At 33.7% G+C, this 461373-nt stretch carries 483 protein-coding genes, 6 tRNA genes, 3 rRNA genes, 2 other RNA genes, 2 pseudogenes, 1 riboswitch and 3 other annotated features (2 of these 500 cut by a window edge); of the genes and pseudogenes, 334 read left to right on the top strand and 162 right to left on the bottom strand.

Annotated elements, in window-relative coordinates; translation table 11 throughout:
• A protein-coding gene (locus tag THEXY_RS08210; protein WP_013788374.1) for an S-layer homology domain-containing protein crosses the window boundary here: on the bottom strand, nt 1-165 show its 5' end (the start). 1986 nt of this gene lie to the left of the window's left edge; the window shows 165 of its 2151 coding nt (coding positions 1-165); the start codon lies at nt 163-165; its stop codon lies off the left edge, out of view.
• 80 nt (nt 166-245) lie between these two features.
• Nucleotides 246-1169, bottom strand: coding sequence for a glycosyl hydrolase family 18 protein (locus THEXY_RS08205; protein WP_013788373.1), 924 nt, complete (start codon nt 1167-1169; stop codon nt 246-248).
• Between the two features lie 241 nt (nt 1170-1410).
• Here THEXY_RS08205 and THEXY_RS08200 point away from each other — a divergent pair, with 241 nt between their 5' ends.
• Complete coding sequence (locus THEXY_RS08200) at nt 1411-1821, top strand: PspC domain-containing protein (RefSeq protein WP_013788372.1); 411 nt, start codon at nt 1411-1413, stop codon at nt 1819-1821.
• A gap of 29 nt (nt 1822-1850) precedes the next feature.
• Here THEXY_RS08200 and THEXY_RS08195 read toward each other — a convergent pair whose 3' ends face one another.
• Nucleotides 1851-3200 (bottom strand): amino acid permease, encoded by a 1350-nt coding sequence (locus THEXY_RS08195; protein WP_013788371.1) that lies wholly within the window; start codon nt 3198-3200, stop codon nt 1851-1853.
• Between the two features lie 136 nt (nt 3201-3336).
• On the opposite strand from THEXY_RS08195, the gene THEXY_RS08190 reads away from it, so the two are divergent.
• From THEXY_RS08190 to THEXY_RS08145, 10 genes are all read left to right on the top strand, one after another.
• Nucleotides 3337-3849, top strand: coding sequence for a hypothetical protein (locus THEXY_RS08190; protein ID WP_013788370.1), 513 nt, complete (start codon nt 3337-3339; stop codon nt 3847-3849).
• A gap of 98 nt (nt 3850-3947) precedes the next feature.
• Entirely contained in the window at nt 3948-5111 is a 1164-nt protein-coding gene (locus THEXY_RS08185; protein ID WP_013788369.1) for a L,D-transpeptidase family protein, read from the top strand.
• Nucleotides 5112-5219: 108 nt separating this feature from the next.
• On the top strand, nt 5220-5777 hold the full coding sequence (locus THEXY_RS08180) for an RNA polymerase sigma factor (protein ID WP_013788368.1): 558 nt from the start codon (nt 5220-5222) through the stop codon (nt 5775-5777).
• Nucleotides 5777-6919 carry a DUF4349 domain-containing protein gene (locus THEXY_RS08175; protein WP_013788367.1) on the top strand — a complete coding sequence of 381 codons (1143 nt, stop codon included), beginning with the start codon at nt 5777-5779 and terminating at the stop codon, nt 6917-6919. The genes THEXY_RS08180 and THEXY_RS08175 overlap by 1 nt, the downstream gene beginning before the upstream one ends.
• Before the next feature lie 70 nt (nt 6920-6989).
• On the top strand, nt 6990-9593 hold the full coding sequence (polA, locus tag THEXY_RS08170; RefSeq protein ID WP_013788366.1) for a DNA polymerase I: 2604 nt from the start codon (nt 6990-6992) through the stop codon (nt 9591-9593).
• Nucleotides 9594-9640: 47 nt separating this feature from the next.
• Nucleotides 9641-10237: a dephospho-CoA kinase gene (gene coaE, locus THEXY_RS08165; RefSeq protein WP_041592098.1), complete on the top strand. Its 597-nt coding sequence runs from the start codon at nt 9641-9643 to the stop codon at nt 10235-10237.
• 19 nt (nt 10238-10256) lie between these two features.
• Nucleotides 10257-10811, top strand: a complete 555-nt coding sequence (locus THEXY_RS08160) for a lytic transglycosylase domain-containing protein (RefSeq protein WP_013788364.1) — start codon at nt 10257-10259, stop codon at nt 10809-10811.
• 40 nt (nt 10812-10851) lie between these two features.
• The gene (locus THEXY_RS08155; RefSeq protein WP_013788363.1) at nt 10852-11301 is read left to right on the top strand and encodes a DUF441 domain-containing protein; all 450 of its coding nucleotides are present in this window, start codon (nt 10852-10854) and stop codon (nt 11299-11301) included.
• Nucleotides 11302-11319: 18 nt separating this feature from the next.
• On the top strand, nt 11320-12354 hold the full coding sequence (locus tag THEXY_RS08150) for a nicotinate phosphoribosyltransferase (RefSeq protein ID WP_013788362.1): 1035 nt from the start codon (nt 11320-11322) through the stop codon (nt 12352-12354).
• 240 nt (nt 12355-12594) lie between these two features.
• Nucleotides 12595-12681: transfer RNA gene (locus THEXY_RS08145), tRNA-Leu, on the top strand.
• 49 nt (nt 12682-12730) lie between these two features.
• Here the strand turns inward: THEXY_RS08145 and THEXY_RS08140 are convergent.
• Entirely contained in the window at nt 12731-13651 is a 921-nt protein-coding gene (locus tag THEXY_RS08140; RefSeq protein WP_013788361.1) for an AEC family transporter, read from the bottom strand.
• A 188-nt stretch (nt 13652-13839) separates the two neighbouring features.
• Nucleotides 13840-13970, top strand: a riboswitch (cyclic di-AMP (ydaO/yuaA leader).
• Nucleotides 13971-13973: 3 nt separating this feature from the next.
• Here THEXY_RS08140 and THEXY_RS08135 point away from each other — a divergent pair.
• Nucleotides 13974-14669: a C40 family peptidase gene (locus THEXY_RS08135; protein ID WP_013788360.1), complete on the top strand. Its 696-nt coding sequence runs from the start codon at nt 13974-13976 to the stop codon at nt 14667-14669.
• A gap of 150 nt (nt 14670-14819) precedes the next feature.
• Nucleotides 14820-16643 (top strand): translational GTPase TypA, encoded by a 1824-nt coding sequence (typA, locus tag THEXY_RS08130; RefSeq protein ID WP_013788359.1) that lies wholly within the window; start codon nt 14820-14822, stop codon nt 16641-16643.
• A gap of 20 nt (nt 16644-16663) precedes the next feature.
• On the opposite strand, the gene THEXY_RS08125 is transcribed toward typA, so the two are convergent.
• Nucleotides 16664-17251 (bottom strand): lytic transglycosylase domain-containing protein, encoded by a 588-nt coding sequence (locus tag THEXY_RS08125; protein WP_013788358.1) that lies wholly within the window; start codon nt 17249-17251, stop codon nt 16664-16666.
• A gap of 140 nt (nt 17252-17391) precedes the next feature.
• Here THEXY_RS08125 and THEXY_RS08120 point away from each other — a divergent pair, with 140 nt between their 5' ends.
• The 38 genes and pseudogenes from THEXY_RS08120 to THEXY_RS12765 all read left to right on the top strand — a co-directional run.
• Nucleotides 17392-18192 (top strand): SPOR domain-containing protein, encoded by an 801-nt coding sequence (locus THEXY_RS08120; protein WP_230197571.1) that lies wholly within the window; start codon nt 17392-17394, stop codon nt 18190-18192.
• An 11-nt stretch (nt 18193-18203) separates the two neighbouring features.
• Nucleotides 18204-18557, top strand: a complete 354-nt coding sequence (locus THEXY_RS08115) for a DRTGG domain-containing protein (protein ID WP_013788356.1) — start codon at nt 18204-18206, stop codon at nt 18555-18557.
• Between the two features lie 2 nt (nt 18558-18559).
• Complete coding sequence (locus tag THEXY_RS08110) at nt 18560-18979, top strand: ATP-binding protein (protein ID WP_013788355.1); 420 nt, start codon at nt 18560-18562, stop codon at nt 18977-18979.
• A gap of 21 nt (nt 18980-19000) precedes the next feature.
• Nucleotides 19001-20311 (top strand): [Fe-Fe] hydrogenase large subunit C-terminal domain-containing protein, encoded by a 1311-nt coding sequence (locus THEXY_RS08105; RefSeq protein ID WP_013788354.1) that lies wholly within the window; start codon nt 19001-19003, stop codon nt 20309-20311.
• Nucleotides 20308-20637, top strand: a complete 330-nt coding sequence (locus THEXY_RS08100; RefSeq protein WP_013788353.1) for a DRTGG domain-containing protein — start codon at nt 20308-20310, stop codon at nt 20635-20637. The genes THEXY_RS08105 and THEXY_RS08100 overlap by 4 nt, the downstream gene beginning before the upstream one ends.
• Entirely contained in the window at nt 20634-21329 is a 696-nt protein-coding gene (locus THEXY_RS08095) for a PHP domain-containing protein (RefSeq protein ID WP_013788352.1), read from the top strand. Before THEXY_RS08100 ends, THEXY_RS08095 begins: the two co-directional genes overlap by 4 nt.
• Nucleotides 21330-21471: 142 nt before the next feature.
• Nucleotides 21472-21954: an NADH-quinone oxidoreductase subunit NuoE family protein gene (locus THEXY_RS08090; RefSeq protein WP_013788351.1), complete on the top strand. Its 483-nt coding sequence runs from the start codon at nt 21472-21474 to the stop codon at nt 21952-21954.
• Nucleotides 21955-21956: 2 nt separating this feature from the next.
• Nucleotides 21957-22502 carry an ATP-binding protein gene (locus THEXY_RS08085; RefSeq protein WP_013788350.1) on the top strand — a complete coding sequence of 182 codons (546 nt, stop codon included), beginning with the start codon at nt 21957-21959 and terminating at the stop codon, nt 22500-22502.
• A 2-nt stretch (nt 22503-22504) separates the two neighbouring features.
• Complete coding sequence (locus THEXY_RS08080) at nt 22505-22870, top strand: (2Fe-2S) ferredoxin domain-containing protein (RefSeq protein ID WP_013788349.1); 366 nt, start codon at nt 22505-22507, stop codon at nt 22868-22870.
• Between the two features lie 13 nt (nt 22871-22883).
• Nucleotides 22884-24674, top strand: a complete 1791-nt coding sequence (gene nuoF / locus THEXY_RS08075) for an NADH-quinone oxidoreductase subunit NuoF (RefSeq protein WP_013788348.1) — start codon at nt 22884-22886, stop codon at nt 24672-24674.
• Nucleotides 24675-24694: 20 nt separating this feature from the next.
• Complete coding sequence (locus THEXY_RS08070) at nt 24695-26440, top strand: NADH-dependent [FeFe] hydrogenase, group A6 (RefSeq protein ID WP_013788347.1); 1746 nt, start codon at nt 24695-24697, stop codon at nt 26438-26440.
• Between the two features lie 151 nt (nt 26441-26591).
• On the top strand, nt 26592-26843 hold the full coding sequence (locus THEXY_RS08065) for a DUF4321 domain-containing protein (protein WP_013788346.1): 252 nt from the start codon (nt 26592-26594) through the stop codon (nt 26841-26843).
• A gap of 31 nt (nt 26844-26874) precedes the next feature.
• Nucleotides 26875-27450, top strand: coding sequence for a Maf family protein (locus tag THEXY_RS08060; protein ID WP_013788345.1), 576 nt, complete (start codon nt 26875-26877; stop codon nt 27448-27450).
• An 11-nt stretch (nt 27451-27461) separates the two neighbouring features.
• Nucleotides 27462-28166, top strand: a complete 705-nt coding sequence (radC, locus tag THEXY_RS08055) for a RadC family protein (RefSeq protein ID WP_013788344.1) — start codon at nt 27462-27464, stop codon at nt 28164-28166.
• 19 nt (nt 28167-28185) lie between these two features.
• Entirely contained in the window at nt 28186-29208 is a 1023-nt protein-coding gene (locus THEXY_RS08050; protein ID WP_038069099.1) for a rod shape-determining protein, read from the top strand.
• 13 nt (nt 29209-29221) lie between these two features.
• Nucleotides 29222-30052: a rod shape-determining protein MreC gene (gene mreC, locus THEXY_RS08045; protein ID WP_013788342.1), complete on the top strand. Its 831-nt coding sequence runs from the start codon at nt 29222-29224 to the stop codon at nt 30050-30052.
• A gap of 32 nt (nt 30053-30084) precedes the next feature.
• Nucleotides 30085-30588: a rod shape-determining protein MreD gene (mreD, locus tag THEXY_RS08040; protein WP_013788341.1), complete on the top strand. Its 504-nt coding sequence runs from the start codon at nt 30085-30087 to the stop codon at nt 30586-30588.
• A 9-nt stretch (nt 30589-30597) separates the two neighbouring features.
• On the top strand, nt 30598-32910 hold the full coding sequence (locus tag THEXY_RS08035) for a penicillin-binding protein 2 (protein ID WP_013788340.1): 2313 nt from the start codon (nt 30598-30600) through the stop codon (nt 32908-32910).
• A 92-nt stretch (nt 32911-33002) separates the two neighbouring features.
• Nucleotides 33003-33647, top strand: a complete 645-nt coding sequence (gene minC / locus THEXY_RS08030; RefSeq protein ID WP_013788339.1) for a septum site-determining protein MinC — start codon at nt 33003-33005, stop codon at nt 33645-33647.
• 43 nt (nt 33648-33690) lie between these two features.
• Entirely contained in the window at nt 33691-34494 is an 804-nt protein-coding gene (gene minD / locus THEXY_RS08025; RefSeq protein ID WP_013788338.1) for a septum site-determining protein MinD, read from the top strand.
• Nucleotides 34495-34512: 18 nt separating this feature from the next.
• Nucleotides 34513-34788 carry a cell division topological specificity factor MinE gene (gene minE / locus THEXY_RS08020; RefSeq protein ID WP_013788337.1) on the top strand — a complete coding sequence of 92 codons (276 nt, stop codon included), beginning with the start codon at nt 34513-34515 and terminating at the stop codon, nt 34786-34788.
• A 131-nt stretch (nt 34789-34919) separates the two neighbouring features.
• Entirely contained in the window at nt 34920-36017 is a 1098-nt protein-coding gene (gene rodA / locus THEXY_RS08015) for a rod shape-determining protein RodA (protein WP_013788336.1), read from the top strand.
• Between the two features lie 17 nt (nt 36018-36034).
• Nucleotides 36035-36430: a methylglyoxal synthase gene (mgsA, locus tag THEXY_RS08010; protein WP_013788335.1), complete on the top strand. Its 396-nt coding sequence runs from the start codon at nt 36035-36037 to the stop codon at nt 36428-36430.
• Between the two features lie 56 nt (nt 36431-36486).
• Nucleotides 36487-37233, top strand: a complete 747-nt coding sequence (locus THEXY_RS08005; RefSeq protein WP_013788334.1) for a M23 family metallopeptidase — start codon at nt 36487-36489, stop codon at nt 37231-37233.
• Nucleotides 37223-38086 carry a M50 family metallopeptidase gene (locus tag THEXY_RS08000; RefSeq protein WP_041592097.1) on the top strand — a complete coding sequence of 288 codons (864 nt, stop codon included), beginning with the start codon at nt 37223-37225 and terminating at the stop codon, nt 38084-38086. The genes THEXY_RS08005 and THEXY_RS08000 overlap by 11 nt, the downstream gene beginning before the upstream one ends.
• 9 nt (nt 38087-38095) lie before the next feature.
• Nucleotides 38096-39940 carry a TIGR03960 family B12-binding radical SAM protein gene (locus THEXY_RS07995; protein ID WP_013788332.1) on the top strand — a complete coding sequence of 615 codons (1845 nt, stop codon included), beginning with the start codon at nt 38096-38098 and terminating at the stop codon, nt 39938-39940.
• Nucleotides 39930-40580 (top strand): TIGR03936 family radical SAM-associated protein, encoded by a 651-nt coding sequence (locus THEXY_RS07990; RefSeq protein WP_013788331.1) that lies wholly within the window; start codon nt 39930-39932, stop codon nt 40578-40580. The genes THEXY_RS07995 and THEXY_RS07990 overlap by 11 nt, the downstream gene beginning before the upstream one ends.
• A 10-nt stretch (nt 40581-40590) precedes the next feature.
• On the top strand, nt 40591-42012 hold the full coding sequence (locus THEXY_RS07985; RefSeq protein ID WP_013788330.1) for an Rne/Rng family ribonuclease: 1422 nt from the start codon (nt 40591-40593) through the stop codon (nt 42010-42012).
• A gap of 115 nt (nt 42013-42127) precedes the next feature.
• Nucleotides 42128-42439, top strand: a complete 312-nt coding sequence (gene rplU / locus THEXY_RS07980) for a 50S ribosomal protein L21 (protein WP_013788329.1) — start codon at nt 42128-42130, stop codon at nt 42437-42439.
• 2 nt (nt 42440-42441) lie between these two features.
• Entirely contained in the window at nt 42442-42777 is a 336-nt protein-coding gene (locus tag THEXY_RS07975) for a ribosomal-processing cysteine protease Prp (RefSeq protein WP_013788328.1), read from the top strand.
• Nucleotides 42774-43061, top strand: a complete 288-nt coding sequence (rpmA, locus tag THEXY_RS07970) for a 50S ribosomal protein L27 (RefSeq protein ID WP_013788327.1) — start codon at nt 42774-42776, stop codon at nt 43059-43061. The genes THEXY_RS07975 and rpmA overlap by 4 nt, the downstream gene beginning before the upstream one ends.
• 79 nt (nt 43062-43140) lie before the next feature.
• Nucleotides 43141-43368, top strand: a complete 228-nt coding sequence (locus THEXY_RS07965) for a Spo0B domain-containing protein (protein ID WP_013788326.1) — start codon at nt 43141-43143, stop codon at nt 43366-43368.
• A gap of 19 nt (nt 43369-43387) precedes the next feature.
• Nucleotides 43388-44659, top strand: coding sequence for a GTPase ObgE (obgE, locus tag THEXY_RS07960; RefSeq protein ID WP_041592233.1), 1272 nt, complete (start codon nt 43388-43390; stop codon nt 44657-44659).
• 96 nt (nt 44660-44755) lie between these two features.
• On the top strand, nt 44756-45379 hold the full coding sequence (nadD, locus tag THEXY_RS07955; RefSeq protein ID WP_013788324.1) for a nicotinate-nucleotide adenylyltransferase: 624 nt from the start codon (nt 44756-44758) through the stop codon (nt 45377-45379).
• A 4-nt stretch (nt 45380-45383) separates the two neighbouring features.
• On the top strand, nt 45384-45956 hold the full coding sequence (gene yqeK, locus THEXY_RS07950; protein WP_013788323.1) for a bis(5'-nucleosyl)-tetraphosphatase (symmetrical) YqeK: 573 nt from the start codon (nt 45384-45386) through the stop codon (nt 45954-45956).
• A gap of 27 nt (nt 45957-45983) precedes the next feature.
• The gene (gene rsfS, locus THEXY_RS07945) at nt 45984-46346 is read left to right on the top strand and encodes a ribosome silencing factor (RefSeq protein WP_013788322.1); all 363 of its coding nucleotides are present in this window, start codon (nt 45984-45986) and stop codon (nt 46344-46346) included.
• A gap of 132 nt (nt 46347-46478) precedes the next feature.
• Nucleotides 46479-47135, top strand: coding sequence for a helix-turn-helix transcriptional regulator (locus THEXY_RS07940; protein ID WP_013788321.1), 657 nt, complete (start codon nt 46479-46481; stop codon nt 47133-47135).
• A gap of 67 nt (nt 47136-47202) precedes the next feature.
• Nucleotides 47203-48237: pseudogene (locus THEXY_RS12765) on the top strand (DUF362 domain-containing protein); the annotation flags it as partial.
• On the opposite strand, the gene THEXY_RS12400 reads toward THEXY_RS12765, so the two are convergent.
• Nucleotides 48220-49593 (bottom strand): D-alanyl-D-alanine carboxypeptidase family protein, encoded by a 1374-nt coding sequence (locus THEXY_RS12400; protein ID WP_013788319.1) that lies wholly within the window; start codon nt 49591-49593, stop codon nt 48220-48222. The pseudogene THEXY_RS12765 and the gene THEXY_RS12400 sit on opposite strands and share 18 nt — an antisense overlap.
• A gap of 116 nt (nt 49594-49709) precedes the next feature.
• On the opposite strand from THEXY_RS12400, the gene THEXY_RS07930 reads away from it, so the two are divergent.
• The 3 genes from THEXY_RS07930 to msrA all read left to right on the top strand — a co-directional run bounded on the left by THEXY_RS07930 (nt 49710) and on the right by msrA (nt 51987).
• Nucleotides 49710-50327, top strand: a complete 618-nt coding sequence (locus THEXY_RS07930) for a helix-hairpin-helix domain-containing protein (RefSeq protein ID WP_013788318.1) — start codon at nt 49710-49712, stop codon at nt 50325-50327.
• 41 nt (nt 50328-50368) lie between these two features.
• Nucleotides 50369-51430, top strand: a complete 1062-nt coding sequence (locus tag THEXY_RS07925) for a coiled-coil domain-containing protein (RefSeq protein WP_013788317.1) — start codon at nt 50369-50371, stop codon at nt 51428-51430.
• Nucleotides 51431-51495: 65 nt separating this feature from the next.
• Nucleotides 51496-51987, top strand: coding sequence for a peptide-methionine (S)-S-oxide reductase MsrA (gene msrA, locus THEXY_RS07920; RefSeq protein WP_013788316.1), 492 nt, complete (start codon nt 51496-51498; stop codon nt 51985-51987).
• Nucleotides 51988-52017: 30 nt separating this feature from the next.
• Here msrA and THEXY_RS07915 read toward each other — a convergent pair whose 3' ends face one another.
• Nucleotides 52018-52488, bottom strand: a complete 471-nt coding sequence (locus THEXY_RS07915; RefSeq protein WP_013788315.1) for a phosphatidylglycerophosphatase A family protein — start codon at nt 52486-52488, stop codon at nt 52018-52020.
• A 128-nt stretch (nt 52489-52616) separates the two neighbouring features.
• Between THEXY_RS07915 and gltX the strand changes: the two genes are divergently transcribed.
• From gltX to gltA, 5 genes are all read left to right on the top strand, one after another.
• On the top strand, nt 52617-54059 hold the full coding sequence (gltX, locus tag THEXY_RS07910) for a glutamate--tRNA ligase (protein WP_013788314.1): 1443 nt from the start codon (nt 52617-52619) through the stop codon (nt 54057-54059).
• 70 nt (nt 54060-54129) lie between these two features.
• The gene (locus THEXY_RS07905) at nt 54130-54555 is read left to right on the top strand and encodes a gamma-glutamylcyclotransferase family protein (protein WP_013788313.1); all 426 of its coding nucleotides are present in this window, start codon (nt 54130-54132) and stop codon (nt 54553-54555) included.
• A gap of 295 nt (nt 54556-54850) precedes the next feature.
• Nucleotides 54851-56050, top strand: a complete 1200-nt coding sequence (locus THEXY_RS07900) for an iron-containing alcohol dehydrogenase (protein WP_013788312.1) — start codon at nt 54851-54853, stop codon at nt 56048-56050.
• 190 nt (nt 56051-56240) lie between these two features.
• A complete protein-coding gene (locus THEXY_RS07895; protein ID WP_013788311.1) occupies nt 56241-57095 on the top strand; it encodes a sulfide/dihydroorotate dehydrogenase-like FAD/NAD-binding protein in 855 nt (284 codons plus the stop codon).
• 1 nt (nt 57096) lies between these two features.
• Nucleotides 57097-58479, top strand: a complete 1383-nt coding sequence (gltA, locus tag THEXY_RS07890; protein WP_268257784.1) for an NADPH-dependent glutamate synthase — start codon at nt 57097-57099, stop codon at nt 58477-58479.
• A 126-nt stretch (nt 58480-58605) separates the two neighbouring features.
• On the opposite strand, the gene THEXY_RS07885 is transcribed toward gltA, so the two are convergent.
• The 4 genes from THEXY_RS07885 to THEXY_RS07870 all read right to left on the bottom strand — a co-directional run bounded on the left by THEXY_RS07885 (nt 58606) and on the right by THEXY_RS07870 (nt 60543).
• Nucleotides 58606-58678 (bottom strand) — tRNA-Glu (locus tag THEXY_RS07885).
• A gap of 6 nt (nt 58679-58684) precedes the next feature.
• Nucleotides 58685-58758: transfer RNA gene (locus tag THEXY_RS07880), tRNA-Gln, on the bottom strand.
• Between the two features lie 107 nt (nt 58759-58865).
• Nucleotides 58866-59954 carry a glycosyltransferase family 4 protein gene (locus THEXY_RS07875; protein WP_013788309.1) on the bottom strand — a complete coding sequence of 363 codons (1089 nt, stop codon included), beginning with the start codon at nt 59952-59954 and terminating at the stop codon, nt 58866-58868.
• Nucleotides 59947-60543, bottom strand: coding sequence for a glycosyltransferase family protein (locus tag THEXY_RS07870; protein WP_041592093.1), 597 nt, complete (start codon nt 60541-60543; stop codon nt 59947-59949). Before THEXY_RS07870 ends, THEXY_RS07875 begins: the two co-directional genes overlap by 8 nt.
• A 35-nt stretch (nt 60544-60578) precedes the next feature.
• Here THEXY_RS07870 and THEXY_RS07865 point away from each other — a divergent pair, with 35 nt between their 5' ends.
• From THEXY_RS07865 to THEXY_RS07830, 8 genes are all read left to right on the top strand, one after another.
• The gene (locus THEXY_RS07865) at nt 60579-61934 is read left to right on the top strand and encodes an IS1380-like element ISTps2 family transposase (protein WP_013788308.1); all 1356 of its coding nucleotides are present in this window, start codon (nt 60579-60581) and stop codon (nt 61932-61934) included.
• A gap of 309 nt (nt 61935-62243) precedes the next feature.
• Nucleotides 62244-63158, top strand: coding sequence for an NAD-dependent epimerase/dehydratase family protein (locus THEXY_RS07860; protein WP_013788307.1), 915 nt, complete (start codon nt 62244-62246; stop codon nt 63156-63158).
• Between the two features lie 396 nt (nt 63159-63554).
• A complete protein-coding gene (gene fdxA / locus THEXY_RS07855; protein WP_013788306.1) occupies nt 63555-63725 on the top strand; it encodes a 4Fe-4S ferredoxin in 171 nt (56 codons plus the stop codon).
• A gap of 105 nt (nt 63726-63830) precedes the next feature.
• Nucleotides 63831-64703: a branched-chain-amino-acid transaminase gene (gene ilvE, locus THEXY_RS07850; protein WP_013788305.1), complete on the top strand. Its 873-nt coding sequence runs from the start codon at nt 63831-63833 to the stop codon at nt 64701-64703.
• Between the two features lie 46 nt (nt 64704-64749).
• Nucleotides 64750-65937, top strand: coding sequence for an alanyl-tRNA editing protein (locus tag THEXY_RS07845; RefSeq protein WP_013788304.1), 1188 nt, complete (start codon nt 64750-64752; stop codon nt 65935-65937).
• An 86-nt stretch (nt 65938-66023) separates the two neighbouring features.
• On the top strand, nt 66024-66227 hold the full coding sequence (locus THEXY_RS07840) for a hypothetical protein (RefSeq protein WP_013788303.1): 204 nt from the start codon (nt 66024-66026) through the stop codon (nt 66225-66227).
• 81 nt (nt 66228-66308) lie between these two features.
• A complete protein-coding gene (locus THEXY_RS07835) occupies nt 66309-66500 on the top strand; it encodes an aspartyl-phosphate phosphatase Spo0E family protein (protein ID WP_230197568.1) in 192 nt (63 codons plus the stop codon).
• Nucleotides 66501-66669: 169 nt separating this feature from the next.
• The gene (locus tag THEXY_RS07830) at nt 66670-69279 is read left to right on the top strand and encodes a calcium-translocating P-type ATPase, SERCA-type (RefSeq protein WP_013788301.1); all 2610 of its coding nucleotides are present in this window, start codon (nt 66670-66672) and stop codon (nt 69277-69279) included.
• A gap of 81 nt (nt 69280-69360) precedes the next feature.
• Here the strand turns inward: THEXY_RS07830 and THEXY_RS07825 are convergent, their stop codons facing one another.
• The 3 genes from THEXY_RS07825 to THEXY_RS07815 are packed head-to-tail and all read right to left on the bottom strand — an operon-like array spanning nt 69361 to nt 71411.
• Nucleotides 69361-70191 carry an ABC transporter permease gene (locus tag THEXY_RS07825; protein WP_013788300.1) on the bottom strand — a complete coding sequence of 277 codons (831 nt, stop codon included), beginning with the start codon at nt 70189-70191 and terminating at the stop codon, nt 69361-69363.
• Nucleotides 70148-70948 carry an ABC transporter ATP-binding protein gene (locus THEXY_RS07820; protein WP_013788299.1) on the bottom strand — a complete coding sequence of 267 codons (801 nt, stop codon included), beginning with the start codon at nt 70946-70948 and terminating at the stop codon, nt 70148-70150. Before THEXY_RS07820 ends, THEXY_RS07825 begins: the two co-directional genes overlap by 44 nt.
• Nucleotides 70949-70970: 22 nt before the next feature.
• Nucleotides 70971-71411, bottom strand: coding sequence for a MarR family winged helix-turn-helix transcriptional regulator (locus THEXY_RS07815; RefSeq protein WP_013788298.1), 441 nt, complete (start codon nt 71409-71411; stop codon nt 70971-70973).
• Between the two features lie 170 nt (nt 71412-71581).
• On the opposite strand from THEXY_RS07815, the gene THEXY_RS07810 reads away from it, so the two are divergent.
• The 5 genes from THEXY_RS07810 to holA all read left to right on the top strand — a co-directional run bounded on the left by THEXY_RS07810 (nt 71582) and on the right by holA (nt 76886).
• Nucleotides 71582-72094 (top strand): ECF transporter S component, encoded by a 513-nt coding sequence (locus THEXY_RS07810; RefSeq protein WP_013788297.1) that lies wholly within the window; start codon nt 71582-71584, stop codon nt 72092-72094.
• A gap of 68 nt (nt 72095-72162) precedes the next feature.
• Entirely contained in the window at nt 72163-72876 is a 714-nt protein-coding gene (locus THEXY_RS07805; RefSeq protein WP_013788296.1) for an HAD family hydrolase, read from the top strand.
• A 16-nt stretch (nt 72877-72892) separates the two neighbouring features.
• Nucleotides 72893-73615: an MBL fold metallo-hydrolase gene (locus tag THEXY_RS07800; protein WP_013788295.1), complete on the top strand. Its 723-nt coding sequence runs from the start codon at nt 72893-72895 to the stop codon at nt 73613-73615.
• A 20-nt stretch (nt 73616-73635) separates the two neighbouring features.
• Nucleotides 73636-75894: a DNA internalization-related competence protein ComEC/Rec2 gene (locus tag THEXY_RS07795; protein ID WP_013788294.1), complete on the top strand. Its 2259-nt coding sequence runs from the start codon at nt 73636-73638 to the stop codon at nt 75892-75894.
• Nucleotides 75894-76886: a DNA polymerase III subunit delta gene (gene holA, locus THEXY_RS07790; protein ID WP_013788293.1), complete on the top strand. Its 993-nt coding sequence runs from the start codon at nt 75894-75896 to the stop codon at nt 76884-76886. The genes THEXY_RS07795 and holA overlap by 1 nt, the downstream gene beginning before the upstream one ends.
• 22 nt (nt 76887-76908) lie before the next feature.
• On the opposite strand, the gene rpsT is transcribed toward holA, so the two are convergent.
• On the bottom strand, nt 76909-77175 hold the full coding sequence (gene rpsT, locus THEXY_RS07785) for a 30S ribosomal protein S20 (protein WP_013788292.1): 267 nt from the start codon (nt 77173-77175) through the stop codon (nt 76909-76911).
• A gap of 143 nt (nt 77176-77318) precedes the next feature.
• Here rpsT and THEXY_RS07780 point away from each other — a divergent pair, with 143 nt between their 5' ends.
• The 3 genes from THEXY_RS07780 (at nt 77319) to spoIIP (ending at nt 79867) form a co-directional block, all read left to right on the top strand.
• Nucleotides 77319-77645, top strand: a complete 327-nt coding sequence (locus THEXY_RS07780; RefSeq protein WP_013788291.1) for a phage holin family protein — start codon at nt 77319-77321, stop codon at nt 77643-77645.
• Between the two features lie 4 nt (nt 77646-77649).
• Nucleotides 77650-78621: a GPR endopeptidase gene (gene gpr, locus THEXY_RS07775; protein WP_013788290.1), complete on the top strand. Its 972-nt coding sequence runs from the start codon at nt 77650-77652 to the stop codon at nt 78619-78621.
• Nucleotides 78622-78685: 64 nt separating this feature from the next.
• The gene (gene spoIIP, locus THEXY_RS07770) at nt 78686-79867 is read left to right on the top strand and encodes a stage II sporulation protein P (protein WP_013788289.1); all 1182 of its coding nucleotides are present in this window, start codon (nt 78686-78688) and stop codon (nt 79865-79867) included.
• 15 nt (nt 79868-79882) lie between these two features.
• On the opposite strand, the gene THEXY_RS07765 is transcribed toward spoIIP, so the two are convergent.
• The gene (locus THEXY_RS07765; protein WP_013788288.1) at nt 79883-80581 is read right to left on the bottom strand and encodes an N-acetylmuramoyl-L-alanine amidase family protein; all 699 of its coding nucleotides are present in this window, start codon (nt 80579-80581) and stop codon (nt 79883-79885) included.
• A gap of 101 nt (nt 80582-80682) precedes the next feature.
• Here THEXY_RS07765 and THEXY_RS07760 point away from each other — a divergent pair, with 101 nt between their 5' ends.
• From THEXY_RS07760 to ppdK, 28 genes are all read left to right on the top strand, one after another.
• Nucleotides 80683-82875 carry an LTA synthase family protein gene (locus THEXY_RS07760; protein WP_013788287.1) on the top strand — a complete coding sequence of 731 codons (2193 nt, stop codon included), beginning with the start codon at nt 80683-80685 and terminating at the stop codon, nt 82873-82875.
• A gap of 6 nt (nt 82876-82881) precedes the next feature.
• A complete protein-coding gene (locus THEXY_RS07755) occupies nt 82882-84003 on the top strand; it encodes a glycosyltransferase family 4 protein (protein ID WP_013788286.1) in 1122 nt (373 codons plus the stop codon).
• Between the two features lie 4 nt (nt 84004-84007).
• Nucleotides 84008-84268: a hypothetical protein gene (locus tag THEXY_RS07750; protein ID WP_041592090.1), complete on the top strand. Its 261-nt coding sequence runs from the start codon at nt 84008-84010 to the stop codon at nt 84266-84268.
• A gap of 42 nt (nt 84269-84310) precedes the next feature.
• Nucleotides 84311-86128 (top strand): translation elongation factor 4, encoded by a 1818-nt coding sequence (lepA, locus tag THEXY_RS07745; RefSeq protein WP_013788284.1) that lies wholly within the window; start codon nt 84311-84313, stop codon nt 86126-86128.
• Nucleotides 86115-87251, top strand: coding sequence for a radical SAM family heme chaperone HemW (gene hemW, locus THEXY_RS07740; protein WP_013788283.1), 1137 nt, complete (start codon nt 86115-86117; stop codon nt 87249-87251). Before lepA ends, hemW begins: the two co-directional genes overlap by 14 nt.
• Nucleotides 87252-87344: 93 nt before the next feature.
• Complete coding sequence (gene hrcA, locus THEXY_RS07735; protein WP_013788282.1) at nt 87345-88379, top strand: heat-inducible transcriptional repressor HrcA; 1035 nt, start codon at nt 87345-87347, stop codon at nt 88377-88379.
• A 4-nt stretch (nt 88380-88383) separates the two neighbouring features.
• Nucleotides 88384-89004, top strand: coding sequence for a nucleotide exchange factor GrpE (grpE, locus tag THEXY_RS07730; protein WP_013788281.1), 621 nt, complete (start codon nt 88384-88386; stop codon nt 89002-89004).
• 30 nt (nt 89005-89034) lie between these two features.
• Nucleotides 89035-90876 (top strand): molecular chaperone DnaK, encoded by a 1842-nt coding sequence (dnaK, locus tag THEXY_RS07725; protein WP_013788280.1) that lies wholly within the window; start codon nt 89035-89037, stop codon nt 90874-90876.
• Nucleotides 90877-90928: 52 nt separating this feature from the next.
• On the top strand, nt 90929-92071 hold the full coding sequence (gene dnaJ, locus THEXY_RS07720) for a molecular chaperone DnaJ (RefSeq protein WP_013788279.1): 1143 nt from the start codon (nt 90929-90931) through the stop codon (nt 92069-92071).
• 15 nt (nt 92072-92086) lie between these two features.
• Nucleotides 92087-93013: a 50S ribosomal protein L11 methyltransferase gene (prmA, locus tag THEXY_RS07715; protein ID WP_013788278.1), complete on the top strand. Its 927-nt coding sequence runs from the start codon at nt 92087-92089 to the stop codon at nt 93011-93013.
• Entirely contained in the window at nt 92983-93756 is a 774-nt protein-coding gene (locus tag THEXY_RS07710; RefSeq protein WP_230197566.1) for an RsmE family RNA methyltransferase, read from the top strand. Before prmA ends, THEXY_RS07710 begins: the two co-directional genes overlap by 31 nt.
• A 114-nt stretch (nt 93757-93870) precedes the next feature.
• Nucleotides 93871-95274 carry a tRNA (N(6)-L-threonylcarbamoyladenosine(37)-C(2))-methylthiotransferase MtaB gene (gene mtaB, locus THEXY_RS07705; protein ID WP_013788276.1) on the top strand — a complete coding sequence of 468 codons (1404 nt, stop codon included), beginning with the start codon at nt 93871-93873 and terminating at the stop codon, nt 95272-95274.
• Nucleotides 95240-95584 carry a histidine triad nucleotide-binding protein gene (locus THEXY_RS07700; protein ID WP_013788275.1) on the top strand — a complete coding sequence of 115 codons (345 nt, stop codon included), beginning with the start codon at nt 95240-95242 and terminating at the stop codon, nt 95582-95584. Before mtaB ends, THEXY_RS07700 begins: the two co-directional genes overlap by 35 nt.
• Before the next feature lie 112 nt (nt 95585-95696).
• Complete coding sequence (gene rpsU / locus THEXY_RS07695) at nt 95697-95882, top strand: 30S ribosomal protein S21 (RefSeq protein WP_013297679.1); 186 nt, start codon at nt 95697-95699, stop codon at nt 95880-95882.
• 12 nt (nt 95883-95894) lie between these two features.
• Complete coding sequence (locus tag THEXY_RS07690) at nt 95895-96338, top strand: GatB/YqeY domain-containing protein (RefSeq protein WP_013788274.1); 444 nt, start codon at nt 95895-95897, stop codon at nt 96336-96338.
• Between the two features lie 147 nt (nt 96339-96485).
• Entirely contained in the window at nt 96486-96758 is a 273-nt protein-coding gene (gene yqfC / locus THEXY_RS07685) for a sporulation protein YqfC (protein ID WP_013788273.1), read from the top strand.
• 51 nt (nt 96759-96809) lie between these two features.
• Nucleotides 96810-98015, top strand: a complete 1206-nt coding sequence (yqfD, locus tag THEXY_RS07680) for a sporulation protein YqfD (RefSeq protein WP_013788272.1) — start codon at nt 96810-96812, stop codon at nt 98013-98015.
• A complete protein-coding gene (locus THEXY_RS07675) occupies nt 97996-98994 on the top strand; it encodes a PhoH family protein (RefSeq protein ID WP_013788271.1) in 999 nt (332 codons plus the stop codon). The genes yqfD and THEXY_RS07675 overlap by 20 nt, the downstream gene beginning before the upstream one ends.
• 5 nt (nt 98995-98999) lie before the next feature.
• A complete protein-coding gene (locus tag THEXY_RS07670; protein WP_013788270.1) occupies nt 99000-101060 on the top strand; it encodes an HD family phosphohydrolase in 2061 nt (686 codons plus the stop codon).
• On the top strand, nt 101057-101536 hold the full coding sequence (gene ybeY, locus THEXY_RS07665; RefSeq protein ID WP_013788269.1) for an rRNA maturation RNase YbeY: 480 nt from the start codon (nt 101057-101059) through the stop codon (nt 101534-101536). Before THEXY_RS07670 ends, ybeY begins: the two co-directional genes overlap by 4 nt.
• 7 nt (nt 101537-101543) lie before the next feature.
• Nucleotides 101544-102242 carry a diacylglycerol kinase gene (locus tag THEXY_RS07660; protein ID WP_013788268.1) on the top strand — a complete coding sequence of 233 codons (699 nt, stop codon included), beginning with the start codon at nt 101544-101546 and terminating at the stop codon, nt 102240-102242.
• A gap of 17 nt (nt 102243-102259) precedes the next feature.
• The gene (era, locus tag THEXY_RS07655) at nt 102260-103159 is read left to right on the top strand and encodes a GTPase Era (protein ID WP_013788267.1); all 900 of its coding nucleotides are present in this window, start codon (nt 102260-102262) and stop codon (nt 103157-103159) included.
• Between the two features lie 40 nt (nt 103160-103199).
• Nucleotides 103200-103853: a deoxyribose-phosphate aldolase gene (deoC, locus tag THEXY_RS07650; RefSeq protein ID WP_013788266.1), complete on the top strand. Its 654-nt coding sequence runs from the start codon at nt 103200-103202 to the stop codon at nt 103851-103853.
• Nucleotides 103854-103875: 22 nt separating this feature from the next.
• A complete protein-coding gene (gene recO, locus THEXY_RS07645) occupies nt 103876-104622 on the top strand; it encodes a DNA repair protein RecO (RefSeq protein ID WP_013788265.1) in 747 nt (248 codons plus the stop codon).
• A 12-nt stretch (nt 104623-104634) separates the two neighbouring features.
• Nucleotides 104635-105036, top strand: coding sequence for a DUF4342 domain-containing protein (locus THEXY_RS07640; protein WP_013788264.1), 402 nt, complete (start codon nt 104635-104637; stop codon nt 105034-105036).
• Nucleotides 105037-105166: 130 nt separating this feature from the next.
• On the top strand, nt 105167-106555 hold the full coding sequence (locus THEXY_RS07635) for a glycine--tRNA ligase (protein ID WP_013788263.1): 1389 nt from the start codon (nt 105167-105169) through the stop codon (nt 106553-106555).
• A gap of 200 nt (nt 106556-106755) precedes the next feature.
• Entirely contained in the window at nt 106756-107571 is an 816-nt protein-coding gene (locus THEXY_RS07630; RefSeq protein ID WP_013788262.1) for a pyruvate, water dikinase regulatory protein, read from the top strand.
• Entirely contained in the window at nt 107572-110202 is a 2631-nt protein-coding gene (gene ppdK, locus THEXY_RS07625; protein WP_013788261.1) for a pyruvate, phosphate dikinase, read from the top strand.
• A 51-nt stretch (nt 110203-110253) separates the two neighbouring features.
• Here the strand turns inward: ppdK and THEXY_RS07620 are convergent, their stop codons facing one another.
• Nucleotides 110254-110727 (bottom strand): hypothetical protein, encoded by a 474-nt coding sequence (locus tag THEXY_RS07620; protein WP_230197565.1) that lies wholly within the window; start codon nt 110725-110727, stop codon nt 110254-110256.
• Between the two features lie 396 nt (nt 110728-111123).
• Nucleotides 111124-112167, bottom strand: a complete 1044-nt coding sequence (locus THEXY_RS07615; protein ID WP_013788259.1) for a C39 family peptidase — start codon at nt 112165-112167, stop codon at nt 111124-111126.
• A gap of 422 nt (nt 112168-112589) precedes the next feature.
• Between THEXY_RS07615 and THEXY_RS07610 the strand changes: the two genes are divergently transcribed.
• From THEXY_RS07610 to THEXY_RS07595, 5 genes are all read left to right on the top strand, one after another.
• Entirely contained in the window at nt 112590-112778 is a 189-nt protein-coding gene (locus THEXY_RS07610; RefSeq protein ID WP_013788258.1) for a hypothetical protein, read from the top strand.
• Nucleotides 112779-113019: 241 nt separating this feature from the next.
• Nucleotides 113020-115167 carry a ribonuclease R gene (gene rnr, locus THEXY_RS07605; RefSeq protein WP_013788257.1) on the top strand — a complete coding sequence of 716 codons (2148 nt, stop codon included), beginning with the start codon at nt 113020-113022 and terminating at the stop codon, nt 115165-115167.
• Between the two features lie 87 nt (nt 115168-115254).
• Nucleotides 115255-115722, top strand: coding sequence for an SsrA-binding protein SmpB (gene smpB, locus THEXY_RS07600; protein WP_013788256.1), 468 nt, complete (start codon nt 115255-115257; stop codon nt 115720-115722).
• A gap of 5 nt (nt 115723-115727) precedes the next feature.
• Nucleotides 115728-116077, top strand: a transfer-messenger RNA (tmRNA) gene (ssrA, locus tag THEXY_RS12395).
• A 9-nt stretch (nt 116078-116086) separates the two neighbouring features.
• Nucleotides 116087-116159, top strand: a tRNA-Ala gene (locus THEXY_RS07595).
• Nucleotides 116160-116259: 100 nt separating this feature from the next.
• Here THEXY_RS07595 and THEXY_RS07590 read toward each other — a convergent pair.
• Nucleotides 116260-118362: a glutamine synthetase III family protein gene (locus THEXY_RS07590; protein WP_013788255.1), complete on the bottom strand. Its 2103-nt coding sequence runs from the start codon at nt 118360-118362 to the stop codon at nt 116260-116262.
• 297 nt (nt 118363-118659) lie between these two features.
• Between THEXY_RS07590 and THEXY_RS07585 the strand changes: the two genes are divergently transcribed.
• The 20 genes from THEXY_RS07585 to bcp all read left to right on the top strand — a co-directional run bounded on the left by THEXY_RS07585 (nt 118660) and on the right by bcp (nt 137226).
• Complete coding sequence (locus tag THEXY_RS07585; RefSeq protein ID WP_013788254.1) at nt 118660-119586, top strand: Gfo/Idh/MocA family protein; 927 nt, start codon at nt 118660-118662, stop codon at nt 119584-119586.
• A gap of 93 nt (nt 119587-119679) precedes the next feature.
• On the top strand, nt 119680-120864 hold the full coding sequence (locus tag THEXY_RS07580; protein ID WP_013788253.1) for a biotin/lipoyl attachment domain-containing protein: 1185 nt from the start codon (nt 119680-119682) through the stop codon (nt 120862-120864).
• 11 nt (nt 120865-120875) lie between these two features.
• Nucleotides 120876-121577, top strand: a complete 702-nt coding sequence (locus THEXY_RS07575; protein WP_013788252.1) for a YggS family pyridoxal phosphate-dependent enzyme — start codon at nt 120876-120878, stop codon at nt 121575-121577.
• Nucleotides 121578-121988, top strand: a complete 411-nt coding sequence (locus THEXY_RS07570) for a cell division protein SepF (protein ID WP_013788251.1) — start codon at nt 121578-121580, stop codon at nt 121986-121988.
• Between the two features lie 15 nt (nt 121989-122003).
• A complete protein-coding gene (locus THEXY_RS07565) occupies nt 122004-122294 on the top strand; it encodes a YggT family protein (protein ID WP_013788250.1) in 291 nt (96 codons plus the stop codon).
• 26 nt (nt 122295-122320) lie between these two features.
• Nucleotides 122321-123064 (top strand): YlmH family RNA-binding protein, encoded by a 744-nt coding sequence (locus THEXY_RS07560; protein WP_013788249.1) that lies wholly within the window; start codon nt 122321-122323, stop codon nt 123062-123064.
• Nucleotides 123065-123091: 27 nt separating this feature from the next.
• A complete protein-coding gene (locus THEXY_RS07555; protein ID WP_013788248.1) occupies nt 123092-123580 on the top strand; it encodes a DivIVA domain-containing protein in 489 nt (162 codons plus the stop codon).
• Complete coding sequence (locus THEXY_RS07550) at nt 123570-123815, top strand: TM1266 family iron-only hydrogenase system putative regulator (RefSeq protein ID WP_013788247.1); 246 nt, start codon at nt 123570-123572, stop codon at nt 123813-123815. The genes THEXY_RS07555 and THEXY_RS07550 overlap by 11 nt, the downstream gene beginning before the upstream one ends.
• A gap of 46 nt (nt 123816-123861) precedes the next feature.
• Nucleotides 123862-124071, top strand: a binding site (T-box leader).
• A 56-nt stretch (nt 124072-124127) separates the two neighbouring features.
• Nucleotides 124128-126911: an isoleucine--tRNA ligase gene (gene ileS / locus THEXY_RS07545; protein WP_013788246.1), complete on the top strand. Its 2784-nt coding sequence runs from the start codon at nt 124128-124130 to the stop codon at nt 126909-126911.
• A gap of 48 nt (nt 126912-126959) precedes the next feature.
• Nucleotides 126960-127664 (top strand): 5'-methylthioadenosine/adenosylhomocysteine nucleosidase, encoded by a 705-nt coding sequence (locus THEXY_RS07540; protein ID WP_013788245.1) that lies wholly within the window; start codon nt 126960-126962, stop codon nt 127662-127664.
• A 2-nt stretch (nt 127665-127666) separates the two neighbouring features.
• The gene (locus tag THEXY_RS07535) at nt 127667-127963 is read left to right on the top strand and encodes a thiamine-binding protein (RefSeq protein ID WP_013788244.1); all 297 of its coding nucleotides are present in this window, start codon (nt 127667-127669) and stop codon (nt 127961-127963) included.
• Nucleotides 127964-128109: 146 nt separating this feature from the next.
• Entirely contained in the window at nt 128110-129519 is a 1410-nt protein-coding gene (locus tag THEXY_RS07530) for an ISLre2-like element ISTxy1 family transposase (RefSeq protein WP_013787232.1), read from the top strand.
• A 381-nt stretch (nt 129520-129900) separates the two neighbouring features.
• Nucleotides 129901-130208, top strand: a binding site (T-box leader).
• A gap of 39 nt (nt 130209-130247) precedes the next feature.
• Nucleotides 130248-131672: an anthranilate synthase component I gene (trpE, locus tag THEXY_RS07525; protein WP_013788243.1), complete on the top strand. Its 1425-nt coding sequence runs from the start codon at nt 130248-130250 to the stop codon at nt 131670-131672.
• Entirely contained in the window at nt 131672-132259 is a 588-nt protein-coding gene (locus THEXY_RS07520) for an anthranilate synthase component II (RefSeq protein ID WP_013788242.1), read from the top strand. The genes trpE and THEXY_RS07520 overlap by 1 nt, the downstream gene beginning before the upstream one ends.
• Nucleotides 132240-133259, top strand: coding sequence for an anthranilate phosphoribosyltransferase (gene trpD, locus THEXY_RS07515; protein WP_013788241.1), 1020 nt, complete (start codon nt 132240-132242; stop codon nt 133257-133259). The genes THEXY_RS07520 and trpD overlap by 20 nt, the downstream gene beginning before the upstream one ends.
• Complete coding sequence (trpC, locus tag THEXY_RS07510; RefSeq protein WP_013788240.1) at nt 133256-134038, top strand: indole-3-glycerol phosphate synthase TrpC; 783 nt, start codon at nt 133256-133258, stop codon at nt 134036-134038. The genes trpD and trpC overlap by 4 nt, the downstream gene beginning before the upstream one ends.
• A gap of 1 nt (nt 134039) precedes the next feature.
• Nucleotides 134040-134660 carry a phosphoribosylanthranilate isomerase gene (locus THEXY_RS07505; RefSeq protein WP_013788239.1) on the top strand — a complete coding sequence of 207 codons (621 nt, stop codon included), beginning with the start codon at nt 134040-134042 and terminating at the stop codon, nt 134658-134660.
• Nucleotides 134654-135829 carry a tryptophan synthase subunit beta gene (gene trpB / locus THEXY_RS07500; RefSeq protein ID WP_013788238.1) on the top strand — a complete coding sequence of 392 codons (1176 nt, stop codon included), beginning with the start codon at nt 134654-134656 and terminating at the stop codon, nt 135827-135829. The genes THEXY_RS07505 and trpB overlap by 7 nt, the downstream gene beginning before the upstream one ends.
• Nucleotides 135829-136650, top strand: coding sequence for a tryptophan synthase subunit alpha (gene trpA, locus THEXY_RS07495; protein ID WP_013788237.1), 822 nt, complete (start codon nt 135829-135831; stop codon nt 136648-136650). Before trpB ends, trpA begins: the two co-directional genes overlap by 1 nt.
• 111 nt (nt 136651-136761) lie before the next feature.
• Nucleotides 136762-137226, top strand: coding sequence for a thioredoxin-dependent thiol peroxidase (bcp, locus tag THEXY_RS07490; protein WP_013788236.1), 465 nt, complete (start codon nt 136762-136764; stop codon nt 137224-137226).
• A 26-nt stretch (nt 137227-137252) separates the two neighbouring features.
• Here the strand turns inward: bcp and THEXY_RS12640 are convergent, their stop codons facing one another.
• Nucleotides 137253-137390, bottom strand: a complete 138-nt coding sequence (locus tag THEXY_RS12640; RefSeq protein ID WP_013788235.1) for a hypothetical protein — start codon at nt 137388-137390, stop codon at nt 137253-137255.
• A 193-nt stretch (nt 137391-137583) separates the two neighbouring features.
• Between THEXY_RS12640 and THEXY_RS07485 the strand changes: the two genes are divergently transcribed.
• Both THEXY_RS07485 and THEXY_RS07480 read left to right on the top strand, forming a co-directional pair.
• Nucleotides 137584-137823, top strand: coding sequence for a DUF5665 domain-containing protein (locus THEXY_RS07485; protein ID WP_349265819.1), 240 nt, complete (start codon nt 137584-137586; stop codon nt 137821-137823).
• Nucleotides 137824-137843: 20 nt separating this feature from the next.
• Nucleotides 137844-138467, top strand: coding sequence for a TraR/DksA C4-type zinc finger protein (locus tag THEXY_RS07480; RefSeq protein WP_041592088.1), 624 nt, complete (start codon nt 137844-137846; stop codon nt 138465-138467).
• A gap of 40 nt (nt 138468-138507) precedes the next feature.
• Here THEXY_RS07480 and THEXY_RS07475 read toward each other — a convergent pair.
• A tRNA-Trp gene (locus tag THEXY_RS07475) sits at nt 138508-138583 on the bottom strand.
• Nucleotides 138584-138795: 212 nt separating this feature from the next.
• Here THEXY_RS07475 and tkt point away from each other — a divergent pair.
• From tkt to THEXY_RS07405, 15 genes are all read left to right on the top strand, one after another.
• The gene (gene tkt / locus THEXY_RS07470; RefSeq protein WP_013788232.1) at nt 138796-140781 is read left to right on the top strand and encodes a transketolase; all 1986 of its coding nucleotides are present in this window, start codon (nt 138796-138798) and stop codon (nt 140779-140781) included.
• An 84-nt stretch (nt 140782-140865) separates the two neighbouring features.
• Nucleotides 140866-141768, top strand: a complete 903-nt coding sequence (locus tag THEXY_RS07465; RefSeq protein ID WP_013788231.1) for a TTE1925 family mutarotase — start codon at nt 140866-140868, stop codon at nt 141766-141768.
• 77 nt (nt 141769-141845) lie between these two features.
• Complete coding sequence (lspA, locus tag THEXY_RS07460; protein WP_013788230.1) at nt 141846-142283, top strand: signal peptidase II; 438 nt, start codon at nt 141846-141848, stop codon at nt 142281-142283.
• 33 nt (nt 142284-142316) lie between these two features.
• Nucleotides 142317-143237 (top strand): RluA family pseudouridine synthase, encoded by a 921-nt coding sequence (locus tag THEXY_RS07455; RefSeq protein WP_013788229.1) that lies wholly within the window; start codon nt 142317-142319, stop codon nt 143235-143237.
• A gap of 64 nt (nt 143238-143301) precedes the next feature.
• Nucleotides 143302-143501 (top strand) — a binding site (T-box leader).
• A gap of 66 nt (nt 143502-143567) precedes the next feature.
• A complete protein-coding gene (gene hisS, locus THEXY_RS07450; protein ID WP_013788228.1) occupies nt 143568-144821 on the top strand; it encodes a histidine--tRNA ligase in 1254 nt (417 codons plus the stop codon).
• Nucleotides 144822-144835: 14 nt separating this feature from the next.
• Nucleotides 144836-146617: an aspartate--tRNA ligase gene (aspS, locus tag THEXY_RS07445; protein WP_013788227.1), complete on the top strand. Its 1782-nt coding sequence runs from the start codon at nt 144836-144838 to the stop codon at nt 146615-146617.
• Nucleotides 146618-146663: 46 nt separating this feature from the next.
• Nucleotides 146664-146843, top strand: a non-coding RNA gene (gene ssrS, locus THEXY_RS12390) — 6S RNA.
• 18 nt (nt 146844-146861) lie between these two features.
• Nucleotides 146862-147614 (top strand): tRNA threonylcarbamoyladenosine dehydratase, encoded by a 753-nt coding sequence (locus THEXY_RS07440; protein ID WP_013788226.1) that lies wholly within the window; start codon nt 146862-146864, stop codon nt 147612-147614.
• 71 nt (nt 147615-147685) lie between these two features.
• Nucleotides 147686-147958 carry a metal-sensitive transcriptional regulator gene (locus THEXY_RS07435; protein ID WP_013788225.1) on the top strand — a complete coding sequence of 91 codons (273 nt, stop codon included), beginning with the start codon at nt 147686-147688 and terminating at the stop codon, nt 147956-147958.
• A gap of 96 nt (nt 147959-148054) precedes the next feature.
• Nucleotides 148055-148375: a thioredoxin gene (trxA, locus tag THEXY_RS07430; protein WP_013788224.1), complete on the top strand. Its 321-nt coding sequence runs from the start codon at nt 148055-148057 to the stop codon at nt 148373-148375.
• A gap of 127 nt (nt 148376-148502) precedes the next feature.
• Nucleotides 148503-149153 (top strand): polyprenyl diphosphate synthase, encoded by a 651-nt coding sequence (gene uppS / locus THEXY_RS07425; protein ID WP_013788223.1) that lies wholly within the window; start codon nt 148503-148505, stop codon nt 149151-149153.
• Between the two features lie 109 nt (nt 149154-149262).
• Entirely contained in the window at nt 149263-150591 is a 1329-nt protein-coding gene (locus tag THEXY_RS07420) for a replication-associated recombination protein A (protein ID WP_013788222.1), read from the top strand.
• A gap of 133 nt (nt 150592-150724) precedes the next feature.
• Nucleotides 150725-151174, top strand: coding sequence for an RrF2 family transcriptional regulator (locus THEXY_RS07415; protein ID WP_013788221.1), 450 nt, complete (start codon nt 150725-150727; stop codon nt 151172-151174).
• 9 nt (nt 151175-151183) lie between these two features.
• Entirely contained in the window at nt 151184-152365 is a 1182-nt protein-coding gene (gene nifS / locus THEXY_RS07410) for a cysteine desulfurase NifS (protein WP_013788220.1), read from the top strand.
• A gap of 547 nt (nt 152366-152912) precedes the next feature.
• Entirely contained in the window at nt 152913-154109 is a 1197-nt protein-coding gene (locus THEXY_RS07405; protein WP_013788219.1) for an IS701 family transposase, read from the top strand.
• A 176-nt stretch (nt 154110-154285) separates the two neighbouring features.
• On the opposite strand, the gene THEXY_RS07400 is transcribed toward THEXY_RS07405, so the two are convergent.
• Nucleotides 154286-154372, bottom strand: a tRNA-Leu gene (locus tag THEXY_RS07400).
• Nucleotides 154373-154494: 122 nt separating this feature from the next.
• On the opposite strand from THEXY_RS07400, the gene hflX reads away from it, so the two are divergent.
• A complete protein-coding gene (gene hflX / locus THEXY_RS07395) occupies nt 154495-155733 on the top strand; it encodes a GTPase HflX (protein ID WP_013788218.1) in 1239 nt (412 codons plus the stop codon).
• Here the strand turns inward: hflX and THEXY_RS07390 are convergent.
• The gene (locus THEXY_RS07390) at nt 155720-156205 is read right to left on the bottom strand and encodes a DUF3189 family protein (protein WP_013788217.1); all 486 of its coding nucleotides are present in this window, start codon (nt 156203-156205) and stop codon (nt 155720-155722) included. The genes hflX and THEXY_RS07390 overlap by 14 nt on opposite strands.
• A 238-nt stretch (nt 156206-156443) precedes the next feature.
• On the opposite strand from THEXY_RS07390, the gene THEXY_RS07385 reads away from it, so the two are divergent.
• From THEXY_RS07385 to THEXY_RS07370, 4 genes are all read left to right on the top strand, one after another.
• Nucleotides 156444-156872, top strand: a complete 429-nt coding sequence (locus THEXY_RS07385) for an NUDIX hydrolase (RefSeq protein WP_013788216.1) — start codon at nt 156444-156446, stop codon at nt 156870-156872.
• Between the two features lie 66 nt (nt 156873-156938).
• On the top strand, nt 156939-157586 hold the full coding sequence (locus THEXY_RS07380) for a YigZ family protein (RefSeq protein ID WP_013788215.1): 648 nt from the start codon (nt 156939-156941) through the stop codon (nt 157584-157586).
• 69 nt (nt 157587-157655) lie between these two features.
• Nucleotides 157656-157895: a hypothetical protein gene (locus tag THEXY_RS07375; protein ID WP_013788214.1), complete on the top strand. Its 240-nt coding sequence runs from the start codon at nt 157656-157658 to the stop codon at nt 157893-157895.
• An 18-nt stretch (nt 157896-157913) separates the two neighbouring features.
• Nucleotides 157914-158303 (top strand): CoA-binding protein, encoded by a 390-nt coding sequence (locus THEXY_RS07370; RefSeq protein WP_013788213.1) that lies wholly within the window; start codon nt 157914-157916, stop codon nt 158301-158303.
• On the opposite strand, the gene THEXY_RS12900 is transcribed toward THEXY_RS07370, so the two are convergent.
• The 4 genes and pseudogenes from THEXY_RS12900 to THEXY_RS07355 form a co-directional block, all read right to left on the bottom strand.
• Nucleotides 158304-158426 (bottom strand): hypothetical protein, encoded by a 123-nt coding sequence (locus tag THEXY_RS12900; protein WP_268257771.1) that lies wholly within the window; start codon nt 158424-158426, stop codon nt 158304-158306.
• A gap of 215 nt (nt 158427-158641) precedes the next feature.
• On the bottom strand, nt 158642-159838 hold the full coding sequence (locus tag THEXY_RS07365; RefSeq protein ID WP_013786955.1) for an IS701 family transposase: 1197 nt from the start codon (nt 159836-159838) through the stop codon (nt 158642-158644).
• Between the two features lie 145 nt (nt 159839-159983).
• A pseudogene (locus THEXY_RS07360) lies at nt 159984-160193 on the bottom strand (TSUP family transporter); the annotation flags it as partial.
• A 21-nt stretch (nt 160194-160214) separates the two neighbouring features.
• Nucleotides 160215-160574: a sulfite exporter TauE/SafE family protein gene (locus tag THEXY_RS07355; protein WP_013788211.1), complete on the bottom strand. Its 360-nt coding sequence runs from the start codon at nt 160572-160574 to the stop codon at nt 160215-160217.
• A 188-nt stretch (nt 160575-160762) separates the two neighbouring features.
• Between THEXY_RS07355 and THEXY_RS07350 the strand changes: the two genes are divergently transcribed.
• Nucleotides 160763-161497, top strand: coding sequence for a YebC/PmpR family DNA-binding transcriptional regulator (locus THEXY_RS07350; protein ID WP_013788210.1), 735 nt, complete (start codon nt 160763-160765; stop codon nt 161495-161497).
• Nucleotides 161498-161506: 9 nt separating this feature from the next.
• On the opposite strand, the gene THEXY_RS07345 is transcribed toward THEXY_RS07350, so the two are convergent.
• Nucleotides 161507-161953, bottom strand: a complete 447-nt coding sequence (locus THEXY_RS07345; RefSeq protein ID WP_013788209.1) for a chemotaxis protein CheW — start codon at nt 161951-161953, stop codon at nt 161507-161509.
• Nucleotides 161954-162095: 142 nt separating this feature from the next.
• On the opposite strand from THEXY_RS07345, the gene THEXY_RS07340 reads away from it, so the two are divergent.
• The 8 genes from THEXY_RS07340 to tgt all read left to right on the top strand — a co-directional run bounded on the left by THEXY_RS07340 (nt 162096) and on the right by tgt (nt 168822).
• On the top strand, nt 162096-162647 hold the full coding sequence (locus THEXY_RS07340; RefSeq protein WP_013788208.1) for a hypothetical protein: 552 nt from the start codon (nt 162096-162098) through the stop codon (nt 162645-162647).
• Between the two features lie 76 nt (nt 162648-162723).
• Nucleotides 162724-163221 (top strand): crossover junction endodeoxyribonuclease RuvC, encoded by a 498-nt coding sequence (ruvC, locus tag THEXY_RS07335; RefSeq protein WP_013788207.1) that lies wholly within the window; start codon nt 162724-162726, stop codon nt 163219-163221.
• Nucleotides 163218-163778 carry a Holliday junction branch migration protein RuvA gene (gene ruvA, locus THEXY_RS07330; RefSeq protein ID WP_013788206.1) on the top strand — a complete coding sequence of 187 codons (561 nt, stop codon included), beginning with the start codon at nt 163218-163220 and terminating at the stop codon, nt 163776-163778. Before ruvC ends, ruvA begins: the two co-directional genes overlap by 4 nt.
• A 9-nt stretch (nt 163779-163787) precedes the next feature.
• Nucleotides 163788-164783, top strand: a complete 996-nt coding sequence (gene ruvB, locus THEXY_RS07325) for a Holliday junction branch migration DNA helicase RuvB (protein WP_013788205.1) — start codon at nt 163788-163790, stop codon at nt 164781-164783.
• Between the two features lie 9 nt (nt 164784-164792).
• Nucleotides 164793-165005, top strand: coding sequence for a DUF2905 domain-containing protein (locus THEXY_RS07320; RefSeq protein WP_013788204.1), 213 nt, complete (start codon nt 164793-164795; stop codon nt 165003-165005).
• A 19-nt stretch (nt 165006-165024) separates the two neighbouring features.
• Nucleotides 165025-166608, top strand: a complete 1584-nt coding sequence (locus THEXY_RS07315) for a SpoIID/LytB domain-containing protein (protein WP_013788203.1) — start codon at nt 165025-165027, stop codon at nt 166606-166608.
• 29 nt (nt 166609-166637) lie between these two features.
• Entirely contained in the window at nt 166638-167663 is a 1026-nt protein-coding gene (queA, locus tag THEXY_RS07310) for a tRNA preQ1(34) S-adenosylmethionine ribosyltransferase-isomerase QueA (protein WP_013788202.1), read from the top strand.
• A gap of 13 nt (nt 167664-167676) precedes the next feature.
• A complete protein-coding gene (gene tgt / locus THEXY_RS07305; protein WP_013788201.1) occupies nt 167677-168822 on the top strand; it encodes a tRNA guanosine(34) transglycosylase Tgt in 1146 nt (381 codons plus the stop codon).
• A gap of 112 nt (nt 168823-168934) precedes the next feature.
• Here tgt and THEXY_RS07300 read toward each other — a convergent pair whose 3' ends face one another.
• Nucleotides 168935-170173, bottom strand: a complete 1239-nt coding sequence (locus THEXY_RS07300; RefSeq protein WP_195890957.1) for an IS110 family RNA-guided transposase — start codon at nt 170171-170173, stop codon at nt 168935-168937.
• A gap of 690 nt (nt 170174-170863) precedes the next feature.
• Entirely contained in the window at nt 170864-172375 is a 1512-nt protein-coding gene (locus THEXY_RS07295; protein WP_013788199.1) for a hypothetical protein, read from the bottom strand.
• A gap of 282 nt (nt 172376-172657) precedes the next feature.
• Between THEXY_RS07295 and yajC the strand changes: the two genes are divergently transcribed.
• The 13 genes from yajC to THEXY_RS07235 all read left to right on the top strand — a co-directional run bounded on the left by yajC (nt 172658) and on the right by THEXY_RS07235 (nt 185730).
• Nucleotides 172658-172942, top strand: a complete 285-nt coding sequence (gene yajC / locus THEXY_RS07290; protein WP_013788198.1) for a preprotein translocase subunit YajC — start codon at nt 172658-172660, stop codon at nt 172940-172942.
• Between the two features lie 97 nt (nt 172943-173039).
• Nucleotides 173040-173432 carry a TIGR04086 family membrane protein gene (locus tag THEXY_RS07285; protein ID WP_013788197.1) on the top strand — a complete coding sequence of 131 codons (393 nt, stop codon included), beginning with the start codon at nt 173040-173042 and terminating at the stop codon, nt 173430-173432.
• 53 nt (nt 173433-173485) lie between these two features.
• Nucleotides 173486-173623: a six-cysteine ranthipeptide SCIFF gene (scfA, locus tag THEXY_RS12380; RefSeq protein ID WP_013298036.1), complete on the top strand. Its 138-nt coding sequence runs from the start codon at nt 173486-173488 to the stop codon at nt 173621-173623.
• Between the two features lie 62 nt (nt 173624-173685).
• On the top strand, nt 173686-175065 hold the full coding sequence (gene scfB, locus THEXY_RS07280) for a thioether cross-link-forming SCIFF peptide maturase (protein ID WP_013788196.1): 1380 nt from the start codon (nt 173686-173688) through the stop codon (nt 175063-175065).
• A gap of 82 nt (nt 175066-175147) precedes the next feature.
• Nucleotides 175148-176383, top strand: coding sequence for a protein translocase subunit SecD (gene secD / locus THEXY_RS07275; RefSeq protein ID WP_013788195.1), 1236 nt, complete (start codon nt 175148-175150; stop codon nt 176381-176383).
• Between the two features lie 13 nt (nt 176384-176396).
• Entirely contained in the window at nt 176397-177335 is a 939-nt protein-coding gene (gene secF, locus THEXY_RS07270) for a protein translocase subunit SecF (RefSeq protein ID WP_013788194.1), read from the top strand.
• Nucleotides 177336-177349: 14 nt separating this feature from the next.
• The gene (locus tag THEXY_RS07265; RefSeq protein ID WP_013788193.1) at nt 177350-177661 is read left to right on the top strand and encodes a phasin family protein; all 312 of its coding nucleotides are present in this window, start codon (nt 177350-177352) and stop codon (nt 177659-177661) included.
• A gap of 65 nt (nt 177662-177726) precedes the next feature.
• Nucleotides 177727-179397: a 2-polyprenylphenol 6-hydroxylase gene (gene ubiB, locus THEXY_RS07260; protein ID WP_013788192.1), complete on the top strand. Its 1671-nt coding sequence runs from the start codon at nt 177727-177729 to the stop codon at nt 179395-179397.
• Between the two features lie 26 nt (nt 179398-179423).
• Entirely contained in the window at nt 179424-181877 is a 2454-nt protein-coding gene (gene recJ, locus THEXY_RS07255; RefSeq protein WP_013788191.1) for a single-stranded-DNA-specific exonuclease RecJ, read from the top strand.
• The gene (locus THEXY_RS07250) at nt 181874-182395 is read left to right on the top strand and encodes an adenine phosphoribosyltransferase (protein WP_013788190.1); all 522 of its coding nucleotides are present in this window, start codon (nt 181874-181876) and stop codon (nt 182393-182395) included. The genes recJ and THEXY_RS07250 overlap by 4 nt, the downstream gene beginning before the upstream one ends.
• Before the next feature lie 31 nt (nt 182396-182426).
• A complete protein-coding gene (locus tag THEXY_RS07245; protein ID WP_013788189.1) occupies nt 182427-184583 on the top strand; it encodes a RelA/SpoT family protein in 2157 nt (718 codons plus the stop codon).
• Nucleotides 184584-184626: 43 nt separating this feature from the next.
• On the top strand, nt 184627-185076 hold the full coding sequence (gene dtd / locus THEXY_RS07240; protein WP_013788188.1) for a D-aminoacyl-tRNA deacylase: 450 nt from the start codon (nt 184627-184629) through the stop codon (nt 185074-185076).
• A 12-nt stretch (nt 185077-185088) separates the two neighbouring features.
• Nucleotides 185089-185730, top strand: coding sequence for an MBL fold metallo-hydrolase (locus THEXY_RS07235; RefSeq protein WP_013788187.1), 642 nt, complete (start codon nt 185089-185091; stop codon nt 185728-185730).
• Here THEXY_RS07235 and THEXY_RS07230 read toward each other — a convergent pair.
• The gene (locus THEXY_RS07230) at nt 185725-186702 is read right to left on the bottom strand and encodes an AIR synthase family protein (RefSeq protein WP_013788186.1); all 978 of its coding nucleotides are present in this window, start codon (nt 186700-186702) and stop codon (nt 185725-185727) included. The two genes, THEXY_RS07235 and THEXY_RS07230, sit on opposite strands and share 6 nt — an antisense overlap.
• 242 nt (nt 186703-186944) lie before the next feature.
• Between THEXY_RS07230 and pyrR the strand changes: the two genes are divergently transcribed.
• The 7 genes from pyrR (at nt 186945) to pyrE (ending at nt 193122) form a co-directional block, all read left to right on the top strand.
• The gene (gene pyrR, locus THEXY_RS07225) at nt 186945-187478 is read left to right on the top strand and encodes a bifunctional pyr operon transcriptional regulator/uracil phosphoribosyltransferase PyrR (RefSeq protein ID WP_013788185.1); all 534 of its coding nucleotides are present in this window, start codon (nt 186945-186947) and stop codon (nt 187476-187478) included.
• A gap of 203 nt (nt 187479-187681) precedes the next feature.
• A complete protein-coding gene (locus THEXY_RS07220; RefSeq protein WP_013788184.1) occupies nt 187682-188614 on the top strand; it encodes an aspartate carbamoyltransferase catalytic subunit in 933 nt (310 codons plus the stop codon).
• Nucleotides 188598-189893 carry a dihydroorotase gene (locus THEXY_RS07215; RefSeq protein WP_013788183.1) on the top strand — a complete coding sequence of 432 codons (1296 nt, stop codon included), beginning with the start codon at nt 188598-188600 and terminating at the stop codon, nt 189891-189893. The genes THEXY_RS07220 and THEXY_RS07215 overlap by 17 nt, the downstream gene beginning before the upstream one ends.
• A 55-nt stretch (nt 189894-189948) precedes the next feature.
• A complete protein-coding gene (gene pyrF, locus THEXY_RS07210) occupies nt 189949-190869 on the top strand; it encodes an orotidine-5'-phosphate decarboxylase (RefSeq protein ID WP_013788182.1) in 921 nt (306 codons plus the stop codon).
• A gap of 8 nt (nt 190870-190877) precedes the next feature.
• A complete protein-coding gene (locus THEXY_RS07205) occupies nt 190878-191609 on the top strand; it encodes a dihydroorotate dehydrogenase electron transfer subunit (protein ID WP_013788181.1) in 732 nt (243 codons plus the stop codon).
• A complete protein-coding gene (locus tag THEXY_RS07200) occupies nt 191606-192511 on the top strand; it encodes a dihydroorotate dehydrogenase (RefSeq protein ID WP_013788180.1) in 906 nt (301 codons plus the stop codon). Before THEXY_RS07205 ends, THEXY_RS07200 begins: the two co-directional genes overlap by 4 nt.
• Nucleotides 192512-192546: 35 nt before the next feature.
• Nucleotides 192547-193122, top strand: a complete 576-nt coding sequence (gene pyrE / locus THEXY_RS07195; protein WP_013788179.1) for an orotate phosphoribosyltransferase — start codon at nt 192547-192549, stop codon at nt 193120-193122.
• Between the two features lie 24 nt (nt 193123-193146).
• Here the strand turns inward: pyrE and THEXY_RS07190 are convergent, their stop codons facing one another.
• Nucleotides 193147-194322: a class I SAM-dependent rRNA methyltransferase gene (locus THEXY_RS07190; RefSeq protein WP_013788178.1), complete on the bottom strand. Its 1176-nt coding sequence runs from the start codon at nt 194320-194322 to the stop codon at nt 193147-193149.
• A gap of 172 nt (nt 194323-194494) precedes the next feature.
• Here THEXY_RS07190 and THEXY_RS07185 point away from each other — a divergent pair, with 172 nt between their 5' ends.
• The 6 genes from THEXY_RS07185 to thpR all read left to right on the top strand — a co-directional run bounded on the left by THEXY_RS07185 (nt 194495) and on the right by thpR (nt 202673).
• Entirely contained in the window at nt 194495-195868 is a 1374-nt protein-coding gene (locus THEXY_RS07185; RefSeq protein ID WP_013788177.1) for an IS4 family transposase, read from the top strand.
• A gap of 425 nt (nt 195869-196293) precedes the next feature.
• Nucleotides 196294-197881: ribosomal RNA gene (locus tag THEXY_RS07180) — 16S ribosomal RNA — on the top strand.
• A 334-nt stretch (nt 197882-198215) separates the two neighbouring features.
• Nucleotides 198216-201287, top strand: a 23S ribosomal RNA gene (locus THEXY_RS07175).
• 50 nt (nt 201288-201337) lie between these two features.
• Nucleotides 201338-201446: ribosomal RNA gene (gene rrf, locus THEXY_RS07170) — 5S ribosomal RNA — on the top strand.
• Together the 16S, 23S and 5S rRNA genes form the textbook arrangement of a ribosomal RNA operon.
• A gap of 98 nt (nt 201447-201544) precedes the next feature.
• Nucleotides 201545-202108, top strand: a complete 564-nt coding sequence (locus tag THEXY_RS07165) for a GNAT family N-acetyltransferase (protein WP_013788176.1) — start codon at nt 201545-201547, stop codon at nt 202106-202108.
• A 10-nt stretch (nt 202109-202118) separates the two neighbouring features.
• Nucleotides 202119-202673 carry an RNA 2',3'-cyclic phosphodiesterase gene (thpR, locus tag THEXY_RS07160; RefSeq protein WP_013788175.1) on the top strand — a complete coding sequence of 185 codons (555 nt, stop codon included), beginning with the start codon at nt 202119-202121 and terminating at the stop codon, nt 202671-202673.
• Between the two features lie 8 nt (nt 202674-202681).
• Here the strand turns inward: thpR and THEXY_RS07155 are convergent, their stop codons facing one another.
• Nucleotides 202682-204400, bottom strand: coding sequence for an Rqc2 family fibronectin-binding protein (locus THEXY_RS07155; protein ID WP_013788174.1), 1719 nt, complete (start codon nt 204398-204400; stop codon nt 202682-202684).
• A gap of 165 nt (nt 204401-204565) precedes the next feature.
• On the opposite strand from THEXY_RS07155, the gene dapF reads away from it, so the two are divergent.
• The 19 genes from dapF (at nt 204566) to THEXY_RS07060 (ending at nt 221272) form a co-directional block, all read left to right on the top strand.
• Nucleotides 204566-205399 carry a diaminopimelate epimerase gene (gene dapF / locus THEXY_RS07150; RefSeq protein WP_013788173.1) on the top strand — a complete coding sequence of 278 codons (834 nt, stop codon included), beginning with the start codon at nt 204566-204568 and terminating at the stop codon, nt 205397-205399.
• Nucleotides 205400-205408: 9 nt separating this feature from the next.
• Nucleotides 205409-206314, top strand: a complete 906-nt coding sequence (locus tag THEXY_RS07145) for a YicC/YloC family endoribonuclease (protein WP_013788172.1) — start codon at nt 205409-205411, stop codon at nt 206312-206314.
• A 13-nt stretch (nt 206315-206327) separates the two neighbouring features.
• Complete coding sequence (gene remA / locus THEXY_RS07140) at nt 206328-206612, top strand: extracellular matrix/biofilm regulator RemA (protein ID WP_013788171.1); 285 nt, start codon at nt 206328-206330, stop codon at nt 206610-206612.
• Nucleotides 206613-206620: 8 nt separating this feature from the next.
• The gene (gene gmk, locus THEXY_RS07135) at nt 206621-207238 is read left to right on the top strand and encodes a guanylate kinase (RefSeq protein ID WP_013788170.1); all 618 of its coding nucleotides are present in this window, start codon (nt 206621-206623) and stop codon (nt 207236-207238) included.
• A complete protein-coding gene (gene rpoZ, locus THEXY_RS07130; RefSeq protein ID WP_013788169.1) occupies nt 207239-207448 on the top strand; it encodes a DNA-directed RNA polymerase subunit omega in 210 nt (69 codons plus the stop codon).
• Nucleotides 207449-207459: 11 nt separating this feature from the next.
• Nucleotides 207460-208659: a bifunctional phosphopantothenoylcysteine decarboxylase/phosphopantothenate--cysteine ligase CoaBC gene (gene coaBC / locus THEXY_RS07125; protein WP_013788168.1), complete on the top strand. Its 1200-nt coding sequence runs from the start codon at nt 207460-207462 to the stop codon at nt 208657-208659.
• 32 nt (nt 208660-208691) lie between these two features.
• Entirely contained in the window at nt 208692-210887 is a 2196-nt protein-coding gene (gene priA, locus THEXY_RS07120; RefSeq protein ID WP_013788167.1) for a primosomal protein N', read from the top strand.
• Nucleotides 210888-210903: 16 nt separating this feature from the next.
• Nucleotides 210904-211380, top strand: coding sequence for a peptide deformylase (gene def / locus THEXY_RS07115; RefSeq protein WP_013788166.1), 477 nt, complete (start codon nt 210904-210906; stop codon nt 211378-211380).
• 1 nt (nt 211381) lies between these two features.
• Nucleotides 211382-212323, top strand: coding sequence for a methionyl-tRNA formyltransferase (gene fmt, locus THEXY_RS07110; protein ID WP_013788165.1), 942 nt, complete (start codon nt 211382-211384; stop codon nt 212321-212323).
• Nucleotides 212324-212427: 104 nt separating this feature from the next.
• Nucleotides 212428-213072 (top strand): DUF116 domain-containing protein, encoded by a 645-nt coding sequence (locus THEXY_RS07105; RefSeq protein ID WP_230197563.1) that lies wholly within the window; start codon nt 212428-212430, stop codon nt 213070-213072.
• 5 nt (nt 213073-213077) lie between these two features.
• Nucleotides 213078-213761 (top strand): zinc metallopeptidase, encoded by a 684-nt coding sequence (locus THEXY_RS07100; RefSeq protein WP_013788163.1) that lies wholly within the window; start codon nt 213078-213080, stop codon nt 213759-213761.
• A 39-nt stretch (nt 213762-213800) separates the two neighbouring features.
• Nucleotides 213801-215144, top strand: a complete 1344-nt coding sequence (gene rsmB, locus THEXY_RS07095; RefSeq protein WP_013788162.1) for a 16S rRNA (cytosine(967)-C(5))-methyltransferase RsmB — start codon at nt 213801-213803, stop codon at nt 215142-215144.
• Nucleotides 215145-215187: 43 nt separating this feature from the next.
• Nucleotides 215188-216219 (top strand): dual-specificity RNA methyltransferase RlmN, encoded by a 1032-nt coding sequence (gene rlmN, locus THEXY_RS07090; protein WP_013788161.1) that lies wholly within the window; start codon nt 215188-215190, stop codon nt 216217-216219.
• A gap of 5 nt (nt 216220-216224) precedes the next feature.
• Complete coding sequence (locus tag THEXY_RS07085) at nt 216225-216959, top strand: Stp1/IreP family PP2C-type Ser/Thr phosphatase (RefSeq protein ID WP_013788160.1); 735 nt, start codon at nt 216225-216227, stop codon at nt 216957-216959.
• Nucleotides 216960-216963: 4 nt separating this feature from the next.
• A complete protein-coding gene (gene pknB / locus THEXY_RS07080) occupies nt 216964-218871 on the top strand; it encodes a Stk1 family PASTA domain-containing Ser/Thr kinase (protein ID WP_013788159.1) in 1908 nt (635 codons plus the stop codon).
• On the top strand, nt 218871-219746 hold the full coding sequence (gene rsgA, locus THEXY_RS07075) for a ribosome small subunit-dependent GTPase A (RefSeq protein ID WP_013788158.1): 876 nt from the start codon (nt 218871-218873) through the stop codon (nt 219744-219746). Before pknB ends, rsgA begins: the two co-directional genes overlap by 1 nt.
• A gap of 2 nt (nt 219747-219748) precedes the next feature.
• The gene (rpe, locus tag THEXY_RS07070; RefSeq protein WP_013788157.1) at nt 219749-220402 is read left to right on the top strand and encodes a ribulose-phosphate 3-epimerase; all 654 of its coding nucleotides are present in this window, start codon (nt 219749-219751) and stop codon (nt 220400-220402) included.
• Nucleotides 220399-221034, top strand: coding sequence for a thiamine diphosphokinase (locus THEXY_RS07065; RefSeq protein WP_013788156.1), 636 nt, complete (start codon nt 220399-220401; stop codon nt 221032-221034). Before rpe ends, THEXY_RS07065 begins: the two co-directional genes overlap by 4 nt.
• Before the next feature lie 52 nt (nt 221035-221086).
• On the top strand, nt 221087-221272 hold the full coding sequence (locus tag THEXY_RS07060; RefSeq protein WP_013788155.1) for a hypothetical protein: 186 nt from the start codon (nt 221087-221089) through the stop codon (nt 221270-221272).
• Nucleotides 221273-221434: 162 nt separating this feature from the next.
• On the opposite strand, the gene rpmB is transcribed toward THEXY_RS07060, so the two are convergent.
• Nucleotides 221435-221623: a 50S ribosomal protein L28 gene (rpmB, locus tag THEXY_RS07055; protein ID WP_083815331.1), complete on the bottom strand. Its 189-nt coding sequence runs from the start codon at nt 221621-221623 to the stop codon at nt 221435-221437.
• Between the two features lie 241 nt (nt 221624-221864).
• Between rpmB and THEXY_RS07050 the strand changes: the two genes are divergently transcribed.
• The 8 genes from THEXY_RS07050 (at nt 221865) to THEXY_RS07015 (ending at nt 228811) form a co-directional block, all read left to right on the top strand.
• Nucleotides 221865-222215 carry an Asp23/Gls24 family envelope stress response protein gene (locus tag THEXY_RS07050; RefSeq protein ID WP_013788152.1) on the top strand — a complete coding sequence of 117 codons (351 nt, stop codon included), beginning with the start codon at nt 221865-221867 and terminating at the stop codon, nt 222213-222215.
• A gap of 46 nt (nt 222216-222261) precedes the next feature.
• Nucleotides 222262-223812, top strand: a complete 1551-nt coding sequence (locus THEXY_RS07045; protein ID WP_049781483.1) for a DAK2 domain-containing protein — start codon at nt 222262-222264, stop codon at nt 223810-223812.
• Between the two features lie 8 nt (nt 223813-223820).
• On the top strand, nt 223821-225869 hold the full coding sequence (recG, locus tag THEXY_RS07040; protein ID WP_013788150.1) for an ATP-dependent DNA helicase RecG: 2049 nt from the start codon (nt 223821-223823) through the stop codon (nt 225867-225869).
• A gap of 19 nt (nt 225870-225888) precedes the next feature.
• A complete protein-coding gene (locus tag THEXY_RS07035; protein WP_013788149.1) occupies nt 225889-226731 on the top strand; it encodes a DegV family protein in 843 nt (280 codons plus the stop codon).
• Between the two features lie 127 nt (nt 226732-226858).
• Nucleotides 226859-227086 carry an alpha/beta-type small acid-soluble spore protein gene (locus THEXY_RS07030; RefSeq protein WP_013788148.1) on the top strand — a complete coding sequence of 76 codons (228 nt, stop codon included), beginning with the start codon at nt 226859-226861 and terminating at the stop codon, nt 227084-227086.
• A gap of 209 nt (nt 227087-227295) precedes the next feature.
• A complete protein-coding gene (gene rsmD, locus THEXY_RS07025) occupies nt 227296-227880 on the top strand; it encodes a 16S rRNA (guanine(966)-N(2))-methyltransferase RsmD (protein ID WP_230197562.1) in 585 nt (194 codons plus the stop codon).
• Complete coding sequence (gene coaD, locus THEXY_RS07020; protein WP_013788146.1) at nt 227855-228334, top strand: pantetheine-phosphate adenylyltransferase; 480 nt, start codon at nt 227855-227857, stop codon at nt 228332-228334. The genes rsmD and coaD overlap by 26 nt, the downstream gene beginning before the upstream one ends.
• Before the next feature lie 12 nt (nt 228335-228346).
• Nucleotides 228347-228811, top strand: coding sequence for a hypothetical protein (locus THEXY_RS07015; protein ID WP_013788145.1), 465 nt, complete (start codon nt 228347-228349; stop codon nt 228809-228811).
• Here the strand turns inward: THEXY_RS07015 and ylbJ are convergent, their stop codons facing one another.
• Complete coding sequence (gene ylbJ, locus THEXY_RS07010) at nt 228812-230002, bottom strand: sporulation integral membrane protein YlbJ (RefSeq protein ID WP_049781453.1); 1191 nt, start codon at nt 230000-230002, stop codon at nt 228812-228814. It lies immediately after the preceding gene.
• A 35-nt stretch (nt 230003-230037) separates the two neighbouring features.
• Nucleotides 230038-231240, bottom strand: coding sequence for a nucleotidyltransferase (locus THEXY_RS07005; protein ID WP_013788143.1), 1203 nt, complete (start codon nt 231238-231240; stop codon nt 230038-230040).
• A gap of 144 nt (nt 231241-231384) precedes the next feature.
• On the opposite strand from THEXY_RS07005, the gene pta reads away from it, so the two are divergent.
• The 27 genes from pta to trpS all read left to right on the top strand — a co-directional run bounded on the left by pta (nt 231385) and on the right by trpS (nt 255297).
• Nucleotides 231385-232371: a phosphate acetyltransferase gene (gene pta / locus THEXY_RS07000; protein WP_013788142.1), complete on the top strand. Its 987-nt coding sequence runs from the start codon at nt 231385-231387 to the stop codon at nt 232369-232371.
• Nucleotides 232372-232397: 26 nt separating this feature from the next.
• Nucleotides 232398-233600 carry an acetate/propionate family kinase gene (locus tag THEXY_RS06995; RefSeq protein ID WP_013788141.1) on the top strand — a complete coding sequence of 401 codons (1203 nt, stop codon included), beginning with the start codon at nt 232398-232400 and terminating at the stop codon, nt 233598-233600.
• Nucleotides 233601-233664: 64 nt separating this feature from the next.
• Nucleotides 233665-234156: a YceD family protein gene (locus THEXY_RS06990; protein WP_013788140.1), complete on the top strand. Its 492-nt coding sequence runs from the start codon at nt 233665-233667 to the stop codon at nt 234154-234156.
• Nucleotides 234157-234168: 12 nt separating this feature from the next.
• Nucleotides 234169-234351, top strand: coding sequence for a 50S ribosomal protein L32 (gene rpmF, locus THEXY_RS06985; RefSeq protein ID WP_013788139.1), 183 nt, complete (start codon nt 234169-234171; stop codon nt 234349-234351).
• A gap of 109 nt (nt 234352-234460) precedes the next feature.
• On the top strand, nt 234461-235051 hold the full coding sequence (gene fapR, locus THEXY_RS06980; RefSeq protein WP_013788138.1) for a transcription factor FapR: 591 nt from the start codon (nt 234461-234463) through the stop codon (nt 235049-235051).
• Nucleotides 235048-236049, top strand: coding sequence for a phosphate acyltransferase PlsX (plsX, locus tag THEXY_RS06975; protein ID WP_013788137.1), 1002 nt, complete (start codon nt 235048-235050; stop codon nt 236047-236049). The genes fapR and plsX overlap by 4 nt, the downstream gene beginning before the upstream one ends.
• Nucleotides 236036-237037 carry a beta-ketoacyl-ACP synthase III gene (locus THEXY_RS06970; protein ID WP_013788136.1) on the top strand — a complete coding sequence of 334 codons (1002 nt, stop codon included), beginning with the start codon at nt 236036-236038 and terminating at the stop codon, nt 237035-237037. The genes plsX and THEXY_RS06970 overlap by 14 nt, the downstream gene beginning before the upstream one ends.
• A 10-nt stretch (nt 237038-237047) precedes the next feature.
• Nucleotides 237048-237995 (top strand): enoyl-[acyl-carrier-protein] reductase FabK, encoded by a 948-nt coding sequence (gene fabK / locus THEXY_RS06965; protein WP_013788135.1) that lies wholly within the window; start codon nt 237048-237050, stop codon nt 237993-237995.
• Complete coding sequence (gene fabD / locus THEXY_RS06960; RefSeq protein ID WP_013788134.1) at nt 237992-238924, top strand: ACP S-malonyltransferase; 933 nt, start codon at nt 237992-237994, stop codon at nt 238922-238924. The genes fabK and fabD overlap by 4 nt, the downstream gene beginning before the upstream one ends.
• On the top strand, nt 238925-239668 hold the full coding sequence (gene fabG, locus THEXY_RS06955) for a 3-oxoacyl-[acyl-carrier-protein] reductase (protein ID WP_013788133.1): 744 nt from the start codon (nt 238925-238927) through the stop codon (nt 239666-239668).
• A gap of 40 nt (nt 239669-239708) precedes the next feature.
• Nucleotides 239709-239939, top strand: coding sequence for an acyl carrier protein (gene acpP, locus THEXY_RS06950; protein ID WP_013297969.1), 231 nt, complete (start codon nt 239709-239711; stop codon nt 239937-239939).
• Between the two features lie 57 nt (nt 239940-239996).
• Nucleotides 239997-241226: a beta-ketoacyl-ACP synthase II gene (gene fabF, locus THEXY_RS06945; RefSeq protein WP_013788132.1), complete on the top strand. Its 1230-nt coding sequence runs from the start codon at nt 239997-239999 to the stop codon at nt 241224-241226.
• Between the two features lie 13 nt (nt 241227-241239).
• Nucleotides 241240-241938 carry a ribonuclease III gene (gene rnc, locus THEXY_RS06940; RefSeq protein ID WP_013788131.1) on the top strand — a complete coding sequence of 233 codons (699 nt, stop codon included), beginning with the start codon at nt 241240-241242 and terminating at the stop codon, nt 241936-241938.
• Nucleotides 241935-242999 carry an elongator complex protein 3 gene (locus THEXY_RS06935; RefSeq protein ID WP_013788130.1) on the top strand — a complete coding sequence of 355 codons (1065 nt, stop codon included), beginning with the start codon at nt 241935-241937 and terminating at the stop codon, nt 242997-242999. The genes rnc and THEXY_RS06935 overlap by 4 nt, the downstream gene beginning before the upstream one ends.
• 95 nt (nt 243000-243094) lie before the next feature.
• Nucleotides 243095-243355, top strand: coding sequence for a stage V sporulation protein S (locus THEXY_RS06930; RefSeq protein WP_013788129.1), 261 nt, complete (start codon nt 243095-243097; stop codon nt 243353-243355).
• A gap of 70 nt (nt 243356-243425) precedes the next feature.
• Nucleotides 243426-246974, top strand: a complete 3549-nt coding sequence (gene smc / locus THEXY_RS06925; RefSeq protein ID WP_013788128.1) for a chromosome segregation protein SMC — start codon at nt 243426-243428, stop codon at nt 246972-246974.
• Nucleotides 246975-246989: 15 nt separating this feature from the next.
• Nucleotides 246990-247955 (top strand): signal recognition particle-docking protein FtsY, encoded by a 966-nt coding sequence (gene ftsY, locus THEXY_RS06920; RefSeq protein ID WP_013788127.1) that lies wholly within the window; start codon nt 246990-246992, stop codon nt 247953-247955.
• 72 nt (nt 247956-248027) lie between these two features.
• A complete protein-coding gene (gene ylxM / locus THEXY_RS06915) occupies nt 248028-248381 on the top strand; it encodes a YlxM family DNA-binding protein (protein WP_013788126.1) in 354 nt (117 codons plus the stop codon).
• A 25-nt stretch (nt 248382-248406) separates the two neighbouring features.
• Complete coding sequence (ffh, locus tag THEXY_RS06910) at nt 248407-249747, top strand: signal recognition particle protein (RefSeq protein WP_013788125.1); 1341 nt, start codon at nt 248407-248409, stop codon at nt 249745-249747.
• 28 nt (nt 249748-249775) lie between these two features.
• Nucleotides 249776-250033 carry a 30S ribosomal protein S16 gene (rpsP, locus tag THEXY_RS06905; RefSeq protein WP_013788124.1) on the top strand — a complete coding sequence of 86 codons (258 nt, stop codon included), beginning with the start codon at nt 249776-249778 and terminating at the stop codon, nt 250031-250033.
• A gap of 25 nt (nt 250034-250058) precedes the next feature.
• Entirely contained in the window at nt 250059-250286 is a 228-nt protein-coding gene (locus THEXY_RS06900) for a KH domain-containing protein (protein ID WP_013788123.1), read from the top strand.
• A gap of 8 nt (nt 250287-250294) precedes the next feature.
• The gene (rimM, locus tag THEXY_RS06895; RefSeq protein ID WP_013788122.1) at nt 250295-250795 is read left to right on the top strand and encodes a ribosome maturation factor RimM; all 501 of its coding nucleotides are present in this window, start codon (nt 250295-250297) and stop codon (nt 250793-250795) included.
• Nucleotides 250795-251523: a tRNA (guanosine(37)-N1)-methyltransferase TrmD gene (trmD, locus tag THEXY_RS06890; protein ID WP_013788121.1), complete on the top strand. Its 729-nt coding sequence runs from the start codon at nt 250795-250797 to the stop codon at nt 251521-251523. The genes rimM and trmD overlap by 1 nt, the downstream gene beginning before the upstream one ends.
• A gap of 14 nt (nt 251524-251537) precedes the next feature.
• Entirely contained in the window at nt 251538-251876 is a 339-nt protein-coding gene (rplS, locus tag THEXY_RS06885; RefSeq protein ID WP_013788120.1) for a 50S ribosomal protein L19, read from the top strand.
• 42 nt (nt 251877-251918) lie between these two features.
• Complete coding sequence (gene ylqF / locus THEXY_RS06880; RefSeq protein WP_013788119.1) at nt 251919-252755, top strand: ribosome biogenesis GTPase YlqF; 837 nt, start codon at nt 251919-251921, stop codon at nt 252753-252755.
• A gap of 11 nt (nt 252756-252766) precedes the next feature.
• Nucleotides 252767-254299, top strand: coding sequence for a YifB family Mg chelatase-like AAA ATPase (locus THEXY_RS06875; RefSeq protein ID WP_013788118.1), 1533 nt, complete (start codon nt 252767-252769; stop codon nt 254297-254299).
• Nucleotides 254300-254313: 14 nt separating this feature from the next.
• Nucleotides 254314-255297: a tryptophan--tRNA ligase gene (gene trpS / locus THEXY_RS06870; RefSeq protein ID WP_013788117.1), complete on the top strand. Its 984-nt coding sequence runs from the start codon at nt 254314-254316 to the stop codon at nt 255295-255297.
• On the opposite strand, the gene THEXY_RS06865 is transcribed toward trpS, so the two are convergent.
• The gene (locus THEXY_RS06865; RefSeq protein ID WP_013788116.1) at nt 255287-255655 is read right to left on the bottom strand and encodes a YraN family protein; all 369 of its coding nucleotides are present in this window, start codon (nt 255653-255655) and stop codon (nt 255287-255289) included. The genes trpS and THEXY_RS06865 overlap by 11 nt on opposite strands.
• A 4-nt stretch (nt 255656-255659) precedes the next feature.
• On the bottom strand, nt 255660-256388 hold the full coding sequence (gene rnhB / locus THEXY_RS06860; protein WP_041592086.1) for a ribonuclease HII: 729 nt from the start codon (nt 256386-256388) through the stop codon (nt 255660-255662).
• 111 nt (nt 256389-256499) lie between these two features.
• On the opposite strand from rnhB, the gene dprA reads away from it, so the two are divergent.
• The 64 genes from dprA (at nt 256500) to dut (ending at nt 314803) form a co-directional block, all read left to right on the top strand.
• Nucleotides 256500-257588, top strand: coding sequence for a DNA-processing protein DprA (gene dprA, locus THEXY_RS06855; RefSeq protein ID WP_013788114.1), 1089 nt, complete (start codon nt 256500-256502; stop codon nt 257586-257588).
• A 44-nt stretch (nt 257589-257632) separates the two neighbouring features.
• Complete coding sequence (gene topA / locus THEXY_RS06850; protein ID WP_013788113.1) at nt 257633-259690, top strand: type I DNA topoisomerase; 2058 nt, start codon at nt 257633-257635, stop codon at nt 259688-259690.
• Between the two features lie 85 nt (nt 259691-259775).
• Nucleotides 259776-260306 carry an ATP-dependent protease subunit HslV gene (gene hslV, locus THEXY_RS06845; protein WP_013788112.1) on the top strand — a complete coding sequence of 177 codons (531 nt, stop codon included), beginning with the start codon at nt 259776-259778 and terminating at the stop codon, nt 260304-260306.
• A 13-nt stretch (nt 260307-260319) separates the two neighbouring features.
• Nucleotides 260320-261702, top strand: a complete 1383-nt coding sequence (hslU, locus tag THEXY_RS06840; RefSeq protein WP_013788111.1) for an ATP-dependent protease ATPase subunit HslU — start codon at nt 260320-260322, stop codon at nt 261700-261702.
• 13 nt (nt 261703-261715) lie between these two features.
• The gene (gene codY, locus THEXY_RS06835; protein WP_013788110.1) at nt 261716-262474 is read left to right on the top strand and encodes a GTP-sensing pleiotropic transcriptional regulator CodY; all 759 of its coding nucleotides are present in this window, start codon (nt 261716-261718) and stop codon (nt 262472-262474) included.
• Nucleotides 262475-262695: 221 nt separating this feature from the next.
• Nucleotides 262696-263106: a flagellar basal body rod protein FlgB gene (gene flgB, locus THEXY_RS06830; protein WP_013788109.1), complete on the top strand. Its 411-nt coding sequence runs from the start codon at nt 262696-262698 to the stop codon at nt 263104-263106.
• A 2-nt stretch (nt 263107-263108) separates the two neighbouring features.
• The gene (flgC, locus tag THEXY_RS06825; protein ID WP_013788108.1) at nt 263109-263558 is read left to right on the top strand and encodes a flagellar basal body rod protein FlgC; all 450 of its coding nucleotides are present in this window, start codon (nt 263109-263111) and stop codon (nt 263556-263558) included.
• A gap of 10 nt (nt 263559-263568) precedes the next feature.
• Entirely contained in the window at nt 263569-263856 is a 288-nt protein-coding gene (gene fliE, locus THEXY_RS06820; RefSeq protein ID WP_013788107.1) for a flagellar hook-basal body complex protein FliE, read from the top strand.
• 24 nt (nt 263857-263880) lie between these two features.
• Complete coding sequence (gene fliF, locus THEXY_RS06815) at nt 263881-265389, top strand: flagellar basal-body MS-ring/collar protein FliF (protein WP_013788106.1); 1509 nt, start codon at nt 263881-263883, stop codon at nt 265387-265389.
• Nucleotides 265390-265400: 11 nt separating this feature from the next.
• A complete protein-coding gene (gene fliG / locus THEXY_RS06810; RefSeq protein ID WP_013788105.1) occupies nt 265401-266417 on the top strand; it encodes a flagellar motor switch protein FliG in 1017 nt (338 codons plus the stop codon).
• On the top strand, nt 266410-267177 hold the full coding sequence (locus THEXY_RS06805) for a FliH/SctL family protein (protein ID WP_013788104.1): 768 nt from the start codon (nt 266410-266412) through the stop codon (nt 267175-267177). The genes fliG and THEXY_RS06805 overlap by 8 nt, the downstream gene beginning before the upstream one ends.
• A complete protein-coding gene (gene fliI / locus THEXY_RS06800) occupies nt 267167-268483 on the top strand; it encodes a flagellar protein export ATPase FliI (protein WP_013788103.1) in 1317 nt (438 codons plus the stop codon). Before THEXY_RS06805 ends, fliI begins: the two co-directional genes overlap by 11 nt.
• A gap of 4 nt (nt 268484-268487) precedes the next feature.
• Entirely contained in the window at nt 268488-268940 is a 453-nt protein-coding gene (gene fliJ, locus THEXY_RS06795) for a flagellar export protein FliJ (RefSeq protein WP_013788102.1), read from the top strand.
• Between the two features lie 3 nt (nt 268941-268943).
• Nucleotides 268944-269525 (top strand): MotE family protein, encoded by a 582-nt coding sequence (locus THEXY_RS06790; RefSeq protein ID WP_013788101.1) that lies wholly within the window; start codon nt 268944-268946, stop codon nt 269523-269525.
• Nucleotides 269526-269540: 15 nt separating this feature from the next.
• Nucleotides 269541-270848 carry a flagellar hook-length control protein FliK gene (locus THEXY_RS06785; RefSeq protein WP_013788100.1) on the top strand — a complete coding sequence of 436 codons (1308 nt, stop codon included), beginning with the start codon at nt 269541-269543 and terminating at the stop codon, nt 270846-270848.
• A 13-nt stretch (nt 270849-270861) separates the two neighbouring features.
• Nucleotides 270862-271266: a flagellar hook assembly protein FlgD gene (gene flgD / locus THEXY_RS06780; protein WP_013788099.1), complete on the top strand. Its 405-nt coding sequence runs from the start codon at nt 270862-270864 to the stop codon at nt 271264-271266.
• Nucleotides 271267-271293: 27 nt separating this feature from the next.
• Complete coding sequence (locus THEXY_RS06775) at nt 271294-272568, top strand: flagellar hook protein FlgE (protein WP_013788098.1); 1275 nt, start codon at nt 271294-271296, stop codon at nt 272566-272568.
• Between the two features lie 37 nt (nt 272569-272605).
• Nucleotides 272606-272791: a flagellar FlbD family protein gene (locus tag THEXY_RS06770; protein WP_013788097.1), complete on the top strand. Its 186-nt coding sequence runs from the start codon at nt 272606-272608 to the stop codon at nt 272789-272791.
• 58 nt (nt 272792-272849) lie between these two features.
• The gene (locus THEXY_RS06765; RefSeq protein WP_013788096.1) at nt 272850-273248 is read left to right on the top strand and encodes a flagellar basal body-associated FliL family protein; all 399 of its coding nucleotides are present in this window, start codon (nt 272850-272852) and stop codon (nt 273246-273248) included.
• A gap of 14 nt (nt 273249-273262) precedes the next feature.
• Nucleotides 273263-274252: a flagellar motor switch protein FliM gene (gene fliM, locus THEXY_RS06760; protein ID WP_013788095.1), complete on the top strand. Its 990-nt coding sequence runs from the start codon at nt 273263-273265 to the stop codon at nt 274250-274252.
• Nucleotides 274245-275363: a flagellar motor switch phosphatase FliY gene (fliY, locus tag THEXY_RS06755; RefSeq protein WP_013788094.1), complete on the top strand. Its 1119-nt coding sequence runs from the start codon at nt 274245-274247 to the stop codon at nt 275361-275363. Before fliM ends, fliY begins: the two co-directional genes overlap by 8 nt.
• An 18-nt stretch (nt 275364-275381) precedes the next feature.
• Nucleotides 275382-275741, top strand: coding sequence for a response regulator (locus tag THEXY_RS06750; RefSeq protein ID WP_013788093.1), 360 nt, complete (start codon nt 275382-275384; stop codon nt 275739-275741).
• Nucleotides 275742-275750: 9 nt separating this feature from the next.
• Nucleotides 275751-276134 (top strand): flagellar biosynthetic protein FliO, encoded by a 384-nt coding sequence (locus THEXY_RS06745; RefSeq protein WP_013788092.1) that lies wholly within the window; start codon nt 275751-275753, stop codon nt 276132-276134.
• Nucleotides 276112-276861: a flagellar type III secretion system pore protein FliP gene (fliP, locus tag THEXY_RS06740; RefSeq protein WP_013788091.1), complete on the top strand. Its 750-nt coding sequence runs from the start codon at nt 276112-276114 to the stop codon at nt 276859-276861. The genes THEXY_RS06745 and fliP overlap by 23 nt, the downstream gene beginning before the upstream one ends.
• A gap of 15 nt (nt 276862-276876) precedes the next feature.
• A complete protein-coding gene (gene fliQ / locus THEXY_RS06735) occupies nt 276877-277146 on the top strand; it encodes a flagellar biosynthesis protein FliQ (protein WP_013788090.1) in 270 nt (89 codons plus the stop codon).
• A gap of 5 nt (nt 277147-277151) precedes the next feature.
• Entirely contained in the window at nt 277152-277934 is a 783-nt protein-coding gene (fliR, locus tag THEXY_RS12550) for a flagellar biosynthetic protein FliR (protein ID WP_013788089.1), read from the top strand.
• 6 nt (nt 277935-277940) lie between these two features.
• Entirely contained in the window at nt 277941-279014 is a 1074-nt protein-coding gene (gene flhB, locus THEXY_RS12545) for a flagellar biosynthesis protein FlhB (protein ID WP_013788088.1), read from the top strand.
• A 10-nt stretch (nt 279015-279024) separates the two neighbouring features.
• Nucleotides 279025-281046: a flagellar biosynthesis protein FlhA gene (flhA, locus tag THEXY_RS06720; protein ID WP_013788087.1), complete on the top strand. Its 2022-nt coding sequence runs from the start codon at nt 279025-279027 to the stop codon at nt 281044-281046.
• Nucleotides 281036-282049: a flagellar biosynthesis protein FlhF gene (locus THEXY_RS06715; RefSeq protein ID WP_013788086.1), complete on the top strand. Its 1014-nt coding sequence runs from the start codon at nt 281036-281038 to the stop codon at nt 282047-282049. The genes flhA and THEXY_RS06715 overlap by 11 nt, the downstream gene beginning before the upstream one ends.
• 1 nt (nt 282050) lies before the next feature.
• The gene (locus tag THEXY_RS06710; protein WP_013788085.1) at nt 282051-282908 is read left to right on the top strand and encodes a MinD/ParA family ATP-binding protein; all 858 of its coding nucleotides are present in this window, start codon (nt 282051-282053) and stop codon (nt 282906-282908) included.
• Nucleotides 282901-283530 carry a flagellar brake protein gene (locus THEXY_RS06705; RefSeq protein WP_013788084.1) on the top strand — a complete coding sequence of 210 codons (630 nt, stop codon included), beginning with the start codon at nt 282901-282903 and terminating at the stop codon, nt 283528-283530. Before THEXY_RS06710 ends, THEXY_RS06705 begins: the two co-directional genes overlap by 8 nt.
• A 22-nt stretch (nt 283531-283552) precedes the next feature.
• Complete coding sequence (locus THEXY_RS06700) at nt 283553-285514, top strand: chemotaxis protein CheA (RefSeq protein ID WP_013788083.1); 1962 nt, start codon at nt 283553-283555, stop codon at nt 285512-285514.
• 21 nt (nt 285515-285535) lie between these two features.
• Nucleotides 285536-285970, top strand: coding sequence for a chemotaxis protein CheW (locus THEXY_RS06695; protein WP_013788082.1), 435 nt, complete (start codon nt 285536-285538; stop codon nt 285968-285970).
• On the top strand, nt 285967-286581 hold the full coding sequence (locus tag THEXY_RS06690) for a chemotaxis protein CheC (RefSeq protein WP_013788081.1): 615 nt from the start codon (nt 285967-285969) through the stop codon (nt 286579-286581). Before THEXY_RS06695 ends, THEXY_RS06690 begins: the two co-directional genes overlap by 4 nt.
• A complete protein-coding gene (locus tag THEXY_RS06685; RefSeq protein WP_013788080.1) occupies nt 286574-287062 on the top strand; it encodes a chemotaxis protein CheD in 489 nt (162 codons plus the stop codon). The genes THEXY_RS06690 and THEXY_RS06685 overlap by 8 nt, the downstream gene beginning before the upstream one ends.
• A 22-nt stretch (nt 287063-287084) precedes the next feature.
• Nucleotides 287085-287825 (top strand): sigma-70 family RNA polymerase sigma factor, encoded by a 741-nt coding sequence (locus THEXY_RS06680; RefSeq protein WP_013788079.1) that lies wholly within the window; start codon nt 287085-287087, stop codon nt 287823-287825.
• 25 nt (nt 287826-287850) lie between these two features.
• A complete protein-coding gene (locus THEXY_RS06675) occupies nt 287851-289212 on the top strand; it encodes a flagellar assembly protein A (protein ID WP_013788078.1) in 1362 nt (453 codons plus the stop codon).
• Between the two features lie 12 nt (nt 289213-289224).
• On the top strand, nt 289225-289497 hold the full coding sequence (locus tag THEXY_RS06670; RefSeq protein WP_013788077.1) for a hypothetical protein: 273 nt from the start codon (nt 289225-289227) through the stop codon (nt 289495-289497).
• A gap of 134 nt (nt 289498-289631) precedes the next feature.
• Nucleotides 289632-290339 (top strand): 30S ribosomal protein S2, encoded by a 708-nt coding sequence (gene rpsB, locus THEXY_RS06665; RefSeq protein ID WP_013788076.1) that lies wholly within the window; start codon nt 289632-289634, stop codon nt 290337-290339.
• 62 nt (nt 290340-290401) lie between these two features.
• Nucleotides 290402-291019, top strand: a complete 618-nt coding sequence (tsf, locus tag THEXY_RS06660; protein ID WP_013788075.1) for a translation elongation factor Ts — start codon at nt 290402-290404, stop codon at nt 291017-291019.
• Between the two features lie 103 nt (nt 291020-291122).
• Nucleotides 291123-291833: a UMP kinase gene (pyrH, locus tag THEXY_RS06655; protein WP_013788074.1), complete on the top strand. Its 711-nt coding sequence runs from the start codon at nt 291123-291125 to the stop codon at nt 291831-291833.
• 2 nt (nt 291834-291835) lie between these two features.
• The gene (frr, locus tag THEXY_RS06650) at nt 291836-292390 is read left to right on the top strand and encodes a ribosome recycling factor (RefSeq protein ID WP_013788073.1); all 555 of its coding nucleotides are present in this window, start codon (nt 291836-291838) and stop codon (nt 292388-292390) included.
• The gene (locus THEXY_RS12635; RefSeq protein WP_013788072.1) at nt 292387-292563 is read left to right on the top strand and encodes a hypothetical protein; all 177 of its coding nucleotides are present in this window, start codon (nt 292387-292389) and stop codon (nt 292561-292563) included. The genes frr and THEXY_RS12635 overlap by 4 nt, the downstream gene beginning before the upstream one ends.
• A gap of 47 nt (nt 292564-292610) precedes the next feature.
• Nucleotides 292611-293372, top strand: coding sequence for an undecaprenyl pyrophosphate synthase (uppS, locus tag THEXY_RS06645; protein ID WP_013788071.1), 762 nt, complete (start codon nt 292611-292613; stop codon nt 293370-293372).
• 17 nt (nt 293373-293389) lie between these two features.
• Nucleotides 293390-294172 carry a phosphatidate cytidylyltransferase gene (locus THEXY_RS06640; protein ID WP_013788070.1) on the top strand — a complete coding sequence of 261 codons (783 nt, stop codon included), beginning with the start codon at nt 293390-293392 and terminating at the stop codon, nt 294170-294172.
• 12 nt (nt 294173-294184) lie between these two features.
• Nucleotides 294185-295333 (top strand): 1-deoxy-D-xylulose-5-phosphate reductoisomerase, encoded by a 1149-nt coding sequence (dxr, locus tag THEXY_RS06635; protein WP_013788069.1) that lies wholly within the window; start codon nt 294185-294187, stop codon nt 295331-295333.
• Between the two features lie 7 nt (nt 295334-295340).
• Nucleotides 295341-296357: an RIP metalloprotease RseP gene (gene rseP / locus THEXY_RS06630; protein WP_013788068.1), complete on the top strand. Its 1017-nt coding sequence runs from the start codon at nt 295341-295343 to the stop codon at nt 296355-296357.
• A gap of 15 nt (nt 296358-296372) precedes the next feature.
• Complete coding sequence (gene ispG / locus THEXY_RS06625; RefSeq protein WP_013788067.1) at nt 296373-297437, top strand: flavodoxin-dependent (E)-4-hydroxy-3-methylbut-2-enyl-diphosphate synthase; 1065 nt, start codon at nt 296373-296375, stop codon at nt 297435-297437.
• Nucleotides 297434-298063 carry a glycosyltransferase family 2 protein gene (locus tag THEXY_RS06620; RefSeq protein ID WP_013788066.1) on the top strand — a complete coding sequence of 210 codons (630 nt, stop codon included), beginning with the start codon at nt 297434-297436 and terminating at the stop codon, nt 298061-298063. Before ispG ends, THEXY_RS06620 begins: the two co-directional genes overlap by 4 nt.
• A 13-nt stretch (nt 298064-298076) precedes the next feature.
• On the top strand, nt 298077-302309 hold the full coding sequence (locus THEXY_RS06615) for a PolC-type DNA polymerase III (protein ID WP_013788065.1): 4233 nt from the start codon (nt 298077-298079) through the stop codon (nt 302307-302309).
• Nucleotides 302310-302434: 125 nt separating this feature from the next.
• A complete protein-coding gene (gene rimP, locus THEXY_RS06610) occupies nt 302435-302890 on the top strand; it encodes a ribosome maturation factor RimP (RefSeq protein WP_013788064.1) in 456 nt (151 codons plus the stop codon).
• A gap of 19 nt (nt 302891-302909) precedes the next feature.
• Nucleotides 302910-303947, top strand: a complete 1038-nt coding sequence (gene nusA, locus THEXY_RS06605; protein ID WP_013788063.1) for a transcription termination factor NusA — start codon at nt 302910-302912, stop codon at nt 303945-303947.
• A 17-nt stretch (nt 303948-303964) separates the two neighbouring features.
• Nucleotides 303965-304234, top strand: a complete 270-nt coding sequence (gene rnpM / locus THEXY_RS06600) for an RNase P modulator RnpM (RefSeq protein ID WP_013788062.1) — start codon at nt 303965-303967, stop codon at nt 304232-304234.
• Complete coding sequence (locus THEXY_RS06595; protein WP_013788061.1) at nt 304227-304547, top strand: L7Ae/L30e/S12e/Gadd45 family ribosomal protein; 321 nt, start codon at nt 304227-304229, stop codon at nt 304545-304547. Before rnpM ends, THEXY_RS06595 begins: the two co-directional genes overlap by 8 nt.
• On the top strand, nt 304534-306588 hold the full coding sequence (gene infB / locus THEXY_RS06590; protein WP_013788060.1) for a translation initiation factor IF-2: 2055 nt from the start codon (nt 304534-304536) through the stop codon (nt 306586-306588). Before THEXY_RS06595 ends, infB begins: the two co-directional genes overlap by 14 nt.
• Nucleotides 306589-306602: 14 nt before the next feature.
• Nucleotides 306603-306962, top strand: a complete 360-nt coding sequence (gene rbfA / locus THEXY_RS06585) for a 30S ribosome-binding factor RbfA (protein ID WP_013788059.1) — start codon at nt 306603-306605, stop codon at nt 306960-306962.
• The gene (locus THEXY_RS06580; RefSeq protein WP_013788058.1) at nt 306959-307912 is read left to right on the top strand and encodes a DHH family phosphoesterase; all 954 of its coding nucleotides are present in this window, start codon (nt 306959-306961) and stop codon (nt 307910-307912) included. Before rbfA ends, THEXY_RS06580 begins: the two co-directional genes overlap by 4 nt.
• Nucleotides 307913-307918: 6 nt before the next feature.
• Entirely contained in the window at nt 307919-308788 is an 870-nt protein-coding gene (gene truB, locus THEXY_RS06575) for a tRNA pseudouridine(55) synthase TruB (protein WP_013788057.1), read from the top strand.
• Nucleotides 308789-309721, top strand: coding sequence for a bifunctional riboflavin kinase/FAD synthetase (locus THEXY_RS06570; RefSeq protein ID WP_013788056.1), 933 nt, complete (start codon nt 308789-308791; stop codon nt 309719-309721). It abuts the gene before it with no gap.
• Between the two features lie 100 nt (nt 309722-309821).
• Nucleotides 309822-310088: a 30S ribosomal protein S15 gene (gene rpsO / locus THEXY_RS06565; RefSeq protein WP_013788055.1), complete on the top strand. Its 267-nt coding sequence runs from the start codon at nt 309822-309824 to the stop codon at nt 310086-310088.
• A gap of 80 nt (nt 310089-310168) precedes the next feature.
• Nucleotides 310169-312271: a polyribonucleotide nucleotidyltransferase gene (locus THEXY_RS06560; protein WP_013788054.1), complete on the top strand. Its 2103-nt coding sequence runs from the start codon at nt 310169-310171 to the stop codon at nt 312269-312271.
• Between the two features lie 116 nt (nt 312272-312387).
• The gene (locus THEXY_RS06555; protein ID WP_013788053.1) at nt 312388-313095 is read left to right on the top strand and encodes a polysaccharide deacetylase family protein; all 708 of its coding nucleotides are present in this window, start codon (nt 312388-312390) and stop codon (nt 313093-313095) included.
• A gap of 15 nt (nt 313096-313110) precedes the next feature.
• On the top strand, nt 313111-314358 hold the full coding sequence (locus THEXY_RS06550; RefSeq protein ID WP_013788052.1) for a M16 family metallopeptidase: 1248 nt from the start codon (nt 313111-313113) through the stop codon (nt 314356-314358).
• A complete protein-coding gene (gene dut, locus THEXY_RS06545) occupies nt 314351-314803 on the top strand; it encodes a dUTP diphosphatase (protein WP_013788051.1) in 453 nt (150 codons plus the stop codon). Before THEXY_RS06550 ends, dut begins: the two co-directional genes overlap by 8 nt.
• Before the next feature lie 205 nt (nt 314804-315008).
• Here dut and THEXY_RS06540 read toward each other — a convergent pair whose 3' ends face one another.
• On the bottom strand, nt 315009-316520 hold the full coding sequence (locus THEXY_RS06540; RefSeq protein ID WP_013788050.1) for a hypothetical protein: 1512 nt from the start codon (nt 316518-316520) through the stop codon (nt 315009-315011).
• 280 nt (nt 316521-316800) lie between these two features.
• On the opposite strand from THEXY_RS06540, the gene THEXY_RS06535 reads away from it, so the two are divergent.
• The 24 genes from THEXY_RS06535 (at nt 316801) to THEXY_RS06420 (ending at nt 343667) form a co-directional block, all read left to right on the top strand.
• On the top strand, nt 316801-317058 hold the full coding sequence (locus tag THEXY_RS06535) for a YlmC/YmxH family sporulation protein (RefSeq protein ID WP_013788049.1): 258 nt from the start codon (nt 316801-316803) through the stop codon (nt 317056-317058).
• A gap of 97 nt (nt 317059-317155) precedes the next feature.
• Nucleotides 317156-318373 carry an aspartate kinase gene (gene dapG, locus THEXY_RS06530; protein ID WP_268257770.1) on the top strand — a complete coding sequence of 406 codons (1218 nt, stop codon included), beginning with the start codon at nt 317156-317158 and terminating at the stop codon, nt 318371-318373.
• Nucleotides 318374-318424: 51 nt separating this feature from the next.
• A complete protein-coding gene (locus THEXY_RS06525) occupies nt 318425-319123 on the top strand; it encodes a ClpP family protease (protein WP_013788047.1) in 699 nt (232 codons plus the stop codon).
• Nucleotides 319124-319127: 4 nt separating this feature from the next.
• The gene (locus THEXY_RS06520; protein ID WP_013788046.1) at nt 319128-319352 is read left to right on the top strand and encodes a YlzJ-like family protein; all 225 of its coding nucleotides are present in this window, start codon (nt 319128-319130) and stop codon (nt 319350-319352) included.
• Nucleotides 319353-319431: 79 nt separating this feature from the next.
• Nucleotides 319432-321606, top strand: a complete 2175-nt coding sequence (locus THEXY_RS06515) for an FtsK/SpoIIIE family DNA translocase (protein ID WP_013788045.1) — start codon at nt 319432-319434, stop codon at nt 321604-321606.
• A 75-nt stretch (nt 321607-321681) separates the two neighbouring features.
• Nucleotides 321682-322995 carry a 30S ribosomal protein S12 methylthiotransferase RimO gene (gene rimO / locus THEXY_RS06510; RefSeq protein WP_013788044.1) on the top strand — a complete coding sequence of 438 codons (1314 nt, stop codon included), beginning with the start codon at nt 321682-321684 and terminating at the stop codon, nt 322993-322995.
• A complete protein-coding gene (gene pgsA / locus THEXY_RS06505; protein WP_013788043.1) occupies nt 322992-323528 on the top strand; it encodes a CDP-diacylglycerol--glycerol-3-phosphate 3-phosphatidyltransferase in 537 nt (178 codons plus the stop codon). Before rimO ends, pgsA begins: the two co-directional genes overlap by 4 nt.
• A 13-nt stretch (nt 323529-323541) precedes the next feature.
• Nucleotides 323542-324786, top strand: a complete 1245-nt coding sequence (locus THEXY_RS06500) for a competence/damage-inducible protein A (RefSeq protein WP_013788042.1) — start codon at nt 323542-323544, stop codon at nt 324784-324786.
• Nucleotides 324787-324845: 59 nt separating this feature from the next.
• A complete protein-coding gene (gene recA / locus THEXY_RS06495) occupies nt 324846-325877 on the top strand; it encodes a recombinase RecA (protein WP_013788041.1) in 1032 nt (343 codons plus the stop codon).
• A 40-nt stretch (nt 325878-325917) separates the two neighbouring features.
• Entirely contained in the window at nt 325918-326517 is a 600-nt protein-coding gene (locus THEXY_RS06490; protein ID WP_013788040.1) for a RecX family transcriptional regulator, read from the top strand.
• Nucleotide 326518: 1 nt separating this feature from the next.
• Complete coding sequence (locus THEXY_RS06485) at nt 326519-327685, top strand: DNA double-strand break repair nuclease NurA (RefSeq protein WP_013788039.1); 1167 nt, start codon at nt 326519-326521, stop codon at nt 327683-327685.
• A complete protein-coding gene (locus THEXY_RS06480) occupies nt 327682-328257 on the top strand; it encodes an HAS-barrel domain-containing protein (RefSeq protein ID WP_013788038.1) in 576 nt (191 codons plus the stop codon). Before THEXY_RS06485 ends, THEXY_RS06480 begins: the two co-directional genes overlap by 4 nt.
• Nucleotides 328254-329852, top strand: a complete 1599-nt coding sequence (locus THEXY_RS06475) for an ATP-binding protein (protein WP_013788037.1) — start codon at nt 328254-328256, stop codon at nt 329850-329852. Before THEXY_RS06480 ends, THEXY_RS06475 begins: the two co-directional genes overlap by 4 nt.
• A 19-nt stretch (nt 329853-329871) precedes the next feature.
• A complete protein-coding gene (locus THEXY_RS06470; RefSeq protein WP_013788036.1) occupies nt 329872-331092 on the top strand; it encodes a metallophosphoesterase family protein in 1221 nt (406 codons plus the stop codon).
• A complete protein-coding gene (locus THEXY_RS06465) occupies nt 331093-333654 on the top strand; it encodes an AAA family ATPase (RefSeq protein WP_013788035.1) in 2562 nt (853 codons plus the stop codon).
• 125 nt (nt 333655-333779) lie between these two features.
• Entirely contained in the window at nt 333780-335306 is a 1527-nt protein-coding gene (gene rny / locus THEXY_RS06460) for a ribonuclease Y (RefSeq protein WP_041592083.1), read from the top strand.
• A 101-nt stretch (nt 335307-335407) separates the two neighbouring features.
• On the top strand, nt 335408-336187 hold the full coding sequence (locus THEXY_RS06455; RefSeq protein WP_013788033.1) for a TIGR00282 family metallophosphoesterase: 780 nt from the start codon (nt 335408-335410) through the stop codon (nt 336185-336187).
• Between the two features lie 77 nt (nt 336188-336264).
• Nucleotides 336265-336525, top strand: coding sequence for a stage V sporulation protein S (locus tag THEXY_RS06450; protein ID WP_013297863.1), 261 nt, complete (start codon nt 336265-336267; stop codon nt 336523-336525).
• A 50-nt stretch (nt 336526-336575) separates the two neighbouring features.
• A complete protein-coding gene (locus tag THEXY_RS06445; RefSeq protein ID WP_013788032.1) occupies nt 336576-337391 on the top strand; it encodes a PHP domain-containing protein in 816 nt (271 codons plus the stop codon).
• Nucleotides 337392-337447: 56 nt separating this feature from the next.
• Nucleotides 337448-338635 (top strand): pyridoxal phosphate-dependent aminotransferase, encoded by a 1188-nt coding sequence (locus tag THEXY_RS06440; RefSeq protein ID WP_013788031.1) that lies wholly within the window; start codon nt 337448-337450, stop codon nt 338633-338635.
• A gap of 15 nt (nt 338636-338650) precedes the next feature.
• Entirely contained in the window at nt 338651-340075 is a 1425-nt protein-coding gene (purB, locus tag THEXY_RS06435) for an adenylosuccinate lyase (protein ID WP_013788030.1), read from the top strand.
• A 40-nt stretch (nt 340076-340115) separates the two neighbouring features.
• Nucleotides 340116-341411 (top strand): asparagine--tRNA ligase, encoded by a 1296-nt coding sequence (asnS, locus tag THEXY_RS06430; protein ID WP_013788029.1) that lies wholly within the window; start codon nt 340116-340118, stop codon nt 341409-341411.
• Between the two features lie 74 nt (nt 341412-341485).
• Nucleotides 341486-342376 carry a stage V sporulation protein K gene (spoVK, locus tag THEXY_RS06425; RefSeq protein ID WP_013788028.1) on the top strand — a complete coding sequence of 297 codons (891 nt, stop codon included), beginning with the start codon at nt 341486-341488 and terminating at the stop codon, nt 342374-342376.
• A 4-nt stretch (nt 342377-342380) separates the two neighbouring features.
• Nucleotides 342381-343667, top strand: a complete 1287-nt coding sequence (locus THEXY_RS06420; RefSeq protein WP_013788027.1) for a methionine gamma-lyase family protein — start codon at nt 342381-342383, stop codon at nt 343665-343667.
• 24 nt (nt 343668-343691) lie between these two features.
• Here THEXY_RS06420 and lexA read toward each other — a convergent pair whose 3' ends face one another.
• The 21 genes from lexA to surE all read right to left on the bottom strand — a co-directional run bounded on the left by lexA (nt 343692) and on the right by surE (nt 363547).
• The gene (lexA, locus tag THEXY_RS06415) at nt 343692-344315 is read right to left on the bottom strand and encodes a transcriptional repressor LexA (RefSeq protein WP_013788026.1); all 624 of its coding nucleotides are present in this window, start codon (nt 344313-344315) and stop codon (nt 343692-343694) included.
• Nucleotides 344316-344373: 58 nt separating this feature from the next.
• Complete coding sequence (locus tag THEXY_RS06410; RefSeq protein WP_013788025.1) at nt 344374-345357, bottom strand: tyrosine recombinase XerC; 984 nt, start codon at nt 345355-345357, stop codon at nt 344374-344376.
• A gap of 85 nt (nt 345358-345442) precedes the next feature.
• On the bottom strand, nt 345443-345907 hold the full coding sequence (gene rnhA, locus THEXY_RS06405) for a ribonuclease HI (RefSeq protein WP_013788024.1): 465 nt from the start codon (nt 345905-345907) through the stop codon (nt 345443-345445).
• A complete protein-coding gene (proC, locus tag THEXY_RS06400) occupies nt 345904-346701 on the bottom strand; it encodes a pyrroline-5-carboxylate reductase (RefSeq protein ID WP_013788023.1) in 798 nt (265 codons plus the stop codon). Before proC ends, rnhA begins: the two co-directional genes overlap by 4 nt.
• Nucleotides 346702-346768: 67 nt before the next feature.
• Entirely contained in the window at nt 346769-347023 is a 255-nt protein-coding gene (hfq, locus tag THEXY_RS06395; RefSeq protein WP_013788022.1) for an RNA chaperone Hfq, read from the bottom strand.
• A 42-nt stretch (nt 347024-347065) separates the two neighbouring features.
• Complete coding sequence (gene miaA / locus THEXY_RS06390) at nt 347066-348016, bottom strand: tRNA (adenosine(37)-N6)-dimethylallyltransferase MiaA (protein WP_013788021.1); 951 nt, start codon at nt 348014-348016, stop codon at nt 347066-347068.
• A gap of 11 nt (nt 348017-348027) precedes the next feature.
• Nucleotides 348028-349857 carry a DNA mismatch repair endonuclease MutL gene (gene mutL / locus THEXY_RS06385; protein WP_013788020.1) on the bottom strand — a complete coding sequence of 610 codons (1830 nt, stop codon included), beginning with the start codon at nt 349855-349857 and terminating at the stop codon, nt 348028-348030.
• Nucleotides 349858-349861: 4 nt separating this feature from the next.
• Nucleotides 349862-352435 carry a DNA mismatch repair protein MutS gene (gene mutS / locus THEXY_RS06380; RefSeq protein ID WP_013788019.1) on the bottom strand — a complete coding sequence of 858 codons (2574 nt, stop codon included), beginning with the start codon at nt 352433-352435 and terminating at the stop codon, nt 349862-349864.
• Between the two features lie 35 nt (nt 352436-352470).
• Nucleotides 352471-352797 (bottom strand): YlbF/YmcA family competence regulator, encoded by a 327-nt coding sequence (locus THEXY_RS06375; protein ID WP_268257782.1) that lies wholly within the window; start codon nt 352795-352797, stop codon nt 352471-352473.
• A gap of 26 nt (nt 352798-352823) precedes the next feature.
• Nucleotides 352824-354245: a tRNA (N6-isopentenyl adenosine(37)-C2)-methylthiotransferase MiaB gene (gene miaB / locus THEXY_RS06370; protein WP_013788017.1), complete on the bottom strand. Its 1422-nt coding sequence runs from the start codon at nt 354243-354245 to the stop codon at nt 352824-352826.
• Nucleotides 354246-354366: 121 nt separating this feature from the next.
• Complete coding sequence (locus THEXY_RS06365) at nt 354367-355134, bottom strand: CheR family methyltransferase (protein WP_013788016.1); 768 nt, start codon at nt 355132-355134, stop codon at nt 354367-354369.
• A gap of 155 nt (nt 355135-355289) precedes the next feature.
• Nucleotides 355290-355664 (bottom strand): adenosylmethionine decarboxylase, encoded by a 375-nt coding sequence (gene speD, locus THEXY_RS06360; RefSeq protein ID WP_013788015.1) that lies wholly within the window; start codon nt 355662-355664, stop codon nt 355290-355292.
• A gap of 96 nt (nt 355665-355760) precedes the next feature.
• Complete coding sequence (locus tag THEXY_RS06355; RefSeq protein WP_013788014.1) at nt 355761-356858, bottom strand: 30S ribosomal protein S1; 1098 nt, start codon at nt 356856-356858, stop codon at nt 355761-355763.
• Nucleotides 356859-356860: 2 nt separating this feature from the next.
• Entirely contained in the window at nt 356861-357712 is an 852-nt protein-coding gene (locus THEXY_RS06350) for a 4-hydroxy-3-methylbut-2-enyl diphosphate reductase (RefSeq protein ID WP_013788013.1), read from the bottom strand.
• A gap of 9 nt (nt 357713-357721) precedes the next feature.
• The gene (locus THEXY_RS06345) at nt 357722-358300 is read right to left on the bottom strand and encodes a lysophospholipid acyltransferase family protein (protein ID WP_013788012.1); all 579 of its coding nucleotides are present in this window, start codon (nt 358298-358300) and stop codon (nt 357722-357724) included.
• Nucleotides 358301-358312: 12 nt separating this feature from the next.
• Nucleotides 358313-359296, bottom strand: coding sequence for a (d)CMP kinase (gene cmk / locus THEXY_RS06340; protein ID WP_268257781.1), 984 nt, complete (start codon nt 359294-359296; stop codon nt 358313-358315).
• 78 nt (nt 359297-359374) lie between these two features.
• Nucleotides 359375-359839: a hypothetical protein gene (locus tag THEXY_RS06335; protein ID WP_013788010.1), complete on the bottom strand. Its 465-nt coding sequence runs from the start codon at nt 359837-359839 to the stop codon at nt 359375-359377.
• Between the two features lie 70 nt (nt 359840-359909).
• The gene (locus THEXY_RS06330) at nt 359910-361127 is read right to left on the bottom strand and encodes a BaiN/RdsA family NAD(P)/FAD-dependent oxidoreductase (RefSeq protein WP_013788009.1); all 1218 of its coding nucleotides are present in this window, start codon (nt 361125-361127) and stop codon (nt 359910-359912) included.
• Nucleotides 361128-361130: 3 nt separating this feature from the next.
• Entirely contained in the window at nt 361131-361748 is a 618-nt protein-coding gene (locus THEXY_RS06325) for a histidine phosphatase family protein (protein ID WP_013788008.1), read from the bottom strand.
• 49 nt (nt 361749-361797) lie between these two features.
• On the bottom strand, nt 361798-362661 hold the full coding sequence (locus THEXY_RS06320) for a MurR/RpiR family transcriptional regulator (protein WP_013788007.1): 864 nt from the start codon (nt 362659-362661) through the stop codon (nt 361798-361800).
• Between the two features lie 133 nt (nt 362662-362794).
• Entirely contained in the window at nt 362795-363547 is a 753-nt protein-coding gene (gene surE, locus THEXY_RS06315; RefSeq protein WP_013788006.1) for a 5'/3'-nucleotidase SurE, read from the bottom strand.
• Between the two features lie 90 nt (nt 363548-363637).
• On the opposite strand from surE, the gene THEXY_RS06310 reads away from it, so the two are divergent.
• Nucleotides 363638-364276, top strand: coding sequence for a hypothetical protein (locus THEXY_RS06310; protein WP_013788005.1), 639 nt, complete (start codon nt 363638-363640; stop codon nt 364274-364276).
• Nucleotides 364277-364311: 35 nt separating this feature from the next.
• Here THEXY_RS06310 and safA read toward each other — a convergent pair whose 3' ends face one another.
• The 90 genes from safA to THEXY_RS12630 all read right to left on the bottom strand — a co-directional run bounded on the left by safA (nt 364312) and on the right by THEXY_RS12630 (nt 439771).
• The gene (gene safA / locus THEXY_RS06305) at nt 364312-364674 is read right to left on the bottom strand and encodes a SafA/ExsA family spore coat assembly protein (protein ID WP_013788004.1); all 363 of its coding nucleotides are present in this window, start codon (nt 364672-364674) and stop codon (nt 364312-364314) included.
• A 114-nt stretch (nt 364675-364788) separates the two neighbouring features.
• Nucleotides 364789-366183 carry an oxaloacetate decarboxylase subunit alpha gene (locus THEXY_RS06300; RefSeq protein WP_013788003.1) on the bottom strand — a complete coding sequence of 465 codons (1395 nt, stop codon included), beginning with the start codon at nt 366181-366183 and terminating at the stop codon, nt 364789-364791.
• 103 nt (nt 366184-366286) lie between these two features.
• Entirely contained in the window at nt 366287-367153 is an 867-nt protein-coding gene (gene speB, locus THEXY_RS06295) for an agmatinase (protein ID WP_013788002.1), read from the bottom strand.
• 3 nt (nt 367154-367156) lie between these two features.
• Nucleotides 367157-367990, bottom strand: coding sequence for a polyamine aminopropyltransferase (speE, locus tag THEXY_RS06290; RefSeq protein WP_013788001.1), 834 nt, complete (start codon nt 367988-367990; stop codon nt 367157-367159).
• 17 nt (nt 367991-368007) lie between these two features.
• A complete protein-coding gene (locus THEXY_RS06285) occupies nt 368008-368385 on the bottom strand; it encodes a GNAT family N-acetyltransferase (RefSeq protein ID WP_013788000.1) in 378 nt (125 codons plus the stop codon).
• A gap of 13 nt (nt 368386-368398) precedes the next feature.
• Complete coding sequence (locus THEXY_RS06280) at nt 368399-369106, bottom strand: pseudouridine synthase (RefSeq protein ID WP_013787999.1); 708 nt, start codon at nt 369104-369106, stop codon at nt 368399-368401.
• 99 nt (nt 369107-369205) lie between these two features.
• Nucleotides 369206-370489, bottom strand: a complete 1284-nt coding sequence (locus tag THEXY_RS06275; protein ID WP_013787998.1) for an FAD-dependent oxidoreductase — start codon at nt 370487-370489, stop codon at nt 369206-369208.
• Complete coding sequence (locus tag THEXY_RS06270; protein WP_195890952.1) at nt 370482-371447, bottom strand: sulfide/dihydroorotate dehydrogenase-like FAD/NAD-binding protein; 966 nt, start codon at nt 371445-371447, stop codon at nt 370482-370484. Before THEXY_RS06270 ends, THEXY_RS06275 begins: the two co-directional genes overlap by 8 nt.
• 91 nt (nt 371448-371538) lie before the next feature.
• Entirely contained in the window at nt 371539-372684 is a 1146-nt protein-coding gene (locus THEXY_RS06265; protein ID WP_013787996.1) for a D-alanyl-D-alanine carboxypeptidase family protein, read from the bottom strand.
• A 57-nt stretch (nt 372685-372741) separates the two neighbouring features.
• Nucleotides 372742-373188 (bottom strand): GerW family sporulation protein, encoded by a 447-nt coding sequence (ytfJ, locus tag THEXY_RS06260; protein WP_013787995.1) that lies wholly within the window; start codon nt 373186-373188, stop codon nt 372742-372744.
• Nucleotides 373189-373194: 6 nt separating this feature from the next.
• On the bottom strand, nt 373195-373902 hold the full coding sequence (locus tag THEXY_RS06255) for a DUF2953 domain-containing protein (protein WP_013787994.1): 708 nt from the start codon (nt 373900-373902) through the stop codon (nt 373195-373197).
• Between the two features lie 47 nt (nt 373903-373949).
• Complete coding sequence (scpB, locus tag THEXY_RS06250; RefSeq protein ID WP_013787993.1) at nt 373950-374456, bottom strand: SMC-Scp complex subunit ScpB; 507 nt, start codon at nt 374454-374456, stop codon at nt 373950-373952.
• Between the two features lie 4 nt (nt 374457-374460).
• Entirely contained in the window at nt 374461-375171 is a 711-nt protein-coding gene (locus THEXY_RS06245) for a segregation and condensation protein A (protein ID WP_013787992.1), read from the bottom strand.
• Complete coding sequence (locus THEXY_RS06240) at nt 375171-375734, bottom strand: site-2 protease family protein (protein WP_049781481.1); 564 nt, start codon at nt 375732-375734, stop codon at nt 375171-375173. Before THEXY_RS06240 ends, THEXY_RS06245 begins: the two co-directional genes overlap by 1 nt.
• Before the next feature lie 47 nt (nt 375735-375781).
• Entirely contained in the window at nt 375782-376933 is a 1152-nt protein-coding gene (locus THEXY_RS06235) for a CCA tRNA nucleotidyltransferase (RefSeq protein WP_230197561.1), read from the bottom strand.
• A gap of 130 nt (nt 376934-377063) precedes the next feature.
• Nucleotides 377064-377420, bottom strand: a complete 357-nt coding sequence (gene spoVAE / locus THEXY_RS06230) for a stage V sporulation protein AE (protein WP_013787989.1) — start codon at nt 377418-377420, stop codon at nt 377064-377066.
• 15 nt (nt 377421-377435) lie between these two features.
• Nucleotides 377436-378449 (bottom strand): stage V sporulation protein AD, encoded by a 1014-nt coding sequence (gene spoVAD / locus THEXY_RS06225; protein WP_013787988.1) that lies wholly within the window; start codon nt 378447-378449, stop codon nt 377436-377438.
• Nucleotides 378450-378454: 5 nt separating this feature from the next.
• A complete protein-coding gene (gene spoVAC, locus THEXY_RS06220) occupies nt 378455-378904 on the bottom strand; it encodes a stage V sporulation protein AC (RefSeq protein WP_013787987.1) in 450 nt (149 codons plus the stop codon).
• 56 nt (nt 378905-378960) lie between these two features.
• Nucleotides 378961-379164 carry a dodecin family protein gene (locus THEXY_RS06215; protein ID WP_013787986.1) on the bottom strand — a complete coding sequence of 68 codons (204 nt, stop codon included), beginning with the start codon at nt 379162-379164 and terminating at the stop codon, nt 378961-378963.
• Nucleotides 379165-379360: 196 nt separating this feature from the next.
• Nucleotides 379361-380104 (bottom strand): RNA polymerase sporulation sigma factor SigF, encoded by a 744-nt coding sequence (sigF, locus tag THEXY_RS06210; RefSeq protein WP_013787984.1) that lies wholly within the window; start codon nt 380102-380104, stop codon nt 379361-379363.
• A gap of 9 nt (nt 380105-380113) precedes the next feature.
• Nucleotides 380114-380545 carry an anti-sigma F factor gene (gene spoIIAB / locus THEXY_RS06205; RefSeq protein ID WP_013787983.1) on the bottom strand — a complete coding sequence of 144 codons (432 nt, stop codon included), beginning with the start codon at nt 380543-380545 and terminating at the stop codon, nt 380114-380116.
• Nucleotides 380546-380890 carry an anti-sigma F factor antagonist gene (spoIIAA, locus tag THEXY_RS06200; RefSeq protein ID WP_013787982.1) on the bottom strand — a complete coding sequence of 115 codons (345 nt, stop codon included), beginning with the start codon at nt 380888-380890 and terminating at the stop codon, nt 380546-380548.
• Between the two features lie 97 nt (nt 380891-380987).
• Nucleotides 380988-382142, bottom strand: coding sequence for a D-alanyl-D-alanine carboxypeptidase family protein (locus tag THEXY_RS06195; RefSeq protein ID WP_013787981.1), 1155 nt, complete (start codon nt 382140-382142; stop codon nt 380988-380990).
• Between the two features lie 57 nt (nt 382143-382199).
• A complete protein-coding gene (locus tag THEXY_RS06190; RefSeq protein WP_013787980.1) occupies nt 382200-383066 on the bottom strand; it encodes a site-specific tyrosine recombinase in 867 nt (288 codons plus the stop codon).
• Nucleotides 383067-383132: 66 nt separating this feature from the next.
• A complete protein-coding gene (gene spoIIM, locus THEXY_RS06185; RefSeq protein WP_013787979.1) occupies nt 383133-383759 on the bottom strand; it encodes a stage II sporulation protein M in 627 nt (208 codons plus the stop codon).
• A gap of 70 nt (nt 383760-383829) precedes the next feature.
• Nucleotides 383830-384996, bottom strand: coding sequence for an endonuclease Q family protein (locus THEXY_RS06180; protein ID WP_013787978.1), 1167 nt, complete (start codon nt 384994-384996; stop codon nt 383830-383832).
• Between the two features lie 13 nt (nt 384997-385009).
• Nucleotides 385010-385534, bottom strand: a complete 525-nt coding sequence (locus tag THEXY_RS06175) for an NUDIX hydrolase (protein ID WP_013787977.1) — start codon at nt 385532-385534, stop codon at nt 385010-385012.
• 172 nt (nt 385535-385706) lie between these two features.
• A complete protein-coding gene (locus THEXY_RS06170) occupies nt 385707-386783 on the bottom strand; it encodes a DUF3866 family protein (RefSeq protein WP_013787976.1) in 1077 nt (358 codons plus the stop codon).
• Between the two features lie 2 nt (nt 386784-386785).
• Nucleotides 386786-387583 (bottom strand): MraY family glycosyltransferase, encoded by a 798-nt coding sequence (locus tag THEXY_RS06165; RefSeq protein WP_041592080.1) that lies wholly within the window; start codon nt 387581-387583, stop codon nt 386786-386788.
• 16 nt (nt 387584-387599) lie between these two features.
• Nucleotides 387600-388274, bottom strand: coding sequence for a glycosyltransferase family 2 protein (locus tag THEXY_RS06160; RefSeq protein ID WP_013787974.1), 675 nt, complete (start codon nt 388272-388274; stop codon nt 387600-387602).
• On the bottom strand, nt 388274-389200 hold the full coding sequence (locus THEXY_RS06155; RefSeq protein WP_013787973.1) for a copper transporter: 927 nt from the start codon (nt 389198-389200) through the stop codon (nt 388274-388276). Before THEXY_RS06155 ends, THEXY_RS06160 begins: the two co-directional genes overlap by 1 nt.
• A 10-nt stretch (nt 389201-389210) precedes the next feature.
• Nucleotides 389211-390332, bottom strand: coding sequence for a putative cytokinetic ring protein SteA (steA, locus tag THEXY_RS06150; protein ID WP_013787972.1), 1122 nt, complete (start codon nt 390330-390332; stop codon nt 389211-389213).
• Nucleotides 390333-390424: 92 nt separating this feature from the next.
• Nucleotides 390425-391207 carry a sporulation transcription factor Spo0A gene (gene spo0A / locus THEXY_RS06145; protein ID WP_013787971.1) on the bottom strand — a complete coding sequence of 261 codons (783 nt, stop codon included), beginning with the start codon at nt 391205-391207 and terminating at the stop codon, nt 390425-390427.
• Nucleotides 391208-391319: 112 nt separating this feature from the next.
• Nucleotides 391320-392630 carry a SpoIVB peptidase gene (gene spoIVB / locus THEXY_RS06140; RefSeq protein ID WP_013787970.1) on the bottom strand — a complete coding sequence of 437 codons (1311 nt, stop codon included), beginning with the start codon at nt 392628-392630 and terminating at the stop codon, nt 391320-391322.
• A gap of 149 nt (nt 392631-392779) precedes the next feature.
• Nucleotides 392780-394486 (bottom strand): DNA repair protein RecN, encoded by a 1707-nt coding sequence (gene recN, locus THEXY_RS06135; protein WP_013787969.1) that lies wholly within the window; start codon nt 394484-394486, stop codon nt 392780-392782.
• 22 nt (nt 394487-394508) lie between these two features.
• Nucleotides 394509-394961 (bottom strand): arginine repressor, encoded by a 453-nt coding sequence (locus THEXY_RS06130; RefSeq protein WP_083815355.1) that lies wholly within the window; start codon nt 394959-394961, stop codon nt 394509-394511.
• Nucleotides 394962-394976: 15 nt separating this feature from the next.
• A complete protein-coding gene (locus tag THEXY_RS06125) occupies nt 394977-395840 on the bottom strand; it encodes an NAD(+)/NADH kinase (RefSeq protein WP_013787967.1) in 864 nt (287 codons plus the stop codon).
• 48 nt (nt 395841-395888) lie between these two features.
• The gene (locus THEXY_RS06120) at nt 395889-396713 is read right to left on the bottom strand and encodes a TlyA family RNA methyltransferase (RefSeq protein ID WP_013787966.1); all 825 of its coding nucleotides are present in this window, start codon (nt 396711-396713) and stop codon (nt 395889-395891) included.
• A complete protein-coding gene (gene dxs / locus THEXY_RS06115; RefSeq protein WP_013787965.1) occupies nt 396710-398563 on the bottom strand; it encodes a 1-deoxy-D-xylulose-5-phosphate synthase in 1854 nt (617 codons plus the stop codon). The genes THEXY_RS06120 and dxs overlap by 4 nt, the downstream gene beginning before the upstream one ends.
• Before the next feature lie 16 nt (nt 398564-398579).
• A complete protein-coding gene (locus THEXY_RS06110; protein ID WP_013787964.1) occupies nt 398580-399158 on the bottom strand; it encodes a hypothetical protein in 579 nt (192 codons plus the stop codon).
• A 727-nt stretch (nt 399159-399885) separates the two neighbouring features.
• A complete protein-coding gene (locus THEXY_RS06105; protein ID WP_013787963.1) occupies nt 399886-400767 on the bottom strand; it encodes a polyprenyl synthetase family protein in 882 nt (293 codons plus the stop codon).
• Nucleotides 400760-400990, bottom strand: coding sequence for an exodeoxyribonuclease VII small subunit (gene xseB / locus THEXY_RS06100; RefSeq protein ID WP_013787962.1), 231 nt, complete (start codon nt 400988-400990; stop codon nt 400760-400762). The genes THEXY_RS06105 and xseB overlap by 8 nt, the downstream gene beginning before the upstream one ends.
• Nucleotides 400968-402191 carry an exodeoxyribonuclease VII large subunit gene (gene xseA, locus THEXY_RS06095; protein WP_013787961.1) on the bottom strand — a complete coding sequence of 408 codons (1224 nt, stop codon included), beginning with the start codon at nt 402189-402191 and terminating at the stop codon, nt 400968-400970. Before xseA ends, xseB begins: the two co-directional genes overlap by 23 nt.
• Complete coding sequence (locus THEXY_RS06090) at nt 402157-403005, bottom strand: bifunctional 5,10-methylenetetrahydrofolate dehydrogenase/5,10-methenyltetrahydrofolate cyclohydrolase (RefSeq protein ID WP_013787960.1); 849 nt, start codon at nt 403003-403005, stop codon at nt 402157-402159. The genes xseA and THEXY_RS06090 overlap by 35 nt, the downstream gene beginning before the upstream one ends.
• A complete protein-coding gene (nusB, locus tag THEXY_RS06085) occupies nt 402995-403414 on the bottom strand; it encodes a transcription antitermination factor NusB (protein WP_013787959.1) in 420 nt (139 codons plus the stop codon). The genes THEXY_RS06090 and nusB overlap by 11 nt, the downstream gene beginning before the upstream one ends.
• 69 nt (nt 403415-403483) lie before the next feature.
• Nucleotides 403484-403879: an Asp23/Gls24 family envelope stress response protein gene (locus THEXY_RS06080; RefSeq protein ID WP_013787958.1), complete on the bottom strand. Its 396-nt coding sequence runs from the start codon at nt 403877-403879 to the stop codon at nt 403484-403486.
• Between the two features lie 58 nt (nt 403880-403937).
• Entirely contained in the window at nt 403938-404495 is a 558-nt protein-coding gene (locus THEXY_RS06075; protein WP_013787957.1) for a SpoIIIAH-like family protein, read from the bottom strand.
• A gap of 18 nt (nt 404496-404513) precedes the next feature.
• Nucleotides 404514-405089: a stage III sporulation protein AG gene (gene spoIIIAG, locus THEXY_RS06070; protein WP_013787956.1), complete on the bottom strand. Its 576-nt coding sequence runs from the start codon at nt 405087-405089 to the stop codon at nt 404514-404516.
• A gap of 20 nt (nt 405090-405109) precedes the next feature.
• Nucleotides 405110-405694: a stage III sporulation protein AF gene (spoIIIAF, locus tag THEXY_RS06065; protein WP_013787955.1), complete on the bottom strand. Its 585-nt coding sequence runs from the start codon at nt 405692-405694 to the stop codon at nt 405110-405112.
• 12 nt (nt 405695-405706) lie between these two features.
• Nucleotides 405707-406870: a stage III sporulation protein AE gene (gene spoIIIAE / locus THEXY_RS06060; RefSeq protein ID WP_013787954.1), complete on the bottom strand. Its 1164-nt coding sequence runs from the start codon at nt 406868-406870 to the stop codon at nt 405707-405709.
• Nucleotides 406871-406880: 10 nt separating this feature from the next.
• The gene (spoIIIAD, locus tag THEXY_RS06055; protein ID WP_013787953.1) at nt 406881-407267 is read right to left on the bottom strand and encodes a stage III sporulation protein AD; all 387 of its coding nucleotides are present in this window, start codon (nt 407265-407267) and stop codon (nt 406881-406883) included.
• Between the two features lie 29 nt (nt 407268-407296).
• Entirely contained in the window at nt 407297-407494 is a 198-nt protein-coding gene (spoIIIAC, locus tag THEXY_RS06050) for a stage III sporulation protein AC (protein ID WP_013787952.1), read from the bottom strand.
• Nucleotides 407495-407509: 15 nt separating this feature from the next.
• A complete protein-coding gene (spoIIIAB, locus tag THEXY_RS06045; protein WP_013787951.1) occupies nt 407510-408025 on the bottom strand; it encodes a stage III sporulation protein SpoIIIAB in 516 nt (171 codons plus the stop codon).
• The gene (gene spoIIIAA, locus THEXY_RS06040) at nt 408019-409023 is read right to left on the bottom strand and encodes a stage III sporulation protein AA (RefSeq protein ID WP_013787950.1); all 1005 of its coding nucleotides are present in this window, start codon (nt 409021-409023) and stop codon (nt 408019-408021) included. Before spoIIIAA ends, spoIIIAB begins: the two co-directional genes overlap by 7 nt.
• A 110-nt stretch (nt 409024-409133) precedes the next feature.
• Complete coding sequence (locus tag THEXY_RS06035) at nt 409134-409532, bottom strand: CD1247 N-terminal domain-containing protein (protein WP_013787949.1); 399 nt, start codon at nt 409530-409532, stop codon at nt 409134-409136.
• Between the two features lie 45 nt (nt 409533-409577).
• Nucleotides 409578-410135 (bottom strand): elongation factor P, encoded by a 558-nt coding sequence (gene efp, locus THEXY_RS06030; protein ID WP_013787948.1) that lies wholly within the window; start codon nt 410133-410135, stop codon nt 409578-409580.
• Nucleotides 410136-410156: 21 nt separating this feature from the next.
• A complete protein-coding gene (locus tag THEXY_RS06025) occupies nt 410157-411221 on the bottom strand; it encodes a M24 family metallopeptidase (RefSeq protein WP_013787947.1) in 1065 nt (354 codons plus the stop codon).
• Nucleotides 411222-411225: 4 nt separating this feature from the next.
• Nucleotides 411226-411672 carry a type II 3-dehydroquinate dehydratase gene (gene aroQ, locus THEXY_RS06020; protein WP_013787946.1) on the bottom strand — a complete coding sequence of 149 codons (447 nt, stop codon included), beginning with the start codon at nt 411670-411672 and terminating at the stop codon, nt 411226-411228.
• Between the two features lie 22 nt (nt 411673-411694).
• Nucleotides 411695-412948, bottom strand: coding sequence for a glutamate-5-semialdehyde dehydrogenase (locus THEXY_RS06015; protein ID WP_268257780.1), 1254 nt, complete (start codon nt 412946-412948; stop codon nt 411695-411697).
• A gap of 35 nt (nt 412949-412983) precedes the next feature.
• The gene (gene proB, locus THEXY_RS06010; protein WP_013787944.1) at nt 412984-414078 is read right to left on the bottom strand and encodes a glutamate 5-kinase; all 1095 of its coding nucleotides are present in this window, start codon (nt 414076-414078) and stop codon (nt 412984-412986) included.
• Nucleotides 414079-414098: 20 nt separating this feature from the next.
• Complete coding sequence (locus tag THEXY_RS06005) at nt 414099-414614, bottom strand: shikimate kinase (RefSeq protein WP_013787943.1); 516 nt, start codon at nt 414612-414614, stop codon at nt 414099-414101.
• Nucleotides 414615-414646: 32 nt separating this feature from the next.
• Nucleotides 414647-415438 (bottom strand): type IV pilus inner membrane component PilO, encoded by a 792-nt coding sequence (locus THEXY_RS06000; RefSeq protein ID WP_013787942.1) that lies wholly within the window; start codon nt 415436-415438, stop codon nt 414647-414649.
• 4 nt (nt 415439-415442) lie between these two features.
• Nucleotides 415443-415973 (bottom strand): PilN domain-containing protein, encoded by a 531-nt coding sequence (locus THEXY_RS05995; RefSeq protein ID WP_013787941.1) that lies wholly within the window; start codon nt 415971-415973, stop codon nt 415443-415445.
• Between the two features lies 1 nt (nt 415974).
• A complete protein-coding gene (gene pilM / locus THEXY_RS05990) occupies nt 415975-416934 on the bottom strand; it encodes a pilus assembly protein PilM (protein ID WP_013787940.1) in 960 nt (319 codons plus the stop codon).
• Entirely contained in the window at nt 416931-417206 is a 276-nt protein-coding gene (locus tag THEXY_RS05985) for a late competence development ComFB family protein (RefSeq protein ID WP_013787939.1), read from the bottom strand. The genes pilM and THEXY_RS05985 overlap by 4 nt, the downstream gene beginning before the upstream one ends.
• A gap of 14 nt (nt 417207-417220) precedes the next feature.
• Complete coding sequence (locus THEXY_RS05980; protein WP_013787938.1) at nt 417221-417823, bottom strand: hypothetical protein; 603 nt, start codon at nt 417821-417823, stop codon at nt 417221-417223.
• Nucleotides 417824-417833: 10 nt separating this feature from the next.
• Entirely contained in the window at nt 417834-418298 is a 465-nt protein-coding gene (locus tag THEXY_RS05975; protein WP_013787937.1) for a prepilin-type N-terminal cleavage/methylation domain-containing protein, read from the bottom strand.
• A complete protein-coding gene (locus THEXY_RS12370; protein ID WP_013787936.1) occupies nt 418276-419013 on the bottom strand; it encodes a prepilin-type N-terminal cleavage/methylation domain-containing protein in 738 nt (245 codons plus the stop codon). The genes THEXY_RS05975 and THEXY_RS12370 overlap by 23 nt, the downstream gene beginning before the upstream one ends.
• An 11-nt stretch (nt 419014-419024) precedes the next feature.
• On the bottom strand, nt 419025-419489 hold the full coding sequence (locus THEXY_RS05965; protein ID WP_013787935.1) for a pilus assembly FimT family protein: 465 nt from the start codon (nt 419487-419489) through the stop codon (nt 419025-419027).
• A 4-nt stretch (nt 419490-419493) separates the two neighbouring features.
• A complete protein-coding gene (locus tag THEXY_RS05960) occupies nt 419494-420249 on the bottom strand; it encodes a prepilin peptidase (protein WP_013787934.1) in 756 nt (251 codons plus the stop codon).
• A gap of 54 nt (nt 420250-420303) precedes the next feature.
• Nucleotides 420304-420666, bottom strand: a complete 363-nt coding sequence (locus THEXY_RS05955) for a type II secretion system protein (RefSeq protein WP_013787933.1) — start codon at nt 420664-420666, stop codon at nt 420304-420306.
• Nucleotides 420667-420693: 27 nt separating this feature from the next.
• The gene (locus THEXY_RS05950) at nt 420694-421908 is read right to left on the bottom strand and encodes a type II secretion system F family protein (RefSeq protein WP_013787932.1); all 1215 of its coding nucleotides are present in this window, start codon (nt 421906-421908) and stop codon (nt 420694-420696) included.
• Between the two features lie 25 nt (nt 421909-421933).
• On the bottom strand, nt 421934-422986 hold the full coding sequence (locus THEXY_RS05945; protein WP_013787931.1) for a type IV pilus twitching motility protein PilT: 1053 nt from the start codon (nt 422984-422986) through the stop codon (nt 421934-421936).
• Nucleotides 422987-423013: 27 nt separating this feature from the next.
• Nucleotides 423014-424708 (bottom strand): GspE/PulE family protein, encoded by a 1695-nt coding sequence (locus THEXY_RS05940; protein ID WP_013787930.1) that lies wholly within the window; start codon nt 424706-424708, stop codon nt 423014-423016.
• A 148-nt stretch (nt 424709-424856) separates the two neighbouring features.
• Nucleotides 424857-425708 carry a shikimate dehydrogenase gene (aroE, locus tag THEXY_RS05935; protein ID WP_013787929.1) on the bottom strand — a complete coding sequence of 284 codons (852 nt, stop codon included), beginning with the start codon at nt 425706-425708 and terminating at the stop codon, nt 424857-424859.
• 4 nt (nt 425709-425712) lie between these two features.
• On the bottom strand, nt 425713-426207 hold the full coding sequence (locus THEXY_RS05930) for a YqeG family HAD IIIA-type phosphatase (protein ID WP_013787928.1): 495 nt from the start codon (nt 426205-426207) through the stop codon (nt 425713-425715).
• Between the two features lie 83 nt (nt 426208-426290).
• Complete coding sequence (gene sigK, locus THEXY_RS05925; protein WP_013787927.1) at nt 426291-426986, bottom strand: RNA polymerase sporulation sigma factor SigK; 696 nt, start codon at nt 426984-426986, stop codon at nt 426291-426293.
• 66 nt (nt 426987-427052) lie between these two features.
• The gene (locus tag THEXY_RS05920) at nt 427053-428657 is read right to left on the bottom strand and encodes a peptidoglycan D,D-transpeptidase FtsI family protein (protein ID WP_013787926.1); all 1605 of its coding nucleotides are present in this window, start codon (nt 428655-428657) and stop codon (nt 427053-427055) included.
• A gap of 57 nt (nt 428658-428714) precedes the next feature.
• Nucleotides 428715-429926, bottom strand: coding sequence for a peptidase U32 family protein (locus THEXY_RS05915; protein WP_013787925.1), 1212 nt, complete (start codon nt 429924-429926; stop codon nt 428715-428717).
• Nucleotides 429927-429930: 4 nt separating this feature from the next.
• On the bottom strand, nt 429931-430560 hold the full coding sequence (locus tag THEXY_RS05910; RefSeq protein WP_013787924.1) for an O-methyltransferase: 630 nt from the start codon (nt 430558-430560) through the stop codon (nt 429931-429933).
• Between the two features lie 16 nt (nt 430561-430576).
• Nucleotides 430577-431602 (bottom strand): endolytic transglycosylase MltG, encoded by a 1026-nt coding sequence (mltG, locus tag THEXY_RS05905; protein ID WP_041592079.1) that lies wholly within the window; start codon nt 431600-431602, stop codon nt 430577-430579.
• 102 nt (nt 431603-431704) lie between these two features.
• Nucleotides 431705-432034 carry a YlbF family regulator gene (locus THEXY_RS05900; protein WP_013787922.1) on the bottom strand — a complete coding sequence of 110 codons (330 nt, stop codon included), beginning with the start codon at nt 432032-432034 and terminating at the stop codon, nt 431705-431707.
• A gap of 12 nt (nt 432035-432046) precedes the next feature.
• The gene (locus THEXY_RS05895; RefSeq protein ID WP_013787921.1) at nt 432047-433717 is read right to left on the bottom strand and encodes a ribonuclease J; all 1671 of its coding nucleotides are present in this window, start codon (nt 433715-433717) and stop codon (nt 432047-432049) included.
• 148 nt (nt 433718-433865) lie between these two features.
• Nucleotides 433866-434306: a Fur family transcriptional regulator gene (locus THEXY_RS05890; RefSeq protein WP_013787920.1), complete on the bottom strand. Its 441-nt coding sequence runs from the start codon at nt 434304-434306 to the stop codon at nt 433866-433868.
• A gap of 319 nt (nt 434307-434625) precedes the next feature.
• The gene (locus THEXY_RS05885; protein ID WP_013787919.1) at nt 434626-434931 is read right to left on the bottom strand and encodes a DUF1292 domain-containing protein; all 306 of its coding nucleotides are present in this window, start codon (nt 434929-434931) and stop codon (nt 434626-434628) included.
• 63 nt (nt 434932-434994) lie between these two features.
• The gene (ruvX, locus tag THEXY_RS05880; protein ID WP_013787918.1) at nt 434995-435417 is read right to left on the bottom strand and encodes a Holliday junction resolvase RuvX; all 423 of its coding nucleotides are present in this window, start codon (nt 435415-435417) and stop codon (nt 434995-434997) included.
• Nucleotides 435418-435480: 63 nt separating this feature from the next.
• The gene (locus tag THEXY_RS05875; protein ID WP_013787917.1) at nt 435481-435732 is read right to left on the bottom strand and encodes an IreB family regulatory phosphoprotein; all 252 of its coding nucleotides are present in this window, start codon (nt 435730-435732) and stop codon (nt 435481-435483) included.
• An 83-nt stretch (nt 435733-435815) separates the two neighbouring features.
• The gene (alaS, locus tag THEXY_RS05870; RefSeq protein WP_013787916.1) at nt 435816-438449 is read right to left on the bottom strand and encodes an alanine--tRNA ligase; all 2634 of its coding nucleotides are present in this window, start codon (nt 438447-438449) and stop codon (nt 435816-435818) included.
• Between the two features lie 107 nt (nt 438450-438556).
• Nucleotides 438557-439588 (bottom strand): AI-2E family transporter, encoded by a 1032-nt coding sequence (locus tag THEXY_RS05865; RefSeq protein ID WP_013787915.1) that lies wholly within the window; start codon nt 439586-439588, stop codon nt 438557-438559.
• Nucleotides 439589-439624: 36 nt separating this feature from the next.
• Complete coding sequence (locus tag THEXY_RS12630; RefSeq protein WP_013787914.1) at nt 439625-439771, bottom strand: hypothetical protein; 147 nt, start codon at nt 439769-439771, stop codon at nt 439625-439627.
• Nucleotides 439772-440150: 379 nt separating this feature from the next.
• Between THEXY_RS12630 and THEXY_RS05860 the strand changes: the two genes are divergently transcribed.
• Nucleotides 440151-441806 (top strand): transposase, encoded by a 1656-nt coding sequence (locus THEXY_RS05860; protein ID WP_013787913.1) that lies wholly within the window; start codon nt 440151-440153, stop codon nt 441804-441806.
• 143 nt (nt 441807-441949) lie between these two features.
• Here the strand turns inward: THEXY_RS05860 and amrS are convergent, their stop codons facing one another.
• The 3 genes from amrS to THEXY_RS05845 all read right to left on the bottom strand — a co-directional run bounded on the left by amrS (nt 441950) and on the right by THEXY_RS05845 (nt 446204).
• Complete coding sequence (amrS, locus tag THEXY_RS05855; RefSeq protein WP_013787912.1) at nt 441950-442930, bottom strand: AmmeMemoRadiSam system radical SAM enzyme; 981 nt, start codon at nt 442928-442930, stop codon at nt 441950-441952.
• Nucleotides 442927-444333 carry an AmmeMemoRadiSam system protein A gene (gene amrA, locus THEXY_RS05850; protein WP_013787911.1) on the bottom strand — a complete coding sequence of 469 codons (1407 nt, stop codon included), beginning with the start codon at nt 444331-444333 and terminating at the stop codon, nt 442927-442929. Before amrA ends, amrS begins: the two co-directional genes overlap by 4 nt.
• Nucleotides 444334-444920: 587 nt before the next feature.
• Entirely contained in the window at nt 444921-446204 is a 1284-nt protein-coding gene (locus THEXY_RS05845) for an IS110 family RNA-guided transposase (RefSeq protein WP_013787910.1), read from the bottom strand.
• Between the two features lie 263 nt (nt 446205-446467).
• Here THEXY_RS05845 and THEXY_RS05840 point away from each other — a divergent pair, with 263 nt between their 5' ends.
• Both THEXY_RS05840 and THEXY_RS05835 read left to right on the top strand, forming a co-directional pair.
• Nucleotides 446468-446890, top strand: a complete 423-nt coding sequence (locus tag THEXY_RS05840; protein ID WP_013787909.1) for a MerR family transcriptional regulator — start codon at nt 446468-446470, stop codon at nt 446888-446890.
• Nucleotides 446887-448341 carry an MFS transporter gene (locus tag THEXY_RS05835; protein WP_013787908.1) on the top strand — a complete coding sequence of 485 codons (1455 nt, stop codon included), beginning with the start codon at nt 446887-446889 and terminating at the stop codon, nt 448339-448341. Before THEXY_RS05840 ends, THEXY_RS05835 begins: the two co-directional genes overlap by 4 nt.
• Nucleotides 448342-448372: 31 nt before the next feature.
• Here the strand turns inward: THEXY_RS05835 and THEXY_RS05830 are convergent, their stop codons facing one another.
• Nucleotides 448373-452140: a phosphoribosylformylglycinamidine synthase gene (locus tag THEXY_RS05830; protein WP_013787907.1), complete on the bottom strand. Its 3768-nt coding sequence runs from the start codon at nt 452138-452140 to the stop codon at nt 448373-448375.
• A gap of 347 nt (nt 452141-452487) precedes the next feature.
• On the opposite strand from THEXY_RS05830, the gene THEXY_RS05825 reads away from it, so the two are divergent.
• Nucleotides 452488-453975 carry an aminotransferase class I/II-fold pyridoxal phosphate-dependent enzyme gene (locus THEXY_RS05825; protein ID WP_013787906.1) on the top strand — a complete coding sequence of 496 codons (1488 nt, stop codon included), beginning with the start codon at nt 452488-452490 and terminating at the stop codon, nt 453973-453975.
• Nucleotides 453976-454010: 35 nt separating this feature from the next.
• Here THEXY_RS05825 and THEXY_RS05820 read toward each other — a convergent pair whose 3' ends face one another.
• The 8 genes from THEXY_RS05820 to THEXY_RS05785 all read right to left on the bottom strand — a co-directional run bounded on the left by THEXY_RS05820 (nt 454011) and on the right by THEXY_RS05785 (nt 460149).
• Nucleotides 454011-454253, bottom strand: a complete 243-nt coding sequence (locus tag THEXY_RS05820; protein WP_013787905.1) for an SHOCT domain-containing protein — start codon at nt 454251-454253, stop codon at nt 454011-454013.
• Between the two features lie 56 nt (nt 454254-454309).
• The gene (locus tag THEXY_RS05815; protein ID WP_230197666.1) at nt 454310-455659 is read right to left on the bottom strand and encodes a sensor histidine kinase; all 1350 of its coding nucleotides are present in this window, start codon (nt 455657-455659) and stop codon (nt 454310-454312) included.
• Entirely contained in the window at nt 455652-456341 is a 690-nt protein-coding gene (locus THEXY_RS05810; RefSeq protein ID WP_013787903.1) for a response regulator transcription factor, read from the bottom strand. Before THEXY_RS05810 ends, THEXY_RS05815 begins: the two co-directional genes overlap by 8 nt.
• A 104-nt stretch (nt 456342-456445) precedes the next feature.
• Nucleotides 456446-456778: a thioredoxin gene (gene trxA / locus THEXY_RS05805; RefSeq protein ID WP_013787902.1), complete on the bottom strand. Its 333-nt coding sequence runs from the start codon at nt 456776-456778 to the stop codon at nt 456446-456448.
• Nucleotides 456779-456862: 84 nt separating this feature from the next.
• Complete coding sequence (locus THEXY_RS05800) at nt 456863-457453, bottom strand: TlpA family protein disulfide reductase (protein WP_013787901.1); 591 nt, start codon at nt 457451-457453, stop codon at nt 456863-456865.
• Between the two features lie 5 nt (nt 457454-457458).
• The gene (locus THEXY_RS05795; protein WP_013787900.1) at nt 457459-458121 is read right to left on the bottom strand and encodes a cytochrome c biogenesis CcdA family protein; all 663 of its coding nucleotides are present in this window, start codon (nt 458119-458121) and stop codon (nt 457459-457461) included.
• A 90-nt stretch (nt 458122-458211) separates the two neighbouring features.
• Nucleotides 458212-458982 carry a glucosamine-6-phosphate deaminase gene (gene nagB, locus THEXY_RS05790; RefSeq protein ID WP_013787899.1) on the bottom strand — a complete coding sequence of 257 codons (771 nt, stop codon included), beginning with the start codon at nt 458980-458982 and terminating at the stop codon, nt 458212-458214.
• An 18-nt stretch (nt 458983-459000) separates the two neighbouring features.
• Nucleotides 459001-460149: an ROK family transcriptional regulator gene (locus THEXY_RS05785; protein ID WP_013787898.1), complete on the bottom strand. Its 1149-nt coding sequence runs from the start codon at nt 460147-460149 to the stop codon at nt 459001-459003.
• A gap of 283 nt (nt 460150-460432) precedes the next feature.
• Between THEXY_RS05785 and THEXY_RS05780 the strand changes: the two genes are divergently transcribed.
• The gene (locus tag THEXY_RS05780; RefSeq protein WP_013787897.1) at nt 460433-460771 is read left to right on the top strand and encodes a hypothetical protein; all 339 of its coding nucleotides are present in this window, start codon (nt 460433-460435) and stop codon (nt 460769-460771) included.
• A 169-nt stretch (nt 460772-460940) separates the two neighbouring features.
• Nucleotides 460941-461373, top strand: partial view of a DDE transposase family protein gene (locus THEXY_RS05775; RefSeq protein WP_013787896.1) — the 5' portion only. The gene runs 398 nt beyond the window's last position; only the first 433 of its 831 coding nucleotides appear in the window; it begins with the start codon at nt 460941-460943; the stop codon falls past the right edge of the window.

Raw genomic sequence — 461373 nt, 5'->3', positions numbered from 1 at the left:
GGAACTAAAGCTGTATCCATCTGTCGGAAGATTTAACTTTTCTTTCGCAATCTCAATAGCTTGCTTAAGCTCAATTTTGCTGTTTGTCTGGGCAAGCACGTCAGAAGGAATAGCTGCTGCTAAGATAAACATGGCAGTTATTAAAATAGCCAAGAGCCTTTTCATCTGAAAACCTCCTCTTTATTTTAGTATTCTACATCAATTCATTAGACGAATGATGTGTGAAAAAAGTTCCATAAAATGCATCAAATTCTATTTAAAATGTTCCAAATGTCAGGATCTTCTTGACCCAGCCTCCAAACAGCTATGCCTGATATACCGTATTGAGATACTAATGGCAGTTTTGCTTGAAAACTTCTGGCATCTTCAAACCATACGGTGTGTTTTACGGAGTCCACTGTATAAGTGTACGTGGATTCTTGCGCGGTCTCGTCGTATTCGATTTTGACGCCGAGATTTTTGGCTGTCTCTATGGCTTGAAAGTAAGATAATGTCCTTGGGTAGTTTGAGCCTTCTGCCCAGTCATAGCCGTAAACTGCCATGCCAAGCCAAATTTTTTTCGGCTCAATGGACTTTGTGGCGTAATCTAATACACTGCGAACAAATCCAATTGATGCAATGGGACCGGGCTTCGAGAAGTGTTCGTCGTATGCTAATACGTATGCTTGATCTGTAAATTGACTTAAGACAGTGTATTGAAATGCGCCTGAGAAAGGATGTCTTGGGTTGTCTTCTGTTTCTGCCGGCAATGAAATCGTGACAATCTTATTGGCGTTTTTTAGCGAATAATAAAGTTCTTCCATAAATGCGTTAAGATTGCTTCTGTCTTCTGGTGGCACAAACTCAAAATCGATATTTATTCCTGGATAGTTATTTGATAATGCCATGTTTACTATGCTGTTTACTAATATGCTTCTTAAAGATGTATTGGATATTAAATCATGTATAAGCTGTGATTTTTTCGGATCAGAATAATTGTGTACAATAGGAAAGATAGGTAAATTATTCTGAGATGCTATGCTTTTGACGTCTTGCGACGACATATCCGCCAGCGTGCCGTCTGGCTTAACGCCGTACCAGAAAGGTATAAGCGTCGTTATTTGAGAAGTGTGTTCTCTTAGATCATCTATAGCACCTGGTGCTATATCAAAATACCATTTGTTATCCATAACGATACCTCCTAAAATATTATATTTTATAATACGCCATTATATATCCTTTGTGATTTACGACGCTCCGCAAAATTTTGCTTCCAAAAATACCTTGTATTGAGTATAATTTATAGTAAGTGTTTATATCTAATTAAGCAATGATTGATAAATCGCTAAATGCAGCAAAGAGGGGGTGCGATGTTTTTAGTTATATTGGAAATAAAGTAAATTGATTTAAGATATTGAAGGAGGTCTCAATATGGATAAGAGATTGTACCGCTCAAGAAATCAGGTCATTTTAGGAGGCGTATGTGGAGGCATAGCAGAGTATTTCGATATAGATGTGACGATAGTGAGGCTTATTTGGGCTTTGATTGCATTAGTGGGAGGTTCTGGCGTTTTACTTTATATAATTGCTTGGATCGTTGTTCCAGAAAATCCATATCAGCCAAAAGACGATGATTATCATGTTGGAAATGTCAATGTCGACAAAGAACCTGAAAGGCCAAAAGTTTCTTCAGGAAGGAAAAGCAGTGAAATATTTGGATGGATTTTAATTGCTTTAGGTCTATTTCTTCTCATTAGGATATTCATACCATGGTTTGATTTAAAGATTTTTTGGCCGGTTATCCTAATAGCGTTTGGACTTTTATTCATATTTAAAAAGTAATGGTAAAAGTATCGGGTTTTCCGATATTTTTACCATTTATCAAATAAATTCAGCTTTTTTGCTATTAAGTAAAAGGTAAATATGGCAATAAGCAGTATGAGTCCGCCGAAAAAACCTATTGCTTGTTTCGGGACGATTAGTGTCGATAGGAGGACGGCTGTTAGCAAAATTATCGTAAACCATGGCCTTAAAGGAAACCCGTGCTTTTGACATTCGAAGTAATCCGGGTTCTTTTTTTTAAGCATCGGCCTATATCTGATGAAAGTGTACAAGATGATGATCCAGTTGAAAAATTGGATGAAACCTGTAGCACTTGTTATATATTCGTAAACATCTTTAGGAAGAATGTATGAAAGCACTACAGCAACAAGAAGTCCGAAGCTGCTTATTAAGAGGGCGTATATAGGCACATCTCTTTTGCTTAGCTTGCTTAAAAAAGTTGGCGCAAATCTTCCCTTTCCTAAAGAATACATGACTTGCGTTACTCCGTACATAGCGCCATTCATGGTGGTCAGCGCTGCTGTAAGTATGATGAAATTCATTATTGAATCAATATATGGTATCTTTGTAAATGAAAGTAGCTTGATAAAAGGACTTTCCTTTGTTGATACTTCATACCATGGAATTACCCCTAAAAGTACGGCGATAGATGATAAATACAATATTGATAGAAACAGTACAATATACCTTCTCGCTATAGGTACATATTTTTTCGGTTTTTTTGTCTTTGATGCTGTCATAGCGGTGACCTCTATGCCACCAAACGGTATTAAAGACATAAGCATCGCACCTAAAAAACCTTTAATGCCATTTGGAGAAAAGCCTCCATGAATGTAGTAATTTTTAAAACCAATCTCGCCTTTATTGCCAAATGTTCCAAAAAGTGCAAATATACCGATGACAGTTATTATAAATAAAGCAGATACTTTGATGGTTGAAAACCAAGATTCTACAGTACCAAAGTTTTTTGTGCCTAATGCGTTTACACAGATTACCATAATAGAATAAATTAGTGCGAATATCCACAGTGGAACTTTGGGGAACCAAAACTTAGTAAAGATTGCTGATGCCGTAACTTCGCTGGACATGATGAATACACCTGCTGTCCAGTAGACCCATCCACTTAAAAATCCGCCTATGTCGCCTAAGGCTTCTTCAGCATATACCCTGAAAGAGCCGTCAACAGGGTTTGCGACGATCATTTCTGAAAGGGCGCAAAAGACTTCAGACATTATAAATGCTGAAATGACGTAATCCAAAAGGACTATTGGCCCCGCCGTATGTATTGCTATACCGCTTGCCAAAAAGAATCCCGCTCCCAGTATTCCACCTACTCCTACTAATACAAGTTCGTTAACAGATAGATTTCCTTTTTCCAAAGCAATACCTCCATTATACAATTCATTCTATGACTTACTTTTTATTATTTGTAATTATCATGTGTTTTATTAACTTGAATTTTGGTTATACATGATGTAAAATTTCATTTATCAAAAATTATAGCGGAGGGAAACCATGAAATATTACATGTTAGATAAATTAAAGAGATTATTGCTGTATTTTATGACATTGATTATTCTATTAAGTGTAGCTTTGCTATTTATCTTCGTTTTTGTAGATGTCAATATGAAAGGTATCAATGTGGAGTTGTCTGTATTGTGGTGGATATTTTACATAATCTTATCTATGTCATTATCAGTTGCACTATTTTCTATTGGGATTTCTCAAGTCATTTTACTTGAAGATTATTTTGTAATATCATTGGGCATCATGGGGTTTGTCAGAATAAGATACGACAACATTGCTGAAATAAATGAAATAGAGAAAAAAATTAATTATAAAAGAGGTATTAACTTAAAAAACGATGTTTGCAGTTTGATCATTTCGAAAAAAAGTTTATTAGAAGTACAATTAAAATCACCAATTAAAATCTATTACTTTTTGCTATTTGACAGATATGCAAATGATATTGTCTTTTCAGCACCAAATTTGAAAGTATTAAAAGAAGAAATAAACAAAAAAATGTGATTCATATTTTCACAAATTTTATCATAGATAAAGTATTAAGCGCGTCTTTAAAGGCCTGCGCTTTAGATCGATAAAATTTGTGAAAAGAGGTGCAAGCGTTGCAAGCAAAAAACAGATTTATCGTGGTATTTGCGATTTTTATTATTTTAGCGTTTAATGCGACACCATCTTACGGTTTTACAAATACCATGACAGTCAATATACCGTCAAGGACAATATATTTTGTCTCGCAAAATATGTCAAAACTTTATCCGATAGCAGTTGGCAAGATCATTTCTACATCCCCATTGGGAACATACAGGATCATAAATAAGCAAGTAAATCCTAAATGGGTATCGCCGTGGAATGGCGAAGTTGTACCATCAGGACCTGATAATCCTTTGGGATATAGATGGATGGGGTTTTACAGCGATTATGGAATACATGGGAATAACATGCCATCATCCATAGGCACTTTGGCGTCGTCGGGATGCATAAGGATGTACGAAGCGGATGTCGAAGAACTTTTTGATATGGTAAGTTACGGCGACATTGTGAATGTGGTATACCAAACGATTTTTCCAAAGACTTCTCCGACTGGCGGCATGGCATTATTCGTGTATCCGGATTTCTACAAAAAAGGCTTGAATACAAGGCAGCACATTGAAAGTGAGCTGCAAAATTACGGCATAAAAGTAAGCGATGATACATTTAGAAAATTGTACAAATACGTAAATGTGAAAGATCCGTTGGTATTTTCGGAAGGATATAAGGTTATCAGAAACAATGAACTTGTCAGCAGCAATGTGTACAGATCTCAGGATGGCCAATTTTATATGTGGGTTGGTGATCTAAAAGGTTATTTAAACATTGATGACGAGAAAATTAAGGATTTAAAATCAGTTTCAGTAGACAATGCAAACTACGTAAACATTGATGATATAGCAAATTTGACAGGTTTAAAGTTTATTGTAGACGATGATACAAATACGATTAAAATGATTGGAAATATAATTTACTATGATGGCAAGTTTTTGTCTACCACTAATTACGCAGATTATCAAAATAGAGATATTTACATTCCAATCAAAGAATTTTTTATTGCGGCAGGACATACGGTGGAATGGGATCCGCAAAAGGGAGTTATTGTAGATGGCAAAAGTATTAAATACAAAATATACGAAAGCAAATCGTACATAAATCAAAAAGATTTGAGAAGTTTATATGGGTTAAATATCACTGTAGATTCATCATCAAATAAAATATACATTAAGCGCGATTAGCGCCTTTTTTTGTGCTTTTTTTCTCAATCTGCTAAAATAGAAATGACAGATCGTTTGGAACTTATCACTTCTTTTTTCGTCAAATCACAGTGAGGGGAGGTTTTATTGTTGGATGAAAGACAGCTCCTTTTTAAAGCACAGGAAGGAGACATTGAATCGTTTGAAAATGTTATAGTATCTTATCAGAATTACATTTACAATGTCATATACAGGATAGTTGGAAACAAAGAAGATGCGTTGGATTTGACGCAAGAGACGTTTATCAAAGTATTTGTGAATATAAAAAAGTTTAAAGGCAAAAGTGAGTTTAAGACGTGGCTATACAGGATCGCTGTAAATACTTCTCTTGATTTTATGAGAAAGAGAAAAGGTGTTGAAGAACAATTGCACAATATAAGTGATTTCAAAACGCCTGAAGATATTTTCGACGATAAGATGACGAGAGATATAATCATGAGTGAATTGAACAAGCTTAAGAATGATTACAAAATCGCAATAATACTTAGAGATATAGAAGGGCTTACATACAGTGAAATAGCAGAAATAACAAATTCAAATATCGGGACAGTAAAGTCCAGGATATCCAGAGCCAGAAGTGCGCTTAAAGAAAATCTCAAAAAAATACCGGGCTTTATAAATATTTTTGATGAAAGGAGGCAATTGTGATGGAGTGCTATGCAGTCAGAAGGCTATTAAATCTCTATATAGACGAAGAACTGGATAGAAAATCAATGGACGATGTACGGACACATTTAGATTCATGTGAAGAATGCAAATTGGAATACAATGAGCTTCTATATACAAAAAGGCTTTTAGAAAATATGCCTCCTTTAGAGTTGCCAGATAATTTTGGCGAGATGCTTCACATCAAATTGATTGAAGAAAAGAAAAATAATCGTCGGAAGCTGATAAAAAGGATGTTTGCAATTGCTGCTGCCGTTATCGCTTCAATATTTGTATTGTCATTCGGATTTGATTTTTTGATGAATAATATTAAATTGTCTTCTCAGCCGCCTTTAAGCGTCAAAAGTGCTGCAAATTATTCATCGGAGGCTTCTACAGGAGGGAAAGAAGCTGCACCGAATCTGAAAAATAGCGTTTATAGCAGTTCGAATCAGACAAATAGAGGTTTAGATTCAGGATACGAGAGGAAAATAACAAAAGACGCTGCAATATCCATTGAGATGAATTCTGTAGATGAAGGCTATAACAAGATTTTAAACATAAGCAAACAGTACAATGGGTATATTGAAAGCACAAGTGAAAATACTTCAGAAAGTGGTCAAAAGACAGTCAACATCGTGCTAAAGATTCCTGCTGATGATTTTGAGTATGCCATATCAAACATTAAGTCTTTAGGCCATGTCAAGATGATTAGGATAAACAGCAGCGATATTACAGAGCAGTATTACGATGTTCAAGCACGAATAAAAAATTTAGAGATACAAGAGGAAAGCCTCCAAAACTTGATGAAAAAAGCTTCAAACATTTCAGACATATTGCAGATTGAAGACAAATTAAATGATGTGCAGACCCAGATTGATTCGTACAAAAGTCAGATAAAGCTGTGGGATAGCATGACAAACATGAGCACCATTAATTTAACTTTCCTGTCAGTTGTCCCTCAATCTGCGATAGGTAAAATCTTTGATGGAAGTTTTTTTAAAGATGTTTTAAATGCAGGGGCAAAAAGCTTCAATGTATTTTTCGAATTTATAAAGTATGTAATTGTGATGATAATATACCTGTTGCCATTTGCAATACTCATATATCTTGCATATAAAGGATATAGATTGTTCAAAAAATAATCATGGACAATTTACATCCTCTTTTTTTTGCGGTATATTAGATTACAAGAAGTTAAATAGGAGTGAGTGTATGTCGAAATTTTTGATCATAGATGGTAATAGCTTGATGTACAGGGCGTATTTTGCCCTGCCTGATTTGATGAACAGCGAAGGAATGCATACAAATGCCATATACGGTTTTTCAATGATGCTTCTTAAATTGCTGGAGGAGGAGAAACCAGACTACATAGCAATAGCTTTCGATAAAAAGGCTTCTACATTTAGGCACAAGGAGTACAGTGCTTATAAAGGAACCCGCCAGTCGATGCCAGAAGAGCTGATAGAACAGGTGGATATTTTAAAAGATGTGATAAATGCATTTAACATAAAGACCATCGAGATAGAGGGATTTGAAGCAGATGATATCATTGGTACAGTATCAAAAATTGCTTCCGAAAGTGGGATGGATGTGCTTATCGTCACAGGCGACAGAGATGCGCTTCAGCTTGTGTCGGCAAATGTAAAAGTAAAAATATGTAAAAAAGGCATAACGCAGATGGATGAGTACGATGAAAAGGCGGTCTTTGAAAAGTATGAAGTGACGCCGCTTCAATTCATAGACTTGAAAGGGCTTATGGGAGACAAATCAGACAACATTCCAGGAGTGCCCAATATAGGGGAGAAGACGGCCATAAAGCTTGTTAAAGAATTTGGATCAATTGAAAATTTACTGATGAATACAGATAAGTTAAAAGGGAAAATAAAAGAAAATGTAGAAAACAATGCAGAATTAGCTGTTTTAAGCAAACGGCTTGCTACGATTGAGAGAAATGTTCCTATTGATATTGATTTGAATGAATACGCGGTTAAAAATTACGATGTCAATAAGCTTACAGAGCTATTTGAAAAATTGGAATTTTCAAGCCTCATCTCAGATTTAAAAGATGATAGTCGTGATACAAAGGATATTAAAGAATGGCCTGTAAGAGATTTTACATACGTTAAAAATGTTTTAGGAAAGTTTGATGTTTTGTCATTGTATCCATTCATATATGATGGAAAGATAAAAGCAGTATCATTTGCTTGCGGTGACGGATCGTTTTTTGTAGAGATTGATGATTATGACAATTTTAAATTGCTTAATAATGATAAGCTTACGTTGATAGGACACGATCTGAAAGATTTTTTAGTAAACATTTCATACTGCGGTATTGAACTTAATTGTAAGATTTTAGATACGGCCATAATGACTTATCTTTTAAATCCGTCTGAGTCGAATTACGACATAAGTCGCGTATTGAAAAAATACTTGAAAGAGGATTTGCAAAACATAGATGATATAGTAGGCAAGGGCAGGAATAAAAAGAGCTACGATGACATTGACAAAAAGCTTTTAGTCGATTATATGTGTTCAGCCGCATCAAACTTATCTAAGTTAAAAGATAAGCTCATGTCATTTATAAAAGAGATGGAGATGGAAGATCTTTTAAAAAATGTGGAAATTCCGCTTATTGAAGTGCTAAAATCTATGGAGGTGTACGGCTTTACATTAGATAAAGATGTACTTAGAAGTATTTCTAAAGAAATAGATGAAAAGACAGATAAGATTGTAAAAGATATTTACGATGCTGCTGGATACGAATTTAATATTAACTCTACAAAGCAGTTATCAGAATTTTTGTTTGATAAACTGAATTTGCCAGCAATAAAAAAGACTAAAACAGGGTATTCGACTGACATGGAAGTCCTTGCAGAACTTATACCGTACAATGACATAGTAGGAGAAATAATAGAATATAGACAGCTTATGAAGCTTAAATCTACGTACATAGATGGCTTCATTCCCATCATGGATGAAAATAATAGGGTCCACTCTACGTTTAAACAAACAGTTGCTGCTACAGGGAGAATTAGCTCAACAGAGCCTAATCTGCAGAACATACCTGTAAGAGAAGAATTTGGCAGGAGGATAAGAAAGGCATTTGTATCAAGTTATGAAGATGGGCTTATAATATCTGCTGATTATTCTCAGATTGAGCTTAGGGTTCTTGCACATCTTTCAGAGGATGAAAAACTTATTGAGTCATTTTTGAACAACGAAGATATACATTTAAGGACGGCATCGGAGGTTTTTAAGGTTTCGAAAGAAGAAGTGACAAGTGAAATGAGAAGGCGGGCGAAAGCTGTCAACTTTGGTATTGTATATGGTATAAGCGATTACGGCTTATCTAAAGACTTAAAGATTTCGCGAAAAGAAGCGAAAGAATACATAGACAATTATTTTGACAGGTACAAGGGCGTCAAAAATTACATCGACTCAATTGTCAAATTTGCAAAGGAAAATGGGTATGTTACGACTATCTTAAATAGGAGAAGATACATACCGGAAATCAATTCAAAAAATTTTAACCAAAGATCTTTTGGCGAGAGAATGGCAATGAATACACCTATTCAAGGTAGCGCTGCGGATATAATAAAGATGTCGATGGTTAAAGTATACAATGAATTAAAGGAAAGAGGATTGAAATCAAGACTTATTCTTCAGGTGCACGATGAGCTTATAATTGACACACATCCTGATGAAGTTGAAATAGTCAAGGAGCTTCTAAAATCAATAATGGAAAATATCATAAAGTTGAAAGTTCCTTTAGTTGTAGATATAGGGCAAGGGAAAAACTGGTATGATGCAAAATAAAAGTGTCTTATGGACACTTTTAAATTATATAGATTGGAGGTGCGATGGTGAAAGTTATCGGATTGACAGGGGGAATAGCGTCAGGAAAAAGCACCGTTTCATCCATATTAAAAAGTCTTGGAGCAGTAATAATTGACGCTGATGTCGTTTCAAGAGAGATTATGATAAAGGGGACTGAGACATATAATATATTAATAAGCGTATTTGGAAGAGAGATTTTGCGAAAAGATGGCGAGATAGACCGGAGAAAACTGGGTAACCTTGTTTTTGCTGATAAAGAAAAATTGAATAAATTAAATGAAATTACGCATCCGGAAATAATAAAAAGGATAAAAGATATAATAGAGGAAGAGAGAAAAAAAGGCAAAGAGAAAGCCATCGTGCTTGATGCAGCATTGCTAATTGAGATGAAGCTTTTTAATATGGTAGATGAAGTATGGCTTGTGGTTGTTGATAAAAAGACACAGATTAGAAGGCTTATGAAAAGAGACAATTTAAGCTATAAAGACGCATTAAACCGTATTAAGAGCCAGATGTCTATAGAGGACAAAATGAAGTACGCAGATTTTATAATTAATAACTGCAAGGATTTTAATGCTATAAAAAGACAAGTTGAGCTATTGTGGGGGCGTTTTTCAAAATAGAACATCTGGAGGTATTATATTGAAGTTAAAAAAAGTCATATTGGTGATAGTAGTAGCAGTTACTGTTTTGACGGTATATGGAGTCAAGACAAATTGGTTTTTAAAGCAATTGTATCCTAAAAAATACAGTCAACAGGTATACTTCTATTCAAATCAGTATGGAGTAGATCCTAATTTGGTCTTTGCTATGATAAAGGCAGAAAGCAATTTTAATCCTGACAGCGTTTCAAATAAAGGTGCTATAGGCCTTATGCAGGTGATACCTGAGACAGGAACTTGGGTTGCTAATTACATAGGCATCAAAAATTTTAGCGTTAATATGCTTTTTAATCCAGATTACAATATAAATATAGGAACATGGTATCTAAAATACCTTTTAAAACAATTTAATAATGATGTCACTTTGGCAGTAGCCGCATATAATGGAGGAAGTGGCAATGTTTCAAATTGGTTAAAAGACAAGAGGTATTCAGAAAATGGCAGCAATCTCAAAAAAGTGCCTTTTTTAGAGACGGATAAGTACATTAAAAAGGTGCTTAAGTATTATAAGATTTACACAAATTTATATAAATGACTTGAAACATTGCACAACATTATGCTGCGAGGGATTTTAAATGGATTTTGGGGTCTTAATTCTATCCATCATGTTGTTTTTCAGCATTATAGGGGAAAACAACAACGCTGCGGCTGCTATTATAATGCTTCTTTTGATTAAGCTTATGAACTTGGAAATAATTAATCAATTTGTATCGAAAAATGGCATGAATCTTGGTATAATAGTATTGACTATGGGAGCCTTATCACCTCTTGCAATGAGCAAAGTGTCAATTGATGATTTTTTAAATGCTGCAAAAAGCGTGGAGGGGGTTATTACAGTTATTGCCGGGATAATTGTAGCTATATTGGCATCTATAGGCCTTAACGCCATGAAAGTAGATACAAATGGTGTTGTAGGTGTTTTGCTGGGTACTGTGATTGGTGTAAGCTTCTTTAAGGGAGCACCGGTTGGTCCAATGATAGCCCTTGGCATTACGACAATCTTACTTAGGATATTTAGATTATAGAGAGGGAGAAGAATACATATGAAAATTATCAAACATCTTGAAGACTTAAGGGAAGTTAAGGTAAGCAATGATAGAGAGTTTTTTTCCGCTACACATGATGAGATAAAAAATGGCGCGACTACAGACGTTTATTTTTTAAGGACGCAAGATATTTTAAAGCATTTAGGGATTGACGGGAAAGTTGTAACGGCAGAGATATTTGCAAGAAGAAGTGGTGTTTTTGCAGGGCTGCCTGAAGTAAAAAATGTCTTAAAAGATAAAAACATTGAAGTGTGGTCTATAGATGAAGGAGAGACTTTTGAAGCAAAAGAGACTGTTATGAGAATCATTGGACCGTACAACGAGTTTGGCACGTATGAAACTGTGATATTGGGTATGTTGGCAAGTTCATGCGGATGGGCTACTGCAGCAAGAGAGCTTAAAGAAGTTATTCCAGACAAGCCTTTACTTTGTTTTGGCGCAAGACATGTGCATCCTGCAGTGGCGCCTGTCATGGAAAGGGCCGCCCTTATAGGTGGTGCTGATGATGCTAGCTGTATATTGGGAGCAAAGCTTTTAGGCCGTGAACCAAAGGGCACAGTGCCACATGCGGCTTTTCTGATAGCTGGCGACACTCTTACTGTAGCAAAGGCTTACAGTGAGATAACGCCTAAAGATGAGAAAATAACTATTTTAGTAGATACATTTAAAGATGAAATTGAAGAATCATTGAGAGTGGCTGAATTTTTAGGAGATAGGTTGTATGGCATAAGATTGGATACGCCATCGGAAAGAGGGGGTGTGACAGCAAGCCTTGTGTATGAGCTTAGGCAGAGGCTTAACCAAAAAGGGTTTGACAATGTCAAGATCATTGTGTCTGGTGGGCTTACACCAGAAAGGATAAAAGAGCTTGCATTAAGCGGTGCAGATGCATTTGGCGTTGGCAGTTATATATCAGATGCATCTCCTATAGATATGACGATGGATATTAAAGAAGTAGAAGGAGAACCTATTGCAAAAAGAGGTAGAATTCCCGGAAGGATAGAGAATGCAAAATTAAAAAGAATAATATAGACAGACATGAATCTATGCTTGTCTGTATAATACTAAATGAATCGCAATTTATACAAAAAGGTATTGACACAAACAAAAAAACATTATATAATGACTAATGTGCTAACGATGTTGTGACGCGGGGGTGGCGGAATAGGCAGACGCGTACGTTTGTGTGGATGTCGATTCTGTGATAGATTTAATTAACACCTTTGCGAATATTGACAAGTTAGCATCTTGATGATACAATACTCAATGTAAGCGGGAGTGCTGGAATAGGCAGACAGGCATGTTTGAGGGGCATGTGAGAGCTATCTCGTATGGGTTCAAGTCCCATCTCCCGCACCAAAATGAAAATAAATATTTTACATAAAAAAGCCTTTCAAAAGGCTTTTTTTTAATGCCACTTTACCATTATAATTGACATGAATACAATCGCAACAATCGTCGTTGTCGTTATAAAGATCGATGCAAGTTTGGTGTTTAGATTTCTCTCATCAGAATATATGACTGCTACAAGCGCTGTTGGCATGATAGTTCCTAACATTATGGTTTTAATTGTCATTGATGCGGTATTGAAAAACAGAGGCAAGACAAAAAACAATGCTATGCCTGGTGCATATTTAATGGCAAGTCCTTTAAGTAGCGATAAAATTTCATCCTTTTCTAAATTAAAATCAAGAAAGTATCCTATTACAAACAAAGCCAATGTTGTATTAGGCATTGAAATTTGTTCTGCCAGGTTAACGATTAAACTTGGAAATTTAATACCTATGACATTTAATATGAAGGCGATTATATACGTGTCAAAAGGTACAAAGTACAAGATTTTTTTAAATACTTTCTTTAGATCTACTTTATCACTCTGAGAAAATGCGTACGCAGCAATATATGCAACTCCAAAGACATTAAATGAATTTCCCATGTCAAACATGGCAATGTGCAAAAGTCCATTGTTGCCGTAAATTTGTTGTATAAAAGGAAAAGCGAAAAGACCTATGTTGTAGCCACAAAGAGAGATAATTAAAGTGCCTTTTGTTTCTCTTTTTAAATTTGCGTTTCTAAAGGCTAAAAAGCCTACAAGAAAAGTGATGAAGCCAAAAGCAAAGCCTGATAATGTTAAAACGAACAAGTTTGTATTTACTTTTGTAGTCAAGAAAACTTTTGCGATGCTGGCAGGTAATGTTATGTATATGATAAAACTATTTATTACCTTTCCCGTTTCTGCAGGTAGAAATTTCATTTTCTTTACTGCGTAACCGAAAAATATTATGATGATGCTTATTGCGATTTTTTGAAGTATGACTATTTGACTCATTCATATCCTCCTTTTCGTATATCAAATAAAATTATACTACAACAAGCTTCTTATTTATAGAGATTGTAACAAATTTATAAATTTTTTATAAAATATATTAAGAGTTTATTAAAAAAATCTTAAAAAATTATTATGAAAACATTGACTTTATTAATCGTTTTTGATAAAATAAAAGAAACTTGTACATATTAGCAATCTTGCCGAATCCTATTTAGGTACGGAGGATTTTTCATGTTTGGGGTTAATCTGCCATATGCAGTAGGGGTACCTTCTATCCCGCACCCGTCAACTAACTCCGGAGGCAAAAGGAAGGAGATTAGCTATGAATAGCAAATTAGGTAAATTTATTTTTGGTGTATCCGTTTTCGGCATGACTATGGTAGGTTCTTCGATGCTTACACATATTTATGCAGCAGATCTTGGAAGTGGCGTCGTCATTGGAAACGGTGTAAATGTCAGAAATGGCGGAAACTTGTCGTCAATGGTTATCACACAGTTAAATTATAGCGATGTGGTTACAGTGATTGGACAGGATAATGGCTGGTACAACATAAAGCTTTCAGATGGGACTGTAGGCTGGATATATGGAAAGTACCTTTCATTAAGGTCTTCAAGTACGGTGTCAAGGGGTGATGTTGATAGAAGCATTGCCTCAAGGCTGATCGATTTTGGTAAAGAGTTTTTAGGAACAAGGTATGTTTACGGTGGTGAATCTCCATCGGGTTTTGATTGTTCTGGTTTTACTCAATACGTCTTTAAAAGCGTCGGTATTAGTTTGCCAAGGACTGCTGATGTTCAAGCTACAGTAGGAACTTACGTTGATAGAGCAGATTTGCAGCCTGGTGATTTGGTGTTTTTTAAGACATTAGGGAGCAGCATAATAAACCATGCTGGGATATACATAGGAAATGGGCAGTTTATGCACGCTTCATCTGGTGCTGGAAAAGTCATGATAAGCTCTTTATATGAAGATTACTACAGCACTCACTATGCTGCAGCCAGAAGGGTTATACAGTAAACTAAATATAACGACAAAAAGGCACTTTCATGTGTCTTTTTTTGATGCATTTTTTAGGCGATATTTTATAGTTTGTTGACTATTTAGGCATATTAATATATCATTATATATTGTATAAAATTTGCATTTGTGTGGAAGGAGTTAACCTAAATGGGGTTTGTAAGGGACGATATAAGGAATGTAGCTATAATAGCGCATGTTGATCACGGGAAAACAACTTTAGTAGACGGTATGCTTAAGCAAAGCGGCATTTTTAGGCAGAACGAAAAAGTCGAAGAGAGAGTAATGGATTCAAATGAGTTAGAAAGAGAAAGAGGAATAACTATTCTTTCAAAGAATACAGCTATTAGGTATAATGGTGTAAAGATAAACATAGTTGATACACCAGGGCATGCTGATTTTGGTGGTGAGGTAGAACGGGTATTAAAAATGGTTGATGGTGTATTGTTGCTTGTAGATGCTTTTGAAGGACCAATGCCTCAAACCAGATTTGTATTAAGCAAGGCTTTAGAGCTTAATTTAAAACCTATAGTAGTTGTTAACAAAATCGATAGACCTGATGCAAGGCCAGAGGAAGTCATTGATGAAGTCCTCGATCTTTTTATTGAGCTTGGTGCTGATGATGATCAGATTGATTTTCCTGTAGTATATGCTTCTGCCAGAGAAGGCATTGCTAAGTTAAGCTTAAAGGATGAATCAGTAGATTTGCGTCCTCTTTTTGATACTATCTTAAAAGAGATTCCGGCGCCAGAAGGTAATATAGATGATCCGCTGCAGCTTATTGTTACCACACTTGACTATGATGATTACATTGGGAGAATCGCTATTGGAAAAGTGGTTAGAGGTAAAATTGTATCAGGTGAAAATGTGGCAATATGCAAGAGAGATGGGTCTGTGCAAAATGTTAAATTAAGCAATCTGTATCAATATGAAGGTTTGAAAAGAGTACAGGTTGATGATGCTAAGTTGGGTGATATAGTAGCTGTATCAGGTATAAGCGACATTGAGATTGGAGAGACGATAGCCGATCCAGAAAAGCCAGAGGCTGTAGATTTTGTTGAAATAGAAGATCCAACCATTTCGATGACATTTGGCGTAAATACGAGTCCGTTTGCAGGTAGGGAAGGCAAATACGTGACATCAAGGCATTTAAGAGAAAGGCTTTTTAAAGAGCTTGAAACGAATGTAGCATTAAGGGTTGAGGAGACGGAGACGACAGAAGCATTTAAAGTATCTGGACGTGGCGAGTTGCATTTATCCATTTTGATAGAGACTATGAGGCGTGAAGGATATGAGCTTCAGGTATCTAAGCCATCTGTGATTATAAAGGAGATAAATGGTGTCAAGCACGAGCCTATTGAGCTTGTTACTATTGACATACCAGAAGATTACATGGGTGTAGTCATGGAAAAGATGGGCTCAAGAAAAGGAGAGCTTATGGATATGCATACTTTAAAACCTGGTACATTAAGGCTGAAATTTAAGATACCGACAAGAGGCCTCATAGGATATCGCTCTGAATTTCTTACTGATACCAAGGGAAATGGGATAATGACATCTATAATCTATGACTATGAACCGTACAAAGGGGATATACCTACAAGATCGAGAGGGTCTTTAGTGGCTTTTGAAGCTGGCACTACAACGACTTATGGACTTTACAATGCACAAGATAGAGGAACTCTTTTTGTAGGTCCAGGCGTCGAAGTGTACGAAGGTATGATAGTTGGTGAAAACTCCAGAAGTGATGATATAGATGTCAATGTTTGTAAGAAAAAGCATGTTACTAATTTGCGTTCTGCCACTGCAGATGAAGCATTAAGGCTTTCACCAGTTAGAGAAATGTCGCTTGAAGAAGCTTTGGAGTTTATCGCCAACGATGAACTTGTGGAAGTTACGCCTAAAAGCATAAGGCTTAGAAAAAAGATATTGAGTGCGCAACAAAGGTATAAAAATGCTAAATATAAACAATAAAAGGGGGTATGACCCCTTTTTTATTTTGAACCATCGGATGTATCATTTAGTATTTTGCTTATGTAGTTTATGGTTTCTTCATATGGTGGTATGCCATTGTATTTATTTATAGATTCTTCTCCTGCATTGTATGCTGCTAAAGCTAATGCGGTATTGTTGTACTTATTAAGCAATTGGCTTAGCAATTTTGTTCCACCATCGATATTTTCTTCTGGGTCAAAAGGATTTGTTATACCTAAATACTGTGCTGTTGACGGCATTAACTGCATTAGGCCCATTGCGCCTGCACTTGATACAGCATAAGGATTGTAGTCTGATTCGGCTTTTATGACAGCATCTATCAAATCTTTGCTGACGCCGTATTTTTTTGAAGCCTCATTTATATAGCTTTCTATTTTGTCTTTTGATACGCCAGTCATATCTGGCGTTTTATTACTAAAATCAATTGTTTCTGATTTTATATCTTCAGTTGAAGTGGTGCCTTCGCTTATCAATTCATTTAAGATGTCCTGAAATGAATTGCTTTTATCCACCAGGTTTATTTTTACAGGCAATCGCGATTGTATATCGCTAAATCTGCTTTCGATGATTGAATCTACATAGTCCATTTTCAAAAACCTCCTATATTTTTTATAATTCGACATAAAATTTAAAAATCCTTTTTTGTTTTAAAAAATGAGAATATAGTCTCAAATAATGAATGATTTGCAAAAAGGATTTTAGTGATCAGTGTAGAATATATAATTAGGTGATTGATGTGTATACAGACGAAGAAAGTAAGAAAAATACAAAATTAGGTTTTAAAAGGATTATATTGTTATTGCTTTTATCAATAGTTGCATCTATAGGGATAGGATTTATAATTTCTCAGTATGCTATAAAACCTTATATAGCTAAACTATCTGAAAAAAGCATGAATGCTTATTCTGTGAAGATACCCCAGCTTAATTATTACATCATAAAAATAGGCCAGTACAGCGATGAAAAAGATGCTTCATATAATTTGAATTTGCTTACCATGAAAGGAATCTACGGAGAAATCCTTAAAGATGGTGAAAGTTATATTTTGTGTTTGGGACAATTTATGGACAAAAAAGATGCCGATGATTTCAGTTTAAAGCTTAGTAAAAGTGGCATTAATTCATCTGTGGCTTTGTACTATGGACCTGTTTATCAGGTATATTATGAAAAAAATTCAGAAAAAGATGTGAAGGAAGTAATTGATAGGTTAAATGTTTTTTTAAGCAGTTTGTCACATTTATCACAGCTTTCTTATAAAATAGCTTTTGGAACTATCAGCGAAAAAGATATCGATGATACAGAAAAGTACTTTAAAAAGTATAGCAATATGACTTATAATAGAAATATAGATGAAAATTTAAAAAAAATTTTAGATGATACGGAGGCAATTAATAGTCAAATTTTAAACAATTTTGGTGATATAAAGACATCGTTTGAATTAAATGATGGAAATGCTTACAGGCTAACTCAGAAGCTTCTTATGGATTCCATAGAGCAGTATTATGACAGCGTGAGTTCTTTAAAATAGGGGAGTGTAGCATGAAACTTGAGAAAGTGAAAGAAATATTAAACGCGGAAGTGCTTTGCGGCTATGATAGATTATCTGAAGAAGTAAATACGGCATGTGGTGCAGACTTGATGAGCGATGTTTTGGCTTCAAAAGATGAAAAGTCTCTGCTTTTAACAGGACTTACAAATGTTCAAGTTGTTAGGACAGCGGAGGTCTTAGGCGATATAGTGTGCATCGTCTTTGTGAGAGGTAAAAAGCCTGGACCTGAGATCTTAAAAATGGCAGATTCCGCATCGATAGTAATTATGAAGACAGATTATCCGCTTTTTATCGCTTGTGGTCTTTTATATAAAAATGGACTTAATTGTGGGAGTGAATTTTAATCGTGAAGCCGTATACAATGGATTTTGATGTCAAAGCAAGAGATTTTTCATCCGCAGGAGAATCGTCAAGCAAGTTCCGGAAGACGCTGCTTATGCTTTCAATACCTTCTGACATAGTCAGAAGGGCGTCTATTGCAGCTTATGAAGCCGAGATGAATATAGTCATTCATTCTTATGGAGGCAAGATGCATTTTGAAATATATTCTGACAAAATTTTGATAATTGCTGAGGATACAGGTCCTGGCATAAAAGATTTAGAGCTGGCTATGAAAGAAGGATATTCCACAGCGCCAAAAGAAGTGATTGAAATGGGGTTTGGTGCAGGAATGGGTTTACCTAACATGAAGCGAAACGCCGATACTATGGAAATAGTAAGTCACGATGAAAGAGGAACGAAGATCGTCATGACGATTAATTTTTAAATTTTAAGGTGGTTGTTTTCAATGTACTTTCATTCTGTAACTCTTGATAGAGATAGATGCAAAGGTTGTACCAATTGTATAAAAAGGTGCCCTACTGAGGCAATACGTGTAAGAGATGGGAAAGCAAAGATAATAAAAGAGAAATGTATTGACTGTGGAGAGTGCGTAAGGGTGTGTCCTTATCATGCTAAAGTCGTGGTGACAGATGATATAGGAATGATGGAAAATTACAAGTATAAAATTGCTCTTCCTGCGCCTTCTCTTTACGGTCAATTTAAAGACATGACAATAGGCGACATACTGGCATCTTTGCAGTCATGCGGGTTTGACGAAGTTTTTGAGGTTGCTTATGCTGCTGACATCGTATCGTATATAACGAGGAATATAGTAAAGACGAAAGATTACAAAAAGCCTATTATATCTTCTGCGTGTCCTGCTATTGTCCGGCTTATACAGCAGAGATTTCCTTCATTGATGGATAATATTTTGGACATAATGCCACCTGTTGAAGTGGCTGGAAAAATTGCCAGAGATGAGGCCAAGAAGAAGACAGGGCTTAGTGATGAAGAAATAGGGGTGTTTTTTATATCTCCATGTGCTGCAAAAGTCACCAGCATAAAGAACCCCATAGGTATTGAAAAATCGTTTATAAATGGTGCTTTCTCTATGAGGGATGTCTACAGCATGATATTAGACAAAAGAAAATTTGTGGAGAAGAAAATCGAGCATACTTCATCAATGATCGGCGTTGGATGGGCAAATGCAGGGGGTGAATCGTACGGTACATCATTGGAAAATTGCCTTTTTGTAGATGGGATTCAAAATGTCATAGGTGTGCTGGAAGAGATTGAGTTAGGTAAATTAGACGATATTGATTTTTTTGAGGGTCTTGCGTGTGTTGGAGGGTGTGTCGGAGGACCTTTGACTGTCGCAAATAATTTTGTTGCGAGAAACAGAATAATGAAACTAAAAGAAAAATTAAATAAAGATGTGGTAGTAAAAAAATATATAGAGGTTGATTTTAATGAGTTTATGCTAAATGTCAAACTTAAAAAAAGTGATGTCTTAAATTTAGATGAGGATATAGACAAAGCTATTGACATGATGAACTCAATTGATGAAATCTACAAAAGTTTGCCAGGGCTTGATTGCGGTTCTTGTGGTTCTCCTGGATGCAGAGCCCTTGCAGAGGATATAGTAAAAGGATTTGCCAGCGAATATGACTGCATCTTTAAATTAAAAGATAGGATTAAAATATTGGCAGAAGAAATAAACAAACTTTCAATTAAAATTCCGCCTGTAATAGGCAGTGATAAGGAGGAAAAACCTTGAAAGTAAAGGATATATTAAGTCAGGAGTTTACTTTGGTAGCAGGAGAAGGAGGCATAGAAAAGGAAGTAAGCAATGTCTATGTGTGTGATTTGTTAAGCTTTGTAATGTCTCACGTGAAAAGTGGAAGTGCATGGGTGACGATTCAGACGCATGTAAATGTAATTGCGGTTGCTGTTATGACAGAGATAAGCTGCATCATCATCTGTGAAGGAGAAAAACTTGATGAAAATGCTAAAGAAAAGGCTGATGAGGAAAACATACCTGTCATAGCGTTTAATGGCAGTTCATTTGAAGCAGCAGTTAAATTAAGCGAGATGATTAAATGAAGTTTTACTATGATTTGCACATTCATTCATCATTATCTCCATGTGCTGACGATGATATGACGCCTAATAATATCGTCAATATGGCTTTAATAAAAGGGCTTGATGTAATATCTTTGACAGATCACAATTCAACTAAAAATGTAGAAGCCGTCCATGAATTATGCCAGCATAAAGGAATAAAGTTTATACCAGGCATAGAAGTTCAGACAAAGGAAGAAGTTCATGTATTATGTTATTTTTTTGATATTCTTGACTGTTTGAAATTTGGTGAAATGATTTATAATAGCTTAGACTGCGTAAAAAATAACAAATACATTTTCGGAAATCAATTAATTATGGATAAAGACGACAATATTGTGGATGAAGCAGAAAAGCTGCTTCTATCTTCCAGCAGCTTTTCTGTTGATGAAATCTTTAGAATGATGGATGGCATTGGTGCTGCTGTGCCTGCTCACATAGATCGCACTTCTTACAGCATCATTTCAAATCTCGGTTTTATACCAAATATATCAAATCTTAAAACTGTGGAAGTGTCTTCAACATTTATTCACAATAGCTTTGTGGACGAATGTATAAAGAAGTATAAAGTAATTACTTCTTCTGATGCTCATCATTTAGGGCACATAAACGAAAGGATAAATTGCCTTGATTTAGATGACTTGGACATGATAGTTGATTGGATGTGCAAGTAAAGAAAACATATCAAATTAGTCGGGATTATCAGAAAATAAAAAAATTTTTATTTTTAACTGTTAAAAAAATAATTAACATATGGTATAATAATTATGTCCTATTTTGCAATTTTAAAGATTTTTTTAAAAGGAGGGTAATTAGATGCAGGCAATCTACGAAAAATTCAGCCAAGAAAATATAAACAAGTTAAAAAAAGTGATAGACCAGTTGAAAGATACAGACGGTTCTCTGATTGCCGTCATGAACGAGGCTCAAGAAATATTTGGCTATTTGCCTATAGAAGTCCAGCAATTTATTTCAGAAGAAATGAATGTACCATTGACAGAGATATTTGGCATTGCGACGTTTTATTCCCGCTTTACATTAAAGCCATCCGGAAAGTACAAAATCGGCGTTTGTCTTGGTACCGCTTGTTACGTAAAAGGTTCTGCGATGGTTCTTGACAAATTGAAAGAGAAGCTTGGCATAAGCGTAGGTGATGTCACAGGTGATGGCAAGTTTTCCCTTGAAGCAACTCGTTGCTTAGGTGCTTGCGGTCTTGCGCCTGTAATGATGATAAACGGAGAAGTTTTTGGCAGATTGACACCTGATGATGTTGAAGATATATTGAAGAAATTTGATTAGATATGAAGGAGTTATCGCTTTACATCTTAGATATTGCTCAAAATAGCATAAAAGCTGGTGCAAAAAATATATCAATTAAATTAGAAATTGATCATAAAAAAGACTTTATGCGTTTAAGCATTGAAGACGACGGTTGTGGAATGGACGAAGAACTTTTAAAAAAAGCGTTTGATCCTTTTACGACAACAAGAAAAGAGCGGAAAGTTGGATTGGGTCTGCCTTTTTTTAAAGAATTAGCCCTTCAATGCGGAGGAGATGCAAAAATAAGGTCTCAAAAAGGTGTTGGCACTTATGTAGAAGGAACTTTTAATCTTTCAAGTGTTGATTTGATTCCAATTGGCGATATACCTTCTACTATAGTTTCGCTTATAGTCTCTGATAGCGATGTTGACGTGTTGTTTGAAATTATATCAGATGGTAAAAAATTTTCGTTTAATACTTTGGATGTTAAAAAACTGCTAAATGGCGTAAAGATTACAGAGCCTTCTGTATTGCGGTGGCTAATTGAGTACCTTGAAGAAAACATAAATTGTGTCATGGAGGTGTAAATATGAAATCTATAGAGGAATTAGAAAAAATAAGAAAAGAGACATTGGAAAAGGTAAATCTTCGTAAAGATAGAAACGGCATAAGAATAACGGTCGGCATGGCTACGTGCGGTATAGCTGCTGGTGCAAGGCCTGTTATGATGGCTATATTGGATGAGCTTGGCAAAAGAAATATTACGGATGTGGTTGTTGCTGAGACTGGCTGTATTGGCATGTGCAAATATGAACCTATGGTGGATGTTTATGTTCCAGGACAAGAAAAAGTTACGTATATAAAAGTTGATGAAAACAAGGCAAGACAGATAGTTGCTGAACACGTCGTTAATGGACATCCAATTAAAGAATGGACTATTAGTAGTATTGAATAAAGGAGGGCTGTAGATGTTATATAGATCACATGTTATGGTTTGTGGTGGTACTGGTTGTACATCGTCAAATTCAGATAGAGTAGCAAAATGCTTTGAAGAAGAGATTGCAAATAAAGGTTTAGATAAAGAGGTTCAGGTTGTAAGAACTGGATGTTTTGGACTGTGCGAGTTGGGCCCAGTTGTTGTAGTGTATCCTGAAGGCGTATTTTACAGCCGTGTCAAAGAAGAATATGTTCCAGAAATTGTGGAAGAACACCTTTTAAAAGGAAGAGTTGTTAAAAAGTATCTTTACGGAGAAAGCGTCACAGAGGAAGGAATCAAACCTTTAGAGGAAACAACATTTTTCAAGAAACAGCAGAGAGTTGCTTTAAGAAACTGTGGTCTTATAAACCCAGAGGATATAAAAGAAGCAATTGCATTTGATGGCTATAAAGCATTGGCAAAAGTGTTGACTGAGATGACTCCAGAGCAAGTTATAGCGGAAATTAAAAAATCAGGCTTAAGAGGTAGAGGTGGTGGTGGCTTCCCTACAGGTATAAAGTGGGAATTTGCTTACAACCAAAAAGAGACGCCTAAGTACGTCGTTTGTAATGCTGATGAAGGTGATCCTGGTGCCTTCATGGACAGAAGCGTATTAGAGGGAGATCCTCACAGCGTTTTGGAAGCTATGGCTATAGCAGGATATGCAATTGGTGCTAACCATGGTTATATTTATGTAAGGGCTGAATATCCTCTTGCGGTAAAAAGGCTTCAAATTGCTATAGATCAAGCAAGAGAGTACGGACTTTTAGGTAAAAATATTTTCAATACTGGGTTTGACTTTGATATAGAGATAAGGCTTGGAGCAGGTGCTTTTGTCTGCGGTGAAGAGACTGCACTTTTAAATTCTGTCATGGGAAAACGCGGTGAGCCAAGGCCAAGACCTCCATTCCCTGCTGTAAAAGGAGTATGGGAAAAGCCAACTATCATAAATAACGTTGAAACTTATGCAAATATTCCTGCAATCATATTAAACGGGGCAGAATGGTTTGCAAGTATAGGTACTGAAAAGTCTAAAGGTACAAAGGTATTTGCTCTTGGTGGAAAGATCAACAATACTGGTCTTGTAGAAGTGCCTATGGGTACAACGCTAAGAGAGATCATATTTGAAATAGGTGGAGGAATACCGAATGGCAAGAAATTTAAAGCAGCTCAGACAGGTGGGCCATCTGGTGGATGTATTCCTGCAGAACATTTAGATACACCTATTGACTATGATTCGCTTCTTAATATTGGTTCTATGATGGGTTCGGGTGGACTTATCGTAATGGACGAAGACAACTGTATGGTTGATATTGCAAAATTCTTCTTGGAATTTACTGTCGATGAGTCATGTGGCAAATGTTCACCATGCCGCATAGGTACAAAAAGAATGTTGGAATTGCTTAATAAGATAACATCAGGGAAAGGCGAAGAAGGAGATATCGAGAAACTGGAAGCCCTTGCTAATTCCATAAAGGCATCTGCTTTGTGCGGATTAGGTCAAACAGCTCCTAACCCTGTTCTTTCTACCATAAAGTATTTTAGAGATGAATATGAGGCACACATAAAGGAGAAGAGATGCCCTGCAGGTGTTTGCCAAGCGCTTTTGAAATTTAGAATCGATCCAGATAAATGTAAAGGGTGCGGTATATGCGCTAAGAATTGTCCTACAAACGCTATATCTGGAAAAGTTAAGCAGCCTCATGTAATAGATCAAGATAAATGCATAAAATGTGGAACATGTATGGATAAATGTCCGTTTGACGCTATATACAAGAAATAGTAATGAAAGGAGTGCAAAACATGGATAAAGTTCGAATAACTATTGATGGAATTCCTGTAGAAGTACCTGCTAACTATACAGTATTGCAAGCTGCAAAATATGCGAACATTGATATTCCAACACTATGCTATCTTAAGGAAATAAATGAAATAGGTGCTTGCAGGCTATGTGTTGTTGAGATAAAAGGTGTTAGGAATCTCCAAACATCTTGTGTTTATCCTGTAAGCGACGGAATGGAAATATACACAAACACGCCTCGTGTAAGAGAAGCAAGAAAATCTAATTTAGAGCTTATACTATCTGCACACGACAGAAGCTGCCTTACATGCGTAAGAAGCGGAAACTGCGAATTGCAAGATTTAAGCAGAAAGTTTGGCATAGACGAAATAAGGTTTATGGGCGAAAATATAAAATATCAAAAAGATGAATCGTCACCTTCTATCGTAAGAGATCCAAATAAATGCGTATTGTGCAGAAGGTGTGTTGCTACATGCAACAATGTGCAGAATGTTTTCGCCATAGGCATGGTCAACAGAGGATTTAAGACTATCGTTGCACCGTCATTTGGCAGAGGTCTGAATGAATCACCATGTATTAGTTGTGGACAGTGTATAGAGGCATGCCCTGTCGGAGCAATATACGAAAAAGACCATACGAAGATGGTTTACGATGCGCTTTTGGATGAGAAGAAGTATGTTGTCGCTCAGACAGCTCCTGCTGTTAGAGTTGCACTTGGTGAAGAATTTGGAATGCCTTACGGTTCAATAGTGACAGGCAAAATGGTATCAGCTTTAAAAAGGCTTGGGTTTGATAAAGTATTTGACACCGACTTTGCTGCAGATTTAACTATAATAGAAGAAGGCAACGAACTTTTAAAGAGGCTTAACGAAGGCGGTAAGCTTCCTATGATAACATCTTGCAGTCCTGGATGGATAAACTATTGTGAGAGGTATTATCCTGAATTTATAGACAATCTTTCCACTTGCAAATCGCCTCACATGATGATGGGCGCAATAATAAAGAGCTATTTTGCAGAAAAAGAAGGTATAGATCCAAAGGATATTTTCGTCGTATCAATTATGCCGTGTACTGCTAAAAAGGGTGAAATAGACAGACCACAAATGATAGTAGATGGCATGAAAGATGTTGATGCTGTTTTGACGACGAGAGAGCTTGCTCGCATGATAAAACAGTCGGGTATAGATTTTGTAAGCTTGCCTGATAGTGAGTATGACAATCCACTTGGCGAATCGTCTGGTGCTGCTGTTATATTTGGTGCTACAGGCGGTGTTATGGAAGCTGCTTTAAGAACTGTTGCAGATATAGTTGAAGGCAGAGATATTGAGAATTTTGAGTACGAAGAAGTAAGAGGATTGGAAGGAATAAAAGAAGCAAAGATTGATATAGGCGGAAAAGAAATAAAAATAGCTGTAGCGAATGGCACAGGAAATGCTAAGAAGTTATTAGATAAGATAAAAAATGGCGAAGCAGAGTACCACTTCATAGAGGTTATGGGATGTCCTGGCGGTTGCATAATGGGTGGTGGACAGCCTATACACAATCCAAATGAAAAAGATTTGGTAAGGGAAAGCAGGTTAAAAGCTATATATGAAGCAGATAAAGACTTGCCGATTAGAAAATCCCACAAAAATCCAATGATAACAAAGTTGTACGAAGAATTCTTAACAAGTCCATTGGGGGAAAAATCTCATCATTTGCTTCATACAACCTATAGCAAGAAGGATCTTTATCCCATGAATGATTAAAAAATCTCCTGAAAGGGAGATTTTTTTTGCCATAAATAACATATTAAAAAAAGATTAGATTATGTCGAAATACAAAATATTTATGTTATAATTAAAAGGAAAAGTTTTAAAACAAGTGATTTGGGAGAAAATAAACAGAAGGAGTGGGAAGATGAAGAGAAGCAAGGGGATTGGTACGTTGTGCTTTTTGCTTTTAGTAGGTCTTCTTTTTGGCGGGTTTGTTGGAGACTTCCTTGCTAAGTACGTTCATGCTTTTTCGTACCAACAGATGATAGGAATGAACAGCCCAATAAGTATCGATCTAAATTTTATAAAAGTATCGTTCCTACTGGCTTTTAGGTTCAACTTGGGAACTGTAATAGGACTTATAATTGCTATATTTTCGTATTATAAGGTAAAATAATCTATAAAGATGAAAAGTGGAGTATATGTATATGGAAATTGTACTTGCATCTGGATCACCCAGGAGAAGCGAAATACTATCAAGTATTGGTGTGAATTTTTCTATAATACCAAGTGACGTAGAAGAAGTGACGGATGAAAAAGAGCCAGAGAAGATTGTCATGGATTTATCATGGAAAAAAGCATCATTTGTCGCAGAAAAATTAAGTGGTGATTTTTTAATTATAGGAGCTGATACAGTAGTTTTTGTTGATGGAGTCGTCCTTGGCAAACCTAAAAACAAGAGTGATGCATTTAATATGTTAAAGGCGCTGTCAGGGCGATGGCACCAAGTCTATACTGGTGTTACAGTCATATCATTAGAACAAAATAAAATAGTTAAAGAATATGAAAAAACAGATGTGTACATTAAAAGTTTAAGCGATGAAATGATATTTAATTATATAGAAAAAGGCGAGTACATTGATAAAGCAGGTTCATATGCCATACAAGGATATGGTTCACTTATTGTTGATAAGATAAATGGCGACTACTACAATGTAGTAGGACTTCCTATATCGAAGTTGCATGATATCTTATCGAGAGAATTTGATGTGCATTTGCTTTAGGGGGGTAATGTATGGGAGAGGAATCTCGCGTAACGATTAAAGATTTGCCAGAAGATGACAGACCAAGAGAAAGACTTATAAAATACGGGCCATCTGTATTGTCAAACGCCGAACTAATGGCTATAATTATAGGGACAGGAAATAAAGATGAAAGTGCTATAATGCTGTCACAAAGGCTTTTAAGCGAAGGCCATGGGCTTAAATACCTATTAGACACAGGTGTTGAAAGGCTTTCGGAAATCAAAGGCATAGGGTTGGCAAAAGCAGCAAAAATTAAGGCTGCGATTGAGCTGGGTCGTAGAATAGCTCTTACAGGCTACAGTGATGGCTATATCATAAAAAAACCTGATGATGTGATAAGCTTGCTTATGGATGAAATGAGATACTTAAATAAAGAGCACTTTAAAGTGGTTTTGCTTAATGTAAAAAATAAGGTAATTGCTGTTGACACTGTTTCAATAGGGAGTTTAAATACTTCTATAGTTCATCCACGAGAGGTATTTAAAGCTGCTATCGAAAGGTCAGCGTCTTCCATAATAATGGTTCACAACCATCCCAGCGGTGATCCTACTCCCAGCAGAGAAGATGTAGAAGTATCAGATAGGATTTATAAAGGTGGCAATTTAATAGGAATAAAGGTATTAGATCATATTATCATTGGTGATGGAATAGGTATAAGTTTAAAAGAAAAAGGCTATTATGATTTTGATAAATAAGGAAGGAGTTATAAAAAGGATGAAAGGATTTTCTAGGGATATAGGTATTGATCTTGGAACTGCAACAACACTTGTTTATGTTCAAGGTAAGGGGATTGTGTTAAGAGAGCCTTCTGTGGTGGCTATAAAAAATGACACACATACGGTTTTAGCCGTGGGTGAAGAAGCTAAAAAAATGGTTGGAAGAACACCTGGAAATATTGTCGCCATAAGGCCTATGAGAGATGGTGTAATCGCTGATTTTGACATAACAAAGATGATGTTGGATCATTTTATTGGCAAAGTAAATCCGAGAAAGGGATTATTTAGGCCGAGAGTGATAGTTGGAATTCCATCCGGCGTTACAGAAGTTGAAAAGAGGGCCGTAATAGAAGCATCACTGCAGGCAGGTGCAAAAGAAGCTCATACAGTGGAAGAACCGATGGCAGCAGCTATTGGTGCTGGTTTGCCTGTGGAAGAACCCACAGGAAGCATGGTTGTAGATATAGGTGGTGGCACTACTGATGTGGCTATAATATCTTTAGGTGGAATTGTCACAAGCAAGTCACTACGGGTTGGCGGAGATGAGATGGATGAGGCAATAATAAATTACATCAAAAGAGAATACAACTTGATGATAGGTGAGAGAACTGCAGAAGAAGTAAAAATTCAAATAGGATCAGCTTTTCCAAAGGCGAAGGAAGAATCGATGGACATAAGAGGAAGAGATTTGGTATCGGGGCTTCCAAAGACATTAAAAATTACATCGACAGAAATCTTAGAAGCATTAAAAGATCCAGTTTCCAGCATATTAGATGCTATCAAATTGACGCTTGAAAAGACTCCACCAGAGTTGGCAGCAGATATTATGGATAGAGGTATAATGCTTACAGGCGGTGGCGCTCTATTAAGCGGCATAGACAGGCTTATAAGGCAAGAGACAGGTATGCCGATTCAAATTGCCGATCAGCCATTGGATTGTGTAGCATTAGGAACAGGAAAGATCTTAGAAGAAAGTTCTCTGTTTAAAAGGGTCTTGACGCCTACCAGCAAGTTAAACTGAGAGGAGTGGTAAAGTGCCACGATTTCTCAAAAATAAACAATTTATATTTGTTATAGTTATAGCCGTGGCACTTATATCCGCCATGGCATATACTTATGGCGGTGGACGCAATGTAACGCCTATTGAATCAGCTATAGGCGGCATTTTATCACCTGTAGAAAAAGTGTTTTACTCAGTAGGTAACAGTATTTCCAACTTTTTTACTTCAATAAAAGAGATTGGAACACTTAGAGCAAAAAATGCTGAATTAGAAAAAGAAGTAATTAAATTAAGCAAAAATGACATCATGCTTCAGGAGTATATAAACGAAAATGACAGATTGAGGGACATGCTTAATTTCAAAGACAGCAATGCCAACATAACGACAAAACCTGCCAACATAATAAGCAAAAATCCGGGAAACTGGTTTAATACATTCAATATTGATGTTGGTTCAGACAATGGAATAAAGCCTAAAATGGCTGTTTTGGACGAGAAAGGCAACTTGGTTGGTATAATCACAGATGTTGGCAATAATTGGGCAAAAGTTCTATCTATAATTGATGTGGATAGTTCGGTGAGCGCTTTAGATGTAAGGACAAGAGACAATGGCATCGTCAGAGGAGATTCCAATGGAAATCTCAACATGATATATATACCAATTGACTCTAAAATAGAAAAAGGCGATGTTATAACCACATCTGATATGAGTATGTTTCCGAGAGGACTTATAATAGGCAGAGTAGAAAAAGTAGAAAAGGATGAGGGTTCACTTTTAAAGCAGGCTGTTATAAAGCCAGAGGCTGATTTCGAGAGATTGGAATTTGTACAAGTAGTGACAAACATGAAAACAACCGGGAATTGATTAAGACATTTGGCAGATTTACGGAGGGTAAAATGAGGAGCATTTATAAGTACCTTTTGATTGTATTTGCAATAGTTCTTCAAGCTACGTTGATGAAGTACATTGCTATATTAGGCGTTAAACCTGACGCCTTATTAATTTTAGTTATTGCTTTTTCTCTTTTAAATGGTTCTGGTGAAAGCATTACTTTAAGCCTTTTTGGTGGAATTTTAGTAGATGTGCTTTTTAATAACGCTATCGGCTTTGTGACAATTTCGCTTCTTATTGTGGCGTATTTGACAGGTATACTTAGCAAAAATGTCTTTAGAGAAAGTACATTTGTAGCCTTTGTGTTTGTGTTTTTAGGAACGATCCTTTACAACCTTATCATGATTTTTTCCATGCTCCTCATGAAATATGATTTAAATCCATCGTATTTGTTAAATGTAGTAATAGTTCAATCAATTTACAATTCCATAATAACTATTTTTGTGTACAAGTATATAATACGATTTAATAGTTTTGTTAAATCGAAAAAATTTTTTTTTAAAGTTTAGGTGGTCCAATTGAATGAAGGTTTGAAAAAACGGTTCAATGTATTGGGATGGGTAATAGCTTTGATGCTCATTACTCTTATAGGAAGATTGGTTTATCTGCAGCTTATAAAAGGTGACTACTATAAAGAGCAGTCATTAGGTAATGCGATAAGGTCCATAATCATTACCGCACCTCGAGGAGATATAGTAGATAGAAATGGAGTAAAGCTTGCTACAAATAGGCCCAGCTATTCTGTAGAGCTTCTAAGAAGCGATGCTAAAGGCGTCAATCTAAATGATGTCATTTTAAAATTGCTTAACATTCTCAATAAAAACGGTGTAAAGTATAAAGATGATTTACCTATATTTTTAGATAACAACAACAATCCTTATTTCAATTTTCAAAATCCCGATGAAAGCAATGTGTCGCAATCGGTCTTGAAACAGAGGGAATTGCAGTGGAAGAAAAATAACAATATTCCTTCAAATGCTACAGCCAGTGAAGCATGGCAGATATTGACAAATAAATTCAAAATATCAAAATCGCTGTCTCCACAGGATATTCGTGGAATAATGGCTGTTCAAGAGTTGATGTTAGAACAAGGATATACACAGTACAAACCTGTAGAGATAGCCACCGATGCTAATCAGCAGACAGTTGCAGAGATTGAGGAAAATCATTTAGATTTGCCTGGAGTCATAATAGAAGTCAAGCCAATAAGGCTATATCCATTTAAGACACTGTTGTCACAGACATTAGGATACATCGGCCGCATGACTGCTGAAGAATGGAAAAAGTACAGCCAAAAAGGTTATCAGATAACAGATCTTGTTGGGCATTATGGACTTGAAAGCTATTTGGAGAAGTATTTAAGGGGAACTGACGGTAAACAGCAAGTAGAGGTAGACAATTACGGCAGATTGATAAAAAAATTGGATGAGGTAAGTCCTAAACCCGGAGACACTGTGTACCTTACGATAGATGAAAAGTTGCAGCAGGTTGCTGAAGAATCATTGCAAAGGACCATGGAAAACATAAGGCAAACAAAAAGAGGTCCACATGGTGAATACTTGCCGGCAAATATCGGTGCAGTAGTCGTTACAGACATAAACACCGGTGAGATTTTAGCTCTTGCCAGTGTACCTGGTTACGATCCAAATATCTTTGCTTCAGGTAATCCGCCCAGCAGCATTGTAAATGAACTATTCAAGCCGAGGAATGCCACTATTGACCCAAGCCCTATATTTAATTATGCCACACAAGGTGCAGCACCTCCTGGTTCAACATTCAAAATGGTAACAGCGTTGGCAGCATTGGAATCTGGTGTAACGACTGTAAATGAAAAGTACGTTGATACGGGTATATATGCTCCTACCGGTCAAGAGAACTGGCTGTACGGCGAATACGGAAGGACGCAGGGTGCAGTAAATGTGTCAGAAGCAATAAAGTATTCCACAGATACGTATTTTTATGAGATGGGCCGCAGGATGGGAATAGATAAAATTGATGAGTATGCTCACATGTTGGGTTTAGACCAAAAGACAGGCATAGAGCTTTATGAGACGACTGGAATAATCTCCAGCAAGAAATTTAAAAGAGATTACAATTTATCAATTTTAAAGTCAATGGTTAGATCCGACGCAAATCCAAATGGCAAGATAACACAGGAACAGTATGATAAGATAGTAAGCTTAATTGACAAAGGCAATTTTAGCGATTACTCCACATTTTTGCAGCTTAAGAAGATGGGAATAACAGATCCTAAATTGCAGATGACCATATGGCAGTTGATGGATGCGACTAAGTGGACTTTGGTAGATACCACCAACGCATCCATAGGTCAAGGCAGCAATCAATTTACGCCTATAGAGATTGCAAGTTATTTGTCAACATTGTTAAACGGAGGAACAAGATACAGATTGCATTTGGTCGACAAAATAGTCTCTCCTGGTGGGAAGGTAATCGAAAAGGAAAAGCCAGAAGTATTAGACAAGATAAATATACCTCAACAATATTTAGATGCTATAAAGTTGGGAATGAAAGGTGCCACAGAAGAAGGCGGTACTGCCAGTGCAGCATTTGCTAATTTTCCAATACCTGTTGGTGGTAAGACTGGTACTGCTGAAGTAGGTTCCCATGGTACGAAAGTCATGCAGAACTACGCATGGTTTGTTGGCTTTGCACCATACGATAAGCCGCAGATTTTGGTAACAGCACTTATATATCAAGGGGGATCTGGCGCATATACAGCTCAGGTAGGTAGAGATATAATGGATGCTTATTTTGGCTTTACAAATTCAAATAATAATACAGCGTCAAATACAAATGTTAGTAATCATTAAAGAGGATTTTTTGTCCTCTTTTGTTTTTTTAAGAAGGAAAAACTTAAGTTGTGGAGAATATTATAATTAAGACTGTATTGGGAGGGCAAACAATGTTAAATGATTATGTAAAGATCCATGGTTCAAAAGATGGACTAGTGATAATAGCAACCGATGTTTCTGATATAGATGCCTTAAAAGAAAAGATAATAAATCGCATAGAGCGATCACTGACCTTTTTTAAAGGTGCACAGCTTACAGTAAAATTTCGAAATTTGAGCGTAGATGAAAAAAGCTTAGATGAATTAAAAGATTTTGTCTTAGAAAATTACGGTGTAAATGTAAAGTTTAAAAAGATTCAGGAAAGGCATCTAAAAAATGTTACAGGTGAAAATGACATATTTGATGGTTTGGAAGAAGGTATGACGAAATTTTACAATGGCACTGTAAGATCAGGTCAAGTTGTTAAGTATTACGGAAATTTAGTCGTATTAGGTGATGTGAACCCTGGTGGAATTGTACAAGCGTCAGGTAACATAATAATTATGGGGACTTTGAGAGGAATCGCACATGCAGGTATGTCTGGAAATCTTGATTCAATAATCGCAGCGTCTAAGATAAACGCGATGCAGCTTCGAATATCTAACATTATTTCACGTTCACCCGATAATGATATTGAGGCGTTATATCCAGAAATTGCTTTGGTTAAAAAAAATAAGATAATAGTCAAACCACTTTACTTGTATGGAAAAATATAGTAAAATAAACAATTAGAAGAAACAGAGGAATGGAGTGAAGGAAATGAGCGAAGTCATAGTAATAACATCTGGGAAAGGCGGAGTTGGAAAAACTACAACAACAGCTAATATTGGCACATATCTATCAATGAAAGGATTTAAAACAGCATTAGTAGATACAGATATAGGTCTTAGAAACCTTGATGTAGTTATGGGATTGGAAAACAGGATTGTGTACGACTTGGTTGACGTAGTAGAAGGCCAATGCCGCTTAAAACAAGCGCTTATAAAAGATAAAAGATTTGATGGGCTTTACTTATTGCCTGCGGCGCAGACAAGAGATAAGACAGCCGTAAATCCAGAGCAGATGCGCGCAATTACGGATGAGCTAAGACAAGATTTCGACTATATTTTAATTGATTGTCCTGCAGGTATTGAGCAAGGCTTTAAAAATGCAATAGCTGGTGCTGATAGAGCATTAGTGGTCACAACGCCAGAAGTATCAGCAGTAAGAGATGCTGACAGAATCATAGGCCTTTTAGAGGCCTCTGATGTAAGAGATCACATGCTTATCATAAACAGGATAAAGATGGACATGGTGAAAAGAGGCGACATGATGAACATTGATGACATCATGGATATATTGGCAATAGATTTATTAGGTGTTATTCCTGATGATGAAAATATAGTCATATCTACAAACAAGGGTGAACCTATAGTTGTAGATGAAAAATCGTTGGCTGGACAGGCTTACAGAAATCTGACGCAAAGGCTGATTGGAGAAGATGTTCCGATAATTAACTTAGACACAAATTATGGTTTAATCGACAGATTGAAGAGTTTATTTAAAATTTCATCCAGTAGGTAGTTTCAGGAGGTGTAATGGATGGACTTATTCAAATCGTTTGGAGGAAAAAGTAACAGTAAAAACGTAGCAAAGGAAAGATTGCAGTTATTGCTTGTTCATGACAGAGCCGATGTTTCCCCAAAATTTTTAGAGATGGTAAAAGGCGAGATAATGAATGTAATATCAAATTATGTTGAGATAGATGAAGATGGCTTAAATGTTGAAATAACAAAAGAGAGAAAGACAGATGATACGTTTGTTCCAGCATTGCATGCAAATATTCCCATAAAAAAGATGAAAAAAAATTTAAGATAACCGGTGGAAAGCCGGTTATTTTAAATTTGGTGAAATTATATCCATAATCAAATGTATAGTTAAATGGTGTGTTGTATGATATAATACTATTGTAATCATGAATACTTTCTATAGAGGGGAAATAGAAGTTAATGTTTAACAAGAAGTTGTGGAAAAATTTTGATTTTGCTTTGTTGATTACTGTTTTATTGATATGTGCGTTTAGCGCTGTAGTCATTTCCAGTGCGTCACATGCAGTTGAGACTGGTTCATACAAAAATGTGATTGTTCAGATTGTAGCTGTTTTATTTGGATTGGTATTTTTATTTGCCATAACGCTTTTTGATTACAATCAGATTGCCAGACTCTCAAAGGTAATCTATGTATTAAATATCTTAGTCCTCATTTCCGTTCTTTTTATCGGTAAAGTAAGTAACGGTGCTCAAAGCTGGATTCACGTAGGGCCCATTGATATTCAACCGTCAGAGTTTTCGAAAATAGCCCTTGTGTTGACATTAGCAAACTTATTTAATGAGATGGGTGAAATCAAGACTTTCAAAGATCTGGTAAATCCACTTATTCACGTTCTAATTCCCTTTGTGATTGTGATGTTGCAGCCGGATCTTGGTACTGCATTGGTTTTTTTAGCTATTTTTGTGGGTATGCTTTTTATTTCTGGTGTAAAACCAAAGGTATTTGCTGGGCTTATTGCGATGGGTATAGCTATGATGCCTGTAGCATACAAGATTTTAAAGCCTTACCAGAGAAACAGACTTCTATCGTTTATAAATCCAAATCTTGATCCGATGGGGTCAGGATACCATGTAATACAATCTAAGATAGCCATAGGCTCCGGTATGTTTTGGGGGAAAGGCCTTTACAACGGTAGTCAGACGCAGCTTTACTATCTACCAGAAGCTTGGACTGATTTCATTTTTTCGGTTGTAGGAGAAGAATTAGGCTTCATTGGTGCTACAGCTTTGATACTGTTGTACGCTTATATGCTTTATAGATGCTTTAGAATTGCGGTTATGGCAAAGGACAAGTACGGCTACTTGATAGCTGTAGGCATAATTTCTATGTTTACATTTCACATATTTGAAAACATCGGTATGACTGTAGGAATTATGCCAATTACAGGAATTCCCCTTCCTTTTATGAGCTATGGTGGCAGTTCACTGGTTGCTAATATGATTGCCATCGGACTATTGCTAAATATTGGAATGCGAAGGCGAAAGATCAATTTTTAAATGAGAGGATGATTTGATTGAATATAGCTCTTATTGCGCATGATATGAAAAAATCTATAATGGTGGATTTTGCTATTGCCTACAAAGAAATATTAAAAAAATGCAACATATATGCTACAGGTGCCACAGGTCAACTGGTAGAGGAAGCTACTGGCATCAAAGTCAATAAGTTTTTGCCGGGGCCTATGGGTGGTGATCAACAGATTGGTGCAATGATTGCAGAAAACAACATGGACTTAGTCATATTTTTGAGAGATCCATTAACGGCACAGCCACATGAGCCTGACATATTGGCACTTTTAAGGGTTTGCGATGTTCATTCAATACCACTTGCGACAAATTTGGCTACCGCGGAAGTGCTGATAAAAGGATTAGATGCAGGATTTTTGGAATGGAGAGATGCGGTTAAATAAAAAAATCATAAACCTCCTTTCTATGTAATATAAATATAGTAAAGGAGGTTTATCTTATGAAACCTAACAAATGGCAATATGTTAGCTATTCAAAAAATCGCATCAGTAATTTTAAAAAGTATTTTGGTCTTTTGGAAAACCAATTGATAGTTTGTCTTTTGATTTTAGGCGTAGTCATGCTTTTTAAAGCCATAAATGTTCCAGCTACAAATAAAACTGTAGACGAAGTAAAAACAGTCCTTAATTATAATTCTAACTATGAAAATACTAAAAAAGGGCTTAAACTTGTCATGAGCAGGATACCTTCGTTAAAAGACGACGTTGTAAAAGTGTTTTCAAATAAAGCAGATGATTCAAAAAGTACTACAACTCAAGTTGTAAGTAGTGGGATGATAAGACCTGTTGATGGAGTTGTAGTGTCTACATTTGGTACAAAAGTAGATTCTTCTACTTCGAAAGAAGTGAAAAACGACGGAATTGACATAAGCGTATCCAGCGATAGGCCAGTAGTTGCTGTATTGGATGGAGAAGTCATGATAGCGGATAATGCTAATCCTGACTGGGGAAAAGTGGTTGTAATAAAACATGATGGTGACATACGCTCTGTCTATGCATACCTCTCTGAAGTAGATGTAAAAGTCGGAGATAAAGTGCTTAAAGGTCAGACGATTGGAAAAGTTAGCGCTGGCATCAACAATAGTGCTATGATGCATTTTGAAATATGGGAAAACGGAAAACCAGTCGATCCTGAATCAAAGATAGACTTTAATCCAGCAATAAGTGATGTCAAAAATGAAAATTGACGATGTGAAAATAAAGGTAAACCCATTTACGTGGGTTTTTATATTGTTTCTTGTATTAGCTGGTCTTTATATTGAACTTATTGATATAATCTTAACTGTAGCAATACATGAAGCAAGCCACTATTTCGTGGCAAAAAAATTAAATATAAATATGATTCAGATAGAAGTATTCCCTTTTGGCGGAGCGGCTGTTTTCGACAGTGAGATTTTTATAAGGCCTGATTTAGAAATCATCATCGCATTAGCGGGGCCTTTGTCAAATGCTGTTTTTATTATGGTGCTTATTATAGTAAGCCAAATTATTGGAACTCAATTAGATTACCTTATAAAAATTAATGTTCTGATGTGTATATTTAACCTTTTGCCTGGTGTACCTTTAGATGGAGGAAGAGCTTTGAAGTCTGTTTTGTCCAATTTCATAGGTTTAACCAGAGCTAATAACGTAGCAGTCAAGATTTCATATGTGTTATCTTTATTGCTCATATACGGCAGTATACTTATGATTGTAAATGGGAATAAAAATTATGTATTGATTGCTATGGCTGTATTTCTCATAATATCTGCCAGAAATGAGCGGAAACTATCTGAGTATTTTAACTTGAGAGATTTAATATATAAAAAAGAAGAGTTATTTAGGCGTGGAGTTATGAATGTCAGGACAATAGCAGTGTTGGAAAATCAAAAATTAATCAAAATAATCAATTGTTTTTTGCCATTAAAATATCATATAATAGTTGTGTTGGATAAAAATTTGAAAGAGAAAAAAAGACTTACGGAGACAGAGCTTTTTGATTTTGCCATAGAAAATGGACTTTACTTACCTATTGGCGAAATCTTAAGCAAGGTAAAATAGGAGGTAACAATGTCAGATTTAAAAAATAAAATAGATGATTTGTTGATGAAAGTGAACAAACCTGCCAGATATACTGGCGGTGAAATAAATTCTGTGATTAAGGATGTAAATAAAGTTGAAATAAGGTTTGCATTTGCCTTTCCTGATGTGTACGAAGTTGGCATGTCTCATCTTGGGCTTAAAATACTTTATAGTTTGATGAATGAACGAGATGACACATATTGTGAAAGGGTATTTGCTCCATGGATCGACATGGAAAGCCTTATGAGAGAAAAGGACATACCTCTTTTTTCACTTGAGACAAAAACACCTCTTAATATGTTTGATGTAATAGGGTTTACTCTGCAGTATGAATTAAGCTACACAAACATATTGAACATGCTGGATTTATCTAAAATTCCAGTAAGAAGCAAGGACAGGAAAGGATATCCTCTGATTATAGCAGGTGGACCTTGTGCAGTTAATCCTGCACCATTGTCTGATGTTGTGGATTTGTTTGTTATAGGTGACGGTGAAGAAATTATAAATGAAATCTTGGATTTAGTAATATCTTGTAAAAAAGAGAATGTACCGAAGGAAGAACTTTTAAGACGCGCATCTAAAATTCAAGGTGTTTACGTCCCATTATTATATGTAGAAACGTACAATGATGATAATACTATTAAAAGCATAAAGCCTATTGAAGAAGGTGTGCCTGCAATAATAAAAAGGAGAATTGTGAAAGACTTAGATAAGACATACCATCCAGACAAACAGATTGTACCGTTTATAAATATCGTCCATGATAGAATCGTGTTGGAGGTTTTTAGAGGCTGTACAAGAGGCTGCAGGTTCTGCCAAGCAGGTATGATTTACAGGCCTGTAAGGGAAAGGTCAAAAGAAACCCTTCTGCAATTAGCTGATAAATTGATAAAATCAACTGGATATGAAGAAATTTCATTGACTTCTTTGAGTACATGCGATTATTCACAGATAGAAAGTTTAGTATATGATCTTATAGAGAAGTACAAAGATATGGGGACTGGTGTAGCGTTGCCATCTACCAGAATAGATGCTTTTTCTGTCAATCTCTTAAATGAGATTCAAAAAGTCAGAAAGACTGGCCTTACACTTGCACCTGAAGCTGGAACACAAAGACTTAGAGATGTCATTAATAAGGGTGTGGCTGAAGAAGATTTAGTAAATTCTACTAAAGAAGCATTTAAGGCAGGGTGGAAAAGCTTAAAGTTGTACTTTATGTTAGGTCTTCCAACGGAGACGATGGAAGATGTAAAAGGCATATCTGATCTTGCTCATTTAGTAGCTGATGTATACAAAGATGTGAATGGCAGCACAAAGGGTCTTAAGATAACTGTAAGCACTTCAACTTTCGTGCCAAAGCCATTTACACCATTTCAATGGTATCCTCAAGACGATATGGACTCCATAATAAATAAACAAAATTATTTAAAAGAGCTTCTTAGAGGAAAGATATTCAGCTACAACTGGCATGAACCAAATATGAGCTTTTTAGAAGCTGTAATCTCTAAAGGAGATAGAAAAGTAGGACAAGCAATTATTAAAGCATGGGAAAGTGGATGTAAGTTTGATGGTTGGGATGAGCAGTTTAAATTTGATAAATGGCTGGAAGCATTTGAGAGCGTCGGGGTGGATCCTAAATTTTACGCTTATAAAAAAAGGGATTTTGATGAAGTTTTTCCTTGGGATATTGTGGATGTAGGCGTAAAAAAGGAGTACCTTAAAAGGGAATGTAAAAAAGCCATTGAAGGAAAATTAACAGGCGATTGCAGGTTGCATTGTACAGGATGTGGTATAAAAGATCTTGATGAAGGAGTTGTATGCTTTGAAGCTTAGAGCTAAATTTAAAAAAGATGGGGATTTAAAGTACATTTCTCATTTAGACCTTATGAGAACTATAGAAAGAGGTATGAGAAGGGCACAAGTAAAATTTTCACTGTCAAAAGGGTTCAATCCACATCCATTGATATCTTTTGGGCCGGCACTTAGCATGGGTGCGACAACTCACGGGGACTATTTCGATGTAGTGGTAGAAGGCGAAATTGACCCTAAAAAATTTAAAGATGATTTAAATAGAACATTGCCTGATGGCTTAGAGATCATCGATTGCTATATTGTCGATGATAAGGATTTGTTGTCAAACAGAGTGAAAGAAGCTGAATATACTGTAGATGTTTATTTGATGAGTCATGTGATAAATTTTCCTGATGAAATTAAAAGATTTTTGAGTAGAAGTGAGATATTTATAGAAAAGGAGTCAAAAAGTGGCAGCAAAGTCATCGACTTAAAAAATTATATTTTGGATCTAAAAATGCTTGATGCAAAAGGCAGCAAAATCACTCTGTACGTGAAGCTAAAAATTTATGAAGGTTCTCCAGGACCTATATATGTTGTAAAAGCTCTTGATGATTTTTTAGGACATGTTTTTAATATGGAGAAAGTCGTTGTAGACAGAAGAAACCTTATTTTAAATTGAGGTGTTTTGCTTGAAGAGAATTTTATTTGATATAAGTGATAAATTTTATCAAGTAGCATATTTGGAAGATGGCTTGTTAATTGAATATCATGTTGAGCATTCTGATAAAAGAAGCATAGTTGGGAATATTTACAAAGGAAAAGTAAAAAATACTATAAAGGGTATGCAAAGTGCCTTTATTGACATAGGAATAGATAAAAATGCGTATTTATTTGTAAATGATGTTAAATGGATTTCGGAATCAAATCCCTCAATAACTAAATATGTGAAACCTGGGCAAGATATAATTGTTCAAGTCTTAAAAGATTCTATAGGGCTTAAAAATCCGAGAGTTACGACGAATATATCGCTGCCTGGAAAATATGTGGTGCTTATGCCTGATGCTGATCATGTTGGAATTTCCCACAGGATAGAAGATGAAAAAAAGCGAATGGAGCTAATAAATATCGCTAAAAGAGTAAAACCGGATAATGTAGGCATAATAATCAGAACGGCGGCACAATATGTCGGAGAAGAAGAATTTGAAAAAGATATAGTTGATTTGTGTAAATTGTATGAAGATATATTAAATAAATGTAAATTTGCTGATTCACCTGAGTTAATTTACGAGGAAGAAAATTTTATCGTTAAGTACATAAGGGATTTGTCGTCATTGATAGTGGATGAAATAGTGGTAAATGATATAACAGAATACAAAAAGATTTTTGATTATATAAAAAAGGAAGGCCTAAATATTTCAGTAAAATATGAGGATGGAGACTTAGTAGGTCTATATGGGATTGAAAAACAAGTGGAAAGACTGTTAAGCAAAAAAGTTTGGCTTAAAAGCGGTGGCTTCATAATTATCGATGAGACAGAGGCTTTGACTGTTATAGATGTGAATACTGGTAAATACACAGGTAAGTCTTCACTTCATGAAACAATTTTAAAAACGAACATAGAGGCTGCGAAGGAAATTGCATTGCAATTGAGACTAAGGGATATTGGTGGCATCATTGTTGTAGATTTTATCGATATGGATAGTGATAATGACCGCCAGAAGCTTCTAAGAGTTTTTGAAGAATCTTTAAAAAGCGATAGATCAAAGTGCAGCGTACTTGGCTTTACACATTTAGGATTAGTAGAGATGACGAGAAAGAGAGTCAGGTCAAACGTAAGCGAATATTTGCAAGAGAAGTGTGATTGCTGTAAAGGCACAGGGTGTATCGTGTCAAGCGATATGATGCAACTTAGAATAAATCGCTCTATAGAGAGAATCTTAAGAAATACAAATGCTAAAAAAATAACTATAACTTCAAATCGCAGAGTACAAAGCATAATCGAGAAAAGCAATATAATAGAAAAGTACATGGAAAAATACGGTGTAGATATAAGCACCATCTGCAATAACAAACTTGATACTGATGAATTTTACGTAGATTATCAGTTGTAATTGACATTTTCATATTGTTATGTTAGAATACACTTTGTAGCCGCTCGGAACGGGTTTAAATACTTCATTGAAGTACCTTGGTTTCCGGCGAGACTGGTAAAGAGGAGGTGCCCTAATGTACGCAATTATAGAGACTGGTGGCAAACAGTACAGGGTTCAAGAAGGCGATATACTCAATATTGAGAAGCTTGATTGTGAAGCTGGCAGCGTATATTCCTTTGATAAGGTATTGGCTGTAGCAAAAGATGATGGAACTGTTGATTTTGGGAAGCCATACGTTAAAGATGTTAAAGTAGAAGCGAAAGTTCTTGAACATGGTAAAGGTAAGAAGATTATCGTCTTTAAGTACAAGCCGAAGAAGAATGAAAGAAAGAAACATGGTCATCGTCAACCATATACAAAAGTTCAGATTGAGAAGATCATGTAAAAATGATTAAAGTCAGCATATATAGAAATGATGATAAAGTAAAAAAATTTGAAATTAAAGGACATGCTGGTTATGATGTCTATGATAGGGATATAGTATGTGCCGGTGTTACGGCAGTGGCACAGACGGCTGTCCTTGGATTGGAATCAATTGACACAACTTCTTTAAAGAAGAAAGTAAGAGATGGCTATATGTATGTTGAAATAGAAAATTACGGTGTTGGTGAAGATGCCATAAAGTCTTGTGCTATTGTAGATACGATGGTGCTGGGGCTTAAAGACATTGAAAAGGACTATCCAGCGTATGTAAAGGTCTTTGATAGGAGGTGTGATGGATGAAACTGCAATTATTTGCTCATAAAAAAGGTATGGGAAGTACCCGTAATGGACGTGATAGCGAGGCAAAAAGGCTTGGCGTAAAAAGAGCTGATGGACAGTTTGTCTTAGCAGGAAACATTCTTGTAAGGCAAAGAGGTACAAAGATTCATCCAGGTGCTAATGTGGGCAGAGGAAAAGATGACACTCTGTTTGCATTAATTGACGGATATGTAACATTTGAGAGAAAAGGCAAAGACAAAAAACAGGTAAGCGTATATGAGAAAAGGAAAGAAGTCCTGGCATAAGCCGGGATTTTCTTTTTTATAATGGAATGTATGGTATAATATAGGTAAATCGAATATTTAGCTTAAGGAGCTGATATTGGTGTCTAAATGTGAAGATGAATTGTTGATAAAATACATAAATTTAAAAAGGCATGAGTACATAAATGACCTGCAAGTTTTGCTAGGATATGCACAGCTTGGTAAGTCTGATAAGATTTATGACTACATTCAAAAAATCATTGATGAGTGCAACAATGAGCGCAATGTATTTAATAGCGATATGGATAGTATCATGAATTTTATTAAAAATAAGATAGAAGAGAAATAAATTTAAAGTGGGTGATGATGTGTTTATAGACAGTGCGAAAATTTATATAAAGTCGGGAAATGGTGGAAATGGTGTTATATCATTTAGGAGAGAAAAATACGTAGCGTATGGTGGTCCTGACGGTGGTGATGGAGGAAAAGGCGGTGATGTGATATTTATTACCGATCCTAATATTTCTACTTTGATGGACTTTAAATACAAAAGAAAGTACGTTGCAGAAAGTGGTGAAAATGGCAGCGGAAATAACAAATACGGCAAAGATGGTGATGATCTTATTATTAAAGTTCCTGCTGGAACTCAAATAATAAGGGATGACACCAATGAGTTGATAGCAGATCTTGCAAAACCTGGGCAAAAAGCTATAGTTTTGAGGGGTGGCAGAGGCGGAAGAGGAAATGCAAAATTTGCTTCAGCTACTTTAAAAACTCCAAGATTTGCAGAAAGCGGCGAGGAAGGCAAAGAGCTTTATGTGAGATTAGAGCTAAAGTTATTAGCAGATGTAGGTCTTGTTGGATTTCCTAATGCTGGTAAGTCAACATTGCTTGCGTCATGTACAAATGCAAGGCCTAAAATAGCAAATTACCCATTTACAACCTTATATCCCAATTTAGGTGTCGTATACCATAAAGGAAAGTCTTTTGTCATGGCTGATATACCAGGACTTATTGAAGGCGCCCATAAAGGTGAAGGTCTTGGATATGACTTTTTAAAGCATATTGAGAGGACAAAGTTGATATTGCACATTGTGGATGTATCAGATCCGATGTCGGATCCTATAGACGATTTTAAGAAAATAAATGATGAAATGTATTTGTACAGTGACAGATTAAAAGAAATTCCGCAAATTGCTGTTTTAAATAAAATAGATGCAGTTGATCCGTCATCGATTAATTTAGATGATCTCATTGCAAAGATGAAAAATCTTGGATATGATGTCTTTAAAATATCTGCTATGACAGGTGATGGTATTGACGGACTTCTTGATAAGACGATAGAGATGCTTGACAAGTTTAAGGTAGATGTTGAGGAAAATACAGAAGACGTCATTATCTACAATATGCCAAAGGAAGATGAAACTGTTGAAATTGAAATAAAAGATGGCGTTTACTATTTAAGTGGAACGAAAATAGATAGATTGTTGAAAAGAGTAAATCTTCAAGATGAAAATTCACTTAGATATTTTGAAATGATATTAAAAAAGTCAGGTGTGATAGATATGCTTAAAGAAAAAGGATTTAAAGATGGAGATGCGATAAATGTTAGGGATTTTGAATTCGAGTATTATGAATAAAAGATATGCTGTTTATCCAATATTGTCTCTAAAAGTTTATTATTGTATAATTTACGTATGAAAATTGTTTTTGAATTTCAAGTGGAGGATATTTAGATGACTAATAAATTACAAAGGATTGGCATTATGGGTGGTACTTTTGATCCAATACATTTCGGCCACCTTGTTACAGCGGAGGCTGTCAGAGATCAATTTAATTTGGACAAAGTTATATTTGTCCCGTCAGGCAATCCGCCACATAAAGTCAAGAGAAACATTACTGATAAAAAAATAAGGTATTTGATGACGATTCTTGCTACCGTTACAAATCCATATTTTGAAGTATCTGCTATTGAGATAGATAGGGAAGGATACACATATACTATTGATACGCTAAAAGAATTTAAAAATATATACGGAGAAGAAACACAGATATTTTTCATAACAGGTGCTGATGCTATACTAGAGATTTTAACATGGAAAAACGCCGAAGAGCTTTTAAAGATGTGCAATTTTGTTGCTGCCACAAGGCCAGGTTATGCAGGTGATAGCATAAGCGAAAAGATCGAATATATCAGGAGAATATACGATAAAGAAATATTTCAGGTAACTGTGCCGTCATTAGCCATATCATCCACAGACATACGCAATAGGGTATTTGAAGGCAGACCAATCAAGTATTTGTTGCCAGAGTCTGTAGAAAGATACATTGAAAAAGCTGGACTTTATAAGAGAGGTTGATATTGTGGACTTTGAATTTTTTGCTGATAAATTGAAAAAATTATTAAGTGGTGAGAGATTTAATCATTCATTAGGTGTTATGGAGACGTCTGAAAAATTGGCTGTAAGATACGGTGCAGATGTTGAAAAGGCAAAAATTGCCGGATTACTTCATGACTGCGCAAAAAACCTTAGAGAAGACGAGCTTGTTGCCTTAGCAAATAAGTACGGAATTCAAATAGATGATATCTTAGAAAAATCGCCATATTTGCTTCACGGACCTGTTGGAGGATATATGATAGAAGACTACTTTGGCATACATGACGATGAAATAAAACGTGCCATAATGCTTCATACTACCGGAGATAGAGATATGACGCTTTTGGATAAGATAATATTTTTAGCTGATTATATAGAGCCAAACAGAAATTTTGATGGAGTAGAAGACTTGAGAGAGGCGGCATATAAAAACCTTGATGAAGCAGTGATCATGGCATTAGACGAAACAATAAAATATGTGATCGATAAAGGACAGCTTTTATATCAGAAAACAGTAATTGCTCGCAACGATATGATAATAAAGACAAAATATATTTGATAAAATTTTATGTTTGGAGGTACAACATTGGATAAGAAGAGCACTGATATAACATTAAAAATTTTAAAGATACTTGATGATAAAAAAGCACTTGATATTAAAGGACTATATGTAGGAGAGCTTACTACGGTTGCCGATTATTTTGTGATTGCCAGTGGCACGTCTACAACTCATGTAAAATCTCTATGTGATGAAATTTCAGAAAAGCTTGCTGAAGATGGCGTATATGTAAATCACATAGAAGGTTACAATTCGGCTACGTGGATATTGATGGATTACGGCAGTATTGTAGTTCATATTTTTACTAAAGATGAAAGAAGCTTTTACTCGTTGGAAAGGCTTTGGGGTGATGCCAAAGAAATAGCTCTTGACAATGCTTTATCAGATTAGTATAATGAATTTAATATAAACCTCCGTGGCCTGCAGAGAAGGCAGGGAGGTTTTTTTGTAATCTTGTATTCAATAAATTATTTAATCTTTAAATTAGTTTAATTTATATTTGAAGTTTTAGGGGGGATATAAGTGCCTACAAAAGTACATCCACTATTAAAAAATTTTATACCAGTTGTAGATAGCATCGCCAAAACGTTTGGCAAGAATTGTGAAGTCGTTCTTTATGATTTTTCAAATTTGCAAAGTTCTGCAATTGCTGTTGGAAATGGACATATTACAGGCAGAGAGATTGGAAACCCTATACCAGAAGCTATTCTAAAATCGCTTAAGGCAAATAAAACTGACAACGAAGTCAATTTCAAAACTAAAGGAAGAGATGGAAAGATTCTAAAATCTACCATTGTATACATTAAAGATGATGCTGGAAGACCGATAGGATGTTTGTGCATAAATATTGACATTTCAGAATATATAATGGTTAAGAACACGTTAGAAGATCTCTGTGAGATAAGCGATGGGGAAGAAGCTCCTGCTGAGCCTTATGGAGGAAGCGTAAACGAAGTTTTAGAGAACATTGTAAACACTACAATAGAGAATTACGGGAAACCTGTCAACTTTATGTCTAAAGAGGAAAAAGTCAATATGGTGAAAATGTTAGATGCTAAAGGCACTTTCTTAATAAGAGGTGCGATAGACTATGTTGCAAAAATACTGTGCGTATCCAGATATACCATATACAATTACCTTGATGAAATAAGAGTAGGGGATGACCTTGGCAAATATTAAAATTGATTATAGGAATGTGCATAAGCTGCATTCCTTTAATATTTTGGTCTAAAATATATTTTTAAAGGTGGCGTATATCTTGTATACCGTATCTATTGAAAATTGTTCTTCTTATTCCCAAAATGATGTAAAGGTTGCATTGGAAAATTCTTTTAAAAATCTTGGTGGACTTGAGAAATACATAAAAAAAGGACAGAGAGTCTTTCTTAAGGCAAATCTTTTAAAGAAAAATAGACCTGATGATGCTGTAACGACACATCCTTCAATAGTTGAAGCAGTTGCAAATGCTATTAAAGCAATTGGAGCTATACCTATCATAGGTGATAGTCCAGCAGGGCCTTTTTCTTATAGAGCTTTAAAGTCGATTTATGAATCGACAGGCATGGCAGATGTTGCAGCAAGAACTGGTGCTGAATTAAATTATGACACAGAAGAAGTAGAAGTAAAAATACCGGATGGAAAGATTATCAAACAAGCTACATTCATGAAAGCACTTATGGAATGTGATGCTATTGTGTCAATGCCAAAATTGAAGACACATGGTTTGACAGTTTATACGGGAGCTGTAAAGAATCAGTTTGGTGCTATACCAGGGCTTGTAAAAGCTGGTTATCACCTTTCAATGCCGGATGTGAAAGACTTTGCAGATATGTTGATCGACATAAATACAATTTTAAAGCCAGTATTGACGATAATGGATGCTGTAGTTGCAATGGAAGGAAATGGTCCGTCTGCTGGACGTCCAAAAAAAGTTGGATTAATTATTTCATCGGATGATGTTTTTGCCCTTGATACAGTAGCTACGTCAATTATCGGTTTGAAGCATCAAGATGTGCCAACAGTTTTTATGGCTCAAAGACGTGGTTTGGGTCATATGGAAGATATAAAAATCGCAGGTATGAATATAGAAGATATAAAAATAGATGATTTTGATATACCTACATTAAGAGGTTTTAGCGTGACTGAAAAGATTCCAAAATTTTTGGTTAGATATTTAGATAGACATGTTAAACCATATCCAGTCTTTGATCATGATGCATGTAAAAGCTGTGGAATATGTGTAACCAATTGCCCTCCTAAAGCGTTAAAAATGGTTGAAAGCAAGCCAATTGTCGACCTTAAAGCGTGTATTAGGTGTTTTTGCTGTCAAGAGCTGTGTCCTCATAAAGCAGTAAGCATAAAAAAGCCATCGATTGCAAAGTTGTTTTATAGATAAAAAAGGGTTGTTCACCCTTTTTCTTAGCCACAGCAGAATTGATATCATCACTATGAATAACCCCAGAAAAAGTTCAACGTAGGATCTGATTGTGCTATAATCTTTCATTACAGTGGTTTTAGTTCCATTGTAGTATGTTCCTAAGTAATTTTTATAAACCGACTCATCCGCTATAAGCGGTACACTTCCAATGTATTTACCATTGAAAGTGAAATTGATCGAGCCTAACGTAGTGCCTTTCTTTACAGGTGCATTTATATTTTTATCGACCGAAATAGATGACTTAATACTGTTTTCTTGTCCTTTTGGCACTACATAGTAGAATGAGTCTTTTGCAATAAGGGGTAACTTAAACTTTACCTTTCCAATATCTACGTATGTTACGATTGAATTCTGCTCTAAAGGATTTACAAGATCAAAATTATTAAAACCATAGTTTAACAATTTTATCGTATCTGTCCATATGTTTGTACCTTCATCACCCATGATTACAGATATCAATCTGTGGCCATTTCTTGTAGCAGATCCTACAAAAACTTGATTAGCGGCAATAGTGTAACCCGTTTTTACCCCATCTGCCCCGTCGTAATGAAAGCTTGTGGGTTTTATTAATCTATTGCTAATCCAGAGATCTCTTGGCTTATCAAATTTGTTAGTAGGTGGTATCTGATAATGTATAGTGCTTACGATTTTTCTAAATGTAGCATTTCTCATTGCATACCTTGCTATCAAAGCCATATCATATGGTGTCGAGTAGTGCTCAGTATTTGGCAATCCATTTGGATTGACAAAATGGCTGTCTTTAGCACCAATTTCTTTTGCCTTCTCATTCATCAAATTTGCAAATCCTTGTATGCTGCCACCAATATGGTCAGCTACTGCAATTGCAGCATCATTAGCAGACTCTAAAAGCATAGCATAAAGCAATTGCTCTAATGTAAGTTTTTCTCCCGGTACAAGGTAGATAGAATTTCCATCAATATTTTTGACATCATCATTTACAGTTACTACATCATTTAATTTCCCTTTTTCAATGGCGATAATCGCTGTTAAAATTTTTGTCGTGCTGGCAGGATACATTCTTTGATTCATATTTTTGTCGTAAAGGACTTGACCAGTAGTGAAATCCATCAGTACCGCTGTAGGCCCTACAATTTGCGGTGGATTTTCCATTCCATATACTTTTGGTATAAAATTAATCAAAAATATAATAACCGTAATAATAGAAACTATTTTTTTCATGCTTTTGCCTCCATATACGCTTATAATTTTAGTATATCAAAAAAATATGAAATTTAAAAAGGAATTTATATAAAAATGTAGAAATATTTATATAGCAAAATCGAAAGAGGTGGAGTATGTTTAAATTAACCAAAAGTCAACAATATGGAATTATTGTTTTATTGATAATAGCTTCATTATTAACGGGGTATTTTGTCTTTGAAAGAAGCAAAACTCAAAAGAATGATGATATTGTCAACATTAAAAGCGATAAGAATTTAATAAACAATTCCAATACAGGTGAACCAATAGAAAATGAAAAGTCCAAAGAAATAAAAGTGTATGTAACTGGTCTTGTTAAATCGCCTGGGGTATATACTATGAAAGAAGGTGACAGAATCGATGATGCTATAAAACTGGCAGGAGGGCCGTTGGATGATGCAGATCTTTCAGATATAAATTTAGCCGAAAAGTTAAAAGATGAGCAGATGATAAAAGTGCCGAAAATAGGAGAAAATGATGTTTCCAATGATAAATTCAGCAGTTCTAATGCACCAAATGGCAAGATAAATATCAATACGGCTACAAAAGAAGAGCTTGATACACTGCCGGGAATTGGCGAAGTCACTGCACAGCGCATAATAGATTTTAGAGAGCAACATGGCAATTTTCAAAGAATAGAGGACATCATGAATGTTTCAAGGATTGGGCCAAAGCTTTTTGAACAAATAAAAGATAAGATAACAGTTAATTGAAATGTAAATTTGTTCCATATAGAACATGATGGGGAGAAATTATGAAGAAATACGTGTCAATACTTTTGATATTTCTATTGCTGTTTTCAAATATTAAGACGACTTATTCTGACCCTGCATCAGATTTAAAAAATGCACAGATTGAGGAACAAAAAATCATAATTGAGCTATTTAATTTAGATATGGAAAAAGTAAGAGCATCAAATTTATTGGAAAAACTCAATTCTGAAATCACAGATACAACAAAACATATCGATTCAATGGAAAAAGAGATATCAAGCATAAGCAGAGAAATCGTGAACGAGAGAAATAATATAAAAAGTTGGTTTAGGTTTTTGTACATGAATGGTACAAACACCATATTATCCCTTTTACTGATGTCAAACAACGCATCAGAGCTTTTGCACAGATTGATATACATTGATATAATTACTAATTACTTTTACAGCAAATTAGATCACATAAATTACCTCTTAAAAAATAAAAAAACTGAAGAAGAGGTATTAAGCCATCAGAGAGATGAATTGAGGAAAAAAATAGAAGAACAAAAAAATGCGATTTTGACTTTAAATAAATTAGAAAGCGAAAAAAGTGCAATGCTTGACAATATTAAAAAGCAAATTAGCGATTACCAAAGAATATTAGACATAAGTGCATCGGTGGAAAGTGGCATACCATCTCTTGATTTTTTGCTAAATAATATTTCAAAACTGCCTTGGAACAGCCTTCAGCCTGATAACTTCGATATTCAAATTGATTCGGTATCAGCATCATTTAGCGATGAATCAATAAGCAATATGATTGACAATTATAATGATGTATTGAAAAATGTAAAGATCATATTCGATGATAGCGGATTTACTTTATCTGATGGGGATAATTATACTTTATATGGAAATTTTAAGGTGAATGATGGAAAAATTGATTTCAACGTTACGTCAATTAATGTAAAAGGTGTGGAGATAACGGGAGAAGACTTAAACAATATTATAAAAAACTACAATACTGTTTTGGATTTTGAAAGTCCATTAAAACAATATAAATTAGTGAGTGTTGAGACAAATGCGGGTGAAGTGAAGTTTACATTGTCAAGAATAAAATAAAAATATTTTTCTTTGGCTATTTAGTGTGTTAGACTTATATTAGATTCTTATGAGGAGGAGTAGCTATGAAAGAAATAGTTTTAGCAGGTGGATGTTTTTGGGGTGTCCAAGCCTACTTTGACACCATAGACGGGGTAATTGAGACGAAAGTTGGATATGCAAATGGAAACAAGGAAAACCCAACATACGAAGAAGTGTGCACAAATACGACAGGTTTTGCTGAGGCCTGTTATATAAAATACGATGAGAGTATTATATCGTTAGAAGATTTGCTGAGAAGCTATTGGAAGATCGTAGATCCTACACTTAAAAATAGGCAAGGCAATGACATAGGTACGCAGTATCGTACGGGGATTTACTACATAGATGATGGCGATCTTAATGTGATATTAAGATCTAAGGAGGAAGAGCAGAAAAAGTATGAAAAGCCGATCGTGACTGAAATTGAACCGCTTAAAAATTTTTACGACGCTGAGGAATATCACCAGAAGTACCTTAAGAAAAATCCAAATGGTTATTGCCATATACCAAGAGAACTTTTTGAAAAAGTAAAATGAAGGGGCATTTTTAGTAAGCCCCTTTTTAATCTATTTTCCGCTTTTGATGGAGTGAGCTATTCTAGAACATGCCGCAGCAACTATTGCGGCGACCAAATCATCTATAAATGTATTGCACCTTTCGTCTTTATGTTCATTTAATGTTCCTATTATGCCGAGTTTTACTTTATCTAAGTAACCATAGTTAGTAAGCCCAATTGATCCGTAGATGTTTGTAATGCTTAAGGCTAAGATTTCGTCAATCCCATATAGTGGTTCATCTCTTTTAAGAATTGATAGAAGTGGTTCTTCTAACATGTTTTTCTCTGCAAGTTTGTCAAGGGTTATGCCTGTCAATACGGCATTTTGAACTTCTCTTTTGTCTAAAACTGCATTTAAGCTTTCTATTGCCTCATCCATAGTTAGATCGTAATACTTTTTTTGAAGCTCTAATACAAGTTTAGCCATGTCTTCAATATCTACTCCACGTTCTTTTAACAAATTTACGATTATATCCTTCATTTTGAGCCTCCTTAAAATATTAATGTCGTGTAACCATATATTATGTGCAATTGTTGAAAAATATTATATATTAAAGTATAATCTAAATTAGTTTTAAATCCAATAGACAGCTGGAAAGGGATGTTTATATGAAAGATGTTAGAGTTAGGTTTGCACCAAGCCCAACAGGCAATTTACATATTGGCGGTGCCAGAACAGCGTTATTTAATTGGCTTTTTGCAAGGCACAACAATGGAAAGTTAATTTTAAGAGTTGATGATACAGATTTAGAGCGTTCAACTGGTGACTCGATGAAGGCCATATTAGACGGACTTAAGTGGCTTGGCATCGATTGGGATGAAGGGCCTTTATACCAGTCAAAAAGACTTGAGATGTATAAAAAGTATGCTGATGAACTGGTAATACAAGGCAAAGCTTATTATTGTTTTTGTACAAAAGAAGAGCTTGATATAATGAGAAGCGAAGCGCAAAAGGCTGGAAAACCATCTATGTATACAGGCAAATGTAGGAATTTATCGCCTGACGAAGTAAAAAAGTACATGGATGAAGGCAAAAAATACGTCGTACGTCTGAAAGTGCCAAAGGAAGGAAAAACGGTAGTGCACGATATAATCAGAGGAGATGTTGAGTTTGACAATTCAACGTTTGATGATTTTATCATAATGAAGTCGGATAATATGCCTACATACAATTTTGCAACGGTAATAGATGATTATGATATGGAGATAAGCCATATAATAAGAGGAGAGGAGCACTTATCAAATACTCCTAAGCAAATTCTTATATACGAAGCATTAGGATTTGAAAAACCAGAATTTGCACACGTTTCGATGATATTGGCGCCTGACAGAAGTAAACTCAGCAAAAGGCATGGGGCTACGTCTGTGCAGGAGTTTAGAGATTTAGGATACTTGCCTGAGGCAATCATAAACTATATCACACTTTTAGGATGGGTTCCGTCAGATGGTGAAGAAGTGTTTACAACAGAAAAAAGTGTAAGAGAATTTACTTTAGATAGGGTATCTAAAAATCCAGCTATATATGATACAAAAAAGCTTACTTGGCTAAATGGCATTTACATAAGAGATTGTGATATAGATAGGTTGACAAAAGAAGTCATACCGTTTTTGATTAGCAAGGGATTAATAGGTGATGAATACGATTATGATTATATAAGAAAGATTGTAAGTGCTGTAAGAGAAAGGGAAAAGACTTTAAGCGAAATAGCTGATGCCATGTCATACTACTTCAAAGATGACTTTTTATACGATGAAAAAGGCGTTAAAAAGTATTTTGAAAAAGATGGAGTCGAAAACATACTTAGAGAAGCCATCAAAGCACTCAAGGCAGTAGATGATTTTAATTTGATTGAAACTGAAAATGCCTACCGGGATTTGATAGAAAGGCTGAACATAAAAAGTGGTGATTTGTTTCACCCGACAAGACTTGCTATATCTGGCAGAACGTTTGGACCAGGTTTATTTGATATAATGGAACTATTGGGCAAAGAAAAGACTGTTGAAAGGATAGAAAAAGCCATAAAGTATATTGAAAGCATTAAACAAAAGTAAGAGGATATTCTGTTCTCTTACTTTTGTTTAAATATAATTTTTATGGTAAATTTAATTAGGAGATGAACCTATGGGAAAGCTTTATTTGGCATATGGCAGCAATATGAATTTTACAGAAATGATGAAAAGATGCCCAAATGCACAATTAATTGGCCCTGCCATAATCGAAAATTGGAAACTGGTATTCAAAGGTAAAGACGGTTTTGCTTATGCCACAATTGAACAGTCAAATGGCAGTTTTGTTCCGTCTCTTTTGTGGGAAATAGGAAAGAAAGATGAAGATGCTTTGGATAAATATGAAGATTATCCGGATCTTTATAGAAAAGAATTTGTAGAAGCAATTTGCGAAGGCAAATCAATAAAAGCGATGACATATATAATGAATTCGGGGTATGATATAGGAAAACCAAGCAAAAGGTATTATAATATCATAAAGCAAGGTTACATAGACGCAGGTTTTGACGTTGAACTTGTAGAAGATATTTTAAGAAATTAACATAAACGTAACGTGTACTTAATATGGACATAACAATTTTCTTGTAATATAGATGTTGATAAGTAAATATAAATTTTTAGGTTGGAGATGAAGAGAAACCGTTAATGTGATTAACAATTTCATAGATAAATTGTTAATCTGTAGTGGTTTCTCTTTTTAATGTAATATGCGTCTTTTTATATTAATTTTTGTTAGAGAAAATTTTATTGCAGGACTGAATTTGACTATTCGATGGAAAGGAACTATAATATAATATGAAATTTGTTATAAATTTAACTAATAGGAGGTTATAAAAATGTGGGAAACAAAGATTAATCCTAACAAGATTTTTGAACTTCGCTGCAAAAATACGATTTATTTTGGTGCTGGCAGTATACATAAGATAAAGGATATATTAGAAAATCTAAAAATTAATGGCATTAATAATGTTATTTTTATAACAGGCAAAGGATCGTATAAGACTAGCGGTGCTTGGGATGTTGTAAAACCTGTATTGGAGGAGCTTGATTTAAAATATTCGCTTTACGACAAAGTTGGTCCAAATCCTACAGTTGATATGATTGATGAAGCAGCAAAAATCGGACGTGAATCTGGAGCAAAAGCTGTAATTGGAATTGGTGGTGGTAGTCCGATAGATACTGCCAAAAGCGTAGCTGTACTTTTAAAGTATACTGATAAAAATGCAAGAGAACTTTACGAGCAGAAATTTATACCTGATAAGGCTGTCCCTATAATAGCTATAAATCTTACACATGGTACAGGAACGGAAGTAGATAGATTTGCAGTAGCTACTATACTAGAGAAAAATTATAAGCCAGCTATAGCTTATGATTGCTTATACCCTATGTATGCTATAGACGATCCTTCGCTTATGACAAAGCTTGACAAAAAGCAGACGATAGCAGTTACCGTTGATGCTTTAAATCATATTACTGAAGCAGCTACAACGCTTGTTGCATCTCCATATAGCATTCTTACGGCTAAGGAAACAGTAAGATTGATTGTTCGTTACCTTCCTGCTGCTGTAAATGATCCATTAAATCTTGTAGCAAGATATTATCTTCTGTATGCTTCTGCATTAGCTGGTATATCTTTTGACAATGGCCTTTTACATCTTACTCACGCTTTAGAACATCCTTTAAGTGCTGTAAAACCTGAAATAGCTCACGGGTTAGGACTTGGAGCAATATTGCCAGCAGTTATAAAAGCTATTTATCCAGCTACAGCAGAAGTATTGGCTGATGTATATAGTCCTATAGTTCCTGGTTTAAAAGGACTGCCTGCTGAGGCGGAGTATGTTGCAGAAAAAGTTCAGGAATGGCTTTTTAATGTAGGGTGCACTCAAAAGTTATCTGATTTTGGGTTTACGAAAGATGATATTCCTAATCTTGTGAAACTTGCTAAAACAACTCCTTCCCTGGATGGATTGTTATCTATTGCACCTGTTGAGGCTACTGAATCTGTCATTGAAAAGATTTATTTAGAATCTCTTTAACTTTGATAAAAAATTGTCTTGTTTTGTTAAATTTATTACGATTTTGTTAAATGATTAGACAATTTGTTGTTTTTAATGTAAAAATATTTGACATTAGTTATATAAATATATAATATATCATTAAGTGAAAAATTATGTCTGGTATAAAGCCAGACATAATTTATTACTAAACTTTGGAGGTGTGAAAAAAATGAACGAGATTTTGGAGAAGAAGCAATTGAATCCTACTGTCAAAATGATGGTCATAAATGCTCCACTAATGGCGAAAAAGGCAAAACCTGGACAGTTTGTCATAGTGAGAGTAGATGAAAAGGGTGAACGCATCCCTTTGACTATAGCAGATTACGATGGCGAGAAAGGAACTATCACTATAATATTTCAAGAAGTCGGAATGAGCACTAAGAAATTAGGTACGTTAAACGTTGGAGATAGATTACATGACTTTGTAGGACCTTTGGGAAAACCGGTTGAATTTTCAAAAGATACTAAAAGAGTATTGGCAATCGGCGGTGGTGTTGGAGTTGCACCATTGTATCCAAAAGTAAAAATGCTAAATGAGATGAAAGTATCAGTAGATAGCATAATAGGTGGTAGAAGTGCAGAATACGTGATATTAGAAGACGAAATGAAAAAAGTCAGTGAAAACCTTTATATAACGACAGACGACGGTACGAAAGGCCGCAAAGGCTTTGTGACAGATGTATTAAAAGAATTAATAGAGAAAGGCAACAAATACGACGAAGTAATTGCGATAGGACCACTGATAATGATGAAGATGGTATGCAATATAACTAAAGAATACAACATACCTACTATGGTCAGCATGAACCCAATAATGGTAGACGGAACTGGAATGTGTGGTGGTTGTAGAGTTACAGTTGGAGGAGAGACAAAATTTGCCTGTGTCGATGGTCCGGCATTTGACGGTCTTAAAGTAGACTTCGATGAGGCGATGAGAAGACAGAATATGTATAAAGATATGGAGAAAAAAGTATTAGAAAAATATGAACATGAATGCAAGTTAGGAGGCATCTTAAATGGCTAATATGTCGCTAAAAAAAGTACAAATGCCTGAACAGGAACCAAATGTACGAAACAAAAATTTCAAAGAAGTTGCATTAGGGTATGAAGAAAACATGGCTGTAGAAGAAGCCGAAAGATGTATTCAATGCAAGAACCAACCATGTGTAGAAGGTTGCCCTGTTCACGTAAAAATACCTGAGTTTATCAAACTGATAGCAAATAGGGACTTTGAAGGAGCATATCAAAAGATAAAAGAGACAAATAATTTACCTGCAATATGTGGAAGAGTATGTCCACAGGAAAGCCAGTGTGAATCAGTATGTACAAGAGGCAAAAAAGGAGAGCCTGTAGCCATAGGCAGACTGGAGAGATTTGCTGCTGATTGGCACATGAAAAATAAAGAAGATAAAATAGAAATAACTGCGACAAATGGCAAAAAAGTTGCTGTTATAGGATCTGGGCCTGCAGGATTATCATGTGCAGGTGATCTTGCAAAAATGGGATATGACACAACCATCTTTGAAGCATTTCATACACCAGGTGGTGTTTTAATGTACGGCATCCCGGAGTTTAGGCTTCCAAAAGAAATAGTGCAAAAGGAAATTGATTTGTTGAAAAAATTAGGAGTAAAAATAGAGACCAACATGGTCATAGGCAAGATACTTACAATTGATGATTTATTCGACATGGGGTATGAAGCAGTGTTTATAGGGACAGGCGCAGGATTGCCTAAATTCATGAATATACCTGGAGAGAACTTAAATGGAGTTTACTCGGCAAATGAATTTTTGACGAGGATTAATTTGATGAAAGCTTATGACTTCCCTAATAGCCCAACACCAGTAAAAGTAGGTAAAAAAGTTGCCGTTGTTGGCGGTGGGAATGTGGCGATGGATGCAGCAAGATCCGCAAAGCGCATGGGAGCAGAAGAAGTGTACATCGTATATAGAAGATCTGAAGAAGAAATGCCTGCAAGGCTTGAGGAAATACACCATGCAAAAGAAGAAGGAATCATATTTAAGTTATTGACAAACCCTGTAAGAATCATTGGTGATGAAAGTGGCAATGTAAAAGGAATCGAATGCGTTAACATGGTTTTAGGCGAAGTAGACGAGTCAGGAAGGAGAAGACCTGTAGAAGAAAAAGGTTCTGAACACATAATAGATGTAGATACGGTTATTGTAGCAATAGGACAAAGTCCAAATCCGCTTATAACATCCACAACAGAAGGGCTTGACAAGCAAAGATGGGGCGGAATAATAGTCAACGAAGAAACATTGGAGACAAGTCGTAAAGGAGTTTTTGCAGGTGGCGATGCTGTCACAGGTGCAGCAACGGTTATACTTGCGATGGGGGCCGGCAAAAAAGCCGCAGCATCTATAAACAAATTTTTGAGTGAAAAGTAATTTTTAACTGTAAAACACCATTTATTGCGTTGTATATAGTTAAATGCAATAAATGGTGTTTTTTATCTAAAATTATAACTTTAAACATAAAAAAAGCACCGCTTTTTAAAGCGATGCTTTTAGAAGTAGCCTTAAGGGGAGTCGAACCCCTGTCTTCGCCGTGAGAGGGCGATGTCCTAGGCCACTAGACGATAAGGCCAAATATTGGCTGCCGAACTAGGATTCGAACCTAGACTAGATGATCCAGAGTCACCGGTGCTACCGTTACACCATTCGGCATCAACTGACAGAACCTATTATAGCATGGGTTTTTATTTTTGACAAGGGGTTTTTTTTAAATTTTTTGTCTTGTTGATGAAATTTTGTTAGATAAAATAATTTTAGTATTATAATTTAACATTCATATTTAGCAGTATTTCAATGAAATCTTTTGTGCATTTTTCAATGTTGTTTTTTATATTAATGGATTCTAGCGCATTATTTATAATTTTAGTGCGTAGGTTATTATCATTTAATATTTTTTCTATTGCTGTTGTTGCACCAAAAATGTCACCGACATTATACATTATTCCTGTAACATTATTTTTTATTATTTCTGAATTTCCACCTACATTTGTGCATATAACTGGACATTTGCAACTCATTGCTTCTAAGAAAATCATTGGGTAACATTCTCTGAGTGAAGTGGATACTAAACAGCCGCTAGAGTATGAAATAGCGGAATAAACATAAGGCATATAAGAATAAGGCAAGCTTGGAAACCACTTTACAATGTTTATGAGGTCATATTCATAAATTTGTCTTATTACTTCATTAACCATATGACTATATTTGTTTCCACCTATAATCCATGCTTTTATTTTATGTTTTTTCTTTAAAAGATTTACAATTTTCAAAAACTCGATAGGATTTTTGGCTTCTTCTAATCTTCCAATCCAACACAGTATTGGTATATTATTTACAGTATTCTCAATAAAATATTCATTAAAATCGTCTCTGAAATAAAAAGCATGTTCACGGTCAATACAATTATTTATTACATATACTGGCATTTTTATTTTAAAAACTTCTTTTAGTAATTTTTTACTAAAATAACTGGGAACAACGAATGCATCAATTGAATCTTTATTATCGATGTCAGTTACATATTTTAAATATTCTATATTTGAGGTATGGCATTCATTAATAATCTTAAAATTATTTTTTCTTTGTTTTATATATGAATAGACTTCTGGTGTATCAATTATGCTTATAACACTGTAATCATTTTTTAATATATTATCTATATTGCTTATATTGTTCGAATCTAAAAAATATATATTGGTGTCATTTTCAAAAATGCCATCAGATTTCTTAGTCAAAAATAAACAGTCCGAATATATACCTTTTTGTATTAATCCATAAATTCTGTTTTTTATGGCAGATTCAGTTCCACCATAGGAATAATATTTATAAATAAACAAAATTCTATTCAATGGCATCACCTTGTTCAATATTGCTTAATATTGTATGAAAATGGTGATTCCAAGTATAGTTTTGTAAAAAATTATCTACCAAATGCCTATTAAATTTTTGTCTTTTGGCTAAAACTATATTTTTTTCAAAATCATTTATATTATTGCATGTATATACGTATGGGTAATTTCTTAAATATGGTATATCAATAGATACAACAGGCAAACCTAACCATAAATATTCATATACTTTTATAGGACATGAACATTTTACTAGATAAGTGTTTTTAAAATTTAACAGTCCAATATCCCAATTTGCTGAATAATGTGGTAAATCTTCATGTGGTATTGGCCCCAAAGAAATAATATTATTTGGTATCCCTTTAGGCCAATCTTCTCCCCACCAGATTATATGAAATATCCACTCTTTATGCTTTCTTGCCAATTCCAATAATACATCCCAATCAAACCAAGCATTTGTGATATAACCGAAAAATCCGATGGTTATTTCTTTAGATCGTGGTAAATCAAATGGTTTTAAATCACGGTTTAATTTGGACGGATTCACACCATTTGGAACTAATAAATATTTTTTTACTCCAAACCTCATACAAAAACATTAACAGAAAGGAGAATCTCCATAGTATGAGTTTAACACTTAATCTTACAAAAGAAAAGGGGTTTTCAAAATATATTTTGCCAGCAACTTTTGACAATTTTACAGTATCAAACAATGTAACTTTTACCTATATCCAAGCATTTAAAGAAAAAATCGGTTTTAATAAAATTCTTTCAAGCATATTATCCTTTAAAAAAGCACCAAATGCTGTCTTCCAACCAGCCGAGATTATTGACTTTATGATTGATTCTGTAATTCAAGGGAATACTCGCTTTCTTCACATGGACCAACTAAGATATGATAATGCATACACAGAAATTAAAGGACATAAAGTTCCCAGCGAAAAAGTATGCAGAGACTTAATTAAAGCCATGCCTGAAAGTTCTCTTGAAGAATTAAGACTTATTAACAAGACTTTGCTTTCCTTGCAATCTAAAGGAACAAAACGTGAAGTCATTATGAATTTTGATGATACAGTTTGTACTATATTTGGAGAGCAGGAAGGTGCTTCAGTAGGTTATAATCCAAGGTACCATGGTCGACCATCTTTCAAAGAGAAAATCGGCATTATTGCTAATACTGATGAACTTGTTAATGTTACTCTTGAAGAAGGTAAACATCACACAAATCATGGTTTCTTAGATTTTGTAAAATCTTGCGAAGAACAGCTTCCTGAAAATTGGATAATTAAGCGAGTACGCGTTGACCGTGGAGCATTTGATTACGATAATATACTGTATTTTGAATCTAAAGGTTATGAATATGTAATGAAAGCTAAAAATCAGGCATGGATCAGATGCTTTATAGACTACGTCAATCAAAGAGAACACCTTTATCCTTGGACTGAAATAGATAAGACCTTTAGTGTAAATGAAATATATGCAAAAATGCCTAAATGGGATAAAGCACGCAGAATTGTGATTATACGCAAAAAACTGCCACAGCCCAAAACAGGGCAGATTTGTATGGATATAGACGAATTCAAATATGAATATCAAGCTATAGTAACAAATATTGAGTACATGACACCTGAAGAGATATTTCATGAATACAACCAACGCTGCGACATTGAAAACAAAATAGATGAACTAAAAGAAGGATTTGCTTTTGATCAAAACAGTCAAAGAAACAAATTTTGCAACGAAATATTTTTGCTTATCAAAATGATTGCTTACAATCTCCACAATTGGTTCAAGAGGACTATCTTGCCAGAGTTTATGAAGCATCATGAGATAACCACAATAAGGCGGATATTATATAGTGTACCTGGTAATCTTGTTGGGAAAGGGCGTTATAGGCATATACGTTACCCTAATAATCCGTTTCTTAAAACTGTGATAACGTATATACGAAAAGCGCTAATGGTACTTTGCTTAACATAGTAAACACATAGGATATACCAAAAAATATACCAAATGATAGAAACCGCCATATCAAGTAGACGGTTAGCTTTGCTATACCTTAAAAGAGTAAATTAACTGTAAAAAACGATATAGCTTTTATTCTTTCAATGTAAATATGCAGTTATCAAAGTGCAAAACTTATAATAAAACACCGTTTTTTTACATTTATGGAAATTGAATTTTTAATTTGCTTGCTACTTGCCGAATTCAAGTTAAAATAAGAATAAATAATCTTCTTTTTGGAAATTAGCGTCAATTAAAAATATCGTGAAATGAGGGATGCCTTATATGAAAATTTTAATTACTGGCGGCGCTGGTTTTATTGGTTCAAATATAGTAGATTTTATGATAGAGAAAGGATATGATGTTGTAGTAGTAGATAATTTATCAAGCGGAAAGCTTGAATATGTAAATAAAAAAGCTAAATTTTATAAAATTGACTTAACTGATGAATATCTTTGGCAAGTTTTTGATAATGAAAGATTAGACTTAGTAATTCATGAGGCCGCACAAGTTGATATACAAAAATCAATAAAAGATCCTGTAGTTGATGCAAAAGTAAATATCCTTGGCACAATTAATTTATTAGAGTGTTGCAGAAAATATAATTTGAAAAAGATTATATATGCTTCGTCAGCAGCTGTATATGGGGATCCATTATATCTAGGATTAGATGAAAGACATAGATTAGAACCTGTTTCATTTTATGGAATATCAAAGTACACTGGAGAATCTTATCTTAGAATTTATAGTAAATTATATGGTTTAAAATACACAATATTGCGATATTCAAATGTTTATGGCATTAGACAAGATATAAACGGGAATACTGGTGTTATATCAAGTTTTATAGGGAAAATGCTTAATGGTGATAGACCTATTATATTTGGAGATGGTAATCAAACTAGAGATTTTGTTTATGTAAAAGATGTTGTATATGCTAATTATTTGGCACTTTATAAAGGTGAAAATCAAATAATAAACATAAGTACAAATAATAGTACAACTATAAATAAACTTGTTGAAATAATAAATGGCATCATGGATACGAATTTAAAACCAATTTATTTACCTGCCCGGACAAGCGAAATAGAACAAAGTTATTTAAATAATATAAAAGCTTTTGAAGTTTTAGGATGGGTACCTCAGTATAGTCTTGAACAGGGACTGCGAGAAATGATTGACTTTTATATGTTGAAATAATATAAATAGTAAATTTCTCAAACTAAAATATATGATTCTACTAATATTTATTGATTATTATTAAAAATAGCTATAAACTATTATGAAAGGTTAATAACAAAAACCTCAAACGCTAATTGTTTTATGTGGCATAAGAGTGGAAATTGTAAATTTCCGTCCAAAAAATCTTAGATTTTATGAAGAATTGCTATTCTGCCTTTTTGATTGTCAGAGTAGCATTCTTCATATAATCCGTATGCTTAACGTTAAACAGCTTTATAGGCATTTTTCTAATAATTAACATTAATATGGATAAAAATTAAATTATATTTTTATGTAGTGTTTACATATTAATATAAATGCTATATAATATCCTTTGAAGTTATATACTGTATACATAAAAGGGGGGATATGACAATGGCACATATTATTACAGATGAATGCATAAGCTGTGGTGCTTGCGCTGCAGAATGCCCTGTAGATGCTATTCACGAAGGCACAGGAAAATACGAAGTGGATGCTGATACATGTATAGATTGTGGTGCATGTGAACCAGTATGCCCGACAGGAGCTATTAAGGCTGAATAAGATTAACGAAAAGTCCCTCTCGGGGCTTTTTGTTTAATTGACTTAAAAATTTCAAAGTGGTATAATCTACAATAATATATTTTAGATAGATTAGGAGGAGTCATAATGCCTGTAGTTTTTCTTAATGGTGAGTTTGTAGACAGTGAAAAAGCGGCCGTTTCGGTTTTTGACCATGGATTTCTTTATGGAGATGGTGTTTTTGAAGGGATAAGGGCGTATGATGGTGTTGTTTTCAAATTGGATGATCATTTAAAGAGACTTTACAACATGGCTAAGGCACTTCTTTTAGATGTACCATATTCTAAAGAAGAAATGGCCGATAAAGTCTTAGAAACTGTAAGGAGAAACAACTTAAAAGACGCATACATAAGATTAGTTGTTTCAAGAGGGAAAGGCGATTTAGGGCTTGATCCTTATAAATGTTCAAAGCCTACAGTAGTTATCATTGCAGATAAGATTACATTGTATCCTGATGAGATGTACCAAAATGGGCTAAAAATTATCACATCTACGTTTAGGCGCAACTCCATTCAAACATTAGACCCACAGATTAAATCTCTAAATTATCTTAACAATATATTGGCAAAGATTGAAGCCGTGAAAGCGGGATATCCAGAGGCTCTTTTATTAAACTTAGAAGGTTATGTTGCGGAATGTACAGGTGACAATGTTTTTATTGTATCTGACGGTATTTTATACACACCACCATCTGCGGCTGGAGCCTTAGGGGGCATTACAAGAGCTACTGTCATTGATATAGCAAATAAACTTGGAATACCAGTTGTAGAAAAGTATTTTTCACTTTTCAATGTGTATACTGCAGATGAATGTTTCTTGACTGGCACTGCCGCAGAAGCAATTCCTGTAACTGAAGTTGACAAAAGAGTCATCGGTAACGGCAAACCTGGTGAGATTACGAAAAAGATTATTGAGGAATTTAAAAATGTGAGAACTTTGTACGGAACAAAGGTATATTAAAAAGGCGCATGGCTAGTCCATGCGTCTTAAACTTTAAGGAGGTTATATGGTGGAGAAGTTGTATTATCATGACAGTTATAAAAACTCCTTTACTGCAAAAGTCATCGATATTAATGTTACTAATGAATATTGTGAAGTTATACTTGATAAGACGTATTTTTATCCTGAAAGCGGTGGACAACCAGCAGATAGTGGATTTATTGACGGCATAAAAGTTGAAAATGTCTTTTTAAGAGATGATAAGGTCATCCATGTTTTGAAGACACCTCCTAAAAATGATTTGGTAATTTGTGAGATAGATTGGGAAAAGAGATTTGACAATATGCAACAGCATAGCGGTCAGCATCTTCTGTCAGCAGTATTTTATAAGTTATTTAATGCAGAAACAGATAGCTTTAGCATTGGAGATGATAGCTCACATATTACATTGACCAATAGCAACTTAAGCGAAGATAACCTTAAAGAAGTTGAGATTGAAACAAATAGGCTTATATATTTAAATTTACCTGTTACTTCGTACTTTGTAAAAGACGATGATTTGAAAAAATTACCCTTAAGAAAAAAGCCTAAAGTTGACGAAAATATAAGAATAGTGGAAATTAAAGACTTTGACTATTCACCGTGTGGTGGTACCCATGTAAAAAGCTTAGGTGAAATAGGAATTGTAAAGATAAAAAAATTTGAAAGAACGAAAAAGGGTTTAAGGATCGAATTTGTTTGTGGCTTTAGGGCGTTTAATGATTATCTTAAGAAGAATAATTACATAAACAGTTTAATAACATCGCTATCTGCAAAAGAAGAGGAGATATTAGAAAAAGTCAATAAAATATTAGATGAAAATAAAGAGCTAAAAAAGGAATTAATTAAACTAAAAGATAATATACTTCAATATGAAGCTGAAAAATTAGTCGCAGAATCAGTAAATTTAAAAAACTTTAAGTTGGTGACAAAAATTTTTAATGATAGAGATATGAAAGAACTGCGAGTTTTGTCTCAAATAATCACCAAAGGAAAAGGGTTTGTTTGTATTTTAGGTGGGATTACAGACTGTGGTAATATTGTCATATCAAGATCAGATGATGTCGATATAGATATTAATTCATTTTTCAAAGAGATATTGGATGTCATAGAAGGAAACGGTGGAGGTAATCAAAAAATATGCCAAGGAAGTGGTAAAGTTGAGAAAGTGGGATTAGCGTTAGACAAAGCAGTTAACTTGATATCAAAATATTAAAAAAAATTTAAGAAGCATGCAGGAAAATAATAACATTTATAGAATATATAACTATAGTTAGAATATTCTATAGGAGTTGAGCTAAAATGGAAAACATTGAAACGTCATCGTTAAAAGACTTGTTGGAAAAAATTAGGCAAAAAATTTCAAATGATGACATATTAAGATGTATTAGTAATGGCGAAATTTTGACAGTTAGCGAGGGATGTGAAGATTGGGAGATAGAATATGGACGAGATATAGTAGATATATTCGAGAAGTTGTCAAAATTAGTGGAAAAAATTAGATGAAATTTCTACATTATCCTATTGAATTTTTTGGTTCCTAATGATAAAATTGTATATGCGATTTTTAGAAAAGGGGAACTAATGATGTACAATAAGATATCTACATTGGAAGAACAGATTAGCAATTTACGAGATGAACTTGATGATTTGATAAAGCAAGAAGAAGTAAAATACGAGATGATTCTTGACCTAAGCCGTAAACTCGACGATCTAATCGTGCTATATTGTACGACGAAATCGAAAAAATATCGCACAAATGGTGATATTGTCCAATAAATATGCTATAATAATCTAAAGGGGAGTAACTCTTCGTTAATCAGTCGTCAGTACGGTGAGAAACACCCGGCTGGTTAAGCAAATTTGCGAGTGAGACCTTTATTTTGTGGAATAATACAAAATAAAGGTCTTTATTTATACCATAAATTAAAAAACAAGGAGGAATAAGATGAAGGAAAGCTGGATTTATGACGTAGAAGAAGTTTTAAACGAGTTAGATACAGATGCTGAGGAGGGGCTTTCATCAAAAGATGCTAAAGAGAGGTTAGAAAAGTATGGTGCCAACATTTTAAGTGAAAAGAAAAAACGAACCATTTTGTCTATGTTTTTGGACCAATTTAAAGATTTCATGGTGATTATTTTGATAATTGCATCTATTGTTTCATTTTTTTTGGGTGAAATTACAGATGCAGTAATAATTTTATTCATAATCTTGTTGAATGCTTTTTTAGGGATGATACAAGAAAATAATGCTGAGAAGTCTCTCGAAACACTTAAAAAATTATCTGCACCAGTGTCCCGCGTATTAAGGGATGGAAAAGTTGTAGAGATAGAGTCACAGTATATTGTTCCAGGTGATATAGTGTTTTTAGAAGCAGGAAATTTTGTGCCTGCTGATGGAAGGATAATAGAGTCTGCAAATTTGAAGATAGATGAGTCAGCTCTTACAGGTGAATCTGTTCCGTCAGAAAAGACTTCTGGCAAGTTAAAAGACAAAAATCTCAATATTGGCGATAGGCACAACATGGTGTACACAGGTACAGTTGTAACTTATGGAAGAGGATCATTTGTGGTTACTGAGACAGGTATGAGCACAGAGATGGGAAAAATAGCGAAGATGTTAGACGATGATGAGACGACGATGACGCCTCTCCAGATAAAGTTAGAGCAACTGGGGAAATATCTGGGTATAGGAGCACTTATCATTTGTGGCATAATATTTGGGATAGGTGTTATGGAAAAAAGGCCGGTATTTGACATGTTTATGACATCTGTAAGCCTTGCTGTTGCTGCAATTCCTGAAGGACTGCCAGCAATAGTAACTATTACTTTAGCATTAGGCGTACAGAAGATGATAAAGAGAAATGCTATATTAAGAAGACTTCCTGCAGTGGAGACATTAGGCAGTGCAAACGTGATATGTTCTGATAAGACAGGTACTTTGACTCAGAATAAGATGACAATAGTGAAAGTTTTTGTTAATTTTAAAGAGATAGACTTAACTAAAGGATATGACAGCAAGGCAGGATTTATTTTGGAGCAGGGGGTACTTTGCACAGATGCATTTATTGATGAATCGGGTAAAAGCTTTGGAGATCCAACTGAAGTCGCTATAGTATCAGCATATGAAAAATATGTATCCAAAAAATCGGAATTAGAAAGAGAATTTCCGCGAGTTGCCGAAATCCCATTTGATTCTGATCGAAAAATGATGACTACCATCCACAAATCAAATGATAAAAATTATAAAGTCATAACAAAAGGAGCATTTGACAGTGTCATCGAAAGGTGTAGATACATATTAAAAGATGGCAAAATATTAGAATTGAGCGATGACGATAAAGCAAAGATTAAAATTGAAAATGAGAATATGGGGAAAGATGCTTTAAGAGTTTTGGCTATATCTTTTAAAGATATTGATAGTGTGCCAGATAGGTTAGAAAGCCTTGATGTGGAGAAAGATCTTGTATTTGTTGGACTTTTAGGAATGATAGATCCGCCGAGAGATGAAGTGAGAGATTCTGTTAGAATATGCAAAAATGCTGGCATAAAACCTGTTATGATAACAGGTGATCATAAGATTACTGCTGTAGCTATTGCAAGAGATTTAGGCATTTTAGATAAAGATGATATGTCTGTAGATGGCAGAGAGTTAGAAGCCATGACAGACGATGAGCTTTACGAAAAGGTAAAAAGCATATCAGTGTATGCAAGAGTTTCTCCGGAGCATAAGATGAGGATAGTAAAAGCTTGGCAGAAAAACAATGCGGTGGTAGCTATGACTGGCGACGGTGTAAATGATGCACCTGCGTTAAAGCAGGCTGATATAGGTGCTGCAATGGGTATTACAGGTACAGACGTAGCAAAAGATTCTGCTGATATGGTGCTTACAGATGATAATTTTGCAACTATTGTGGCTGCTGTAGAAGAAGGAAGGACCATTTACGAGAATATAAAAAAATCTATACATTACCTTTTATCATGCAATATTGGCGAAATACTCGTTCTCTTGGTTGCTACATTAGCTGGTATGCCAATGCCTCTCAAACCTATCCATATATTGTGGGTGAATTTAGTAACAGATAGCCTACCTGCTCTTGCTTTAGGCGTGGAACCTGCTGAAAAAGATATAATGTCCAAAAAACCAAGGCCAAAAGATGAAAACATCTTTTCAGATGGACTTATGTACAGAATACCAATCGAAGGCATCATGATAGGTTTGGTATCTTTTATAGCATTCTTGATGGGACTTAGAGAAAACCTCACTAATGCAAGAACTATGGCATTTGCTGTTTTGACTTTTTCACAGCTTTCACAAGCGATGAATGCAAGATCAATTAAATCAGTTTTTAAGGTGGGCTTATTTAAAAATAAATACATGGTGCTTGCACTATTGGTTTCCATATTCCTTCAACTTGTAGTCATATTAACTCCTTTAAATACAGTATTTGACATAAAAAATATAAACATATACGATTGGGATGTAGTAATTATGCTGTCATTATTGCCTTTAGTAATTATGGAAATAGTAAAAGCTACATTTTTCAAAAATAGGTAAATTTAAACCGCTTTGCACGACATACTGCATGATGGAGTAGCATTTGCTACTCTACCATGGTATATCAAATGTAAAGCGGTTTTATGTTACTATGTGGGGATATAAAATTGCTGATATTATCTGAATTATGACAGTAGCAGCTATAAGTATCATCCATGAAAAGCCTGCTTGTGATACACTGCCATTTATTAGATATCCTCGCAAAAGTTCAACAACATAACTTAAAGGATTGATTCTTGCTACTATTTGAAGCCAATGTGGCATTATTTGTATTGGATAGATTGCATTGCTGGCAAAAAACAATGGCATCGTTATAACCTGTCCTATACCCATAAATCTTTCCCTGCTTTTTACTATGGCTGCTAAAGCCATTGACAAAGAAGAAAAAAATGCAGCGCCTAAAACAATTGTCAATATGCTCATTATTACATTTAAAATGCTCCACTTTATGTCGAGTCTTAGCAAAAACGCTAAAAATAATATTATTATTACTTGGCTTATTGCTCTGACTCCTGCTCCAAAGGCTTTTCCTGTGACAAAAGCTGCTCGAGGAACAGGCATTGCTATAAGCTTTTGAAGTATTCCTTGATCTTTATCCCAAATTATGCTTAAACCATAAAATATAGATATGAACATCATTGATTGGGCTAAAATGCCTGGAGCCATAAATGTCTGATAGTTGACATTTCCTGTAGGTATAGCTCGTATCCTGGAAAATGCCTGACCAAAGATAAGAAGCCATAAAACTGGTTGGACTGCTCTTGTAAGTAATTCAGTTGGATCATGTTTCAGCTTTCGTATCTCTATTTCTGCGATTGTAAAAGAATTCAAAATATAGTCTAAAACTATTTTTATAGGAGAATTCATCTTAACTGAACCTTTGGATTCTTTTGCGTAATTGACTTGTTTCACGATAATTCCCTCCAGACTCTAATTGATTTCCTGTGAAAAATGTAAATACATCATCCAATGTAGCATTTGGATTTCCGGTTTTTGATTTTAATTCACCAGGAGTTCCTAAGGCAGCAATTTTGCCGCTGTTCATTATTGCTATTCTTCCACATATAGCTTCTGCTTCTTCCATGTAATGGGTAGTAATTAAAATTGTAAGACCTGTTTCTTTTCGTAAAGTATCTATTACGTTCCAAACGTTTTGCCTTGCTACAGGATCAAGTCCCACTGTCGGTTCATCAAGTATTAAGACTTCAGGTCTGTGTATTATGGCTTGGCCTATTTCCAATCTTCTTATCATTCCACCTGAATACTGCTTGACTAAGCGGTTTCTTGCATCATTCAAATTCAAAATGTCAAGAATGTAATCAATTCTTTCTTCCCTTTCTTTTTTGTTAAGCCTTAAAAGCTTAGCTACAAATAGCATATTTTCATATCCAGTTAAGGTGGAGTCTGCAGAAAGAGCTTGTGGTACATATCCAATGTATCTTCTTATTGTTGCACTGTATTTTTTTGCATCAAAACCGGCAACAAGTATTTTGCCAGAAGTAGGTGGCATCAATGTCGTTATCATTCTTATGGTAGTAGTTTTTCCTGCACCGTTGGGACCTAATAAGCCAAATATTTCTCCTTTTCTGACGTCAAACGTGATTCCACCTACTGCTTCAAAATCTTTAAATCTTTTCTTTAAATTTTTTATTTCGATTGCGAAGTCCATATAATCACCTTCTTGAAATTTTTTAAAATATTACAGCATCATCTGATGCGTTTAATAGTGTTTTGAGATTTTTGTTCAATGTACCAATGTCTATGCTGTCACCACACATATCGACTATTTTTTTTAGCATCTTTGTGCGGTATTCTAAAATTTCGTTTAGAAGCACAGCACCTTTTTCTGTAAGCTTTAAAAACACAAGGCGTCTGTCCTTATCGTCTCTCCACCTATATACCAAATCATCAGCAACGAGATTGTCGATTAGCCCTGTCAGTGTGCTGGAAGACAGTAAAAGTTGCGACTGTAGTTGTTTCATAGTTATTGCTTCATCTTGGCTTAATTTGTTTAAGACCCAAAACCGAGACATGGTAATTTCTTTATTGCTTAAGTAATTTCTGGTCACAAGATTCATTCTATGGTTTATTTCCCGCAGTAAATATTCTAATAAATTTATTTCGGCATCCATTATATCAGCCTCCCTAATATTTCGTAAACCGTAATATTATTATATTACACATTGTTCCTAATGTCAAAAGTTTCATGTTATAAAAATTATAAATTGTTTGTATATTGTATTTATTGAATTATAACAATTGTATGTTATAATAATTTTAAAAAATATGGGAGGTATAGAGTGTGAAAGAAAATAGCTTAAAAAAACTTGTTTACATCGCACTTATGACGGCTCTTATTGCTGTTGGTACTATGGTAATACAAATCCCTACGCCATACACGAAAGGATATATAAATATAGGCGATTCTTTCATCTTTCTTTCGGCTACTATTTTAGGACCTTTTGCAGGCTTTGTGTCTGGAGGCATTGGTTCAGCATTATCTGATCTTCTTTCAGGATATGCTTTATGGGCCCCATGGACATTAGTCATAAAAGGATTGGAAGGACTCATTGTGGCTGTTTTATTGAAAAAGGAAGATAAAAGTTTTATTGTGCAAATGGCTGTTTTTGTATTAGCTGCATCATGGATGGTGCTTGGATATTATATTGGTGGTGCTTTTATGTACGGTTCAAAAGCTGCTCTTGCTGATGTGCCAGGAAATATACTTCAAGGAATAGGAAGTGTAATCATTGGTTCTGTGCTTGTAGCTTCGTTGTCAAGAGTTAAATACTTTAAAGATATAAAGCGAGGTTAGATATCCTTGCTTTTTTCTTTTTAAAAATGTATTATTTTATATGAGAATTGCATTGAGGTGAAAGAAATATGATTGATACAGTGATGTTTGACCTTGATGGCACTTTGCTCCCTGTTGACACGGACAAGATGATTATGGAATATTTTGAAGCTATTTCAAATAAGATCTCAGATTATTTCGACAAGTATTATTTCCAAAAGGCTCTTTATTCAGCTAGTATGGACATGATAAACAATTTAGATCCCAGTAAGACAAATGAAGAAGCCTTTTTTGATTCGTTTTTAAAGTTAGTGGAATACCCAAAAGATAAAATCATGAGGATTTTTACTGATTTCTATGAAAATGACTATAAGAACCTTGGAGCAAATGTATGTAAAAACGAGTATGCTAAGGCCTGTGTAGAATTGCTGGTTGATAAAGGATATGACGTTGTACTTGCTACAAATCCGATCTTTCCAGATATAGCCATAAAAGAGAGATTGAGATGGGCCGGAATTGACTGTAATTATTTTAGCTTTATCACATCTTATGAGCATATGCATTTTTGCAAGCCATACATACAATATTATAAAGAAATCGTAGAAAAGCTTCAAAAAGTGCCTGAAAATTGCATCATGATTGGCAATGATGTTGATGAAGATGTAATAGCTGGAACTATTGGCTTTAAGACATATCTACTGGATGAGTTTTTGATCAACAGAACATCAAAAGACATTTCAACATTTGAACATGGAAATTATAAAGACCTCTATGAATATATTAAAAGATTACCTGCTATTTAGATAGGAGATGATTAAAGTGAAATTGACAATTCTTGGTTCACATGGACCTTATCCAGGTCCAGATGGAGCTTGTTCAGGTTATTTGGTGGAAGATAATGGTGTAAATGTACTTGTAGATTGTGGCAACGGTGTCATCAGCAGATACCAAAAGTATCATGATTTAAAAGACCTAAAATACATAATATTAACCCATTTGCATTCAGACCACATGGCAGATATGCTGGTCTTAAGATATGCGTTGGATATAATGATGAAAAAAGGTTATATAAATGAACCTGTAAACGTCTATTGCCCAGATGAACCTTCAAAAGTTATTGAAGAATTAGGGTTTAATGATGTGTTTAAAATCAAACACATAGATGAGGAATTGAAACTTGATATTGAAAATTTTACGATAACATTTAAAGAAATGGTCCATCCTGTTAAAACATTTGCTGTAAAATTCAATAATGGAGATAAAACCTTTGTCTTTAGCAGTGATACAATCTACAATGATCAACTTGTTTTTTTTGCAAGTAATTCTGACTTATTCTTATGTGATGGCAATTTGTTAAACGGCGAAAAGGGGCCACACCTTACTGCAAAACAGGCAGCAAAAATTTCAAAATCTGCTCATTGCAAAAAGCTTGTCGTTACACACCTTTGGCCACAAAACTCTATAGAAGAATATGAAAAAGAAGTGTCAGAAGTGGTAAATGATGCAAGTATAGCCAAGCCTTTTGAAGTATATTACGTATAATTGATATGGATAAGCCATTTTTGTACATAGCAGTATTATTATCTGTAGGCATCATAATAAGCAGGTTCCTTGAGATAAATGTTGTGTTTTTGTTATTAGCATTTTTAGTTGTCCTGTCTTCCGGCATTTACATATATCTGTCCAAAAAAAATGCCATTTACTTATTGCTTCTGGCAGTATTTGTTTTGGGATTGACGGTGGGAGAAAATGCTTTGTACTCAAAAGGTGTGTACGATAATTTAAGCAACAGACTGGTTTCATTTAATGGGGTTGTTTCAAATATCATTTTAAAAGATGGATTTGCAAAATACGTGTTAAGCCCTAAAAACAAAGATAAGATTTTGATAACGCAGTACGGTGGTATTTATCCCAAAGAAGGTGATTTAATCGAGGTAAGAGGAATAGTAGAGCTGCCTCAAGGCAAGAGAAATCCTGGTGGATTTGATTATAGGCTTTATCTTAAAAAAAGCGGCATTACAGCTTTGATAAATGTAAATGGTTATTCTGTACGAATTATAAAAAGCAATGCAGACAACTATGCGGATAAAGTCGTTAGAAGGACAAGGGAGAGAATAACGCAGATTTTTTTTAATTCGATGCCAAAAAACGATGCTGATTTTATCTCCTCTGTCATACTGGGTCAATACAATATTGAAGAAGATGTACTTAATTCTTTTAGAGTTACAGGACTTACACATATAATTGCAGTATCAGGATTTAACTTTGGAATATTGACTTTATTTATGATGTTCGTCTTGAATATTTTACACATTAGGAGATATTCTCCATTTATCATAGTTCCACTGCTTTTAATATACACTGTTATGACAGGTGCGCCATCATCAGCCGTAAGAGCCGTCATAATGGCTTGTATGGCTTTAATTGCTATGTTCATCGGAAGAGAGAATAATCCAATTAATGCCATGTCTTTTGCAGCAACTATGATACTCTTTTTCAATCCTTTGATGTTATTTGACATTGGGTTTCAGCTATCATTTATAGCGACATTGTCTATTTTGCTTTTGTATAAGCCAATAAAAGGTATAATAAAGTTAAAAAGTGAAAAAATCAAAGAAGTGCTTTCTGTCACTTTAGCTGCACAAATTGGCACGATTCCTATTATTATATACTTTTTTCACAGTTTTTCGATTATTTCACTATTGCCAAATATATTGATTGTACCGATTGTAAGCGTTGCTGTAGTGTTGGGATTTTTGTCTGCAATTTTAGGTCTTATATATATGCCTCTTTCTATCCCTTTAAATCTTATAAATATACCGGTAGTAGAGATCGCCTTGTATCTTACAAGGATTTTCTCACAGATACCGCATGCATCTATAAGCGTATCCCAACCGCCAGTTTACATGATGTTATGTTATTATGCTGTACTGATTTTATTGACAAGCAATCTCAGCAAAAAAATTAAAATTAGTGTTGTTTCAACAATGCTGTTTCTTTTGATGGCAGTGTTTGCTGTAAATTCATTGACACCTAAAAACCTCGAAATAACTTTTCTCGATGTAGGACAAGGTGATAGTACCTTTTTAATGACCCCAGACGGCAAAAGCATACTGATAGATGGTGGAGGAAGACCTGAATACGGCAATTCTTCCTTTGATGTTGGACAAGATATATTGATGCCATTTTTGCTTTATAAGAATGCTACATCGTTGGATGCGGTGTTTATATCTCATACAGATTATGATCATGTAGGCGGCATATTGTCGATTTTAAACGATGTAGATGTGAAAAGAATATTTATTGGCAGACAAGTGGCGGATAGTGAAAATTTCAAAAAATTAATGGCTATCGCCAGCAAAAAGCAAATACCAGTTTTTCAATTGTCGAAAGGTGATTGGGTCGAGATATCTGGAATAAAATATGATGTTTTAAGCCCTGATTCTTACGTGATTTCTGAGAATCCCATAAATAATAATGCGCTGGTTTTTAAAATGATATATAAAAATGTAAGCATCTTATTCACTGGAGATATAGAGAAAGAAGCGGAAAATGCGCTATTAGATGATAATATATCTTCAGATATATTGAAAGTTCCACATCATGGATCTAATACGTCGTCGCAAAAAAAATTTGTGGACGAGGTAAATCCTAAAATCAGCGTGATAATGGTAGGTGAAAATAATTATGGACAGCCAGATGGAGAAGTAGTAAAATATTTAAAAAGCAAATCACAACTTTTCAGGACAGACAAAGATGGTGCTATTATCATTGAAACCAATGGTACATTTATACATGTCAAAAAAATGATCGGGGACTGATGGCAGTGAATTACAAAGAATTTTTGGAGATTATAAATAAAGGTTTTTTGCCTGCTTATGTTTTTTACGGTGAGGAAAGATTTTTGATCGATGAAGCTATTAAAAAATTAAAAAGTAAGTTAATAGCTGAAGGCACAGAAATAATGAATTATTCCATGATTGAAGATGCTAATGATAAAAATATAATAGACAGTTTAGAAACTCTTCCATTTATGTCTGAACATAGGTTTGTTTTAATAAAAGATGATGATGTTCTAAAAAAGATAAATGACGATACTGTCGATGCTATAATCAAGCGGATTGAAGGTGGAAACACAGACAGTTGTATTGCGTTTGTGTTTAAGGATAAAATCGACACGAGAAAAAGAATATTCAAAGCAATAAGTAAACATGGTGCTATCGTAAATTTCGAACATTTAAAATTTGATGAAGCAGTCAATTATGTGGGGTTTTTTGTTAGAATCTATGGAAAGGTCATAAAAAAACCTGTCGCAGAATATATTGTTAAAAGCGTAGGTGTGGACTTATATACCCTCTTAAATGAAATCAAAAAAATTGTGTCTTACAGTGATGGCCAAGAAGTGCTTATAGATGACGTGAAAGACGTTATATCAGCATCAACTGCTGAGAGTGTATTTAAATTGGTAAACGCAATAGGTTTAAGACAGGAAAAAGTAGCTATATACATATTGAACAAAATGATTTTGAATGAAGAAAATCCAATTGGTATATTAGCTATGATTGCACGACAGTTTCGAATTCTCATAAAAGCTAAATATCTGTTGTTGAAAAAAATTGATAAAAAGGAACTGCAGCAAAGCCTAGGAATACCTTATTTTTCAATTAACGATATTATACAGCAATCAAAGTGTTTTAAAGAAAAAGAGCTTTTAAATGCATATAAATTGTGCGTAAAATGTGACAGGGAATTAAAGTCAAGTTATGATGGTAATTTAGCTTTGGAATCATTGATAAGAAAGCTTTGCAATTAAAAAAGCGTACGACGTACGCTTTTTAAGCATTTAATGCATTAAATTTTGCATATAATCTTGATTTCTTTCTTGCAACTGTATTCTTGTGCAATGTGCCTTTTGAATATGCTTTATCAAGTTCTCTTATAGCATTAATTAAAGCTGCTTTTGTATTATCTATGTTACCTTCTGCTAAACTCTTTTCGAATTTAGAAATAGCTGTTCTAACTTTTGATTTTACTATTTTATTCTCCAATGTCCTTCTTTTTGTTACAAGTATTCTTTTCTTAGCTGATTTTATGTTTGCCAAACCATTCACCTCCTCAAATCAATCAAAAGTAATTTTACCACGAAAAAGCATTTTTTGCAATACAATTCAGGAAAGCAGTTTAGTACAACCTTATGCGAATAATATTTTTTAAAATGTCAATTATATTTTTAGGAGGTGATTTTATGTTAAAAGCTATAATTAGATTTGTAGTTTCAGCGATTGTTTTAATGATCGTAGGTTATCTTGTCCCAGGATTTAGTGTGGCTGGATTTTGGGGTGCTTTGATATCAGCAATTGTGATTGCATTGCTGGGATATATAGTTGAGGCAATGCTTGGTCAAAATGTTTCTCCGAGAAGTAGAGGTGTTGTTGGTTTCATAGTTGCAGCAATAGTAATATACGTATCTCAATTTATAGTTCCAACAATACATGCTACTATATTGGGTTCAATAATAGCTGCTTTTGTAATTGGGCTTGTTGATGCTTTTATACCTACAGAATTGAGGTGAGATTATGTTCAATATAAGGACAGATCTTGCTGTTGAAGCCCGTGAAATGTATAAAGGTGGACATGCGGGAGAGATCCCAGGCGTTTTAGTAGATGAAAGCCAAGATGACAACATAAAAATAGTTAAAGTAACCATTGTGGACGATGACGGTGCTAAAGCGATGGGAAAAGCTATAGGAGATTATATAACTATAGAGGTTCCTGACTTAAAGTACAGGGATATTGAACTTGAAGACAAAGTAGCACAAAAACTTGCCGATGTAATAAAGAAAATCTCTAATGTTAATGTCAATATGAAAGTCCTTGTAATAGGTTTAGGCAATTGGAATGTGACGCCAGATGCACTTGGGCCAAAAGCAATTGAAAATATTGTTGTGACTCGCCATTTGAAAGAATTAGCACCTCTGCAGTTTGGCGAAAATATATGTGCTGTAAGTGCCATGGCTCCCGGTGTATTAGGTATAACAGGTATTGAGACGGCAGAAATTGTTAAAAGCGTTGTTGATAAGATAAAACCTGATCTAGTCATCACAATAGATGCTCTTGCATCGAGGCGAGTTGAAAGGCTTGCGACAACAATACAGATTTCAAATACAGGCATTAGTCCTGGATCTGGAATAGGGAATAAAAGATCTGCTATCAACATGGAAAGCTTAGGTGTTCCTGTAATTGCGATAGGTGTTCCAACCGTAGTAGATGCAGCTACAATTGCCAATGATGCTATAGAACATCTTGAAAGTGCATTAAAAAACAATGTAGAAAGCGATAGTCCTCTATACAATGTATTGAAAAATATGAATGATGAAGATAAATACGCTTTAATAAAAGAGGTATTAAGTCCTGAAGAAAATCTCATAGTCACGCCAAAGGAGATAGATCTTCTTATTAAAAATATTTCATCTATTTTGTCAAGAGGAATTAATTTAGCTTTACAACCAAATTTGACAGTAGATGAGATGAACCAACTTGTACATTAAATTAGTAATAAAGCACTTCTCTTGTGAATAATTTATAGTATAAAACCAAAGAGAGGTGCTTTCATTGTACAGAAGTTCGCTAAGGTATTATCGCCTTAAAAAGGTGTCTTTTGTGATTTTATTGCTTTTTAATATTTTATTTTATAGATGGCTTATGACAAATGACATAGAAGCTGCCAATATAAATTTTGAAACAGAGACTTTTGCCGAAGAGTACAATAGCATTAATGGCATGTTTATAACTGCTTTAAATTATACGATGCCAACTGTTGATGTTGGCTATAAAGCTGAAGGATTTTACGATAGAGATTTGACTATGGCTTCAATGTTTAATCTAAATCAAAGAGATCCTCTTAAAATATTAAAGTATCAAATTCCCATTATTGCTCAAATAGACAAAGGAGAAAAAGATAATACATCTAATACGCAAGTTGCAGAGAATCTCAATGCTAATCAAAATAAAAATAACGAAGTGGCAAATGAAGCATCAAAAAAAAGTGAGATGAATACAAGTGTGACAAATGTCAGTAACGTTGATACTGGCAAGCCACTTATATTGCTTTACCATACACATACGATGGAATCGTACGTTGCGACTTTAAAAAATAAATATGTAGCTGCATATGGATATGATAGAACAAATGATCTCAATTACAACATGGTAAGAGTAGGAGACAGTTTGACAGAATATTTGACTAAAGATTATGGTATTAGCGTTTTGCATGATCGCACAATACACGATTACAATTACGATCAGTCATACTACAATTCTTCTTTATCAGTAAAAAAATATTTGGAGGAATACCCCTCCATCAAGGTAACTATTGATTTGCACCGTGATGGATATGGAAGTGTAATGCAGCCAGGGGTTGATACAATACCTGTTTTAAGTAGCCTACCAAATCAAGATTACAGAAAAAAATATACAATGGAAATAAATGGACAGACAGTTGCGAAAATAATGTTCATAATTGGTTCTCGAAGGACTGCAGATATGAATGAAGACTGGAAAAAGAATTACGAGTTTGCGAAACAGATTAGCGATAAACTGAATGAATTATATCCAGATATATCATTAGGGATAGAGATTCATCAGTACGCTGAATACAACCAACACTTTTCAGAAAAAGGAATTTTGATTGAACTAGGCAGTAATTACAATACTTTGGAGGAGGCCTTAAATTCCACGCCATACTTAGCCAAAGCAATTTATTTAGTATTGAAAGATGATGGACTTGCCAAATAATGCGGTTTTGCCTCTTTATTTGTTTTCAAAGTATTTTTCTAAGCCAATTACAATGCCAGTAGATAGTTTCTTTAAATAGTCTTTTTTGATGAGTAGGTTTTTGTCTTCATTGTTTGTGATAAAGCCAAGTTCTACTAAGATTCCTGTCTTTCTTACATTTGTCAGCAAAAAGTAGTCTGCAACATTTGGATTTCTATTTGTTCCAGCAATGGTATTTAAAGAATCTTGCACATATGATGCCAATGTTTTACTGTTTATATTAGTATTTGAGTAAAAGACCATTGGACCTTTTACATACGGAGCATTGTTGACAGCATTGACGTGTATGCTGATATATGCATCTATATCGTTGGTGTTTATCATATTTACTCTCGCTTTTAAATCGCGTCTATGTCTGTAGTCATTGTCTTTACATAGATTTTCTAAAGAAACATCTTTATCTCTTGTCATCATTACTTTTGCTCCGCGATTTATCAACTCTGTTTTTAAGATTATTGATGCTTCTAAATTGATGTTTTTTTCAAGTATATTTCCAGAGTTTGTGCCACCATCTATTCCTCCATGCCCAGGATCGATTAGTATGATTTTGCCTTTTAATGGATTGTCTGGTGTTGAAAATGCTGTATTATTGCTTAATATCAACGGTAAAATTGTGGATAATAGTACCAAAGATATGGTACAATATATACAAATGAATTTAAATGATTTTTTCAATTTTGATGCCCCCAATCTAGTTTTATGTTTAGATAAAAAGAGGCTTATTATACTGTATATAATTATGATTTATGTATAAAACTGTTATTCAGGAGGCAACGATGAAAAACAAGTTTGTTTTATTTTTTTTAGTTTTGCTTTTCTTCTTGGGTGTATTTTCTTTTTCTTATGCACAAACTGGACAGGACGGGAAAAAGGCCGTAGTATTTATATTAAATAGGGTTGCTATCGATGATTTTTTAAATGTTGATTTAAAAAATATTAATAAGATGATAGAGAATGGTACTTATGGCCTTATGACTGTCAATGCTGATGGTGGTAGATCTTTGGAAAGTGTTTTTATGACACTTGGTACAGGCACTCGTGCTGTTGGCTCTAATGGTGCTTCTTTGAATTTCAACACATGGGAAACATACAACGATGAATTGGCGTCCACAATTTATGAGAGGAATACAGGGAAGATTCCTTCAGAAGGACAAATTTTAAATCTGGATATAGCCCAGATAATCAGAAACAACTCTAAAAGAAACCATATTATAAGGCCTGGCTTATTAGGGGATAAATTTAAGGATAGTGGGCTTAGTGTGGCTGTTTTTGGCAATGAAGATACAGATGTTGATTACAAAAGATATGCTCCTTTAATAGGCATGAATTACAGCGGTATCGTGCCTTATGGAGATGTTAGTTATATGACGAATAAAAAGGATTCGTTGATGCCTTATGGCATATCGACAGATTATGATACCATGTACAAGGAGTATCTAAATATTAAAGATAATGTGGCTCTAACCATATTTGATTTAGGCGATACTGCAAGAGCAAATGATTACCAAAACATCGGATTAGATAAGATAAATAGAGAGAATAAAGAAAAAGCGCTAAAAAATGCTGATGAATTCATCGGGAAAATTTTACGTTCTGATAGTGGAAATACTCTTTTTATGATTGTCACTCCTTTGCCGCCTTCTCAAAAAATGGGTCAAAGTGATTTTTTGGCGCCTATTGTAATGTATGGAAATGGTATTGCAAAAGGTAAGCTTATAACATCTGATACGACGAAAAGGATGGGTGTTGTTACAAATACAGATTTGCTTCCAACTATATTGACGTATTTTGGCTTAGATGTGCCTGCGTTTGTAACTGGACATAATTTATATTCATCAGATGTCAATGGAGATTTAATGAAGCTTGAAAATTTAGAAAAGCAGCTTACATTTAACTATACGTATAGACCGTACTTTTTAAAAACTTATGTGATGTTGCAGATATTTATACTGATTTTGTCTTTGGTTATACTGCTGTTCTTCAAAGAATATTCTACTTTAGTAAAACCTTTTTTGCTTTTAATACCGATTATGCCTATAAGTTTCTTGCTTTTGCCTCTATTTGACTATAAAAACATCGTAAATAGCGTTTTAGGAATTGTTGTTGTTTCGGCGGTCTTTACATTAACAACATATAAATTGGTCAAAAAAAGCAGTTTTAGATACTTTTTTATTGCGGCCTTCACTGCTGCTATATTGATGCTGGACATGCTTACAGGATATAATCTTTTGAAAAATTCATTTTTAAGTTACGATGTAATTGCAGGTGCCAGATTCTACGGTATCGGAAATGAGTACATGGGGATTTTCATAGGAGCTACATTGTGCTTCGCACTTTTGTCATTTGAGACATTTAGGAATATTGACAAAAGATATCTAATATTTGCAAATATATTGATTTACATTATCGCCCTCTACTTTATAGCGTCGCCGTCTTTAGGGACGAATGTAGGCGGCGGTATAGCCGCATTTGCAGCATTTTCAGTTGCGTCTATGTACTTATTTGGCAAAAGACTTAACATTAAAAATATTTTGTTTGTAGGTGGAAGTATCGTTGTATTATTATTTTTGCTGTTTTATCTTGACTCTTTAAGACCTGTATCAGAGCAAACGCACATAGGGCAGACATTCAATTTAGTGAAAAACAATGGGATTTACCCTCTTATTCAGATATTTGCAAGAAAGATTAGCATGAATTTAAAACTTTTTAAGTATTCTGTATGGAGCAGGGTTTTAGTTACGCTGGTGTTTGTACTCTTTGTACTTTTTTATAAACCAGTTGGCGCTTTAAAGAAGATTCTTAACGAGCAAAAATATGTATACATAAGCTTTTTATCCACCGTAGTAGGAAGTATTTTTGCTTTAGTTTTTAACGATTCAGGTGTTGTTGCGGCGGCTACAACGATGGTCTATACTGTGCCAATGCTTATTGATATTATCATTGATGAAAGTAAAATTATAAAGGAGTGAAATAGATTGGAAAAAACAAGAGTTTTACATGTTGTAAGGGAAGCAGAAGGCGGCATGAAGAAGCATCTGCTGTCGATTCTTAATGGACTTAATAAAGACAAGTATCAATTAGCTGTTGGCTGCTCTTTTGATAAAAAAACAACGGATGACTTGAGAGAAGATGGTGTATCTGTTTATTGTGTTGATATTTGCGATGGAATAAATTTTAAAAAAGATTTTGTTGCGATAAAGAAGCTTAGAGCTATTATAGATGATTTCAGACCACATATTATTCATTTTCATGGAGCAAAAGCATCCTCAGTTGGAAGACTGGCTTCACTGGGATACAATTTAAAGATCGTTGTGACAGTACACAATTTTCCTAACTACAAAAATATGAATAAGATAAAAAAGTATTTTTATCTGACAATCAATAAGTATTTAAATAAAAAGACAGATGCAGTAGTTGCAGTGTCTTACGCTCTTAAAAATGCCGTTGTAGATGAAGAAAGCATACCGTCTGATAAAGTACGTGTAGTATATAACTGCATTGATATGCCGCAATTCATTAGTACGCCATTGAATCTGAGAGAAAAATACGACATAGCTTCAGATACTTTTATAATTGGTTGTGTTGCAAGGCTTATACCGTCAAAAGGTGTTCAAGATCTCATTGAAGCGTTGAATATACTTAGGGGAAAAATTAAAGCATTTGTCTTTATAGCAGGTGATGGGCCTTATATGGAATATCTTAAAGAAATGGTTGGGGAATTAAAGCTTGATAATGTAGAATTTTTGGGATTTATAGAAGATATATTCAAATTTTTAAGCAGTATAGATATTTTTGTATTGCCGTCTCGCAGTGAAGGTTTTGGCATATCGGTTGCTGAGGCTATGGCGTTAGGTGTACCTGTCATTGCTACAGATGTTGGAGGAATACCTGAAATAGTTAAAAATGATGAAAATGGAATCATCGTAAAATCTGAGGCTCCTAAAGATTTGGCTAATGCTATTGAAGTTCTTGCATTAAATGAAGATTTGAGAAATAAATTTTCAAAAAAAGGCAAAGAATATATTTTAAGCAATTTTTCGAAAGAAAAGATGATAAAAGAATTGGATCTTTTGTACGATGAACTTAGGAGGAAATGAAAGTTTGAGCAGGGTAAAAGAGAAAAAAGAAAGGCTTAGAAAGCTGAGAATGCTATATTTATTCATATCCATCTACATAATTTTTATCACGTTATGCATATTTCAAGTGGATTACACGTTTAATGCTTTGACAACAGGTATTGCAAGTCAAAGCATATTTAAGGTTGCTATAAGCAAAGATTTTCTCAACATAACTTTTTTGGGACAACATAGTCATGTGCCATTAAAAGGTGTTGATGGTCTTTTCAAATCTCTGTACAAGTGATTTTTTATGCTATAATATTAATATATGTGAAGGAGGTTTGAAATGTCTAAAGTTAGAAAGGAAAATAAGAGGAATTTTTGCATTATAGCCCATATAGACCATGGTAAATCTACTCTGGCGGATAGATTGATTGAGAAGACTGGTGTATTGACAGAAAGGGAAATGGAAGAGCAGGTTTTAGACAGCATGGACTTGGAGAGGGAAAGAGGTATAACCATAAAGCTTCAGCCAGTCCGCCTCATATACAAAGCAAATGATGGAGAGGAGTATGAATTGAATCTTATAGATACTCCTGGACATGTTGACTTTACGTATGAAGTCTCAAGGAGTATTGCAGCATGCGAAGGTGCTTTGCTGGTTGTTGATGCAACGCAAGGGATAGAAGCCCAAACGCTGGCAAATTTGTATCTGGCATTAGAGCACGATCTTGAAATCGTGCCTGTTATAAACAAGATAGATCTTCCATCTGCAGATCCTGATTTTGTAAAAAAAGAGATCGAAGATGTTATTGGCATCGATGCCGAAGATTCTTTGCTTATATCTGCGAAAGAAGGCATAGGAATTGAAGATGTTTTGGAAGCAATAGTAAAGAGGATACCGCCACCATCAGGAGACCAAGAAAAACCGCTTAAAGCATTGATATTTGATTCGTTTTACGACAATTATAAGGGTGCTATAAGTTTTATAAGGGTCTTTGACGGCACATTAAAGCAAGGTGATAAGATAAGAATGATGTCGACTGGAAAAGAATTTGAAGTGACAGAAGTCGGCATATTTAGACCTAATCTAAGTCCAGTAGATTTTCTTACAGCTGGTGATGTTGGATATGTCGCTGCCAGCATAAAAAATGTCAGTGATACCCGTGTAGGAGATACTATAACAAATGCAGAATTTCCGGCATCTGAACCTTTGCCTGGATACAAAAAAGTCACACCAATGGTTTTCTGTGGAATATATCCAGCAGAAGGTGAGGACTATGAAAATCTAAAAGATGCACTTATGAAACTGCAATTAAACGATGCGTCATTGACATTTGAGCCAGATACATCTGCAGCTCTTGGGTTTGGTTTTAGATGTGGTTTTTTAGGGCTTTTGCACATGGACATAATACAAGAGAGGTTGGAGAGGGAATATAACCTGAATCTCGTGACTACGGCACCGGGCGTTATCTATAAGGTCTACAAGACAAACGGAGAAGTAATTGAACTGGATAATCCGGCAAATTTACCGGAGCCGACGTTGATTGATCATATAGAAGAACCTATAATTACTGCTACAATAATGTCTCCTACAGAGTACGTAGGACCCATAATGGAGCTCTGTCAAGATAGAAGGGGCGTTTATCAAGGAATGGATTACCTTGAGCCTACCAGAGTGCTTATTAAATACGATATTCCGTTAAACGAAATAATATATGATTTTTTTGATGCTTTAAAATCGAGGACAAAAGGTTATGCCTCGTTAGATTATGAGCTAAAAGGCTATAAGACATCAGATCTTGTGAAATTGGACATACTTATAAATGGTGAGATAGTGGATGCTTTGTCTATGATAGTCCATAAGGATAAGGCTTATGAAAGAGCCAGAAAGATGACAGAAAGGTTAAAAGAGAATATACCACGCCATCTTTTTGAGATTCCTATACAAGCTGCTATAGGTTCAAAGATAATAGCAAGGGAAACTGTCAAAGCATTGAGGAAGAACGTTTTGGCAAAGTGCTATGGCGGAGATGTTACGCGAAAGAAAAAATTATTAGAAAAGCAAAAAGAGGGCAAAAAGAGGATGAGACAAATAGGGAAGGTTGAAATTCCGCAAGAGGCCTTTATGTCAATCTTAAAGCTTGATGATGACAATGATTAGATCTGGTATATACGTTCATATTCCGTTTTGCAAGAGAAAATGCTATTATTGTGATTTTAATTCTTATGCAAACATGGAAGATAGTTTTTTTTCGTTTAAAGAAGCAATAATAAAGGAGATTAAGACGAGAAAAGAGGAGCTTAAAGATATATACACTTCTGTGTATATAGGAGGCGGTACGCCAAATGTCTTACCTCCTATATACATTGAAGAAATACTGAGTGAAATCTACGAAAACTACAGCTTAAGCAATGATGCAGAGATCACGATCGAATTAAATCCTGGCTTAATAGATGAAGAAAAACTTAAGTCATATAAAAAAGCGGGTGTAAATAGAATAAGCATAGGCCTGCAGTCTTGGCAAAACAATTTATTAAAAGCTATCGGTAGGATACATACAGTAAGTGATTTTATTGAAAATTATGGTTTAGCATCCAAATATTTTGACAACATAAACATAGATATAATGTATGCATTGCCAAATCAGACTTTTGAGAATTTTAAAGAAACATTGACAAATGTAATTGCATTAAAGCCATCACATATTTCTTGTTATGGACTTATATTAGAAAAAGGAACACCACTTTACGACATGTATGAAAGAAATGAGATTAAGCTTGCTGATGATGAATTCGAATTGATGATGTTTCACTATGGTGCAGAGCTTTTAGAGGCTAATGGATACAGACATTATGAAATATCAAATTACGCATTACCTGGGTTTGAATGCCGACACAACAAGCTGTATTGGATGGATTTACATTATTTAGGCTTTGGACCAGGTGCATATTCATTTGTAGGAAATAAGCGATTTGGCAATATAAAAAATGTTAAAAAGTATATAGACATGATTTATAATGATGGACATGCAGTTGATGATGTTGATGAGCTGTCTTTAGAAGATCGAATGTCTGAATTTATGTTTTTAGGTCTTAGAATGATGGATGGAGTGAATGATAAGGACTTTAAAGAGAGATTTGGCGAAAGCATGTTTTATGTATTTAAAGACGCCATTTATAAAAATATGGAGTTGGGCCTTTTAATTAAAGAAGAAGATGCCCTTAAATTAACTCAAAATGGAGTAGATGTATCCAATAATGTGTTTGAGGATTTTTTGTTTTAAAGTATTGACAAATATCCACAATAGTGGTATTTTTAAATCGTAATTAGCACTCTCAAGCTAAGAGTGCTAACAATAGAACTTGGGGTGGTGAATATGCCGTTAGATGATAGGAAGAAAAAGATTTTAGAAGCTGTTATTAATGACTATATTTTGACGGCAGAACCAATTGGATCTCGGACAATCGCAAAGCGATATAACCTTGGTGTAAGTTCAGCAACGATCAGAAATGAGATGGCTGACCTTGAAGAGATGGGGTACCTTGAACAACCTCATACATCTGCAGGTAGAATACCATCTGACAAAGGATATAGATTTTACGTTAATAATATATTAGAACACTATTTGAATGAGAGCCGTGACGATGAAGTAGAGACAATTGATGAGGTGTTTGCTGAGATAGATGATATAGTGAAGAAGTATGCCAGGCTATTGTCTACCGTTACTAACCATACTATAGTGGTTAAAATGCCTCGAATTGATGAAAACACGATTAAGCGAATACAGATATTGCCTGTTGATGCAAACAAATTGATACTTCTTGTTATGACAGAATCAGGTATTATGAAAAACTATTTGATAAGTTTAAAGGATAATATTGATAATAATTTGTTTGAGTTTTTAAACAACCTGATCAACAATAAAATGATGGGAAAAAGAAAAAGAGAAATGGATCAGACATTGAGAGATGAGATAAAAAAAGAGTCTGGCAGTGCTATCGGAATCATAGATAAGATTACAGATACGATCATAAATGGTTTAAAGCAAATGGATGAAACAGACTTGTATTCTGAAGGTATTTCAAATATTCTCAACTTTCCTGAGTACAAGGATCTGTTAAAAGCCAAGATGTTTTTCGATCTGATTGACAATAAAGACATTATGAATTCAGTGTTGGAGCCTTTAGATGATTCCATCGATGTTACTATTGGAAGTGAAAGCAAGTTTGAAGAGATGTGGGATTTAAGCATAATCAAATCTACTTATAAGATAAATGGTGAGGTTGTAGGAACTTTTGGCATTATTGGACCTACAAGGATGAATTACAAAAGGCTTATAAATGAAATAAATACGATGTCAAATGAATTGTCAAAAGTTCTATCATATATATATCAAGAAAATAAGAGGTGAAACAATGGACAGAGATAAAGATACGATAGAAAATAAAAGCAATTTAGAAGAAGACTTAAAAGACAATACATCCGATGCTAACCGACCTCAAGATGACATTGAAGGTAGCATTGGTGTAGAAAATGTCGATCAGAATGAACAAAAAAATTATGAAGGAGAAATTGAAGAATTGAAAAATAAGCTTAAGCAGAAAGAAGACGAAGCAAATGAATACTTAGAGATGGCTCAAAGACTTAAAGCGGAGTTTGAAAATTACAGAAAAAGGACAGAAAAAGAAAAAGCCGATCTTATTGAATATGGCAAAGAACAAGTAATCTTAGATATATTGCCTGTTGTAGATAATTTTGAGAGAGCTCTTGAAGCTACTCACAGTGATAATGAGGAAATAGCTTCATTTAAAGAAGGTGTCAATTTAATATACAGGCAGTTTAAAGGTGTTTTGGAAAAACTGGGTGTTAAAGAGATAGAGTCTTTAGGTCAAATATTTGATCCATACAAGCATCATGCTGTTATGCAGGAAGAAGCAGAGGATAAGAAGGAAAATGAAATAATTGAAGTTTTTCAAAAGGGATATATGTTTAATAATAAAGTAATAAGACCGAGCATGGTCAAAGTAGCAAAATAAAATAAAGTATATGAATAGGAGGAATAGATTATGGGAAAAATTATAGGAATTGATCTTGGTACAACTTTTTCATGCGTAGCTGTTATGGAAGGAGGACAGCCGGTAGTAATACCAAACTCCGAGGGAGCCAGGACGACGCCATCTGTTGTGGCATTTACAAAAGAAGGTGAAAGATTAGTAGGCCAAGTTGCAAAAAGGCAGGCTATTACAAACCCTGAAAGGACAGTTATGTCTATAAAAAGACATATGGGTTCTGACTACAAAGTAACTATTGATGGAAAGAGTTATACACCGCAAGAGATTTCAGCAATGATACTGCAGAAGCTAAAAGCTGATGCTGAAGCGTACTTAGGAGAGAAGGTTACAGAGGCTGTAATAACGGTTCCTGCGTATTTCAATGACAGCCAAAGGCAGGCAACTAAAGATGCAGGTAGGATAGCTGGACTTGACGTAAAGAGAATTATAAACGAGCCTACTGCGGCTTCATTGGCCTATGGGCTTGATAAGCAAGGTAATCAGAAGATAATGGTGTACGATTTAGGCGGTGGTACATTTGATGTTTCCATACTTGAGATAGGCGATGGGGTATTCGAAGTATTGGCTACAAGTGGTAACAACCACTTAGGCGGTGATGATTTTGACCAGAGGATTATGGATTGGCTGGCAGATAACTTCAAAAGAGAGTACGGGATCGACCTGAGAAACGACAAGATGGCAATGCAGAGGCTTAAAGATGCGGCGGAAAAGGCAAAAATAGAACTTTCTTCTGCTATGACAGCTAACATAAACTTGCCTTTTATAACTGCTGATGCTACAGGCCCTAAGCACATAGATGTAAATCTTACAAGAGCAAAATTTGAGGAGCTTATTAATGATTTGGTGCAATCTACTGTTGAACCAGTAAATCGTGCATTAAGCGATGCGAAGCTTAGTCCTTCAGACATTGATAAAGTGATATTAGTCGGTGGTTCGACAAGAATACCATTCGTTCAAGAGACGGTAAAAAGGATAATGGGCAAAGAACCACACAAAGGTATAAACCCAGATGAATGTGTTGCAATAGGAGCTGCAATTCAAGGTGGTGTATTAGGAGGCGAAGTTAAAGACGTATTGTTGTTGGATGTTACGCCGCTTTCTCTTGGCATTGAAACACTTGGCGGAGTATTCACAAAATTAATTGAGAGGAATACTACGATTCCTACAAAGAAGAGCCAAATCTTCTCCACTGCGGCGGATGGGCAGACATCTGTTGAGATACACGTTCTGCAAGGCGAAAGACCGATGGCTCGGGACAATAAGACTCTTGGAAGATTTACGTTGACTGGAATTCCACCTGCTCCAAGAGGAGTGCCTCAGATAGAAGTTACATTTGATATTGATGCTAATGGCATTGTCCATGTTTCTGCAAAAGATTTAGGTACAGGAAAATCTCAGAACATAACGATCACTTCTTCTTCTAATTTAAGTGAAGAAGAGATAAACAGGATGATGAATGAGGCAAAACAGCACGAAGAAGAAGACAGAAGGAGAAAAGAAGAGATAGAAGTAAGAAATAATGCAGATTCATTAATATACCAAGCCGAAAAGACCATGAAAGATTTGGCGGACAAGATGACACAGCAAGAAAAAGATGATATAAATAAAGAGATAGAAAACGTAAGAAAAGCTCTTGAAGGTAGCGATATTAACGCTATAAAAAGTGCTTCAGAAAAATTGTCACAAGCATTTTACAATGTATCTTCCCGCATATATCAGCAAGCAGGCGGCACAGGTCAGACAAATAGCTATAGTGGCAGTGATGAAACATCTAATAAAGAGAATGTATATGAAGCAGACTATAAGATGGAAGATGACAACAAAGATAATAAATAAGAACCAGGTGAATCCTGGTTCTCATTCATGTTGAGAAAGGCAGGTGATGTGTATGGCAAAAGATTATTATGCGATATTAGGCCTTGATAAAAATGCCAGTGATGAAGATATAAAGAAGGCTTATAGAACTCTTGCAAAGAAGTATCATCCTGACTTAAATCCTGGCAATAAAGAAGCAGAACAAAAGTTTAAAGAGATAAATGAAGCATATCAGATTTTGTCTGACCCTCAGAAAAAAGCTCAGTATGATCAATTTGGCGATGCAGCATTTAATCAAGGCGGTTTTAACCAAGGAGATTTTGGTGGCTTTGGCGGTTTTGGTCAAGGTGGATTTGATTTTGGCGGCTTTGGCGACATTTTTGGTGATATATTTGGTGATATGTTTGGAGGCAGTACCAGAAGAAAAACTGGGCCTCAAAAGGGAAATGACATAAGGGTTAATTTGACTTTGGCCTTTGAAGAAGCTGCATTTGGCGTCGAGAAAGAGATTGAAGTTGAAAGGTATGAAAAATGCGATAGATGTAATGGTACAGGTGCAAATCCAGGAACGAAAGTAGAGGTATGCCCCGAATGTCATGGTACGGGTGAGGTCAGAATAACGCAAAATACGCCGTTTGGCAGGATAGTCAATGTAAGAACGTGTCCTAGGTGTCATGGAGAAGGCAAGATAGTCAAAGATCCATGTTCAAAGTGTCATGGAACTGGAAGGATAAGAAAACTAAGGAAACTTAAAGTTAATATACCTGCTGGAATTGATGAAGGACAAATGGTATCATTAAGAGGTGAAGGTGAACCAGGAGAAAGAGGAGGAGCTAATGGAGATCTTTTTATTGTAATAAGCATAAAACCTCATAAGATATTCAAGCGGGATGGATTTAATGTCTTGCTTAAAATGCCTATAAGTTTTGTAGATGCTGCACTTGGTGCAGAGATAGAAGTTCCTACTCTTGATGGCAAAGCTATATACAATATTCCGCCTGGAACTCAAACTGGAACAGTGTTTAGGCTTAGAAACAAAGGAATACCTCATATCAATGGAAGAGGACGTGGTGACGAATTTGTAGAAGTATATATCGATGTTCCTAAGAAATTGACAGAAAGGCAAAAAGAGCTATTGAGGGAGTTTGACAAGCTTAGCAATGATAGCGGCGGTAAATCATTTTTTCAAAAAGTAAAAGATGCTTTTGGAGCATAAAAAAGGGTGATATGATTGAAATGGCTTGAAGTTAAAATTACGACTTCAGTGGAAGCTGAGGAAGCTATAACAAATATAATGCATGAAGTTGGTGCTGGTGGTGTTGTCATAGAAGATCCCAATGATTTGAAGATATTAAATGATAGCAATGAATGGGATTATGTAGATCCTGATATGATTGTAGATAGTGATAAGGTTGTAATATCAGCTTATTTCCCTCTTACCCCAAGTACAATTGACAAATTAAGCATAATCAAGGATAGAATAACAGGACTTAAAGAATATAATTTGGACATTGGAGATTTTACGTTCGAGACGGCTGAAGTCGATGATGAAGATTGGGCAAACAGTTGGAAAAAATATTATAAGACTTTTAAGATTGGCAAGCGTGTTGTCATAAAACCATCATGGGAAGATTATAACCCAGAAGAAAATGAGATAGTAGTTGAGATAGATCCAGGCATGGCTTTTGGCACAGGCAGTCATGAGACTACAAAAATGTGCATAGAATTTTTAGAAGACAATGTTAAAAGTGGAGATACCGTGTTTGATGTTGGATGCGGTACAGGTATATTGTCAATTGTCAGCTCTAAGTTAGGTGCAAAAAAAGTTTTTGCAGTTGATGTTGACGAAGTTGCATTAAAAGTGGCTTCTCTAAATGTAAAATTAAACAAACTGGATAATATCGAGGTTTTGAAAAGCGATCTTTTAAAAGAGCTAAATGGTGAGGCGGATTTAATAGTCGCAAATATTATAGCTGATATAATAATAAAAGCTACTTTTGACATACATGAAAAACTTAAAGAAAATGGCTTGTTCATATCAAGTGGAATAATTAAAGATCGTAAAGATGATGTTTTAAATGCCATTTCCGAATATTTTGACGTTATTGAGGTCAAAGAAGATGGGGAATGGGTTGCAATATTATCAAGGAAAAAGTGAGTGCTGTGAGAAGGCTTTTTATAAAAGATGAGGATATAAAAGATGGCATAGTCAGAATATATGGTGATGACGCGCATCACATAAAGGATGTATTAAGGCTAAGGATTGGAACTGATTTGGTGGTTTCTAATGGAGTAAAACAGTATAATGCTTCTATTCTTTCTATCGAAAGCACATCTGTTTTATTAAAGATAGTCGATGAGTTGCATCAAGTTGTAGAGAGTTCTATAAATGTGACTTTATTTCAGGGACTGCCGAAGTCTGACAAAATGGATTTGATTGTTCAGAAATGCACAGAAATTGGAATAAAAAAAATTGTGCCTGTTGAAACCGAATTTTCTATTATAAAGGTTAAAGAAAAAAGCATAGGAAACAAAATAAACAGGTGGAATAAAATTTCTCAAGAAGCATCAAAGCAATCTGGAAGATTGATAGTGCCAGAAGTTTTGGAGCCGATAAGTTTTACTATTGCTGTAAATTACATCAATGAGTTTGATTTATGCGTAATGCCGTATGAAAGAGAGACCAATGTTAGGTTAAAAGACGTTTTAAAAGAGAATAATGGTGCAAAAAATATTTGCATTTTTATCGGGCCTGAAGGTGGCTTCTCGCATAGTGAAGTAGACACGGCGACTAAAAATGGTGCTGTAATTGTTACATTGGGTCCAAGGATTTTAAGAACAGAAACGGCTGGTATTGTGGCTGGTTCTATAATTTTGTACGAATTAGGAGATCTAGGATAGATGATTTTTACTTTGCCTCTTAAATAATTTTCGAGGCTTATTTTTTTATATTTAGTTAAATGTTATAATAAATCTTGAGCTTTATAACAAACAATATGGGAGGAATATTACGAAGTGGCAAAGGCAAACATAGCTTTAGACGCTGACGAATTTTATGATATATATGGCCGCAAAAAAACCGTGTCATTTTTCTCATTAGGTTGTAAAGTAAATCAATATGAAACGGAAGCTATGGCTGAGATTTTCAAGAGTTTAGGATATGATGTTGTAGGGTTTGATGAATATGCTGATGTATATGTCATAAATACATGCACTGTGACTGGTCGAGGTGATATGAAATCAAGACAGGAAATAAGAAAGGCTAAAAAAATAAATCCAGATTCTGTAGTAGCTGTGGTTGGCTGTTATTCGCAAGTGGCTTCAAATGAAGTCTTAAATATACCTGAAGTCAATGTTGTTTTAGGAACTAAAAACAAAGGAGAAATAGTTAAATTAGTAGAGAAAGCAGCAAATGCTAATAAGGTGAATGCTGTTGAAGATATATTTAAAGATAGAAAATTCGAAGAACTTAAAATATCGGCTCAAGAAGGTCATACGCGGGCGTATTTAAAGATACAGGATGGATGTAATCAATACTGCACTTATTGTATTATACCGTATGCCAGAGGGCCTATAAGAAGCAGAAAGCCCAATGACATATTTGATGAAGTTAAAAGGCTGAGGGATAATGGCTATAAAGAAGTGGTGTTGACAGGCATACACGTTGCATCATATGGCAAAGACTTGGAAAATGTGGATTTGCTTGATATAATAAAGATGATACACGAAATCGAAGGCATCGAAAGAATACGCTTAAGTTCAATTGAGCCTACATTTTTAACCGAAGATTTTGTAAGAGAAGTTTCTCTTTTGCCGAAATTTTGCAGACACTACCATATATCATTGCAAAGCGGTTCGGACAGTGTCCTTAAAAGAATGGGCAGAAAGTACACAACAAGCGAATACAAAAGAATTGTTGAGAGAGTTAGAAAGTACATCGAAGATGTGGCAATAACCACTGATGTAATGGTAGGGTTTCCAGGAGAAACGGAGAGAGAGTTTAATGAAACCTATGAATTTGCTAAGGATATAGAATTCAGCAAGATGCATGTATTTAAGTATTCAAGGCGAGCCGGTACAAAAGCGGCAGACTACCCTGATCAAATTAAAAACTCTGTCAAAGAAGAAAGAAGTAAAATATTAATTAAGCTTTCAGAAGAATGCGAATTGAAATTTTACAGAAAGTTTTTAGGTAGCACTTTAAATGTGCTATTTGAACAGAGGACTAAAGAGTTAAATGATTATGTGGAAGGACTTACTGACAATTATATAAGAGTAGCAGTAAAGTCAGATTTAAACATTAAGAATAAAATACTACCTGTAAAATTGATAGACTTAAAAAAAGATTTTGCCATAGGAAATATAGTTGAAGGAGGTGAGATGGTTGAGCGATTGCATTTTTTGCAAGATCATAAATAGGGAGATTGAATCAAAAATAATTTATGAAGATGATTATGTGGTTGCCTTTCCCGATATTAATCCACAAGCGCCAGTTCACTTGCTTATAGTCCCAAAAGCTCATATTGATTCTCCATTGGACATTGATGAAAGGAATAAAGAGCTTGTAGGCCATGTCTATGTAATTGCAAAAAAGCTGGCTAAGCAGTATGAGATTGATAGCAAAGGATACAGGATAGTGTCTAATTGTGGTGACGACGGCGGACAAACTGTTCACCATATACATTTTCATCTTTTAGGCGGAAGATTTATGACATGGCCTCCAGGGTAAACATTGACACAAATTGGTTTTTAGATTATAATATATTAAGATATCCCAATAATATTTGCAGCAATAAATGCAGCTTACATTTGGCAGTTTATCCGGAGGGAGGGAGATTACAGTGTCAGAAGTTCGAGTTGGAGAAAATGAGTCCCTTGATAATGCATTGAGAAGATTTAAGCGCCAATGCTCAAGAAGTGGCGTTCTTTCTGAATTAAGAAAAAGGGAACATTATGAAAGCCCAAGCGTAAAACGCAAAAAGAAATCAGAAGCAGCAAGAAAAAGAAAGTACAAATTTGGGAAATAAGGAAGTGTGATTATGGCCCTTAAGGATCGATTGTACAAAGATATGGTTGATGCTATGAAATCAAAAGATGTATTCAGAAAAAATATTCTAAGTATGGTTAGATCTTCGATATTGCAAGTAGAAAAGGATACAGGAAAAGTCCTTGATGATGAAGGGGTCATTAATGTAATTTCAAGAGAAATAAAACAAAGAAAAGAGGTTTTGCCTGAATACGAAAAAGGTGGCAGGCAAGATTTGGTAGATAAAGCGAATCGTGAAATAGAAATTATGCTGGAATATATGCCACAGCAGTTGACTGATGATGAAATAGATGAAATCGTAAGAGGCGTTATTGATGAGACTGGTGCTACAAACAAAAATGATATAGGAATGGTTATGAGTAAAGTGATGCCTCTTGTAAAAGGTAAAGCTGATGGCAATAAAGTTAAAATGATAGTTTCGCAGCACTTACAATGATAAAAAAACTTGGTACTTAGATGTATCAAGTTTTTTACTTTTATTGCATGGAAAGTAGATCCATGCTTTTTTTATTTTATTTTAAAATTCCTTAAAAGAATGTTTTTACTTGAAGATTCATAAGATTTAACGGGAGGAGGCTTTATCATGAAGTCAAATACCATAAAAGAAGGAATTCTAAATTTAGTGGATTTCCCTAAAGATGTTTTATTAAACCTTCCTAAGATAACAGTAATAGGCAACACGCAAATTACTGTAGAAAATCATAGAGGCATAATAGAATATATTCCTGAAAGGATAAGAATCAATTCTACGATAGGCATGATTAGAATAACAGGTAAAAATATGATTATAAATTCAGTTATGACAGAGATACTGGTTATTACTGGTAAAATATTAAACATAGAGATAATTGTATAAGGTAATTTATTTGCTTTGTTCACAATCTAAAAGGCAAAAGGAGGTATTTGCTTGCTGGCCATAAAATTGTGGAATTTTTTATACGGGTATGCTATTATAAAAATAGAAGGCTTGTCGATAGAGAGATTTTTAAATATTGTTATATCTAAAAATATATATGTATGGGATGTAGAAAGGATGAACCATACCACAATAGTAGCAAAGATCAGTTTAAAAGGGTTCAAGCTTCTACTGCCGTATACGAAAATGACAAATTGCAGAGTTTACATCGTCGAAAAAAGAGGGTTGCCATTTATTGTCTTTTATCTAAAGAGAAGAAGAATGTTGGTTTTAGGTGCAATAGCGTGTGTGATACTAGCATATATTTTTTCGATGTTTATATGGTCTATTGAGATAGATGGTGGACAAAATATAAGTGAAGCTTCTATAATTTCAGAACTTGATAAATTGGGGCTTAAGGCTGGTGTTTTAAAGTCGTCAGTAAATATTCATAAGATTCAACAAGAATTTTTGGTGGATGAAAAAGATGTGGCATGGATTGGTATTGACATAAAAGGTACAAAAGCAATAGTTAAGGTTGTAAAGAAAACTGCACCACCTGCTGTATTAGATGAAAATGTGCCATGTAATATAATAGCTAAAAAAGATGGTATAATATATAAAATGACAGTATTAGAAGGTGATGCTTTAAAAAAAGTTGGAGATACAGTAAAGATGGGAGACGTCTTAGTATCTGGGATAATAGAAAGACCCAATACAAACACGCGATTTGTACATTCAATGGGTACAATATTGGCAAGAGTCTGGTATGAAGGCTACGCAGATGTTAATTTAGTGCAGCAAAAGTACAAGAGGACTGGTAGAAAAGTCACTATGACAAAAATTTCAATGGGAAGCAGCACATTGACTCTTTTGTCGCGAAAAATCGATTTTAAAAATTATGATAGAGAAGTGAGAAATTTGACTTCATCCGCTTCTCCAATAAAAATCATAAATGAGACATATTACGAGACGGTGCCGATTGAAGTAAAGTTGACAAAAGATGAAGCAGAAAAATTAGCTGTGGAAAGTGCTCTTAAAAACATTTCATCTGCTTTTGGAAAAGATGCTAAAATAGTCAATAGACAAGAAAAGATGACAATGATAAATGCAAACGTCCTACGGGCTGATGTTATAGTGGAAGTGATAGAGGATATTGGAACGCAAGAAAACATCAATTATAATGCGGAGGTAAAAATTGAAAGAAGTAACAATTGATATCAATAATATTGAACAAGCTGCAAATTTATTTGGCAAGTTTGATGAAAATATAAAATTGATTGAAGAAGGAATGGATGTAAAAATTGTCGTCAGAGATGATATGATTAAAATCAGCGGTGAAGAAGCCAATGTGGATGGTGCAGAAAAGGTGTTTAGTGAGCTTATAGATATAATCAATAGTGGTGAGATTATAACAGCTCAAAACGTTTTATACGCCATGAGATTAGTCAATATGGGAGAGGAAGAGAAGCTAAAATCTATCTTATCTGACATTGTATGCATTACATCAAGAGGAAAGCAGATAAGATGTAAAACTTATGGTCAGAAACGCTACGTAAACGCCATAAGAAGTAATGAGATTGTCTTTGGAATTGGACCTGCAGGAACAGGAAAAACGTATCTTGCTATGGCAATGGCTGTAACATCTTTGAAAAATAAAGAAGTCGGGCGAATTATTTTGACAAGGCCGGCAGTTGAAGCAGGAGAGCGACTGGGCTTTTTGCCAGGCGATTTGCAAGAGAAGGTTGATCCATATTTAAGACCGTTGTATGATGCATTATATGATATTCTTGGAGCTGAAACATTTCAAAAATACATGGAAAAGGGGCTTATTGAAGTTGCCCCATTAGCGTATATGAGAGGCAGAACTTTGGACGATTCATTTATAATACTTGATGAAGCTCAAAATACTACTCCAGAGCAAATGAAGATGTTTTTAACAAGGATTGGATTTGGTTCTAAAGCGGTTATAACAGGCGACGTTACACAGGTGGATTTGCCTAAAGGAAAAAGATCTGGACTTAAAGATGTCATTGAGATTTTAAACGGTATTGAGGGTATAGAATTTGTTTTACTAAAAGAGCAGGATGTTATAAGACATCCCCTTGTTGCTAAGATAGTAAAAGCTTATGAAGTATTTGAAAAGTCTAAAAAAACTGATGATGCGGAAGAAGAAAATTCTTCTTGGGAGGATTAATTTAGATGCATATAAAGGACATGCCGATTAGAAAAATATTTTTAAGTCAAAAGGCATATTTGATATATATTACAATTATATACATCATTGTATCGATATTTCTGTTTTACACAGCAATAACGCCGCCTAAAATCGATATAAAAGCTGGAGATGTTGCTCAGATAGATATTAAAGCACCTAAGGACATTGTTGACAATTTAGCAACACAAAAAAAGATTCAAGAAGCCATGAACAGTGTAAATCCTAAATACGATTACGATGAAAATGTTGCACAAGAATCTTACATTAAGCTTACTGATTTTTTTAATAAACTTAGGAGTGTTAGAAAGTCAAGTGGACAGATTGACGAAAAGCTCAATACACTAAAAGAAACACTACCAATTAAACTTGATGACCAATCTCTTAAAGTTTTGCTTTCTGCTGAAGACAATACAATAATTGCGGTGGAATCTTTGGCTATTTCAACTGAAAAAGCCACGATGTCACGTCAGATTACAGATGATGCTTTATCTGGCGCGTTAAGCAGTGTAAAAAGTATTGTAGATAGCTCAGATCTAAATCAAGATCTAAAGCCGATAGTGTATAAAATACTATCTTCTGTCATATCTCCTAATATGATATACAATGCAACTGAGACTGAGATGGCAAGAAAAGAAGCTGCCTCAAAGGTAGAGCCTGTCGTCTATAAGAAGGGGCAAAATATCATTGTAAGCGGTGAAGTAGTTACAGACGATCAAATCCAGGTATTACAAGCATTGGGACTTCTTAAAAATAATAGCAGAGTAGATTTTGCGATGCTATCTGGCATCATCGTCTTATTGGGCGTGTCTTTATTTATTGCTGGCTATTATATAATTAAGCTTAATAAAAAAGTGAGGGAGAAGTATGCGTATATCCAAATACTTTATCTTTTGGGGGTAATATATTATTTCATAGTTATAGCATTAAAAAACATAAATCCGTTGCTTATTCCATCAGAGCTTATTGCCTTATCTGTTTCGGTCATATTAGATCCTTTTATTGCCATAACGCTTAATACATTCTTTTCTATTATAAGTGGCATGATGCTAAATTTTAATCAGGCTTTCTTTGTAATGTCCATATTTGGAGGGACAATTGGAGCCATAAAGATGGCTAATTCAAAGCAGAGAATCGATTTTGTCAAAGCTGGCATATATGTAAGTGCTGCTAATACATTGTCTATATTAGGAGTAGGGCTTATTAATAGTAATAATATTTTATCTGTTTTAGAAAACAGCCTTTGGGGAATAATTAGCGGTGCTTTTAGTGTCATATTAGCCATAGGGTTACTTCCATTTTGGGAATCTGGTTTTGACATTATAACACCTTTGAAATTGCTGGAGCTTTCAAACCCAAATAATCCTTTGTTGAAGAAGCTGATGATGGATGCTCCTGGTACATATCATCATAGCATAATAGTCGCTAATTTGGCTGAAGCAGGATCTGATGCAATTGGTGCAAACAGCCTATTGACACGAGTTGGGGCATATTACCATGATATAGGTAAAGTAAAAAGACCGTATTTTTTCAAAGAAAATCAATTTACGGATGAAAATTTGCATGACAAAATATCGCCGGATCTAAGCTCACTGGTGATTACATCTCACGTTAAAGACGGTGTTGAGCTTGCTAAAAAGTATAAGTTACCTGAAGATATAATAAATTTAATACGAGAACACCATGGTACATCTCTCGTAAAATATTTTTACAGTAAAGCGTTAAAGACAGATGATTTATGTGAGGAAGACTCGTTTAGGTATCCGGGTCCAAAACCTCAGACTAAAGAATCTGCAATTTTAATGTTGGCAGATTCTATTGAAGCTGCTGTAAGGTCCCTTCGCGATCCTACAGATGATGAAATTGAAGCTATGGTCAACAAAATAATTGATGACAGATTAAAAGATGGTCAGCTTAATGAAAGCAATTTAACTTTAAAGGACATAAAGGATTTGTCAAAGTCATTTTTGACATCTTTAAACGGAATATTTCATCGCAGGATAGAGTATCCTGAAATAGAAAATAATAAGGCAGAGGTGTTACAATGAATATTTTAATTGATAATAGACAGGATAAAGTTGATGCACAGGGATTGGATAGGATAGTAGAAGATGTGGTGCGAACAGCGTTGGAAGTGGAAGGCGTTGTCGATGATGTGGAGGTAAGTGTATCTTTTGTCGACAATGAGGAAATTCATAAGTTAAATAAGTATTACAGAAATGTCGATAAAGAAACTGATGTATTATCTTTTCCACTGGTGGAGTTTGAAGAAATATATACAGATATAGACGAAGAAGATGATGATTTAGATGAAGTACAACCTATAGGTGATATAGTAATTTCTTTGGAGAAGGCAAAGCAACAAGCTGAAGAATATGGTCATTCCTTTATAAGGGAAGTTGCGTATCTTACAGCACACAGCATGTTTCATTTGATGGGATACGATCATGAGACAGAAGACGAAAAAAAGGTAATGAGGGCAAAAGAAGAAGAAGTTATGCGACGTCTAAAAATAGAAAGGTGATACATTTTTGAAGATAAAAAAATTGATAGATAGTTTTAACTATGCTATAGAAGGAATCATATATGCATTTAAAACAGAAAAAAACATGAAAATACACTTTGTGGCGGCCCTTTTTGTGTTAGTCTTAAGTTTGTTTTACAATTTTAGCAAACTTGAGATGATAGCCATAATAGTTACAATATCTCTTGTCTTAATTGCTGAAATGATAAACACAGCTATAGAGACTATAGTCGATTTAATAACTGATGAATATCATGCTTTAGCTAAAATAGCCAAAGATGTGGCTGCTGGTGCTGTGTTGATATCTGCTTTAAACGCTGTATTTGTCGCATACTTGCTATTTTTCCATAGGCTTAATCCGTGGGTTAATATTTTGCTTACAAGGATAAGAAACTCTCCTACCCATATTACATTCATTACACTTATAGTTGTGATGATATTGACCATAATTTTAAAAGCCTATTTCGGAAAAGGGACGCCACTGAGAGGTGGTTTGCCAAGCGGGCACAGTGCAATAGCATTTTGCCTTGCAACAGCATCAACTTTTATATCTAAAAACATGCTGATATCAACCATAAGCTTTATTATGGCTTTTTTAGTGGCACAAAGCAGAGTTGAAGGTAAAATACATTCTGCTTTTCAGGTAATAGTAGGTGCTATTATTGGGATACTTATAACGATATTGTTTTTTCAGATTTTTAAATAAAATTTTGAGGTGATGATATGGCATTTAAGTCAGGATTTGCTGCATTGATTGGAAGAACTAATGTTGGTAAATCTACTCTTTTAAACGCATTGTTAAATGAAAAGGTGGCTATAACTTCAGACAAGCCGCAAACCACCAGAAACACCATCCAAGGTATTTTGACAGGTGAGGACTATCAAGTGATTTTTATTGACACACCTGGTATACATAAACCAAAACACAAATTAAGCGAATTCATGATTGAATCCGTAAAAAAAACTTTGGCAGAAGTAGATTTAATAATCTACATGGTAGAACCAGATGTTGAAGTAGGACCAGGTGATAAATATATCATCGATCACCTTATAAACATTGAAACACCAGTAATTTTGGTCATAAATAAAATAGACACTGTTTCCCATGAAACTGTAGATATGTCAATACAGATATTTAAGCAACTTTATAATTTTAAAGATATACTGCCAATATCTGCTTTAAAAAATATGAATATAGATCTTTTAAAACACACAATAGTATCGTATATACCAGAAGGGCCGCAATACTTTCCAAGCGATTATATAACAGATAGGCCTGAGAAGTTTCTCGTATCAGAAATAATAAGAGAAAAAATATTAAATTACCTTGAAGATGAGGTACCACACGGTGTATACGTAGAAGTTGACTCGATGAAAGCAAGAGAAGATAAAGACATATTGGACATAGAAGCGTTTATATACTGTGAAAAAGAGTCTCACAAGGCTATTATCATAGGGAAAAACGGACAGATGTTAAGAAGGATAGGAAGTAGTGCCAGAATAGAGTTGGAAAGTTTATTTGGCCAAAAGATATATTTGGATCTGTGGGTAAAGGTGAGAAAAGGTTGGAGAGATAATGTCAGCATTTTAAGGAATTTTGGCTATGTAATTGACAAAAATTAATTGGTAGTGTTAAAGTATACTTAAGAAAGGTGGAGATATTGTGGAAATTGCAAAGATGATAGATCATACTTTATTAAAACCGGATGCAACTGATTCTGATATTAAAAAATTGGCTGATGAAGCTAAGGAATACGGTTTTGCGTCTGTGTGCGTAAATCCATGCCATGTAAAACTTGTAGCTGATGTTTTAAAAGACAGTGATGTAAAGGTATGTACAGTTATCGGTTTTCCTCTTGGCGCTAATACGACTGAAACCAAGGTGTTTGAAGCAAAAGAAGCCATATCAAATGGGGCAAATGAAATAGACATGGTTTTAAACATAGGCAAACTGAAATCTGGCGACTACAATTATGTGAAAAAGGACATAGAAGCTGTGACAAAGGCAGCTAAATCTTTTGGAGAAATCATAGTTAAAGTTATCTTAGAGACATGTTATCTTACTGATGAAGAAAAAGTAAAAGCCTGTGAAATTACAGTTGATGCAGGGGCAGATTTTGTTAAAACATCAACTGGATTTGGCAGTGGTGGCGCAACTGTACACGATGTTGAATTGATGAGAAAAACTGTTGGCGAAAATTTTGGTGTTAAAGCATCAGGTGGCATAAGAACTGCAGATTTTGCTAAAGAAATTGTAAAAGCAGGTGCTAACAGGATTGGTACAAGCTCTGGAATTCAAATCGTAAAAGGATGGTAAAATCAACAAAGGTCAAATTATCATGAAATTTATAAAAACAGAGTCCATTGTCTTAAAAAGCAGGTTAATAGGTGAATCAGACAAAGTCGTTACACTTTTTACGAAATCAAATGGTAAGATAGATGCAATAGCAAAAGGTGCAAGGAACTCGAAAAGTAGATATTTGGGTTCATCCCATCCTTTTTCAATAGGATATTATGTTTTGTTTGAAGGGCAAAATTACTATTATATTGACCAATGGGAGTTGATCCATTCATTTTTAAAGATAGACGATGATATTTTGAAGCTTTCTTATGCATCGTATTTTGCAGATATTGTTTATAAGCTGCTTGAAGAAAACGAAAAAAACACAAATATATATAATCTATTAAAGTATTCTATGTTTCTTTTGGAAAAAGATCTTTTCGATTGCGATTTGCTTTCAATCACTTTTTGTCTGAAGTTTGTCACATTTATGGGATATATGCCTGAAGTGCACCACTGTTTATCCTGTGGCAGAGATGATAACATTATGTATTTTTCGCCATTGAAAGGTGGTGTATTGTGCAGAGATTGTAAAAGCAGTGCTGATGACATATTCTACATAAAAAGAGAAACACTAAATATGTTAAGGTATTTGCTTAGCAATGGTTTTGGCAATATTGCAAAACTTAGAATACAAAAAGATATATTAGTAGAACTAGATAAAATAGTTACTGATTATATGAGTGTTCATTTTGACAAAAATTTTGAGTCAAAATATTTTTTAGACAAGTTAAAAAATATGTAGGAGGTGATTTAAATGGATAATGAGCTTGAAAAGATCGATCAGATTGTGGCTAGAACAGGTGTAAGCTACAAGGAAGCGAAGGAAGCCTTAGAAAAGTGCAATGGTGATGTGGTAGATGCCCTTATATACATTGAAGAAAATAAAAAGAATTGGACAGAGAGCATATCGGTTGCAGGTTCTGAAGTAATCGACAAGATAAAAGAAATTGTCAAAAAAGGCAATGTCACAAAAATAAGAATAAAAAAAGACGACAATGTGATACTTGAGGTTCCTGTCACCGCTGGAGCCATATCAGCCATCATAGTTCCTCAGCTTACTGTCATAGGTGCTGCATTGGCTTTTTTCACAAACTGTACTGTTGAAATAGAAAGACCAAATAAAGAAATAACTGTATTAAAAGAAGAAAAACAATAAAATCCAATGCTTTCATTAAGCGATATTGACATATTTAAAACTATTTGATATTCTAAAATAAATTGAGTTTAGCCCTTTTTGCCGAGGAGGAAAAAGGGTTTTGTTTATACATAAAAAGGAGTGTTTGTTGATGGCTTTTGATGTAACCATGGATAAAATAGTGTCTCTTGCAAAAAATCGTGGCTTTATATTTCCTGGGTCTGAGATCTATGGAGGTTTGGCAAACACATGGGACTACGGTCCGCTTGGTGTTGAATTTAAAAACAATGTAAAAAGAGCTTGGTGGAGGAAATTTATACAGGAAAGTCAGTACAATGTGGGTATAGACTCTGCAATTCTGATGAATCCTGAAACATGGGTGGCATCTGGACATGTTGGCGGATTTAGCGATCCATTGATGGACTGTAAAGAGTGCAAATCTAGATTTCGTGCTGATAAGCTTGTAGAAGATTATTTAAAAGAACATGGAGAAGAAACAAATGTAGATGGTTGGACAAATGAAAGATTAAAGCAGTTTATAGATGACAACAACGTGCCGTGTCCAGTTTGTGGTGCTCATAATTTTACAGATATTAGAAAATTTAATTTGATGTTTAAGACGTTTCAAGGCGTTACTGAAGATTCGAAGTCAGAAATATACTTAAGACCTGAAACTGCACAGGGCATATTTGTCAACTTTAAAAATGTGCTAAGAACATCAAGGAAGAAGATACCATTTGGGATAGGGCAAATTGGCAAATCATTTAGAAATGAGATTACACCTGGAAATTTTACTTTTAGGACGAGAGAATTTGAACAGATGGAATTAGAATTTTTCTGTAAACCTGGTGAAGATTTAGAATGGTTTAATTACTGGAAAGAATTCTGTATGAATTGGCTTTTAAATTTAGGCTTGAGAAAAGAAAACCTGAGATTTAGGGATCACAGTAAGGAAGAGCTTTCGCATTACAGCAATGCTACTACAGATATAGAATACAGATTTCCATTTGGATGGGGAGAGTTATGGGGAATAGCTGACAGGACTGATTTCGATCTTAGACGTCATATGGAACATTCAGGAGCAGATTTAACATATTTTGACCCTGTTACAAATGAAAAGTACACACCATACTGCATTGAACCATCTGTAGGGGCTGATAGAGTAGCTTTGGCTTTTTTGATAGATGCTTACAATGAAGAAGTGGTAGAAGAAAATGACACAAGAGTCGTTTTAAAATTGCATCCTGCATTGTCACCGATAAAGGCAGCAGTTCTTCCTTTGTCTAAAAAGCTGGGTGAAAATGCTTATAAATTGTACGATGAACTAAGAAAAGATTTTGTGGTTGATTACGATGAGACAGGAAGCATTGGAAAAAGGTACAGAAGACAGGATGAAATAGGGACACCATACTGCATAACGTACGACTTTGATTCATTGAATGATGAATCGGTGACAATAAGGGATAGAGATACGATGCAGCAAATAAGGATTAAGATAAACGAAGTAAAGTCGTATTTGGAAGCTAAATTAAAAATATAAAAAAAATCAGGCGAGTGCCTGGTTTTTTTTATATTTTATGCTATAATATTAATTGGACATTATTGTAATTGACTTAAATGATAGAATGTTGTTGTATATAGTTAGAAAACGTTAATCTAAAAGGTATTGTCATAACGGGAGTAAAACTGTCCCACATGACTGTTTTAGTATCAGCTATTATTTAGGAGGCTAAAATTATTGTGGATGAGAATGTAGCCATTTACCTTGTGTCTGATTCAAGCATTGATACGGCGGAGCATGTAGCAGCCATAGCCGCATCCAGATTTGGCACCAATATAAGTCAAATCAAAAAGTTTCCTTATGTTGGTGATAAAAATCAGATAGATGAAATAATAATAGATGCTTCTAATAATAAGAACAGCCTTATAATACATACGATGGTAGTCGATGAATTAAAACGATACCTTCTAAATAAGGCGAGACAGTATGATTTGCGCATCGTTGATGTGATGGGGCCTATTATGGATGCTATAGAAGGTACTACTGGCATTGCACCTACAGAATTATTTTTTCATAAGCGTAAGCTTGATGAAGACTACTTCAGAAAGATGGATGCAATTGAGTTTGCAGTAAAACATGATGATGGAAAAGATGTGAATGGTCTTTTGTTGGCTGATGTTGTAATACTTGGTGTTTCAAGGACATCAAAGACACCACTATGTATGTATCTTGCACATAAGTATATTAAAGCTGCAAATTTTCCACTGGTGCCTGAGGTGGATCCGCCAAAAGAATTGTTTGAAATAGATCACAACAAAATATTTGGTCTTATGATAAATATTGATAACTTGGTAGAAATACGAAAAGAAAGGCTTAAGTCATTGGGTTTGGATTCTAAGGCAGTTTATGCTGCTAAAGATAGAATCATAAAAGAGCTTAACTACGCTAAGGAGGTGATGGAGCGGTTAGATTGTACAGTGATTGATGTAACGAATAAAGCTGTCGAGGAAACAGCAAGCATAATATTAAATAAAATCAATAAAGGAGGACTATAAATGGCTAAGAAATATGTATATTTGTTTAGCGAAGGAAATGCGTCCATGAGAAATTTACTGGGCGGAAAAGGGGCAAACCTTGCTGAAATGACAAATCTGGGCTTACCTGTTCCGCAAGGCTTCACTGTTACAACAGAAGCTTGCACAAAATATTATGAAGATGGTAAAAAAATATCTGATGAAATAGTAGAAGAAATCTACAAGAATATGGCTATTTTAGAGGAAATAAATAACAAAAAGTTTGGAGATAAGAAAAATCCGTTATTGGTTTCAGTGCGTTCAGGTGCAAGAGTTTCTATGCCTGGAATGATGGATACAATTTTAAATCTTGGGTTAAACGATGATACTGTTGTAGGACTTGCTGAAGCTACTAACAACGAGAGATTTGCATACGACAGCTACAGAAGATTCATTCAGATGTTTTCAGATGTCGTTATGGGAATTGAAAAGAATAAATTCGAAGCAATATTGGACGCTGTCAAAGAAGAAAACGGTGCAAAATACGATACAGATTTGACTGCAGAAAACTTAAAAGAAGTTGTAAAGAGATACAAAGAACTGTACAAGAAAGAGATGGGCGTTGATTTCCCACAAGATCCAAAGATTCAGCTCTTAGAAGCTGTCAAAGCCGTATTTAGATCATGGGATAATCCGAGAGCTATTGTTTACAGAAGGTTAAATGATATACCAAGTGATTGGGGTACTGCTGTAAATGTTCAGACAATGGTATTTGGCAATATGGGTAATGATTCTGGTACAGGTGTGGCATTTACGAGAAATCCTGCAACAGGTGAAAAAGCATTGTTTGGCGAATTCTTGATGAATGCTCAGGGTGAAGATGTCGTTGCAGGTATAAGAACGCCACAGCCAATATCAACATTAAAAGACATAATGCCTGAAGTGTACAATCAATTTACAGAAATTGCAAATAAATTGGAAAATCACTACAGGGATATGCAAGATATCGAGTTTACTATAGAAAGATCAAAGCTTTACATGCTTCAGACGAGAAATGGTAAGAGAACTGCTCAAGCAGCATTAAAAGTTGCAATAGACTTAGTAAATGAAGGCTTAATAGATGAAAAAGAGGCAGTGCTAAGGGTTGATCCAAAACAGCTTGACCAATTATTGCACCCAATGTTTGATGCAGATGCATTAAAAGCAGCAAAGCCTATTGCAAAAGGTTTACCGGCATCACCAGGTGCAGCAGCAGGAAAAGTGTATTTTACAGCAGATGATGCTGTTGAAGCTGTAAAAGGTAGAGGCGAAAAAGTGGTACTTGTAAGGATGGAAACATCTCCTGAAGACATAGAGGGTATGGTTGTTGCACAAGGTATTTTAACAGGCCGTGGTGGTATGACATCACATGCTGCTGTTGTTGCCAGAGGAATGGGTACATGTTGTGTTGCTGGATGCAGTGCTGCATTGATTGATGAGAATCAAAAGATAATGAAGATCGGTGACATTGTAGTTAAAGAGGGGGATTACATATCAATTGATGGAAGCACTGGCAATGTATATTTGGGAGAAATAAAGACTGTTCCACCTTCTCTTACAGGTAATTTTGCTACATTGATGAGCTGGGCAGACAAATACAGGAAGTTAAAAGTAAAAGCAAATGCTGATATACCGAGGGATGCTAAAGTTGCTGTAGAGTTTGGTGCTGAAGGAATAGGTCTTTGCAGAACAGAGCATATGTTCTTTGCTGAAGATAGAATACCTGCCATGAGAGAAATGATAGTATCAAAGACAGAAGAACAAAGAAGGAATGCACTAAATAAACTTCTGCCTATGCAAAGGTCAGACTTTGAAGGATTGTTTGAGACAATGGGCGAACATCCTGTTACAATACGTCTTCTCGATCCACCATTGCATGAATTCTTACCACATGAAGATGATGATATAAAAGCATTGGCTGATGAAATGGGAATGACATTTGAGGATCTTAAAGCAACTGTAGAAAGCCTCAAAGAGTTTAACCCAATGCTTGGTTTTAGAGGTTGTAGACTTGCTGTCAAGTATCCTGAAATAGCTGAAATGCAGACAAGAGCTATAATTGAAGCAGCTATAAATGTATCAAATAAACTTGGCATTAGTATTGAACCACAGATAATGATACCTCTTATTGGCGATGTAAAAGAAATGAAGTATGTAAAAGACATAATCGTAAAAACAGCTGAAGAGGTATTAAAAGAAAAGAATTCCAACATTAAGTATTTAGTTGGAACAATGATTGAAGTTCCAAGGGCTGCTCTTACAGCAGATGAGATTGCGAAAGAAGCAGAATTCTTCTCGTTTGGTACAAATGACTTGACACAGCTTACATTTGCATTCTCAAGAGATGATGCTGGTAAGTTCTTAGAATCATACTATGATAAGAAGATTTACGACTTTGACCCATTTGCAAAACTCGATCAGACTGGCGTAGGCAAACTTGTTGAAATGGGTACAAAACTTGGCAGACAGACAAGACCTGAATTAAATGTAGGAATCTGTGGCGAGCATGGTGGAGATCCGTCATCAATTGAGTTCTGCCATAAAGTAGGACTTGATTATGTATCATGTTCACCATTCAGGGTTCCAATCGCAAGACTTGCTGCTGCACAAGCCGCAATAAAGGATGAAAAATAAAGAATAATATATAATATTTTAGGCTGCTGGCATATTTTGTCCAGCAGCCTTTTACATATTGCTTTTAATTACCTTACCATTTTTATCTATAACTTTATACTTCCCTGTATAAAAATCAATAAAAATCATTGGATATGAGCTGTATTTATTTGTTAATATCTCCCAATAAACTAATTCTTTTCTGGGATTTTCTGTTGTCTCGTGTTTCAACTCTATTTTCCAAATCTCATCGCATAACTTATTATTATTTACAATTGATATTGCATCTTCGCTTGAAATACCATCTTTTGAGTTAACAACATATTCCAAATGTGGATTAAAAAAATGAATTTGATTTATAAAATAAATATTTTTATTGCCTTTACTGTCAATAGCATTTACTACAGTTAATGGTCTACCAATATTATTAAAATGTAAAGAAGTAATTTTAACCGTATGTCCTTCATAAATAACTATAGAAATTGCTTGTATTTGCCTTAAAAAAAGCAATATAAAAAAACAGATTATTAGAATAAATAATAACAATATTTTGTATTTCTTTTTTATAATAATACCATCCTTAGAATTTTAATAGGCTTGATAATAATTTTACTGTAAAAAGTCATTTTCCGGAACATATTTTTAATCGGTAATGCTTTGACTTGCAATTTATTACACGGTGCCTTAGCTCTAATGCCTCAAACAACATATTAGGCTTTAAAATTGATTCATATTCAGTTATTATTTTGCAGCTTGAATTTGCTATAAAAAATTACTTTTTGCAGTAATATATAAACAATAATCTTTACTTAGATTCAGCAAGTAAAAAATCTAAATCAAATATTATTTTATAAATTAATTTTATATATCAAATTTTACTAAATAGTTCAATCTTTCTGCTGAATCTAAGTTTATAATATCAATTTTATTTAGTGATTACATTTACATACCCCATATTGTATATGCAAGATTACTAATATAGGATTTATCATAATTAAAATCTCTATATACATCATTGGTATTCCAACCATCATGAACAACATACCAATAATTTGTTGTATAACCCATAAATACTACATAATGACTGCCGTAATATGGGTGTAATAAATAAAGTACAGTACCTGGTCTGTTATTATTTATCTCATTTTTAATTGAGTCATAACTTGTTACAAGATCCCCAGTATAGAACTGACCATAGTAAACTCTATTTGTATATTGATTTAATCCATTTTTATACCATAAAAAAGGTGTTGCGCCGACTGTTGTTCCTATATCTTTTGCAAGTTGTGCTATATCATTATCTGCATTACCTGTTATTAATTTAGGATAACCATTATGCGCCCAGAAGTACAATAAATTATAAGCTGCTACTGGTCCACAAGATCTATTACCAACAACTTGTTCTGTTCCAACATTATAAAGTATTTTACCAGATGATAATGCGGTTACATTAGTTGTAATGTTTTTTGTTTTTAATAAATTTTTTGCATCCTTACTTGTATCTACACTTAATTTTACACTACTATCATATGTGAAATCAAATATTTCTTTGGATTTTGATTTTTCATTTCCTGCGGCTACACCATAGTTTGATGGTCCATCATACAATAATGTTATTTTCTTATTATTAAATTTGTCTGATTTGGCTTTTATATATTCAGAAAGATAGTCTGAATATGGTGATTGGCCAAGAGCATATTCAACAACTTTATCAGTTTTAGGGTCTACAATGACATATCCAATTATTTTGTTACCATGCAATATATTATAAAGGTAAGCTGATAATTGATCGTCCGAATTATATAAATTTATTCTTTCACTTATTTTTTCTCCATTCCAAATCATAAATTCACCGTAATTTGAAATGTTCTTTATTTGTACTTCAACATCTTTATCTACAGTGTTATCCATAGCAAAAACAAAACTAAAGGTAGAAACTGTAAGAAGAGTAACAACCAGAAGCAATAAAACTAATTTCTTTAACACAGAAAACATCTCCTCATTTGAAAATTATTTTTCTTTTAAAATATATTAAAAATCATATATGAGGTAATTTTATCATATCATATCCTTTCATGTTTTTAAATTTTTATCTATTTAGTGTAATTATATCATAATTGGTTTTGCTAAAAATTACAAAAAATAAATTTTTCATTAAATTTTTCTTGAGAAAAGCAAGTAATTATTTATAAACACTCTAATTTTACCTAAAATGCTTTGCAAGGCGAAGACAGACCGAAAGGTAAAAAGCAAAGGGAAGAAAGAAATAAAATTAGCAGTGTATATTAGCAAACGGAATGAATGCAGGGAAAATGAGTTAGACAGAAAAAGGAGCAAACAATTTAGCAAAGATATTAGCCTTAAAGATAAGCGGAAAACTTAATAGTGTTGTAGAAGCATATTTTAATGTGATAATATCAGAAGAAAAATTAGCAGAGATAAAAGAAGAAATAAAACTATCAGCAGCGGATGTAAACAAAAAGCAGAAAAAAGTAAAGACATATCACATACAAAAAGGTGGTATGCCGTTTGAAGGTTGTGCAATGACAAACAGTCGAAAAGCAATAGGGGAAATACACTCAGATACAAATGCCTAAGCGAACTAAAAGTCATATAAAAGGCGCAATATGAAGACAGAAATGGAGCAAAAACAATTGCAAGAGAATTCACAATACATTAAACATTATGTGGATAAAATTTGAAGAAAAAATTTGCTAACGACTACTTGACACAAACAGTTTTTCTTTAATATTTCTCATAGTAGATGTTATAATTATAATAGATAAATGGAAAATTAATTATGTAAATTTTTATTTTAATGGATTGAGAGGAATCGGTATGAATTTTAAAGATAAATTATTAGAGCTTTTTAGCGACGAAAATTACAAACCTTCAAAGATTGAGAATATTTTAAAAATGCTTGATGTGGATTATAGTCAAAAGGGCATTGTTGAGGAGCTATTAAAGGATTTAGAAAAAGATGGAACAATATATAAGACAAAAAATGAAAAGTACGCTTTGTCAGAAAGATTGGATATAATAAAAGGCAAAATAGATGCCACATCAAGAGGATTTGCTTTTTTGATACCTGAAAATGAAAGCATTAAGGATATATTTATTTCTAAAGATAATTTAAACAGTGCAATGCAGAATGATACAGTTCTTGTTCGGGTTACAAAGAAAGTTGAAGGGAAGAAGTGGGAAGGAGAAGTTGTAAAAATACTCAAGAGGGCTAATTCTACCATTGTAGGTACTTTTGAGAAAAGCCGCAATTTTGGTTTCGTAGTTCCTGATGATAGAAGCATTACGCAAGATGTATTTATTTCAAAAGCTGATACCATGAATGCCGAAGATGGTATGAAGGTGGTAGTTAAAATAACTAAGTGGCCTGAAAAGCGGAGAAGTCCTGAAGGAAAAATAATTGAAATTTTAGGCAGGAAAAATGATCCTGGAGTAGATGTATTGTCAGTGATTCGCTCGTACAATATACCTGAAGAATTTCCAAAGAAAGTCATAAAAGAAGCAGAAAATATACAAGAGAAAATATCAAGTGAAGAAATAACAGGAAGGATAGATTTGCGTCACTTAAATATTGTAACGATAGATGGTGAAGATGCAAAAGACCTTGATGATGCTGTGGCAGTAGAAAAACTTGAGAGCGGCGATTATGTACTTTATGTCAGCATTGCAGACGTCAGTCATTACGTCAAAGAAGGTTCTGAGCTTGATAAGGAAGCTTTAAATAGAGGTTGCAGTGTGTACTTTATAGATAGAGTCATACCAATGTTGCCACACAGATTGTCAAATGGAATTTGCAGCCTCAATCCATCTGAGGACAGATTGACACTTACGGTAAAGATGAAGATAGACAAAAATGGTAATGTTATAGATCACGATATATTTGAAAGTATAATACGAAGCAAAGAAAGAATGACTTATACTAATGTGTACAAAATCTTAGAAGAAAATGATGAAAAATTAAAAGAGCGATATAAAGATTTAATAGAAGATTTTAATAATATGAGAGATTTGGCAAAGATTTTGTTAGAAAGAAGGAAAAGGCGCGGTAGTGTAGACTTTGATTTTGAAGAAGCAAAAATAATTGTAGATGAAAAGGGAAAACCAATTGATATTGTAAAGATCGAAAGGAATGTAGCCCATAGGATTATTGAGGAATTTATGCTTGTTGCAAATGAGACAGTTGCTGAGCACATGCATTGGATCAATGTGCCTTTTGTATACAGGGTTCATGAGCATCCGGACATGGAGAAACTGATGGCATTTAATAAATTTATACATAATTTAGGTTATCACATAAAGGGCATTGGAGGAGATGAAATACATCCAAAAGCATTGCAAGAGCTTATAAAGCAAGTGAGGGGCAAAAATGAACAAAGAGTTGTTGAGACGCTTCTACTAAGGTCTTTAAAGAGGGCCAGATATAGCCCAGAGGATTTAGGACATTATGCTTTGGCGACGCAGTATTATACACACTTTACATCGCCTATAAGGAGATATCCCGATCTGATAATCCATAGGATTATCAAAGAGAATATTCATGGTAAATTGAATGAGAAGCGGCAGGAACATTATAACAAAATATTAAATGACATTTCATTAAAAGCTTCAGAGAGGGAAAGAGCGGCTGATTCGGCGGAAAAAGAGATTGAAGATTTGAAGAAAGTAGAATACATGAAAGAAAGAATTGGGAATATCTACAAAGCTATAATCGCCAACGTGACAAATTATGGCTTCTTTGTAGAGTTAGATAACACAGTAGAAGGATTAGTCGATATTGACACACTTGATGATGACTATTACCATTATGATGATGAAACATATACGTTAATAGGCGAAAGAACGAATAGAAAGTTTTCTATAGGTGATATTGTGTACGTAAAGGTAGTAGGTGCTAACGTGGACAGGAGAGAAATAGATTTTGTCTTGGCTACACCAGATGAAATCCGCAATGTTGAAGGTGCTTGACATGTGAATTTAATGTGCTATAATAATTAAGCGCAGACCCATGTACTGTGAGGGAACAATGTATTTTACAGAAAAGGTGTTATTCTTATGAGTAGTGAAAATATAAAGGTGCTTGCACAAAACAAAAAAGCCAGTCACGACTATTTTATAGATGAAGTTTATGAAGCAGGCATTGTGCTTTTTGGTACAGAAGTCAAATCTGTACGCATGGGCAAAGTGAATTTGAAGGACAGCTTTGCACTTATAGAAAACAATGAGGTTTTCTTATACAATATGCATATAAGCCCATATGAAAAAGGCAATATTTTTAACAAAGATCCACTTAGAACGAGGAAATTGCTTCTTAATAGAAGAGAGATTAATAAATTGACTGGCTATGTCACTCAAAAAGGCTATACATTGGTTCCTTTAAGGGTTTATCTTAAACATGGGCTTGTAAAGGTGGAATTAGCAGTTGCCAGAGGTAAAAAATTGTACGATAAAAGAGAAGATATGGCAAGAAGAGATGCTAAGAGGGAGATAGAAAGGCACTTTAAAGAAAGTCAGCATATATGATATACGGGGGTGTACTGGTTTCGACGGGGGTAGTTGAGGTAAAAGTAGCGAGCCGAGGTTCCATCTGCTCGTAAAACGGTGGACTTAAATATAAACGCAAACGATAATTTAGCTTACGCTGCTTAATTACAAGCAGCCGTTCAACCTTTGATTCCCACATCAAAGGATTGGGCGTCGATTTAGTGGGGAACTGATTTATCAAAGCTTTGAGATAAATCGGATTTTATGAAGCTACCGAAGCAGTTATCCTGTCACTGGGAGAGCTGCAGAGGGAATGTTAAAACAGTGACTGCGCTCGGAGAAGCTTTTACTGTGACACCTTCGGACCGGGGTTCGACTCCCCGCACCTCCACCATACATATTCGGGGATATAGCTCAGTTGGGAGAGCGCTACAATGGCATTGTAGAGGCCAGGGGTTCGAATCCCCTTATCTCCATTAAAAAAAGCCTTGAGAACCGATTGATTTGTAATTTAAATATGAATTATCATATAAAAAAACTATTGAGGTTAAATACCCCAATAGTTTTTTATTATATCTACACGTAGAAAAGCATGTCTGCATATGTTGGAAGTGGCCAAATATCAGCGTCTACCAAAGTTTCTAATTTGTCACCTATTTCTCTAAGCTCTCCCATTTTTGCAAATACTTCATCTCTGTAATATTTAGCTACGGCAAAAGAATCTCCTTCAATATTTGATGCATTATTTACAGCGCTTTCAAGATTGTCGATTCTTCTCTTAAATTCGGCTGTCAATGAAGAAACTTCCTTCAATAAATCGGCTTGTGCGTCAACTGAAGCGTCTAATCCAGTTTCTTTTACTGCGTTTATAGAGTCTGCAACATTTTTAATGAATTTTAAAACTGCCGGAAGAATTTGCTTTTTAGCCATATCAATCATTGTCAACGCTTCTATGTTTATAGTCTTTGAGTAATTTTCCAACATTATTTCATAGCGAGCTTCTAATTCTACCTTGCTTAATACGCCGTGTTTTTCCATGACTTTTACATTTTTGTCTTTCAAAAGGGCAGGAATAGCATCAACTGTTGAAGCTATATTTGGAAGTCCTCTCTTTTCAGCTTCTTTTACCCATTCTTCTGAATACCCGTTTCCGTTGAAGATAACTCTTTTATGATTTACTACGATCTCCTTTAATATTTTTTGAACTTCTTCATCAAAATTATCGGCTTTTTCAAGTCTATCTGCAATTTCAGATAAAACATCTGCTACAATCGTGTTTAAAATATAGTTTGCAGTTGCTACTGATGATGAAGAACCTACCATTCTAAACTCAAATTTGTTTCCAGTAAATGCGAATGGAGATGTTCTGTTTCTGTCGGTGGAATCTTTGTGAAGCGTAGGAAGCGTTGTTACGCCAATTTTCAATTCTCCACCTTGCTTTGAGTTTGTGGCACCGCCAGTTTCGCCTATTTGTTCTAAAATATCAGTTAATTGATCGCCTAAGAAAATCGAGATTATTGCCGGTGGAGCTTCATTTGCACCAAGCCTGTGGTCATTTCCAGGTGTTGCAGCAGATACTCTTAGTAAATCAGCGTATTCATCGATTGCTTTGATAACTGCACACAGGAAAACTAAAAATTGTGCATTTTCGTGTGGAGTCTTTCCGGGATCTAATAAATTTAAACCGTCATCTGTACTCATAGACCAGTTGTTGTGTTTTCCAGATCCGTTGACACCGGCAAATGGTTTTTCGTGCAATAGACATACTAGATCATTTCTTAAAGCAACTTTTTTCATTATATCCATTGTCAATTGATTGTGATCCGTTGCTATGTTTGTCGTATTGAAGATTGGCGCTAATTCATGTTGAGCAGGTGCGACTTCGTTGTGCTCGGTCTTAGCTGATATTCCTAATTTCCAAAGCTCCTCATCAAGCTCTTTCATGAATTCGAAAACTCTTTCCCTAATAGTGCCGAAATAATGATCTTCCATTTCTTGACCTTTTGGTGGTTTTGCGCCAAATAATGTTCTGCCTGTCAATATTAAGTCTTTGCGTTTTTCATACAATTTTTTATCTATCAAAAAATACTCTTGCTCTGGACCAACAGTTGTTATGACTCTTTTTGAAGTGTTATTTCCAAATAACTTAAGAACTCTTAATGCTTCCTTTGATAATGCTTCCATAGAGCGCAATAAAGGTGTCTTTAAGTCTAATGCTTCGCCAGTGTATGAGCAAAATGCGGTTGGGATGTATAGGACATTATCTTTGACAAATGCAGGAGATGTACAATCCCATGCAGTATAGCCTCTTGCTTCGAATGTAGCCCTTAATCCGCCTGAAGGGAATGACGATGCATCAGGCTCGCCTTTTATAAGTTCTTTGCCTGAAAATTCTGTGATGACTTTACCGTCTGGTGTAGGAGAGATAAAAGATTCGTGTTTTTCTGCAGTAATACCTGTCAATGGTTGAAACCAATGTGTAAAATGCGTCGCTCCTTTTTCGATAGCCCAGTCTTTCATAGCGTTTGCTACTACGTCGGCAACTTTTGGGTCAAGTGGTAGTCCCTCATCGATTGTCTTTCTTAAAGCATTGTATGTTTGCTTTGGTAGATGCTCTCTCATCACTGCGTCATTAAATACATTGGCGCCAAAAATATTTTTCAAAGAATTTTCTGACATAAAAATCCCCTTTCATTTATTTTTTTGGTATTAATGGAAAATATAAACAAAACAAGGACGCCATTAATACACGCAAAATATATTAATGAAACGCCCTTGTCTCATTTTTAACTATTAAATTTTCTCACAAATAATTAATTAAATATTATCACAAATTTCATGCAAATGCAAGTACTTCATTTTTAAAAAGTCATGTACTTTTCTTGGTTATATTCCTGATTTGTTATATAATATGCATAAAAGAAATAGAGGTTTACAAATTTTCTAAGACAGCAAATGAATTATAGAGGTGAGGTTATGAATAAGTTGAAAGCTATAATCGTAGGACCGGGTAATATATTCAAAAGGGCATATTTGCCATTTATATTTAATGTAGATATGCTTGAAGTAGTTGGCATTGTAGGCAGAGATGAAAAAAAGCTTTTAAAGTATAAGGAGAATTATAAAGTTAGCACATATACTTCTATAGATGAAGCAATTGCTTTAAAACCTGATTGTGCTTTTGTGCACACTTCTACTGATAGCCATTATGAGATTGTGAAAAAACTTCTTACAAATAATATTCATGTTTATGTGGACAAACCTTTGACAGATGACTTAAAAAAAACTGAAGAACTTTATAATATTGCACTTAACAATTCACTTATTTTGACTGTTGGGTTTAATAGAAGATATGCACCATTGTATGTTAAAGCATCAGAGAATTTCGGAGAGCAAAAACCTGAATTGTACATGATGGAGAAAAATAGAAGTGGCGGTGTTGGGGGTGATATCAAATTCACCCTTTATGATGACTTTATACATGTGGTTGATACACTGTGTCATCAACTTGGCAATGTTGCAAGTATAAATATTTCACATGTGAGAATGATAGAAGAAAATAATAGCATGAAATATATAAATGTTGAAATTACTTCGGATAATGGAATCGCAATTGGGGTGATGCATAGAAATAGTGGTGCAGACAGAGAAGTGCTTGAGGTGCATGGGTATGGGAAAAGTGTCATAGTTGAAAATTTTGAAAAATTGATAGTATCTGACAAAAACAATGTATCTATTTATAGTCATAATTCTTGGGATAGTGTATCATATGTGAGAGGTTTTGAGAGTGCAGTAAATAATTTCTTATATTCTATAAATTCTAAAGAAATAAATGATGATGAAATAAAACTTTCTTTAAAAACACACCAATTAATCGATGAAATTCTGAAAAAGATAATTTGAACTACAGATAAAAAGTTTATAAAATAAGTGCTAAAGAGTAAATTTTAAGAAGGAAAAATTGATTTTTTATAGAATATAATCATAGGTGGTTTTATGAAAAGAATTTTGAATATTATCATAGCAATTGTTGTCATACTTTACATAGGAAAAGTTGCAGTAAATACTATAAGTGGAAAAGATAAGACAATACCACTTAAGCCCGGTAACTTATCGGAGTCAATAGACGCTTATGGTTACATAGTGGTTGATGCAATGGTCATAAATTCTCCTATTGATGGGAAAATAAATATGTTAGTAAAAGATGGGACAAGAGTGCCAAAAGGCAAAGAAATAGCAGAAGTCATATCGCCAAACTTTGATAAGTCGAAATTGGATGAGCTAAATTCTATAAATGAAAAGATTCAGAGCATTAAGGATGATAAAGACGCAAATCCCTATGCAAAAGATATAGAAAGTATAAATGCTCAGATAGATGAATTAAACAAGGAATATCAGCAGACAAAAGACAAGAGCGTTTTAAACAGTTTAAGCAAAAAAATAGATGATTTAATAAGCAAAAAAGAGCAGATAATCAAAAATGGTCCTTCGTCGATTAGAAATTTAGATGATCTTTATAGTCAAAAAAAACAATTAGAAAGCATTATTTCTAATGGTTTGTACAAGGTATATTCGCCTGAAGCTGGAGTCGTAAGCGATTATTTTGATGGATATGAAGATATTTTTAGTGTAAACAAATTGTTTAACATCACATTAAATGATATAAATGCAGTACAAAAAGAGCCAGCAGAAATAAAAGGTGAAGTAAAGCAAGGTGAACCGATATTAAAATTAATAGACAATTATGACTGGTATGTATTGTCTGTATTGGACAAAAGTAAGAGCCAAAAATTAAAAGAAGGGAACAATGTAAAAGTAGAAATAGATGATAAATATAGTCAATTGTTAGATGGAAACATAATGAAAATATATTCGATATCCGACAATTTATTTGGTGTAGTGATAAAGATGGATGATGCTTATGACGATTTTTATAAAAAAAGGAAGGTTAAAGTCGACATAACAGTAAATAACTATGAAGGCTTTATTGTGCCAAATACGGCTATCGTAAAAGTTGATGGAAAATATGGCGTGTATAAATTAAATAATGGCATTCCTCTCTTTGAAGAAGTCGACGTAAAAGCGCAAAATTCAGAAAATGCCGTTGTAGAAAGTTCAGATGGAAATTTAAAAATGTATGACGAAATATTAGTATATGGTAAAGACTATTTAAAGAAGTAAGAGGGATTATTATGGATATACGTTATAATATTGATAAAGTAAAAGAAAATGTCAAGAAGCATGCATTAAAAGTTAATAGAAATCCTGACGATATATTAATTGTGGCAGTGACTAAAACCGTCGATGTCTCAAGAATAGAAGAAGCTATAAAATACGGTATTACGGATATTGGAGAAAATAAAGTACAAGAGTTAGTAGACAAATATCCAACATTAATGGATAAGGTGCAGTTCCATTTTATAGGTCATCTTCAAACAAATAAGGTGAAGTACGTAATAGATAAAGTGAAGATGATTCATTCACTTGACAGTGTGCGCCTTGCAGAAGAAATAGATAAAAGAGCCAAAAAATGCAATAGGATTATGGACTGCTTGATCGAGGTAAATGTAGGTTCAGAAGAATCAAAGTATGGAATTGAACCGTCAAGCTTGTTGGAATTCATAAAGGAGCTTGAAAGCTTTGACAACTTGAAAATAAAAGGTCTGATGACTGTGGCGCCGTATGTAGATGCTGAAGATGTAAGGCCTTATTTTAGAAAAATGAAGGAGTTATTTGATAACACTAAATCTTTAAATCAAAAAAATTTAGATTTTAAATATTTGTCTATGGGTATGACGAATGATTACACTGTTGCCGTTGAAGAAGGCGCCAACATCATACGTATAGGTACAGGAATTTTTGGGAAAAGATTATATGATATGGAGGTAAAATAAATGGCTGTAAAAGTGATTGAAAAGCTTATGAATTTTTTTGGATTTGATGAGCAGGAAGACGAAGGGGATGCTGAAAAAGTTGAAAACGAATTACCCTTTAGCCAAAAGCCAAAAATAGTTAATATACATACACAATCGCAGATAAAAGTAATTATTTTGAAGCCAGATAGTTTTGAACAGGCGCAGACAATACTTGAAAACATAAAAAATAAAAAGCCTATAATTATTGATCTTCAAAATATGGAGAGAAATGATGCTCAGAGACTCATAGACTTTTTAAGCGGTGCTGTTTTTGCGTTAAATGGAGAAATTAAGAAAATTGCTAATAGCATATTTTTAATTGTGCCGGATAATTTTGATATTGCTGGCGATATACAAGATGAAGTCGATTCAATGTTCAACTTAAAGTAATGAGGAGGGTATGATTTGACGACAAACTATGCTTTGATCTTAACATTAAACTACTTTTTTGAGATTGTAAATTGGCTTATTGTAATAAGGGTGGTATTATCTCTTTTGAGAATGGAGAATATGGGAAATCCTATATCGCGATTTGTCATCATCGTGACAGAACCTATTTTAGATCCTTTTAGAAGGTTGCAATTTAAGTCATCGATTGGAAGGAATATGATGATAGATTTTTCACCTATCCTTGCTATGTTGGCTATCCAATATGTGATAAGACCAATATTAGTAAGCTTGATTTCGTTAATATGATTTATTTACTTTAAAAGGGTGAAGGAATGGAATACAGCATTGCAAGACTTAATGATATGATAAATTGGGTACAGAAAAATAGGCGTGATAGATTTACAGATTTTCTAAGTATGAAAGATCAGAAGATACTGCTAAAGTTGATTGATAAACATGACGATATAGATTGTAGATTTGATGGTGGATTTAAAGAGGCTGAGAGAAAAATAGCCTGTATATATCCATCGTTTCTTGCGATTTCCGATGGTGAACATTTTGATGCAATAAAGGGGATAAGGATAAATGGCGACTTAATAAGGTTGTCACATAGAGATGTGTTAGGTTCACTGCTAGGTCTAGGTATAAAAAGAGAGAAAATTGGTGATATAATTAAAAGACAAGAAATCTGCGATGTAATAGTGCATAGGGATATAGCTGATTTTGTTTTGATGAATTTGAAAAAGATAGGTCGAGAGAAGGTTATTGTTAGTTCAATTGACTTAGATGAGGTTATAGAGCCTGTAATAGAATATGAGGACATTAAAACAACAGTTGCATCTGTAAGGCTTGATAGCATAATCGCGGCGGGGTTTAAAATATCCAGAACAAAGGCTTCGGATTTGATAAAAGCTGGACTTACTGAAGTGAATTGGGAGACAAATATATCGCCTTCATTTGAAGTAAAAGAAGGTGACATCATATCTTTAAGAGGTTATGGAAGGATCAAATTCCAAGAAATTTTGGGTACATCGAGAAAAGGCAGGGTATATGTTCATATTTTAAAATACAAATAACAATAAAATGACAAGGAGTGGATTGGCATGTTAACACCTATGGACATACACAATAAGGAGTTTAAGCGTTCATTTAGAGGTTATAATGAAAATGAAGTTGATGAGTTTTTAGACAAAGTTATGGAAGACTATGAACTATTGTATAAAGAAAATTCTGATCTAAAGGACAGAGTAAATATATTAAATGATAAGTTGCAGAACTACACAGATATAGAAAAAACGCTAAATAATACGCTGGTCGTTGCCCAAAAGTCGGCTGAAGATTTAAAGTTAAATGCTAAGAAAGAAGCTGATTTAATAATACAGCAAGCACAACAAGAAGCAGAAAAAATAATGCAGAAAGCCAATCAAGAAGTAGTAAGGATTAGAGCAGAGCTTGAAAGTCAAAGGAAAAAATTGAATGTATTTAAGGCTAAATTCAAAACACTCCTTGAAGGAGAACTTGAGGCGATATTATCTATAGACGACAGAGAATTTTTTGATGATGAGAATGATGTGAGAAATGATGAGGAATAGACTTGCTGTAATCGGGATCTTAGTCCAAAATAGAGAGTTGGCGTCTGAAAAAGTTAATCATATTTTAAGCGAGTATGCCGATATCATAGTGGGCAGAATGGGTATTCCATATAAGGAAAGAAATGTGTCAATCATATCGCTGATTGTCGACGGTACGACGGATGACATCGGTGCTTTAACTGGCAAGCTTGGTAGCATTGAAGGTGTAAAAGTAAGGTCTGCCATTACGACTTAAGATGTTGACGTCTTTTTTTACATATTGTATAATTATTTAAAATGCGAAAAAAGCGATGAAGAGGACAATTTATGCAAACAAAACTTTTAAGAGAGTTGGCGGTCGGTGGAAGCCAATAAGTTAGTTTGTCATATATCACCTCGAAGCTGCTGGCTGAAATTTAGTAAGCTAAGCCGGGAAAACCCCGTTATCTCATGAGTGATTAAGGCATTTAGCCTTAATAATTAGGGTGGTACCGCGACTTCTCGTCCCTTTGGATGAGAGGTTTTTATTTTTTCTGCATTTATGCAATTTGAAATAGGAGGTATGTTTATGGATTACAACAAAACATTAAATCTGCCAAAGACTGATTTTCCAATGAAGGCGAATTTGCCGATGAGAGAGCCAGAAATATTAAAGAAATGGGAGAACATGGACATATACCACAAATCATTAGATAAAAACAAGGGCAAAGAAAAGTTCATTCTTCATGATGGTCCTCCATACGCAAATGGCAATATACACCTTGGCACTGCCATGAACAAAGTTTTGAAGGACATGGTGGTTAAATATAAGACGATGAGGGGATATGAATCACCATATGTGCCAGGTTGGGATACTCATGGCTTGCCAATAGAGCAACAGGCAATCAAGACATTAGGGATAAAGAGAAATGATGTAGGTCCAGTAGAATTTAGAAGGGTGTGTCGTGATTTTGCTTTTTCGCAAATTGAAAAGCAAAAAGAACAATTTATTAGATTAGGTGTAAGAGGAGATTGGCAAAATCCATATTTGACGCTGAAACCGGAATATGAGGCAAAGCAGATAGAAGTATTTGGGGAGATGGCAAAGAAAGGATATATATATAAAGGACTTAAGCCTGTATACTGGTGTACAGATTGTGAAACTGCATTGGCAGAAGCAGAGATAGAGTATTCTGATGAAAAATCTGATTCGATCTACGTTAAATTCAGAATTGTAGATGACTTGGGCAAATTTAAAGGCATTGTTGATGATTTAAGTAATTTGTACTTTGTAATATGGACTACAACGACTTGGACAATTCCTGCTAATCTTGCAATTTGCTTGAACCCAGATTTTGACTATGCTTTGGCGAAATACGGAAATGAAATTTACATAATGGCAAAAGATATGCTTGACAGCATTGAAAAAGAGACAGGACTTTCAAACCATGAAATAATTGCTACTTTTAAAGGTTCAGAACTGGAAGGAATGAAGGCTAAGCATCCTCTTTTTGACAGGACATCGCTTATAATATTAGGCGAACATGTAACACAAGAGGCAGGTACAGGATGTGTACACACAGCACCTGGCCACGGTGAAGAGGACTTTGTAGTTGGTCAAAAATATGGACTTGATGTTTTGAATCCTGTTGATGATAAAGGGCGATTTACTGAAAAAGCAGGAAAATACAATGGACTATTTTACTCTGATGCAAATAAGGTCATAAAAGAGGATCTTGAAAAAGCCAATGCTTTATTGGCTTCAAAGACTTTCACACACTCGTATCCTCATTGCTGGAGATGCAAAAATCCTGTTATATTCCGCGCTACAGAGCAGTGGTTTGCATCTGTAGATGGCTTTAGAGATGAAGCGCTGAAAGCGATAAAAGAAGTAAATTGGATTCCTGAATGGGGCGAAGATAGGATTACAAACATGGTTAGAGATAGGCACGACTGGTGTATATCCAGGCAAAGGATATGGGGTGTTCCAATTCCTATTTTTTACTGCAAACACTGTGGGAAAGAATTGATAAACGATGATACGATAAATGCGGTAAAGAAGTTGTTTGCAGAAAAGGGTTCTGACGCTTGGTATGAACTATCGGCCGAAGAAATACTGCCACAAGGTACAAGGTGTGAATGTGGTTCTACAGAGTTTAGAAAAGAAACGGATATTATGGATGTATGGTTTGACTCTGGTTCCAGCCATGTAGCGGTTTTAGAGACAACTGAGGGACTTAGATGGCCAGCAGACTTGTACTTGGAAGGTTCTGACCAACACAGGGGATGGTTCCAGTCATCGCTTCTTACATCTGTCGCTACAAAAGGTATCGCTCCGTATAAAAATGTATTGACACACGGTTTTGTTGTAGATGGTGAAGGGCGAAAAATGTCTAAATCCCTTGGAAATGGAATCGATCCAGCCGATGTTGTAAAAGAGTATGGTGCTGATATATTGAGGTTGTGGGCTGTTTCTGCAGATTTCACTTCAGACATGAGGATATCAAAAGAAATTTTAAAGCAGATGACTGAGTCATACAGGAAAATCAGAAACACAGCAAAATTTTTATTAAGCAACCTTTACGATTTTGATGCTGATAAAGATTTGTTGCCATATGATGAATTGTTAGATATAGATAAATGGGCTTTGTACAAATACAATGAGCTTGTGAAGGATGTAACTGAGGCTTTTGACAAATATAAATTTTATGAGTTCTTGCATCTTGTTCATACCTTCTGCATTGTAGATATGAGCAATCTGTACCTTGACATATTGAAAGACAGGCTATATACTTTCCCAGCCACATCAAAGGAAAGGAAAGCAGCTCAAACTACTTTATATATTATATTAAATGGTTTTGTAAGAATCATAGCACCAGTGCTGACATTTACGGCAGATGAAATATGGAGTTACATGCAACACGATGCAAAAAATAGTTTTGAGAGCGTTCAGCTTGCTGATTGGCCAGAACCTAATGATATCTACGATAATAAACAGTTAATCGACAATTGGAACAAGCTTTTTGATATAAGAAAAGATGTATCTAAGGCATTGGAGATATCCCGGGCAAACAAGGAAATAGGTCATTCTTTGGAAGCTCAAGTCGATATTTATGCGTCGAAAGAGCTGTACGAATTTTTGAAGCAGTTTGAAGAAGATTTTAATACAGTCTTTATAGTATCAAAAACTGTTCTTCACGAAAATGATGGGGTTATACCTGATGATGCGTACAGAAGTGAAGATTACGATATTGCCATAAAGGTAAGTCATGCACCTGGTGAAAAATGCGAAAGATGTTGGATGTACAGTGAAACTGTAGGTGAAGATAAAGAGCACCCAACAATTTGCAGTAGGTGTGCCGCACATATCTAAAGGGAGATTTCTCCCTTTTTTAATTAAAGACGAAAGGAGAGTATAAGTGTGAAAAAGATAGGCTTTATCGGCGCTATGGAGGAAGAAGTGGAGCTACTCAAGGAAGCTATTGTTAATGAACTTACGATAAATAGGGCAGATATGGATTTTTTTAGCGGTATAATAAATGGGGTAGATGCAGTTGTTGTAAAATCAGGAATAGGAAAGGTAAATGCAGCGATTGCAACACAGATATTGATATCTGAATTTAAAGTTGATTGCATAATAAACACAGGTGTTGCTGGAGGATTAAAAAAAGGCATAAATGTTGGAGATATAGTCATTTCTTCTGATGCGATAGAACATGATTTTGACACAACAGCATTTGGAGACGAATTAGGAGTAATACCTCGCATGAAGACAAGCGTATTTAAAGCTGACGAATATCTTATAGATGTGGCTTATAAGGCTGCTAATGATAATATTGATGGGAAAGCGTATATTGGCAGGATTGTTTCAGGTGATAAATTTATTTCATCAAAAGATGAGGCTTTAAAATTGGGGAGGCTTTTTAATGCATTAGCAGTTGAGATGGAAGGCGCAGCAATTGCACATACTTCATACCTTAACAATATACCATTTGTTATAATAAGAAGCATTTCAGATAATGCCGATGGAAATGCGACAAAAGATTTTAGCCAATTTGTCAAGGAAGCAGCAATAGTATCCAGTAACATAGTTAAAGAGATGATAAATCTAATCAAGGAGAATTAAACATGAGTGCTGTAAATGTAAGCCTACAAGTATTACCTATAGTTGAAGAAGAAAGAATCTATCCAGTCGTAGATAAAGTTATTGATTACATAAAATCAACAGGTGTTAAGTATTTTGTAAGCCCTATGGAAACGACTATGGAAGGAGATATCGATGTTCTCTTGGATATTGTGAAAAGGGTTCAAAATATATGCGCAGATGAAGGTGCCAAGAGAGTAATTTCGATCGTAAAGATAGACTTTAAACCTGATGGTGTGACAATTGAGGAGAAAATAGGCAAATATAGAGATGATTGTTGATGTGAGATAATTTATATTTTAGACAAGATCTTAGTGTAAAATTTTTTTAGGTGAAAAAGCAGGAAAATAGCGATGAAATGTAGAAATAAGACCTCACCATCCTCCCAAAAGGATGAGTTAGAAAATAAATAGGAAGGTGAGGTCTTATGAAAATAATTCAACATACACTTCAAAAATTCCTGCTTGTTGTAGAAAAAATTATTGGATTACTTGATGGAAAATATACCTATTTGGAATTTGAAGAAGAACTTAAAAAAATTCTAAATGAATTAGGAAAAGAGATTTGTGCAGATGTACTTCATGAACTTGATCAAAGCATATATAAAGATAAATACAAAAGGAAAAACTGGGTGGTAGTCCAAAAAGATTGTGAAAGGACAATAACAACTGCATTTGGAGATATCACATACAAAAGACGATACTATAAAAACAAAGAAACAGGAGAGAAGGCATATCTCGTAGATAAAGCTGCTGGCATCCAAAAATATGAAAGAATAGATGCTGAGCTTAAAGCTGATATAACGGATCTTTCTACAATACTCTCATATCAAAAAACCACTCAGGAACTTAAAAGAAATGGAGCTAACTGCAATGTAAGCCGGCAAACAGTAATGAACACATTAAGAAAAATAGACAACCTTCAAACATATGAAAAGCCAAAGACTAAAAAAGAAATAGAAACTTTATACATAGAAGCTGATGAAGACCATATACATCTTCAAAACGGCAAACCAGACATTGTAAAATTAATATACGTACACGAAGGAAAACAAACAATAACAAAAGGCAGAAATGAACTAAAAAATGCCGTATACTTTTCAGGTGTATACGAAGGAGAAAAAGTAGAAGAGTTATGGAAAGAAGTATGGGAGTACATTGTAAACACATATAACGAAGACAAAATAAAACGCATATACGTATCTGGAGATGGAGCAGAATGGATAAAATTCGGAGTAAAATATCTGCCTAATGCCGTATACGTATTAGACCTATTTCATCTACAAAAATACATAACAGCTGCAATAAAAGAAGATAAAAAAACAAAGAGAGAATTATGGAAAGCCATATTTAAAGCAGACAAACAAAAAGTCAATGAGCTTTTAACACAAAAATACAAAGAACTAGAATTAAACGGAACAGAAAATCCCGTAATGAAGTGCCAAACCTATATAAATAACAATTGGGATGGAATAAATTCATACAGCCTTTACAAAAAAGAAATAACAGGATGCAGTGCAGAAAGTCATGTAAGTCATGTACTTTCAGAGAGGCTATCAAGCAGACCAATTTCATGGAGCAAGGTTGGGGCTCACAAAATGGCAAAATTAAGAGCAATAAAAGCAAGCGGTATATCACTGAAAGATGTCGTATTAAAACAGCAATATGAAAGCTTAAAGCCAATAGAAATACCAAAGCAAACAGTGTATAAAGCGAAACAACAACTAAAGAAAATAAGATCAACTTATGAAAACATAATAAGCTTGCCAATATTGCAAAATAAAAAAACATTAACAAGTCAGGCTATAAAATCATTACTATTGAGAAATGCCATTTAAAAGTATGCATATATATTGAAGATTGTAGTTTTAGTTATTATTATGGGGAGCTTATTTGGGTTACCTATCACATGTAAAATTCATGAATAAATAGCATTGATATACATGATGGCTTCTTTGAAGAGCGTGAGAATCTGAGAATGAGTGAGATATTAAAAGAAAATCAAAGATTATAGAGTGAGTGGCGATTTTATGCTATCAAGAAGTTAAGAGACTTCAACACTAAAAAACTTTTCTTAAAATCCAGCTATCAATACTCATCCTTAGAGTGATAGTGAGGTCTTTTTTTCAAAAAAACCTAAAAATACTTGACACGATCGACAAGATTAAAACTATTGACATATATTTTAATACGTTATATAATTAAATCAATCGAAATGAAAAAAATCGATGAGCAGGAATAGTAAATATCGCATTAGGTTAAAGCGAGCCTGGGATGGTGGAAGCCAGGTACTGACGGCGTTATTGAATGGGCCTGCGAGATGGCGTGTGAAATGAAAGTAGCATTGCCCGGTAGTCTACCGTTAAAATGACAGGGTATCGAGAAATCTGTACCTGAATGAGATGTTTTGTACTTAGGTGGCAAAGCGAAATGAAAGCATTTCGTCCTTAGTGGATGAGATGCTTTTTTTAAACCACATAAGTATAAAACAATTTGGGTGGCACCGCGAAGTCACTTCGTCCCATTGGATGGAGTGACTTTTTTGCATATTAAGGAGGTGTATTGGTTGAATATTACTGAAAAAGAATATGAAAGGCTTGTAAAAAAGAAAATCGTCTTTCCTGTTTACGAGGAGATAAACGGTGATGAATTAACGCCAATCAATATTTTTTACAATCTAGATGGTGAAAATAAATTCCTTTTGGAAAGTGCTGAAAGCAGTAAAATGTGGGGTAGATATTCGTTTATAGGTTCAAATCCGTATTTGAAGATCAAAAGTAATGATGATTTAATCCAGATTGATGGTGATGAGAAGAAAATAAAATACGGCAGGATTCTTGACTCTATAAGAGAAAATATGATGTACGAGTATGATAATTGCGGTCTTGAATTTCCATTTACAGGTGGAGCAATAGGCTATGCTGGATATGATGTCATAAGGCAATATGAATATCTTCCATCGAAAAATGTAGATGAAATAGGAATACCTGATGCGTATTTTATGTTTTATAAGACCATAATTTGCTATGATCACTATAAACATAATGTATCTGTTATTTACAATGTATTTCCCGATGAGAATGAAGAGTATGACGCTATAAAAGGAAAATTGAGGAAAGTGATCTTAGACATAAAGAGTAATGTAAAAATTCACGATATAAAGCCAAAAAAACTCATTTCTGATATTGATTATAATCTTACTAAAGAAGAATTTTGCAATATTGTAATTAAAGCAAAAGAATATATAAAAAACGGCGACATATTTCAGGTAGTTCCGTCTCAGAGACTTAAAGTTAAAACAGATTCTGTACCTTTTGATGTATACAGGAGACTGAGGAATGCAAATCCATCACCATACATGTTTTACATCGACTTTGACGATTTCCAACTGATAGGTTCGTCGCCAGAAAGCCTTGTATCCGTATTTGGCAATAAAGTTACTACAAATCCCATTGCAGGAACCAGAAAAAGAGGAAAAAGCACTGAAGAAGATTTAATATTGAAAGATGAGCTTTTAAATGATGAGAAGGAAAAGGCGGAACACGTCATGTTAGTTGACCTTGGAAGAAATGATATAGGTAAAGTAAGTGAATTTGGTACTGTCAGATTGGATAGATTCATGGAAGTCGATTTTTATTCACATGTAATGCACATTGTATCGAAAGTTTCAGGCATCTTGAGAAAAGGTCTTACAGCGTTTGATGCACTAATTGCATGTCTTCCTGCTGGAACAGTTTCGGGTGCACCGAAAATAAGAGCGATGGAGATAATTGATGAGCTGGAGAATGTAAAGAGGTCATTTTATGCTGGGGCAGTCGGCTATTTTTCCTACAATGGGGATATGGATATGTGCATAGCAATAAGAACGTTGTTATTAAAAAGTGGTACTGCATTTATTCAAGCTGGATGTGGAATTGTATATGATTCTCAGCCAGAAGCTGAATACTATGAAACTTTAAATAAGGCAATGGTCTTAAAGGAGGTGCTTTGATGCTTCTTCTCGTGGATAATTATGATTCATTTACCTATAACTTATATCAATTCATAGGCGAAATTTACAGCGATATATTAGTTGTCCGCAACGATAAAATAGGATTAAATGACATAGCTTTAATGAATCCAAAGGGAATAATTATATCACCTGGGCCGGGAAGACCAGAAAATGCTGGAATTTCAGTAGACATAGTCGATGAGTTTGAAGGCAAAATACCTATATTAGGGATTTGCCTTGGACATCAAGCTATTGGATATGCTTATGGCGCAAAAATAATCAAAGCAACCACTATAATGCATGGTAAGACTTCATCTGTCAATCATGTTGGCAAAGGAATATTTGAAGGTATAAAAAGTCCAATAAAAGCCATGAGATATCATTCGCTTGTAATTGACAAAAGCTCATTGCCAAAATCATTAGAAATAACTGCAGAAACAGATGATGGAACTATTATGGCAGTTAAGCATAAGTTCTATCATGTGTACGGACTTCAATTTCATCCAGAGTCTATTTTAACAGATGATGGTAAAAATATATTAAAAAATTTTGTGGAGGGGATCTGCAATGTTAAAGGAAGCCATTGAAAAGATCATTAAAGGGGAGAATTTAACCGAGACAGAGGCAAAAAGCGCCATGGATGTAATAATGAAAGGGGAATCAAGCCCGCCATTGATTGGTGGTTATCTTATAGGCCTTAGGATGAAAGGCGAATCAATCGATGAGATAACCGGTTCTGCAAAGTCAATGATAGAAAATGCAAAAAAATTGAAGCTTGATTCTCAATATGTCATAGATACCTGTGGAACGGGAGGTGACGGCGGAAAAACATTTAATATTTCTACTGCAGTTGCAATAATTTCTTCGTCTGCTGGAATCAAAATAGCCAAACATGGCAACAAAGCTGTTTCCAGTAAAAGCGGCAGTGCCGATGTATTAAATGAATTAGGTGTAAAAATCGATGCAGAACCGGAGATGACCAAGAAATTCATCGATGAGGTAGGATTTGGATTCCTTTTCGCACCTTTGTATCATTCAGCCATGAAAAACGTAGCCCCCATAAGAAAAGAACTTGGTTTAAGAACAGTTTTTAATATATTAGGACCATTGACAAATCCGGCTTCTGTTAAAGGCCAAGTTTTAGGCGTTTATGATAAAAACCTGACGCATATATTAGCAGAAGTTTTGCTAAAATTGGGGTGTGAAAGAGCTTTAGTTGTTCACGGAAATGATGGACTTGACGAAATAACCACTACCACTACTACAACTGTTTCAGAAGTGAGAGATGGTAAGGTTACTGATTACACAATTGACCCTAATGATTACGGTATTAGACTGTCGAAAGATTCGGATATTGGTGGCGGTGATTCAAAGGAAAATGCAAAAATCATTTTAGACATATTAAATGGTGAAAAAGGCCCTAAAAGAGACATTGTAGTTTTAAATAGCGCTGCAGCTTTGTATGTTGGTAAAGCGGTTGATAGCATTAAGGAAGGTGTTAAGCTTGCAGAATATCTCATTGATTCAGGCAAGGCATTAGGCAAGCTGAATGACATATTAAGTTTTCAGAAGGTGTATTTGCAATGATACTTGATGATATTATCTTTAAGAAAAAAAAACAGGTGGAAATGAAAAAAATTAAAAAAACGCTGGATGATATATTAAAAGAAATTAAAAACGACAAAGATGTGAGGAATTTTAAAGAAGCGTTGAAAGCTGAGGATATATCAATAATAGCTGAAATAAAAAAAGCTTCTCCGTCGAGAGGAACAATTTTAGATGACTTTGATCATATAAAAATTGCTAAATTGTATGAAGATGCCAATATCGAAGCCATATCTGTTCTTACAGAAAAAAATTATTTTAAAGGAGATGATTCATATATAAACGATGTGAAAGAAGTAACATCAAAGCCAATTCTTAGAAAAGACTTCATATTTGACGAATACCAAATATACGAAAGCAAATTAATTGGTGCAGATGCTGTCTTGCTAATAGTGGCTGTACTTGGAGATGATTTAAAGAAGTTTTACGATATTGCAAAAAAAATTGGATTAGATGCCATTGTTGAGGTTCATGACGAACGAGAACTTGAAATAGCATTAAATGCGAATGTAGATATTTTGGGTATAAATAACAGGGACTTAAAGGATTTTCGCGTTGATTTAAAGACGACAGAAAGGCTTATTAGATACGTGCCAAGTGGTGTTCTGTTGGTATCTGAAAGTGGCATAAAGACCCCTGATGACGTAAAATTTTTAAAATCATTAGGTGTAAATGCTGTCCTAATTGGTGAAACATTTATGAATATAATCAAAAATGGTGGGAAAATTGATGATTTCGTAATTCAATCAAAGGGTGTTTAAAATGACATTGGTGAAAATATGTGGAATAAGGCGGGCAGAAGATATAGAATACCTTAATAATTTAAAGCCTGATTATGCTGGTTTTGTCTTTGCTGAAAGCAAGCGGAAAGTGGATGTAAATACGGCATATAGCCTTATTAAAAATCTCGACAGACAAATAAAAAAAGTCGGTGTTTTTGTAAATGAAAAAGTTTCAGTAGTAAAGGATGTAGCTGTTTATCTGAATTTAGATGTTTTGCAATTCCATGGCGATGAGCAACAAGATTATATAGACAATTTTGATGATTATACTGTATGGAAGGCAATTCGGATTAGTGAAAAAAGCGATGTTTTTAGATTGCGAGATTATAATGTTGATGGTATTCTCCTTGACAGCAAGATAAATGGCTTTTACGGTGGTTCAGGTATGAAATTTGATTGGAATTTAGTTAATGATGTAAAGGACAACTTAAAGTGCAAGTTTATTTTAGCAGGAGGCATTAATCCTGACAATGTTTTAAAAGCTGTAGAAACAGCTAGACCGGATGTAATAGATGTATCCAGTGGTGTTGAAGTCGGTGGCTTTAAAAATTATCAATTGATGAAAGATTTAATATGTAAAGTGAGGAGTGTAAAATGGTAGGAAGATTTGGTAAATTTGGTGGCCAATATGTGCCGGAAACGATTATGAATGCATTGATAGAACTTGAAGACGAATTTTACAAGGCGATAAACGATGAAAATTTTATTGATGAATACAAATATTATTTAAGAGAATATTCTGGAAGGCCTACACCGTTGTATTTTGCAAGAAATTTAACCGAGAGATTAGGTGGCGCAAAAATATATTTGAAGAGAGAAGATTTAAACCATACTGGTGCCCATAAAATAAACAACGTAATAGGACAAATATTGTTGGCTAAAAGAATGGGCAAAAGGAAAGTCATCGCTGAAACAGGTGCAGGGCAACACGGTGTAGCGACTGCAACAGGTGCTGCGATGTTTGACATGGAATGTGAGGTATTTATGGGAGAAGAAGACATAACAAGGCAATCATTGAACGTATTTAGAATGAAGTTGTTGGGTGCAAAAGTTACTCCTGTTAGGACGGGAACTGGCACATTGAAAGATGCTGTTAACGAAGCGATACGCCATTGGGTCACAAATATCGATGATACATTTTACGTGATGGGTTCTGTTGTAGGACCGCATCCATATCCGATAATGGTTAGAGATTTTCAGAGAGTGATCGGTGACGAGACGAGAGAACAAATTTTAAGCAAAGAAAAGAGATTGCCAGATTATATTGTTGCATGTGTAGGCGGTGGTAGCAATTCTATGGGGATATTTTACCCTTTTATAAACGATTTATCAGTTAAACTTATAGGTGTAGAAGCTGCAGGTCTTGGAATAGATACAGATAAACATGCTTCTACAATGGCAAAAGGAAGTATCGGCATTCTCCATGGCATGATGACTTATCTTCTTCAAGACGATGAAGGACAGATAATGCCTGTGTACTCAATATCAGCAGGACTCGATTATCCTGGGGTTGGGCCTGAACATGCTTATTTGAGGGATATCGGCAGAGCGCAATATGTATATGCAACTGATGAAGAAGCTTTGTCAGCTTTTATGGATTTATCTCAAATTGAAGGAATCATTCCGGCGTTGGAAAGTGCCCATGCTGTTGCGTATGCAATGAAACTTGCTCCAAATCTTAGCAAAAATGATATTATAGTTGTAAATTTGTCAGGTAGAGGAGATAAAGACGTCAATACAGTAGCAAATGTTTTGGAGGTTGAGCTATGATGTTGTCAAGTGTGGAAGTTAACAACTTAAGAGAAAACAGGATTGATAAAAAATTCAATGAATTAAAGAAAAAAGGACGAAAAGCACTAATTACATTTATAACTGCTGGAGATCCCGATATAGATGTAACCATCAATTTAGTGTATAAAATGGTCGAAAGTGGAGCTGACATTATAGAGATCGGAATTCCATATTCGGACCCGCTGGCAGATGGACCTATAATACAAGCTTCATCTGCCAGAGCGCTGAAAAAAGGTACTAAAATAGATAATATAATGAATGCTGTTAAAATAATAAGACAAAATACAGATGTACCGCTTGTGTACCTTGTTTATTACAATTCCATCTATAAATATGGAATTGAAAAATTTTTAAAGAATGCAAAAGAATCAGGTGTAGATGGACTAATTATACCCGATTTGCCACTGGAGGAAAGAAAAGACATAAAAGAATTATCTGAAAAACACCATGTTTATTTGATACCGTTAGTTGCACCTACTTCAAATGACAGGATAAAAAAGATTTGTGAAAACGGAAAAGGCTTTGTGTATTGTGTTTCCACAAAAGGCGTTACAGGTGTGAGGAATTCTATTGAAACTGATATTGAAAAGTACATGCATTTGGTGTCAAAGTACACTAATTTGCCAAAAGCAATTGGATTTGGCATATCTGGACCTGAGATGGCGAAAAAATTTGCTCCGTACTGTGATGGAATAATAATTGGCAGTGCAATAGTTAAAATGATAAATGATTCAAGAAATAATGATGAAATATTTAACAGTGTGATAAATTTTATATCATCAGTCAAAGATGTAATTTAAAAGGAGGCTATTTGCCTCTTTTTAAATTTAATCATTGATTATTATTGTAAAACTGATATAATTAAGATAAGAAATATTAAAAGAAAATAATTATCAAAGGAGGAAAAGTTGATGGTTGAAGTAGAAAAAGAAGCCCCTGATTTCATTCTTATGTCAAGTGATGGAAAGAATGTCTCTTTAAAAGATTATAGGGGTAAAAAAGTTGTTCTTTACTTTTATCCCAAGGACAATACGCCTGGATGCACAAAGGAAGCTTGCCAGTTTAGAGACAACATAAATTCTATTGAAGATAATGACGCAGTTGTAATAGGGGTAAGCTTAGATGATTTAGAGTCTCATAAAAAATTTATTGAAAAATTTGATTTGCCATTTATACTCTTAAGCGATGATGATGCTAAAGTTTCAACAGAGTACGGTGTCTATAAAGAAAAAAATATGTATGGAAAGAAAAAAATGGGCATAGAAAGATCAACTTTTGTAATAGATAGGAAAGGCATAGTAAAGAAAATTTTTAGGAAAGTGAAAGTTGATGGACACGTAGATGAGATATTGAAAGTGCTAGAAGAAATTGATTAAAGATTTAGTGCGCTTTATGCGCACTTTTAATAATTTAGAATAGGCAGACTGAAAGCAGCTATTAATGCAACTATCATTACAATGACAATAGTCAAAGCTACATATTTATGCCATTTTCTGTTGTAAAAAGGGTTTAAAAAATCTTTATTTTTCTTTTTTTTCATTTTATTCCCCTCATCAATTTTACTAAGATAATTTTATTAAAATATACATCTTCTTATTACTAATTTAAGCATATTTAAGTTTAAAAAACAATAAATTATTAATAAACTTTGCCCAAAAAGACAAAATAGTTTATAGGAGGAATGGGGCTTGGATAATAAATTATTAAATGAAATAAAAAAGCAAATTGAAAAAATGTCTGAGATGATGGAAAAAATGAAAATAGCTGACTATGTAGAATTGATGCAAAGCCCTTATAGACTCCTATGGCTTAACTTTGTCGGTGGGCTTGCACGTGGTTTTGGCATGGCTATAGGATTTACATTGCTTGGAGCAATTGTAATATACATATTGCAAAGAGCGGTTTTATTGAATTTGCCTATTATAGGCAATATTATTGCTCATATAATTAAAATTGTTCAACAAAATTTATGATAGAAAGGCATGTGGTTATTATGGATGACAAAAAATTAGAGTACTTTAGAAAAAGACTTATTGATGAAAGAAATAAAATTTTGCATACTTTAAACGAGATGGATGATAATAATGGAACTGGAAAAATTGGTGAGAGAGAATATTATCAGGAACTATCATTAGCGGACAATCATCCAGCAGACATAGCTTCGGAAGTATATGAATTAGAGAAAAATTACGCATTAAAAGATAACGAACAACACGTTTTGAGGCAAATCGATGATGCTCTTTCACGGATGGTTAGCGGTAAGTATGGTATATGCAATCATTGTCATAAAGAAATTGAAATAGAAAGGTTAGAAGCATTGCCATATACACCTTTGTGCGCAAAATGTGCGAAAAATAATGATTTAAAATTAAGCGATCTTAGATTTTCACGCCCCAACGAAGAAAGAACTATTAAATATCTTTTTGGATGGGGATACATGGATTCTAAAGACGAAAATCAATTTGACGCTGAGGATTCGTATCAAGCGGTAGCAAGGTATAATAAAACTAAGGCAGGGCTTGATAATTATGATGACGATTACGATGATTATAATTCAGGATATGTGGAAGAGGTAGACAAAATAAGCAATGAAGATTACAAAAAAACATTAAAATAAAAGCGAATCTTGTGTTTAAAAAGCATTTTAGGCATAAAAATGGCAGGGGAGACAAGAATCGAACTCGCAACCTACGGTTTTGGAGACCGCCGCTCTACCAATTGAGCTACTCCCCTGCGACGAAATTTATTATATCATAGTATATTTATCTAGTCAATAACTAAGTGCATTTTATTTCGTTGTTATTCTGTCATAAAACTCAACAAAAAAAGTGTGCAAAATATAAAAATAATTCGTAACTTGCTCGAATTTTAAGTTAAATTCTTTTATTACGATTTATCCAATGTTATAATATTAATGGTAATTAAAAAGCAAAGGAGAGTTAAGTATGAACAGGATTGATGAATTAGCAATTAATACTATACGTATACTTTCAATCGAACAGGTGCAAAAGGCTAACTCTGGACATCCAGGTATGCCAATGGGTTCTGCTCCAATGGCATATACATTGTGGGCCAAATATTTAAAGCACAGTCCCCAAAATCCTAAATGGGCTGGGCGAGATAGATTTATATTATCTGCTGGACATGGTTCTGCACTTTTATATTCATTGTTGCATCTTTTTGGCTATGGACTTACAATAGAAGATCTTAAGAATTTTAGACAATGGCAAAGTTTAACTCCGGGACATCCAGAATATGGGCATACACCAGGTGTTGAAATTACTACAGGTCCATTGGGACAAGGTATTTCAAACGCTGTTGGCATGGCAATCGCCGAGACTTATATGGCAAGCAAATTTAACCGTCCAGGGTATGACATAGTAGATAATTATACATACGCTATCGTTGGCGATGGATGCCTCATGGAGGGCATTTCGTCTGAAGCGTGTTCTTTAGCTGGAACGCTAAAGCTTGGTAAATTGATAGCATTGTACGATTCCAATAACATTTCTATCGAAGGTGGTACAGATATTGCTTTTACAGAAGATGTTGGTAAAAGATTTGAGGCTTATGGTTGGCAAGTTATAAAAGTAGATGATGGTAATGACGTAGAAAAGATAGGAAAAGCTATTGAAGAAGCAAAGGCAGACAAAGAAAGGCCGTCACTTATCATAGTAAAGACAGTGATTGGATACGGCTGCCCAGAGAAACAAGGAAAAGCTTCAGCACATGGAGAGCCACTGGGAGATAAAAATGTAGAGGCAACTAAAAAGTTTTTGGGATGGGATTATGATGAGGAATTTTATGTTCCAGATGAAGTGCGTAAGCATTTTGAAAATATCATAGAAGAATTAAATAAAGAAGAAGAAAAATGGAATAGAATGTTTGAAAATTATAGAAAAGACTATCCAGAATTAGCAGAAGAATGGGATAAATGGCACAGTGAGAAATTGCCGGTTGATTTAGTCGCTGACGAAGGCCTTTGGAATTTTAAAGTAAAGACGGCTACAAGGTCTTCATCTGGAGACGTTTTGAATTATTTGGTTAAGCTTGTCCCAAATCTGATAGGTGGTTCTGCAGATCTTGCGCCATCTACAAAGACTTACACAAAAGATAGAGGCGACTATAGCAGCGAAAACAGAGGTGGCTCTAATTTTCACTTTGGCGTTAGAGAACATGCAATGGCAGCGATTGCGAATGGAATGGCTGCTTATGGCGGTATTATACCTTATGTATCTACATTCCTCGTATTCAGTGATTATATGAAGGGTGCTGTAAGGTTATCTGCATTGATGAAGCTTCCTGTAATTTACGTATTTACTCATGACAGCATTGGCGTTGGCGAGGATGGTCCAACACACGAACCGATAGAACATTTGCCAATGTTAAGAAGCATTCCAAACTTGACGGTTATAAGGCCTGCAGACTCAAAAGAAGTTTCTGCTGCATGGTGCTACGCTCTTAACAAAAAAGACGGTCCAACAGCATTGATATTGACAAGGCAAAATCTTCCTGTTTATGATGAGACATCAAAAGATGCTTTAAAAGGCGGATATGTGTTGTGTGATGCTGAAAATGGAAATCCAGATGTGATTTTATTGGCCAGTGGTTCAGAGGTTAGTTTGATTTATGAGGCATACAAAGTGCTTAAAGAGAAGGGGATTAAGGCGAGGGTAGTAAGCATGCCTTCAATGGAGATATTTGATATGCAACCAAATGAATACAAAAAAACAGTGCTTCCTGATAATGTGAGAGCCAGAATTGCAGTAGAGGCTGCAAGTACTATGAGCTGGTATAAATACGTTGGCCTTGATGGCTGTGTAATTGGTCTTGATCATTTTGGAGCATCTGCGCCTGGTGAAATACTCTTTAGAGAATTTGGATTCACTGTTGAAAATGTCGTCAACAAGGTATTAGAGCTATTAAAGTGATGAATAAGAGTGCTTTATCGCACTCTTATTCAAAAATTTTTAGGAATCATACAAGTATGCTTTATTTAAGAAAGGAATGGTATCATGAGTGTTACGATTAAAAAGGTTTCATTTTCGGGTTGGAATAATTGCATTGAAGTTTCTAATGGGGTGGTTGATTTTATAGCTACAACGGAAATAGGTCCAAGGATAATGAGATTTGGGTTTGTAGGACAAGAAAATGAATTCAGCATTAATGAAGAAGATGCAGGTAAAAAAGGTGAGGACATTTGGAGAAATTATGGTGGGCATAGATTGTGGCACAGCCCTGAAGCCATGCCAAGAACATATACACTTGATAATTTTCCAATAAAGTACGAAGAAATAGAAAATGGCATTAAGCTTATTCAAGAGCCTAAAGATTATGCATATATACAAAAGGAAATTGAAATAACTTTAGAACCAGATAAACCTATTGTAAATGTTAAGCATACGCTTACAAATAAAGGTGCTTGGGCGGTAGAGCTTTCACCATGGGCTATATCTATCATGGCAACAGGAGGTCTTCAAGTCGTTGAGCAACCTATGAAAGACACTGGACTTTTGCCAAATAGAGCTTTAGTATTGTGGCCTTACTCTCATATGAAAGATCACAGAATACACTTTGGAGACAAATACATAATTTTTGAGCAAGACCCTAATAAAAAAGAACCATTTAAATTTGGAATTCAAAATGAAAAAGGATGGGCAGCGTACTTTAATCATGGACATCTTTTTATAAAGAAATTTAAACATGATGAAAATGCAGTTTATCCGGATTACAATGCTTCTTACGAAACATATACGACAGATTGGATGATGGAAATGGAGTCATTAGGTCCTATGGTAAAATTAGAACCTGGTGCATCAACTGTGCATTTAGAAGATTGGATTTTATACGATAATGTTAAAAGACCATCTATAGATGAAAAAGAGATAGAAGAATTGTTATCCAAGTACGTAAAATAATTTTTGAAAGATTGAAATCTAAATTAGGGCTCGATTTTCAAGCCCTAATTTTAAGCTTTTACTTAGGAGGATAAATTTTGGAAATTATCATTGTTTTTATTTCTATTTTAATTGACCAAATTTCAAAATACTTTGTAGTGAGGTATTTAAAACCCATTGGGACTTTTCCTATAATAGACAATGTATTTAACTTTACGTACGTTGAAAATAAAGGTGCTGCTTTTGGAATATTGCAAAATAAGACAGTATTTTTTATAATAATAACGGTTATTGTTGGGACAATATTGGTGTATTCAATTATAAATATACCCAGCAGTACATTTTATAAGTTTACTTTATCCATGATTCTCGGTGGAGCCATCGGAAATTTGATCGATAGAGTCAGATTAGGGTATGTTGTAGATTTCATTGACTTCAGGTTTTTTCCAGCAGTCTTTAATTTAGCTGATTCCATGATAGTAGTAGGCGCTATATTGTTGTGCTATACTTTGATATTTAAAAAAGAAAGTCAATAATAGTAGGTTATATGCTTGGAAGGGTTGTAATTCATGAACATAGTTAATATTGTGAATATAATTGCAGAAAAAGATGATGTAGATAAAAGAATAGACTCTTTTTTAGCTTCGGAAGTAGATTATACAAGATCATATTTAAAGAAATTGATATTAGATGAACTTGTTAAAGTTAACGGCAAATCGGTAAAGCCTAATTATAAGGTAAGGGAAGGTGATGTGATAAACTTAAATATACCTGAAGCGGAAGAAATAGACTTAAAACCAGAAAATATTCCTCTTGATATTATTTACGAAGATGATGATATAATTGTTGTAAATAAGCCTCAAGGCATGGTGGTTCACCCTGCTCCTGGTAATTTAAGTGGTACACTTGTCAATGCGCTTTTATACCATTGCACAAATTTGTCGGGCATAAATGGAGAATTAAGGCCGGGAATTGTCCATAGGCTTGATAAAGATACTTCTGGCGTAATGGTTGTTGCTAAAAATGACAAAGCTCATCTTGAGCTTTCAAATCAAATAAAAAACAGGACTATTTTAAAGAAATATTTAGCGATCGTTGAGGGAGTAATTAAAAACGATGAAGGAGCTGTAGAGGCTCCAATAGGAAGAGATCATATTGAGAGAAAAAAGATGGCTGTTGTAAAAGATGGACGCTATGCTTTAACATTGTATAGAGTTCTCGAAAGGTATAAAAACAATTCTCTTGTAGAAGCGATAATAAAAACTGGTCGCACTCATCAGATTAGAGTTCATATGGCATATATTGGGCATCCAATTGTAGGTGACGAAGTTTACGGATATAAAAAACAGAGATTTAATCTTTCAGGTCAGGTGTTACATTCAAAGCTTTTAGGCTTAGTGCATCCATCTAAGAAAGTTTATATGGAATTTGAGGCACCAACTCCTGAATATTTTGAAAAGTTAATGAAAGTATTAAAAGAAAAGCAGTAGTTCTTTTCTGGCTTGACACGTCAATATATTAAAGTTATAATATCAAATAAATAGCTTGATATAGTATACTGCGATGAGTAGGAGAGTAGCAAAAGCACATATAAAAGGGAGAAGATACCGTGACTGAGAGTATCTTTATATCACTGCCTTTGCGAAAGACGCCTATTAGCATATTGGTCGATATGTAGGCCAAATACGTAAACCTGCGTTAAAGGAAAGAGTTGTAATCAGGGTGGCACCACGGGAAATTCTCTCGTCCCTGCAATTTATTTGCGGGATTGAGAGAATTTTATATTATATAATACTTAAGTATAAAGAGGAGTTGATTTTATGCTTACAAAAGCGCCTAGAGGGACAAAAGATGTACTTCCATCAGAAGCTTACAAATGGCAATATTTAGAAAATATGATAAGAGAAATATGTGCAGATTTTGGATTTAAAGAAATTAGAACACCTGGGTTTGAGCACACTGAACTATTTTTAAGAGGTGTTGGCGAATCAACTGATATTGTCAGAAAGGAAATGTACACTTTTAATGACAAGAGCGGTAGAAGTATTACTTTAAAGCCTGAGGGAACTTCGCCTGCTGTAAGAGCGTTTGTTGAACACAACTTATACGCAGAAACGATGCCAGTTAAGATTTACTACATAACACCAGTATATAGATATGAAAGACCTCAGTCAGGAAGGCTTAGGGAACACCATCAATTTGGAATAGAAATGTTTGGGTCAAATGACGCCTTGGCTGATGCTGAAGTAATCAGTGTTGCTATGACTCTATTCAATAAATTGGGACTTAAAAATTTGGAGCTAAATATCAACAGCATTGGATGTCCTAACTGCAGAAGGGAATATAACAAAGCGTTGAAAGAATTTTTAGGAGAAAATATTGAAAATTTATGTGATGATTGCAAAGAAAGATATAAGATAAATCCCATGAGAGTCCTTGATTGCAAGGTTGAAAGTTGTAAAAGAATATTGAAGGACGCACCGTTAATGCTTAATTATCTTTGTGATGATTGCAAAAATCACTTTGAAAGTCTTCAATCTTATTTAAAAGAAGCGGGATTTAACTTTATCATTAATCCTAAGATAGTTAGAGGTCTTGACTATTATACTAAAACAGCTTTTGAAATAATATCAAACGACATAGGTGCACAAGGTACTGTTTGTGGTGGAGGAAGATACGATGGTTTAGTAGAAGAATGTGGAGGTCCTTCTGTACCTGGTGTAGGGTTTGGATTGGGACTTGAACGTTTGTTGCTGACGCTTGAAAACAGCGGCATTGAAATACCCGCTCCAAAGCGTCCAGATCTTTTCATATGCACAATCGGAAATGAAGCAAAGAAATATGCGTTTTCTATGGCTACAAAACTTAGGAGTTTGGGAATTTCAGTTGAGATTGACAATATGGGAAGAAGTCTTAAAGCACAGATGAAATACGCTAATAAACTAAATGTAAGGTATACGATAATTTTAGGTGAAGACGAACTTAAAAATGGCAAGGTAAAAATGAAAAACATGGACACTGGAGAAGAAAGTGCAATTGAGCTTGATAAAATTTATGATAAAATATCAGAATAGATGGAGGTATATTGATGGGAGAGCAATTGGCAGGCATGAAAAGAACACATATGTGCGGAGAACTTACAATTAACGATGTTGGGAAAAATGTCGTTGTGATGGGATGGGTTCAAAGAAGGAGAGATCTTGGAGGACTCATATTTTTAGAATTGCGGGATAGGACCGGGCTTATACAGATTGTTTTTAGTGAGCAGCTTTCAAAGGAAGCATTTGATAAAGCTCAGCATGTGAGAAATGAGTATGTTTTGGCTGCATCAGGTAAAGTTGTAAAGAGATCGGAAGAAAATGTGAATCCAAATCTTGAGACAGGAAACATAGAGATTTACGTAAGCGAATTTAAAATTTTAAGCAAAGCTGAGACACCACCATTCATGGTGGAGGATAGAAATAATGTGTCTGAGGCGATTAGATTAAAGTACAGGTATTTGGATTTAAGAAGACCATCGATGCAGAAGATTTTGATTACAAGATACAAGATAACGAGAATTGTGAGAGACTTTTTGGATAAAAACGGCTTTATAGACATAGAAACGCCGCTTCTCATAAAAAGCACTCCAGAAGGAGCTAGAGATTATCTTGTTCCAAGTAGGGTACAACCTGGCAAATTTTTTGCGTTGCCACAATCACCGCAGATATTTAAGCAGCTTTTAATGATATCAGGTTTTGATAGGTACTATCAGATTGCAAAATGCTTAAGAGATGAGGATTTAAGAGCAGATAGGCAGCCTGAGTTTACGCAGATCGATATAGAGATGTCGTTTGTCGATGAAGATGATGTCATATCCATAAATGAGCGTATGATAGCTAAAATATTTAAGGAAATTTTGAATATCGACTTGGAAGTTCCTTTTAGGAGAATTTCTTGGCAGGAAGCAATGGACAGGTTTGGCTCTGACAAGCCTGATTTAAGATTTGGAATGGAGTTGAAAAATCTTTCATCAATATTTGCAGACTCTGAATTTAAAGTTTTTAGAGATGCAATAGAAAATGGTGGTTCTGTAAGGGCAATAAATGTGAAAGGTGCAGCATCTATTCCTAGAAGACAATTAGATGAGCTTGTAGAATACGTAAAAACATATAAAGCTAAAGGACTTGTATGGATACAGATGTCAGATGATGGTCCAAAATCCCAAATCTCAAAATTTTTGAAAGAGGATGAGTTGGCACAGGTTTTAAATGCCATGGAAGCAGAAAAAGGCGATTTGATATTAATAGTAGCTGACAGAAACAATATGATAGTTTATGATGCTTTAGGTCATTTGAGATTGGAAATGGGGAGAAGATACAATCTTATTGACGAGAACAAGTACGAATTTTTGTGGGTTGTCGATTTTCCATTGTTGGAATACAGCGAAGAAGAAAAAAGGTATGTTGCGATGCACCATCCGTTTACTGCTCCAAAAGACGAGGATATAGAAATGCTTGACAAGAATCCGGGCCAGGTAAGAGCAAAAGCGTATGACATAGTTCTAAATGGTATGGAAATAGGTGGTGGCAGTATCAGGATACATGATACAGAATTGCAGAAGAAGATGTTTAAAGTGCTTGGTTTTAACGATGAAGATGCTGAGGCACGATTTGGATTTTTATTAAATGCTTTTAAATATGGAGCACCGCCACATGGTGGCATTGCATATGGGCTTGACAGATTGACAATGATACTTACGGGTACAGATAATATAAGGGATGTTATCGCATTTCCAAAAACCCAGAATGCATGCGATCTTATGTCGGATGCGCCATCTGAAGTTTCGAAAGAACAGTTGGATGAATTACACATAAAGGTTGACCTATAAACGTTTAACCTTGAAAAATGCTTAAAAATGTGATAATATATTTTTAGAAACCCTATGGTGTGCGTGAAATGCGGTAATGTTTTGAGCCAACACCTATTAAAAGGGAGCCTGGGCTCTGGTAATGGAATATAAGCCATCTTTGAATGGACATATGAAGTTATCAGGAGGGCACCCACCTGCGAGAGCAGGTTCAAAACCACCGACTTAACGGCACTATGGGGATTTTTTATTGGAGGAATCAGCATTGTTACACGCTTTTTCGAGAACGGAACTATTAATAGGGAAAGATAATTTAGATAAATTAAAAAGATCTACTGTCGCTGTTTTTGGGATGGGCGGTGTAGGATCGTACACAGCAGAAGCTTTAGCACGAAGTGGCATTGGAAAATTGGTAATAGTAGACGATGACACAGTCTGCTTAACTAACATAAATAGACAAATACATGCTACAAGAAAGACAGTTGGTAAACCAAAAGTTGAAGTTATGAAAGAGAGGCTTTTAGAGATAAATCCTAATCTTAAAGTTATATCACATCAAACTTTCTATAGTAGCGAGAATAGCAATATTTTGTTGTCCTGCGATTATGATTATGTAGTAGATGCTATTGACACAGTATCGTCGAAAATAGATCTTGTCGTTAAATGCAATGAGATGGGCATACCTATTATAAGCTGCATGGGCGCAGCAAATAAACTGGATCCTACAAAGTTTGAGGTGGCTGATATATACGATACGAGTATATGTCCTCTTGCAAAAGTTATGAGATATGAGCTTAGAAAACGTGGTATAAAATCGCTAAAAGTTGTTTATTCTAAAGAAAAGCCCATAAAACCTCTTTTGGATGTGGAAACTTGTAAAAAACAGTGTATATGCACAAATAAAGAAAGAACTTGTGTCAAAAGAAGGCAGATACCAGGTAGTGTATCTTTTGTACCACCTGTAGCAGGATTTATATTGGCTGGTGAAGTCATAAAGGATATACTTGGGTACAAGTGAAAAATATGTTGACAAATTTTCGCGGAAAGATTATACTAAATTTGTACCTAATAGGGGTATGGGAGGTAATTATGAATTCATATCAAGATGAAAAAGACGATTTGCTAAGAAGGCTAAAAAAAATCGAAGGACAAATAAAGGGAATACAAAAAATGATAGAAAAAGACATATACTGTGTAGATGTCCTTATACAGGTTGCTGCCGTTAGATCTGCAATAAATAGCGTAGGTAAAATATTGCTTAAAAGTCATACTCTTGGGTGCGTGAAAGATGCTATAAATACTGAAAAGCAAGATGACATGATTGACGAGCTTGTTGAGACATTTATGAAATTTATGAAATGACTTAAAGATTTTTAGGTTTATTTATTGGATAAAATAAATCTAAAAGAAAAAGCTAATAGTTAAAGAATTTTTAAAATATAATTAGGAGGTAGAAAAATGGCTGAAGTTAAAATAACAAAGGACAATTTTCAGGAGGAGGTAGTTAATTCAAATATACCTGTTTTGGTAGATTTTTGGGCAGAGTGGTGTGGACCTTGCAGAATGGTTTCGCCTATAATAGAAGAGTTAGCTGAAGATTATGAAGGAAAAGTGAAAGTTGGCAAAATCAATGTGGATGAAGAAAACGAGCTTGCTATGCAATTTAGGATCATGAGCATCCCTACCATAGGACTTTTCAAAGGTGGCAAAATGGTAGATAAAATCATAGGAGCAAGGCCAAAATCTGATTTTGAAGATTTTATAAATAGAAATTTATAACAAAGGAAAAACTGTTATCGCTTTTATAGCATAACAGTTTTTTTTAATTAAAATATTTATACATTAGAGTATAATAGATATTAAATTGGAAAAACTGTATATATCAAATCAAAGAAAGGAGGACAAAATGTATAGAATTCCCAATCACATTGGCGTTATTCCTGATGGAAATAGACGTTGGGCACAAAATAGAAATATGCCTAAAGAAGCTGGATATTCATACGGTTTAGAACCAGGAATTACATTGTATAAGATGTGCAGAGAGATTGGCATTAAAGAATTAACTTTCTATGGATTTACGCAGGATAACACAAAGCGACCATCTGTTCAAACAGAAGCATTTAAAAAAGCGTGTATTGATGCTGTTAAAATGCTTGAAAAGGAAGATGCAAATCTTTTAGTCATAGGAAATTATAATTCTCCCATGTTTCCGCAAGAATTGTTGCCATATTGTAAACGAAAAAGAATTGGCAGTGGAAAGATGAAAGTTAATTTTCTTGTCAATTATGGATGGCAGTGGGATTTGAATAATGCATTAAAGGCTTTAAGCAGTGGAGAAAAAAGGGATATATTAGATCTAATTTCATCAAAAGAAATATCGCGAATAGATTTAATCATAAGGTGGGGTGGCAGAAGGAGGTTAAGCGGATTTTTGCCTGTCCAGTCGATATATTCTGATTTTTATGTAATTGATGATTATTGGCCGGATTTTAAGCCTCAACATTTTTACGATGCCCTTGAATGGTATTCAAAACAAGATATTACACTTGGTGGATAAATGTCATCATTAAAGGTGGCATTTTTTATTTGCAATTACTTTTATATATATACATATGTATAGTATAATAATGCTGATGTATGAATAAAGTTTGTAAAAGGTGAAAATCATGGATATGTTTCAATTTGCACAAGACAATTTTAGAAAAAGCAATGCACCGTTGGCAGATCGCATGAGGCCTACTACTCTTGATGAGTTTGTTGGTCAAAAGCATATATTAGGGCATGATAAGCTTCTATATAGAGCCATAAAAGCTGACAAAGTCAGATCGCTTATATTTTATGGGCCACCTGGTACAGGTAAGACAACGCTTGCAAATATAATAGCTAATACGACGAAATCTAGTTTTGAAAAATTAAATGCTGTAACATCAGGAGTTACAGATATAAAGAAAATAGTAAATGAGTCAAAAGATAGATTGTCGATGTATGGAAAAAGAACCATATTATTTGTTGATGAGATACATAGATTTAATAAATCGCAGCAGGATGCACTGCTTCCGTATGTTGAAGATGGGACGATAATTTTGATTGGTGCTACAACTGAAAATCCTTATTTTGAGGTTATCCGTCCTTTAGTATCAAGGTCTATGATATTTGAACTATACCCTCTTAGTGATGATGATATAAGAGAAATAGTTTTACGAGCTTTAAACGATGAAAAGCGTGGACTTGGAAATGAAAAGATTAAGGTTACAGATGATGCGTTAAATCATATAATTGCGTATTCTGATGGTGATGCAAGGACGGCACTTAACGCGATAGAATTAGCATTTTTAACTACAGAGAGAGATGAAAATGGAGTAATTAACATAGACATTGAAGTAGCTCAAGAGTGTATCCAAAGAAAAGTGCTAAAGTATGACAAAAATGGTGACAATCATTATGACACTATTTCTGCTTTTATCAAAAGCATGAGGGGGTCTGATCCTGATGCTGCTTTATATTGGCTTGCAAAGATGATATACGCTGGAGAAGACCCCATGTTTATCGCAAGGAGAATAGTTATTTGTGCAGCAGAGGATGTTGGAAATGCAGATCCTAATGCGCTTAATATAGCCGTATCTGCTATGCAAGCAGTAAATCAGATCGGTATGCCTGAAGGAAGAATAATACTTGCACAGGCTGCAATTTATGTTGCCTGTGCGCCTAAAAGCAATTCAGCTATAATGGGCATAGATAGTGCCCTTGATGACATCAAACATCTAAAAACTGGTGCTGTTCCAATGCACCTTCAAGATGCCCATTATAAAGATGCAAAAAATTTAAATCGAGGTGTTGGGTATAAGTATGCACATGATTTTAAAAATCACTATGTAAAACAACAATACCTTCCAGACGAATTAATAGGAAAAAGATATTACAATCCATCTTCAATGGGGTTTGAAAAGAAAATATCTGAGTGGCTTAAGTTTATAAAAGATAGCGGTGATAGTTAAGGATAATTATTTGCCATAAGGATACAATAACATTTAGTTTTACATTCGAATAAATTATTGACAAAACAAATTTATAATGTTATTTTATTTAGTAGAAATCCGAGCAGAATAGTCGGTATTAAGGAGGGTCTATATGAGATTATCGACAAAGGGAAGATATGGAGTTCAAGCCATGTTTGAGCTTGCATTGTATTATGGTGAGGGACCGATATCCTTAAAGGTTATAGCTGAAAATGAGGGTTTATCCGAACATTATTTAGAACAGCTTATTGCTGTTTTGAGAAAAGCTGATTTGGTTAAAAGTATACGTGGAGCGCAAGGCGGGTATATGTTATCAGCTCCACCTGATAAGATTACAGTAGGCGATGTCATTAGAACTTTGGAAGGGTCACTTGCTCCTTCAGATTGTGTTGTAGAGGATATACCGTTTGAATGCAGCAGATCAGGTGGATGTCCGACAAAAGTTGTATTAGAAAAAATCAGAGATGCTATAAATAAAGTGATTGATTCTATTACGCTCCAGGATATGGTTGATGATTACAAAAAGATGATACAGAAAAATTCTTACATGTATTATATATAGGAGGCTTTTATGAATAGGATTTATCTCGATAATGCAGCGACTACTCCATTAAGAAAAGAAGTTTTAGATGTAATGATGCCGTATTTAAACAGTCGCTTTGGCAATCCGTCTTCACTTTATTCTTATGGACAAGAAGCTAAAAAGGCAATTGAAGAAGCCAGAGATAAAGTAGCTGCTGCAATTTGCGCTAATGCAGATGAGATTTTTTTTACAAGCGGAGGTACAGAATCAGATAATTGGGCTTTAAAAGGTGCTGCATATGCCTTAAAAGAGAAAGGCAATCACATAATAACATCCAGCGTAGAACACCATGCAATACTGCATACCTGTCAATATCTTGAGAGTCAAGGATTTGAAATAACTTATTTACCTGTAGATGAGTATGGATTAGTAGATCCAAATGAATTGAAAAAAGCTATAAAAGGCAGTACGATAATTGTATCGATAATGTACGCAAACAATGAAATAGGCACTATAGAGCCAATCCAAGAGCTTGCAAGTGTGTCTCATGAGAAAGGCGTATTGTTTCACACAGATGCAGTACAAGCAGTTGGGAATGTGCCTATCGATGTAAAAAAATTGGATGTGGATATGTTGTCAATGTCAGCCCATAAAATATACGGGCCTAAAGGAGTTGGAGCACTTTACATTAGAAAGGGCCTAAGAATTGATACACTTTTACAAGGTGGTGCACAGGAGAGAAATAGGAGAGCAGGGACAGAAAATGTGGCTGGAATTGTAGGATTTGGTACGGCGATAGAACTTATCACTCAAAATATCGATGAGCACATAAAGAAACTGACAATGTTTAGAGACAAGCTTATTGATGGGATACTAAAAATTCCATATACCCGATTAAATGGACATCCAACAAAAAGACTTCCTGGGAATGTCAATGTTTCTTTCGAATTTGTTGATGGTGAATCGCTTATACTAAGCCTTGACATGGAAGGAATCTGCGTATCCAGCGGTTCTGCATGTACAGCAGGAAGCATTGATCCGTCTCATGTGCTATTGGCAATCGGCCTGCCAGAAGAAATAGCACGTGGTTCATTGAGAATTACCATAGGAGAAGAAAATACGGAAGAAGAAATTGATACGGTAATAAACAAGCTGCCTAAGATAGTAGATAGATTGAGGCAGATGTCGCCACTTTTTGAAAGGATTAAAGAGGAGAAAAAACTTGTATAGCTATGTGTGATGGTTCAGCAATGAATCCATCACTATATTTTTTCTCCCATTCATATTCATAATCTCATTTTGCTTTGCTTTAATAAGAAATGTCTTTTGTCATATTGTATAAATCATCATAAAGCAGCAATAAATCGAGATAATAGTATCGTGCTAAAAAATACTTCTCACATTTTTTAAGTAAATTATAGGCACCATTAAAGTCATTATGCAAATATTTTATATGGCCCAGATCGTGTCAAGTATTTTTAGGTTTTTTTGAAAAAAAGACCTCACTATCACTCTAAGGATGAGCATTGATAGCTGGATTTTAAGAAAAGTTTTTTAGTGTTGAAGTCTCTTAACTTCTCGATAGCATAAAATCGCCACTCCCCATAATAATAACTAAAACTACAATCTTCAATCTATAGATGAGAAAATTCACTAACATAAATTACCATAATAAACTTACATGAAAAATTTAATAAAAAATAGAGACAAATGCTCGCTTTTATGGTATTTAATATGTTGTTACACTATAACAATATTAACCATAGGAGTGGAGCAAATGTCTCATAATAATAGAATAACAGAAAATTCATCAATAATCCAGTACTTAATGAAATTAAATTTTGCATTATATTTTACTAAACCTGTTATTCGTCATATTTTAGAATTTATAATTGCTGCCACTCAAAAAGGTTATAGTGGTACTGTTACAGATATAGTTAATTTAAGCCTTGCTAATTGCCATAGAACCACGTTTGGCAAATTCTTAAGCCAAGGTGTTTGGAATATAGAGTATGCATGGAGAGCTATAAGGCGAGAAGTTATTCGCATTATATTTGAATTATCCCAAACTAGCAACAAGCCGATATTTGTGATTTTTGATGATACTATTGCTGAGAAGACAAAGCCTTCGTTACAGGCTAAACATACTATCCAGGCAACAGGATTCCATCAATCACATTTAAAAGGGAAGCAAGTTTGGGGACATCAACTTCTTACCATGATGCTATCTTGCGGCAATGTGGTATTACCTTACTGCATTGAGCGCTATGAAAAAGGTGGCAAAAGCAAAATCGAAAGAATATGCGAAATGGTATCTATGCTTCCAATACCTAGAGGACCAGCATATGGACTATGCGATTCATGGTACATAAACAAAAAAGTAATAGAAGCACATTTCGAAAGAGGATACCATCTCATAGGAGCACTAAAAACTAACAGGATTATCTATCCACAAGGCATTAGAATTCAGATAAAAGATTTTGCCCAATATATCGAAAAGAACGAAGTTTGCCTCGTTACAGTAAACGGTTCTAATTACTGGGTATATCGCTATGAAGGAGCCTTAAATGGAATAGATAATGCTGTAGTAGTATTGTGTTGTCCTGAGAAAGCTTTTAAAAATCAGAATGCTCTACATGCATTTATCTGTACTGATACTGAATTAGATACCGAGACTATTCTAAATTACTACAGTCAAAGATGGCCTATAGAAATATTCTTTAGGCAGACAAAGAATAATCTTGGACTAAATACATATCAAGTACGCTCAACAAAATCAATAGATAGATTATTATGGCTTATATCATTGACATACCTGTATTGTACGACTTCAGGTGACGAATATTGCAAATTTGGGCAAGGAATAAAAATAGTACGCAAAGAAGTACAAAAGCAGCGTGTTCAATGGCTGTATGAGCGAGCTAATAATAAAGTACCTATTGATGAAATTTTAGAAAAACTACAGTTAGCATAGGCGTAGTGTATCTATTTTATGGTAATATTTGTTATCAATTTTTCTCATCTATAGCTCCAAAATAAAAAATTGACTACTTTTTGTAGTCAACACACTCATTTTCTATATTCATATATTTTGTGTAGTCAAAATGTAGTCAAACTTCACCTATAAAAACAAAATTATTAGATTAACTTTGGTGCCGAAGGTGGGACTCGAACCCACACGGTATTGCTACCACTGGATTTTGAGTCCAGCGCGTCTGCCAGTTTCACCACTTCGGCACGTCACATTAGATATATTATCATATAAAAGCTAAAATTTCAATACCTAATTTAAAAATGTTGATTATTTTGTTAAGACAGGATAATATATATGTATCGAATACATGTGTGGAGTGAGTTTTATGGGCAATGAAATGAATGATAGCAAGGAAAAGGCAGTATTAGTGGGAGTAATTATAAATGATGAAGATAATGAAAGCATGGACGAATTAAAAGAGCTGGCAGAGACAGCCGGTGCAGAAGTTGTAGGTGTAGTGACACAATCAAGAACGAACATAGATAGGACAAGTTATATAGGTAAAGGCAAGCTTATGGAATTAAAAGAATTCATTGGAAATAATGATGTTAGTATGATAATTGTTAATGATGAGCTTACGGGTATCCAGATTAAAAATATCGAAGATGTTGTGAATAAAAAAGTAATCGATAGGACAGGTCTTATTCTAGACATTTTTGCGAAAAGAGCGAAGTCGGCAGAGGGTATGCTTCAAGTTGAACTTGCTCAGTTGAAGTACAGATTGCCGAGACTTCAAGGAATCGGAAATGATTTATCGAGGTTAGGTGGTGGTATAGGGACAAGAGGTCCAGGTGAGACAAAACTTGAGACAGATAGGCGACATATTAAGGAGCGAATAAGAGCGATCGAAGCAAAAATAGATGATTTAAGAAGACACAGAGAGCTCTTAAGAGGGAGAAGGAAAAAAAATGAAGTTCCTGTCGTAGCCATAATAGGATACACAAATGCTGGCAAATCTACATTGATGAATGTACTTACAAATGCTTCTGTCTATGCTGAAGATAAGCTTTTTGCTACACTTGATCCAACAGCAAGGAAACTTATTTTGCCATCTGGGAGAGAAATTGTTTTAATTGATACGGTGGGATTTATAAGAAAGTTGCCACATGATTTGGTGGAAGCTTTTAAGTCTACATTGGAGGAGCTAAAATATGCAGATGTCTTACTTCATGTTATAGATATATCTGCGAAAGATGTAATGCATAAAATCAATGTGGTTGAGGGTGTTCTTAAAGATCTTGATGTGATTAATAAGCCTAAGATAAATGTGTACAACAAATCCGATCTTTTGGACAAGGTGCCTGAAAACAAAGGTGATAGTGTATATATTTCTGCTAAAGAAAGAATTGGCATTGACAAATTGTTAGAAATGATTGATAGATTTGCATACAGTGATTTATCTATTTTGGATTTCTATTTCTCTTATGCAAACAATAATGAATACTTGTTTTTGAAGAAAAACTCTAAAATTTTAAAAGAGGAGTATGATGAAAAAGGAATCAAGATAAAAGCACAAGTAAGTGCGATGGAGAGAAATGTGTTGAAAGATTTTATTGTCTCTTGATAGCGTTATATCCAGCACTTTCTTGTGCTTTTACATTTTTTACAATCTGAACTATGTTTTTGTATGCTTTTGTCACTCCATATGATACAAGAGGTCTTCCTATTACAGGCATTTTCAAAGCTATGGACGTGAAACCACCTATTTTCATTATCCAGTTTGTAGCAGATGATGTATCAATAATAAGCAAACCATCATTTGTATTGAATAAATGATAATATAGATCTTTTAAAGCTGGCTCCACGAGTTTTTTTCCATTTTTTACGCCTAAAGAATATACGTTGTTTCCATATTCATCTGTACCTATTAATACTATATGACCTGTATCATTTTGACCATTTAATCTGTCAAACATAGGAATTCCTTCAATTTCTGATTTTGAAGGAATTTTATCTGTTGGCAACATCCCAATATGGATATAAGAAGCTATAACCGATGTATGAGTTCCTCCGTAACAATGGTAAATAATATGCATTCAAATCGCTCCTTTCAAATATATTTTTGATAGAATCTATATTAATTATTCTAAGATTTTTAACCATTTTTAGAAACGAAGATAAATTTATACATAATTTTCTTTTGTTGTGGAAATAATAAAATAAAATTAAAAATAAAATTTTAGAAGGAATTTAAGAGTTTATAAAGAATATTATATAATAAGCAAATATTGTGATTAAATCACAATAAATATAAAAAGCTTAGGGGGCTTATATATGTTAATAAGAGAATGTTCTGGTGGAGTTGTATTTAGGGGAGATGAGGTATTTCTCCTAAAGAATGAAAAAAATGAGTGGGTATTGCCTAAAGGCGCAATAAGAAACAATGAACTGTCTGTTGATGCAGCGTTAAGGAGAGTACGGGCTGAAACCGGCTTAAAATCTTTGAATGTCCTGTCTACTGCTGGTGAAACTAGCTATGAATTCTATTCTGTTACACGTCAACGTCCTGTCTACAATAAAATCACATGGTATTTAATGTCTACAGATGATGGAGAATTCAATATTAGCAGTGAAGATGGCTTTTCAGACGGCGGCTTTTACCCAATTGAGAAGGCTTTGGAACTTATAACTTATAGTCAGGACAGGGCTTTAGTAAACGTTTCTTATTACAAGTACAAATCTTTAAACAAGGTTATTGCATAAAAATAAAAGCCTTATGGCTTTTATTTTTATGCAAAAGTTTGGTATAATTTATTACGAGGTGGTAGTTTGCTCTATACTTATAAAACGATATATAAATATGGATGTAAAGAAGTAGAAATAAAGCGATCGCGGTTTATAGGACATGCAAAACCTGTACAAAACGAAGATGAAGCAATCGAGTTTGTAAATAGTATAAAAAGTGCTCATAGGGATGCTACACACAATGTGTATGCTTATATTTTAGGAGAAAGGGATGAGGTACAGAGGTATAGCGATGATGGGGAGCCTTCTGGCACAGCCGGCGTACCTGTTTTAAATGTTATAAAGAATGAAGGATTAAAAAATGTAGCTGTTGTTGTGACAAGGTATTTTGGAGGTATACTGCTTGGTGCTGGTGGCTTAATAAGGGCTTATGTCAAGAGCGCAAAGCTAGGGCTTGAGGCTGCAACTATCGTTGAAAAGATCCTGTTTAAAAGTTTGTACATAACTGTAGATTACACTATATTTGGCACAGTACAAAACGAGTTGTTGAAAAATAATTATATAATTAAAAATATCGAATACACTGACAAGGTTATATTGACTGTGTACGTTAAATATGACGAAAGAGATGATTTTATAAAGCATATTATAAATTTGACAAACGCAAAATCTATCATTAAAGAAGGAAATGATTTATATCTCTATAAAACGGGTGATAAATATTTAGAATAATCATTTTGTACCTTGTATAGAATTTAATAAAATCAATTTGAATTGCCACATATTCTGGGGGTGCATTAAATGAATTATTACAAAGTCTTGATTTCATGTGGTCATTTAGGCAATTCAAAAGAAATAACTGTTACAAGGTACTTTAAAGCTAAAAATATAATAGACGCTTTTGAAAGCGGCAATAGAATGCCGAGAGCCAAAAGAAAACATTCCCATACATCTGTTTTACTTGTTAAACCTATTGATGAAATGTCATATATAAACGGAAAATGCCAAGAGAGGACAAATAAGTATCTAATGATAAGATAATTTGAAAGGTGTGATAAAATGGATTATGTTGAAGAAGCTCTAAAGAGAAAGGTATGGGCTGTTGTAGGTGCTACAGATAGAAAAAATAAGTTTGGCTACAAGATATACAAAAATTTAAAGTTGGAAGGTTATACTGTTTATCCTGTTAACCCTAATTATGAAATTGTTGATGGTGATAAGTGCTACGAATCATTATCAAAGCTGCCAGTTGTTCCTGAGGTTGTTGATATGGTTGTATCCCCTAAAATAGGTGATGCTTTTGTTGAAGAAGCGGCAAAACTCGGTGTGGATATTATTTGGTTTCAGCCAGGAGCTGAAAGCGATGAACTGATTGAAAAAGCTAATAATTTAGGACTTAATGTTGTTTACAATACGTGTGTAATGATGGAGACAGATAGGCGAAAGTAATCAAGTTTCGCCTCTGCCATCCCAATTAATGTCATTTGTAACATAATAGTTTTCGCATACTTCCAGTTTAGATTTATTTATTTTAAATTTTTTACTTGATTTTTTTATTTTGCGCTTTTTCATTTTGTTTTTCACCTATCTTTTGCTTTGATATTATTTCGTAAATTCCCATGATAAATAGGAATACTGCAAATAGCCTTTTTAACATGTATGAATTGATGTAAATTGATATATATGAGCCGATAAGACTTCCCACTAAACCGCTTAATATTATATTTAAAATCTATAGATGAGAAAAATTGATAACAAAATATTACCATCAAATAGATGCACTACACCTATGCTAACTGTAGTTCTGCTAAAATTTTATCAATAGATACATTATTATTAGCTCGCTCATACAGCCATTGAACACGCTGCTTTTGTACTTCTTTGCGTACTATTTTTATTCCTTGCCCAAATTTGCAATATTCGTCACCTGAAGTCGTACAATACAGGTATGTCAATGATATAAGCCATAATAATCTATCTATTGATTTTGTTGAGCGTACTTGATATGTATTTAGTCCAAGATTATTCTTTGTCTGCCTAAAGAATATTTCTATAGGCCATCTTTGACTGTAGTAATTTAGAATAGTCTCGGTATCTAATTCAGTATCAGTACAGATAAATGCATGTAGAGCATTCTGATTTTTAAAAGCTTTCTCAGGCCAACACAATACTACTACAGCATTATCTATTCCATTTAAGGCTCCTTCATAGCGATATACCCAGTAATTAGAACCGTTTACTGTAACGAGGCAAACTTCGTTCTTTTCGATATATTGGGCAAAATCTTTTATCTGAATTCTGATACCTTGTGGATAGATAATTCTGTTAGTTTTTAGTGCTCCTATGAGATGGTATCCTCTTTCGAAATGTGCTTCTATTACTTTTTTGTTTATGTACCATGAATCACATAGTCCATATGCTGGTCCTTTAGGTATTGGAAGCATAGATACCATTTCGCATATTCTTTCGATTTTGCTTTTGCCACCTTTTTCATAGCGCTCAATACAGTAAGGTAATACCACATTGCCGCAAGATAGCATCATGGTAAGAAGTTGATGTCCCCAAACTTGCTTCCCTTTTAAATGTGATTGATGGAATCCTGTTGCCTGGATAGTATGTTTAGCCTGTGACGAAGGCTTTGTCTTTTCAGCAATAGTATCATCAAAAATCACAAATATCGGCTTGTTGCTAGTTTGGGATAATTCAAATATAATGCGAATAACTTCTCGCCTTATTGCTCTCCATGCATACTCTATATTCCAAACACCTTGGCTTAAGAATTTGCCAAATGTAGTTCTATGGCAATTAGCAAGGCTTAAATTAACTATATCTGTAACAGTACCACTATAACCTTTTTGAGTGGCAGCAATTATAAATTCTACAATATGACGAATAACAGGTTTAGTAAAATATAATGCAAAATTTAATTTCATTAAGTACTGGATTATTGATGAATTTTCTGTTATTCTTTTATTATGAGACATTTGCTCCACTCCTATGATTAATATTGTTATAGGGTAACAACATATTAATACCATAGAAGCGAGCATTTGTCTCTATTTTTTATTAAATTTTTTCATGTAAGTTTATTATGGTAATTTATGTTAGTGAATTTTCTCATCTATAGTTTAAAATAATATTTAAAACTACATTTTTTTGCTTTAAATGATATAGGAGTGCGATGGTGGCTGTCGGAATGAATGATAATAAATTTACACTTTGAGCCATGTGTTGCTCAATATTTGCAAAAATAGTCAAACTTGGGATTAAAATTGTTCCACCGCCAATACCCATGCCCCCAATGATGCCAGATAAAAAACCTATTATAAATAATTTCATTTCATTGTATCCCTTTCGAAATTATTTAGTCAATAAAATCCTTATAGACGCAGCAATCATTATCATTCCAAATATTTTTCGCAAATACTTTATAGGAACTTTATTTAAGATAGATGCACCTAAAAGACCGCCTACTACACTGCCCAGTGTAACATTTAAAGTTATCGGCAAATTAAATATGCCGCTTTTAATGTATATGATAGAGCTAAAAATTGTCAGTGGAAGAATTATTGATATCGCTGTCGCATGTGCTTTATGGTCTTCGATTCCAAGCAAAAAAACCATAAAAGGTACGATGATAGTTCCACCGCCAGCTCCAAATAGTCCATTTAAAACTCCAGTCATAAAGCCAATGAGTATTAATTTTACATATCTTTTCATTTCATCAATATCACCTTAAACTTTTTATTATATTATTCTTGCATAATTGACATAAGATATGTATAGGTTTAAAATTTTTATGTATTAGTCTTAATGATATGACTGATTTTTTGAAGCGATTTTAAATTTACTTATGAGGCTTTTTTTGATAAAATAATTTTGGCACAAAGTAAAGGAGGTTTATTTTTATGTCTGGACATTCAAAATGGGCTAATATAAAGCACAAAAAAGAAAAGATGGATGCGCAGAAAGGGAAAATATTTACAAAACTTACAAAAGACATAATAATGGCGGCGAAAGAAGGCGGTGATCCTGAGACTAACAGCAAATTAAGGGATGCTATAGAAAAAGCCAAAGCTAATAACCTTCCAAACGAGAACATACAGAGGGCTATAAAGAAAGGCACTGGAGAGTTAAGCGGTGGTAATTTGGAGGAAGTCGTTTATGAAGGATATGGACCTGCAGGTTCTGCAATAATAGTAGAGGCTTTGACAGATAACAAGAATAGGACTGCTGGAGATATAAGGCATATATTTGATAGAAGCGGTGGAAGCTTAGGTTCAACTGGATGCGTCGCTTGGATGTTTGACAAAAAAGGCATTATAACGGTGGAAAAGAGTGATAATATCGATGAAGATGAATTGGCTATGGTTGCAATAGATGCAGGAGCTGACGATTTTTCATCTGATGGCGATGAATATGAGATTTTGACGGATCCTTCTAACTTTCAAGCTGTTAAAGATGCAATAAATAAGGCGGGATATGTCATGTCTTCCGCTGAAATAACGATGATTCCGCAAAACAGGGTAAAACTTTCTGATAGCGATTATGAAAAATTTGAAAAATTCATAGAAAAGTTGGAAGAAAATGATGATGTGCAAGAAGTATATCATAACGTCGATATGCCAGATGATGAGGAGTAGAAGAAATGATTACATTTCTTCTATCTCCTTTTTTTCTTTTTCTGTCAGTATTTTTTCTAAATTTAAGTTTATAATCAGGCGTTCGTCATAGCTTACTACTGATTCTATGTATTCTTTTCCTATTCCTGCTATGATATCTGGTGCTTCTTTTATAGATTCAGGCTCTACATGTAATACTTCTGTTACAGAATCAACGATAAATCCAACGGATTTTTCATTGATTTTGATGATTATTATTCTTGTGTCATCGTCGTATTCTGTAAGTTTCATGTTTAGTCTTTTTTTAAGATCTATGATTGGTATTACTGTGCCCCTCAGATTGATAATGCCTTCTACAAAGCTTGGCACATCAGGTACTTTTGTTATTGACTGCATACGGATTATCTCTAATACATCCATTATATCTACGCAAAATTCCTCGTCGTTTAATTTGAATATAACAATTTGATTTAGCATATTATATTAATCAACTCCTTTCAAATGATAATATTCGATATAATTTTACAAAATCCTTCAAAAAATTTTAGTATAAAAAATTTTTTATTGGGTATAATTACAAAAAAGTTAAATTGTAATGGTGAAGGTAGGTAATTATCACATGAAATATTTTATAAGGAAAATCATACCTATTGTATTGATTTTTGTTGCGATTTTTTTAGCAGGATACTTGTATTATATAAGATATTACAATCATTCTTCAAAAATGCCGCAATATACCAATACAAAAGTCAATAGCATTCTTACCAGTAGCAGTGTCAGTCCAAATGGAAAATTGATTTTCGAGACGTTATATAAAGGAACTGGAGATATAATAAAGGAAGAACAAACAATAGGTGCTTCGATTGCTGGTAAAAGCGAAGACGAGATTTCAAAGATTTATCGTGGATGGAGTATTAAAAAATTTGACAGTGAAGAAGTGATATTTTACAAAGAAGAAGATGGTTTTCCACCAGGTTATTACATAATTTCCAGCTTGAATGGGTATGTGTCATTATATAAATCAGATGGAAATGGTGGGAAAACCCTTGTGGAAAAGACGGACATTTTGGTAAATAATTTAAATCCAAACGATAAAGAGAGGATTTTAAACAATATTGTTGTGAAAGATGCGGATGAAGCATACTCAATACTTGCAAATTTAAGCAGCTAAACTCCCGATATTTTAGGGAGTTTTTTCTTGTCTATGTACGATGTAGATGTTAAAATAGTATACGAGGAGGAATTTGATGAGAATTATTGGTATTGATCCTGGAATTGCAATTGTAGGCTATGGAATAATTGATGACAATGGTGGAAAATTTAAGGTTTTGGATTATGGGGCTATTACAACGCCAGTTGGAGCCGAAAAAAGTTTGAGACTTAAAGACGTGTACGATGGTATAAATTCTCTGATTGAAAAGTATAGGCCTGATGTGATGGCCATTGAAGAGCTTTTTTTTAACAAGAATGCTAAAACTGTCATAACTATAGGTGAAGCAAGAGGCGTGGCTATTTTAGCTGCAGTAAATTGTGGAATACAAGTGTTTGAATATACTCCATTGCAAGTAAAACAATCTGTAGTAGGTTACGGGAGAGCTGAAAAAAAGCAAGTTCAGAATATGGTAAAGGCAATCTTAAGGTTAGATGAGATACCAAAACCAGATGATGTTGCCGACGCGCTGGCAGTTGCACTTTGCCACAGCAACAGCAATATTTTGAATGCGAAATTGGGGTCATTAAAATGATAGATTACATAAAGGGTCATATTGTTGAAAAAGGCATTGACTACGTTGTTATTGAAACGCTTGGCATAGGTTTTAAAATAATAGTGCCAAGGAGCACTTTAAGTCACTTGACAAATACAAGTGAGATAATTAAGCTTTATACATATATGCATGTTAAAGAGGATGGATTTCAACTTTATGGATTTTTGACGACAAATGAAGTGGAGATTTTTAAAAAATTGATAGCTGTAAATGGCGTTGGACCTAAAGCAGCAGTTTCAATATTGTCGACAATTTCCATTGAAGGTTTTTATGATGCCATAAGAAACAGCGATTCAAAGGCTATAGAAAAGTCACCAGGCATTGGCAAAAAAACTGCACAGCGGATTATATTGGAGCTTAAAGACAAGTTAACATTTGCTCATGATGTAAAACTTGATGATTTGTCAAATGATGTGGTTGATGCGCTGTTATCACTTGGATATACAAAACAAGAGTCTATAAAAGCATTAGAGGGAGTGGACTGTTCAAATTTAGAGTCTGCTTTAAAAGAGGCATTGAAAAAGCTTATGAAATAAGGTGATAAAATGGAGGAGAGGATTTTAACGCAGAATTTTACGCCGGAAGACGCCTCCGAGTATTCTTTACGGCCAAAAAGATTGTCTGAATACATAGGACAGATGAAGATTAAAGAGGAACTAAAAATTTACATAGAGGCAGCTAAGATGAGAAGTGAACCATTAGACCATGTACTGCTTTTTGGACCACCTGGTCTTGGCAAAACTACACTTGCCAACATTATATCAAATGAGATGGGTGTTGGCATTAGAATAACTTCGGGACCAGCCATAGAAAGAGCAGGAGATTTAGCAGCGATACTTACTAACCTACAAGAAAATGATATTCTTTTTATTGATGAAATACACAGGCTTAATAGAAGTGTGGAAGAAATTTTATATCCAGCTATGGAAGACTTTGAATTAGATATAATAATTGGAAAAGGACCAAGTGCAAGATCACTGCGGCTCGATTTGCCACATTTTACTCTTATAGGAGCGACGACAAGGGCTGGACTGATGACTTCTCCATTAAGGGACAGATTTGGTGTAATCATGAGGTTGGAGTTTTATTCTGTTGAAGAATTAAGCGAGATCATAAAAAGGTCATCAGCTATATTGAATATAGGTATCAATGATGAGGCTGCTTATGAGCTGGGTCGCCGTTCCAGGGGAACGCCAAGGATAGCAAATAGGCTTTTAAAGAGAGTTAGAGATTTTGCTCAAGTGAAGGGCAATGGCTTTATTGATTTTCATATAGCAAAAGATGCCCTTGATATGTTGGGCGTAGATGATATGGGACTTGAGCATATAGATAGAAAAATGTTAAAATCTATCATCGAGAAATTTTCTGGAGGGCCTGTCGGCATTGACACTATTGCGGCTTCAATTGGTGAAGAAAGCGATACGATTGAAGATGTTTATGAACCATATTTGATGCAGATTGGATTTTTAAACAGGACTCCAAGGGGTAGGATAGCGACAAAATTGGCTTATGAGTATCTCAATTACAGCTTACCTGAGTGAGGGATCCATATGTTTCAGGAATTTGGGAAAATGTTGATTGGCATAGGCATAGTGCTTACAATAGTTGGTTTAATATTATTTTTTGGCGGAAAGTTTGGAATTGGACATTTGCCTGGTGATATTGTATTTAAAAAAGGCAATTTTACTTTTTACTTTCCATTGATGTCGTCAATAATTTTAAGCGTTGTTTTGACTTTAATATTATGGCTTTTTAGAAAATAAACGTAAAGGGGTCATGATTGTGAGGTTTAAAAAGTTTGTTTCGTTTTTCTTACTTTTTACACTTGTTTTGATGAGTACTGTAAGCTATGTAAACGCCAGTGTAAATATGCCGTCTTTGATAAAAATAGGGCTTTTTTATGCTTCTAATTCGTTGCCGTCTTATTCAATAGTTTCTTCAAGCGGATTCAAAGTAGGCGTAGACGATGGTGCTGGCAATGTAAAAACAATATACAATATTTCATATAACAATGTTCAGGTAATAAAAGATGACAACTTTTACTTGCAAGAAGGCAATTTTTCCGATCAAGCGATGGCTGACAGCCAACAAACAAAGCTAAGCTCTGATGTTTCAAATTCAGTTGTAGGATATGATGGCAATTATCATATTTACATTGGTCCGTATTTAAGTCAATCTGATGCAACTGCAGCAATGAATAGCCTTAAATCTAAATTTTCGGATGTTAAGTTGGTATCTCCAAACAATCATATAGTAATAGTTCAAAATGGGAAATCTGTATTTTTAGATGCAGCAAGTAATCAGATTTATCTTATGGACACGTCTGGTGATGGACCAATATCTATTAATGGGAAAAGATACAGAGGGTACTTTGAATTCATAAGGCAACAGAATAGCGACATGACTGCGATAAACGTTTTGCCGCTGGAGGAGTATTTATATGGTGTTGTTCCTGCAGAAATGCCTGCCTCGTGGAACATAGAAGCTTTAAAAGCACAGGCTGTAGCGGCAAGAACTTATGCAGTGTACAATATTGGGGAATACAGCAAATATGGATTTGATTTGACAGATGATGTAAATTGCCAAGTATACAATGGATACGATGGAGAAAATCCAAATACAAATAAGGCTGTTGATGATACAAAAGGAGTAATAGCAATATACAATGGTCAGCCTATAGAAGCTATATTCCATTCACATAGTGGCGGTTATACAGAAGATAGTGAAAATGTCTATACAAATAGCGTTCCCTATCTAAGAGGTGTTGAAGATAAGTATGTTTTCGGGTATAATGAAGCCATTGACAATTGGACTGTAAGTGTTACCGCTGATTCTGTTGCTCAAAAGTTAAAAAGTAGTGGCATTGATATAGGTAATATTACAAATATTCAAGTGACCAGCAAGAGTTGGACTGGCAGGGCTATACAGGTAACGATTTATGGAGATAAAGGTAATTATGTTTTAAGTAAAAATGATATAAGAAATTTTTTTGGACTTAAAAGCAATATGATAACAATAAGTGGAAATGGTAGTGCTTCAAATAGCAATACTACTTATATTCAGTCACAACAGGGCATTGTCAGTAAATCATTGTCTGGTTTAGCAGTCATGTCTGCGAGTGGGCAAAAGATTGTTGAGAACAACGATTTGTACATTTTAGGACAAAGCAAAACGATTAAAATTACCAGCCAAAATGGATCGTCTACTATATTTACTATAAATGGCAGTGGATACGGACATGGCGTTGGGCTGAGCCAATATGGAGCTCGTGGAATGGCAGATCATGGGTATAATTATATAGACATATTAAAATACTACTATAAAGGAATCTATGTTTATGATACAATAAACAATAAGGCTTTATAAAATTTACGCAGAAATTTGGAGGCATTATTATGAATTTGCACGAATTTTACTACGATTTACCTGAAGAGCTTATCGCACAAGAACCTCTTCAAAATCGCGATGAATCAAGATTGATGGTTTTAAATAAAGATACAGGTGAAATAAAGCATGATATTTTTAAAAATATATTAACCTATTTGAAACCAAATGATGTTCTTGTGCTAAATGATACAAAGGTAATACCAGCAAGATTATACGGCGTTAGAGAGGACACTGGGGGAAAAATAGAATTTGTTCTTTTAAAAAGACTTGGAATTGATGAATGGGAAATATTAGTAAAACCAGGACGAAGAGCCAAAATAGGTTCTAAGTTTATTTTTGGCAATGGAGAACTGAAAGCTTTAATATTATCAGATACAGATGCTGGCGGGAGAATTGTGAGATTTAGCTATGAAGGTGTTTTTGAGGAAGTGCTTGATAAACTGGGTGAGATGCCTATACCGCCATACATAAAGAAAAAATTGAAAGATAAAAACATGTATCAGACAGTGTACGCAAAACATGAAGGTTCTGCTGCAGCTCCTACTGCTGGACTTCACTTTACAAATGAGCTTTTAGATAAGATAAGAGAATTTGGAGTTAAGACGGTTTTTATAACGCTTCATGTAGGGCTGGGTACATTTAGACCTGTCAAAGAGGAAGTAATTGAGAACCATAAGATGCACTCTGAATTTTATATAGTGAATGAAGATGCAGCGGATGCGATTAATGCTGCCAGAAAGGCAGGTGGCAGGATAATATCAGTCGGTACTACATCTACTCGAACTTTAGAGACTGTTGCCGATGATGATGGAATTATTCACGCTGGCAGCGGGTGGACTGACATTTTTATTTATCCTGGATATAAGTATAAAGCAATAGATGGCATAATAACAAATTTTCATTTGCCTGAATCAACGCTTATCATGATGATCTCTGCATTTGCTGGAAAGGAGAATGTCATGAATGCCTACAAGACTGCCATAGAAAATAAATATAGATTTTATAGTTTTGGCGATGCTATGCTAATTATTTGATTAGGAGGAAACGATGACGGCTATAAAATACGACTTATTAAAAAGAGAAAAAAATACAAAAGCAAGACTGGGAGTACTTCACACTCCACATGGGGATATTGAGACACCGGTTTTTATGCCAGTTGGCACTCAAGCAACTGTGAAGGCCATGACTCCTGAGGAACTTAAAGAAATTGGGGCTAATATAATATTGAGCAATACATATCATTTATATTTAAGGCCGGGACATGAGCTTATAAAAAAAGCTGGCGGATTGCATAAATTTATGAATTGGGATAGAGCTATACTGACTGACAGCGGTGGATTTCAAGTGTTTAGCTTAGGACCACTTAGGAAAATCACGGAAGAAGGAGTCGAATTTCGTTCACATATAGACGGTTCAAGGCATTTTTTGACGCCAGAAAAAGTGATAGAAATAGAAAATGCATTAGGTGCAGACATTATAATGTCTTTTGACGAGTGTGCGCCATATCCCGCTGATTATGGTTATGTAAAAAATTCTATGGAATTGACATTAAGATGGGCTAAAAGAGGGAAAGAAGCACATAAAAATACGGACAAACAAGCGCTTTTTGGTATTGTGCAAGGTGGTACTTACGATGACTTGAGAAAAGAATGTGCAAATAGATTAGTTGATATGGATTTTCCGGGATATTCTATAGGTGGATTAAGCGTTGGCGAAGAAAAACAATTGATGTATCATGTGGTAGATCTAACTACAGATTATCTTCCTCAAGATAAACCTCGATATCTGATGGGTGTTGGAAGTCCAGATGATTTGATAGAAGGTGTAATAAGAGGAGTCGATATGTTTGATTGTGTTTTGCCTACACGTATAGCGAGAAATGGAACAGTTCTAACCAGCACAGGTAGGCTTATAGTAAGAGATGCTCCACATGCTGAAGAGTTTATTCCATTAGATGCCGAATGTGATTGCTATACATGTAAAAACTTTTCAAGGGCATACATAAGGCATCTTTTTAAAGCTAATGAAATTTTAGCAGCAAGGCTTGCAACAATTCACAATTTGAGGTTTTTAACGAGACTTATGGAGGACATTAGAAATGCTATAAAGCAAGACAAGCTGCTTGAATTTAAATCACAATTTTATAAAAAATACGGGTACAAGTATTTCGGTAATATGTCAAGGGGTGATTAAAAAAATCAAAAAAATTTTTTAAAAAAAATAGCTAAAAAAGAGTATAGCAAAGCTAACCATTACCAAAAACAGCAATGGAAATATATGTTAATTATGGGAATAGAATAATATGTTATTCTTTACAATCATCTCCTTTCATTGCTGGTGGTTTATAAAGTTTTTCTTCGCGCAGCAGAGCAAAGACTAACCTTACAGCTTTGCGTGCCGTTAAAACTAAAGCACGTTTGTGTTTATGAGTTTTACTTTCATTAAATTTGCGAGCATAGTATTGTGAAAACTCAGGACAATATTTCCTAAGTTGGTCGGCTGCTTGAATAAAGTAATATCTGAGATACTCATTACCAGTGCGTTTTAAATAAGTGTCCTCCGCTTTAAAATCCGCAGACTGGTATTCTGACCAATATATGCCGGAAAACTTTGCAAGAGCATTATCATTATCAAACCTTGATATTCCGCCTATCTCAGATATTAGGCCAGCTGCTATAGTTGGACCAATGCCATTTACTGAAGTAAGACAAAGAAATTGATTCTTAAATCCTTTGACTTCATTGGCAATGGTCTTTTCAGAAGCTTTCTTCTGCTTTTCAAGATACTGTATATTATCAAGACAAGACTTGATAACAAAATTCAAAGAATCATTTACATTAGCGTTAATTCTATAAGATTTGCGTACAGCCTCTTGGAGTAATTTAGCTGTAGCATTAGGGTCATTAAAGTGGTCTCTACCTTTATCAACTAAAAAGGCAACAAGATCTTCAAGCGGTCGAGCCGCAATATCATCAAGAGTTAAAAACTCATTAAATATTTCAGTAGCAGTCGTACCAAAATTATTGCTAAAAACTTTAGTTTGACATAAGCCACTAAATTTAAGAAACAGATTGCTTAGGAAATAATTTTTCTCTCTGACAATACTATCAACAATGTGAAAGCGATGGCGGGTAAGCCTTTGGAGAGCAAGGTATCTAAAATCTACAGGACAAGATTTAGGAAGCCTTCCAAACCTTAATTTTTCAGCAATGACAAAAGCATCAACCCAGTCATTCTTAGGCAAATTGCCAAGAGACTTTTTAAAAGCCTTGACAGTATTAGCATTAAAAGTAGTTACAGAAGGATTAAAAGGCTTCAAAGAAGCATGGTCAGCTAAATAATACTGAATATGCCAACCATAGACTGAAGTAGATTCTAGGCCAATAAAAACCTTCTGAATGTTGTATTTATTACAACAATCCAATATATGAGACACTAAAATATTGCAACCAGAAGGATTATTATCTATAGAAAAACGAGAGCAAGCATCAATGCCGTCTTGGTCGAGAATATGAACCTTGACATCATCCAAGCTTATATCCATGCCTACAAAAAGTTTATTCAAAGTTATAGCACCTCCTTTCAAAGGGTAATGGTGTAGATAAAAGTTAATTTGAGATAACCTAGCGACCAGATTATGTAGCAACCTCGCAATTAGCTATTAATATATAAACCTTAATCCTCTGCTGCCAGGGGTTTATATACGACAAAGCAGATTTCGCGTTAGAAAAGGCAAATCTGGTGTAGGGACCATACTTAAAAGAGCGGAAAAACCGCAAGGAGGACAAAAGCCTGTCCCATATTAACTTTACAGTATAATAATGCTACAAGTTATCTCAAAAGTAAACATAAAGGCCGTAAAATAAAAGATGTGACGGCCTGTGCCATGTACTTAATCATTTGATATTTTAGATACATGGCAATAGATGTAATTTCTAAATAAGGTTTTAAAGAAGAGGTAATTTCCAATTATCAATGTGTTTTATTAAGTTTTAAGATGTGAGACAAATTTATTGTCTTTAATAATAATTGAGTGATTTCGGAAACTAATTTCCAACGTCATACTATGGCATAAATTAGAAATTAGATACAGAAAATAACAAAGCCTTTGCGATAAAATACTGAAAAGAGGAAAGAAAATGTAAAATAATGAAAATCAATTTAAAAAAAGAGTATAAGAAATAAAGCCTAATAAAATAGGTTTAAAAATTAACAGTATATGGAATCTCAATATTTATGCTGCTCTACCTAATAATCCATCAAGCATAGAAATAAAATCAAACTTAGATTTTTTCAATCTAGCATCAAGATGGATATTAATAGAGTGTATCATAATCCAGAAAGACCAACGCTTTTTGCCTCTGGTTTTAGATAGCTCCAACTCATAGTCATTAAGAAGCCTTTTGTTAACACGCTCAGAAGAAGTTCGCTTTTTCATCTCGCCTTTCCATTCATCAGAACCACGTGGAATGACGGTAAACAAGCGAGGATCAGATGAAGGCTTCGTATAAACGGTTCTACCATAATCAGAAGAGGAGCACTTATCTTTACAATTACATGAATCAACTTTACCAGTCGCAAAAGGACAGCGCCATTTAATTCTGTTACGGTCTTTCATAAAACCATTGTAAACCATAGATAATCCTGCCATACAGACAGGAATACCATTTTCATTGATTTTAATAGTACCTTGGTACTTGCTGTTGTTTTTATTCTTCTTATTAAGCGGAATTACAGGTTTAATATTCCACTTATTAAGAAGATGATAAGTAGGGTAATTATCATGAGCACAATCACCAATAAATTTATCAAAAACGAAATCAGGATACAAAGCCCTTGCTTCAGACAAAGCAATAATAGCAGTAACACCATCATAACGAGGAGCCTCAACCAAGCGAAGATAAATCGGAATATCAGATTTAAGCTCTTCGTTGTATGTCACTAAAAAATAACCAGAATAACCATAAAACCATGTCTCATGATAACTATCCCAACCATAGCGAGCATCGGGGTCAGAGAACTTGCGATGGCAGTCACAATTAAATATACCCTTATTAGCACAATCACAAGTTCTAATACCGAAAGGACTTCCGCCGGTTTTAATACAAGTACCGTCACCGGAAATAGTAAGTTTTTCAATATCACCGAGGATGCCATCATTGGCGGAAGGCCTAACAGCAACATCGGCAAAAATTTGTTGAAGAAGCTTCTCAGGTCTTGACTCAAAAATTTTACCCTGTAAAGCCAAATCAACAAATTTCTGTATAATACCAGGGTGGCGTGGTGGAAGCTTCTGATTTTTAGCAAGTTTTTTACGTGGTTTGCGTTTAAAAGGATGGAGAGAATCCTGTCGGTCTTTTTCAATATCAGGATCCTCAAGCCATAACCTGTTAATCAAGTCATAATGAGTACCAACACCAGGAATATTATCAGGAGACACGCCAATCATGTAACACAAAAGGTCATCATGATGAAGCGTGTAAACCCATTTAGTAATACTGTGACATTTAAGAAGAGACATAAGTACAAAAGACCGAAAAACTTCAGGCTGGTTTTTGGCTGGAGAACCAGTATTAGAATAATAAGGTTCCAGTACAAGTTTAAGAACATCAAGATCTAAATTATAGAGTTTAGATAAAGCTTCAGAAAATTGAATGACACGATTTTTATCTGAAGCATAAATGGGTTGAATATTTTCGACAAGGAAATACTGATAATCAGAATGCGAACGCCATGCGCCCAACATAAAATCACCTCAATAACAAGTAGTATGGTAAAAACACCATCCATTTCGATTATTGGGGCGATTTAAAAAAGTCAAGATAGAATGTAACCATATATGTTAAATAAAGGGAAATATAAAGAAAAAATCTTACAATGTAAATAAAGATGTAAATGAATTGGAAATCGAAAAAGGATTTCAGAATGAAATTTTGGGGGATAAATTTAAAAGATGTCTCCTGAAATTCAGATATATCAGGCAACAGAAGTTGCCGAGAATATTCATAATTATACGAGGAGGAATAAAATGAACGCTCAAACGATTTATTTAATTGGCGAAATTGTAATTTTTATGGCAATTTTTTACTTTCTATTGATATTGCCACAGCAGAGAAGGGAAAAGAAAGAGAAAGCTATGATTGATGCATTAAAACCTGGTGACGAGATTCTTACAAAAAGCGGTATCTACGGCAAGATATTAAACATAAAAGACGATGCGATTACGATTGAAGTAGGCGCCGATAAAGTCAAATTAAAGATAGCCAAATGGTCTGTAGGAAAAGTATTAAGTTCACAAAGCGAAAACAAATAAAAAGATGCGGGAAACCGCATTTTTTTGCTTTAATAAGATGTAATATTGTCTTTTTTACAAGCATAAAATTTACTGATGAAAAAAGGGAGGTGCTTTAATGAAAAGCAAAACTCAAAATTACAACGACAGAATATTAAACATACCTGGTATAATAGTTGGATTGCTAATAAGCTATATAATTACGCTTCTATTTTTTATAATTTATGCGTTGGTATTGACATATACACCACTTTCAGAATTAACGCTTCCCACGCTTACAATGCTTATAACGATAATTGGCATAGTTTTATCTGGTGCTATAGCTGCCCGCAATACAAAAAGCAAAGGTTGGTTAAATGGTGGCTTAGCAGGTCTTCTCTATGTTCTCCTTATGCTGTTTTTAGGAGTTTATTTTGTAAAAGAAGCTGGAATAAATGCTGGAATAGCTTTAAAGCTTATTTGGGGAGTTATTTTGGGTGCTATAGGTGGCATGATAGGGATAAATCTATAGCTTTTATTGTCGTGAATTATATGTTATAATCAAAAGGAAGAGGAGGTATGAAAATGAGACATATTGTAACAATCAACAGAACATCATTGAAAGATAGCCTGAAAAAACCTGGCTGTGGAGAATGTCAGGCATCATGCCAATCTGCTTGCAAGACTTCGTGCACTGTTGCAAATCAGGAGTGCCAAAATTAATTTACATAGGCAAGTGGCAGTAATGATATGTTACTGCCACTTAAAATGTATAGGAGGTTAAGATGCATAGCATAATACATAAATTTAGACAATTAGGAATGAATATCGTATTAGATCCTGTTAGTGGAGCAATACATGTTGTGGATGATTTAACTTATGAATTGTTGGATTTATATTTAGATAATGACTTTGATATGATATGTGATTTATTAAAAGATAAATACGCTGAATCGGATATTAAAGAAGCGTACGATGAAATAGAGTCTCTCCGTCAAAAAGGTCTTCTTTATTCTGAAGATGTGTACAAGGATATAGAAGTAAGCAGAAAAGATTCTGTGATAAAAGCTATTTGCCTTAATGTGGCACATGATTGCAATTTAAGATGTAGTTACTGTTTTGCGTCAACTGGCGATTTTAAAGGTGGCAGGAAGTTGATGCCGTATGAAGTAGGCAAAAAAGCTATAGATTTTTTAATCAAAAATTCAGGAAACAGGAAGATCGTAGAAGTGGATTTTTTTGGAGGAGAACCGCTTTTAAACTTTGATGTTGTAAAAAAATTGGTTGATTATGGAAGAGAAGAAGCAAAAAAATATGGAAAGACTATTAAATACACTATAACTACGAATGGTGTATTACTAGATGAAGAGAAAGCCACATACATAAATGAGAATTTTTCTAATGTAGTGTTGAGTCTTGATGGCAGAAAAGAGATAAATGATGCTATGAGAAAAAGGATTGATGGCAGTGGTTCTTACGATGTGATTTTCCCCAAAATTAAAAACTTTGTTTTAAAAAGAGGCAATAAGGAACATTACGTTAGAGGAACCTTTACAGCTAAAAATCTTGATTTTTCCGAAGATGTACTGCATTTGGCCGATATGGGAATAAGGGAAATCTCAGTAGAACCTGTAGTGGAAAAAGAAGATACAGATTACACATTAAAGCAAGAACATTTAGAAAAGATTTTAAAAGAATATGACAAGCTTGCCGAAAAGTATGTAGAGAGAATGGAGGATGACAGACCTTTTTCATTCTATCATTTTAAAATAAGTTTGGATAACGGCCCTTGCATCAAAAAAAGGCTTCAGGGTTGTGGTGCCGGGTTTGAATATGCGGCTGTAACTCCTGATGGTGAAATATACCCATGTCATCAATTTGTAGGAAATGATTCTTTCAAATTAGGTAGTGTTTACACAGGAATTGAAAATAAAGAGCTACAAGAGGAATTCATGGAAAGCGATATATATAAGAGAGAAGAGTGTAGCAAATGTTGGGCGAGATTTTACTGCAGCGGTGGATGCTTTGCCAACAATTATAATATTAACGAGGACATAAATAAACCATATGAACTGTCTTGTGAGATGCAGAAAAAGAGATTTGAGTGTGCTATAGCAATTAAAGCTTATGAAATGTTAAAAGAAAATAATATTTATGAAAAATAGTAAGCTATGGCAATTTGATAATTGACCGTTTACAATAAAAGTAATATAATAAAACGTAGCGAACAAAAGAAAGGGGATAATGATGAAATCGAGAGGATTGGCAAAATTTTTATCAGTAATCGTGCTTGCCATAATAGTAGCGTATGTTGCTTTTTATGGTGTAAATGCCGGAAATTATTCGATTAAGCCAGTTCAAGACAGTATAAGGCTGGGACTTGACTTAAGAGGTGGTGTCTACGTCTTGGAACAGGCACAAGGGAATGTTTCTCAAGATGCTATGACAAGGGCGATTTCAATAATAAGAAACAGAGTAGATGCTTTAGGCGTATCACAACCGCTTATAGTTCAACAAGGATCCAATAGGATAAGAATAGAGATTCCAGGTGTTAACGATCCTGATCAAGTTATTTCTTACTTAGGACAGACAGCACAGCTTAAATTTGTAGGGCCTGATGGCAAAGTTATATTGACAGGTGCGGATGTTAAAGACTCAAAAGCAGTTTATCAAACGACTCAGACCGGTGTACAGGAGCCAGTTGTTACACTTGATTTAAACAGCAAAGGTGCGAAAGCTTTTGCAGATGCGACAGCAAAGTTTGTAGGCAAGCAAATAGCAATAGTCCTTGACGATAAGACCATATCTGCGCCAGTAGTACAAGAGCAGATTCCTGATGGCAAAGCGGTTATAAATGGGATGAAGGACTTTGATGAAGCAAAAAATCTGGCCAACCTTATAAGAGGTGGGGCACTTCCAGTGACGCTGAAACAGGTTGAATACAGCTCTGTTGGTGCTACATTAGGACCAAGTGCATTAAAAGCAAGTGAAGAAGCAGGTATGTATGGACTCTTAATAGTTTTGTTGTTTATGATAGCTTTCTATAGACTGCCTGGATTGATAGCAGATATAGCTCTTGGAATATACATTGTAATAAACTTTATAGTATACGCATTGTTGCACGTCACATTGGATTTGCCTGGTATTGCTGGTATGCTTTTGTCAATAGGTATGGCAGTTGATGCCAATATAATCATTTTTGAGAGAATGAAAGAAGAGATGAGAGCAGGAAAATCCATAAGAGCTTCCTTAGACGCCGGATTCAGAAAAGCATTTGTGGCTGTATTTGATTCAAACATCACAACCCTTATTGCTGCATTTGTCTTGTTCTTCATGGGAGCAGGAACGGTAAAAGGATTTGCATTGACGCTTATAATCGGTGTTATCTCAAGTATGTTTACTGCAATAACTGTTTCAAGGTTCTTACTTAAGTCGATTGTTGAAACAGAATTCACTAAGAATATCAGAGTATACGGTGCATAAGGAGGCGAATATAATGAGATGGAATAATATAAAGTGGAACATAGATGTAATTGGAAAGACGAAAGTGTGGTTTACAATATCAGGCATAATAATACTTGCAGGACTTATTGCTTTATTTACAATGGGCTTAAATTGGGGACTAGACTTTACAGGTGGTACTGTAGTTGAATTTAATATGCATAAGCCTGTGACGATTGCCATGAATAATGAAATTACAAACATTTTAAAAAGCAATGGTGTTAAAGATTCGCAGGTAAAGGCTATTGGTCCTAATAACACACATGTTTCAATAACGACTCCAAGCCTTGACGATAAGACGAGGACTGCCGTTATAAATGCTATAGAATCTAAGTATAAACTTACTGTTAAAGACCTTGTATCGTCACAGAATGTCAGTGCATCCATAGGTAAAGAGATGCAGTTTGGAACGATTTTAGCATCTGCCGTAGCTGCACTTCTTATACTTATTTACATTGGCTTCAGGTTTAATTTCGAGATGGGTGCTGCGGCTGTCTTAGCTTTGATACACGATATTTTAATAATGATTTCTGCTTATGCACTGCTTAGAATTGTTGTAGATACTCCATTCGTTGCTGCTATACTTACGGTTTTTGGTTATTCTATCAATGATACGATTGTTATTTTTGACAGAATTAGGGACAATATAAAATTGATGAGAAAGGCAAGCTATAAAGAGATAGCAAATGTCAGCGTAAATGAGACGATGACCCGGTCGATAAATACTGTCATGACAGTTTTGCTGATGCTTATACTTATGTACTTCTTTGGACCTGCATCTATAAAGAGTTTTGCTTTGCCTCTTTTAGTTGGTATTACTAGCGGTGCATATTCATCAATATTTATTGCTAGTCCGCTTTGGGTTATATTTAAGGATAAAGAAGGAAAAAATAGAGTAGGAAACAAGGTAGGAAATAAACCTCAAAAAGCATGATAGGAGGTGATAGCATGCTTAAAGAGATGTTTCTTGCAGGGCTTGGTGCTGTTTCTTTGACAAAAGATAAGATAGAGGAGATCGCTCAAGAGCTTGTAAAGCGTGGCGAACTTACTGCAGAAGACAAAAACAATTTCATAAATAGTGCATTGAATTCTGTAAATAAACAGAAGCAAGTCATTAAAGAAAAGGCTTATGAGAATATTCAGCAAATGGCTAAGGAAGCAAATTTAGTGACGAGAGAAGAATACGATCTTTTGTTGGCGCGGATAGCTGAACTGGAAAGCAAATTAGATCAGCTTATTCAGAACAATCAGAATATGTAAATTTCTTAATTAGTGGCATAATACTTTTAAGTATGTTGCCGCTATATTTTTATTGAGGTGTGGAAATGAATCTGTTCAGTATTTTTTCAACGAGAAGGTATATAAAAAGGTATAGGGAAATACTAAAAATACTCACAAAAAATGGATTTGGTTTTATAAGCGAAGTATTGTCAAAGAAAAAGAGCATACCGTTTGTTTATATACGGAAGAATGATTTACCGATTGCTTTATCTGAAAGGATTCGAATTACTTTAGAGGAGTTAGGGCCTACATTTGTGAAGATGGGGCAGTTATTAAGCACAAGACCTGATTTGCTTCCACATGATGTGATTAATGAGTTATCAAAGCTTCAAGATGATGTTCCGCCTGTAGAGTTTGATACAATGCGCCAAATCGTTGAAGATGAATTGGGAGATAAAATTTCTAATTTATTCTTGACTTTTGATAAAGAGCCAATAGCGTCTGCATCCATTGGGCAAGTGTACAGAGCAATAACGAGGGAAGGAAATGACGTCGTAGTTAAAGTCCAAAGGCCAGGCGTATATGAGAAAATAACAGCGGATATTATCATCTTAAAGACAATTGCAAAGATATTGAATGAACGACTCACTGATTCACCCGTTGATTTTTTGGATGTGGTAAACGAGTTGTCAGAGTCACTTCTAAATGAATTAGACTATACTTTGGAAGGCAATAACGCAGACAAGTTTAGAGAAAACTTTATTAATGAGCCGTATGTCTACATACCAAAAATATATTGGGAATACACGACAAAAAAAGTTTTAACAATGGAGTACATTGACGGAATCAGCGTTAAAAACAAGGAAAAATTGCGTGATAGTGGATTTGATTTAAAGAGGATAGCATACAACGGTGCTATGTCTATATTCATGCAGATATTCGTCTATGGATTTTTTCATGGCGATCCCCATCCAGGCAATATCCTCATAAGAAGAGATGGAAAGCTGTCATACATAGATTTTGGCATTGTAGGATATATAGACAGGTCTAACCGGGAAATGATAGTAGAACTTTTTAAGGCTTTTGTCGACAATGATACAGATGAAGTTGTTTCGATTTTAACAGATATGGATGCCATAAGAGATGGCGTAAATATAAGGCATTTGAAGTACGATCTTAGCGGGATCATCAGCTATTTTTACAATACTCCTCTTAAAAATATAAATATCAATGATTCTGCTAAAAAGATAACTTCAATCATCTACAAGTACAAATTGATCATGCCTGCAGAGTTTACGCTGTTACTAAAATCATTGGCGACCATTGAAGGAGTTGGAAAAGAATTAGACCCTGACTTCAGCATATCTGATATTGCTAAAGATTTTGTAAAAAAGATATACATAAACAATTTCAATTTTGCCAAAACGCTGAGTGAAAATGCAAAAGACCTCCATAAGATATACGTTCATTTAAAGAAGTTTCCATCAAAGCTTCAGGGGATAATTTCAAAGATATTAAAAGACAATGTAAGAGTAAAATTGGACATTGAAGAGACTGAAAAGATGAAGTACGACCTTAATTCAATGATAAATAAAATGATCATAAGCATTATAGCTGCGTCGCTTATAATAGGTTCATCACTTATAATGTCTCTAAATGGTGGGTACAAAGTATATGGTTACAATGCAGTGGGCTTAGTTGGCTACTTAATATCGTTTATATTATGTATGGCGATTGTCTATTACATACTTTTTATAGAAAAAAAGCGAAAATAATGTGTTTTGTGAGGTGACGGAATGAGATGGTCTACAACTGGGTATCAAAAAAGGCTAAAAATGATAAACTTGTTGATGAAATTGCAAATAAGTTTAATTTAAAAACTTATGTCGCACAGACAATTGTCAATAGAGGATATGATGATTTGAAAAAAGTTTATGAATATTTAAACCCAACATTAAACGCGCTTAATAATCCTTATTTATTGGAAGGAATAGAAAAAGCGGTTTCAATCATAAAATATCATATCGGATTAAATGACAAAATAGCGATATATGGTGATTACGATGTGGATGGTATAACCAGCACTTCAATTTTATATATTGCATTAAAAAGGCTTGGTGCAAATGTAGATTTTTACATACCAGATCGCCTCTTGGAAGGTTATGGAATAAACATGGATGCTGTTAAAATATTGTGCGATTCCGGAACAAAGCTTATTATAACTGTTGATTGCGGGATAGCGTCATTAAAGGAAGTACAGTATGCACGAAAACTGGGCCTTGATGTTATTATTACAGACCATCATCAAGTTCCGGATATACTGCCAGAAGCTAATTGTATCGTAAATCCACATATTAAAGATTGTGCATATCCATATAGAGAATTAGCAGGTGTTGGAGTTGCTTTTAAGCTTTGTTTGGCACTATTAGGGGATGAAGCATTGGAATTTCTTGATGTAGTAGCTTTAGGAACGGTAGCAGATATAGTACCGCTTACTGGAGAGAATCGTGTGATAGTAAAAGAAGGATTAAAGATGATGAGAAATACAAAAAACAAAGGATTAAGGGCTTTGATAAATTCTGCCGGCCTTAATAAAAGAGATATAGATACGTACCATGTTGGATTCATATTGGCTCCCAGGTTAAATGCTGCAGGAAGATTAGAAAGTGCCGTATTGTGTGTGAATTTGTTAGTAACAGATGATCCTATAGAAGCTGACAGAATAGCGGCTTATTTAAATAGCGAGAATGCGAAAAGACAAGAAATAGAGAAAAAGATATTAGAGGAAGCTATTATGCAAGTTGAAAATAATGTGGACTTAGAAAAAGAAAAGTTTATTGTTCTTTATAGCGAAAATTGGCATCCGGGTGTAATTGGGATAGTTTCTTCAAGGATAACAGAAAGATATCATAGACCGTCCATTTTAATAAGTGTCAGTGGTGGTTTTGGCAAGGGTTCAGGAAGAAGTATAAAAGGATTTAATATATACGAGGCAATAAAATATGCTGGTGACTGTTTGATTAACTTTGGAGGGCATGAAATGGCTGCAGGCTTGACTATAGATAGCAGTCAAATAGATGATTTTAGATTTAAACTCAATGAATATGCTAAGACGAAATTAACTGCTTTTGATATGATGCCGATAATCGAGATAGAAACTTCTATTGATGATGTATTGGATTGTGATGGAGCAAATCAAGTAAGTTTGTTAGAGCCTTTTGGCAGTGGAAATCCTGTGCCAATGTATGCGATTAAAAATTTGGTTGTAAAACAAATTTCTCTCTTTGGAGATAACAAACACATTCGAATAATGGTTGAGAAAAATGATGTTATGTACAATGTCGTTTTATTCAATAGAGCTTGCGAATTTGACAAGATTAGCACAGGAGCAGTTTTAGATATTGCAGGTTTTGTCAAAGTAAACGAGTGGAATGGAGAGAAAAAGCTTGAGATAATAGCAAAAGATATTTTAGTGAAAGAGAAAAATGTATTATTTTTCAGAAATTTATACAATACTTTAATGAGCTTTAACGATGATTTTCAAGGATTAGAAAGCTATAATTTTATTGATATGCGAAATATCGATGATAAAAGATCTTATGTTTTAAAATTGTTTAAAAGTGATGATAGTACAGCAGTCATAATAAACACTCGATATCATATAAAAGAGCTTATTAATTATCTTAATGCTTGCAACTATTGTAATTTTAAGTTAAGCAATAAAATTGTCGATGCAAAGAATGCAGTTTTGTGGTGCATTAATGCTGATGAAATTATGCATTTGCCTTCTAAGTTTAAAAATATAGTTTTTTACGATATACCATTCGATTCAAAAATGTTTTATAATATATTAGCAAACAGCGGAGAAAGTATTGTACACCTTTTGTTTGGAAAGGAAGACTTAAAAAGCAGTTTAAATGATATCTACAATATTGTACCCAGAAGGAGTGATTTTGCTAAAATATTTGTAAGCATGAAAGAAAATTCAGATACGTTGATATTAAAAGATCAAATTTACGATTATTTTAATTTGAATTCCATAAAGTCAATGATATGTTTAAAAATTCTTAAAGACAATGGATTGATTAATATAGAAGAAAGTGATAATATTTTTGTGTTAAGGAGAAATTGTGTCGATTCAAAAGTGAATATTAAAGATCACCAGCTATTACAAAAACTGTATATGGCGGAAAAAAGTTTTATAAAATTTGCTTTTCAAATATTGAAAAAGAATGTTAAGGAGGAAACAGCATGACGTTAGAAGATGTTAAATCACTTATAAGGGAGATACCGGATTTTCCGAAAGAAGGAATTGGTTTTAAAGACATAACACCTGTTTTAAAGGATAAAGATGCGTTTGTGTTTTCAATAGACATGTTAGCTGATGCCGTAAAAGATAGAAATGCTGATTTGATTGCAGGTCCAGAGGCCAGAGGCTTTTTGTTTGGAGCACCATTGGCATATAAAATGGGATTGGGATTTGTGCCTGTTAGGAAACCTGGGAAGTTACCTGCTGAAACAGTCAATTATCAATACGAGCTTGAGTACGGTGTGGATTCATTGGAGATACACAAAGACGCTATTAGCAAAGGGCAGAGAGTTATTATTGTCGATGATTTATTGGCAACTGGCGGTACAATATATGCTGCAGCGAAGTTAATTGAAGAATTGGGCGGTATTGTCGATTGTATATTGTTCTTGACAGAATTGACTTTTTTAAATGGACGTAAAAAGTTAGAAGGTTATGATGTCATTTCATTGATAAAGTTTTAAAATGTCGGTTTTAAAAAGGTGATCATTAATAATGATTGAAAAAATTATTGAGAGAGTAAAAAAATACGATCAATCTGAAGATGATATTAATTTAATATTAAAAGCTTATGATTATGCGTTAAAAGCTCATGAAGGACAATACAGAAATTCAGGAGAACCGTATATTGTCCACCCTGTAGAAGTTGCAATGATTCTTGCTGATCTGGAACTTGATGTATCTACTATTGCCAGTGGACTTCTTCATGATGTAATAGAAGATACATCTATTTCTTATGAAGATATAAAAAATGAATTTGGGCAGGAAATTGCTGATTTAGTAGACGGCGTGACAAAGCTTGGCATGATAGAGTACAAATCGAAAGTAGAGCAGCAGGCTGAAAATATGCGAAAAATGCTCATTGCAATGGCTAAAGATATACGAGTTATAATGATAAAGCTCGCTGATCGCCTTCACAATATGCGTACTCTTAAATTTTTGAGCGAAGAGAAGCAAAAGGAGAAAGCACAAGAAACATTGGAAATATACGCTCCTATTGCCCATAGATTAGGTATGTCAATGATAAAGTGGGAGCTGGAGGATTTATCATTGAGATACCTTCATCCTGATGAATATTATAGTCTCGTTGAAAAGGTTGCAAAGAAGCGGAAAGAGAGAGAAGAATCCATAAAAGAACTCATTGAAAAGTTAAAAGAAAAATTGAATGAAATCGGAATAAAAGCTGATGTTGATGGAAGACCTAAACATTTTTACAGTATTTATAAAAAAATGAAGCAGCAAAACAAGACTTTTGAGCAGATTTATGATTTAATGGCTGTCAGAGTAATTGTCAATACTGTAAAAGATTGTTATGGGACATTAGGCGTTGTTCATACACTGTGGAAGCCTATGCCTGGCAGATTTAAAGATTATATCGCTATGCCAAAGCCAAATATGTACCAGTCTCTTCACACTACTGTAATTGGGCCGAAAGGTGAACCATTTGAAATACAAATTCGAACTTGGGACATGCACAGGACAGCAGAATACGGAATTGCAGCTCACTGGAAGTATAAAGAGGGCAAATCTTACGAAGATGAGTTTGACGCTAAGCTTTCCTGGCTGCGGCAGCTTTTGGAGTGGCAAAGAGAGTTAAAAGATGCTAAGGAATTCATGGAGACCTTAAAAATAGATCTGTTTACAGATGAGGTTTACGTTTTTACTCCTAAAGGTGATGTCATAAGTCTACCGGCTGGATCTACGCCTATTGACTTTGCATATAGCATTCATACCGAAATAGGTCACAGATTAAATGGCGCTAAAGTAAATGGAAAGATTGTTCCAATAGATTATGAGCTTAAAAATGGTGATATAGTTGAGATTCTTACGACAACCAATGCTGACAGAGGTCCCAGCAGAGACTGGCTTCAGATTGTAAAAAGTTCACAAGCTAAAAATAAAATACGGCAGTGGTTCAAAAAGGAAAAGAGAGAAGAAAATATTGAGCGGGGACAAGAAATATTTTACAGAGAGTTAAAAAGACAAGGGATACAACAATCCCAATTAAAAAGCGATATAATGGAATCTGTGCTAAAAAAGTTAAACATGCATTCTGAAGAAGATCTATATGCGACAATTGGATTTGGTGGGCTTGCATTAAATCAGATAATACCGCGCATAAAAGAAGAGTTAAAGCAAGTAGAAAGTGAGTCCAAAAGGCATATTCCTACCGTATCAGAAACAAAGAAAAAGCAAAAGATTGGTGGAATGGGTGTCATTGTAAAAGGCGAAGACAATGTCATGGTTAGATTTTCGAAATGCTGTTCTCCTGTCCCGGGTGATGAAATAGTAGGCTATGTTACCAAAGGCCGTGGAGTTTCAATACACAGAAAGGATTGTCCGAATATAAAAGATTATGTTTACGATAAAAATAGAATTATAGAAGTTGAATGGGATCAGGGCAAAAACATTGCGTATCAAGCAGATATTCAAATTATGGCTATTGATAGGTATGGATTACTGACGGATGTTACCAGTATATTAGCTGACATAAAAATCTCTGTAAGAGCCGTAAATGCACGGACAACAAGGGACAATATTGCGATAATTAATTTGACGTTAGAGATTACATCGAAAGAGCAGCTTGAAAAAATTATGAATAAATTAAAAGCTCTTGATGGTGTGACTGATGTATACAGAATAAGTGCATGAAATTTAGTCAGGACAAAAAATGCAGCATTGGAGGTATTAAAACATGAGGGCTGTTGTTCAAAGAGTTTTGCAAGGAAATGTCACAGTTGAAGACAATATAGTAGGAGAAATTAACAAAGGACTTGTAGTCTTGGTGGGTGTTTCAAATGATGATGGCTTGGAGGACGTAGAATATATATCCGATAAAATCGCCAATTTGAGGATTTTTGATGACGAAGAAGGTAGGATGAACCTTTCTATCGTTGATGTTAACGGCGAAATCTTATTAGTGTCACAGTTTACGCTTCTTGGAGATGCAAGAAAAGGTAGAAGACCTAATTATATGAATGCTGCCAAATCAGAAAAAGCACTGTACCTTTTTGATACATTGTGTAATAAATTGAAGGAAAAAGGACTTCCTGTTAAAACAGGAAAATTTGGTGCTATGATGCGGGTTTCTTTGATAAATGATGGACCAGTAACGATACTTTTAGATTCAAAAAGGATTTTTTAAGGTGAGTGCGATATGAGAAACGATTTAGATATTAAAAAATTTTCAGTAGGGCGTTTTCAAGCTAACTGTTATATAGTATCTGCAAAGGGTAGTCATGAATGTATAATGGTAGATGCTGGCAATTTTGTACCCGAAGTGGAAGATTATTTGATAGATAATGATTTTAGATTGAAGTATATTTTGATAACTCATGGGCATTTTGATCATATTGGGGGCATCGATTACTTTAGAGACAAATTTGGAGCAAAAGTTTGCATTGGTACCGATGATGCAGAAATGCTTAAAAACCCGGCGATGAATTTGTCTGAGTTTGGCTTTGGAAAAATCATATCAAAAGATGCTGATATTTTGTTAAGAGATGGTGACACTTTATCATTTGGAGAAGGCATTTTTATAACAACTATTCATACCCCTGGACATACACCTGGTGGAGTATGTTACAAAATCGATGATGCCTGTTTTACTGGAGATACGCTTTTTAAGGAATCTATAGGCAGAACTGACTTTCCAGGTGGTGATTTCAATGAAATCATAAATTCAATAAAAAATAAATTGTTCATGCTACCTGATACGACTTTAGTTTTTCCAGGGCATGGTGATATCACCACAATTAAGGACGAAAAGCTTAAAAACCCATTTGTACGCTTTTTATAAAATATTATATATCTCATCGGAAGTCGGCGGATTTATTTCTATTTTTTTATTGCCATCTATAAGATATTTTCCGCTTTTTGTAATCTTACCGACTATTGTTGCATCGATATTTTGCTTTTTCAATTCATCTACTATTTTTTTACCATTTGATGACGTAATAATCATCGAGCCACTTGAGATAAGCTTAAATGGATCTAAGTTAAAGTAATCGCAGATAATTTTAGTCTCATTCCTTACAGGAATTAAATCACTGAAAATTTCAATTCCCATATTTGATGCTTCTGCGATTTCAAAGGCTGCGCCTAATATCCCGCCTTCGGTAATATCATGCATACAATTTACACCACATTCAGCTGCAATTAAACCCTCTTTTACTACACTTAAATCTGTAATAAAGCTTTTCGCGCTGTCTAAAACCGATTTAGAAATATGATTTGATAGCTTTTCATAGTAATCGTTGACCACTATGAAGGTTCCTTCAATACCTACTGATTTGGTAACTATTACGTCATCATTTAATTTAGCACCGCTTGTTTTAATGAATTTGTCTTTGCTACATACACCGATAGCAGTAGTCGATATTATTGCTTTATTTACGGAAGATGTGACTTCGCTATGACCGCCAAGAACTTCAATGTTAAGCTCTTTGGCTCCTCTATCTATTTCCTGCACGATTTTGTTCAATGATTCTTCATCAGAACCTATTGGCAGCAAAATGGTTTCAAGTACGCCTATGGGTTTTGCACCACATGATGCAATGTCATTGCATGAAATAATTACAGATAAGTATCCGCTTAAGTTATTTGAGGCAGTTATGGGATCTGTAGACAAAACAGCCGCATACTGGCCAAATTCAATAACGCTACAATCTTCTCCTATACCTGCATGTACAGCTACTTCGTTTCGCTTTACGCCTAAGTTGGTGTATATGAGTTTTGATAAAATGTCTGTTGGAACTTTTCCTTCTTTCATAGTAAGCACATCCTTTGAAAATTTTTGTATATATCTATATTAGCATAAATAATTTTTATGTTCCACATCAAAGATTGCAGTAAAACAATCTAAAAACCTATAGACAAATATAAAATATTGTGATATCATATTAGAAAAGAGATATTATGCATCCTTTAACTGGTCCTGTGAGGCTGGCAAGGAGTTAAAAAAGATGTTGACTTCTTGCTTTATCAAGAAGTTTTTTTATGGAGGTATAAGATTTGAATTATAAAGCTGAGATAATGGACGAAAAAGCAATTGACAGAGCTTTAATTCGAATTTCACATGAGATTGTAGAAAAGAATAAAGGCATTGAAGACATTGTATTAGTTGGCATAATGCGTAGAGGTGTGCCTCTTGCAAATAGACTTGCCAAGTATATTGAACGCATCGAAGGTGTAAGACCTCCTATAGGTTCATTGGATATTACTTTATATAGAGATGATTTAACTACGAAATTAGAGCAGCCAATCGTCAAAAAAAAGGACATAGGAGTAAATGTAGTTGGGAAAATTGTTGTTTTAGTAGATGATGTAATATATACAGGAAGGACTGTAAGGGCCGCTATGGATGCTGTCATAGATTTAGGGAGACCTAAGTCAATACAGTTGGCAGAACTCATTGATAGGGGACATAGGGAACTTCCCATACGACCTGATTATGTCGGAAAAAATGTGCCTACATCAAAGAGCGAAATTGTAAGTGTCATGCTTGAGGAAATTGATAATGCAAATAAAGTTGTAATAATAGAATAACAACCTTTAAATTAGTCCAGCGAGACTGATAAGGGAGAATTGCGATTCTCCCACTTTAGACAGAAAGGGAGATTTTTTATGGTTATTTTAGAATTCATAACATTCAAAAAATATTCAAAAATCTTATATTTAAGAGCAGAGCCATTTTAAAATGTAAAAATGGTTGCTGCTCTATTTTTTAATAAAAAGAAAGGATGGTTTAAATGATAGGAAAAGACGTGTTAGGAATAAGGGAAATGACAAAAGACGATCTTTTAGAGATACTGGATACAGCAGGAGAAATGAAGAAAATCTTGGTTGGTAATAAAAATTCAGATATTTTGAGGGGCAAGACAATTGTTACGATATTTTTTGAGCCAAGCACAAGGACAAGATTGTCATTTGAAATGGCAGCAAAATACCTTGGAGCTCATTTTGGAAACATAGAAACCAAGACAAGCAGCGTTGTAAAAGGTGAATCTCTTATTGATACAGTAAGAACGGTAGAAAAGATGAAAGCAGATGTGATTGTAGTGCGCCACAATATGTCTGGTGCTCCGCATCTTATGGCAAAATATCTTGATGCATCAGTAATAAATGCAGGTGACGGTCTTAATGAACATCCTACACAGGCTTTGTTGGATTTAATGACAATAAGAGAAAAAAAGGGATTCTTTGACGGCTTAAAAGTAGTCATAGTTGGAGATATAGTCCATTCGAGAGTTGCAAGGTCTAATGTATGGGGATTGCAAAAGTTAGGAGCCGAAGTTAGATTGGTGGGTCCTGCTACATTGTTGCCAAAGACTTTTGAAAAGCTTGGAGCAAAAGTCTATTACGACATAGACAAAGCTATTGATGGAGTCGATGTAGTCATGGGACTTAGAATTCAATTAGAAAGGCAGAAAAATGGTTTGTTTCCATCAAAAGATGAGTTTTCAAAGTATTTTGGCATAACAGAGGAAAGAATGAAACTTGCCAAGAAAGATGCAATACTGATGCATCCTGGACCTATCAATAGAAATGTAGAACTTACATCGAAAGCAGCTAATGCCACATATTCGGTTATTGAGGAACAAGTTACAAATGGTGTAGCTGTAAGAATGGCATTATTAAAAATATTATGTGAAAGGAGAAAATCAAATGAAATTAGTTATTAAAGATGGGATATTAATAGATGGAGAGGGATTTAATGAAAAAGCAGATATCTTAATAGAGAATGGAAAGATAAAAGGGATAGATAAAAGAATATCGCTGAATGATGCAATTTCAATTGATGCAAAAGGGAAACATGTATTTCCGGGATTTATTGATATGCACACACATTTGAGGCAGCCTGGTTTTGAAGAAAAGGAAACGATAAAAACAGGTACACATGCTGCTGTTGCTGGTGGTTATACAACTGTTGCATGTATGCCAAATACAAACCCTGTCATAGACAATGAAGTAGTTGTGGAATATATAAAAAGTATCGCTGAAAGAGAAGGGTATTGTAAAGTAATTCCGATAGGTGCCATGACTAAAGGTATGTTGGGTGAAGAAATTTCAGAGATGGCAAAATTGAAGGATGTGGGCGTGGTAGCTTTATCTGATGATGGATTTCCAATAATGAATTCGGGGCTTATGAAGAGGATAATGACTTATGGAAGTATGTACGATTTGCTCATGATAACTCATTGCGAAGATAAAATGTTAAGCGGTGAAGGTGTGATGAATAATGGGATAATTTCAACAAAAATTGGCTTAAGAGGAATACCACATGAAGCGGAAGAGGTAATGCTTGCACGAAATATTATTTTGGCAAAATCTACTGGAGCAAGACTTCATGTAGCACATGTATCAACAAAGGACAGTGTTGAATTGATAAGGAGAGCTAAGGCAGATGGAGTAAATATAACAGCAGAGGTAACGCCGCACAATCTATGCCTTACTGAAGATATAGTTGATGGTTTTGACACGAATACAAAGGCTTATCCTCCATTAAGGACAAGGGAAGACGTGAATGCGCTTATAGAAGGGTTAAAAGATGGTACAATAGATGTAATTGCGACAGATCATGCACCGCATACGAAAGATGATAAAAAAGTTCCTTATGAAATAGCGGCTTTTGGCATATCAGGAATCGAAATCGCTTTTTCTGTAGTGTACACGTATCTTGTTAAAAATGGATTGATTGCGATAGACGATTTAGTAAAGCATATGTCGACAGAACCTTCAAAACTTTTAAAATTAACCCATGGTTTTAAGATAGGCAATGATGCAGATATTACAATAATAGATTTAGCAAAAGAGTTTACAGTCGATGCGGACAATTTTAAATCAAAAGGTAAAAATTCACCATTTAATGGGCAAAAATTGTACGGCATGGTGGAATATACGATTGTAAATGGAGAAATAAAATTTAAAAATGATGGCAATTATCAAATAAGTAATGTATAATATATATAGAATAATTATACATGTATATGAATAAATATTTATAAGAGGTGTTAACATGTTTTCGGATAATTTGATACATGCAATAAAATTCAAGAATAATCCTACAGTTGTCGGTTTAGATCCAAGGATTGAAAACATTCCAGAATTCATAAAGAAAGCGGCCTTTAATAAATACGGGAACAATACAAAAGGAATATCTGAAGCGATTTATTATTTTAATAAAGGCATTGTTGATGCTGTATTTGATGTAGTGCCAGCGGTAAAGATTCAGATCGCTTTTTACGAAATATATGGGGCAGATGGGATAGAAGCTTTTTATAAAACTGCTGAATATGCCAAAGAAAAAGGGCTTATAGTTATAGCAGATGTAAAAAGAGGAGATATAGCAGATGTAGCAGAAATGTATTCAAAAGCATATTTGCAAAATCCATCTATCGATGCAATTACAATCAATCCGTACATGGGGGAAGATACCATAACGCCATATATACGAGATGTATTAGAATACGACAAAGGGCTATTTATCCTTGTGAAAACTTCTAATGCTGGTTCTGGAACGATTCAAAATTTAAAAACTGTCAGTGGTACTGTATATGAAAATGTGGCTTACATGGTTGACAAGATTTCAAAACTAGCCGAAGGTAGCTTAGGATATAGTTCTATAGGTGCGGTTGTTGGAGCTACGTATAAAGAAGAAGCCAAAATACTGAGAAAAATAATGCCATCTGCTATCTTTTTAGTGCCTGGATATGGAGCACAGGGTGCTACTGCAGAAGATGTCATTAATTGCTTTGATGAAAACAACTTAGGTGCCATTGTCAACTCATCGAGAAAAGTCATCTTCGCCTATAAAAGTCAATATTGGAAAGATGTTTATTCTGAATATGAATTTGCTCAAGCTGCACGTGCTGAAGTTCTTTTGATGATGGGAATGATTAATAATGCGTTTTTAAAAAGAAGATATATTGCGTGTTGAGGTGAAATATGGAATACGTTGTTAGAGAAAATAAAGAAATTAGCAATGGAATATATAGACTTAGGTTAGAATTTGATGATATTCCTGCGCCAGGGCAATTTATCATGATAAATTGTGGAGGCAATACATTATTAAAGAGGCCATTTAGTATATGTGATCATGATGGGAATGAAATTGCAATTGTTTATCGGATAAAAGGAAAAGGCACTTACAATCTTTCAAAAGTAAAGGCTTTAGACACATTAGAAGTAACTGGTCCCCATGGTCACGGATTCGATATATTTGATAAATTCAACAATATTCTTATCGTTGGTGGTGGCATAGGGATACCACCACTGTTGTTTCTTTCAAAGAAATTAAAAAATAAAAATCTAAAGATTGCTCTTGGTTTTAAAAGCGATGCATTTCTCGTGGATGAATTTCAAAAGTATGGCGATGTCGTTATTGCGACTGAAGACGGGAACACTGGCATTAAGGGGTATGTTACCGATTTAATTGAAAGTGAAATAAAAGATATTGATATAGTTTATGGATGTGGTCCAATGCAAATGCTTAAATCTGTAAAAGACATGGCTGAAAAGTACGATGTGCCTTGTCAAATCTCTATTGAAGAACATATGGGTTGTGGGATTGGTGCATGTATGGTATGTGCCTGCAAAACAAAAACAGATTCTGGATTTCAATATAAAAAAGTCTGTAAGGATGGTCCTGTATTTTGGGCAAGGGAGGTAGTATTTTGAATCTGAAAGTCAGTATAGGGAATCTTGAACTTAAAAATCCAGTTCTTGTGGCATCTGGTACGTTCGGTTTTGGAAAAGAGTATTCACATTATATCGATTTAGATAATTTAGGAGGAATAATGGTAAAAGGTCTTACAGTGTATCCAAAAGAAGGAAATCCTCCGCCGCGTATATATGAAACGCCATCAGGAATTTTAAATAGTGTTGGACTGCAAAATCCAGGTGTCGATGCTTTCATAAAAGACGAATTACCATTTTTAAATAGATTTAATACTAAAGTAATCGCAAATATAGCAGGAGAAACAATAGAAGAATTCGTATTATTAGCCCAAAAACTTAATATAGACGGTGTAGATGCTTTAGAGATCAATGTTTCATGCCCAAATGTAAAAGAAGGGGGTATGTCATTTGGAATAGATCCCAACAGTGTACATGAGATAACTAAAAAAGTAAAGGAAGTATCAAATAAAACAGTCATTGTAAAATTGACTCCAAATGTAACTGATATAAAGATTTATGCTAAAGCAGCAGAAGACGGTGGTGCTGATGCAATTTCTCTTATAAATACAGTTACTGGAATGGCCATAGATATAAACACAAGGCGACCTGTTTTTAAGAATGTGTTTGCAGGTTTATCAGGACCAGCTATAAAACCCATAGCGCTTAAAAATGTGTATGAAGCTAAAAGAGCTGTATCAATCCCTGTGATAGGTATGGGAGGAATTTCATCTGCAGAAGATGCTTTAGAATTCATGATAACAGGGGCTACTGCTGTAGCTATTGGAACTTATAATTTTATCAATCCTGCTGGTTCAATAGACATCTTGGAAGGAATAAAAAAATATATGTTAAGAAATAGCATAGTTGATGTAAACCAATTGATAAATTCTATTAACGTATAATCATTATGGTAAACAAAAAAGAAAGGAAAATTAAAATGGATAGAGAAAAGGTACTTGAAATATTAAGCGATTTAAAAGTATTGAATAAAGGACATTTTTTATTGACTTCTGGTAGGCATAGCGACACATACCTCCAATGTGCTAAGATTTTTCAGTATCCTAATTACAGTGAATTATTTTCAAAAGAAATAGCGAGAAAATTTATTAAAGAAAAAATAGATGTAGTAATTGGGCCTGCCATTGGTGGCATTATATTTGCGTATGAAGTTGCAAGGCAATTGGGTGCAAAAGCCATCTTTGCTGAAAGAGAAGATGGGGTGATGAAATTAAGAAGAGGATTTGAGATAAATGAAGGTGATAATGTACTCGCAGTAGAAGATGTTGTCACAACAGGTGGCTCTGTAAAAGAAGTCATTGAACTTGTAAAAAGTTATAATGCAAATATTGTTGGTGTTGCAAGCATCGTCGACAGAAGCAATGGAAATGCCAACTTTGGAGTTAAATTTGAATCTATAATATCAATTGATGCAGTGTCGTATGAAAGTGAAAAATGCCCACTATGCGAAAAGGGACTGCCTATATACAAACCTGGAAGCAGAAAGTTTAAATAAGAAGCATAGAGCTTCTTATTTAAACTAAAAAACTTGCAGTATCAAACACTTTAGGTATTCAGTTTCACTGGATGATAACAGTATAGGATGATCTTTTGACTGTGTTCTTTTTTCTATTAGCCGTGTATTCTTTTGTGTGTCGTGTGCGGCTTCTTTAATTATGTTTAGAAACACATCGGGACTTATGTGCTGCGAGCAAGAACAAGTAATGAGGAAACCACCTTTTTTCAAGATTTTCATTGCTCTTAAATTTATTTCTTTATATCCTCTTATGGCATCTTTTACTGTCTCTTTACTTTTAGTAAAGGCAGGTGGGTCGAGTATTACAACGTCAAATTTTTTGTTTTCTTCATCGTATTTTTTTAACAAATCAAATGCATTCTCACATGTAAAGCGACACCTATCCAGGTATCCGTTTAGAGCTGCGTTCTTTTTAGCCATATCTAATGCTGCTTCTGATATATCTACGGTTTCAACGCTTTTAGCACCGTAATGCAATGCATGTACTGAAAAAGAGCCTGTATGGCTAAAGCAATCTAAAACATCGGCATCTTTTACGTACTTTTTTATTGCGGCTCTATTTTCTTTTTGGTCTAAAAAATAACCAGTTTTTTGACCGTTTTCTATGTCAACCCAAAGCTTAACGCCGTTTTCTTCAAATTGTTGAATTGCATCGAAATTGCCATATAAAAATCCTTTTGTTTCAGGTAATCCTTCCAGCATTCGCACAGACACATCATTTCTTTCATATATACCCTTGGGATTTAATAATTCAACGAGTATGTTTACTATTAAGCCTTTGTACCTTTCCATACCAAGTGAAAGTGTTTGAATAACTAAATAATTTCCAAATTTGTCCACAATAAGAGCTGGTAAAAAATCAGCTTCTCCAAAAATTACCCTACATGAATTCAAATTATCCATAACTTTTTTTCTATATTCCCATGCTCTTAGAATTCTCTTTTTAAAAAAATCCTCATTTATGAGCTCATCTTTTTCATGTGTGAGAATTCTTACAGTTATCATAGATTTAAGATTTATGTATCCTCGCCCGATGAAGTTTTTCTTATGATCATAGACATCAACAATTCCACCAGGCTCATAATCGCCTTCTATGTGATCTATTTCTGTTTTGTATATCCATGGATGACCACTTAATATTCTTCTCAAATTTTCGTTTCTGAGAATTACATCTGTCATAATAACACTCCTAATTCAAAAATTCGTTTAAATAATTTACTCAAACTTCGCACTTATAAAAGTAGCTCTGTACCTTGATAATTCAATATTATTTGGCTATAAAATAGCATGAGATCTCCATTTTTGGTATAATTGAATCATACAAAAAACAAACAAATTGGAGGCTCATGCTATGAATAGTATAACACAAAATTACCAAATTGATAATAAGGTTTCTACTTCGATTAAAAGTTTCTTCAAAAAATATAGAATTTCGGCTGCTTTAAGGTTATCGAATGCTTACAAAAGCAAGGGTACTCCCGTTATTTCTATTTTCGAGTACTTATTCTGTATGATCTTCACCAATAGATCTATGTATATGAATATGCTAATGGGTACAAATCAGGCTGGTTTTAAGAAAGACACGGTTTACAGGTTCTTAAACTCTATTCATATCAATTGGATTCGGTTTACCACTTGGCTTAGCGCACAGATTATAAATGAGACAATTACTGGGTTAACAAGCGATAAACGTGTAAATGTTCTTATTGTGGATGACTCTTTATTCGAACGCTCTAGCTCTAAAAAAGTAGAGCTACTAGCAAAAGTATATGACCATGCTAAGAAAACATACAAATATGGCTTTCGCCTACTTACACTCGGATGGTCAGATGGAAATACTTTTATCCCAGTCAATGGATGTCTTTTATCTACTGAGAATCAAAAGAATCGTATCAATGAAGCTATACCTGTGGACAAGCGTTCCGCCGGGTATTTAAGAAGGAATCTATCCCAAACTAAAGCAACAGCCGTAGCTCTGGAATTAATAAAGACCGCTAAAAAAGCAATGATTCCAGCATCTTATGTATTGTTTGACACTTGGTTCTGTTCTCCCTCTTCTTTGATTGCTATTAAAGAAATAGGCTATGATGTTATTGCAATGGCAAAGAAAACATCAAAGATGCATTACCTATATAATGGAATAATGCAGCCGTTAACAGAAATATACAAGCAGAACAGAAAAAGAAGAGGCAGGTCTAGATACCTGTTATCCGTGGAAGTTTCCATTGAAAAAGACGGAAAATCTATTCCTGCTCGAATTGTATTTGTCAGAAACAGGAATAATCGAAAAGACTATCTGGCACTTATTACCACGGATATAAACCTTAACGAGGACGAAATCATTCGTATATACGGGAAGCGCTGGGATATAGAAGTCTTTTTCAAAGTGTGTAAATCATACTTGAAGCTCAGCAAGGAATGCAATTCATTATCTTACGATGCGATGACAGCACATACAGCAATCGTATTTACCAGATACATGATGCTTGCACTAGAGAACCGTCGATCATCAGATTTACGAACAATGGGAGAGATATTTTACTACATACAGGATGAAATGTCCGATATTACGCTGATTCAGGCTTTTCATCTACTTATGCAAGTATTCATAGATACAATAACAGATAAACTATCGTTATCTTCAGAACAGCTGGACCAATTACTTGATGCTTTTATGGCTGCGATTCCCAAAGAACTTAAGGAAAGACTTCCGAAGTGTGCATAATTGTGTAAATTACTATTACTTTTTTCTGGCAAAGCATTAAGTTTTCAAGGAACAGAGTAATTATTTATGTGCGAAGTTTTAGTAATTTATATCATATAGGCAGAGATGATTCAATACGATTGCCTTTTTGTCAAAAAGATATATTCAGTAATAAATGATAGAAAAAAAGAGCATAATAAAGATATATATGTATAATTGCATGTAAATATACTATATTGATAAATTTCATGTTTGAATTAGAATTTCAAACGTGGTATATTAACATACGTCGCTCCTGCGAGGAGCGAAAGGAAGACACCACAAAATACCAAAGAGAAAGCAGTTGACAGAGAGAAGATAATGTGGTAATATAGACGATGTCGCGATAAGCGGCGAGGGAAATGAACCTTGAAAACCGAACAGTGAGATATGCGAGCAAAGGATATAAACATGAGAGTTTGATCCTGGCTCAGGACGAACGCTGGCGGCGTGCCTAACACATGCAAGTCGAGCGATCCGGCACTCAACTAAGCGCTTACAGAAAAAAAGACAGCAAAGAGAAAAGAAAGCAGAAAAAGAGAGAAATAAGAGTAAACGCGGAGTTGAGTGCCGGATAGCGGCGGACGGGTGAGTAACGCGTGGACAATCTACCCTGTAGACTGGGATAACACCCCGAAAGGGGTGCTAATACCGGATAATGTCAAGTAATGGCATCATTGCTTGAAGAAAGGAGAAATCCGCTATAGGATGAGTCCGCGTCCCATTAGCTAGTTGGCGGGGTAAAAGCCCACCAAGGCGACGATGGGTAGCCGGCCTGAGAGGGTGAACGGCCACACTGGAACTGAGACACGGTCCAGACTCCTACGGGAGGCAGCAGTGGGGAATATTGTGCAATGGGGGAAACCCTGACACAGCGACGCCGCGTGAGCGAAGAAGGCCTTCGGGTCGTAAAGCTCAATAGTATGGGAAGATAATGACGGTACCATACGAAAGCCCCGGCTAACTACGTGCCAGCAGCCGCGGTAATACGTAGGGGGCGAGCGTTGTCCGGAATTACTGGGCGTAAAGAGCACGTAGGCGGCTATAAAAGTCAGATGTGAAAAACCTGGGCTCAACCGAGGGTATGCATCTGAAACTAAATAGCTTGAGTCAAGGAGAGGAGAGCGGAATTCCTGGTGTAGCGGTGAAATGCGTAGAGATCAGGAAGAATACCAGTGGCGAAAGCGGCTCTCTGGACTTGAACTGACGCTGAGGTGCGAAAGCGTGGGGAGCAAACAGGATTAGATACCCTGGTAGTCCACGCCGTAAACGATGGATACTAGGTGTGGGTTAGTATAATCCGTGCCGGAGTTAACGCAATAAGTATCCCGCCTGGGGAGTACGGCCGCAAGGTTGAAACTCAAAGGAATTGACGGGGGCCCGCACAAGCAGCGGAGCATGTGGTTTAATTCGAAGCAACGCGAAGAACCTTACCAGGGCTTGACATCCACAGAATCCGGTAGAAATACCGGAGTGCCTCGAAAGAGGAGCTGTGAGACAGGTGGTGCATGGTTGTCGTCAGCTCGTGTCGTGAGATGTTGGGTTAAGTCCCGCAACGAGCGCAACCCCTGTTGGTAGTTACCAGCGTAAAGACGGGGACTCTACCGAGACTGCCGTGGATAACACGGAGGAAGGCGGGGATGACGTCAAATCATCATGCCCTTTATGCCCTGGGCTACACACGTGCTACAATGGCCTGAACAGAGGGCAGCGAAGGAGCGATCCGGAGCGAATCCCAGAAAACAGGTCCCAGTTCAGATTGCAGGCTGCAACCCGCCTGCATGAAGACGGAGTTGCTAGTAATCGCGGATCAGCATGCCGCGGTGAATACGTTCCCGGGCCTTGTACACACCGCCCGTCACACCACGAGAGTTTACAACACCCGAAGTCAGTGACCTAACCGCAAGGAAGGAGCTGCCGAAGGTGGGGTAAATGATTGGGGTGAAGTCGTAACAAGGTAGCCGTATCGGAAGGTGCGGCTGGATCACCTCCTTTCTAAGGAGCAATCCTACAATAAAGAAAAGAAAGAGTATTTATTTTAAGAGCGAACATATAGCGGAGTGTTCGTAAATGTGTCCGATGAATGAAGCGAGTGAAGCGTGCGAGCGTGAAGGACCACGCGAGAGGCACTACGACAGGACGTAGTTAAGTGCCGTTAGCGAAACGAGCGAAAAGAATCGAAGACACATAGAACACGGAGCCTATGTGAGCGATAAAATAAATACGATATCTCACTGTTCAGTTTTGAGGGTTTAAGCCCTCAGAGAAGTGAACCTTGAAAACTGCACAATGCAAATATGGGTAACGAAGAAAAAACGAGGAAACAATAGGTCAAGTTAGAAAGGGCGTATGGTGGATGCCCAGGCACTTAGAGCCGAAGAAGGACGCAGCAAGCGGCGAAACGCTCCGGGGAGTCGCAAGCAGACGCAGATCCGGAGATCTCCGAATGGGGAAACCCGCTTAAGGTAATACTTAAGCATCCCATGGTGAACACATAGCCATGAGGAAGGGACACCGCGTGAACTGAAACATCTAAGTAGCGCGAGGAAAAGAAAGAAAAAGTCGATTTCCTGAGTAGTGGCGAGCGAAAAGGAAAGAGCCCAAACCCGGCACTCAATTAGAATTGTTAAAAAAGCAAAAATAGAGAAATAGCAGTTCTAATTGAGTGCCGGGGGTTTAGGACCACAAGAAGGTATAAAAAAGCGAAGCCGAACAGACCTGGGAAGGCAGGCCAAAGAAGGTGAAAGCCCTGTAGGCGAAAGCTTCAAATACCGAGTGGGATCCAGAGTACCACAGGATAGGCAACCCGGTGGGAAGACGGGAGGACCATCTCCCAAGGCTAAATACTCCTAAGTGACCGATAGCGCATAGTACCGTGAGGGAAAGGTGAAAAGAACCCCGGGAGGGGAGTGAAAGAGAACCTGAAACCATATGTCCACAAGCAGTGGAAGTCCGGCACTCAACTGAACATGTTAGAGAGAAGAAAAAAGAACTAGCGTGTCCAGTTGAGAGCCGGACGACCACGTACTTTTTGTAGAACGGACCGGCGAGTTATAGATATGCAGCGAGGTTAAGCGAAAGCGGAGCCGAAGCGAAAGCGAGTCTTAAAAGGGCGAAAGTTGCATATCATAGACCCGAAACCGTGCGACCTACCCATGATCAGGGTGAAGCCGGAGTAAGATCTGGTGGAGGCCCGAACCACGTTGACGTTGAAAAGTCATGGGATGAATTGTGGGTAGCGGAGAAATTCCAATCGAGCTCGGAGATAGCTGGTTCTCCCCGAAATAGCTTTAGGGCTAGCCTCAGGGGGAAGGAAATATGGAGGTAGAGCACTGAATGGACTAGGGGCCAAAGAGGTTACCGAACCCTATCAAACTCCGAATGCCATATTGAGACCCTGGGAGTCAGACTACGAGTGATAAGATCCGTGGTCAAAAGGGAAAGAGCCCAGACCGACAGCTAAGGTCCCAAAGAGCATGTTAAGTGGAAAAGGAAGTAGGATTTCCAAGACAACCAGGATGTTGGCTTAGAAGCAGCCATACATTCAAAGAGTGCGTAATAGCTCACTGGTCGAGAAATCCCGCGCCGAAAATAAACGGGGCTAAAACATGCCACCGAAGCTACGGATTCTAAAGAAAGAATGGTAGGGGAGCGTACTGTACAGGACGAAGGACAAGCGAAAGCGAATCTGGACAGTACAGTAGAGAGAATGCCGGTATAAGTAACGAGAGTAAGGCGAGAAACCTTACCGTCGAAAGCCTAAGGATTCCTGGGGAAGGATAATCCGCCCAGGGTAAGTCGGGACCTAAGCCGAGGCGAAAGCGTAGGCGATGGAGAACCGGTAATAAATCCGGTACCACCGAAATCCGTCAAAAGAGAAGCAAGGACGCAGCGAGATAAGAAAAGCGTGCGGTTGGTAGAGCACGTCCAAGCAGCGACGAAAAGAGCTTTGAGTGAAGTACCAAAGCTCATAAGAGCTGTGAAGGGGAGCCGAAAGGCGAAGTTTCGAAGGGGCTGCCAAGAAAAGTTGCTATCGAGGATAAGGTGCCCGTACCATAAACCGACACAGGTAGGCGAGGAGAGAATCCAAAGACGAGCGGGAGAACCCTCATTAAGGAACTCGGCAAAAAGACTCCGTAACTTCGGGAGAAGGAGTGCCGAAAGGCCGCAGAGAAGAGGCCCAAGCGACTGTTTACCAAAAACACAGGTTTCTGCTAAGTCGAAAGACGAAGTATAGGAGCTGACGCCTGCCCGGTGCTGGAAGGTTAAGGGGAAGGGTCAGGAGGAAATCCAAAGCTCTGAACTTAAGCCCCAGTAAACGGCGGCCGTAACTATAACGGTCCTAAGGTAGCGAAATTCCTTGTCGGGTAAGTTCCGACCTGCACGAAAGGCGTAACGACTTGGGCGCTGTCTTGAAGGGGGACCCGGTGAAATTGTAGTACTCGTGAAGATGCGAGTTACCCGCGACAGGACAGAAAGACCCCATGGAGCTTTACTGCAGCTTGTCACTGAATTTTAGTAATATCTGTACAGAATAGGTGGGAGGCAGAGAAATATGGGCGCCAGCCTATATGGAGCCAACGTTGGGATACCACCCTGATATTACCGAAATTCTAACATAGGAGCCGTAAACCGGCATATGGACACTGACAGGCGGGCAGTTTGACTGGGGCGGTCGCCTCCTAAAAAGTAACGGAGGCGTCCAAAGGTTACCTCAGCGCGGAAGGAAATCGCGCGAAAGAGTGCAAAGGCAGAAGGTAGCCTAACTGCGAGAAAGACAATTCGAGCAGGGACGAAAGTCGGGCTTAGTGATCCGGCGGTAGAGAATGGGATTGCCGTCGCTCAACGGATAAAAGCTACCCTGGGGATAACAGGCTGATCTCCCCCAAGAGTCCACATCGACGGGGAGGTTTGGCACCTCGATGTCGGCTCATCGCATCCTGGGGCTGAAGTAGGTCCCAAGGGTTGGGCTGTTCGCCCATTAAAGCGGTACGCGAGCTGGGTTCAGAACGTCGTGAGACAGTTCGGTCCCTATCCGTCGCGGGCGCAGGAAATTTGAGAGGATCTGCCCTTAGTACGAGAGGACCGGGGTGGACAAACCGATGGTGTACCAGTTGCAAAGCCATTTGCACAGCTGGGTAGCCAAGTTTGGAAGGGATAAACGCTGAAAGCATCTAAGCGTGAAACCCACCTCAAGATAAGATTTCCCATCTGGCACTCAACTATACTTACTGAAGGGAAAAAGCACTATGTACAAATGTTAGGGAATAAAATAGATTACAGTAGGTAGAGTTGAGTGCCAGAGTAAGACACCTTGAAGAAGACGAGGTAGATAGGCCGGAGGTGTAAGAGTAGAAATACTTTCAGCTGACCGGTACTAATAAGTCGAGGACTTGACCTTTAGCATTGTGCAGTATTCAAAGTTCATTTAAGAAAAATGAACGAAAGATTTCCGGTGGCAATAGCGGAGGTTAAAAACCCGTTCCCATACCGAACACGGAAGTGAAGCCCTCCAGCGCCGATGGTACTGATTACTCGGGAGAGTAGGTCGCTGCCGGTAAAAATTTATAAAAGAGGTAGTCTGTTTTAAATAGACTATCTCTTTTTTGTTTTTTATGGTATAATAAGCGTTAAAATTATAAGAAAGGAAGTGAAAGAATGTTAAAAAGTAAAAATGTTGAACTTGTACCATTTGAGCCTAAATATATTAAGAAATTTGTAGAATTTCGCAATAGTGAAGACAGTAGAAATTTTTTGATGCCTGGTATACCATATCCTGTGACAGAAGGTTCAGTTTCAGAATGGCTTAGTAAAAAGGCTAATCATCATGAATCGGGTGAATTTGCAATTATTTATAATGAAACTAAAGAATATATAGGTAATATTTCATATGGCAATGTGGATTGGAAAAATAGGCATTGTGAAATTGCGATAATGATAGGTGAGGAGAAGTATAGAAACAGAGGTCTAGGTACAGAGGCATTAGTGACATTATTAGATTTTATATTTAATGAATTAAATTTGCATAGAGTGGAATTAAAAGTGTATGATTTTAATGAGAGAGCAATAAAATGTTATGAAAAATGTGGTTTTAAAAAAGAAGGATTGCTGCGAGAAGTTGTATATAAACATGGTCGATATATAAACGAATGGATAATGGGGATTATAAAAAGCGAATTTTTAGAGCATAATTTCCAGGGAAATAATAGAAATAATACATAATGGAGGAAATATGAGAGCGTTTTTAGCTATAAAATTAAGTGAGAATATTATAAATGAAATTAATAATTTACAAGAGGAGTTAAAGAAATATACAATAAAAGGAAGATGGACAAATAAAGATAACTTACATATAACTCTTAAGTTTTTTGGCGAAATAAATGAAGAGCAAGTTAGTAAAATCAGAGAGACAATAAATAATATTTCGTCGAATTTTAAGCCCTTTTACATTAGATTAAATAAAATTGGTTGTTTCGAAGGAAAAGATAATATAAGAGTACTATGGGTGGATGTTAAAAATGACAATAACCTTATATTATTACATGATGCCATCGAAACAGAATTATCTAAGGCAGGATTTAAAAAAGATGATAGAAAATTTAAAACGCATATCACTGTTGCAAGAGATATTATTTTGAAAAAGAGCATAGAAGAAATAAACAATCTATATAAATTAGATTCTGATTACTTTGTAGTATCAAATATATATCTTATGGAAAGCAAGCTGGAGAATAATAGAAGAGTTTATAAATCTATTTTTGATGTTCCATTAAAATCAAATAAGTAGGGGAAAGCCTACTTATTGTCAGGTGTTACATATAATGTTTTTTGATTAGTGTAGATTACGAAACCCGGTTTTGACCCAGCTGTTTTTTTGACGTACTTTCTTAATGTGTAATCAACTGGTACGTTTGATGAATTTTTTGCTTTACTATGTAATGCTGCCAGTTTTGCTGCTTCTAGAATAGTGCTATCAGGTATCTTAGTGCCTTTGCTTTTGATTATGACATGTGAGCCAGGAATATTCTTTGTGTGTAGCCACATGTCGTTTATATCTGCAAATTTCATTGTAAGGTAATCATTTTGTACATTATTTTTTCCAACATAGATATCAAAATTATCTGAAGATATATAGTGTAGAGGTTTTGATATACTTTTCTTTTGTTTTTTGTCTTTATTTTTCTTTTTTATGTATCCTGTATCTGCTAATTCTTCTCTTATTTCGTCGATTTCTGATGGCAATGTACACTGCTCAACATTTAAAAGTTGTCCTTCTAGATATTCTATTTCTTTTTTTGTTTCTTCTATTTGCTTTGTAAGAAATTCTACTGCATTTTTTAATTTAGCATATTTTTTAAAATACATTTGGGCATTTTCATTTGGTGTATATTTTATATCTAGTGGTATTGTTATTTCTTCACCAGTATAATAATTTATTGTTTTAAATGCATCTGTTTTTTTGTTAAGTTTATACAAATTACTTGTTATGAGCTCGCCATATAGTTTGTATATATCTGCATTTTCAGCATTTTTCAATTCATCTAATTGTTTTTCAAGCTTATTATATAATCTCTCTAGATGTGTTTGAATAAGCTTTTTCAAATCATGAGAACGAGATTTTAAACTTTCTGCATTCGCTTTTTCTCTATAAAACTTTAATGCGGCTTCATTAACACTTTTATAGAAAACTAAATTTTCATACTGTGTAAGCTCAATGATGGAAAATTCATAAGGATTATCGTCAACATAAGCGATACATGGTTTAAAATTTGAATTTTCTAAATGGCTTTTCAATAAATTTAAATTATAATTCAAATTCTCTATATCGTCTTCTGAAAGCTCATTTATGTATCTATCATCGACTTGACTTCTATATGCGATTTCCCTTGATAAAACGGGGCTAAATCCTTCAAAAAGTTCTAAAATGGCCTTATCAACTTTTTTGCCATTTTTCAATTTTAATTCTCTTGATAAATCTTCTTTTCTAAAATTTTGAATTGTAAATTTATCTTGCAATGGCGGCATCTCATATTTCACATCGGGGACTATTTCACGTATTTTGCTCATATCTTTGTATACTCGTTTAATGCTATCGATTATTATTCTACTCTCTTTATCTATTAATATAATATTGCTGTATCGCCCCATTATTTCTATCACTAATGTTTTTATGACCTCTTTTTCTAATTCATCACGACTTAAAACATCAATGAATAAAATTCTATCGAATCCCCTTTGGTATATATCTATAATTTTTCCACCTTGCAAATACTTTCGAAGTAACATGCAAAACATAGGAGGAGTAATTGGATTTTCTTTATTTTCATCTGTTAAATATACTCTTGGGAAGTTTGCATTTGCTGATAAAAGCAATTTATAATTTTTGCCGTTATTTCTGATAAAGATTATGATTTCGTCTTTTTCAGGTTGATATATCTTATCTATTTTTCCATCAAGCAATGTGCTTTTTAGTTCATTGACTATTCCATATAGTGTTATGCCATCCAAAGCCATGTTGAACATTCCTTTCTAAATGCAATTCTACTTAATAGTATATCACGGCATGAATTTATTACAAATAAAGCAGTGATGATATGATTGAGCAAATTATATAACCAGTTTTTTATAAATTTATGTTATAATATATATGCGTTATTTGTTGTAAGGAGTGAAAAAGTTATGAAGTTTACAAAGATGACTGGATTAGGTAATGATTTTATAGTCTTAGAAAATTTAGAAAACAAAGAGTTAGAGTATGACGTGTTAGCGAGAAAATTATGTGATAGACATTTTGGCATAGGTGGAGATGGTCTTTTGATAGTGGAGCCATCTGGAATAGCAGATATTAAGATGAGAATAATCAATTCGGATGGCAGTGAAGCAGAAATGTGTGGGAATGGAGCGCGCTGTTTTGCAAAATATGTCTATGAAAATGGTATAGTTTCAAAAGGAAAAATGTCAGTTGAGACATTGTCTGGCATTGTAATGCCAGAATTAATATTTGAAAATGATAATGTGGATAAAGTAAGAGTTTACATGGGCAATCCTATTTTTAGGCCTGATTTAATTCCAGTAAAAACAGATAAAAATCAATTTATAGAAGAAACGATAAAAATAGATGGAAGAGCTTATACTGTGACATCGTTACTAATTGGCGTACCGCATACTGTTATTTTTGTTGATTCTATTGACGAAAATATGATTGTGAATGTAGGACCGTTAATCGAAAAATTACATATATTTCCACGTGGAACAAATGTTGATTTTGTCAAAGTTGAAGATAAAAATAATATTACGGTGAGAACTTGGGAAAGAGGTGCAGGCTTGACTCTTGCTTGCGGTACGGGTGCTTGCGCTTCAGCTGTGGCTTCTGCATTAACAGATAGGACAAAGAGGGATGTTTATGTTCATTTTAAAAGAGGAGATTTGTATATTGAATGGACATCTGATAACAATATTTATTTAACAGGTAAAGCCGAAAAAGTTTTTACTGGTGATATAGATATTGTTTAGAAGGAAATAATGTTGATTATAATATTGATGGGTGATAAGATGATAAAAAGCATGACTGGTTTTGGCAGAGGTGAAGCAAACGAAAATGGCTTTCACGTTTTAACTGAAATAAAAAGTTTAAACCACCGGTTTTTGGATTTGTCGGTAAAACTTCCGAAAGTTTTAAGTGGGTTAGAGGATAGGATAAGGCTAAAAATTGGAGAAAGCATTAAAAGAGGTAGAGTAGAGATAAATATTTCTCTTGAGGCTTATGAAAAAAGTCTTGATTCTCTTGAGTTAAATTACGATCTTTTAAACCAATACATAAATATAATTCATGACTTGAAAAAAAGTGTTAATCTTACGGATGACATAAAATTGAGCGATATTCTATCAATACCGGGAATAATAGATGTGAAAAGCGTTAATGTAGACATAGACAACGTTTGGACTGTCGTAGAAAAAGCATTAGATATGAGCATTAAAAATTTAATTGACATGAGGGTTTTAGAAGGTATAAAATTAAAAGACGATATAATAAATAGATTGGACATGCTAAGTGGTATAATTGATAAGATAGAGGAAAGAGGGCCTGCCGTTATAAATGAGTATAAGAAAAAACTTGAAACCCGTATAAATGAGCTTATTGGTGGTGAACTTGATCAGAACAGGTTTTTAACTGAAGTGGCAGTAATGGCTGATAAGACGAGCATTTCAGAAGAGATAACAAGGCTTAGAAGTCATATAAGCCAATTTAGGTTTTCGCTGGATAGTTCTATGCCTGTAGGAAAGAAATTAGATTTCTTGACGCAGGAGATGAACAGAGAAGCAAATACAATTGGTTCAAAGTCAACAGATCTTATCATAATAAATGGAGTCATAGAATTGAAAGATCAGATTGAAAAAATAAGGGAGCAAGTACAAAATATAGAGTAGGAGGATAATTATTATGGCCATCAAACTAATAAACATAGGATTTGGCAATATTATTTCGGCAAACAGATTAGTAGCCATTGTTAGTCCTGAGTCTGCTCCTATAAAAAGAATTATACAAGAGGCGCGGGACAGAGGTATGCTTATTGATGCTACATATGGTAGAAGAACTAGAGCTGTTATAATAACAGACAGTGACCACATAATATTATCAGCAGTTCAACCAGAGACTGTTGCAAATAGACTTAATTCAAAAGACATAATTGACGAGGAAATTATTGAAGAAGAATCTGAAGATTAAGGGGAATGATGTTATTGTACAATAAGGGTTTATTGATTGTAATATCTGGTCCGTCAGGTGCTGGAAAAGGAACGGTTTGCAAAGCACTTTTAAAGAAAGATGAAAATCTTAAATTAAGCATATCAATGACTACGAGAAAACCTCGCAATGGAGAAGTTGACGGCGAAAATTATTTTTTCACTACAGTTGAAAAGTTTAAAACTCTTATAGAAAGTAACATGCTTTTGGAATGGGCAAAGGTGTATGATAATTATTATGGTACACCGAAAGAATTTGTACAAAAAAATATCGATGAAGGTCATGATGTAATTTTAGAAATTGACATTCAAGGTGCTTTAAAAGTTAAGGACAAATATCCAGAGGGTGTATTTGTGTTTATTTTGCCACCGTCTATGGAAGAGCTTAAGAATAGAATAAAAAAGAGAGGAACAGAAACTGAAGAGGAGATTTTAAAGAGGTTTAAAAGTGCTTATGAAGAAATAAATTTCGTCTCCAGATATAATTATGTGGTGATAAATGATGATGTTGATTTAGCTGTTGATAAAATCCTTGCGATTATAAAAGCTGAAAAATGTAGAGTTGATAGAAATAAGGGATTATATCTTGAAATAAAGGAGAGATGCTAAATGATTTTATATCCATCGATAGTAGACTTAATGAATAAAATTGACAGTAAATACACTTTGTGTGCTTTGGTTTCAAAGCGTGCAAGACAGATAATAAGCGGTGAACCGAGTCTTGTAGAGACTGATTCAAAAAAACCTGTGACAATTGCTACTGAAGAAATAAATGAAGGACTTATAACATTTGAAAGGCAAAAATTTGGTTTGAAGTAGAAGGTGTTTTAATGTCTTATAAGAAAAATGTGGTCATTGGTGTTACTGGAGGTATCGCTGCATATAAATCAGCAGATTTGGTTTCAAGGCTTGTTAAAAATAATATAAATGTTGATGTGATAATGACAGAGTCTGCCACAAAATTTATTTCACCATTGACGTTTGAATCACTAACACACAATAAAGTGATCGTTGATATGTTTGAAAGCCCCAAGTTTTGGGAAATAGAACATATAGCATTGGCAGAAAAGGCAGACGTGTTTGCTATCGTTCCTGCTACGGCAAATATCATAGGTAAAATAGCCAATGGTATAGCGGATGATATGCTTACAACCACTATAATGGCTACTAATGCGAAAGTTGTTATTGCCCCTGCAATGAATACAAATATGTATCAAAACATGTTATTCCAAGAAAATTTAAATAAGCTTAAGTCTATTGGATATTTTATAATAGAGCCTGAAGATGGAAGATTAGCCTGTGGTACATTTGGCAAAGGCAAACTAGCAAAAATTGATGATATCGAGAAAAAAATATTGGAATTATTAAGGATGGAAAAAAATGATTATGATGGTATTACCATTTTAGTTACTGCAGGACCTACAGTTGAACCAGTTGATCCAGTAAGGTATATTACAAATCGTTCTTCTGGGAAAATGGGTTTTGAAATTGCAAAGGCTGCAAAATCTAGAGGAGCTAATGTTATATTGATTTCAGGTCCTACAAATATAGATGATCCAATCGATATTGAAATTATACACGTAAATACTGCTCTTGAGATGTACAATGAAGTTATGAAATTTAAAGGTAAAGTTGATATTTTTATTGGAGCTGCCGCTGTTGCTGATTATCGGCCGGAGATATATGAAACTAACAAAATAAAGAAAAATGACGATGATCTTGTATTGAAGTTAGTCAGAAATCCAGATATTTTATATGAGTTTGGAAAAGAAAAAGGCAATACTTTTTTAGTCGGTTTTGCCGCAGAAACTGAAAATCTGATAGAAAGTGCCAAAGATAAGATTATAAAGAAAAATTTGGATTTGATTGTAGCTAATGATGTTTTAAGAGAAGGGGCTGGATTTTCAGGTGATACAAACATAGTTAGCATAATAGACAAGAATATGAGCGTAAAAGAGTATCCTTTAATGAGCAAAACCGATGTAGCCCACGTAATACTTGATGAGATAAAAAATCTTTTTATTAGATAGCCTAAAAGCGGCTTTTTTTTATGGGGGTATTTATGTTTGCTGATGTTGTTTTAAGTGAGTATTCACGAAATATCGATAGGATTTTAACTTATATTGTGCCAGATGGTATAAACGACATAAAGATAGGTACTAAAGTTTTAGTGCCTGTAAATAGAAGTAAAGTAGAAGGTTACGTTATAAATTTATCAGAAAAAACAGATGTACCAATAGATAAGGTAAAGCCGATAGTTGATGTTGTGAATGATATTACATTGTTTGATGACAAATTGTTAGACTTAGCCCTTTGGATGAAAGACTACTATAAATGCAATATTTCTGAAAGCTTGCAGTGCATTATTCCATCAGGGACAAAAAGCGGCATAAAAAAGGTAAAGACAGTTAGGCTTAATAATGGCTTTGTTGATGATTGTAAAATTACTCCAAAACAACTTGAGATTATAAATTATTTAAAGAAAAACGATTTGGTTGCGTTATCAGATCTAGTAAAAGACTTAAATGTAAGTTATTCAACTGTAAACAGTTTGTTTAAAAAAGGGATTGTATCAGTAGATTATAAGGAGATAAATAGGTTTAAAGCGACAGATTGTAATAGAACCAAAAAGCATATTCCCACTAAAGAACAGGAGCAAGTTATAAGCGAAGTAAAAAAAATCATTGGAAAAAATATTTTTGAGAAGTATCTTTTGTTTGGCGTTACTGGAAGTGGAAAGACAGAAGTTTATCTTCAACTTATTGAGAAATGCATCGAATTAGGGAAAGAAGCGATTGTCCTGGTGCCAGAGATATCTTTAACGCCTCAGACTATCGAAAGATTTGTTTCAAGGTTTGGCAATTTAGTTGCTGTTTTGCATAGTGGATTATCAGATGGAGAAAGATTTGACGAATGGAGAAAAATTGTAAATGGCGATGTAAAAATTGTCGTTGGTGTTAGAAACGCAGTATTTGCACCATTTTCTAATTTAGGGTTAATAATAATAGATGAAGAACATGAAACCACTTATAAACAATCTGATTTTAAACCAAAGTACAATGTAAAAGAAGTTGCGGAAAAAAGATGCGAGATAGAGAAAGCTATTTTGCTGCTGGGGTCTGCAACACCTCAGGTAGAAACGTACTATAAAGCTCTCAATAAAGAGTATAGACTTTTAAGATTAAACAATAGAATAAGGGTTAATTTACCTGAAGTCGAAATTGTCAATATGAGTCGGGAATTGGCAGACGGCAATAATTCGATATTTAGTAGAAAACTTTATTATGAAATTAAAAAAAATTTGATTAAAGGTGAACAGACTATTTTGTTTTTAAACAGAAGGGGATTTTCTTCATTTGTAGTGTGCAGGGATTGCGGGTATGTTCCTGAGTGCCCGAATTGTGATATATCACTTACATATCATGCAGATGATGGAAAGCTAAAGTGCCATTATTGCGGATACAACATCAATACAGTTCGTACGTGTCCTAAATGCGGAAGTAAGCGAATTAGATATTTAGGCATTGGAACGGAGCGCGTAGAAAAGGAAGTTAAGCGATTATTTCCTAAAAGTAGAGTTTTAAGAATGGATATTGATACTACTAAAACAAAAGGAGCTCATGAAAAAATTTTTAATGAATTTAGAAGCGGAAATGCAGACATATTGATAGGTACGCAAATGATATCAAAGGGTTTTGACATACCAAATGTAACGTTGGTAGGAGTTATTTTGGCAGATATAACGCTGAATATACCTGATTTTAGGTCGGGTGAAAGGACTTTTCAGCTTTTAACACAGGTAGCTGGAAGGGCTGGCAGAGGAGAAAAGCCGGGAAGAGTAATAATTCAGACATATGAAGATGATAACTATAGCATAATAGCTGCAAAAAATCAAGATTATGAGGCTTTTTTCAATGAAGAAATACATTATAGAGAAACATACATGTATCCTCCTTTTACACATTTATTAAATATATTGATATCAGGGCCAGAGAAAAATAATGTGATATCTAGTGCCGCATTGGTACATAATTTGATTATTAAAACTATTAACAAAAATGAAATAAAGAGTTATAATAAAGTATTAGGTCCGTCATCTGCTCCTATCGAAAGGATAAAAAACAATTATAGGTGGCAGATTATTGTAAAATCAGTTAAAAGAAGTGTTTTGGAAGATATATGTGATGCTTTAAATAACCATAATTTTATGAAAGGCATCAAACTATCGTATGATTTGGACCCGCTTAATTTAATCTAATTTAAGGAGGATTTATATGGCATTAAGGTATATTAGGAAAATTGGAGATCCTATACTGTATAAAAAGGCAAAATACGTTGATAAAATAGATGATCATGTTATTATGATTTTGGATGACATGGCTGAAACTATGTATAATGCTGATGGCGTCGGACTTGCTGCAAACCAGATTGGTATCTTAAGAAGACTGGTGGTAGTGGATGTTGGAGATGGTTTGATAGAATTGATAAATCCAGAAATAATATTAGAAGAAGGCGAACAAATAGGAAAAGAAGGATGTCTAAGCGTTCCTAACGTGACAGGAGAAGTCAAACGGCCTAAAAAGGTGAGAGTAAGGTATCAAGACAGAACTGGAGAATATAAAGAACTTGAAGGAGAAGACTTTTTAGCCAGAGCGTTGTCACATGAAATTGATCATTTGAATGGAATATTGTTTGTAAATAAAGCGATTAGAATAATAAATGACGAGGAAGAAAAAATGGAGGCGGAGTGATTTGAACATTGTGTTTATGGGTACACCTGAATTTGCTGTACCTTCACTAAAAAAATTGGTTGAATTTGGCCACAACGTGATGTTAGCTATAACACAACCAGATAAACCTAAAGGCAGAGGCAAAAAGTTATCTTTTCCACCCGTAAAAGAATTTGCTATAAAACATGGCATAGAAGTCTATCAGCCTCTTAAATTAAAGAATAATGAAGAAGTATTTGAAAAAATAAGGAGATTAAAGCCTGAATTAATAGTTGTAGCTGCATATGGTAAAATTCTTCCAGAAGAAATTTTAAAAATCCCAAAATTTGGGTGTGTAAATGTTCATGCATCTTTGCTTCCAAAATACAGAGGAGCTGCACCCATAAATTGGGCTGTGATAAACGGTGAAAAAGAGACAGGCATTACTATAATGTATATGGAAAAAGGATTAGACACTGGTGACATTTTATTGCAAAAGTCAATACCAATATTAGAAGAAGATAATGCTGAGACGATACATGATAAATTAGCGATATTAGGCGGAGATGTTTTAATAGATGCTATAAACATGATGTGCAATGGTACTTTAATGAGTTTAAAACAAGATGATAGCAAAGCGACGTATGCTCCAATGCTTGAAAAATCGATGGGGCTTATAAATTGGGAAAAAGATGCCATAGAAATAAGAAATCTCATTAGAGGATTAAGGCCATGGCCTGGTGCGTATACGTACTATAATGGCAGCATGTTAAAAATTTGGTCTGCCGATGTATACCATTATTCTGGTGATGAAAAACCTGGTACAATTATCGAATCAGATGATACTTTGATAATAAAATGTGGTAAAGAAGCGTTGAAAGTAATAGAAATTCAAGGTGAAGGCACGAGAAAGATGAATGTTGAAGACTATTTAAGGGGACACTTAATAAAAAAGGGTGAGCAATTAGAGGGGATAACAATTTGAATGGGGAAAAGCGTGTTTTTTTAGGATTATTGAGCATATTAATAGTGTTAATGTCATCAGGTATCTTTTTTCTTTTTTATATTGTGAGAAGCAAGAGTTCGATTTTGTACAATTTTTTAATAGGATTTGTAATATTGCTTTTTTCTGTAATTACTATTATTTTGATTTTTACAGTTATTGGATTTTTATACTTGGTTTATAGAAGGAAAAACAATAAAGCCTTAAATAAAGCGTTATTATTGTTGATAGATATGGCATATCCGTTTTTGGAGATATTAGGTGATATACTTGGTTTAAAGAAGGAAAAGATTCAACAGTCATTTACAAATGTGAATAATTTTTTAGTAAGGTTAAGAAAAAACAAGTATTTGCCTGAAGAGCTATTGATATTGATGCCACATTGTATACAATTTAATGAGTGCAAATTTAAAGTTACCAATGACATTGACAATTGCCGGAGATGTGGCAAATGCCAAGTCGGCGAGTTAGTTAAATTAAAAGAAAAGTATGGTGTGAAAATTGCAATTGCAACTGGAGGTACTTTAGCGAGAAAAGCTGTCATGGACACTAAGCCAAAAGCCATCATTGCTATTGCATGTGAAAGAGACTTAACAAGTGGAATACTAGATGTGAAAAAAATACCCGTTTATGGTATAATAAATATAAGACCGTATGGCCCTTGCTTCAACACAAAAGTAGATTTAGATGAAGTCGAAAAAGCGATTATCAATTTTACGAATGGAGGATAGGATTTATGTTTTGGTTTTATGATCCTACTTATATATTGCTGTTACCTGCAATTTTACTTGCAATGTATGCTCAATTTAAAGTACAAAGCACGTTTAACAGGTATTCAAATGTAAGAAACAGGTATGGATACAGAGCTTATGAAGTGGCGAGGAAATTGCTAAATGATGCGGGGCTATATGATGTTAGCATTGAGATGATACCAGGAAACCTTACAGATCATTATGATCCAAGAAGCAGAGTGCTAAGGCTTTCTCAAGCCGTTTATAGCAGTGATTCTATAGCAGCTATAGGCGTTGCGGCACATGAAACAGGGCATGCTATACAGCATGCTAATGGATACATTCCTCTTAAATTGAGAAATGCAATCGTACCTGTGGCAAATATCGGTACGACAATTTCGTGGCCGCTTTTGTTGATGGGTTTTTTGTTTGGATATACACAATTGATAGATATAGGTATAATACTCTTTTCAGCGGTTGTTTTGTTTCAAATAATAACATTGCCAGTAGAACTTAATGCAAGCAATAGAGCAATAAGACTTCTCGAATCTGGTGGGCTTTTCATGAGAGATGAACTTTATCCAGCAAGGCAGGTTCTTAATGCAGCTGCTTTAACGTATGTTGCCGCTGCGTTTGCTTCTATTATGAATCTTATTAGATTGATAATTTTAAGGGATAGGAGAGATTAATTTCTATCCCTTATTTATTAAAATTTTAGAGGTGTTTTAATGAATCAAAGAAATACTGCTTTTAAAATTTTGTACGATATAATTATAAAAAAAGGATATTCAAATATTGTATTAAACAAGTATCTTAATAACAATGAGTTGAGAGATATAGACAAAAGTTTCATTAAAGAAATAGTTTTTGGTACAATAGAGAGAAAACAGACTTTAGATCAAATAATCGACCATTGTTCGTCGAAAGGCAGCAAGAAGATAGACAACAAAATATTGATAATACTCGAGATGGGGTTGTATCAAATAATTTATATGGATAAGGTGCCTCAATATGCGGCTATTAGTGAAGCTGTAAATCTTGCTAAGGAGTATGCGGGAATACATGCTTCTAAATTTGTTAATGCTGTGCTTCGCAATTATGCGCGCAATTCTGCAAAAATTGATATCTTAAGATCTGACAAAAATGTTGTTGAATATCTTGCATTTAAATATTCATATCCTGAATGGATTGTAAAAAGACTTTTAAATAATTATGATAAAGCTGCGACTGAGGATATATTAAAGTCATTAAATGAAAAGCCGCAGATATCCATAAGGCTTAACACTTTAAAAATAGGAAGTAAGGATTTTGAAAAAATATTGATTGACAAAGGATTGAATTTTAAAAAGGGATCGTATGTAGATGATGCTTATTATATTGATTTAAAAAATATTGCAGGTGATGAAATTTACAAAAATGGCTTTATGCAGATCCAAGATGAAGGTGCTATGATCATATCTAAAGTTTTATCGCCTAATCCAGACGATCTTATAATAGACGTATGTAGTGCACCGGGTGGGAAAACTACACATATATCTCAATTAATGAACAATAAAGGGAAAGTTATTGCATTTGATATTCATGAGCATAAAATTGATTTAATAAGGATGAATTGCAAAAGATTAGGCGTAAACAATGTGGATGCGTATGTATTTGATTCAACCAAGATAAATGAAAAATATATAGAAAAGGCAGACAAGGTATTGGCTGACGTTCCATGCACTGGAATAGGAATTATAAGGAAAAAGCCGGATATAAAATTAAAGAACTATACGGATGAAGATATTAAAAAGCTTAATAACATTCAATACAACATACTTAGCTCCAGCTCCAAATACGTCAAAAAGGGCGGATATATATTGTACAGCACGTGTACTATTGGAAGAGAAGAAAATATGAATATTATTGATAGATTTTTGGGTGAAAATAAGAATTTCGAGATTTCTGACATAAGACCTCTTCTTCCTGATAAATTAGCATCACAAGTAGACAATAAAGGCTACCTGCAATTGCTGCCAAACATTAATAATACAGACGGCTTTTTTATATGTAAATTGAAGAGAAATAATTAAATTTGTGATATAATATCTGTATGAAATTTTGGAGGCGTTTTAATTGATAGATTTAAAAAACATGACTATTGATGAACTTGAAAAGTTTTTTCTTGACATTGGTGAAACAAAGTACAGAGCAAAACAGGTTTTTCGCTGGATTTATAGAGGAATTACCAATTTTGATGACATGACTGACATAAAGAAAGATTTAAGGCAAAAGTTGAAAAATATGGCCTTCATTTCTAATTTGCAAATTGCAAAAAAAGTCGTATCAAGTGAAGATGGAACAGCTAAGTATCTCTTTTTGTTGGATGATGAAAATATTGTTGAAGGCGTAGCGATAAAGTATAGCTTTGGCAATACATCTTGTATATCTACTCAAGTGGGATGTAATATGAGATGTTCATTTTGTGCATCAGGGATTGGCGGTAAAGTCAGAAATTTAAAAGCATCTGAAATGGTAGACGAAGTCCTTATAATGAATAAAGATTATGGTAAGATCTCCAATATAGTATTGATGGGCAGCGGTGAACCGTTTGATAATTATGATGAAGTTATGAAATTTATAAAAATTGTCAATAATCCATTTGGCATGGGCATAGGTGTTAGACATATTACTATCTCCACATGCGGAATTGTACCTAAAATTTACAAATTTGCAGATGAAGGCTTAGGAGTTAACTTGTCTATCTCATTACATGCACCTACTGATGATTTGCGTTCACAGTTAATGCCCATAAATAAGGTTTATCCTATAAAAGATTTAATTGATGCATGTAGGTACTATATAGACAAAACTCATAGAAGGATAACTTTTGAATACTCGCTTATAAAAAGTGTAAATGACAGCTATGATATGAGCTTAAAACTGTCCAATCTCTTAAAAGGGCTTTTATGTCATGTAAATTTAATACCCGTGAATTACGTCAGTGAGATTGGCTATGAAAAGGCTGATAACGAGAAGATAATGGCTTTTAAGAATGTGCTTGAGAGGAGTGGCATTACATGTACAGTGAGGCGCGAACTTGGCAGTGACATCGATGCAGCTTGCGGTCAATTAAGAAGGAAATATTTAGCTGGAAGGGTGAAATGATTTAGATGTTAGTATATGCACTTACTGATAAAGGTAATGTAAGAGAAAACAATGAAGATTCATATTTTATTTCTACAGATGAAAAAATAAAACTTTTTATTGTAGCTGATGGCATGGGTGGATGTAATGGCGGTGAAGTTGCAAGCAGATACGCAATAGAGGTCATTACAAAGTATTTTTTTAGCAATTATAGTAGTTGTAATAAAAATGATGATTCAATAAAGAAATTCATTGAGGATGCGGTTAGAAGTGCAAACTCTCACGTTTTTAATAAATCTTTTTCGAATATAGACCTTACAGGGATGGGAACAACGCTAACTCTTCTTTTGATAGAAAATAGGAAATTTTTTATTGGGCACATAGGTGATAGCAGAGCATATTTAATAAGAGGCGATAAACTTATTCAAATTACTGAAGATCATTCTTATGTGGAAGAATTAGTTAAATTAGGCAGAATAACACACGAAGAAGCAAGAAATCATCCACAGAAAAACATTATAACAAGGGCACTTGGCATCGATGATGAAATAGAGGTAGATATATTTACTGGCGAAGTTTTCGAAAATGACGTATTTTTGCTGTGCACAGACGGATTGACAAATATGCTTACAGACGATTTAATTTTAAAGGAATTTAATAGTTCTGAAAGCATAGATAAGGCTTGCGATAATCTGATTAAAATGGCAAAACAAAATGGTGGCTTTGACAATATTACTATTGTGGCGGTAAAGGAGGTGTGACTATATGGTTGGTAAAATGCTTGGAAATCGATATGAGATACTGGAAAAGATAGGCGAAGGTGGTATGGCAAAGGTATATAAGGCAAAATGCCATCTTTTGAATAGAATTGTTGCTATAAAAATATTGCGATCGGAGTTTGTATCGGACGAAGAATTTGTAAGAAGGTTTAAAAGAGAATCACAAGCGGCAGCAAGCCTTTCTCATCCTAATATCGTCAGCATATACGATGTTGGACAAGAAGGAGATATATACTATATTGTAATGGAATATGTCAATGGGAAAACTTTAAAACAATTAATTAAGGAAACGAATGGACCTTTGCCCATATCGAAATCCTTGGATATAGCAAGGCAAGTATGTAGAGCGTTGGAACACGCTCATAAAAATCATATTGTTCACAGAGATATTAAGCCGCAAAATATATTGGTTACAGATGACAACATTGTAAAAGTGACAGATTTTGGCATTGCAAGAGCATCTAATGGTTCTACAATAACGTATGGTGGAGGAGATGTCCTTGGCACAGCTTACTATTTTTCGCCAGAACAGGCGAAAGGCGCTATAATAGACGAAAAGACTGACATATACTCGCTTGGAATTGTCATGTATGAGATGCTGACTGGTAAAGTTCCTTTTGAAGGTGAAAGTCCCATATCAGTTGCTTTAAAGCATATACAGGAAAACATAGTGCCACCATCAAAGTTGAATCCTCGAGTACCTTATAAACTTGACAAGATAGTGTTAAAGGCCACTGAGAAAGATATAAACTACAGATATAAAAGTGCAGCCGAACTTTTAAAAGATATTGATACGTTTATAAGCGATCCAGATAAATTGATCATAGGCGATTTAACTGACAACAATGTTACGAGGGTCATGAAGGCGGAAGAAATTAACGAGAAGATCAAGGATTCAAAATTACCGAGCCAAAGAAAAGGTAGAAAAATTTTAAGAAATATAGGGATTGCAATATTGATTTTAGCACTTATGGCTTCACTGTCTTACGGTACTATGTATTTTTTAAACAATATGGCTACTGCATCAGAAGTGAAAGTACCTGATATAAAAGGCCAAACATTGGACAAAGCAACTACAGTATTGGAAAATAACAATTTGAAGTTAAATATTTCAGACAGTCAATACAGCGATGCTCCGACCAACACTATTTTGTCACAAGATCCACCGGCAGGAGAGACTGTAAAGAAAGGTTCTACTGTTAACGTAGTAGTCAGCAAAGGGAAACAGAATTCCGTTGTTCCTAATGTCATAGGCAGTGAGTACAGAGATGCTCAGTTGAAATTAAAAAATAGTGGGCTAAATGCAAATTTAATTTGGGACTACAATGATAGTTATCCAAATGGTTACGTGTATGATCAAAATCCAAGGCAAGGTGTGCAAGTTGAATACAATACTGTTGTTGATGTTTATGTAAGCAAAGGACCACAAATGGTTACAGTTCCCAATGTCCAGAACATGTCGCTTGATGATGCGACAAAAGCTTTGGAAGATGTAGGACTTAAGGTTGGAAATGTAACTACACAACCAAGCGACAGCGTGCCTGATAATTTTGTGATCTCTCAAAGCATACCTCAGGGTACCAGCATTCAAAAGGGTAAATCTATTGATTTGATTGTGAGCCAATCAACACAGACACAGCAGCAACAACAGACGCAAACTCAACTGCCGCAAGGATATAAGACAAAAGAAATTACAATTAACTTGCCTAATCAAGAAGGTCCTATGAAAGTTGATGTTTATGTTATACAAGATGGCAATAAGACATTGCAGTATTCAAATACGTATACCTATGCAGACAGTCCAATAACAGTACCAGTTGCTGGTAAAGGCAATGTTATTATTGAAGTTGATATAAACGGCAATGTTTACGAAACAATGGGGGCGAAATTTTAGTGGTATTAGTAGGACGAATTATTAAAGGCATTGGAGGTTTTTACTATGTTTCCACCGAGCATGGCACCATAGAATGCCGTGCTCGTGGCAAATTTAGAATTTCCAATATTATACCTATTGTTGGAGACTATGTTGATGTCGAATCACAAAATTTAAAAGATGGCTTTATAGTGAATATACATGACAGGAAAAACCAATTAGTAAGGCCACCTGTGTCAAATGTAGATCAAGCAATAATTACTTTTTCGATAGTTAGTCCTGATTTAAACAGATTGCAGCTTGATAAAATGATAATATTAACTGAAGTAAACGAGATAAATCCCATCATCTGCATAAATAAGGTTGATCTAGTTAATGAAGATGAATACATGCCAATATACAATACATATAAAAAATTAGGGTATGAAGTGATTACTACTTCCAAATACGATAACATTGGAATTGATAAGTTGAAAACAATTCTAAAAGGTAAAACTTCTTTTTTTACAGGTCCATCTGGCGTAGGAAAATCTTCTTTGATAAATTGTATTCATGGACATGAAAGGCAAGAGATTGGAGATTTAAGTGAAAAGCTTAATAGAGGAAAGCATACGACAAGAAATGTAGAGCTAATACCTATTGATGGTGGATATGTTTTAGATACACCTGGCTTTACTTCGCTAAATCTGGATATTGATGAAAAAAATCTCAAAAGATTTTATAAAGATTTTCAAGTCTTTGAATCAGAATGTAGATTTAATTCGTGCTTACATATTAATGAACCTGATTGTGGAGTTAAAAGTGCTATCGCGAATGGGCTGATTGATAGAACACGATACGCAAATTATATAAGTTTATATAATGAACTAAAAGCGAACAGAAGGAGGAGATATTAGTAATGGAAATTTCTCCGTCGATTTTATCAGCTGACTTTGGAAATTTGTTATCAGATATACAAAAAGTTGAAACAGAGAAACCCGAGTATTTGCATATAGATATTATGGATGGGCATTTTGTTCCTAATATAACGATTGGACCATTGGTGTTAAATGCCTTAAAAGGCAAAACCGAGATTCCATTTGACGTTCATTTAATGATAGAAGAGCCTGACAAATACATAAAAGAATTTGTCGATGCTGGAGCCAAAAATATAACGGTACATCAGGAAGCATGTGTACATTTAGATAGAACTCTCCAATTGATAAAGTCAATGGGCATAAATGCAAGTGTGGCACTAAACCCTGCTACATCTTTAGATACATTAAGATATGTATTGTCATCAGTTGATATGGTGTTGATTATGACTGTAAACCCCGGTTTTGGAGGGCAAGTATTCATAAATGGCATGTATGAAAAGATTCGCGAATTAGCATCAATTAGAAATGAAAGGGGATTGAATTTTAAGATAGAAGTTGATGGAGGTATTAATATTGATAATATAAAGGATGTAGTTTTAGCTGGAGCTGATGTGATTGTGGCTGGTTCGTTCATATTTGCCAATGGGGATCCTGGTGAAAATTTAAAAAAGCTTAGAGAGGCAGCACTAAAATGAAGGTTTGTATTATTTCAAATGGAGAATTTAAAGATTCCAACTATTTTAAAAAAGCAATCGATGAATGTGACGTGGTAATCTGTGCGGATGGTGGTGCTAATATAGCTTACAAATTAGGTATAATGCCAAATTACATTGTCGGTGATTTGGATTCAGCAGATGATAAAATTATAGATTATTATTTGCAACAAGGTGTAATCATTGAAAAACATCCTACTATGAAAGACGAGACGGATAGTCAACTTGCAACGATAAAGGCTATAGAGATAGGCGCTAATGAGATTGTGTATTTAGCGACGATAGGAAGTAGATTTGATCATTCATTAGCAAATTTGTCGCTTTTATTGTACCTTCTTAATAGAAAAATAAAGGGGAAAATTTTGAACGAAAAAAATGAAGTCTATCTCATTGATGACTTTATCGAATTGGAAGGTAAATCAGGTGATGTAGTTTCATTGATTCCGTATAGTGCAGACGTTAGAGGGATTTACACCGAAGGGTTATTTTATCCTTTATCTGGTCAGGATATGTCTTTAGAAATGCCTTATGGGATTAGCAATGTATTTACAGATAGGAAGATTAAGATAAAGATAAATAGTGGTTATTTGCTTGTGATAAAATCTAAAGATTAGCACAAAATCCGCTCCTTTCGAATAAAATATTGAAAGAAAGGAGCAGATTTTTATGTGGAATAAAATTTATAAAAAAGTTAGAATATTAAATAAAAAACTGAATTATTCAATTGGATATATTATAATTTCGCTTGGAATATTTATAATTGTATTGTACATACCAAGTTGGCTGTGGATGATACTTTTAGGATTTGCTGTAATAATGATTGGTTATTTTATTAATGCATATTTCAAATAGCAGATAAATAGTTTAGAAGTAAAAGGATAAAGGGGGATGTATATGAGTAAAAAAAAGGAACCTAAAATATACTACATTAGAATTCCTGATTTTATAAAAAAATTTTTGTCTTCATTTACTAAGAGCAAAAAATAAAAAGCGTGCATATATGCACGTCTTTCTTTATATGGCTCTCTTAACTCTTCCTGATTTTAAGCATTTTGTGCAAACATTCAACCTTACAGGTGTACCGTCCACTATGGCTTTGACACGCTTTAAGTTTGGTTGCCATTTTTTGATTGATTTTCTGTGGGAATGGCTGTATTGATATCCTGCCATCGGTGTTTTTCCGCATACTTCACATTTTCTCATCATGTGCACCTCCTCTTTGTCAACACTAACATTTTAGCAAAAAAATTAATAGACTTCAAGAAAAATAACTACCCACTCTTTTATTGTATCCACACAACAATGATATTTTAACATTATATTTTAAAGCTGTAAATACTTTTTAGTTAAAATTTGCATTAGCTTAAAATATAACAATTTTTTTTCTTTATTGATGATTTAATTTGGATAAGGTAAAATATAATTATAATAGGAGGTTGTAAAAATGGAGCAAACAAAAAATAATTTAGGAAAAATAGATATTTCTGCAGACGTAATTGCATCTATGGCTAGTTATGCCACATCTGAATGTTATGGCATAGTGGGTTTAGGGAAACGTGGACCTGACGGACTTATAGAGCTTTTCAAAAATGAGCAGTCAGGTAAAGGAATAAAGATTGCATATGATGAAGATGGGATTGTTATAGATTTGTACATTGTTGTTGAATACGGAGTCAACATTAAAACTGTTGCTGCAAATATCATTGAAAAAGTCAAATACACTATAGAGACATATACAGGTGTTAATGTTAAAAATATTGTTGTAAATGTACAAAGCATAAAAGTTGATTTTTGAGGAGGAAAAATGGTTGGATCGCTTAGATGTTAATACTTTAAAACGCATGTTTAAGGCTGGATCTCAATACTTAACAAATAAATCAGATGAAGTAAATAAATTAAATGTCTTTCCTGTTCCAGATGGTGATACGGGTTCTAACATGGCCCATACATTAGATTTTGCTGTTAAAGAAATGGAAAAAGCCTCTGATAATATGAATGAAGTTCTAAATAATCTTTCCAGAGGTGCTCTCTTAGGTGCCAAAGGAAATTCAGGGGTGATTTTATCTCAAATAATTAGGGGATTCGCCAAAAATCTTTTGAACCATGACGCAATCACGACAAAAGATTTTGCTGAAGCTTTAAATGCAGGTTCAGCGATTGCACATAAGGCAGTTATGAAACCTATGGAAGGTACTATTCTAACTGTAGTAAGAGATTGTGCCAATGAGGCTTTGAAACTAACTTCTATTAATGACTTTGAAACTTTCATGGAGAAGATTGTAAAAGCTGCTTCAGAATCAGTGAAAAGAACGCCTGATCTATTGCCGGTGTTAAAGCAAGCTAATGTAGTTGATTCTGGTGGACAAGGCTTTTTATTTATGCTAATAGGAATGTTACAAGCTATAAAAGGGCATGAGATAGCTGTTCAGCATGTTGTTGAAGACATCCATAAAAAAGAAAGTAATATTGCAGACATAAAGTTTACTTATTGTACGGAGATGCTTATTGATGCAAAATCTAAGAATCCCTCCAAGCTTAAAGCTGAAATTGAATCTTTTGGTGATAGTATAATCGTTGTTGGAGATGAAAATTTAATAAAAGTCCATATACATACTAATTCTCCTGGACTGGTATTGCAGAAAGGCTTAGAGTATGGGGAATTGGTGAAAGTGAAGATTGACAATATGAAACTACAGCATGAAAATGTAATTTTTGAATCAAACAAAGACAGAAATACTTATACCAAAAAATATGGCTTTATGGCTGTTTCTCCTGGTGAAGGAATAAGCAGTTTGTTTAAAGATTTGGGGTGTGATATCGTAATAGATGGTGGACAAACTATGAATCCCAGCGCTTTGGATATATTAAATGGCTTAAAAGAAATAAATGCAGAAAATATAATTGTCTTTCCGAATAATAAAAATGTAGTTATGACATGTGAACAAGCTAAAAGTTTATCAGACAAAAATGTGCACGTCATAAATACTTACAGCTTTAATCAGGCTATAAGTGCCATGATAAACTTTGATGTCAATGCAAGCGTAGATGATGCGATCAAAAATATAAATGATACTATTGATAAGGTTACAACGGTAGAAATAACTTATTCTATAAGAGATACTGTATTAGATGGAGTGGAAATCAAGACTGGAGAAATTTTAGGATTTGTAAATGGACAATTTGTAGATAAAGGTACTGACTACAATGAAGTAGCAAGACAAATAGTGTCAAATGCTATTTCTGATGATACTTCAATAATAACCATTTATTATGGGAAAGAAGTCAAAGAAGAAGATGCAAAAAAATTGTTAAATACCATAGTATTTGATGGGGATGTTGATCTCCAATATGGTGGACAGCCTCTATACTATTATGTAATTTCGATTGAATAGGTGATTTTATGGATCTTTCAAAACCAATACAATATGTAAAAGGTGTTGGTCCAAAGAGGGCATTGCTGCTTAAAAGAATTGGTATTGAGACTGTTAAGGATGCATTAGAGTATTATCCCAGAGAATATGAAGACAGAGAGAAAATAATTCCTATAGATATGTTGAAGATTGGTGAAAAGCAAACTTTTAAGGCTTACATCGCAGGGAAAGCGAGAGAGTATAGGATTAAGGGGCTAATAATCACGAAAATACCTGTTAAAGATGGAAGTGGGGCTTTGGAACTTGTTTGGTACAACCAGCCGTATGTTAAAAATAATTTCAAATTAGGTGAAGAGTATATAATAAATGGCAGGATTTCCTATAAATATGGACAAGTGTACGTGGAAAACCCAACTATGGATAAAAGTGATGTTTTAAATCTAAATGCAGGACGAATTGTGCCGATATATAAGTTGACAGATGGATTAAGTCAAAAGATTTTAAGAAATATAATTTATAGCCTTCTAAAAGAGTATATAAATGAAATAGAAGAAATTTTTGACGAAGATTTTTTGACAGAATATAATTTGTTGGGAATAAGAAAAGCCATAAAAAACATCCATTTTCCAGAGTCACCAGAAATGTTAGAGAGAGCTAAATATAGACTTATATTTCAAGAATTTTTTATTTTGCAATTGGGGTTAAATTTGATTAAAAATAGGTATGATATTGATAAATCAGGTATAAAGTTTAAACATGTAGATTTAAGCGAATTTTTAAACAATTTAAAATTTACATTTACTAAAGCACAGGATAAAGCTTTAAACGAAATCTTAAATGACATGTATTCAGGAAAAGTGATGAATAGACTTTTACAAGGTGATGTTGGCTCTGGCAAGACAATCATAGCGGCAGCAGCAATGTACGTTGCGGTAAAGAATGGATATCAGGCATCCATATTGACACCAACAGAAATACTTGCGAAGCAGCACTATTTATCATTAAAGGAGTTGTATGATAAGTTAGGTGTTAAAACGGAATTGTTGACAGGAAGCATCAGCAACAAAAGGAAAAATTTAATAATAGAGAAAGTCAAAAATGGTGAGATTGACGTATTAGTTGGTACACATTCTTTAATTGAAGATAATGTTCAGTTTAAAAATTTAGGTTTGGCAATAACAGATGAACAGCATAGATTTGGAGTTCGACAAAGGGCCATGTTTAAAAATAAGGGCAATCAAACGAATGTTCTTGTAATGACGGCAACACCTATTCCAAGAACTTTGGCACTAATGCTGTATGGAGATTTGGATATATCTATAATAGACGAATTGCCTCCAGGAAGAAAGAAAGTTGAAACGTATGCTATAAGTGGAGCTTTAAGAGAGAGGGCGTATAAATTCGTCGTAAATGAAATAAAAAAAGGACACCAAGCTTACATAGTCTGCCCACTTATAGAAGATTCACAAACTATATATGCAAAATCGGCAGAGGTGGTCTATGAAGAAATTTATAAGGGCGTTTTTAAGGATTTTAGAGTTGGCTTAGTTCATGGTGGAATGAATTCAAACGATAAGGACAAAGTGATGAGTGAATTTGTTGATGGGGAAATAGATATATTAGTTTCTACAACAGTTATTGAAGTTGGTGTAAATGTTCCAAACGCAACAGTAATTGTTATTGAAAACGCAGAGAGATTTGGATTGGCTCAGTTGCATCAATTAAGGGGGCGTGTTGGAAGATCATCACATCAATCGTATTGTATTTTGATAGCTTACTCATATTCTGATGTTGTCAAAAAAAGATTGAAGGTTATGACTGAAACAAATGATGGTTTTAAAATTGCAGAAAAAGATTTGGAGATAAGGGGACCAGGAGAATTTTTTGGAGTAAAGCAACATGGATTGCCTGAACTTAAATTGGCCAATTTATTTGATGATATAGAAATATTAAAACTGGCTCAAAAAGCTGTAGAAAGATTTATAAGTTATGATGGTAATTTTGAAAGACATAGTAAAATGAAAGCAGAATTGATAGAGAGATTTAGGGATAAATTAGAAGGAATTATACTAAATTAATTGCTGGGAGGAAAAGATAATGGGAAAGATAGCCATAGTGACAGATAGTGTATCTGATATTCCAGATGATATTGTAAAACTATATGATATATATGTTGTGCCGCTGACAGTTGATATTGATGGTATATCTTATAAAGACGGAGTAGATATAAAAAAAGATGAATTTTACGATTTGATAAATTCTGGGAAAATGCCTAACACTTCACAAGTATCACCTATTGAATTTATGGATGTTTTTAGTGATTTGTTGAAAAGTTATGATGAAATAATCTGTATTTTAATGTCATCAAAATTAAGTGGTACATATCAGTCAGCATTGTTGGCTAAAGACAATTTAAAAAATCAAAACATAACAGTGATTGATTCTAAAAATTTTTCTTTAGGCGAGGGATTTATTGTCATCGAAGCTGGAAAAATGGCGTGCAATGGCAACACCAGTGATGAGATAATTGCCAGAGTGACAAACATGATACCAAAAATTAGCTATACAATGATCTTTGATTCGTTGGATTATCTTTACAAAGGAGGACGATTAAAAAAGACGCAGGCGATTTTAGGAAGTATTTTAAATATTAAGCCAATACTGGTTAATAATGATGGCGAATTAGAAATAAAGGACAAGGTTAGAGGTCGAAAAAATGCTATAAAATGGATTATAAATTATATGAGAGAGACTAAAGTCGATTTTACTAAAAAAGAGATTGGGCTTTTACATACTGATAGGGAAGAGTTTATGTTAGAAATTGAGAATGCAATTCGCAACGAATTTGGTGCAACTAATTTTATAAGAAATAGGGCCGGTTGCACAGTCGGAGTTCATGCTGGACCGTCTGCTGTTGGAATATTTTTTGAATTTAATTAATTTTTATTTTAAATAAGTTTTAACGCCATTTTTGTCACCTCGAAACAAAATTGCTAAATAAATTATAGTTTATTGATGTCTTTATTGGGCAAATTAATATTGAAATCATTAAATGGAGGTGATAAAAATGGCAGCAGGTTCAGAGACAAAAAATCCTCTTGTAGTAAGAGAAGCTAAGCAAGCTATGAGCAAATGGAAATACGAAATAGCAAGCGAACTTGGAATAAATCCTCCAGCCGATGGTTATTGGGGCACACTTACATCCCGTGATTGCGGCGCTGTAGGTGGTCACATGGTGAAAAAAATGATCCAAATGGCTGAAAGCCAAATCGCTAATAATGGAACATTGAAGTAATTAAATTAAAAGGGTAGCCAATTGCGGTTACCCTTTTTAATTAAAATTTAATCCAGGTAGTAATCTACCTGGATTGGGAGAGGAGAAATTGAAGGAAGAATTTTGGGGAAATTGGTTTCCCAAGTATATTATTTGCCATATCTTAAAAGTTTTATACATAATTTTGTATCTAATCATAAAATGTGCTAAAATATTTTAGAATTGGAGGTGTGATTTTGAGGGTTATATCTGGTATGGCTAAAGGCAGAAAATTAAAATGCCCACCTGGAAGGGCAATTAGGCCTACGTCTGACATGGTTAAAGAATCGCTTTTCAATATAATAAGTGCTGACATATACGATTCTATATTTTTAGATTTATTTTCTGGAACAGGTAGTATAGGTATTGAAGCATTAAGTAGAGGAGCTAATATTTGCTACTTTGTAGAAAAAGTATATAATAATATTAAATACATAAATGATAATGTTAAATTGCTTGGCTCTATTGATAGTGCAGTGATTTTGCATATGGATGCATTGCATGCTTTAGATTATTTTAATAAGAATAATATTAAGTTTGATTTTATATACATTGATCCGCCGTATTACAATAACTTGTATGTTGAACCGTTAAATAAAATAAGTGAATATGAGTTATTGAATACTGATGGTTACGCAATTGTTGAGCATCATAAAAATGATTTTTTAGAAGAAAGGTACGGCAGCTTGCAAAAATTTAGGATGAAAAAATATGGAGAAACGATATTAACATTTTTTAAGGAGGCAACAGATGAATATAGCAGTATATCCAGGTAGTTTTGATCCTGTTACAAATGGGCATTTAGATGTTATAAAAAGAGCAGCAAAAGTTTTCGATAAATTAATTGTAGCGGTGCTTGTTAATCCATCTAAAACTCCTATGTTTTCATTGGAAGAACGAGTAGAGATGTTAAAAGAAGTAACTGCTGACATTGAAAATGTGGAAATTGATAGTTTTTCTGGTTTGCTTATAGAATATTTAGAAAAAGTCAATTCAAAGATTATTGTAAAAGGACTGCGAATGGTTTCAGACTTTGAATACGAATTTCAGATGGCTTTGATAAACAAAAAGTTAAATCCGGAAGTTGAAACTATATTTTTTATGACAAGCAATAAATATGGATATCTAAGTTCCAGCATAGTTAAAGAAGTAGCAAGGTTTGGGGGGTTCTTATCGGATCTCGTTCCAGATTCAGTAATTGAAAAGATATTACAAAAAATTAAAGATTAAGGGGGCATTTCGTTGGAAGTGGCTGATAATTTAGAAGTATTAGAACTTTTAGATTCATTGGAGGATTATATCGAGAAAAGTTCCACCATACCTCTATCGCAAAAAACCTTGATAAATAAGGATGAAATCTTGGAAATTATAAAGCAAATCAGAATTAAGCTGCCTGATGAATTAAAAAAAGCTGAGTGGATTAAACAAGAAAGGCAAAAAATATTGATAGAAGCCCAGCAAGATGCTGAAACAATTTTGAAAGAAGCTGAGCAGAGAATTAATCAAATGGTAAATGAAAATGAAATTGTTAAAAAAGCCGAAAAAAAAGCAGCAGAAATAATAGCTCAAGCGCAAACTAATGCAAAAGAAATAAGACTTGGAAGCAAAGATTATGCTGACGAACTGTTAGCTAAACTGGAGAAAAATGTTTCAGAATTATTAAATACGATAAAGAATAATAGGAATGAATTAAGAGGCATAAAGTAATCATGCCTCTTTGTTTGTCATGGAAATTAGGATGACAAGAAAAATAACAGATAAAAGTGAAATTATAAACATAAGTGAAGATATCTCAAATATGCTTATCATACTCTTCATATTACCCTGATAGAAAGCTTCTGTAGCTGTTATATTGTCAATGTTTATAAATTTCAAAAAGACAAAGGAAAACAATGCAGCAAAAAGGCTATGAATAGCCTTTGCAATTAAATACGGTAAGTAGTTTATCTTGGTGTTATTAATGACACCTATTACTTGTCCATGCGTTGATAGGCCACCCCATGCTAAAATTGAGCTTATTAGTATGACCTTTTGGTATAATGGTGCTGTTGCTTGGCTAATCATATTGGAACCTATCGTGATCTCCATTAAGCCGCTTAGATATCCAGCAATCAAATTTTTGTTAAAACCAATTGCTTCAAATATCGGTGTAATAACCTTTTCTATAGCGTCTATTAAACCGTATACCTTTAGAAATTCTATTAAAACTGAAAATGTTATAATATAACCACCTATCATGATCATCGTGTTCATGGAGTATTTAACTGCACTTCCTAAGATTTCTCCAAAATTAGCTATTAAATCATCAGGATTGCTTTGACGAATATTATGGTATTCTGAACTTTTTAAATTTTTATTTTCGATATTATAATTTCTAAAAATTATACCAGTAGTAATTGCTGCTAAATAATTTGACAACATTATTATATAACCAATTGTAGAGCTATTAAACATCCCCATGGCGACTACGCCTAACATAAATAGTGGTCCAGAGTTGTTGCAAAATGTCATTAACCTTTCAGCTTCGGCTGTATTTAAAAGTTTTTCTTCCCACAATCTTTTTATTATTTGCGCACCAACAGGATACCCAGATGTGTATCCAACAGCCATTGCAAAACCACCGTTGCCAGAAACATTGAATATTGGACGCATTATAGGCTCTAAAAATTTACCAAGCATTTTGACAAATCCTAATTGTACCAGCATTTCAGATCCGATGAAAAAGGGAAGTAACGCTGGGAATACTGTAAAAAGCCATAGATTGATTCCTGACTTTGCAGCAGCAAGCGAATTTTTTGGGAATATTATAATTGAAATAACGAGAAATAAGACAAACACAATCGATAAAGCTTTTGTTTTATCTCCTTTCAATGTTGTCCCCCCCCTTGAAGTTTCCATAGTATATTTTTATTAAAGAGGGGGAAATAAAATGATTATTTTACTATAAACTTTTTAGTAAAATCCAAACTTGAAACTGGTTCATTTGTATATGCAAGCGTATATATGTCTGTTGCTTTTAAATCTATTTCAAACATTTCTACGTTAGACAGGATTTTGTTATATTCAGAAACTTTAGTAATAATTGGTATGCTTGCTTTGTTTTTAATTTCTCTAAGCAATTTTAAACCTTTCTTAGTGGCGCCTAATATTCTTATATAATTTGGCCCATCAAATTTTAAATAAATGCTTGAATCAATATCCAATAAGACGTGCATCATTATTCGCCTTATTCTGCTTTCGGTATACCTTTTAGTTTTGATGTAGCCGATTATGTCGCTTAAATTATTGTAAAGAGATGAGGCTTTTTTTATACGATTTTCTAAGCCTTCTGTAACGTCAAAAACATCTTTTACTGATGCATCATTTCTCAAACGATAAACTACTATTTTAGCAAAATCGTCTAAATTAACGGGACCATGACCTTCTGCAATGCAATTTTTTAAAATTTCAAGAGAATATTGTGGCATATATTTTTCTAATATAGAATAATTTTTATCGTTTATGGCTTTTCTAAGATATGTAGCACTTGCAAAAGATTCTACTGTTTCCAGAGAATTATAGCCTGGTCCAAATCTTTTTAATGTCAAAGGTTTAATATTGCTGTTTAACTTGATTAAGCTTTTTATGTATTCAATTCCAAGTATGTTATTTGGATTTCCGATAATATTGTCAATGGTCCTTCCAAAATATTTTGATAATGCTACTTCACGTGCCTTTGCATATGTGATGCCGCTTTTTAAATAATTTTTCAAAAGCGATTTATAGTCTTCTGGTTCATCTAACAGAAATTTTGATATTTGGTATAATTCGTCAATAAAGCCATGTTCGCTTCCAAACGATATGTAATCAACGATGTGTAATGAATCAAGTAATTTTATTGCACCGTATGCAAATTTTTCTGCAGTGGAAACGGCGTATATTGTAGGTAACTCAATGACTAAATCTATTCCGGATAATAGTGCTGATTCCGTTCTTGACCACTTATCTATTATAGAAGGAATGCCACGCTGCACAAAATTGCCGCTCATTACTGCTACCACAAAGTCTGCTTTTGTCATTTCGATAGATTTTTTTATGTGATATATATGTCCATTGTGAAGTGGATTGTATTCTACAATTAAACCTAATACGCTCATAATATGCGCCTTTCTAAAAAATTATTAATTGTACTTATTATTTTATAAAAAATATGTTAAAATGTAAAATGTGTATACAATATATTTCTTCTTTTTAAAGGAGAAATATATAAAGATAAATATTTTGGAGGAAGGGACGATTTTATGAGTATTATTCAAAGTATCATTGAAAAAGCCAAAAGTGACAAAAAGAAAATTGTTCTGCCGGAAGGTGCGGAACCAAGGACATTAAAGGCTGCTGAGATAGTCCTAAAAGAGGGAATCGCAGATTTAGTGCTTCTGGGAAATGAGGACGAGATAAAAAGTGCAGCAAAAGATTTGGACATATCCAAAGCAGAAATCATTGACCCTGTAAAGTCTGAAATGTTTGATAGGTATGCTAATTATTTTTATGAATTAAGAAAGAGTAAAGGAATTACTTTAGAAAAAGCCAGAGAAACAATCAAAGATAATATTTATTTTGGATGTATGATGGTTAAAGATGGTTATGCTGATGGATTGGTATCTGGTGCTATTCATGCTACTGCAGATTTATTAAGACCCGCATTTCAGATAATTAAAACGGCTCCAGGTGCAAAGATAGTATCAAGCTTTTTTATAATGGAAGTACCTAATTGCGAATATGGTGAAAATGGTGTATTTTTGTTTGCTGATTGTGCAGTTAATCCATCACCTAATGCAGAAGAACTTGCTTCTATTGCTGTACAATCTGCTAATACTGCGAAGAATTTGTTGGGCTTTGAACCAAAAGTTGCGATGCTTTCATTTTCCACAAAAGGCAGTGCATCACATGAATTAGTAGATAAGGTAAGAAAAGCGACAGAGATAGCAAAGGATTTGATGCCAGATGTTGCTATCGACGGTGAATTGCAATTAGATGCTGCTCTTGTTAAAGAAGTTGCAGAGTTAAAAGCTCCAGGAAGCAAAGTTGCAGGATGTGCAAATGTGCTTATATTCCCTGACTTACAAGCTGGCAACATAGGATATAAGCTTGTGCAGAGGTTAGCTAAGGCAAATGCAATTGGACCGATAACACAAGGAATGGGTGCACCAGTTAACGATTTATCAAGAGGATGCAGTTATAGAGATATTGTCGATGTAATAGCAACAACAGCTGTACAAGCTCAATAAAATGTAAAGTATGGAGGATGAAAACTATGAAAATACTGGTTATTAATTGCGGAAGCTCTTCACTGAAATATCAACTAATTGAATCTACTGATGGAAATGTGCTGGCGAAAGGTCTTGCCGAAAGGATCGGCATAAATGATTCTCTATTGACGCATAACGCTAATGGAGAAAAAATCAAGATAAAAAAAGACATGAAAGATCACAAAGACGCAATAAAATTAGTTTTAGATGCTTTGGTAAACAGTGATTATGGTGTTATAAAGGATATGTCTGAAATAGATGCTGTAGGCCATAGAGTTGTTCACGGAGGAGAATCTTTTACTTCATCAGTCCTAATAAATGATGAAGTGTTAAAAGCAATAACAGATTGCATAGAATTAGCTCCACTGCATAATCCTGCTAACATAGAGGGTATTAAAGCTTGCCAGCAAATCATGCCAGACGTTCCAATGGTGGCAGTATTTGATACAGCTTTTCATCAGACAATGCCTGATTATGCATATCTTTATCCAATACCTTATGAATACTACACAAAGTACAGAATAAGAAGATATGGATTTCATGGTACGTCGCATAAATATGTTTCAAATAGGGCTGCAGAGATTTTAAATAGGCCTATTGAAGATTTGAAAATTATAACATGTCATCTTGGAAATGGTTCCAGCATTGCTGCCGTCAAATATGGTAAATCAATTGACACAAGCATGGGATTTACGCCATTAGAAGGTTTGGCTATGGGTACACGATCTGGAAACATAGATCCGTCTATCATTTCTTATCTTATGGAAAAGGAAAAGATAAGCGCTGAAGAAGTGGTAAATATATTAAACAAAAAATCCGGCGTTTATGGCATTTCAGGAATAAGCAGCGATTTTAGAGATTTAGAAGATGCTGCGTTTAAAAATGGTGATGAAAGAGCTCAGCTTGCTTTAAATGTATTTACGTATCGAGTAAAGAAAACGATCGGCGCTTATGCAGCAGCTATGGGAGGCGTTGATGCCATTGTATTTACAGCAGGCGTTGGTGAAAATGGACCGGAGATACGAGAATTTATACTTGATGGATTAGAGTTCTTAGGGTTTAGTTTGGATAAGGAAAAAAATAAGGTGAGAGGTAAAGAAACTATTATATCTACGCCAAATTCAAAAGTTAGCGTGATGGTTGTCCCGACTAATGAAGAATACATGATTGCTAAAGACACTGAAAAGATTGTAAAGAGTATAAAATAGCATTCTTGACAAATGTTTACCCCATTAGTATAATTAATTTTGGCAATTATATTGGGGTGAGAAAATGAAAATTGATTTATCAAAAATTAAGGGACATAGGGGTCGCAGCATTGAAGTCAACTACGTAGAAAATCTGAGTGTTCTTGAGGCAAATAGCAACAGATACGTGGTTATAAAGCCAATTACCGTTACTGGAAGCATAACACACGACAGTGAAGGGATAGTTTTAAAGCTTTTAGCACGTGGGGCTATTAAAGTAACATGCGATAGGTGCCTTGATGAATTCGAGTATGAGTTTGTAATACCGATTGATGAAGTAGTGAACGAGTCTGATGATGAATTTTCTGGTGAAGTGGAAGATGAAAAGCTTGATTTGACGAAGATTGTAATTGAAAATGTAGAACTTTCTCTTCCGATGAAATTCATTTGCTCCGATGATTGCAAGGGTCTATGTCCTACTTGTGGTAAAAATCTTAATCATGAAAAATGCGATTGCCAAATAAAAGAAATTGATCCACGCCTTTCAGTTTTGAATAAATTACTGCAGAAGATGTAGGAGGTGTATAGTATGCCAGTTCCAAAGCGTAGAACATCTAAGGCAAGAAGAGATAAGAGAAGGCATAGCCATAGTTTAGCTGTACCTGCTTATGTTTTGTGCCCACAATGTCACGAACCAAAATTGCCTCACAGAGTTTGCTTAAGCTGTGGTTATTACGATGGTAAAGAGGTATTGAAAGTGGAAGAAAAGTAATGGAGTTTTCTCTATTACTTTTCTTTTTTTTATTTCTTGACTTTTATACATGGCGTAATTTATAATTATGAGTAAGTCATAAAAACAACTTATATTTGGAGCTGATAATGTGGCCACGAAGCTTAGTAAAAGAGATAGACTAAAAAAATTAAAAATTGAAATCGAAAAATATCCATTTTATACTGATGACGAATTAGCTGATTTGTTTTCGGTTAGCGTTCAGACGATAAGGCTGGATAGAATGGAATTAGGTATTCCAGAGCTTAGAGAAAGAATAAAGAACGTTGCTGAAAAAAATTATAACAAGGTAAAAGCAATAGTAGGCAGCGAAATAGTAGGTGAGCTTATCGATTTAGAGTTAGGAAAAAGCGGAATATCTGTTTTCGAGCCTACGCCTGAAATGGCTTTTTTAAAGACGAAAATTATAAGAGGGCATTACATATATTCACAAGCAGAGTCTTTGGCGATATCTGTTATCGATGCTGAGGCTGCATTGATAGGTGTTGCAAATATAAAGTATAAATATCCAGTCAAGATAGGTGATAGGCTTGTCGCAAAAGCAGAAGTAACCAGAAAAAGAGGAAATAAATATTTTGTATGGGTTATGATTAAAGTGAAAGATAGAGAAGTGTTCAGAGGCAAATTTATATTAGTATCTTTAGAAAGCGATAGCACCGAAAAGGAGGTGCAACAACCTTGAAAATAGCAGTTGATGCTATGGGCGGAGATTATGCTCCATATGAAATAATAAAAGGTGTTGAAAAGGCATTAGATAGTTTTGATATAGAAATAGTTTTGGTTGGAAACAAAGAGCAATTAGATAAATATGTAAAAGAAAAAGATGGCTTGACTATTGTACATGCAAAAGATGTAATTACAAACAATGAACCACCTGTAGCCGCCATAAGGAAAAAGAAAGATTCTTCTATGGCTGTTGGCATTGAAATGCTTAAAAGGGATGAAGTGGATGCTTTTTTATCAGCAGGCAATACGGGTGCTTTAATGGCGGGTTCGCTTTTTAATATTGGAAGGATCAAAGGGATAGATAGGCCAGCGTTGGCACCAATACTGCCAACTTTGAATGGTGCTATGATATTACTTGATGCGGGTTCAAACACAGATTGCAAACCGATAAATTTGTTCCAGTTTGCTATAATGGGAAGTGTATATGCGCAAAAAATGCTTAATGTCGAGAATCCTAAAATTGGATTGTTTAATATTGGCGCTGAAGAAGAAAAAGGAAATGAGCTTACAAAACAAGTTTACGATTTAATAAAAAACTCTCATTTAAATTTCATTGGAAATGTCGAGGGTAGAGATATTGCTTATGGAGTTGCGGACGTTGTAACATGTGATGGATTTGTCGGAAATGCCATCTTAAAGTCGATGGAAGGGACTGCGTCTGTAATATCATCCCTGTTAAAGCAGGAGCTTCAAAGGAATATATTTACTAAATTAGGTGCAATGTTAATTTACGGTGCTTTAAAGAACATAGTTAAGAAAATGGATTACACTGAATATGGTGGTGCTCCGCTTCTTGGTATAAAGAAACCTGTTATTAAGGCTCATGGAAGTTCTAAAGAAAAAGCAATTTTTAATGCTATAAGACAGGCTAAAACTATTGTGGAAATGGATGTTATATCACACATTCAGAGGGAAATAGAATTGATTGGAGATGATATAAGTGCTGCAAAATAGAGATTTCAAAGCTGGAATTTTAGGAACGGGAAGCTTTGTCCCAGAAAATAAGTTGACAAATCAAGATTTAGAAAAGATGGTGGATACTTCAAATGAATGGATTGTATCAAGGACAGGAATAAAGGAAAGACGCATTGCACCACAATCAATGACTACGTCTTACATGGCAACTGAAGCGGCAAAAAAAGCTATTGAAGATGCTGGAATAGAAGCTTCAGAAATAGATTTAATTATCGTTGCAACTGTTGTTCCGGATATGAATTTCCCTTCTACTGCTTGTCTTGTACAGGCAAACATTAAAGCCACAAAAGCAGCGGCTTTTGACATAGAAGTAGGATGTTCTGGATTTATATATGGCCTTTCTATAGCAAAACAGTTTGTGGAGAGTGGTACATATAAGACTGTCCTTGTGATTGCAGCAGACGTGTTATCAAAAATAACCAATTGGGAAGACAGGAATACTTGTGTACTATTTGGTGATGGAGCAGGGGCTGCTATAGTAGGTCCGGTTAAAGATGGATACGGAATTTTAGACAATGTCATTGGGGCTGATGGAACTGGAGGAATGCATTTATACATGCCAGCTGGTGGTTCGCGAATGCCAGCAAGTGAAGATACTGTAAAAAACAAATTACATACAATCCATATGAATGGGCAGGAAGTTTTTAAATTTGCAGTCAATGTTATGAATACAGCAACTGTAGAGGTTTTAAATAGATGCGGATTGAAACCTGAAGATGTAGATCTTTTTATACCACATCAAGCAAATATTAGAATAATAGATGCAGCAATGAAAAAGTTGAAACTGTCAAAAGAAAAAGTTTTTATCAACTTGGATAAATACGGAAATATGTCTGCAGCTTCTGTCATTGTCGCTTTAGACGAGGCTTTAAAAGCAGGGAGAATAAAAAATGGAGATATAATTTTGATGGTTGCGTTTGGCGCTGGTTTAACGTGGGGTTCTACTGTGATAAAGTGGTTGAGATAGGAGTGAGAACATGATAAAGACACAGATTACTGATTTATTTGGCTTGGAATATCCTATATTTCAAGGTGGAATGGCTTGGGTTGCAACAGCAGAATTGGCTGCTGCAGTTTCAAATGCTGGTGGACTTGGCATTATTGGTGCAGGAAATGCACCTGCCAGTTTTGTCAAAGAACAAATAAGAAAAGCGAGAGAATTGACTGATAGACCTTTTGGTGTTAATGTAATGTTAATGTCGCCATTTGTCGATGAAGTTATGGATGTTGTAATAGAAGAAAAAGTAAGTGTTATCACTACAGGTGCTGGGAATCCAGGCAAATATATAAACAAGTTAAAAGAAAACAATATAAAAGTTGTTCCAGTTGTCCCATCTGTTGCATTAGCTAAAAGAATGGAATCAATTGGAGTAGATGCAGTTGTAGCAGAAGGAACAGAATCAGGTGGACATATAGGTGAGCTTACTACTATGGCTTTAGTGCCGCAAGTTGTTGATGCGGTGAGTATACCTGTCATAGCGGCAGGTGGCATTGGCGACGGAAGAGGTGTTGCTGCAGCTTTTTGCCTTGGAGCTCAAGGTGTTCAGTTGGGCACACGATTTGTATGTTGTACGGAATGTACAGCAAATGAAAAATATAAGGAGTACATAATAAATGCTAAGGACAGAGATGCAGTTGTGACTGGCAGAACTACAGGACATCCCGTAAGATCTTTAAAAAATCATCTTACAAGAGAGTTTGAAAAAGCAGAACAAAATGGAGCTTCAAAAGAAGAGTTGGAACAATTAGGTGCAGGAAAGTTAAGAGATGCAGTAGTATATGGAGATGTTTTAAATGGTTCTGTTATGGCTGGTCAAATATCTGGTCTTATAAACGATATTAAGCCTGCTAAAGCAATAATTGAGGATTTGTTTAATGATGCTGAGAAAATTATTGTAAGTTTATATGGAGGCTTTAAAAGATGAAAATTGCATTTATATATCCAGGACAAGGTGCACAATATACAGGAATGGGCAAAGAAATATATGAAAATTATGCTGAGGCGAGAGAAGTTTTTGAAGAGGCAAATGATGCATTAAGATACGATATTACTAGATTATGTTTTGAAGGTCCTGATGAAGAATTAATGAAGACAGAAAATACACAACCTGCCATATTGACAGTAAGTATTGCATTAACTAAGGTGCTATCAAAAAGAGGGTTGAAAGCAGATGTGACGGCTGGCTTAAGCTTAGGTGAATACAGTTCTCTTGTATATTCAGGTGTATTATCTTTTAAAGATGCAGTGAAGCTTGTGAAGAAAAGAGGAGAATACATGCAAAATGCTGTTCCAATAGGTATAGGAGGAATGGCAGCAATAATAGGGCTTGACAACGAAGTGGTAGAGAATATATGCTATAATATAAGAGAATTTGGTGTTGTTGAACCAGCTAACTACAATTGCCCAGGGCAATTATCGATTGCAGGTGAAATTAAAGCTTTAGAAAAAGCTGTAGAACTTGCTAAAGAAAAAGGGGCAAAAAAAGCAGTTATGTTGCCTGTTAGTGCACCATTTCACTGCAGTATGCTTAAGGATGCAGGCATTAAATTAGAAGAAGATTTGAAGCAGGTTCCAATATTTGATATGTTAGTCCCTGTTATTACTAATGTTACTGCGGATTACCTTAAAATTGACGAAGTTAAAAAGACCTTAGTGAAGCAGGTAAGCAGTCCTGTTTTATGGGAACAATCAGTAAGAAAGATGATTGATGATCAAGTTGAAGTTTTCATTGAAATAGGACCAGGAAAAACACTTACTGGATTTATGAAGAGAATAGATAAGACAAAAAAAGCCATCAATTTCGAAGATATGAGTTCGCTTGATAAACTTTTATCCACTTTGGAGGTAAACTGAATGGACAGGGAAATTAAAACGGCATTAGTGACAGGAGGAGGAAAAGGGATAGGGAAAGCTATCGCCTTAAAGTTAGCAGAAGACGGATATAATGTCGTAATTAATTATTCAAAAAGTTCGAAGGATGCTATAGAGACTGTTGAAGAAGCTAAAAAGTTTGGCGTTGAAGCTTGTGCTTTGAAATGTGATATTTCAAATTATAATGAAGTTGAAAAGATGGTCAATGACATAATCGATATGTTTGGCGATATTGACGTTGTTGTAAATAATGCTGGAATAACAAAAGATAACCTTATACTTAGAATGTCAGAAGACGACTGGGATAATGTTATAGATGTTAATTTAAAGGGAACTTTTAATGTAATAAAATTTGTTTCTAAGTATATGATAAAAAGAAGAAAAGGAAAAATTATAAACATATCTTCAGTAGTAGGCGTGATTGGAAATGCAGGACAATCCAATTATGCGGCATCTAAAGCTGGAATTATAGGTTTGACAAAATCTTTGGCAAAAGAATTGGCGTCCAGAGGAATAACTGTTAATGCTATTGCGCCAGGTTTTATAGAAACGGATATGACAGATGTATTAAGTGAAACAGTAAAATTGTCAATGTTGAATTCCATACCATTAAAAAGAGCAGGAAAACCACAGGATATAGCAAATGTAGTGTCTTTTCTTGCCAGCAATGCTTCTGATTATATTACAGGACAGGTAATCAATGTTGACGGAGGAATGGTAATGTAATATTATTCTAATATGGGTGCTTTGAGAGGAGGTGAACTTTATGGAGTTTGAAAAGATTAGGGACATAATTGTTGAACAATTAGGGGTAGATCCAGAAGAAGTCACTATGGAGTCATCTTTTATAGATGATCTTGGAGCAGATTCACTTGATATAGTTGAATTAATCATGGCGCTTGAGGAAGAATTTGATGTCGAAATTCCTGATGAAGATGCAGAAAAAATTAAGACAGTTGGTGATGTAGTAGAATATTTAAAAAATCTTGAAAAGTAATATTAAGTCCCGCAATTGCGGGACTTAATTAGATGATTATTTGATGGAGGATTATCTATGAATAGGGTTGTAATAACTGGTATAGGAGCCATAACTCCAATAGGCAATAACATTGATGATTTATGGAATTCTCTTATAAATGGGAAGTCTGGAATTGATAGAATTTCCAGATTTGATGTTTCAGCATATCCAACGAAACTGGCGGCAGAAGTAAAAGATTTCGAACCGACAGATTATATTGATAAAAAAGAAGCCAAGAGGATGGATAGATTCACTCAGTTTGCTTTGGCATCTGCAAAAATGGCTTTAGCAGATTCAGGACTTGATCTTGCCAGTGAAGATTTGGATAGAATAGGTGTTGTGTATGGCTCAGGAATAGGTGGAATAGAAACATTAGAAAATCAACAGAATATTTTAAGGGAGAAAGGCCCAGGAAGAGTAAGTCCTTTTTTTGTTCCGATGATGATTGCGAACATGGCAGCGGGGCTCATATCGATTACTTTTGGACTTAAAGGACACAATGAAACGATAGTCAATGCGTGCGCATCAAGTTCCAATGCCATAGGTGATGCATTTAAAGTAATTGAACGTGGTGATGCGGATGTAATTGTTACTGGTGGTAGTGAAGCTGCAATAACACCTTTAGCAATTGCAGGATTTTGCTCAATGAAGGCGATGTCAACAAATGAAGACCCTAAAACGGCATGCAGACCTTTTGACGCTAAGAGAGACGGATTTATAATGGGAGAAGGTTCGGCTACACTTGTCCTCGAGTCATTGGACCATGCCTTAAAAAGAGGTGCTAAAATATACTGTGAGATTGTGGGTTATGGTGCTACTGCTGATGCTTATCATATAACTGCACCTGCACCTTTGGGTGAAGGAGCAGCAAAAGCGATGAAACTTGCACTAAAAGATGCTGGTATTTCGCCAGATGATATTGATTATATAAACGCACACGGGACTTCTACAGAGTACAACGATAAATATGAAACTATGGCTATTAAAAATATATTTGGAGAACATGCTTATAAATTGAAGATTAGTTCCACCAAGTCTATGACAGGACATATGCTTGGAGCATCAGGGGCTGTGGAAGCTGTAGCTACAATACTTGCTATAAAAAATGGAATTGTTCCCCCTACTATCAATTATGAAACTCCAGATCCTGAATGCGATTTGGATTATGTTCCAAATAAAGCCTTAAAAATGGATGTAAATTATGCTTTGTCAAATTCTTTTGGCTTTGGAGGACACAATGCTTCATTAGTGTTTAAAAAATATTGAAAGAGGCACAATCATGGAGTTAAGCGATAGATATGAAAATTTAGAGAAAAATATGGGTTATACTTTTAATAATAAAAAATTGCTTAAAAATGCTTTAACACATAGTTCATGGGCAAATGAAAGCAAAAACTTTCTAAGCAGCAATGAAAGATTGGAATTTTTAGGAGATTCTGTATTAAGCATTGTAATAAGTGAATACTTATATAAAAATAGGACTGATCTGGAAGAAGGCTATTTGTCAAAGTACAGAGCTGAAATAGTCTGTGAGCCTTCACTTGCTCGATGTGCGAGAGAGATAGATATTGGCAAGTATTTAAATATAGGTAGAGGTGAAGAGATGACAGGTGGACGCAATAGGGATTCTATCCTTGCAGATGCGATGGAAGCTTTAATAGCTGCAGTCTACTTGGATTCGGATCTTAAAACGGTAAGTGAAGTTGTATTAAGGCTCTTTGAGAAAATTATAAACGAAGTGTTAAGTGGACTAATATATCGGGATTATAAGACAAAATTACAAGAAGTAACGCAAAAAATGGGCTCAGAAAGAGTGATTTATAAATTAATAGATGAATATGGTCCTGATCACAATAAGATGTTTGTAATAGAAGTTTTTGTCGGTGAAAATAGACTTGGCAGAGGGAAGGGAAGAAGTAAAAAAGAAGCTGAGCAATATGCAGCCATGGAGGCTTTAAGTAAGATGGGGTTAATATGAAAGATATCTACATTATACCGATTTTTGTCCCTCATTTAGGTTGTCCTCATAAATGTGTTTTTTGTAATCAAGATGAAATAACTGGTTTAAAATCTAAAGTGAATGAGGAATACGTAGAAAGAACTATCGAAGATTATTTGAAGACTATTCCGAAAAATGCTCACATTGAAGTTTCATTTTATGGAGGAAGCTTTACAGGAATACCGTTGGAAACACAAAAAAAATTTTTATCTATTGTGCAAAAATATTTGATATTAGGTAGTATTGATGCAATTAGATTGTCTACTAGACCTGATTATATTGATGAGGTTATTCTTGACAATTTAAAAAGATATGGTGTTTCGATTATAGAACTGGGTGTACAAAGTATGGATAATGAAGTGCTTTTAAAGAGTCATAGAGGTCATAGTGCTGTTGATGTTTTTAGAGCATCTGAATTGATAAAGGAATACGGATTTACATTAGGTTTACAGATTATGATAGGATTGCCAGGTGACAATAGACAGAAATTATTAGAAACGGCTGATAAGATAATCTCTTTAAGGCCTGCGTTTGTCAGAATTTATCCTACTCTTGTTTTGAAAGGTACTTATTTGGAAAAGATGTATAAAAATGGAATGTATATGCCTATTAGTTTGGAAGATGCTGTAGAGATTTCAAAAGAATTGTACATCAAATTTAAGAAAAATCATATAGATGTAATTAGAATAGGACTACAAACTACAGATGATATAAACATAAATAAAGATGTAGTAGCTGGTCCATTTCATCCAGCGTTTGGAGAGTTAGTAAAGTCGTCTATTTATAAAGATATTGTTAAACATCTATTTCAAAATAACGATATTAAAGAATGTACGGTTTTTATTTACATTAATCCTCGCTCGGTTTCAGCTTTAGTTGGAAATAAAAAAAGAAATAAGATTTACTTGGAATCGGAATTTGGTGTAAAAATTAATATAGTTCAGCTTGAAGATGTTGAAGAAGATAGTGTGCTTTTAGAATATAATGGACATGTATTTAAAAAATCAATAGAAGATTACTTAAATGAGTCCACTATATGATCTTAAAAAATTTTTTATAAAAAGAAGGATTTAGTCATTATTTATAGAATATATATTTTGTATTCATTTTCAATTCTACTAAGGAGGTTATTATAGTGGAGGTTCTAAAAGTATCAGCTAAATCTCAACCTAAATCTGTAGCAGGTGCATTGGCGGCTGTATTGAGAGACAAGTCTGTAGCTGAGATACAGGCTGTCGGAGCGGGAGCCGTAAATCAGGCTGTTAAGGCAATAGCAATAGCAAGAGGATTTGTGGCGCCTAACGGTATAGATTTAATTGCTATACCAGCTTTTTCAGAAATAGAAATAGAAGGGGAGACCCGAACAGCAATAAAGTTCATAGTAGAACCAAGATAATTAAAACCTGCTAAAGCAGGTTTTAATTATCTTGTGGAGTGCCTTTTAATTCTAATTTTTGGAGGGTCTTATGTTTTTAAAGAAATTAGATATAATAGGATTTAAGTCCTTTGCAGATAGAGTTGTATTGAATTTTGAAAAGGGAATTACAGCAATTGTTGGTCCAAACGGAAGTGGGAAAAGCAATATTTCAGATGCTGTAAGGCTTGTTTTGGGAGAACAAAGTATCAAAAGTTTAAGAGGAAATAAATTAGAAGATGTCATTTTTGTAGGCACAGAAAATAGAAAGCCGTTGAGTTTTGCGGAAGTTACGTTGACACTTGATAACAGTGATCACATGCTTCCACTGGATTTTACTGAGGTGGTAATAACCAGAAAAATATTTAGATCTGGTGAAAGCGAATTTTATATAAACAAGACTCAATGCAGATTAAAAGATGTATTTGAGCTGTTTATGGATACAGGAATGGGGCGAGATGGGTACTCTATCATTGGTCAAGGTAAAATCGATGAGATTTTACTATCACGACCAGAAGATAGAAGGCAAATTTTTGAGGAAGCTTCTGGAATTTCAAAATACAAATACAAAAAGGAAGAGGCACAAAAAAAATTAGTTGTTACGAATGAAAATATAAACAGGATAAATGATATATTGCTGGAGCTTCAAAATCAATTGGAACCTCTGCATGAACAAAAAGCAAAAGCAGAAACTTTTCTGAAATTACAGGAAGAAAAAAAACGCATTGATATAACAATTCATTGCCATGATATAGAGGAGCTTTTTAAAAAGTTAAGCAACTTTAAATCAGATTATACTGTGATTGAAAAGAATGTGTTGAAATTAAAAACAGAAATCGAAAGCAAAAAAAATACTTTAAATGAAGCGGAATTAGAGCTTGAAAGTTTTAAAAAACAATTAGACGAAATAAAACAAGATTATTATAATTCTAAAAATGAGATAGAGACATTAAATGGAAAGATAGAACTTTTAAATGAGAAAGTAAAAAATAGTGAAGAAAATATAGATAGATTTAAAAAATCTCTTGAAGATAGTAAGAATAAATCATCTCTTACATCAAAAGAAATAGGTGAAATTAATGACAGCATAAAAGAGATTGAGTCAAAGAAACAATATTTTGAATCAGAATTAAGTAATCTTATTTCAAGGTATGAATCTATAAAAGAAGAGTCTAATTTAAAACAAATGGAAGTTGAATCTGCAAAAGAAGACATGGTTGATATTTTAAATGAGATTGCAGAGAACAATAACATTCTTTCAAAGACGGAAGTAATGAAAAATAATTTATCTGAAAAATTAAATGATTTAGTTAAAACGCAAAATAATCTGCTAAATGATATTGAACTTAAAAATTATGAAGTAAGCAAAATACAAAATAACATTGAAAGCCTTAGTAGTGAATTAGTTACATTTAATGATGATAAAAATTTAACTGAAGAAAAATTGAAGTCATTAGAAAATAATATAAAGATTCAAAATGGGAAATATGAAAAAACATTAAATGAATACAACAGCGCGATAGCTAAGTTAAGGCTTCTAAGGGATATGGATAAAGAATATGAGGGATATAATCACAGCATTAAAAATTTGATGAAATACATTGAGAAGAATGAGTCATTAAAGAAGAATGTATTAGGTGTAGTTGGAGAATTAATTGATGTAAGAAGTGAATATTCTTTGGCTATTGAGATAGCATTAGGTTCAGCAATTCAAGACATTATAACGGAAACTACCGAAAGTGCTAAGGATCTCATATCTGTGCTTAAAAAGAATAATTTTGGTAGAGCGACATTTTTGCCACTTGATAATATAACGTACAAACCATTTGATAAATCTTTTAATAGAGACGATGGAGTAATAGGATTGGCTTCTGATATTATTGATTACGATAAAAAAATTGAAAAAGCGATAAAATTCATTTTGGGAAGGGTAATAGTAACAAAGGATTTAGATACTGCTATTTCGCTAAGTAGAAAATTTAAAAATCAATTTAAAATAGTGACATTAAAAGGTGAAGTCATTAATCCTGGCGGTTCGATTACTGGAGGAAGCGTCTTAAAGTCTCAAAATATATTGAAGCGGAAAGAAGATATTAAACTCGAAGATATAAAATGCAATAAATTGGCAAGAGAATTGAAAGAATTAGAAAAGTATAAAGATACTTTAACCAAAGAAATGGAAAAGACAAGAGAAAAGTTGGATAATATAATAAATAACATTAACATTAAAGCAGGCATTTTAAATGATTTAATGAAAAATAAATCTTCTTTAGAGATGGAGATAGAAAAATTAAGCACGATTATAAAACAAAGTGAATTAGAAGAAAAACAGATAAGAGATGTTATAAAAAGCTATGACGAGGAAATTAATAAATACAAAGATAACATATCGCAACTTAATCAAAAAAAAGCTTGTTTAGACAAATTGATCAGAGATTATAAAGACAACAAAGATTCTAATGCTGATGTTCTCAATAAGCTAGAGGTAGAAATAACTAATTTAAAAATTGAATTAGCAAAATATGAGCAAAAGTTGATGAATGATGTTTCGAAATTAAATGAAAAGAAGTCAGAATATAGTAACATTACTGGATCAATTATTGAGATAGAAAAAAGCATTGACAAGTATGAAAATTTAAAAATAATGTATGAAAAAGATATAAATAGAACTAATGAAAAAAGCGAAATTTTAAACGAAAGGCTTAAAAAGATTAACGAAGAAATACATGAAATGGAAAGAAAGATTGATACAAAATTGAAAAACATAAATACTGATAAAGAAATATTGGATAAATTAGAAAATGAATATTCTAAAGAAATAGAAAATAAACGTTTGAAAGAATTGAATATTCAAAAAGTTGAAATGGAAATTGAAAATATCAAAAATAAACTTTGGGAAGATTATGAGATAACTTTCAACAATGCAAAAGCAAATTTAATAAAGGAAAATATTTTGACATTGAGGCAGCAGTTATCAAAAATTAATGCATCCATTAAAGAGCTAGGAATAGTCAATCTAAATGCGATAGAGGAATACAAAAATTTAAAAGAACGATACGATTTTCTGAAGATGCAATATGATGATTTGGTGGAAGCAAAGAATTCACTTAATTCAATCATTGATGATGCAAATAAAATTATAAAGACTAAATTTAAAGATAATTTCAACTTAATCGAATCACAATTTAAAGAAACATTTAAAAAATTGTTTGGCGGTGGGAGAGCAGAATTAATTTTGACAAATCCTGATGATTTGCTTAATACGGGGATAGAAATAAATGTACAGCCTCCTGGGAAAAAGCTTCAAAACATTTCTCTCCTATCAGGTGGTGAAAAAGCATTAGTTGCAATATCATTGTTATTTGCTATGATATTAATAAGACCGACACCTTTCTGTATACTCGATGAAATAGATGCTGCCTTAGACGATGCAAATGTCGACAGATTTGCATCTTACTTGAAAGACCTTTCACGTGAATCACAGTTTATAGTTGTGACTCACAGAAAAGGTACTATGTCAGTTGCTGACACATTATATGGAGTAACTATGCAGGAAAAAGGTGTTTCAAAGTTATTATCGTTAAAATTAGAAAGTGCTTAGAAAGGAATGTAATGTATGCTAAACTTCTTCAAAAAAAATAAAAAAGATGATGAAATTGTAGAAAAAGAAGATAAAAAAGGACTTTATCAGAGACTAAGAGATGGTCTTGCAAGGACAAGGGATAATTTTACATCTAAAATAGATGGCATATTATCGTTTGGAAGAAAAGTAGACGATGAATTGTTTGAAGAATTGGAGGAAATTTTAATATTAGCAGATGTTGGTGTTTCTACAACAGAAAAGATTATTGATAATTTAAAAGAGAAAGCTAAAGAGCAGAAACTTAAAGATGCAGAAAAGATAAAGGAATTGTTGGCAGAAGAAATATACGATATTATGGAGGCTAAAGAGACGTCGTTTAAAATTACGCAACCAACTTTAATTTTAATTGTTGGTGTCAATGGTGTAGGTAAGACGACGACAATAGGCAAACTTGCCAATAAGTTTAAAAGAGATGGAAAAAGAGTACTGTTAGTGGCAGCAGATACATTTAGGGCAGCAGCCATAGATCAGTTAGAGGTATGGGCAGGAAAAAATAATTGTGAAATAATAAGGCATGAGGAGGGGTCAGATCCGGCATCTGTCCTTTTTGACGGTATAAAAGCTGCAAAATCCAGGAATGTAGATGTGATATTGTGCGATACTGCGGGAAGGCTACACAACAAAAAAAATCTTATGGAGGAATTAAAAAAGATATATAGAGTCGCTCAAAGAGAATTTAATGAAGGCAATATAGAGACGTTTTTGGTTTTAGACGCTACAACTGGCCAAAATGCAATACAACAAGCTAAAATTTTTAAAGAAGCTACAGATGTAACTGGTATAATACTGACAAAGCTTGATGGAACAGCAAAAGGAGGCATTGTAATATCGATAAAATCCGAGCTTGATATACCAGTAAGGTTTATTGGTGTAGGAGAAGGTATTGATGACCTTCAAGAATTTGATTCAGAAAAATTTGTTAGGGCCCTGTTTGAATAAAAACTTGACAAATTAGATTTTCTCGTATAAAATCTTAATGTAAAGGCAAGTACCTTAACAGGTGGTATATATATGAATTCTGATTTTGTTGAAATGAATGTGTTGTATGATTTTTATGGTTTGCTACTTACAGGCAAACAAATGGATATATTTAAAATGTACTATATGGATGACTATTCATTAGGCGAAATATCACAGGAGCTTAATATTTCAAGACAAGGTGTATACGACTCTTTAAAAAGAGCTGAAAGTATTTTAAAATACTATGAAGATAAATTGGGACTTGTAAAAAAATACAATGATAACATGGAAAAACTCTCTAAAATAAAGCAGTCGATAGATGAGGTTAAAAAGTATATTTCCGATAAAAAAGTCTTAGAGGCTTTGGAAGATATAGAAAAAGAAATTGATGGTTTAGAATTGTAAATAAAAAATTCTAGGAGGTTTTTGAATGGCATTTGAAAGTCTTACTGGAAAGCTTCAAGACATTTTTAAGAAACTTAGGGGTAAGGGCAAGCTAAGCGAAAAAGATGTAAAAGAGGCTATGAAAGAAGTCAAGATAGCACTTTTAGAAGCTGACGTTAATTTTAAAGTTGTTAAAGAATTTATAAATACTGTTACTGAAAAGTCTTTAGGGCAAGAAGTAATGGAAAGTCTAACGCCTGCACAGCATGTCATAAAAATTGTCAATGACGAATTGACGGCACTGATGGGTTCTAAAGAAAGCAAGATCAATTTTAGCGATAAACCTCCAACAGTTATAATGATGGTGGGATTGCAAGGTTCCGGTAAGACGACTACAAGTGGCAAACTTGCTAATTATTTAAGGTCTAAAGGAAAAAGTCCTGTACTTGTCGCATGTGATATATACAGACCTGCAGCAATTAAACAGCTTCAAGTAGTTGGTTCATCCATAAATGTGCCTGTTTTTTCAATGGGTGATAAGACTTCACCTGTTGATATTGCAAAGGCTTCTATAGATTTTGCAAGAAATAATAATTACAACGTAGTAATAATTGATACGGCTGGAAGACTTCACGTAGATGAAGAATTGATGGATGAATTGAAAAACATAAAAGATGCCGTGAATCCAGATGAGATACTTTTAGTTGTCGATGCTATGACAGGTCAAGATGTTGTCAATGTAGCTGAATCTTTTAATGAAAAACTTGATATAGATGGAGTTATATTGACAAAACTTGATGGTGATACGAGAGGTGGAGCAGCTTTGTCAGTGAAAGCTGTCACGCGTAAACCAATTAAATTTATAGCATCAGGCGAAAAATTTACTGACATAGAAGTTTTTCATCCAGATAGAATGGCTTCAAGAATATTGGGAATGGGTGATGTTTTAAGCTTAATTGAAAAAGCTCAGGCACAGATAGATGAAAAAAAAGCATTAGAGTTGCAAAAAAAGATTTTAGAGCAACAGTTTTCGTTTGATGACTTTTTAGATCAATTACAGGGATTAAAAAATATGGGGCCAATTGATCAGTTGTTTTCGATGATACCAGGTGTAAATATGTCAAAATTAAAAGGAGTAAACATAAGTGATAAGGACATAAAGAGAATAGAGGCAATAATTCAGTCAATGACTAAAGAAGAAAGACAGAATCCTTCTATCATAAATGGCAGTAGAAAAAAACGAATAGCTGCTGGCAGTGGTACGTCGATTCAACAAGTAAATAGCTTGCTTAAACAGTTTGAGCAAACCAAGAAGATGATGAAGCAGTTTACTGATATGGGCAAAAATATGAAAATAGGCAAGAGGAAAATGCCATTTTTCAGATAAACATTTAGCTTTAAAAGGAGGTGATAAAGTGGCAGTTAGGATTAGATTAAAAAGAATGGGTGCAAAAAAGTCACCATTTTACAGATTTGTTGTGGCCGATTCGAGATCACCACGTGATGGTAAGTTTATAGAGGAGATTGGATATTATAATCCAGTATCTAATCCAAAGGAAATTAAAATTGATTCTGAAAAAGCCATAAAGTGGCTAAAAGTAGGTGCACAACCATCTGACACGGTTAGAGCTCTATTCAAAAAAGAAGGTATATTTGATAAAATTAACAATTAAAATGCTGTTTTAGGAAGGGATAAACATGGGTGAATTAGTTAAGTTCATTGCGAAATCTCTTGTTGACAACCCTGATGCAGTTCAAATTAATGAAATTGAAGGTGAGCAGTCAATTATAATAGAGCTTAAGGTTGCTCCAGAAGATATGGGAAAAGTTATAGGTAAACAAGGTAGGATAGCAAAAGCTATAAGAACTGTTGTTAAGGCTGCTGCGACCAAAGAGAAAAAACGTGTCATCGTAGAAATAATTTAGGTGATTTTATGGATAATTATTTATCCGTAGGCAAAATTACATCTGCATACGGTGTAAACGGCGAAGTCAAGGTATATCCGCTTACAGATCATTTAGATAGATTTTATGATCTTGATTATGTGTATATTTTTGATGATGACAAAAGGGTTCAATATCAAATTGAATCAGTAAGATTTATTAAGAATCTTGTTTTGATAAAATTTTATGAAGTAAATGACAGAAATGAGGCGGAGAAGCTAAAAAACAAATTTATAAAAATAACGATGGATGATGCTGTAGAGTTGGAAGAAGACGAGTATTTTATTAAAGACTTGATAGATATGAAAGTTTACACTGAGGACAAAAGAGAGTTGGGTGTATTAAAGGAAGTGTTAAAAACTGGTGCTAATGATGTGTATGTAGTAAAAACAGACGAGAGGGACATATTGATACCTGCCATTAAAGATGTGATTAAAGATGTGGATATAAATGGTAAAAAAATGATAGTCCATCTTTTGGAGGGACTATAGTGGTTTTTAATGTTTTAACGATTTTTCCTGATATGTTTGAAGGTATACTTAGAAATAGCATTCTGAAAAGAGCAATCGAGAAAGAATTGATAAAAGTAAATTTGGTAAATATCAGGGATTATTCGAAAGATAAACATAAGAAGACCGATGATTATCCATATGGTGGCGGGTATGGTATGGTAATGATGGTTCAGCCAATATATGATGCAATTAATGCAGTCAAGTCATTTAAAAATACGCCAGTTTTTTATATGGGTCCTAAAGGGAAAAAATTTGATCAAAAGAAAGCTATAGAGCTGTCAAAATATGATGAAATAATCATCTTATGTGGACATTACGAGGGAATCGATGAAAGAGTGTATTCACTAATAGATGAGGAAATATCAATGGGAGATTTCATTTTGACAGGTGGCGAAATCGCTGCGATGGCAGTTATAGATTCTGTGTCAAGGTTGATACATGGTGTTTTGCCGCAAGATGAAAGTTTTATTGATGAATCTTTTTATTGTGGTTTATTAGAATATCCTCAATATACAAGGCCTGAAATATTTAATGGGATGGAAGTCCCGAAAGTGTTACTGTCTGGAAACCATGCGGAAATCACTAAGTGGAGAAGGCAGAAATCATTAGAGACTACGCTTAAATTACGCCCAGATCTTTTGGATAGAAAATATCTATCAGAACAAGATATTGAATATCTTAAAAAGTTAGGTTATTCAGATATTTGAAAGGAGGGAAAAAAATGAATCTAGTTGATATTGTAGAAAGAGAACAATTGAGAGAAGTACCTGAATTTAATGTTGGTGATACTGTAAGAGTACATTATAAAGTTATCGAAGGTGACAAAGAAAGAATTCAGGTTTTTGAAGGTGTTGTTATAAAAAGAAGTGGTGGTTCATTAAGAGAAAACTTTACTGTAAGACGTGTTTCTTATGGTGTTGGAGTAGAAAGGACTTTCCCGCTTCACTCACCTAGGATTGAAAAGATAGAAGTAGTAAGAAAAGGTAGAGTTAGAAGAGCCAAACTCTATTATGTTAGAAAAAGAGTTGGCAAAGCTGCTAAAATTCAAGAGAAGAAATAAAGGGGACTTGATTAGTCCCTTTTTCAATATTTGGAGGAAATTATGTATCAATGGTATCCTGGACACATGGCAAAAACTAAACGCCTGATTGAAGAAAATTTAAAAATAGTAGATATTGTCTATGAATTATTAGATGCTCGGATTCCAAGAAGCAGTAGAAATCCATTGATAGATGACTTAGTAAAAAATAAAAAACGGATTATTTTGCTTAATAAATCTGATTTGGCTGATTTAGAAGTCAATAAAATGTGGAACGATTATTTCAATCTTAAAGGTCACGTAAGCATTAATATAAATTCTTTAGATAGCAAATGCATTCAAAGTATTTACGAATTGACTTTAAAAGAGTGTAGCGATATAATCGATAAAAAAAGACAAAAGGGTATAAAAGCTAAATTAAGGGCAATGATAGTTGGCATACCTAACGTTGGAAAATCAACATTGATAAATTCTTTGACCAAAACAAAAAATGCCAAGACTGGCAATAAACCAGGAGTGACAAAATCAAAGCAGTGGATTAAAACACCTTATTTTGATTTGTTAGATACCCCAGGTATTCTGTGGCCTAAATTTGAAGATGAACATGTTGGAATGATGCTGGCTTTAACATCTGCGATTAAAGATGAGCTGTTAAATCATGAAGAGTTGGCATATTTATTACTTGATATATTGAAAATAAATTATCCTGAGCTTTTAATTAAAAGATACAAGTTAGAAGACATAAGCAAAGATGTGTATAAATTACTTACAGATATAGGTAAAGCAAGAGGTTGTTTGTCTTTTGGAGGAATTGTTGATACAGAGCGTGCTGCGAAAATCATTATTGATGATTTTCGCACAGGGAAAATTGGCAAAATATCTCTTGAAAGACCTGATTAGGGGGATTTTTGATGCTTTCTATAACAAAAAGCATGGCAATCTTAGGTATAGACGGATATGTAGTAGATGTAGAAATTGATATATCAAATGGACTTCCTGCTTTTGATATAGTTGGACTAGGCGATACAGAAATAAAAGAATCAAGAGATAGAGTAAGAGCTGCTATAAAAAATAGTGGGTACGAATTTCCGGTAAAAAAAATAACAGTAAATTTAGCGCCTGCTAATACTAAAAAAGAAGGTACATCGTTTGATCTGCCGATAGCTGTAGGAATACTTATATGCACTGGACAAGTTAAACCTGTTGATAATGATACCGTTTTGCTGGGCGAGCTATCACTTGATGGTTCTCTACGGCCAATTAAAGGTGCGCTGCCTATGGCTATGGATGCAAGACTCTACGGAATTAAAAGGATAATACTGCCATATGCAAATGCAAAAGAAGCTGCTATAACAAAAGATGTAGAAGTTATACCTGTCAAATCATTAAAAGACGTTGTTGATTACATAAACGGTATAAAAGTAATTGACAGTATTAAAATCGATATTGATGAGCTTTTCAAAAGAAAAAATTATGATGTAGATTTTTCTGATGTAAAAGGACAGGAAAATGCAAAAAGAGCATTTGAAATTGCTGCTGCCGGTGGCCACAATGTCATGCTTGTAGGTCCTCCTGGTTCAGGCAAAACTATGTTAGCAAGAAGGTTTCCTACCATACTTCCAGAGATGACTTTGGAAGAGGCATTAGAAGTTACCAAAATACATAGTATAGCAGGGACTTTGTCTGAAGATGTTTCACTATTGACAAACAGGGTTTTTCGAGCGCCTCACCACACTATTTCAACAGTTTCTTTGGTTGGTGGTGGCAGGATTCCGAAACCAGGAGAAGTTTCTTTAGCACATTACGGTGTCTTATTTCTCGATGAGTTTCCCGAATTTCGGAGAGATGCTATTGAAGCGCTTAGGCAACCGTTAGAAGATGAATGTGTGACAATATCACGAGTCAATGCTACTTTTACGTATCCAGCTAAAGTAATTCTCATTGTTGCATTAAATCCATGTCCTTGCGGCTATTTAGGCGACGATACTCATGAATGCAGATGCACTCCTAATGAAATAAGGCGTTATCAAAACAAAATTTCCGGTCCTTTATTGGATAGGATTGATTTGCATGTTGAGGTAAATCGCGTCGACAAGCAAAAGTATTTTGATGATGATGCAAATGTCGAAACATCAGAGATGATACGCAATAGAGTAAAAAAGGCAAGAGAGATTCAATTAAAAAGGTATAAAGGCAGTGGTATATTTTTTAATTCTCAGCTAAATAATAATATGATAAAAAAATACATAAAACTTGATAAAAAAACTACAGATATGATAAAAGAATACTTTGACACATTAGGACTTAGTGCCAGAGCTTATAATAAAATAGTGAAATTAGCAAGGACGATTGCTGATCTAGAAGGAAGCCATGATGTTAAATATGAACATGTTGTAGAAGCATTTCAATATAGAAATTTTAACAATAAATACATAAGCAATTAAAAGAGGTGTGAAAGATGCAGAGAGTTTTTTCAGGTGTGCAACCAACAGGGGATATTCATATTGGCAATTACTTAGGAGCAATGAAACAATTTGTAAAACTTCAAGATGACTATAGTTGCTTATTTTGTATTGTAGATTTGCACGCATTGACAGTTCCACAAGATCCAGAAACTTTGCGCAAAAAATCCATTGAATTGGCTGGACTTTATCTTGCCATAGGCCTTGATCCTAAAAAAGTGATTATTTTTGTTCAATCACATGTTAAAGAGCATTCAGAACTTGCTTGGTTGCTACAGTGCATGACATATTTTGGCGAGTTAAATAGAATGACTCAATTTAAAGAAAAAAGCAAAGGCAAAGAGTCTGTGTCTGTAGGTTTGTTCACGTATCCTGACCTGATGGCGGCAGATATCTTGCTATACGATACAAACTTTGTTCCTGTAGGCAATGATCAAAAACAACATTTAGAACTTACAAGAGATATAGCTATAAGATTTAACAATAGATTTGGCGATACTTTTGTGATACCTGAACCGATGATTTTGAAGACTGGTTCGAGAATAATGAGCTTGACTGAACCTGATAAAAAAATGAGCAAAAGCAGCGAAAATCAATACAGCAAAATAAATTTATTAGATGAACCTTCTTTGGTAAAGAAAAAAATCATGAAGGCAGTCACAGATTCAGAAAACGTGATAAGATATGATCCTGAGAATAAACCAGGTTTAAGCAATTTGCTTACGCTATATAGCGCATTTACCGACATAAGCATAGAAGACGTGGAAGCAAGATTTAAGGGGCAAGGGTATGGAACCTTAAAAAAAGAACTAGTTGATGTCATAGTAGAAAGACTTCAAGAAATACAATCTAATTACAGAAACTTAGATTCAAATTTTATAAATGAAGTATTAAAAGACGGTGCTGAAAAAGCCAGTGAAATTGCAAAGGCAACTGTAAATAAAGTTAAGGATAAGATGGGACTTTTACCTAACGCGTAAAAGCGTCTTTTATGTGATTTATATTGTTAAGCTTAAATGTTTTTGGATCGACTAATATTTCAATCACATCAAATCTAAAAATATGATTTGTATATTTTTCATTAAATGCCAAAAAAGTTTCCGCGACTTTAATGATTTTGTTTTTTTTATGGTATGTTACCGCTTCCTTTGGATAGCCGAATTTTGTTGAAGTCCTTGTTTTAACTTCAACAAAAATCAGGCTATCTTTATTTAATGCTATTATATCTATTTCTCCGATAGAGCATCTAAAATTTTTGCAGACAATATTATAACCGGATTTTTTTAAATAATTTTCTGCAATTGTTTCTCCTAAATTACCTAATATTTTATTATTCATGTAATCAATCACCTAATATACTTTTTAAAAAGGTTTTTCTATGTATTGGGCATGGCCCGTATTTTTTTATAGCTTCTATGTGTTCTTTTGTGCCGTAACCTTTGTTTTTGCAAAACCCATACTGTGGATACATTTCATCGTATTTTCTCATTATGTTATCCCTTGTAACTTTAGCCACTATAGATGCAGCCGCAATAGAAATGCTTTTTGCGTCACCTTTTATTATGGGTATTTGTGCAATATCAATGTCTGGTATTGTTATTGCGTCTACCAGCAAAAAATCAGCTTTAATATTAAGATTAGAAATCGCCACCTTCATGGCTTCATAAGTGGAGTTTAGTATGTTTATTCTATCAATTTGTTCATTATCTATTATGCCAATACCATATGCAATAGCTTTTTTTTTAATTATTTCAGACAATAGTTCTCTTTTTGACTCACTTAATTTTTTTGAATCATCAATATCTGGAATAAATGATTGTTTTGGAAGTATGACACATCCTGCAACGACAGGACCTGCTAAAGGTCCTCGTCCTACTTCGTCAATTCCTCCAATCAACTTATAATCTAAATTGTAAAGTTCATTTTCGTATTTCATCAAATCATTTAATCTATTTTTTTCTTTCTCAAGCCATCTTAAAGCATTGCTGCTTATCTTGAATCCTTCTATTTCAAATCCATATTTGTATATGTGTTCTTTTAAACTTTTTATCGTTAAAAACTGTTTTACCATTTTATCACCCAACTTATACTTATTCGACAAAAATATATAAAATACCTGCTTTTATTTTTTATTTTTTATTATTATAATGATAATGTTTAAATATATATTTGAGGTGCAATAATGGATAGGAATAAAGTATTTTATGTTTGGCTCAGCTCAATTAATGGCGTAGGTGCAAAGACTTTTAAAAAACTTGTGGATTATTTTGGAAACGCAGAAAATGTATATAAGTCAAGTTTGGAAGACATAAAACAAGTGGTTAATAATGGAAGGGTTTTAAACAGTATAATAGAGGCAAAAAAGATTGAACCGTACAAATACGCAGAAAGGTTACATAAAGAAGAAGTAAAAGTTCTATTGATAGATGATGATGAATACCCAAAACTACTTCGAGAAATATACGATGCGCCTCCAGTTTTATATGTAAAAGGTAATATTACTGAATCTGATGATATGTCGATTGCCATAGTCGGTTCAAGAAATGCTACATCATACGGCAAATTGATGTCTGAAAAATTTTCATATGAATTATCCAAGCATGGGTTTACTATAATAAGTGGAATGGCCAGAGGAATCGACAGTCAAGCTCACAAAGGCGCTATAAAAGCTGGAGGAAGGACAATTGCTGTACTTGGATGCGGAGTAAATATAGCATATCCTGAAGAAAATAAAAAATTGATGGAAGAAATAATTTCTAAAGGTGCTGTTGTATCTGAATATCCGCTTGATTATCTTCCTGTAGCAGGCAATTTTCCTGCCAGAAACAGGATAATAAGTGGCTTGTCATTAGGCGTATTAGTTGTCGAGGCGGGTGTTAAAAGTGGTTCTTTGATTACTGCTAAATTTGCATTGGAACAGGGAAGAGATGTTTTTGCTGTTCCAGGTATTATTACAAGTGCTTACAGCCAAGGCACAAACGGACTAATAAAGCAAGGTGCAAAGTTAGTCGCAAGTGTCAGCGATATACTTGATGAGTATAATTTTAGAGAAGATATAAAAACAAGAATAAATGAGCGATTCGTAAATACACTAAGCAGTGAAGAAAGAAAACTGTACGCTATAATATCAGAATGCCCAAGAGATATAGAAGAAATTGTGGAGATAACTAAATTTCCTATATCTAAAGTCAATTATCTTTTATCATCACTGACGATTAAAGGGCTTATTGTCAGATTACCTGGAAATAAATATGAAAAAAGTTTTAATTAATAAGACAATTTGATATAATTAATAATTGTTTTGGAGGTATCAAAATGGAAAAATCTTTGGTAATAGTAGAATCGCCATCTAAGGCTAAAACAATACATAAATATTTAGGCAAAAATTATAAGGTCGAAGCATCTATGGGGCATATAAGGGATTTGCCTAAAAGTCAGCTTGGGATAGATATTGAAAAAAATTTTGAACCAAAATACATAACGATTCGCGGAAAAGGACCTATAATCGAGAAGTTAAAAAAAGAGGCAAAAAATGCATCGAAAATTTACCTTGCAACGGACCCGGATAGGGAAGGGGAAGCTATATCATGGCATTTGGCAAGTTTATTAAATATTGATATTAATGAAAAATGTAGGATAGAGTTTCATGAGATAACAAAAAATGCCATACAGAATGCCATTAAAAATCCGAGAGAAATAAATATGAATTTAGTTGATGCACAGCAGGCTAGGCGAATTTTAGATAGACTTGTAGGTTATAATATAAGTCCACTGCTCTGGAAAAAAATAAAGAGAGGCTTGAGTGCAGGTAGAGTTCAATCGGTAGCAACAAGATTGATTTGTGATAGAGAAAAGGAAATTGAGGATTTTAAACCGGAGGAATACTGGAGCATATCGGCATATTTGTATAAAGAAAAAAAGACACAATCTTTTGAAGCAAAATTTTATGGTACAAAAGATGGAAAAGTAGAGTTAAAAAATGAGAATGATGTAAATGAAATAGTAAAAGATTTGACAGATGATTATGTAGTAGAAAATGTCAAAATAGGTACAAAAAAGAGAAATCCTTCACCTCCTTTCATAACAAGTACAATGCAACAAGAAGCCTCAAAAACATTGGGTTTTACTGCGAAAAAGACGATGATGATTGCACAGCAACTTTATGAAGGTGTAGAAATAAAGGGTGAAGGCAGCCTTGGATTAATAACTTATATGAGAACAGACTCAACAAGAGTTTCAGATGAAGCTAAAAAAGCAGCCTATGAGTATATATTGCAGAAATACGGAAAGGAATATGCAAATCCAAATGCTACATATGCAAAAAAGGGAGGGAATATTCAAGACGCTCATGAAGCTATAAGACCTACATACATAGATTTAGACCCTGAGAAAATTAAGGATTCTTTAAAGCCAGATCAATATAAATTGTATAAATTGATTTGGAGTAGATTTTTGGCAAGTCAAATGTCACCGGCCTTATATGACACGATGAATGTTGATATTATTAATAAAAATTACGTGTTTAAGGCAAGTGGCTCTAAAATTAAGTTTTCTGGTTTTATGGCGGTTTACACAGATGATGATGAAAATGAAAATGAAGATAAGATGCTTCCAATGCTTAATAGCGGAGATTTTTTGAAATTAAAAGAATTAAAGCCAGAGCAGCATTTTACGCAGCCACCTGCAAGATATACTGAAGCTACACTGATAAAAGAGCTTGAGGAAAAAGGTATAGGAAGGCCAAGCACTTACGCTCCTATAATATCTACATTATTAGAACGAGGATATGTGATAAAAGAAAAGAAAAATCTTAAACCTACGGAATTGGGGTTTATTGTAACAGATGTAATGAAAGAATTCTTTCCAGACATAGTAGATGTAAAATTTACGGCGCAAATGGAAGAGCAGCTTGACAGAATAGAAGAAGGAATTGAAAAGTGGTGTGATGTCATCGATGAATTTTACAATGGTTTTAATGCTTCACTAAAGATAGCAGAAGAACAAATGAAAGATATTGAAATAAAAGATGAAGAAACTGATATTAAATGCGAATTCTGCGGCAGAAATATGGTTATAAAGTACGGCCGTTATGGTAAATTTTTAGCTTGTCCTGGATTTCCGGAGTGTAAAAATACTAAACCATTATACGAAGAAATTGGTGTTACATGTCCTAAATGTGGAGGTAAAATCATTATTAAAAAAAGCAAAAAAGGAAAAGTTTATTATGCGTGTGAAAATTCTTCCAATTGTGGCACTATGTTTTGGGATAGGCCTATATCAGAAACATGTCCTAAATGTGGGGCCTTGCTTGTTGAGAAGCATTCAAAAGGGCGAAAGATTATTAAATGCAGTAATTGTGATTACGTAAAGTAATTTAAATATATAAAAAATTTTGAAATATTATTGAAATGTTATAAATTTTGTGTTAATATTATATTGTTTTTTGGGGGGTGAAATTTTGTTTAAAGGTACTACTATAGTTGCCGTAAGACGCGGCAATAAAGTTTCAATAGCTGGTGATGGGCAAGTAACATTTGGTGAAAATACAATTTTAAAACACGGAGCTAAGAAGATCAGAAGGTTGTACAATGATGAGGTGTTAGTTGGTTTCGCTGGATCAGTAGCTGATGCATTTACTTTATCTGAAATGTTTGAAGAAAAATTAGAGCAATACAGTGGAAATTTAAAAAGAGCTGCGGTTGAACTTGCACAGGAATGGAGAAAAGACAAAATTCTAAAAAAGTTAGAGGCACTTTTAATTGCAGCAGATAAAAATGTCACGTTAGTCATTTCTGGCAATGGCGAAGTGATTGAGCCAGATAACGATGTAATTGCGATTGGTTCCGGTGGAAATTTCGCAATGTCGGCAGCACTTGCGCTAAGGTACAATACAGATTTACCAGTAGATGAAATCGCGAGAAAGTCCCTTGAGATTGCATCTCAAATTTGCGTATATACAAACGATCATATAACAGTAGAAAGCTTGTAAGGAGGGACTTAGCATGAAGAATTATACTCCAAAGGAAATTGTCGACGCACTTGATAAATATATAGTTGGTCAAGATTTGGCAAAAAGATCTGTAGCTGTGGCACTTAGGAATAGATACCGCAGAAATTTGCTACCAGATGAAATAAAGGATGAAATAACGCCTAAAAATATTTTGATGATTGGACCTACAGGCGTAGGAAAAACGGAAATAGCACGAAGAATTGCAAAACTTATCGAAGCTCCTTTTGTTAAAGTTGAGGCTACTAAGTTTACAGAAGTCGGTTATGTTGGACGAGATGTAGAGTCGATGATACGAGATCTGCTTGAGTCGGCCATTCGAATGGTTAAGCAGGAGAAGATGCAAAATGTCATGTTAAGGGCAAAAGAGCTTGCAGAAGAGAGAATATTAGATTACTTGATAAATGGCAGAAAAAGCAAAAGGCAGAAAAATCCGTTTGAGTTTTTATTTAATGCACAAGGCGATGAGGATACTCATGATGATGATGGGCAAGAAATAAAAATGCAAAAAGAGCAATTAAGAGAAAAAATAAGAAGCGGAGAATTAAACGATAGGATAATTGAGATTGAGATAACAGATTCTTCCTCACCTATCTTAGAAATGTATTCAAACTTAGGTGCAGAAGAAATGAACATCAATTTGCAGGATATGTTTGCCGATATTTTGCCTAAAAAAAAGAAGTATAAAAAAGTTCCTATAGGTGAAGCGAAGAAAATTTTAGAATCTGAAGAAGCCCAAAATTTGATTGATATGGATGAAGTTATCGATGAGGCCATCAGGAGAACGGAACAAGATGGAATAATCTTTATAGATGAAATTGACAAAATTGCTGGAAGCGGATACACTAATGGTCCAGATGTATCTAGAGAAGGAGTTCAAAGGGATATATTGCCTATAGTGGAAGGCAGCACGGTTATGACAAAATACGGTCCTGTTAAAACGGATTATATTCTTTTTATAGCTGCAGGTGCATTTAATGTATCTAAGGTAAGTGACTTAATTCCTGAGCTACAAGGAAGATTTCCTGTAAGAGTGGAGCTTAAACCTCTAACTAAAGAAGATTTCATAAGGATTTTGAAGGAGCCTAAAAATGCACTAACAAAACAGTATGCGGCATTACTGAGCACTGAAGGTGTAGAAATTGAGTACACAGATGATGGAATAGATAGGATTGCAGAAATTGCTTATATAATAAATCAACAATCTGAAGACATAGGTGCAAGGCGATTACACACAGTAATGGAGAAGCTTTTTGAAAAGTTATCGTTTGAAGCTCCTGACATAACTGGTAGCAAAGTGATTATCGATAAGAATTATATCGATGAACAGCTAAAAGATAATTTAAACAGATTTGATGTTAACAAATACATACTTTAAGAGGAGGATAATAATGGGGATACTATTAGAGAAAATTAGAAAAGTAAATAAGGTACTTCAAAAAACAGGTGTTCAACCAGTTGATTTTAATGAATTGTCTGAGATACTGAAGGATGTTATCAACTGCGATGTCTTTATAGTAAGCAGAAGAGGCAAGCTCTTAGGGAAAAATATAGAAAAATTTGTGGGAGATATAGATGAATCGGTAGTCAAAGGGATGCAGTTTTCAGAAGATTTTAATGATGAACTTTTAAAGATAACAGAAACGTCTATAAACTTGACTAAAGAAAGCAAAGCCATGCTTATAAAAAAAGACGATGCTTTTGAAACTATAGTCCCTGTTTTTGGCGGAGGAAATAGGCTGGGCACTTTAATGCTTTTAAGAGTAGGAGATAAATTTACTGATGATGATATTATTTTAGCTGAATACGGTGCTACAGTCATAGGATTAGAAATACTAAGATCTAAGAACTACGAAATGGAGGAAGATGAAAGGAAACGCACAGTAGTACAGATGGCTTTGGCCACATTATCTTATTCAGAATTAGAAGCTGTGATTCATATATTTGAAGAGTTGGATGGAAATGAAGGTTTGCTTGTAGCCAGCAAGATAGCTGATAAAGTCGGGATAACAAGGTCTGTAATTGTTAATGCTTTGAGAAAGTTCGAAAGTGCTGGTGTTATTGAGTCCAGATCGTTAGGGATGAAAGGAACCCACATAAAAATTCTGAATGATAAACTTATAGATGAGCTTAAAAAATTAAAAAGATAATGCGAAAAAAGTCCTAAGTAAATTTAGGACTTTTTTCTTATGGTCTTTAAAATCATCCAGTGATATAATATATTTTGACAAAATTTGATAAATACTGACATATATTTCTTTGCTTATTTATAACACGACTTTTATGCTAAATAATCTATTTTTTGAATATTTTTTGAAGGAAAATGCAATTTTGTGTCGAATAAAACTATTATTGAAATGGAGGAATATAGATGCTGGGAATTAATTTTAATACAGTAGATCTTATGAGTAAAGCCTTAGATGCTTCAGAGCTTAGAAATGAAGTCATATCGAATAATATAGCCAATGTGGATACTCCAGGTTTTAAAAGATCTGATGTAAATTTTGAAAGCATTTTAAATGATGCTATAAACTCTAATAAATTAACTGGTTTTGTTACTGATAAAAATCATATACCAATTAATTCGACATCCATAGACAATATTGAACCGCAAATTGTTCAGGATAATAGTACATCTATGAGATTAGATGGCAATAATGTTGATATTGATGTAGAAATGTCGAATCTTGCTAAAAATCAACTTTATTATGATGCATTAGCTCAAAGAGTCAGTGGTGAATTGAATTCTCTGCTTACAGCGATAAAAGATGGAGGTAATTGACCGTGGGATTTTTAAATTCTATTGATATAAGCGCTACAGGCCTTACGGCTGAGAGGCTTAGAATGGATGTCATCTCTCAAAATATCGCAAATGTTGATACAACGAGGACGTCTAATGGTGGTCCTTACAGAAGAAAGCTTGTGGTTTTAAAAGAAATTGACAATCAAAGTAGCTTTAGCGATATGTTAAATGCTGCAAAAGGTTCATCAACAGTCGGAAATGGTGTTGAAGTCGTATCTATCGAGGAAGACAACAAGACGCCTTTTAACCGTGTGTATGATCCTGGCAATCCTGATGCAGATAGCACTGGATACGTTAATTATCCTAATGTAAACATCGTTTCTGAAATGGTTGATATGATCTCTGCTACAAGGGCATATGAAGCGAATGTGACTGCAGTTAATTCAACCAAATCCATGATAGAAAAAGCATTAGAAATTGGAAAGGCTTAGGTGATTGATTATGATAAATCCTATTTCCCAGATAAGTGCTGTTGGTAGTGTTGGTACTTCAAATGCAACAAGTAACACTTCTTCTTTTGGAGATATTTTAAAAACAGCTATTTCAGATGTGAATAATTTGCAACTTAAAGCGCAGCAGGATGATCAAATGTTAGTAACAGGTGACATCAATGATATACACAATGTGATGATTGATGCTACCAAAGCCGATATAGCGTTGGAGCTTACTATTCAGATTAAAAATAAGATACTTGATGCCTACCAGGAGATAATGAGAATGCCAGTTTAAAATGCTTTGAGATGAGGTGAATTAATGCCCGTTTTTATAAATAACATACGTGAGCAGATAGACAATTTTTGGAATAAGTTTGATAAAAAGCAAAAAATTCAAATAGGTATTATCGCATTATTATTAATAGGAAGCATTGCACTGCTTCTGTACATCTTAAATAGGCCTAATTACGAGGTTTTGTATTCTGGTTTAAGCACAAAAGATGCAGGTACTGTAGTCGACAAATTGAAAAACGAATTGAAAATACCATATAAAATTGAAGGAGATGGCAGCACAATATTAGTGCCTGCTCAGTACAAAGATGAGGCGAGAATGCAACTTGCAACAGAAGGAATACCACAAGATGGTTTTAGCTTTAGCGATGCAATGAATAATTCATTAGCTACTACGGATCAAGAGAGAAGAGAGAAGTACATATATTTTGTTCAAAATGAAATACAGAATACGTTGAAGACAATAGATGGGGTACAAGACGCGAAAGTGAATATAGTCGTACCAGATCAGAGCAATTTTGTGCTGTCTAATAGCGACAATTCTTCGACAGCAGCAGTTATGCTGCAATTAAAACCTGGCGTTACATTGACAAATCAACAGATAAACGGAATAACAAATTTCGTATCTAAAAGCGTTCAAGGATTAAGTCCTGACAAAGTTACGATTATTGATGGAAATGGCAAAGTGTTGGTAGCTCAAAATGACAGTTCACTTGATGGAGCAAGTTCTCAGTACGCCCTTCAAATGAAAGTACAAAATGATTTGCAAAATAATATTCAGTCCCTTTTAGAACAAGTTTTTGGGCCAGGAAATGTCATAGTGAGGGCCAGTGTAAACTTGAATTTTGATAAGCAGGTGCAGGACAAAGTAGAATGGCAGCCAGTTATTGACAACAATGGGATTATAAGAAGCACACAGACAATAAAAGAGATAGCTAATGGTTCTAGCAATGGAGCACCAGCCGGTACTGCGACAAACAATCCACCAGGCAGCACTACATACACCACTCAAAATAATGGAAATTCAAGTTATAGCAAGACTGATACTACTATAAATTATGAGATAAATCAGATAAAGACTACGTTAACTTCAGCACAAGGTAAAATACAAAATATATCTTTAAGCGTAGTTGTAAACAACAGTAACTTGACTCCAGCTATGAAACAGCAGCTTACAGATCTTGTTTCAAATGCCGCTGGAGGTAAGAACGTATCTGTCTCGGTTATGGGAATAAAATTTAACAACGATTTATTGAATCAAATGAAAAATAATGGGAAACAGTCATTCCCATACGTATGGCTCATCATATTAGGTGCATTGGTTTTAGCTGGAGGTGTCTTCTATGCTATGAAAAAGAGAAGCAAACTTGCTGTGCCTTCTGCAAAATCAGAAGAAGCCATATCTATGGTTGAGCCTTTAGAGGATATAGAAGTACATGATGAGAGAGACGAAAAGAAAAAGCAAATTGAGAAATTTATTAAGCAAAAACCAGACATAGTAGCTCAACTGATTAGAACATGGCTAAATGAAGAATAGAATGGATGGTGATGTCTACATTGGCGAAAAGTACATTATCAGGCAAACAAAAGAGTGCAATGCTTTTAATAGCTTTAGGACCTTCGACAGCAGCACAAATTTACAAACATTTAAAGGAAGAAGAAATAGAGCAATTGACATTGGAAATAGCTAATATAAGAAATATATCTCCTGAGGAGAAAGAAAAAATACTGGACGATTTTTATAATATGTGTATTGCACAAGAGTACATAATTGAAGGTGGCATCGATTATGCAAAAGAAATTTTGGAGAAAGCTCTCGGCTCTCAGCAAGCTTTAGAGATAATAAATAAGCTTACGTCCACACTCAAAGTAAGACCTTTTGACTTTGTAAGGCGGGCAGATCCATCTCAAATATTGAGCTTTATTCAAAATGAACATCCTCAAACAATAGCGATGATATTATCGTATTTAAAGCCACAACAAGCAGGAGTTATATTGTCATCGTTACCTGAAGAGATACAGTCGGATGTTGCAATGAGAATTGCAAAAATGGAAGCCACATCGCCAGAGATTGTGAAAGAGGTTGAACGCATACTGGAAAAGAAACTATCTTCTTTGGTGACTCAAGATTACACGTCTACAGGAGGTATACAGACGATTGTAGATATTTTAAATGCAGTCGATAGATCTACAGAGAAGAATATCATTGATACACTGGAGACAAAAGATATAGAGCTTGTAGAAGAAATAAAGAAACGCATGTTTGTATTTGAAGATATTATAACATTGGATAACCGCTCTATACAAAGGGTTTTAAGAGAAGTAGACAATCACGATATTGCCCTTGCGCTTAAAGGCTCTAATGAAGAAGTACAAAGAGTTATTTACAGCAACATGTCCAAGAGGTTGGCGGATATGATTAAAGAAGATATTCAATACATGGGTCCTGTAAGGTTAAAAGATGTTGAAGAAGCACAACAAAAAGTTGTCAATATTATAAGAAGGTTAGAGGAAGCAGGCGAGATAGTCATATCCAGAGGTGGAGGTGATGAAATAATTGTATAGAATACTTAAAAATGAGGATTGTGTAAATTCAGCTCCTGTGACTATTGAAAAACCTCGTTTAGAAAAAGTGAATGAGCTTACTAATAATAAACTTGATATGGATGATTCTTTCAAATATTTGGAATTTAAAAAGAGACTTGAGAAGATAAGCATTATCCAAAATGAAATTATTAAAACTGCTAAAGATGAGGCAGAAAATCTTATAAAGAAGGCAAAAGAAATAGCTGAAGAGATAAAGGAAAATGCTAAGAGAGATGGGTACAAAGAAGGATATGAAAGAGGCTATGTTGATGGCTTGAATAAAGGGCTTGAAGATGGTAAAGGCGAAACTTACGGATTATTAGCTGAGGCAAGAGAGATTAAAGAAATGATTGCAGACGAAAAGCGAAATCTTCATAAGGAGATTGAAAGTGATATTGTTTCAACTGTAATTTACTGCGTAAAGAAAATAATTGATCTTAATATCGAAGAAAATAAAGATTTAGTGATTAATCTCGTCAAGAAAGGTTTAGAAAATTATGAAGCATCTAATGTCGTGACTGTTAGAGTTAGTGACGAAGATTATGAGTTTTTAACTAAAAACAAGGACAAGTTATTGAAAAGTTTGAATTTTATTGATGACGTAAATATTGTAAGGGATATTTCCCTCGATAAGTACGATTGCATTGTACAGACGCCATCAGGGATGATTGATTGTGGATTGAAAACCCAAATAGAAAGTATTAGAGAAGCATTAAAAGGTGTTTTAAATGAGCAATAGTAATTTTGTTGATAGGTGCAAAGCTATATTGCAAGACAAAAATTTTATCAAGTATTACGGCAAGGTAAGCCAAGTTGTTGGCTTAACAATTGAAAGCGTAGGCCCAATATCTAATATTGGCGATGTCTGTGAAATAAGATCAATAAATGGCACTACTGTATATGCAGAAGTAATGGGATTCAAAGATGATAAAGTCTATTTGATGCCTTTAGGAGATATGGATGGCATAGGTCCAGGTAATAGCGTTGTATCTACAGGGCAAAAATTAAAAATTGGCGTAGGAAAAGAATTGTTGGGAAGAGTTATTGATGCCTTAGGCAATCCGATTGATGGAAAAGGTGCAATAAAATGCAAAAAATTAGTCAGTACTAACAATACACCTCCGAATCCGATTGAAAGAAAGAGAATAAGTGAAGTGATGACTTTAGGTATAAAAGCCATAGATGGTTTGCTTACTTGTGGTAAAGGTCAGAGAATAGGAATCTTTGCAGGCAGTGGTGTTGGGAAAAGTACTTTACTTGGAATGATAGCCAGAAATGCTAAATCTGATATTAACGTTATCGCACTAATAGGTGAAAGAGGAAGGGAGGTTAATGAATTTATTGAGAAGGACTTAGGAGAAGACGGATTAAAAAGATCTATATTGGTGGTGTCTACGTCTGATACTCCTGCATTGATGAGAGTAAAAGGGGCTATGGCGGCTACGTCTATTGCAGAATATTTCAGGGATCAGGGCTTAGATGTATTGCTTATGATGGATTCTGTAACTAGGTTTGCTATGGCTCAGAGAGAGATTGGATTATCAATAGGCGAAGCACCTGTTTCAAGAGGTTATACTCCGTCAGTTTTTTCGGTTCTTCCAAAGCTATTAGAAAGAGCCGGCTCTTCAAAACATGGCTCAATAACGGCTTTGTATACAGTTTTAGTAGATGGCGACGATTTAAATGAGCCAATAACAGACGCAGTAAGAGGTATATTGGATGGGCACATCGTTTTATCGCGAAAGCTGGCAAATAAAGGTCAATATCCTGCCATAGATGTTTTATCAAGCATCAGCAGGGTTATGAATGACATTGTCACTGATGAACATAAAAATTTATCGTTGCGGTTTAAAAACATATTGTCTGTTTATGAAGAATCTGAAGATTTAATAAATATTGGCGCTTATGCAAAGGGCAGCAATCCTAAAATAGATGAGGCTATACTACTTCATGATGACATGATAAATTACATAAAGCAATCGACAAATGAAAAATATGACTTTGACGATGAAATAAATATGCTAAAAAATATATTGAACAGGTGATAATGTGAAAAAATTCAGGTACACTTTGGAGACAGTTTTAAATATAAAGGAACAAAAGCAAAAGATAGAAAAGGAAAAAATGGCAATTTTGATTTCAAAATACGAAGTTCAAAAAAATAAATTAATAGAAATTTTAAATAAAATAGAAAAAATGACGAAGGAAAATGAAGAAAATAAGGTTTTAGGCATTTCAGCAATGAATTTAAGACAATTTAATTTGTACATAGAATCCCTTTACGAGAAATACAACCAGCAAAAAGCCACTCTAAAAGAGATAGAAGAAGAAATCGAAAAAGAGAGGCAAAATCTGATGGAAGTTAGCAAAGAAAAGGAAGCACTGGAAAGTTTGAAAGAAAAGAAATATGAAGAGTATAAGTATCAAACGTTGATAGAACAAAATTTGATGATCGATGAACAGATATCGTACAAAACAGCCAGGTCTACTTTAGGAGGTTAATTGATGGAAAAAGAAGAGTCCATAAACGGAAGAAGGCCATTGCGATTGTTTATAGGTATATTCATTGCATTATTTGTAGTTTTATTAGTTAGCTTGCTGTTTTATTTTAATATCGGTGGAATTAGCAATCATACCTTGAAGATTTTAAGCAATGTACCTGTGTTAAAAGGTTTAATTCAAGTCAAACCCACGACTAATCACGCAGATGAAATAAAAAAATTAAATGAAGAGCTTAGCATAAAGCAAAAAGAATTGCAAAGCGTTCAATCTGCCTTGAGTGATAAAGAAAAAACTATTGAAGATTTGCAGTCACAGCTTCAAAAACAGCAAGATGAGATAAATAGTTTAAAAGCGCAGTCAAACACAAAAAAAACTGATTTAAAGACATTAGCTACGTATTATGAAAGCATGGATCCTCAAAATGCCGCTAATATATTGAATCAAATAACGGACAACAATGTTTTAATAGGCATTTTAAGTAACATGAATAAAGATAATGCATCTAAGATACTTGAACAGTTGGATCCTAAGAAAGCAGCAGATATAACCAAGATACTTTACGCAAATGCTTCCAGTTCACCATAGAGAGGAGATGATAGAGTGGTGCAGGTAATGAACATATTAAGTAGTTTTGTGCAGGTAAAAAATGATGATAAAACGCTGAACAAAAAAGTTTCAGATTTCAAAGACATTATCAAAAATATCAAAAATAGTGCAAGCAAAAGAGATGGAAAAAGCATCGATGGAAGTACACCTTTAGACGACAAACAAATATCAGATATGATAGCAATGATTTTAAATTTAATAAATAACAGCTTTCATTTAAATCTATCAGCAAGCCAAGATAATTTGGAATCTCTTAAAGAAAGCATATTAAATCAGTTAGATAATATAATTGCAAGTCAAAATGGGACTAAAATAAATTTAAGCAAATTGGTAGAAATTATTATAAAAACTTTGAATGATAAGTACAACTTAAAGATTGACGCTAATGATGTTTTGAATGCATTAAAAAATGTTGATTTAACTAAACTTAAATCTGACGTTATTATGTTGGATGCTAATAGCATAACTAAAGATGATGTAATGAATGAGTCAAATCAGAGTTCAAGTGATGTTGATGTACAAAAACAGTTGACAACCATTAATGACAATGGAAATGCAAGATCCAGTACAAATGCATATGATTCTAAAATGGTCGTCGATACAAAAGTAGAAGTTAAAAATGGCAATTTATCACAAAATGAAAGTCAAAGTCAAAATGATAATTTAAATGGAACTCAAAAGGATGCTAACTTTGAAATAAGTAATAAAATATTGTCTAAAAAATCAGATAATACATCTCAGCAAATAAATGACGGTACATTAGTGGAGACAAAGAGTGACAATTTGATTGCTTTTAATGCTGTTCAAAGCAAACAAGTAGCGGCTTTAGAAGGTAATATAGATTCTAAAAACAACGTACAGATAAATGATATAATCGATCAAATTGTTAAAAACGTCAATATAACTAAAACAGATACAGAGTCAAATATAAAAATTCAGCTTAAGCCGGATTTTTTAGGAAATTTAGAAATCAACATAAAATCTGTAGATGGAAGTTTGACTGCTAACATTTTAACTGATAATGAAAAAGTGAAACATCAGATTGAGGCGAATTTAAACATATTAAATAATCAGCTTGAATCAAAGGGAATAAAAATAGATAGTTTCAATGTTTCAATAGATAGAAATATGCAATTTGCATCTCAGTACAGTGGACAAGAGGATAGCAGCCAAAGATATAAAAGTCCTAACAATAGCAAAGTGCATATTAATTATGAAGATTATGATGACGCGGATTTTCAAACGCAAACTTATTCAAGATTAAATAGCATATCCAACGATCATGTAGATGTGGTTGTTTGAAGGAGGTGATATGATGGCAATAAATACGAATTATGATAATAGCTATATGAATACATATACTGATGGCACTAAAGTTACCAATCCAAATTCTGAATTAGGCAAAGATCAATTTTTGCAATTGCTTGTTACTCAATTGGAGAACCAAGATCCTTTAAATCCGATGGATGACAAAGAGTTTATAGCTCAAATGGCACAATTTTCAGCATTAGAGCAAATGCAAAATTTAAATGAAAGCTTTAGTGCTGTTAAAGCTTATAGTTTATTAGGAAAGACGGTTACGGCAAGTGTAGATTCAAATGGTTCCAGTTCCACTGTCACGGGGAAAGTTGATTCAGTGAAATTTGATGGTAGCAACTTGTATTTAGAAATCAATGGAAGTGATGTGTCATTGGATTCTGTAACTTCTGTATCCGATTAATTAAAATGGTTTTAAGGAGGAAAGATCATGTTAAGGTCGATGTATTCAGCGGTTTCAGGACTTAAAGCAAATCAAGCCGAGATGGATGTAATAGGCAACAACATTGCTAATGTAAATACTGTAGGATTTAAAGCAAGTAGAATGACATTTAAAGAAATATTTAACCAAACAATAAAAGGAGCATCAGCACCGCAAGACAATGGCGGTGGTACAAACCCTCAACAAATTGGATTAGGTGTCGCTATAGCATCTATTGATACACTGTTTTCAAATGGTGGTTCTCAGAGAACTGACAATCCAACAGATTTGTCTATAGATGGCAACGGCTTTTTTATAGTGAACAATGGTGGTGCAAATTTATATACAAGAGCTGGGAATTTTTCCTTTGACTCAAATGGCGATCTTGTAACACCTGATGGTTACAAGGTGATGGGGTGGATATCCCAAGATGGGAAAACAGTAAACACAGATACTGGTAATTTATCGCCGATAAGCATCAAGAATTGGTCAAGTACATCACCAGCTTCTACTAAAACGATCCAGTTAGGTGGCAATCTCGATGCAGGTACAAGTGTCGGAAGCTCAGTTAGCTATAATGTTACCATCTATGATTCACAAGGTGGAAGCCATGTTGCCACAATTCAATTTACTAAGCAAGACAATGCTGGAAATTGGAATGCTACAATAACAAATTTTGATGGCACTAACTTGTCCACACCTGTCACAATAGGGACAATTACATTCGATTCAAGTGGTGTAATACAGCAGCCGGCTCCACCAGCTTCTCCTGTAGGGATATTTACAGTAGGCGTATCATCACTTCCAATAACTAATACAAATGCTACATTGGGAGATGGAACAAATATTACTGTAGATCTTTCTAAGCTTACCATGTATTCAAATCCCACAGATATAAGAGAATTAAGCAAAGATGGTAATTCTGCAGGCTCGATTGAAAGCATAAATATTGATCAGTACGGTGTTGTAAGTGGCATATACTCAAATGGCAGAACCCAAGTGATCGGGCAAATAGCATTGGCTGATTTCCAAAACACCCAGGGGTTAGAGAAAGTAGGAAATACAATGTTTATAAATACAGTCAATTCTGGAGATCCAATGATAGGCGCTGCAAACACTGGGACAAGAGGTACCATAGATCCAGGAACACTTGAAATGTCAAACGTGGATCTTGCAAATGAATTTGCTAACATGATTACAACTCAAAGAGGTTTTGAAGCAAATGCAAAGGTAATAACTACATCTGATGAAATATTGCAAGATTTAGTAAACTTAATAAGATAGTTTAATTTATTTTTAGTATGTTAAGAGGGATTAATAAGTGATAAGCGTTACAAAGCTAAATGGAGATGAATTCATCGTCAATGCCGATATGATAGAATTTATTGAGGAGACGCCGGACACTGTTATAAGCTTGATTAGCGGAAAAAAAGTTGTGGTGAAAGAAAAAAAAGGTGATATTATAAGAAAAGTCATAGAGTATAAACGCAAAATTATGTCAAGTTAAATTTTTGCATTTAGAAGAGGCTTAAAATCATTTTTTTAAATATAGCAGAGGTGTTGTCATGAAAAATAACATCATAATAATAATTTTATTAGTAGTTATCATAGCTTTTGGAAGTGCATTTTTCTTTTTTAATTACAACTCAAAACCAGCTAAAATTGTTTATTATAATTATTCTCCTGGCAGCGAGTTTATTACAAACTTAAAAGGAGACGATAAGTTTATCAAGGCTGGCATTGAGTTAGAGGTTACCGATAAAAATGTATTAAAAGAATTAAGCGATCAAAATCCGAAAATAAGAGATGCAATAATTCAAATTTTAAGAAATGAAACTGCTCAAGATTTAGAAGGTTCTGAAGGACAAGCTAAGCTGCAGAATCAGATAAAGAGTCAAATCAATAAAATATTAGGAGCCGATAAGATAACGAATGTTTATTTTGATGATTTCATAGTTCAATAAGGGAGGAGAGTTCTATGGCTGACATACTGTCACAAAGCGAAATCGATGAATTATTAAAAGCAATGAATTCAGGAGAATTTGATGTAAAAGAGATAGAAGAAAATCAGCAGGAAGCAAAAGTTAAACCTTATGACTTTCGTAGACCTAATAAATTTTCAAAGGAACAATTAAGAACTCTCCAAATGATATTTGAAAATATGTCGAGAAGTTTTACGACGTTTTTATCTGGTTATTTAAGGACATTAGTTCAAGTATCAATAGTGTCTGTGGAACAGATAACATATTATGAGTTTAGCAATTCATTGACAAATCCAGTATTCATAGCCGTTATTGATGCAAAGCCGCTGGAAGGACCTATTATACTTGAGTGCAACAATAATACAACATTTACAATAATAGATAAAATATTGGGTGGTATTGGTGCATCTGAAACTGTGCAAAGAGATTATACTGAAATTGAGATGGGGCTTTTAACGAGAATAACAACGCAATTGTTGCCACTGATAAAAGATGCATGGAGCAATGTCATAGAGCTCAACCCAGAGATAACGAGAATAGAGACCAATTCTCAATTTACGCAAGTAATTTCTCCTAATGAAACTGTAGCATTGTGTACAATGTCTTTGAAGATAAATGATAATGAAGGGTTGATAAATTTTTGCCTGCCACATATAACGATTGTTCCTATACTGCCGTTGCTTACTACAAAGACATGGTTCTCTAACGCAGAAAAGCAGACGTATGACATAGGAATAATTAAAGATAAAATATCTAATACATATGTTCCTTTAAAAGTTGTCATAGGCACATCAAAGATAACGGTTAGAGATTTGTTAAGCTTTGATAAAGGCGATGTAATTGAGATAAATAAACGGTATAAAGATCCTATTGAAGTAAAGATAAATGATGAAACAAAGTTTTTAGGTGTTCCAGGGATTAGAAACAAGAAATACTGCGTTCAAATAACTGAGATTTGCAGCGAAGGAGATGATGCGGATGAGTGATATTTTATCACAAGATGAAATTAATGCATTATTAAGCGGTATGTCTGGCATAGAAAATAGCAAAAGCGATGTAATTCTAACTGAAGAAGAACAAGATGTTTTAGGTGAGATAGGAAATATTAGCTTTGGAACTTCTGCAACAACTTTGTTTACGCTTCTCAGAAACAAAGTAACTATAACAACGCCTAAAGTCAGCATTGTTAACTGGGAAAGCTTAAAGAAAGAATTCAATATACCATACGTTGCTGTTGAAGTAGAGTATACAGAAGGCATTAAAGGTAACAATCTTTTAATTTTAAAGGAGCAAGATGTACTTCGCATCACTGATTTAATGATGGGTGGTGATGGGAATGTCACTGAAGGAGAGATAACAGAACTTCATTTGAGTGCTATTGGAGAAGCAATGAATCAGATGATTGGTTCTGCATCGACTTCGCTGTCTACACTCATTGGCGAAAGCATAAATATTTCGCCGCCAAAAGCTTTTATCGTGGATTTTAACAAAGGATTGCCAGGAGACATCTCGTTTCCTGAAGGAGATATAGTCAAGGTTGCATTTAAGATGGTAGTTGGAGATATAATTGACAGTGAAATCATGCAATTGATTCCTATTTCATTTGCTAAAAAGCTTGTTGAACAGGTGATGTCAAAAAATGTAGAAAATTCTCCAAAAGGTTCTTTTCAAGATGTTAATGATGATGATATAATAAATACTGGTACTGCAGGAATAAAGAATGATTTCAATGAAGAAATTAGACATGAAGAGCAAATAAGCCAGCCAAAAAGTAGAAAGGTCGATGTGAAGCCGGTCGTCTTTAAAGAGCTTGACGCTGATGAACAGACAGTTTCAGAAAAAGAAAATATAAATCTTATTATGGATATTCCACTAACTGTCACTGTTGAGTTGGGACGTACAAGAAAATTAATAAAAGATATATTAGAACTTAATGAAGGCTCTATAATTGAGCTTGACAAATTAGCTGGCGAGCCTGTAGATATATTGGTCAATGGGAAATTTATTGCGAAAGGCGAAGTAGTAGTAATAGATGAGAATTTCGGCGTCAGAATACTTGATATAGTAAAACAAAGCAAAAGAATAAATTCATTATAATACGAGGAGGATTTGGTCATGAGCAAAATAATGATTGTAGATGATGCAGCTTTTATGAGGATGATGATAAAAGATATAATAACTAAAAACAATCTTGGTACTGTGATTGAAGCAGAAGATGGATCTGTAGCCGTAGAAAAGTACAATCAAGAGAAACCTGATTTAGTGCTTATGGATATTACAATGCCAGAAATGGATGGCATCCAAGCTGTAAAACAAATAGTTAAAAAGGATCCGAATGCAAAAGTAGTCATGTGTTCAGCTATGGGACAGCAAGCAATGGTTATAGAAGCAATACAGGCAGGTGCAAAAGATTTTATAGTAAAGCCGTTTCAACCAGATAGAGTTATAGAAGCCGTCAAGAAAATGTTGAAATGAGGAATTTGGATGTCCAGCGATAACCTGTTTATTGAAGCTGTAGCATTTCTTTTGATATTTATTTTAGTCGTGTTTTTAGCTTATTATGTAACTTTGTTTTTAAATAAAAAAGCGTTCAATATATACAAAGGAGAAAATTTTGAAATTATAGATCATCTAGCTTTAGGCAAGGATAAAAACTTGTATATAATTAAAGTTTGCAATGAATACATGCTTTTTAGTGCTACAAGTGATTCTATTATTTACATAAAAACTTTAGACGAAAAAGACTTAAAAATAAAAGATAAAAGTTTTAACTTTGGGCAAAGTTTAAATATTTCATTAAACAATTTAAAGAGATTGTCAATTAAAAATCTGGGTGGTAATGAACATGATAAAGATAAAAAAATTTAGCTGGCTGGTGCTTGTATTGCCAATTTTATTGACACAAAATGCATATGCAGCTCCAAATAATGCTTCATCTTTAATAACGGTCAATGCTCCATCGACTTCTAATGAAGTCGCATCAAGCATCCAAATAGTTCTTCTTTTAACTGTATTGACATTAGCGCCATCAATACTTATAATGATGACTTCTTTTACGAGGATAATTGTTGTTTTGTCGTTTTTAAGAAATGCCTTAGGTCTACAGCAAATGCCTCCAAATCAAGTTTTGATTGGTCTGGCTTTGTTTTTGACGTTTTTTATAATGGCACCAGTTGGTTCACAAATAAATAAAGATTCTATTCAGCCATATATGCAAGGAAAAATAACGCCACAAGAAGCTTATGTTAAGGCAAGAGATCCACTAAAGAACTTTATGCTTAAGCAGACCAGGAAAAATGACTTAAATTTGTTTATCAATTTGTCAAAGTTAAAAGTAAAAAGTGTAAATGATGTTCCTTTGCGAGTAGTCATACCGTCATTCATAATAAGTGAACTAAAAACGGCGTTTGAAATTGGATTTATCATATACATACCGTTCTTAATCATAGACATGGTTGTTGCCAGTGTATTGATGTCAATGGGGATGTTCATGTTGCCACCTGTACTTATATCCTTGCCATTTAAACTTTTGCTTTTCATACTGGTGGATGGATGGAATATTTTGGCTAAGTCTTTAGTAATTGGTTTTAGATAAGGGAGGGATTAATATATGGATCCGGGATTAGTTCTTGATATAGGCAGAGAAGCATTAATGGTGACCATGATGGTTTCTGCGCCACTTCTAATTATATCATTGCTTGTAGGATTAATAATAAGTATTTTTCAGGCCACAACACAAATTCAAGAGCAGACGTTGACATTTGTGCCGAAAATTTTAGCAATATTTGCATCTATTATATTGTTTGGTCCATGGATGCTTACGGTACTTATTAATTATACTCAAAAATTAATATTAAATATTAACAGTTTTATCAGGTAGATAATATGGAGTTAAGTTATTATATTTTAAACAATGTACAGTACTTTTTAATAGTATTTGTTAGAATGCTGGGAATCTTTATATTGACACCGCTTTTTGGGACTAAGACATTGCCTTCCACGTTTAAAATAGGACTTGCTTTTTTTACATCAATAATGATTTTTGAATTAGTAAATGTGAAAATTGATGCAAATAATTTATATCAATACGTTGAAATTGTTTTTAATGAGTTTTTGATTGGCTTATTGATTGGTTTGTCTTCTATGATTTCATTTAGCGCTATATATTTGGCTGGACAAATAATAGATTACCAATTGGGCTTTAGCATTGTCAATGTCTTGGCGGCTGGTGAAGAAACACAGGTGCCTTTAATTGGAAATTTTGTATATATACTTACATTATTATTGTTTTTACTTATAGACGGTCATCACAAGCTTTTTCAGTTGCTTTTTCAAAGTTATAGTATGATACCTGTAGGCACGCCATTTTTACATTTAGAAAGCATTAATACAGTCATTACAAAGATTGTATCGGATATGTTTGTTTTAGGATTTAGAATAAGCGCACCGATTGTTGTGTCAACTTTGCTTACAGATATAACTTTAAGCATAATATCAAGGACAATACCACAATTAAATGTATTTATGATAGGTATGCCTATAAAAATATTCGTTGGCATTTTTACATTGTTTATTATGCTGCCAATGTATTTAGCGGTTATTGACGTCTTGTTTAATGGAATGTACTCAGATATATTTGCGCTTTTTAAATCAATTGTCAAAGGATGACAGGAATTGAAGCTACAAATTTTTGCAGGTGAAAAAACAGAACCGGCAACACCCAAGAGAAGGCAAGACGCAAGGAAAAAAGGACAAGTATTTCAAAGTAGAGAAGTTACTTCAGCACTTGTAACAATAGCAGGTTTTCTCGTCATATATTTTACAGTGCAAAATAGCATTGCTGAAATCATGAATTTAATCAAATTCCTTTTTTTAAATTATGGTGGTGCCAGCGATAATGTATTTACGATTAATGGCATATACAAGTTGTTTGAGATGGTGTTTTCTGTTTTTATAAAACTGATTTTGCCAACCATTGCAACGGTATTTATAATAGCTCTTATATCAACTTATGCGCAAGTTGGATTTGTGTTTACTTTAGAGACTTTGAATTTTAAATTAGAAAGATTAAATCCTCTTGATGGTTTAAAAAGGATGTTTTCTAAAAGGAGTTTATTAGAACTTGTAAAGTCAATCATTAAAATTAGCATATTGGCGTACGTAATGTATTCATTTTTGATAGGTCAGTATAAGGGTATTCCACAACTTTTAGATATGTCTGTGCAAGATCTTATTAAATATAACATGAACATATTTGCTGGCATATTGTTGAGGATCTCTTTAGTATTGGTGGTTTTAGGAGCAATAGATTACGTATATCAGTGGAGAGAATATGAATCAAATCTTAGAATGAGTAAAGAAGACATCAAAGAGGAATTTAAGGAAACTGAAGGCAATCCTCAAATAAAATCAGAAATTAGAAAGAAACAAAGGCAGATTTCCATGAGAAGGATGATGCAAAACATAAAAAAAGCCGATGTTGTCATAACGAACCCTACACACATTGCAGTAGCTTTAATGTATGATAACGAAATTAATGATGCACCTGTTGTCGTAGCAAAAGGACAAGATTATATAGCTCAGAAAATAAAAGAAGAAGCAATTAAGTATTCGATTGCGATTGTTGAGAATAAACCATTGGCTCAATCTTTGTATAAAACAACGGAAATCGGTGATAGCATACCGCCTGAATTGTATAAAGCAGTTGCAGAGGTTTTGGCTTATGTATATAGTTTGAGGGGAGAATAGGAGGGATATATTGAAATTTTCAGATTTAATTGCAGCAATATTTGTCGTAGGAATTGTTTTAATAATAATCATTCCTGTTCCATCTATATTATTGGATTTTTTGCTTATTTTAAATATATCGCTATCCATCATAATACTGCTTACGACAATGTATGTTAAGGATGCTATGGATTTTTCTGTTTTTCCATCAATATTGCTTATAACGACTTTGATGAGATTATCTCTTAATATTTCTTCTACTCGTTTGATTTTGACGTCTGGATTTGCAGGCAATGTGATTCATGCATTTGGAAGTTTTGTCATTGGCAATAACCCCATAGTAGGATTTATAGTGTTTATTATAATTGCAATTGTACAATTCATTGTAATAACAAAAGGTGCTGAAAGAGTGTCCGAAGTTTCCGCAAGATTTACTCTTGACGCAATGCCAGGCAAACAAATGTCAATTGATGCAGATTTAAATGCTGGAATAATAAACGACAAAGAAGCAAAAGAAAGAAGAAAGAAAATTCAGGAAGAAGCAAAGTTTTTTGGTTCAATGGATGGCGCAAGTAAATTTGTAAAGGGAGATGCCATCGTTGGAATCATAATCATGATAATAAATATAATTGCGGGATTAATCATTGGAATGACTATTAAAGGCATGGATATAAATCAAGCCATAAATACTTATACGATTTTGACTGTTGGTGATGGATTGGTAAGTCAGATTCCAGCTCTTTTAATATCGACAGCCACTGGTATCATAGTCACAAGGACCGCATCAGAGTCCAATATGGGCAACGATGTGATAATGCAGCTTATAAAAGAGCCAAGGGTTTTACAAATGACAGGTATTTTGCTTATTCTGATGGCATTTGTTCCTATGCTTCCTGCCATTCCATTGCTTATAATAGGTTCATTGTTTACATATTTGGGATTTTCAAACAGGAAGAAAAATTTAACAAATGATGAAGTTAAAAAAGATGACTTAAAAGAATTGGAAGAAATTAGAGATCCTAAAAGAGCTTACGATTTATTGCAATTGGATCCGATTGAACTGGAATTTGGATACGAGTTGATTCCAATTGCCAGCAGTGAATTATTAGACAGAATTGTAATGATTAGAAGGCAAATTGCTTTGGATTTAGGTTTAGTCGTACCTATGGTAAGGTTGAGAGATAATATTCAGCTTAAACCAAACGAGTACATAATCAAAATAAGAGGCAACGAAGTAGGGAAAGGCGATGTGTATGTAAATAAATATTTGTGTATGCAAGTTGGCGAAATAAGCAGCGATATAAAGGGTATAAGCACGAGAGAACCGGCTTTTGGATTGCCTGCTTTATGGATTGACGATAGCGAAAAACAAAAAGCTGAAATGTTGGGATGTACAGTAGTCGATGTTCCATCTGTCATTTCTACACATCTTACAAATATCATAAAGAGGCACTCAGACGAACTTTTAGGAAGGCAGGAGGTTAAAGAGCTTTTAGATAATATAAAGCTGTCAAATCCAGCTTTGGTTGAAGAAATTGTGCCAAAATTACTAAGCTTAGGCGATATTGAGAAGGTTTTGTGTAACTTGTTAAGAGAGGAAATTTCGATTAGAGATATGGTAACTATTTTGGAAACTTTAGCTGATTATGCGCCAACTACGAAAGATACCGATGTTTTAACAGAGTATGTAAGACAATCATTAAAAAGAGCTATAACAAACAAGTATGCTAAAGACGGTAAACTCCAAGTGATAACATTGGATCCGGAGGTTGAGAGGTCAATACAAAACGCTATAAATCAGACTGAACATGGATCGTATTTAGCGCTTCCGCCTGATTCAATGCAAAAAATATTGAAGGCTGTACATAACATCATAAAAAAGATTACGATTAAGGGCGAACAGCCAATTATACTTACAGCACCAATTATACGATTCTATTTGCGAAAATTAATCGAGCAAATTTCGAAAGATATAGTCGTTTTATCGTACAATGAACTTTTGCCTAATGTAGAGGTATTTTCTGTAGGGACGGTGAAACTAAGTGAAAGTTAAGCGATATATTGCAGATAATTATCAAGATGCTTTAAAACTTATTAAAGCTGAAATGGGTAGCGATGCGGTAATATTGCAACAGAGCAGTTACAAAGAAAGAGGATTGAGAGGCCTATTTAAAAAGAAAAAAGTTGAAGTTGTAGCTGCAGTAGAAGAAAACAAAATTGATGAAAGAGATCTGTTTATTAAAGATTTGTATGAAATCAAGTCGCTTCTAAGAGAGTTTAAACATAATGAAATAAAGGATGAAAGTAAAAAAGATCTGGCCTATGAACTTGTTTCAAGAGGCGTTGATGATAAATTGTCGAAAATTCTGACTGATGGTATAAATGAGGTTTCGGATAGCAATTTAGAGACATTGCAAAAGAGAATTGTAAATTTTATTGGTCCTCCAAAGAAAATAACCGGCTTGAACGAGAAAAAACGTGCTGTTTTTATTGGACCTACAGGTGTCGGTAAAACGACGACGATTGCAAAAATTGCTTCTAATCTAATTTTGAGGGAAAAGAAAAAAGTATTGTTAATAACTGCGGATATATTTAGAATTGCTGGCGCAGAACAATTAAAAATTTATGGTGAGATTTTAGGTGTACCTGTAATGGTAGTTAACAATATTTTTGATTTAAATCGATTGGAAGGTGAAATAAGCAAATACGATGTGGTTTTGATTGATACTGCTGGAAGAAGTCATACTGATTCTAAGAAAATGCAGGAATTAAAAACCTTTTTGCAGTATGGTACCTATGACGAAGTTTATCTTTGCCTAAGCGCAGCTACAAAAAACAGCGATATTAAAAAAATTATAAAATCGTACGACTTTATAGATGAGTACAATCTTCTTTTTACTAAGTTAGATGAGACAGATAATTATAGTGTTATTTTAAATTCAATATACTACTCAAAAAAGTCTGTATCATACGTAACAGATGGTCAGATGGTACCTGATGATATTAGTTTAGCTGATAGTAAAATGATTGCACAAAATATTTTAAAGGGGAATTAACATGGATCAGGCGGAGAGGCTTAGGTATCTATTTCAACAAAACAATGCAAAAAGATGCAGAGTCATAACCGTTACAGGTGGAAAAGGAGGAACTGGGAAAACATGCATTTCTGTTAATCTATCTATAGCGCTAAAAAAGATTGGGTATAAAGTTTTAATTGTTGATGCTGATATAGGGTTTTCTAATGCAGAGATAGAGTTAGGTGTTGTGTCAAATTATACATTGTACGATGTGCTGTATGGGAACAAAAAGATCGTTGATGTCATAAATGATGGACCTGTTGGGGTGAAATTTATTTCAACAGGAGGAAATTTTGATTTAGTAAATGGCAATATAGATCTAAATGTATTTTTTAACAATATTAAAATATTAGATAATTACTTCGACTATATAATTGTTGATACTGGAGCTGGAATTAATAAAACGGTAAAAAGTTTTATAGATATGTCAGATGATGTGATAATTGTAACCACACCAGAGCCAACTGCCATAATGGATGCTTACATACTTATTAAAACAATTAATGACTTAAGCGATAAAAATTTGTATTTAATAGTTAATAAAGTTGCTAATCAAAGCGAATATGTTTCTGTTTATGAAAGGCTTAACAATGCACTTATTAACTTTTTGGGCGCTTCAATAATTAATCTTGGTTTTGTACATGAAGATGCCAAAATAAGCGAATGTATAAAAATGCAAATTCCTATTGTGCTAAAGTATCAGTATAGTAAGCCTTCAAAAGATATCGCGAAAATTGCCGAAGTCCTTACAAATTATAAGACGGATAAAAAGAAAGAAGGGCTTCTCGGAATATTTAGAAAAATGTTTTTGAATGGTGGAGGCATTAATAATGGTTAACATAAAGCCAGGGCAAAAGATCGAAATAAGTATTGGCAAAAGTAGCAACAAATATGTGTCAAAAGTTGACGATGTATCTGCAGATGGTACATTGCTTGTGGAAACACCGATACATAATGGACACTTTGTTCCAATAAGGATTGGTTCAAAAGTTAATGTCATCTTTTTTAACAAGGATGGATTATTTACTTTTGATGGAATAGTCATAAATAGATTTTTCGGCAATTTGTCGTTTATACAATTAAAAAGGGTAACTGATATAGAGAAGTTGCAAAGAAGACAATTTTTTAGATTAGAAAAAATAATGGAATTTAAGTATAAGCTACATGAAGATGATGAGACTTTCGAGAAAGGTGTCATAAAGGATATAAGTGGTGGTGGCTTTAGGGCAAAGGTTAAGAAAAAAGTAGACGTAGGGACAGAAATAATTTGTTATGTTAAGCTAAGTGATGAAACTGATGAATTGGTCCAAAAATGTAAAGTGGTAAGGTGTAACTATTTTGATGATGGATATGAAATAGCCGCTCAATATGTCGATATACAAGATAGAGTAAGAGAAAAGATAATATCATTTATTTTTAAAGAGCAAAGACGATTAAAAAGACAGCAGATAAACTTTTAAATGTAAAAAGGAGGAAAATAGAATGGATACAAATCAATACTTAGAGATATTTTTGGAGGAATCTGAAGAACACATTGAGAGCTTAAATGAAAATCTTCTTCAGCTTGAAAAAAATCCTGAAGATTCACATATTGTAGATGAAATATTTAGATCCGCCCATACCCTAAAGGGAATGGCAGCCACAATGGGCTTTGAAAACATGACAAAATTAACTCATAAGATGGAAGATGTTTTTCAAGAAATTAGAAATAATTCATTGAAAGTTTCCAGCAATTTAATGGATGTATTGTTTAAATGCATGGATGCTTTAAGTTCTATGATTGGAAAAATATCTCAAAGTGGTGATGATGCGTATGACATTGACAATTTGCTTAAATTGTTGGAAAATGGCAATTCAAATGAGGAAATTTACGTAACCAATAATAGTGAAGAATCCAAAGCTTATACCAGCAATGAAGTGAATTTGTACGAGAAAGATATAATTGAGAAAGCAGCATCTCAAGGTTATAAAACGTATAGTATTGAAGTAGTTATTGATAAAAATTGCGTGATGAAGTCTGCAAGAGCTTTTATAGTATTTAATACATTGGATAATTTAGGCGATATTATAGATTCTAAGCCTTCAGTAGAAGATATAGAAGATGAAAAATTTGACGATAGATTTACCGTTCATTTGATTAGCAAACATGATAAAGACTTTGTAAAGTCAAAATTAACTGCAATATCAGAAATACAGGAAATAAATATCGAAGAAATATTGTATTCCAAAGAAATAAAAGATAATAAGAATTTCGAAAAGACGGTTAATACAAATAACGATGATCAAATAAAACATAATAAGACAAATAAAAGCGTTAGAGTAGATATTGAGAGATTAGACAATTTGATGAATTTAGTAAGCGAATTAATAATAATAAAAACACGGTTAGAAGGATTGGAATCAAGCGAAAAAAATCCTGACACTATTGCAACGATTGAGTATCTCGAGAGAATAACTACAAATCTTCATGATGCTGTGATGAAGGTAAGAATGGTACCAGTGGAAAGAGTTTTCAACCGTTTCCCAAGAATGGTAAGGGATTTATCTCGAGAGCTTAATAAAAAAATCACATTAAATATGTTTGGACAGGATACTGAAGTTGACAGGACTGTAATAGATGAAATAGGTGATCCATTAGTACATTTAATAAGAAATTCTATAGATCATGGTGTAGAAACACCTGAATTAAGAATGAGAAAGGGTAAACCAGAGACTGGCATTATAAATCTTAAGGCGTATCATGAAGGAAATAATGTAATAATTGAAGTAAGTGACGATGGTTCTGGTATTAACTTTGAAAAGGTGAAAAAGAAAGCTTATGAAAAAGGTATGCTATCCGATGAGGAAGCTAATGAGTTGTCAAACGAAAAATTAATAAGATTGTTATTTGAACCTGGATTCAGCACTTCTGACAAGATATCTGATATATCAGGTAGAGGGGTAGGACTTGATGTAGTTAAAAACAAAATAGAATCTTTGAACGGTTCTATAGAAGTCAAAACAGAAAAAGATAAGGGAACAAAGTTTATAATAAAATTGCCATTGACTTTGGCTATAATTCAGGCATTGTTAGTGATGGTTGGAAACGAAAAGTACGCATTCCCATTAAATTCAATATCGGAAATTGTAAACAAAAATAAGAATGAAGTGCATTTAGTACAGGGTAAGGAAGTTGTCATGTACAGAGGAAAAGTAATTCCATTGATAAGATTGCACAATATTTTAGATGTTGAGTCTAATGAAGATAATGATGAGTTTATATGTGTGATTATAAAAAAAGGTGACAATTTGGCTGCATGTAGTGTTGATGAACTTATAGGGCAGCAGGAAATAGTAATAAAACCATTAGGTAAATATTTAAGTAATGTAAAAATAATTGCTGGTGCAACAATATTGGGAGATGGGCAAGTAGCTTTAATAATAGATTCTAATAATTTATTTTAAAAGAAGAAGGAGGCGTTGCATATGAGTATGTTTGTCGTGACTAAATTAGGCGGTGAAGAATACGGAATAGAAATAGATAAAGTACAATCCATTGAAAAAATTACTAAGATAACAAGAGTTCCAAAAGCGCCTTCATTTGTAAAAGGTGTCATAAATTTGAGAGGCGAGATAATTCCTGTCATTTCAATTAGAATGTTGTTAAAATTAGACGAAGTCAATTATGACGACGATACAAGAATAGTCATCATAAAGAATAACGATATTGTAATAGGAATTATTGTAGATAATGCTAATGAAGTTGTAGAAATAAATGATGAAAGTATAGATTCGATAGATGTTAACAGTAATTTATACAAAAAGGAAAGTTTTATTGGGCGAATAGGAAAGGTAGGAAACAGGATATTGATGCTTTTTGATATAGACAAATTGACTACTCAGCAGGAAGTGAAGATATGAATATAAATAAGATAAATGAGACATACATCGATGTACTTAAAGAGCTTGGAAATATAGGCTCAGGAAACGCTATAACAGCTTTAGCATCTTTGATAGGCAAAAAAATAGATATGAAAATCCCTACTGTACGACTGATGGAATTAAACGAAGTACAGGATATATTTGGACTTGCCGACACTATTATTGTGGGAATATATTTTGATCTTGAAGGAAGTGTGAATGGCAATATTTTATTTTCTTTAGATATTGAAAGTGCTTCTTATTTGATTCAATATTTGATGGGAGTCAATGTTGGCGATGAATTTACAGAAATCGAAAAATCAGCATTAGAAGAAATAGGCAATATTATGGCAGGGAGTTATGTGTCTTCGCTGTCTACATTGACAAATTTGGACATGAAAATATCACCTCCTGCAATCAGCATTGATATGGCAGGTGCTATATTAAGTGTTCCTGCGATTAAATTTAGTGAATTATCTGATAAAATTTTGTTTATTGAGACAGAGTTTTTTGAAGGAAATAAATTAATAAAAGGCGATTTCTTTCTTATACCTGATATAGAATCATTTGATAAAATACTTAACGCACTTGGAGTTGAATTAGATGGATAATTTTACATTTAGAGTAGGAATGGCCGATGCAAGAGTTGCAAAGTGTCCAAGCAAATTGGTTACAGTCGGTCTTGGGTCATGTGTGGGTATTGTCCTATATGACAAAGTAAGTAAAATATCTGGGCTTGTCCACATTATGTTGCCATATAGCGATCAAAGTAAAAACAACTCAAATAAACTTAAATTTGCCGATACAGGTATCACAGCATTGATAGATATGATGTTAGAGTTAGGTGCTGACAGAAAGTACATAATAAGTAAAATAGCAGGTGGCGCTCAAATGTTTGCAACAAAGGCAAACTTGGATATTATGAATATAGGTGCCCGCAATGTAATTGCTACTAAAGAAGTTTTATCGTCTTTAAACATACCATTGGTTTCAGAAGATACAGGTGGTAATTATGGTCGTACAATTGAATTTGACTGCGAAAGTGGCAAGCTGTTAATTAAAACAATCGGACATGGTGTAAAATTTATTTAGGGTAGGAAAGGAATGTTTAAAAATGTCTCTACTCGAACAAGACTTATGGGATAAATATGAAAAGCAAAAAGACGGAAGTTCCAAGGAAGACATCATAATCAAATATATGCCACTTGTTAAGCATATAGTCAAGAGAATTTGCTTGTCAGAATTAAGCAAAGAAGATACTGATGATCTTATAAGCCAAGGAATGATTGGGTTAATCGATGCAGTTAATAAATATGATGTTTCAAAGGGTGTAAAGTTTGAGACATATGCGTCGATAAGAATAAAGGGAGAGATAATTGATTATTTAAGAAAAAAAGACTGGATTCCGAGAAGTCTAAAAAAACGATATAAAAGCATTGAAAAAACAATTGAACAATTAGAACAGGAATACAAAAGAGAACCTACTATTGAAGAAATTATGGAGGCAACAAAGTTATCAAAAAATGACGTTTTAAAGACTTTAAGTTATATGAATGCGGGTTACATAAGTTCTTTAGATGAAGTGATTGAGAACAATTTGAAAATTACTTCAATTACAGACAACGAAGTTACAAATCCTGAAAATGAAGTAATGATGTTTGACTTGAAGCAGAATATTTCTAAGGCTATTGATACGCTACAGGAAAAAGAAAGATTGATTATTTCATTGTATTACTATGAGGATTTGAACTATAAAGAAATTAGTAAAATAATGGGATTGACGGAATCTAGAATATCACAAATTCATTCAAAAGCCATAAAAAAGTTAAAGGAAAAGCTAAGTGACTTGCTGTAACTAATAAAAATTTGGGGGCATTTATATGTGTGATTTAAAATATTCTTGCAAATTGGAAATATCGTCGGACAAAATGGCCGCATTTTTAATAGTTGAAAATATTTCAAACGATGGTATTGTTTTGAATAAAGATAATATTTACGAGCTTTTAAGATCTCATAACGTAGTTTTTGGGATAATTGAAAATGTCATCGATAAAATTTGCAAGTCCCCCAATATTAACGAACGTTATTTAATTGCACAAGGTAAAAAGCCTATAAATGGGAAAGATGGACGTGTTGAGTATTTAATCGATTTTGAGAGCAATGCTGAACCAAAAGTGCTTGAAGATGGAAGAGTGGATTATAAAGAGCTGCAAATATTTAAAAGTGTGAAAAAGGATGAAATCATAGCCCGAAAGGTAGATCCTGAAGACGGTATAGACGGTATGAACGTAAATGGAGAAATAGTCAAAGCAAATAAAGGCAAAGAAGCAAAATTGCCATTAGGCAAAAACACATATATTAATGATGGATGTCTTTATTCCTCTATTGATGGACATATTTCTAAAAAAGATCAAAAAGTAAATGTAAATCCTATAATTGAGTTAAAAGATGTCAATGCTTCGACAGGAAATGTCAGAACTTTTGCAAGCATTAAAATCTATAACAACATAAGTTCTGGTTATAAGATAGAAAGCGATGGAGATGTGGAAATATATGGTGTTGTAGAAGGTTCTACAATATCTGCGAAAGGAAATGTAATAATTCATAAAGGCATTCAAGGCAATGGTAAGGCAAAAATTATCTCAGGGGGGAAAGTTGTATCGAAGTATTTACAAAATTGTGAAGTAATAGCTGAAGATGATGTCGTAAGTGAAGCCATAATGTACAGCACAGTGAAGACAAATAGTTGTGTTAAGTTAATTGGAAACAAAGGTGTAATCGTTGGCAGTGTAGTTATAGCAACACGAGAAATAGAAGCAATAAACGTTGGTTCTAAAATGTTTGTACATACTGAGTTAATAGTCGGAGAACCACCTGAAAAGAGAAAGAGAAAAGAAGAAATATCTAAAAAAATATCTGAAAATGAAAAATCCATAGACGGATTAAATAAAATCGTTTCATATTTAACGAAATTAGGTGTGCCGGATGATAAAAGAGCCATTTATGAAAAAACTCTTAAGTCTTTGTTACAGTTGGAAGCTGAGAATAAGTCCTTGTTGGATGAATATAGAGAATTAAATTCAAATAATGATGAATCATTTGGTATAATTAAAGTATATGATACGGTTTATCCGGGAACAAAAATAACTATAGACGATGTATCTAGAAAGATAAAAGAGCCTGTAAAATATGTTACTTTTATGAGAAATGGTGCGGATATAGACATATTGCCAATAGGGTAAGGGGGAATGTATATGTCGGTAAATCCGATAGATTTACAGGTAGCAATTCCTAAAATGGTGGATGTAAGTAATATAAAACAGATTGAAATTCAAAGACCAGATGTATTTGTTGGTCAATTCATGGAGATGATAAATAATGAAAATGAGATAAAAAAAAGCAGGACAAACAAAATCAACGAATCAAATAAATTGTCAACTAAGAAAGATAAAAATAGAATGGAAGGGAAATCATCTCAAAAAGAAAGAAAAAAATTTTTATTAGGGCATGTGGATATAAAAATTTAAAATCGTATTGACAAAAATATCATAATATAATATATTAATCAGTGGATAACACACGTTCAAAGATCATAAAACTGGTGCCATAATGGTTGTTTTGTGAGATGACTTGAACGGAGGAATAACCAGGAGGTGAGAATATGTCAGTTATATCAATGAAACAATTATTAGAAGCAGGTGTACATTTCGGTCATCAAACAAGAAGATGGAATCCTAAGATGGCTCCTTATATTTTTACCGAGAGAAATGGAATATATATTATAGATCTTCAAAAAACGGTAAAAAAGATAGAGGAAGCATACGATTTTATAAAAGAGGTTGTTTCGAATGATGGTACTGTCTTATTTGTAGGTACAAAGAAACAAGCCCAGGATTCTGTTAAAGAAGAAGCAGAAAGATGCGGAATGTACTATGTAAATCAAAGATGGCTTGGCGGAATGTTGACAAATTACAAGACAATTAGAAGCAGGGTTGAAAGACTTAAAGAGTTAAAGAAGATGGAAGAGGATGGCACATTTGAAGTTTTACCCAAAAAAGAGGTTATAAAGCTTAGAAAAGAAAAGGAAAAACTTCAAAAGTATTTAGGTGGAATAGAAAACATGAATAGTCTTCCATCGGTACTTTTTGTGGTTGATCCTAAGAAAGAAGCAATTGCCATCGCTGAAGCTAAAAATCTCGATATTCCTATCGTTGCAATTGTTGATACAAATTGTGATCCTGAAGAAGTAGATTATCCTATACCGGGCAACGATGATGCGATTCGTGCGGTAAAATTAATAGCTTCAAAAATAGCTGATGCTGTAATTGAGGCTAAACAGGGTGAACAATTAACTGCGGTTGAAGAGTAATTTTGAATGGTAAGGAATTTTCATCCTTACCATAAATTATATTAGGATGGAGGTAAGATTATATGATTTCTGCACAACAAGTTAAAGAACTTAGAGAGCGTACTGGGGCAGGCATGATGGATTGCAAAAGAGCGCTTACTGATTCTAATGGTGATATTGAAAAAGCAATTGATATATTAAGAGAAAGAGGATTAGCAGCCGCTGCTAAAAAGGCTGGCAGAGTTGCAAATGAAGGATTAGTAGAATCGTACATTCATGGTGGTGGCAGAATTGGTGTTCTTGTTGAAGTAAATTGTGAAACAGATTTTGTCGCCAATACAGATGATTTTAAAACTTTTGTAAAAGAAATATGCATGCAAATCGCTGCAGCAAATCCGCAGTACATAAAAAGAGAAGATGTACCACAAGAAGTTATTGAAAAAGAAAGGGAAATTTTAAAGGCACAATCATTAAATGAAGGTAAACCAGCTCAAGTGATTGACAGAATAATTGAAGGAAGACTCGAAAAATTCTATAAAGAAAATTGCCTATTAGAACAATTGTATATAAGAGATGATAGCAAGACGATAAAAGACTTATTAAATGAATTGATTGCTAAACTTGGTGAAAATATAATAATAAGAAGATTTGTGAGATTTGAAAGAGGAGAAGGTATTGAAAATTCTCAAGAAGAAGAATAAAATTAAATAGGCAACCAAAATAGGACACGGTTGTGTCCTATTTTTAATAGTTTTCATGAAGGATTTTTAATATTTTTATAGAATAATAAAATGAGGTGTTTTAATGTCTGTGAAATACAAACGAATAATATTAAAAATTTCAGGAGAAGCTTTGTCTGGCAGCACAGGTTACGGTATCGATTTTGAAACTGTAAATTTAATTGCTGATCAAATAAAAGAAGTAAAAGAAATGGGCGTTCAAATAGGCGTTGTAATTGGAGGTGGTAATATATGGAGGGGTAGAGAAGGAGTAGGAATGGATAGGACTACCGCTGATCATATGGGAATGCTTGCTACAGTCATTAATTCTCTTGCTTTGCAAGATGCTCTAGAGCGAAGAGGCGTAGAAACGAGGGTTCAAACTGCCATTGAGATGAGGCAGATTGCTGAACCGTATATTCGACGGAGGGCAATAAGGCATCTTGAAAAAGGAAGGGTTGTGATTTTTGCAGCTGGCACTGGTAATCCTTTCTTCTCTACCGATACGACAGCATCTTTAAGAGCTGCTGAGATAGATGCGGAAGTGATTCTTCTTGCTAAGAAAGTAGATGGAGTCTACGATAAGGACCCTGTTAAACATAAAGATGCTACCAAGTTTGATAAGTTGACATATCTTGATGTGCTTAACAGAGGACTTGGGGTGATGGACTCTACAGCAACTTCTCTATGTATGGACAATAATATTCCAATTATCGTGTTTAATTTAACTGTACCAGGAAACATTAAGAATGTGATAATGGGCCAAAAAATAGGAACGATTGTCAAGGAGGGATAGCGATGGATGATTTGTTAAAAAGCACTGAAGAAAAAATGAAAAAGTCAATTGCAGTTTTAAAAAATGAATTGATGTCTATAAGGGCTGGCAGGGCTAATCCTGCACTTTTAGACAGAATATCAATTGACTACTATGGTACCATGACTCCAATAAATAAGTTAGCAACAATTACGGCACCAGAACCAAAGATTATAATTATTCAACCGTGGGACACATCCAAAATATCTGAAATTGAAAAAGCAATTCAAAAATCAGATTTAAACATTAATCCTACTTCTGATGGCAAAATAATCAGATTAGTTTTTCCTGATTTGACAGAAGAGAGAAGGAAAGAGCTTGTTAAATTAGTTCATAAAAAAGGTGAAGAAGCTAAGGTCGCAGTGAGGCAGATTAGAAGAGATGCCAATGATGCTATTAAAAAGATGGATAAAAATGGTGAGATTTCGGAAGATGAAAAATTAAAAAGCGAAGAAAATGTACAAAAACTTACGGATAAGTATATTAAGGAAATAGACAAAATTTTGGAGCAGAAGGAAAAGGAGATAATGGAGATTTGATCGATATTATTGGATACGATATTGAAGCGGCTAAGAAGATTTTAGAAAAAAATAATGTTCAATACAATATAATATTTACCAAGCCTACTAAAAAATATAGAGGATATCAGAGACGCGTCTTAAAAACGATGTTTGAAGATGGTATATTATCAGTTATAGTAGCTGAATTTTAACCCCCTCACATGAGGGGGTATTGCCCATATTATAAGGAGGAAATTTAATGGGGTTTATCAAAAAACGACAAAAAAATTTTGATGAGGAGATAGAGAAAAAACTTGATAAAAACAATGTTCCAAAGCATGTGGCAATAATAATGGATGGAAATGGTAGATGGGCGAAAAAGAGAGGTTTCATAAGAACACTTGGACATAGGGCTGGTATGGAAGCTGTAAGGCGAATTGTTAAAGCATCATCTGAAATCGGAATTAAGTATCTGACTTTATACGCATTTTCGACAGAAAATTGGAAAAGGCCTGTAGATGAAGTTAATGGATTGATGGACTTACTTATAGAGTATTTAGGTCGCGAAGTAAATGAATTGAATGAAAACAATGTGAAATTAAACTTTATTGGCGATTTATCAATGATACCTGAAAAATGTAGAATCAAGATAAAAGAGTCCGAGGAAATAACTAAAAACAATACTGGTCTTACTTTAAATATTGCCTTAAATTATGGTGGTAGAAGTGAAATAGTTAGAGCATTTAAAATGATAGGCAGTTCTTTATTGAGCGGCAAAATTGATTTAAATGACATTGATGAAAATGTTATTGCTGATAATTTATATACATCAGGACAACCAGACCCTGATTTGATTATAAGACCAAGCGGAGAATTGCGAATTAGCAATTTTATGCTTTGGCAGTCTGCATACTCCGAATTATGGTTTTCTGATGTCTTATGGCCAGATTTTGAAAAAAAGCACCTTTTACAGGCTATATTTGATTACCAAAAGCGAAATAGACGTTTTGGTGGCATATGAATTAAGGAGTTGAATCTATGTTAAAAAAAAGGATATTTAGTGCGGTAATAGGGCTTCCTTTGGTTTTTGCGGCATTAATCATGGGGGGCTGGTATCTTAGGCTTTTTTTAGTAGCTATCAGTCTTATTGGATTGTACGAGTTTTACGCGGTGTTTAAAAATACAGAAATAAAGCCTATAAATTTTATGGGCTATGTGGCTGTTTTATTTTTTTATATTTTTGGCTATACCTATGATTCTATAGATCTTTTTGTGATTTTGTCTGTAGTAATATTTTCTATCCCAGTTGTACTTCATAGATATAATTTGAAAGATACTTCCATAACAATTATGGGAATCATATATGTCATTTTTTTCTCGTACATAGGGAAAATAAGGGATATTAAAGACGGTTACTTGCTTGTATGGCTTATATTTATCATTTCTTGGCTGACAGATACTTTTGCATATTTCATAGGTAAACGCATCGGTAAAAATAAATTATGTCCATCAATTAGTCCTAACAAGACTTTTGAAGGTTCGGTTGGTGGAGTAATAGGTTCGTTGTTAGGGTGCCTTTTGTTTACATATTTATTTAGAGGAAAGCTAGAAATAAATTATTATTATATCATCTTTTTAAGCGTTATAGGCAGCATAGTAGCTCAAATAGGTGATCTTTTTGCGTCGTTTATAAAACGAAATTGCAACACGAAAGATTTTAGCAAAATTATTCCTGGGCATGGCGGGATATTGGATAGATTTGATAGTATTCTTTTCGTATCTCCTTGTATTTACATATTTTTCACGTATTTAAACAGATGAAAGGAGCTAAACATGAAAAATATTGTCGTTTTAGGTTCTACAGGTTCGATTGGAACTCAAACACTTGATGTGGTAAGGAAATCAAAAGAATTTCGTGTTATAGGACTTACATGTTATAATAATATTGATCTTATAAAGCAACAAATTGATGAATTTAAACCGCAATTTGTTGCTGTTAAGGATGAATCGTCTGCAAAAAAGTTAAAAGAAATTGTGGACACTAATACAGTGATTCTCTCTGGTGATGATGGAATAAACGAGGTAGCTTCTCTTTCAAATGTTCAGACTGTTGTTGTGGCCATTGAAGGCATAGCAGCGCTTATTCCTACTATAAAGGCGATTGAAACAGGGCATAACATTGCACTTGCTAATAAAGAATGTTTAGTCACTGGTGGGCACATAATTAAGAAACTGGCAATTGAAAAAAACATAAATATATTTCCTGTTGACAGTGAACACAATGCGATTTACCAATGTATTCAATCTGGAAAAAAAGAATTTGTAAATAAATTGATTATAACTGCATCTGGAGGACCCTTTAGAGGAAAAACATTAAGCGATTTAAAATCCGTGACAGTTGAAGAAGCTTTAAATCATCCTAATTGGAAGATGGGCAAAAAAATAACAATCGATTCTGCCACACTTATGAATAAAGGGTTTGAGGTAATAGAAGCTAAATGGCTTTTTGATGTGCCATTAGAAAAAATAGAAGTTGTTGTGCATAAAGAAAGCATAATCCATTCAATGGTAGAGTTTATTGATGGAAGCATTATTGCAGAAATGGCTACTGCCGATATGAGGATACCGATACAGTACGCTTTAAATTTCCCCAACAGGGTATACGTGGAAGGTGTACGATATTTAGATATTGCCAAGATTGGAAGTCTATCATTTGAAAAACCAGATGTTAATACTTTTAGATGCCTCCAACTGGCATATGATGCATTGGAAGAAGGCGGAACAATGACAACAGTTTTAAATACAGCAGATGAAGTAGCAGTTCAATTGTTTTTAGAAAGAGTAATTTCGTTTAATGATATTCCTTATATAATAGAAAAATATATGAATAATCATAAAAACATCATTAATCCTGAATTAAATGATATAATAGAAGTAGATAAAGAAATAAGGGAAAAAATTAAGCGTGAATATATGAGGTGATAGGTAAGTGGTATTTTTTTATGTTGTTATAAGTGTAATTGTATTGGGCATTTTAGTTACGATTCATGAATTTGGACATTTTATAGTAGCAAAATTGTCTGGCACAAAAGTTAATGAATTTGCTATTGGTTTTGGGCCGAAGATATTTTCAAAAAAACATGGTGAAACAGAATATTCGTTTAGATTAATGCTTTTTGGTGGTTTTTGTGCTTTAGCAGGTGAAGATGAAATGTCTAATGATAAAAGAGCTGTAACCAATAAACCTTGGTACACAAGGCTTGGCATTTTTGCGGCTGGTCCTTTGATGAATATATTATTAACTTTTATAATTTTAATTATGGTTTTCTATTTTGTTGGAAGTCCAGTTCCAATTGTCAGTTCTACCATAAGTGGTTATCCTGCAGAAAAGGCTGGTATAAAGCCGGGAGATGAAATAGTGATGGTAAACAATACTAAAATAAATGATTGGACTACATTGCAGAACATTATAAATTCAAACAATGGAGTAAAATTAAATTTTACAATTAAAAGGGGAAATGTTACTTTAAAAAAGTCTGTTATACCGATAGTTGACAAAAACACTGCAAAGCCAATGATAGGTATAGTACCACAGTATCGAAGGTCTTTAGTATTAGCTGTCGATAGCGGCGTAAAACAAACTATTTATTTTTCAAAAATGATAATTTTATCTCTTTACATGTTAATAACTGGTAAAGTTTCAACAAATGATTTGATGGGGCCAGTTGGTATAGTTCAAGCTATTGGCACAGAGGCAAAATCTGGCATACTGAATTTAATGGCATTTACTGCACTTATAAGCGTAAATTTAGGGTTGTTTAACTTACTGCCGTTTCCAGCATTAGATGGTGGTAGGATTCTATTCGTGCTGATAGAAAAAATTAGAGGAAAACCTGTCGATCCCGAAAAAGAAGGATTTGTCCATTATATAGGTTTTATGTTGCTTATTGCGCTTATACTTTTTGCTACATATAAAGATTTGGTTAGGATAAATATTTTAAAATAATAGGTGATAAACTTTATGAGGAAAAAAACAAAAGAAATAAAAATAGGAAGTGTACGTATAGGTGGAGAAAACCCGATTGCAATACAGTCCATGACTAATACTGACACAAGAGATGTAAAAAAAACCGTGCACCAAATTAAAGAACTTGAAAGTGTTGGTTGTGATATTGTACGTGTAGCTGTCCTTGATGTTGTTGCTGCAAAAGCCATTGAAGAAATAAAAAAAGAAATTGATATCCCTATTGTTGCCGACATACATTTTGATTATAGATTAGCTTTAGAAGCTATTAAGCATGGGGCGGATAAAATCAGGATAAATCCAGGCAATATTGGTGGAGATGATAAGCTTAAAGCAGTAGTAGATGCTGCTAAAGATGCAGGAATTCCCATAAGAGTAGGTGTAAATTCTGGTTCATTGGAAAGGGACATTTTAAATAAATATGGTGGTGTAACAGCGGATGGAATTGTTGAAAGTGCACTTAAAAGTGTATCTCTGTTAGAAAAATGCGGTTTTTACGATATAGTGGTATCTTTAAAGACCACTAATGTACCGTTGACAATTGAGTCGTATAAGATTATTTCTGAAAAGATAGATTATCCCCTTCATGTTGGCATTACGGAGGCCGGAACAATTTTTTCAGGAACTATAAAATCTGCTGTCGGGATTGGTACGCTACTGTATCTGGGTATTGGAGATACAATAAGAGTATCTTTGACGGGTAATCCTATTGAGGAAGTAAGAGTTGGAAAACAAATATTAAAATCTTTAGGATTATCAAAAGGAGGCGTAGAAATAATTTCCTGCCCAACATGTGGAAGGACCAAAATTGATCTGATAGAATTGGCTCAAAAAGTTGAAAAAGCAACGGCAAATATAAAGCAAGACATAAAAGTTGCTGTAATGGGATGTGCAGTCAACGGTCCAGGCGAAGCTAAAGAAGCAGATATAGGAATAGCCGGGGGAATTGGAGAAGGTCTTATTTTTAAAAAGGGAAAGATTATTAAAAAAGTATCAGAAGATAAGCTTTTTGATGAATTTATTAAGGAACTTAACGATATACTGAAGGAGAAATCATTATGATATCTGTAATTATTCCCGCATATAATGAAGGAAAAAATATAAAAGATGTTTTAAAAGTATTGGAAAAAATCAATATTATTGATGAAACGATAGTCGTAAATGATGGTTCAACAGATGATACTGAAAAAGTCGTTTCTCTTTTTAACGTGAAGCTTATAAATTTGAAAACAAATTTAGGGAAAGGTGCTGCTCTAAAAAGGGGTATTCAAGCTGCTAATGGAGATATCTTAGTTTTGCTTGATGCAGATCTTATAGGTTTTACTCCTGAGCATTTTAACAAATTAGTAAAACCTGTTTTGGATAATAAGTGCGATATGGCAGTTGGTATATTTTCATCTGGAAGGAAAAGAACTGATTTGGCACAAAAAATAGCTCCATTTTTGTCAGGACAGCGTACTTTAAAAAAAGATGTTCTTATAGATTTTATAAATAATAGTGATGTAGACATTTTAAAATATGGAATAGAAGTAGCGCTTACGAAATATGCCAAAAAAAAACATTTAAGAGTGCAGCATGTGCAGTTAGAAAATATGACGCATGTAATGAAAGAAGAAAAGTTGGGCTTCATTAAAGGTTTTAAAGCTAGGCTAATGATGTATAAAGACATTTTAAAGGTATGGATGTAAGGAGTGCATTTTGATGCTACCTTCTTTTCTTAAAGAGGAATTAGGTATAAGCGATATAAAAATAAATAAGATAAGTTTATGTCTAAAGGAAAGAAAACTTATACTGTCTTTGCCCTTCAATTTAAAAAAAGACGTTTCAAAATTAGAATCTTTAAAATCTACTATTAAATCAAAAATCCCTCTACTTTCAAATATAGAATTTGAATTTATAGGCACAAATAACATTGATGTGTATTCAGTTTTAAATGAGTATTGGGATGATATCATAAAAAAAGCCAGTGAAAAATATCCTGGTACTTTAAGCTTTATAAAATCATGTCATATATCTATTAAAGATGTGGAACATGTAATCATAAAGGCATCAAATGAAGTATCTTTTAATTTTCTTAAGAAAAACAAGATCGATATGTACATTAGCGAATTGATAAAAGAATATTATGATCTAAACGTAAGTTTTGCATTAGATTTTGATGAATCAATATATGACAAACTTCATGAAGAAATCAAAAAGGACGAGGAAATTTTGGCAAATAACATCATTGCAAGTCCTCCAGAAAACAGCCAAAAAATCGAAAGTGATATGGATAATAATGACAGTAAAGTATTGCTTGGAAAAGAAATAAATACAGAAAGTGTAAAGATCTGCGATGTATTTCAAGAAGGCGATGATGTTGCAATAAAAGGTGAAATTTTTTCAATAGATTTCCGCGAAATAAAATCTAAATATCTGATGACTTTTGATATTACAGATACTACGTCTTCATTTACAGTTAAGGCATTTTTAAATGGAGAAAAGTACAGTTTAATTAAAGACAGATTAACAATAGGTAGCAATGTAAAAGTGCGTGGTGCTGTTATTTACGATAAATATGAAAGAGATCTAATATTGAACGCTAAAGACATAGAGATGTGCGAGAAATCTTTCAGAGTAGATTCTCATCTACAAAAGAGAGTAGAGTTGCATGTACACACACAAATGAGCAGCATGGATGGAGTAAGCTCTGCAGAGTCTTTAATAAAAAGAGCATCAGAGTGGGGGCACAAAGCAATTGCAATAACAGATCATGCTGTATTGCAGGCTTATCCCGAAGCTCAAAGTGCTGCGAAAAAATATGGTATTAAAGTAATCTACGGTATAGAAGGTTATCTCGTCAATGATGGTGTTCCAATCGTCAGTGGAAGTACATCTGCGACTATTGACGGCAGCTTTGTTGTATTTGACATTGAAACCACAGGTCTTTCAAGTATTAATGACAACATTATCGAAATTGGAGCTGTCAAGATAAAAAATTTTCAAATAGTAGATACATTTGAGACTTTTGTAAATCCACAAGTTCACATATCAAAATTTATAACAAAATTGACTGGCATAACAGATGATATGGTTAAAGAGTACCCATCTATCGAAGAAATTTTGCCTAAATTTTTGGACTTTATAAAAGATTCTATTCTTGTAGCACATAATGCAAACTTTGATGTGACTTTTATAAAGACAAAAGCCAGAAATCTTGGTATGGAAGTGGATAATCCTGTTTTGGACACTTTAGAATTAAGTAGACATATGTATGAAAATCTAAAAAATTACAAGCTGGATACTGTAGCGCAGCATCTTGGTGTGTCACTTGAAAATCATCATAGAGCCGTAGACGATGCTAAGGCAACTGCTGAAATTTTTATTAAAAGCATCAATAAGTTAAAAGAAAACGGAATAGAAAAAGTAAATGAAATAAATGATTATTTAAAAAATAAGGTTGACATAAAAAAAATGCCTACATATCATGTAATTATACTTGTTAAGAATCAAAAGGGCTTGAGAAATCTCTATGAATTGGTATCAAAGTCAAATTTAGAGTATTTTCATAGAAATCCGAGAATTCCTAAAAGTTTGTTGTCACAAATGAGAGAAGGATTGTTAATTGGTTCCGCTTGTGAACAAGGTGAAGTATTTAGAGGATTAATATCAAATCTTGATGACGATAAATTGCAAGAAATCGTCAGTTATTATGATTATTTAGAAGTGCAACCTTTAGGAAATAATGAATTTTTAATTGACAAAGGCGAGGTAAAAAACAAAGAAGAATTGATTAAGATAAATAAAAGAATTTATGATTTAGGCAAACAATTCAAAAAGCCGGTTGTTGCAACGTGTGATGTCCACTTTTTAGATCCTTGGGATAATGTGTATAGAAAAATACTCATGTATGGAAAGGGATTTAAAGATGCTGATAGACAACCACCACTTTATTTTAGAACAACTGATGAAATGATGCGAGAATTTGATTATTTTGATAGAGAGATTGCAAAAGAGATCGTCATAGACAATCCTAATGAAATAGCAGATTCTATAGAAGACGTTAAACCGATACCAGATGGAACATTTCCTCCGTCAATAGAAGGTGCAGAAGAAGAGCTTAGAAAATTGACATTAAACAAAGCTCATGAAATATATGGTGAAAAATTGCCAGATATAGTTGAAAAAAGGTTAGACAAAGAACTAAATTCTATCATAAATAATGGATATGCTGTCATGTATATTATAGCTCAAAAACTAGTGACAAAATCATTGAATGATGGTTATTTAGTTGGTTCAAGGGGCTCAGTCGGTTCATCGTTTGTGGCAACGATGAGTGGAATAACCGAGGTTAATCCGTTGCCACCTCATTATATCTGTCCTCATTGCAAGCATTCGGAATTTATATTAGATGGAAGTTACGGTTCTGGTGTAGATATGCCTGATAAAAATTGTCCACAATGTGGAACAAAAATGAAAAAAGATGGGCATGATATTCCATTTGAAGTTTTTCTTGGATTTGAAGGGGACAAAGAACCAGATATAGATTTAAACTTTTCAGGAGATTATCAGCCGATAGCGCATAAATACACAGAAGAAATATTTGGAACAGGTCACGTCTTTAGAGCTGGAACTATTGGTACATTGGCTGATAAAACAGCATACGGCTTTGTAAAAAAGTATTTTGAAGAAAAAAATTTAACAGTTCATAATGCAGAAATCAAAAGGCTAGTCATGGGTTGTACTGGTGCCAAAAGGACTACAGGGCAACATCCAGGTGGTGTTATGGTTGTTCCTAAAGACAAAGATATTTACGATTTTACACCTATACAACATCCTGCAGATGCACAAGATTCAGACATAATAACAACGCACTTTGATTATCACTCTATAAGCGGAAGACTGCTTAAGCTTGATATACTTGGTCATGATGATCCTACTGTAATAAGAATGCTGGAGGATTTAACAGGAATCAATGCCAGAGAAATACCATTAGATGACAAAAAGACAATGAGCCTTTTTACAAGCGTAGAAGCGCTTAACATAAATCCAGAAGATATAAATTGCACAGTAGGTACTTTAGGGCTGCCTGAATTTGGAACGAAATTTGTAAGACAAATGCTGGTTGATACAAAGCCGACAACTTTTGCAGAACTTGTGAGAATAAGTGGACTTTCGCATGGTACGGATGTTTGGCTTAATAATGCGCAGGACATAATAAAAGAAGGCAAAGCCACCCTTAAAGAAGTAATCTCTACAAGAGATGATATAATGTTATTTCTTATTAGTAAAGGGCTTGACAAGAAACTGTCTTTTAAGATAATGGAAAGTGTTAGAAAAGGGAAGGGCATCAAAGAGGAAGAAATAGAAGAAATGAAAAAGCATAATGTGCCTGATTGGTTTATCCAGTCATGCCAAAAAATTAAGTACATGTTTCCTAAAGCCCATGCAGTTGCTTATGTCATAATGGCTTTTAGGATAGCTTATTTTAAAGTGCATCATCCTGAGGCTTTTTATGCTACCTATTTTACTGTTAGAGCTGATGAGTTTAACTTAGATATGATGGATTCTTTAGAAAAAATCAAAGAAAATATAAGGCTAATTGAATCAAAGAGCAATAATGCTACAGCAAAAGAGAAAAGCTTATTGACAATATTAGAGGTTGGCCTTGAAATGTACCTTAGAGGTCTAAAGTTCACAAATATTGATTTATATAAATCTGATGCAGTTAAATTTTTAATTACAAAAGATGGCATATTGCCTCCGTTGAACTCATTGGAAGGTATAGGCAAGCAAGCAGCGAAGATAATAGCTGAAGAGAGAGAAAAAGGCAAATTTTTATCAATAGAAGACTTGAGAAATAGAACGAGAATTAGTAAAACGGTTATTGATATATTAAAGCAGCATGGTTGTCTACAGGATATTCCTGAATCAAATCAATTAAGTTTATTTTAATGTTGCATTGGTTATTTGTGTATGTTATAATTGATATGGCAAAATAGAGATGGAACTTAAGAGTGGGGTTTCCCACTCTTTCGTATTATATATATAAAATAATGAGCTACAAGGAGGTTATCAAATTGTCAAAGATTGAAGAGCTGACAAGGCAGCTTGTTACTCCAGCCATAGAAAAAAATAAGTTTGAGCTTGTTGATGTTGAGTACAAAAAAGAAGGCAACAATTGGTATTTAAGGGTTTATATAGACAAAGATGGAGGAGTCAGTTTAGACGATTGCCAAATTATAAGTGAATATTTAAGTGAAAAGCTGGATGAAGTAGATCCAATAGACAATAGTTATATACTTGAAGTGTCTTCGCCGGGAATAGATAGACCATTAAAAACAAAACGTGATTTTGAAAAATTCAAAGGCAGTTTAGTTGAAGTTTCATTGTATCAACCGATAGATAAAAAGAAAAAGTATGAAGGCGAGCTTTTAGGCCTCGAAGATGATAAAGTAATCATCGTTGACGATGGTGGAAAAAGAGAATTTGATTTAAAAAATGTTAGTTTGGTTAAACCTATTATAAAATTTTAAACTAAAAGGAGGGAAAATAATGAACACCGAATTTATTGAAGCACTTGAACAAATTTGCAAAGATAAAGGCATTCCAAAAGAGACGATGTTTGAGGCAATAGAAGCTGCATTAGTTTCAGCGTACAAAAAAAACTATGGAACAGCTCAGAATGTCAAAGTAAAGATGGATCGTGAAACAGGTGATGTTAAAGTCTATGCCCAAAAAACGGTTGTCGAAAATGTATATAATGATTTGCTTGAAATAAGTTTGGAAGAAGCTCAAAAATTAAGCAAGAAATACCTTGTTGGTGATACTGTTGATATTGAAGTTACGCCTAAATCTTTTGGAAGAATAGCAGCTCAAAATGCTAAACAAGTTGTTGTTCAAAGAATAAGAGAAGCAGAACGAGGCATTGTATATGAAGATTTTTTAAGCAAGGAATCAGAAATAGTTACTGGAATTGTAGAAAGAATAGAAAAAAAGAATGTTTTAGTTGATTTAGGTAAAACTGAAGCTACACTAACGCCAAATGAGCAGATTCCAAATGAAACTTACAAACATGGAGATAGAATAAAAGTCTATATAGTAGAAGTCAAAAAAACTACAAAAGGTCCACAAATACTGATATCACGTTCGCATCCAGGACTAGTAAAAAGGCTTTTTGAGATGGAAGTACCAGAATTACAACAAGGTATCGTTGAAATTAGAAGCATCTCAAGAGAACCTGGTTCAAGGACTAAAATGGCTGTATATGCAAAAGACGAAAATGTTGATCCGGTGGGTTCATGTGTAGGTTACAAGGGTGCAAGGGTACAAGCTGTTGTAAATGAGCTAAAAGGTGAAAAGATAGATATCGTAAAATGGAGCTCAAAACCACAAGAATTTGTGACTAATGCTTTAAGTCCGGCTAAAGTTTTAAGTATTGATATTGATGAAAAAGAAAAAATAGCCAGGGTCGTCGTGCCTGATTATCAGCTTTCTCTTGCAATTGGCAAAGAAGGGCAAAATGTAAGATTGGCTGCTAAGCTAACAGGATGGAAGATAGACATAACAAGTGAATCTACTGCTAAATCTTAAAGGTTGGGGTTGATAACGTGAAGTCTAAAAAAGTTCCAATGAGAATGTGTCTTGGTTGCCAAGAAATGAAACCGAAAAGAGAGTTACTTCGAATCGTAAAAAAAGCACATAGCAATGAAATTCAGGTGGATTTGACAGGTAAGTTATCTGGCAGAGGTTGTTACGTGTGTAAAAACATTGACTGTGTAGAAAAAGCCTTAAAATCAAAAAAAATAGAAAGAGCATTGGAAACTTCATTAACTGAAGATATTATTGAACAAATCAGAAAAGAGGTTTCAAATGAATAAATTTTATTCGATGCTGGGGTTATGCAGGAGAGCAGGGAAATTATTGCCAGGAAGGTTGCCAGTTGAAAAAGGAATTGCTAAATCAAATGTTCGTCTTGTCATTATAGCGGAAGACGCTTCTGAAAATACAAAGAAGAAGTTTGTATCTTTATGTAATGATAAAAACATTATATATATAATCGCTGGTAATATGTCTTATATTGGCAAAAGCATAGGGAGAGACAATACAGCGGTGATTGGCATTACAGATGAAAACCTATCTAACAAACTATTAGCTGAAGCAAAGGAGGTTCTAACTAATGGAGGTGAATAAAATGTCAAAGACAAGAGTTTATGAGTTGGCAAAAGAACTAAAAATTACGAGCAAAGAATTGATTTCGAAGTTGAATGATTTAGATATTAATGTAAAAAATCATATGAGCACATTAGAAGACGATGAAGTAAGTTTAATAATAGATTTATTAACTGAAAAAGAGAAAAAAGAAACAGATGAATTAGTAGAAGAATATAACGAAATTGATGAAAAGCCTAAAAAGCCTAACAAAAAGCAAAAAAAGTCAGACGCCAAAAAGGCGAAGGATGATAATAATAAACCACAAGATGATTCTGTTAAAATAATATCTATACCTGCGTTTATAACTGTTAAAGAATTATCCGAAAAAATGAAAATAAATCCTTCAGATATCATAAAGAAATTGATATCCAAAGGAATAATGGTGACAATAAATCAACAAATAGACTATGAAAATGCTTCGCAAATTGCTGAAGAGTATGGCTTTTTATTAGAAAAAAAAGAGGAAAATGAAGATAATCTTGAAATTATGGACAAAGAAGATGATGAAAAAGATCTTTTGCCCAGACCACCTGTAATAACTGTTATGGGCCATGTAGATCATGGAAAAACATCATTATTGGATGCAATCAGAAAGACAAATGTTACTCAACGTGAAGCTGGAGGAATTACACAGCACATTGGTGCATCTGTTGTAGAAATAAACGGAAAAAAAGTCGTGTTTTTGGATACACCAGGGCATGAAGCATTTACGGCTATGAGGGCTAGAGGTGCCAGTGTAACTGATATTGCTGTATTAGTTGTAGCAGCAGATGATGGTGTTATGCCTCAAACAATAGAAGCGATAAACCATGCTAAAGCCGCTAATGTTCCGATAATTGTAGCTATAAATAAAATTGACAAACCTAATGCGAATCCAGATAGAGTTAAACAAGAATTGGTGGAATATGGTTTGGTGCCAGAGGATTGGGGCGGAAATACAATATGTGTCAATGTTTCAGCGCAAAAAAATCTTGGACTTGATGATTTACTTGAAATGATATTATTGGAAGCAGAAATGCTCGAATTAAAGGCAAATCCAAATAGACCAGCCAGAGGTACAATCATTGAAGCGCAACTTGACAAAAACAGAGGTCCTGTTGCAACAGTTTTAGTACAAAAGGGAACACTAAAAACAGGTGATGTAATAATTGCTGGAACAGCTTATGGCAAAGTAAGGGCAATGTTTGATGATAAAGGCAGGAAAGTTAAAAAAGCATCACCATCCATACCTGTTGAAGTTTTAGGACTATCTGATGTTCCAAAGGCAGGAGACATACTTGTTGTATTGGATGATGAGAAAAAAGCCCGTTCAATTGCCGAAAAACGTAAGGAAAAGTTTAGAGAAGAAGAAATGATGCAAAAGCAAAAGATATCTCTTGATGAACTGTTTAATCAAATAAAAGAAGGCAATGTAAAAGAACTAAATATAATATTAAAAGCTGATGTACAGGGTTCTGTGGAAGCATTAAAAAGCTCAATTGAGCAATTGAGTAATGATGATGTTAGACTTAGAGTCATTCATGGAGCGGTTGGTGCTATTACTGAAACTGATGTTATGTTTGCTTCCGCATCTAATGCCATAATAATTGGTTTTAATGTAAGACCTGATAGCAAGGCTAAGTCTTTAGCAGAAAAAGAGAAAGTCGACATAAGATTATATAGAATAATATATGATGCAATTGATGATTTAAAAGCAGCTATGAAGGGTATGTTGGAACCAGAGTATAGAGAAAAAGAATTAGGTAAGGCAGAAGTAAGAGCTGTATTTAGGGTTCCTAATGTGGGTAATGTAGCTGGATGCTATGTAGTAGAAGGTAAAATTTCCAGAAATGCAAACATAAGATTAGTAAGAGATGGCATAGTGATTTTTGAAGGGAAAATATCTTCATTAAAGAGATTTAAAGACGACGTAAAAGAAGTACAATCTGGTTTTGAATGTGGAATAGGCATAGAAAGATTTAATGACATAAAAGAAGGTGATGTGCTGGAAGCATATCAGATGGAGGAAATACCTCGTTGAAAGGATGAATTAATGTGCAGTACAGAATTGGACGTTTATCAGAAGAAATAAAAAAAGAAGTAAGCCAAATGATATTCGAAGAGATAAAGGACCCAAGAATAAGTAATATGACTAGCATAACAGATATCGAAGTTTCAAAAGATTTGCGTTATGCAAAAATTTATATTAGCGTTTATGGAAATGATGATGAAAAAAAGAACACTATAGAAGGTTTAAAAAGTGCAACTGGTTTTATAAGACGTGAATTAGGAAAAAGAATTAAGTTAAGATATATTCCTGAATTGATTTTCGAACTTGATAATTCGATAGAATATGGTGCCCATATTTCTAAGATTTTAAAAGATTTAGATAGTCGAGAGAGTGAAGACAAATGATTTTAAATGATATGTTGGATTCAATAAGAGAAGCTGAAAAAATAGCTGTTGTAACACATGTATCACCTGATGGTGATGGAATAGGATCTGTTACAGCGTTGTACAAAGCCATGAATAAATTAAAAAAAGATGTATCTATATTTATTGATGATGACGTACCTGAAATCTATAGATTCATGCCATACACAGATAAAATCACAAGACCATTTGACATATCAGTAGATCTGCTTATAACTGTAGATTGTGCTGATTCAGATAGAATGGGAAAGGCAAAAGAATTGCTTAAAAAAGTCCATAAGTCAATAAATATAGATCATCATATTTCGAACACTTTGTATGCTACTATGAATTACGTAGATACCAATGCAGCTTCGTCATCTGAAATAGTGTATCAGTTGATAAAAATATTAGGTATTGATTTGGACCAAGAAATTGCAGAATGTTTGTATGTTGGAGTTGTTACAGACACAGGACATTTTATGTACGGCTCAACTACATCATTTACTCATGAAGTTGCTGGTGATTTAATAAATAACGGTGCTTCTGTGGATAAAATATCCAATATTATTTTTCATAATATTAAATATGAGAAGCTTAAGCTAATAGGCAGAGTTATAAACAATATGGAACTTTATTTTGACGGAAAAGTTGCGTATATGGAGATATCAAGGGAAGATTTTCTTAGCACAAATACAAAATTAGAAGATGTAGAGAATATTGTAAATTATGGTAGAGATATAGATAGTGTGGAAATCGCTGTTATGCTGGTTGAAAAAGATGATTTTATAAAAGGAAGTTTACGCTCTAAAAAGTATGTGGATGTAAATAAATTGGCTAAAGAATTTGGCGGTGGTGGTCATGTAAGAGCATCAGGATTCTTAACAAAAGGCAGTATAAATGATGTAAAAGAAAAAATTTTAGATTTAATAAAATTTGAAATCAATGAGTGATTGAAAATGGATGGTTTTTTAAATATTTTGAAACCGCCAGGTATGACATCTCATGATGTAGTATCCTTTTTAAGGAAAAATTTTAATATAAAAAAAGTAGGCCATTTAGGAACCCTTGATCCGGGAGCAGCAGGTGTATTACCTTTATGTATAGGCAAAGCGACGAAATTGGCCCAGTTTGTAATGACGCAAACAAAGACATATAGAGCAGAAATAACTTTTGGTTTTTCTACAGATAGCATTGATAAATTTGGAAATATTACGAGTGTAATGCCTGTTAAAATTTTGGAACAGCATAAAATATCAGAAATTGAAAGTGTATTTAAAGGCAATGTTTTACAGATACCACCTATTTACTCTGCTAAAAAAGTTGATGGGAAAAAACTTTATCAATATGCACGAGAAGGTAAAACTATTGATATCAAGCCTTCTTTTGTGACTATATATGACATTAATGTGATATCTTACGAAGCACCGTACAAAATTATGTTTGACGTAAAATGTTCAAAAGGAACATATGTAAGAGCTCTTGTTCGTGATATTTGTGATTATCTGAATATTTCAGGATATATGTCAATGCTTATTAGATCAAGTGTTGGATCATTTACTTTAGAAAATTCATTTACATTAGAAGAAGTTGTAAGTGGAAAGTATAAAATAATGAAAATAGATGATATTATAACATTTCCTGGTGTCTGTCTTGGCAATGATGATTATCGTAAGATTGTGCACGGCAATCCTGTGAAAAATAAATACATAGATGCAAATGATGAATTAATAAAGTTATATAGTCCAGAACATTTCTTTGTTGGCGTTGGCAAAGTTGTAGGTGATAGAATCTATGTTGAACGATTGTTATTTGGAGCTGATGGCTAAGTGATAATAATAGATGAGTACAATACAGAAAAATACAATGATAAAAAAGTAATCGCTCTTGGAAACTTTGATGGGATTCATCTTGGACATCAAGAATTAATTAAAAAATCAGTAGAATTGTCGAAAACAAATAAAATGACGAGTTCTGTATTTACATTTAAACAACATACGACAAAGACGATATACAAATATGATTATCAGAAGCTATTGACAACTAACAGAAAAAAAATAGAGGAATTTTCTAAATTCAATTTAGATTACGCTATAATTTATGACTTTAATAAGGATTTTTCATTGTTATCTCCTAAGACTTTTATTGAGAGCATTTTAATTGACAAGTTAAATATGAAAATTGCGGTTGTAGGGGATAATTATAGATTTGGATACAATGCTAATGGTGATGTTTCACTTTTAAAAAAATTTTCGAAAATTTATAATTATGAAGTATATATTGTTGAACCTATAAAATTGAACGATATTCCAATAAGTAGTAGCTTTATACGTTCATTGATCCAGGAAGGAAATGTAGAAGAAGCAAGCAAATGTCTTGGGAGATATTTTAGCTTAGAAGGGTATGTCATTAGTGGTAGAAAAATTGGAAGAAATTTAGGATTCCCAACAGCTAATATTAAGATAGACATGGATTATATCTTACCATTAAATGGCGTATATATAACAAAAGTAAAAATAGGCAATAGACACTTCCTCGGTATAACAAATGTTGGAATAAATCCTACTTTTAATGTCAATAATTTATCTGTTGAAACGTATATTATAGATTTTAACGAAAATATTTATGGGTTGTTTATAGAAATTGAATTTATTAAGCGCATTCGAGATGAAATAAAATTCAATAGCAAAAAAGAACTTATAGAACAAATGAAAAACGATTATGCATTAGCAAAATCTTATAAATATATTTTACATAATTGATTTTTTGTGATAAAATTATATCCGTGATTACCATAGCTTTGATATTCGTTCACCGGCGATGTCAATGCTATTTGGCGAATTTATGAGTGGAGGTGAAATTATGTTAAACAAAGAGAGAAAAAATGAAATAATCGCTGAGAACAGGATTCACGAGAAAGACACAGGTTCTCCAGAAGTTCAGATTGCTTTACTCACTGAGAGGATTAACTCTTTAAATGAACATTTAAAAGTTCATAAAAAAGATCATCATTCAAGACGCGGTTTGCTTAAGATGGTTGGTCAGAGAAGAGGATTATTAAATTATCTAATGAAGAAAGATATGGATAGGTACCGTGCCATCGTTGAAAAGTTAGATTTAAGAAAATAGAGCGGGTAACCTCGCTCTTTTTTCTGTATTAATGATCAAATATTTGAAAAAATATATTAAAAGGATGAAAGGAGGATAATATGGAAAAGATTTTTGAACTTGACCTTGCAGGGAGAAAATTAATCGTTCAAACTGGAAAACTTGCACAATTGGCTAATGGTAGTGCTCTTGTTAGATATGGTGATACAGTTGTGCTGGTTACGGCTTGCGCTTCTAAAGAACCAAGAGAAGGAGTTGACTTTTTCCCTTTAAGTGTTGATTATGAAGAAAGACTTTATTCCGTTGGTAAAATACCTGGTGGTTTTATTAAAAGGGAAGGTAAACCTACTGAGAAAGCAATATTGACATCCAGATTAATAGATAGGCCAATAAGGCCACTATTTCCACATGGCTATAGAAATGATGTGCAAGTTATTGCTACTGTTTTATCTGTAGACCCTGATGTTCAGCCAGAGATAGTGGCAATGATAGGTTCTTCAGTTGCTTTATCTATATCTGATATTCCTTTTAACGGACCTACAGGTTCTGTATCAGTAGCACTTGTAGATGGGAATTTCATAATAAATCCTGACTTAGAAGCGAGAGAAAAAAGTGATTTGCACTTGACTGTCTCAGGTACAAAGGATGCTATAATGATGGTTGAGGCTGGTGCCAATGAGGTTCCAGAGGAAGTAATGTTAGATGCAATAATGTACGCTCATGAATACATAAAACAGATAGTAGAATTTATAGAAGGCATTGTAAAAGAAGTAGGACTTCCAAAAGCGGAAGTAATAGTGCATGAAATAGATGACAACTTAGAACAACAAGTTAGGGAATTTGCAACTGAAAAAATATATAATGCTTTAAGAACAGAAGAGAAAAAGGAAAGAAACGATAATATAGACAAAGTTGAGGAAGAAGTTTTAGAGCATTTTAAAGATGAATATCCAGACAATCTTGAAGATATTGATGAAGTTTTATATACAATTACAAAAGAACAGATGCGAAAAATGATCACTGAAGAAAAAATAAGAGTAGATGGTAGAGGATTAGATGATATAAGGCCAATAACATGCGATGTCGGTGTTTTACCTCGTACACATGGTTCAGCTATATTTACTCGTGGTCAGACGCAAGTTATGACAGTGGCAACATTAGGTCCTCTTGGTGATATACAGATTCTCGATGGTTTGGGTGACGAAGAATCCAAGAGATATATGCATCATTATAATTTCCCTCCTTTTAGCGTAGGCGAAACGAGGCCATTAAGAGGTCCAGGAAGGAGAGAAATAGGGCATGGTGCGTTAGCTGAGAGGGCATTAGAACCTATGATACCTTCAGAGGAGGAATTTCCTTACACAATCAGATTGGTCTCTGAAGTGTTAAGCTCAAATGGTTCAACTTCACAAGCAAGTGTATGCGGAAGCACATTGGCTCTTATGGATGCTGGTGTTCCAATTAAAGCACCAGTTGCAGGCGTTGCAATGGGTCTTATTAAAGAGGGCGATATAGTATCTATACTGACAGATATACAGGGAATAGAAGACTTTCTTGGTGACATGGATTTCAAAGTTGCAGGTACTGAAAAAGGGATAACGGCAATACAAATGGATATAAAAATAGCTGGCATTGATCGCGATATCCTTTCGTTAGCTTTAGAAAAGGCTCGAAAAGGTAGGTTATTTATATTGAATAAGATGCTAGAAACTATAAAAGAGCCAAGAAAGGAATTATCTCCTTATGCTCCAAGGATTATAAGCTTAAACGTCGATCCTGAAAAAATAAGGGATATAATCGGAGCAGGTGGCAAGACAATAAACAAAATAATAGCAGATACAGGTGTTAAAATAGACATAGAGGACGATGGTAGAGTATTTATATCATCAACCGATTTAAAAGCTGGCGAGAAAGCTAAAATGATCATTGAAGCAATAACAAAAGATGTAGAAGTAGGTTCAATTTATTTAGGAAAAGTGACAAGACTGGCTTCATTTGGTGCTTTTGTAGAAATTGCTCCTGGTAAAGAAGGATTGGTCCACATATCTAAGTTAGATAAAAAACATGTGAATAAAGTTGAAGATGTAGTAAATATTGGCGATGAAATTTTGGTAAAAGTAACAGAGATTGATAAACAAGGACGGATTAATTTATCGAGAAAAGATGCTTTGCCAGAAGAAACTAAAAATGACAAAGAAGTGTAAATGCATAAACCTCTTATGGTTTATGTTTTTTATTTATTGATAGTCAATAAAAAAGTAATATCTAATAACATCACCTAATAAAATTTATTAAGAAAATAAATTAGGTGGTGTTAGTCTTGAAGATATATTATATAAAATATCCCAAAAAAACTACCGTAATATTGATTTTAATAATAATTATTGCGATAATTTTATTAGGGATGTTGGTTAACCATTCTATTTCTACGTTTAAAACAAATGATCCTATTTATAAAGGCGATGCAAATAGTAAAAAGATAGCTTTTGCTTGCAACGTAGCGTGGGGGAATGAGTATATTCCAAAGATGTTAGAAATATTTAAATCAAACAATATAAAAATAACATTCTTTTTTGAGGGGCAATGGGCTGAGAAAAATCCAGAGATAGTCAGACAAATTGCAACCGATGGACATGAGATAGCAAGTCATGGGTATACACACGTTAAGTATACGCAGTGGAGCAAGGAAAAATATGCAGAGGATATATCAAAAGCAGGTGATGTACTTTTTAAAATAACTGGGAAAAAGCCTAATCTTTTTGCTCCACCATACGGTGACTTTAATGATGATGTAGTAAAAACCGCTGAAGATCTTGGTTATAAAGTAATCTTATGGAGTTTAGATACTATAGATTGGAGCAACCCAGGTGTTAATAATATTATCAATAGAATTGTAAAAAAAGCTCATAATGGCGCTATCGTTTTGATGCATCCAACAAAAGGCACCGTAGAAGCGCTGCCTACTATGATCAAAGAATTGGAAAGCAAAGGTTATGAAATAACTAGCGTTTCAAATGTTCTAAAATAAATGAGGAGGTAGTAAATGTACATACAAAAGAAAATTAACGATGTTAATGTAGTAGCGTATAAGATGCCATATGTTAATTCAGTGTATATAGGAATATGGATTAAAGTTGGTTCTCGTTATGAAAATAAAGAGAACAATGGAATATCACATTTTATTGAACACATGGTATTTAAAGGTTCAAAAAATAGAAGCGCAAAAGATATAGCGGAAGAAATTGATAATATTGGCGGACAGTTAAATGGATTTACAGGGAAAGAAAGCACTTGCTTTTATGTTAAAGTGTATAATTCATACATAGAAAAAGCAGTTGATGTACTTTTCGATATGGTGTTTAATCCACTTTTTAAAAGTGAAGATATAGAGAAAGAAAAAAATGTAGTTTTGGAAGAAATAAACATGAATAATGATTCTCCAGAGGATGTTGCTTATGATATGTTGGCAAACCTTACCTGGAAAGGTAACCCATTATCATATCCTGTTCTTGGCTATGAAGATACTGTAAAATCTTTTGATAGAGACACTATAGTCAAATTTTATAGAGAAAATTACTTTAAAGATAATATTGTTATTTCAATTGCAGGAAATTTTGATGACTCTATATTTGATATTATATCAAGAAAGACTTTATATATAAATTCTTGTAATAATGCCATTTCATTAGACAAACCTGACTGGAATAAGGGTATAGTATTAAAAAGCAAAGAATATGAGCAAGTAAACATATGTATAAGTATGCCTGGCATAAATTATTCATTTGACAGCATATATACATTATCTATTGTTAGCAATGCATTCGGAGGAGGAATGAGTTCCAGACTGTTTCAAAAAATTCGTGAAGAAGAAGGATTAGTATATTCGATCTACTCTTATCCGTCTACATATATTGACACAGGTGCTTTTACCATTTTTGCAAGTACTGCACCTGAAAATTTAAAATCGGTTTATGAACTGATCATAGAGGAAATTTTAAAAGTAAAAAATGATGGCTTTTCAGAATTTGAGGTAAACAAATTTAGAGAGCAGTTAAAAATCAGCATTTTAATGGATATGGATAGCATTAGCAGCAGAATGTCATCGATAGGTAAATCTCTGCTTTTTTTAAAAAAAGTTTATACTGTCAATGATATTGTAGATAAAATCGATTCAATTACATATGACGATGTTAACAATCTTGCGAAAAAGATATTTAATATTGAGCAATTGGGGATTTCAGTTGTCGGTGATATAAACGAAAAACAGATAGGATGGATGAAAATTGAATAATAAATTGATTTTGAAAATAAAAAAAACATATGATGCGAAAGATTTGCCTTTGCCAAAATATATGAGCAAGGGAGCTGCAGGTATCGACTTATATGCAAAAGTAGATGAAGACGTGGTTATTAAACCTGGTGAAATAAAATTGATAGGAACGGGTATTATGATACAGTTGCCTGAAGGTTATGAAGCACAAATTCGTCCACGGAGTGGACTTGCATTAAATAACGGTATAACCATGTTAAATTCTCCAGGTACTATAGACTCTGATTATAGAGGAGAAATTAAATTGATATTGATAAACTTTGGAAAAATTGATTTTATAGTTAAGAGAGGACTTAGAATCGCGCAAATGATAATAAATAAAGTAGAAATACCGGAAATTATTGAAGTGGATGAATTGGACGAAACTTTAAGAGGAAAGAATGGCTTCGGACATACAGGATTATAGATGAGTGATTTCGGAAACTAATTTCCAGCGTCATACTATGGCATAAATTAGAAATTAGATACAGAAAATAACAAAGCCTTTGCGATAAAATACTGAAAAGAGGAAAGAAAATGTAAAATAATGAAAATCAATTTAAAAAAAGAGTATAAGAAATAAAGCCTAATAAAATAGGTTTAAAAATTAACAGTATATGGAATCTCAATATTTATGCTACTCTACCTAATAATCCATCAAGCATAGAAATAAAATCAAACTTAGATTTTTTCAATCTAGCATCAAGATGGATATTAATAGAATGTATCATAATCCAGAAAGACCAACGCTTTTTGCCTCTGGTTTTAGATAGCTCCAACTCATAGTCATTAAGAAGCCTTTTGTTAACACGCTCAGAAGAAGTTCGCTTTTTCATCTCGCATTTCCATTCATCAGAACCACGTGGAATGACGGTAAACAAGCGAGGATCAGATGAAGGCTTCGTATAAACGGTTCTACCATAATCAGAAGAGGAGCACTTATCTTTACAATTACATGAATCAACTTTACCAGTCGCAAAAGGACAGCGCCATTTAATTCTGTTACGGTCTTTCATAAAACCATTGTAAACCATAGATAATCCTGCCATACAGACAGGAATACCATTTTCATTGATTTTAATAGTACCTTGGTACTTGCTGTTGTTTTTATTCTTCTTATTAAGCGGAATTACAGGTTTAATATTCCACTTATTAAGAAGATGATAAGTAGGGTAATTATCATGAGCACAATCACCAATAAATTTATCAAAAACGAAATCAGGATACAAAGCCCTTGCTTCAGACAAAGCAATAATAGCAGTAACACCATCATAACGAGGAGCCTCAACCAAGCGAAGATAAATCGGAATATCAGATTTAAGCTCTTCGTTGTATGTCACTAAAAAATAACCAGAATAACCATAAAACCATGTCTCATGATAACTATCCCAACCATAGCGAGCATCGGGGTCAGAGAACTTGCGATGGCAGTCACAATTAAATATACCCTTATTAGCACAATCACAAGTTCTAATACCGAAAGGACTTCCGCCGGTTTTAATACAAGTACCGTCACCGGAGATAGTAAGTTTTTCAATATCACCGAGGATGCCATCATTGGCGGAAGGCCTAACAGCAACATCGGCAAAAATTTGTTGAAGAAGCTTCTCAGGTCTTGACTCAAAAATTTTACCCTGTAAAGCCAAATCAACAAATTTCTGTATAATACCAGGGTGGCGTGGTGGGAGCTTCTGATTTTTAGCAAGTTTTTTACGTGGTTTGCGTTTAAAAGGATGTAGAGAATCCTGTCGGTCTTTTTCAATATCAGGATCCTCAAGCCATAACCTGTTAATCAAGTCATAATGAGTACCAACACCAGGAATATTATCAGGAGATACGCCAATCATGTAACACAAAAGGTCATCATGATGAAGCATGTAAACCCATTTAGTAATACTGTGACATTTAAGAAGAGACATAAGTACAAAAGACCGAAAAACTTCAGGCTGATTTTTGGCTGGAGAACCAGTATTAGAGTAATAAGGTTCCAGTACAGGTTTAAGAACATCAAGATCTAAATTATAGAGTTTAGATAAAGCTTCAGAAAATTGAATGACACGATTTTTATCTGAAGCATAAATGGGTTGAATATTTTCGACAAGGAAAGACTGATAATCAGGATGCGAACGCCATGCGCCCAACATAAAATCACCTCAATAACAAGTAGTATGGTAAAAACACCATCCATTTCGATTATTGGGGCGATTTAAAAAAGTCAAGATAGAATGTAACCATATATGTTAAATAAAGGGAAATATAAAGAAAAAATCTTACAATGTAAATAAAGATGTAAATGAATTGGAAATCGAAAAAGGATTTCAGAATGAAATTTTGGGGGATAAATTTAAAAGATGTCTCCTGAAATTCAGATATATCAGGCAACAGAAATTGCCGAGAATATTCTAGATGAGAAAGGAGGATACGATGAGACTAAGTGAATTTGGCAACAAAGAAATTGTAAACTTAAATGATGGCAAAAGGCTTGGTTTAATTGAAGATTCAGATCTTATAATCGATGAAAATACTGGAAAGATTAATTCAATTGTTGTCTATGAAACAAAAGGATCTATTTTTAGAAGCAGGCCTAATTACATAGAGATTCCTTGGGATTTTATAAAAAAGATAGGAAATGATATGATAATTGTGGAAGTCGAGCTTGATAAAATGAGAAAATTTTTATGATTGCTAATAAAGGAAAGGAAAATATCCTTTCCTTTATTAGCATAATAAAGTATAATAATATTAAATTTATTTTATTTTGCATGATGTATATGAAAGGGTGGTTATTACGAATATTATTGTTCAGAAATTTGGTGGCACATCTGTCTCAACGTCTGAAAGAAGAAATATGGCGGTATCAAAAGTAGTAGATGCTATTGAACAAGGATTCATGCCAGTGGTAGTAGTATCTGCAATAGGAAGAAGTGGAGATCCGTATGCAACTGATACTTTAATAAATTTTGCCAAGTCAATATATAAGGATACTCCTAAAAGAGAACTTGATATTTTAATGTCATGTGGTGAAATTATTTCAAGTGTCATATTTTCAAATGTCTTGATGAGCAAAGGCTATAAATCAAAAGTTTTTACTGGAGGACAAGCGGGAATAATTACGGATGATAATTTTGGAGATGCAGAAATAATAAGAGTAGAGCCACAATATCTTATTGACGCATTAAATCAAAATATAATTCCTGTAGTGGCTGGATTCCAAGGTATTACAGTTGATGGTGATATAACGACTTTAGGCAGAGGTGGCAGTGATACGACTGCTGCATTATTAGGTGAAGCATTGAAAGCATATGCCGTAGAAATTTATACAGATGTAGATGGAATCATGACAGCAGATCCCAGAATCGTCTCAAATGCTCATATATTGAAGCGAATAAGCTATAATGAAGTTTTTCAATTAGCGGAACAAGGTGCAAAAGTGATACATCCTCGAGCTGTAGAAATTGCGATGCGAGGCAATATACCTTTAGTAATAAAAAATACAATGAGCGATAGTCCGGGAACTATTATTACTCAATACAACAATGTTTACAATAACATTTATGACTCTGATAACCTTGTTACAGGTATAGCTAATATGAACAATAGAGTTCAAGTTATTATTGAATTAAATAGAGATGATAAAGATATTTTTGGGAAGATTGCAGAAGCTAAAATCAGTATTGACCTTATAAATGTCTTTCCTGATAGGAAAATATTCACCATATCGGAAGCTGATTTATCAAAATTAGAAACGCTGTTAAAAGAAAATGATGTTAAATACGCGATAAAGAAAAATTGCAGCAAAGTTTCGATAATTGGCAATAGAATACGTGGTGTTCCAGGTGTTATGGCTAGAATAATAAAAGCATTATCTGATAATAATATAGAGATTTTTCAAACGGCAGATTCTCACAATACTATTTCATGTCTTGTAAGTCAAGATAAGGCAGATATAGCTGTGAAGGTTTTACACGATGAATTTAAGCTTGAAAGCTATAATTAGTGCATAATATGCACTAATTTTTTTATACTAATTTTATAGGAGAGTGATAAAATGGGTATGTTAAAAAATGAAGATTTGCCTGTGCAAACTGGTACGGCAGTACAGCAGAATATACAGAGCTTTGGGCAGACAAATTTGCCAAATTTCGAAAGTAGTATTCATTGTCTGACAATAATAGGGCAAATAGAAGGACATATGATATTACCACCACAGAATAAGACTACGAAATATGAACATATAATACCGCAACTAGTAGCAATTGAAGAAAATCCTCAGATAAAGGGTCTTTTAATATTGCTAAACACAGTTGGTGGAGATGTAGAAGCTGGTTTAGCTATCGCTGAAATGATTTCCAGTTTATCAAAACCTACAGTTTCAATTGTATTAGGTGGCGGACACAGCATAGGTGTTCCACTTGCAGTTTCATCGAATTATTCTTTCATTGTTCCCAGCGCGACAATGACTATACACCCAATAAGAATGACAGGTTTAGTTATAGGCGTACCTCAAACATTTGATTATTTTAATAAAATGCAGGATAGAATAGTTGAATTTGTAATAAGAAATTCAAGAATTAAAAGAGATGCTTTTATGAATCTGATGTTAAAGATAGGAGAGCTGGCAAATGATGTTGGAACTATCCTGGTTGGAAAAGAAGCAGTAGACTATGGATTGATAGATGAAGTTGGAGGTGTTTCAGAAGCAATTGAAAAACTTCAACAATTAATTAAAGAGAAAGAAAATAGGTGATTTTATGCTATACACTATAATTCCTTACGAGCTCGTCTTTCAAAAGTGTGATGAAATAAAAGACAATTATATTGAAACAAATATAGAAGGAAAAACATTCATTTTAGAAAGAGAAGGTGATAAATACAAAATAATAAGAATGTACTCTACGAATCCAAACGATTATCTAAAAACTAAATACGCACCTGGAACTACAATTGATTTCAAAAAAAATCAAATTGTGCTATAATAGATGTGTTTAACACATCTATTTTTTTGATAAAAAGGATTTTTATATAAAATGTAGAATTAATTATTGGGTGATAATTATGAAATCAAAGACTAAAGAAAAATACAACAATGAAATAGTTGGAATAATTTTGCTTACTTTTTCGATTATTTCTATGATAAGCCTTTATTCTGACAAGACAGGTATAGTAGGGAAAGAATTGGTAATTTTATTGAAAAGTCTTTTCGGCGTAGGTGCGTATGCAATATCGCTATTAATTTTAGTGTATTCATTGTTTCTTTTATTTAAAAATAAGAATTTTTTAGACTATAAAAGAATCATATGTTTGTTAATAACATTTCTGTGTTTTATAAATATGGTTCAGATATATTTTTATGATAATATTGGATATTTTAAAAATTATGTTTTAGATAGCATTAAGCACGGACTAAATGGGTCAGGTGGAGGGATTGTTTCTGCAATAACTGTCTTTGTACTTGTTAAGTTTTTGGGAGTTATAGGAAGTTGGTTGTTTCTGATTTCTACATTAATCATCAGCATCATACTTATTACAGATATATCACTTATTGAAAGCATAAAATCAGTATATAGACAGATGTATAAGCTTATAGAAAAATATAAAAACAAAAAAAAGACATTAGAATTTAATAATGAAAATATACTACGTGACATTGTAGAAAAGCCAGACGAAAAAAAATTATCCAGAAAAAAAATTGCAAATAACGAAGAACAACAATTAAAGATAATACAACCGTACTTAGAAGAAAAAGAGGAAACAGAGGAGAAAAAAGATCAGAGCGAAGATGAAGTCAAAATCTCAAAGATAGAAAATAAAGGAAGAACTTACGAGAATTATATTTATCCACCTATTGAATTGCTTAAAGAAGGTATACCACACCAAAAAGTCAACAATAATTTAATCATAGAAAATGCCAAGAAATTAGAAGAAACGCTTAAAAATTTCGCTATTGATGCTAAAGTAGTGCAAGTCAGCAGGGGGCCAGCTATTACAAGATTTGAATTGCAACCAAGCCCTGGAGTCAAAGTCAGCAGAATAGTCAGTTTAACAGACGACATTGCATTAAGTCTTGCAGCACCTTCCGTTAGGATAGAGGCTCCAATCCCAGGGAAATCTGCAATTGGGATTGAAGTCCCAAATGAAAAAATATCTGTTGTAACACTTAGAGAAGTTATAGACACTAAAAAATTTAGGGAAAGCAAGTCCGATCTAACAATAGGATTAGGGAAAGACATTGCTGGAAACATAGTTATAGCTGATTTATCAAAAATGCCTCATTTATTAATTGCTGGTGCTACTGGCTCAGGCAAAAGTGTTTGCATTAACACTTTAATTGTGAGTTTGTTGTACAAAGCTTCACCTGATAAAGTTAAAATGATTTTAATAGATCCTAAAGTTGTTGAATTGAATATTTACAATGGCATACCGCATTTGCTAACGCCGGTTGTTACAGATCCTAAAAAAGCCGCTGGCGTCCTTAATTGGGCAGTAAATGAAATGACAGAAAGATATAAAGCATTTGCAGAAAACAATGTAAGAGATATTGAAGGGTATAATAAAATCCATGGCATTGATACAATGCCTAAGATAGTCGTTATTGTAGATGAATTATCAGATCTCATGATGGTTTCACCAGCAGAAGTTGAAGAATACATATGTAGACTGGCCCAAATGGCAAGAGCTGCAGGTATATATTTAGTAATTGCTACACAAAGACCATCAGTAGATGTTATAACTGGCGTCATAAAGGCAAATATACCATCTAGAATTTCTTTTGCTGTTTCATCACAAATAGACTCAAGAACTATTTTAGACATGTCTGGTGCCGAGAAATTGCTAGGAAAGGGAGACATGCTTTATTACCCGATTGGCGAATCCAAACCAATTCGAGTGCAAGGTGCATTTATTTCAGATAAAGAAGTTGAAGAAATCGTAAATTTCTTAAAGTCAAATGCTAATGAGCCAAAATATGAAGAAATAATCGTCGAGTCAAAAAGTACATTAAACAAAGAAATAGAAGAAGATGAATTGATGAATGATGCAATTAAAGTAATTGTAGAAACTGGACAAGCTTCCATATCTATGCTGCAAAGAAGGCTTAGGATAGGCTATGCAAGAGCCGCAAGAATAATAGATCAGATGGAGCAAAAAGGAATAATAAGTGGATACGACGGCTCTAAACCAAGGCAAATATTGCTATCAGAAGAAGAAATAAAAAGAATAATAAACGGTTAATATTTCTTTACAATGTGGTTTATATGGTATATACTTTTCTTTGTAAATACAAAAAAGTTAAGGAAGGAGCTTCAAATGGTAAATGTCGGAATAATATCTCTTGGATGTGCGAAAAATATCGTTGATTCAGAGAAAATGTTAGGAATAATAAAGAAAAAAGGATTTAATATAGTAAATAATGAAAATGATGCTGACGTTTTGATTATAAATACATGTGGATTCATCGAAAGTGCAAAAAGAGAATCTATCGATTATATACTGGAAATGGGCAAATTGAAGAAAAAGAGATTAAAATCTTTAATTGCATCTGGATGCTTATCAGAAAGATATAAAGATGAACTTTTGGAAAGTCTTCCTGAATTAGATGCTGTAATAGGTACTGGCGATTTTTTAAAAATTGCAGATGTAATTGAAGATACATTGAAGGGAAAGCGAATCTTAGAATATGGGCATGCAAACGAATTGGACGATAAAGACTCACCGAGAATATTAAGCACGCCAAAACATTACGCGTATTTGAAAATCTCAGAAGGATGCAATAATAAGTGTTCATTCTGCATCATACCAAAATTGAGAGGGCGTTACAGAAGCGTCAAAATAGAAGATTTGCTCAATGAAGCAAAAATGTTAGCTGAGAATGGTGTCAAAGAGTTAATATTGATTGCTCAAGATACCACAAAGTATGGCATTGATATCTACAATAAATACATGTTGCCAACTTTATTGAGAAAGTTGGCAAATATAAATGGAATAAAATGGATTAGAATACTGTATGCATATCCAGACAGTATTACAGATGAACTTATTGATGAGATAAAGACAAATGAAAAAGTGCTAAAGTATATAGATATACCGTTGCAACATTCAAATGATGAAGTTTTAAGACGAATGAAAAGAAATACAACGAGAAAAAAGATTGAAGATACAATTGAAAAGCTTAAGTCTATTCCTGGAATGATAATTAGAACAACGTTTATTGTTGGTTTTCCAGGGGAGACAGATGATGAATTCGACGATTTAAAAAAATTTATTGTAGAAAAAAAGTTTAATAAATTAGGTGTATTCACATATTCCAGAGAGGAAGATACTGAAGCTTATGATATGCAAAATCAAATATCAGAACAAATTAAGCAAAAAAGATATAATGAAATAATGCTTTTGCAAAAGAATATATCACTTGAATATAATAAGAGATTAATTGGCAGTGAATTTGAAGTAGTGGTAGAAGGACAAAAAGATGGACTTTATTATGGAAGAAGCTATATTGATGCCCCAGATATCGATGGAATAACGTTTTTTAAGTCAAATAAGAAGTTAAACATTGGCGATTTTGCTAAGGTTAAGATCACAAAAGCTTTTGATTATGATCTAATGGGGGAGTTGTTGTGAACGCAGCAAATAAGATTACAATTGCAAGATTGATTTTAGTTCCTTTTTTTATAATTGTAATGTTGTCAGGAATTAAATACTCAAATATAATTGCGGCTTCTTTATTTTTAGTTGCATCATTGACTGACAAGTTAGATGGATATATTGCAAGAAAATACAATCAAATTACGAATTTAGGCAAGTTTATGGATCCTCTTGTGGATAAAATAATGGTTTCATCTGCTTTAATTGTCTTAATACAGTTAAACCGTATACAAAGTTGGATCGTCATAGTTATTCTTTGCAGGGAATTTATAATAACTGGATTAAGAGCAGTCGGAGCAGATAAAGGCATTGTAATTGCAGCCAGCAATCTTGGTAAATATAAGACGACATTTCAAATCATAGCTATAATATCGCTGATGCTAAATAATTATCCATTTGAATATGTGTTTTTCCCATTTTCAACTATAGCTGTGTACTTAGCGTTGTTTTTTACAGTTTATTCTGGAATTGATTATGTTGTGAAATGTAGAAACATAATTTTAGGATGAGAAGGTGCATTTTATGAAATGTGAGATAATATCTGTTGGCACAGAGCTTCTTCTAGGGCAAATTGTGAACACAAATTCAAAATTTATATCTGAGATGCTTACTACACTTGGAATAGATGTTTATTTTCAAACCAATGTAGGTGACAATAAAAGCAGACTTTTAGAGTGCCTTAAAATTGCTTCAGAACGTTCTGATTTGATAATTTTAACAGGCGGTTTAGGACCAACAATTGACGATTTAACAAAAGAAACTGTTGCTGAGTTCTTTTCATTAAGGCTTGTTGAAGACATTGATACAAAGCTTAAAATTCAATCATACTTTAAAAGGTCAAAGAGAAATCTAACCCAAAATAATTACAAGCAGGCTTTATTCCCGGAAGGGGCTAAAATTTTACCAAATGACAATGGTACAGCTCCTGGTTTCATTATAGAAAAAAACAAAAAGATAGTAGTTGTTTTACCTGGTCCACCATCAGAATTAATACCTATGTTTAAAAACTATGTATATTCATATCTAAAACCTTTAAGCGATGAGATAATTGTTTCTAAAGTCATAAAGATGTTTGGTATTAGTGAATCACAGGTTGATGAGATGGTAAATAATTTGCTTGTGTCACATAATCCTACTGTTGCTCCACTTGTTGGAAATGGATTTGTCACGTTGAGAATAACTGCAAAATCAGATGATCCTCTAAAAGCAAAATACATGATTGATGAATATGAAAAAAATATAAGAGAGCTTTTAGGCGAATACATTTTTGGAGCAGATGATGATACATTGGAATCTGTGGTTTTAAACTTATTAAAAACAAAAAAACTTACACTTTCTACTGCTGAATCATGTACGGGTGGATTGTTATCTGAAAAAATCACTGATATACCAGGTGCGTCTGAAGTATTTAAATTTGGAACTATAACGTACAGTAATGAGTCAAAAGAAGGAATTTTAGGTGTATCTAAAAGCACCATAGAAAAATATGGAGCAGTCAGTGAAGAGACTGCGAGGGAAATGGCTGTCAATGTAAAAAATATTGCAAAAACAGATTACGGTATATCTATTACAGGTATAGCCGGCCCCAGCGGTGGTACAATTACTAAACCTGTTGGCTTAGTCTATATAGGTTTAGCATATAAAGATACGGTATACATAAAAAAAATAATTTCAAATGGAGATAGAGGTAAGATAAGATTAAATTCTGCCATGAATGCTTTAGATATGCTTAGAAGACATTTAAGCGGTTTAAAAATTGACTATTGAATGTTACTAATATATAATTGAATTATGAATATTGCCGAATTTTGGCGGGAGGAGAAATTATGATAGAAAAACAAAAAGCCCTTGACATGGCCATAAGCCAAATTGAAAGACAGTTTGGGAAAGGCTCCATAATGAGACTTGGCGATAATAGCAAGCTTAATATCGATGTGATTTCTACTGGCTCTATAGATTTAGACATAGCTTTAGGAGTTGGAGGAGTTCCAAGGGGAAGAATAATAGAAATATTTGGTCCAGAGTCTTCAGGCAAGACGACAATTGCATTACATATATTAGCTGAGGCGCAGAAATTGGGAGGCACAGGTGCTTTTATAGATGCTGAACACGCTTTAGATCCTGTGTATGCTAAAAATGTAGGTGTCAAAATAGATAATTTGCTGGTTTCTCAACCGGATACTGGTGAACAGGCTCTTGAAATTGTCGAAGCTTTGGTTCGAAGTGGCGCTGTAGATGTGATTGTTATTGACTCTGTAGCTGCTCTCGTGCCGAAAGCAGAGATAGATGGAGACATGGGCGATGCACATGTTGGACTTCAAGCAAGGCTTATGTCGCAAGCTTTAAGAAAGTTATCTGGTGTTATAAGCAAAACAAAATCTGTAGCTGTATTTATAAATCAGTTGAGAGAAAAAGTTGGTGTAATGTTTGGAAATCCCGAAACGACACCTGGTGGAAGGGCATTAAAATTTTATTCTACAATTCGTCTGGATGTAAGAAAAGTGGATGGTATAAAACAAGGTAATGATATTGTAGGAAACAGAACTCGGGTAAAAGTCGTAAAAAATAAGGTTGCGCCACCTTTTAAACAAGCAGAATTTGACATTATGTATGGAGAAGGTATATCAAGAGAAGGAAGTATTTTAGATTTGGCTGCAAGTATCGATATAATTGACAAAAGTGGCGCATGGTATTCATATGGTGACATAAGACTTGGACAAGGCAGAGAAAATGCAAAACAGTATTTGAAAGAAAATAAAGCAATTGCTGATGAGATAGAAAACAAAATCAGAGAAAATTTTAATCTTTTGGTAACAACAAAAAAATCTATCATCGATGATGAAGTTGAACAAGATTAGTAACCCTGTAGAGGGTTATTTTTCTATAAAAGGTGATTGAATGAAGATAACAAATATAGAAAAACAGAAAAACGATAATATGCGATTTAACGTTTATATAGATGATAAATACGCTTTTTCAGTTTCTTACGAAGAAAAAGAAATGTTTAAGTTAGAAAGCGGCGTTGAAATTGACAAAGAACAATATAATTATTATGTAAACTACTTGGTATTTAAAAATGCATATAACGATGCTATTAGAATTCTATCTTATGCTATGAAAACAAAAAAAGAGCTATGTGAGAAACTGCGCTTAAAAGGATATAGCGATTCTGTAATTAGTGATGTCATAAATAAGCTTATAGATTTGCATTATTTGGATGATGAGTATTACGCAGAGGTATATGTAAAAGAAAAGAAAGAGCGCCTTTTCAGCAAGTATAGGATTTACAATGAACTTATAAGAAAGGGAATAGAACCTTCTTTAATTGAGATTAAACTTTGTGAACTATATGATAATGAAGTAGAAGTAATTCAAAAATTAATTAGAAAAAAAAGTGTTTCCTCCAATGATAAGTTAAAAATCAAAAATTATCTATACAGAAAGGGATTTAAAATCGAAGATATAAATAAAGTCCTCTCAGATGAGGAGGTTTATTAAATTGTTAAATAGTTCTAAGTTGATTCCTTTGCTTAATGCATTAATAAGCAGCGAAAAAAGTATGCTTAATAATATATCAAATGATTTAAAGAATGCAATCAATGAATTTAATAAAGCTAAAGGTGTTGAGGATGAACTTGTAAAAAAGATAAAATCCAGCAAAACATCTTGGTTAACTGCAATTCCGCTTGAAAGTTTAAATAGCACAAATTTTGTCAGCGATATTATAAAAGACTACAGTGTACTTGCAGTGGATGGCTCACAAATTATGCCTGATAGACATGAAATCAGATTGTGCTATTTAATAAATATAGGTTATGTAATATTTACCTATGGTGAAGATTCAGGTGCAGAATTAAAATCTGAACCGTATCTGTATTTTAAGGAAGAAGATTTATTTAAGGAATATGCAGGTGTTAAAGCTTTAGTTACTCCTAAGGATATAACATTTAAGAGAACAATAATGGAGTATAAAAAAATTTCCGAATGTATCTCTAAAATAAAGAGCAAAAATAAGATAGCGTTCGTTGATGGGACACTGATAGAATGGATGGTACAGGGGGAACCTGATGAACAGAATATAATCGATAGTGTTCTTGCGACTTTTGATTATGCACAAAAATCTGATACACCTATAGTCGGTTATATAAGTTCTCCAAAAAGCAACGATTTTATAAATATGTTGCGTATATCGCTGTGTCCACAAGATCCAGTAAATTGTAGCAATTGCCCATATTTGAAAAATGATAAAGAATTACCTTGTAGTGTCATAAACAAGTTAAACGATGCTGATCTTTTTTTGAAAATACTTAATGAAGGAGAAAGATCTCCGTTGTTCCTAAGCACATCCCATATTTTAGAAAACTATGGTCAGCACAAAATTGCATTTTTTTATTTAAATACAGGAAATGAAATTGCACGAATAGAGATTCCATACTGGGTTGCAACCGATAGAAGAAATTTAGATTTAGTTCATTTTATATGTTATGATCAAGCCAAAAAAGGAAATGGGTATCCAATATCACTGTCAGAAGCACATGAACAAGCTGTTGTTACTGGCGCAGATAGGGAACAATTCTATAATATTTTTTCGAACTTATATGTAAGAAGCGGCTTGAAAGTATCTCGATCGTATAAATCGCAAAGGAAAAGGAGTAGTATTCTATGAATCAGAATCATATAGGTGAAGTCATAGAAACCAGTACGCAGAAATTTTTGTGTCAATCGATAAAATTAAATGATGGTCCTGATTTTGGAAGTTTTGTAAAAACAACATCAAACGATATAACTATATATGGAATTGTATATAATGTCTCTACAATGAGCGATGACCAAAGTAGAAAACCAGTAGCTTTTGGATTGTCTGAAGAAGAGTTGAAAATGCAGCAGCCACAAATTTTTGAATTAATGCACACGTATTTTGAAGTGCAAATAATTGGATATAAAAAAGACAGATACATTGGATTAATTCCACCTAAACCAGCTAAAATACATGCTTTTACATATCTATGCGATGAAAGTGATTTAAAATGTATAAGGGAAAATCTCAATTATATAAAGTATATATTAAATAGCAAAACAGGGATTGAAGATGAATTAATAGCAGCAGCCATAAGGAATTTATATTCTCACGATTCTGATGAAAAAACATATTTGATTGAAGTTGGCAAAGAGTTGATAAGATTGTTAAAGAATGATTTTGACAGGTATGTGACCATAAAAAGGATGTGTAATATATGAAAGGGAAAATTTTTAGAGGATCTATTTCATCTGGTTTAGATGTTAAACTTATAGGTGACAGCATTATAGAAGATGTTAAGGTTGGCAATTTTATAGTAGTAACCGGCAAGAAAAACAAATATTTATGCATGGTAACCGATATAAAGTATGAAGCTGTTAATCCTCAAATAATGATCAGTGGAACAGATTTTGACAGTGAAATAGATGAGAAAATAATAGAAGGTACAGGAGTATACGGTGTTGTCACATTGTCACCTATGATACAAATAGATGAAAGCAAAAATCCTTTAACAGTAAAATCGATACCTTCTTATGGTTCTTATGCATTAGATGCAGATAAAGAAGATATATATGCTGTTTTCGGAGAACCATCAGAAGAAAATTTTTACATCGGTACACCGCCTGAAATGGATACACCAATTTGTATTAATTTAAAAAGGTTAGTAGAAAGAAGCACAGGTATTTTTGGCCGAGCTGGAACTGGAAAAACGTATTTGACGCGGTTATTGTTGTCTGGTTTAGTAAAATCAAATTTAGCAGTTAGTCTTATTTTTGATGCTCATAATGAATATGGTTATGGTGCAAAAAGCGAAAATAGCGGCTATGTAAAAGGGCTAAAGCAATTATTCGGAAGTAAAGTTGCAATATTTACTTTAGATAGAGAATCTTCTTTGAGGAGACAGGTACCTATTGATGGCGTTTTAAACATTGCCTACAATCAAATAACTCCGGATGATATTTTGTTGCTTAATTCCATGTTGAATCTAAATACTACAGCAATTGAAAGTATTTATCAAATAATGAAAAGGGAAGGTGACAATTGGCTGTATAATTTCCTTAATATAGATGCTTCGGAAATTGATGAATATGCATTAGATATAGGTGCTAATGCCAGTTCTCTTCAAGCTTTAAGAAGAAAGTTGGAGAGATTTACGAAGCTTCCTTTTTTGATGGAAGTTGTCCCTAACGATTGTATAAAACAAATAATGGATTACTTGCAAAATGGTATAAATGTCGTTGTTGAATTTGGAAATGTGTCAACATTGGGTTATATGCTTGTAGCGAATATCATAACAAGGCATATACATGATATGTATGTAAAAAAATCTGAGGAAGCTATAGCTAATAACGGAAAAGGTCCCATACCTTTAATCATCACAATAGAAGAAGCTCACAGATTTTTAGATCCTTCAATTTCTAAAGAGACTACTATGGGAGAAATAGCAAGGGAAATGCGGAAATACAATGTGACTTTATTGATTGTAGACCAGAGGACATCCCAAATTGATTCAGAGGTAATGTCTCAAATTGGGACAAAGATTACTTGTCGATTAGAGGATGATAACGACATTAATTCGTTTTTATCTGGTGTAAATAATGCATCGAAATTGAGAAATGTATTAGCAAGTCTTGACCAAAAGCAACAGGCTTTAATATTGGGACATGCTGTACCTATGCCTGTTGTGATTAAAACGAGAAACTACGACCAAGAATTTTATAAAGATATTTCGACTTACGATGATTCTGATTTTATAAATAAACCATTTTTAGAATTGATGGAAAAAGAAAAAATCGATGAGCTATTTCCAGACTGATTAGAAGAAGGTGAAACAAATGATAAATATTGCACATACAGCAGATATTCATATTGGAATAGAGAATTACGGTATTATAAACAAAAAAACAGGATTAAATACTAGATTAGAAGATTTTCTAAATGCGTTTGATCGGTTTGTAGATTATTCTATAGAGAATTGTGACATAGCAGTTATTTCAGGCGATATGTACAAATCCAGGGAACCTAATCCTACTCAGCAAAGAGAACTGGCAAAAAGAATAAAACGTCTTTCAGAACATATTCCTGTTGTTATAAACAACGGAAACCATGACCAACCAAATTCTGATTCGAAAGCAAGGGCTTTTGATATATATAAAATTTTAGATGTAAAGAACGTATATGTAGCCAACAAACCTGATATTTTTCTTATTGAAACTAAGAATGGTCCATTGCAAGTTGCGTGTCTTCCGTATTTTCCTAAAAGTTTTCTTTTGAAACTTGAAGAAAGCAAAAATTTAAGTATAAATGAGATAAACAAAAAAATGATTGAAAAAATAAATACTATCATTGATATTCTTACGGCAAAACTTGATCCTTCTATACCATCAATTTTATCAGCTCATGTATCCGTAACAGGAGCTATCACCAGCAGTGAAAAAAGCATTATGATTGGAGATGAAGTTGTTGTACCAATAAGCGTAATTGCTAGACCGCAATACAAATACATTGCATTGGGTCATATACATAAATATCAAGTAGTATGGGATATGCCACTTGCCGTATACAGTGGCAGTATAGAGAAAATAGATTTTGGGGAAGAAAGAGACGAAAAAGGTTTCTGTCACGTCATTATCGATGGACAGAATGTTACACATAAGTTTATCACTACGAATTCCAGGCAGTTTAAAACTATCAATATCGAAATAAAAGATGATTCTTATCCTACTGAAGAAATATTAAAAGCAGCTAAAAAATACGATTTAAAAGAGTCAATTGTCAGACTAAACTTAAAAATCACAAAGGATATCGATAAACACATCAGGTACAGAGAAATAAGCAAATATTTTAATGAAAATTCTTATTATTTTGTTGGCATAAAAAAAGAATTTGATGCTGATAAAGGTGCTTTAAGAAATCCTGAAATAAATGAACAGCTTAATCCAATTGACGCTCTATCGAAATATTTTTTGTCTGTTGATTTAGATGTTGATAAAGATGAACTTCTAAAAAGAGCTTCCCTCTTATACAAAGAACTAATAGAAGAGGTGAACAAATAAATGGTTCCAATAAGGCTTACGTTGAAGAATTTTATGTCATATTCTGAAAACGAAGTAATGGATTTTACAAGATTTCATATTGCTGCAATTACAGGTAAAAATGGGAATGGTAAATCATCACTTTGGGATGCTATAACATGGTGTATTTGGGGAAGAGCTAGAGGTTTAGATGGTGCTGGTAGAGGCAGTGATGATCTTATAAGAATTGGTGCTGATGAGATGGAAGTAGAATTCATATTCAAAATAAATAATACTAAATATCGAATTCTAAGAAAGAAAAAAAGAAATTCAAGTTCCATCCTTGAATTTCATATAATAGGAGATGATGGAACATTAAAATCATTGACTCAAGAAAGATTAGAAGATACAAGAGACAAAATTGAAAGCACTATCATGTTAGATTATGATACTTTTGTTGCTTCATCTTTCATGCCACAAAACAAGTATGGCTTTTTTTCTGAGGCTGATTCGACAAAAAGAAAGGAGATATTTTCTGAGGTCCTGGGCTTAGATATATACGATAGATTGCAGGAGAAAGCTAAAATAAAGCGCAATGAATACGAGAAAAAGGTAAATATTATAGATGAACAATTGAAACTGTATATGAATGAAGTAAAAGATAAAAATGAGTTAGTTTACAAAAGAGATGAACTTTTAAAAAAATGCAGTGAAAAAAAATGCGAAATTGACAGGTTGAGCATTGATTTAAACGAATTAGATGAAAAAAAACGCTACATGGATGATAACATAATAAAATACAATGAATATAGTGAAAGAATAAAGTTTAACGAAAAAGTAATCTCAGAATACAAGATTATGATGGAGGATATGAAAAATAAAATAAATGAAGTAAATAATCTTTTGAAGGATGAAAGTGAAATCCTTGAAGGATATAATACATTTAAATTTGTAAAAGAACAGCTAAAAGAGCTTGAAAAAAAATATACTGATTTTAATCAGCTTGAAAGAGAAAAAATCCAAATTGAAACTAACATAAATATATTGAGAAAAGAAACTCAGTTGGAACTAAAGAATTTACAATTTAAATACAATGATACTTTACTAAGGTACAATGAAATAGAAAATAATGTTTCAAAATTACGTGAATTGGAAAAAGGCCTACAGGAAATTGATAATTTACAAGAAAAAATAAAATTAAACGATGAAGAAATTCAAAAATCTACTCAAAAAATAGCTGAATATAAAGTTCAACTGGACAATTTTAATAAAAAGACGGAAGAACTTAAAGAAAACTACAAAGCAATATTGCAAACTGGTGCAAAATGTCCATTGTGTAATTCACCGCTTGATGAAAATAAAAAAAGCGGTTTGCTGAATGATATCAAAAAAGAAATAAATGATATATCAAATAAGATATATGCAATAAAAGATGAAATTTTAAAAGAGCAAAACAATATAAGATTTTTAAAAAAAGAACGAGAAAATCTGTTGATGCTTCAAAATAAACGGGAAAAGTTAATAGCTAACATAGATTCACTTAAAAATGCTATTGCTGAAAAAGAAAGCTTATTAAATCTACTAAACGAATTAAAGAAAAAAATTGACGATGTTAATAATTATTTGGCAAATGAATCTTTTGCTTCTGCTGAAAAAGATAAATTGTCAGATGTTGAAACTAAATTAAAAAATTTAAACTTTTCAATTGAGCTTTATGAAAATATAAAGAATAAATATGAATTATATAGAGACTTTGAAAAAAAATATGAAAGACTTTGTATTTCAAAAAAAAATCTATCTGATTATCAGAATACATATCAAAGTTATAAAAAGACAATAGAAGTTTATTCAGAATATCTAAACAAAGACAAAGAAATGTTGGAGTTTTTCAAATCACAGCTTGTTGGTTATGATAATTTGTTAGATGACATAAAAAAAATAAAACAAAAAATGGATATTGTTAACAATGAATATCTGGAACTAAATGCCAGTTTAACATCTATTGTTGACCAACTGAATAGGTTAGAAATTTTAGAGAAAAAAATTGTCGATTTAAATAAAGAAAGGGATGTTTATCTATCCGAAATACATTATTACGAAATATTGGAGAAAAGTTTTAGCAAAAAGGGTATACAAGCGTTAATTATAGAAAATGCATTGCCGGAATTTGAAGATACTGCCAACAATTTTTTATCTAAATTATCAGATGGAAAGATGTATGTAAGTCTAGTAACTCAAAAAATTAACAAAAATGGCTCTGTACAAGAAACGCTTGATATAGAAATTTCGGATGAGTTGGGAAAAAGAAAATACGAGCTTTTTAGCGGTGGAGAAGCCTTTAGGATCAATTTTGCGTTGAGAATCGCCTTGTCAAAATTTTTATCAAGAAGAGCAGGTGTTAATTTACAAACCTTAATAATAGACGAAGGCTTTGGGTCTCAAGATGTCCTTGGACGTCAAAATATTATTGACGTATTGAATATGATAAAAGATGAATTTGAATTAGTCTTAGTAATAACGCATATTGATGAACTTAAAGAAAGTTTTCCATACTCAATAGAGATTACGAAAGATGAAAATGGTTCACATATAGTTTATCCTTAAGCTCTGAGTCCGCAATATAGAAAGGATGCTAAGCTAACTTGACATAATTTTGAAATAGGAATAAAATATAAAATGAGTATCAACAAAGGAGGTGTAGGCATATTAACAATATTAGTCCAATATTTATAGCAGTAATTGCATTAATAGCCATAGCAATTGGTCTTTTTGCAGGATATTTCATACGAAAATTTATTGCAGAATCCAAAATAAAAAGCGCTGAAGAATTAGCTAAAACTATTTTGGAAAATGCAAAAAAAGACGGTGAAAATAAAAAAAGAGAGTTGCTTTTGGAAGCAAAGGAAGAAATTCATAGACAACGAACTGATCTCGAAAAGGAAGTCAGGGATCGTAGAGGCGAACTTCAAAGAATGGAAAGACGTTTAATCCAAAAAGAAGAGTCTCTTGACAGAAGAGCTGAAACATTAGAACAAAAAGATGCAATGATTGAAAAGAAACAAAAAGAAATAAGCGATTTGGAAGAAGAAATTAAAATAATGCATCAAAAAGAAGTTGAGGAATTAGAAAGAATATCCGAATTAACCAGAGAAGAAGCCAGAAATATTTTATTAAACGATGTTAAAAACGAAATATCACATGAAGCTGCTTTAATGATAAAGGAAATTGAAGCTAAAGCAAAAGAAGAAGCAGAAAGCAAAGCAAGGGAAATAGTTGTTACTTCAATTCAACGATGTGCTGTTGATCATGCAGCTGAAACAACTGTTTCGGTAGTAGCATTGCCTAACGATGAAATGAAAGGAAGAATCATAGGACGTGAAGGCAGGAATATTAGAACCTTAGAGACGTTAACAGGTATTGATTTGATAATTGATGACACACCTGAAGCGGTAGTTATATCAGGATTCGATCCAATACGGCGTGAAATCGCCCGTATAGCTTTAGAAAAATTAATTGAAGATGGAAGAATACATCCAGCCAGAATTGAAGAAATGGTGGAAAAAGCTAGAAAAGAAGTTGATAATGTCATTATTAAAGCTGGAGAAGAAGCGACTTTTGAAGTTGGTGTTCACGGAATTCACCCTGAATTGATAAAATTGCTTGGAAGATTAAAGTTTAGGACAAGTTATGGGCAGAATGTTTTGAAGCACTCCATAGAAGTTGCTCATTTAGCAGGGCTTATGGCCTACGAACTTGGTGCCGACGCAAATATAGCCAAAAGAGCCGGATTGTTGCATGATATAGGAAAGGCAGTAGACCATGAAGTTGAAGGTCCGCATGTAATGATAGGGGCCGATCTTGCAAAAAGATATCACGAGTCAAACGAAGTCATTCATGCTATAATGGCACATCACAATGATGTTGAACCTCAGACGGTAGAAGCAGTTTTAGTTCAGTCAGCAGATGCCATATCTGCAGCAAGACCTGGTGCAAGACGTGAGACACTTGAAGCGTATTTAAAAAGATTAAATAAATTAGAGGAAATTGCTAATTCATTTGATGGTGTTGAAAAATCGTATGCTATACAGGCTGGCAGAGAAATAAGAATAATAGTAAAACCAGAAATCATAAATGATGAAACTACGATCATGTTAGCAAGAGAAATTACTAAGAAGATCGAGGAAGAATTAGAATATCCTGGTCAAATTAAGGTTATAGTAGTTAGGGAAACTGTTGCAGTTGATTATGCTAAATAAATTTGAAATAAAGCGTGCATATGCACGCTTTTCGATTTATAATTATAATTATCAATTATAGTAGTATAATAATATTATGTTGTAAATGAACGGAGGTTTATATGAATACGCTCATAATAGGTGATATTGTTGGAAGAATCGGAAGAAATATACTGAAAGATAAATTGCGACAATTAATTGAAGAAAATAATATTAATTTGGTCATTGCAAATGCTGAAAATGCTGCAGGTGGAAATGGCATAACACGAAAAGTTGCCGATGAACTTTTTGAAATGGGAATATCGGCTTTAACTATGGGTAACCATGTTTGGGATCAAAAAGAAATTTTTAATTTTATCTATGAAGAAAGAAGAATTGTAAGACCTGCAAATTATCTTCCTAACACCCCTGGAAGAGGTTCTTCTTTGCTTAACATAAACAATGTAAAAATCGGAATTATCAATTTGCAAGGGACAGTGTTTATGCCATGTAATAACAATCCTTTTTTTGTTGCTGATGAAGAAATTAAAATGTTAAAAGAACATACAAACATAATAATTGTTGACTTTCATGCTGAAGCCACATCAGAAAAAATAGCTTTAGGTTATTACTTAGATGGGAAAGTATCATGCGTGTATGGGACACATACACATGTTCAAACGGCAGATGAAAAAATATTGCCAGGTGGCACCGGATATATAACTGATGTGGGAATGACTGGTCCATACGATTCTGTTTTGGGAATGGACAAAGATAAGATAATAAAAAAATTTACATCTTCTTTGCCTGTTAAATTTGATATTGCAAAAGGCCCAGCTCAAATAAATGGATTGGTAATAAAAATAGATGAATCTACAGGAAAATGTATTGATATTTACAGAATAAACAAAAATTATATATAAGTTTCAATTTAGAAGGATTTTTAATTTTTTTGTAGAATATAGATAATGTATTCGATATATTAAAAGGGGGATATATGATGGAGGTTTTAAAGGTCTCAGCAAAGTCTAATCCAAATTCAGTAGCAGGTGCACTAGCTGGTGTACTCAGAGAACGCGGTGGAGCAGAAGTACAAGCAATTGGAGCAGGTGCATTAAATCAAGCAATAAAAGCAGTAGCTATAGCAAGAGGTTTTGTTGCACCTGGTGGTATCGATTTAATTTGTATACCAGCCTTTACAGACATTGAAATCGATGGAGAAGAACGAACAGCCATTAAGTTGATCGTAGAGCCAAGATGAACAACCTGCAAAACAGGTTGTTTTTAGTTTAACATTAGGAGTGAAAATAAATGTTTGCTGACTTGCACATACACACTACTAAATCAGATGGAACACATAAACCAAAAGAAGTAGTACACTTGGCAAAAAAAGCCGGTTTGAGTATTATTGCTATTACAGATCATGATACATTGGAAGGCATTGATGAAGCAATACATGTCTCAAAATTTTTCGACGTAGAAATAATCCCTGGGATTGAGCTTAACTCATATGATGGAAAGCAAGACGTACACATACTTGGATATTTTATCGATCACAATAATGAAGATTTTTTAAGAAGATTGATAGAGATTAGAGATTCTAGAATTTCTCGTTCAAAACTTATGATTCAAAAGCTTAATGAAATTGGTGTTAACATAAATTATGATGATGTACTAAAATACACTAAAGAATCTTATATAGGACGACCTCATATTGCAAGAGCTATAGTTGAGGCAGGTTATTCAAAAAGCGTAAAAGAAGCTTTCGACAGATATATTGGTGAAGGACAACCAGCATATGTTGAGAGATATAGGCTTCATCCATTTGAATCAATTAAGATGATAAAAAATATTGGTGGCATACCTGTATTGGCGCATCCAGGTCTTCTTAAAGATAAAAAGATCATTAATCATCTTATTAAAAATGGTTTAAAGGGAATCGAAGTTTATCATTCAAAACATGATGAGAAGGATATAGAGTTTTTTAAAGATTTTGCGATAGAAAATAATTTATTAATAACCGGTGGTTCAGATTTTCATGGAATTGATATAGATGGAAGATATTTATTGGGTACAGTAAAGCTTGATTACAAATATGTGTTAAAACTTAAAGAAAGTATTAAATAGTAGAAATAATATCAAAAATAAGTTAAAATAATAGATATACTGTAGGAGGTGGAAATATGAGATTATCGGACAAGGCTCTTAGCATTAGTCCTTCACTGACATTAGATATTACCGCCAAAGCAAATAGAATGAGAAAATCAGGAATAAATGTGATTGGTTTTGGAGCAGGAGAACCTGATTTTGATACACCTGATTATATAAAAGAAGCAGCAATTAGTGCTATAAAAGAAGGTTACACAAAATATACACCTACTTCAGGTATTTTGGAGCTAAAAGAAGCAATAGTACAAAAGTTAAAAAGAGACAATAATTTATCTTATGATGTTTCTCAAATAGTAGTTTCAAATGGTGCTAAACAGGCAATATTTAATACATTATGTGCCATATTAAATCAAGGTGACGAAGTCATAATTCCTTCTCCTTATTGGCTTAGCTATCCTGAAATGGTTAAGTTAGCTGGCGGTGTTCCAGTTTTTATTGATACTGCAGAAAGCAATAATTTTAAAATTACTGCAACGCAATTAGAAGAAGCAATAAGCGATAAGACAAAAGCAATTATTATAAATAGCCCAAATAATCCTACTGGGGCAGTTTATAATGAAGAGGAATTGAAAAATATAGCATCTTTAGCTGTAAAACATAATATTTATGTGATTTCTGATGAAATTTATGAAAAGTTAATTTACAACGGAAAACATGTCAGCATTGCTTCTTTTAATGAAGAAATAAAAAACTTGACAATTATAATAAATGGTATGTCAAAAGCTTATTCAATGACAGGATGGAGGATTGGATATTCTGTATCAAATCCTGAGATCGCAAAACTAATTAACAATATTCAAAGTCATACTACATCAAATCCTAATACGATAGCTCAATATGCCAGTGTTACGGCACTAAATCAAGGCGATGATACTATCAAAACTATGGTTGTTGAATTTAAGAGAAGACGGGATTACATGCTTCAAAGAATAAATAAAATAGATGGTTTAAAGGCTATCCCACCAGATGGAGCATTTTATATAATTATCAATATCAGTAATTTTATTGGGACTGAAATAGATGAAACAAAAATAAATGGTTCAATTGCTTTTGCTAATTTTCTTTTAGAAAAAGCTAAAGTTGCTGTAATACCATGTCTTCCATTTGGCAATGATAATTATATTAGAGTTTCGTATGCAACATCGATGAAAAATATTGAAGAAGGCTTTAATAGAATAGAAAACTTATTAACAAATTTTTAGAAATCGGAGGTAATTATGTCAAATCTATATGAAAATCCATTGATAACACGTTATGCAAGCAAAGAAATGTCTCAAATATTCTCAGATGATGAAAAATTCAAAACTTGGAGAAAGCTATGGATCGCTTTAGCAAAAAGCGAAAAAGAATTAGGGCTTAATATCACCGATGAACAAATAGAAGAGATGGAGAAACATGTTGAAGATATAAATTACGAAGATGCTAAGAGGTTGGAAAAAGAACTACGTCACGATGTCATGGCACATATTAGAGCATATGGTATGCAGTGTCCAAAGGCAAAGCCGATTATACACTTAGGAGCAACATCTGCTTTTGTGGATGATAATACAGATATTATACTTATGTATAAAGGATTCCAGATAATCAGAAAAAAATTGCTTAAGCTAATTGAGATACTTTCAGATTTTGCATTAAAATATAAAGATGTACCTACATTGGGTTTTACTCACTTTCAACCAGCTCAGTTGACAACTGTCGGGAAAAGAGCTACTCTATGGATTCAAGATTTGATATTTGACTACGAAGATCTTGAATATAGGCTTAAAAATATAAAGCTAAGAGGCGTAAAAGGAACAACAGGAACACAGGCAAGTTTCATGGAGTTGTTTAATGGTGACGAAGAAAAAGTAAAACTGCTTGATAGGCTTGTAGTAGAAAAGATGGGCTTTGACAAATCGTTTGACGTAACTGGTCAAACTTACACAAGGAAGTATGACTTTTTGCTTCTTTCTGTTTTGAGTGAAATAGCTCAAAGTGCACACAAATTTAGCAATGATATAAGATTGTTGCAGCATTTAAAGGAAATAGAAGAACCATTTGAAGAAAAACAAGTAGGCTCATCAGCAATGGCATATAAAAGAAATCCTATGAGATCTGAAAGGATAGCATCGCTTTCCAGATACGTTATTACGGCACTGCTTAATTCATCAATTACATCATCTTCACAATGGTTTGAAAGAACACTTGATGATTCTGCCAATAGAAGAATCGTAATACCAGAGATGTTTCTCGCAACTGATGCTATTTTAAATTTATATTTAAATGTCGCATCTGGATTACAGGTGAATACCAAAATAATTAACAAGCATGTCATGAATGAACTGCCATTTATGGCTACTGAATCAATTTTAATGGAATGCGTTGTAAAAGGTGGAGATAGACAAGAATTGCATGAAGTCATACGTGAAAATTCGCTAAAGGCCCAAGAAATTATTAAAAACGGTGGAGAAAATCAGCTATTAGATTTGTTAAAAAAAGATGAAAGAATAATCTTGTCAGACACAGAGATTAATGATATTATAAATCCTATCAAATTTACTGGAAGAGCTATCAATCAGACGGTAGAATACATAGAGAATGTGGTTAAACCGTTGCTTAATGCAAATCGCATTGAAGACGTAGAAGTCAGTATAGAAGTATAAAAATAATTATGTTATAATTTACGTGATAGGAGGCGTAAATATGAATCTGATAAAAATAAAAGAAATGAAAGATCATGTGGGGGAAGAAGTTACAATTAATGGATGGCTGTACAATAAAAGATCCAGCGGAAAAATTAAATTTTTAATAATACGAGATGGATCTGGATTTGTTCAGGGCATAGTTGTAAAAAATGAAGTAGACGAAAATGTCTTTGAACTTTGCGACAAATTAACACAGGAGTCTTCTATATCAGTTTCTGGCATTGTGAGAAAAGATGAAAGATCTCCATTCGGTTTCGAACTTACAGTCAAAAATATAGATTTAATACAAATGGCTTTTAATGATTATCCTATTTCATTAAAAGAACATGGAGTAGATTTTTTATTAGACAATAGACACCTTTGGATCAGAACACCGAGACAGCAGGCAATTTTGTCTATTCGCCATGAAGTTATAAAGTCAATACAAGAGTTTTTAAATAATAATGATTTTGTAAGAATTGACTCGCCAATCATAACACCATCTACTTGTGAAGGAACTTCAGACCTTTTTCAAATAGATTATTTTGGTGAAAATGCTTATCTTTCACAAACTGGTCAGTTGTATCAAGAAGCTGCTGCCATGGCATTAGGTAAAGTGTACAGCTTTGGTCCAACATTTAGAGCTGAAAAATCAAAAACAAGAAGACACTTAAATGAGTTTTGGATGGTTGAGCCTGAAATGGCTTTTGTCGATCATTATGCCAATATGGAAGTTCAAGAAAAGTTGGTAGAATACATAGTTCAATCTGTATTAGAAAACTGTTCAAGGGAATTAAAAGAACTTGGAAGAGATCTAAGTAAGCTGGAAAAAATCAAAACTCCTTTTCCTCGATTGACATACGATGAAGCAATTGAGCTTTTGAATAAAAATGGATATGAGATTCAATGGGGGAATGATTTGGGCTCGCCAGATGAGACATTCTTGTCAAATCAATTTGATAAACCTGTCTTCATAACTGAATATCCTGCCAAATGCAAAGCCTTTTACATGCAACCGAAAGAAGATAGACCTGAAGTAGTGCTATGTGCAGATTTGCTTGCACCTGAAGGCTATGGGGAGATTATTGGAGGCAGTCAGCGTATTCACGATTATGATTTGTTAGTAAAAAGACTGAAAGAAGAAAATTTGCCTATTGATATGTACGATTGGTATCTTGATTTACGAAAATATGGCACTGTACCACATTCCGGCTTTGGACTTGGTATAGAGAGAACAGTTGCATGGATAACTAATACAGAACATGTGAGAGAATGTATACCATTTCCAAGAACACTGTCCAGAATTCGCCCATAATAAACAGTATGAACATTTCACATCCCAATATCATAAAATAGTATTAGCGAAAAATGTATTGGGATGTGATTGTCATGAGTATATGGTCTGTAAACTTTGAAAATTATAAGATTGACAAAAAGACAAAATCTGATGACAATAAAAATATAGAAAAAGATAAAAACCTCGAAATAGAAGCATTAAAAGAGTTAAACTCTTTAATTGGTCTTAACAAAGTAAAACAAATAATAAACGAGTTATATGCTTTAGAGCAAGTTCAAATTAAGAGGAAAAATGCAGGATTAGTTACAGATCCCATAGTTTTACATATGGTGTTTAAGGGGAATCCTGGTACTGGAAAGACAACCGTTGCAAGAATATTGGGTAAACTTTTAAAAGGCATTGGAGTCCTTAACAAAGGACATGTCGTAGAAGTGGAAAGAGCCGACTTAGTTGGCGAATACATAGGACATACGGCTCATAGAGTACAAGAAAATGTAAAAAAAGCATTAGGTGGAATACTATTTGTCGATGAAGCTTATTCCTTGGCAAGGGGTGGAGAAAAGGACTTTGGTAAAGAGGCGATTGATACTTTAGTCAAAGCAATGGAAGATTACAAAGATCAGTTTGTCTTGATTTTGGCAGGTTATAGAGATGAAATGGAATATTTTCTAAACACAAACCCAGGTTTAAGATCTAGATTTCCTATACAAATTGATTTTCCTGACTACACTATAGATGAATTGTTACGGATTGCGGAATTAATGACAAAGAATAGGCAATACGTACTAACAGATAGCGCAAAAAGAAAAATAATGAAAGTTTTAATTAATGACAACACTACAAGAGAAATAGGCAATGCGAGGTTGGTTAGAAACATAATTGAAAGAGCTATAAGAAAACAAGCTGTAAGAGTAATAAATAAAAAAACAATAACAAAAGACGATTTGATGATAATTGATTCTATTGATATTAGAGAGGATTGAGAATATGTCGGAAAACATACTTGAAGGAAAATTTAACATCTCTAAAGATGTTATTTTTTTGCTTGAAAAGGCAGAAAATGATGTTGAAGAGGAGTTTAAAAAAATTGACAAGATCGTAGAAAAAAATCAATATAAAGTATTGTACGCAATGCAAAAGAATCATTTGAGCGATATACATTTTAATGGAACAACAGGATATGGTTATGGCGACATAGGAAGAGATACAATAGAAAAAATATATTCTGACATATTTAACACACAAGACGCCTTAGTAAGGCCTCAAATAGTTTCTGGAACACATGCCATATCTTTATGCCTTTATGGTGTATTAAGACCAAATGATGAGCTAATATCGGCTTGTGGAACACCGTATGATACTCTTAATGATATAATAGGGAAGGGAAGCAATAGAAACAATGGTTCTCTTACAGATTTAGGAATTATATACAAAGAAATCCCTCTTTTAAAAAATGGGAAAATTGACGTAGAAAAACTTATAAGCGAAGTTTCAAGTAAAACCAAAATGGTTATGATACAGAGATCAAAAGGATATGACTTTAGGTATTCACTTTCTATTGGTGATATTGAATTTGTGATTAAAAAGTTGAAAGGCAAAAATAAAGATATAATTGTATTTGTAGACAATTGTTATGGTGAATTTACAGAGGATTTAGAACCAACAGACGTTGGAGCAGATCTGATTGCAGGCTCTTTGATAAAAAATCCTGGGGGTGGTATATCTCCTACAGGTGGTTATGTTGCAGGAAAGAAAGAGCTTGTTGAAAAAGCAGCATACAGATTATTTGCACCTGGGATAGGGAAGAAGGTAGGCCCTACATTGAATACAAATCGTTTAACATTAGAAGGATTATTTTTTTCACCTTTAATTGTTGGCAATGCATTGAAAGGAGCTATAATTTTAGCTAAAATAATGGAAACACTGGGATATGAAGTTTTGCCGAGATTCAATGATTTGAGAACAGATATTGTACAGGCAATTAGATTTAAAACAAAAGAAGAGTTGATTACTTTCATTCAAAGCATTCAAAAAGGTTCTCCTGTTGATTCACATGTAGTTCCCGAACCATGGGATATGCCAGGATATGATGATCAAGTCATTATGGCTGCAGGTGGATTTATTCAAGGTTCATCTATTGAATTAAGTGCTGATGCTCCTATTAGGAAACCATATACAGCTTATGTACAAGGGGGGTTATCATATTATCAAGTAAAGCTTAGCCTTATGATTGCAATAAGCAATATGATAGAGAAAGGATTCATCAAAATCTAAATTTAAGAAAGCTCAAACGATGATTCATTTGAGCTTTCTTATTACTCCAACTACTTTTCCTAAAATCATCACATCATCTACAATTATAGGGTTCATTGAAGGATTTTCAGGTTGCAACCTTATATGATTGTTTTCTTTATAAAATCTTTTCACAGTTGCTTCATCTTCCATCAAAGCTACTACAATGTCACCGTTGTCTGCGTATGACTGCTTTCTAATTATGATGTAATCACCGTCTAATATACCTGCATTTATCATGCTTTCTCCGCGAACTTTTAAAATAAAACTTTCACTTTCATAACCTGTAATAAGATCTCTTGGTACAGAATAATACTCTTCAATATTTTGAACAGCTAATATAGGAGTTCCAGCAGTAACCTTACCAATAACAGGCAATTTTACAACGTCGCTAATATACTTTTCATCATTGCTTAAAACCTCAATAGCTCTCGGTTTTGTTGGATCTCTTCTAATATAGCCTTTTTTCTCAAGGCGCGACAAGTGTCCATGAACTGTTGATGTGGAACGCAAGCCCACAGCTTTCCCAATTTCTCTTACCGATGGTGGATATCCTTTGCGTTTAATTTCACTCTTTATAAAATCAATTATCTCTTGTTGTTTAACGCTTATTTTAGATGCATCTTTCACAATTAGACCCCTCCAAATTTTTCTTTATTATAACACAAAGACACAATTTAATCAAACATTAGTTCTTATTATCAATATTCAATTCAGAGAGGGGATTCTTACTTACAGCATCTCTCAGTTGACTGTCGTCAACATGCGTATATATCTGTGTAGTTGATACATTGGAATGTCCTAACAACCTTTGCAATGTTCTAATATCAACTTTTCCATATCTGTACATAAGCGTCGCCGCCGTATGTCTAAGTTTATGAGTAGAATACTTTTTGCCATCAAGATTAGCGTCTTTTAAATGTTTTTTGACGATGTATTGTATAGTCTTAATGCTTATTCTTTGCAATCTTTTGCTTAAAAATAATGCTTTTTTGTCTTTAACGCCGTCATGTGGCCTAACTTTTAAATAATCGTTTATGGCATTAATACACGCATCATTAAGGTAAACAGTCCGCTGCTTATTTCCCTTACCGATAACTGTAAGTTTATCATCTTTAATATCAGTAATATTTATATTTGCTAATTCCGAAAGTCTAAGCCCACAATTTAAGAATAAGGTGATTATTGCGTAATCCCGCTCTTTAAATTCTCCATCAATAGAATTTAATAATTTTACGCTTTCATCTAATGTCAAATATACAGGCTGTCTAATACCAAGCTTAGGTGATTCTAATTCCAAAGCAGGGTTTTTTGTTATTACTTTTCTTTTTGCGTATAGGTAATTATAAAAAGACCTTAAACTTGCAACTTTGCGAGCACGGGCCGGAGGAGTATTAGATCTTTCATGTGTGACAAAGGATAAAAAGGCATACAAATCATTCAAATCGATCGACTCAATGAGAGAGATATCAACATCGCTAATATCGATGTTATCAAAATCAGAATCAGAGCATAGATTTTTTCTAACCTTTATAAATCTGAAAAACAAAATTAAATCGTATAAATAGGCTTTAACAGTATTAGGCGATCTAGCTTTTATAGTAGAAAAATAATTTAAGAATTCTTCGAGAATAGGAGGTAATTCTAAATTATCTTTAGTTGAGATAAACATATCAAAAATTCACCTCTATAAACTTTATATATACCCAATTATACGAAATAGTTATTTCGTATAATTGGGTATTGATTTAAATGAATTATTTTATAATCCCAATTTGATGTTTTTTTATCTCATCAGTGGCCAGTTTATCACATCTATTATTGTATTCATTATCAGCATGTCCTTTGACTTTAATCCATTTAATATTATGTATTGATGATAAATCTAATAATTTAAGCCACAGATCTTTATTTTCCACAGGAGTCTTATTATCAGATTTAATCCAGCCTCTTTTCAGCCAATTATCTATCCATTTTTGATTAAATGCATTTATTAAATAACTGCTATCGCTATATAAATTTACCTTGCAAGGCCTTTTTAGCATTTTTAAAGCTTCTATAGCGGCTGTCAATTCCATTCTGTTATTAGTGGTATTTTCTTCATAGCCTGATTTTTCTTTTACTATGTCTTTATAAATCAAAATTGCTCCCCAGCCACCTGGACCCGGATTACCACTACAAGCGCCATCAGTATATATAGTAACATCAGACATATTTATCATTGTTTGTTTCCCTTTATTTTTTCAAAAGATGAAATTACAGCTTCAAAAACAGCACTTCTTAATCCGTACCTTTCCAAAGTCCTGACACCTTGTATCGTAGTTCCAGCTGGTGATGTAACCATATCTTTTAAATAGCCAGGATGAAAACCTGTTTTTAAAACCATACTACCAGAACCCGAAACAGCTTTTGAAGACAATTTGTAGGCTACATCTCTCGGTAAACCTAACGATACACCAGCGTCAGATAAAGCTTCAATAAACATGTACACGTAAGCTGGGCTACAACTTGATATTGCCATTGCCGCATCTATTAGATTTTCTTTTATCTCAACTATTTCTCCACATGATTTGAATATTTTCTCAACTATTTCTTTATCATTAAAAGATATATCTTCAGGATACGATATAGCTGTAATACCTTCTCCAATCAAAGCTGGTGTGTTGGGAATTGTACGCACTATTTTCCCTTTATTTAAAATGCTCTTTACATGATCAATACTAATTCCAGGGGCAATTATAATAACAATTTTATTTTCATCTACATCGTTTTTTATTTCTTCTAAGACGCTATCATATAAGTTTGGCTTTACTGCTAAAATAACAACATCACACTCATTTATCACATCGACATTGCTTTTAGATATGTTTATGCCTAATTCATCCTTTAATTTTAAAAGTTTGTCATATGAAATATCATAGGCATATATATCATTTGCAGTGGCAAACTCAGAATTTATTAAGCCGTTGATTAAAGCTGTCCCCATATTACCAGTTCCTATAAATCCAATTTTCATAAACATATACCTCCAATATTTAAAAACAGTATTAGCTATTCTAATACTGTTTTTGCGTTTTCTTACATTATTGCTGCTTTTCATCCTTCTCAGTCGTTGTAAAAATTACTGGCTTTAAAGGCGTTATTGTAGAAACAGCGTGTTTGTATATTAACTGCTGTTGTTTATTATCTGTTTCTAAAACAACCGTAAAATTGTCAAAACCTTTAACCATGCCTTTTAATTGAAAGCCATTAATCAGATAAACTGTTACAGCAATATGTTCTTTTCTTACCTGATTTAAAAAAATATCCTGTAAATTGATAGCTGTTTTTTGATTCATATAGCCATCCCCCTTCTATTGTTGTTAATAATTATTTATATTCTACTTAAATTTTAATTTTCCTGCTAAAAAAGAAATAATATTTTTTTTAAGATCTTCAAAACTACTATAATCATCAACATAAAACCAATTTATGGTTTCATAACTTTTAAACCATGTTATCTGCCTTTTTGCATACCTCCTTGTCTTCGTTTTTAAATCGGCAATTGCTTCTTCTAATGAAACTTTTCCCTCCAGATATTCTACAATTTCTTTATACCCTAAAGCCTGCATAGATGTACCATACTTATTATACCCTATTTTTAGCAAATTTACCACTTCATCTATTAAATTATTTTTTATCATCGCATCTACTCTATCATCAATTTTTTTATACAAAGTTTCTCTATTTCTGTAATTTAAGCCTATCATTACGGTATTGTAGTCTGGATTGATGCGCTTATTGCTTAATTCCTGATAAACAGAAATTGGTATCCCGGTAAATTGGTAAACCTCTAAAGCTCTAATGACTCTTCTTAAGTCATTTGGATGAAGTTTAGAATAAGTTTTAGGGTCGATCATTTTTAACCTTTCAAATAAATATTCATTGCCTAAAACAGACGCTATATTTTTTAGGGCAGATCTAAAATCATCATTGCCAATATACTCTGAAAAATTCATTATGTAAATTAATGAATCCACATATAAACCTGTACCGCCAACAACAATTGGTAATTTCCTTCTTTTAAAAATATCATCTATCAATGGTTTAGCCATTTTCTCGTATTCAGCGACACTAAATTTAACGTTTGGTTCAACTATATCTATCATATAATGTGGTATACCTTGTCTTTCTTCATCTGTTACTTTAGCAGTTCCAATATTCATATATTTATATATCTGCATCGAATCAGCAGATATTATTTCACCATTATAAAATTTAGCAATTTCTATAGATAATCTTGACTTTCCTGAAGCAGTTGGTCCTACGATTATTAATAATGGTATTGCCATTGAAACACCTCTTACATGATCCTTTTAAACATTTTTTCTAATTCATATTTTTTTATCGATACTATTACCGGCCGCCCATGTGGACACGTATAGGGATTTTCAGTAACTTTTAAATCATTAAATAAAGAGTTAATCTCCTCTTTTGATAAACTGTCCATTGCTTTAACTGCCTTTTTGCAAGCCATCATTATTATTGTTTCTTCTTTTAGATTAATGTCTTTGTTAAAATCATCTCTTTTCAATTTATCAATTATGTCAATGAATAGTTGTCTTGATTCTGGCTGACCTAATACAACCGGCACTTCTCTTAATACAATTGAATTATTTCCAAAACTTTCAAATTTATAACCCAATTTATTAAATAATTCTATATTTTCATTTATTATAACATCATCACCAGGTTCAATATTTATCAGAATGGGGATCGTTGTCTGTTTTCCCTGAACATTATTATACATGTTCATAAACTTTTCATACAATATCCTTTCATGCGCAGCATGTTGATCTACTAAGTAGATCACGTCGTCTTTTTCTACAATTATATAAGTTGAAAAAATCACACCAACGATTTTATAATCATCACGTTCATCAGGCAATGTATTAAAATTTTCTATGTGCGTATTTTCGATTTCTTTGTTGAAAGCATTGACATCATTGTAATCAAAATAAGCCTTTTCGCTGCTTTCCTTTACGTTGGATACAAAACTTTTGTTATTTGGATAGACTTCTAATATTTTATTAGTTGACTCTTCTTCTATCATATTAAGCTGTTTCGGATTAGATTTTTCTTCTACTTTATTTTCTGTGATATCTGCATATGTAAACATATCATGTCTAATAGTTGGAATGAGATTTGATCTATTTAAAGCATTTTTTATGCTTTTGTATATTGAGTCAAAAATTTCCTTTTCGTCTGAAAATTTAACTTCTAATTTTGTTGGATGAACATTTACATCTATATTTTTAGGATCAATATTTAAATACGTGATCACAACAGGATATCTATTTACTGGAATCAATGTTTTATATGCTTCTTCAACAGCAGTTGTATAGATCTTGTTTTTTACAAACCTTCCATTGACAAATAAAATTTGCATGTTTCGATTTCCTCTTGTATACGAAGGCTTACATAAAAATATTTTTATATTCATATATTCATCATTGTATTCGGTCTCTATCAAATTTGAATACAATTCATCACCATAAAGCCTTAAAATGACCTCATTGACAGAATTATTTCCAGACGTCATAAATTCCATTCTTTTATCTTTTATATATCTAAATGATATATCTGGCCTTGAAAGGGCAATTTTAGCTACCATATCTGTTATATACATTGCCTCTGTAGATGGTCGCTTTAAAAACTTTCTCCTTGCTGGTGTATTGTAAAACACATCTTTTACTTCAACGCTACAGCCCTTCTCGCATCCGCACTTAACTTTTTTTAAAATTTTTCCACCTTCAACATTGATTAGAGTCCCATACAAGGAATTTTCTTCCTTAGTCTTTAACAAAACTTTTGATATAGCCGCAATACTTGCTAATGCTTCACCGCGAAACCCTAATGTCCCTATGTTAAAAAGATCATCTGTTGATTTTATCTTGCTTGTAGCATGACGCCCAAAAGCTAAAACAGCATCAATTTCATTCATACCACAACCATCATCTAAAACCTTTATGTAAGGTATTCCACCATCTATTATTTCAATTGTAATGTTCTTACTATCTGCGTCTATTGAATTTTCTACAAGTTCTTTAACTATAGACATTGGTCTTTCAACAACTTCACCAGCAGAAATTTTATTTATCAACTCATCATCTAAAAGGTTGATTTTATTCATTGTATCACATCCTTAATGAAAGGGCTTTTTTCTTTAAATCGTATAAATAATTTAAAGCTTGTATAGGCGTAATATTTTCTATATCTAAGTCAACTATTTCTTCTATCAACGTTTCTTTTTCTAAGCTGAATATATCAATCTGAGTAGGCATAAATGTAGTGGCCACTTCTAAGTCGCTATTCTCTAAATTATTCAATATTTTTTTCGCATTTTGAATGACTTCATCCGGCAGTCCAGCTAATTTTGCAACCTGAATGCCATAGCTTTTATCTGCCGCACCAGGTATTATCTTTCGCAAAAAAATTATTTCATCATCCGTCTCTTCAACTGAGATATTATAATTTTTAATTCCATCTAGCTTGTCTTCTAAATTAGTCAATTCATGATAATGTGTTGCAAACATCGTTTTTGCCTTTATTTTATCATGAATGTATTCAAGAATAGCACATGCTATGCTCATACCATCATAAGTGCTTGTGCCACGTCCAACTTCATCAAGTATAATTAAACTGTTTTTCGTGGCAGAATTTAATATTAGTGATACTTCATTCATTTCCACCATAAAAGTACTTTGCCCAGAAAATAAATCGTCAGATGCACCTACTCTTGTAAAAATCCTATCGACAACGCCTATTTCAGCATATGATGCTGGAACAAAACTACCAATTTGAGCCATCAAGACAATCAATGCAACTTGACGCATGTAAGTAGATTTTCCTGCCATATTTGGCCCTGTTATAATCATGATAGGCTTTTTATCATCAATTTCGATATCATTTGATATAAAAGAGTCATCCATAATCGTTTCAATGACTGGGTGTCTTCCATCTTTTATCACAATTCTGTCACTGCTATTTACAATAGGCTTAACATAATTATTTGTTTCTGCCACCGTCGCCAGAGAAACGAGAACATCTAAAATTGCTATATATCTGGACGTCATCTGTATTCGGTATATCTCATTTTTTATCTGTTCTCTTATACGGTCAAAAATTTCATACTCCATCTCTACAAGCTTTGTTTCTGCACCGAGAATTTTTTCTTCTATTTCTTTAAGTTCTGGAGTAATATACCTCTCAGCATTAGCAAGTGTCTGCTTTCTAATATAATTTTCAGGAACAGATGATATATATGATTTTGACACTTCAATATAGTAACCAAATACTTTATTATAACCAATTTTTAATGTTTTTATGCCGGTTTTTTCTTTCTCATATGATTCAAGGTTTGCTATCCATGATTTACCATCTATCGATGCTCTTCTTAATTCATCAATATTTTTATCAAATCCATCTTTTATGATATTTCCTTCCTTAACATTAGAAGATGGATCATCTTTTATTGATTTATCGATTAAATCATGTATATCTTGTAATGTATCTAACTTACTAAATATCTCTTTTAAATAATTAGACTTGTACTTATCAAGCAATTGTTTTAACTTAGGAAGCCTTTCAATTGAGATCTTTATAGACAAAAGATCTTTTGCATTTATATTTTGATAAACTAATTTGCTGGAAAGCCTTTCTAAATCATAAATCCCCTTTAAAATATCTCTAATATCCAATCGCCCTTTATAATCATTGTATAATTCCGAAACAGAATTCAATCGATAATTGATTTTTTCTACATCTATTAAAGGTTCTTCTAACCATCTTTTAAGTAATCTTCCCCCCATAGGTGTAACAGTTTGATCTAATACACTGAGTAAAGTCCCACTTTTTGAATGATCTCTATTTATTGAATATACGATTTCCAAGTTTCTTATTGTGTTATTATCAAGCAACATGAAAGAATTATCTTCATAATAAGTTAAATTGTTTAATTGTTTTAATTCAACCTTCTGCATTTCTTTTAAGTACAAAAGAACAGATGCTAAAGATTTTATTGCATATTTTTTCCTCTCTAATTTTAAATCTTTCAGTGATCTGTTAAATTGAGTTATTATTATATCTTCTGCATTATTTAATACTTTATCATATTTGTTTATAAAAACTTTACTTGAATTTAAAATTTTCACTAATCTTTTTAATTCAAAAAAATCATTATTGGCTATTATTTCAGAAGGACTGTATCTCATTATTTCGTCGTATATTTTTCTTATATCGTTACACTTTGTAATTTGTGTCACAAATAATTCTCCTGTCAACACATCAACAAAAGACAATCCATAGCCGTCTCCTTCTTTAAATATAGATAAAAGGTAATTATTGCTTTTTTCCTCTAATGAATTTGTGTTTATTACAGTACCTGGAGTAAAAACTCGTATGACATCTCTTTCTACCAATCCTTTAGCATAAGCAGGATCCTCTAACTGTTCACAAATCGCTACTTTATATCCTTTTTTGACTAATTTATCTATATAAAAATCTGCGGCATGAAATGGCACTCCAGCCATTGGTGCTCTTTCTTCTTGTCCACAATCTTTGCCTGTCAAAACTATTTCCAACTCTTTCGACGCAATTACTGCATCATCAAAAAACATTTCATAAAAATCACCGATTCGAAAAAATAAAATCGAATCTTTGTACTTCTCTTTTATTTTTAAATATTGTTCCATCATAGGAGTATACGGCATTAAAACTACCTCCAATTTTATGGATAAGTCAAAACTCAATTCGCACAATGCCTATGACAATTCGCACAAGAATCTTTATCACATTTATGGTCTATACCATTTATATAAAAATTCAATATACTGTTTATCTCAGTCATTAACTCTTTAGAAGCTTTCTGTGCATTTATCAGCCTCTTATAACTATCTAATTCAAATAATTCTTCTTTAAGATAGTTCAACTCGACGCCTTGTTTCCTATTTTTTTCATGCTTTTTTATCTTTGAAAGAAGTAATTGTGCTTCTTTATCATTTAAAAATGCAATCTCTGCATCCCTTAATTCGCTAATAACGTCAGAATCCGCCAAACTTTTTCCCAATTCTATTGTTTTTTCAATTGATAATATTTTTATTATATTTGTTCACTTATTAACTCACCTTGCATAGTCCAAGCCTTTGTTTCAATTATTTTAACATCGACAAATTTACCTATTAAGTTAGACTCTCCTTTGAAATGAACAATCTTATTTGTCCTCGTTCTCCCAGTAAGCTTATCACTGTCTCGTTTGCTAGTTCCCTCAACTAACACTTCTACAATCTTTCCATTCATCTCATTGTTCTTTTCTATGCTTATTGAGTTTTGCAGTTTTATCAGTTCTTCAAGTCTCTTATGCTTAATATCTTCATCTACTTGATCAGGCATCTTTTCTGCTACTGTACCCTTTCGCTTTGAGTAAATAAATGTATACGCAGAATCATATTTGACTTTTTTTACAAGATCTAATGTATCTTGAAAGTCTTCATCTGTTTCTCCCGGAAATCCTACTATTATATCAGTTGTTATTGCAATATCTGGTATATTATCTCTTAGTTTCTCTATTATTTCTAAATATCTTTCTCTCGTATACTTTCTATTCATTTTCTCAAGAATTCTATTGCTTCCAGACTGTACAGGTAGATGCAAATGCTCGCATACTTTGTCCAAATCCCTTATGGCAAAAATTAATTTGTCAGAAATATCTTTTGGATGTGAAGTCATAAACCTGATTCTTTCTATGCCATTTATATTGTTTATCATATACAAAAGATCAGCAAAATCTACCTTTTGCGATAAATCATTGCCATAAGAATTTACATTTTGTCCAAGCAATGTTATTTCTTTAAATCCTTCATCGGCTAATGACTTTATTTCATCTATTATATCTTTCGGTTCTCTGCTTCTTTCTCTTCCACGCACATACGGCACAATACAATACGTGCAGAAATTATTGCATCCATATATAATATTTACCCATGCCTTTAAACCTTCTGCGCGCCTTATAGGAATATCTTCTACAATATTGCTATTATCATCCCAAACATCGATAACTGTTGTGTCGGAATTTAGCGCTTCCTGTAAAATTTCTGGGAACTTAAACAAATTATGCGTCCCAAAAACCATATCAATATATGGATAATCCTTTCTAATTGCCGCTACAACTTCTTTTTCCTGCATCATACATCCGCAAATACCTAAAATAATGTTTGGTTTTCTTTGTTTAAGCTCTTTAAGTTGAGATACTCTTCCAAAGATCCTTATTTCTGCATGTTGTCTGACACAGCAAGTATTAAAAAGTATGACATCAGCATCTTCTAAATTATCAGTATGTTGGTATCCCATTTCTGTTAACATACCAGCTAATTTCTCTGAATCATGGACGTTCATCTGACATCCATATGTTTCTATGTGAAATTTTAAATATTTATCTTTATTTAAAATAGCCATTTGATTTATTATATCTTTTTGTTTTTTTATGTCTTCTTCTGTAACTATAATCTCTTTTCTTTCACTCATCAGATGCATACCTCCGCAAAATTAAAATCTATTATAAATACCTATATGTATTTATCTATAAAGGCTTACTCTAATTCAAATAATATTATACTATAAGAACAATGCAAATTTAAGCTCGATTTCACTTAGAAATTTTTTTGTAAAAAAAAGTTTTTATTGGAGCAAAATTATATTTGTAAGGAAAAATGATTTGTTCTGTGCTTCCCACAAAGAGGATTCCATCTGTACTCAAGCTAGAATAAAATTTTTTATAAATCTCTTCTTTAGCTTTATCATTAAAATATATTAATACATTTCTACATACAATCAAATCTACGCTATCTGGATATTTATCAAGTAACAAATTGTGCTTTTTAAACACAATATTTTTTCTCAACTCTTCAGAAATAACAAAATTATTTTCATCTAATTTAGCGAAATATTTCATATATTCTTCTGGAATTTTTTCAATACTTTTATTGCTATAAATCCCCTTTTTTGCTTTTTCAAGCACTACATCATCAATATCAGTAGCAATAATATTGATTTCCCTTAAATCTATAAAATCTGAAAGCAACATAGCAAGGCTATATGCTTCTTCACCTGTAGAACAAGCAGCACTCCAAATCTTCATGTTCTTTTTGATAATTTTAGGTAATATTTCGTTTTTTAAAATCATCCATTGTTCTAAATTTCTAAAAAACTCTGTCACATTTATCGTAATATATTTCAAAAACTCTCTGTAAATTTTCGTATCCTTAGTTAATGTCTCATAAAAAACATCGTAATTTTTACAATTGTTATTTGCTATAAACGAATCGACTCTTCTCTTCATTTGTTTTTCTTTATAAAGAGATAAATCTATACCCGTTAAATTAAATATTTTCTGCAAAAACTCGTCATAATTCAAATCAAGTACACCTCCAAGTGTCTAACAATGATAAAAAAAGTGGCTAAACTTAGCCACTCAAATGATGTAAAGGGGGTCTCAATGTATTTTGTGAGGTTCATTAATATTATTAACACATAAATTATCAAATATACATAAAATAATTTTTTTGCAAATTACAAATTTACAACTTTGACAGGTTGTTCAAAAACCCCTCTTTTTACTTCAGTAGCAGTCATATTCTTCGCCTTCAACATCTTGGTTAAATAATTACATGCATTCCATGGATTGACATTATCTCCACACGTAAACACATCAACAGCTGCATACCCTAATTCCGGCCAAGTATGAATTGTTATATGTGATTCAGAAATAACAACGACTCCACTAACGCCCTGGGGGCTAAATTTATGGAAAGCAACTTCACGGACTTCGGCACCTGCTTCTATAGCTGCTTTTACCATTATGTCTTCTATTAATTCACAATCATCAAGAACATTTTCATCGCAACCATAAATCTCTGCCAGTATGTGGCGACCCAAAGCATTCATTCTTTTATCTTGCCTCCTCGCATTTAAAAGTATAGATATTCAATAAGATAAATTTTATCAGATTTTTGTCTTTTGTCAAGGTATTTTACATAACACCTATGAATAATTATTTATGTTTTGTATTCTGTCCGTTATTGTTACATTTAATTCTTCTCTTTCTAAGTCATAAGATTCACTGTTTTTTTCAACTTCCTTCAAGCTTAACTTTTTCTTCTCTGAGTCAAAGCTAATTATTTCGACTGTAATTTCGTCCCCTATTTTATACTCTTTGACATTTTTTATTAAATCATTTTTGTGCGCTAATCCCTCTAACCCTTCGGAAATCTCTACAAAAGCACCAAATGTAGTCACATTTGTTATAATACCCAATATAATATCTCCAACTTTAAACTTCTCATTAATATTCACCCACGGATCTGGAAAAAGCTTTTTCAAACTTAGCGTTATTTTTTCTTGATCTATTTTATCAACATAAACATCTACTCTATCGCCAATATGCAATACATCATTTATATTCACATTTTTACTCCAAGAAATCTCTCTTAATGGAATCAAACCATCAATACCACCTAAATCAACAAAGACACCAAATTTTGTAATTGATTTTACTACACCGTTTATAACTTGGCCTTCCCGTATGTTTTTTAGCAATGTTTCTTTCTTTTTGTTTTTTTCTTCTTCTAAAACGATTCTCCTTGATGCAACTAATTTTTTGCTTGGAATATAATCAATAATTTTTACTTCAATTTTTTCTCCTAAATATGAGTTTAAATCATCCACATAATGCATATCAAGTTGTGATGCTGGTATAAATGCTTTAACTCCTAATACTTCGGCAACAACACCGCCTTTTACTACTTCAATTATTTTTCCATTTAATATATCTCCATTTTTAAATGATGTATTTAATCTTTCTTCAGCTAATTCGGTATCTGCTTTTACTTTTGAAGCTAAAACATCACCATTTTCATCTTCTCTTTTTATTATATATAGATCGATTTCATCTCCTACATTAAAATCATCACTTATTCTTATATTAGGATTAAGTGATAATTGCGATTTAGGTACAAATGCATCAGATTTATATCCGATATCTGCTATAATTCCATCGTTAAGTATTTTAATGATTTTACCTTTTACTATATCACCGGAATGGATCTCATTAAAAGTGTATTCATTCATAAAATCATCCATTTTTATTCTTCCTTTCTTCCACTTGTAATCTTATCAATGACTTCCTGTATTAAATAATCTGGAGTAGATGCACCAGCAGTAATGCCGACTGTTTCAACGTCTTTTAGAGTAATCAAATCAATTTCATCAGCACTCTCAACTTGTATAGTTTTATCACAATTCTTTTCACATATTTTTTTTAATTTTTGCGTATTAGAGCTATTCTTTCCACCTATGACGATCATCATATCTACTTCTTTAGATATTTTTTCAGCAGATGATTGCCTTTTATTAGTAGCGTCGCATATTGTATTATATGATATTAATTCTTTGACTTTAAGATGCAACAAATCCAAGATATCTTCCCACATTTTTTGCGTTATAGTTGTCTGCGCAACAACACAGGTTTTATCTAAAAAAGGCAATGAATTTACATCATCAGTTGATTGGATAACATAAGCTGAATTATTACACCATCCATTTACACCTATAACTTCCGGATGATTTCTATCCCCTATTATAACAATAGAATATCCTTTCTTATAGTATCCATTGACTATTTTTTGGACTCTTTTTACAAAAGGACAAGTCATATCGATTATTTCTACTTTTTTATTTTTTAATTCCTCATAAATTTTTTTCGGTATACCATGCGTCCTAATAAGTATCTTGCTATTTTCATCTAATTCATCGATGTGTTCTATAGTCTTAATTCCTTTGTCTTCAAGGTCTTTTACAACTTGCGGATTATGAATAAGCTCTCCATATGCATAGGTCTTAGAATCATCACTATTATTCACTTGATCATAGGCCATTCTGACTGCCCTTTTTACCCCAAAACAAAATCCTGCATTGTCAGCTATCAATATTTTCATTGTTTCCTCCTAAATTAACTTTGAAATTTCCAGCATAATCTTTTCACCTATGTTTGCCATATCTTGCGATGTTAAATGTACATTTTGATATTCTTCAAAATAAATAGGTTTACCGATCTTTATTGTTACTTTTGAAAAAAGTTTATAAGTTGACTTTATTCCGATCGGCAATACAGGTGCCTTTCCTTTTACTGACAGGAGCGATACACCAGGCTCAGCCTTTTGCAATTGGCCAGTTTTGCTCCTGGTTCCTTCTGGGAATATCCCAATAGCATGTCCTTTTTTTAAATGATTTAGAGCAATTTTTATAGCGGTTAAATCTGATGTGCCTCTTTTCACTGGAAAAGCACCTAAACCTTTATTTAAAATAAATCTAAATAAAGGATTTTTAAAAAGCTCGGCTTTTGCCATAAAAAAAATTCTTCTGGTAAAAACGGCACCAACAATAGGTGGATCTAAAAAGCTAATATGATTAGGACAAATAATTACAGGACCATAGGCAGGAATATTTTCGTAGCCATCTACTTCTATTCTAAAAATTATATTTATAATAAAAAGAACGATGTATTTGGCTATATAATAAAACATGAGATACCCCCTTTACCCATTAGCTATAATATTGTACATTTTGCTTACTACTTCATCAATACTCATGTTTGTAGTGTCAATAACAATAGAATCATCAGCCTTTTTTAATGGTGCAACATCTCTTTCAGTATCATTCTTATCTCTTTTTTTTATATCATTTAATATATCATCATACTTAACAGGTATTTTCTTACTTGTCAGTTCATTGTATCTACGCATTGCCCTAATTTCAGGACTGGCAGTCAAAAAGAATTTAAATTGTGCATCTGGCATCACAACTGTCGCTATATCTCTACCGTCCATTACGACACTACCCTTATCTGATAGCCTTTTTTGCAACTTTACCATTATTTCTCTTACCTCTGGTATCATTGAAATATATGATACTTTTTCAGAAATGGATGGTGTCCTAATCTCGCTTGTAACATCCATACCGTCTAACAGTACCTTATCGTTTTTCAAGTCAATATCAATCTTGGAAGCCAATTCTACTATTTTATTTTTATCTTCTAGGTTGATATTTTCAATTGCCACTTTATACGTCAAAGCTCTATACATAGCCCCTGTATCTATGTAAGTAAAGTTTAGTTTTTTTGCCAATTCCTTAGCAACTGTACTTTTTCCTGCACCAGCCGGGCCATCAATTGCAACCTTAATATTTAATAAGTCCAATCGCAATAATTTAGCATTTTTCATGTATATGTGCTTAACTTCTTTATCATCTTCACAATTAATAAACACTACGACTCTGATACATTTCTCAAGACTTTTCTTTACGTTCATTTCTTGAAAACACATCATTGGAATATTCGAAATTCCATTATGTCTTAATGCTTCTGCAGGATAAGCTGCATCAATGTCCTTTGTCGCAGTAAAAAATATAGATATAACATCGCTGCTTTTTATTTTATTGATGCGAAAAATTTCATCAATTAAAGAAATTGTGTCATGAAAAATTGCTTCTTTAGTATTTTCAGTTGTTATTGCTCCTCTAATGGCTTTTATAAGACATCAATCTCCTTTCCGTTTTTCTCTCTTTATAAATTATATAGTAAAAATCGTGTTATAACAATATCATCTCAATCTCACTTTGCCAATGACTTCTATATCACCGTTGACTTTTATGACTGCTGTCTTCTGTGGCTCTATTACATTGTCGCTTGAATCAATTACTTTAACATATAATGTTTGATTGTAGTTTGTTCCATCCATTTCAATGAGATCGCCTTGTTTTATGTTGATTTTTAATTTTTTCTCCTTAAAGCTGTACTTTGGATCTCCATTTATCAATATAAAAGCCTTTGGTGCCTTATCCAAATTAATTAATTCCAATTCCAAAGTTCCATCATTTGATAGATATGTGTTTATGTTTATACCTTCTATTTTTTCGGTAGAATTTAAAAAAACCCTAATGTTATCATTTAACATTAATACTTGAGTCACTACCATAGTTAAAAATCCCAATATGACAAAAAAGGCTATCATATTGTCAAAGCTCAAATAATATACGTGCGCTGACTTTTTAACTCTTTTTCCCATAATAATCCTCCTTATGCATTCTTATATATTTTATGCAAAATATATAAGAAAATGCAAAGAAGGTTTATTTTCAGGAATTTATTCCTGCTAAATAACCAGTAGAAAAAGAAATTTGGAGGTTGAAACCGCCAGTCAATGCATCTACATCAATTATTTCACCGGCAAAAAAAAGTCCTTTAATAAGCCTTGATTCCATTGTCTTAGGATTTATTTCTTTAGTGCTTACTCCTCCAGAAGTGATTATGGCCTCATTTATAGATCGCTTAGATTTTATGCGAAACACGAGATCCTTTATAACATTCACTAAAGCACCTCGTTCCGCTTTTGATAATTCTGAAACTCTTTTATCAGGATTTAAAGAGCTTACCCTTATCACATAAGGTATCAATGAACGTGGAAGCAAATCATTCAAAGAATTCTTCAACTCTTTTTTAGAATATTTTTTAAAATCTCTTTGAAGCCTTTCATCCAGCTTCTCATGATTTAAAGCTGGCTTTAAATCAATTTTTATTACAACATCTCCATCTTCAACAGTTTTAAAAAAGCTGCTTAGTGTCAATATTACAGGACCTGATAATCCAAAATGTGTAAACAGCATTTCGCCAAATTCTTCTCTAACTAATTTTCCATTTATACACAATTTGGCATTAATATTTTTAAGTGTTAATCCCATCATTTCACTGACATCTTCAATGGTTATAAGAGGGACTAATGCTGGATGTGGTTCTACTATTTTGAGGCCCAATTTTTTTGCCATATCATACCCATCTCCAGTTGAGCCTGTAGAAGGATAAGATTTTCCACCAGATGCCAGTATTAAACTGTCACAAAATTCTTTTTTGCCATTAACAATTATTCCTTTGACGCATTTACCATCAATCAGTATATCAGTAACTTTGCTATTGAATCTAATTTCAATATGATTTTCTTTAATGAGTCTTAAAAGGACATCCAGTACATCAATTGCTTTATCTGAAACGGGAAATACTCTTCCTCCTCTTTCAACTTTAGTCATTAAACCATTCTTGTTAAAAAAATCAATTAAATCAGCATTAGAAAAGCTATTTAAAGCACTATAAAGGAATTTGCCATTTGTTGGCGTATTTTCAATAATTTCTTTTATTGAAGCTGAATTTGTTATATTACATCTGCCTTTTCCTGTTATCATGAGTTTCTTCCCTGGTCTATCATTTTTTTCAAAAATTACAACTTCATTGCCTTTTAGAGAACTCATTATGGCAGCCATCATTCCTGAAGGGCCACAGCCAATTACAAAGACTTTTTTCAATTATTATCGCTCCCTTAAATGACATGTATCGTTCAGCAGAACTAAAACGCAATTTCCATCATCTTTTACATCTATTATATTTAATGCTGTATTGTCTTGTCTTATTTTAGGATAAAAACTTAAATCCAAATTTAGCATACCTAAAATTAAAGCTTTGATTGTTGTTCCATGTGACACGATTAGTATATTTTTATTTTTATATTGTTCTATGATTTTATTCGTGGCATTCAATATCCTATCTTGCACAGCTTTTAACGTCTCAGCGCCTTCAATTGTAGCTTCTGGCGGATTAGTTTTCCACGTATGATACAATTCCTTATATGATTTTTCTATCTCATCTACCGTAAGCCCTTCCCAAACACCGAACGATATCTCTCTAAGCTCTGGCAATTTTATAACATCTAAGTTAAAGTTTTTTGCAATAAAAGTTGCTGTTTTATATGCTCTGTCTAAATCACTGGAAAAAATCACATCTATTATTTCATTTTTTAATCTTTGAGACAACAAGTAAGCTTGCTTCATTCCTTCATCAGAAAGTTGAGTATCACTTGCACCTTGAATTTTTTTTTGCCTATTCCATAACGTTTCACCATGCCGTACGATAAACAATCTAGTAGACATCAATAAACCTCCTGCAAATCAATTAAGGCCTTATTAGACTCTTATAGAATTAAATATTCTTCGACAAATATATTCCGTATTCATTCCAAATATTTTCTAATTTTTCAAATGTATCTGTTATCTTATCTTTCTCTCTAATACCGACAGAAACGATCAGTGCATTTATAAGACTCAATGGAGCAACTAATGAATCAACAAATGATGCCATATTACTCTTGGCCAAAAGTATTTCATCGGCAATTTCAGTAAGCGGTGATATAAGACTGTCTGTAATGGCAACTATTTTTGCATTTTGAGATTTAGCATATTTCATAACTTCCAATGTCCTTTTTGAATACCTTGGAAATCCTATACCAATTACTAAGTCCTCTGAATTTACTCTAAGCATTTGTTCAAAAACATCAGATATGCCGGGTTTTACTAATATTACATTCTCAAGTATCAAATTTAGATAAAAACCTAAATACTCGGCTATGGCAGTAGAACTTCTAAAACCGATTATGTATATTCTTTTTGCCTTGAAAATATTATCAACCACTTCTTTGAATGAATTTTTATCTATTTCTTCTTTTGTGGCTTTGATATTTTCTATATCAGATTTTAGCACATTGTTCAAAATAGAAACTTCATCTGTTTCATCTGTCATTTCAAGCCTTTGAACAGTAGTAAGTTTGTTTTTTATCAATTCTTGTAAAGCGCTTTGAAGCTCAGGATAGCCATCATAACCTAAAGTATTTGCAAATCTAACTACCGTAGATTCACTTATATTTATGCTATTGCCCAGTTTTGCTGCAGTCATAAAGGCAGCTTTATCATAGTGGTTTATTATATATTCTGCTATAATTTTTTGGCTTTTGCTTAACTGTGCATAATTATCTTGAATCCTTTTAATTATATCAGCATTTTTATCCATAGTTTATACCCTTTCTATGTTTGATTTTAAATTAGTACCACATATAAAATATTCTATACGTAAGCAAAAAATCCTGCAATCGATGAATAAAAAATGCCAATAAATTTAATAATAAATTTCTTGCTTCAAAAATTCAGATAGACATATCCCACTTTTTTAAATTACCAATGAAGCTATACATAGTTAAGTCGAGTTGTATTGGAGTTATAGAGATAAAACCGTTTTTAACAGCGATTATATCACTATCTTCGTCATTGGCATTTTCTAAAACTTTTCCTGCCAGCCAATAATAATCCATACCTCGTGGATCGATTCTTTTTGTAAAATTCTCAGTATAATTTCTATGGCCTAATTTTGTAATTTTTATACCCTTAAACCCACTACCTACATTCGGTATGTTTACATTTAATAAACAATTTTTTGGCAGACCATTTTGTACAACATTATCTATAAGTTTTTTGATATAAAGCATAGCTTTATTTGATAATTTAGCCTCAGCTTCCAGCGATAATGCAATCGAAGGATAACCATTAATAGCTCCTTCCATTGCAGCCGAAACTGTCCCAGAATATAAGACATCTGTACCTAAATTGAAGCCATTATTAATACCAGAAATTATGATATCTGGCTTTTTATCCATAACTACATCTATTCCCAGTTTCACACAGTCTGACGGAGTTCCATTTGCATAAAAAATTTTAATATTATCATCATCTTTGATTTTCTTAATCCTCAAAGGCTTATGCATTGTTATGGCATGTCCCACAGCACTTCTTTCTCTATCAGGTGCAACGACAACAACATTATAATAATCTTTTAAAAAACCAGCCAATTGGTTTATGCCATCAGAAAAGACGCCATCATCGTTTGTCAGCAAAACATTCATACGCATCCTCCTACTATATTATTACATTCATGTACTGAATAATTAATATGATTTTAATATAAAATTAATATATAAGCAAGGAGTGATAATGTGATACAGATTGATGACGCTGGAAGTGGAAGCTTAATCGGTGGGACATGTATTGGTGTTATGAGAGTCGAAACTAATGAATACCATTATGATATAATACCTCTTACATACTATACGGAGGATAACTTTAGCAAAAAATTGTATTTGCATAAAGCCGCTGAAATTTCAATCGGTTTTTTAGACCAAATGAAAGTAGACAAAAATGAGGAAATACATGTCTGCAGAGGTTATATGTTTGACTATTTGAGAGAATATCTAAAAACTAATGGTTATAATTACAAAAGCACAAAAATATTGAATCCACTTCAGGATCGAATAGAGAATACTTTTGAAAACTATGCATTATCTCTTGGTCTTTCAAAGAGATTTCTCAGTTATACAAAATATCCTTTTCATTTTCACAGATTATTAAAGTGGGTTTATGCTGACTATGATAATAGGCGTAAATTGTGTAAAACTGGCTGGAAAAGCTTTATAAAGTATGGATCATTACGGTTTGACGAATCATACTCAGAAATAACTAAAAATAAAAATATTTTTTGCCTTAAATGTGGTGAAAAAATTGATAATGGTCCAGTAAAGATAATCAAATTTAAAAGCAATTTTTTAAACGTTATTTATGTACATGTAAAATGTTGAGATACCATACTTTGGTACCTCAACATTTTTATATTTTACCAGCAGTGATGTGGTATACAAATTTGTTGACCTGGATATATTAAGTTTGGATTTGGTATCTGTGGATTAGCTCTTATTAAGCAGTCTAATGGTATGCCATACATATTAGCTATAGTCCACATTGAATCTCCAGGCCTTACTATATACATTTCTCTGCAATGTCTCTCTGGCGGGCAATATGCTGGTATACAAATTTGTTGTCCCGGATATATTAAATTTGGATTCGGTATCTGTGGATTAGCTCTTATTAAACAGTCTAATGGTATGCCAAACATATTCGCTATGGTCCACATTGAATCTCCAGGCCTTACTGTATATGTCGTTCTACAATGTCCAGGGTAATATTGTGGATCAGACATTGTTAAAACCCCCTTTCATTTTTCTATTACATGTTATGTTTATTTTAAAATTGTGTTACACAACTATTTTTAAGATAAAAAAAACTATAGGCTTTATACCTATAGTTTTTTTGTTTATATTGGGTGAACCCTCTCTTCGATATTCAATAATGTTGAATCAATTTTGTATTTTTTAGCTTGCCTATACTCAAAAAACCTTCTTGCTACTTGAGGAAATAATGCATATGATAAAACATCTTCATCTTGCTCTATAAATTCCTTTATCTCATTTTTAAATTCATCCAATTGAGGACTTAGTAAATCTGCTGGCCTATTTGAGATTATTTCTTCATCGCCAATTATTTTCTCTCGTATAGAATCTGAAATTGGAGCTGGTGGCATCCCGTATAAACCTTTGACATAATCTTTAATTTCTTTAGGAACTATTTTATATCTTTCTCCTGTAATAACATTTAAAACAGCCTGAGTTCCAACCATTTGACTCATTGGAGTAACAAGAGGAGGGTATCCTAAATCTTCTCGTACCCTTGGAACTTCTTTCAAGACATCCTGATATTTGTTTAATGCGTTCTGCTGCTTTAGCTGTGAAACCAAATTCGATAACATTCCCCCTGGTATTTGACTCTCTAATGCTTTAACATCAACAGACATAAGCAAAGACATATCGCTGTCATTTTTGTGATTTTGCTTAACCACATTAAAATACTGAGCTATCTCAGCAAGCAATTTTAAATCTAACCCTGTATCATATTCTGTATCTTTCAATGCAGCCACAATTGATTCTGTAGCTGGCTGTGATGTTCCTAAAGCAAGAGAAGAAATGGCTGTATCAACTCCGTCTACACCAGCTTCTATGGCTTTTAAATAAGTCATTGAAGCCAGTCCTGCTGTATAATGGCTATGCAGTTGAATCGGCGTGTAAAGTGCTCTTTTTAGAGATTTAATCAGATCGTATGCAGCATAAGGTGATAATATTCCAGACATATCCTTAATACATATAGAATCCACACCCATATCTTGAAGAGACTTTGCCACTTTCAAGTAATGATCTGTATTATGTACAGGACTAACTGTATATACAATAGCTGCCTGCACATGAGCACCTGCGCTTTTTGCAGATTTTATTGGCACTTGTAAATTTCTCACATCATTTAATGCATCAAAAACTCTTATTATATCTATACCATTTTCAACAGATTTTATTATAAATTCATTTACAACATCATCAGGATAGTGTTTATATCCAAGTAAATTTTGACCTCTTAACAACATTTGAAGAGGCGTCTTCTTAATCGCCTTCTTTAAAAGTCTTAATCTTTCCCATGGGTCTTCGTTCAAGAATCTCATACATGCATCAAATGTAGCACCGCCCCATGCTTCCAACGAGAAAAAGCCAACTTCATCTAATTTCTCTGCTATAGGAAGCATTTCATCAGTTGTCATCCTAGTTGCCAGCAATGATTGATGTGCATCTCTTAAAACAGTCTCCGTTATTTTTATCTTAGACATTAAAACTCCTCCTTTACTCAATATTATACTCTTGTTAAGTTAATATTTCTATAAAAAAATAAGACCAACTATTAAAAACTGGTCTTATTTTAAAAGAAACTTATCATAAGAATGATAGAATAGACTCTCTGATCAATTTTGCAGCTAAAATCGATGTTATACCTGAATGATCGTAATCAGGCGATACCTCAACCAGATCCATACCTACAACATTTAGATCTTTCAACATGTGTATTGCACTTAGCGCTTCTTTTGAGGTTATACCGCCGGGTTCAGGAGTACCGGTACCAGGTGCAAAAGCGGGATCTAAAACATCTATGTCCCATGTGATATATATAGGCTTTGATTTTATATTATCAAGTATTGATTTCAAAGGTTCAACAACATCATATAAGAACATATTGGTATTTTTGAACGCGAATACAAATTCCTCTTTAACACCTGAGCGTATACCAAAATGATACATATTTTTTTTGTTTACAAATTCAGAGGCTATTCTTAAAACTGTGGCATGGGAATCTCTTTCTCCAAAAAATTCAGTTCTCAAATCTGTATGTGCGTCAAAGTGAAGCACAACTAACTCATTTCCGTACTTTTTAAAAACTTTTTCTAAGATTGGAGCACTTATTAAATGCTCACCACCCAAAAATATCGGCTTTTTCCCAGCATCTATAATATCTTTAGCAGCATCACCAATTATATTTAAACATTTTTCTACATTTCCATAAGGTAATATCAAATCACCATAATCATAATACTTTTTGTCTTTTAAACTTCTATCCAAATATACACTGTACTCTTCTAATCCTAAAGACGCCATCCTTATTGCCTGTGGTCCAAAGCGTGTACCAGGTTTAAAGCTTACAGTGTAATCCATAGGAGCACCTACAATCACAATTTCAGATTTATAATAATCATCGTTGCTTCCTAAAAATTTTCCACCGTTTGATAAATTGTCTTTTATTATCAAAAACTATGCCTCCTCAAAAATTTCTTTTACAAATTTCGGCAATACGAAGCTGGCCTTATGTAACTGTGGCGTATAATATTTTGTGTCAATATTAGGAATATTATTCACATCTACAGCTTCAGGATCATACTTCTTAGAACCCATTGTAAAAGTCCACAAATGCCCCGGATATGTCGGTATAGTACATATATATGGCTTTACTATTGGGTAAATATTTTTAAACATCTTACTTAATTTATTTATTAAGCTACCATAAATAAAAGGTGACTCTGTCTGTGCTACTATAATTCCGTCTTCCTTTAAGCACTCATACACAGATCTATAAAAATCCTCTGTGAATAACCCTACCGCAGGGCCTATAGGATCTGTCGAATCTACAATTACAACATCAAATTCATTCTTGTGCTCACTCACATAATTTATTCCATCGCCAATCATAATCTCTACTTTTTCATCATATAATCCACAGCTAATTGTAGGTAGATATTTTTTCGAATTTTCCACAACACGATCATCAATCTCTGCAAGAACAACTCTCTCTACTGAATCGTGCTTCAAAATTTCTTTTACGGCACCACCATCGCCACCACCTACTATTAAAACACTTTTAGGATTTTTGTGAGTAAAAAGTGGAACATGCACTATCATCTCATGATACACAAACTCATCTTTCTCTGTCGTCTGCAAAATTCCATCAAGAATCAATACCCTACCGTAAAATTCAGACTCTATTACGTCTAGCTTTTGATATTGGGTATTTTCAGAATTTAATGTTCTATTTACTTTTAATGAATAACCTATAGAATCATTGTGATGTTCGGTAAACCATAGTTCCATTTTTCATTCCTCCTAAATTATTTTTTTAATAATTCTTCTATGTCAACATATAAGCCATTGTCGGATTTTTTAAAATGATTTCCAATATAGAAATCATCGCTAATAGAATTTTTTACACATGCCTTTTTAATTCCAAAATCATATACGTTGTTCAATGCAACCTTTAAAAGCATTGTTCCATAACCTTTCATCTGATATTCAGGCAAAACAGCATGTCCTATTATATAAGCCGTATCATCATCCACTTTTATTGTTATAAAGCCAAAAGGCTTTTCATCTGTTGCTATCATATTAATACATTTGTTCAGATCTACCAAAAGAGACAATTTAAAATAATCAGCAATTTTTTTTATATATTTTAAATCTTCTTCTGACGCGAACTTGATTTTAAACATAAACCATCTCTTCCTATAATTTTTTTAGATATTCTACTTCATCTTTAGATAGATAACGCCATTGTCCGGTTTTTAAATTTCCAATATCCAAATTGCCTATTTTTACTCTTTTTAACTTTAAGACAGGATGTCCAATTAGCTCACACATCTTTCTGATTTGCCTGTTTCGTCCCTCATGTATGGCTATTTTTACGGTAGAATTGCCGTTTGTGACTTTTAATATATCTATCTCAGCTTTGGCAGTTTTATAATTATCAATACGAAGTCCGTTTCTAAACATATCCAACTTCATTTTGTCTGGCACACCTTTTATTTGCGCAATATATACCTTGTTAATATTATGCCTCGGATGCATGAGCTTATTTGCCAAATCACCGTCATTCGTAAGCAAAAGCAATCCTGAAGTGTCGTAGTCCAATCGACCGATTGGATACACCCTGTCATCAATACTAACCAAGTCTATTACTGAAGGCCTATCAAATTGATCTTTAACCGTCGTAATATATCCTACAGGTTTATTTAGCATGATGTATATATTTTTATTGACTTTAGTGACTACTTTACCATTGTATTCAACAACATCCTTGTTGGGGTCGACTTTGACACCAAGCTCTCTTACAGTTTCACCATTGACTTTAACTTTTCCATCTAAAATCAATTGCTCGCATTTTCTTCTGGACGCGATCCCGCACTCAGCCAAGTATTTTTGCAATCTTTCCATAACGTTTCACACCCACATTTATTATACACCCAACACACCGCATATAATATAACATTTTTTGATACAAAAGACAATACTTTAGGCAAGCTTTAGACTTGCCTAAACCAATTTTTCATTATATATTCCCATAAGATTATCTCTTTCTATCTTTTCTCTAATCGCATCAGTATTTATAGTATACAACCCTAATGATTTCATTCTCTCAAAATATACCCCGCCTGCAAACGTATATCGATTTTTCAATCCTTCTTTTGTTTCTATACATTCATTTTCATATGCGATAAGGTCTCCAGATGCTAAATTTCTTGGCAATTCTAAAAGCGGCATTCCTAATGACAGCCTAACACTATTGTGCCCTGCCAGACATCCAGTAGTCATGGCTTCTGTATGTCCAGTAAAAAGCCCTGATTTTTCTCCCGCGCAAAGCAAATTGTCAAGACCTTTTACTTTCATTCCATTGTTCCTAGGAGCAATAGAGAGATATCTAATTGAATTGGCCTTTCCTCCAGAATATGGATCTTCATACCTGGCTCTTTCAAGTCCTGGAATTTTTCTTAATTTTTCTAAAGGGTAAAATGGAGTCATCAGCTTAGCATGGCCAGTATCAAGTAATATAACATTCTTTGCATATTCTGGAAGTGCATATTGTTGGCATACTTTTATATTCAGTTTATCCATGTTTACATCTTCTTCAGGAACTGGCAACACAACAACGCCTTCTTTATCAAGTTTCTCTCTGATTTCATCGCTTAATGAATCCTTATTCAACTTACAAGACCCACTAAAGGCACCATAAACTTCATCAGATCTCATTCCTAAAATATCCTCGACACCTGCTCGGTAACTTATGCTTATCCTTGGTCCAAAAGATGGACATCTTAGTATACACATTGAACAACCATTGCCGTATCTTAAACAATTTCCCATAGGCCCTGTTGAGCCGGTAGTCTCTATAAATACATCGCCATATTCAACTGATTCATCGTCTAAAACAATACCTTTGATTTTTGTCTTGTCTTCCATTATTACATCTGCCGCTCTAGATATAAATTTAATTTTAATCCCTTTATTTAATAGCATTTTTCTTATTTCAGGCTCAACCTTAGTTATATCGTACAGATTAGCGTGTTTATGACCTGGAAATTCAATATTTCTATGTCTTGCACACATATCAGTTATTTCAATTAATTCATATCCACCTAAATATTTTATTTCTTCTGCAGCAGTAAACCTGCCATTATTTCGCATTATTCCTCCTACTAAACCACAACCTAACAACATATCTGTTTTTTCAAGCAATACGACTTCAGCACCTGCTTTTTTTGCCGTAAGAGCTGCTGCACATCCTGCCCAACCACCGCCAATAACAACAACCTTAACCATGTAATACTCTCCTTTCAATTGTCTTTCTAACATCTAATTGAACTTTACATGACCTTATTTTTTGCCCATCAATTTGGACTTCACAACTGCCGCAAATACCTTCTCCACAGCATATTGTATTATTGTTTGATACAGCAAAATAAGCTTTGCTATCAAGTAAATCTAAATAATTTAAAATATTTAGATGTTGTTCATCAGAACCTCCACTGTAAATTAATTTAATATCCTTGTCTGCAATTGCATTTTTTAAAACATCTTGCCCATCGTTACTTAAAAGATCTGTCGTAATTATCTTTAAATTAAAGTTATTAATATACTGCCAAATAAAAAACTCTTCAACTTTACCCTTATCAATTATAACAGTTATTTCATTGTTGTTATTGTATAACTTGTTTATGATTATTGCTCCAGGTGCTTGTGCTATACCCCTTAATATTACAAGGCATTTTGAATTTCTAGTACCTTTTATATATTTGTGTCCAAACAATCCATTCCAATATGGGCCTCTCAAAAATACATGTTTACCGCATGAATTGATTAAATTTGTCTTAGGGCCGTTAATTTGCACAGCAATCTTTATAATTCCACTTATTTCATCAGCGTACATTATAGACATTGGTGCGTCGAAAAAAGAAGGACTTGACTCATCTCTTAAGAACACATACGATCCAGGTTCATTTAAGTCTCTTGCCATTTTATTAGATACAGATAGCGTCAATATTATTAAATTTTTATTTATATTTTGTTTATCAATTATATCTGCCACAATAGTTTCCCTTTTTGCTTTTGCTTTTCTTTTTGACCAAATAAAATCTTGATATACACATACGCCATTCCAATTGCAATCGCAAAATTCTTTCCCTTGCAATTGAGAACAAACAATACATTCGTTTAATTCTGCTAAATAGCAAGGACAGTAATCACTACCAATGTCAATACATTCAAGCCTGTGATTGATCATTTAACCATCTCCTAAAGAAATTTTACATATTTATGTTATTCTCAAATAAAAAAAAAGTTACAAAAAACTCCTGGTACATACCAGGAGTTTAATATTGAAATATGTCAATCCAATTCTTTATGATGGTTTTAAAATTAAACTCGTAATCCCTTTTGTCAATGTTTTTGCCTGCAACAACATCGATAGTCGCAATCTGATTATCATTCAATTTTACAATAGCTACACCCATCTTTTCTCCAATTCCTATTGGTGCTTTTACAGATTTAGGTAGGCTATAATCAATTTTAACGTTTATCTCCTCATCTTTTGAAATTGGCAATATAAAATCACTATTATACACAAGCGGCAGATATTTTTCCTTGCCACTAACAACACTTATGGTCTTTATCATCTGACCTTTCGAAATGATCTTAATTGGAGTATAATTTGCAAAAGAGTAATCTAAAATTTTTTGTGTGTCTTCCCACATTGGACCGCTGTTTAATACTACAGATATTAGCCTTTGACCATTTCTCGATGCCGAAGCTACTAAACATCTGCCAGCCTTATTAGTAAACCCTGTTTTTACTCCATCAGCTCCTTCATATTGCCAAAGCATCTTATTTTTATTTCGCAAATACCTATCGTATTCTTTTCCGTCCCAAGGAATCGTCTTTTCTTTTGTTGATACTATTTCAGCGAATTTATTGTAATTATTAAAAGCGTATCTTGTAATTAAAGCTAAATCATAAGCAGTTGTATAATGGTTGTCTATTCCGATATCAAGGCCTGAAGGTGTAACAAAATTTGTATTATATGCTCCAATTTCTTTAGCTTTTTTATTCATAAGCTCGACAAACTTATCAACACTGCCACTTATATGTTCTGCAATTGCGGTTGCAGCATCATTCCCTGAGTTTAACATCAAACCGTACAATAAATTTATCATTGAAATTTTTTCTCCAGGCGAAAGCCATATTGAAGATCCACCTACACTTGCAGCTTTTTTGCTGACAGTTACAATATCATTTAAATTGCCGTATTCTAAAGCCAACAACAATGTCATGATTTTGGTTGTACTTGCCATAGGAAGTTTTTCACTTATATTTTTTTCAAAAAGAATTCTGCCAGATTTCTGATCCATTACAATTGCAGCTTTTGCAGCAATCTGAGGAGGTTTTAAATTCTCAGCTTCTATGTTTGTAGGGGTCATAAGGAAAGTAAAAATAAGCACTAATACAAGTATTTTCTTCATTACTGTCCTCCTTGAAAGTTAATACCTCACATTATGACCCGCTTGTTACCTAATAAATCAATCTATGTTATTTGTTACAGTTATTGGAGTTGATTTTTTATAAGTCTTGTTTTTATTAAAAACATTTTGAAGCTCCTCCATTAACTTAGGTGCCAAATCAATTATTCTTTCAACCATCGCATTTTGATTTACTGGCAAAAGTCTTATCTGTCCTTGCCCTACAACCATAAATGCAACTGGCTGCAAAGAAACGCCTGCACCACTGCCACCGCCAAATGGCATGTTTGATTGTCCATTATTTTGATTTTGTTCTTTGTCTTTATTTTGCGTCATCTGAAACTCTCCACCACCAGCAGCAAAACCAAACGTTACCCTTGAAATTGGAATGATCACTGTTCCGTCTGGAGCTTCTACCGCATCCCCAACGATTGTATTTACATCTATCATTTCCTTAAGACTTTCCATAGTCGTCTTCATTAATCCTTCAATAGGATGATCGCTCATCCAAAATCACCTCCGTTTAAAATTTTTTAAGAATTTAATACCATTAACTATAATATTACCATATCTAAAATCTAATATGCAATCAAAGTCGCTTTTTAAAATATTTTCTCCAAAATGAGGGTTTATAGATATAGAAGGCTTAGTTAAAAATTTTATGCTGCAATAGACAGGAACAATTAGCGTATAAATTACAAAATTAATAATTCCATATGCAATGGATGTAAAAGCTGCATCAGTAAATCCCTCATCTACATTTAATCTTAATTTTTTAATTACTATAGATTTTTTAATGCTTTGACTCATTTCATGAATCATAATCTTATTTGAATTAAATAAATCTATTATTCTATGTACATCATGTAAACTTAGCATTTTTCTCTTTTCTGATTTTTTTGGGAATTTTAAAAAAAAGGCTTTATGCACTTCATACTTTATTACCGGTCTATTGTCTTTTAGAGTAAAATTAACAATATCAACGACTACATTCATCAATCTAATTCCCAATATTTTTAATGACAATTCTGCTCTATCATTTTTATCAATTCTTTTATAATTAACGTTTAGGCTGGCAATTTTAGCGAATCGAACAATATATATGTATATATTTAAAATAAAATTTACACCATAATTGTCATAGTGCACTTTAAAAGTCATAGGGTAAATAAAAATAAATATTACTACAAGCAAAATTAATAATATATAAAGAGAAAACATCAATTCACCTTCTCAAATATATTGTTTTCAATAATAAAAATAAAATACTAAGTAATATCGTCTAATGGAGGCAAGTCTTTTAAAGAAGGCAAATTAAAGTACTTCAGAAATTCATCAGTTGTAGAATAAAGTATTGCACGGCCTGGAGCATTTATTCTACCATCTTCTTTAATTAAATTAAATTCTAATAAGGTATTAATTGCTTTCTCGCACTTTACACCTCTTATTTTTTCTATGTCGATTCTTGTAATAGGCTGGTTATAAGCGATTATAGACAAAACTTCTAATGCGGCTTGGGATAATCCTTGCTTTATATCAAGTCCTAATGCCTTTTTTATATATTCTGCATATACTTCATTTGAAGACATCACAATTGAATCATTTATCATCAAGACTTTTACTCCTCTATTTTCTCTTTCATAATCGCTTTTTAATCTATTAAAAGATTCAATAACTTCTTTTGTAGATATATTCAATACATCACTTAAAGTTTTTATCTTTACAGGTCTGCCAGCCGCAAATAGTATAGACTCTATTATGCAATCTATATCCATTATTTCACCTCTTTAGACTTTTTATAATTATGTCTCCAAATGCATTTTTTTGCTCAGCCGCAACTTTATTTAACTTAATCAATTCCAAAAGTGCTACAAACGAAACAATTTTTTCTATCTTTCGTAAATTCTTTAAGAAATCGCCAAATTTAATCACAGGAGTAACTATTAGTTTCTTTAATATCTCCTTTATTTTGTCATCGATTGTAATTTGATCTTTTGCATATTTAATTGGCATAACATTGTCGCTGGACTTTTGAAGAATCTTCACATAAGCTTTTTTTAAGTCGATGGCCGAATAATTAAGGCAAAGCGATTTATCAACATATTTTATTTCAGGCTCGTCTCTAAAAAATTTAGTACCTAATGTATTTAAGTCTTTCAGTCTATTTGCAACACTTTTATATTTTTTATACTCAATCAACTTTTCCACCAATTCTTCTCGAGGATCTGCATCAGCCATTGTCATTTGCTGTCCTTCGACATTTTGCTTTGGTAAAAGCATACTTGACTTTATCTCAAGCAATGTAGCAGCCATTAAAATAAACTCTGTTGCAATATCCAAGTCCATTTCTTGCATAGCTTTTAAATATTCCATGTATTGGTCAAAAACAGATGCAATCGGTATATCTTTTATATCTATTTCGTTTTTTTCTATAAGATGAAATAAAAGATCAAAAGGTCCTTCAAAAGATTCTATTTTAATGTTGTACATTATCCCACTCCAAACGGAAACAAAATTATTTTAGAAATCAGTTTATCTAACCCCATCATTAGCGGAGTCATAAATAAATTAATTATTCCTGTAAATAGAAGCAAAAGCAAAGCAATTTGTCCATATTGTTCATATTGCGAATAAATATATGCTTCTTTCTGAGGAAGAATGCTCCACAAAACCTTTGAACCATCTAATGGTGGAATAGGAATTATATTAAACACAGCAAAAACCAAATTGTATTGATAGAGTATAGTCAAAAAAAGTCCTAATACAGGAATGTTTCCAAAATAAAACAACAGAATTCGCGTTATTATGGCCAAAAAAACGTTAGAAAGTGGTCCAGCCAATGCCACATATAAAACGCCTTTTTTTCTGTCTTTAAAATAATACGGATTTATCGGTACTGGCTTAGCCCACCCAAAGTATATAATAAACAGCATAATTAGCCCTAAAGGATCTATGTGGGCCAGTGGATTTAATGTAAGTCTCCCGCTTTGCCTAGGCGTAGGATCGCCTAATTTATCTGCTACATATCCATGACTAAACTCATGAAAACTCATTGCGATTATCAATGCCGGAATTCTAATTAAATAGCTTAATAATGCATTCAAATCTTTTCACCTCTTTTAACTTTTTCTACATAATGTAATAGAGTTTTAATCTCATCTTCTCGATCTTTTATCTTGCCTAAAATTTTGTCCATCAATATTTTATCTAAAATTTCTTTGTAAATTGGCGACGGTTGAAGTCCTAATCTTTTTATGTCGTCACCATTTATTTCTAATCTTTTTAATTTTGCCAAATCATAATATTTTTCAATGGCTTGTTTTATATTTAAGTCTTCCATAGCATGTACTGCAGATATTGCTTCTATTCTCTTATCTTTTAATGTATTGAAAATAGATACATTTTCATTTAAGTTAGACATATTCATTTTTATATTGAGAATATCAGATAATCCACTTAAATATTCACGTTTTAAATTGTATTTTCTAATTAAACAATCAGCATCTTCGTTTGTAGCATTATAGAAAAGCAACAAAAATCTATACAATAATGTATTGCCTTTTTCAAGACTTGTATTCAAATTTGTTGTATTAATCTTTATACCACAAAATAATTCCTTATCAAGCTGGTAATACTTCATTAACTTTACTATAGGTTCAGGATTCTTCTCTTTTAATATCAAATAAATTTCATTCATAATTCTATCGGCAGATACATTAAAAATATCACCGTCAGATATAGACTTCCTTAACAACCATTCAGTATGTTGTTCTATTTTAAAACCTAATCTTCCACTGTATCTTATTGCCCTAAAAATCCTCGTTGGATCGTCAACAAAACTTTTATCATGTACGACTCTAATTAATTTATTTTTTATGTCGTCTGCACCGTTATATATATCAATGATTTGATTTGTTTTTACATCTAATGCCAGCATATTTATCGTGAAATCTCTTCTTTTAATATCATCAGCAAGACTGGCTCGTTGGACGACTGGCAACATTCCGGGGCGTTCATAATGTTCTTTTCTTGCAGATACAATATCTAACTCAAAATCTCTGGTTTTTATTTTAGCAGTTTCAAATTTGTCATGTACCTCTATATCACCATTTAAAATTTCATTGAGCATAAAAGCAAATTTTATTCCATCGCCTTCTACCGTAATATCAATGTCATCACTTTCTAAATTTAACAATTTGTCTCTTACGTATCCTCCTACAATATACGCATTTACCCCAATTTTCTCCGACATATCTTTTAAAATTAAAAGTATATCTCTATCTATAAGAACTCCCTCTTTCTCACTAATATGCTTTAATTATTATATCATATTTGTACAAAAAAATAAGCATAATCCCATGAATTATGCTTTTCTATAAATATCATTTTTTAGTACGTGGATTAAATATTATAGAAAACAAATAACCAAAAAAAATTGCTGCAGCAATACCACCTGCTGTTGCCGTCAGTCCACCTGTAAAAGCACCAGTGATACCATCTTTTTTTACTGCTTTGATTGTACCTTGTGCTAAAGAATTGCCAAAGCCAAGAAGCGGAACAGTTGCACCAGCACCTCCGAAATCTATTATTTTCTTGTATATTCCTATACCACCTAATATAGCTCCTACTGTAACATACAAAACTAAAATTCTTGCGGGTGTAAGCTTTGTTTTGTCCATTAATATTTGAGCAATCACACAAATTATTCCACCTACAAGAAAAGCACGTAAATAATCCAATTGTATCAACCTCCTCTACGTGTAATTTGAAATTGTAACTGCATGAGCTATACCTGGTATTGACTCACCTTGTTGTGTGCTTGTCGGCGATAGCAAAGCCCCTGTAGCTATAAATAAAACCCTATTGTAAATTCCGCTTTTTATCTGCTGAAGCAACCAACCATTTAAAACTACTGCAGAGCACCCTGCTCCACTTCCCCCCGAATGCACATCTTGTGATTCATCATATATTTCTATTCCACAATCTTTATATTTATCTTCAATATTCATACCCTCTTTACTAAGCAACTCTATCAGGATGCTTTTCCCAACTCTTGCCATGTCTCCAGTTATTATTAAATCATAATCGTTTATTGTAAAACCTGTATCATTAAAATGTGTCAAAATTGTATCTGCTGCAGCAGGCGCCATAGCAGCACCCATATTGTTTGCATCTTTCATTCCTAAATCAACAACTTTTCCTGTTGTAACGTGCGTTATATATGGACCTGTGCCATTGGATGACAACAATGATGAACCTGATCCTGTCACCGTCCACTGAGATGTAAATGGCCTTTGGACACCTTGCTCTAATGGAAATCTGTATTGTCTTTCAGCAGTAGAAAAATGACTAGATGTTGTAACAATAATATAATCTGCAAATCCTCCATCTATTAACATAGAAGCTATTGACAATCCTTCAGCCATTGTAGAACAAGCTCCATATAATCCAAATGTAGGTACATTAAATTGTCTAGCAGCAAAACTAGAAGTAATTATTTGATTTAAAAGATCTCCACCTATCAAATAATCAATGTCTGAAATATTTAAACTTGCTTTTTTAAGGGCTAAATTTACAGAGTCTTGAAACATTTTGCATTCAGCTTTTTCCCAGCTTTTTTCACCGTAAGTATCATCAGTCAAAATCATATCAAAATAATCTTTTAAAGGTCCTTGTCCTTCTTTTGGTCCAACTATTGTGCCAGATGATATAATAGAAGGTGGATTTGCAAATTTAACGGTTTGCGATCCCATTTTTTTTATTGCCATAGTAATCACCCTTTTAGAAAATAGTATATAAGCCCTACGATAATAGAGGTACCAACTCCGTAAACTATAACCGGACCCGCTATGTTAAACATTCTGGAAGCCACTCCAAAAACAAATCCTTCTCTTTTAAATTCCATAGCTGGTGAAACAATAGAATTAGCAAAACCAGTTATCGGCACAACAGAACCAGCTCCTGCAAATCGTCCAATGTCATCGTAAATACCAATTCCAGTTAAAAATGAGCCTAAAAAAACCATTATGATTGCAACTGGTGTTCCGGCTTGTTCGGCAGTCATTCCTCGATTAATAAACAAATTTAAAAAAAATTGGCCAACATCACATATTAATCCACCTACCACAAAAGCCCATAAAACATTTTTTAAAAGAGTAGGCTTTGGCTCATATTTCTGTGCAATATCCTTGTATTCTTGCTGTTTCTTTATATCCTTTTCCATTTTAATGCCTCCATAAAATCGATATATAGTGGGCACCTATTATGGTTGCCCACTTTTTATCTGTCTACTCTAAATGCTATTTGAATATTTGCTTTGTATTCGACAATTTTACCGTCTTTTACGTTAGCAGTTTGATTTAATACTTCTATTCCCGATATATTGTTTACAGTTTTTGATGCTTCTGCTACCGCATTTTGTATAGCATCATCCCAACTTTTAGTAGAATCTCCTACGACATTTAAAATTTTAACTACAGCCATTTTAACTCCTCCTTTAAATAAACAAGTACAGCACTATCAGGTATTTTTTTAGTGCTATATTTTAAAAAGTAAATGACAGATAAAGTAAATATAATTATTGAGAAAATTATAATAAGCTTTCTCATTTGTAACACCTCGATACAGTAATATTATGTGACAATATGTTTTTTTCATACAAAAAGAAGTGCAAATAACTTTACACTTCTTGTAACTGTTCTTTTAGTTTTTTTAAAACTTTCTTTTCAATTCTTGATACTTGCACTTGTGATATGCCTAAGATTTTCGATACCTCTGTCTGTGTCATATCTTTAAAATACCGCAAAACGATTATCTGTCTTTCACGAGAATTTAAGTTTTTTAAAACCATTCTTAAAGCCAACTTATCTTCAATTTCATATTCTTGTTCATCGATTCCTATCTTTTCTATCAAAAGTAAATTATCATCTTCATTGTGCTGAGAATTATCATATAGATATTCAGCAGTGGCAGTAGATTCAAACGCCATCGCAACTTCTTCTGCTGAAACATCAAGCTTTGATGCAATTTCTTGAATTGTCGGTTCTCTATTTAATTCCTTTTCCAATTTGTCTTTCATAAAATAGGCTTTATTTGACAATTCTTTTAATGATCGGCTAACTTTAATAAGTCCATCATCTCTCAAAAACCTTTTTATCTCACCTATTATGATTGGTACTGCATACGTGGATAATTTCACATTATAGGATTCATCAAACTTATTAATGGCTTTTACAAATCCTATACACCCAATCTGATAAAGATCTTCTGCCTCATATCCTCTGTAAGAAAATTTCTTCACTATACTCCAAATAAGGCCGCTATTTTCTTTCAGCAACTTCTCCATTGAAGACTTGTCATTATTTTTAGATTTTCTTATAAGTTCATTTACATCTTCATTCCTTTCATTATCTTTATCAATCATAGCAGCACCTCATTTACCTGAATTGATGTATTTGGTCATTCTAACCTTAGTACCTTTTCCTTTTTCAGATTCAACAACCAATTCATCCATAAAAGTCTGCATAACAGTAAAGCCCATTCCTGATCTATCTTCATCAGGTTTTGTAGTATATAAAGGTTCCATCGCTTTTTCAATGTCCTCTATTCCAACACCATTGTCAATAACTTCGACTGTTAACTTGTTCCCTTCTATCTCTGCTTTTAACATTATATAATCAATTTTACCTTCATAACCGTGAATTATAGAATTTGTAACAGCTTCAGATACTGCTGTCTTGATATCTGCTATTTCCTCTACAGTTGGATCTAATTGAGCTGCAAAAGCAGCAATAACGGTCCGTGCAAAAGACTCATTTTGAGACTTGCTTAAAAATTTCAATTCCATTTTATTTGAATAACTCATTTATATCCCCCTTTGCATGTTTTTAATGGCTTCTTCTATTGTATCATAGCAATTTATTATCCTTAAAATTCCTGACAACTCAATGACTTTTAAAAGTTGAGAATTAGCACCTACAATTGCCAATTTACCATCATTATCTTTAGCCATTTTATACCTTCCAAGAATCATTCCAATGCCGGAACTATCCATAAAATTCAATTTTTCAAAATCCAAAATAATATTTTTAAATCCTTTCTGGTATTCCGTATTTATAGCATCTTTAAAAAGATCCGATGTATGATGATCCAATTCCCCTTTTATCTTTACTATTAAGGTGTCATTTTTTTCTACAAATTTTATTCCCATATTCATCCCTCCATAATATATTATTCTACATCATAGCTCAATTTCCTCCTTATTTGTAATTTTTTTCTATAAAAATTTTTAAAAAAATACTAAAAGCTTATAAGCTTTTAGTATTTTTTACCCACGATTTATAGATTTTTTCAAAAGTATTTATTAAATTTGTTCTTTTAACACTTTTATCAGCTATTAACGATACTGTCTTTATAAGATTATTTCCGTCGTATATTTTCACTGTTCCTATTTCTGAACCTGCTTTCACAGGTGCATCAACATATTTATTTAAGCTTACTATTTGCTTTATATTCTTAGATTCACCTTTTTTCAATAAAATATATTCATCATTTTGGGAAATAGCATTTACGTAATCTTGTTGGCCTTTTAAAACTTTTATATTACCATATACTTTGCCTGCTTCAACAACTTTTTTTGTTTCAAAATTAGCAAAACCATAATCTAATAATTTTGAAGCTTCTTTGAAACGAGTAGCGGAATCTGGTGCTCCGAATACCACTGCTATAAACCTTGTATCGCCTCTTTTGGCAGTCGCAGATAAACAGTACAATGCTTCTGAAGTAGATCCTGTTTTTATTCCATCTGCGCCTTGATAATTCCAGAGAAGCTTATTAGTATTAGCCAAGCTGAATTTACCATTTCTAACAGAATCAATTTTATCAGTTAAATATTTAAATACATTTTTATGTTTAACAAGTTCTCTGGATATTAGCGCCATATCATAAACCGAGGTATAGTGTCCATCTTCAGGTAACCCCGAAGCATTCTTAAAATTTGTATTTTTGGCACCTAGTTCTTTGGCTCTTTTGTTCATTTCTTCTACAAATTTTTCTTCACTACCTGAAATATATTCAGCCAACGCGACTGAAGCATCATTTGCAGAATTCATTGCGACAGATTTCAACAGATCATCTACAGTCATTTCTTCGCCAACCTCTAAATAAATTTGTGTACCACCCATATCATAAGCATGTTCGCTTGTCACAACTTTGTCAGTAGTCTTAATTTTACCAGAATCCAATGCTTCAATAACTAAAAGCATGGTCATTACTTTCGTAACACTGGCAGGAGGTAGCTCTTCATGGCTATTTTTTTCATATAGAACTTTACCTGTATTAGCGTCCATAAGAATTGCAGATTTTGACTTGAGATTAAAATTATCAGCATATGCAAAATTTTCTAATAGCACTGAACATATAAGCACAAATATCAATGTAAATAATAATGTTTTTTTCAACATTTTATCCCTCCTCTTAAAATTATTTTTTCTAATGGAGGGATTATTATTCCTAAATTTTTAAGCTCTTGGATGCGATCTTTTGTACACTTCTTTTATTTTCGATTTTGAAATTAATGAAATCAAATCACCTTGATTAAAAGATTTGTATCCAAGAATTTCCTGTACACTTCTTATATCAGCTCCATTTTCCAACATGTGCTTTGCAAAAGATTTTCTCAATATACTTGGTGTTATGTCAAATCCTGGATTTACTATATTAGTGTATTCTTTAATGATTTTCCAACATCCCTGGCGAGTTAACGGTTCACCTCTCAAATTTAAAAACAGGAATTCATCCTGATCTATTTTTCTTCTTACAGAGATGTAGTTTTGAAGCGCATTTAAAGCTGAATCCCCAATTGGTATAAATCTTTCTTTTGAGCTTTTGCAATAAATATAACCATAATTGAGATTGACGTCTTTTATATGCAGAGATATCAGCTCTGACACTTTGAGGCCGGTTGCATACAAGACCTCCAATATCGCTTTATCTCTCAATCCTTTTTCACTATTCTCAAATTCATGAGATAAAAGCTTGTCAACCTGTTCCACTGATAATGTTAGAGGAACCTTTTTCTCTATTTTTGGTGCATCTAAAGTATACGCTGGTTCTTTATCAATAAACTTGTTCATAAATAAGTATTGATAAAAAGATTTTATGGATGATAAATGACGAGAAATAGTTGATTGTGACATATTTTTATGTTTTAAAAAATTTAAATAGCTAATAATTGTTATTTTATTAACATCATAATATTCGATATTGTTTTCCTTTAAGTACCCTATAAACTGCGTTATATCTCTTTTATAAGATTCAACCGTATTATCGCTTAGCTTTTTCTCATTTTTCAAAAAGTCAATAAAAGCTTGTACAATGCTTCCCATCTGCATTACCCCTATTATTTTAGTTATATCTTTATATTCAACATATTTTTTATTTTTCCTTCTTGCTTATTGTATAATATTTTTTAAAAAATAAAGTATTTTAGGTGTAAGATATGCTTCAAATACCCCGCTAAGTATCATCAGCGAAAATGCAAAATAAACCAATAAAGTATATGTTACAAATTGAGAAAATAAATCATTAATATTGAATCTTCGGTTTTTTAATATATACATCGAAAAATTGATAGCCGTTGCTGAAATAAAAAATAATGAAATTAAAGCAAGAATATTCTGAGGCAATATAGCAACCAACGTAAAGAGAATTCCTTTGTATTTCAATTGGTTTATCAGAAAACCAACTGAAAAACCTAATAAAAATCCTCTTATGCCAATAACAATAAATATAAATGGAATTCCAATAATTGTTGCTCCAAGAAGCCACAATACAAACGTCGTTTCAAAATTATTTAAAACAGATTGTTTAAATATTTCAATTGGAACTATTTTCATCTGGCTAATTATTACGTAAAAATTTTTAATGTATTTCATCATATTTTCTTTTTGTACATCATTTAATGTATTTATTGTAAAAGAACCAGATGCTATACCAATCATAAATGACATTAAAATTATTATATATAATATCGAATTGTCTCGAATGTGTTTAGATGTCTTTTCTTTTAAATATTTCAAGGCAACGTCCTCCTCCTGCGCCTCAAATTATATTTTAATTTATGCCATGGAGAAAGACATTATGACTGCCTCAAATTATTTTCCCGTAGATACCGCCGCCTCCTGTTTCAATTTTTAGATTGCCATATCTTGCATCTAAAATATTTTTTGCTATTTTTTCGCCAACTGAATTTTTTAATTGTTCAAAAGGCGCTTCATGTGTGACGTATATTTCGCTTCCAACTTCTCTCATAAGCTTCCTAATTGTTTTTGGACCGATGCCAGGCAAAAATTCCAATGGAATCTGATATACATATTCAGCTCTAAATGGCGGGTGTAGCATCTCTTGATCTTTTATCTCATATATTCTGTCTAAAACCCCAAATACTATGTTCTTGCTATTGCAATAAGCACACTTATGCGCTGGCGGATCTACATTAGCAACTTTATTGCAATCAAGACAAAATGTTCTATGATATTTGCCTAATGCAGGATTTAGTCCATAATTTCTTATGACTCCTTTCATGGATTTTAATGCAGCTTTTAAGCTTGTAAAATCAGGTTTAGGCAAATCAAATACGTTAAATTCTCTACCAATTTTTTGTAGCGAATGAGCATCAGAATTGCTTAAAAAAGTTTTGCCTCTTAATTCACTTATCATATCTGCCAAAAAAGTATCAGAGCTTAATCCAAGTTCTACCGCATTGACATTTTCAAAATATTCATTAAATATATAATTTAACCTATCTGCAGTATTTCCATAATAACTTTTATATGGCGTAAATATGTGAGCAGGTACAACAAATCCATCTAAGTCTTCTACAATCTTCAATATTTCCACGCTATTTAAGCTGCATCTTTGTGTACTTAAATTTACATTATTAACATGTTTAGATAAGGCTTCAGAAAACTTCCTCATGGATTTTATATCTTTCAAAAAACACAATAAGTGTGGTGAACCGCGCAATTCACCACCCACCTCTATCTCACTTACTAACAGCAATAATACCTTTTGCTTAAATAAAATTCCTCCACCTTCAAGTTCTTCATACAATCCATATTCAGTTTTAAGCAGTTGCTCTATTTCATCTAAAATTTCTGGAGCAGCACAATCAACAATTCCTACAATATCTATGCCTTTCTCAATACATTTATTTAATATATTTTCGACTGTTAGATTTGGTGAAGCGGTGATCTTAACAGGTCTGCCATTCCTCGTCCTTCCTATGTGAACGTGTAAATCTACATTATAGTACATCTTAAACCCCTTTTCACCTTATATAATACAATAACGCAATAAGTGTTTTTGCATCTTCAATCAATCCTTTTTGCATCATATCCCTTATCTCATCGACTGTATACTCATGAACGTTCAAAAATTCATCTGGATCTGTATTTGATGTGCCTTTTTCTAAATCGTCCGCAAAAAATAAATGTAAAATTTCTGTAGAAAAACCAGGAGATGGATAAAATGTAAACAAGTGTTTAAGCTCTTTCGCTATATACCCTGTTTCCTCCATTAGCTCTCTTTTTGCACACTCTATAGGCTCCTCTCCCACATTTAATTTTCCTGCAGGTATCTCCAATAGCATCTTCTCTGCAGGTTTTCTGTACTGTTCAACCATGACTATTTTTCCGCTTTTGTTTATTGCTAATATTGAAACACCACCATTGTGTTCAACAATTTCTCTTGTTGTTATCTTTCCGTTTGGCAAAACAACATCATCTACTCTCAAGTTTATTATCTTGCCAGAAAATATGATATTTGAATTCTTTGTTACTTCGGTTAGCTCCATTTTATACAATCCTTTCTGATTAGTATATTTTTTACTTAACTTGCATAAGATAACATCAAAGGAGATGAGTATAATGATTATATACGAAAACAAAATTTATTTTAAGGGTAAATTTTGTGAACTCTTAAAGCTTTTAAATGAACTTTCTTCTAAGTACAAAACGTTTTATGAGTTAATCAACAATCAAAAGATCCGAACAATAAACTGCTGCAGCAATACAAGCATCAAAAAATTCGCTTTCTTCATCAAGTCCTCTTCCCATAGTAGTGAATTTAATATCTTTTACATTGTGCAATAGCTTTCTATATTTTTCAACATCAACAAAGTATTTATTCATTTTATCAAATGCGTTATTTCCCAATTGCTTTTTGAGAAGCATCTCTTTCTCATGTTTCAGTTTTGGGACTACAATAGTGCATGTACTATTTACAAGTTCTGCTACTGTAACAGTATGATGGCTTATACCGTTGTGTCTTTCTCTTGCATCATTAAAACTAATTCTAGGTATCAATATAGGATTGCCCTTTATTTTGTTTATTGCATCTATAATTGAAGCTTGATCTATGCCTGAAAATCCGTATTTTGTTCCTGTCCCAACTATGCCTGGTCCCATAGCCACAATTGCGATATCGCTTTTGGCTACTTCCTTTGCACATATCAATGCCGAATAAATATTAACAGACTCAAAATCCCCTCCAAAAGCATGTCCAATAGTAATTGTGGTATCGATAAAATTATTCTCTTTTAGATAATGGACAGTATTGCTGAAAGATATAGGAAGACAAGCAGAATCAGTCATTATATATGAAATTTTAACCGATGGTTTTAATTTCTTTAGCATTATTGCAGTAGGAGCCAACATGCTGTGGAGTTCAGCTACTATCACAGGCATGCTGTTCAACCCTTTAAAATTATTAAAAATATCATGGTATGGACTATCTAGTTCTTCTACCGAAAGCACATTAATTTGCATAGGAGAATAGCGCATTTTCATTATATGCCCTATGTTCTTATATTCAAATGAATCATATCTTGTATTCAATATGACAAAGTCATATCCACCCGTACCCAATTGCAAGTTTTTAGCCGTTTGATTTACATAAACCACATCATCCACGTTTATTATACCTGTAATTTTATTATAATTTACCGCCTTTGAAACAATTCCTTCTATGTCAATTTCTACAAAGCATATATCGGCCTTTTCTGATATAATCTTTTTTACAATCCCTTTTTTAATTGAAATCACAACTAATCACGTCCTCTGCCAATCATGTCTAAATAATTCAAAAACTTATTTTTTTCTATTATTTTAGACAATGAATATTTTTCAGTAATAATATGAATTAAAATTAAAAATGCCAAAATAATTAACTTTATATTAAAATTAAACAACAAAACACTTGATATTCCTAACGTAAGACCAAGAATATTAGAACCAGTATCACCTAACATAATTTTTGCTTTTAAATCCAGTGGCACAAAAGCAATTACAGCACCCAAAACAATCAGTAAGATTAAAAAGTTTCCAGTACCTGCTAACAAGAAAATTATGGCTATAAAAAAGAACGCTTTGCAAGCTCTTCCAGGTCTTAAATCAAGCAAATTCAAAAAATTAGTAAATAAAGATATCAATATTGTGTTGACTATTATATCAACTAATCTATTGCTGATATTTATGCTTATATAAAACGATACTATAACGCCTATTACCGCTTTTAAACCTCCTGTTGTCAATTTCATGTTCAGAAGTGATTTAATATGACCTTTTAATCCTCTGACACTTCTATCACCTAATATATCATCGATTAAACCTACATAAGACATCAATATAATGGAAACCAAAAAAATCGGTGTCATTTCATCAGAAATCCCAAGAAACTTGGAAACAATCGCTGCAATAAAAATAGTTGGAACAAAAGCTATTCCACCACATACTGGAATCAAAACATTTTTATAATTAGGCTTTAGGCACACATCTTTGTCTAATATCTGAATTATAAATTTTTGAATTACTATCATCAACAAAAAAGATATGATAAAAATCATTAATGATGACACTTTATCACCGGTCCTTAAATATCGCTTTTATTAATAAAACTTTAAGTATATCCAAAAACTGTCTACCTCTATGAATAAAACCTTTAATATCTCTTAATGTAACAGAGTGAGTCATATCAACATCTACTTCTTTAATCTTATATCCTAAATTAAATATGTCGATTGTCATACCAACTTCTATACCATAACCACCATAAATTTTTTTTATTTTGTCAAGCACTTCCTTTTTAAAAACCCTTTGACCAGAGAGTGTAGAATCAAAATCATGACCAGTAAGCAGTTTTACACCGTATTTTGCTAATTTCTTTACAAGTCCAAAACCTGATTTAACATTGACTTTAGGAAATCTGGCTACAGTAACATCGGCATCATTATTTAAAACAGGTTTTATTAATTTAATTACCTCTCGAGAAGTCAAACCTACATCTGCGTCAATAAAAGCAATAACATCATTTTTAACGTATTTCAAGCCTTCTTTTAAGGCTCTTCCTTTACCAGAATTATTTTTTAGGTTCACCAATTTTGCTCCTGCTTTTTTAGCTTTATCTGCTGTGTCATCTGTAGAGCCATCATTTATAACAATGATCTCATCAATTTCCTCTATATTCTCCATTCCCTTTATTGTATCAACGATTCTCTTGCCTTCATTGTATGCCGGTATCAAAACACTTACAGCCATCATTTCACCTCGTTTGAATTTGCCTTATTTTGATTTTGATTCTGTTGGTATTCTATAAAGGAATCGGGCATAATCGCTGTATCTCCAGCTTTTATTCCATAATTGCCATCTTTGCCTTGCATCACCATTATCAATGAAGTTTGTCCTATAATCGTATCTATGTTATCAACGGTTGACAAGTGTTGTTTTCTATACGCATCCATATAAGAATACTTCACATCGCTTTGTTCAACTCCGACAATCGGCACATTTAAAATTTTCGATTGCCTTATTATTGGGATATCTACTATATTTAAATTGTTATTTTTAAGATTGCTGCCACCTGCTAAAACGATAAAATCTGTATTTCCAGGTGTACCAGTAAAATCAATGTACCCCTTATCTTTTAAATAAGTTATCAATTCTCCATCTTGCCCAGTAACAAGAACTTCAGTCAGTTTCTCAGATAAAGATTCGATGAGATGGTTGCTGTCAATATTGCCGTATTTAGACAAATTAGTTATTAAATCATCTTTCTCTGACTGATCTAAATTATTCAAATCATCTTTAAATATTGTAACAGATGATATTGTTGCACCTGCTTTCATCAAAGCATTTCTTAAACCTGGATAGATAAAATCATTGTTTGTTTCAATTATTGCAACTTTTACACCATTTAAGCGTCCTTTTACAAGCTCAGGAAAAACAATTTTCCCGTATTGGTTCATATAGTCAAGTTGCTTATTTAAACTTTGTACATTGTCCTTTAAATTAGAATTTTCAGTTTGGATATCTTTAAATTTTTGCTCTAGCTGATTTATGATTGTTTCTTGCTGTTCAGAAAAAACTTTTTGTCCATCCAGCATGAAGCCTATAAATATGCCAATTCCCAATGCCATAAAAATTGCTGCTATCGTCAATACATAATATCTAATATTTACGTTCATAGATCTCCTCCTAAAATCCTATTAAAAGCCTTATCCTTAGCTGCAAAAGTTTTAAAAGCTGTTGCATAGGTGGTGAAAAATAAGCTATTACACTAAGTGGAACCATTGCAGCAAATATAATACTAAAAACATATGAAAGCCTAAAATTTTCTCTGTATAGTTTGTTAACCCCTTTAGCATCAATAAGCTTAGATCCAATCTTTAATCTTACTAGAAATGTGCTAGACATTCCCTTCCTTCCTTTTTCCAAAAAATCGATCATACTGGAATGAGTGCCAACAGCCACTATTAAATCTGCGCCTTTTTCATATGCTAAAAGCATAGCAATGTCTTCACTTGTTCCTGGCGCTTTAAATATATGTGCATCAAGTCCTAATGATTTAACTCTCTCTAACCCAGGCGACTTGCCATTTGGATAGGCATGAACTACTATCTCCTTTGCTTTTTTCAAAGCCTTATCGCTTACGCTATCCATGTCTCCAATTATAATATCAGGTGTTAAGCCAAATTCAAGTATTGCATCTGCACCACCATCTACTCCTATCAATATAGGCTTTACATCTGTTATATACTGCCTAATAGTATATAAGTCTTCCTTATAGTCTTTTCCTCTTACAACAACCAATGCTTGTCTATCTTTAAACTTTGTCTTCACATCAGGTATTTCAATATCACCCAAAATAAATGACTTTTCTTTTTTAGCATATTCAAGCGTATTCTCAATGAATTTATCCAACTCTACTTCCAGATTTTCCTTACATTCTTCCATTTTGTAATTAATAACATCGTGTGTAAGCAATTTTCCTCTTTTTATCAATTTGCCATCTTTATATATTTCATTATCGATTATAGTAATCTTATCATTCTCTTTAAGCAATTCAAATATATCTTCGCCAACTTCATCTATAATAGGGATACCAGCTTTATCAATAATAGATGGGCCTAAGTTAGGATATCTACCGCTTATCGATTTATTAGCATTTATCACAGCCAAAATCTTCTTTTCTATCAAAGATTCGGCACCAATCTCATCGATATCAACATGATCTATCACAGCGATTTCTCCGGGGCCTATGCGCTTTGCAAGATTTTTCGTCCTTTTGTCCATTTTAACTGTACCAGTAATTTGCATGGTAAAACCTCCATACATCTTTTCTTTGTTTATTATAGCACAATTTTCTACAAGGTAAAACAAAAAATACGGTGAGCTATTCACCGCATTTTTTAATTCGCCTTTAAACTTAATCTTAACTTGTCAGCAATAAGCGCGATAAACTCTGAATTGGTAGGTTTCCCCTTTTCATCGTTAATTGTATAGCCAAATAGATCATTTAAAACATCGACTTTACCTCTGCTCCACGCAACTTCAATCGCATGTCTTATAGCCCTTTCCACTCTACTGGGAGTAGTCTCATATTTTTCAGCTATCTTTGGATACAAAAGCTTCGTTACAGAATTCAAGTATTCAATATTGCTTATTACTAATGTTATAGCATCTCTTAAATACAAATATCCTTTTATATGCGCAGGTATTCCTACATCATGAATAACCTGTGTTATAAGAGTTTCTAAGTCGACAGATTTTTTGTCTCCGATTATAGGCATGACAGCCTTTGACACCACATCAGTCTGATACTCCATTATCTCTGTTATTCTCTTAGAAAGCAATTCTAAATCAAATGGTTTTAGAATGTAATAATCTGCACCAAGGTTTATTGCTCTTTGTGTAATTTTTTCCTGACCTACTGCCGATAAAATGATTATTTTAGGTCTTTTTTTCTTTAGTTCATTAACTTTTTCTAAAACCCCAATGCCATCCAAATATGGCATTATGATATCCAAGATTAAAAGATCTAAATCATTATCTTGAATAAGTTTAACTGCTTGATTGCCATCATTTGCAACACCTACAATTTCGATATTTTCTTTTGATGACAGGTAGTCAACCATTATACCGACAAATTCCTTATTATCATCACAAATTCCTAATTTAATTTTCTTTAACAACAAACGCCCCTCCTTATGCCATTTTATAAAAAATAAATCTACTTTATAATATTCTACATAAAATTAGAATTTCCTTCTTTTAACAATAAAAAATTAGGGAAAAATGTAATCCCTAATTCTTAAACACATTTTCATCATGGTGTAAATTTTCCATTTCATTTATCATCCATTCAGCATATACTGCATATCCTTTAGTTGGGTCATTGACAAAAACATGCGTCACAGCGCCTATAAGCTTGCCATTTTGTATAATTGGACTTCCACTCATTCCTTGGACAATACCACCTGTTTTATCTAGCAATTCTTTATCGACAATTTTTATTATCATCCCTTTTTGATTTGGATTCTTTTGTTCCACTTTCTTTATTATCTGAATATCAAATTCCTTTACTCCCGTATTGTCTATTGTTGTAAGGATTTTTGCTGGTCCTTCAACAACTTGTGATTGATAACCTATCGGTATTGATTTTAAACTTATATCACTTGGATTAATTATCTTTCCATATATGCCATACTCCGTATTTTTTTCAATATCACCTATTGTGTCAACTTCCTCTAAAAAAATACCTCTAAGCTCTCCTGGACTGCTTCTTTTTCCTTTACTTACAGATGTTATTTTAGATTTCATTATTTGTCCGTTGTTAACTGATAGAACATCTCCTGTATCTATATCGGTAATCGCATGTCCTAAAGCAGCATAATACTTTTTATCTTCAGTATAAAACGTCAATGTTCCAATACCTGCCGTATGATCTCTTACCCATAATCCCAGCTTGTATTTTTGATCATCTTTAGCCAAGACCGGATGTAACTTTGAATATACTATATTACCTTTTCTGCTTATTTTAAGTGTTACCATTGTATCTTTTTGCTTATTTATAATATCTGTTATATCATCAGCAGAGTTAATCTTTATATTATTAACTTCAAGAATTATATCACCTATTTGTATTTTCCCCTCTCTGTATGGACTGTAAATTTTATCATCTGTTCCTATTATATCAGAATATCCAACTACAAGGGCTCCTTTTGTGTTAAGCTTAACTCCAATTGAATCGCCACCAGGAATTACCTTTATTGTTGGTATCACATCAACATAAATACTTTTTATTGGAAATATCCCAAATAACCTGAAATTTATATTCACTTTACCACGGTTTAGCGTTTCAACAGAAAATGGTTTATCAAGATTTAAAATATTATTGCCGCCTTCATCATTATCTATTTTTACAATGCCTTGTCTATCTGTATAAAAGCCTACTTTAAGTGGTAAATTAAAATTAAATTTTACTTTTTCTCCTTCGAAAAATTTATAATAATTGGGAGTCTGGTAAACACTCTTAATTGCAGGTGTATAATTTATATATATTATTAAAGCGGATAAAAATGCAAAAATTAAATATTTAATCTTATTGCGATTCAATTTAATCACTCCCTCAAATAAATTTGCTATGATTAAATTAACCCTTTAGAATGATTTATATACTGTCAATAAAAAGTTAGATTTCTAAGTCAAGTAATGACTTTTTTTCTAATGGCAAAATAAAAAAATACGGCTTTGAACCGTATCTTTTAAATTAATTTTTTTTTGTAATTTTCTGCTAAATCAATTAGCTCCTTCGAATGATTGTAAGTAGTGTTTGTAACAACAGAACCACTGATTATTCTCGATAATTCTTTTATTTTCCCTTCATAATCTAATTTTTCAATTTTTATGTAAGTTTTGTCTTTGTCAAATTCCTTTGAAATTTTAAAATGTGAATCAGCCATAGATGTTATTTGAGGGAGATGTGTCACACATATAACCTGACGATTTCTTGAAATCAAAGCTATTTTCTGCGCCACAGCTTGGGCTGCTTTGCCGCTTATTCCTGTATCTACTTCATCAAATATTAATGTAGATATGCCATCAAAGTCGGCCAAAATTGTCTTTAAAGCCAACATAATCCTCGATAGCTCACCACCAGAAGCTATTTTATCAAGTGGCTTTAAAGGTTCACCGATATTAGTTGATATTAAAAACTCCACTTCATCCATGCCATTCTCATTTGGCATATCTCTTTTTCTAATATCGACTTTAAAAATTGTATTAGGCATATTTAACTCACTTAATACGTCGCTTATTTTCTTTTCAAGAAAATCTGCTACATTTTTTCTCCTTTTATGTATTTCATCAGAAATCGCTTTAATTTTCTGCATGATTTCTTCTTTTTCTTTGTTTATCTTATATATTTCTTCTTCTGCATTTAATAATTTTGTAAGTTCACTATTTTTTTCTTCTTTATATCTAATTATTTCTTCAATCGTTCTACCGTATTTTCTTTTTAAATTTCCCAGTATGTCCAACCTTTTTTCAATTTCATTTAACTCGTTTGCATCAAAATTAATATTCTCAACATAATCTCTGATTTGAATAGAACAATCATCTAATGTATATAAAGCACTTTGAATCATTTCTTTTAATTTTTCAAGCCTTTTGTCTATTTTATACGAGGCATCCAGATTTTTTAATACAGTGCTGAGATTATCTAAAATCGATGTATTATCATTAATACCTTTATAAAGCAAGTTGTAGCATTCATTCATAGAATTAAATAATTTCTCTGAATTGATTAATATGTTTCGCCTTTCAAGTAAATTTTCTTCTTCTCCTTTTTTTATTTTTGCAGATTCTATTTCATTTATCTGATACTTAAGAAGATCTATTTTTGACATCTTTTCTTTGTCATCTGAATAAAATTCCTTTAGCCTTTTATTAAGAATGTTGTATTCACTTAATAAATCCCTTAACGTGCCTTTTAAATCAAAAAAATTCTTATCTTGAAAATTATCTAAAATTGACAAATGCTTACTGCTATCTAACAGAAATTGATGCTCGTGTTGGCCTAATATGTCAACCAAATACGTTCCCAATTTGCTTAAAAAAGATAAAGGAACTATTCTACCATTAACTCTGCAGTAGTTTCTTCCGTTTTCTGTTATATCTCTGCTAATAACCAATGTATCATCATCCTCGTATTCAATGCCTGCTTCATCTAAAATCTTATGTATAACATCAGTATTTGAATCTACCAAAAAAACACCTTCAACTGTAGCCTTTTGAGCACCATTCCGGATAATGTCTTTGTTTGCTCTCCCACCCAGCAAAAGCATCATTGAATCTATAACTATAGATTTACCAGCACCTGTCTCTCCAGTAAGAATGTTTAAGCCATCGTCAAAATCAATCTCAGCCTCATCGATTAAAGCTATATTTTTTATGTTCAATGTAAGGATCATCGTAATCCCCCTTAAAAAACATTCATTTAATCAATTCATTAATTCTGTCTATAATTTCTTTGACGGCATCTTCCGATCTCACAAGCATAAATATAGTATTATCTCCTGCAAGAGTTCCTACTACCTCATTCCAATTTAATGTATCCAAAGCTTCTGCAGCAGCAGGTGCAGTTCCAGAAAGTGTTTTAATTACTATAGTATTTCCAGCATAATCTATTCCTACTATTCCAGAAAGAAGCGCAACTAACTTGTCAGTTACTTTAGTATCTTGACTTTTCATTGGCGCATATTTGTATTTTTTGCCGTCTGCACTCAATACTTTTATAAGCCTTAACTCTTTTATATCCCTGGATACTGTAGCTTGTGTGACTTTTATGCCTTCTTTTTGAAGGGCATCTGCCAATTCTTCCTGTGTTTCAATTTCATTTTTACTTATTATTTCAAGAATCTTTGCATGTCTTGCTAACTTCATTATCAATAACACTCCTCATTAAATGTTAAAATTCCTCTCTGATAATTTGCTGCGCAATAGGTCAAAAAAGTTCATACTCTTTAAGCGTATCAAATTGGTATACCTATTGCTTTTTTTTACATAAATTGTATCACCACTGTTCAGTTTGTATCCTTGTTGTCCGTCTGTTGTTACCATTACATCTTGATTTTCACCTACTATAACAAGCTTTACTTTATCTTTTTCTGATACTATGATAGACCTTGAATGCAGTGTATGAGGACATATAGGTGTTATTACAAATAATTCCAGATTAGGGTACACTATCGGTCCACCTGCTGACAAAGAATATGCTGTTGAACCTGTAGGGCTAGATATAATTATCCCATCAGCCAGGTATGTATTAACGTACTGTTCATTCACAAATACTTTTAGTTTAACCATTCTGGAAAAAGAGCCCCTTGTTACCACAATGTCATTTAAAGCTATAAGATTAACTGCCTCCATATTTTCTTTGATTATGCTTGCTTCTAACATCATCCTTTTGTCTATGAAAAATTCATTGTTGACAATCTTTTCTACTGCTTCAACTACATCTTCGGCATCAACTTCCGCTAAAAAACCTAAGTGTCCCAAATTTACGCCAAGGATAGGTGTAGAAAAAGATGCACATTGTCTGGCAACGTTTAAAATTGTCCCATCTCCCCCTAATGCCACAATAAAATCACTTTTTTCAAAAATCTCTGTTCCGCTTTTGCCATATTCAGAAAAGCCAATTTTCTGCGCAACGACCTCGTTTAGTATTGGTTTATATCCATGCTGGATGATCCACTCCACTAAACTTCTCGTAGTCCTTAAATTTTTGTCCTTATGAATATTCGGTATGACACAAATATTTTTCATTTAATCACCACATAATTAATATCATAATTCTTAATTCTACGAAACTTTTTATTTTCCTTCTTTATTCTGCTTTTTATTTTCATTAAGAGTATTGTGAGACAGCTCTACTAATCCTTCTACATCAAGATCAGAGTCCACATCTTTTCCGTTTTTTGCATAAATCAAATACTCTATATTACCTTCTGGTCCTTTTATAGGTGAGAAAGTAATACCTTTTACACTAAATGATAGATCTTTTAAAACATCTATTGTTTTATTTATGACTTCTACATGGACACTTTTATCTCTTACAACCCCATTTTTCCCAACTTTCTCTCTTCCAGCTTCAAATTGTGGTTTTATAAGCGACACTAATTCTCCACCATTTTTTAGAAATTTTTTTACAGATGGTATAACTATCCCAAGCGATATAAATGATACATCTATTGTAATTATATCGATAATATCCGGTAAATTATCAAGATAGCGAATATTTGTTCTTTCCATGTTTATAACTCTCTCATCATTTCTTAAGTTCCAATCAAGCTGACCATATCCAACATCTATAGCATAAACTTTTTTTGCTCCATTTTTTAGAAGGCAATCTGTAAATCCACCAGTTGACGCGCCCACATCCATTGCTATTTTGTCTTTTACATCAATATCAAAGTATTTAATTGCCTTTTCAAGTTTTAAACCACCCCGACTTACGTAAGGATTATTTTTCGCTTTTATTTCTAAGCTCGAATTAACACTAATAATATCGCCAGCTTTATTTATTTTCTTTCCATCCGCAAAAACTTCCCCTGCCATAATAGACGCTTTAGCTTTTTCTCTCGATGTGAAAAAACCTTTTTGTACCAATAATAAATCCGCTCTTTCTTTCTCTTTCATGACATCACCAATTCTATTATTTTTTCTGCCACAGAATCGCTATCCAATCCATATTTTTTAAACAGACTTTCTACATCGCCATGTTCTATAAATTTATCAGGAAAGCCGAATCTATAGAACTTCTTGTATATATTGTTTTCATTTAATAACTCCAATATTGCACTTCCAACGCCACCTATAAGTACATTGTCTTCCATTGTAAATATGTAATCAACTTTTTTCGAAATTGTTATAATGGTATTTATATCTAAAGGCTTAGCAAACCTTAAATTCACTATATAAGGGTTTATGGAATTATTTTTAAGCCTTAAAGACGCACTTAATGCAATTTTCACCATCTTGCCGAGAGCAAAAATCGCTATGTTAGAGCCAACATTAATGACTTCAGCTTCCCCCAATGTAAAATTAGGTTCTTTATTAACATCGTAATTTTCAACTTTTCCCTTTGGGTATCTTATTGCACAAGGTCCTTTTATCAAGGTGGATAATTTTGTCATTTTAACCAATTCATCTGCATCTTTAGGAGCCATAACTGTCATGTTTGGTATCATTCTCAAGTACGAAATATCAAATACACCTTGGTGTGTTTCACCATCTTCTCCCACAAGGCCAGCTCTATCTACTGCTAAGACTACTGGAAGATTTTGAATACATATATCGTGTATTACTTGGTCAAATGCTCTTTGCAAAAAAGTCGAATACACTGCAAAATAAGGCTTATACCCATTTACTGCCATGCCAGCAGCAAAAGTCGCAGCATGTTGCTCTGCAATGCCTACATCATAAAATCTATTTGGGAACTTTTCAGCAAAGTAATTTAATCCTGTCCCATCCGGCATTGCAGCAGTTATTGCAACTATCTTCTTATTATTTTCAGCCAAATGAGTCAATGTTTTTCCAAATACATCTGAATACGTGTCAGTTCTTTTCTTAAATTCTCCTGTTCCTATATCAAAAATTCCAGCAGAATGAAATTTATCAGGATTATCTTCTGCAAATACATATCCCTTTCCCTTTTTCGTTATCACGTGAATCAAAATAGGCCCATTCATTTTTTTAGCTCTTTTTAATACATCAATTAAGGAATCCAGATCATGACCGTCAATTGGTCCTAAATATGTAAACCCCATTTCCTCAAAAAACATCCCAGGCACAATCAATTGTTTGATGGAATCCTTTATTTTTTCGATTGACTTATGGATGCTTTTCCCAATAGGTGGTATTATGTTTAAGATATTCTCTAAATCTTTTTTTAACTTAAAATAGCTTGGATCCGTTCTTAACCTGCTTAAATAAAGTGAAAGACTTCCAACATTTTGCGATATAGACATCTCATTATGATTTAATATTACTATGAGATTTGTCTTAGATCTGCCCGCATCATTTAAAGCCTCAAACGCCATTCCACCAGTAAGTGCTCCATCACCTATCACAGAAATTACTGAATATTTTTCATTATTCAGATCTCTTGCCTTTGCAATCCCCAATGCAGCAGATATAGATGTACTGCTATGGCCTGTTTCAAAAATATCATGTTCACTCTCATTTCTTTTAGGAAAACCCGACAACCCACCAAATTTTCTTAATGTATCAAAAAGCTCTCGTCTTCCTGTTAAGATCTTATGCACATAGCTTTGATGTCCCACATCCCAGACGATCTTATCCTTAGGTGATTCAAACACATAGTGAAGAGCAATCGTCAATTCAACTACGCCAAGGTTTGACGCTAAATGTCCACCTGTCTTAGAAATATGGCTTATTAAAAAGCTGCGTATTTCACTTGAAAGCTCTTCTAATTCAGCTAAACTGCATTTTTTTATATCATTAGGTGCAGAAATTTTTTCGAGCACAGTGCCCACTCACTTTCTATTTTCTATTTTTTTTAGAATTGGATGGAAAAAATTCTATACCTGTATTTTTTTCAAACCAAGCCAAAAGTATGCCAACAGAGAAAATAATCGATTGACTTTTATACATTCCTAAATTTTTCCCTAAAGATTTACCACCAATTGTAACTGCTGATAGTATCCCTCCAAAAACTGTCGCATAAATAGTGCTTTTAGTGCTGGAAATTGATAACTTAGCAATTATACTACTTAATGCAGCACCAGATACTATTCCACTTATATCACCGATTATGTCGTTGCAAATATTTGTAACAATATTCGCATTTCGTATCAATTTAATCGATTGCTTAGCTCCAAAAACCTTATTTGAAGCCATAGAATGAAAAGGTTCTTCAGATCCTGTTGCAACAGCTATGCCAATTATATCCGATAAAACTCCTATCAATACTATAACTAACAATACAAAAAAAGCAATTATTATATTGCTTTTTTTTAACAAAACATCCGATGAAAAATTCAAAATCACTGCAAAAATAAAGCTAAAAATAAAAGCGTTTATAGTCCACTTGTAATTTATGTTAAACTTCTTAGATTTCATTAATAAAATCCTCCTATGTACTTGAAGTGGTAGCATATTGAGTAAATTTTGTGGCTTAGGTCCAGCAGGGTTTCCCCTTCAGGCACCAACTGTCGCCATTTGGCGGTTTCCCTTTAAGCCTGAATCTACTTTGTCGCCAAAAGTATGACTGGATTACCACTTAGTCCACACTGTAATCCTCAATATGCCTCCTTCGAGCAGCCTAGGAGCTTTCCTCGACGGTTTGTTAATTCCTATCCTCTTTTGCAACTAAGGTTTCATCAGCAATAGCTTTAACTTAAGAGCTCATTAAGTTAAAGTTCAGTCTGATATCCACCTTAATCACTCAAGGCAGGCTACACTACCCACAGCTTTATTACCGCATGGTAGGTTCACCCTATGCCGTAGCACATTATACCACGGAAATAGGTCTCCACGAAAAGGGGGTCAAGGCCCACATGCCATTGCAGGTTGCCCCTCTTTTCTTAACTCCCAGCACAAGCCCTCGATTGGGCATCAAAAGCCAGCACCAGGAACTTCATCGATATGCCTTTAACGGATTTTTAGGCCCGTCTTCGGAATTAACAATACCGACTAGGATACTGCACCACTTCATGTCGATATTGATTATAACATTTTTATCTATCTGTATCAAATATAATAATTGTTCAAGTTTTTCTGCTAAGAGCAAAATGTATCGTATAAAAACACGCTGTACATATCAATTTAATTTATGCTGTCTTATGCTTTAACTATCTCTCTCTGCCATGTATTTGGTAAGACTTTTTAGAAATTCACCTTTGTTTCCAAAATCGTTTAATATGCTAATTGCTTTTTCAGTCAACTCATTTACAAGTTCTACAGAGCGTTGTAGTCCCAATACACTTACAAACGTTGATTTTCCATTCGCTATATCACTTCCAATATCTTTCCCAAGTTTTGCTTCATCTCCTTGGACATCTAATATATCATCTTTTACCTGAAATGCAAATCCTAAATATTCTGCATAACTGCTCAATTTTTTTAAAGTAGCAGCATCTGCACCACCTATTATCGCTCCTGCTAAAATTGAAGCTTTTATTAAAGCACCTGTTTTATGGTCATGCATGAATTTCAAATCATATTCGCCAATTTCTTTGTTTTCTGACAGTAAGTCTACAACTTGCCCTGCTATCATTCCGCGGCACCCTGCCGCACGAGCGATTTCGTCAGCAGCCTTTAAAATATTTTGACTTTTATTTGAGTTCAATGCTTGTTGAATTAAAACTTCAAACCCATAATTTAGTAAAGCATCACCAGCAAGAATAGCAATCGCTTCACCATAGACTTTGTGATTTGTAGGTTTTCCACGCCTTAAATCATCATTGTCCATTGCTGGCAAATCATCGTGAATTAGCGAATAAGTATGTATAAATTCTATTGCACACGCAACTGGCAGTGCATCTTCTTTATTTCCACCAACTAATTCGCAAGCAGATATACAAAGTACAGGTCGAAGCCTTTTGCCACCAGCAAAAACACTGTACTTCATAGCTTCAAACAAGACTTCTGGCCTATCTGTTAATGATAAAAATTCATTTAACCCTTTATTAATATATTCTATCTTTTCTCTAAGAATGTCATCAAACATCTTTGTCCTCCTCAAAATTAAATGGTATTTCTTCATTTTCGTTAATAAGCATCGTTATTTTACCTTCAATATCGTTTAGCGCTTTATTCAATTTTTGAGATAATTCAAGACCTTCTTTGAATAGTTTAAAAGATTCTTCTAAAGGCAGATTGCCATCCTCTAATTTTTTTACAATATCATCTAACTTGTCCATACTTTTTTCAAAGTCCATATTTTCGCTCATATCTCATCACCTCATTAACAGTACAAAGTGCTTCACCATCTTCAAACAAAAGGTATATTTTATCATCTGCTGAAATATCATTAGCCTTTGTGACTAAATTGTTTTTGTCTTTATCCATCGTCATCGTGTATCCACGCTTTAAGACATTTAGTGGACTCAAAGTATTTAACTTCTCTATAAGATTTACATATTGAAGTTTTTTGTCTCTTAATATTTTATAAATGCTGTCCTCCATAATTCTATTTAAGGTGTCTAAGCGTTCTTTCATCTGTCGATTTTTGATAATTGGGTTTTTGCCTATTAGAAGCTTCTTTAGATTATCGAGGCGATGCCTCTTTTTATCAATTATTGACAACATATAGCGATATAAACTTCTTCTATAGTTTTTAATTTTTTCGTTGTAAAAATTAACATCAGTCACCGCCAATTCTGCCGCTGCAGATGGTGTTGGTGCTCTCAAATCTGCAACAAAGTCAGATATCGTAAAATCAGTTTCATGCCCCACAGCAGATATTACGGGTATTCTGGAGTTATAAATGGCTCTCGCTACTATTTCATCATTAAATGGGTAGAGATCTTCAAATGACCCACCGCCTCTACCTAAAATAATTAAATCAATATCACTTCTTTTGTTGACCTTTATAATGGCATCTACAATTTCTGACGAAGCTTTATTCCCCTGAACTAATATTGGAACCATCATGATATCTATCGACGGCTTTCTTCTTCTTAAAATATTTATAATATCGTGAACAGCCGCACCTGAAGGTGATGTAATCACCGCAACTTTTTTAGGATTTTTAGGAAGATTCTTTTTCTTATCTAAATCAAATAAACCTTCACTTTTAAGTTTTTGCTTCAATCTCTCAAAAGATAAAAAAAGAGAACCTAATCCTTCAACTTCAATATTAAAAACATGCAATTGAAACGAACTGCTTTTCTCATAAACGTAAACTTTACCTGTTACAATTACAGACATTCCATTTTTTACTTCTACATTTATGTTATCAATATAATCTTCAAAAACAACACATTTTAAAGAGGAATACTCATCAACTAATGTAAAATACAGTGCTTGTCCTCTAAAATGCAAATTCGATATTTCGCCTTTTACCATTACATGTTTTAATATTATATCACCTGCAACTATATTTTTTAAATAATCATTAACTTGTTTTACCGTTAGAGTTTTTAATAACATTTTTATATGCCTCCAATGTATTTGACAAAACAATGGATGTGGTCACAGGGCCAACTCCGCCAGGAACCGGTGTTATATAGCTGCATAAACTCTCTACACTTTGAAAATCACAGTCGCCGTAAATCTCGCCATTGTACTCATTTATTCCAGCATCAATCACTATAGTTCCTTTTTTTACCATCTGGCCACCTACAAGATTTCTCCTCCCTACTGCTAATACTAATACATCCGCCGTTTTAGTATACTCCTCTAAATTCAATGTTTTTGAATGGCATTGAGTAACCGTCATGTCAAGATCCAGCATCAATTTGGCAACCGGTTTTCCCAATATATTGCTTCTTCCAACGACAACAGCATGTTTTCCGGTGTACTCAACATCCAAACTTTTCAAAATCGTCAGGATAGCATAAGGTGTGCATGGCAAATAAAGAGGATTACCCGAAAATAAGCGTCCCATGTTGTATGTCGATATGCAATCTACATCTTTTATAGGATTAATAAGATCGTAAATTCTTTGTGCATCATACGATTTTGGAAGAGGCATTTCTATCATTATACCATGAATGCTATCATCTGTATTTAACTCATCTAATTTCTTTAAAAATTTATCTTCTTCATCATTGGTAAAGAAATACGTATAAGCATCAATACCTACATTTGCACAAGCTTTAATTTTAGTATTCGCGTATATCAATGAAGCTTCATCATTTCCAGCAACGAGAATCGCAAGTTTTGGATGGTAATTTTTTTCAAATATTTCAGACTTTACTTTTTCTCTTATTGATTTCGCAATATTTCTGCCATCAATCACCATTTGCATCACCGCCAATAATATCCCTTACTAAATTTCCCAAAATTCCGTTTATAAAAGCCGGCGATTTCTCAGTGCTGTACTTCTTAGCAATTTCCACTGCTTCATTAATAGAAACACTGCTTGGTATATCAGTAGAATACAGTATTTCATAGAAACTGCACCGCATTATTGCTAAATCAATTTTTGCTATTCTATTAATATCCCAATTTTTAAGATATTTTTTAATTTTTTCATCAATATTATCAACATTTTTAATTACTCCAAAAAACGTATTTTCTATATAGTCTTTCTCATCCTCTGGATCATTGTCTTCAAGGAATTTATCGAAAATTTTTTGTGGCTCCAACTTCGATATATCGTATTGATATAATAGTTTTACTAACCATTCTCGAGCTTGCGTTCTGTTCACATTTTTCAACTCCTCTAATCGTAATTTTACCCATTAAAATTAACCCTCTACATTAAGAGGGTTTAAATATCATTTATTTTCTTTTGGAGGCTCTTTGGATTTTTGTTCTTTTTCCATGTTTACTCCTTGAATATGTATGTTTACTTCTACAACTTTAAGTCCTGTCATTGTTTCTATTGCCTTCTTAACATTTTCTTGAACATTCCAAGCTATTTCAGGTATTCTAACACCATAGTCAACTACGATGTACAAATCAATGGCCGCTTCTTTTTCACCAACTTGTACCTTCACACCTTTTGACAAATTCTTTCGTCCTAACATTTCAGTTATTCCATTGACAACTCCACCGCTCATTCCTGCAACACCAGGAACTTCTGTAGCAGCTAACCCAGCTATAACAGCAACAACATCATCTGATATTTTAATCGTTCCAAATTCAAGTTCTTGGCTTATATTTTCTTCCATAATAACACTTCCTTTCAATAGATATTATATCAGACAATCAAATATTTTACAATTATGACTAATTCATTCTATTCATTATTTTTATGTTGTCAAGAGGAAAACCTGTTTGTTGAGATACAACATCTTGTATTTTTGCAACTTCCTGTGCCGATAATTTATCAGCTTGCACTATCACATTTGCAGTATTGTTGTCAATCAAAACTATGGCGTCTTGAAATCCCTTTGCTTTGATCAAATTCTCTAATATCAATTCCTTCTGATTCGTCTCTGTCAACTTGATAATCTGTTTTTGAGCTTCATCCCGCGTTTCCTGGCTTGTATTCTTGTTATTTACTATCTCTTGTAAAGCTTCTAAACTACGGCTTCTGTTAATATCCCTGTCCTGCCTATATGAAGCAAACAATCCATTAGATAATGTTGTTGCTGCTTCAGACTGATCATTTGTAGATGAAGAATTAGAAACCTTGCTATTATCCATCAATTGTGAATTTAAGCTATTTTTGCTTGAAGTATTTTTATTAATTCCGTTTTGATAATTATAATTGATTACAAAAGCTATCGCTATAAGCAAGACCAATGATGCTATTGCTATAGATTTTTTCTTTAAATACATCATAATAAACCCTCCTAAATTTTATTTTGAAGATACGACTTTAACTTTATATGCGGGAATGCCCAATGCTGTCTCAACAGCCGTCATAAGTTCATATTGAACATTTGGATCTTTTGCACCATCAGCGACGACGACAACACCCCTTACCTCAGGCATTACTTTTTTCAATATCATAGGTTGATTTTCTCCACTGGTATTTTGTGAAGTAACAATTTTGTTATCCGTCTCACTTTGAATGGTTGTCCTCGTGCCTCCATTGCTGTCCTTTTCGTTAGTGGTAGTTTCTGATTGTACTGTATCCATAGCTGCTACTATTTCTTCATCAGAGTCTAAAGTGACAAGCACATCTACATTGCCTGCTCCGTGAATTCTGGATAGTATTTCCTTTAATTCCGATTCCAATTTACTCGCATAATCTTCATTTGTGATTTGCGCTTCAACCATTTGTTTATCTGAACTTTTATTTGTTGGTTTAGGCTTAAAAAAGATGCTGGCCCCAATCAAGATAATCAAACCAATAATGAAAATTACAGTCAAATCTTGTATAGTCTTATTATCAGCTTTTAAAATTTTTTGCTTTAGTTTATTAAAATCCACAATTTTATCCCCCTTTCATTTTATCTTTCCTCTATAGTTATATTCTTTAATGGTACATTATAGAATTTACTTAAATCGTTTTTGATGTTATCAATCTTACTCGTCTTTTCATTTGCTTTACTCACTTCAATTGAAATATTCCCGCTGCCGTTTGATGTTTCATTTTTGTCATTAAAAATTGTTATATTGATTTCTTTTACTAATCCAAAGCTCTTATCATTTAAATTGTCAATTATTGATGATTCCACCTCTACATCAGAAGCACTTACCATAGATAATATTCTCTCTTTTATCTGATCATTTAGCCTTTTTTTATACTCATCGACTATAAGTTTATTCCTTTCTATCTCCGCTTGTTTAGTCATTCCACTTATGTCTACATTATTATAGTTATACTCTTTTTCCAAGGCATTATTTATATTAATACCGCTTTTAATAAATCCTAATACTGGATTTATGATCGCAATCATGATTGTTAAACCTATTACTATCTTTACGTATTTTTTCATGCTTGATGATGGTATCAAAAGTTCAAATATTATAGCTAATATTGAAATATATGCTATTTGAATTATCCAACTTTTTACTTCATCCAAGAAATCCATCCCCTTTGTAACCTATCTCATCATGACACTAATACTTGATGCGTTAATTACGGCTGTTATGGCTAAAAACATCATTACGGTTACAGATACTAATGCAGCAAATACATATGCCACAGATGTTGAAATATCAGACAAAAAATCAACTATTTTTTTGTCGGCAATTGGTTCTACAACTGCGGCAGAAAGTTTGTATATAATCATTACTGAAAATATTTTGATGATTGGTACTATAGCCATTAAGATTATGGCTATTAATCCAAAAGTGCTTATTGCACCCTTTATTAGAAGCGATGCACTCATAATTGTATCTATGCTGTCAGATAATATACTGCCTACAACTGGCAGAAATGTTCCTACTGCGTATTTAGTTGTTCGCGAAATTACCCCATCCGCTAAAGATGATGTAATGCCTTGAATCGTTAAAACACCTATAAAAATGCTTAGCAATATTGAAATTGACGCTGTACAAATTGTTTTAAATAAATCGGCGAGTTTGTTTAAAGTAAATTTATCAGAAATTCTACTTATTATCCTAATTGCTGTCATAAATAAAATTGCAGGAAGAATAATATCTCTTATTTCTTTGGCTGTAAATTCAACAATCATTATCAATGCTGGCTGAAAAAAGGAAGCAGATACAAAAGCACCAACCGAAGCCAACATAGTAATCAAAACTGGCAGTATTGCCTGCATAAAATTGACCATACTATCTATCGCATCTTTTCCAATATTTAAAACGCTCATAAAGCTTTTAATCGCAACTATAACTAATACAATGTAGACAGCCATATGGGCTACTTGACTTATGCCTCCATTTTCAAACGAATTTTCTAAATTAGTTAGTACAGCACCGATAATTGATAATAGGATAAGCTGTACTAAAATTTCAACGGATGCTTTGACTTCATTAAAAAAAATACTTAGTACACCATTGACAATGTTTTTAACGCTAAATGTCTCCTTTCCATTTAAAAGATTGTACAAATATGTTTTAACGTCTGTTATTTGAAACGCATTGCCATTCTTCTCATTTATTCCCTTGATCAATGAGTCAATTTGACTGGTATCTGCACTGCTTATTTGGCTGTATAAATCGTCTTTTGTGTCAGCGTAAATCCTTATTGGAAGCATTGATATTGTTATTAATATGAAAATTAAACATAAAGCTTTTCTCATGTTTATCACCTCAAGGCAGTATGGAGACAATAGTGTCCACCAATGCTATAATAATTGGAAGAGATAAAAAAATGATTATTATTTTCCCTGCTAATTCGATCTTTGTAGCTATATTTTTTTCATCTGCATCATTAGAAATCTGAACTCCTAATTCTGCAATATATGCAACTCCTATTATTTTAAGAATTGTTTTTACGTAGATGCTGTTTATGCCGCTTTTGTCTGCAATTGTATTTAAAACCGTTATTATGTTGCTGATTTTTGGAACTATGATAAAAAATATAAGTATGCTGGCGGATAAACTTATTATGATCGCAACATCTTCAAAATTCTCTCTAAACAGTGAAAGGATTATTACACATATGATACCAATTGCTACAATCTGAATGATTTCCATAAAAGATTTCCTTTCGTTTGCTAATATATTCAATATAACTGGAATATCGTTTTTACGGCAGTAAATAGATTGTTGATCATTGTAATTACCATCATTAACACAACTACTACTCCTGCTAATGTAACCATCATGGCTTGTTCCTCTCTCCCAGACCTTATAAGAATCTGATTAAGAACAGTAACTAAGATTCCGATTGCAGCAATCTTAAAAATTATATCTATACTCAAAATCACTACCTCCCTCTATAGAAATATGATAACTACAGCAATTCCTATCAATATGCCAAGGCTTTTATACAATTTTTCATTTTTTCTGCTTGATTCCTCAGCATCAATAAGCTGTTTTTTTAATAACTCGGAAGTCAATTTAAAATTCTTTTCTTGATTATATATATCTGAATTCCCGAGGCCTTTGCCGAACGATTTTAGTATTTTTATGTCATCTTGACTTAAATTTATGTTCTCAACCTTATTAAATGCAATTTCCCACGCTTCACCAGCCGTATACCCTTCATTAGAATTTAAAATTTGAGATACTAATAAAAAAAATCTTCCTACGCCTGATTCCGATGTTTCAGATAACTTGGCAAATGCTTCAGACAATGTTACTTGGCTGTAAGTTATTTCAGTTATGAGTAAATTTAGGCTGGATAAAAAAGACCTTAACGTTTGTCGTCTTAATGTATATTCAAGTGATTTCATATAACCTATCATAGCAGAGGAAATTAAAACTAAAACCATTCCAACGATCTTCAGCATATTGTCTTGCATTCCTTTCTATAAGGGCCTTTAAAAATCACATTAAAATCTCTGTCAAGAATGGCTTCTATAGTGCCTGCTCCTAATTTACGGCTTAAAATCACATACCTATCAAATTCTCTATTATTTAACATTTCATCAATGTACTTTTTCCTCGCCACATCTTCTACGTCATTTCCATGGACTGTCGTAATTATGCTTACTCCTGCATTAAGTGCTTCGTGAATAGATGCTATATCTTCAACTTTACCTATTTCGTCAGTTATTATAACTTTTGGTGACATAGATCTTATCATCATTAAAATGCCAATATGTTTTGGACATAAGTCTAATACGTCCGTTCGGTATCCTACATCGTTTTGCGGAATGCCTTTAAAACATGCAGCTATTTCTGATCTTTCATCTACAATTGATACTTTCTCTCCATGAAAATTCAATTCAGGCATTCCATTGCTAATATTGCGAGCTATATCTCTTATAAGCGTTGTTTTGCCGCATTGCGGAGGCGAAATTATCAACGTATTATTCACTACTTCCGGATATTTTACAATGTACCTCATTATTTCATCTGAAGAACCAATACATTGACGCATTATTCTGTAATTGAGGCCAGATACATTTACAATTGTCTTTACAGATTCACCGTCAAGGACACATTTACCACATATTCCTACTCTATATCCACCTTTTATAGTAATGTATCCATTTCTCAGCTCATTCTCAAAAGCATATATGGATGATTTGGAGATAAGCTGCAATGCTTTATCGCAGTCTTCATTTGTAACTATATACGCTAAATTTGGGGAATTAACTACATTTCCATCCGCAGATAAAAACCTTTCTTGATTATTCGCATAAACCGTCAACGGTCTATCAATTCTAAGCCTTATTTCCTCCAATCCTTCTTTCAAATGATCGCTTAACTTGATAATTATGCTTCTGATATTCAACGGTAGAGAATACAATAGCTCGTCGTAATTTTTGCTTTTGTTTATCATTACATGTCCTCCTCTCTACAAAAATTATATTTAGAAGCATAAATATTTATGAATAAAAAAATGCCCACTAAATAATTTAGTGAGCATTTTGCGCTATTTGATTTTAACAGCTATTCTTTGTCATCATCTTCATATATTATTACATCTTTTACATTAACTGTCTCATTGCAATGAGGGCAGACAATTTCCGCGTCTTCATCGTCTAAAAGCTCATCTTCTACACTCATCAGCATGTGACAGTTGGGACATTCAACTTCAACATAATCGTACTCATCATCAGATTCATCATCGTATATTTCATCTTCTACTTCTGACAAATCTTCATCAATGGCACCTACATAATCATCAAGTTCTGATTGTGAGGCCTCAAGATCATTAATAGCATCTGCAAAGTCCTCCAGCGCATCAATGATGGCAATTAATACTTTGCCTTCCTTTGATTTTTCATCAATTTCCAACCCATCTACTAAGCCTCTTAAATACGATATGCGCTCATACAAGTACTCCATTTTACATACCTCCTCCTTTACTATTATTTTTTAAAATGTGCAAAACTATACTCTTTCCAGATACTCTGATGTCCTCGTATCAATCTTTATAACATCGCCTTGATTTACAAACAGCGGAACTTGAATGATAGCTCCTGTTTCAACTTTAGCAGGTTTTGAACCACCTGTTGCAGTATCGCCTTTAAATCCAGGTTCCGTTTCAACAACTTCTAATTCTACAAAAGTAGGAGGTTCTACTGAAAAGGCCTCACCTTTATAGAATTTTATTGTTGCTATCATATTCTCTTTTAAAAATTTCATGGCATCTTCGACTTTTTCGTAATTCAAAGGAATTTGTTCATATGTCTCAGTATCCATGAAGTAGTATAGATTGCCGTCATTGTAAAGATACTGCATATCTTTTCTTTCTATGACTGCCTCGTCAACTTTTTCAGTGGGGTTAAAAGTTCTCTCTACAACAGCACCTGTTATGACGTTTTTCAACCTTGTTCTAACAAAGGCAGCTCCTTTTCCAGGTTTTACGTGTTGAAAGTCCACAACCGTAAAAACTTGACCATCAATGTCAATAGTCATTCCTTTTCTGAATTCTCCTGCTGATACCAATTAAAATCCCTCCATCATTAGTTAAACTTCAATTAATTCCTTTGGCGAATTTGTCAAATCTATAACGCCATCCTCTTTTAATAATACCATATCTTCTATTCTAACGCCAGAGAAATTAGGAATATATATCCCTGGTTCAACTGTAACAACCATTCCAGCTTTTAATAAATTCGTCTTTTTGGGACCCATAAAAGGATTTTCATGTATCTCTAATCCTACGCCATGGCCTAATGAATGACCAAAATAATCACCATAGCCTTTATCTATGATTACCTTTCTTGCAAGATAGTCACCATCTTTTTCTATCATGCCAGCTTTTAAATTATTGATCGCATTTATCTGCGCTTCTAAAACTACATTGTAGATTTCTCGCTGCTTGTCATTCGCTTTTCCGATGACCACAGTTCTTGTCATGTCAGAACAATATCCATTTACCTTGCACCCATAATCAAATGTCACAAAATCGCCATATTCGATGATTTTATCAGAAGCTTTTCCATGCGGCATCGAAGACCTTTTGCCAGATGCAACTATAAAGTCAAACGACTTTTCTTCTGCTCCAAGCTTTTTCATGTAATATTCCATTTCTAAAGCCACATCTTTTTCTCTCATCCCAGGCTTTATAAAACTCAGAAAGTATTTAAAAGTTTCATCTGTAATATACTGTGCCTTTTTGATATTTTCTATTTCTGTCTCATCTTTTATCTCTCTTAAAGATTCCACAAAGCCATTTTCAGGTTTTAACTCTACTTGTAAAATGTCTTTCAATTTATTGTACTGTTCAAAAGTTATGTAGTTTCCCTCAAATCCAAGTTTGTCAATACCCATATTTGATATACAATCTCTTATCGCTTCAAAAATATCCGATTTGTGTTCAACTATTTTAAATCCTTTAATTTCATAAGAAGCCTGCTCAGTATACCTTGAGTCTGTAATAAAATAAGACTCATTGAGACCTACAATAGCAACGCTATCGTCACCTGTAAATCCAGTCAAATATGTTACATTTACAGGTTTAAAAATCAAAAAACCATCTAATCCCTTTTCAACTAACAAATTTTTCGCTTCATTTAATCTGTTTTTCAAAATATCACTCCTTTAAATTATCTTCTAATAACTTAACCGCATTTAAAGCCAAAACATAGCTAAAAGGTCCAAACCCTGATATTTGCCCAAGACATTTAGTAGCAGTCACAGAAACGTGTCGAAAGTCTTCTCTCTTTTGTATATTTGAAAGATGCACCTCTATTACTGGTATATCTATGGCACCTATTGCATCCATTATTGCATAGCTATAATGTGAGTAAGCACCAGGATTTATTATTATAGCATCAAAATTATTCTTTGCAGAATGAATAAAATCTATGATCTCACCTTCGCTATTAGACTGCTGTATTTTAACAGCCAAATCAAGCTTTGAAGCTTCTCTTTTAATTATATTGTTTATTTCATCAAAACTTACCTCTCCGTAAATGCTTATCTCTCTGCTACCCGTAAGATTCAAATTCGGCCCATGTATAATAAGAACTCTCTTCATATTAAAAACCTCACTTTAAAATTTATTCTCTTATCTGACCATTTCCTAAAATTACATATTTGTACGTGGTCAATTCTTTAAGCCCCATCGGACCTCGTGCATGCATTTTTTGTGTGCTAATGCCTATTTCAGCGCCAAATCCAAACTCTCCACCATCAGTAAATCTTGTAGATGCATTTACATATACCGCTGCTGAATCAACTGATTTCAAAAATTTCATCGCATTTGTATAGTTTTCTGTAATAATACTTTCAGAATGACCTGAAGAATACTTAGCTATGTGGTCAATAGCCTCATCAATACTTTCTACGACTTTAACAGCCAGTATTAAATCTAAATATTCTGTTTTCCAATCGTCTTCAGTCGCTTCTTTCACATCTGGACAGATGGATTTTGTAATGCTACAACCTCGTATTTCTACACCTAAAGATGTAAGTTTATTCACCATAGAGGGCAAAAAGTTTTCCGCCAAATCTTTATGGACAAGAACTGTCTCAATAGCATTACATACACCAGGTCTTTGTGTTTTAGCATTTACAATGATATTGATAGCTTTTTCAAAATCAGCATGTGAATCAACAAACACGTGACAATTTCCCACTCCAGTTTCAATAACAGGTACCGTTGAATTTTGTATAACATTTTGTATTAGATTCGCACCACCCCTTGGTATAATTAAATCTATCTTACCATTTAATTTCATCATGCGATTTACTTCTTCTCTGTCTGTATTCTCAATAAGTTGAATAGCTCCTTTGGGAATACCACATTCTTCTGCAGCGCTTGAAATAACATTAACAATGGCTATATTGGAGTTTATTGCATCACTACCACCTTTTAAAATAACTGCATTTCCCGATTTCAAACATAACCCTGCAGCATCGGCTGTTACATTTGGCCTAGATTCGTAAATTATACCTATAACTCCAATTGGACAGCGCATTTTCCCGATTTGAAGACCATTAGGCCTTTTCCACATTTCTTCTATGTCCCCAACAGGATCTGGTAACATGGCTATCTCTCTAAGTCCATTTGCCATACCTTCTATCCGCTTTTCGTCTAACTTAAGCCTATCAATTAATGATTCTTTTACGCCCTTGGTTTTTGCAATTGAGACGTCTTTTTCGTTTGCTTCTAATATTTCGCGCTTATTTTCCACAAGCTTCAAAGCCATATTTTTAAGCGCTTCATTTTTAATGTTTTCATCAAGAATTGCAAGTATTCTTGATGCCTTCTTGGCAACATCGGCCTTTAAATCAACTTCCATATTTCTAATCCTCCTTACACAACACCTTATTATACACTATTAAGTCAAACTATGACAACTAAATTGTCTCTGTGGACGACTTCATCGTAATTTTTATATCCTAAAACTTTGTCTATATCGGTCGATTTTAAACCTTTTATTTTGTTAACTTCATCAGATGTATAATTAATCAAACCTCTTGCAATCTCTTTTCCATCCTTATCATATATTGACACACAATCCCCTACAGAATATTCTCCATCAGTTGATATAATACCACTTGGCAATAGACTTTTTCCATTTTCAAGTATGGCCTGTCTTGCCCCACCGTCAATAATTAGCTTACCTGACAATTGTGCATTAAATGCGATCCAAACCTTTCTATTGCTGATAGGATTTTTAGCAGGCATAAAAACTGTCCCTATTCTTTCACCTGCTGCAATTTTATTTAAAACATTATCAAGCTTGCCATTGGCAATTACCATTTGGACACCTGCGTTGTAACAAATTTTTGCTGCTTGAATCTTTGTATACATACCACCCGTGCCAAAATTTGTACCAGAACCTCCAGCAATTTCAAAAAGCGCATCAGAAAAATCATGAACCACATCTATCAGCTTAGCTCCATCTACTTTAGGGTCTCTATCATATAGCCCCTCAATATCAGTCAATATAATTAATAGATCCGCTTCTATGATGCTTGCTACAAGCGCTGATAGCGTATCATTATCTCCTATTTTTATTTCATCTACAGTAACAGTATCATTTTCGTTTATGATTGGGACTACATTGTACCTTAATAAATTTGATAATGTATAGCTTATGTTTAAATACCTTTCTCTTATAGAAAAATCATCCCTTGTAAGCAATAGCTGAGCTGTAGTCTTCCCATATTCATTAAAAAATTTTTCATACAGTCCGATTAGCAATCCTTGTCCAATTGCCGCCAATGATTGTTTTTCCGGCAATGTTTTAGGTCTTTTCAAAATATTTAGTTTGCCCATTCCAGCTCCAATGGCACCAGATGTCACAAGAACAACTTTATCGCCTTTATTTTGTAAATTAGATATTTGTCGTACAATTTTTTCCATCATCTCTAAATTCAACTTTCCATTTTCATAAGTCAATGTACTTGTTCCGATTTTCACGACAATTTTCATATTCCTCTGCCCTCGACTTTTTATCTTGTTTTTAATTTCGAATATACATCTACTACTGTCAAAGCTACATCATTTATAGACATATCTGAAACATCTATAGTATAATCTGCAAACTCATAATAGTGCTGTCTTTCCGCTAAAAGAGCTTTTATCTTTTCATACACATCACCGTTAGCAAGTATAGGCCTTTTATCATTATTACCAATATTTCTTAAAATTACCTCCGGATTCGCCTTTAAACATATAACTACACCATGTTTCCTCAATTGCACTATATTAGAAGGATTTAATACAACACCACCACCTGTTGATATAACATGATTTTTTAGTCTGGAAGCTCTTGCAACAGCAATTTTTTCAATTCCCCTAAAATATTTTTCACCGTATTTATCGAAAATTTCCGTAATCTTCATGCCTGAAATTTTTTCAATCAAATCGTCAGTATCAATAAAGCCAAAACTTAAAATATCGGCAACTCTTTTGCCAACAACTGTCTTTCCTGTAGCCATAAATCCGGTTAATGCGATGTTCTTCATTAAAATTTTATCCTCCAATACGCATAACTTTCTTACTGCTTATTTGTTGGTGTAGGTGGTGCAATTTTAGAAACATTGTTTATTGCACTGTTTATACTATCTGAAATAATTTTGTTTATATCAATTCCTTGCAAAGAATTCTGATTATTTGAATTGGCGTTTGTATTTTGATTTCCATTATTCACTTCAACTAATGATTTAAATGGATCACTTTTCCCACTTGCTTCACGTGGATTCAAATTACTTCCGCCTTTTTTGCTCATAGAATATATCACAATATCTATATTAAGTAGCAAATTATTAGATTCATTGTCTTTACTTATCTCAAATGATTTTATATTGTTAAGCCTTTGCATTGATTGTACTTCTTCAATAAAATTCGATATTTTTGAATAGTCGCCTGCAACTTTTATATTGACAGGAATTTCTACATATTTTGTCTTGCTGATTTTGTTATTATTTGTTTGATTTTCAGGACTCTGTAATTGATTATCAGTTGAATTAAAATTCAACTCCTCAAAATTTACGCCAGTTTTAGTAATTGCATCATCAAGCAAAACTACAAAATCTTCAATATTTTCATAATCAGGAAGTTCCTCATTGCATATTTCAATTTGACTATCAATCTCTGATAAGCGGTTTTTCATTTTATCTACACTTAATGTATTGTAATCATTCACCTCTGTCTGCAAACTCATAACATCACGCCTTAATTTATTTATAACCACCAGTTGTTTTGTCAAAACAAACTGATAATATAAACCAAAGAAGGCGACAATAAACAATACACCTATTAGCATTTTTTCTCTCGTTGTCAATTTCATATAATTATACCACCTTAAGCTTAATTTGCAAAGTATATTGAATCAAACCACTATCAGATTTCTTTGTGTCTAAGAGATTAACATCATCTACATATTTTAATTTTCTCAAATTCAACATAAAATCCGATAAATATTTGTTCATATAAGAATCACCTGTTATTTCCAACACACTCCCATTAAATTTCATATCCTTAATTGAAACATTTTCTGGAATATTAGCCGAGATGTCATTTAAAATTTCTGTCATATTCAATTTTTTATCAGATAAATATTTTATTATTTTTTCTTTTTGTGAATAATAATTTTCTTTGCTTTTAATAGTTGAATACATGTCTTTCTTTGCTTTTAAACTATTTAATTGGTTGTTTAAGGTAGACTTTTGCTTTTCTAAATTATTGATATACATACTTGGCAAAAGCAAAATAAAAATTAGCACAAAAGCCACAATCAAAAAGCCTATCATGGTAAATGTACTTCTTTTCCTTTTTTCGTCAAGTAATTTTATTTCATCTGGTATAAGATTGATGTCTTTCAAATTACTCCCCCCTAATCAAAGAACCAAACACAGGCATAAAATATGTATATAAATCGTCATCATTGCTTAAAGCAGGTATCTTAAAATAATCTTCTATATATCTTTTAAGCCCTGTAAGTCTTGTAGTTCCACCAATTAGAAAAATCTCATTTATACTTTTATGGTACGATGATTCAAAAAAATCAAACACTCTTGATATTTCACTCAGTTTACTGTTTACGTATTTTTCAGTGTTCTCTCTAAGGCCAGCATAATCTTCATTATCTATAAAAAAAGGTTTTTCCCTTTTATATTCTTCAGCAGTTTTAAAGTCTGTATCGTATGTATTGGCAATTATCTCATTTATATCATTTCCTCCGAATTTTACTATCCTGCTAAATGCATATTTACCTTCATTTATTATCGTAATATCTGTATACTCTGCACCAATATTTATTACAGACGTACTTCCTGTTGGTTTACATAATTTTTTTATCGACTTATAAATACAATTGCTATATATATCTATAACTTCCAAGCGAAATTTCAATCCCTTAGCTAATTTCAAATACCCGAATATCATTTCTTTCGGTGCTGCCACAATAATTGTTTTTATCTTTTTACCATCTTCATCATGCTCAATCTGCTTATAGTCAACAATATAATCATCTGAATTAGGTATATACTGATCAATTTCATATTTTAAAGCATTCTTTAATTCATCATCTTTCATAAATGGCATTATTATTTCTCTAATTATTATATCTGTGCTTGAAATGCAAAAAGACAATTTCTTTTCCTTTGCAAATTTCTTTTTTAATGTTTCATTCAAAAAGTCAGACAATAAATTTATATCACTTAAATATCCATTTCTAATGCAATTTTGAGGTGTTTTTTCCAGTACCATATTATTTAATTTATCATTTTTTTTATCACAACTGCCAATTTTAGTGTAAAAACTGCCTATATCGATACCTATCATCTAAGATCCTCTCCATGGCGCTTATGTTGATTAACGTAAAAAGCAGCTTTCGTGATCTGACTAATGATATCTACCTCAAATTGCCTTTTCAATTCATTGACTTTTGTGTATACCTCACCTTTCTCTGTGTCATAATATTTCGGAGGCAAATTGTTTAACGTTAATGCCATTATATCAAGTTTGCATTTGCCGCATTTACATACATCTAAATCTTTTAATACATTGTCGATAACATCTTTAACTGCTTCTTCCATATAATTTTTTAACTCCATTTCTAATCTCTCCTTTAATTTAATGGTGGTGTATTGTCGATAATCCAACTACTGATAGTAATTGGATTGCCAGATTTATTTAGATCAAGAACAATCAATGCATGTCCGTATCTTTTTAAATTCTTAAAAGTTCCTATAGTTTCTATTCTTATTGTATATTTAGGCAAAATATTTGTCCCGTCAAAAGGCTGCAAATCGACTATTTTTATATATGAAATAGTTACAGCAATAGTATTTTTATCATCTAAATAAAATTGATAATTTTGATACACATTAAAAACATTATTTTCAAGGTATTGCCTTACTGCTTGATATATCGCTTCATACATAACCTCTCTTGGAACCGTTTGAGGCGGTATCAAAGAACTATATTCATTTATTAATGTATTAACCGTATTATTTATCAAACTATTTAAATTGTCAAATAAACTTTTATTAAATACGCCTTTTGCCATATCTAATCCGGATTCTGCGGCGTTATTAACTACTATTGAATTTCCATATGCATAAGAAGTTTTATATTCAAATAAAGAAATATCTAAAATAGACAATGCAAGCACAGACAATATAAGTATTATAATCAACGTAAATATTAAGGCAGAACCTTTATCATCCATTAAAAATATTTCACTTCCTTAAATATATATCTGACTCCAATGTAATCTTACCTGTACCATCGCTTTTTTGACCAACTATTTTAACATTAATAATAGTTCCATCAGGAGAAAGAGTAACAGAAAAATCATATATATTTGTAGCTATTTCGTTTCCATTGTTTAAATAATCAAACAGCTTATGTAATTGACTATTGTAAAGAATAATGTTTTTATCATCAATCTTTATTCCTGTATATCCATTGATGCTATATGGGGCAATTTTACTTTTGTCAGAACATTGATTAACCTTATTCATAATGTACGTCATAGCATATCTAACATTCTGCTCCACATCAGAATTATTAACTACGTTTGAATATGTTTTATATCCAGAATAATACAGCGAAGCATATATTGATACTATAAGTCCTATTAAGGACAATACAACCAAAAGTTCAATTAGTGTAAAACCTTTATTTCCATTTCGTAGGATCAAATAACCATCTCCAGTCGAAATTAGGATCCCACCACTGCAATGCTGGCGGAAAGTTTATATTCCCAATTTTAGCAGATATCTCATCTGCAATTGTCTTTAAAGTATAACCATCTTTCAATATGTATGGAAATTGAAAGATTTTCCACAAATCAATTGCATCAACAATAGTTCCAAATACTATGCTAAAAGCACTAACTAAATTTAATTTAACAATAGGATATAAGAATAATATTGCAGCTAATGCCCCCCACGCAAAAACAGTAAATATATTAGATATATCCCTATAATTAATAGTACTTCCACTTGGGATATTAACAGTTGGTGGTATGTATGTGGTGACATTTGTTGCAGGTGCAACTACATAAAGCGTATAGACTAGATTTGTTTTGTACTGATAATTGACTTGAAACTTGTATTTCATAAGTCCATTTCCAATAGATTGAGGATTTTCAGGTACAGATAAATAATATCCCTCTTGAATTTCTGGAAATATTTTTTTTTGCAAATCATTGTTATTCTTTATATTTCCCGCTTTTATGTCTTCTGCTATGCTTTGAGCTATTGTAGCTTCCTTTGTTCTTATTTTAGAATCTGCATTTGTAATTACTGATTCACGGAACACACCTAATAGAGGTATAGCTGCAATTGAAAATAAAGCTATTGCTACAAGGACTTCAATAAGCGTCATGCCAAAAGCATTCTTTAAATATTTCAATTTGCTTCACCTCAATAATTCCCCTTTATCATTACTCTTCCTGTAGCAGGCAAAATGGTTATGTCTAACCTTTTATTTGAATTTAATAAGCTTATAGTGCAGCCACCAGGTATTGGAGCTCCTTGATTTGAAAAGGATATTTGTGCTGAATTGTCGCTGTACATAGTTATTCCATCAGGAAACTTCTTTGTCTTTACTCTTTTTACCATTGTACCTGGTTTATTTATGTAATACCCTTTATGATCAGTCTGTATGGTTAAATACAAGCTTTCGTTTTCATAAATATTTTTGTATTGAACATACCTTATATCACTGATAAGCTCGTATGCCAACATTTTTAGGCGCATTTCCGAAGTTTTGGCATTAAAGAAATCTGTCTTTGGAACTGCTATCAAGACAATAATAGAAAATATCGACACTACCGTTATTAACTCTATCAGAGTCAATCCACTCTCATTTGCTTTCATGTATCGCATTGCCTCAACCTCTTATAAGTTTTATATACATATTCAACAAATCATATCCATATAAAATAGAAATCAAACAGGCAATGCTTATATAAGGTCCAAAAGGTATGTAATCTTTTCTTGTCTTAATTTTAAACAAAATCATGGCGATGCCGCCAATAGCACCTAATACAACTGCCAGAAAAAGCGTTGATATAGTAAGCTTCCAGCCTATAAAAAGACCAATCATAGCCATAAGTTTTATATCTCCACCACCCATTCCTCCTCCTGACAATAAAGATATAAGAAGAAGCACTCCGCCTCCTATTAAAAAGCCTACAATGTAGTCCCATAATCCATAATTAAACATCAGCACTCTAAATGCTGCTCCAGCTATTAATCCTATCAAAATTACTTTGTTTGGTATTATCTTATGTTCCATATCTATAAATGTTATGACAATTAATAATGACGCTAAAAATGCATACGACAGCGACTTTATAGATATGCCAAAATAGATAAACAAAATAAGATATATAAATCCTGTTAAAAGTTCTACAATAGGATATCTTATTGATATTCTATTTCCACAGTATCTACATCTGCCTCTTAGAAATATGTAGCTTATTACGGGAACTAAATCATACGGCTTTAACTCACTTTCACAATTTGTACAATGTGATGGAGGATAAACAATTGATTCATTCCTTGGAAGTCTGTATATGACTACATTTAAAAAACTACCAATTATTAAACCAAATACAAAAACAAGTATATATAGAATAAACATTTCTGCCTCCTGATATAGGTATATGCGGGCACCATTGGTGCCCGAAAGAACTTTTTATTCAGTTGGTTTTTGACTAACTATAGAAACAATCCCACTATTACTATCTATGGAGAAATAGCCACTATTTAATCTTGGGATTTTATCTAAATACTTGGGAACAAGCACACTACTTTCATTGTCTGGATCTAAATCTGAATTAGATGGATAAGCATTGTTATCTGCCCAATATCTGTCAACTGCACTTTGAACTATTTTTAAATTTGATTGATCTGCATTATTTTTTGCATTATTCAATGATGTTGTTACTCTTGGTACTGCGATTGCTGCAAGTATTCCAAGTATTGCTATTACTACAATCAATTCAATCAATGTAAAACCTTTTTCATCTTTATTCAATGCCTTCACAAACCATGCCATTCTTTTCACCCCCTTCCCATAATTTGTTTATTGACCTATAAAATTGTACATCTGGAACATCGGCATCACTATGGATACTACTATAAATCCTACTATTGACGCCAGTAAGACTATTATTAATGGTTCAATCAATGTAGTCATCTGGGATACGGCTGTATCAACTTCGCTGTCGTAAAAATCCGCCGTTTTCTTTAATATACTGTCCAGCGATCCCGAATCTTCTCCAACCTTTATCATTTGAATAACCATTGGCGGAAATATATCGATTTTCTTTAAAGGCAATGCAAGCCCGTTTCCCCTTTTTATCTCTTCTTCAGCTTTTTTTAAGCCATTCGCCACAACAGTATTCCCCACTACTTTTTCTACAACAGACAATGATTCCATCAATGGAATCCCTGAACCTATAAGTGTTGATAACGTCCTTGTAAACCTTGATGTGATGATCTTCACATTTAGTGGGCCAAATATTGGTATCTTTAACATCAAAAAATCAAATAATTCTCTTCCCCTATCTGTTTTTATAGTTCTTAAAAGTACAAAGATTAATAATACAATATTCCCTAAATAAACATACCAATAATGTGCTATAGAATCGCTTAATCCTAAAAGTATCAATGTCGGCGTCGGTAATTGTGCTCCTGCATTTTTAAACATGCCTACAAATGTAGGAAGGACATTTGTAACAAGAAATACGACTACCAATACTGCAACGATGGATACAATCGCAGGATATGCTAAAGCTGATTTTATCTTTTGGTTTAAATTGTTTTCTTTCTCAAAATGTTCAGCCATCTCATTTAATACTTTGTCTAAAGTACCACTTACTTCTCCTGCTTCTATCATATTGAATAAAAGCATTGGAAATACATCTGGATGTTTTCTCATTGATTCTGAAAGGGTTTTACCCTTCTGCACATCTTCATATACATCAGTTAAGGCTTTTTTCAACCTTTTATTTTCAACTTGCTCAGACAAAGTAGCAAGTGATGCAACAATAGGAATACCTGCATTTATGAGAACAGAAAACTGCCTGCAAAACACAGCTATATCCTTTACCTTCACTTTACGTGAAGAATTGATACTTTCAAAAATATCCTTCTTCTCCACTTTTTCTTTGACATCTAATATATAATAGTTTTTCTGCTTCAAGCTGTCTACACATGACGATAATGTATCAAGTTCCAAAGTGCCTGTTATAAGATTTCCATCCATATCCCTTGCCTTATATGTATAAGTTGGCATCTGAGCCACCCTTTCAAGCATTATCTTATACTACTAATCGAGAAAAGTTTTCTCTATCAACACAATATGTAAGTGCATCGTCCATAGAAATCAAATTTCTCTTTAATAGCTGCGATATCCACATATCCATTGTCACCATTCCAAATTTATTCCCTGTCTGCACCATCGATTGTATTTGAAATGACTTCCCTTCTCTTATTAAATTTCTTATTGCAGGTGTAGCTATCATAACTTCTACGGCGACGACTCGCCCTGAATTATCTATTTTAGGCAATAATTGCTGCGATATAATCCCTTCTAAGACATTTGAAAGCTGTACTTTTATCTGCTGTTGCTGATGCGGCGGAAAAACATCTATAATCCTGTCGATAGTCTTTGCCGAACCTATGGTATGTAAAGTGGATAACACAAGATGCCCCGTCTCAGCCGCTGTTATAGCTATCTGTATCGTCTCAAGATCCCTCATTTCTCCAACCAGTATCACATCAGGGTCCTCTCTTAATGCTGCCCTTAATGCACTGGCGTATGACAAAGCATCATGCCCGATTTCTCTTTGATTTACTATACTTTTTTTGTGCTTATGCAAATATTCAATAGGATCTTCCAGGGTCAATATATGACAATTACGTTCTTCGTTTATTAAATCGATCATAGATGCCAATGTCGTAGATTTTCCGCTGCCTGTAGGCCCTGTAACAATTATGAGACCACGGGTTTTAAGCGCAAGATCTTTAATCACTTCTGGAAGTCCTAATTCATCAATTGTCGGAATTCTCAAAGCGACAGATCTTATGGCAAGGCTATATGTTCCCCTTTGCTTATAAGCATTTATCCTAAACCTTCCTAGCCCTTTTACTGAATACGATAGGTCAATATCACCTGCATCTTCAAGTTTTTTTAGCTCATCGCTTGAAAGCAAATCTTTTGTTATTTCTTCAGTATCTTGAGGTGTTAATTGAGGTAAATCCAGTTTTATAAGTTGCCCATTAATTCTAAGTACCGGAGGAACGCCAACTGTTATATGCAAATCAGATGCGCCTTTTTCTACAACCATAGCCAGAAGTTCACTTGTTTTCATCGTATCACCTTTAGCAATTATTTAATGTTAATAAGCATCATCGTATGTAAGGCGTAACATCTCATCTACAGTAGTTACACCTGATAGGACAAGCTTCTTTGCACTTTCTTTAAGCGTATTCATACCATTTGATACAGCTTCATTTAAAATTACATCCGCTGGAGCCTTCTCATTTGTAAGCTCTTTTATCTTAGGCGTCATTATCATTATCTCATATATAGGAACTCTGCCGCGAAAACCAGTCTTATTGCAAACAGCACACCCTTTTGATTTGTACAATTTAAGTGGTTCATCAGTATCTAACCCTAAAATAATCTTTTCTCTTTTGCTAGCATCATATTCTGTTTTGCAGTTATCGCATATTTTCCTCGCCAACCTTTGAGCTATAACACCGACAACAGATGAAGAAATAAGATATGGTTCAATCCCCATATCGATAAGCCTTGTTATGGCGCCTGCAGAATCATTCGTATGTAATGTAGATAATACAAGATGACCTGTTATAGAAGACCTTATGGCTATTTCTGCAGTCTCTCTATCTCTTATTTCACCAATCATTATTATATCTGGATCCTGCCTTAGTATCGATCTTAAAGCAGAAGCAAATGTAAGGCCAGCTTTTTCGTTGACTTGAACTTGATTTAGCCCTTCAAGAGTATATTCAACAGGGTCTTCAACAGTTATTATATTTTTGTCAGGTTTATTAAGCTCATTTAACATAGCATAAAGTGTCGTGGTTTTACCACTTCCTGTAGGTCCAGTAAGAAGAATTATGCCATTTGGATGTTTAAGCAAATTGTCAAATAATTTCATATCATCACTATTTAACCCCAATTTATCTTTTGTTATAATATAACCGCTTTTATCTAATATCCTAAGCACGAGCTTTTCGCCGTAGATTGTAGGCAAAGAAGAAACTCTTATATCTATATTTTTGCCGCTCGCATTCATTTCGATTTTACCATCCTGCGGTATCCTTCTTTCGGCAATATTCATATTGGCCATGATTTTTATTCTGGTGATAACCGGCCCTTGGGTGCTTTTAAATACCCTCATTGCCTCATGCAATTCACCATCGATTCTAAACCTTATTCTTAAGTCATTTTCAGTAGGTTCTATGTGAACATCAGATGCGCGGTTTTTCACCGCTTGCTCGATAATAGAATTTACCAATCTTACTGCAGGTGCATTGTTAATCTCGTCTTCTGAAATATCCTTTAATAAATTGCTGTCGTCTTCAGCGTTATCATGGCTTAGTTCCTTTTTAAAGTCTTGAACAGCTCTTTCAGCTTCTTCTTTTCCAAAAACTCTGTCAATAGCCTTCAATATACCATCTTCGGAAGCAATCAATGGCTTTACATCAAGTTTCGTGACAAGTTTAATATCATCAATAGCAAAGATATTAAGAGGATCTGCCATTGCGACAAATATGCTGTCGTTTTCTTTCTTTATAGGTATGGCAACGTGCCTTTTAGCCATTGACTCAGGTATAAGCTTTGCCACATTAGCATCTATAAATACCTTTTTCATGTCTATATGAGGTATGCCCAATTGAAACTCCAAAGCCTCAATGATCTGCTCCTCTGTTAGGTATCCTTCTTTTACAAGAATTTTACCCAACTTTTCACCAGTCTTTTTTTGTATCTTTATCGCATTATTGAGCTGATTTTCGTCTAAAAGACCAACTTCCACAAGAAGATCTCCCAATTTCTTTTTTATCATCAAGGCCCCTCCAAAATAAATAAACCCGACAATGATGCCGGTTGCGCCACTATATCAATGAGTCATAAAGCGCCCAAATATAGACTCACATCATCTATCTCAATCAAATCTATGAAAATTAAAATCACACACTAAATTATATTCTACATTATTTAACAAAATCCTTCTTTTTAAGAAAATTTAAAATAATTTTTTTATCGAAATTTGCTCCAGTCCAAATTTTAAATGAATCAATTGCCTGATTTATAAGCATATCAAGCCCATTGATGTATTTTATGCGGTATTTCTCCGCATAGCTTAGAAATAACGTCTTTTCAGGATTATATATAATATCATAAACAAATTTCGCTTTTGCAACTACATCTTCTCCAATTGGCGACACATCTACATTCGGATGCATACCGACACTGGTAGCGTTTATCAGTATATCAATCTCATCTAACATATTTAGATCGTTATACGATATTCCTAAACTTTTAATGTTAAAATTATTTTCCATATGAATGCTAAGTTCCTTTGCTTTATCTATCGATCTATTGCATACATATATTGACTTAGCTCCTAAAAGTGCTAATCCTACGGCCACAGCTTTGGCAGCACCACCAGCACCTAAAATAACTGCATTTTTGCCTACAACATCCACGTTGTGTTCTTTTAGCGATTCCATAAAACCTGTTACATCGGTATTGTATCCTTCCAATGAACCACTATTATTTTTTATTGTGTTCACTGCTCCAATAAGTTTTGCTTCATCTGAAATACGATCAAGATACTTTATCACACTTTCCTTATGTGGAACAGTAACATTAAGGCCTTTTATGCCTAATGCTTTTATACCTATAATTGCATCTTTTAAATCTTCTTCATTTACATCAAAAGAAACGTAAACCGAATTAAAATCGAGATTTTCAAAGGCATAGTTATGTATCAAAGGCGATAAACTATGTCCTATTGGATGCCCAATTATACCATAAATGCTTGTTTTAGAATTAATATTCATTTTTTCACACCTTTTTCAGAACCTTTTTTTCTAATTTTCTCATGATTTTAGTCCATCCAAACTCTTCGCTTGACAAAGGTCTTACAAGTATCGTAAAAAGTCCGACTCTATGCCCCCCAAGTATGTCAGTAAAAATTTGATCGCCAATAATAGCAGTTTCATCAGGCGTAGAGTCAAGCATTTCCAAAGCCTTATAAAAAGCAGACTTTCTCGGCTTTATAGCCCATGAAATGCCTTTTACACCTGTATCTTTAGTAAAATTATTAACTCTTTTCGTTGTATTGTTTGATATAAGGCAAACTTTAAAGCCTTTTGACTTCAAAAATTTAAATAAGTTAATTACTTTTCGATCCGGATTTAAAACCTTTTGCGGTACAAGCGTATTGTCAATATCAAAAATCAATGATGTTATTCCTCTTTTTTTTAAGTTTTCAAAGTCTATATCGTATATTGAATTAGCATACATATCTGGTATCAATTTTTTATACAATAAATTCACCCCAAACTTACTTTAATTATACTTTACAAAAAAATAAACTGTCAATATAGACAGCATTTGGATTAAAAAACTTTAGATCACATTTACATCGTCATTTCTTTAAATAACTTGTTTAATGCCTTTTTTTCTATTCTCGATACGTAAGATCTTGAAATCCCTAACATTTTCGCTATTTCCCTCTGAGTTTTTGCACCACCATTTATGAGACCATACCTTAATTCAATTATTAATTTTTCCCTGTTTTTAAGAACACTATTTAACTTGTGGTACAGTTTTTTGACTTGCATTCTTAATTCTACTTGATCACTTACCTCGTCTGTCTCAGTCCCTAAAATATCTATAAGCGAAATCTCATTGCCCTCTTTATCAACTCCTATAGGATCATGCAAAGATATTTCAGATTTTATTTTCTTTTCAGCTCGCAATGACATCAATATTTCGTTTTCAATGCATCGAGCCGCATATGTTGCCAAATGAGTTCCTTTTGAAGAATCATAAGTTAAAATCGCTTTAATAAGACCTATTGTTCCTATGGATATTAAATCATCTACATCTTTACCAGCATTGCTGTACTTTTTAACAACGTGCGCTACAAGCCTTAAGTTTCTTTCTATCAAAATATTCTTCGCTTCTTCATCACCGTTTTTAAAGGCTTCAAAATACTTTCTTTCTTCTTCTGCTGTAAGAGGTTGGGGAAATGAATTAGCATTTGTTAAATAGCCGAAATTGATTATGTCTTTCACGATTGATGTCACAAGCGCTATAAGCGCAGCCAACATAAAGGCCACCTCCACATTTTAAGTCACATATTAAATATATGCAACTTAAAATCTTTGGTGCAAGTCTCATTTATAGTATTTCATTATTTCTTCAGCTATTTGTTTAAATATTGGAGCCGCTTTAATTCCGCCTATATCGCCATTTTTAACAAAGACTGATATTGCATAAACAGGCTCATCATAAGGAACAAAACCAGTAAACCATGCATGATAGATATTTTTCTCCCTGTTTACCTCAGCCGAACCAGTTTTTCCTGCCGACTTATACTCGGTTTCTGCGTTTTTTCCAGTTCCATTTACCACAACATCTCTCATCATTTCTTTTACACTTTCTGCTGTGCTTTCGCTTATAACTCTGTATGAGTCTGCCTTGTGTAGATTTTCTACAATATTGCCATTTTCATCAATAATAGCTTTTAAAAGATTAGGAACATTTCTTATACCGTCATTGGCAATGGTCGCTGCAACATCAGCAGCTTGCAGTGGAGTCATGGTAACATCTCCCTGTCCAATTGAAAGATTTCCTATGCCAGCACCTAATGTATTTTCCAAGGATGGCAATGTGCCAATTTGCTCCTCTATCGGCAGATTATCATCTTTTGTTATACCAAATTTTTTTGCCATTTCTATTATATCGCTGCCGCCTGTCTTTTGCCCAATTTTTATAAATGTCGTATTTGATGAGACTTCAAATGCTTTGATCATGTTAATCAATCCATTTGACTCATCCATAAAATTATGGTAAACCACACCATCGATGTTTATATACGGTTCGTCAATAAAGTTATCATATATGTTAACTTTTTTATTTTCTAATGCAGCAGATGCCACTATTATTTTAAAAATGGACCCCGGGGGATAATCCATTACTGCTTTATTCAGCAATTCTTCGTTTTTACTGTTTAGATAATCGCTAACTTTATTTTGGTCGTAGTTGGGCCTTGAAGCCATTGCCAAAATATCTCCATTTTTTACACTTAAAACAACAGCAGCACCGTTAATATTGTTTTTATCCAAAATATTTTCTACCGCTTTTTGAATATGATAATCGAGTGTTGTCTGAATCGAGTATACATTTTTATCAGTGCTTCTTATTTTTACACCCAATCCTTTTAAATAGTCATTATTGTTGTCTTTAAATACAGCTATAGAATCATATCCATTAGTGCTTAAAATTTTGTTGAATGTGTCTTCCAATCCATAATTAGCGCTACCACTGTATCCTATTATGTGTCTTGCCAATGAATTAGAATCATATCTTTGAGGAATATTCAGTATAAAGATTCCAACAGGCAAATTTCCGTCGTATGTATATCTAACTTTATAACTAAGAATATCTTTGCCTTCATTTAAGTTTCCGTATATTTCACTTTCTGAAATACCAGTTAGTTTATTTATTATTTCTGATGCATTTTTTTTATTGATGATCAATCCAGGGATTGCATACACGTACTTTGTTGAAGTTCTGTCTGTAAAAGGAATTAAATTTCTATCGTATATTTCTCCACGTTTTTTGTCTAAATTCAAACTTTGAATTTTTTGATCTACAGCAATTTTAGCGTATGTTTCACCTTTTACGTATTGTATATAAAAAAGCCTTATCAATAATGATAAGATAAGAAATGTAGTTATGATATTTAAAACAATAAATCTAAGGTTTTTCCTATTCATAAAAAAACTCCTTTCCGGGGTTATTATTTCCCTTAAAGGAGTTTAACATTCACTAAGCTATGCTTTTTTTCTAAGAATGTAATATTTTTCTACCTTCCTCTTTAATGGAATCTTTACAATCATCTGTGGATGCGGTGCAACTCCGATTTCATTGCCTTCTATATCATACATTTTATCAATAGTCTCCACAAACATGTCTTTAGGACCTATGATCTCTATTACATCACCTGAAAAAAATCTGTTTCTTTGCTCTATTACAGCCATTCCACTTTTATCATCGTAATCAATCACCATTCCAACAATATTGTAATTCCTGATGTATGAGGAAGAATCATAATTGTGTGATTCAGAACCAGGTTTCCCAAAATAAAAACCAGTCGTAAAGTCTCTATTGCTGACTTTCCCCAATTCTTCTAAAAGGCCTTCATCAAAAACATATCTATCGCCAAATTCCAGATAATCATCAATTGCTTTTCTATAAACTTTTGTCACAACAGCAACATAATACGAGCTTTTGTTTCTGCCTTCTATCTTTAGACTGGTTGCGCCAGCTTTGATAATATCTGGAATGTATTTTATCATACATAGATCTTTTGAATTCATTATATATGTCCCTCTGTCATCTTCCTCTATTCTCATGTACTGTCCAGGCCTTTTTTCTTCAACAAGATAATACTTCCACCTGCATGGATGCGTACATTCGCCTTTGTTTGCATCTCTTTCTGTTAAATAATTACTTAGAAGGCATCTTCCGGAATACGAAATGCACATTGCACCGTGAACAAAAACCTCCAATTCTAAATCGTTTGGAGTTTTTTGTCTTATCTGCTTTATCTCTTCCAAAGACAATTCTCTAGCCAAAACAATGCGCTTTGCCCCTAATTCATGCCAAAAAATTGCGCTTCTATAATTAACGTTGTTAGCTTGTGTGCTTATATGAATCTCAAGTTTTGGTGCAACTTCCTTGATTATCGAAAATACACCTGGATCAGAAGCTATCACTGCGTCTATTCCAGTTTTACTAACTTCATATATATATTCTGGCAATCCTATGAGATCATCATTGTGAGGAAATATGTTTACAGTTAAATAAGCTTTTTTACCATGATTTTTAACATATTCAACTGCATATTTGATCTCATCCATGCTAAAGCCGACTGTAGCTCTAAGTCCATAATTGTTTCCACCGAAATAAACGGCATCTGCTCCATAATTTATCGCAACTTTTACCCTCTCTAAATCACCGGCCGGTGATAATAACTCAACCATTTTTTCACTCCTTTACGCTTATAGACAAACCATCACCAATAGGAATAATCGACGTAGATATTCCTGTCTTGTTTAAAACATATAAAATAAAATCTCTCATCCTATAAACTATCGTTCTACGCTTATGTTTTACATGCTTTTCAGCAGCAACATAGCCTTTATACAAAATATTATCGCAAATCAAAATACCTCTATCGCTTAATAGCCTTAAAGATTCGTCAAAAAATTCCTTGTAATGGCCTTTCGCTGCATCAATAAATATTAAGTCATACTTTTTATTAAGACAAGGCAAAACGTCCAAAGCATCACCTTTTATAAGTTCAACCCTATCTAATAGAGATGCTTTAAGAAAATTCTCTTTTGCTATCTCAGCCATATCCATGTTTTTCTCGATGGTAAGAATTTTACAATTTTCATGAGCTAATAGCATCACGATAGAAGAATAGCCAACGGCTGTGCCTATTTCTAAAATATTTTCTGGTTGCTTGATTTTTATAATTGTTTCTAAAAATTTCGCAACTTCAGGTTTTATGATTGGAATAAAATTATCACTTGCATAACTTTCGATTTCTTTAAGCAGCCCTTGACTTAAATCAAACAATTGCCTTATAAATTTTATGTCGCTATCTATCATAAACGGCACCTCTAAATCAATTAACCTTTTTTTCCGCATTCAACTGATCTATATAAGTCTTGCTAAAAATATGAGAACCATCAGTTTGAGCTACATAGTAGTAATAGTCATGTTTTGCTGGATCTATAGCTGCTTCTATAGACTTTAAGCCTGGATTGCTAATTGGCCCTATTGGCAATCCATAGTGCAAATAAGTATTATATGGTGAATTAACTTTTAAGTCATCAAGAGATAATTTGTCTTTGTGCTCTCCTAAAGCATATTCCACAGTAGCGTCAATCTGCAATTTCATGTTTTTATTTAGCCTGTTGTATATTACACCAGCGATAAGCGGTCTATCTTTGTCTATTTTAGCTTCTTTCTCAATCATTGACGCTATTATCACAATTTTGTCGGTAGTCATGCCAACATTCGTCTCTTTCCCTTTTATATAAGATTTATATATTTCGTCAAACCTTGACAGCATAAGATTTATAATATCATGAGCACTGGTACCTTTCTTTATAACATATGTGTCAGGAAAAAGATATCCTTCTAATCGATCTGGTCTATCTTTAGGAATATCCTTTAAAAACTCATAATTAAAAACACCATTTTGAGCTTCATTCATAAAATCGCTTTTCTTGACTATACCCATCTGTTGCAAGCGGTCTGCAATCTCACTTACAGTAAACCCTTCTGGTATAGTGAATTTAACAGTATCTAATATAACCTTTCCATCTTTTAACTTCTTAATTATCTCATCCGTAGTCATATTTGAACTTAAAAGATACTTTCCAGCTTTCATTTGAACGCCATCATCGTAAAACTTTGAACGAAAAATAAAAAAACACTCGCTTTTTATTAAGTCTTTATTTCGCAATATCTTAGCAATTTCTACAGTCGAGGAGCCTTGTGGTATGACAACTTCTTTTTTAGTCGGATTATTGTCAACAGGTTTAAATAAACTTTCATAATAAATTGCCGCTGATATGATAAAAAAAACTACAATAACAATCGTAACAAGCGATCTTTTTTTTATTTTCCCCTTTACATTTATCATCATAAGCTCTCCTCAAATCAAAAATCGACACTTTATACAAAGATTATATAATTATATACAAATAAAAACAAGTAAGGTTTTTAGCCCACTTGTTCTTATTTGCTATTTTAAATTAACAACATCCATTATAATCTTTGTAATGTCATCCATTATGCGAGAAAAGCTGTATTCCGCAGCGAGATAACCATTTAATTCAGGATTTAAGCTTAGTATGTCATAAAGCTTTTTTAACATTTCTTCATCTTCTTTTGTTATTTCTTTTCCCGTCAGTTCTTTCGTCTGAATTTCTAATTGTTTTTTTCTAAAATCCTCTAACATTTTTCTATTTTGCTCATTGGACTCAATTTTTTTGAATGCATCTTTAAATGCTTTATATTCAGGCAGCTCTTCTATTGCTCTTTTTAATTCATACGCTTTATCGTATACGTTCATATCTTAATCCTCCTATATTTCCATTATTATAGGCAATATCATTGGATTTCTCTTTGTTTTTTCATATAAAAAGCTGCTTAAACATTCTTTAATCATAGTCTTTATAGACGACCATTCCGTTATATCATCCTTTTCGCACTGTGAAAGAGTTTCTTTAACAAGATTTTTGGCTTCCTCCATCAAATCCTCTGACTCTCTCACATATACAAAACCTCTCGATATTATATCAGGTCCAGCTATTACAGAACCTTTTTCTTTAGATATGGTAACAACTACCACCAATAAACCATCTTGAGAAAGATGTTTCCTATCTCTTAAGACTATATTTCCTACGTCACCAACGCCTAAGCCATCAACCAATACTTTACCTGCAGTTACCGTGCCAGCAATCCGACCTGAATTTTTTGTAAATTCAATCACTGTACCATTATCAGCAATAAATATATTTTTAGGATCCATGCCAAGATCTTCGGCTAACTTTGCATGTTGCTTCAAATGCCTATATTCTCCATGTACGGGAATAAAAAATTGTGGTCTTATTAGTGTGTGGAGCAACTTGATTTCTTCTTGGCATGCGTGTCCAGATACATGTACATCAGCCAATGCATCGTATATTACTTCTGCGCCTTTTTTGAACAGTTGATTTATCACCCTTGATATTAATTTTTCGTTACCAGGTATGGCAGAAGCAGATATTACAACTGTATCACCTGGCACTATCTCAACCTTTTTGTGTTCTGAAGATGCCATCCTTGTCAACGCTGACATGGGCTCTCCTTGGCTTCCGGTGGTAATAATGACCACTTCACCATACGGAAGTTTATTGGCTTCATCGATGTCTATAAGTGTACCTTCTGGTATGCTTAAATACCCTAATTCATTGGCAACATTTATGACATTTATCATGCTTCGTCCTGAAATCGAAACTTTTCTTCCATACTTGTAAGCAGAATCAATTATCTGTTGAACGCGATGAATGTTTGATGCAAATGTAGCTACGATTATCCTCTGTTCAGCTTTTCTAAATATATTGTCAAATGTGTCTCCTACAGTTTTTTCAGACATCGTATAACCTGGTCTTTCTATATTTGTACTATCACACATCATGACAAGAACCCCTTGTTCTCCTAATTCAGCAAATCTATGGAAATCAGCTACTTCTCCACCAATTGGGGTAAAGTCTATCTTAAAATCGCCAGAGTGAAATACAACTCCAACAGGTGTATGAATAGCCAGTGCTGCCGAATCAGCAATGCTGTGAGATGTTCTTATAAACTCTACTCTAAGTTGCCCAAACGTCACTGTCTCTCGAGGTTTCACCGTTACCAATTTGCTATCTCTTAAAAGCCCATTTTCTTTTAATTTGTACTCAACTAAGCCAAGCGTCAAACGTGTCCCATACACAGGCACATTTAATTGCCTTAAAACATAAGGCAATGCTCCAATATGGTCTTCATGCCCATGCGTTAAAACGATAGCTTTAACTTTTTCTTTGTTTTTTAATAAATACGAAATGTCTGGGATGACAAGATCTATACCCAACATCTCGTCATCAGGAAAAGCAAGACCGCAGTCAATGACAATAATGTCATTTCCGTACTCAATTACAGTCATATTTTTCCCGATCTCATTTAACCCGCCCAAAGGTATGATTTTTAATTTTGTCTTATTTGTCAAATACATATCTCCCTTCTTCGCTAATATCGCTAATAATATTTTAACCAACAACGATAAAACATTACCCGTACAACACACTAATTAATTGTATTATACTTTATTTAGTGCTTATCTTCAAGTAGATATAAAAATTAAGCCCGTCAATCTGACAGGCCTAATTTTTATTTTGTTTGCATTTGCTACAATATCCAAAAAATTTCACATTATGATCGATTATTTGAAAATTCTTTGTATTTTCTATCGCTTCTTCTAGGTTTTCTAACAAATCCCCTTCCATCTCTATCACACTACCACATTTTAAACAAATCAAATGGTGGTGTTGATGATCTTCATTGTGATAAAGCTCATATCTGCTGCGTCCATCATCAAAATTTAATTTGTATATTATACCCATTTCATCAAAGAGCTGTAAAGTCCTGTAGACAGTAGCAAGACCTATCTCTGGATATTTTTCCTTTACGAGATCATATATTTCCTCTGACGACAAATGCTTTTCGCGATTTTCTATTATAACGTCAAGTATTGCCCTTCTCTGTGTGGTCAACTTAAATCCTTTTTGCTTCAAATTCTCCTTTATATCATCTATTTCGTTCACTTTTTCACCACCTTACATTTTACCTGTTTATAAAAGTTTATGCATTATATTCTCAATTGTCAACTATTTTTGCAAAAATAAAATTAGCTTTATCATTAATATAACCTTATATTAACACAAAAAAAGATGTATTTTCAATTGAAATTAAAAATATTTTTATAAATCCTTTATTTGCACATAAAGCATCCATCTTTTAAGATAAATAACGTATTTTTTGAAAACGACAATAAAAAAGTTTCGATGGTGTTATTTCCCAGGTAATATTTGTTATTCGAGATGTTTTTGATTAATAAAAAATAGATATACCTTCAAGGTATATCTATTCGTCATCATGATGGTGGTGGCAGTCACAATCATCATCACATTCATATTCTTCCAATAATTCATTGTAAGCTTCTACTACATCATTAAACTCATCTTCGTCATCTATTCCGACAAATATGTCCTCACCATTTTCATCTTGCTCAACTCTCAAAATATACGCATCATCGCTTTCACTGTCTATCGGTGCAACAACAGCATACCTTGTGTCATCAAGTTCAAAAGATGAAATTAGTTCAAAGTCTACTTCATTGCCATTTTCGTCGATAAGCTCAATAATGTCATTATTAAATTCATTATCCAACAAAATCACCTCATTTCTTATACCGATAATCCCATTGTAGTATACAAAAAATTTCCTGTCAAGTTAAATTGATTTCCTTTTGTAATCAAGATACCCTTGTAAAATTATCGTGGCTGCCAGTTTATCTATGACTTTCTTTCTCTTGTCCCTTCTCATGTCAGCATTTTCCACAAGCATCCTATTAGCCTCGACTGTCGTCAACCTTTCATCCCACAACATTATAGGTAAATCAATTTCTTCTTTTAAATACTCCACAAAATTGATCACTTTCTGCCCTTGAGCTCCTATTGTACCATTCATATTTTTAGGAAAACCAACGACAATTTCCTCTACTTTAAACGCATCTATAATCTTCTTTATCTCAAATACATCGTTATCTAAACTTTCTCTTCTTATGGTTTTAATTCCTTGTGCTATAAGCCCTGATGGGTCACTAACAGCAATACCTATGGTTTTATCACCAACGTCTAAACCTATTGTGCGCAATTCTACTCTCTCCATTCACGCATACAATATGCCTCACACTTATAAGACGTGTGAGGCTAAACTCTATTTCTCTAAATAATTTTTAACTAATTCCTCAACTAATTCATCTCTCTCAATCTTTCTTATAAGATTTCGAGCATTTTTATGGCTTGTTATATATGTAGGATCACCTGACAAAATATAACCAACTATCTGATTTATAGGATTATATCCTTTCTCCAACAAAGCATCATATACAGAATTCAGTATGTCTTTTGCTTTACCGTCTTCATTTTCAAAATGAAATCTTACGGTTTCATCATTGCGGTCAACCATTTTTATCACCTCTATGGGATTTTCATTTAATATATTATACGACTATAATATATTAAACTATGAATAGTAGTCAAGTTAAATTTTTATTTAAGTTTTTCAATGAACAAAGATCTTGAAGTTTCTAAAGCTATATTTATCTTTTCTAAATTATTGCCGACACCTTGAGCCATATCAGCTCGTCCACCGCCTTTGCCATCTGCAACTTGGCATATTTCCCTTATGATATTGCCAACGTTAATTCCCCGCTCAATGGCATCTTTCGTCGCCATTCCTACAAAATTAATTTTTTCATCTCTAATTGTAGCAAGTATTATAACAGTGCTTTTTAATCTGTCCTTAAGTATATCTCCCATCATCTTAAGCTCATCTACATCCAAATCATTTAATGTAGCACTAACAAATTTTATTCCATTTATGTCCTCTGCAGAATTAATTAACTTGTCTGACATTGATAACACTACTTTTGATTTTAGCTGTTCCAATTGTCTTTCTAAGTCCTTTATAGTTTGACTTAAATCAGCGATCCTATCCACAATATCTTTTTCATTAACCTTTAGTATCTGTTCTATATTAGAAATTAATTCTCCTTTTTTGTTCAAAAATTCTAAAGCACCTAACCCTGTCACAGCTTCAATTCTCCTAACACCTGCGGCTACACCACTTTCCGCAATGATTTTAAAAGCTCCTATCTGAATAGTATTAGTGACATGGGTTCCTCCACAAAGCTCTTTGCTATAATCAGAAATATTTACGACCCTTACCACATCACCATATTTCTCTTGAAAGAGTGCCATCGCACCTTTCTTGATAGCTTCATCCTGTGACATAATGTCAATCGACACACCGATGCTCTCGTAGATTTTCTCATTAACCTCATCTTCTATCATCTTAATTTCGTAAGCGGTAAGCGCTTGATAATGAGTAAAGTCAAATCTAAGTCTATCTGGCGTAACCAAAGATCCTGCTTGATGTACATGGTCGCCTATAAACTTTCTCAAGGCACTATGCAGTAAATGTGTCGCAGTATGATTTCTTGCTGTGCTCATTCTATTCTTCTCATCTATTATAGCCTCTACTGTATCACCTACATTTAAAATGCCTCTTTCGATAGTGCCAATATGGACAAATTTATTCCCACCAGCTTTTTTGCAATCTTTTATGTTAATATAGACATCTTCACTTTTTATTATGCCGCTGTCTCCAACTTGACCACCGCTTTCTGCATAAAACGGCGTCATATCTAAAATAATATTTACTTCTTCTCCCGCTTCAGCAGAATTAACAAGCTCATCATCCTTTATAATAGCCAAAACTTTTGCATCCGATTTAAATGCCTCATAACCAACAAACTTTGTTTCGATATCTTTCATGGTCGAATAAATATCTTTTTCCCAAAGGGCATTATCTTCTTTTCTACTGCTTCTGGCTCTTAATCTCTGGTTCTCTAATTCCTTTTGGTATCCATCTTCATCTACCGACATGCCAGATTCGCTCAATATTTCTTTAGTAAGCTCAATGGGAAAACCATATGTGTCATACAGTTTAAATGCTTTACTGCCCTCCAATACATTTTTCCCTGAAGCCTTCAAATCATTGATATATCCATCAAGAATATCTAACCCTTGGTCAATCGTCTCTTTAAATCGTTCTTCTTCTTTTTTTATTACCTTTTTTATGTATTCTTTTCTTTCTTGTATTTCAGGGTATGCACCTTTATAATGTTCAACAACAACATCCACTACATCATATAGAAATGGCCTATCAAGTCCTAATAACTTGCCATATCTTGCTGCTCTTCTTAATAATCTCCTTAAGACATATCCTCTGCCTTCATTTGATGGTAATATCCCATCAGATATCATAAAGGTAACCCCTCTAATATGATCCGTAATAACTCTTAAAGATACATCGCTTTTCTTATCAGCACCATATTTTACACCAGCCATTTTACCAACATAATCAGTAATACCGCGAATCACATCAACATCAAATATACTGTCAACCTCTTGCATTATGGTCGCTATTCTTTCAAGCCCCATACCTGTATCTATATTAGGCTTGGGCAGTGGATTGTAGTTTCCTTCTGCATCTTTATCAAATTGTGTAAACACAAGGTTCCAAAATTCAATAAATCTGTCACAATCACAACCAACACCACAGGTAGGCTTTCCACAGCCTTTGTCCTCGCCTCTGTCAAAATATATTTCTGAACACGGTCCACATGGCCCTGTTCCAATCTCCCAAAAATTATCTTCTTTACCCATTCTGACAATTCTCTCTGGTGGAAGTCCAACAACTTTATTCCATATTTCAAAAGCCTCATCATCGTTTTCATAAATAGTCACCCATAATCTATCTTCTGGCAATTCTAAGACTTTCGTCACAAACTCCCATGCCCATGGTATTGCTTCTTTCTTAAAATAATCGCCAAAAGAAAAATTGCCCAGCATTTCAAAAAAAGTCCCGTGCCTCGCTGTCTTTCCAACTCTATCTATATCAGGTGTTCTAATGCATTTCTGACACGTAGTAACTCTTCTACTTGGTGGAATTTCCTTCCCAGTAAAATACGGTTTCAAAGGAGCCATTCCAGCATTGATGAGCAACAAACTTTTGTCATTTTTAGGCACGAGCGAAAAACTTGGCAACCTCAAGTGTCCTTTACTTTCAAAAAAACTAAGATATTTCTCTCTTATCTCATTCATTCCGAGTTTTTCCATATATATCCTCCTTATGCTTACAAAAAAACGCCCTACAAGGGACGGCAGAAACCTTCTCTTTTTATGTATATTTTACAAGAAAGCCTAATTAAAGTCAACAATTGCTATTATGCCTTAATAAAAATATCCTTAAATATCACTTTTACTACAGCTACGACAGGAACTGACAAAAGCATACCTAATATTCCGAAAAACTGCTCTCCTACCAAAAGAGCAATTATAACTGTTATAGGGTGCAAATCTACATTGTCGCTCATTATTTTTGGAGCTATTATAGCACTTTCGATTTGCTGTACTAAAAAAAATACAACAAATGACCATACGCCTTTATAAAATGAATCCATAAGCCCCATAACAACTGCTGGAATCGAACCTAATATAGGTCCGAAATACGGTATTACATTAAATATGCCAGCTAATATACCTATTAACAAAGAATACTTTACTCTTAATATCATCAGTCCTATTGACGTCAAAAATGTCACTATTAATGAAATATATATTTGGCTTCTAATATAATTACTTAAGACATAGTCAATATCTTTTAAGATTTTCAAAAAAGTTTCTCTCATTTTTTGTGGTATAAACTCGTTAATGCCATTTTTTAAAACTTCTTTGTCTTTTAGTAAGTAAAAAGTAATAATAGGTGATAATATCAAGTTTACAAGATGGCCTGTCATTGAAATAACACTTTGCATTGCTCTGTCAACTATCAATTCCATTTGCTTATCAAACATATTTGCTCGCTTAATGAATATTTTATTAAATTCTTTTGGTAAGTACGATAAATAATCATTTTTAATATTATTAACTTTGTCATTCAATAGGCTAATATAATCCGGTATCATTTTAAAAAGATTTGACATTTCATTTACAATTACTGGAAATATAAAAATAGCAAAAAGCGATACTACAATCATTAGCAAAAAATAAACAATTATTATAGACTGTACTCTTTTTATACCTTTTTTTTCAATGTATGTCACAATTGGATTTATGAGATATGCAAGTATAATAGAAACCAACAATGGCAACAAAATTTCTTTTATTTTATTTGCATTCATGTAAAAAAAATACAATACAACAAGTATTATAATTATCCATGTAAAATATCTAATATATCTTTTGCATATTCTCATATAAAACACCTTTAAATAAAAGGGCTAAAAGCCCTTTTACATTTTATTTGCTCTGTGAGCAATTTTAGTTAAACCCATCTGAATTAATTGTCTAACCCTTTTTGAATTGATTCTCGGTAAAATAAATGCCGCTGCCGCCGCACCAGTTAAGAAACCTTTTAAATATTTTCCTTTGTCATCCATGATAACCCTCCTACCTTTAAACATCAATCGATTTGTCAAGTCAATTTTTTATAAAAGAACACTTCTTTCAATTGATTTTGATGATTTTAGTATTCCACTTTTTTAAATTAGTAAACCTACCATTTTATCTTTTAAAACACCTTTTTAAAACAATTCTAATTTTTAAAGAAAAAAATACACCTAATAAAGTGTATTTTGGGATATGATTAGGTAAAACCATCATATTCTTAAATAAAAGCTTCAAATGTACTATGCGTGACAATTAAAAAATCAGTAATATTTGATTAAGGTGTCAAAAGTATTTTTCATCCATGATAAACTGAAAATATGGTAAAATAGAAATATAAACAAAAAGAAATAGAAGGAGCGATACATAGCCATGGCATTCAAACCAAACGAATATCAACAAATCACAATGGATGACAGATTCTTAAACTTGGATGAAAGGACAAGAAAGTTTGTTTTAAACTCATGGGCAAAAGGCTTTGCTGAAATCATATTTCCAGCAATCAATGAAAAACGCTTTTCCGTATTGTACAGTGACAATCCCGCTTCCCGTCCAAACAGTCCTGTAAACGCAATAATTGGAGCCCTAATACTAAAAGAAATGTTTAATCTTACAGACGACGAACTATTAGCAAGCATCCTATGTGATGTCCGTTTTCAATACGCCCTTCACACTACAAGTTTCAAAAGTCAACCTTTCAGTGATAGGACTTTTAGCCGTTTCCGTGAAAGGCTATATCTTTACAATCTAGAAACAGGAAGAGACCTTCTTCATGAAGAAATGGAAGCCATGGCAAACGTATTTGTAAAATACTTTGATATAAATCCATCAGTAAAAAGAATGGACAGCATTATGGTATCATCCAGTTGCAAAAAAATGTCCAGATTAGAGATACTATACACATGCGTAGCAAATATGGTCAAGGCAGTATACAAAACAGGAGAATATGAGCATCTCAAAAACATGGAACATTACCTAGACGAAGACGATAGAAATAAAACAATCTATCATAGAAAAAACGAAGAAATAACAAAAAGACTTCAAGAAATAATTGAAGATGCCTATACACTAACAAAAGAATTAGGAGAAGCATACGCTGAATTACCAGAATATCAGCTATTACAGCGTGTGCTAAAAGAACAAACAGAAATAACAGCAGAAGGCAAAATAGTACCAGTAGAAAAAGAAAAAATAAGCCCTGATAGTCTCCAAAACCCAAGCGATCCAGATGCAACATATCGCAAAAAAGCAAGAAAAGACCATAAAGGCTATGTAGCTAACATAGTAGAAACAATAGACGAAAAAGGCTCCATAATAACCGGCTATGACTATGATGTAAACACACACAGCGATAGCAGCTTTTGTAAAGAAACGATAGAAAAGCTTGGGAAACAAGAAAAAGAAATAACAATAATAGCAGATGGAGCTTACAGCAGCATTGAAAACATAGAACTAGCAGATAAAAATAATATCGAACTAATAACAACAGCCCTTATAGGAAAATTACCAGATGAAATACAAAGTGAATTTGAATTAAATGAAGTAACGCATGAAGTAGTCAAATGTCCAAGAGGAGAAAAACCATACAAAACAAGATACTATGAAAAAACAGGATTATATAGAGCATCCTTCAATAAAAAAACATGTGAACATTGTCCACTAAGAGAAAAATGTGGAGCGAAGCTACAAAAGAAATCAGCGTATGTATTGATAACAGCAAAAACAATACAAAGAGCAAGCTACTTAAAAAAGATGTCATCAGAAGAATACAGCACGCTTCAAAAGATAAGAAATGGAGTAGAGGGCATTCCATCAATACTAAGACGTAAATATCATGTAGATGTGATACCTGTAAGGGGATTAGTGCGCTCAAAAATCTGGTTTTCATTCAAAATAGGAGCCATAAATGCAAAAAAAGCACTAAAAATGGCAGCAGAGATGGCTGCGGTTTTTTACAAAAATATCAAAGTCAGATTTATTCTTACAAAATCAGGTAAAAATCAAGCAAAGTTATCATTAGTAGCTTAAAAAATGCTTCTTATGACACTCAAATCTTAGTTTGATTTTAAAATTAAAAACGAGTTACAATAAGTTATATTATTCGCCAAAAACCTATTGTAACTCGTATTTTTATTTAAATTATCTCTTAACTTCTTTTATGTAAAGTTTCTTTATATAAAACCGTAAAAACCTTTCCCACATTTACCACATTTATTATTTTCTATTCCAACAACATGTACATAACCTTTTCTTTTAATCAAGAGATGTCCGCAATTAGGACAATAAGTATTGCTGTCAAATCCAGATACATTGCCTAAATATACATAATTCAGATGCTTTTTTGCAATGGCATAAATATCTTCAAGCACTTTTATCGGTGTTTCTGGATTTTTCATCTTATATCGAGGAAAATACTTAGAAAAATGTATAGGTATATCTTTGTTTATACTTGATATCCATTTGCAAAGTCCTTCAATTTCAGTATAGTCGTCATTTTCCCCTGTCACCACCAATGTTGTTATCTCTACATGACAGTATAGTACAGCTTCTTCAACAACTTTCAAAACACTTTCCAGATTTCCATGACATATTCTTTTATAATATTCATTAGAAAAAGCCTTTACGTCTATATTTACTGCATCAATATATTTAATAATCTCTCTTAAGGGATCGATATTTATATACCCGTTTGTCACAAGCACGTTTTTAAGACCTTCTTTATGTGAAATTTTTGCGGAATCTAACACATATTCATACCAGATCGATGGTTCATTATAAGTGTACGCAATTCCTACATTACCTTGCTGTTTCTTTGCGATTTCTACCAATTTACTTGACGATAGGTATTCCCCTTCCAGCCTTTGTTGAGATATCTCCCAATTTTGACAAAATTGACATCTTAGGTTACAACCGTATGTTCCAACAGAAAGTATGTAGCTGCCAGGCATGAAATGATATAAAGGCTTTTTTTCTATTGGGTCCATAGCTATAGATGCAATTTTCCCATAATTTTCAGAGTATAACACTCCACCTTCATTTTTTCTAGCGCGACAAAAACCATATTTCCCATCGTTTATTATACAATTTTGCGGACACAATAAGCAGTGTACACTATCGTTATCTATCTTCTCATAATAGAGTGCTTCTTTCATTTATGCCTCACAACCTCAAATCTTTCGATAGTATACTTTTCATCCGGTGCAATGCCAGCTTTTCTAAGTGCGATAGATATCTGCCGATCAACTGTATCAACCCCATCAAGATCTGGCAATAAGAGCCCACTTTTATAACCGCTTCTTACGATTACGCCGTACTTTTTTGCATCCAGATAATCTTTTGATTTTACAACCTCAGGTTTTGTCAAAACATCAACTGAATACACTATGTCGTCAAGTTCATCTATCTCAACAGGATAGAACCTCGGATCTTCTGTACCAGCGCTAACTGCATTTCTTATGATTTCTTCTGCGATATTATTCTTTGAAGGATATATGGTGCCTATACACCCTCTTAATTCTCCATTTTTATGCAATGATACAAATACTCCTGCTTTATTTTTTGTCATTTCATCTGGCAGATTATCCGGTACATTCATTATACTATTGTTTTTCAAATAATACTCAAGGCTTTCTCTTGCTAATTTCACATAAGCATCTTCTGATTTCCTTATATTATCTATTCTCTCTTTTTTTATTTTATACAGTTCATCTAATAATCCCATGCCTGTGTAACTTTCGGAAATAAATTCAGCAACACCGTATCCTACGCCAAAAGGACCTTCATAAGATAAAATGTTAGTCTTCACCTTGTAGCCATCCAGTACACCCAACATGACGCAAACAGATCTAAATCCACATTCAGCAGCATCACTTATAAGTTCTTTATCCATATTGATTATTTCTTTCACTTTAAAATCTCTTAACAAGTTCAACAATTTCTCATCAAAAACCTTTCCATTCGGTGTATACCCATTAGGACTGTTTGGCGTTAATTTGTGTGATAAATCACCACTTGCAATAAATACCACATTTCTATCGCTTTCCCTTATGGATTTCCCTATTTGGACTCCAAAATCATATAACTTTTCAAATGGCAAAAAACCATATGACATTCTTATGAGATTAAAAGTTTCGAAATGCTTCTTTACAAAATATAATGGAACGATGCATCCATGGTCAAGTTTTTGGGAAAGCTTAAATCTACTTATCATTTTGTCATCTATCTTTGCTATAGGTATTTTTCCATTTTCTGCATTTTTAACTATGTCTTTTGCTAATGATAAATCGCTTTGAAACTTCATCTTTACATTGTATGCTCCAAACTGACCTAAATCACCTTCAATTTCTTCCATCATATCTATAGATACAGCATCACTAAATACATGCGCATGTGGTGAAATGATAATTATAGTATCTGGTCTTTGATTTTTTATATTTAGAGATGCTTTTTCAAAGGAATCTATCGTCTTTTGAATTTTATGTTCTTCCCCTCGTCCCACCTCATGAACAATTATAGGCGGGTGCGGCATCAAATATGCTGACATTAATTTACCCATAATCCTACCTCCCTCTATAATCTTTGATTTTCTTTTAATATCTCACTCATTCTCAGATTCTCACAATCTCCCTCTATAATCTTTGATTTTCTTTTAATATCTCACTCATTCTCAGATTCTCACAATCTTCAAAGAAGCCCTCATGTATATCAATGCTATTTATTCATGAATTTTACATGTGGTAGGTAACCTAAATAAGCTTCTATTGTTTTTCCATATTTTGGCCTATGGTTTCCACTTAAGCTCATGTGGCATACCCTCCCATGTCTCACAGGATCTTTGTCCTTAATTCCTTCGTTCTGCCTTACATGAGGTGGATGTCAGTTATGCTCCATTGCTGGGTCTTATGCCCTTATGGTGAAATTACCAACCTGACAATTCCGGCTCTCTTTGTCAATCTTCGAATTTTTAAATTGAGTTTTTAACTTTATTTGTCTTATTTTTGGCACCGCTTAATTATTCAAACCATCGCAGGAGCGAGGCTGTCAAGGGTTAGCTTTGTGAAGTGAAACGCAGCAAAGCTGAGACGTGGTCCTTGCCCTTGACTGACGAGTGACTGCGGTGTATCATCACCACGGCGGTGCAATTTATGCAGCATTCCTAATCTCTGGTCTTTTTATGTCTCTTAACATCTTATTTCCGTCGTATTTTACTCCTTTTTTCAGTATGGCAAAAAATACTCTGATTAACTTGCAGCATAAAACTATTATGGACTGTTTCTTTTTTAGCGGGTTTTCTTTTCTTGTGGTGTAGTATTTGTGTAATTCCTGAAATTCTTTGTTGTTTGCAAGTATGGGCATCATCATTTTGTATAAAGCACTTCTTAGTCTCCTTCTTCCTCTTTTGCTTATGGTGGTTTGCCCTTTATGCTGCCCTGAACTATTCTCAACCAGATTGTAACCCGCAAACTTCTGGATTTGCTTTGGATGCTCATATCTTGTTATATCGCCAACTTCAGCAATAAATGTTGCTGCTGTTATTACTCCTACACCTCTTATACCTAGCATTTCACTAGCATCAGGTACTTGCATAAAAAGCTCTTCTATTTTGCTTTCTATTTCTTTAATCTGCTTTACTATCATTTCGTACTGTTCAAGTATAATTTTTATCTCTATCTCTGCCATTTCAATGCCATCTCTTTTACCAACACTTTGACTCGCAGCTTCTATAAGCTTTAAAGCCCTCTTTATACCTACAGCACGATTAACTTCTTTCTTCCAAGCTGCAAGTATTTCCTCAGCTCTAATACCTATTATCTTTGCAGGCGTTGGAAATTCTTTTAATGTTATCAGTGCCGCTTTCCCTTCCCAATCTGCAAAAACTTTATTAAACTCAGGGAAATATATATCAAGCCATCTTGCAACCCGGTTTTTTATCTTGTTTAAGTCCTTTGTAAGCATTTCCCTTATGTCTACTGCAATTCTAAGCTCGCTGTATATACCATCAGGTATATTAGGTTCAACATATCTTCCATCTTTAACTAGCATTGCAATTGTCTTAGGGTCTTTCCTGTCATTTTTAGTTGGCGAGTTGTCATCAAATTCTTTACTTCTTTTTACGTGGAATGGATTTACCAATACCACCTTATGGTTCTTATCTCTAAGAAACTGTGCAAAGCAAAGCCAATAATGTCCCGTTGGTTCCATACCAACCATCAAATGCTCTTTGTTGCTTTTATTCATAATTTCTACAGCCCATTTAAAGAATTTTTCCATTCCATCAATGTCATTGCTAAATTCAATACGCTTACCGTATTCTATTCCTCTAAAATCAAAAGCTCTAGCGTGGTGTGTCTCTTTAGCAATGTCTACACCTACAATTAATGTCTTTTCTGTTATTTGCAATATCTTTAAATTTTGGTTATACTTCATATTAGGTACCTCCTTGTTATTTTGAGAGTCGTGTTCATGAACAATCGACATCTTGTATTTTATCAGGAGGTACTTTTTATTTCAAATCTTATATTTTTTTATTACAGGAATGCTCCACATTGGTTATAATTACCTTTCAAGTATATATTATACCTCAAATAATGTATTTTAAAGTTTTTTCTTATGAAAATTATCAAATTATTTTACATTAACCTTGACGTTAATGTTAACTAGTAGTAAAATTATTCGTTGGAGGGTTTATGATGGAAAAAAAATATTACAAAATAGAAGATGTTTCAATAAAAACAGGTTTGACAAAAAGGGCTATTAGGTATTATGAAGATTTAAATCTTATTTCACCCAAAAGGACGGATTCAGGATACAGATTGTACACCGATGAAGACATAGAAAAAATTCAAAAGATAATATCTCTGAAAGATTCACTTGGCTTCAGCTTATCTGAAATCAAGGAAGCATTAGAACTAGATAAAAATGTCAAAGATATATTATCTGGTGAAGTTGCAGATGCAGAAACAATCGATAACTACGCTAAATTGATTGAAAAGCAAATAGAATTGATTGAAGAAAAGAATAAAAAACTATTGATGGCAAAACAAAAATTTGAGGAGCTATTACTAAATTTGTCTAAGTTAAAGCAAAAATCAAAGGAGGCAGACACAATATGAAAAATATCAGTTACAAGTGGATAGCATTATCCTGTACCACTCTTGGAGCCCTTTTTTCAGTATTAAATGGCAGTATGCTTTTAATATCACTTCCTGATATTATGAAAGGTTTAAATGCCAACATGGGTATAATCATGTGGATCGTAATGGGATATATGCTTTCATTGACAATATTAGTACCAGCAATCGGTAGAATAGCCGATATGTTTGGAAGGAAAAAATTATACGTATCAGGTTTTGCCATATTTACCATTGGTTCGTTACTATGTGGTATTTCAAATAGCGGACTACAACTGCTTATATACAGAATAGTGCAGTCAGTTGGCGGTTCTTTAATGGTTGCTAATAGCACAGCAATCGTAGCAGACGCTTTTCCAAAAAACGAATTAGGAAAAGCTCTTGGCATAAACAGCATGGTAGTCAGCATAGCATCAGTAATAGGTCCAATATTAGGAGGCTTCTTGACGAGTTTAGGATGGAGATATATATTCTATATAAATGTGCCATTTGGAATTATAGGTACTCTATGGGCATTGATTCAGCTAAAAGAGCTTGACAAAATACCTGAAGGCCAAAAATTTGATTTAAAAGGTACACTTCTTTTTACAGTAGGATTATTGCTGTTTTTAATCGCGTTGTCTTTCGGTGGATTCGTAGGTTGGTACAACAAGTCAATCATAACTCTATTCATAATATCAATAGCATTGATTTTGGCATTTGTTTATGTTGAAAATACTACCGAACAGCCCATGCTGGATTTAAGATTGTTTAAAACGAGAATCTTGGCATTTGCTTTTGGAAGCACACTGCTTAACGGTATTGCAAGAGGCGCAGTAACATTTTTGCTCATATTCTATCTTCAAGGAATAAAAGCAATGGACCCATTAAAGGCAGGAATATTCTTAGCACCTTTTGCACTATCTATGATGATCGTATCGCCAATAAGCGGATACTTATCTGATAAATACGGTGCAAGAGCATTAAGCTCTATAGGTCTTTTTATTTCGGCTATCGGCTTATTGGGATTTGTAAGAATTTCACCTAAAACATCACTTACAGAGCTTATCGTTTGGATGCTTATTATGGGATTTGGGTCCGGCATGTTCTTCTCACCTAATACAAGCGAAATAATGGGCTCTGTCCCATCTGACAGAAGGGGTATTGCTGCCGGCACGAGAACAATGATGAACAACGCTGGACAGGTAATAAGCATAGCATTATCAATGGCAATCGTGTCATCCAGCATAACTCCTGAAGCGATGCAAGCTCTTTTCGTCGGCACACAAGTCGGTTCAAAAGGTATTGCCATAGCACAATTTATATCTGGGCTAAGAGAAGCGTTTTTGATATCAATGATATTTAGCTTAATAGCATCGTTTATATCATACTTAAGAGGTCCAAAACCAGACTGGAACCAAAGCTCTCACAAGATAAAAACAGAAGAAACATAAAAGGTTACAGAATCGTAACCTTTTATGTTTCTTATTTAAAATATTCGACACCAGCTTCAAATATCTTTTGATCTTTGTTGCCGTATATATTTTTAGCCACGTTCTTTCCAATTCTCTCAGAATGTCCCATCTTACCAAGTATTCTACCATCAGGACTTGTGATGCCTTCTATAGCCCAATAAGAGCCATTAGGGTTGTAAGGCATCTCCATTGTTGGATTTCCATCCATGTCTACATACTGTGTGGCAATTTGCCCATTCTTTTTTAACATATCTAAAACATCATCATTTGCAATAAATCTTCCTTCTCCATGTGATACAGGTATTACATGAATGTCGCCACATTTGACATTGTTAAACCATGGTGAAATATTCGACGTTATCTTTGTCCTGACATAGCATGATACATGTCTACCGATCGTATTAAATGTCAGCGTCGGATCACTCGAATCAATGTCGCGAATCTCTCCATAAGGAAGTAAACCAAGTTTTATAAGTGCTTGGAATCCGTTGCATATACCCAGCATCAAGCCATCACGATATTTTAGAAATTCCATAACAGCATCTTTAACTTTTGGATTTCTAAATACCGTTGCAATGAATTTTCCAGAACCATCTGGTTCATCGCCAGCACTGAATCCACCTGGCAACATGATTATCTGAGAATTCTCTATGAGTTTAACAAGCTCATCGATGGATGCATCTATATCAGCTCCTGTTAAATTCTTAAAAACATGCATTTCAACCAAAGCACCGGCCTTTTCAAAAGCTTTTTTGCTGTCATATTCGCAATTGGTACCAGGAAAAACTGGCATTAAAACTCTAGGTTTTGCTACTTTAAGGCTTGCCCTAAAGGAATTATTTTTGTTGTACATAATATTCGGTATTTGTCTAATGTTTTCTTCCGCAACCGTAGGAAAAATTGTTTCAAGTGGTTTCTCCCAGTGTTTTTTCGCTTCATCAAGATGGATTTTAACATCTTCTAAAATTATATACGGCTCATCAATCGTCCTGCCTAAAATTTTATAATCAATTCCTTTTAAATATTTATCATCATCAAAATCACCATCTACTTCTATTATTAAAGAGCCGTATTCAGAAACGAAAAAGTCCACATCACTTATATTCGCCTCCAATTGGAAACCTACCATATTCCCAAAAGCCATCTCAGTGATGCATTCAGCAATTCCGCCGTATTTTACCGAAGATGCTGCTAATATTAAATTTTCATTTAATAGTTCATTGACCTTATCAAAATTCCTTTTTAGTTTTTTGAAATTTGGTAAATCTTGTTGATTTCTTTCCGCCTTAATAATTATTACTTTATCACCGCTTTTCTTAAATTCTGAAGATATCACTTTATTTGCGTCAGCAGTTGCAACAGCAAATGCTACCAATGTAGGAGGCACATCCATATCCATAAAAGTACCTGACATGCTATCTTTACCGCCAATTGCAGGTATGCCTAAAGCTTTCTGTGCGTATAAAGCACCTAACAATGAGCTAAATGGTTTTCCCCACCTTTTAGGGTCTTTTCCTAATTTTTCAAAATACTCTTGAAGTGATAGCTTAATCTTTGTATAGTCACCACCCATTGCCACAATTTTAGATACCGCCTCAATAATTGCATAAACAGCACCATGGAAAGGACTCCATTTCGACAGTTTAGGATTGTATCCAAATGCCATCAATGTTGCCGTATCCGTATCTCCTTCTAAAACAGGTATTTTGGAGGCCATACCTTCAGATGGCGTCATCTGATATAAACCGCCAAATGGCATCAAAACAGTTGAAGCACCAATTGTGGAATCAAACATTTCAGTCAATCCTTTTTGACTACACACATTTAGATCCTCAAGATTCCTAAGCCACAATTCCTTTATATTGTTCATTGATTGGGCAGATTTTAACCGTTCAAAATAGCTTTCAGAACTAATACTGTCTACGATGACATCTGTAAATTGAGAAATTCCATTTGTATTTAAAAATTCTCTGCTTATATCCACAATGACCTTTCCATGCCAAACCATTTTTATTCTCATATCGTCTGTGACTTCTGCGACTTTAGTAGCTTCTAAATTTTCTTCTTTTGCAAGCTCTATAAACTTTTCAGCGTCTTCTGGTGCTACTAATACAGCCATTCTTTCTTGTGATTCAGATATAGCAAGTTCTGTCCCATCTAAACCTTCGTATTTCTTCGGTATTGCATCGAGGTTAATTAAAAGCCCATCACTTAATTCTCCAATTGCAACAGACACACCACCTGCTCCAAAATCATTGCACTTTTTTATCATTTTTAAAACATCAGGATTTCTAAAAAATCTTTGAATTTTTCTTTCTGTTATAGGATTGCCTTTTTGTACTTCTGCACCACTTGTATAAATGGATTCTTGCGTGTGTTCTTTTGAAGAACCTGTGGCACCGCCACAACCGTCTCTTCCTGTCCTACCACCCAACAAAATCACTACATCGCCTGCCGTTGGCTTTCCCCTAAAAACATTTTTCTTAGGAACTGCACCTATTACCGCACCTATCTCCATTCGTTTAGCTACATATCCTTCGTCGTAAATCTCTGAAACTTGTCCTGTAGAAAGTCCTATCTGATTCCCATATGAACTGTAGCCGTGGGCTGCTTCCTTAGTAATCTTTCTTTGCGGCAATTTGCCTTTTATAGTCATCTCAACTGGCGTTCTTGGATCTCCGGAACCTGTAACGCGCATCGCCTGATACACATAGGCCCGGCCTGATAAAGGATCTCTAATCGCTCCTCCAAGGCAAGTAGCTGCACCTCCATAAGGCTCTATTTCTGTAGGATGATTGTGTGTTTCATTTTTAAACATTACAAGCCATTTCTCGCTTTTACCATTTATGTCTGCATCGACTACGATACTACATGCATTGTTTTCATCAGATTCATCAAGATCGTCAAGCAGTCCCCTTTTTCTCAATTCTTTCATTCCTATTGTAGCTATGTCCATAAGGCACATTGGTTTCTTGCTTTCGCCATAGACAAATTCTCTGGAGTTTTTGTATTCATGAAAGGCTTTTAAGATAGGTTCATTGTATTTCCCATCACAAATTTTCACATCATTGATGTTTGTAAGAAATGTGGTGTGGCGGCAGTGATCGGACCAATAGGTATCAATAACTCTTATCTCTGTAATTGTAGGATTACGTTTTTCTACATCTTCAAAATAGGAATGACAGAATTTAAAATCTTCCAAGCTCATTGCCAAATTTAGCTTCTCATAGAGCTTTTCTATTGAAACATCATCAGATTCAACAAAGCCATCAAGAACTTCCACATCATCGGGACAATCAACTTCTAAATCAACAGTTTCTCTTTTATCTAATGAAGCTTCTCTTGAATCTACAGGATTAATGCAATAGTTTTTTATTTTATCAAATTCCTCATCTGTCAATTTGCCACTTAAAACTATAACTTTTCCACAAAATACTTTTGGTTTAAAACCGTTTGTAAGTATTTGAATACATTGTTCAGCAGAATCAGCCCTTTGATCATACTGTCCTGGTAAAAATTCGATAGCAAACACTCTATCATCTTTCTCATATGGCAAATCTTCAATGTGTACATCATCAAGATTTGGCTCTGAAAAGATCGTATTAACAGCCTTTAAAAAAACATCTTCAGATAATCCTAAAACATCATACCTGTTTATCACCCTTACGCTTTCAAGACCAGAAATATTGAGATTGTTTTTAAGATCATCAAAAAGTTTTTTTGCTTCAATATTGTATTGCGACTTTTTTTCTACATAAATTCTTTTTACATCACTCACAAAATATCTCCCCCATTTAGCCTAAATTACGAACTTTGTAATATTATAATATATAATACATCTTAAATCAATAAGTATTTTGACTAATAAAATCCGAACATTTAATGATAACTTTGTAATTAAGTTTGTTTATAACGTCTATATGTCATCTTCATCGGTTCTGCATATTATATAACAAAAAACTTAAAAAAGAAAAAAATTTATATTGAAATCTAAAAAAATATATCTTATAATAAATTGAAAACATAATAAAGTGTATTTTCGCTCTGCAAAGGCCCGAACCGATTGCAACGAGGTTCAGGCTTTTATTCTGGGAGCCAAACTTATGAAAGAGGGTGTTTATCAAGTTGGAAAAGCTAAATCATTTTGAAACTCCATTATTCGATGCATTAATGGAGTATGTCAACAACAACACCATACCATTTCATGTCCCAGGTCACAAAAAAGGCAATGGAATGGCTAAAAAGTTTTTTGATTTTGTAGGTAAAAATGTATTATCAATGGATGTTACTGTGTTTGAACAAGTTGACAGCCTTCACAAGCCTACCGGTCCCATTAAGAAAGCTCAGGAATTAGCTGCCGATGCTTTTGGTGCCGATGCTACATTTTTTGTCATCCATGGGACATCGGGAGCTATTCAGGCTATGATCCTAAGTGTTATGGGAGAAAATGAAAAAATAATTGTTCCACGAAACATTCACAAATCTGTTACATCAGGTATTATCTTAAGTGGTGCTATCCCAGTTTATATGCAACCTGAAGTTGATAAAAATGTAGGCGTTGCTCTTAATGTGACTCCTGAAACTGTGGAGGAAGCATTAAGAAACAATCCTGATGCAAAGGCTGTTTTAATTATAAATCCGACTTACTATGGTGTTTCTGCAGACATTGTAAAAATTGCTGAAATAGTCCATGACTACGGAGCTGTACTGATGGTGGATGAGGCCCATGGACCACACCTAAAATTCAACGAAAAACTTCCTATTTCAGCTATGGAAGCAGGTGCTGACATCTGCGCACAAAGCACTCATAAGATAATAGGCTCTATGACGCAAAGCTCTATGTTGCACGTCAAGTCAAAAAGGATTGATATAAACAGAGTGAAACAAGTTATGAGCCTGTTACAGACCACAAGTCCCTCTTACATTTTATTAGCATCACTTGATGTTGCAAGAATGCAGATGGTAACAGAAGGAAAAGAATTGTTGGACAGGACAATTGAACTTGCAGAATACGCTCGTCGAGAGATCAACAATATAAACGGTCTTTATTGTTTCGGAAACGAAATTGTAGGGCGAGATGGAGCGTATGATTTTGACCCGACAAAAATCACTATTACCGCTAAAGGCCTTGGCATAACAGGTCATGAATTAGAAGATATACTAGCGAAAAAATACTACATTCAACCAGAATTAGCCGATATGTACAATACATTGTGTGTATTTTCCATAGGCGACACAAAAGAAAATGTAGATTACCTTATAAGGGCATTGAGGGAAATCAGTGAGACACTGTACAAGGACAATGTAGAAATGTCGAAAGCTTTAGATATGCCAGAGATACCAGAAATGGTTTTATCTCCCAGATATGCATTTGAATGTTCTAATATCGCCTTGCCTTTGGAAGAAAGTATTGGGCAGATTAGCTCAGAATTTCTAATGGCATATCCTCCCGGTATCCCAATATTATGTCCTGGCGAAAGGATAACCAGAGAAATCATAGAATATGTAATTGAAATGAAAAATGCCAAGCTAAGCATTCAAGGAACAGAAGATCCAAATGTGGAATATATAAAAGTAGTCAACGATTTGCAGATATTGAATATAACAGCATAAAGAGCCCTACGAAAAGTAGAGCTCTTTTTTATAAATTATTTTTCTTCTAAGTTTCTTTTGCGCTCTTTATATTCTTCTTCGCTTATCTCTCCTCTTGCATATCTCTCTTTTAAAATCTCAAGCGCATCACTGCCTCTTTGTGAGCCTTTTTTGTTCTGAAACAGTGAAACAATGAAATATATTGCACCAACTACTATTACAACTTGAAGTATCATCCAGATGAGGCCAAAAATTATGCCTCCACCGTAACCCCATCCATTCATTAATCCCCACATCATAATATCATCCTCCTTCAAATCTATTATATGACAAAATTGTGAAGAATTCATGAATTTTAATTAATTATCGGCAATTTTACTGTGAATTTTGTCCCTTGATTTAAAATACTTTCAACATTTATGGTACCATTATGAGCTTTTATTATGGCCTTAGCAATTGATAATCCTAAGCCACTGCCACCATAATCCCTGCTTCGTGACTTTTCACTCCTGTAAAATCTTTCGTATATAAAAGGCAAATCTTCTTTCGGTATGCCTATGCCGTTGTCAGAAACTGTAATCACTGCAAATTGTCCTTCATTGTACAGTTTTACTTTTATGTTTCCACCTTCACCTGTGTATTTATTAGCATTTACAAGCAGATTAATCAGTACCTCTGATATTCTATCTTTGTCTGCAACCACAAAAATGTCATCTTCAATATTTTTCTCCAAATGCTGATTTTTATTGATAAAAATGCTTTCGTAATTTATCAATAAACTTTTAATCAATTCCGACAAATTGAATCTTACTTTATTTATCTTTAGATTGTCAATTTCTATTTTATTCAATAATTCAATATCATTTATGAGATTAGACAATCTTACAACTTCTTCATAAAGGCTTACAATCCTTTCTTTAGATGGCTCCCAAACACCGTCAATTATAGCCTCTAAATGACTTTTAAGGGTTGACAAAGGCGTTCTCAATTCATGTGCTATATTTTGCGTCAACTGTGCTCTTAGCATCCCTTGACTTTTTAATGATGCGCCAAGATGATTTATGGCAGCAGTTAATGCAAGCAATTCCTCCTCTTTTGGTATTTCTTCTACTCTAACGTCGTAATCTCCACTTTCTAATTTACTGGCTACTTTTGCTATATTCAAAATAGGCTTTGTAAGATATTTTGCAACATATATGCTTATTATCAACACCAATGCAATCGTCAATATTGTTATTAATGCGATATATTTATTTACATTGTACAAAAACTTATAATCCAGTTTGCTCATAGGCATTTTACCGCTATACGTTATATCAACGTAAGCAACCTTTTTGCCATCTACAACTATCGGGAGAGTTTGGGTTGATATTTTGCTACTACTTGCCATACCCATCATTGAAAGCATTGATGGCGTTTTAATTAATATATTGCCTTTCAAATCCCTAACCACAATGTCATACCCACTCATCATTAATGTATGTGCCATTCTATTGCCTGTCTCATTCCAACTGTCCGTCTCCTTGTACGTTTCAGCGATTGATGAAGCAATGTTGTCAAACTGCACATTTGCTGACTGTTTAATGTAAATTCCAAAATTGTTTATTATTAAAATATTTATGGTAATGCTGAATACGACTATCGATAATAAAGCAATAGATATAAACGATACAGCAGTTTTAGTTCTTATATCATTTTTAATCATTTTCTTCACCAAATTTATAACCTGCCCCATACACAGTTTTTATATATGTTGGATTTTTGGGATCATCTTCTATCTTTTGCCTCAAGTTTTTTATATGAGCGTCTATCGTCCTATCGAAACCATCAAAATCGTAGCCAAAAGCTTTTTCAATAAGCTCGCTTCTTGTAAATACCTTGTTGGGATTTTGCACCATAACGGTCAACAACTTGTACTCATTTGGCGTTAAATTGACAATCCTGCCTTTTTTCTTCACTTCGTATGATCTTGTGTCAATTACAAGATCGCCATCATTAAACATAAATATATCATTTAATGGCAGATCATTCTTTGTCCTTCTAAGTATAGCCTTAACTCTCATCGTCAACTCTCGAGGACTAAATGGCTTCGTTAAGTAATCATCTGCACCAATTGTAAAACCATATACCTTATCATCTTCACTTACTTTAGCAGTAAGCATTAAAATTGGCACCTTCGATAAAGCTCTTATTTTTCTGCATATTTCTTCGCCAGACATACCCGGCAGCATTAAATCTAATATGACCAAATCTGGATTTACAGTTTTAAAAGTATTTAAAGCATTGGCACCGTTAGTCTCAGTTAAAACGGTGTACCCTTCCTTTTCAAGATACGCTTTTATAACATCCAAGATTTTCTCTTCATCATCTATTGCCAGTATTTTCATTGCAAAACACCTCAGATATATTATACATTACAATTGTGAAGAATAAATGAAAAAAAGATACCACAATCTAAATTATGGTATCTTTTTATAGATCTTTCACAAACTTATACCTGTGCATCTATATATCTTGCAAGCCTGTATTCTAATTGTTCTTTTGGCATAAATCCGATAACTTTGTCAACTAATTGTCCATTTTGAAAAACACCTAACGTAGGAATGCTCATTATCCTATATTGTGATGCAATCAAAGGATTCTCGTCAACATTTAACTTTACAACCTTTATTTTATCAGAATATTCCTCTGCAACTTCTTCCAATACAGGTGCCATCATTCTGCAGGGTCCACACCATGCAGCCCAAAAGTCAACTAAAACAGGCTTATCGGAATTATACACCTCAGTATCAAAGTTCATATCTGTTACGTTAATAGGTTTCATCACTATCCCTCCTTTATACTGTACCCCCGGTATATGGGTCATCGCTAAATTAAATATACCACCTTTTTAACAAATTGTCAATAATTATTGAGATATTGTCTTAAAATATTCATCTACCTCGTCGTATGTCATTGCACCATTGCTTATAGCCCTTATTATACCATCTTTGTCAATGAAAAATGACATCGGTATAAATTGAACTTTGTAATCCATGGCTACTTTTGCATCGCTGTCTAAAAGGACATTGAAACTATAACCCTTTCCTGAAAGATAATTTTCAACAGTTGATTTATCCTCACCAATATCTATCGCCAATAGGACAACATCATTTTTGTTATTCTCATAAAACTTGTTTAATTCAGGCATCTCAATTTTACAATATGGACATGTTGTAGCCCAGAAATTTAATATGACCTTTTTCCCTCTTAGCTTTGATAATGTTACTGTTTTCCCATTTACATCTTTTAGCGTAAAATCCGGTGCTAAATCGCCTTTTTCAATACCTACTTGAGCATTGCTGGTAGCATTATTCGCATTCTGGCTCTTTGTTTGACTTGATACTACGTAATTGTTCAAAAAGTAAATTGAAATTCCCAATATCAAAACTAAAACTACTAAAACAGTCAATATCACATTTTTGTTGCTGCTCTTTGACTTCTTCTTATTTGATTTCACTCAAATCACCTCAAAATATTAATGTAACTTTCAAACCTTATAATGAGATTAAAATACATCAAAATTCCGAAAATTATCAAAAATAAACCGCCAATTTTTTCAATATACGGCATGATAAAATTCATCTTTTTGTAAAATGCTTTAAATCTATCAATTAGTATAGCAGCTACTATGAATGGAATTCCAATTCCTAATGAGTAAGCAAACAGCAGAAGAACCCCAACATACACAGTGTTTTGTTCACCTGCATATAAAAGGATAGTCGCAAGTATAGGACCAACACACGGCGTCCAACCAGAGGCAAAAGCTATGCCAAAAATGAAACTGCTAAAATACCCCTCCTTTTTGTTAGAAACATTAAGTTTTACTTCTCTGCTCAGAAAAGCCGGCTTTATGATACCCATCATATAAAGTCCAAATAATAATATTATTATACCACTGGCTTTTCTAAATAGAACTTTGTATGAAACAAAAAATTTCCCCAATTGACTGGCCGTAGCTCCCATGAGGACAAAAACGATGCTGAAACCTAATACAAACAAAAACAAATTGAAAAAATTTTTCTTCTTTCCGCCGAAAATATACGTCACGTAAACGGGTATTAGCGGTAAAATGCATGGCGAAAAGAACGAAACAATACCACCTAAAAACGCTGCAAATAAAGACACTTAAATCCCCCTTACCCCCTATAGAGGGGTCGTTTACTTTAATTATACTACATCGAATTTTTAAAAACAAATAAAGCTATAAACGATTGTCTATAGCTTTGAAATAACATCGACATTCTCTCTTGCTATCTCTAAATCTATCAAAGATGCAGCATCGCTGTCTATTACAATTGTAACATCAGGATGTAATGACAAAACAGTTGACGGAACATCTGTCGTAAGATAGCCGTTTAAAGTTTCTTTTATAGCTTTTGCTTTGTTTTTACCAGATGCCAATAATAAAATTTTCTTTGATTTCATTATCGTGCCAAGCCCCATTGTTACAGCTTTTCTCGGAACTTCGTCAATGCTTTTGAAAAATCTTTTATTTGCATTTATTGTTTCTTCTGCCAAATCCACTATATGTGTCTTTGTATTTATATAGTCATCAGGCTCATTAAAACCAATGTGCCCATTAACACCTAAACCTAGCAATTGAAGATCAATTTCTCCAAACTTTTCTATTTCCTCATCGTACAACCTGCAGTCTCTATCAAAATCGTCTGAAACCCCTTTGGGTATATGAATATTATCCTTTTTTATATTTATATGATTGAATAGATTTTCATACATGAAGTAGTGATAGCTTTGAGGATGGTCATCTGGCAGTCCTACATATTCATCAAGGTTAAAGGTTATGACGTAGGAAAAATCAATCTCTCCATTATTGTACATCCTGATTAACTCTCTATAAGTCCCAAGAGGAGTAGAACCAGTAGCAAGACCTAATACAGAGTTTGCCTTTCTGTTTATCTGATCTTTTATGATTTCTGCTGCAGTTTTGCTCATATCATCGTAGTCATTTGTTATTATTAATCTCACAAGAATCATCCTTTCATTTTATATTAGTATTAAGTAATTTGTCTTAAGAAGAACATCAGCAGATGCTCCTATTGCGGCGGCATCTTCGTTTAGCTTTGTATATATGATCTTTACATCAAACGGGACCATTTTATCAATTAGCTTTTTTATACTATCTACTATATCGATGCCTAAGTTTATCACATCGCCTGCTATGACTATAAGCTCCGGATTTAATATGCTTATGATGTTAGCAAAACCCATGCTTAAATTTTCTATAAATTCGTTAAAAGCCCTAATGCAAATCTCATCTTTTGCCAAATAGCCATTAACAAAATCCTTTATCGTACCAAATTTTCCATTCGACATATTCTTTAGCGACGAGACAAGACCTAAAAGCGATGCTTTGCTTTCAAAATACCCATAATCTTCGTAAAAATACTTTTTGTCTAAAATATCTCTGCCTATAGCCATGTAGCCAACTTCTCCTGCTGAGTATTTATGACCCCTTACCAATTTCCCGTTAATGTATATTCCAGAACCAATGCCATTTCCTACTGTTACCAAAACAAAATTGTTGACATCTTTGCATGAACCGATCCATCTTTCACCCAATGCTGCATAATTAACGCTGTTGTCGATAAATATGTCATAGTCAAACACTTCTTTTAACTTAAGAAGGAGATTAAAGTCAACCCACGAAAGCCCCGGCGCATACACTGTTCCTTTTTCTATATTTGTTATGCCAGGAGCTCCAACCCCTATGCCTGCAATATCTTCTTGATATTCTAATAGTTCTTTAATGATTTTAACTGTATTTACGAAAGCTTCATCTTTTATTCCTGTAGGTCTTTTTATCTTTTTTATTATTTTTCCTTCCAAATTTGTAAGCACTCCAATTGTATTTGTCGATTCTATATCGATGCCTATTGAAAATTTCGCATTAGGATTAAAAGTAAGCTCAATAGGTTTTCTGCCTGCGGATGCGGTATTTCCAAATCCCTCTTCAGTAACAAGCCCTTCCTTTATCAATTCATCTACTATTCCTGATACTGTCGACTTGCTCATATTAAGGATTTTTGAGATTTTCACGCGAGAAATTGGCTGCATTTTTTTAATGACATCCAAAACATTTGCCGTGTTTATATTTTTGATAAGATAATTAGTGCCTTTTCGATACTGCGTCAATCTATCACCTCCCTAATTAGTTCATAGTCCGAACCAAATTCCTTTAAAAAATTAGTTCGAGCCTCGAACTTTTATCTAATAATATTATACCATTAAAAATGTGCTTTTGTAAATAATTTTTACATACGACTTAGGAGGAATTTCTAAAAGTGTAGAAAAGACTAATTAACGATATTGTAGACTACAAAAATAAAATTCATTGGTCCCCCGGTTTTAGATTGAATTAATAAGTTAAAGTTGTATAATAATTCTAAAGTTAGAATGTTTCAATGAGGTGTTATTTATGAAAGACAATGAGCCGAATAAAAAAAATGAATTTGAGAAGGAATTAGATGACCTAAAAGAATGGGAGGAAAACCAGTACAACCCCGGCTATTATATAGGAACAGGGCGGATTCCTGAACCCATAAAAGGAGTTGGCAAATACCCTTTTATACAAATAATCATTGGCTTGATAATATTATTACCCATAATAGTTGCCATAATCGATGAGACAAATGTGCTAAATATAATAGCATTTATAATACCAGCCATAATTGGGTTTTCTCTCGTTTACGGAGGAATAATAAAATTAATAAACATGAAAAAAATTAGAAAAGGAAACCAGAGATTTCGCATTTAAAAAATTATAGAGTGATAAACACGTTGATTTATATAATTTAACTAAGAGCAGCTAGAAATATGTGATTTTCCGTTTTTTACTGGAAATTGAAAGAAAAAAATTTGCAAAATAAAAGCATCCTTTCTATAATATGTTTTGCGAAAACCTAAATAGAAAGGATGCTGATAAAATGAACAAAAGTTATTTAAAACAAATGCTTATTTACTTCTCTAAGATATACCATCTTGGAGAAAAAATCAATACCCTAAAAGATAAAAGAGCAAAATCTTCAGTAAAAATTTCAACAGTTACCTTTGTAGTATTATTTGGATTTATGCTTCAAATAAGGAGTTTTAATAGGTTGGAACATTGGCTTAAAAAAGGTAAATTTAAAAAAGTATTACCTAAAAAGACTAAAATTCCTCGTATTGACACTATTAGGCGTGTTTTAAGCAATTTTGATTTAGATGGCTTAAATGAACTTAATAATAGTATAATCAAGACAAGTACAAAAAATAAGGTTTTTAGAAAAGGAACTATAGATGGACTAAAAGTTGTTGCAATAGATGGTGTAGAGTTATTTGAAAGCACTAATAAGTGCTGTGATAATTGTCTTACACGAG

Source organism: Thermoanaerobacterium xylanolyticum LX-11 (genome assembly GCF_000189775.2).
GTDB classification, from domain to species: domain Bacteria; phylum Bacillota; class Thermoanaerobacteria; order Thermoanaerobacterales; family Thermoanaerobacteraceae; genus Thermoanaerobacterium; species Thermoanaerobacterium thermosulfurigenes.
Note: the sequence above shows the minus strand (reverse complement) of the source record. Positions and strands in the feature narration are given on the sequence as shown.

Bases quoted from the DNA above. Each gene is read 5' to 3' on its own strand.
- THEXY_RS08205 (WP_013788373.1), bottom strand. From the start codon at position 1,169: ATGGATAACAAATGGTATTTTGATATAGCACCAGGTGCTATAGATGAT.
- THEXY_RS08200 (WP_013788372.1), top strand. From the start codon at position 1,411: ATGGATAAGAGATTGTACCGCTCAAGAAATCAGGTCATTTTAGGAGGC.
- THEXY_RS08190 (WP_013788370.1), top strand. From the start codon at position 3,337: ATGAAATATTACATGTTAGATAAATTAAAGAGATTATTGCTGTATTTT.
- THEXY_RS08175 (WP_013788367.1), top strand. From the start codon at position 5,777: ATGGAGTGCTATGCAGTCAGAAGGCTATTAAATCTCTATATAGACGAA.
- polA (WP_013788366.1), top strand. From the start codon at position 6,990: ATGTCGAAATTTTTGATCATAGATGGTAATAGCTTGATGTACAGGGCG.
- THEXY_RS08155 (WP_013788363.1), top strand. From the start codon at position 10,852: ATGGATTTTGGGGTCTTAATTCTATCCATCATGTTGTTTTTCAGCATT.
- THEXY_RS08150 (WP_013788362.1), top strand. From the start codon at position 11,320: ATGAAAATTATCAAACATCTTGAAGACTTAAGGGAAGTTAAGGTAAGC.
- THEXY_RS08140 (WP_013788361.1), bottom strand. From the start codon at position 13,651: ATGAGTCAAATAGTCATACTTCAAAAAATCGCAATAAGCATCATCATA.
- THEXY_RS08135 (WP_013788360.1), top strand. From the start codon at position 13,974: ATGAATAGCAAATTAGGTAAATTTATTTTTGGTGTATCCGTTTTCGGC.
- typA (WP_013788359.1), top strand. From the start codon at position 14,820: ATGGGGTTTGTAAGGGACGATATAAGGAATGTAGCTATAATAGCGCAT.
- THEXY_RS08125 (WP_013788358.1), bottom strand. From the start codon at position 17,251: ATGGACTATGTAGATTCAATCATCGAAAGCAGATTTAGCGATATACAA.
- THEXY_RS08115 (WP_013788356.1), top strand. From the start codon at position 18,204: ATGAAACTTGAGAAAGTGAAAGAAATATTAAACGCGGAAGTGCTTTGC.
- THEXY_RS08105 (WP_013788354.1), top strand. From the start codon at position 19,001: ATGTACTTTCATTCTGTAACTCTTGATAGAGATAGATGCAAAGGTTGT.
- THEXY_RS08095 (WP_013788352.1), top strand. From the start codon at position 20,634: ATGAAGTTTTACTATGATTTGCACATTCATTCATCATTATCTCCATGT.
- THEXY_RS08090 (WP_013788351.1), top strand. From the start codon at position 21,472: ATGCAGGCAATCTACGAAAAATTCAGCCAAGAAAATATAAACAAGTTA.
- THEXY_RS08085 (WP_013788350.1), top strand. From the start codon at position 21,957: ATGAAGGAGTTATCGCTTTACATCTTAGATATTGCTCAAAATAGCATA.
- THEXY_RS08080 (WP_013788349.1), top strand. From the start codon at position 22,505: ATGAAATCTATAGAGGAATTAGAAAAAATAAGAAAAGAGACATTGGAA.
- nuoF (WP_013788348.1), top strand. From the start codon at position 22,884: ATGTTATATAGATCACATGTTATGGTTTGTGGTGGTACTGGTTGTACA.
- THEXY_RS08070 (WP_013788347.1), top strand. From the start codon at position 24,695: ATGGATAAAGTTCGAATAACTATTGATGGAATTCCTGTAGAAGTACCT.
- THEXY_RS08065 (WP_013788346.1), top strand. From the start codon at position 26,592: ATGAAGAGAAGCAAGGGGATTGGTACGTTGTGCTTTTTGCTTTTAGTA.
- THEXY_RS08060 (WP_013788345.1), top strand. From the start codon at position 26,875: ATGGAAATTGTACTTGCATCTGGATCACCCAGGAGAAGCGAAATACTA.
- radC (WP_013788344.1), top strand. From the start codon at position 27,462: ATGGGAGAGGAATCTCGCGTAACGATTAAAGATTTGCCAGAAGATGAC.
- THEXY_RS08050 (WP_038069099.1), top strand. From the start codon at position 28,186: ATGAAAGGATTTTCTAGGGATATAGGTATTGATCTTGGAACTGCAACA.
- mreD (WP_013788341.1), top strand. From the start codon at position 30,085: ATGAGGAGCATTTATAAGTACCTTTTGATTGTATTTGCAATAGTTCTT.
- minC (WP_013788339.1), top strand. From the start codon at position 33,003: ATGTTAAATGATTATGTAAAGATCCATGGTTCAAAAGATGGACTAGTG.
- minD (WP_013788338.1), top strand. From the start codon at position 33,691: ATGAGCGAAGTCATAGTAATAACATCTGGGAAAGGCGGAGTTGGAAAA.
- minE (WP_013788337.1), top strand. From the start codon at position 34,513: ATGGACTTATTCAAATCGTTTGGAGGAAAAAGTAACAGTAAAAACGTA.
- rodA (WP_013788336.1), top strand. From the start codon at position 34,920: ATGTTTAACAAGAAGTTGTGGAAAAATTTTGATTTTGCTTTGTTGATT.
- THEXY_RS08005 (WP_013788334.1), top strand. From the start codon at position 36,487: ATGAAACCTAACAAATGGCAATATGTTAGCTATTCAAAAAATCGCATC.
- THEXY_RS08000 (WP_041592097.1), top strand. From the start codon at position 37,223: ATGAAAATTGACGATGTGAAAATAAAGGTAAACCCATTTACGTGGGTT.
- THEXY_RS07995 (WP_013788332.1), top strand. From the start codon at position 38,096: ATGTCAGATTTAAAAAATAAAATAGATGATTTGTTGATGAAAGTGAAC.
- rplU (WP_013788329.1), top strand. From the start codon at position 42,128: ATGTACGCAATTATAGAGACTGGTGGCAAACAGTACAGGGTTCAAGAA.
- THEXY_RS07975 (WP_013788328.1), top strand. From the start codon at position 42,442: ATGATTAAAGTCAGCATATATAGAAATGATGATAAAGTAAAAAAATTT.
- rpmA (WP_013788327.1), top strand. From the start codon at position 42,774: ATGAAACTGCAATTATTTGCTCATAAAAAAGGTATGGGAAGTACCCGT.
- nadD (WP_013788324.1), top strand. From the start codon at position 44,756: ATGACTAATAAATTACAAAGGATTGGCATTATGGGTGGTACTTTTGAT.
- THEXY_RS12400 (WP_013788319.1), bottom strand. From the start codon at position 49,593: ATGAAAAAAATAGTTTCTATTATTACGGTTATTATATTTTTGATTAAT.
- THEXY_RS07930 (WP_013788318.1), top strand. From the start codon at position 49,710: ATGTTTAAATTAACCAAAAGTCAACAATATGGAATTATTGTTTTATTG.
- THEXY_RS07925 (WP_013788317.1), top strand. From the start codon at position 50,369: ATGAAGAAATACGTGTCAATACTTTTGATATTTCTATTGCTGTTTTCA.
- msrA (WP_013788316.1), top strand. From the start codon at position 51,496: ATGAAAGAAATAGTTTTAGCAGGTGGATGTTTTTGGGGTGTCCAAGCC.
- THEXY_RS07915 (WP_013788315.1), bottom strand. From the start codon at position 52,488: ATGAAGGATATAATCGTAAATTTGTTAAAAGAACGTGGAGTAGATATT.
- gltX (WP_013788314.1), top strand. From the start codon at position 52,617: ATGAAAGATGTTAGAGTTAGGTTTGCACCAAGCCCAACAGGCAATTTA.
- THEXY_RS07905 (WP_013788313.1), top strand. From the start codon at position 54,130: ATGGGAAAGCTTTATTTGGCATATGGCAGCAATATGAATTTTACAGAA.
- THEXY_RS07900 (WP_013788312.1), top strand. From the start codon at position 54,851: ATGTGGGAAACAAAGATTAATCCTAACAAGATTTTTGAACTTCGCTGC.
- THEXY_RS07895 (WP_013788311.1), top strand. From the start codon at position 56,241: ATGAACGAGATTTTGGAGAAGAAGCAATTGAATCCTACTGTCAAAATG.
- gltA (WP_268257784.1), top strand. From the start codon at position 57,097: ATGTCGCTAAAAAAAGTACAAATGCCTGAACAGGAACCAAATGTACGA.
- THEXY_RS07870 (WP_041592093.1), bottom strand. From the start codon at position 60,543: ATGAGGTTTGGAGTAAAAAAATATTTATTAGTTCCAAATGGTGTGAAT.
- THEXY_RS07865 (WP_013788308.1), top strand. From the start codon at position 60,579: ATGAGTTTAACACTTAATCTTACAAAAGAAAAGGGGTTTTCAAAATAT.
- THEXY_RS07860 (WP_013788307.1), top strand. From the start codon at position 62,244: ATGAAAATTTTAATTACTGGCGGCGCTGGTTTTATTGGTTCAAATATA.
- fdxA (WP_013788306.1), top strand. From the start codon at position 63,555: ATGGCACATATTATTACAGATGAATGCATAAGCTGTGGTGCTTGCGCT.
- ilvE (WP_013788305.1), top strand. From the start codon at position 63,831: ATGCCTGTAGTTTTTCTTAATGGTGAGTTTGTAGACAGTGAAAAAGCG.
- THEXY_RS07845 (WP_013788304.1), top strand. From the start codon at position 64,750: ATGGTGGAGAAGTTGTATTATCATGACAGTTATAAAAACTCCTTTACT.
- THEXY_RS07840 (WP_013788303.1), top strand. From the start codon at position 66,024: ATGGAAAACATTGAAACGTCATCGTTAAAAGACTTGTTGGAAAAAATT.
- THEXY_RS07835 (WP_230197568.1), top strand. From the start codon at position 66,309: ATGTACAATAAGATATCTACATTGGAAGAACAGATTAGCAATTTACGA.
- THEXY_RS07830 (WP_013788301.1), top strand. From the start codon at position 66,670: ATGAAGGAAAGCTGGATTTATGACGTAGAAGAAGTTTTAAACGAGTTA.
- THEXY_RS07820 (WP_013788299.1), bottom strand. From the start codon at position 70,948: ATGGACTTCGCAATCGAAATAAAAAATTTAAAGAAAAGATTTAAAGAT.
- THEXY_RS07815 (WP_013788298.1), bottom strand. From the start codon at position 71,411: ATGGATGCCGAAATAAATTTATTAGAATATTTACTGCGGGAAATAAAC.
- THEXY_RS07805 (WP_013788296.1), top strand. From the start codon at position 72,163: ATGATTGATACAGTGATGTTTGACCTTGATGGCACTTTGCTCCCTGTT.
- holA (WP_013788293.1), top strand. From the start codon at position 75,894: ATGGCAGTGAATTACAAAGAATTTTTGGAGATTATAAATAAAGGTTTT.
- THEXY_RS07780 (WP_013788291.1), top strand. From the start codon at position 77,319: ATGTTAAAAGCTATAATTAGATTTGTAGTTTCAGCGATTGTTTTAATG.
- gpr (WP_013788290.1), top strand. From the start codon at position 77,650: ATGTTCAATATAAGGACAGATCTTGCTGTTGAAGCCCGTGAAATGTAT.
- THEXY_RS07760 (WP_013788287.1), top strand. From the start codon at position 80,683: ATGAAAAACAAGTTTGTTTTATTTTTTTTAGTTTTGCTTTTCTTCTTG.
- lepA (WP_013788284.1), top strand. From the start codon at position 84,311: ATGTCTAAAGTTAGAAAGGAAAATAAGAGGAATTTTTGCATTATAGCC.
- hemW (WP_013788283.1), top strand. From the start codon at position 86,115: ATGACAATGATTAGATCTGGTATATACGTTCATATTCCGTTTTGCAAG.
- hrcA (WP_013788282.1), top strand. From the start codon at position 87,345: ATGCCGTTAGATGATAGGAAGAAAAAGATTTTAGAAGCTGTTATTAAT.
- grpE (WP_013788281.1), top strand. From the start codon at position 88,384: ATGGACAGAGATAAAGATACGATAGAAAATAAAAGCAATTTAGAAGAA.
- dnaK (WP_013788280.1), top strand. From the start codon at position 89,035: ATGGGAAAAATTATAGGAATTGATCTTGGTACAACTTTTTCATGCGTA.
- dnaJ (WP_013788279.1), top strand. From the start codon at position 90,929: ATGGCAAAAGATTATTATGCGATATTAGGCCTTGATAAAAATGCCAGT.
- THEXY_RS07710 (WP_230197566.1), top strand. From the start codon at position 92,983: ATGGGTTGCAATATTATCAAGGAAAAAGTGAGTGCTGTGAGAAGGCTT.
- THEXY_RS07690 (WP_013788274.1), top strand. From the start codon at position 95,895: ATGGCCCTTAAGGATCGATTGTACAAAGATATGGTTGATGCTATGAAA.
- yqfC (WP_013788273.1), top strand. From the start codon at position 96,486: ATGAAGTCAAATACCATAAAAGAAGGAATTCTAAATTTAGTGGATTTC.
- THEXY_RS07670 (WP_013788270.1), top strand. From the start codon at position 99,000: ATGCATATAAAGGACATGCCGATTAGAAAAATATTTTTAAGTCAAAAG.
- ybeY (WP_013788269.1), top strand. From the start codon at position 101,057: ATGAATATTTTAATTGATAATAGACAGGATAAAGTTGATGCACAGGGA.
- era (WP_013788267.1), top strand. From the start codon at position 102,260: ATGGCATTTAAGTCAGGATTTGCTGCATTGATTGGAAGAACTAATGTT.
- recO (WP_013788265.1), top strand. From the start codon at position 103,876: ATGAAATTTATAAAAACAGAGTCCATTGTCTTAAAAAGCAGGTTAATA.
- THEXY_RS07640 (WP_013788264.1), top strand. From the start codon at position 104,635: ATGGATAATGAGCTTGAAAAGATCGATCAGATTGTGGCTAGAACAGGT.
- THEXY_RS07635 (WP_013788263.1), top strand. From the start codon at position 105,167: ATGGCTTTTGATGTAACCATGGATAAAATAGTGTCTCTTGCAAAAAAT.
- ppdK (WP_013788261.1), top strand. From the start codon at position 107,572: ATGGCTAAGAAATATGTATATTTGTTTAGCGAAGGAAATGCGTCCATG.
- rnr (WP_013788257.1), top strand. From the start codon at position 113,020: ATGAATTTTAAAGATAAATTATTAGAGCTTTTTAGCGACGAAAATTAC.
- smpB (WP_013788256.1), top strand. From the start codon at position 115,255: ATGAGTAGTGAAAATATAAAGGTGCTTGCACAAAACAAAAAAGCCAGT.
- THEXY_RS07590 (WP_013788255.1), bottom strand. From the start codon at position 118,362: ATGTCAGAAAATTCTTTGAAAAATATTTTTGGCGCCAATGTATTTAAT.
- THEXY_RS07585 (WP_013788254.1), top strand. From the start codon at position 118,660: ATGAATAAGTTGAAAGCTATAATCGTAGGACCGGGTAATATATTCAAA.
- THEXY_RS07580 (WP_013788253.1), top strand. From the start codon at position 119,680: ATGAAAAGAATTTTGAATATTATCATAGCAATTGTTGTCATACTTTAC.
- THEXY_RS07575 (WP_013788252.1), top strand. From the start codon at position 120,876: ATGGATATACGTTATAATATTGATAAAGTAAAAGAAAATGTCAAGAAG.
- THEXY_RS07570 (WP_013788251.1), top strand. From the start codon at position 121,578: ATGGCTGTAAAAGTGATTGAAAAGCTTATGAATTTTTTTGGATTTGAT.
- THEXY_RS07560 (WP_013788249.1), top strand. From the start codon at position 122,321: ATGGAATACAGCATTGCAAGACTTAATGATATGATAAATTGGGTACAG.
- THEXY_RS07555 (WP_013788248.1), top strand. From the start codon at position 123,092: ATGTTAACACCTATGGACATACACAATAAGGAGTTTAAGCGTTCATTT.
- THEXY_RS07550 (WP_013788247.1), top strand. From the start codon at position 123,570: ATGAGGAATAGACTTGCTGTAATCGGGATCTTAGTCCAAAATAGAGAG.
- ileS (WP_013788246.1), top strand. From the start codon at position 124,128: ATGGATTACAACAAAACATTAAATCTGCCAAAGACTGATTTTCCAATG.
- THEXY_RS07535 (WP_013788244.1), top strand. From the start codon at position 127,667: ATGAGTGCTGTAAATGTAAGCCTACAAGTATTACCTATAGTTGAAGAA.
- THEXY_RS07530 (WP_013787232.1), top strand. From the start codon at position 128,110: ATGAAAATAATTCAACATACACTTCAAAAATTCCTGCTTGTTGTAGAA.
- THEXY_RS07520 (WP_013788242.1), top strand. From the start codon at position 131,672: ATGCTTCTTCTCGTGGATAATTATGATTCATTTACCTATAACTTATAT.
- trpD (WP_013788241.1), top strand. From the start codon at position 132,240: ATGTTAAAGGAAGCCATTGAAAAGATCATTAAAGGGGAGAATTTAACC.
- trpC (WP_013788240.1), top strand. From the start codon at position 133,256: ATGATACTTGATGATATTATCTTTAAGAAAAAAAAACAGGTGGAAATG.
- THEXY_RS07505 (WP_013788239.1), top strand. From the start codon at position 134,040: ATGACATTGGTGAAAATATGTGGAATAAGGCGGGCAGAAGATATAGAA.
- trpB (WP_013788238.1), top strand. From the start codon at position 134,654: ATGGTAGGAAGATTTGGTAAATTTGGTGGCCAATATGTGCCGGAAACG.
- trpA (WP_013788237.1), top strand. From the start codon at position 135,829: ATGTTGTCAAGTGTGGAAGTTAACAACTTAAGAGAAAACAGGATTGAT.
- bcp (WP_013788236.1), top strand. From the start codon at position 136,762: ATGGTTGAAGTAGAAAAAGAAGCCCCTGATTTCATTCTTATGTCAAGT.
- THEXY_RS12640 (WP_013788235.1), bottom strand. From the start codon at position 137,390: ATGAAAAAAAAGAAAAATAAAGATTTTTTAAACCCTTTTTACAACAGA.
- THEXY_RS07485 (WP_349265819.1), top strand. From the start codon at position 137,584: ATGTCTGAGATGATGGAAAAAATGAAAATAGCTGACTATGTAGAATTG.
- THEXY_RS07480 (WP_041592088.1), top strand. From the start codon at position 137,844: ATGGATGACAAAAAATTAGAGTACTTTAGAAAAAGACTTATTGATGAA.
- tkt (WP_013788232.1), top strand. From the start codon at position 138,796: ATGAACAGGATTGATGAATTAGCAATTAATACTATACGTATACTTTCA.
- THEXY_RS07465 (WP_013788231.1), top strand. From the start codon at position 140,866: ATGAGTGTTACGATTAAAAAGGTTTCATTTTCGGGTTGGAATAATTGC.
- THEXY_RS07455 (WP_013788229.1), top strand. From the start codon at position 142,317: ATGAACATAGTTAATATTGTGAATATAATTGCAGAAAAAGATGATGTA.
- hisS (WP_013788228.1), top strand. From the start codon at position 143,568: ATGCTTACAAAAGCGCCTAGAGGGACAAAAGATGTACTTCCATCAGAA.
- aspS (WP_013788227.1), top strand. From the start codon at position 144,836: ATGGGAGAGCAATTGGCAGGCATGAAAAGAACACATATGTGCGGAGAA.
- THEXY_RS07435 (WP_013788225.1), top strand. From the start codon at position 147,686: ATGAATTCATATCAAGATGAAAAAGACGATTTGCTAAGAAGGCTAAAA.
- trxA (WP_013788224.1), top strand. From the start codon at position 148,055: ATGGCTGAAGTTAAAATAACAAAGGACAATTTTCAGGAGGAGGTAGTT.
- uppS (WP_013788223.1), top strand. From the start codon at position 148,503: ATGTATAGAATTCCCAATCACATTGGCGTTATTCCTGATGGAAATAGA.
- THEXY_RS07420 (WP_013788222.1), top strand. From the start codon at position 149,263: ATGGATATGTTTCAATTTGCACAAGACAATTTTAGAAAAAGCAATGCA.
- THEXY_RS07415 (WP_013788221.1), top strand. From the start codon at position 150,725: ATGAGATTATCGACAAAGGGAAGATATGGAGTTCAAGCCATGTTTGAG.
- nifS (WP_013788220.1), top strand. From the start codon at position 151,184: ATGAATAGGATTTATCTCGATAATGCAGCGACTACTCCATTAAGAAAA.
- THEXY_RS07405 (WP_013788219.1), top strand. From the start codon at position 152,913: ATGTCTCATAATAATAGAATAACAGAAAATTCATCAATAATCCAGTAC.
- hflX (WP_013788218.1), top strand. From the start codon at position 154,495: ATGGGCAATGAAATGAATGATAGCAAGGAAAAGGCAGTATTAGTGGGA.
- THEXY_RS07390 (WP_013788217.1), bottom strand. From the start codon at position 156,205: ATGCATATTATTTACCATTGTTACGGAGGAACTCATACATCGGTTATA.
- THEXY_RS07385 (WP_013788216.1), top strand. From the start codon at position 156,444: ATGTTAATAAGAGAATGTTCTGGTGGAGTTGTATTTAGGGGAGATGAG.
- THEXY_RS07375 (WP_013788214.1), top strand. From the start codon at position 157,656: ATGAATTATTACAAAGTCTTGATTTCATGTGGTCATTTAGGCAATTCA.
- THEXY_RS07370 (WP_013788213.1), top strand. From the start codon at position 157,914: ATGGATTATGTTGAAGAAGCTCTAAAGAGAAAGGTATGGGCTGTTGTA.
- THEXY_RS12900 (WP_268257771.1), bottom strand. From the start codon at position 158,426: ATGAAAAAGCGCAAAATAAAAAAATCAAGTAAAAAATTTAAAATAAAT.
- THEXY_RS07365 (WP_013786955.1), bottom strand. From the start codon at position 159,838: ATGTCTCATAATAAAAGAATAACAGAAAATTCATCAATAATCCAGTAC.
- THEXY_RS07355 (WP_013788211.1), bottom strand. From the start codon at position 160,574: ATGAAAAGATATGTAAAATTAATACTCATTGGCTTTATGACTGGAGTT.
- THEXY_RS07350 (WP_013788210.1), top strand. From the start codon at position 160,763: ATGTCTGGACATTCAAAATGGGCTAATATAAAGCACAAAAAAGAAAAG.
- THEXY_RS07345 (WP_013788209.1), bottom strand. From the start codon at position 161,953: ATGCTAAATCAAATTGTTATATTCAAATTAAACGACGAGGAATTTTGC.
- THEXY_RS07340 (WP_013788208.1), top strand. From the start codon at position 162,096: ATGAAATATTTTATAAGGAAAATCATACCTATTGTATTGATTTTTGTT.
- ruvC (WP_013788207.1), top strand. From the start codon at position 162,724: ATGAGAATTATTGGTATTGATCCTGGAATTGCAATTGTAGGCTATGGA.
- ruvA (WP_013788206.1), top strand. From the start codon at position 163,218: ATGATAGATTACATAAAGGGTCATATTGTTGAAAAAGGCATTGACTAC.
- ruvB (WP_013788205.1), top strand. From the start codon at position 163,788: ATGGAGGAGAGGATTTTAACGCAGAATTTTACGCCGGAAGACGCCTCC.
- THEXY_RS07320 (WP_013788204.1), top strand. From the start codon at position 164,793: ATGTTTCAGGAATTTGGGAAAATGTTGATTGGCATAGGCATAGTGCTT.
- queA (WP_013788202.1), top strand. From the start codon at position 166,638: ATGAATTTGCACGAATTTTACTACGATTTACCTGAAGAGCTTATCGCA.
- tgt (WP_013788201.1), top strand. From the start codon at position 167,677: ATGACGGCTATAAAATACGACTTATTAAAAAGAGAAAAAAATACAAAA.
- THEXY_RS07300 (WP_195890957.1), bottom strand. From the start codon at position 170,173: ATGGATATAAGCTTGGATGATGTCAAGGTTCATATTCTCGACCAAGAC.
- THEXY_RS07295 (WP_013788199.1), bottom strand. From the start codon at position 172,375: ATGTTGGGCGCATGGCGTTCGCATTCTGATTATCAGTATTTCCTTGTC.
- yajC (WP_013788198.1), top strand. From the start codon at position 172,658: ATGAACGCTCAAACGATTTATTTAATTGGCGAAATTGTAATTTTTATG.
- THEXY_RS07285 (WP_013788197.1), top strand. From the start codon at position 173,040: ATGAAAAGCAAAACTCAAAATTACAACGACAGAATATTAAACATACCT.
- scfA (WP_013298036.1), top strand. From the start codon at position 173,486: ATGAGACATATTGTAACAATCAACAGAACATCATTGAAAGATAGCCTG.
- scfB (WP_013788196.1), top strand. From the start codon at position 173,686: ATGCATAGCATAATACATAAATTTAGACAATTAGGAATGAATATCGTA.
- secD (WP_013788195.1), top strand. From the start codon at position 175,148: ATGAAATCGAGAGGATTGGCAAAATTTTTATCAGTAATCGTGCTTGCC.
- secF (WP_013788194.1), top strand. From the start codon at position 176,397: ATGAGATGGAATAATATAAAGTGGAACATAGATGTAATTGGAAAGACG.
- THEXY_RS07265 (WP_013788193.1), top strand. From the start codon at position 177,350: ATGCTTAAAGAGATGTTTCTTGCAGGGCTTGGTGCTGTTTCTTTGACA.
- ubiB (WP_013788192.1), top strand. From the start codon at position 177,727: ATGAATCTGTTCAGTATTTTTTCAACGAGAAGGTATATAAAAAGGTAT.
- recJ (WP_013788191.1), top strand. From the start codon at position 179,424: ATGGTCTACAACTGGGTATCAAAAAAGGCTAAAAATGATAAACTTGTT.
- THEXY_RS07250 (WP_013788190.1), top strand. From the start codon at position 181,874: ATGACGTTAGAAGATGTTAAATCACTTATAAGGGAGATACCGGATTTT.
- THEXY_RS07245 (WP_013788189.1), top strand. From the start codon at position 182,427: ATGATTGAAAAAATTATTGAGAGAGTAAAAAAATACGATCAATCTGAA.
- dtd (WP_013788188.1), top strand. From the start codon at position 184,627: ATGAGGGCTGTTGTTCAAAGAGTTTTGCAAGGAAATGTCACAGTTGAA.
- THEXY_RS07235 (WP_013788187.1), top strand. From the start codon at position 185,089: ATGAGAAACGATTTAGATATTAAAAAATTTTCAGTAGGGCGTTTTCAA.
- THEXY_RS07230 (WP_013788186.1), bottom strand. From the start codon at position 186,702: ATGAAAGAAGGAAAAGTTCCAACAGACATTTTATCAAAACTCATATAC.
- THEXY_RS07220 (WP_013788184.1), top strand. From the start codon at position 187,682: ATGATAGGAAAAGACGTGTTAGGAATAAGGGAAATGACAAAAGACGAT.
- THEXY_RS07215 (WP_013788183.1), top strand. From the start codon at position 188,598: ATGAAATTAGTTATTAAAGATGGGATATTAATAGATGGAGAGGGATTT.
- pyrF (WP_013788182.1), top strand. From the start codon at position 189,949: ATGTTTTCGGATAATTTGATACATGCAATAAAATTCAAGAATAATCCT.
- THEXY_RS07205 (WP_013788181.1), top strand. From the start codon at position 190,878: ATGGAATACGTTGTTAGAGAAAATAAAGAAATTAGCAATGGAATATAT.
- pyrE (WP_013788179.1), top strand. From the start codon at position 192,547: ATGGATAGAGAAAAGGTACTTGAAATATTAAGCGATTTAAAAGTATTG.
- THEXY_RS07190 (WP_013788178.1), bottom strand. From the start codon at position 194,322: ATGACAGATGTAATTCTCAGAAACGAAAATTTGAGAAGAATATTAAGT.
- THEXY_RS07185 (WP_013788177.1), top strand. From the start codon at position 194,495: ATGAATAGTATAACACAAAATTACCAAATTGATAATAAGGTTTCTACT.
- THEXY_RS07165 (WP_013788176.1), top strand. From the start codon at position 201,545: ATGTTAAAAAGTAAAAATGTTGAACTTGTACCATTTGAGCCTAAATAT.
- thpR (WP_013788175.1), top strand. From the start codon at position 202,119: ATGAGAGCGTTTTTAGCTATAAAATTAAGTGAGAATATTATAAATGAA.
- THEXY_RS07155 (WP_013788174.1), bottom strand. From the start codon at position 204,400: ATGGCTTTGGATGGCATAACACTATATGGAATAGTCAATGAACTAAAA.
- dapF (WP_013788173.1), top strand. From the start codon at position 204,566: ATGAAGTTTACAAAGATGACTGGATTAGGTAATGATTTTATAGTCTTA.
- THEXY_RS07145 (WP_013788172.1), top strand. From the start codon at position 205,409: ATGTTGATTATAATATTGATGGGTGATAAGATGATAAAAAGCATGACT.
- remA (WP_013788171.1), top strand. From the start codon at position 206,328: ATGGCCATCAAACTAATAAACATAGGATTTGGCAATATTATTTCGGCA.
- gmk (WP_013788170.1), top strand. From the start codon at position 206,621: ATGTTATTGTACAATAAGGGTTTATTGATTGTAATATCTGGTCCGTCA.
- rpoZ (WP_013788169.1), top strand. From the start codon at position 207,239: ATGATTTTATATCCATCGATAGTAGACTTAATGAATAAAATTGACAGT.
- coaBC (WP_013788168.1), top strand. From the start codon at position 207,460: ATGTCTTATAAGAAAAATGTGGTCATTGGTGTTACTGGAGGTATCGCT.
- priA (WP_013788167.1), top strand. From the start codon at position 208,692: ATGTTTGCTGATGTTGTTTTAAGTGAGTATTCACGAAATATCGATAGG.
- def (WP_013788166.1), top strand. From the start codon at position 210,904: ATGGCATTAAGGTATATTAGGAAAATTGGAGATCCTATACTGTATAAA.
- THEXY_RS07100 (WP_013788163.1), top strand. From the start codon at position 213,078: ATGTTTTGGTTTTATGATCCTACTTATATATTGCTGTTACCTGCAATT.
- rsmB (WP_013788162.1), top strand. From the start codon at position 213,801: ATGAATCAAAGAAATACTGCTTTTAAAATTTTGTACGATATAATTATA.
- THEXY_RS07085 (WP_013788160.1), top strand. From the start codon at position 216,225: ATGTTAGTATATGCACTTACTGATAAAGGTAATGTAAGAGAAAACAAT.
- pknB (WP_013788159.1), top strand. From the start codon at position 216,964: ATGGTTGGTAAAATGCTTGGAAATCGATATGAGATACTGGAAAAGATA.
- rpe (WP_013788157.1), top strand. From the start codon at position 219,749: ATGGAAATTTCTCCGTCGATTTTATCAGCTGACTTTGGAAATTTGTTA.
- THEXY_RS07065 (WP_013788156.1), top strand. From the start codon at position 220,399: ATGAAGGTTTGTATTATTTCAAATGGAGAATTTAAAGATTCCAACTAT.
- THEXY_RS07060 (WP_013788155.1), top strand. From the start codon at position 221,087: ATGTGGAATAAAATTTATAAAAAAGTTAGAATATTAAATAAAAAACTG.
- rpmB (WP_083815331.1), bottom strand. From the start codon at position 221,623: ATGAGAAAATGTGAAGTATGCGGAAAAACACCGATGGCAGGATATCAA.
- THEXY_RS07050 (WP_013788152.1), top strand. From the start codon at position 221,865: ATGGAGCAAACAAAAAATAATTTAGGAAAAATAGATATTTCTGCAGAC.
- THEXY_RS07045 (WP_049781483.1), top strand. From the start codon at position 222,262: ATGTTTAAGGCTGGATCTCAATACTTAACAAATAAATCAGATGAAGTA.
- recG (WP_013788150.1), top strand. From the start codon at position 223,821: ATGGATCTTTCAAAACCAATACAATATGTAAAAGGTGTTGGTCCAAAG.
- THEXY_RS07035 (WP_013788149.1), top strand. From the start codon at position 225,889: ATGGGAAAGATAGCCATAGTGACAGATAGTGTATCTGATATTCCAGAT.
- THEXY_RS07030 (WP_013788148.1), top strand. From the start codon at position 226,859: ATGGCAGCAGGTTCAGAGACAAAAAATCCTCTTGTAGTAAGAGAAGCT.
- coaD (WP_013788146.1), top strand. From the start codon at position 227,855: ATGAATATAGCAGTATATCCAGGTAGTTTTGATCCTGTTACAAATGGG.
- ylbJ (WP_049781453.1), bottom strand. From the start codon at position 230,002: ATGGAAACTTCAAGGGGGGGGACAACATTGAAAGGAGATAAAACAAAA.
- THEXY_RS07005 (WP_013788143.1), bottom strand. From the start codon at position 231,240: ATGAGCGTATTAGGTTTAATTGTAGAATACAATCCACTTCACAATGGA.
- pta (WP_013788142.1), top strand. From the start codon at position 231,385: ATGAGTATTATTCAAAGTATCATTGAAAAAGCCAAAAGTGACAAAAAG.
- THEXY_RS06995 (WP_013788141.1), top strand. From the start codon at position 232,398: ATGAAAATACTGGTTATTAATTGCGGAAGCTCTTCACTGAAATATCAA.
- THEXY_RS06990 (WP_013788140.1), top strand. From the start codon at position 233,665: ATGAAAATTGATTTATCAAAAATTAAGGGACATAGGGGTCGCAGCATT.
- rpmF (WP_013788139.1), top strand. From the start codon at position 234,169: ATGCCAGTTCCAAAGCGTAGAACATCTAAGGCAAGAAGAGATAAGAGA.
- fabK (WP_013788135.1), top strand. From the start codon at position 237,048: ATGATAAAGACACAGATTACTGATTTATTTGGCTTGGAATATCCTATA.
- fabD (WP_013788134.1), top strand. From the start codon at position 237,992: ATGAAAATTGCATTTATATATCCAGGACAAGGTGCACAATATACAGGA.
- fabG (WP_013788133.1), top strand. From the start codon at position 238,925: ATGGACAGGGAAATTAAAACGGCATTAGTGACAGGAGGAGGAAAAGGG.
- acpP (WP_013297969.1), top strand. From the start codon at position 239,709: ATGGAGTTTGAAAAGATTAGGGACATAATTGTTGAACAATTAGGGGTA.
- fabF (WP_013788132.1), top strand. From the start codon at position 239,997: ATGAATAGGGTTGTAATAACTGGTATAGGAGCCATAACTCCAATAGGC.
- rnc (WP_013788131.1), top strand. From the start codon at position 241,240: ATGGAGTTAAGCGATAGATATGAAAATTTAGAGAAAAATATGGGTTAT.
- THEXY_RS06935 (WP_013788130.1), top strand. From the start codon at position 241,935: ATGAAAGATATCTACATTATACCGATTTTTGTCCCTCATTTAGGTTGT.
- smc (WP_013788128.1), top strand. From the start codon at position 243,426: ATGTTTTTAAAGAAATTAGATATAATAGGATTTAAGTCCTTTGCAGAT.
- ftsY (WP_013788127.1), top strand. From the start codon at position 246,990: ATGCTAAACTTCTTCAAAAAAAATAAAAAAGATGATGAAATTGTAGAA.
- ylxM (WP_013788126.1), top strand. From the start codon at position 248,028: ATGAATTCTGATTTTGTTGAAATGAATGTGTTGTATGATTTTTATGGT.
- ffh (WP_013788125.1), top strand. From the start codon at position 248,407: ATGGCATTTGAAAGTCTTACTGGAAAGCTTCAAGACATTTTTAAGAAA.
- THEXY_RS06900 (WP_013788123.1), top strand. From the start codon at position 250,059: ATGGGTGAATTAGTTAAGTTCATTGCGAAATCTCTTGTTGACAACCCT.
- rimM (WP_013788122.1), top strand. From the start codon at position 250,295: ATGGATAATTATTTATCCGTAGGCAAAATTACATCTGCATACGGTGTA.
- rplS (WP_013788120.1), top strand. From the start codon at position 251,538: ATGAATCTAGTTGATATTGTAGAAAGAGAACAATTGAGAGAAGTACCT.
- ylqF (WP_013788119.1), top strand. From the start codon at position 251,919: ATGTATCAATGGTATCCTGGACACATGGCAAAAACTAAACGCCTGATT.
- THEXY_RS06875 (WP_013788118.1), top strand. From the start codon at position 252,767: ATGCTTTCTATAACAAAAAGCATGGCAATCTTAGGTATAGACGGATAT.
- trpS (WP_013788117.1), top strand. From the start codon at position 254,314: ATGCAGAGAGTTTTTTCAGGTGTGCAACCAACAGGGGATATTCATATT.
- THEXY_RS06865 (WP_013788116.1), bottom strand. From the start codon at position 255,655: ATGAATAATAAAATATTAGGTAATTTAGGAGAAACAATTGCAGAAAAT.
- rnhB (WP_041592086.1), bottom strand. From the start codon at position 256,388: ATGGTAAAACAGTTTTTAACGATAAAAAGTTTAAAAGAACACATATAC.
- dprA (WP_013788114.1), top strand. From the start codon at position 256,500: ATGGATAGGAATAAAGTATTTTATGTTTGGCTCAGCTCAATTAATGGC.
- topA (WP_013788113.1), top strand. From the start codon at position 257,633: ATGGAAAAATCTTTGGTAATAGTAGAATCGCCATCTAAGGCTAAAACA.
- hslU (WP_013788111.1), top strand. From the start codon at position 260,320: ATGAAGAATTATACTCCAAAGGAAATTGTCGACGCACTTGATAAATAT.
- codY (WP_013788110.1), top strand. From the start codon at position 261,716: ATGGGGATACTATTAGAGAAAATTAGAAAAGTAAATAAGGTACTTCAA.
- flgB (WP_013788109.1), top strand. From the start codon at position 262,696: ATGCTGGGAATTAATTTTAATACAGTAGATCTTATGAGTAAAGCCTTA.
- fliE (WP_013788107.1), top strand. From the start codon at position 263,569: ATGATAAATCCTATTTCCCAGATAAGTGCTGTTGGTAGTGTTGGTACT.
- fliF (WP_013788106.1), top strand. From the start codon at position 263,881: ATGCCCGTTTTTATAAATAACATACGTGAGCAGATAGACAATTTTTGG.
- fliG (WP_013788105.1), top strand. From the start codon at position 265,401: ATGTCTACATTGGCGAAAAGTACATTATCAGGCAAACAAAAGAGTGCA.
- fliI (WP_013788103.1), top strand. From the start codon at position 267,167: ATGAGCAATAGTAATTTTGTTGATAGGTGCAAAGCTATATTGCAAGAC.
- THEXY_RS06790 (WP_013788101.1), top strand. From the start codon at position 268,944: ATGGAAAAAGAAGAGTCCATAAACGGAAGAAGGCCATTGCGATTGTTT.
- flgD (WP_013788099.1), top strand. From the start codon at position 270,862: ATGGCAATAAATACGAATTATGATAATAGCTATATGAATACATATACT.
- THEXY_RS06775 (WP_013788098.1), top strand. From the start codon at position 271,294: ATGTTAAGGTCGATGTATTCAGCGGTTTCAGGACTTAAAGCAAATCAA.
- THEXY_RS06765 (WP_013788096.1), top strand. From the start codon at position 272,850: ATGAAAAATAACATCATAATAATAATTTTATTAGTAGTTATCATAGCT.
- fliM (WP_013788095.1), top strand. From the start codon at position 273,263: ATGGCTGACATACTGTCACAAAGCGAAATCGATGAATTATTAAAAGCA.
- fliY (WP_013788094.1), top strand. From the start codon at position 274,245: ATGAGTGATATTTTATCACAAGATGAAATTAATGCATTATTAAGCGGT.
- THEXY_RS06750 (WP_013788093.1), top strand. From the start codon at position 275,382: ATGAGCAAAATAATGATTGTAGATGATGCAGCTTTTATGAGGATGATG.
- THEXY_RS06745 (WP_013788092.1), top strand. From the start codon at position 275,751: ATGTCCAGCGATAACCTGTTTATTGAAGCTGTAGCATTTCTTTTGATA.
- fliP (WP_013788091.1), top strand. From the start codon at position 276,112: ATGATAAAGATAAAAAAATTTAGCTGGCTGGTGCTTGTATTGCCAATT.
- fliQ (WP_013788090.1), top strand. From the start codon at position 276,877: ATGGATCCGGGATTAGTTCTTGATATAGGCAGAGAAGCATTAATGGTG.
- fliR (WP_013788089.1), top strand. From the start codon at position 277,152: ATGGAGTTAAGTTATTATATTTTAAACAATGTACAGTACTTTTTAATA.
- THEXY_RS06710 (WP_013788085.1), top strand. From the start codon at position 282,051: ATGGATCAGGCGGAGAGGCTTAGGTATCTATTTCAACAAAACAATGCA.
- THEXY_RS06705 (WP_013788084.1), top strand. From the start codon at position 282,901: ATGGTTAACATAAAGCCAGGGCAAAAGATCGAAATAAGTATTGGCAAA.
- THEXY_RS06700 (WP_013788083.1), top strand. From the start codon at position 283,553: ATGGATACAAATCAATACTTAGAGATATTTTTGGAGGAATCTGAAGAA.
- THEXY_RS06695 (WP_013788082.1), top strand. From the start codon at position 285,536: ATGAGTATGTTTGTCGTGACTAAATTAGGCGGTGAAGAATACGGAATA.
- THEXY_RS06690 (WP_013788081.1), top strand. From the start codon at position 285,967: ATGAATATAAATAAGATAAATGAGACATACATCGATGTACTTAAAGAG.
- THEXY_RS06685 (WP_013788080.1), top strand. From the start codon at position 286,574: ATGGATAATTTTACATTTAGAGTAGGAATGGCCGATGCAAGAGTTGCA.
- THEXY_RS06680 (WP_013788079.1), top strand. From the start codon at position 287,085: ATGTCTCTACTCGAACAAGACTTATGGGATAAATATGAAAAGCAAAAA.
- THEXY_RS06675 (WP_013788078.1), top strand. From the start codon at position 287,851: ATGTGTGATTTAAAATATTCTTGCAAATTGGAAATATCGTCGGACAAA.
- THEXY_RS06670 (WP_013788077.1), top strand. From the start codon at position 289,225: ATGTCGGTAAATCCGATAGATTTACAGGTAGCAATTCCTAAAATGGTG.
- rpsB (WP_013788076.1), top strand. From the start codon at position 289,632: ATGTCAGTTATATCAATGAAACAATTATTAGAAGCAGGTGTACATTTC.
- tsf (WP_013788075.1), top strand. From the start codon at position 290,402: ATGATTTCTGCACAACAAGTTAAAGAACTTAGAGAGCGTACTGGGGCA.
- pyrH (WP_013788074.1), top strand. From the start codon at position 291,123: ATGTCTGTGAAATACAAACGAATAATATTAAAAATTTCAGGAGAAGCT.
- frr (WP_013788073.1), top strand. From the start codon at position 291,836: ATGGATGATTTGTTAAAAAGCACTGAAGAAAAAATGAAAAAGTCAATT.
- uppS (WP_013788071.1), top strand. From the start codon at position 292,611: ATGGGGTTTATCAAAAAACGACAAAAAAATTTTGATGAGGAGATAGAG.
- THEXY_RS06640 (WP_013788070.1), top strand. From the start codon at position 293,390: ATGTTAAAAAAAAGGATATTTAGTGCGGTAATAGGGCTTCCTTTGGTT.
- dxr (WP_013788069.1), top strand. From the start codon at position 294,185: ATGAAAAATATTGTCGTTTTAGGTTCTACAGGTTCGATTGGAACTCAA.
- ispG (WP_013788067.1), top strand. From the start codon at position 296,373: ATGAGGAAAAAAACAAAAGAAATAAAAATAGGAAGTGTACGTATAGGT.
- THEXY_RS06620 (WP_013788066.1), top strand. From the start codon at position 297,434: ATGATATCTGTAATTATTCCCGCATATAATGAAGGAAAAAATATAAAA.
- THEXY_RS06615 (WP_013788065.1), top strand. From the start codon at position 298,077: ATGCTACCTTCTTTTCTTAAAGAGGAATTAGGTATAAGCGATATAAAA.
- nusA (WP_013788063.1), top strand. From the start codon at position 302,910: ATGAACACCGAATTTATTGAAGCACTTGAACAAATTTGCAAAGATAAA.
- THEXY_RS06595 (WP_013788061.1), top strand. From the start codon at position 304,227: ATGAATAAATTTTATTCGATGCTGGGGTTATGCAGGAGAGCAGGGAAA.
- infB (WP_013788060.1), top strand. From the start codon at position 304,534: ATGGAGGTGAATAAAATGTCAAAGACAAGAGTTTATGAGTTGGCAAAA.
- THEXY_RS06580 (WP_013788058.1), top strand. From the start codon at position 306,959: ATGATTTTAAATGATATGTTGGATTCAATAAGAGAAGCTGAAAAAATA.
- truB (WP_013788057.1), top strand. From the start codon at position 307,919: ATGGATGGTTTTTTAAATATTTTGAAACCGCCAGGTATGACATCTCAT.
- rpsO (WP_013788055.1), top strand. From the start codon at position 309,822: ATGTTAAACAAAGAGAGAAAAAATGAAATAATCGCTGAGAACAGGATT.
- THEXY_RS06560 (WP_013788054.1), top strand. From the start codon at position 310,169: ATGGAAAAGATTTTTGAACTTGACCTTGCAGGGAGAAAATTAATCGTT.
- THEXY_RS06550 (WP_013788052.1), top strand. From the start codon at position 313,111: ATGTACATACAAAAGAAAATTAACGATGTTAATGTAGTAGCGTATAAG.
- THEXY_RS06540 (WP_013788050.1), bottom strand. From the start codon at position 316,520: ATGTTGGGCGCATGGCGTTCGCATCCTGATTATCAGTCTTTCCTTGTC.
- THEXY_RS06535 (WP_013788049.1), top strand. From the start codon at position 316,801: ATGAGACTAAGTGAATTTGGCAACAAAGAAATTGTAAACTTAAATGAT.
- THEXY_RS06525 (WP_013788047.1), top strand. From the start codon at position 318,425: ATGGGTATGTTAAAAAATGAAGATTTGCCTGTGCAAACTGGTACGGCA.
- THEXY_RS06520 (WP_013788046.1), top strand. From the start codon at position 319,128: ATGCTATACACTATAATTCCTTACGAGCTCGTCTTTCAAAAGTGTGAT.
- THEXY_RS06515 (WP_013788045.1), top strand. From the start codon at position 319,432: ATGAAATCAAAGACTAAAGAAAAATACAACAATGAAATAGTTGGAATA.
- rimO (WP_013788044.1), top strand. From the start codon at position 321,682: ATGGTAAATGTCGGAATAATATCTCTTGGATGTGCGAAAAATATCGTT.
- THEXY_RS06500 (WP_013788042.1), top strand. From the start codon at position 323,542: ATGAAATGTGAGATAATATCTGTTGGCACAGAGCTTCTTCTAGGGCAA.
- recA (WP_013788041.1), top strand. From the start codon at position 324,846: ATGATAGAAAAACAAAAAGCCCTTGACATGGCCATAAGCCAAATTGAA.
- THEXY_RS06490 (WP_013788040.1), top strand. From the start codon at position 325,918: ATGAAGATAACAAATATAGAAAAACAGAAAAACGATAATATGCGATTT.
- THEXY_RS06480 (WP_013788038.1), top strand. From the start codon at position 327,682: ATGAATCAGAATCATATAGGTGAAGTCATAGAAACCAGTACGCAGAAA.
- THEXY_RS06475 (WP_013788037.1), top strand. From the start codon at position 328,254: ATGAAAGGGAAAATTTTTAGAGGATCTATTTCATCTGGTTTAGATGTT.
- THEXY_RS06470 (WP_013788036.1), top strand. From the start codon at position 329,872: ATGATAAATATTGCACATACAGCAGATATTCATATTGGAATAGAGAAT.
- THEXY_RS06465 (WP_013788035.1), top strand. From the start codon at position 331,093: ATGGTTCCAATAAGGCTTACGTTGAAGAATTTTATGTCATATTCTGAA.
- THEXY_RS06455 (WP_013788033.1), top strand. From the start codon at position 335,408: ATGAATACGCTCATAATAGGTGATATTGTTGGAAGAATCGGAAGAAAT.
- THEXY_RS06450 (WP_013297863.1), top strand. From the start codon at position 336,265: ATGGAGGTTTTAAAGGTCTCAGCAAAGTCTAATCCAAATTCAGTAGCA.
- THEXY_RS06445 (WP_013788032.1), top strand. From the start codon at position 336,576: ATGTTTGCTGACTTGCACATACACACTACTAAATCAGATGGAACACAT.
- THEXY_RS06440 (WP_013788031.1), top strand. From the start codon at position 337,448: ATGAGATTATCGGACAAGGCTCTTAGCATTAGTCCTTCACTGACATTA.
- purB (WP_013788030.1), top strand. From the start codon at position 338,651: ATGTCAAATCTATATGAAAATCCATTGATAACACGTTATGCAAGCAAA.
- asnS (WP_013788029.1), top strand. From the start codon at position 340,116: ATGAATCTGATAAAAATAAAAGAAATGAAAGATCATGTGGGGGAAGAA.
- spoVK (WP_013788028.1), top strand. From the start codon at position 341,486: ATGAGTATATGGTCTGTAAACTTTGAAAATTATAAGATTGACAAAAAG.
- THEXY_RS06420 (WP_013788027.1), top strand. From the start codon at position 342,381: ATGTCGGAAAACATACTTGAAGGAAAATTTAACATCTCTAAAGATGTT.
- THEXY_RS06410 (WP_013788025.1), bottom strand. From the start codon at position 345,357: ATGTTTATCTCAACTAAAGATAATTTAGAATTACCTCCTATTCTCGAA.
- rnhA (WP_013788024.1), bottom strand. From the start codon at position 345,907: ATGATAAATATGTCTGATGTTACTATATATACTGATGGCGCTTGTAGT.
- proC (WP_013788023.1), bottom strand. From the start codon at position 346,701: ATGAAAATTGGATTTATAGGAACTGGTAATATGGGGACAGCTTTAATC.
- hfq (WP_013788022.1), bottom strand. From the start codon at position 347,023: ATGAATCAAAAAACAGCTATCAATTTACAGGATATTTTTTTAAATCAG.
- miaA (WP_013788021.1), bottom strand. From the start codon at position 348,016: ATGGCAATACCATTATTAATAATCGTAGGACCAACTGCTTCAGGAAAG.
- mutL (WP_013788020.1), bottom strand. From the start codon at position 349,857: ATGAATAAAATCAACCTTTTAGATGATGAGTTGATAAATAAAATTTCT.
- mutS (WP_013788019.1), bottom strand. From the start codon at position 352,435: ATGCCGTATACTCCTATGATGGAACAATATTTAAAAATAAAAGAGAAG.
- miaB (WP_013788017.1), bottom strand. From the start codon at position 354,245: ATGAGTGAAAGAAAAGAGATTATAGTTACAGAAGAAGACATAAAAAAA.
- speD (WP_013788015.1), bottom strand. From the start codon at position 355,664: ATGAATGCTTTGGGTCGCCACATACTGGCAGAGATTTATGGTTGCGAT.
- THEXY_RS06355 (WP_013788014.1), bottom strand. From the start codon at position 356,858: ATGGATGATTTTATGAATGAATACACTTTTAATGAGATCCATTCCGGT.
- THEXY_RS06350 (WP_013788013.1), bottom strand. From the start codon at position 357,712: ATGAAAATATTGATAGCTGACAATGCAGGATTTTGTTTTGGGGTAAAA.
- THEXY_RS06345 (WP_013788012.1), bottom strand. From the start codon at position 358,300: ATGTTTTATTATATAGCCAAATACATCGTTCTTTTTATTATAAATATA.
- THEXY_RS06335 (WP_013788010.1), bottom strand. From the start codon at position 359,839: ATGGGAAAAAGAGTTAAAAAGTCAGCGCACGTATATTATTTGAGCTTT.
- THEXY_RS06325 (WP_013788008.1), bottom strand. From the start codon at position 361,748: ATGTCTACTAGATTGTTTATCGTACGGCATGGTGAAACGTTATGGAAT.
- THEXY_RS06320 (WP_013788007.1), bottom strand. From the start codon at position 362,661: ATGGATAAAAATGCTGATATAATTAAAAGGATTCAAGATAATTATGCA.
- surE (WP_013788006.1), bottom strand. From the start codon at position 363,547: ATGAATGTTTTGCTGACAAACGATGATGGCGTCTTTTCTGATGGCATA.
- safA (WP_013788004.1), bottom strand. From the start codon at position 364,674: ATGTCTGATCCACAATATTACCCTGGACATTGTAGAACGACATATACA.
- THEXY_RS06300 (WP_013788003.1), bottom strand. From the start codon at position 366,183: ATGTCTAAGATAAAAATAACGGAGACTGTTTTAAGAGATGCACATCAA.
- speE (WP_013788001.1), bottom strand. From the start codon at position 367,990: ATGGAACTATGGTTTACCGAACATCACAATGATTCTATAGGTTATTCA.
- THEXY_RS06285 (WP_013788000.1), bottom strand. From the start codon at position 368,385: ATGTTTAAAATCAAGTTCGCGTCAGAAGAAGATTTAAAATATATAAAA.
- THEXY_RS06280 (WP_013787999.1), bottom strand. From the start codon at position 369,106: ATGGAAAGATTGCAAAAATACTTGGCTGAGTGCGGGATCGCGTCCAGA.
- THEXY_RS06275 (WP_013787998.1), bottom strand. From the start codon at position 370,489: ATGGTTAAGGTTGTTGTTATTGGCGGTGGTTGGGCAGGATGTGCAGCA.
- THEXY_RS06265 (WP_013787996.1), bottom strand. From the start codon at position 372,684: ATGAAGAAAATACTTGTATTAGTGCTTATTTTTACTTTCCTTATGACC.
- ytfJ (WP_013787995.1), bottom strand. From the start codon at position 373,188: ATGAGCGATCATCCTATTGAAGGATTAATGAAGACGACTATGGAAAGT.
- THEXY_RS06255 (WP_013787994.1), bottom strand. From the start codon at position 373,902: ATGTTTTCTCTTTATATATTATTAATTTTGCTTGTAGTAATATTTATT.
- scpB (WP_013787993.1), bottom strand. From the start codon at position 374,456: ATGGATATAGATTGCATAATAGAGTCTATACTATTTGCGGCTGGCAGA.
- THEXY_RS06245 (WP_013787992.1), bottom strand. From the start codon at position 375,171: ATGTACAACATTAAAATAGAATCTTTTGAAGGACCTTTTGATCTTTTA.
- THEXY_RS06240 (WP_049781481.1), bottom strand. From the start codon at position 375,734: ATGAGTTTTCATGAGTTTAGTCATGGATATGTAGCAGATAAATTAGGC.
- THEXY_RS06235 (WP_230197561.1), bottom strand. From the start codon at position 376,933: ATGTCGGAGAAAATTGGGGTAAATGCGTATATTGTAGGAGGATACGTA.
- spoVAD (WP_013787988.1), bottom strand. From the start codon at position 378,449: ATGGCAATAAAAAAAATGGGATCGCAAACCGTTAAATTTGCAAATCCA.
- spoVAC (WP_013787987.1), bottom strand. From the start codon at position 378,904: ATGGAAAAGGATATAAAGAAACAGCAAGAATACAAGGATATTGCACAG.
- THEXY_RS06215 (WP_013787986.1), bottom strand. From the start codon at position 379,164: ATGGCTGTAGTTAAAATTTTAAATGTCGTAGGAGATTCTACTAAAAGT.
- sigF (WP_013787984.1), bottom strand. From the start codon at position 380,104: ATGATTGATAAAGATAATGAAAGGAATGAAGATGTAAATGAACTTATA.
- spoIIAB (WP_013787983.1), bottom strand. From the start codon at position 380,545: ATGAGTTATTCAAATAAAATGGAATTGAAATTTTTAAGCAAGTCTCAA.
- spoIIAA (WP_013787982.1), bottom strand. From the start codon at position 380,890: ATGGGAATAAAATTTGTAGAAAAAAATGACACCTTAATAGTAAAGATA.
- THEXY_RS06195 (WP_013787981.1), bottom strand. From the start codon at position 382,142: ATGTTGAAAAAAACATTATTATTTACATTGATATTTGTGCTTATATGT.
- THEXY_RS06190 (WP_013787980.1), bottom strand. From the start codon at position 383,066: ATGGGAAGCATTGTACAAGCTTTTATTGACTTTTTGAAAAATGAGAAA.
- THEXY_RS06180 (WP_013787978.1), bottom strand. From the start codon at position 384,996: ATGTACTATAATGTAGATTTACACGTTCACATAGGAAGGACGAGGAAT.
- THEXY_RS06175 (WP_013787977.1), bottom strand. From the start codon at position 385,534: ATGGAGCTAACCGAAGTAACAAAGAATTCAAATATCATATTTTCTGGC.
- THEXY_RS06165 (WP_041592080.1), bottom strand. From the start codon at position 387,583: ATGATTTTTATCATATCTTTTTTGTTGATGATAGTAATTCAAAAATTT.
- THEXY_RS06160 (WP_013787974.1), bottom strand. From the start codon at position 388,274: ATGGCTGTAAGTGTTTTGATACCGGCATACAATGAAGGCAAGAGAATC.
- THEXY_RS06155 (WP_013787973.1), bottom strand. From the start codon at position 389,200: ATGAACGTAAATATTAGATATTATGTATTGACGATAGCAGCAATTTTT.
- steA (WP_013787972.1), bottom strand. From the start codon at position 390,332: ATGCAAATTACTGGTACAGTTAAAATGGACAAAAGGACGAAAAATCTT.
- recN (WP_013787969.1), bottom strand. From the start codon at position 394,486: ATGATCCTTACATTGAACATAAAAAATATAGCTTTAATCGATGAGGCT.
- THEXY_RS06125 (WP_013787967.1), bottom strand. From the start codon at position 395,840: ATGAAAAATATTTGTGTCATACCGAATATTCATAAGGACAAAAATTTA.
- THEXY_RS06120 (WP_013787966.1), bottom strand. From the start codon at position 396,713: ATGAAAGAGAAAGAAAGAGCGGATTTATTATTGGTACAAAAAGGTTTT.
- THEXY_RS06110 (WP_013787964.1), bottom strand. From the start codon at position 399,158: ATGAAATCTAAGAAGTTTAACATAAATTACAAGTGGACTATAAACGCT.
- THEXY_RS06105 (WP_013787963.1), bottom strand. From the start codon at position 400,767: ATGTTTGATGACATTCTTAGAGAAAAGATAGAATATATTAATAAAGGG.
- xseB (WP_013787962.1), bottom strand. From the start codon at position 400,990: ATGAGCGAAAATATGGACTTTGAAAAAAGTATGGACAAGTTAGATGAT.
- xseA (WP_013787961.1), bottom strand. From the start codon at position 402,191: ATGTTATTAAAAACTCTAACGGTAAAACAAGTTAATGATTATTTAAAA.
- THEXY_RS06090 (WP_013787960.1), bottom strand. From the start codon at position 403,005: ATGGTGATTGATGGCAGAAATATTGCGAAATCAATAAGAGAAAAAGTA.
- THEXY_RS06080 (WP_013787958.1), bottom strand. From the start codon at position 403,879: ATGGAAGAAAATATAAGCCAAGAACTTGAATTTGGAACGATTAAAATA.
- THEXY_RS06075 (WP_013787957.1), bottom strand. From the start codon at position 404,495: ATGATGTATTTAAAGAAAAAATCTATAGCAATAGCATCATTGGTCTTG.
- spoIIIAF (WP_013787955.1), bottom strand. From the start codon at position 405,694: ATGGATTTCTTGGATGAAGTAAAAAGTTGGATAATTCAAATAGCATAT.
- spoIIIAE (WP_013787954.1), bottom strand. From the start codon at position 406,870: ATGAGAAAAGCTTTATGTTTAATTTTCATATTAATAACAATATCAATG.
- spoIIIAD (WP_013787953.1), bottom strand. From the start codon at position 407,267: ATGGAAATCATTCAGATTGTAGCAATTGGTATCATATGTGTAATAATC.
- spoIIIAB (WP_013787951.1), bottom strand. From the start codon at position 408,025: ATGCTGAAGATCGTTGGAATGGTTTTAGTTTTAATTTCCTCTGCTATG.
- spoIIIAA (WP_013787950.1), bottom strand. From the start codon at position 409,023: ATGATAAACAAAAGCAAAAATTACGACGAGCTATTGTATTCTCTACCG.
- THEXY_RS06035 (WP_013787949.1), bottom strand. From the start codon at position 409,532: ATGGAGTACTTGTATGAGCGCATATCGTATTTAAGAGGCTTAGTAGAT.
- aroQ (WP_013787946.1), bottom strand. From the start codon at position 411,672: ATGAAGAGAGTTCTTATTATACATGGGCCGAATTTGAATCTTACGGGT.
- proB (WP_013787944.1), bottom strand. From the start codon at position 414,078: ATGAAAATTGTCGTGAAAATCGGAACAAGTACATTGACTTATGAAAAT.
- THEXY_RS06005 (WP_013787943.1), bottom strand. From the start codon at position 414,614: ATGAAGAACATCGCATTAACCGGATTTATGGCTACAGGAAAGACAGTT.
- THEXY_RS06000 (WP_013787942.1), bottom strand. From the start codon at position 415,438: ATGAAATTGACAACGAGAGAAAAAATGCTAATAGGTGTATTGTTTATT.
- pilM (WP_013787940.1), bottom strand. From the start codon at position 416,934: ATGATAGGTATCGATATAGGCAGTTTTTACACTAAAATTGGCAGTTGT.
- THEXY_RS05985 (WP_013787939.1), bottom strand. From the start codon at position 417,206: ATGGAGTTAAAAAATTATATGGAAGAAGCAGTTAAAGATGTTATCGAC.
- THEXY_RS05980 (WP_013787938.1), bottom strand. From the start codon at position 417,823: ATGGATGATAAAGGTTCTGCCTTAATATTTACGTTGATTATAATACTT.
- THEXY_RS05965 (WP_013787935.1), bottom strand. From the start codon at position 419,489: ATGCGATACATGAAAGCAAATGAGAGTGGATTGACTCTGATAGAGTTA.
- THEXY_RS05960 (WP_013787934.1), bottom strand. From the start codon at position 420,249: ATGTTTATTCTATATATACTTGTTTTTGTATTTGGTTTAATAATTGGT.
- THEXY_RS05955 (WP_013787933.1), bottom strand. From the start codon at position 420,666: ATGGCATGGTTTGTGAAGGCATTGAATAAAGATGAAAAAGGTTTTACA.
- THEXY_RS05950 (WP_013787932.1), bottom strand. From the start codon at position 421,908: ATGCCAACTTATACATATAAGGCAAGGGATATGGATGGAAATCTTATA.
- THEXY_RS05945 (WP_013787931.1), bottom strand. From the start codon at position 422,986: ATGAAAACAAGTGAACTTCTGGCTATGGTTGTAGAAAAAGGCGCATCT.
- THEXY_RS05940 (WP_013787930.1), bottom strand. From the start codon at position 424,708: ATGATAAAAAAGAAATTGGGAGATCTTCTTGTGGAAGTTGGTCTTTTA.
- aroE (WP_013787929.1), bottom strand. From the start codon at position 425,708: ATGAATATTAATTCTAAAACAAGCATTTATGGTATAATTGGGCATCCA.
- sigK (WP_013787927.1), bottom strand. From the start codon at position 426,986: ATGTTGGCTGCGCTTATAGCGCTTGTGACATCAATCGTGAAAGACATA.
- THEXY_RS05920 (WP_013787926.1), bottom strand. From the start codon at position 428,657: ATGAATAGGAAAAACCTTAGATTTATTGTTTTAAATATCATAACTACA.
- THEXY_RS05915 (WP_013787925.1), bottom strand. From the start codon at position 429,926: ATGGTTGAGTTATTATCACCGGCCGGTGATTTAGAGAGGGTAAAAGTT.
- THEXY_RS05910 (WP_013787924.1), bottom strand. From the start codon at position 430,560: ATGATAGATAGCGACATAAAATTTATAAGGCAATTGTTTGATTTAAGT.
- mltG (WP_041592079.1), bottom strand. From the start codon at position 431,602: ATGATAAATGTAAAGGGGAAAATAAAAAAAAGATCGCTTGTTACGATT.
- THEXY_RS05900 (WP_013787922.1), bottom strand. From the start codon at position 432,034: ATGAACGTATACGATAAAGCGTATGAATTAAAAAGAGCAATAGAAGAG.
- THEXY_RS05895 (WP_013787921.1), bottom strand. From the start codon at position 433,717: ATGTATTTGACAAATAAGACAAAATTAAAAATCATACCTTTGGGCGGG.
- THEXY_RS05875 (WP_013787917.1), bottom strand. From the start codon at position 435,732: ATGGTTGACCGCAATGATGAAACCGTAAGATTTCATTTTGAAAATGAA.
- alaS (WP_013787916.1), bottom strand. From the start codon at position 438,449: ATGGAAAAACTCGGAATGAATGAGATAAGAGAGAAATATCTTAGTTTT.
- THEXY_RS05865 (WP_013787915.1), bottom strand. From the start codon at position 439,588: ATGAGAATATGCAAAAGATATATTAGATATTTTACATGGATAATTATA.
- THEXY_RS12630 (WP_013787914.1), bottom strand. From the start codon at position 439,771: ATGGATGACAAAGGAAAATATTTAAAAGGTTTCTTAACTGGTGCGGCG.
- THEXY_RS05860 (WP_013787913.1), top strand. From the start codon at position 440,151: ATGGCATTCAAACCAAACGAATATCAACAAATCACAATGGATGACAGA.
- amrS (WP_013787912.1), bottom strand. From the start codon at position 442,930: ATGAAAGAAGCACTCTATTATGAGAAGATAGATAACGATAGTGTACAC.
- amrA (WP_013787911.1), bottom strand. From the start codon at position 444,333: ATGGGTAAATTAATGTCAGCATATTTGATGCCGCACCCGCCTATAATT.
- THEXY_RS05845 (WP_013787910.1), bottom strand. From the start codon at position 446,204: ATGAAGTATAACCAAAATTTAAAGATATTGCAAATAACAGAAAAGACA.
- THEXY_RS05840 (WP_013787909.1), top strand. From the start codon at position 446,468: ATGGAAAAAAAATATTACAAAATAGAAGATGTTTCAATAAAAACAGGT.
- THEXY_RS05835 (WP_013787908.1), top strand. From the start codon at position 446,887: ATGAAAAATATCAGTTACAAGTGGATAGCATTATCCTGTACCACTCTT.
- THEXY_RS05820 (WP_013787905.1), bottom strand. From the start codon at position 454,253: ATGATGTGGGGATTAATGAATGGATGGGGTTACGGTGGAGGCATAATT.
- THEXY_RS05815 (WP_230197666.1), bottom strand. From the start codon at position 455,659: ATGATTAAAAATGATATAAGAACTAAAACTGCTGTATCGTTTATATCT.
- THEXY_RS05810 (WP_013787903.1), bottom strand. From the start codon at position 456,341: ATGAAAATACTGGCAATAGATGATGAAGAGAAAATCTTGGATGTTATA.
- trxA (WP_013787902.1), bottom strand. From the start codon at position 456,778: ATGAAACCTATTAACGTAACAGATATGAACTTTGATACTGAGGTGTAT.
- THEXY_RS05780 (WP_013787897.1), top strand. From the start codon at position 460,433: ATGAAAGACAATGAGCCGAATAAAAAAAATGAATTTGAGAAGGAATTA.